Source organism: Occultella glacieicola (assembly GCF_004353825.1).
GTDB lineage: Bacteria > Actinomycetota > Actinomycetes > Actinomycetales > Beutenbergiaceae > Occultella > Occultella glacieicola.
In genome coordinates this window covers 168,686-543,124 of sequence record NZ_SMNA01000003.1, presented here as the reverse complement: position 1 = coordinate 543,124, position 374,439 = coordinate 168,686, and the positions used below count along the sequence as shown (strand labels likewise).

The 374,439-nt window shown below is 71.6% G+C and carries 322 protein-coding genes, 1 tRNA gene and 2 pseudogenes (1 of these 325 running past the window's edge); 209 read left to right on the top strand and 116 right to left on the bottom strand.

Features of this window, described 5'->3' with window-relative positions; all coding sequences use genetic code 11:
- Positions 1-150: 150 nt before the first annotated feature.
- From EXU48_RS07995 to EXU48_RS07975, 5 genes are all read right to left on the bottom strand, one after another.
- Positions 151-1,506, bottom strand: coding sequence for an LCP family protein (locus EXU48_RS07995; protein ID WP_133107093.1), 1,356 nt, complete (start codon positions 1,504-1,506; stop codon positions 151-153).
- Between the two features lie 60 nt (positions 1,507-1,566).
- A complete protein-coding gene (locus EXU48_RS07990; protein WP_133107092.1) occupies positions 1,567-2,739 on the bottom strand; it encodes an LCP family protein in 1,173 nt (390 codons plus the stop codon).
- A 136-nt stretch (positions 2,740-2,875) separates the two neighbouring features.
- Positions 2,876-4,957, bottom strand: a complete 2,082-nt coding sequence (locus tag EXU48_RS07985) for a DUF6541 family protein (protein ID WP_133107091.1) — start codon at positions 4,955-4,957, stop codon at positions 2,876-2,878.
- 4 nt (positions 4,958-4,961) lie between these two features.
- A complete protein-coding gene (locus EXU48_RS07980) occupies positions 4,962-5,390 on the bottom strand; it encodes a DUF2304 domain-containing protein (RefSeq protein WP_165962724.1) in 429 nt (142 codons plus the stop codon).
- 10 nt (positions 5,391-5,400) lie between these two features.
- Positions 5,401-6,075: a glycosyltransferase family 2 protein gene (locus EXU48_RS07975; protein WP_133107090.1), complete on the bottom strand. Its 675-nt coding sequence runs from the start codon at positions 6,073-6,075 to the stop codon at positions 5,401-5,403.
- Positions 6,076-6,306: 231 nt separating this feature from the next.
- On the opposite strand from EXU48_RS07975, the gene EXU48_RS24985 reads away from it, so the two are divergent.
- Together EXU48_RS24985 and EXU48_RS07965 are read left to right on the top strand one after the other, a co-directional pair.
- Complete coding sequence (locus EXU48_RS24985; protein WP_133107089.1) at positions 6,307-9,216, top strand: FG-GAP-like repeat-containing protein; 2,910 nt, start codon at positions 6,307-6,309, stop codon at positions 9,214-9,216.
- Positions 9,217-9,233: 17 nt separating this feature from the next.
- Entirely contained in the window at positions 9,234-10,373 is a 1,140-nt protein-coding gene (locus EXU48_RS07965; protein ID WP_268958155.1) for a glycosyltransferase, read from the top strand.
- On the opposite strand, the gene EXU48_RS07960 is transcribed toward EXU48_RS07965, so the two are convergent.
- Positions 10,370-11,323 carry an SGNH hydrolase domain-containing protein gene (locus tag EXU48_RS07960; RefSeq protein WP_133107087.1) on the bottom strand — a complete coding sequence of 318 codons (954 nt, stop codon included), beginning with the start codon at positions 11,321-11,323 and terminating at the stop codon, positions 10,370-10,372. The genes EXU48_RS07965 and EXU48_RS07960 overlap by 4 nt on opposite strands.
- A gap of 195 nt (positions 11,324-11,518) precedes the next feature.
- On the opposite strand from EXU48_RS07960, the gene EXU48_RS07955 reads away from it, so the two are divergent.
- The 4 genes from EXU48_RS07955 (at position 11,519) to EXU48_RS07940 (ending at position 17,522) form a co-directional block, all read left to right on the top strand.
- The gene (locus EXU48_RS07955) at positions 11,519-13,327 is read left to right on the top strand and encodes an ABC transporter ATP-binding protein (RefSeq protein WP_133107086.1); all 1,809 of its coding nucleotides are present in this window, start codon (positions 11,519-11,521) and stop codon (positions 13,325-13,327) included.
- Positions 13,324-14,802: a glycosyltransferase gene (locus tag EXU48_RS07950; RefSeq protein ID WP_133107085.1), complete on the top strand. Its 1,479-nt coding sequence runs from the start codon at positions 13,324-13,326 to the stop codon at positions 14,800-14,802. Before EXU48_RS07955 ends, EXU48_RS07950 begins: the two co-directional genes overlap by 4 nt.
- Entirely contained in the window at positions 14,799-15,929 is a 1,131-nt protein-coding gene (locus tag EXU48_RS07945) for a glycosyltransferase (RefSeq protein WP_133107084.1), read from the top strand. Before EXU48_RS07950 ends, EXU48_RS07945 begins: the two co-directional genes overlap by 4 nt.
- 174 nt (positions 15,930-16,103) lie before the next feature.
- Entirely contained in the window at positions 16,104-17,522 is a 1,419-nt protein-coding gene (locus EXU48_RS07940) for a glycosyltransferase (protein ID WP_133107083.1), read from the top strand.
- A gap of 59 nt (positions 17,523-17,581) precedes the next feature.
- Here EXU48_RS07940 and EXU48_RS07935 read toward each other — a convergent pair whose 3' ends face one another.
- From EXU48_RS07935 to EXU48_RS07925, 3 genes are all read right to left on the bottom strand, one after another.
- On the bottom strand, positions 17,582-19,312 hold the full coding sequence (locus tag EXU48_RS07935; RefSeq protein WP_133107082.1) for a hypothetical protein: 1,731 nt from the start codon (positions 19,310-19,312) through the stop codon (positions 17,582-17,584).
- Positions 19,313-19,592: 280 nt separating this feature from the next.
- The gene (locus tag EXU48_RS07930) at positions 19,593-20,909 is read right to left on the bottom strand and encodes a D-glucuronyl C5-epimerase family protein (RefSeq protein ID WP_165962723.1); all 1,317 of its coding nucleotides are present in this window, start codon (positions 20,907-20,909) and stop codon (positions 19,593-19,595) included.
- A 140-nt stretch (positions 20,910-21,049) separates the two neighbouring features.
- Positions 21,050-22,129, bottom strand: a complete 1,080-nt coding sequence (locus EXU48_RS07925) for a hypothetical protein (RefSeq protein ID WP_133107080.1) — start codon at positions 22,127-22,129, stop codon at positions 21,050-21,052.
- A gap of 132 nt (positions 22,130-22,261) precedes the next feature.
- Between EXU48_RS07925 and EXU48_RS07920 the strand changes: the two genes are divergently transcribed.
- Positions 22,262-23,362, top strand: a complete 1,101-nt coding sequence (locus EXU48_RS07920; protein WP_207947660.1) for a glycosyltransferase — start codon at positions 22,262-22,264, stop codon at positions 23,360-23,362.
- Positions 23,355-24,458: a glycosyltransferase family 2 protein gene (locus EXU48_RS07915; protein ID WP_165962722.1), complete on the top strand. Its 1,104-nt coding sequence runs from the start codon at positions 23,355-23,357 to the stop codon at positions 24,456-24,458. Before EXU48_RS07920 ends, EXU48_RS07915 begins: the two co-directional genes overlap by 8 nt.
- Positions 24,459-24,465: 7 nt before the next feature.
- On the opposite strand, the gene EXU48_RS07910 is transcribed toward EXU48_RS07915, so the two are convergent.
- From EXU48_RS07910 to EXU48_RS07880, 7 genes are all read right to left on the bottom strand, one after another.
- Positions 24,466-26,289 (bottom strand): glycosyltransferase family 4 protein, encoded by a 1,824-nt coding sequence (locus EXU48_RS07910; protein WP_133107077.1) that lies wholly within the window; start codon positions 26,287-26,289, stop codon positions 24,466-24,468.
- Positions 26,286-27,551 carry a glycosyltransferase gene (locus EXU48_RS07905; RefSeq protein WP_165962721.1) on the bottom strand — a complete coding sequence of 422 codons (1,266 nt, stop codon included), beginning with the start codon at positions 27,549-27,551 and terminating at the stop codon, positions 26,286-26,288. Before EXU48_RS07905 ends, EXU48_RS07910 begins: the two co-directional genes overlap by 4 nt.
- Before the next feature lie 55 nt (positions 27,552-27,606).
- Positions 27,607-29,646 (bottom strand): SpoIID/LytB domain-containing protein, encoded by a 2,040-nt coding sequence (locus tag EXU48_RS07900; RefSeq protein WP_133107075.1) that lies wholly within the window; start codon positions 29,644-29,646, stop codon positions 27,607-27,609.
- A gap of 38 nt (positions 29,647-29,684) precedes the next feature.
- On the bottom strand, positions 29,685-31,103 hold the full coding sequence (locus EXU48_RS07895) for a glycosyltransferase (RefSeq protein ID WP_133107074.1): 1,419 nt from the start codon (positions 31,101-31,103) through the stop codon (positions 29,685-29,687).
- Positions 31,100-32,683 (bottom strand): glycosyltransferase family 4 protein, encoded by a 1,584-nt coding sequence (locus EXU48_RS07890; protein WP_133107073.1) that lies wholly within the window; start codon positions 32,681-32,683, stop codon positions 31,100-31,102. The genes EXU48_RS07895 and EXU48_RS07890 overlap by 4 nt, the downstream gene beginning before the upstream one ends.
- Positions 32,680-33,786, bottom strand: coding sequence for a glycosyltransferase family 1 protein (locus EXU48_RS07885; RefSeq protein WP_133107072.1), 1,107 nt, complete (start codon positions 33,784-33,786; stop codon positions 32,680-32,682). Before EXU48_RS07885 ends, EXU48_RS07890 begins: the two co-directional genes overlap by 4 nt.
- 149 nt (positions 33,787-33,935) lie before the next feature.
- Positions 33,936-35,000: a glycosyltransferase family protein gene (locus EXU48_RS07880; protein WP_133107071.1), complete on the bottom strand. Its 1,065-nt coding sequence runs from the start codon at positions 34,998-35,000 to the stop codon at positions 33,936-33,938.
- Between the two features lie 316 nt (positions 35,001-35,316).
- Between EXU48_RS07880 and EXU48_RS07875 the strand changes: the two genes are divergently transcribed.
- Positions 35,317-36,678 carry a glycosyltransferase gene (locus tag EXU48_RS07875; protein ID WP_235856897.1) on the top strand — a complete coding sequence of 454 codons (1,362 nt, stop codon included), beginning with the start codon at positions 35,317-35,319 and terminating at the stop codon, positions 36,676-36,678.
- Positions 36,675-37,094, top strand: a complete 420-nt coding sequence (locus EXU48_RS07870; protein ID WP_133107070.1) for a hypothetical protein — start codon at positions 36,675-36,677, stop codon at positions 37,092-37,094. The genes EXU48_RS07875 and EXU48_RS07870 overlap by 4 nt, the downstream gene beginning before the upstream one ends.
- On the opposite strand, the gene EXU48_RS07865 is transcribed toward EXU48_RS07870, so the two are convergent.
- The 4 genes from EXU48_RS07865 to EXU48_RS07850 are packed head-to-tail and all read right to left on the bottom strand — an operon-like array spanning position 37,038 to position 41,559.
- Complete coding sequence (locus EXU48_RS07865) at positions 37,038-38,693, bottom strand: glycosyltransferase family 4 protein (protein ID WP_133107069.1); 1,656 nt, start codon at positions 38,691-38,693, stop codon at positions 37,038-37,040. The two genes, EXU48_RS07870 and EXU48_RS07865, sit on opposite strands and share 57 nt — an antisense overlap.
- A complete protein-coding gene (locus EXU48_RS07860) occupies positions 38,690-39,805 on the bottom strand; it encodes a glycosyltransferase family protein (RefSeq protein ID WP_133107068.1) in 1,116 nt (371 codons plus the stop codon). The genes EXU48_RS07865 and EXU48_RS07860 overlap by 4 nt, the downstream gene beginning before the upstream one ends.
- Before the next feature lie 7 nt (positions 39,806-39,812).
- Positions 39,813-40,724, bottom strand: a complete 912-nt coding sequence (locus EXU48_RS07855) for an ABC transporter ATP-binding protein (protein ID WP_235856896.1) — start codon at positions 40,722-40,724, stop codon at positions 39,813-39,815.
- Entirely contained in the window at positions 40,702-41,559 is an 858-nt protein-coding gene (locus EXU48_RS07850) for an ABC transporter permease (RefSeq protein WP_133107067.1), read from the bottom strand. The genes EXU48_RS07855 and EXU48_RS07850 overlap by 23 nt, the downstream gene beginning before the upstream one ends.
- A gap of 153 nt (positions 41,560-41,712) precedes the next feature.
- Between EXU48_RS07850 and EXU48_RS07845 the strand changes: the two genes are divergently transcribed.
- The 4 genes from EXU48_RS07845 (at position 41,713) to EXU48_RS07830 (ending at position 46,578) form a co-directional block, all read left to right on the top strand.
- Positions 41,713-43,779, top strand: a complete 2,067-nt coding sequence (locus EXU48_RS07845) for an acyltransferase family protein (protein WP_133107066.1) — start codon at positions 41,713-41,715, stop codon at positions 43,777-43,779.
- A gap of 95 nt (positions 43,780-43,874) precedes the next feature.
- Positions 43,875-44,489, top strand: a complete 615-nt coding sequence (locus tag EXU48_RS07840) for an acyltransferase (RefSeq protein ID WP_133107065.1) — start codon at positions 43,875-43,877, stop codon at positions 44,487-44,489.
- Entirely contained in the window at positions 44,486-45,586 is a 1,101-nt protein-coding gene (locus EXU48_RS07835; protein ID WP_235856895.1) for a DegT/DnrJ/EryC1/StrS family aminotransferase, read from the top strand. Before EXU48_RS07840 ends, EXU48_RS07835 begins: the two co-directional genes overlap by 4 nt.
- Entirely contained in the window at positions 45,586-46,578 is a 993-nt protein-coding gene (locus tag EXU48_RS07830; RefSeq protein WP_133107064.1) for a Gfo/Idh/MocA family protein, read from the top strand. Before EXU48_RS07835 ends, EXU48_RS07830 begins: the two co-directional genes overlap by 1 nt.
- A gap of 65 nt (positions 46,579-46,643) precedes the next feature.
- Here EXU48_RS07830 and wecB read toward each other — a convergent pair whose 3' ends face one another.
- Entirely contained in the window at positions 46,644-47,708 is a 1,065-nt protein-coding gene (gene wecB, locus EXU48_RS07825; protein WP_133107063.1) for a non-hydrolyzing UDP-N-acetylglucosamine 2-epimerase, read from the bottom strand.
- Positions 47,709-47,809: 101 nt separating this feature from the next.
- On the opposite strand from wecB, the gene EXU48_RS07820 reads away from it, so the two are divergent.
- Complete coding sequence (locus EXU48_RS07820) at positions 47,810-49,102, top strand: nucleotide sugar dehydrogenase (RefSeq protein ID WP_133107062.1); 1,293 nt, start codon at positions 47,810-47,812, stop codon at positions 49,100-49,102.
- A 42-nt stretch (positions 49,103-49,144) separates the two neighbouring features.
- On the opposite strand, the gene EXU48_RS07815 is transcribed toward EXU48_RS07820, so the two are convergent.
- Positions 49,145-49,897, bottom strand: coding sequence for a glycosyltransferase family 2 protein (locus tag EXU48_RS07815; RefSeq protein ID WP_133107061.1), 753 nt, complete (start codon positions 49,895-49,897; stop codon positions 49,145-49,147).
- A 190-nt stretch (positions 49,898-50,087) separates the two neighbouring features.
- On the opposite strand from EXU48_RS07815, the gene EXU48_RS07810 reads away from it, so the two are divergent.
- Positions 50,088-51,152 carry an NAD-dependent epimerase/dehydratase family protein gene (locus tag EXU48_RS07810; protein ID WP_165962720.1) on the top strand — a complete coding sequence of 355 codons (1,065 nt, stop codon included), beginning with the start codon at positions 50,088-50,090 and terminating at the stop codon, positions 51,150-51,152.
- Positions 51,149-52,336 (top strand): mannose-6-phosphate isomerase, class I, encoded by a 1,188-nt coding sequence (manA, locus tag EXU48_RS07805; protein WP_133107059.1) that lies wholly within the window; start codon positions 51,149-51,151, stop codon positions 52,334-52,336. The genes EXU48_RS07810 and manA overlap by 4 nt, the downstream gene beginning before the upstream one ends.
- A gap of 22 nt (positions 52,337-52,358) precedes the next feature.
- Here manA and EXU48_RS07800 read toward each other — a convergent pair whose 3' ends face one another.
- Complete coding sequence (locus EXU48_RS07800; RefSeq protein WP_133107058.1) at positions 52,359-53,168, bottom strand: TIGR03089 family protein; 810 nt, start codon at positions 53,166-53,168, stop codon at positions 52,359-52,361.
- Between the two features lie 216 nt (positions 53,169-53,384).
- Between EXU48_RS07800 and EXU48_RS07795 the strand changes: the two genes are divergently transcribed.
- Genes EXU48_RS07795 through EXU48_RS07785 form a run of 3 tightly spaced genes read left to right on the top strand, consistent with a single transcriptional unit; the run spans position 53,385 to position 58,935 of the window.
- On the top strand, positions 53,385-53,648 hold the full coding sequence (locus EXU48_RS07795; RefSeq protein ID WP_165962719.1) for a WhiB family transcriptional regulator: 264 nt from the start codon (positions 53,385-53,387) through the stop codon (positions 53,646-53,648).
- 32 nt (positions 53,649-53,680) lie between these two features.
- Positions 53,681-57,382, top strand: a complete 3,702-nt coding sequence (locus EXU48_RS07790; RefSeq protein WP_133107056.1) for a glycosyltransferase — start codon at positions 53,681-53,683, stop codon at positions 57,380-57,382.
- Positions 57,382-58,935 (top strand): DUF5719 family protein, encoded by a 1,554-nt coding sequence (locus tag EXU48_RS07785; RefSeq protein WP_133107055.1) that lies wholly within the window; start codon positions 57,382-57,384, stop codon positions 58,933-58,935. The genes EXU48_RS07790 and EXU48_RS07785 overlap by 1 nt, the downstream gene beginning before the upstream one ends.
- 18 nt (positions 58,936-58,953) lie before the next feature.
- On the opposite strand, the gene EXU48_RS07780 is transcribed toward EXU48_RS07785, so the two are convergent.
- A complete protein-coding gene (locus tag EXU48_RS07780) occupies positions 58,954-59,433 on the bottom strand; it encodes a metallopeptidase family protein (protein WP_133107054.1) in 480 nt (159 codons plus the stop codon).
- A gap of 73 nt (positions 59,434-59,506) precedes the next feature.
- On the opposite strand from EXU48_RS07780, the gene EXU48_RS07775 reads away from it, so the two are divergent.
- From EXU48_RS07775 to EXU48_RS07750, 6 genes are all read left to right on the top strand, one after another.
- Positions 59,507-59,908 (top strand): DUF3499 domain-containing protein, encoded by a 402-nt coding sequence (locus EXU48_RS07775; protein ID WP_235856894.1) that lies wholly within the window; start codon positions 59,507-59,509, stop codon positions 59,906-59,908.
- Between the two features lie 23 nt (positions 59,909-59,931).
- A complete protein-coding gene (locus EXU48_RS07770; RefSeq protein ID WP_133107052.1) occupies positions 59,932-61,407 on the top strand; it encodes a phosphomannomutase/phosphoglucomutase in 1,476 nt (491 codons plus the stop codon).
- Positions 61,400-61,609: a Trm112 family protein gene (locus tag EXU48_RS07765; protein WP_133107051.1), complete on the top strand. Its 210-nt coding sequence runs from the start codon at positions 61,400-61,402 to the stop codon at positions 61,607-61,609. Before EXU48_RS07770 ends, EXU48_RS07765 begins: the two co-directional genes overlap by 8 nt.
- A 39-nt stretch (positions 61,610-61,648) precedes the next feature.
- Positions 61,649-62,575 (top strand): cation diffusion facilitator family transporter, encoded by a 927-nt coding sequence (locus EXU48_RS07760; protein WP_133107050.1) that lies wholly within the window; start codon positions 61,649-61,651, stop codon positions 62,573-62,575.
- 95 nt (positions 62,576-62,670) lie between these two features.
- Positions 62,671-63,630 carry a cation diffusion facilitator family transporter gene (locus EXU48_RS07755; protein ID WP_133107049.1) on the top strand — a complete coding sequence of 320 codons (960 nt, stop codon included), beginning with the start codon at positions 62,671-62,673 and terminating at the stop codon, positions 63,628-63,630.
- A complete protein-coding gene (locus tag EXU48_RS07750) occupies positions 63,627-64,484 on the top strand; it encodes a glycosyltransferase family 2 protein (RefSeq protein ID WP_133107048.1) in 858 nt (285 codons plus the stop codon). Before EXU48_RS07755 ends, EXU48_RS07750 begins: the two co-directional genes overlap by 4 nt.
- Positions 64,485-64,517: 33 nt before the next feature.
- Here EXU48_RS07750 and rfbB read toward each other — a convergent pair whose 3' ends face one another.
- Complete coding sequence (rfbB, locus tag EXU48_RS07745) at positions 64,518-65,513, bottom strand: dTDP-glucose 4,6-dehydratase (RefSeq protein WP_133107047.1); 996 nt, start codon at positions 65,511-65,513, stop codon at positions 64,518-64,520.
- 157 nt (positions 65,514-65,670) lie between these two features.
- Here rfbB and EXU48_RS07740 point away from each other — a divergent pair, with 157 nt between their 5' ends.
- The 5 genes from EXU48_RS07740 to EXU48_RS07720 are packed head-to-tail and all read left to right on the top strand — an operon-like array spanning position 65,671 to position 71,953.
- Positions 65,671-66,504: an ABC transporter permease gene (locus EXU48_RS07740; RefSeq protein WP_133107046.1), complete on the top strand. Its 834-nt coding sequence runs from the start codon at positions 65,671-65,673 to the stop codon at positions 66,502-66,504.
- Entirely contained in the window at positions 66,501-67,763 is a 1,263-nt protein-coding gene (locus EXU48_RS07735; RefSeq protein ID WP_133107045.1) for an ABC transporter ATP-binding protein, read from the top strand. Before EXU48_RS07740 ends, EXU48_RS07735 begins: the two co-directional genes overlap by 4 nt.
- Positions 67,760-69,049 carry a class I SAM-dependent methyltransferase gene (locus EXU48_RS07730; RefSeq protein WP_133107044.1) on the top strand — a complete coding sequence of 430 codons (1,290 nt, stop codon included), beginning with the start codon at positions 67,760-67,762 and terminating at the stop codon, positions 69,047-69,049. Before EXU48_RS07735 ends, EXU48_RS07730 begins: the two co-directional genes overlap by 4 nt.
- 2 nt (positions 69,050-69,051) lie before the next feature.
- Positions 69,052-69,882 (top strand): rhamnan synthesis F family protein, encoded by an 831-nt coding sequence (locus EXU48_RS07725; RefSeq protein ID WP_133107043.1) that lies wholly within the window; start codon positions 69,052-69,054, stop codon positions 69,880-69,882.
- A 10-nt stretch (positions 69,883-69,892) separates the two neighbouring features.
- Positions 69,893-71,953, top strand: coding sequence for a glycoside hydrolase family 99-like domain-containing protein (locus tag EXU48_RS07720; protein ID WP_133107042.1), 2,061 nt, complete (start codon positions 69,893-69,895; stop codon positions 71,951-71,953).
- Here the strand turns inward: EXU48_RS07720 and EXU48_RS07715 are convergent.
- The 4 genes from EXU48_RS07715 to EXU48_RS07700 all read right to left on the bottom strand — a co-directional run bounded on the left by EXU48_RS07715 (position 71,950) and on the right by EXU48_RS07700 (position 76,824).
- Complete coding sequence (locus EXU48_RS07715) at positions 71,950-72,675, bottom strand: class I SAM-dependent methyltransferase (protein WP_207947659.1); 726 nt, start codon at positions 72,673-72,675, stop codon at positions 71,950-71,952. The two genes, EXU48_RS07720 and EXU48_RS07715, sit on opposite strands and share 4 nt — an antisense overlap.
- Positions 72,668-73,582 (bottom strand): lysylphosphatidylglycerol synthase domain-containing protein, encoded by a 915-nt coding sequence (locus EXU48_RS07710; RefSeq protein ID WP_165962718.1) that lies wholly within the window; start codon positions 73,580-73,582, stop codon positions 72,668-72,670. Before EXU48_RS07710 ends, EXU48_RS07715 begins: the two co-directional genes overlap by 8 nt.
- A gap of 186 nt (positions 73,583-73,768) precedes the next feature.
- Positions 73,769-75,217 (bottom strand): hypothetical protein, encoded by a 1,449-nt coding sequence (locus EXU48_RS07705; protein ID WP_133107040.1) that lies wholly within the window; start codon positions 75,215-75,217, stop codon positions 73,769-73,771.
- Positions 75,214-76,824: a DUF2142 domain-containing protein gene (locus EXU48_RS07700; RefSeq protein WP_133107039.1), complete on the bottom strand. Its 1,611-nt coding sequence runs from the start codon at positions 76,822-76,824 to the stop codon at positions 75,214-75,216. Before EXU48_RS07700 ends, EXU48_RS07705 begins: the two co-directional genes overlap by 4 nt.
- Before the next feature lie 113 nt (positions 76,825-76,937).
- On the opposite strand from EXU48_RS07700, the pseudogene EXU48_RS25390 reads away from it, so the two are divergent.
- Positions 76,938-77,036, top strand: a pseudogene (locus EXU48_RS25390) (glycosyltransferase family 2 protein); the annotation flags it as partial.
- 67 nt (positions 77,037-77,103) lie between these two features.
- The gene (locus tag EXU48_RS07695; RefSeq protein WP_328591631.1) at positions 77,104-78,033 is read left to right on the top strand and encodes a glycosyltransferase family 2 protein; all 930 of its coding nucleotides are present in this window, start codon (positions 77,104-77,106) and stop codon (positions 78,031-78,033) included.
- Here EXU48_RS07695 and EXU48_RS07690 read toward each other — a convergent pair.
- From EXU48_RS07690 to rfbA, 3 genes are all read right to left on the bottom strand, one after another.
- Entirely contained in the window at positions 77,914-78,822 is a 909-nt protein-coding gene (locus EXU48_RS07690) for a glycosyltransferase family 2 protein (RefSeq protein ID WP_133107038.1), read from the bottom strand. The genes EXU48_RS07695 and EXU48_RS07690 overlap by 120 nt on opposite strands.
- 1 nt (position 78,823) lies before the next feature.
- Positions 78,824-79,441 (bottom strand): dTDP-4-dehydrorhamnose 3,5-epimerase family protein, encoded by a 618-nt coding sequence (locus EXU48_RS07685; protein WP_133107037.1) that lies wholly within the window; start codon positions 79,439-79,441, stop codon positions 78,824-78,826.
- 86 nt (positions 79,442-79,527) lie between these two features.
- The gene (rfbA, locus tag EXU48_RS07680; protein ID WP_133107036.1) at positions 79,528-80,418 is read right to left on the bottom strand and encodes a glucose-1-phosphate thymidylyltransferase RfbA; all 891 of its coding nucleotides are present in this window, start codon (positions 80,416-80,418) and stop codon (positions 79,528-79,530) included.
- Between the two features lie 83 nt (positions 80,419-80,501).
- On the opposite strand from rfbA, the gene ahcY reads away from it, so the two are divergent.
- Positions 80,502-81,986 carry an adenosylhomocysteinase gene (gene ahcY / locus EXU48_RS07675; RefSeq protein ID WP_207947658.1) on the top strand — a complete coding sequence of 495 codons (1,485 nt, stop codon included), beginning with the start codon at positions 80,502-80,504 and terminating at the stop codon, positions 81,984-81,986.
- A 105-nt stretch (positions 81,987-82,091) separates the two neighbouring features.
- The gene (gene nhaA, locus EXU48_RS07670) at positions 82,092-83,381 is read left to right on the top strand and encodes a Na+/H+ antiporter NhaA (protein ID WP_133107034.1); all 1,290 of its coding nucleotides are present in this window, start codon (positions 82,092-82,094) and stop codon (positions 83,379-83,381) included.
- Between the two features lie 29 nt (positions 83,382-83,410).
- Here the strand turns inward: nhaA and EXU48_RS07665 are convergent, their stop codons facing one another.
- Positions 83,411-84,445: an RDD family protein gene (locus EXU48_RS07665; RefSeq protein WP_235856892.1), complete on the bottom strand. Its 1,035-nt coding sequence runs from the start codon at positions 84,443-84,445 to the stop codon at positions 83,411-83,413.
- Positions 84,446-84,464: 19 nt separating this feature from the next.
- Between EXU48_RS07665 and EXU48_RS07660 the strand changes: the two genes are divergently transcribed.
- A complete protein-coding gene (locus EXU48_RS07660) occupies positions 84,465-85,460 on the top strand; it encodes a stage II sporulation protein M (RefSeq protein WP_133107033.1) in 996 nt (331 codons plus the stop codon).
- A gap of 146 nt (positions 85,461-85,606) precedes the next feature.
- On the opposite strand, the gene EXU48_RS07655 is transcribed toward EXU48_RS07660, so the two are convergent.
- The 7 genes from EXU48_RS07655 to EXU48_RS25310 all read right to left on the bottom strand — a co-directional run bounded on the left by EXU48_RS07655 (position 85,607) and on the right by EXU48_RS25310 (position 93,992).
- A complete protein-coding gene (locus EXU48_RS07655; protein ID WP_133107032.1) occupies positions 85,607-86,317 on the bottom strand; it encodes a FadR/GntR family transcriptional regulator in 711 nt (236 codons plus the stop codon).
- Between the two features lie 11 nt (positions 86,318-86,328).
- On the bottom strand, positions 86,329-87,438 hold the full coding sequence (locus EXU48_RS07650; RefSeq protein WP_328591632.1) for an L-talarate/galactarate dehydratase: 1,110 nt from the start codon (positions 87,436-87,438) through the stop codon (positions 86,329-86,331).
- A 357-nt stretch (positions 87,439-87,795) separates the two neighbouring features.
- Complete coding sequence (locus EXU48_RS07645; protein WP_133107030.1) at positions 87,796-89,088, bottom strand: DUF58 domain-containing protein; 1,293 nt, start codon at positions 89,086-89,088, stop codon at positions 87,796-87,798.
- Complete coding sequence (locus EXU48_RS07640) at positions 89,088-90,083, bottom strand: AAA family ATPase (RefSeq protein WP_133107136.1); 996 nt, start codon at positions 90,081-90,083, stop codon at positions 89,088-89,090. Before EXU48_RS07640 ends, EXU48_RS07645 begins: the two co-directional genes overlap by 1 nt.
- 773 nt (positions 90,084-90,856) lie before the next feature.
- A complete protein-coding gene (locus EXU48_RS25315; RefSeq protein ID WP_133107029.1) occupies positions 90,857-92,107 on the bottom strand; it encodes a DUF4350 domain-containing protein in 1,251 nt (416 codons plus the stop codon).
- Entirely contained in the window at positions 92,104-92,805 is a 702-nt protein-coding gene (locus tag EXU48_RS07630; protein ID WP_133107028.1) for a DUF4129 domain-containing protein, read from the bottom strand. Before EXU48_RS07630 ends, EXU48_RS25315 begins: the two co-directional genes overlap by 4 nt.
- A complete protein-coding gene (locus EXU48_RS25310; RefSeq protein ID WP_133107027.1) occupies positions 92,802-93,992 on the bottom strand; it encodes a hypothetical protein in 1,191 nt (396 codons plus the stop codon). Before EXU48_RS25310 ends, EXU48_RS07630 begins: the two co-directional genes overlap by 4 nt.
- Positions 93,993-94,089: 97 nt before the next feature.
- Here EXU48_RS25310 and mtrA point away from each other — a divergent pair, with 97 nt between their 5' ends.
- The 7 genes from mtrA (at position 94,090) to secA (ending at position 104,519) form a co-directional block, all read left to right on the top strand.
- Positions 94,090-94,773: an MtrAB system response regulator MtrA gene (mtrA, locus tag EXU48_RS07620; RefSeq protein WP_133107026.1), complete on the top strand. Its 684-nt coding sequence runs from the start codon at positions 94,090-94,092 to the stop codon at positions 94,771-94,773.
- Positions 94,770-96,530 (top strand): MtrAB system histidine kinase MtrB, encoded by a 1,761-nt coding sequence (gene mtrB / locus EXU48_RS07615; RefSeq protein ID WP_133107025.1) that lies wholly within the window; start codon positions 94,770-94,772, stop codon positions 96,528-96,530. Before mtrA ends, mtrB begins: the two co-directional genes overlap by 4 nt.
- Positions 96,527-98,233 (top strand): LpqB family beta-propeller domain-containing protein, encoded by a 1,707-nt coding sequence (locus EXU48_RS07610; RefSeq protein ID WP_133107024.1) that lies wholly within the window; start codon positions 96,527-96,529, stop codon positions 98,231-98,233. Before mtrB ends, EXU48_RS07610 begins: the two co-directional genes overlap by 4 nt.
- A gap of 106 nt (positions 98,234-98,339) precedes the next feature.
- Positions 98,340-99,095 carry a ComF family protein gene (locus EXU48_RS07605; RefSeq protein WP_133107023.1) on the top strand — a complete coding sequence of 252 codons (756 nt, stop codon included), beginning with the start codon at positions 98,340-98,342 and terminating at the stop codon, positions 99,093-99,095.
- A 237-nt stretch (positions 99,096-99,332) separates the two neighbouring features.
- Entirely contained in the window at positions 99,333-99,983 is a 651-nt protein-coding gene (hpf, locus tag EXU48_RS07600) for a ribosome hibernation-promoting factor, HPF/YfiA family (protein ID WP_133107022.1), read from the top strand.
- Positions 99,984-100,201: 218 nt separating this feature from the next.
- Positions 100,202-101,440 carry a winged helix-turn-helix domain-containing protein gene (locus EXU48_RS07595; protein WP_133107021.1) on the top strand — a complete coding sequence of 413 codons (1,239 nt, stop codon included), beginning with the start codon at positions 100,202-100,204 and terminating at the stop codon, positions 101,438-101,440.
- Positions 101,441-101,549: 109 nt separating this feature from the next.
- Complete coding sequence (gene secA / locus EXU48_RS07590; protein ID WP_133107020.1) at positions 101,550-104,519, top strand: preprotein translocase subunit SecA; 2,970 nt, start codon at positions 101,550-101,552, stop codon at positions 104,517-104,519.
- Positions 104,520-104,580: 61 nt separating this feature from the next.
- Here the strand turns inward: secA and EXU48_RS07585 are convergent, their stop codons facing one another.
- A complete protein-coding gene (locus EXU48_RS07585) occupies positions 104,581-105,129 on the bottom strand; it encodes an Rv3235 family protein (RefSeq protein WP_133107019.1) in 549 nt (182 codons plus the stop codon).
- Between the two features lie 10 nt (positions 105,130-105,139).
- The gene (locus EXU48_RS07580) at positions 105,140-106,135 is read right to left on the bottom strand and encodes a LysM peptidoglycan-binding domain-containing protein (RefSeq protein WP_133107018.1); all 996 of its coding nucleotides are present in this window, start codon (positions 106,133-106,135) and stop codon (positions 105,140-105,142) included.
- Between the two features lie 137 nt (positions 106,136-106,272).
- On the opposite strand from EXU48_RS07580, the gene EXU48_RS07575 reads away from it, so the two are divergent.
- From EXU48_RS07575 to EXU48_RS07565, 3 genes are all read left to right on the top strand, one after another.
- Complete coding sequence (locus EXU48_RS07575) at positions 106,273-106,779, top strand: hypothetical protein (RefSeq protein WP_133107017.1); 507 nt, start codon at positions 106,273-106,275, stop codon at positions 106,777-106,779.
- 188 nt (positions 106,780-106,967) lie between these two features.
- Positions 106,968-108,890 (top strand): 2-oxo-4-hydroxy-4-carboxy-5-ureidoimidazoline decarboxylase, encoded by a 1,923-nt coding sequence (uraD, locus tag EXU48_RS07570; RefSeq protein ID WP_133107016.1) that lies wholly within the window; start codon positions 106,968-106,970, stop codon positions 108,888-108,890.
- Positions 108,891-108,893: 3 nt separating this feature from the next.
- Complete coding sequence (locus EXU48_RS07565; protein WP_133107015.1) at positions 108,894-109,406, top strand: nucleoside deaminase; 513 nt, start codon at positions 108,894-108,896, stop codon at positions 109,404-109,406.
- A gap of 22 nt (positions 109,407-109,428) precedes the next feature.
- On the opposite strand, the gene EXU48_RS07560 is transcribed toward EXU48_RS07565, so the two are convergent.
- Together EXU48_RS07560 and EXU48_RS07555 are read right to left on the bottom strand one after the other, a co-directional pair.
- Positions 109,429-111,000 carry a helix-turn-helix domain-containing protein gene (locus EXU48_RS07560; protein WP_133107014.1) on the bottom strand — a complete coding sequence of 524 codons (1,572 nt, stop codon included), beginning with the start codon at positions 110,998-111,000 and terminating at the stop codon, positions 109,429-109,431.
- A gap of 154 nt (positions 111,001-111,154) precedes the next feature.
- The gene (locus tag EXU48_RS07555; protein WP_133107013.1) at positions 111,155-111,406 is read right to left on the bottom strand and encodes a helix-turn-helix domain-containing protein; all 252 of its coding nucleotides are present in this window, start codon (positions 111,404-111,406) and stop codon (positions 111,155-111,157) included.
- A 132-nt stretch (positions 111,407-111,538) separates the two neighbouring features.
- On the opposite strand from EXU48_RS07555, the gene EXU48_RS07550 reads away from it, so the two are divergent.
- From EXU48_RS07550 to EXU48_RS07525, 6 genes are all read left to right on the top strand, one after another.
- On the top strand, positions 111,539-112,192 hold the full coding sequence (locus EXU48_RS07550; RefSeq protein ID WP_133107012.1) for a hypothetical protein: 654 nt from the start codon (positions 111,539-111,541) through the stop codon (positions 112,190-112,192).
- Positions 112,189-113,538: an AAA family ATPase gene (locus EXU48_RS07545; RefSeq protein WP_133107011.1), complete on the top strand. Its 1,350-nt coding sequence runs from the start codon at positions 112,189-112,191 to the stop codon at positions 113,536-113,538. The genes EXU48_RS07550 and EXU48_RS07545 overlap by 4 nt, the downstream gene beginning before the upstream one ends.
- Positions 113,539-113,622: 84 nt before the next feature.
- On the top strand, positions 113,623-114,087 hold the full coding sequence (locus EXU48_RS07540; RefSeq protein WP_133107010.1) for a DUF6912 family protein: 465 nt from the start codon (positions 113,623-113,625) through the stop codon (positions 114,085-114,087).
- Positions 114,088-114,277: 190 nt separating this feature from the next.
- Entirely contained in the window at positions 114,278-117,658 is a 3,381-nt protein-coding gene (locus tag EXU48_RS07535) for a phosphodiester glycosidase family protein (RefSeq protein ID WP_133107009.1), read from the top strand.
- Between the two features lie 86 nt (positions 117,659-117,744).
- The gene (locus EXU48_RS07530) at positions 117,745-117,987 is read left to right on the top strand and encodes a FitA-like ribbon-helix-helix domain-containing protein (RefSeq protein ID WP_133107008.1); all 243 of its coding nucleotides are present in this window, start codon (positions 117,745-117,747) and stop codon (positions 117,985-117,987) included.
- Complete coding sequence (locus EXU48_RS07525) at positions 117,984-118,409, top strand: type II toxin-antitoxin system VapC family toxin (protein ID WP_133107007.1); 426 nt, start codon at positions 117,984-117,986, stop codon at positions 118,407-118,409. The genes EXU48_RS07530 and EXU48_RS07525 overlap by 4 nt, the downstream gene beginning before the upstream one ends.
- A 27-nt stretch (positions 118,410-118,436) precedes the next feature.
- Here the strand turns inward: EXU48_RS07525 and hisN are convergent, their stop codons facing one another.
- On the bottom strand, positions 118,437-119,255 hold the full coding sequence (gene hisN, locus EXU48_RS07520) for a histidinol-phosphatase (protein ID WP_133107006.1): 819 nt from the start codon (positions 119,253-119,255) through the stop codon (positions 118,437-118,439).
- 292 nt (positions 119,256-119,547) lie between these two features.
- Between hisN and EXU48_RS07515 the strand changes: the two genes are divergently transcribed.
- The 17 genes from EXU48_RS07515 (at position 119,548) to EXU48_RS07435 (ending at position 137,442) form a co-directional block, all read left to right on the top strand.
- Positions 119,548-120,261 carry a metallopeptidase domain-containing protein gene (locus EXU48_RS07515; protein WP_133107005.1) on the top strand — a complete coding sequence of 238 codons (714 nt, stop codon included), beginning with the start codon at positions 119,548-119,550 and terminating at the stop codon, positions 120,259-120,261.
- A gap of 13 nt (positions 120,262-120,274) precedes the next feature.
- Positions 120,275-120,664, top strand: coding sequence for a hypothetical protein (locus tag EXU48_RS07510; protein ID WP_133107004.1), 390 nt, complete (start codon positions 120,275-120,277; stop codon positions 120,662-120,664).
- Between the two features lie 22 nt (positions 120,665-120,686).
- Positions 120,687-121,448, top strand: coding sequence for an IclR family transcriptional regulator (locus tag EXU48_RS07505; protein ID WP_133107003.1), 762 nt, complete (start codon positions 120,687-120,689; stop codon positions 121,446-121,448).
- A 109-nt stretch (positions 121,449-121,557) separates the two neighbouring features.
- Positions 121,558-122,787 carry a DUF4185 domain-containing protein gene (locus EXU48_RS07500; RefSeq protein WP_133107002.1) on the top strand — a complete coding sequence of 410 codons (1,230 nt, stop codon included), beginning with the start codon at positions 121,558-121,560 and terminating at the stop codon, positions 122,785-122,787.
- 78 nt (positions 122,788-122,865) lie between these two features.
- Positions 122,866-123,567, top strand: coding sequence for a FadR/GntR family transcriptional regulator (locus tag EXU48_RS07495; RefSeq protein ID WP_207947657.1), 702 nt, complete (start codon positions 122,866-122,868; stop codon positions 123,565-123,567).
- 53 nt (positions 123,568-123,620) lie between these two features.
- A complete protein-coding gene (locus tag EXU48_RS07490; RefSeq protein WP_133107000.1) occupies positions 123,621-124,898 on the top strand; it encodes an ABC transporter substrate-binding protein in 1,278 nt (425 codons plus the stop codon).
- An 85-nt stretch (positions 124,899-124,983) separates the two neighbouring features.
- Positions 124,984-125,904 carry a carbohydrate ABC transporter permease gene (locus tag EXU48_RS07485; RefSeq protein ID WP_133106999.1) on the top strand — a complete coding sequence of 307 codons (921 nt, stop codon included), beginning with the start codon at positions 124,984-124,986 and terminating at the stop codon, positions 125,902-125,904.
- 10 nt (positions 125,905-125,914) lie between these two features.
- Positions 125,915-126,724, top strand: coding sequence for a carbohydrate ABC transporter permease (locus tag EXU48_RS07480; protein WP_133106998.1), 810 nt, complete (start codon positions 125,915-125,917; stop codon positions 126,722-126,724).
- A gap of 16 nt (positions 126,725-126,740) precedes the next feature.
- On the top strand, positions 126,741-127,562 hold the full coding sequence (locus EXU48_RS07475) for an SDR family NAD(P)-dependent oxidoreductase (RefSeq protein WP_133106997.1): 822 nt from the start codon (positions 126,741-126,743) through the stop codon (positions 127,560-127,562).
- On the top strand, positions 127,559-128,833 hold the full coding sequence (locus EXU48_RS07470; RefSeq protein WP_207947656.1) for an enolase C-terminal domain-like protein: 1,275 nt from the start codon (positions 127,559-127,561) through the stop codon (positions 128,831-128,833). Before EXU48_RS07475 ends, EXU48_RS07470 begins: the two co-directional genes overlap by 4 nt.
- A gap of 34 nt (positions 128,834-128,867) precedes the next feature.
- The gene (locus EXU48_RS07465; RefSeq protein ID WP_133106996.1) at positions 128,868-129,908 is read left to right on the top strand and encodes an acetylxylan esterase; all 1,041 of its coding nucleotides are present in this window, start codon (positions 128,868-128,870) and stop codon (positions 129,906-129,908) included.
- Positions 129,905-131,983 carry a glucosidase family protein gene (locus EXU48_RS07460; RefSeq protein WP_133106995.1) on the top strand — a complete coding sequence of 693 codons (2,079 nt, stop codon included), beginning with the start codon at positions 129,905-129,907 and terminating at the stop codon, positions 131,981-131,983. Before EXU48_RS07465 ends, EXU48_RS07460 begins: the two co-directional genes overlap by 4 nt.
- A gap of 5 nt (positions 131,984-131,988) precedes the next feature.
- Positions 131,989-133,071, top strand: coding sequence for an aldose 1-epimerase (locus EXU48_RS07455; protein WP_133106994.1), 1,083 nt, complete (start codon positions 131,989-131,991; stop codon positions 133,069-133,071).
- 32 nt (positions 133,072-133,103) lie between these two features.
- On the top strand, positions 133,104-133,943 hold the full coding sequence (locus tag EXU48_RS07450) for an SMP-30/gluconolactonase/LRE family protein (RefSeq protein ID WP_133106993.1): 840 nt from the start codon (positions 133,104-133,106) through the stop codon (positions 133,941-133,943).
- A gap of 73 nt (positions 133,944-134,016) precedes the next feature.
- Positions 134,017-134,742, top strand: a complete 726-nt coding sequence (locus EXU48_RS07445; protein ID WP_235856891.1) for a succinate dehydrogenase cytochrome b subunit — start codon at positions 134,017-134,019, stop codon at positions 134,740-134,742.
- 1 nt (position 134,743) lies between these two features.
- Positions 134,744-136,699, top strand: coding sequence for a fumarate reductase/succinate dehydrogenase flavoprotein subunit (locus tag EXU48_RS07440; protein ID WP_133106992.1), 1,956 nt, complete (start codon positions 134,744-134,746; stop codon positions 136,697-136,699).
- Positions 136,696-137,442 carry a succinate dehydrogenase/fumarate reductase iron-sulfur subunit gene (locus EXU48_RS07435; RefSeq protein ID WP_133106991.1) on the top strand — a complete coding sequence of 249 codons (747 nt, stop codon included), beginning with the start codon at positions 136,696-136,698 and terminating at the stop codon, positions 137,440-137,442. Before EXU48_RS07440 ends, EXU48_RS07435 begins: the two co-directional genes overlap by 4 nt.
- Before the next feature lie 126 nt (positions 137,443-137,568).
- Here EXU48_RS07435 and EXU48_RS07430 read toward each other — a convergent pair whose 3' ends face one another.
- The 4 genes from EXU48_RS07430 to EXU48_RS07415 all read right to left on the bottom strand — a co-directional run bounded on the left by EXU48_RS07430 (position 137,569) and on the right by EXU48_RS07415 (position 141,679).
- Positions 137,569-138,600, bottom strand: coding sequence for a hypothetical protein (locus EXU48_RS07430; RefSeq protein ID WP_133106990.1), 1,032 nt, complete (start codon positions 138,598-138,600; stop codon positions 137,569-137,571).
- 158 nt (positions 138,601-138,758) lie between these two features.
- Positions 138,759-139,772: a ribosome small subunit-dependent GTPase A gene (rsgA, locus tag EXU48_RS07425; RefSeq protein WP_133106989.1), complete on the bottom strand. Its 1,014-nt coding sequence runs from the start codon at positions 139,770-139,772 to the stop codon at positions 138,759-138,761.
- 7 nt (positions 139,773-139,779) lie between these two features.
- Positions 139,780-141,111: a 3-phosphoshikimate 1-carboxyvinyltransferase gene (gene aroA, locus EXU48_RS07420; RefSeq protein ID WP_133106988.1), complete on the bottom strand. Its 1,332-nt coding sequence runs from the start codon at positions 141,109-141,111 to the stop codon at positions 139,780-139,782.
- Positions 141,112-141,124: 13 nt separating this feature from the next.
- Positions 141,125-141,679: a DoxX family membrane protein gene (locus EXU48_RS07415; RefSeq protein ID WP_133106987.1), complete on the bottom strand. Its 555-nt coding sequence runs from the start codon at positions 141,677-141,679 to the stop codon at positions 141,125-141,127.
- Between the two features lie 172 nt (positions 141,680-141,851).
- On the opposite strand from EXU48_RS07415, the gene EXU48_RS07410 reads away from it, so the two are divergent.
- Both EXU48_RS07410 and rsrA read left to right on the top strand, forming a co-directional pair.
- Positions 141,852-142,511, top strand: coding sequence for a sigma-70 family RNA polymerase sigma factor (locus tag EXU48_RS07410; protein ID WP_407938726.1), 660 nt, complete (start codon positions 141,852-141,854; stop codon positions 142,509-142,511).
- On the top strand, positions 142,508-142,786 hold the full coding sequence (gene rsrA, locus EXU48_RS07405) for a mycothiol system anti-sigma-R factor (RefSeq protein ID WP_133106985.1): 279 nt from the start codon (positions 142,508-142,510) through the stop codon (positions 142,784-142,786). Before EXU48_RS07410 ends, rsrA begins: the two co-directional genes overlap by 4 nt.
- A 158-nt stretch (positions 142,787-142,944) precedes the next feature.
- Here rsrA and EXU48_RS25490 read toward each other — a convergent pair whose 3' ends face one another.
- Entirely contained in the window at positions 142,945-143,019 is a 75-nt protein-coding gene (locus EXU48_RS25490; RefSeq protein WP_407938729.1) for a 50S ribosomal protein bL37, read from the bottom strand.
- A gap of 219 nt (positions 143,020-143,238) precedes the next feature.
- On the opposite strand from EXU48_RS25490, the gene EXU48_RS07400 reads away from it, so the two are divergent.
- The 7 genes from EXU48_RS07400 to EXU48_RS07370 all read left to right on the top strand — a co-directional run bounded on the left by EXU48_RS07400 (position 143,239) and on the right by EXU48_RS07370 (position 150,465).
- Positions 143,239-144,333: a Gfo/Idh/MocA family protein gene (locus EXU48_RS07400; protein WP_133106984.1), complete on the top strand. Its 1,095-nt coding sequence runs from the start codon at positions 143,239-143,241 to the stop codon at positions 144,331-144,333.
- Positions 144,334-144,431: 98 nt separating this feature from the next.
- Positions 144,432-145,169, top strand: a complete 738-nt coding sequence (locus tag EXU48_RS07395; protein ID WP_133106983.1) for a ThuA domain-containing protein — start codon at positions 144,432-144,434, stop codon at positions 145,167-145,169.
- 46 nt (positions 145,170-145,215) lie between these two features.
- Positions 145,216-146,199: a zinc-binding dehydrogenase gene (locus tag EXU48_RS07390; protein WP_133106982.1), complete on the top strand. Its 984-nt coding sequence runs from the start codon at positions 145,216-145,218 to the stop codon at positions 146,197-146,199.
- Positions 146,200-146,278: 79 nt separating this feature from the next.
- A complete protein-coding gene (locus EXU48_RS07385; protein WP_133106981.1) occupies positions 146,279-147,130 on the top strand; it encodes a DUF4097 family beta strand repeat-containing protein in 852 nt (283 codons plus the stop codon).
- Positions 147,131-147,181: 51 nt separating this feature from the next.
- A complete protein-coding gene (locus EXU48_RS07380) occupies positions 147,182-148,705 on the top strand; it encodes a sodium-dependent transporter (protein ID WP_133106980.1) in 1,524 nt (507 codons plus the stop codon).
- Positions 148,702-148,848, top strand: a complete 147-nt coding sequence (locus EXU48_RS07375) for a methionine/alanine import family NSS transporter small subunit (protein ID WP_133106979.1) — start codon at positions 148,702-148,704, stop codon at positions 148,846-148,848. Before EXU48_RS07380 ends, EXU48_RS07375 begins: the two co-directional genes overlap by 4 nt.
- Before the next feature lie 132 nt (positions 148,849-148,980).
- On the top strand, positions 148,981-150,465 hold the full coding sequence (locus EXU48_RS07370) for an alanine/glycine:cation symporter family protein (RefSeq protein ID WP_133106978.1): 1,485 nt from the start codon (positions 148,981-148,983) through the stop codon (positions 150,463-150,465).
- Positions 150,466-150,525: 60 nt separating this feature from the next.
- On the opposite strand, the gene EXU48_RS07365 is transcribed toward EXU48_RS07370, so the two are convergent.
- From EXU48_RS07365 to EXU48_RS07345, 5 genes are all read right to left on the bottom strand, one after another.
- The gene (locus EXU48_RS07365; protein WP_133106977.1) at positions 150,526-152,358 is read right to left on the bottom strand and encodes a glycoside hydrolase family 35 protein; all 1,833 of its coding nucleotides are present in this window, start codon (positions 152,356-152,358) and stop codon (positions 150,526-150,528) included.
- An 8-nt stretch (positions 152,359-152,366) separates the two neighbouring features.
- On the bottom strand, positions 152,367-152,972 hold the full coding sequence (locus EXU48_RS07360) for a GDSL-type esterase/lipase family protein (protein ID WP_268958154.1): 606 nt from the start codon (positions 152,970-152,972) through the stop codon (positions 152,367-152,369).
- Complete coding sequence (locus EXU48_RS07355) at positions 152,969-156,796, bottom strand: multifunctional oxoglutarate decarboxylase/oxoglutarate dehydrogenase thiamine pyrophosphate-binding subunit/dihydrolipoyllysine-residue succinyltransferase subunit (RefSeq protein WP_133106976.1); 3,828 nt, start codon at positions 156,794-156,796, stop codon at positions 152,969-152,971. Before EXU48_RS07355 ends, EXU48_RS07360 begins: the two co-directional genes overlap by 4 nt.
- 190 nt (positions 156,797-156,986) lie before the next feature.
- A complete protein-coding gene (locus EXU48_RS07350) occupies positions 156,987-158,105 on the bottom strand; it encodes a HAMP domain-containing sensor histidine kinase (protein WP_133106975.1) in 1,119 nt (372 codons plus the stop codon).
- Between the two features lie 50 nt (positions 158,106-158,155).
- Positions 158,156-158,881, bottom strand: coding sequence for a response regulator transcription factor (locus tag EXU48_RS07345; protein ID WP_133106974.1), 726 nt, complete (start codon positions 158,879-158,881; stop codon positions 158,156-158,158).
- Between the two features lie 133 nt (positions 158,882-159,014).
- On the opposite strand from EXU48_RS07345, the gene EXU48_RS07340 reads away from it, so the two are divergent.
- From EXU48_RS07340 to EXU48_RS07330, 3 genes are all read left to right on the top strand, one after another.
- On the top strand, positions 159,015-160,337 hold the full coding sequence (locus EXU48_RS07340; RefSeq protein WP_207947655.1) for a hemolysin family protein: 1,323 nt from the start codon (positions 159,015-159,017) through the stop codon (positions 160,335-160,337).
- Positions 160,334-161,461, top strand: a complete 1,128-nt coding sequence (locus tag EXU48_RS07335; protein ID WP_133106973.1) for a hemolysin family protein — start codon at positions 160,334-160,336, stop codon at positions 161,459-161,461. The genes EXU48_RS07340 and EXU48_RS07335 overlap by 4 nt, the downstream gene beginning before the upstream one ends.
- A gap of 215 nt (positions 161,462-161,676) precedes the next feature.
- Positions 161,677-163,086, top strand: coding sequence for a M23 family metallopeptidase (locus tag EXU48_RS07330; protein ID WP_133106972.1), 1,410 nt, complete (start codon positions 161,677-161,679; stop codon positions 163,084-163,086).
- 65 nt (positions 163,087-163,151) lie between these two features.
- On the opposite strand, the gene EXU48_RS07325 is transcribed toward EXU48_RS07330, so the two are convergent.
- Positions 163,152-164,066, bottom strand: a complete 915-nt coding sequence (locus tag EXU48_RS07325; protein ID WP_133106971.1) for an aldose 1-epimerase family protein — start codon at positions 164,064-164,066, stop codon at positions 163,152-163,154.
- Positions 164,067-164,106: 40 nt separating this feature from the next.
- Positions 164,107-164,179, bottom strand: a tRNA-Arg gene (locus tag EXU48_RS07320).
- Between the two features lie 293 nt (positions 164,180-164,472).
- Here EXU48_RS07320 and EXU48_RS07315 point away from each other — a divergent pair.
- The 9 genes from EXU48_RS07315 (at position 164,473) to prmC (ending at position 175,612) form a co-directional block, all read left to right on the top strand.
- Entirely contained in the window at positions 164,473-165,414 is a 942-nt protein-coding gene (locus EXU48_RS07315) for a hypothetical protein (RefSeq protein ID WP_133106970.1), read from the top strand.
- Between the two features lie 52 nt (positions 165,415-165,466).
- Positions 165,467-166,375 (top strand): DALR anticodon-binding domain-containing protein, encoded by a 909-nt coding sequence (locus EXU48_RS07310; RefSeq protein WP_133106969.1) that lies wholly within the window; start codon positions 165,467-165,469, stop codon positions 166,373-166,375.
- Complete coding sequence (lysA, locus tag EXU48_RS07305) at positions 166,372-167,715, top strand: diaminopimelate decarboxylase (protein WP_133106968.1); 1,344 nt, start codon at positions 166,372-166,374, stop codon at positions 167,713-167,715. Before EXU48_RS07310 ends, lysA begins: the two co-directional genes overlap by 4 nt.
- A gap of 116 nt (positions 167,716-167,831) precedes the next feature.
- Positions 167,832-169,139 carry a homoserine dehydrogenase gene (locus EXU48_RS07300; protein ID WP_133106967.1) on the top strand — a complete coding sequence of 436 codons (1,308 nt, stop codon included), beginning with the start codon at positions 167,832-167,834 and terminating at the stop codon, positions 169,137-169,139.
- Positions 169,139-170,200: a threonine synthase gene (thrC, locus tag EXU48_RS07295; protein WP_133106966.1), complete on the top strand. Its 1,062-nt coding sequence runs from the start codon at positions 169,139-169,141 to the stop codon at positions 170,198-170,200. The genes EXU48_RS07300 and thrC overlap by 1 nt, the downstream gene beginning before the upstream one ends.
- Before the next feature lie 4 nt (positions 170,201-170,204).
- Entirely contained in the window at positions 170,205-171,095 is an 891-nt protein-coding gene (gene thrB, locus EXU48_RS07290) for a homoserine kinase (protein ID WP_133106965.1), read from the top strand.
- 244 nt (positions 171,096-171,339) lie between these two features.
- Positions 171,340-173,442: a transcription termination factor Rho gene (gene rho / locus EXU48_RS07285; RefSeq protein ID WP_133106964.1), complete on the top strand. Its 2,103-nt coding sequence runs from the start codon at positions 171,340-171,342 to the stop codon at positions 173,440-173,442.
- 54 nt (positions 173,443-173,496) lie between these two features.
- Positions 173,497-174,579 (top strand): peptide chain release factor 1, encoded by a 1,083-nt coding sequence (gene prfA, locus EXU48_RS07280; RefSeq protein ID WP_133106963.1) that lies wholly within the window; start codon positions 173,497-173,499, stop codon positions 174,577-174,579.
- A gap of 76 nt (positions 174,580-174,655) precedes the next feature.
- Entirely contained in the window at positions 174,656-175,612 is a 957-nt protein-coding gene (gene prmC, locus EXU48_RS07275; protein WP_165962725.1) for a peptide chain release factor N(5)-glutamine methyltransferase, read from the top strand.
- Between the two features lie 71 nt (positions 175,613-175,683).
- On the opposite strand, the gene EXU48_RS07270 is transcribed toward prmC, so the two are convergent.
- Complete coding sequence (locus EXU48_RS07270) at positions 175,684-176,061, bottom strand: VanZ family protein (protein WP_207947654.1); 378 nt, start codon at positions 176,059-176,061, stop codon at positions 175,684-175,686.
- Between the two features lie 86 nt (positions 176,062-176,147).
- Between EXU48_RS07270 and EXU48_RS07265 the strand changes: the two genes are divergently transcribed.
- The 15 genes from EXU48_RS07265 to EXU48_RS07195 all read left to right on the top strand — a co-directional run bounded on the left by EXU48_RS07265 (position 176,148) and on the right by EXU48_RS07195 (position 189,564).
- Positions 176,148-177,020, top strand: coding sequence for an L-threonylcarbamoyladenylate synthase (locus EXU48_RS07265; RefSeq protein WP_133106962.1), 873 nt, complete (start codon positions 176,148-176,150; stop codon positions 177,018-177,020).
- Positions 177,017-178,168, top strand: coding sequence for a glycosyltransferase family 4 protein (locus EXU48_RS07260; RefSeq protein ID WP_133106961.1), 1,152 nt, complete (start codon positions 177,017-177,019; stop codon positions 178,166-178,168). The genes EXU48_RS07265 and EXU48_RS07260 overlap by 4 nt, the downstream gene beginning before the upstream one ends.
- Positions 178,165-178,779, top strand: coding sequence for a hypothetical protein (locus EXU48_RS07255; protein WP_133106960.1), 615 nt, complete (start codon positions 178,165-178,167; stop codon positions 178,777-178,779). The genes EXU48_RS07260 and EXU48_RS07255 overlap by 4 nt, the downstream gene beginning before the upstream one ends.
- 138 nt (positions 178,780-178,917) lie before the next feature.
- Entirely contained in the window at positions 178,918-179,754 is an 837-nt protein-coding gene (gene atpB / locus EXU48_RS07250) for a F0F1 ATP synthase subunit A (RefSeq protein ID WP_133106959.1), read from the top strand.
- A gap of 91 nt (positions 179,755-179,845) precedes the next feature.
- Positions 179,846-180,061, top strand: coding sequence for an ATP synthase F0 subunit C (atpE, locus tag EXU48_RS07245; protein ID WP_268958153.1), 216 nt, complete (start codon positions 179,846-179,848; stop codon positions 180,059-180,061).
- A gap of 31 nt (positions 180,062-180,092) precedes the next feature.
- Positions 180,093-180,650 carry a F0F1 ATP synthase subunit B gene (locus EXU48_RS07240; RefSeq protein WP_133106958.1) on the top strand — a complete coding sequence of 186 codons (558 nt, stop codon included), beginning with the start codon at positions 180,093-180,095 and terminating at the stop codon, positions 180,648-180,650.
- On the top strand, positions 180,650-181,465 hold the full coding sequence (locus EXU48_RS07235; RefSeq protein WP_133106957.1) for a F0F1 ATP synthase subunit delta: 816 nt from the start codon (positions 180,650-180,652) through the stop codon (positions 181,463-181,465). Before EXU48_RS07240 ends, EXU48_RS07235 begins: the two co-directional genes overlap by 1 nt.
- Positions 181,466-181,580: 115 nt before the next feature.
- Positions 181,581-183,209, top strand: a complete 1,629-nt coding sequence (gene atpA / locus EXU48_RS07230) for a F0F1 ATP synthase subunit alpha (protein ID WP_133106956.1) — start codon at positions 181,581-181,583, stop codon at positions 183,207-183,209.
- Positions 183,210-183,212: 3 nt separating this feature from the next.
- Positions 183,213-184,106, top strand: coding sequence for a F0F1 ATP synthase subunit gamma (locus EXU48_RS07225; RefSeq protein ID WP_133106955.1), 894 nt, complete (start codon positions 183,213-183,215; stop codon positions 184,104-184,106).
- A gap of 29 nt (positions 184,107-184,135) precedes the next feature.
- A complete protein-coding gene (gene atpD / locus EXU48_RS07220) occupies positions 184,136-185,599 on the top strand; it encodes a F0F1 ATP synthase subunit beta (RefSeq protein ID WP_133106954.1) in 1,464 nt (487 codons plus the stop codon).
- Positions 185,600-185,683: 84 nt separating this feature from the next.
- Positions 185,684-185,962 (top strand): F0F1 ATP synthase subunit epsilon, encoded by a 279-nt coding sequence (locus EXU48_RS07215; protein WP_133106953.1) that lies wholly within the window; start codon positions 185,684-185,686, stop codon positions 185,960-185,962.
- 10 nt (positions 185,963-185,972) lie between these two features.
- Positions 185,973-186,386 (top strand): DUF2550 family protein, encoded by a 414-nt coding sequence (locus EXU48_RS07210; RefSeq protein WP_133106952.1) that lies wholly within the window; start codon positions 185,973-185,975, stop codon positions 186,384-186,386.
- An 83-nt stretch (positions 186,387-186,469) separates the two neighbouring features.
- Positions 186,470-187,165: an endonuclease NucS gene (gene nucS, locus EXU48_RS07205; protein ID WP_133106951.1), complete on the top strand. Its 696-nt coding sequence runs from the start codon at positions 186,470-186,472 to the stop codon at positions 187,163-187,165.
- Positions 187,166-187,246: 81 nt separating this feature from the next.
- The gene (locus tag EXU48_RS07200; RefSeq protein WP_133106950.1) at positions 187,247-188,497 is read left to right on the top strand and encodes an N-acetylglucosamine-6-phosphate deacetylase; all 1,251 of its coding nucleotides are present in this window, start codon (positions 187,247-187,249) and stop codon (positions 188,495-188,497) included.
- A gap of 80 nt (positions 188,498-188,577) precedes the next feature.
- On the top strand, positions 188,578-189,564 hold the full coding sequence (locus EXU48_RS07195) for a GDSL-type esterase/lipase family protein (RefSeq protein ID WP_133106949.1): 987 nt from the start codon (positions 188,578-188,580) through the stop codon (positions 189,562-189,564).
- A 16-nt stretch (positions 189,565-189,580) separates the two neighbouring features.
- On the opposite strand, the gene EXU48_RS07190 is transcribed toward EXU48_RS07195, so the two are convergent.
- Positions 189,581-190,435: a UbiA family prenyltransferase gene (locus EXU48_RS07190; protein ID WP_133106948.1), complete on the bottom strand. Its 855-nt coding sequence runs from the start codon at positions 190,433-190,435 to the stop codon at positions 189,581-189,583.
- A gap of 77 nt (positions 190,436-190,512) precedes the next feature.
- On the opposite strand from EXU48_RS07190, the gene EXU48_RS07185 reads away from it, so the two are divergent.
- From EXU48_RS07185 to EXU48_RS07175, 3 genes are read left to right on the top strand one after another with little or no spacing between them, the layout of a single operon-like run.
- A complete protein-coding gene (locus EXU48_RS07185) occupies positions 190,513-191,592 on the top strand; it encodes a type III polyketide synthase (protein ID WP_133106947.1) in 1,080 nt (359 codons plus the stop codon).
- Positions 191,589-192,149 (top strand): isoprenylcysteine carboxyl methyltransferase family protein, encoded by a 561-nt coding sequence (locus EXU48_RS07180; RefSeq protein WP_235856889.1) that lies wholly within the window; start codon positions 191,589-191,591, stop codon positions 192,147-192,149. The genes EXU48_RS07185 and EXU48_RS07180 overlap by 4 nt, the downstream gene beginning before the upstream one ends.
- A complete protein-coding gene (locus tag EXU48_RS07175) occupies positions 192,146-193,180 on the top strand; it encodes an NAD(P)/FAD-dependent oxidoreductase (protein WP_165962716.1) in 1,035 nt (344 codons plus the stop codon). Before EXU48_RS07180 ends, EXU48_RS07175 begins: the two co-directional genes overlap by 4 nt.
- Before the next feature lie 141 nt (positions 193,181-193,321).
- Here the strand turns inward: EXU48_RS07175 and EXU48_RS07170 are convergent, their stop codons facing one another.
- On the bottom strand, positions 193,322-196,177 hold the full coding sequence (locus tag EXU48_RS07170) for a glycoside hydrolase family 3 C-terminal domain-containing protein (RefSeq protein WP_235856888.1): 2,856 nt from the start codon (positions 196,175-196,177) through the stop codon (positions 193,322-193,324).
- Between the two features lie 296 nt (positions 196,178-196,473).
- On the opposite strand from EXU48_RS07170, the gene EXU48_RS07165 reads away from it, so the two are divergent.
- From EXU48_RS07165 to EXU48_RS07155, 3 genes are read left to right on the top strand one after another with little or no spacing between them, the layout of a single operon-like run.
- Positions 196,474-198,123 (top strand): type 2 periplasmic-binding domain-containing protein, encoded by a 1,650-nt coding sequence (locus tag EXU48_RS07165; RefSeq protein ID WP_235856887.1) that lies wholly within the window; start codon positions 196,474-196,476, stop codon positions 198,121-198,123.
- Entirely contained in the window at positions 198,120-199,139 is a 1,020-nt protein-coding gene (locus EXU48_RS07160; RefSeq protein ID WP_133106946.1) for an ABC transporter permease, read from the top strand. The genes EXU48_RS07165 and EXU48_RS07160 overlap by 4 nt, the downstream gene beginning before the upstream one ends.
- Positions 199,136-200,140, top strand: coding sequence for a carbohydrate ABC transporter permease (locus EXU48_RS07155; protein WP_133106945.1), 1,005 nt, complete (start codon positions 199,136-199,138; stop codon positions 200,138-200,140). Before EXU48_RS07160 ends, EXU48_RS07155 begins: the two co-directional genes overlap by 4 nt.
- Positions 200,141-200,265: 125 nt before the next feature.
- On the opposite strand, the gene EXU48_RS07150 is transcribed toward EXU48_RS07155, so the two are convergent.
- The 3 genes from EXU48_RS07150 to EXU48_RS07140 are packed head-to-tail and all read right to left on the bottom strand — an operon-like array spanning position 200,266 to position 204,644.
- Positions 200,266-201,117, bottom strand: coding sequence for a universal stress protein (locus EXU48_RS07150; protein ID WP_133106944.1), 852 nt, complete (start codon positions 201,115-201,117; stop codon positions 200,266-200,268).
- A gap of 51 nt (positions 201,118-201,168) precedes the next feature.
- Positions 201,169-202,170 carry a LacI family DNA-binding transcriptional regulator gene (locus EXU48_RS07145; RefSeq protein ID WP_133106943.1) on the bottom strand — a complete coding sequence of 334 codons (1,002 nt, stop codon included), beginning with the start codon at positions 202,168-202,170 and terminating at the stop codon, positions 201,169-201,171.
- Positions 202,164-204,644, bottom strand: a complete 2,481-nt coding sequence (locus tag EXU48_RS07140; protein WP_133106942.1) for a glycosyl hydrolase family 95 catalytic domain-containing protein — start codon at positions 204,642-204,644, stop codon at positions 202,164-202,166. Before EXU48_RS07140 ends, EXU48_RS07145 begins: the two co-directional genes overlap by 7 nt.
- Before the next feature lie 134 nt (positions 204,645-204,778).
- Here EXU48_RS07140 and EXU48_RS07135 point away from each other — a divergent pair, with 134 nt between their 5' ends.
- From EXU48_RS07135 to EXU48_RS07120, 4 genes are all read left to right on the top strand, one after another.
- Positions 204,779-206,785: a beta-galactosidase gene (locus tag EXU48_RS07135; protein WP_133106941.1), complete on the top strand. Its 2,007-nt coding sequence runs from the start codon at positions 204,779-204,781 to the stop codon at positions 206,783-206,785.
- Positions 206,782-209,106: an alpha-xylosidase gene (yicI, locus tag EXU48_RS07130; RefSeq protein ID WP_133106940.1), complete on the top strand. Its 2,325-nt coding sequence runs from the start codon at positions 206,782-206,784 to the stop codon at positions 209,104-209,106. The genes EXU48_RS07135 and yicI overlap by 4 nt, the downstream gene beginning before the upstream one ends.
- Complete coding sequence (locus EXU48_RS07125) at positions 209,093-210,541, top strand: GH1 family beta-glucosidase (protein ID WP_407938725.1); 1,449 nt, start codon at positions 209,093-209,095, stop codon at positions 210,539-210,541. Before yicI ends, EXU48_RS07125 begins: the two co-directional genes overlap by 14 nt.
- Before the next feature lie 190 nt (positions 210,542-210,731).
- Positions 210,732-215,222, top strand: a complete 4,491-nt coding sequence (locus EXU48_RS07120; RefSeq protein WP_165962715.1) for a S8 family serine peptidase — start codon at positions 210,732-210,734, stop codon at positions 215,220-215,222.
- Positions 215,223-215,380: 158 nt separating this feature from the next.
- Here the strand turns inward: EXU48_RS07120 and EXU48_RS07115 are convergent, their stop codons facing one another.
- Positions 215,381-216,256 carry an alpha/beta fold hydrolase gene (locus EXU48_RS07115; RefSeq protein ID WP_133106938.1) on the bottom strand — a complete coding sequence of 292 codons (876 nt, stop codon included), beginning with the start codon at positions 216,254-216,256 and terminating at the stop codon, positions 215,381-215,383.
- A gap of 98 nt (positions 216,257-216,354) precedes the next feature.
- Here EXU48_RS07115 and EXU48_RS07110 point away from each other — a divergent pair, with 98 nt between their 5' ends.
- Positions 216,355-216,660: a hypothetical protein gene (locus EXU48_RS07110; RefSeq protein ID WP_133106937.1), complete on the top strand. Its 306-nt coding sequence runs from the start codon at positions 216,355-216,357 to the stop codon at positions 216,658-216,660.
- 4 nt (positions 216,661-216,664) lie between these two features.
- On the opposite strand, the gene EXU48_RS07105 is transcribed toward EXU48_RS07110, so the two are convergent.
- Positions 216,665-218,140, bottom strand: coding sequence for a glutamate-cysteine ligase family protein (locus EXU48_RS07105; protein ID WP_133106936.1), 1,476 nt, complete (start codon positions 218,138-218,140; stop codon positions 216,665-216,667).
- A gap of 139 nt (positions 218,141-218,279) precedes the next feature.
- Between EXU48_RS07105 and EXU48_RS07100 the strand changes: the two genes are divergently transcribed.
- Both EXU48_RS07100 and EXU48_RS07095 read left to right on the top strand, forming a co-directional pair.
- Complete coding sequence (locus EXU48_RS07100; protein WP_133106935.1) at positions 218,280-219,086, top strand: alpha/beta fold hydrolase; 807 nt, start codon at positions 218,280-218,282, stop codon at positions 219,084-219,086.
- A 452-nt stretch (positions 219,087-219,538) separates the two neighbouring features.
- Entirely contained in the window at positions 219,539-220,063 is a 525-nt protein-coding gene (locus tag EXU48_RS07095) for a hypothetical protein (RefSeq protein ID WP_133106934.1), read from the top strand.
- A gap of 76 nt (positions 220,064-220,139) precedes the next feature.
- Here EXU48_RS07095 and EXU48_RS07090 read toward each other — a convergent pair whose 3' ends face one another.
- Positions 220,140-220,592: a hypothetical protein gene (locus EXU48_RS07090; protein WP_133106933.1), complete on the bottom strand. Its 453-nt coding sequence runs from the start codon at positions 220,590-220,592 to the stop codon at positions 220,140-220,142.
- Between the two features lie 36 nt (positions 220,593-220,628).
- Positions 220,629-222,278 (bottom strand): coiled-coil domain-containing protein, encoded by a 1,650-nt coding sequence (locus EXU48_RS07085; RefSeq protein ID WP_407938728.1) that lies wholly within the window; start codon positions 222,276-222,278, stop codon positions 220,629-220,631.
- Between the two features lie 324 nt (positions 222,279-222,602).
- On the opposite strand from EXU48_RS07085, the gene EXU48_RS07080 reads away from it, so the two are divergent.
- From EXU48_RS07080 to EXU48_RS24970, 5 genes and pseudogenes are all read left to right on the top strand, one after another.
- Complete coding sequence (locus EXU48_RS07080) at positions 222,603-224,141, top strand: hypothetical protein (RefSeq protein ID WP_133106931.1); 1,539 nt, start codon at positions 222,603-222,605, stop codon at positions 224,139-224,141.
- On the top strand, positions 224,138-225,151 hold the full coding sequence (locus tag EXU48_RS07075) for a hypothetical protein (protein ID WP_133106930.1): 1,014 nt from the start codon (positions 224,138-224,140) through the stop codon (positions 225,149-225,151). Before EXU48_RS07080 ends, EXU48_RS07075 begins: the two co-directional genes overlap by 4 nt.
- A 24-nt stretch (positions 225,152-225,175) precedes the next feature.
- On the top strand, positions 225,176-226,105 hold the full coding sequence (locus EXU48_RS07070; RefSeq protein ID WP_133106929.1) for a tetratricopeptide repeat protein: 930 nt from the start codon (positions 225,176-225,178) through the stop codon (positions 226,103-226,105).
- 127 nt (positions 226,106-226,232) lie between these two features.
- Positions 226,233-226,376, top strand: a pseudogene (locus EXU48_RS25485) (type IV toxin-antitoxin system AbiEi family antitoxin domain-containing protein); the annotation flags it as partial.
- Positions 226,377-226,664: 288 nt separating this feature from the next.
- Positions 226,665-227,198 carry a hypothetical protein gene (locus tag EXU48_RS24970; protein WP_235856886.1) on the top strand — a complete coding sequence of 178 codons (534 nt, stop codon included), beginning with the start codon at positions 226,665-226,667 and terminating at the stop codon, positions 227,196-227,198.
- A gap of 65 nt (positions 227,199-227,263) precedes the next feature.
- On the opposite strand, the gene glgB is transcribed toward EXU48_RS24970, so the two are convergent.
- From glgB to EXU48_RS07050, 3 genes are read right to left on the bottom strand one after another with little or no spacing between them, the layout of a single operon-like run.
- On the bottom strand, positions 227,264-230,992 hold the full coding sequence (gene glgB, locus EXU48_RS07060; RefSeq protein WP_133106927.1) for a 1,4-alpha-glucan branching protein GlgB: 3,729 nt from the start codon (positions 230,990-230,992) through the stop codon (positions 227,264-227,266).
- A complete protein-coding gene (gene treS / locus EXU48_RS07055) occupies positions 230,989-232,953 on the bottom strand; it encodes a maltose alpha-D-glucosyltransferase (RefSeq protein ID WP_133106926.1) in 1,965 nt (654 codons plus the stop codon). Before treS ends, glgB begins: the two co-directional genes overlap by 4 nt.
- Positions 232,950-234,965: an alpha-1,4-glucan--maltose-1-phosphate maltosyltransferase gene (locus tag EXU48_RS07050; RefSeq protein WP_133106925.1), complete on the bottom strand. Its 2,016-nt coding sequence runs from the start codon at positions 234,963-234,965 to the stop codon at positions 232,950-232,952. Before EXU48_RS07050 ends, treS begins: the two co-directional genes overlap by 4 nt.
- A 121-nt stretch (positions 234,966-235,086) precedes the next feature.
- Here EXU48_RS07050 and glgP point away from each other — a divergent pair, with 121 nt between their 5' ends.
- The gene (gene glgP / locus EXU48_RS07045; RefSeq protein ID WP_133106924.1) at positions 235,087-237,678 is read left to right on the top strand and encodes an alpha-glucan family phosphorylase; all 2,592 of its coding nucleotides are present in this window, start codon (positions 235,087-235,089) and stop codon (positions 237,676-237,678) included.
- A 110-nt stretch (positions 237,679-237,788) separates the two neighbouring features.
- Here glgP and EXU48_RS07040 read toward each other — a convergent pair whose 3' ends face one another.
- Both EXU48_RS07040 and trpS read right to left on the bottom strand, forming a co-directional pair.
- Complete coding sequence (locus EXU48_RS07040; RefSeq protein ID WP_133106923.1) at positions 237,789-238,346, bottom strand: hypothetical protein; 558 nt, start codon at positions 238,344-238,346, stop codon at positions 237,789-237,791.
- Positions 238,347-238,712: 366 nt separating this feature from the next.
- On the bottom strand, positions 238,713-239,771 hold the full coding sequence (gene trpS, locus EXU48_RS07035; protein ID WP_235856907.1) for a tryptophan--tRNA ligase: 1,059 nt from the start codon (positions 239,769-239,771) through the stop codon (positions 238,713-238,715).
- 178 nt (positions 239,772-239,949) lie between these two features.
- Here trpS and EXU48_RS07030 point away from each other — a divergent pair, with 178 nt between their 5' ends.
- Positions 239,950-240,591: a GNAT family N-acetyltransferase gene (locus tag EXU48_RS07030; RefSeq protein ID WP_133106921.1), complete on the top strand. Its 642-nt coding sequence runs from the start codon at positions 239,950-239,952 to the stop codon at positions 240,589-240,591.
- Between the two features lie 19 nt (positions 240,592-240,610).
- Here EXU48_RS07030 and EXU48_RS07025 read toward each other — a convergent pair whose 3' ends face one another.
- On the bottom strand, positions 240,611-242,266 hold the full coding sequence (locus tag EXU48_RS07025; RefSeq protein WP_133106920.1) for an FAD-binding dehydrogenase: 1,656 nt from the start codon (positions 242,264-242,266) through the stop codon (positions 240,611-240,613).
- A 190-nt stretch (positions 242,267-242,456) separates the two neighbouring features.
- On the bottom strand, positions 242,457-244,679 hold the full coding sequence (glgX, locus tag EXU48_RS07020) for a glycogen debranching protein GlgX (RefSeq protein ID WP_133106919.1): 2,223 nt from the start codon (positions 244,677-244,679) through the stop codon (positions 242,457-242,459).
- A gap of 73 nt (positions 244,680-244,752) precedes the next feature.
- Here glgX and EXU48_RS07015 point away from each other — a divergent pair, with 73 nt between their 5' ends.
- The 3 genes from EXU48_RS07015 to EXU48_RS07005 are packed head-to-tail and all read left to right on the top strand — an operon-like array spanning position 244,753 to position 247,465.
- Positions 244,753-245,535, top strand: coding sequence for an electron transfer flavoprotein subunit beta/FixA family protein (locus tag EXU48_RS07015; protein ID WP_133106918.1), 783 nt, complete (start codon positions 244,753-244,755; stop codon positions 245,533-245,535).
- A gap of 14 nt (positions 245,536-245,549) precedes the next feature.
- Positions 245,550-246,551 carry an electron transfer flavoprotein subunit alpha/FixB family protein gene (locus tag EXU48_RS07010; protein WP_133106917.1) on the top strand — a complete coding sequence of 334 codons (1,002 nt, stop codon included), beginning with the start codon at positions 245,550-245,552 and terminating at the stop codon, positions 246,549-246,551.
- Complete coding sequence (locus EXU48_RS07005) at positions 246,548-247,465, top strand: phosphotransferase family protein (RefSeq protein WP_133106916.1); 918 nt, start codon at positions 246,548-246,550, stop codon at positions 247,463-247,465. The genes EXU48_RS07010 and EXU48_RS07005 overlap by 4 nt, the downstream gene beginning before the upstream one ends.
- On the opposite strand, the gene EXU48_RS07000 is transcribed toward EXU48_RS07005, so the two are convergent.
- Entirely contained in the window at positions 247,446-248,381 is a 936-nt protein-coding gene (locus EXU48_RS07000) for an NAD(P)-dependent oxidoreductase (protein ID WP_133106915.1), read from the bottom strand. The genes EXU48_RS07005 and EXU48_RS07000 overlap by 20 nt on opposite strands.
- Positions 248,378-249,358: an NAD(P)-dependent oxidoreductase gene (locus EXU48_RS06995; RefSeq protein WP_235856885.1), complete on the bottom strand. Its 981-nt coding sequence runs from the start codon at positions 249,356-249,358 to the stop codon at positions 248,378-248,380. Before EXU48_RS06995 ends, EXU48_RS07000 begins: the two co-directional genes overlap by 4 nt.
- Before the next feature lie 66 nt (positions 249,359-249,424).
- Between EXU48_RS06995 and EXU48_RS06990 the strand changes: the two genes are divergently transcribed.
- On the top strand, positions 249,425-249,832 hold the full coding sequence (locus tag EXU48_RS06990; protein ID WP_133106913.1) for a winged helix-turn-helix transcriptional regulator: 408 nt from the start codon (positions 249,425-249,427) through the stop codon (positions 249,830-249,832).
- 45 nt (positions 249,833-249,877) lie between these two features.
- Here EXU48_RS06990 and EXU48_RS06985 read toward each other — a convergent pair whose 3' ends face one another.
- Entirely contained in the window at positions 249,878-250,375 is a 498-nt protein-coding gene (locus EXU48_RS06985; protein ID WP_133106912.1) for a MarR family winged helix-turn-helix transcriptional regulator, read from the bottom strand.
- A gap of 105 nt (positions 250,376-250,480) precedes the next feature.
- On the opposite strand from EXU48_RS06985, the gene EXU48_RS06980 reads away from it, so the two are divergent.
- Positions 250,481-251,443 (top strand): EamA family transporter, encoded by a 963-nt coding sequence (locus EXU48_RS06980; RefSeq protein WP_133106911.1) that lies wholly within the window; start codon positions 250,481-250,483, stop codon positions 251,441-251,443.
- Positions 251,444-251,522: 79 nt separating this feature from the next.
- On the opposite strand, the gene EXU48_RS06975 is transcribed toward EXU48_RS06980, so the two are convergent.
- Together EXU48_RS06975 and EXU48_RS06970 are read right to left on the bottom strand one after the other, a co-directional pair.
- A complete protein-coding gene (locus EXU48_RS06975) occupies positions 251,523-252,191 on the bottom strand; it encodes a vWA domain-containing protein (RefSeq protein ID WP_133106910.1) in 669 nt (222 codons plus the stop codon).
- A 93-nt stretch (positions 252,192-252,284) separates the two neighbouring features.
- On the bottom strand, positions 252,285-252,674 hold the full coding sequence (locus EXU48_RS06970) for a hypothetical protein (protein WP_207947650.1): 390 nt from the start codon (positions 252,672-252,674) through the stop codon (positions 252,285-252,287).
- Between the two features lie 165 nt (positions 252,675-252,839).
- Here EXU48_RS06970 and EXU48_RS06965 point away from each other — a divergent pair, with 165 nt between their 5' ends.
- Positions 252,840-253,712 carry a hypothetical protein gene (locus EXU48_RS06965; protein ID WP_133106909.1) on the top strand — a complete coding sequence of 291 codons (873 nt, stop codon included), beginning with the start codon at positions 252,840-252,842 and terminating at the stop codon, positions 253,710-253,712.
- Positions 253,713-253,779: 67 nt separating this feature from the next.
- On the opposite strand, the gene EXU48_RS06960 is transcribed toward EXU48_RS06965, so the two are convergent.
- The gene (locus tag EXU48_RS06960) at positions 253,780-254,289 is read right to left on the bottom strand and encodes a phage tail protein (protein WP_235856884.1); all 510 of its coding nucleotides are present in this window, start codon (positions 254,287-254,289) and stop codon (positions 253,780-253,782) included.
- A gap of 213 nt (positions 254,290-254,502) precedes the next feature.
- Here EXU48_RS06960 and EXU48_RS06955 point away from each other — a divergent pair, with 213 nt between their 5' ends.
- Positions 254,503-258,513, top strand: coding sequence for a beta strand repeat-containing protein (locus EXU48_RS06955; RefSeq protein WP_165962713.1), 4,011 nt, complete (start codon positions 254,503-254,505; stop codon positions 258,511-258,513).
- A gap of 25 nt (positions 258,514-258,538) precedes the next feature.
- Here EXU48_RS06955 and EXU48_RS06950 read toward each other — a convergent pair whose 3' ends face one another.
- The gene (locus EXU48_RS06950) at positions 258,539-259,372 is read right to left on the bottom strand and encodes an EamA family transporter (protein ID WP_133106907.1); all 834 of its coding nucleotides are present in this window, start codon (positions 259,370-259,372) and stop codon (positions 258,539-258,541) included.
- A gap of 193 nt (positions 259,373-259,565) precedes the next feature.
- Between EXU48_RS06950 and EXU48_RS06945 the strand changes: the two genes are divergently transcribed.
- The gene (locus tag EXU48_RS06945; RefSeq protein WP_133107122.1) at positions 259,566-260,672 is read left to right on the top strand and encodes an NAD(P)-binding domain-containing protein; all 1,107 of its coding nucleotides are present in this window, start codon (positions 259,566-259,568) and stop codon (positions 260,670-260,672) included.
- A gap of 14 nt (positions 260,673-260,686) precedes the next feature.
- Here the strand turns inward: EXU48_RS06945 and EXU48_RS06940 are convergent, their stop codons facing one another.
- Together EXU48_RS06940 and EXU48_RS06935 are read right to left on the bottom strand one after the other, a co-directional pair.
- A complete protein-coding gene (locus tag EXU48_RS06940) occupies positions 260,687-262,654 on the bottom strand; it encodes an outer membrane protein assembly factor BamB family protein (protein WP_133106906.1) in 1,968 nt (655 codons plus the stop codon).
- A gap of 130 nt (positions 262,655-262,784) precedes the next feature.
- Positions 262,785-262,964: a hypothetical protein gene (locus EXU48_RS06935; protein WP_133106905.1), complete on the bottom strand. Its 180-nt coding sequence runs from the start codon at positions 262,962-262,964 to the stop codon at positions 262,785-262,787.
- Between the two features lie 99 nt (positions 262,965-263,063).
- On the opposite strand from EXU48_RS06935, the gene EXU48_RS06930 reads away from it, so the two are divergent.
- Together EXU48_RS06930 and mnmA are read left to right on the top strand one after the other, a co-directional pair.
- Complete coding sequence (locus tag EXU48_RS06930) at positions 263,064-264,305, top strand: cysteine desulfurase family protein (RefSeq protein ID WP_133106904.1); 1,242 nt, start codon at positions 263,064-263,066, stop codon at positions 264,303-264,305.
- On the top strand, positions 264,305-265,435 hold the full coding sequence (gene mnmA / locus EXU48_RS06925) for a tRNA 2-thiouridine(34) synthase MnmA (protein WP_133106903.1): 1,131 nt from the start codon (positions 264,305-264,307) through the stop codon (positions 265,433-265,435). The genes EXU48_RS06930 and mnmA overlap by 1 nt, the downstream gene beginning before the upstream one ends.
- Before the next feature lie 19 nt (positions 265,436-265,454).
- Here the strand turns inward: mnmA and EXU48_RS06920 are convergent, their stop codons facing one another.
- From EXU48_RS06920 to EXU48_RS06910, 3 genes are all read right to left on the bottom strand, one after another.
- A complete protein-coding gene (locus EXU48_RS06920; RefSeq protein WP_133106902.1) occupies positions 265,455-265,913 on the bottom strand; it encodes a hypothetical protein in 459 nt (152 codons plus the stop codon).
- The gene (locus EXU48_RS06915; protein WP_133106901.1) at positions 265,910-266,626 is read right to left on the bottom strand and encodes a hypothetical protein; all 717 of its coding nucleotides are present in this window, start codon (positions 266,624-266,626) and stop codon (positions 265,910-265,912) included. The genes EXU48_RS06920 and EXU48_RS06915 overlap by 4 nt, the downstream gene beginning before the upstream one ends.
- Before the next feature lie 79 nt (positions 266,627-266,705).
- The gene (locus EXU48_RS06910; protein ID WP_133106900.1) at positions 266,706-267,023 is read right to left on the bottom strand and encodes a hypothetical protein; all 318 of its coding nucleotides are present in this window, start codon (positions 267,021-267,023) and stop codon (positions 266,706-266,708) included.
- Between the two features lie 75 nt (positions 267,024-267,098).
- On the opposite strand from EXU48_RS06910, the gene ligA reads away from it, so the two are divergent.
- The 4 genes from ligA to EXU48_RS06890 all read left to right on the top strand — a co-directional run bounded on the left by ligA (position 267,099) and on the right by EXU48_RS06890 (position 271,353).
- Complete coding sequence (gene ligA, locus EXU48_RS06905; protein ID WP_407938727.1) at positions 267,099-269,396, top strand: NAD-dependent DNA ligase LigA; 2,298 nt, start codon at positions 267,099-267,101, stop codon at positions 269,394-269,396.
- A gap of 102 nt (positions 269,397-269,498) precedes the next feature.
- On the top strand, positions 269,499-270,017 hold the full coding sequence (locus EXU48_RS06900) for a hypothetical protein (protein WP_133106898.1): 519 nt from the start codon (positions 269,499-269,501) through the stop codon (positions 270,015-270,017).
- 124 nt (positions 270,018-270,141) lie between these two features.
- A complete protein-coding gene (locus tag EXU48_RS06895) occupies positions 270,142-270,552 on the top strand; it encodes a pilus assembly protein CpaE (protein ID WP_133106897.1) in 411 nt (136 codons plus the stop codon).
- A gap of 36 nt (positions 270,553-270,588) precedes the next feature.
- Complete coding sequence (locus EXU48_RS06890; RefSeq protein WP_133106896.1) at positions 270,589-271,353, top strand: metallophosphoesterase family protein; 765 nt, start codon at positions 270,589-270,591, stop codon at positions 271,351-271,353.
- A gap of 4 nt (positions 271,354-271,357) precedes the next feature.
- Here EXU48_RS06890 and EXU48_RS06885 read toward each other — a convergent pair whose 3' ends face one another.
- From EXU48_RS06885 to EXU48_RS06870, 4 genes are all read right to left on the bottom strand, one after another.
- On the bottom strand, positions 271,358-273,124 hold the full coding sequence (locus tag EXU48_RS06885) for an SLC13 family permease (protein WP_235856883.1): 1,767 nt from the start codon (positions 273,122-273,124) through the stop codon (positions 271,358-271,360).
- Positions 273,125-273,206: 82 nt separating this feature from the next.
- On the bottom strand, positions 273,207-274,874 hold the full coding sequence (locus tag EXU48_RS06880; RefSeq protein ID WP_133106894.1) for an AbgT family transporter: 1,668 nt from the start codon (positions 274,872-274,874) through the stop codon (positions 273,207-273,209).
- A gap of 8 nt (positions 274,875-274,882) precedes the next feature.
- The gene (locus tag EXU48_RS06875; protein WP_133106893.1) at positions 274,883-276,376 is read right to left on the bottom strand and encodes a leucyl aminopeptidase; all 1,494 of its coding nucleotides are present in this window, start codon (positions 276,374-276,376) and stop codon (positions 274,883-274,885) included.
- A gap of 112 nt (positions 276,377-276,488) precedes the next feature.
- Positions 276,489-277,670, bottom strand: a complete 1,182-nt coding sequence (locus EXU48_RS06870; RefSeq protein ID WP_235856882.1) for an ROK family protein — start codon at positions 277,668-277,670, stop codon at positions 276,489-276,491.
- A 107-nt stretch (positions 277,671-277,777) separates the two neighbouring features.
- Between EXU48_RS06870 and EXU48_RS06865 the strand changes: the two genes are divergently transcribed.
- The 6 genes from EXU48_RS06865 (at position 277,778) to EXU48_RS06840 (ending at position 284,349) form a co-directional block, all read left to right on the top strand.
- Complete coding sequence (locus EXU48_RS06865) at positions 277,778-279,289, top strand: sugar ABC transporter ATP-binding protein (protein ID WP_133106892.1); 1,512 nt, start codon at positions 277,778-277,780, stop codon at positions 279,287-279,289.
- On the top strand, positions 279,286-280,317 hold the full coding sequence (locus EXU48_RS06860) for an ABC transporter permease (protein WP_407938724.1): 1,032 nt from the start codon (positions 279,286-279,288) through the stop codon (positions 280,315-280,317). Before EXU48_RS06865 ends, EXU48_RS06860 begins: the two co-directional genes overlap by 4 nt.
- A 46-nt stretch (positions 280,318-280,363) precedes the next feature.
- On the top strand, positions 280,364-281,437 hold the full coding sequence (locus EXU48_RS06855) for a substrate-binding domain-containing protein (protein ID WP_133106891.1): 1,074 nt from the start codon (positions 280,364-280,366) through the stop codon (positions 281,435-281,437).
- 107 nt (positions 281,438-281,544) lie between these two features.
- Positions 281,545-282,738, top strand: coding sequence for a Gfo/Idh/MocA family protein (locus EXU48_RS06850; protein ID WP_207947648.1), 1,194 nt, complete (start codon positions 281,545-281,547; stop codon positions 282,736-282,738).
- 39 nt (positions 282,739-282,777) lie between these two features.
- Positions 282,778-283,782, top strand: a complete 1,005-nt coding sequence (locus tag EXU48_RS06845; protein ID WP_133106890.1) for a sugar phosphate isomerase/epimerase family protein — start codon at positions 282,778-282,780, stop codon at positions 283,780-283,782.
- 288 nt (positions 283,783-284,070) lie between these two features.
- A complete protein-coding gene (locus EXU48_RS06840) occupies positions 284,071-284,349 on the top strand; it encodes a hypothetical protein (RefSeq protein ID WP_133106889.1) in 279 nt (92 codons plus the stop codon).
- 38 nt (positions 284,350-284,387) lie between these two features.
- Here EXU48_RS06840 and EXU48_RS06835 read toward each other — a convergent pair whose 3' ends face one another.
- A complete protein-coding gene (locus tag EXU48_RS06835; protein WP_133106888.1) occupies positions 284,388-284,975 on the bottom strand; it encodes a cob(I)yrinic acid a,c-diamide adenosyltransferase in 588 nt (195 codons plus the stop codon).
- A 301-nt stretch (positions 284,976-285,276) separates the two neighbouring features.
- Between EXU48_RS06835 and EXU48_RS06830 the strand changes: the two genes are divergently transcribed.
- The 4 genes from EXU48_RS06830 to EXU48_RS06815 are packed head-to-tail and all read left to right on the top strand — an operon-like array spanning position 285,277 to position 289,722.
- On the top strand, positions 285,277-285,981 hold the full coding sequence (locus EXU48_RS06830) for a hypothetical protein (RefSeq protein WP_133106887.1): 705 nt from the start codon (positions 285,277-285,279) through the stop codon (positions 285,979-285,981).
- A complete protein-coding gene (locus EXU48_RS06825) occupies positions 285,978-287,093 on the top strand; it encodes an energy-coupling factor transporter transmembrane component T (RefSeq protein ID WP_133106886.1) in 1,116 nt (371 codons plus the stop codon). The genes EXU48_RS06830 and EXU48_RS06825 overlap by 4 nt, the downstream gene beginning before the upstream one ends.
- Positions 287,090-288,808 carry an ABC transporter ATP-binding protein gene (locus EXU48_RS06820; protein ID WP_133106885.1) on the top strand — a complete coding sequence of 573 codons (1,719 nt, stop codon included), beginning with the start codon at positions 287,090-287,092 and terminating at the stop codon, positions 288,806-288,808. The genes EXU48_RS06825 and EXU48_RS06820 overlap by 4 nt, the downstream gene beginning before the upstream one ends.
- Entirely contained in the window at positions 288,805-289,722 is a 918-nt protein-coding gene (locus EXU48_RS06815) for an ECF transporter S component (RefSeq protein ID WP_235856881.1), read from the top strand. Before EXU48_RS06820 ends, EXU48_RS06815 begins: the two co-directional genes overlap by 4 nt.
- On the opposite strand, the gene EXU48_RS06810 is transcribed toward EXU48_RS06815, so the two are convergent.
- Positions 289,676-290,068: a VOC family protein gene (locus tag EXU48_RS06810; protein ID WP_133106884.1), complete on the bottom strand. Its 393-nt coding sequence runs from the start codon at positions 290,066-290,068 to the stop codon at positions 289,676-289,678. The two genes, EXU48_RS06815 and EXU48_RS06810, sit on opposite strands and share 47 nt — an antisense overlap.
- Positions 290,069-290,158: 90 nt before the next feature.
- Here EXU48_RS06810 and EXU48_RS06805 point away from each other — a divergent pair, with 90 nt between their 5' ends.
- The 6 genes from EXU48_RS06805 (at position 290,159) to EXU48_RS06780 (ending at position 294,197) form a co-directional block, all read left to right on the top strand.
- The gene (locus tag EXU48_RS06805) at positions 290,159-290,926 is read left to right on the top strand and encodes a TetR/AcrR family transcriptional regulator (protein ID WP_133106883.1); all 768 of its coding nucleotides are present in this window, start codon (positions 290,159-290,161) and stop codon (positions 290,924-290,926) included.
- A 166-nt stretch (positions 290,927-291,092) separates the two neighbouring features.
- On the top strand, positions 291,093-291,536 hold the full coding sequence (locus tag EXU48_RS06800; RefSeq protein WP_207947647.1) for a DUF6325 family protein: 444 nt from the start codon (positions 291,093-291,095) through the stop codon (positions 291,534-291,536).
- A 47-nt stretch (positions 291,537-291,583) separates the two neighbouring features.
- Entirely contained in the window at positions 291,584-291,883 is a 300-nt protein-coding gene (locus EXU48_RS06795; protein ID WP_133106882.1) for an SHOCT domain-containing protein, read from the top strand.
- A gap of 88 nt (positions 291,884-291,971) precedes the next feature.
- Positions 291,972-292,703: a LamB/YcsF family protein gene (locus EXU48_RS06790; protein WP_133106881.1), complete on the top strand. Its 732-nt coding sequence runs from the start codon at positions 291,972-291,974 to the stop codon at positions 292,701-292,703.
- A gap of 10 nt (positions 292,704-292,713) precedes the next feature.
- The gene (gene pxpB / locus EXU48_RS06785) at positions 292,714-293,325 is read left to right on the top strand and encodes a 5-oxoprolinase subunit PxpB (protein WP_133106880.1); all 612 of its coding nucleotides are present in this window, start codon (positions 292,714-292,716) and stop codon (positions 293,323-293,325) included.
- A complete protein-coding gene (locus EXU48_RS06780; protein ID WP_207947646.1) occupies positions 293,322-294,197 on the top strand; it encodes a 5-oxoprolinase subunit C family protein in 876 nt (291 codons plus the stop codon). The genes pxpB and EXU48_RS06780 overlap by 4 nt, the downstream gene beginning before the upstream one ends.
- A gap of 50 nt (positions 294,198-294,247) precedes the next feature.
- On the opposite strand, the gene EXU48_RS06775 is transcribed toward EXU48_RS06780, so the two are convergent.
- From EXU48_RS06775 to EXU48_RS06755, 5 genes are all read right to left on the bottom strand, one after another.
- Positions 294,248-295,096: a mechanosensitive ion channel family protein gene (locus EXU48_RS06775; protein ID WP_133106879.1), complete on the bottom strand. Its 849-nt coding sequence runs from the start codon at positions 295,094-295,096 to the stop codon at positions 294,248-294,250.
- Positions 295,093-296,850 carry a SulP family inorganic anion transporter gene (locus tag EXU48_RS06770; protein ID WP_133106878.1) on the bottom strand — a complete coding sequence of 586 codons (1,758 nt, stop codon included), beginning with the start codon at positions 296,848-296,850 and terminating at the stop codon, positions 295,093-295,095. The genes EXU48_RS06775 and EXU48_RS06770 overlap by 4 nt, the downstream gene beginning before the upstream one ends.
- Before the next feature lie 2 nt (positions 296,851-296,852).
- A complete protein-coding gene (locus EXU48_RS06765; protein ID WP_133106877.1) occupies positions 296,853-297,563 on the bottom strand; it encodes a hypothetical protein in 711 nt (236 codons plus the stop codon).
- Positions 297,560-297,958: a DUF7144 family membrane protein gene (locus EXU48_RS06760; protein ID WP_133106876.1), complete on the bottom strand. Its 399-nt coding sequence runs from the start codon at positions 297,956-297,958 to the stop codon at positions 297,560-297,562. Before EXU48_RS06760 ends, EXU48_RS06765 begins: the two co-directional genes overlap by 4 nt.
- 124 nt (positions 297,959-298,082) lie before the next feature.
- Positions 298,083-298,292 carry a hypothetical protein gene (locus tag EXU48_RS06755; RefSeq protein WP_133106875.1) on the bottom strand — a complete coding sequence of 70 codons (210 nt, stop codon included), beginning with the start codon at positions 298,290-298,292 and terminating at the stop codon, positions 298,083-298,085.
- Positions 298,293-298,461: 169 nt separating this feature from the next.
- Between EXU48_RS06755 and EXU48_RS06750 the strand changes: the two genes are divergently transcribed.
- The 4 genes from EXU48_RS06750 (at position 298,462) to EXU48_RS06735 (ending at position 305,000) form a co-directional block, all read left to right on the top strand.
- Positions 298,462-299,136, top strand: a complete 675-nt coding sequence (locus tag EXU48_RS06750; RefSeq protein WP_133106874.1) for a GAP family protein — start codon at positions 298,462-298,464, stop codon at positions 299,134-299,136.
- 184 nt (positions 299,137-299,320) lie between these two features.
- Positions 299,321-302,008 carry a helix-turn-helix transcriptional regulator gene (locus EXU48_RS06745; RefSeq protein WP_165962712.1) on the top strand — a complete coding sequence of 896 codons (2,688 nt, stop codon included), beginning with the start codon at positions 299,321-299,323 and terminating at the stop codon, positions 302,006-302,008.
- Between the two features lie 69 nt (positions 302,009-302,077).
- A complete protein-coding gene (locus tag EXU48_RS06740) occupies positions 302,078-303,238 on the top strand; it encodes an AI-2E family transporter (RefSeq protein WP_165962711.1) in 1,161 nt (386 codons plus the stop codon).
- Between the two features lie 10 nt (positions 303,239-303,248).
- Entirely contained in the window at positions 303,249-305,000 is a 1,752-nt protein-coding gene (locus tag EXU48_RS06735; protein WP_133106871.1) for a SulP family inorganic anion transporter, read from the top strand.
- 4 nt (positions 305,001-305,004) lie between these two features.
- On the opposite strand, the gene EXU48_RS06730 is transcribed toward EXU48_RS06735, so the two are convergent.
- A complete protein-coding gene (locus tag EXU48_RS06730) occupies positions 305,005-305,211 on the bottom strand; it encodes a hypothetical protein (protein ID WP_133106870.1) in 207 nt (68 codons plus the stop codon).
- 226 nt (positions 305,212-305,437) lie between these two features.
- Here EXU48_RS06730 and EXU48_RS06725 point away from each other — a divergent pair, with 226 nt between their 5' ends.
- A complete protein-coding gene (locus tag EXU48_RS06725) occupies positions 305,438-305,935 on the top strand; it encodes a DUF1269 domain-containing protein (protein ID WP_133106869.1) in 498 nt (165 codons plus the stop codon).
- A gap of 7 nt (positions 305,936-305,942) precedes the next feature.
- On the top strand, positions 305,943-306,410 hold the full coding sequence (locus EXU48_RS06720) for a hypothetical protein (protein WP_133106868.1): 468 nt from the start codon (positions 305,943-305,945) through the stop codon (positions 306,408-306,410).
- A gap of 15 nt (positions 306,411-306,425) precedes the next feature.
- Here EXU48_RS06720 and EXU48_RS06715 read toward each other — a convergent pair whose 3' ends face one another.
- Positions 306,426-307,277 carry a hypothetical protein gene (locus EXU48_RS06715; RefSeq protein ID WP_207947645.1) on the bottom strand — a complete coding sequence of 284 codons (852 nt, stop codon included), beginning with the start codon at positions 307,275-307,277 and terminating at the stop codon, positions 306,426-306,428.
- A 133-nt stretch (positions 307,278-307,410) separates the two neighbouring features.
- On the opposite strand from EXU48_RS06715, the gene EXU48_RS06710 reads away from it, so the two are divergent.
- Entirely contained in the window at positions 307,411-308,313 is a 903-nt protein-coding gene (locus tag EXU48_RS06710) for a hypothetical protein (protein WP_133106867.1), read from the top strand.
- 87 nt (positions 308,314-308,400) lie between these two features.
- Positions 308,401-308,781, top strand: a complete 381-nt coding sequence (locus tag EXU48_RS06705; protein ID WP_133106866.1) for a VOC family protein — start codon at positions 308,401-308,403, stop codon at positions 308,779-308,781.
- A 7-nt stretch (positions 308,782-308,788) separates the two neighbouring features.
- Here the strand turns inward: EXU48_RS06705 and EXU48_RS06700 are convergent, their stop codons facing one another.
- From EXU48_RS06700 to EXU48_RS06675, 5 genes are all read right to left on the bottom strand, one after another.
- Positions 308,789-309,691 (bottom strand): carbohydrate ABC transporter permease, encoded by a 903-nt coding sequence (locus tag EXU48_RS06700; protein ID WP_133106865.1) that lies wholly within the window; start codon positions 309,689-309,691, stop codon positions 308,789-308,791.
- A gap of 1 nt (position 309,692) precedes the next feature.
- Positions 309,693-310,559 (bottom strand): carbohydrate ABC transporter permease, encoded by an 867-nt coding sequence (locus EXU48_RS06695; RefSeq protein WP_235856880.1) that lies wholly within the window; start codon positions 310,557-310,559, stop codon positions 309,693-309,695.
- Positions 310,560-310,669: 110 nt separating this feature from the next.
- On the bottom strand, positions 310,670-311,983 hold the full coding sequence (locus EXU48_RS06685; protein WP_133106864.1) for an ABC transporter substrate-binding protein: 1,314 nt from the start codon (positions 311,981-311,983) through the stop codon (positions 310,670-310,672).
- A 130-nt stretch (positions 311,984-312,113) separates the two neighbouring features.
- Positions 312,114-313,412, bottom strand: a complete 1,299-nt coding sequence (locus tag EXU48_RS06680; protein ID WP_133106863.1) for a cellulase-like family protein — start codon at positions 313,410-313,412, stop codon at positions 312,114-312,116.
- Complete coding sequence (locus EXU48_RS06675) at positions 313,409-316,858, bottom strand: DUF5107 domain-containing protein (protein WP_133106862.1); 3,450 nt, start codon at positions 316,856-316,858, stop codon at positions 313,409-313,411. Before EXU48_RS06675 ends, EXU48_RS06680 begins: the two co-directional genes overlap by 4 nt.
- Positions 316,859-316,953: 95 nt before the next feature.
- Here EXU48_RS06675 and EXU48_RS06670 point away from each other — a divergent pair, with 95 nt between their 5' ends.
- The 3 genes from EXU48_RS06670 (at position 316,954) to EXU48_RS06660 (ending at position 318,384) form a co-directional block, all read left to right on the top strand.
- Entirely contained in the window at positions 316,954-317,841 is an 888-nt protein-coding gene (locus EXU48_RS06670) for an AraC family transcriptional regulator (protein WP_133106861.1), read from the top strand.
- Positions 317,842-317,932: 91 nt separating this feature from the next.
- Complete coding sequence (locus EXU48_RS06665; RefSeq protein ID WP_133106860.1) at positions 317,933-318,136, top strand: ribbon-helix-helix domain-containing protein; 204 nt, start codon at positions 317,933-317,935, stop codon at positions 318,134-318,136.
- Entirely contained in the window at positions 318,133-318,384 is a 252-nt protein-coding gene (locus tag EXU48_RS06660; RefSeq protein ID WP_328591629.1) for a type II toxin-antitoxin system PemK/MazF family toxin, read from the top strand. Before EXU48_RS06665 ends, EXU48_RS06660 begins: the two co-directional genes overlap by 4 nt.
- Before the next feature lie 127 nt (positions 318,385-318,511).
- Here the strand turns inward: EXU48_RS06660 and EXU48_RS06655 are convergent, their stop codons facing one another.
- The 3 genes from EXU48_RS06655 to EXU48_RS25385 all read right to left on the bottom strand — a co-directional run bounded on the left by EXU48_RS06655 (position 318,512) and on the right by EXU48_RS25385 (position 320,482).
- Positions 318,512-318,874 (bottom strand): hypothetical protein, encoded by a 363-nt coding sequence (locus EXU48_RS06655; protein ID WP_165962710.1) that lies wholly within the window; start codon positions 318,872-318,874, stop codon positions 318,512-318,514.
- Between the two features lie 176 nt (positions 318,875-319,050).
- Positions 319,051-319,416, bottom strand: a complete 366-nt coding sequence (locus EXU48_RS06650; protein ID WP_133106859.1) for a VOC family protein — start codon at positions 319,414-319,416, stop codon at positions 319,051-319,053.
- 16 nt (positions 319,417-319,432) lie between these two features.
- Entirely contained in the window at positions 319,433-320,482 is a 1,050-nt protein-coding gene (locus EXU48_RS25385) for a DinB family protein (RefSeq protein ID WP_328591628.1), read from the bottom strand.
- Positions 320,483-320,626: 144 nt separating this feature from the next.
- Here EXU48_RS25385 and gatC point away from each other — a divergent pair, with 144 nt between their 5' ends.
- From gatC to EXU48_RS06625, 4 genes are all read left to right on the top strand, one after another.
- Complete coding sequence (gene gatC, locus EXU48_RS06640) at positions 320,627-320,926, top strand: Asp-tRNA(Asn)/Glu-tRNA(Gln) amidotransferase subunit GatC (protein WP_133106858.1); 300 nt, start codon at positions 320,627-320,629, stop codon at positions 320,924-320,926.
- Complete coding sequence (gatA, locus tag EXU48_RS06635; RefSeq protein WP_133106857.1) at positions 320,923-322,437, top strand: Asp-tRNA(Asn)/Glu-tRNA(Gln) amidotransferase subunit GatA; 1,515 nt, start codon at positions 320,923-320,925, stop codon at positions 322,435-322,437. The genes gatC and gatA overlap by 4 nt, the downstream gene beginning before the upstream one ends.
- Complete coding sequence (gene gatB / locus EXU48_RS06630) at positions 322,434-323,936, top strand: Asp-tRNA(Asn)/Glu-tRNA(Gln) amidotransferase subunit GatB (protein ID WP_133106856.1); 1,503 nt, start codon at positions 322,434-322,436, stop codon at positions 323,934-323,936. The genes gatA and gatB overlap by 4 nt, the downstream gene beginning before the upstream one ends.
- A 134-nt stretch (positions 323,937-324,070) precedes the next feature.
- The gene (locus EXU48_RS06625) at positions 324,071-324,607 is read left to right on the top strand and encodes a GNAT family N-acetyltransferase (protein ID WP_235856879.1); all 537 of its coding nucleotides are present in this window, start codon (positions 324,071-324,073) and stop codon (positions 324,605-324,607) included.
- A 106-nt stretch (positions 324,608-324,713) separates the two neighbouring features.
- Here the strand turns inward: EXU48_RS06625 and EXU48_RS06620 are convergent, their stop codons facing one another.
- The 3 genes from EXU48_RS06620 to EXU48_RS06610 form a co-directional block, all read right to left on the bottom strand.
- Positions 324,714-326,144 carry an 8-oxoguanine deaminase gene (locus EXU48_RS06620; RefSeq protein WP_207947643.1) on the bottom strand — a complete coding sequence of 477 codons (1,431 nt, stop codon included), beginning with the start codon at positions 326,142-326,144 and terminating at the stop codon, positions 324,714-324,716.
- A gap of 285 nt (positions 326,145-326,429) precedes the next feature.
- Complete coding sequence (locus EXU48_RS06615; protein ID WP_133106853.1) at positions 326,430-327,389, bottom strand: NAD(P)-dependent alcohol dehydrogenase; 960 nt, start codon at positions 327,387-327,389, stop codon at positions 326,430-326,432.
- Positions 327,386-328,144 carry a class I SAM-dependent methyltransferase gene (locus tag EXU48_RS06610; protein ID WP_133106852.1) on the bottom strand — a complete coding sequence of 253 codons (759 nt, stop codon included), beginning with the start codon at positions 328,142-328,144 and terminating at the stop codon, positions 327,386-327,388. The genes EXU48_RS06615 and EXU48_RS06610 overlap by 4 nt, the downstream gene beginning before the upstream one ends.
- A 198-nt stretch (positions 328,145-328,342) precedes the next feature.
- Between EXU48_RS06610 and aceB the strand changes: the two genes are divergently transcribed.
- From aceB to pucL, 5 genes are all read left to right on the top strand, one after another.
- Positions 328,343-329,929, top strand: a complete 1,587-nt coding sequence (aceB, locus tag EXU48_RS06605; RefSeq protein ID WP_133106851.1) for a malate synthase A — start codon at positions 328,343-328,345, stop codon at positions 329,927-329,929.
- An 18-nt stretch (positions 329,930-329,947) separates the two neighbouring features.
- Complete coding sequence (bcp, locus tag EXU48_RS06600) at positions 329,948-330,424, top strand: thioredoxin-dependent thiol peroxidase (protein ID WP_133106850.1); 477 nt, start codon at positions 329,948-329,950, stop codon at positions 330,422-330,424.
- Positions 330,425-330,612: 188 nt separating this feature from the next.
- On the top strand, positions 330,613-331,113 hold the full coding sequence (uraD, locus tag EXU48_RS06595; RefSeq protein WP_133106849.1) for a 2-oxo-4-hydroxy-4-carboxy-5-ureidoimidazoline decarboxylase: 501 nt from the start codon (positions 330,613-330,615) through the stop codon (positions 331,111-331,113).
- On the top strand, positions 331,113-331,451 hold the full coding sequence (gene uraH / locus EXU48_RS06590; RefSeq protein ID WP_133106848.1) for a hydroxyisourate hydrolase: 339 nt from the start codon (positions 331,113-331,115) through the stop codon (positions 331,449-331,451). The genes uraD (EXU48_RS06595) and uraH overlap by 1 nt, the downstream gene beginning before the upstream one ends.
- A gap of 1 nt (position 331,452) precedes the next feature.
- Positions 331,453-332,364 (top strand): factor-independent urate hydroxylase, encoded by a 912-nt coding sequence (gene pucL / locus EXU48_RS06585; RefSeq protein WP_133106847.1) that lies wholly within the window; start codon positions 331,453-331,455, stop codon positions 332,362-332,364.
- Positions 332,365-332,387: 23 nt separating this feature from the next.
- Here pucL and EXU48_RS06580 read toward each other — a convergent pair whose 3' ends face one another.
- Complete coding sequence (locus EXU48_RS06580) at positions 332,388-333,023, bottom strand: nucleotidyltransferase family protein (RefSeq protein WP_235856878.1); 636 nt, start codon at positions 333,021-333,023, stop codon at positions 332,388-332,390.
- Between the two features lie 124 nt (positions 333,024-333,147).
- Here EXU48_RS06580 and EXU48_RS06575 point away from each other — a divergent pair, with 124 nt between their 5' ends.
- Complete coding sequence (locus EXU48_RS06575; RefSeq protein WP_133106845.1) at positions 333,148-334,704, top strand: nucleobase:cation symporter-2 family protein; 1,557 nt, start codon at positions 333,148-333,150, stop codon at positions 334,702-334,704.
- A 33-nt stretch (positions 334,705-334,737) separates the two neighbouring features.
- Here the strand turns inward: EXU48_RS06575 and EXU48_RS06570 are convergent, their stop codons facing one another.
- A complete protein-coding gene (locus EXU48_RS06570) occupies positions 334,738-335,550 on the bottom strand; it encodes an IclR family transcriptional regulator (RefSeq protein ID WP_133106844.1) in 813 nt (270 codons plus the stop codon).
- A 105-nt stretch (positions 335,551-335,655) separates the two neighbouring features.
- Between EXU48_RS06570 and EXU48_RS06565 the strand changes: the two genes are divergently transcribed.
- The 3 genes from EXU48_RS06565 to EXU48_RS06555 are packed head-to-tail and all read left to right on the top strand — an operon-like array spanning position 335,656 to position 338,749.
- Positions 335,656-337,110, top strand: coding sequence for an NAD-dependent malic enzyme (locus tag EXU48_RS06565; protein ID WP_133107113.1), 1,455 nt, complete (start codon positions 335,656-335,658; stop codon positions 337,108-337,110).
- Between the two features lie 30 nt (positions 337,111-337,140).
- Positions 337,141-338,388 (top strand): DUF6986 family protein, encoded by a 1,248-nt coding sequence (locus EXU48_RS06560; RefSeq protein ID WP_133107112.1) that lies wholly within the window; start codon positions 337,141-337,143, stop codon positions 338,386-338,388.
- Positions 338,381-338,749 (top strand): allophanate hydrolase-related protein, encoded by a 369-nt coding sequence (locus EXU48_RS06555; protein ID WP_133106843.1) that lies wholly within the window; start codon positions 338,381-338,383, stop codon positions 338,747-338,749. The genes EXU48_RS06560 and EXU48_RS06555 overlap by 8 nt, the downstream gene beginning before the upstream one ends.
- A 67-nt stretch (positions 338,750-338,816) precedes the next feature.
- On the opposite strand, the gene EXU48_RS06550 is transcribed toward EXU48_RS06555, so the two are convergent.
- Together EXU48_RS06550 and EXU48_RS06545 are read right to left on the bottom strand one after the other, a co-directional pair.
- Positions 338,817-340,061, bottom strand: coding sequence for an FAD-binding oxidoreductase (locus tag EXU48_RS06550; protein WP_165962709.1), 1,245 nt, complete (start codon positions 340,059-340,061; stop codon positions 338,817-338,819).
- 107 nt (positions 340,062-340,168) lie between these two features.
- Positions 340,169-341,461 carry an ROK family protein gene (locus EXU48_RS06545; protein WP_165962708.1) on the bottom strand — a complete coding sequence of 431 codons (1,293 nt, stop codon included), beginning with the start codon at positions 341,459-341,461 and terminating at the stop codon, positions 340,169-340,171.
- 183 nt (positions 341,462-341,644) lie between these two features.
- On the opposite strand from EXU48_RS06545, the gene ggh reads away from it, so the two are divergent.
- From ggh to EXU48_RS06465, 16 genes are all read left to right on the top strand, one after another.
- Positions 341,645-342,973 (top strand): glucosylglycerate hydrolase, encoded by a 1,329-nt coding sequence (gene ggh / locus EXU48_RS06540; RefSeq protein ID WP_133106840.1) that lies wholly within the window; start codon positions 341,645-341,647, stop codon positions 342,971-342,973.
- Positions 342,970-345,216 (top strand): xanthine dehydrogenase family protein molybdopterin-binding subunit, encoded by a 2,247-nt coding sequence (locus EXU48_RS06535; protein WP_133106839.1) that lies wholly within the window; start codon positions 342,970-342,972, stop codon positions 345,214-345,216. The genes ggh and EXU48_RS06535 overlap by 4 nt, the downstream gene beginning before the upstream one ends.
- Positions 345,207-345,674, top strand: a complete 468-nt coding sequence (locus EXU48_RS06530; RefSeq protein WP_133106838.1) for a (2Fe-2S)-binding protein — start codon at positions 345,207-345,209, stop codon at positions 345,672-345,674. The genes EXU48_RS06535 and EXU48_RS06530 overlap by 10 nt, the downstream gene beginning before the upstream one ends.
- A complete protein-coding gene (locus EXU48_RS06525) occupies positions 345,671-346,567 on the top strand; it encodes an FAD binding domain-containing protein (RefSeq protein ID WP_133106837.1) in 897 nt (298 codons plus the stop codon). The genes EXU48_RS06530 and EXU48_RS06525 overlap by 4 nt, the downstream gene beginning before the upstream one ends.
- A complete protein-coding gene (locus EXU48_RS06520) occupies positions 346,564-347,541 on the top strand; it encodes an LLM class flavin-dependent oxidoreductase (RefSeq protein WP_165962707.1) in 978 nt (325 codons plus the stop codon). The genes EXU48_RS06525 and EXU48_RS06520 overlap by 4 nt, the downstream gene beginning before the upstream one ends.
- Positions 347,538-348,650 carry an NAD/NADP octopine/nopaline dehydrogenase family protein gene (locus EXU48_RS25305; RefSeq protein WP_133106835.1) on the top strand — a complete coding sequence of 371 codons (1,113 nt, stop codon included), beginning with the start codon at positions 347,538-347,540 and terminating at the stop codon, positions 348,648-348,650. Before EXU48_RS06520 ends, EXU48_RS25305 begins: the two co-directional genes overlap by 4 nt.
- A 5-nt stretch (positions 348,651-348,655) precedes the next feature.
- Entirely contained in the window at positions 348,656-349,972 is a 1,317-nt protein-coding gene (locus tag EXU48_RS06510) for an amidohydrolase family protein (RefSeq protein ID WP_133106834.1), read from the top strand.
- A gap of 20 nt (positions 349,973-349,992) precedes the next feature.
- On the top strand, positions 349,993-351,288 hold the full coding sequence (locus EXU48_RS06505) for an ABC transporter substrate-binding protein (protein WP_165962706.1): 1,296 nt from the start codon (positions 349,993-349,995) through the stop codon (positions 351,286-351,288).
- A gap of 66 nt (positions 351,289-351,354) precedes the next feature.
- On the top strand, positions 351,355-352,305 hold the full coding sequence (locus EXU48_RS06500; protein ID WP_133106832.1) for a carbohydrate ABC transporter permease: 951 nt from the start codon (positions 351,355-351,357) through the stop codon (positions 352,303-352,305).
- Positions 352,302-353,183 (top strand): carbohydrate ABC transporter permease, encoded by an 882-nt coding sequence (locus EXU48_RS06495; protein WP_133106831.1) that lies wholly within the window; start codon positions 352,302-352,304, stop codon positions 353,181-353,183. Before EXU48_RS06500 ends, EXU48_RS06495 begins: the two co-directional genes overlap by 4 nt.
- Positions 353,184-354,425 carry an amidohydrolase family protein gene (locus EXU48_RS06490; protein ID WP_133106830.1) on the top strand — a complete coding sequence of 414 codons (1,242 nt, stop codon included), beginning with the start codon at positions 353,184-353,186 and terminating at the stop codon, positions 354,423-354,425.
- Positions 354,422-355,651: an MFS transporter gene (locus tag EXU48_RS06485; RefSeq protein WP_165962705.1), complete on the top strand. Its 1,230-nt coding sequence runs from the start codon at positions 354,422-354,424 to the stop codon at positions 355,649-355,651. The genes EXU48_RS06490 and EXU48_RS06485 overlap by 4 nt, the downstream gene beginning before the upstream one ends.
- The gene (locus EXU48_RS06480) at positions 355,648-356,847 is read left to right on the top strand and encodes an enolase C-terminal domain-like protein (RefSeq protein WP_133106828.1); all 1,200 of its coding nucleotides are present in this window, start codon (positions 355,648-355,650) and stop codon (positions 356,845-356,847) included. The genes EXU48_RS06485 and EXU48_RS06480 overlap by 4 nt, the downstream gene beginning before the upstream one ends.
- A complete protein-coding gene (locus EXU48_RS06475; protein ID WP_133106827.1) occupies positions 356,844-357,773 on the top strand; it encodes an NAD(P)-dependent oxidoreductase in 930 nt (309 codons plus the stop codon). Before EXU48_RS06480 ends, EXU48_RS06475 begins: the two co-directional genes overlap by 4 nt.
- Positions 357,774-357,802: 29 nt before the next feature.
- Positions 357,803-358,813, top strand: a complete 1,011-nt coding sequence (fgd, locus tag EXU48_RS06470; RefSeq protein ID WP_133106826.1) for a glucose-6-phosphate dehydrogenase (coenzyme-F420) — start codon at positions 357,803-357,805, stop codon at positions 358,811-358,813.
- Positions 358,813-359,991, top strand: coding sequence for an XdhC family protein (locus EXU48_RS06465; RefSeq protein ID WP_133106825.1), 1,179 nt, complete (start codon positions 358,813-358,815; stop codon positions 359,989-359,991). The genes fgd and EXU48_RS06465 overlap by 1 nt, the downstream gene beginning before the upstream one ends.
- Positions 359,992-360,080: 89 nt before the next feature.
- Here the strand turns inward: EXU48_RS06465 and EXU48_RS06460 are convergent, their stop codons facing one another.
- Positions 360,081-360,245: a DUF1059 domain-containing protein gene (locus tag EXU48_RS06460; RefSeq protein WP_133106824.1), complete on the bottom strand. Its 165-nt coding sequence runs from the start codon at positions 360,243-360,245 to the stop codon at positions 360,081-360,083.
- Positions 360,246-360,328: 83 nt separating this feature from the next.
- Here EXU48_RS06460 and EXU48_RS06455 point away from each other — a divergent pair, with 83 nt between their 5' ends.
- The 14 genes from EXU48_RS06455 to EXU48_RS06395 all read left to right on the top strand — a co-directional run bounded on the left by EXU48_RS06455 (position 360,329) and on the right by EXU48_RS06395 (position 374,050).
- A complete protein-coding gene (locus EXU48_RS06455) occupies positions 360,329-361,087 on the top strand; it encodes an AfsR/SARP family transcriptional regulator (RefSeq protein ID WP_207947642.1) in 759 nt (252 codons plus the stop codon).
- Between the two features lie 138 nt (positions 361,088-361,225).
- A complete protein-coding gene (locus EXU48_RS06450; RefSeq protein WP_235856877.1) occupies positions 361,226-362,290 on the top strand; it encodes a class I SAM-dependent methyltransferase in 1,065 nt (354 codons plus the stop codon).
- The gene (locus tag EXU48_RS06445) at positions 362,287-363,099 is read left to right on the top strand and encodes an alpha/beta hydrolase (RefSeq protein ID WP_133106823.1); all 813 of its coding nucleotides are present in this window, start codon (positions 362,287-362,289) and stop codon (positions 363,097-363,099) included. Before EXU48_RS06450 ends, EXU48_RS06445 begins: the two co-directional genes overlap by 4 nt.
- A gap of 74 nt (positions 363,100-363,173) precedes the next feature.
- Complete coding sequence (locus EXU48_RS06440; protein ID WP_133106822.1) at positions 363,174-363,986, top strand: alpha/beta fold hydrolase; 813 nt, start codon at positions 363,174-363,176, stop codon at positions 363,984-363,986.
- A 137-nt stretch (positions 363,987-364,123) separates the two neighbouring features.
- Complete coding sequence (locus tag EXU48_RS06435) at positions 364,124-364,918, top strand: FAD-dependent monooxygenase (protein WP_165962704.1); 795 nt, start codon at positions 364,124-364,126, stop codon at positions 364,916-364,918.
- 170 nt (positions 364,919-365,088) lie between these two features.
- A complete protein-coding gene (locus EXU48_RS06430; protein ID WP_133106820.1) occupies positions 365,089-365,913 on the top strand; it encodes a hydroxypyruvate isomerase family protein in 825 nt (274 codons plus the stop codon).
- Positions 365,914-365,944: 31 nt separating this feature from the next.
- A complete protein-coding gene (locus tag EXU48_RS06425) occupies positions 365,945-366,823 on the top strand; it encodes a 2-hydroxy-3-oxopropionate reductase (protein ID WP_133106819.1) in 879 nt (292 codons plus the stop codon).
- A gap of 64 nt (positions 366,824-366,887) precedes the next feature.
- Positions 366,888-368,663, top strand: a complete 1,776-nt coding sequence (gene gcl, locus EXU48_RS06420) for a glyoxylate carboligase (protein ID WP_133106818.1) — start codon at positions 366,888-366,890, stop codon at positions 368,661-368,663.
- Positions 368,664-368,667: 4 nt separating this feature from the next.
- Entirely contained in the window at positions 368,668-369,864 is a 1,197-nt protein-coding gene (locus EXU48_RS06415; protein ID WP_133106817.1) for a glycerate kinase, read from the top strand.
- Positions 369,857-371,203 carry an allantoinase AllB gene (gene allB / locus EXU48_RS06410; protein WP_133106816.1) on the top strand — a complete coding sequence of 449 codons (1,347 nt, stop codon included), beginning with the start codon at positions 369,857-369,859 and terminating at the stop codon, positions 371,201-371,203. Before EXU48_RS06415 ends, allB begins: the two co-directional genes overlap by 8 nt.
- Positions 371,200-372,288, top strand: coding sequence for an allantoicase (alc, locus tag EXU48_RS06405; protein ID WP_133106815.1), 1,089 nt, complete (start codon positions 371,200-371,202; stop codon positions 372,286-372,288). Before allB ends, alc begins: the two co-directional genes overlap by 4 nt.
- Before the next feature lie 133 nt (positions 372,289-372,421).
- Entirely contained in the window at positions 372,422-372,994 is a 573-nt protein-coding gene (locus EXU48_RS06400; protein ID WP_133106814.1) for a hypothetical protein, read from the top strand.
- A gap of 11 nt (positions 372,995-373,005) precedes the next feature.
- On the top strand, positions 373,006-373,152 hold the full coding sequence (locus tag EXU48_RS24445) for a hypothetical protein (protein ID WP_165962703.1): 147 nt from the start codon (positions 373,006-373,008) through the stop codon (positions 373,150-373,152).
- A gap of 46 nt (positions 373,153-373,198) precedes the next feature.
- Positions 373,199-374,050: a DUF4097 family beta strand repeat-containing protein gene (locus EXU48_RS06395; protein ID WP_133106813.1), complete on the top strand. Its 852-nt coding sequence runs from the start codon at positions 373,199-373,201 to the stop codon at positions 374,048-374,050.
- A gap of 143 nt (positions 374,051-374,193) precedes the next feature.
- Here EXU48_RS06395 and EXU48_RS06390 read toward each other — a convergent pair whose 3' ends face one another.
- Positions 374,194-374,439: the 3' portion of a DoxX family protein gene (locus EXU48_RS06390; protein ID WP_235856876.1), read on the bottom strand. The gene runs 354 nt beyond the window's last position; the window shows 246 of its 600 coding nt (coding positions 355-600); its start codon lies off the right edge, out of view — the gene reads right to left on this strand; it ends in the stop codon at positions 374,194-374,196.

Here is a 374,439-nt window from a genome sequence, read left to right as displayed (position 1 = left end):
CCTGCGCGGAGCCGCCGGTGCGGGCGCGGCTGCTGCCGCGGGCGGGACGGCGCCCGGGGGCGTTTCGGCCCGGGGCGCTGCGGCGGGGCGCGTCCGCGAACGGGTCGACGGAGGCCGGCTCGCGCTCGTTGTCGAACGGTTCGTCTCGGCTCACCCGCACTGGGCACTCCCGTCGTCGGCGGTGGTTCCCTCGAGGGTAGGACCGGGATCGGCCGTGGCCGTGGAGGACGCGGCGGCACCGGTCGGTTCGGTCGGGTCCGTCGAGGCATCGGTCCCAGGGTCGGGGCTGGCGTCGGCGGTCCCGTCGTCGGTGCCCTCGACCGTCAGCGGCCGGTCGGCGGCGATGGCCTCCCACAGGGCATCGGCCTCATCGGTCCAGAGCACGTTGGCGCCGTCGCCACGGTCGGTGATCGGCACGGTCACGAACGAGATGTCCTCGCTGCCGAGGCCGCGCAGCGAGTAGGCGAGCCCGGACAACGCGGAGATCGAGGCGTAGTTGGAGCTGGTGCTCAGCGACGCCGTCGCCGCGTCCAGGAAGCCGTACAGCCGCGGCGCGTCGGTGAGCACGTTCTGGTTCAGGACCTGGCGCACCGTGGCGGCCAGCAGCGCCTGCTGCCGGCCGATCCGCCCGATGTCGCTGCCGTCACCGACCGACTTGCGCACCCGGGCGTAGCCGAGGGCCTGGGTGCCGTCGAGGACCTGCTCGCCCGCGCTCAACTGCAGGTGGGCGTTGTCGTCGTCGATGTCCTCCGGGATGCAGATCGGGATGCCGCCGATGGCGTCGACCATGTCCACGAAACCGCCGAAGTCCACGGCGACGAACCCGTCGATGCGGACGTCGGTGAGACCTTCGACCGTGCGGATCGTGCAGGCAGCCGCGTAGGTGACGTCCCCGGTCTGGCCGCCCTGCTGGAAGGCGTTGTTGAACTTCCCGGTCAGCGGCGAGGTCATCGACCCGTCGGGGAGCTCGCAGGAGGGCACGTCCACCCAGGAGTCGCGGGGGATCGAGACCATCTCCACCCGGGTCCGGTCCGCCGAGATGTGGGCGAGGATCACGGTGTCCGAGCGGATGCCGGACTCGACGTTGCCGCCGCCGATCGACGCGTTCTCCCCGGACCGGTCGTCGGAGCCGATCAGCAGCAGGTTCACGGCCGCACCGGCGGCGCCGTCCACCGGGGGAGCCGGCTCCGGCCGGTCGGTGCCGAGCAGCGGTTCGACGTCGCCACCGCCGATGTTGCGGTTCAGATCGTCGTAGGCGAGGGCGGCGCCGCTGACGGCGAACAGGGCCACGGCGAGGCCGGCGACCGGAACGGCGTGCCGCCTGGGACGCCGCCGCCGGCGGGCGTGCCGCACCAGGCCGGCGAGGCCGCGGCCCGCGCTCCCGTGGGGCGCCCGGCCGGACCCGGCGGCGGGCACCGGGGTGCGCCCGCGATCGACGCCGACAGAGCGCCGGCTGCGGGGCGGCGCGGCGTGCCGGGCTCGGGGACTGCTGGGCTGCCGATTCATCGCTTCCATGGTCTCATCGGGTCCGCGCGACGGGCGCGCCGGAGTGGCGGGTCCTGTCGGTCAGCCCTGGCCGGGCTCCTCCTGGCCCTCGCCGGTTGCCCCCGAGGTGTCCTCGGTCCCGGTGCCGTCGGTCGCGTCGGGGTCCGGCGGCAGCACCAGCGGCTGGTCCGCGGCCACCGACGCCCAGAGCGCCTCGGAGTCGGCGTTCTGCAGCACCACGTTCCCGGACCAGTCGAACGGCACGGTGGCGAACGTGAAGTTGTCGATCCCGACGTCGTTCAGCGAGTACGCGAGGCCGGCCATCGAGGTGATGTTGCCGATCCCGTTGCTGGTGCTCAGCGAGGCGGTCGCGGCCTGCAGGAACTGGAACAGCCCGGCGGAGTCGGTGAGCAGGTTCTTCGCCAGGACCTGTTCGACCATCGCCGTCAGGAGTTCCTGCTGTCGGTCGATCCTGCCGATGTCGGAGCCGTTGCCGATGCCCTTGCGGGCCCGGGCGACCGCGAGGGCGGTCTCACCGTCGAGCGTGTGGCACCCGGCCGTGATGTTCAGGTTCGCCTCCGGGGAGACCATGTCCTCCTCGAAGCACATGTCCACGCCGCCGATGGCGTTCACCATGTCCTTGAAGCCCTCCATGTCGACGACGACGAAGTCGTCGATGAACAGACCGGTCATCTCCTCCACGGTCAGGATCGTGCAGGCCGCGGCGTAGGCGGTGTCGCCGGACTGGCCGCCGTAGGCGAACGCGGCGTTGAAGCGCTCGTCGTAGGACTCGCCGGTCTCGGAACCGTCCGGGAGCGGGCAGCTCGGGATGTCCACGATCAGGTCACGGGGGATGGAGATCACGTCCACCCGGGACCGGTCCGCGGAGATGTGCACCACGAGCGTGGTGTCCGACCGCTGACCCTCGGCCTCGCCGTACTCGGAGTTGTCACCCGTGCGGGTGTCCGAGCCGAGCACGAGCAGGTTGTAGGCCCGGCCCTCGGCGGGGTCGCCCGGCTGTGCGGGCGACGGGCTCTCCCGGTCCTCGCCGAGGATCGAGCTGAGGTCGTGCTGGTCGATGTTGCCCTGCAGCGAGTTGTACGTCAGGGCGGCCCCGGTCCCGGCGAACGCGAAGATCCCGATGAGCGCGAGCAGAGCACCGCGGAGCACCTGGTGGCGGTTGACCCGCCGGGAGTGTCGCGGTGCGCGGCGCCGGCCGTGGGCAGGGCGCGAGGACATGTCGGTTGCTGGCATCGATCACCGATCGTAGGCAACTTCCGTCCCGGATCGGCGGACCGGGCGCGCCGTTGTGGGGGAGGTTGTGTGGAGGGGGGAGACCCAGGTCACATCGCCGAGCCGCGGCGGGCCACCGGGCGGTACACCCCCGGCGTCAGCCCGCGTGGCAGTCCGGCAGGCGCAGGATCCGGGCCGTGTCCGCCTCGGCGACGACCTCCGCGCCGGGCACCTCGAGGTCGTCGAGCGCACGGTAGTCCCCGGACGCCTGATAGGGCCGGGAGTCCTGGTACAGGTACCGCACGCCGAGCTCGTCCAAGGCCGCGCAGACCTCCGGGTCGGAGAGGTCGTCGAGGCCACCCATGATCGTCTGCTGGGCCGGGGACCACACCTGACCGGCGATCGGGAAGACCACCGGCACGCCGTGCAGCCCGTACAGCAGGGCCGCCCCGGAGAACGGGCTGCCCAGCACGGCTGCTCCCGGCTCCAGGTCCACCTCGGCGAGCATCTCGAGCTCGGCGGCGGTCACGAACCGGGGCACCCCGGTGGCGTCCGGGTCGTAGAGCTTGGCGGTGCGTTCGGCCTTGTACAGCGAGGAGGCGACCACCGCGGCGGCGAGCAGGACCGCGAGGCTCGCGGCGGCGACCGCGCGGGCGCGGGCGCCGGACCACCGGCGAGCGGCCGCCACGCCGAGCTGGACGAGCGCGCCCACGGCCAGCACCACGGTCACCATCGCGGTCACCACGCTCAGGCGGGCCGGGCTGGTGTACCAGAGGGCAGAGATCCCGGTCGGCCCACCCATGGCCGCGTCGATGTACAGCACCCACACCACCGCGAGCATCCCGGCCGCCCACGGGGCGCCGCGCCGCCAGGCGAGCACGGCGCCGTACGGGGCCGCCACGACCACGGCCGCCGTCACCACGTGCGGCCAGAGCTCGTACCAGCCCACGAGCACGCTGCCGACGGCGGCGCCCGCCCCGTCCGGTTCGTCGCCGACGTAGCCGGTCACCGAGGCCGCCAGCGGTGAGACGGCGAACGCGAGCGCCCCGCCGACCGTGACCACGGTCAGGGCCGCAGGCAGCCCGACGGCGATTGCGCGGTGGCCCGCGGCCGACGCCGCCCGGGCGATCCGCACCACGGCGGCGACGGCGACCGGCAGCGCCACCACGGCGAGGGCGAGGAACGCGTTCGGGTGGGTCAGGCCGAGGCCGACGGCACCCGCGCCGAGGACCACCACGCCGGCCGCGTGCTGGTGCCATCCGGTCGGCAGCCCGAGCGGGCCGGACGGTCCCGTCCGGCGGGACGGCTCGACTCCGCCGGAACTTTCGATCCCTCCGAACGACCCGACCCGGCCGGACGACCCGACCCCGCCGGACGGACCGACTCGGCCGGACGGCCCGGCCCGGCCGGACAGCCGTGCCGTGGCCGACACCCCGGCCCGGTCCAGCGCCCCGATCCCGAACGCGAGCACGCCCGGGGTCATCGCCAGCGCGGCCGCGTTCGGCAGGTGCCCCCACCCGATCCACAGGCTCATCGGAGTGGCCGTGATCAGGCCGGCGGCGAACCCCACCAGCGCCGGCGCCGGCGGCAGGTGCGGCCACACGCGGCGCGCCAGCGCCGCGCACCCCAGCACCCACGCCGGACCGGAGGTGAGCGTGCCGGCCAGATTGAGCACCGCCGTCGGGCTGGACAGCGGCAACAACGACGCGAAGGCGTGCCACCCGGCCGGGTACAGATGCGCCTGGCCGGTGCCGTAGGAGAGGGCGCCGACGGTCAGCGACGATGCCGAGCGGGTCTCGTCGATGAGGCGCAGGGCGCTCAGGTGGTAGACGGCGTCCCAGCGTTGCAGCAGCGAGTCCACGCCCCCGGCGCCCACGGCGACCGGGACCACGGCCAGGATCAGGCCCGCGGCCAGGCCGGCCATCAGGACGGTCCGCAGCCGTCGCGAGCCGGGCACCTCCTCGGGTGTCAGCACGATGCCGAGCGCTCGCAGCACCAGGGCCGCGCCGAACGTGGCCGCGAGGCCGATCGTGGCCGGGACCAGGCCCCAGTCCTTGCCCGCGAACCGGGTCAGGATCGCGGTCAGGGACAGGGCCGCGACCGTCACCGGTGGCGCGAGTGCCGCGAGGGTCAGCCCGCGCAGACCGACCAGCCGCAGGGTCAGGACCCCGGGCGCGTACAGCAGCAGGAGCCCGAATCCGAACACTGCCAGCGCGAGGAAGGCGTTGGTGGTGGGCACGTGGTCAGGGCCGCCGCTCTGGCGGGCCGGTCGTGTGGTCGGCCGGGGAGGGGTCGCTCGGCGACGCCGAGGTCCGGGCGGTCGGGTAGCCGGCCTGTTCCAGCCGCACCTCGGCGAGGGCGATCTCGCGGGTCAGGGCGGTGATCCGGCGGTCCATCATCTTCATCCGCCGGTACATGGTCGCCACATAGGACAGGAAGGCGATGACGAGGGCGTACAGCACCAGGTCGGTGCCCCGGCCGACGCCGACGAGCGCGGCCAGATGGCTCAGGAACGTGGGGTACAGGATCGCGGAGGCCGCGACCAGCACGAAGCCGACGAGCAGGACCCGCCGGACCGCCTGGTGCCGGGCGTCCGCCGTCGACCGCGTGAGGGTGACCGCGACGGCGGCCACGCCCGCGAGCAGGATCAGCTGGATCCAGATCTTGTCCATGGGAGCCTCCTCACTTGAAGACCAGGTCGACGAGGATGTTCACCGAGTTCAGCACCGACTGACCCTTGCCCTTGGAGTATTCCGTGTACAGCACGTGCACGGGGTACTCACGCCAGGGCAGTTTCGTGCGGCCCAGTTGCAGCACGATCTCACTGGCGTGCGCCATCCGGTTCTGGACCAGGTCCACCCGTGCGGCCGCGTCCCGGCGGATCACGCGCAGGCCGTTGTGGGCGTCGGTCAGACGCAGCCCGGTGCTCTGGTTCGTGACCCAGACCGCCGTCTTCAGGATGGCCTTCTTCAGCCAGCCCGCCTTCGTGCGGTCGTCGAGGAACCGCGAGCCGAACACGATCGCGAGGTCCTTCTCGCGCGCCAGGGCCACCATCGCCGCGGCGTCGTCGACCTGGTGTTGCCCGTCGGCGTCGAAGGTGACCAGGTACTCGGCGTCGGTCTGGGTGACCACGTAGGAGATGCCGGTCTGCAGGGCGGCGCCCTGACCGAGGTTCGTGGCGTGGTGGATGACCAGGGCGCCCGCGTCCCGGGCGGCGACCGCCGAGGCGTCGCTGGAGCCGTCGTCCACGCACACGATGTTGGCGAACGTCGGCAGGGCGCCGGCGACGACGTTCCCGATCACGGTGGCCTCGTTGTACAACGGCACCACGAGCCAGGTGTCGTCGTTCGCGCGCATGGGCACATTGTGGCAGGGGTCCGACACCCGGTCGCCCACGACTCGAACGTCCTAGGCCGTGGTGCGTCCGGGTTGGGCGGGACCGGAAATGCGCGCCGGGGGCCGCCAGGACGGCCCCCGGCGCGCCGCGGGAGGTCCCGCGAGGACGCTTCTGGCACTCTGTACCCGAACCCAGCCGTCTCTGTGAGGTATGTCATGCGCCCGGCCCGTCGCCGAACCTCGTCCGCCATCGTGGCTACCGCCTCCGCCTCCCTGGTGCTGGCCTTCCTGGTCGGCGCGCCGGCCCAGGCCGAACCCGACGACGCGCCGACCGACCAGCCGGCCGCCGACGCGGGTGAGGTACCCAGCGCCGAGGAGATCACCGCCGAGGTCTCCGACGATGCCCACCCGGTGGAGTCCGAGGTGGAGCTCGTCACGTTCGAGCCTGCGGCCGCCGGCGGTTCGGAGGCTTCCGGTGATACGGGGGACTCCGGCGATGGAGCCGCGTCGGACGAGCAGGCCGAGACGGCCGCGGATGAGGTCACCTCGTTCGGGCTCCAGTCGCAGACCCCGGCCGAGGACGGCGCTGACGACGACGCCGCGACGGCCCAGGAGCCCGAGAATACGGCGCCGGAAGGCACCGGGACCCCGGACGCAGAGCCGACCGAAGCGCCCGAGACCCCGGCTGACGCAGCCGAAACCCCGGCCGACGCAGGTGAAACCCCGGCTGACGCGCCCGAGACCACCGACAACGTCGTGATCGCCGCGGCCGACACCCCCGAGCTCGCCGTCGTCGGTGTCACCTGGGACGCCGGTGCCCCGGCCGACCTCGCTGTCGACGTCCGCACCCTGACCGTGGACGGCTGGACCGAGTGGGAGGAGCTGGAGATCGACAACCAGCTCGCCGACGAGGACCTGACCGACCGGCAGGGCACAGAACCGCTCGCCGTCGTCGACGCCACCCAGATCGAGGTGCGGCTCACCACCGCCGAGACCGCGCCCACGGGCGCGAACCTCTCCGTCATCGACCCCGGCACCTCCACCGCCGACTCCGCCCCCGTGACGGCCTCCGCCATGTCCACGGCCGCCACGGCGCGGCCGACCATCTACTCGCGCGCCCAGTGGGGCGCCGACGAGAGCATCCGGACCTGGGCGCCGGAAGTGGGCCGGGTCACCGGCATCGACATCCACCACACCGCAGGTGTGAACGGGTACTCCGCCAGCCAGGTGCCCTCGATCTTGCGGGGCATCTACTCCTACCACGCCGAGGAGTGGGGCCGGGACTGGGGCGACATCGGCTACAACGTTCTGGTCGACCGCTTCGGCCGCGCCTGGGAAGGCCGCTACGGCGGTCTCGACCAGGCGATCATCGGTGCCCACGCCACCGGCCTGAACGGCAACATGGCCGGCATCTCCCTGATGGGGAACTACGACACGGTCGCGGTGCCCACCGCCGCGTTCGACATGGTCGCCCGAGTGGCCGCGTGGAAACTCTCCATCCACGGCACCACGCCGCACGGCACCACCACGTTCAACGGCACCACCTGGAACCGGATCGTCGGACACCGGGACGCGAAGCAGACCACCTGCCCGGGGCAGTACATGTACTCCCGGCTGGACGAACTGAAGAACCGGATCGCGGCCTTCCAGGGGTCGTTCGCGGGCCGAGAACTCGACCGGGACCTGAACGGCGACGGTCGAGCGGACCTGGTCGTGCGTCACGGTAACAATGTCTCGCTGATGTCCACAGCACCGACGCTCGGGTGGACGGACGAGCGGATCGGACATGGCTGGACCCCGTCGCGCACGACGATCGCCGGCGACTGGAACGGTGACGGCACCGTCGACATGATGTTGCGAACCGCCGACGGCAGCCTGCTGCTCTACCCGGGGCGGGCCGATGGCAGTGTCGGGAACGGCGTCCGCGTCGGGTGGGGCTGGAACACATTCAACCTTCTCATCGGTGGCGACGACTGGAACGGCGACGACCACCTCGACCTCGTCGCACGGCACTCGAACGGGTCGCTCTGGCTCTACGCATCCGATGGTCGTGGAAACTTCCATCGCGGCGTGCAGATCGGATCCGGCTGGAACGGGATGGAGACGATCTCGATGGCCGGCGGGTTCATCGGCGGTCGACCGACCCTGCTCGGTGTCCACGGCTCGAACGGGCACCTTTACGCGTACGCCTCGAACGGCCGCGGTGCGATCACGGGCACCGTGACGGTGAGCTCGTCGTGGAACGGGGTGTCCGCCACGGCTGGGATCTCCGATCTGACCGGAGACGGGCGGACCGACCTGGTCGCGGTGTCGCTGGCAGGTGACCTCCTGATCTACCCGGGCACGGGGTCGGGCAGCGTCCGACCACGCGGGGTCCTGGACAGCGGTTGGGGCGGCACCACGATGATCATGGACGCCGGAGCGCGGTCCAGCGGACGGATCTTCTATCGGTTGGACTCCGGTGGACGGTTGTATCGGGCGACCTACGGCGCGGCGGATCCGGGGTACTCCGAGCTCACCCCGACCGGTATCACTCTCGCTCAGGGCGACATCGACGTGACACCGGTCGGAGACTGGAACGGTGACGGGCGGGCGGACCTGGTCGTCCGGCGTGGGAACGGCGCCCTGATGCTGCACCTGGGGACCGGTGGCGGTCGATTCGCCGCAGGTACCCAGATCGGCAACGGTTGGCAGAGTTTCGAAGTGCTCGTCGGGGCCGGGAACTGGCGGGGCGACGGCCTGCCGGGGATCATTGCCTACAGTTGGGATGATCGCGCGGCCTACCTCTACTCGGCGACGGCCACCGGATCCTTCCGTCCTCCTGTTCCGGTCATGAGGAACGCGCCGAGCATCTATCAGATCGCGAACGTGGGTCAGTGGGATGGCGCGGGCGCCCCGGATCTGATCGCCCGCGCCGGAACGACGCTGCAGTTCTTCAACGGCACCGGCGCCGGCCTCGCCGTCGGCCCGACCCAGATCGGCTCGGGATGGGGTTCGTTCACCTCGCTGGTCGGCGTGAACGACGAGACCTCGGACGGCGTCTCGGACCTGATCGCCGTGACCGGCTCCGGTCAGATCATGGAGTACCCCGGAAACGGGCTGGGCAGGTTCCTGCCCGGGCGCCCGGTCGGCACCGTCCCGAGCGGCGCCGTAGTGAGTTGAGGAAGAGACCGGATGCCGTGATCGCCAGCCGGATCTACGCACCCGAAGCTTCGGCGGCGTCGTTCCGGCTGGCGGCGCTCACCAGGGAGCTGGCGACTGTGGCTACGGTGACGGTGCTCACCGTGACCGACCCGCACGGGCCGGACTCCGGGATACCTCAGACCGTCCGTGTCCGTCGGTGGCCGGTGCTGCGGAACCGAAGCGGGTACGTCCGCGGGTACCTGCCGTACCTGAGCTTCGATGCCCCGTTGCTGCTACGGCTGCTGTCCCAGCCGCGGCCTGACGTGGTCGTCGTCGAGCCGCCGCCGACCAGCGGCGCAGTCGTTCGAATCGTTTGCGGCCTACGACGAATCCCGTACGTGTACAACGCCGCAGACGTCTGGTCCGACGCGGCGGAGTCCACCGGCGCGCCGCGGCTCGTGGTGAGGTTCGTGCGAGCACTGGAACGATGGGTGCTCCGGGGCGCCCGCGCCGTTCTCTCGGTGTCCGACGGCGTCACGGCCCGGGTGCGTGAGCTCGGCGCCGACCGCGCGGTCACGGTCGGCAACGGCGTGGACACCACGGTGTTCACGCCCGACGGCGACATCCGCGGCACCGGCCCCTTCCTCCTGTATGCCGGTACAGCGTCGGAGTGGCAGGGCGCCGACGTCTTCGTACGGGCGATGCCGCACGTGCTGGAGCGCCATCCCGGCGCGCGCCTGGTGTTCCTGGGCCAGGGGAGCGCCTGGTCGTCGTTAAAGGAGCTGGCTGCAGCGGTCGCGCCAACATCAGTTGACTTCCATCCGCTCGCCTCTGCCCACGAGTCAGCCGCCTGGTTGCGCGGCGCACGTGCCGCCGTCGTCTCCTTGCGGCCCGGGCAGGGCTACGACTTCGCGTTTCCGACCAAGGTGCTGGCCGCGCTCGGCACGGGCACGCCTGTGGTCTACGCGGGCCCGGGGGAGGCCGGCGAACTCATCGAGAGCGAGGCGATGGGCTGGCGTTGTGACTATGACGTCGACGACGTGGCCAAGACCATGATCGAGGCAATCGAGCACGACCCGATGCCCGAGGAACCTGCTCGCCTAGCCGCCTGGGTCGAAGCGAACCGCTCGCTGCAGGCGGTCGCGCGCAGGAGTGTCGACGTCGTCCTGAGTGTCGCCGGCCACCGTTCGATCTAGGGTCCTGCGAGGGCGGAGGCGATGACCGCGCCCAGGGCATCCGCCATCGAGGCGCTGAAGGTTGCGGTCAGGTGGTGGTCGTCCCGGTACAGGAGGATGTTCCCCTGGATGACCGGGCAGGTGTCGGAGCAGAAATGGTCCGTGAGGTCGGCGTACGTGCCACCAGCCGCCATGGCCGCGGCCCGTTCCTGCGCGGCGTACTCGTCGTTGATCGCATCGGATCGCGGACGATCACAGGTTGTGGCGTCGACCGGACCAGTGGACAGACAGGCTGGCGGGTCGACCTGGAAGTTCGGCGTGTCCGCGACCACCAGCACCGTGGTGACGACCGAGAGCCGCTCGACCGTCGCGGCGACGCCAGCCGTCCACTCCGACAGCGGCACCGGAGCTGCCGTGCCGCGAGGTAAGCCGGACAGCACGACAACGTCGGGCGGGTCCGCCGCGATCAGCGTGAGAACCGCCTCGCGCCAGGTCGCACACTCCGGATACGGCTCCGTCATGTACTCGTCGGACACCTGATGTGCGGGGCAGCCGGACTTGGTGTGTGATGTGACGTGCAGGTCGCCGCGGGTGGCGAGAGTCTCCAGTGCCGGGTGCCAGTTCGCCGCGTGGGAGTCCCCGAACAGGACGACGTCGAGCGGTGCCGCCGGTGAGCCGCTCGTGCATCCGACCGGTTCGGACGCTGGAACTCCGAGATGGCACCCCGTGGCGTACGTGCTCGGTTGATCAGCGCCGGCCTCCTCGAGCGACGGCGTCAAATCGCTCGGCGCATCCTGAGGACCGACCGCGGACTCGACGGCGGTGACGTGACCGGTCTTCGGGGTGCCGGTCGCGACGGTCCGGCTCGTGGCAACGCATATGACCGCCAGGGTCAGGACCAGGACCAGGCCCGCCATCCGGAGCATGCCACGAGTGCGATTCGCAATCGACTCCCGGACGGCTACGGTCACGGGGCCACTCTAGGGCCCGAGGATCCTGTGCTCAGGCGGCCCCACGCCATCGGCCGCGAGCCGGCCGTACGTATCCCGCTTGAGCCGCGCCGGGCTGCGTAGGTGCGGTTCGGGGGCTGCGGCGTTCTAGGCTGGCGTTCCGAGGGCTCGATTGCGGGCTCATTGCTCGGTTCGGGAGACGGGAGCAGGTGAGGCATGGCCGCCCTGTGGCGCATCGTTCGTGACCTGCTTGCCGTGCTGCCCGGCGGTAGCTCGCGTTTCATCGTGACCTTCGCTGTGCTCTCCGCGGCCCTGTCGATCCTCGACGTCGCCGCCCTCGGCCTGCTGGCGATCACGATGGCCCCGATGATCTCCGGCGCAGAACTGACGATCCCGGTCCTCGGCTGGACGCTCAGCGAACCGACCGACTTCCGGAACATGCTCGTCATCGTCGGTGCCCTGATCGTCGCGAAGAGCGTTTTCGCGGTCACCCTGCAGTACTTCGCCACCCGTCGCTTCGCCAGGTTCGAACAGGACCTCGGCAGCCAGTTGCTGAACGCCTTCTTCGAGTCGCCCTGGACGGACCGGCTCGGTCGCAACTCCACGGACCTGGTCCGGTCCACCGACGTCGGGGTGGCGACGACCGTCTCCGGCGTTCTCATCCCGGCAGCCATGCTCTCCGGCGAGATCTTCACGTTCGTGGCGGTACTGGTGGTTCTCATCGTCGCCCAACCGGTGATCGCCCTGGTGGCCATCGCCTACTTCGGGGTCATCGGCGCGTTCCTGTACTTGTGGGTGCTGCGCAAGGCGGTGGAGGCCGGGCGGGTGAACAGGAACTACTCCACGCGCTCGGTGCGCCTGGTCAGCGAGATGGTGCACTCCCTCAAGGAGATCACGCTGCGTGGAAAGGGGCCCGAGGTTGCTGGCGTCGTTCGTCAGGTGCGCCTGAAGAGCTCCCACGCCCGGGCGAACATGTCCTTCCTCGGTGTGGTGCCCCGGTACGTCCTCGAGGCCGGCCTCATCGGGGGGCTGGCGATCGGGGCAGGCGTGGGATACCTGCAGGACGGTGTCACCGGGGCGCTCGGCGCAGTCGCGCTGTTCGGGGTGGCCGGGTTCCGGATCGTGCCATCGCTAACCAGGTTCCAGTCGATCATGGCGCAGACCGGGGCGTCGATGCCGTTCGCTCAGCAAGTGCTCGACGAGATCCGCAAGGGTGACCAGCGCCGCGAAGCCAGACCAGCGGAGGGCACCACGGCACCGATTCCCGCCGAGGCGGACCGGCTCACGCTCGAGGACGTGAGCTTCACCTACCCGAGTGGCTCCACCGAGGCCGTACGCGAGGTGAGCATGACCCTGCCGTTCGGGCACTCGCTGGCCCTCGTCGGCGCCTCCGGCTCGGGGAAGTCGACGTTGGTGGACCTGATGCTCGGGCTGCTCGAGCCAAGTGCCGGTCGGATCCTGGTCGGGACCACCCCGATGGGTACCGTCCTCGACGACTGGCGTTCCCGGGTCGGGTACGTGCCGCAGGAGGTCTCCCTGTTCGACTCGACCGTCGCGCAGAACGTCGCACTGACCTGGATCCCGGAACAGGTTGACGAGGACCGGGTGCGCCGCGCCCTCGCTCGCGCGCAGATCCTCGACGTGGTCGAGGCCCGCGAGGACGGGATCCACGCCCGGATCGGCGAACGGGGCCTGAGCCTGTCCGGCGGTCAGCGGCAGCGGATCGGAATCGCCCGCGCCCTGTACAACGACCCGCTCGTGCTGATCATGGACGAGGCGACCAGCGCCCTGGACACCTCCACGGAGGCGGCGGTCACCTCGGCGATCCGGGAGCTGCGCGGTGACGTCACGATGGTGGTGGTCGCACACCGGCTCGCGACGATCCGGCACAGCGACGTGGTCTGTTTCATGCGGGACGGGGAACTCGTGGCCCACGGCACGTTCGACGAGGTCGTCGCTGCCGAGGCGGACTTCGCCGAGCAGGCTGCCCTGGCCGGCCTGACCGGAGAGATCGAACCGCAGTGACCGACGTTGACCTGCGGGTCGGTGACCGACCCGCGCGCGTGGCCGTGCTCGTCTACAACGACGCGCACGCCGACTCACGTGTACTCAAGACCGCCGCGAGCCTCCACCGAGCCGGAGCGCACGTGAAGATCTTCGCGGTCGCTCGGGCCCGTTCGGGCTTTCCGGCCACGATCGAGCGGCTGGACAGTGGCGTGGAACTCGAGCGGCTGCCCGAGTTCGAACTCGCCCGGTCCGTCCCTTGGCTTGCGGGCGCGTACCGGTGGGTGATGGGACGCGCCCGGGGGCTTGCCGAACGAGGCGAGGTGGTGGCGGTGGAGGAAGCCATCGACGCACCCGTGGCGGACGGTGCTGCACCTGCGACGACGGAGTCGGTCGCGGCGACCGCGCGCGACGCTGATGGCTGTGGCACGCCGCCGACGGCGTTCCTGGCGCAGCAGCCCCTGGTCGCACCGACGGCCGCGGCGCCGCTGAGTGCCCGGGCGTTCGCTGCGTTCTTCGACCTGTGGCTCAAGGCGTACCGGACCGTCAGCCTCACGGTGTACTGGGCGCGCGCGGTCGGGGCCGTGCGGCGCTGGCGACCGGACGTCATCCACGCGAACGACGGCAACACTCTCGCTCCGGCGATGCTGGCCGCCCGCGGCACCGGGACCAGGATCATCTACGACGCCCACGAATTGTGGCGTCACCGCAATGTCCGCAAGCGCCCGGTCGCCCCGCACGTGGAGCACCTCATCGAACGGGCCGGTATCCGCCGGGCCGCCGGAGTGGTCACGGTCTCCCCGAGCATCGCGAGTTGGCTGCAGCGCACCTATGGTCTGCTCCACCGCCCGGTGCTGGTGCGGAACATCCCCGCGACCGGTGACCTGCCGAGCGGAGCCGGCACCGGGCGTCTGCGCGAGCTCGCGAGCCTGCCTGCCGAAACCAAGGTCATCGCGTACAGCGGCCGGCTCACCACGAACCGTGGCATCGAGGAGACGATCGACGCCCTGAACCTCATGGGTCCCGAGGTCCACCTCGTGCTCCTCGGCTACGGCGAACCGGACTACGTCGGTCCGCTCGCCGAGCGGGCCCGGACCGCTGGGTTGCGGGACCGTGTGCACTTCGTCGGCAAGGTTCCCTCCGCGGAGGTCGCCGACGCGCTGTCCGACGCTGACCTCGCCGTCGTGTATGTCCGGCCTACCTGCCTGAGCTACTACTACTCCCTGCCGAACAAGCTCTTCGAGTCCATCCACGCGGGCCTGCCGATCGCGGCCGCCAATCTCCCGGACACCGCCGACGTGGTCGCCGAGTATGGAGTCGGTCTGGTCTTCGAGTCGGACGGGCCGGAGGGGCTCGCAGCGGCGATGACCCGGGTGCTGGCGGATCCGGAGCGATACCGTGCGGCCTCTCGAGCAGCCACCACCGCACTCACCTGGGAGCACGAGGTGGAGCGTCTGGTCGCCCTGTACCGGAGCGTCCTATGGGGGGAACGGTGAGCAGGCCCACGCTCCTCATCATCGCGTTCTCACCCATTCACGAGGACGCTCGGGTGCTCAAACAGGTCCGGTTGTTCACGACCCATTACGACGTGACCACGGTCGGGTACGGGCCGGCTCCCGACGGGGTCGTGGCACACCACGAGATCCCCGCACAGCTCGTCGCCTGGCGCAAGGGCCGTCGGGCCCTGATCCTGCGCCGGTACGCCGAAGTCCAGCGCACGAATGCGGTCCTAGCCCACCTGCGAGCGGTGCTGCCGGTGGGCGCATATGACGTGGTTCTCGCCAACGACGCGGACACCGTGCCCCTGGCACTGAGCCTTCGTCCGCGGGCAGGGGTGCACGTTGACCTGCACGAGTACGCACCGCGCGAGAACGAGGAATCCTGGCGCTGGCGGCTCTTCGTGGCGCCGTACTACCGGTGGTTGTGCCGCGAGTTCGTGGCGAAGGCCGCGTCGGTGAGCACCGTGGGCCAAGGACTCGCCGACGAGTACCGACGCGAGTTCGGGATCCACGCGAGCGTGGTGCCGAACGCGACCCCGTTCCACGATCTCAGGCCGACCCCGGTGCACGCGGCGGTGCGTCTGGTGCACTCCGGCAACGCCCGTCGCAACCGTGATCTCGGGCTCATGATCGAGGCGGTGCGGCTGACCCGGGCGGATGTGACGCTCGACCTGTTCCTGATGCCGAACGACCCTGGCTACCTGGCCGAGGTCCGTGAGCAGGCCGCCGGTGTGCCCGGTGTCACGGTGCACGACCCTGTGCCGTACGCGGACCTGATCAGGACCTTGAATGACTACGACATCGGGGTGTTCGTGCTGCCCCCGGTCACGTTCAACTACGAGTGGACGCTGCCGAACAAGTTCTTCGACTACGTCCAGGCCCGGCTCGGGATCATCGTCGGGCCGTCGCCGGAGATGGCGGCGCTCGTCCGTGAGCACGAACTGGGTGCGGTGACGGAGGCGTTCGACCCGAGTTCGGTGGCCCGGGCCCTGGAGAACCTCGATCCGCAGATGATTCGTGACTGGAAGCGGGCGTCGAATGCGGTCGCGTCGGACCTTGCTGCGGACCATCAGGTGAGCGCGTGGGAGTCGGCGTTGGCAAGGCTGACGGGGTCCTCGCAGTGAACCGAGTGACGGACCCAACACCGCCAATGGGGTGCCCACGGCGCCTGCGTGCCGAAGGGCACTCGTACACCCCCTAGGCTGGCGAGCGTTTCAACATGACAAATCGGGGCGTGAACTGTGGCATTGACATCAAGGGCGACGAGGCCTGGGCGACGTGGCCGACGAAAGGTCGTCATGGTTGTCAATCACGACATCGTCGCCGACGCTCGTGTTCGCAAGTCCGCGCAGTCCGTCCAGCGGCTCGGGTTCGACGTGACGTTGCTGTATGGGCTGCAGGGCATCACGGAGCCTGTTCGAGGCACGCTCGGCGACGTCGCGACCCTCGGTATTCCACAGCCCTACGGGATGACAGCCACGAAGGCGAAACTGGAGCGGGAGCGCCGGGCCTACCGGTCGGGTTTCCCAGGATTCATCTCGGAGAGCGACCTCGAGTGGGCTCGCTATCAGAACACGCTGGCAGGCTTGCGCGCATCCCGGTACGCCCTTCCCGTGCGTGCGCTCCTTAGGCTGCCCCGGATGTTCTTCGACTGGCGGGTTCGATTCCACGAGCGCAGGGAAGAGCGCATCCGCGCCTATTGGGAGCAGCAGGCCGATCCAGACGCCGTGCCGCGACGGCTGGACTGGCGCCGCGAGGTCACCCAGTTCTCCGACCTGAGCCTGTCCTTCACGCGTGAGATCTGGCGGCAGAAGCCCGACATCATTCACGCCCACGACGCTCACGTCCTGAAGGCAGCGGTCAACGCCACGAATCACATGCGAGCACACCGGGTGCGACCGACGTTGATCTACGACGCGCACGAATTCGTGGTCGGTGCCGTGCGTACCTCCGAGCGGCAGCGACGTGCGTGGGCACAGATGGAGAAGCACTACACCAGAGCGGCCGATGGGGTCATCACGGTGAGTGAGTCGATCGCGGACGCGTTGCAGCGGGTCTATCGGCTCCCGGATCGTCCGACGGTCGTTCTCAATGCCCCGGTGGTCGAGGAGATCGCGGAAGCGCCTTCAGACATCCGCACCGATTGTGGTCTCGGCCGCGATGTGCCACTCCTGGCGTATTCCGGTTCGATGGCCGAGAAGCGGGGAGTCGCCACCGTGGTCGAGGCCCTGACCTTCCTGCCTGAGGTGCACCTGGCCGTCATCTGTGTCCCCAGCGTGAGTCACAAACTCTCACGCGAGCTCGCCCGACGAGCGACGGAACTCGGGGTGGTGGACCGGGTGCATCTGCTCGAACCCGTGAAGCCGGAGGAGGTCCTCAGCTATCTACGCTCCGCCGATGTCGGGGTGCACCCGATGATCGGCGACATCCCGAACCACGAGATGGCCCTGCCGAACAAGCTGTTCGACTACATCTTCGCCGGGTTGCCGATCGTGGTCAGCGACCTTCAGGAGATGGGCGCGTTCGTCCGACGGACCGCTGTCGGCGAGACGTTCTCCTTCGGTGATGCCGCGGACTGTGCCAGGGCGCTCAAGGAGGTCTTCGGGGCGCTGCCCGAATATCGGGCCAAGGTCACCGGGAACTCGCTCGAGAACGTGTACTCGTGGGAGAGCCAGGAGGGCAAACTGGCCGAACTCTATGCCCGTGTGGGTGGCTGACCACTGCGGTTCGGGATCATTCGGCTGGGGAATTCAGGTTCGTCACGGTCGCGAAGACGTCAACGCCTTCGTTCGGCGGCCCGAACGCGTAAAACCTCCCTCGAGGTCGCCTCCGCAGCGCGTGCAACCTCCTTGACGTACTCGCGGAAACTCAGTTCCCACATCACGCGCGTCAGTGCCAGTTCGTGGCGAACGTTTCCTGTGCCCATTTCGGCCTCCTGGACGAACTGGCTCACAGCCCTCGTCGAGAAGGTGTCCAACGAACCAACCCCGTCGAGCACCGTGCTCGACATCTCTCGCCAGTCAGCGTTCTCCCACATCCACGGTGTGCCCCGTGTCTTCACCGATCCCTTGTAGAACGGCACATCGGCCCACGCGGGCTGTAGCTCTCGAAGTAGGTCGCGATGATGTTGCCCGTACTCGGCTGCAGCATGTGACAACGACCACATGGTGCGTGGAAGCACCTGCGGGGAATAGAACGGAAGCAGCGTGTTCGAACTTGCCTGCGGCATCGACCAGAATGGCATCTTGCTGAAGTGGTAGAAGTAATCCACGACCATGAATGCGGTAGCCATATCAACCATCAAGGCGCGATCGACGAAGCAGTCGATCGACGCTAGGGAGCATTCGATCCCCGCATCTGTGACGCCGGCAGCGCCCGACCGAACCATCTGTGCGAGCCGCGACCGTCCCGCGTCCGGCCCCCCACCCTCCAGCTTCTCGCGCCACGCCGGGCTGACCATCGTTCGCCCTTGGATCGCTTCGCCGCCAAGGCCGTTGATCCGGGGCGCCGACGGCGAAGTGAAGCCTCGGAACTCAATCGATCGGTAGGCCGACCTGGCGTTGTAGGCGCCCTCCCAGGCCCGGTGCATGGAGAGGTATCGGGTGAGGACGCCGCCTTGAGGCTTCTTCGGCTCCACGACCTGGTCCACCCGATGCGCGACCGGATTTCCGGCGAGACGAAGCAACTCCCTGGCCGTGTCCACCTCGCCGGTATCGGTGTTGACAGTCCTCACCGTGCTGACGACGCCAGCTCGGATCGCAGCTGCGGCCGTCACGCGCGAGTCCTTGCCACCCGAGAGATCGGCAACCGGACTTCCTTGCCACCACGAAGCGACAGCGACTGAGCGAACCATTCCCCGAGCGCCATCAACGATCGAAGGAACGTCGCCGTCCAGTGCGGCCCGAAGCCACTCGTCACGGTCGGACGACGACACGGTGTGTCCGTTTCGGTCGACCTGGATCGTCGTGCTCGCAGCCATCTGGTGACCGTTACCCAGGTGCGCGCTGCCATCTGCCGCCCATCCCAGCGTCGCCATATCGCTCCAGGTCGACTGCTCGAGCCGAGGAACCAGGCCGCCGAAGATGTGAGCGAGACCCGGACGGCTGCTCCAGACGTGGCCGAAGCCCTTCACCGCAAACTCGTAGAGCCGGACCATGCCAAGGCGGTCATTGGAAATTCGCAGCCCTGACTCGGACAAGTAGAACGCGGCGGCCGGCGCGCCGAGTTCCGCTCGATCTGTGGTTCCGTTGGTGATATCCCGAGCGAGATCGATCGGATCCGCCGCGTTCTCGATCGGGCCGGCAGCTGGCGGTGTGTGTAGCCAGGCGGCCGCCACACCTTCTCGCGTGGCCACCACGGGCCACGAGTTTCCCGCGTCGACGTACCGCCACGCGGAGAACCCAACTCGACCATCGCCGACATCGACTCGCTCGACCTCTGTGCGAACTAGAGACTCGAGATGCGAGGTCGCAGAATCGAGGCGCAGTCGCAGCTCAGCAGATGACATTGCGTCTTCTCGGTCGCACGCGTAACTCAGAAGGAACTGGCTACTCGACACCGTACTTCGGTCTCCCTTGGACTCGGACGCCAGCCCGTCAACACTGCAGGAAAGGTGTCCTCAACGGCGTTGATCACGCCTCGGTATGTGATGCGTCTTGCCGACAGCGGATCGGCAGCGTGCTGGCCGGGACCAGCATTGGGCTCGACACGGCTCAACGGATCCATGCTCGACCAGTCTGGCCATCGGTGATGGAGGGTGAGTTCGAGACGACGGAGCATTTCCCGACTCAGGACCCCTCGATGGCTGCAGGCTGATCCGTCACCGGCCGAACCTTCCCGCTGACCGGGTCCCTGAATGCCAGGCCGGAGTAGGTCGGCATCGTCGCCCAGTCGGCGATGTATCCGTGCCACTTGTCCGCCCATGTGAGGAGTTCGTCGACGCCGGTCCGGCCATGCAGTTGCCGCAGACGCTGAATATGGATGCTGTGGTAGACGTTGACGTTCTGCCCCTCGATCTTCTTGGCGAAGTTCGTGGGATAGACGGTCGAATCAACCACGAACGCTGGGATGTCCATCATGCAGCTCGAGGTGCCCGAAGGAATGGTGGTGCTCGCGATCTCCTTCCATTCAGCGTTCACCGGCGATGATGCCGTCGGCTCGTACGCGCCGAGCATCCCTTCGAGAGTCACGGTGCCCGGACTCTCCGTTGTGGCGGTGAAGCCGACTCGGTTGGGTTCTGGCGCACTCGCGAGCGAGAGGACCGCATTGATCCGAACCGTCGTCGTCTTCGGAGTCGTGCGCACCATGTCTGGGCCGAAGACATAGGGCTGCCAACGGGTTCCCGACCCGGTCGGAAGGACGATGTCCGGCTCGCCTGGGATATGCAGTGTCACGTCCTGCAGAGACTGAGGGAGGTGCTCGAAGCGGAGGCGAAGATAGGCGAAACCGGTCAAGCCGTATCGGCTGGTCCGTTTGACAGGTTCGTCATACAGGTGAAGAACGCGTGCCATGGTTCGAGTGCTGTCGTGAATGAGGTCTCGGGCTTCGTCCAACCCGGTGATGTCAGAGAACTCCTGGATGGACGTTAGCGCTGAGAGCCAACCGTTCAGGATCCAGCTGTTCGGCGTCTGGGGTACCTCGGCGATCACCGGACCCGCCGGCGTGCGGTGCAACACCCCGCCGGCCTCGGCAGGAACCAAGAGGCTGCGAAACACGGATTCCGCGGCCGTACGCACCGAAGCATCCTCGAGAACCGTGCCTGCTCGGGCTAGTTGCACTGCGTAATAGGCCTGTGTCAGCCCCGAGTAGTGATCCGCGTATAGGCGGGCGCCCAGGCTCGGATTCGCCTCGTACCAGAACACGAGGGTGTCGTTGAACGGGGTCATGCGCGAGATTGCGGCGTGAGCCACGCGCGAGATCGCCTGCAGCAGCTCCGGTCGTGGATCCCTCGCGTACTGCTTCAGGTAGTCGATGAGCGCATAGGTGCCATAGATGGGGTGGGGGAAGATCGAGCCGTCTGACCCTGCGCGACCCGGATAGCCGTCAGGAAGGAACGCGAATCGGTAGAAGTCCTGCATCTTCGCGAAGTGGACGAACGGGGGCATGTCGGGCGATCCACTCTGCTCGCGCTCGACTGCGACGGTTCGCGGCACTGCTGGGGACGCATCGACGCTCTCCGCTGATCCGCGCTCCGTAGCCGCCGGAGGGCGTCGGCGAGCCAGTAGCCAGTTGCGCAGGCCCGGCCTCATGACGACCCCTGATCCGCGCGCAGGACACGCAGTGCGCTCGCGAGGCCGTGTGCGATGTGCATCGAGTGTCGGAACCAGTTCTCGGGCAGCTGCACCTCGGTGGTCGACCGCGCGAGCCGGCGGAGTTGGGCCATCCAGTATCTTCCCGTCGTCGGACGCGCGGCCGCCTCGGAGATGACGACGAGGAGCTCCCCCATCGACCAGGATCGTGCGGGTGCATCGAACCCGACCAGGGCGTTGCCGTTCACCACGTGGACCCCTCGTCCCAGACCAGGGACCTCACCCGCCAGGAGATCCTCGACGGTGTGCAGGTCATAGCGATCGAACCAGACAGGCGTGCTGCTGAACCGAAGGATGTCCTCGAGGAACATGCGGTCCAGCGCGTCGATCTGGTCGGGGAGTGCCATCGTCAGCCCGACCCCGGTGTAGCAGGTGTGCAGGAGGTCCGCCCGGATCGATCCAGGCCCGTAGGTCCACCCGCCCCCGGGGATGCGTCGCCCGAGGAGGTCGTTCGCCACCTGCCGGATCCCGGCCCCGTCGGGGTGGTCCGGCCCGAGGACCTCGCTCAGGACGCCACTCCACATCGCGGTCACGTTGTAAGTCGGGAGATCGTTCCTCGGCGAGTAGGCGATCAGGTCACCGTCCGGAGTGCCCACGCGCGCAGCGTGGAGGAGGTAGTCGGTTGCCGACCGGAGCAGATCGATCCAGCCGGGAGGAACCGCAGCGGGCGCGAACGTCGTCACGCTGTGGAGGGCGTGGACCACCAGCGTGGTGGTGATCACATACGTCTCGTCTGCTGACCCGGCTCCGTACGCGAAGCCAAGGCCCCATCCGGCGTGACCGGTGTCGTCCAGACGATGGGCCTCGAGGCGCGCGAACGAACCCACCATCCGAGTGGCCAGTTCGTCCTCGCTCATCAGCGAACTTCTGAACGTGTCGACGCAGGCCAGAATGTACTTGGCCTCGGCCATGGGGTGCTGTCGAACCTCGTCGTGGTGCTCGTCCGGGGAGCAGCCATCCATCCGTTGGTAGGTGTCCAACAGATCGCCGACCGTGGCGCGGATGGTTGCGGGCATGGGCGCTCCAAGGGGACGGCTGACAGGGCCCTGCCAGTGTCTCAGGTGCTGGGAGTCCGGGTCGACAACGGCGCGGGCCCGACAACCGCATCGTCGAGGATCGGATACTTTCAGCGTATGCGGATCATCGCCGTGACAACCTGGTTTCCGACCGAACGCGCCCCCAGTAGCGGCGCGTTCGTCGCGAAGGACGTAGCCGCCATCGCTGCTCGACCGCAGATCGACTCGGTGGACGTGCTGCACCTCGTCCCGCCGCACCAGGACGATGGCATCCGCGCTCTCACCCGCGAGGGCCTCAGGGTCCGGCGGGTGCCGATGTCCACCCGTTCCCCGCTCGACATCCTGACGGTCGCCCGCTCGCTGGGCTCACTGCTCGCAGGTGCCGATGTGGTCCACACGATGGCGTTCTCGTCGTTGCTGCCGTTCGGGTTGAATCGGCCCGACGCGCCCTGGGTCCACACCGAGCACTGGTCCGGTCTGACGACGCCGGCGACCCTCCCGCTCGCGGCGCGTGCGGCCCTGCCGCTGCTGCGGCCGCTGTTGCGGATGCCCGACGTCGTCACCGGGGTCTGCGAGTACCTGGCCGGCCCGATCCGGTCCGCCCGCGCGGACGCACCGACCGCCGTCGTGCCGTGCATCGTGCCCCCGCGGCAGCATCTGGCCCCACGGCCGATGCGACCACGCATGCCGCTGCGACTCGTCGCCGTAGGCGGACTCGTGGACCGCAAGGATCCGCTCCTCGCGGTCGACACGGTCGCGGAGCTGGCGCGCCGCGGTGTGTCCGCGCACCTCACGTGGGTGGGGGACGGCGAATTGCGCGAGGCGGTCGAGCGCCGGGCCCGCAAGCGCAAGGTCGGACACCGGGTGCGTCTAGCCGGAACGGCCGACGCGGCCGGAGTCTCCGCGGCCCTCAACGCCGCGGACCTGTTCTTCCTGCCGACGCGCGCGGACAATTTCTGTGTGTCCGCGGCCGAGGCACTGGTGCACGGACGACCCGTGGTCGTCGGCGCGACCGGCGGCCAGGGCGAGTACATCCGGCCCGAGGTCGGGACCCTCGTGGACCTCCAGGAAGCCTCGGCGTACGCGGACGCGATCGTCGAGACGGAGCGGCGGACCCGGCACCTGAACGCCTCGGACATCGCCGAGACCATCGGTGACTCGTTCTCAGCCGCTCGAGTTGGAGCCGGGTATGTGGCCGGGTACCGGGCAGCCGCGGAGGGTCGCCGTGCCTGAGCCGGGTGCGGACATGGAGCCGAAGGGCGGGGTCGGCGTCGACGTGATCATCGCCGTCCACTCCACGGAGCGGCCGATCGCGCGGGCCGTCCGGTCCGTGCTCGACCGCAACGGCGAGGGGGTCCGTCTCACGGTCGTCTGCCACAACATCGGTGCCGACGAGATCGGACCGCTACTGGACGCCCACCACCGCGACCAGGTGCGGTTCCTGGAACACCGTGACCCGTACCGGAGCGCGTCCGGCCCGTTCAACGCCGGCATCGACCTGGCAACCGCCGAGTATGTGGCCATCATGGGCTCCGACGACACCCTGTTGCCGGGGGCAATATCGTCCTGGTTCTGGCTCGCCCGCCGGACCGGTGCCGACGCCGTCGTGGCCCGGCTCGTGCTCGGCCTGGAGCACCGGATGGTCCGGACGCCGCCCACCCGGCCGTTCCGGCGCAAGGAGCTTGACCCGGTCGCCGACCGGCTCTCCTACCGGAGTGCTCCACTCGGTCTGGTTTCCCGGGCCGCGATCACCCGCCTGGGACTGCGACTCGAGGAGCGCGCTCAGGTGGGCGGTGACGTCGGCTTCGTGACGCGGTTGTGGTTCGGCGGGAAGGCGGTGTTCGACCGGTGGGGCCCTGCGTACGTGATCGGGGAGGACGCCGCGGACCGGGTCACGTACGTCCAGCGCCCGATCAAGGACGAACTCAGGTTCCTCCGACGGCTGGTGCGGCAGCCGTGGTTCGAGGCTCTGACGCTGGAGCAGCGCCGGTCGGCGTGCGTGAAGTTCATCCGGATCCACCTGTTCGGCGCCGTACACAACCGGAACGACCCGGAGTTCTGGACCGACGCCGAGCGTGCCTCCCTGGCCAAGGTCGCTCGTCGGCTGCTCGACGCCGCGCCGGGCGTCGAGGCCGTGCTCTCACTGGCCGACCGCCGGCTCCTCGACGCCATCCTGGGGCGTTCTGGGAACGCGGAACGACTGATCTCCCTCGCGCTCCAGCGGCGCCGGCACGGTCACCCCTCGACCGTGATCACCCGAGACTTGACCCAGATGTTCGCCACCGAGGCGCCGCTGCGGCTGATGGCCGCGTCCTTCCTCACCCGCTGATCACGTCTCAGTCCACCGGCGCCGGGCGGAGGAACTCCCAGTAGTCGATCGTCCGGGGCAGGCGGTCGACGTCGAGGTCCGGCCATGCCCGGACCAAGCGCCAGGCGATCGCCAGTGACTCGCTGTCGGCGTAGAAGACGTGGCTGGGGTCGAACTCGTCGATGCTTGCCCGGTGGCGCATGACGTACCGGGCGTTCGGGATGGGATCGGTGACGGCGTAGACCAGCGGGTGGAGCACCGAGTCATGGATCCTGTTGCCGAGGTCGATGGCGCGAGTCCGGACCGCACCGACGCGGCGTTGACCAGCGAGCGCCAGACGCCCGACCCGCCCAGGCACCCGAGCGACGAGTCCGGCCAGACGTTCGGCCGTACTCAGGATCAGACGCGGCACCCCGACCAACAGTGCCGACTCGAGGAGCTGCAACGGGAGCCAGGACGTGGCCGGCTGGATGTCGAGCACGCGCACCCGCCGGTCCAGCGCGGCCGCCATCGACGACCGGTTGGTCACGACCATCAGCGGGACGTCGTGACGCAGCGTCATCGGAACCAGTTCGCGCACCTTGCGGCGGCCGACGGGGGAGTTCGCCAACAGGAGGACGCGCCGGGGCAGCCCTCCGGCACACGCTGCCCCATCCGGGCTGTCCGCGTCGGTTTCGGGCACACTGGCGGCAACGTCGCCGGCGTGCCCGGACGGCAGCAGCGTCGCGGTCATCCGCCGACCCCACGGGCCAGCCGCATAGCGCTCATGCAGGTCCGTCAGAGCCTGGCTGGCGCGGGCGTCGGGTGCCGACGACTCGAGCGAGCGGACGGCAGCCACGACCACCTCGGGCGAGGCGCCCGCCGGTACGAGCCGCGCGATGCCGGCCGCCGCCGACTCCAAAAGTGTCTCCTCGGGACCACCGCATCTGGTGACGACTACGGCGAGGCCGTTCAGCGCGGCCTCAACGGGTGTCAGGCCGAACGTCTCGAACGCGGACAGATGCACGAGCACGTCACCCCAACGCGCCAGGTCGACCAGGTCCTCGGGCCCCTGCGGCCCGGCGAACCGCACGTGCGCGGTGAGACCCAGTTCGGCCGTCTGCTCCCACAAGAACCCCTCGAGCGGACCGCCACCGACCAGGGTGAGGGACGCCGTCGGGCGGTCCCGATGGAACAGCGCGAACGACTCCAGCAACTGCTGAACACCCTTGCGGGGAATGAGATTGCCGATGTAGAGCCAACGGTCGAGAGGTCCTGGCCCCCGCGGCGGCATCGGATGCCGCGGCGGCCGGACCGGGTTCCCGGTGGCGATCACCCGGGACGCATGCTCGGGGTACAGCGCCCGGACCCGCTCCGCCTCGGCCTCGCTCACCATGTGCAGCGTGGACACGCGATCGAGAACTTCTCGGTATGCCTGCCGGCCCGACACCGTCCGCAGTTCCTCACGCAGGTAGGTGGCATGTTCGGTGACCACGAGGCGGGCGCCGTCCGGGGCAGCGGCAGCCGCTGCCCAGCCCGTCGGGAGGCCGACGTGGGCGTGGATGACCGTGGCTCCCGCCAGGGCATCATGTGCCCGGAGCACGTCGCGTTGGCGGCGCGCGACCTCAGAACGCGCCGTGCCCGCGAGGATCGGGATCCCGATCCGGAGCAGTTCGCCCTCCGGAGTGGCGACGATCTCGGTCGTCGCGGGCTCGTGTGCCCCCAGCCGGGCCAGGTGCACGATCCGGATCCGCTCCGGCTCGATCGCCAGGGCGGCCACCGTGTCCCGCACAAAGACACCGTGGTACGCCTCCTCAGGAGTCGGGTACCACGGAGTGACGATCACCACGTCCCTCGTGGCTGCACGCGTCATCGCAACAGCCCTCGGACGCGGGCCTCGAACGGGTCGAGCAGGCGGTCGCGCCGGTAGCGTGCGGCGTGTGCCAGGGCGGCCTCGTGATCCGCGGCGGTCATCGTGCGGGCACGTCTGGCCGCGGCCAGGAACGCCTCGGCCACGCTCGTCGGTCCGAGGTCCGTGCACGGGAACGCGAGCGGATAACCGCGCATCGGGATGGCTGCCGCGGTCCGCGGAGTGTGGATCGCCACGATCGGCCTGCCGGTGGCCATGTATTCGTAGGTCTTGCCCGCGGTGACGTACCGGGAGCTCGGAATCATCATCACGAGAACATCGATCGAGGTGTAGACGGCAGTGAGCTCCGACTTCGGGACCGATCCCTCCCAGACCACCTGACTGTCGGGGCCGGGAAGCATGGCCCGTATCGCCGATGCAGCGGCACGGGTGAAGCCCAGGTGCCCGTAGAGATGAAGGCTCGCGTCCCCGAGCTCTGGTTCGGATCTGGCCCGGTCCCAGCCTCGCCAGGCCTCGTGCGGCCAGTGTTCGGTGATCGTGCCGACGCTACCGAGGACCAGTGGACCGGACGACGGTGACCGGAACGGGACCTCGCCGAGCAGGCCGGCGTCGTAGCCGTTCTCAAGGACGGTCATCCGGCTCGAGGCGTCGGGATAGCGAGCAGCATGCCAGTCGCGCATCGGCTCGTTGACATACACGATCAGGTCGGCGGCGGTCACGGCCTTCCGCTCCGCGGCCCAGGCTGGATGGCCGGGCCCGAATGCGTCCCGTTCACCGAACTGATCGAGGGTCCAGGAATCGCGGTAGTCGAGGATCAGGGGTGCCGACGTCAACGTCTTGATGAGCCGGCCGGCCTCGAAGGCGCTCCACGGATTGCCGGTGCCCAACACGACGTCGACCGGCCGACGGCGATGGACCGCGAGCGCGCGACGCACAACCCCCGGGATCCAGGAACTGTACCGCTCGGGGAACAGAACCCGCTCGCGCACCTTCGCCCAGGCGCCGACGACCTTCGGGATGTGGGCACGGCGCCAACTCATCCGCCGGACGTCCGTGATGAGATGCTCCGCCGGTACGGGCACGCGCTCCACGCGCACCCGCGGGTCGACGTGCGCGAGCAGCGCGTCGTCCGTGGTGCCGTTGACGTCGCCGAAGAACTTCTCGGTGGCGGTGATGACCGTCACCTGCCAGCCGGTCGACACGAAGTGGTTCGCCATGGCCAGTGGCCGGAACACCCCGCTCGCGCGGGACGGCGGGAAGTGCATCGCGATCAGCAGGAGATGGGGTCGGTCGGGCCCCGTGCGGTCTGGTTCCAAGGGCTCAGCGCACCAGGTCGAAACCCGTCCAACCGTGCCCCACCTGCTGGCGCGGCCGGAAGTTCCCGGCGCCGTCGGAGGGGTAGAGCCAGAGGGCTCCGGTGCCCGCCTCCCGTGCCAGGACGTCCACCGTGCCGTCCTGATCCCAGTCCGCGGCACCCACCAGCGCATCCATGCTGGCCCAGCCGTTGCCGATCCGGGAGCCTGAGAGGATCGCACCGCGCCCGCTGCCCCGGTAGAGGTAGAGGTCGCCGGTTCGGGCCTGGCGGGCCAGGAGGTCGACGTTGCCGTCGCCGTCCCAGTCGCCCGCGGCCAGGATCATGTCCATGCCGTTCCAGCCGGTGCCGATGCGGACGCCGGCGGTGAGGCCACCGGAACCGTTGCCGGCGTAGTACAGCAGGTGACCGGTACTCCGCTGGCGCACGATCAGGCCGGCGGTACCCCGACCGGACCAGTCCTGCACACCGACGAACTGGTCGAAGCCCCGCCAGCCCCGCCCCATCACACGTGGCGTACCCCAACCGCCACGACCGTCGCCGGGATACACGAAGAGTTGTGCCGTGGATGGTTGGATGGCGATGATCTCGGAGGTCCTCGTCCCCGAGAAGTTCCAGACTTGGGTCATGACGCCCATACTCTGCCAGCCACGTCCGATGGCGACCCGCGAGTGCCACGTCGCCGGGCCGCTGCTCAGGTAGGTGTAGAGGGCGCCGTTTGGGCCGCGGGCGACCAGGTCGGGCTGCTGGTCGCCGTTCCAGTCCCGCTGCGGCAGGCTGAGTGGCACCCCGCTGACGGAGGCCGTCAGCAGCGTGGAACGCAGGCCGAAGGCCGACCGGAACTGTGCGCCGGTGATGGTCACGGAGCCCTGGCTGCCGGTCAGGGTCGCCGACGTGACCCGACCGCCGTAGGCGCCACGGCCATCGCGGGCGAAGGTCAGGCCCCGGAACACTCCGATACTCGGGTACGCGGCGGTGATCTGCGCGCCGGTCAAGGTGACCCGCCAGGGCGCGTAGCCGTCGAACGGGTCGGGGTTGGCAGCCAGGTAGGGCCGTGACCCCTGCAACGAGTAGCCGCCGTTCGAGGCGCTGAACTGGGTGAATGCCGGCGAACCTCCATAGAGCAGAACCACACCGGAGGTCTCGGCGACCGCCCTGGTCGTGCGTTCGTGGGTGTACGAACGCACCAGGGCCCCGGCCGCGGTGTAGTCGGCCAGTCCTTGGAAGACCTGGCAGGACGTCGTGTCGCAAGTGTCGTACCAGGCCGAGGGGGCCTTGCTGGCCTGGTCGAAGCGGGCGTACGTGCGGGCGGCGACTGCCTGCGCCCGCAACGCCTGGATGTGCCAGCTGGCCGGCATCTCGGAGGTGACCACCGAGGGGAGGTAGTTGGCGTAGGTCGAGACCACCACGGTGCGCAGGTCGGTCGTGGAGCCGGGCACGCGGACCGCACGGACCACGCCACGGTACTCGCGGTAGGTGGACGTGACGAGTTGGACGGTGCCGTCTCCGGCCACGAACTCAGCCGCCGTCGCGCCGTTGAGCAGCGTGCTCAGACCGGGCACACCGGGCGCACGCCAGGTGCCGTTGACGCTGGCCTCGATCACCAGGGCGCCGGACACGAGCCGGAGCCGCCAGAGCGCCACCGTGCCGCCGATCGTCGTCGGCAGGGCGACCGACGCGGTACCCACCCGCACGGACAGGCCCGACTCGCCACGGACCCAGGTCTGCCGGTCGGTGTCTCCCTGGATCCACACGCGGATGGACTGGGAGTCAGCCAGCGATCCGACGGTCGTGCCCGGGTAGTAGGCCGCGAGGATCTGCGTGTACGTCTGCCCCGCGGTAGCGCGTCCCGCGGCACCGTATTGCGACATGCCGATGCCGTGGCCGAAACCCCGCCCGTCGACCGTGATACTGACGGCGGCCTCGGCCGGCGGCTGGTTGACGGCACCCAGGCCGACGAGAAACAGCGCGGTCATCACGGCAGCCAGCCAACGCGACGGTCGGCGTCGGCCGAACCGGTCGGGTTGGGAGGGTACTGGCGGTGTCATGGTCCGATCCTCCCACTACCGACGGTCCGATCCTCCCACTACAGGGCGGCGTACGTCTGGTCGAGCTGCTCGATCTGGTGCTCCCAGGAGAAGCGGGCTGTGAACTCCTCCGACCGCGCCGAACCGCCGTAGACCTTGACGTTCTCGAGCGCCTCCCGGATCGCTCGGGCACAATCGCGGTGGTCGCTCGCCGTGAAGGTCGTGCCAATCCGATTCTCCCGCACGAACGCACCCATCAGCTTGAGATCGCTGACCACGATCGGCAGGCCGGCGAACAGATAGTCGAACAACTTGTTCGGCAGGGCCATCTCATGGTTCGGCAGGCCTGCGATCAGAGGGTGGATCCCTACGTCGGCCGTCCGGAGATAGGCAAGGATCTCCTCGGGTGCCACCGGATCGATGAGGTGGACCCGGTCCGACACTCCCGCCTTGCGAGCGGCCTTCATCAGCAGGGCTGCCCGCCAGTGGCTCGCGTCCGGCACACAGACGACGGCGAAGTGCACCTCGGGCAACAGTGAGAGTGCCTGGACCACGGTCGGCAGGCCGCGTTTCTCGTTCAGGACTCCCGAGTACACGACGAGCGGCGTACCCGGCTCGATCCCGGACTCGGTGCGCACGTCCTTCGCACACGTCGACTCGACCGTCAGGGACGGACTGTTGAGCACCACGCTCGGGGTCCGCCGCAGGTCGTAACGGTCACGGAGCGCCTCGGCGATCGGTTCGCTCACCGTGATGACGGCGTCGGCATCCCCGATCAGGTCCGACTCCATCGCCTTGAGTGCGTTCTCCTCGAGCACGGTGCGCGCGACGGTGCCGGGGATGTACTCGTGGGCGTCGTAGATCAGCCGTACCGCGCGGCCGGTCCGGGCAGCGCGCTGTTTGACCCGGACGCCGGCGCTGAGCAGGTGGATGTCGTGCACGTGCAGGATGTCGGGGGTCTCGGCAGCCATCCGGTCGGTGAACACCCGCTCGAGGTCGACGATGTTGGGTAGCTCGCTGCGCCAAGTCCGGCCCACGAACCGTGCGCGCAGGCCGTCGTACTTGCCCCACGCGAGCCGGAACGCCGGGTCCTGTGCCGCGCGGAGTGTGCGGCGAGCCCAATGGATCCCGCGTCGGGCGAGGATCTCGGGGGTGTCGCCCTTACTGGCGCGACGAGTGTTGAGTGCCTGACGACCGTGTTCCTCACGCTCACCGTCACGGTAGGCGGGCCACGAGGGCCGCCACGCGCGCCGGGCTCGGCGCCGTTCGACTTGCTCGTCGCGGCGCGTGTACGCGACCGGCAGGCCAACGGTCCGGGCCGGGCCGAGGGTGCCCTCGACAGGTTCGGTCGCGTCGAGTTCCCCGTAGAGCAGGGTGACGCGGTAGCCGAGGTCGGCGACCGCAACCGCAGTCTTGCGGACTCGCGCGTCCGAAGCGATGCCGCTGGCGACGACCATCACGACGTGTTCGCTGCTCACGGTTTCGTGATCTCCCTCGGCTCCAGTTGGGTGATGTGTGTGGCATCGGCGGCCCAGGCTCGCTCGGGCAGCGAACCAAGCAGGTCCGCATACACGTCGCGGATGGTCTCGACCTGGGCCGCCCAGGAGAACTCGTGCCGGAGGGCCTGGTCGCCGGCGATCCGGTCGCGGACCTCATTGACACGCGGAAGCAGCTCCCGTACCGCTCGAACGAGATCCTGGACGTCGCCGGCGATGTACACCCCGCCGAGGCCTCGTTCCTCGACGATCTCCGCCTGCGCGGGCGTGTCGCTGGTGATGATCGGGATCCCAGCGAGCAGGTACTCACAGAACTTGTTCGTGAGTGCGACGTCGTGGTTCGGCGCGTGCAGCAGAGTGCTCAGTCCGATCGTGACCCGGCCGAAGTAATGTGTCACGAACTCGGGCGGCACGAACGGGGCCACGTGAAAGCGATCCAGGACGCCCAGCGACCGGGCCTGCGCAAGCAGTTCCCGCGTCACGGGCCCGTTCGGCCGGTTGGTCACGAGCGCCAGATGCATCTCGGGCAGTTCGGCGAGAGCAGCGACAGCGGTCTGGACGCCCCGCGCACGGTTCACGCCGCCGCCGTAGACCATGAGCGGAACATCGTCCCCGAGCCCGACGACGTCGCGCAGATCCTTGAAGTCTTCGGGCGGGCGACCGACCATTGGTGCGTTGAGCACCACGTCAGGGGTCCGCTCGAGGTGGTAGTCGCGCTGGAGCCAGCCGGCCAGCGGTTCCGAGACCGTGATGATGCGATCCATTCGTGGGACGAACTCACGCTCAAGGTCGCAGTAGGCACCGATGGTCAATGCGGGAATGACGGCGACACCGGCGATGTACTCGTGGGCGTCGTAGACGAGTCGGACGGTCCGCCCCCGTGCGGCGGCCCGATCAGCGGCGTTCACGGCGACGCCGAGCATGAAGACGTCGTGGACGTGGATGATGTCGGGGCGAAGTTCGTCGAGGAGGCGACCGAGCGACTCCTCGTCGACGCGGGCGTTGGGCAGGGTCTCGCGCCAGCGACTCAACTCGGGATGCGCCTGGTAGTGCGCGATGGCCAGATCGCGGTCGGTGATCTCCTCGATGGCCTCGTCGGTGGGCCTGCCCCGGAGCCGAACTCCGAGCGCCTTGTTGTACAGCCTCTCGAGAGCGATCTGCCCGTGCCGGACGAGCGCCACCGGATAGGCGAGAGCGCCGTGCTGGCGCTCGCGCAGGGCGCGGGCCGCCCCCCGCCTGCGCTTGGCGGTGGCGCGGCGGCCGGCCTCGAGCCGGTCACGTGTGCCGGCACCGGGGCGCACCAGGTCGCGGACCGCGAGACCGAGGGGGGTGCGCTCGGCGGTGGGGGCGGCTGCGGGGGTCTGGGGGATGGGCACCGGCTCGATGAGGATGTGGCCGTTGCCCAGAGCGAAACTACGGTGGTGCCCCTTGCGCACAACCCCGACGCCCGTGACCCGCAGTCCGAGCGAGTCCGCACTGGCGATGTATTTCAACACGCGGGCATCGACGAGGACGTCATTGCCGGGCATGTAGACGACGTGTGGCGGCCGATCCGAGGTCACTGCTGCCCTTCCTCCAGGAAGTTTCGAAGAATACCGGCCGAAATGCTGCCGTCGTGCACGGCGCGAACATAGCCGAGCCCGTCGGCGGCCCGCGTCCGGGCGGTCGTCGGGTCGTCGATGATGCTCTCGATCACACTGGCGAGGTCGCTGCCGTCCGCCTGAATGATCGGCAACTCGCCGGCCCCCACGGAGGTTGCGTGCTCGCGGACCAGATCGGACACGTTCCCGACGACGACGCGCCCGGCCGCCATCGCCTCACACGCGGCCACACCGTAACTGCCGAGGCGGAACTGGTCGAGCACGATGTCCGCCTCGGTGTACACCCGCGTCATCTCCGCAGCGGGCACACCCTCGATCCTGCGGTACTCGATGGCGCCGCGCGCCACGAGGTCCGCGAGGGCGGTCTCGACGAGGTCCGTTCCCTTGACGTGGCTCTTGCTCGGCGCATGAACCACGACCGGAACCTTGCGCTGCATCGGCGGCACGTCGGTGTGCCACCGATCCACGTCGACGACCACGGGACACCAGGTGGCCTCCGGAAGGTCGAGCAGGAGATCCGGTGTGGAGACGAAAGCCGGTCCGCTGAACGCATCGATCCTGGCGATGTTGCGTGCCGCCCGATCCTCCAACAGCGGCGTCTCCGGAACGAGGTCGCCTCGGAAGGGTGAGTAGTCGTAGGCGGCGGCGTGTCGGCTGGGGAGTCGCACATCGGTTCCATGGGCGATCACGGCGACGGCGAGGCCCGCCCTCGTCAGGAGCTTCGACTCGGTGAGGAAGTTCAGTCCGTAAGAACGCCCGAACAGGGGGCGCGCAGCCTCGAACAGGACGTGCGTGAACTGCCCGCGGACGTAGGCCAACAGACGCTCGTGGAACTCGAAGTCGTCGAGGTAGGTCGCCTGCGGCACGAGGTAGTCCACCGGGAAGTCGAACGCTCCTGGCACGTGTGGAGCGAATGAGACAGCGGAGACATCTGGGACGGACCGTTCGACGGCTCGGGCCCACAGGTAGCCCTGGCCCGCGAAGTTCGCGGGGCCGACGAACAGCCGGACGGCGGTGTCCGGGACGGCGGGCCGACCCTCGTCGCCGTCGTCCGGTCCACCCACGTGAACCTCGCGGCCCATGGCCCGTTCGACCGTGGCGCGAGGCAGGCGATCCTTCACCGATGTGAGCAAGCGTCGAAGCGGTCCAGGAAGGTGTCGACGGGAGTCGGCGACGGTTCGTGCCATCGTCGTCAGCAACCGGCGGGCGTGATTCATCGGTTCGCTCCGACGAAGGTCTCCAGCACCTCGGCGGACCGGACGCCGTTGTGCACGCGTTCGACGAACGCCTCGCCACGCTCACCCAGGACTGGCCACCCGTCGCGGGAGCCGAGCAGGCCTCGCAGGACCGGGGCCAGATCGTCGGGGTCGGCCTGCACGATCGGGAGGTCGGTGCCGGTGCTCTCCCGCACGTGTCGACGGACCGAGTCGCGGACATTGCCGACCACCACACAGCCGGCGGCCATGGCCTCGCAGGCCGCGACCCCGTAGCTCCCGATCCGGAACTGGTCGAGGACGATGTCCGCGGAGCGGTACACGCCGGGCATCGCCGCCGAGGGCACCTTCGTGATGCGCCGGTATTCGATCAACCCGTCCGCATGGAGTTGCTCCAGGATCGGCTCGATGAGTTCGGTGCCTTTCACGGCGGCGCGGCTCGGCGCGTGGACGACGACGGGGCGCGTGGGGATCGTGCGGGGCTCTGAGCGCCACCGCTCGGGATCGACGACCACCGGGCACCACGACGCGGTTGGCACGTCGTCCAGCAGGTCCGGTGTCGACACGAAGACCGGGGCGTCGAGATCGGCGAGCCGGCGGGCGTTGAGGCGGGCCAGCACTTCCAGTTCCTTGGTCTTGCGATAGCCCGGCACCAGGAACGGGGACCAGGGGTTGTCGCGGATGTGGCGGCTGGGCAGACGGATATCGCTGCCGTGACAGATCGTGGCGACCTCGACACCGCTCTGACGCAGTCTCCCTGCCTCGGCGCTGAAGTCCTCACCCAGGTGGAGGCCGAGCAGCGGTTGCTCGGCCTCGAAGAGGACGTGGCTGAAGGATCCGGTGAGGTATTCGAGCTGATCCCGCGCCCAGATCTCGTTGTCCCAGTAGATCCCCACCGGGACCGTGTAGTCGATCTCGAAGGCGAAGCCGTTCTCGCGAGTGGGGGCGAACGAGACCGCTGCCAGATTCCCGTCGGCCTGCTCCAACGCGCGCGCCCACCGGAAGCCCTGACCGGCATGGTTGGCCGGGCCGATGAAGACCGTGATGTCGCGCTCCGGTGGCACGGGACGTGGTTGGAGTCCCTCGGGGAGGGTGATCGCACGTGGTTGGGGTCCGGGCTCCTCCACGGGCTCCGCCACAACGGGCTCGACCCGGGCAGCCGGACCCCTGAGGGCATCGCGGAGCGGCTTGAGCCGATCGCGGACGGGCTTCGGCACCCGACGCCACACCCGGCGCAGTCCTCGCAGCCCGGAGTCGGTCACGGCCAGTTCCCTTCGTGGTGATTCAGGGCGCGGCACGCTCCTGTTCTCGCGGTCACGCTATTGTAACGAGGGCCGCGGACCGAACCCCACGTGGGCCAGCCGACGGAAAGACCACGACGTGACCCAACCGCACCTCCTCTACGTCGCGTGGGGATACCCGCCGTGTCGCGGTGGAGGCGTGTACCGGGCCCTGGCCACGGCGAACGCGTTCGCGAGGTCGGGCTGGCGGGTGACGGTGCTGACCGCCGACCGGGACACCTTCGATCGGTACACCGGCACCGACCCGTCGCTGGAGTCCCGGATCGACCCGGACATCACGGTGATGCGGGTCCCCTTCGAATGGCCCGCGCAGGATGCCGACATCCGCACCTATTCCTGGCTGCGGGCCCAGTTACCGCAGGCATGGCATCGCTGGCGTGGACTGCTGGACCGGCGGTCGTTTCCCGAGCGCGGATACGGCCCATGGCGCGGGCCCTTGGAGCGGGCCGCGCGCAGCATCCACGCCGCCGACCCGGTCGACCTCGTCGTGTCGACGGCCAATCCCTACGTCACGTTCACCGCTGCCGACGCTCTCGCCAAGGACGGGGTGCCTTACGTGCTGGACTACCGGGACGCCTGGACGCTCGACGTCTTCTCCGGCCGCACGCTCACCGGCCGATGGAGTCGGATCGGACGATGGGAGCAGCGGCTCCTCGCGGGCGCACGCGAGGTCTGGTTCGTGAACGAGCCGATCCGGGACTGGCACGCCGCTCGCTATCGGGAGGTCGCCGACCGGATGCACGTGGTCGCGAACGGCTGGGATCCGGATCTCCTCCGGAGCGAGGACCGGTCGCCTGCAACGGGCAGGTCGGAGGCGGCGGAGATCGCAGGTGTCGACGAACCCCCGCGGCCGCGGTTCGGCTACGTCGGCACGATGACCCGCATGGTGCCGCTGACCGAGCTCATCGACGGCTGGGAACTGGCCAAACGGAACGGGTCGTTGCCGACCGGGGCGACCCTGTCGCTGGCCGGCTACCTCGGCTACTTCGCGGTCCCCGACCCGCAGATGCTGGCGACGATCGAGCGCGGGCGCTCGTTCGGGGTGTCCTATGACGGGCCGATCGCCAAGAACGACGTGGGCGCCTACTACGCCGATGTCGACGTACTCGTCCTGGCTCTGGGCGCGGGCCGCTATGTGACGAGCGGCAAGGTCTTCGAATACCTCGCCACCGGACTGCCGATCGTCTCGGTCCACGATCCCCGGAACGCCGCGGCCACGGTGCTGCGTGGATACCCGCTGTGGGTGCCGACCGACGCCACGGACGCGGCTGCGGTCGCGGTCGCGCTCGGCAGGGGTTGGCAGCTGGCCCGGGGCGCCGACCCGAGCCTCGCCGCCGTGGCGCTGGAGTTCGCCGAGCAGTTCCGTCGGGACCGTCAGTTCGCTCCTCGGCTCCGGGCGCTCAGTGACATCAGCCCCGCACGGCAGGGGACGAGCGGATGAGGTCGGTCGTCGTCCTAGCGGGCACCACGAACGGTGCTGCCGCGGTACGGGAACTCGTCCGGAATGTGCCCGACGACATCGAGGTCACCGTGGTCCTGGCCGGATCCGGCGCGACGACCGAGGGGGTTCGCCGCCTCGAGGTGTCGTCGTCCCCGCTCCGGCCCCAGCGCAAGGTGTCGGGGAAGGACGCGGTGGGTCACGTCGTGGCCGTCCTGCTGGGTCGGACTAACGCGGCCGGGTTCGAGCGGAACGGGCTCCGCAGCGCAGCGGTTCGCGCGGTTCTGGAATCTGCCGACCTGATCGTGGCCCTGGACGCCGACGCCGTCCCGCTGGCGTGGCGAGCACGTCGGCTGAGCGGATCAGCCGCGATCCTCAACGGCCTCCAGGCGGCTGCGCGTGCCGTCGGGCAGCGCTAGAGCCTCGTCTTCGTCCGCCTCCGGGTTCGGGTCCTCGACGCCCTCCGAGGCAGGCTGGGGATCGTGGACCGGTTCGAGGTCCGGCCACGGGTCGCGCGGCCCGCTCTCGGTCTCCGATACCTCCCAGGGGATCGCCTCCTCGGGAACCTCCGGACGGATCCCCGTCACGCGGGTGTAGAGGTCGACGAGCGTGGTCGCCTGGTGCTGCCAGGAGAGTTCCTCGAGGAGGGGCTTCGTGATCGCGTTCCGATAGCCGTCGAGGTCGGCCAGCAGGTCACGGACGGCCCGGGCGAGGTCGGCTGAGTCCTCGGCGACGAACACTTCGCCGACACCATGCTTCCGCACGAACGCCGACGGCGTGGCCAGGTCACTGACGAGGAGTGGTAGGCCGCCGTGGAGGTACTCCGGCAGCTTGGTGGGTAGCGACGCTTCGTAGTTCGGATAATGGACACCGGCGAACACGCCGATGTCGGCCGAGGAGAGGTAGGCCGAGATCTGGAACGTGGGCACGTAGGGTGCCGTGTGCACCCGGTCCCTGACCCCGAGTTCCTCGGCGCGTTTCAGCAGCGTGTGCAGCGGACCGGTGGTCTCGGGCTCCCGGGTGACGATCGCGAGGTGGACGTCGCGCACGGCCGGCAATGCCTCGATCACGGTGTGCAGCCCGCGTCGTGGATCGACCGAACCGCTGCTCACGATGAGCGGCACACCCGGGTCCAGGCCGATCCGCTCCCGCAGGCTCGGCGCGTCATCGGTGCGAACGTCGGCCAGGGGGGCGTTGCGGACGACGGCGGGAGGCTCGTCGAGCGCATACTCGTCGGCGAGCATCTCGGCGATCTCGGGACTGACCGTCACCAAGGCATCGGGCGCCGCGATGTACTCCCGCTCGTGGTCCACGTACGCAGCCGAGATGCGTTCCGAGCCCCAGTCGACCGCGGAGACATGCTCGTGGATGTCGTGGATCCAGCCCACGGCACGGCCGCGAGCCCGCAGGGCCGAGACCGCCTCGTGGGCCACGCCGATCATGGCGGGATCGTTGGAGTGGATCAGGTCCGGGGCCAGGCTCACCAACGCGGGCGCGAAGGCATCGCGCCAGTCGAGGAAGGCTGGGAGGTCCTCCCGCCAGGTGACATCCTCGGGGTTCTTGTCCGGGAGCGTGCTGCGGTGGCTGCCGGCCCCCCAGGAGCGGACCTTGTGGCTGACGCGTGGCCCGAGCAGCCGGGTCTCGAGAAGTATCCGTCGCAGGAGCCCCGCCGGGCCGGACCGCTGGGGGAGCCGCTCCCGCTCCCGCCGGATCCGGCGGCTCAGCCGGCGACCGGCGTTCACCTGTTCGGACGTGTGTCGATAGGCGCCCGGGAACAGGGGACTGCGGATCTCGACCCAGCGGGCCGCGAACTCGTCACGGTGTGCGGTTCCGATTCCGCGCCGGATCACCCGGACGGAGCCGAGCCAGGACCGGGGCTCTCCACCGATCCCGTCGAAGCCGAGCAGGGCGACCTCCCAACCGGCCCTGGCCGCCGAGATGGCGGCCTTCTGGACCCGGGAGTCCCCCGTGATCTTGCTCTGGACCACGATGACGAGCCGTGGCTTGCGGGTAGTCACTCGTTGTCCCCCGGGTGATCGGCTTTCGGCTGGTTGTCGGTCAGGTCGGTCACGACGCGCACGAAGTCGGCCGTCGGATCGGCCGCCACGAGTTCCTCGGCCCGCCAGATCAGGGCGCGATCACGGAGGCGAGCCAACTCCTGCGGACGATCGGTCCATCCGGCGAGAACCTGGCCCGCCTCGGCGGAGCCCGTGACCACGACGCCCGCGCCGCTGGAGCGGAGCAGTTCGGCCGGGCGCGGTAGTCCGGTGGTGAGCACCGGGAGGCCGGTCGCGAGGTACTCGTAGATCTTGGACGGCATCGCGGCCCGGAAGGCCGGCGTGTCGTCCAGGAGGGAGAGACCGACGCTGGCCCCGGTTGCGGCGGCCCAGGCGTCGGCCGGGGGTAGTCGATCGCGCCACTGGACGCGGGCAGCCAGGGCCGGATCCTCGGCCAGACATGCCTCGAACCGGCCTCGGTCCGCTTCGGCCATCGGGCCGATGAGGTCCAGTCGCCACGCGGGCGCCGAGCGCACCGCCTCCACCATCGCGAACAGGCCACGACTTGCCCGGATGTCCCCGATGTACAGAGCTCGCCTGGGCAGCGACGGGGTCGACGGCTCCGGCACCATCGTGAGGTCGGGAACGTTACGCAACACCACGCGACGGTCCAGGTCGGGTAGCAGATGGGCATCCGCCACGACGGTCGCGTCGGAACGCGCCGCAGCGAAGAGGCCCAGCCGCGCCCAGATCGATGCGGGCAGGCGGCGGATGCCCCGTGCCCAGGCCCGGTCCGCGAGCAGTGCGCGGTAGTCCTCATGCACGTCGCTGATCAGGCTCCGTCGGGTCAACCGACTGTTGAGCCAGCCGGCGAACGACGAGTCGGGATCGAGTGTCATCAGCACCCGGCCGTGCGCGCGCCAGGGCAACGACATGGCGAACGATGCGCGCCGCACCCCGTGCCGTCGGGCGAACACGCGGATGTCGGCACCGGAGGGCCCGTCCTCGGCCCTCCCGAGTCCGAGCACCTCGACGCTCAGGCCCGCCCGTCGGAGCGCGGCGACCTGACGGTGCAGCCGAGCATCCGCGACGTCGTGCGCCGAGGTGATGATCGAGAGGTCGACCTGGTGCACGCGTCCGTCAGAGGTCCTCGAAGGTATAGGCGTTCTCGCCCACCTTGAGGAAGTTCGTGTAGGCACGGATCGCCCGCCGCGGGGAACCCTGCATGATCAGTTCGCCCTTGTGGATCCAGAGCACCTCGTTGCACATCTCCCGGATCGATCCGAGTGAATGGGAGACCAGGAACATCGCGCGGGCGCTCTCCATGAGTTCGGCCATCTTGGCGGTGGCCTTCACCTTGAAACTCGCGTCACCCGCCGAGAGCGCCTCGTCGACGAGCAGGATGTCGGGGTCCATGTGGACCGAGACGGAGAACGCGAGACGCTGGTACATCCCCGAGGAGTAGGTGCGCATCGGCATGTCCATGAAGTCGCCGATCTCCGCGAAGTCGGCGACCTCGTCGGCGCGCTCCTTCACCTCGGCACGGGTCAGTCCCGCGGCGAGGCCGCCCAGGATCACGTTCTCCCGGCCGGTCAGGTTCGGATTGAACCCGACCCCGAGGGCAAGGAGGGCACTGATCCGGCCGCGGACCTCGATGCGGCCCTGACTCGGTGGCAGGACTCCCGCGATGGCGCGCATCAGTGTCGACTTTCCCGCGCCGTTGGCCCCGATGATCCCGACCGAGGTTCCCGGCTTGATGTCGAACGACATGTTCTTGACCGCATCGACGACCTTCACCTTGCGCTCGCCCCGACCCAGCCGAACGATGGTGTTCTTGAGGGTCGGAGCCGCCTCGAACGTCGTCCGATAGGTGATCGATACGTTCTGGACGGAGACGACCGGCGGGGGAGCGGCGGCCGTGGCCGGGGGTTGAGCCGGTTCGCCGACGTGCGGGGCGGTCGGGTTCGCTCCGTCCTCGGGGCCCGCGACCGGAACCTCCGTGCCGCCCGGAGTCGGCGTCGGTGTGGAATCAGAGGCGGACAGTGAACTCACGCTCCCTAGACATGAACAGCAGTGATCCGCCCACGAAGGCGAGAACGGCCCAGATCGACGCGGCCAGCCACATCTTCGGCTCGGGGATGATCCCGCGAAGCAGCAGGTCGGTCCAGCTACCGATCAGCGAGTACAAGGGGTTGAGCACCATCAGGTCCTGGAACTGCTCCGGAGCCTCGTCGGCGAACCAGAGCACAGGCGAGAGATACAGCCAGATCCGGACGAGGTAGGGCAGGAAGCTCGACGTGTCCCGGAAGTAGACCTGGACCGTCGCGAAGATGGCGGCCATCCCGATACAGAAGATGACCGTGAGCCCCAGGAAGACGCTCGCCAACAGCATCTGGGGGCTCCAGACTCCGCCGGCCAGGATGTGGATGAGAAAGTACACCGGGACGGTGGGCAGGAACCGGAAGAACGCGGTCCGCACGGCCGCGAAAGGCAGCAGCAGCCGTGGGAAGTTCATGTTCATGATGAGCTTCCCGCCCCCCGTCACCGACTGGGCGCCCTGGGTGATGCTCCCCGAGACGAAGTAGAAGAGGAAGAGCCCGCAGGTGATGTGGGCCAGGGTCTCGAATCCGCCGGCACTCTGGCGGATCACGCTCACGAGCACGTAGTACACCAGGGCAAGGAGTGTCGGGTTGAGCACCAACCAGAGCTGGCCGAAGAGGGTCTGCGTGTTCGCTGCACGGATACCGGCGCGTGAGAACTCTGCGGCGAACTCCCGACGGGCCCACAACTGCCTGGTGTAAGGGCCGAGTTTCGGGAGGCCGGCCCGGTGTGGCTCGTAGATGTGGAGTTCATCGACGGGCGAGGTGTTCTCGGTGACACTCGCCATGGCGACTCTCTCTCACTTCGGGATCCGGACGATGGCACGGTGGCCAGCCACAAGGATAGGACGTACCGGGCGGTGGCCCGTCGGAAGTGGTCGGGACCGGTGCACCGCGAGCTATGCTCGCCCGGGACTACGGCGAAGTGAGGACAGTAGGGCTTGAGCCAGGACCAACGCCAGAGCACGGGGGGCTTCCGCCCGGAGATCCAAGGTTTGCGCGCCATCGCGGTCGGCCTGGTCGTCATCTACCACCTGTGGCCGCTGCGGATGCCCGGGGGCTACGTCGGCGTCGATGTGTTCTTCGTCATATCGGGTTACCTGATCACGTCCCACATCTTCCGAGAGGTGGAGCGGACGGGCTCGCTCTCGCTGTCCTCCTTCTGGGCGCGACGGATCCGACGACTCCTGCCCGCGTCGCTGCTGGTGCTGGCGGTCTCCGCCGTCGCGGTCGTGCTCTGGGTGCCGGAGACCCTCTGGAGTCAGTCCGCCCGTCAGATCGGCGCCAGCGCGCTCTACGTCCAGAACTGGGTGCTGGCGTCCGACGCCGTCGACTACATGGCCCAGGGCAATGTCCCGACCGTGGCACAGCACTTCTGGTCGCTGTCCGTGGAGGAGCAGTTCTACGTGCTGTGGCCGCTCCTGGTGCTGGGCACGATCGTGCTGGTCCGGCGGACCGGCATGTTCGGCGGTGATCGTCGGCTGGCGTTGACCGTGATCCTCGGGATCGTCGGCATCGCATCGCTCGTCTGGTCGGTGGTCGAGACCGGGGCCAACCAGGCGTCGGCGTACTTCGTGACCCCGACCAGGATCTGGGAGTTCGTCATCGGCGCCGCTCTGGCGCTGCTGCCGCTGCGGGCTCCCGGGCGTTGGGCGCCGGTCCTCGGGCTCCTGGGTCTGGGAGCAATCGTCTACAGCGGGTTCGCCTACACCGGGGCGACGGCCTTCCCGGGCTGGCTGGCCGCCGTCCCGACCCTGGGTGCGGCCGCTGTGATCCTCGCGGGGTCGACCTCCCAGCCGTGGAGTGCGGGCAGGTTGCTGTCCTGGCGCCCGATGACCTTCGTCGGGGACATCTCGTACTCCGTCTATCTCTGGCACTGGCCGCTCATCGTCGTGGTGCCCTACGTCATCGGCTCCTCGCTGGTGGCCTGGCAGAAGATCCTGATCGGCGCGGTGTCGCTCCTGCTGGCCTGGGTCACGAAGGTGGTTGTCGAGGACCGGTTCCGGACCACGGGCTGGATCGCGCGTGCGCGGGCGAACGCCTACCGGTTCGCCGTCGTCGGAATGGTCACGGTGGTCGCCATGGGCCTCGGGATCGGCGCCGCGCTGGACAGCCGCGAGGCTGCGGCACAGGAGGCGTTCACGCAGGCCCAGCAACAGGACTGCTTCGGACCGGCCGCGATCGCCGCCCCAGACGCATGCGGTTCCGTGATCGGAGCAGGGCCCGTCAACCCGCCACCCGAAGTGGTCGCCGAGCAGAACTCCGAGCCGCGGTTCCCTGACTGCCAGACCAGCCTTGCCTCGGCTGCCCTCCGGTCCTGCACGATCGGAAGTTCCGACCCCGACCCCGAGCGGGTGATCGCGATGATCGGAGACTCGCACGGCACCCAGTGGTTCACCGCCCTGGACGCGTTGGGGCGGGAGCGGAACTGGCAGGTGCGCACCTACACGAAGTCGAGCTGCCCGCCGACCAACGCCCTCCGGGGACTGCCGAGCGAGCAGACCGGTGAGGCACAACAGCTGTGCACCGAATGGCTCGCCGCGGTGAATGCTGATCTCGCGGCGCACCCGGAGATCACCGACATCGTCACGACCGCCTACTCATCCGCGTACACCTACGAATCGGCGCCCGGAGAGGACTACGCGGATCCCGCGAGCGACGGGTACGCCGACGTATGGTCGCAGTGGATCGAGCAGGGTCATCCGGTCCACGTGATCGCCGCGGTCCCGAGGACCCAGGGGGAGAATGTCCCCGACTGTCTCGCGACGGCGCAGGTCCCGATCGACTGCGCGACGGACCGGGCGGACGCCGTTCCGGCCGACCCGCTCGTCGCCGCGGCGGACTCGGCCGGGGCGAACCTGATCGACCTGACCGACCACTTCTGCGACGAGACCACGTGCTATCCGGTCATCGGTGACGTGATCGTGTACCGCGACTACAGCCACATCTCGGCCGAATACTCGGTAGCGCTCGTGCCCTTCCTCGCCGAGGGCATCGATGCCGCGTAGGGACGGCGGTCTGGGACCTTCGGTCCGATCGCCGATTCCGAGGACTGTACGCTTGACGCGCTTCGACCCACCCCGAACACCACGGAGGCCATCCCTTGAACGTGCGCATCGTCGACACCGCGGACGTGGACGACCGAGCCACCATCGGTGACGGGTCCTCCGTCTGGCACCTGGCCCAGGTCCGGGAGAACGCGGTCCTCGGCGAGAACTGCATCGTGGGGCGGGGCGCGTACATCGGCACCGGGGTACGGATGGGGGACAACTGCAAGGTGCAGAACTACGCCCTGGTCTACGAGCCGGCGGTGCTCGAAGCGGGGGTGTTCGTCGGCCCTGCCGCCGTGTTGACCAACGACACGTTCCCGCGCTCGGTCAACCCGGACGGCTCACTCAAGAGCGGCGCCGACTGGGAGGCCGTCGGGGTGACGTTGCGCGAAGGGGCCTCGGTCGGGGCCCGCGCGGTCTGCGTCGCCCCCGTGACGGTCGGCCGCTGGGCCACCGTGGCGGCGGGCGCGGTCGTGACGAAGGATGTGCCGGACTTCGCGCTGGTCGCCGGCGTCCCGGCACGGCGGATCAAGTGGGTCGGCCGAGCCGGAGTGCCACTCGAGGAGGCCGGCGACGGCCAATGGCGCTGCCCGACCACGGGCGAGACCTATCACGAAACCGGCGGCGTGCTCACGCTGGCCGGTCAGGACACGGAGGAACCGAAGTGAACCAACCCATGATCCCGGCGGCGAAGCCGATCGTCGGCGACGAGGAGCGCGCCGCGGTCGACCGCGTCCTGCGCAGCGGCATGATCGCCCAGGGGCCGGAGGTCGCCGCCTTCGAGCAGGAGTTCGCGACCGAGCTCGTCGCCGGGCGTACCTGCGTGGCCGTCAACTCGGGCACTTCCGGGCTGCACCTCGGGCTGCTGGCGGCCGGTGTCGGCCCGGGCGACGAGGTCATCGTGCCCTCCTTCACGTTCGCCGCGACCGGCAACTCGGTGGCGCTCACCGGCGCGACCCCGGTGTTCGCCGACATCGAGGGGACCTACTTCAACCTCGACCCGGCCAGTGTGCGGGCCGCGATCACCGAGCGCACCAAGGGCATCATGCCGGTCCACCTGTACGGGCATCCGGCGGCGATGACCGAGCTGCGCGCCATCGCGCACGAGCACGGACTGCGCCTGTTCGAGGACGCGGCGCAGGCCCACGGCGCCACCCTCGACGGAGCCCCGGTCGGATCCTTCGGCGACTTCGCGATGTTCTCGCTGTACCCGACGAAGAACATGACCTCCGGTGAGGGCGGCATGGTCTCGTGCGCCACCGACGAGATCGCCCGTAACGTTCGGCTCCTGCGCAACCAGGGCATGGAGAAGCAGTACGCGAACGAACTGATCGGCTTCAACGCCCGGATGACGGACATCCACGCCGCCATCGGACGGGTGCAGCTGACCAAGGTCGCCGCCTGGACCCGGAGCCGCCAGGACAACGCCGCGTTCTTGGACGCGAACCTCGAGGGCGTGCTCACCCCGGCTGTGGCGGAGGGCGCTACCCACGTCTACCACCAATACACGATCCGCGTCTCCGGTGACCGGGACGCCTTCGCGACCGCTTTGCGTGAGGAGCACGCGGTCGGCTGCGGCGTCTATTACCCGATCCCCAACCACCGGCTCGAGTCCCTCAAGGCATACGCCCCGGGCCTGGACCTCCCGGAGACCGAGAAGGCGGCCCGCGAGGTCATCTCGCTGCCGGTCCACCCCTCGCTCTCGCAGGAGGACCTCGACCGCATCGTCACCGCGGTGAACACGGTCGCGAAGGCGGGTGCGTGATGGCGAACCTGCGCGCCGGCCTCATCGGTCTCGGCATGATGGGGCGTCACCACGCCCGTGTGCTCCGATCGCTCGACGGCGTCGACCTCGTGGCCGTCGCCGACCCCGGCGGCGACCCGCACGGCGTGGCCGGTGACCTCGACGTGCTCCCGGACGTCCATGCGCTGATCGCGGCGGGCATCGACTACGCGATGGTCGCGGTGCCGACGCAGTTCCACACCGAGACCGGGCTCGCCCTGGCTGAGGCCGGGGTGCACGCACTCATCGAGAAGCCGCTCGCGAAGGACACCGAGGGCTCCCGTGCGCTCGCGGAGGCGTTCGAGAGCAGGGGACTCGTCGGCGCCGTCGGACACATCGAGCGGTACAACCCGGCGCTGCAGTCCCTGCGCGCACGCCTCGAGGCCGGAGAGCTCGGCGACGTCTACCAGATCGCGACCCGACGCCAGGGCCCGTTCCCGGCCAGGATCGCCGATGTGGGCGTCGTCAAGGATCTCGGCACCCACGACATCGACCTCACCGCCTGGGTGGCGCAGCAGTCCTACACCTCGGTCGCAGCGCGGACGGCGTTCAAGAGTGGTCGCGAGTTCGAGGACCTGGTCGCGATCACCGGCATGTTGTCCGGCGGCATCGTCACCAACCACCTGGTGAACTGGCTGTCCCCGATGAAGGAACGGCTCACCGTGGTGACGGGGGAGAAGGGGACGTTCCTGGCGGACACGCTGCTCGCGGACCTGACGTTCTACGCGAACGGCCTGATCCAGACCCAGTGGGACGACGTCGCCCAGTTCCGCGGCGTGTCCGAAGGGGACGTGGTGAGGTTCGCGATCAGCAAGCCGGAGCCGCTGAAGACCGAGCACGAGGCGTTCCGGGACGCGGTACTGGGCAAGCCGGCCGACATCGTCACGATGAAGCAGGGCTCGGCCACGGTGGCCGTGGCCGAGGCCGCCATCGAGTCGGCCCGTACCGGCCAGACCATCCAGCTCGAGGCCTGAGCACCGAAGCCGACGAGAGCGGCCCGGCACCTACCTACGGTGGGTGCCGGGCCGCCGTCGTCTCCTTAAGGGTGCGCAGCCCGCAGAGCGGCCAACACGGCAGAGGCCGCCCGCCCGTCACCGTACGGCGACTCCTGAGGGGCCGACGGTGCTTGCCGCGCGGCGAGGTCGGCGAGGCCCTCGAGGCCCGGCAGCAGCACGTTCCACCCGTCGGCGAGCGTCTCCACCCACTCGGTCTCGGTGCGCAGCGTGGTGCAGGGCCGGCCGAGCAGGAACGCCTCCTTCTGCAGCCCACCGGAGTCGGTGACAACCCCGGCGCTGTGGGCGACGGCCTGGACCATCTGCGGGTAGGGCAGCGGGGCGGCCGTGTGCAACGTCTCCGCGGCCCCGAGGTCGATTCCGAACTCGGCGCAACGCGCCACCAGACGGGGGTGCGCGAGGAGCAGCACCGGAGTGCCCGCACCGGCGAGCGCGTCGACGATCGCCCGCAGGCGATCGGGGTCGTCGGTGTTCTCGGCCCGGTGGATGGTGGACACGACGTACCCGCCAGGACGGACGCCGTCGGGCAGGTCCGGCGGCGTGCCCGCGACGGCGTCGCGCACCCGGAAGCACACGTCGGTCATCACGTCACCCACGAGCACGCTGCGCGCGGCCAGTCCCTCGTCGGTGAGGTGCCCCATGGCGACCTCGGTCGGGGCGAGCAGCAGGTCGGCCGCGTGGTCGGTGAGGACCCGGTTGTGCTCCTCGGGCATCGCCCGGTTGAACGAGCGCAGGCCGGCCTCCAGGTGGGCGACCGGCAGGTGCATCTTGACGGCTGAGACCGCTCCGGCGAGCGTGGAGTTGGTGTCGCCGTAGACGAGGACCCAGTCGGGCCGGTGCTCGTCGAGGACCGCGTCCATCGCCGCCAGCATGGTGCCGGTCTGCACCCCGTGGCTGCCCGAGCCGACCCCCAGATGCACGTCCGGCGACGGGATCGCCAGGTCGGCGAAGAACACGTCGGACATGGCCGCGTCGTAGTGCTGTCCGGTGTGCACGATCACGTGCTGGTCGTCCGAGCCGGCGAACGCTTCCGCGATCGGGGCGAGCTTGACGAACTGCGGCCGGGCGCCGACGACGGACAGGACCTTCATGTGATCGCGACCTCACGTGTGGGGAGCCGTCCGCACCGGACGGCACCGGTAGCCTATACAGCGGGCAATTCAGTCGCCTTCCCTACCGGATGAGGACACACGTGAAGATCACCGTCGTTGCGCTGGGCAAGATCGGACTCCCGCTGGCCGTGCAGTTCGCCAGCAAGGGTCACGAGGTCGTCGGGGTCGACGTCAATCAGAACGTCGTGGATCTCGTGAACGCCGGCACCGAGCCGTTCCCGGGTGAGGCGCACCTCGCGCATAAGATCGCCGAGACCACCGCGGACGGCACCCTGCGCGCCACGGCCGACTACGCCGACGCGGTGCCCGGGAGCGACGCCGTCGTCATCGTCGTGCCGTTGTTCGTCAACGACGAGACCTGGGAGCCGGACTTCGGGTGGATGGACTCCGCCACCCGCTCACTGGCCGAGCATCTGACGCCGGGCACCCTGATCTCCTACGAGACCACGCTGCCGGTGGGCACGACGCGCACCAGGTGGAAGCCGCTCATCGAGGAGATCTCCGGCCTCTCCGAGGGCAAGGACTTCCATCTCGTGTTCTCCCCGGAGCGCGTCCTCACCGGCCGGGTCTTCGAGGATCTGCGCAAGTACCCCAAGCTCGTCGGTGGCCTCTCCGAAGCCGGCGCCGCGGAGGCGACCGAGTTCTACCGGGCCGTCCTGGACTTCGACGAGCGGCCGGACCTGCCCCGCGGCAACGGCGTCTGGGACCTCGGCAGCGCCGAGGCGGCCGAGATGGCGAAGCTCGCCGAGACCACCTACCGCGACGTGAACATCGGCCTCGCGAACCAGTTCGGCCGGTTCGCCGCCGAGAACGGCATCGACGTCTACCAGGTGATCGAGGCCTCGAACTCGCAGCCGTACTCGCACATCCACCGGCCCGGCATCGCAGTCGGAGGGCACTGCATCCCGGTCTACCCGCGCCTGTACCTGTGGACCGACCCCCAGGCCACCGTGGTGCGCGCCGCCCGCGAGGCCAACATGGACATGCCCGCCTACACGGTCGGGCTGGCCGGCGGTGCCCTGGGCGGGCTGTCCGGCAAGACTGTCGTGGTCCTCGGTGCCTCCTACCGGGGCAAGGTCAAGGAGACCGCCTTCTCCGGCGTCTTCCCGACCGTCGCCGCGCTGCGCGAGGCCGGGGCCACCGTGCTCGTGCACGACCCGATGTACACCGCCGAGGAACTCGCGGGCTACGGCTTCGACGCCTATGAGATCGGGGGCGACGTGGATGCCGCGATCGTGCAGGCCGACCACCCCGAGTACGCCGGTCTCAGCCCTGCGGACCTCCCCGGCATCCAGGTGCTCGTGGACGGCCGGAACGTGACCGACCCGGCGGCCTGGGACGGCGTCCGGCGGATCGTCGTCGGCACGTCCTGATCCCATCGCGGCGCCGGCTCGGGTCTCCCGCGAGCCGATCGGTCAGATCCGGCCCTTGCGCACCGATCGCACCGTGGTCTGGGCCAGTGCCCACACCGATCGCGGTAGCGAGAGGCGCTCGACGTCCCGGTAGAGCTGCCAGTTGTAGCGCACCAGCGAGAGCTTGTTCGCCGAGAGCGACCCGGCCCGGGCGTCCCGGTACAGCGCGAGCGGTTCGGTGAGCCCGCGGGCCTCGCCGCCGTCACGCAGGATCGAGAGCCATAGGGCGTAGTCCTGCCGCTTGCGCAGGTCCGGCATGTACCTGGTGCCCAGGACACGCCGGTCGTACATGGCGGTGAGGCAGCCGATGTGGTTCTGCTGCAGCATGTCCCGGTAGTCCAGTCGCTCCCGGGCGCGGACGATCCGGTCGTTCGGTGTCCAGCGGGCCGGGTCGGCGTCGAAGTCCGCGGCCACCTTGTAGTACGAGCTGAACGTCAGCGGTGCGTCGCCGGACTCGGCGAAGGCGAGCTGTCGCTCCAGTTTCGTGGGCAGCCACAGGTCGTCGCTGTCGAGGAATGCGATGTAGTCACCCGTCGCGCGCCCGATCGCCTCGTTGCGTGCCGCGGCGGCACCGCTGCGGCCGGCGGTGCGACCCGGCCGGATGCGCTCGTCCGCGGCCGCGGCCTCGGCCAGGATTGCAGCGGTGGCGTCGCTCGAACCGTCGTCGGTGACCAGGAGTTCCCAGTCCGTGTGGGTCTGGGCGAGCACGGAGCCGATGGCAGCGCCCACGGTGGCCGAGGCGTTGCGCGCGGGCATCACGACCGAGACGAGAATCGGGACCTCCGGGGATTCGAGTCCTCAGGGGGAGTGTGCGGGAGTACGGCGCCCCTCACGATAGCCGCAGATCTGCTGTGGTCCGGTGCCGACCGCCGGGCGGGCCGAACGGGAGCGGGTTCGGCCCCATAATGGTGGGGGACTGTCGACCGACCGGAAGGATCCCGCCCGCGTGGAGAACGTCCTCACCTCTGCCGACCGCGTACTCGTGCTGGGGGCCTCGGGCTTCGTCGGATCGCACCTCGCGCCGATGTTCGACCGGCTCGGCGTCGAGTTCGTGCGGTTCGACCTGTACGAGGACCCGCACGCCGACGCGCCGACCCAGATCGGGGACGTGCGGGACGTCGACGCGCTCATCGAGGCGATGACGGATTGCACCGCCGTGCTGAATCTGGCGGCCGCACACCACGACTTCGGGATCACCACCTCGACCTTCGAGTCCGTGAACGTCGGCGGCGCCCGCGCCGTCTGCGCCGCGATGGATCATCACGGGATCACCAACCTGTGCTTCTACTCCTCGGTGGCCGTCTACGGCGAACAGGACACCCCGCCGTCGGAGACCAGCACCCCGACCCCCGTCAACGACTACGGCCGGTCCAAGCTCGCCGCGGAGGGCGCGTACCGGGACTGGCAGCGGTCCGGGCCCGGGCGGCGCGCCCTGATCATCCGGCCCGCCGTCGTGTTCGGTCCCCGCAACTTCGCGAACGTGTACCGGCTGATCCAGCAGATCGACCGGCGCCGGTTCCTGCCGGTCGGGCCCGGGACCAACCGCAAGAGCATGTGCTACGTCACGAACGTCGTCGACGCGATCGGTCATCTGTGGGCTGCACCGTCGAGGGTGGCGGACGGTCAGGACGAGGTCTACAACTACGTCGACAAGCCCGACCTCATGTCGCGGGAGGTCGTCTCCGCCGTCTACGCCGGCCTCGGGCGCCGTCAGCCCGGCCTACGGATCCCGCTGACCCCGGCGCTCCTGGCCGCCAAGCCGTTCGATCTGATCGCCGCCGCGACGGGGCGCAACCTACCCGTGACGTCCGCTCGGATCCGCAAGCTCTCCGATTCCGAGACGTCCTTCCTGGCCGACCGCGTGGCGGGGACCGGATTCGAACCGAGCGTGACCCTGCCGGACGGGCTCGAGGCGATGGTGCGGTGGTATCTCGACGGCGGGCGGGAAACCGCACCGGTGGTGCATCTGCCGCCGGCGCAGGTGGCCCGGCGTCCGAGCGGGACCAGGTGAGGGCCCTCACCGGCTCGCCCCGCGACTACGCCTGGGGCTCGCCCACCGTCATCCCGGAGTTCCTCGGTGCGTCGGCGACCGACCGACCGGTCGCCGAACTCTGGTTCGGGGCGCACCCGTCCGCGCCCTCGGTGCTCGCCGACGACGGCGAGCTGCGCACCCACCTGGCCGGCGACCCGAGCCGGATCCTCGGCCTCGACATCGTCGCCCGCTTCGGGCCGACGCTGCCCTATCTGCTCAAGGTCATCGCCCCGGTGCGGCCGCTCTCGCTGCAGGTGCACCCGGACCTGAACCAGGCACAGGCCGGGCACGCGCGGGAGCAGGCCGCCGGCGTCGACCCCCTGCTGCGCACCTACGCCGACGCGAACCACAAGCCCGAACTCGTCTACGCGCTCACGGACTTCGAGGCCGTCAGCGGGTTCCGGGCGCCGCGCCGCGCCGCGGAGCTCCTGAAGGGACTGGACACCCCGCTCGCCGAGGTGATGCGCGGGCACCTGCAGGCCAGCCCGACGGCGTCCGGCGTGCGCGAGGCGTTCACGCACCTCCTCGTCCATGGATCCGACGGCGCAACCTCCGCCGTCGAGGAGACGGCGGCCGCGTGCGTGGCCCGGTTGGGAGACGGGCGCTCCCCTTCGGAGCGCACGGACACGATCGTGGCCAACCTCTCCGCCGCCTACCCCGGGGACCCGGGGTCGGTGGCTGCGCTCCTGCTCAACCCGGTGACGCTGCACCCCGGCGAGGCGATGTTCGTGCCGGCCGGCGGCGTCCACGCCTACCTGAGCGGCTTCGCCGTCGAACTCATGGCGAACTCCGACAACGTGCTGCGCGCCGGCCTGACGCCCAAGCGTGTCGACATCCCCGAGGTCCTGGCGACCATCGACTGGGTCGCCGCCCCGCCGATCCGGATCGCCCCCGAGATGTTCGACGAGTGCACCGGTGTCTACTACGCCCCGGTCGACGACTTCGAGCTCTCGGTCGCGACCCTGGACGGCGAGCACCGTCGCCGGATCCCCGGCCGCGGGCCGCGCCTGCTGTTGTGCCTGGACGGCGAGGTTGCCGTGACCTCCGACGTCGACCCGGCGGGTCTGACCGTGACCCGCGGACAGTGTGTGTTCGTGGCCGCGGACGAGGGTGCGGTGCGGCTCTCGGGAACGGGGCGCCTGGCTCAGGCCGGGGTGCCCTGAGCGACACGCCCGGCCTGCATCGTCACCGGGTGGCCGTCTCGACGTCGGCGAGCCGGGCGAGTTCGGCGTCGGAGCGCTCTCCGGCTACGAGCACGACCGAGCCACCCTCGGCCCACACCGCAAGCGCCGTGGCCAGGACCACACGTTGATCGGTCGCGGTCACCAGGGCGCGAGGTCCGGATGTCGGCGAGCCGGGGAGATCCTCCGACGCTGGCCGGCCGGCACCGGGGACCGGAGCGCTAGCCGCCACCCTCCGCGCCCAGGCGAGCAGACCGGCGTGCGTGGCGTCCTCGACCGCAGGCGCGTCAGGATCGACGTCCGGAGGCAGGGCGAGCACGTCGGGGTAGGTCATCAGGTCCGCGGCGCCGTCGATCACTCCACGATCGAGGGTGCCCTCGAACGCCCTCGCGAGCGCCGGCAGGGCGACCGCGATGACGCTCCCACCTGCACGAACGCGCTGGTGCGCGCCCACCGGGCGGTCCGTGACGACGGTGTCCGCCTCCGGGCCGCCGGCCTCGGCTCTCGGGACCGGATCCGCGCCGCCCTCGCCGGCAAGGTTCACCGCGGCCCCGGCCTGCAGGGTGGCCAGCGACCAGACGAGCGCGCGCCAGTGCACCGGCAGATCCACCCCGACCACCACACCCGGGCCGGCGACCGCCTCCTCGGTGAGCAGGTTGGTCGCCTTGACGACCCAGTTCGCCAGCACACGTCCGGAGAGTTCAACGCGTTCGCCGTCGGCCCCGTACCAGGTCAGCCGCGGCGAGGCCGAGTCGACGCGCTGCCAGAACTCGACCAGGTCGCCGACCGATTCGAGGGACGTATCGTGAGCCATACCCATGAGCGTAGGCCGTGTACGACACGCCGGAGAGTGGCACCGATCCGACCTCTCGGCTTGACTCGGGCGTGTTACACGGTTGTAATTCAATGCAAGCGCCCGTACTGGGCGCGGCAGCAGGGGCATGTACGACGATTGGGGTAAGCCGTGTGGAACATTCTGGGAGAGGGTCCGCTCACCAACGGTATTCCGCAGCCGGTCCCGGCCCCACGCATGGAACTCGCTTTCCCGGTGGACGGCTACGTCGACGATGACGGCGCGCTGTCCTGGCAGGAGCGGGCGCTCTGCGCGCAGACCGATCCCGAGGCCTTCTTTCCCGAGAAGGGCGGGTCGACCCGGGAGGCCAAGCGGGTCTGCGTCTCATGCGAGGTCCGGGTCGAGTGCCTGGAGTACGCGCTCGAGCACGACGAGCGGTTCGGGATCTGGGGCGGTCTGTCCGAGCGTGAGCGTCGCAAGCTCAAGCGCCGAGCGATTTGAGCGGGTCTCGGCGTTCGCCGAGTGAAAGCAGTATGAAGGCCGACGCCGCGGACGATCACACCACCACCACTCCAGCCTGGAACACGCTCGCCGTCGTGGTGGGCGCGGCGGACTCCCCGTACCTGCCGACCACGCTGGCCGCTCTGGCGGCCCAGCGCACGCAACCCGACCACATCCTGATCGCGGCGCTCGGGTCGAGGGCCGCTGCCGACTCCACCGCAATGCGCGACGCCGCGAGCGAGGCGGGCCTGGCGCCGGAAGGTTTCACGATCGTTCCGACGGCGGGTGCGCGGACCTTCGGCGCGGCCGTGCGGCGCGCCCTGGCCGAGGGAGGGCTCGGCCCGGCCGAGGGCGATCCGACCGTGGCGGCCGCCCGCGCACGCCGGTGGCTGTGGCTGCTCCACGACGACTCGGCACCGGAGCCCGGGGCCCTGGCCGAGCTCCTCGGTGCCGTCGAGGGGAGCCGGGCGATCGCGATCGCCGGCGCCAAGCAGGTGGACTGGGACGAGCCCGACCGGCTGATCTCCGTGGGTGTCAGCGCAACGTTCGACGGCCAGCGTTTCACCGGCATCGAGGACGGCGAGGTCGATCAGGGGCAGCACGACGGCCGCGAGGACATCTACGCCGTCGGCACGGCCGGCATGCTGATCGATGCGGCCGTGTGGCGGCAACTGCGTGGTCCGGACCCGGCTCTCGGACCATTCCTGGACGGACGGGACCTCTCCCGTCGGGCCCGGCTCGCGGGACATCGGGTGGTCGTGGTCCCCGGCGCGGTCGTTCGCCACGCCCGCTCGGGATACTTCGGCCTGCGGGAGGCGGACGGCTCCCGCACCCTGGAGCCACGCGCTCCCGAGCCCCGTCACTCGTACCGTGCGCGACGGCAGGCGATCCTGCACGTGCGGCTCACCCAGGTCCCGGTGGTGCTGGCCCCCCTGGTGGCGCTCGCCGCGATCGTCGCGGCACCGGTCCGGGCGCTCTGGCGGGTCGCCACCAAGGAACTCGAACTGGCCGGCGAGGAATTCCTGGCGCCACTGGGGGTGCTGGCACACCCGCGGGCGATCTCCGCGGCCCGCCGTCGTGGCTCCGCCACCCGGAAGCTGCCCTACCGACGGTTACGCCCACTGCAAGCCTCCTGGTGGGACGTGGTGCGGCTGCGCTGGGACCGCCGACTGCAGGCCGCGACGGAGCGCCGGGCCAGCCGGGCCCCCAGTGAACTGGAGATGGCCGAGCGGGCCGCCGTGGCGCTGCGCCGCCGACTCACCCTCGGGGTGGTTCTCCTGCTCGTCACCGCCCTCAGCCTGCTGACCATGGCGCCGGTGGCCTTCTCCGGCGCGTTGCTCGGCGGAGCGCTGGCACCGGTGGACGGGACGTTCGCGCAGATCTGGGACGCGGCGCTCGCCCCCTGGATCGGCACCGGAGACGGTCACGCGGGCCCGCCGGACCCCTTCCTCGGGATCCTCGGTGTGCTCTCGCTGCTCACGGGTGGCCCCCTCGGCACGCCGATGCGCATCAGCATCGCGGTACTGCTCGTGGCGGCCATGCCGCTCGCCGCACTCGGTGGCTGGTTCGCCGCCGGCGTCGCCACCCGCGCCGTGCTGTTGCGGGCCTGGGCCGCGCTCGCGTGGGCGCTCGGCCCGCCGCTGCTGCTGGGCCTCGGTGAGGGCCGCCTGGGCGCGGTCATCGCCCACCTCGCCCTGCCGTTCGTCGCCCTCGGTGTCATGCGGGCGCTCGGCCTGGACCGCCGGGACGTGATCGTCTCCGGGATGGTCGGGGCGCAGCGGGTCTCACCACGCTCGAGCGCCCGGGACGGCGTCATGTCCGGCGAGGCGAAACGGGCTCGGCTGGCCGCCCTGGCGGACCCCGAGGCGGCCGACCCCGCGGAGGTATCCGCCGAGGAGCCGACGGAGCTCTCGGACGCCGGCGGCGACGGCAGCGAGGACCCGACGAGCGAGGAGTCCACGGCCGCGGTCCGACGGCCGGTACCCGCACGCGCCCACCTCGGTGCCTGGGACTCTGACGAGCCACCCGTGATCGCCTCGAACACCGCCGACGGCTACCTGGCCGAGGATGAGCCCGAGGCCGCCACCGTGGTCACCCGGACCTCCAACATCGGGTCCCTGGGCGCGGCCGCCGCGGCCGGCCTCGCCTTCACGATCGCCTGCGCCGGCGCACCGGCACTGCTGCCCGCGGGCGTCCTCGCGCTCATCGTGCTCGCCCTCGCACTCGGGCGCCGGCGCAACCTCGCCGTCGGACGGAAGCGTCTCGTGCTGGTGGCACTACCCGCGCTGGTGGTGTTCGGCCCGCTGTTGTCGCACGCACTGGCCACCGCCGACGACGGGGGATGGCGCCTGATCTTCGCCGACCCCGGGGTACCGTTCGGCTCCGATCCCGGGCCCGGGTGGCTCGCGCTCCTCGGCTGGCCGGCGGCCCCGACCGCGGTGCAGTTCCTGGGTGGCACGGCAGCGACCGTGGTGCCGCTGATCGCCTCCGGAACGGTCCTCGCCGCGGCCGTGCTCGCCCTGTTCCGAGGCGCCGGTCGGGCCCGGGCGATCCGGATCGCCTGGCTCCTGGTGGCGGTCGGGGTGCTCACCGCGGCGGTCGCGGTACGGGTCCCGGTCGGCATCGGCCAGGGCGCCGGCACCGACGGGGACGTGGTGGTCCACGGCTGGGCCGGGCCGGGCACGTCCCTGGTGCTGCTCGGGCTGCTCGCCGCAACGCTCGGCGCCGTCGACGGGCTCAAGGGCAGCCTCCGGCAGGTGAGCTTCGGCTGGCGCCAGCCGGCCGCGGTCGTGGCCACCATCGTCGTGGTGGTCGGGCTGGTGTGCTCGGCGACCCTGTGGACGTCCCGGGTGTTGGCCGAACGCAACGGCACCGAGCCCGCTGCCCTGATCCGGATCACCGCACGGACCGCCGAACCGGTCCCCGCACTCGGCATCGAGGTGCAGCAGCCGCCACAGGGCGCCCGGGTCCTGGCGCTGACCCCCACGGCGGACGGCCTGGACACCCAGTTGTGGCGCGGCGACGGCCCACAACTGACCGAGACCGCGAGCGCCGTCGCGCTCGCGGGCCTGGTGCGGGTCGAGTCGGCCACCGACCCGGCCGACCCGGAGGTCCTGGACGCCGCGGACGCCGACCTGGCCGAGCTCGTCGCCGCTCTCGCATCCGGCTCCGCGACGGACGCAGCCGCCGCCCTGGCGACCCACGCCGTCGCGGTCGTGGTCGTGCCGTCCGCGGAGGCGAACGCCAGCGGCGTCCTCGCCGACCCCACCGAACGCGGCCGGCTGGTGGCGTTGCTGGACTCGGTTCTCGGTCTGGACCGGGTGACCGAGAACGACAGCGGCGTGATCTGGCGCGTCAATCTCGGCGAGGGCAGCACCGACACCTCGGTCGGCCGGGCCCAGGTGGTCGACGACGCCGGGACGGCGCCGGTCACCGTGCCCTCCTCCGGCGTCACCGCAGAGGGACGGATCCCGGTGACCGGGACGGGCCGGACCCTCATCCTCGCGGAACGGGCCGACCCGGCCTGGCGGGCCTGGATCGGCGGACAACCGCTGCGGTCCGTCGAGGTGGACTGGCGGCAGGCGTTCAGCATCCCGGACGGCGCCGTCGGGACCATCGAGGCACGCTACGAACCCGCGCTGCACGCGCCCTGGCGGGTGGTCACCATCGTGATCCTCACGCTCACCGTGCTGCTCGCGCTGCCGACCCGGCGCCGCCGGCTGGAGGACACCTGATGCCGTCGACGCCTCGTCTCAACCCGCGCCTTCGGGCCGTGGCCCGTGGGGTGGGCGCCGCGACCACCGGCCTGATCGTGCTCGGCCTCACCGGGGTGGTGGTCGGCGCGGCGACTCTCTCCCCACCGCCGGAGGTCACGACCGTCCCGCCTCCGGAGATCGACGTCGGCGCCGGCCCGCTGTCGCTGGTCTGCTCCGGCCCCCCACGCCTGGCCACCGATGACGGCGCGGACATCGACTACGACGACGAGTTCGGCTCCGGTGGCGTGGAGCTCGCCGCCGTGGCGGAGGCCGTGGTGCTGGGTCGTGACGGCCGTGAGGCGCCTGCCGCGACCTGGTCGGCCATCGGCGCCGACCCGATCGAGGTGCCGGCCACCGGGGACGTCCGCTACCTGAGCCAGAGCGACCCGAGCGGGCCGGCCGTGCTCCGCGCCGAACCGGATGGGACCGCCACCGCGCTCGCGGCCGGCGCATCGGCGGCCAGGCTCGACAGCGGCGACCTGCGCGGCCTGACGGCATCCGAGTGCCAGGCGCCCTCCTCCAGCATCTGGCTGGTGGGCGGGGCGACCGAACTCGGCTCGAGCGCCCGGCTGACGCTGACGAACCCAGGAGACACCCCGGTCGCTGCGAGCGTGGACATCTGGGGGGCGGCCGGTCAGGTCAGCGCGGGCAACCCCATCCTCGTGGGGCCCGGCGCCGCCGAGTCGATCCTGCTCGAGTCCCTGTCCCTCGAACCGCGGATGGCGGTCCGGGTCACCGCCGACGGCGGGCGGCTGACCGCCGAGATCCAGGACAGCGCGCTCAACGGCGTGGTGCCCGCGGGTACCGATGTGGTGACGGCCTCGGCCGACCCCGGCCCGGACCTGACCATCGGCCCGGTGCCACTGCCGGAGGCGGACCCCACGGCACCGGAGCCGTCCGTGGTCCGGCTCGCGAATCCCAATGAGTCGCCCACCACGGCCACGGTGTCCCTGCTCGGGGCCGACGGCGAGGAGGTCCTCGCCGGCACCGAGGACATGATCCTCGAGGCGGGATCGGTCGTCGACGTGTCGCTGGCGGGGATACCCGCCGGGTCCTGGACGGTGCGGGTGCGCGCCGACCAGCCGGTCACGGGCGCCGCCATGATCACCCGGCTCGGTGTTGCCGGCGAGCTCGACCCGGACCAGCCGGTGCTGGACCGGGCCTGGGTGCCGGCGCGGACCGCGGTCGACCACGGGATGCTCACCCTTCCCGGGCTCGGTTCGGTGGTGGATGAGGCCGGCGTGGCCCTCACGAACCCGCTGGACGAGCCCCAGACGGTCACGCTGCGCACCGTGAACGCCGCCGGCCGGACCGGCGACCCCGTCGAGATCGACCTCGAGGCCGGGACCAGCACGGGCGTCACCGACCGGATCGACCTGGCCGACGCCGTCGCCGTCGAAGTGAGCGGCACCGCGGTCCTCGCCACCGCCGCGCTGACCGCGCAGGCCGCCGACGGTGAACTCCTCACCATGATCCCCCTCACCCCGGATGCCGACGAGGAGCAGAGCGTCGCGGTGCGGCTCGGTCCCTGAGCCGGAACGCGCGGAACCTCAGTCCCGGTAGGTCGGATCGATGTCCTCGGGGTCGCGCCCGAGCATCTGTGCGAGTTGCTCCACCAGGACGTCGCGGACCAGGGCCGTGACGTCGTCGGCGTCCGCTGACCGACCGACCACCGGCCGCCGGTAGACGACGATCCGGTGGCTGAGGCCGGCCGCGGGGTCGGCCGGGAAGTACCGCCCCAAGGGGACGGCGCCGGTCTCCCACGGCGCCGGGGCGGACGGGGGCACCTCCTCGACGGCGAACTCGACGCCGTCGAGTTCGGAGCCCAGATGCTTCTCCAACCGTTCGACGGTGGCGAGCAGGGTCTCGTCGAACCGCTCGGCGCGTGTGCGCCAGCCGGGCAGCGTCGGCGGCAGCACCGGCCCCCGGAGCCCGCGGCCACGCCGGTCCCGGCGGGTGGAGCCACGACGGGACGGCAACACCACACGACTGAGGTCGCTCGCCGGCGGAGTGGACGGTTCCTGGCTCATGTCCCCAGGGTGCCAGACCCGGGCGGCGTGGGATCGTCGAGGACACCGGGGGGAGGGGGTAGCCTCTCATCTCGTGAGAGCGACCCGAGGCTGCACCCGTTCCGCGTGCACGGCGCCCGCCGTGGCGACGCTCACGTACGTGTACTCCGACTCCACGGCCGTGCTCGGCCCGCTCGCCACCCACGCCGAACCGCACACCTATGACCTGTGCGCCGCGCACGCCGAGCGGTTGACCGTGCCGCGTGGCTGGGATGTGGTGCGACTGGCGACCGAGTTCGAGCCGGCACCGCCGAGCTCGGACGACCTCCTCGCGCTCGCCGACGCCGTCCGGGAGGCATCCCGCGCCACGCCACCCCCCTCCGTGCCGGCGGCCCGCGGACAGTTCGCCGCGCCGGCGCCGGTGACGCAGGTCCGCCCGACCCCGCAGGCGGGCCGCCGCGGCCACCTGCGCGTCGTCCGCGACGACGGCGAGTGAGCCGGCGGGTAGGCTCCCCTCTCGTGAATGATCTTCCCGAGCCGCGTGATCCTCGCGACTCCGAGCGTCTCGACGCCATCGTCAAGGCCTATGACATTCGCGGCCTCGTTCCCGGCGAACTCGACGCGGACGTCGCTCGCGCCCTCGGCGCCGCCTTCGCGGACGTGGTCGCCACCCCGGCGCACAAGTCCGCCGTCGTGATCGGCCACGACATGCGGGCGTCCTCACCGGAGTTGGTGGTCGCCTTCGCCGACGGCGTCACCTGGCGTGGCGTGGACGTCACCGACATCGGTCTCGCGTCCACCGACGGACTCTACTTCGCCTCCGGCAGCCTCGACCTGCCCGGTGCGATGTTCACCGCCAGCCACAATCCGGCCCAGTACAACGGCATCAAGATGTGCCACGCGGGTGCCCGGCCGGTCGGGCGTGATACGGGGCTGGCCGACGTGCATGCGCTCGCCGCCGCCTACCTCGCCGAAGGCATTCCCGCCGCCGAGCCGGCGGGCACGCTGTCCGAGCGGGACCTGCTACCCGACTACGCCGGCCACCTGCGCTCGCTGGTGTCGCTGGACGGGGTGCGCCCGATGAAGGTCGTCATCGACGCCGGCAACGGCATGGCCGGACTCACCGCGGGCGCCGTGCTCGGCACCGATGCCGGCCTTGCGGACCTCGGACTGACCCTGGTGCCGATGTACTTCGAGCTCGACGGTACGTTCCCCAACCACGAGGCGAACCCGCTCGAGCCGAAGAACCTGATCGACCTGCAGACCGCCGTCGTCGCCGAGGAGGCGGACATCGGGTTGGCGTTCGACGGCGACGCGGACCGGTGCTTCGTGGTCGACGAACGTGGCGTGGCCGTGAACCCGTCCGCGATCACGGCCCTGGTGGGCCTGCGGGAACTGGAGAAGGAGAAGGCGGCCGGCCGGACCGCCACCATCATCCACAACCTGATCACCTCCCGAGCGGTACCCGAGCTCGTGGAGGGATCAGGCGGCCGTGCCGTGCGGACCCGGGTGGGGCACTCCTTCATCAAGGCGCAGATGGCCGCCGAGGATGCCGTGTTCGGCGGCGAGCACAGCGCCCACTACTACTTCCGGGACTTCTGGTTCGCCGACACCGGCATGCTCGCCGCCATGCACGTGCTCCAGGCCCTCGGCACGGCCGATATCCCGCTCTCCGCGCTCTCCGAGATCTACACCCCGTACTCCGCCTCGGGGGAGATCAACTCGCGCGTGGCCGACGTGGACGCGGCCCGCGAGCGGGTGCGGCAGGCGTTCTCCGACGACATCGACGCCGGTGTCGTCACCGTGGAGGAGTTCGACGGGCTCACCTTCACCCACTGGGACCAGACCCCACGGTGGTGGTTCAACCTGCGCAGCTCCAACACCGAACCGCTGCTGCGGCTGAACGTCGAGGCCCAGGACTCGGACATCATGATCAAGATCCGTGACGGCGTGCTCGCACTCGTCCGCGAGGGAGAGGAGGTCACCCATGACTGAGCCCCGACCCGGCGTCACGGTGCCGATCGAGGAATGGCTGCGGGCGATCGTGCGCTGCCCGCTCACCGGGACCGAACTGGTGGACGGTGTCGGCCCCGACGGCGAGCCGGAGCTGGTCAACACCGGTGGGTCGCCCCGGCTGGCCTACCCGGTCCGCGGCGGCGTGCCCGTGCTGTTGGTCCACGAGGCCCGGAAGGTCTGAGGACGTTCCACCGCGGCGGGTGGGCGGGAAGAGGCGAAGATGTCCACGGGTAGTGGCACGAAGGCCGTCGTGGCCGCACTGTCGGCGAACCTCGGGATCGCCGTCACCAAGTTCGTGGCGTACGCGCTGACCGGTTCGAGTTCGATGCTCGCCGAGGGCGTGCACTCGGTGGCCGACTCGGGCAACCAGGCGCTCCTGCTGATCGGCGGCCGACGGTCCCGGCGGGCAGCCTCGGCCGTGCATCAGTTCGGCTACGGCCGGGTCCGCTACGTCTACGCGTTCCTCGTCTCGATCGTCCTGTTCAGCCTCGGTGGGTGCTTCGCGTTGTACGAGGCGTGGCACAAGTTCTCCGACCCGCACCCGATCGAGGAGTGGCGGTGGGTGCCCGTGGCGGTCCTGGTGCTGGGCCTCGTCATGGAGGGACTCTCCTTCCGTACCGCGGTCCGCGAGGCCAACCATGCCAGGGGCAGCACGGGCCTGACCGCGTTCGTGCGCCAGTCACGCGCGCCCGAACTACCGGTGATCCTGCTGGAGGACTTCGGTGCGCTGATCGGGCTGGTCTTCGCGCTGTTCGGGGTGGGCATGACCCTGGCAACCGGAGACGGGCGCTGGGACGCGATCGGGTCCGCGGCGATCGGCCTGCTCCTGGTGTCCATCGCGGTGTTCCTCGCGATCGAGATGAGCTCGCTGCTCCTGGGCGAGTCCGCGTTGCCGGAGCACCAGGCCGCGATCGAGGCGGCCATTCCCGGGCCCGGGGTGCTCTCGGTCATCCACATGCGCACGCTGCACCTGGGACCCGAGGAGCTCCTGGTGGCCGCGAAGGTCGAGGTGGCGCCCGACGCGGATGCCCGTGCCGTGGCCACCGCCATCGATGGGGCGGAGGCACGGATTCGGGCAACCGTGCCGCTCGAGGTGCAGATCTACCTCGAGGCGGACCTGCGGCATCGTCTCGCCGCCGACGACTGAGACCCCGACCGGCCGACGCAGCCACGCTGGGGGACCTGCGGCATTGGGTAGCATTCGTCGCGGCAGTGCACGACGAACGATCGGGACGGACACACATGGCCGCAAGCGGGGGCACCAAGGCAGTCATCACCGCACTCTTCGCGAACCTCGGGATCGCGATCGCGAAGTTCGTCGGTTGGCTGCTGACGGGCTCGAGTTCGATGTTGGCCGAGTCCGTCCACTCGGTGGCGGACACCAGCAACCAGGCGCTGCTGTTGATCGGCGGCCAGCGTGCGAAGCGCAAGGCCTCCGAGGTACACCAGTTCGGCTACGGCCGGGTCCGGTACGTCTATGCGTTCATCGTCTCGATCATCCTGTTCTCCCTCGGTGGGCTGTTCGCCCTCTACGAGGCCTGGCACAAGTTCTCCGACCCGCATCCCATCACCGCGTGGCAGTGGGTGCCGATCGTGGTGCTGCTGATCGCGGTCGTCCTGGAGGCGTTCGCCCTGCGCACGGCCGTGATCGAGGCCAACCATGTGCGTGGGCGCACGCCGATCTTCAAGTTCGTCAAGACGTCCCGGTCGCCGGAGATCCCGGTGATCCTGCTCGAGGACACCGGCGCCCTGCTCGGACTGGTGTTCGGGCTGTTCGGGGTCTCGATGACCCTGATCACCGGCGATGGCCGCTGGGACGCGATCGGGTCCGCCGCGATCGGCCTGCTGCTCGTGGTGATCGCGGTCTTCCTCGCCCTGGAGATGAAGTCGATGCTCGTGGGTGAGTCGGCCCTGCCCGAGCACCAGGACGCCATCGAGGCCGCCGTGGTGGGGGACGGCATCACCTCGGTGATCCACATGCGGACCCTGCACCTCGGGCCGGACGAGGTCCTCGTGGCCGCGAAGGTCGAGGTGGATCGCGACGATGACGCCGAGGAGGTCGCGCGAGCGATCGACGCAGCCGAGGTGCGCGTGCGCCAGTCGGTGCCGCTGAAACTGACGATCTACATCGAGCCGGACCTGCGGCGTCCGGCGACGGCGTCCGCCGCGTCCGACCCGTCGGGTGGCCCGACCGTCGCATGAACGCCGACGTCCCCGAGATCCGCGTCGTCTGCGTGACGTACCATCCCGGCGCGGAACTCGAGGACTTCATGGAAACACTCGCCGCGGCGAGCACCGTGCCGGTGGAGATCGTGTTCGTCGAGAACGGGGCGGACCCGGCCATCGCCCGGCGGGTGGCCGACGATCATGGGGCAACGGTGGTGGAAACCGGTGCGAACCTCGGCTATGGGACTGCCGCGAACCGCGGAGCAGCGGGTGCGTCCGGTGAGTGGTTGGTGCTGGCCAACCCGGACGTCCAGTGGGTCGCGGGCTCCCTCGATGAACTCGTCCGGGCGGCGCGGCGTCACCCCCGGGCAGGCGCGTTAGGTCCGGCAATGCTCAATCTGGACGGAACCGTGTATCCCTCGGCGCGAGCCCTCCCGTCCCTGCGGACCGGCGCAGGCCATGCGTTGCTGGTACACGTCTGGCCCCGCAACCCGTGGACGAAGGCCTATCTCAAGACCCAGGAGAACAACCAAGGGGTCGAGCACGAGACCGGCTGGTTGTCGGGAGCCTGTCTGCTGCTGCGGCGCGAGGCGTTCGTGGAGGTCGGCGGGTTCGACGAGTCCTACTTCATGTTCTTCGAGGACGTCGACCTCGGCGACCGGCTCGCCCGGGCCGGGTGGTCGAACGTCTATGTGCCGACCGCCCGGGTGGTTCACGACCAGGGCTCGTCCTGGCGGGAGCGGCCGGCCGCGATGATCCGGGCCCACCACCGCAGTGCTGAACAGTACCTGCGTCGCAAGTACGCGGCGTGGTATCTCTTCCCGCTCAGGTGGGCGATCGCCACCGGCCTGCGTGCGCGGTCCTGGATCCAGATCCGCGCGACCCGTTGAACGGCCGGGCCCACGCGTGGGCGGGCCGCTGCGCTACTGCCCTGCGGCTGCGTACCTGGCCTCGGTGGCGTCCTTCTGCGGACGCCACCAGGTCTCGTTGTCGCGATACCAGGCGATCGTCTCGGTCAGTCCGGACCGGAAGTCCGGGAACTGAGGCTCCCAGCCGAGCTCCGTGCGCAACCTGGTCGAGTCGATCGCGTAGCGCAGGTCGTGTCCGGGGCGGTCCGTGACCAGGTCGTAGGCGTCCGGCTCCTGGCCGAGGAGTTCGAGGATCAGCTCGACGACCCGCCTGTTGGTCTCCTCACCGTCCGCCCCGATCAGGTAGGTCTCGCCCGGAGTGCCCTTCTCCAGGATCGTCCAGACCGCCCGATTGTGGTCCTCCACATGGATCCAGTCGCGGACGTTGAGGCCGTGGCCATACAGCTTGGGCCGCACGCCGCTCAGCACGTTCGTGATCTGGCGCGGGATGAACTTCTCCACGTGCTGGTACGGACCGTAGTTGTTGGAGCAGTTGGAGATGGTCGCCTCGACGCCGAACGAGCGTACCCACGCCCGAACGAGCAGGTCCGAGCCTGCCTTCGTGGAGGAGTAGGGGCTCGACGGGTTGTACGGCGTGCTCTCCGTGAACCGGGCCGGGTCATCGAGTTCGAGGTCGCCGTACACCTCGTCGGTGGAGATGTGGTGGTACCGCACGCCGTGGCGACGGACGGACTCCAGCAGGGTGAAGGTCCCGATCAGGTTCGTCTGGACGAACGGCCAGGGGTTCGCCAGCGAGTTGTCGTTGTGGGACTCGGCGGCGAAATGGACGACGGCGTCGCTCGCCTCGACCAGGGGATCGACCACGGTCACGTCGGCCACGTCGCCCTCGACGAGCGTGATCCGGTCGCGCACCGCGGCGAGGGAGTCGACGTTTCCGGCGTAGGTCATCGCATCCAGGACGGTCACGTCGACGTCAGGGCGTTCGCGTACCGTCTGGTGCACGAAGTTGGCACCGATGAAGCCGGCTCCGCCGGTGATGAGCATGCGCACTGTGTACTCCTTGCAGGGGTGTCGGCGGCCCGCTGTGTGGATGGCTGGGCGGCCCAGACAATGGTAGGCCGCGCACGCTGTTCCCGACGGGGATCGGTGACGGCAGGAGGGATGTCACGGCCCCGGGAGCCCATGGTCGGGCTGGTAGTGTGCCCCGGTGACATCTGAGTCCGTTCGTGAGATCCGGCCGTCCGTGCCGATCTGGCGACAATGGAATCTCATCAGCAACTTCAGCCGCCGCGACCTGAAGGCCAAGTTCAACGGCACCCTGCTGGGCTGGGCGTGGTCGTTGGTGGTCCCGCTCGCAACGCTGGCGATCTATACGCTGGTCTTCTCTGTCGTATTCCGGATGGTCCCGCCGCCGATGGGAAACGGCAATGACGGGGTATTCGTCGTGTGGTTGTTCTGCGGGCTGGTGCTGTGGTCCTACTTCGCCTCGTGCGTGAACGGCGGCATGGGTGCACTCCTCGGCAGCGGCCCACTCCTGCAGAAGATCTACTTCCCGGCGTACGCGCCGGTGCTCGGCGCCGGACTCGCGGTCGGAATCCAGAGTCTCATCGAACTCGGCATCCTCGCCATCGTGCTCATCATCCTGTGGAACGTGTCCTGGACCTGGTTGTTCGTGCCGTTCGTCCTTGCCCTCTTCGTCATATTCACGGGCTCCGTTGCGACCATTGTCGCCGTGATGAACGTCTACTATCGTGATCTCGCCCATCTCGTTTCGGTCGCATTGCAACTTCTCTTCTACCTGACGCCGATCATCTATAACCCCGACATCGTGCCCGAGTCGTGGAACGGCATTCCCCTGCGAGCGATCGTCGAATTCAGTCCGCTGTCGCAGTTCGTGGGCCTGTTCCGTGCCGTCATCTACGACCTCACCGCCGGTGACCTCGGCACCTGGGTCGCCGTCACCCTCTGGACGATCGCGGCGCTCGGCGGAGCCATGTTCGTGATGAAGCGTCGTGGCGGCGACCTGAGCGAGGCGCTGTGACCGACGTCGCCATCAAGGTCGATCACCTCAGCAAGACGTTCCGGCTCCACACCGAGCGGCGGAACTCGATCAAGGAGATCTTCGTCCGCGGCAAGGCCCCGGGAGTCCATGACTTCCACGCACTCCGGGACGTCTCGTTCGAAGTGCCCCGGGGCTCCACCTTCGGTCTGATCGGACACAACGGGTCGGGGAAATCGACCCTGTTGAAGATCCTCGCCGGCGTCTACCGACCGTCGGCCGGACAGGTCCTCGTCGACGGCCGGGTCTCGGCCCTGCTCGAACTCGGCGCGGGATTCCACGGTGAACTGACCGGACGCGAGAACGTCTATCTGAACGGCGCCATCCTCGGACTCTCCAAGAAGCAGATCGACCGGTCGATCGACCAGATCATCGACTTCGCCGGGATCGGCGAGTTCATCGACTCGCCGGTGAAGGTCTACTCCTCCGGCATGTACGTCCGGCTCGGGTTCAGTGTGGCGGTGACCTTGGATCCCGAGATCCTCATCGTCGACGAGATCATCGCCGTCGGCGACGAGGAGTTCCAGCGCAAATGCTTCGACCACCTGTTCGAGCTCCGGCGTCGTGGAACGACGATCGTCCTCGTGACACACTCGCTCACCCTCGCGGCCGAACTCTGCGACCAGGGCATCTGGCTCGACCACGGGCGGCCGCGGGAACTCGGCGACGTCAGTGAAGTGATCAACGGATACCTGCTCGACGTGAACGCGAAGGAGTCGGCGTCTCGGGCCGAGGCGGAGGCGGCCGGTTCGCACCCGGATGGCGGGGCTACCGTGGCACCGTCCGTGCCGCGCGCGGGTTCGGGCGAGATCCGGATGACGAAGGTGACGCTCCATGACGCATCCGGAGTCGAGACCGCATTCGTCACCCCTGGCGAGACGTGCACCGTGCGCGTGCACTACCGGAGTACCCGATCTCTACGCGAACTGACCTTCGGGCTGGCCTTCATCCACGAGTCCGGCATCACGGTTGCGGGTCCGAACTCGATGCAGAACGACCGCACCTATGACGTCGAGCCCGGAGAGGGCTTCATCGACTTCCACAGTGCCGCATTCCCTCTCCAGCCCGGAGCCTTCAGCATCAGCACGGCGATCGTGGACAAGGGCCACACCTACGACTACTCGGACCGCGAGACCGAACTGCGGGTGCGCGCCGACCACGCAGTGCGGGAGCCCGGCCTCACCCGGATGATCGGACGGTGGAGTGCCGAACCGTCGGCACCGGTGGAAGGACGAGCATGACGGGTCACGTTGAACTGGCTGACGTCTCGCGGGCGTTGTTCCTGCTCTCGATGGACGACGCCGACGGGGCGATGGCGGCGCTGACCGCGAACTGGGCGCCGGCAGACGAGATCAGGGCGGACCTGGCTGCGGCCCTCGTCACGGCGACGGCGGCCGACAGGGCCCGAGCACTCGGTGACGTGTTCCGGGATCATGCGTTGCCCCATGACCACGCGAACGAGTGCTACCGAGCCGCGTTCTATTTCTCCGGCCGCGCCGAGGCGCTGGCATCGAACCCTTTGTATGCGCACTACCTCGCGCACCGCTCGGGCGCCATCCTCGACAAGTGGATCCACTACTTCCCGGTGTACCACCGCCACCTCGAACGCCATCGGGGTACGCCGGTCCGTGTCCTTGAGATCGGTGTCTATCGGGGGGGCGGCCTCGATATGTGGCAGCAGTACTTCGGACCTGAGGCGACCGTGGTCGGCCTCGACGTCGACGAGGCTGCCGTCCGCGCCGTCAACGGCCGCTACCTGGTCGAGCTCGGTGACCAGGAGGACCCGGAGGTGCTGCGCCGTGTCAACGCCGAGCACGGGCCGTTCGACATCGTCATCGACGACGGTGGTCACACCATGGCACAGCAGATCGTCACAGCCGAGACGATGTTCCCGCTCATGTTGGATGGCGGCACCTTCATCGTCGAGGACTGCCACACTTCGTACTGGGACTACTACCAAGGCGGCCGGAAGCGTGCGGGCACGTTCATCGAGTGGGTCAAGGACCGCGTCGACGACGAGCACGCCCGATACGACGCGGCGATCGACCGTAGGTCGATCTGGGCGACGCACCTCGACGGTCTGCACGTCTACGACTCCGTGGTGGTGCTCGACAAGGCGGAGCGTTTCCGTCCGTTCAGCGAGGTGGCGGGAAGTTCGTCCTACCTTCGCTCGGACCGGCTCGCTGAGTCCTACCTTGCCGACGCGCTTGCGTCACGCGACCAACTCCAGGCGGAACTGGAAGCGATCCGCGGCGAGGTCGCCGCGCTCCGAGACGAGATGGGACGGGCCACTGAACGGTCGGCGACCGAGGCCATCGAGAACGACCGCAGCGCGAGGCTGGCCCTACAGCGCATGCGGCAGGAGTCCGTCCAGACCAACGCCGAGCTGGAGCGGCTGCAGTCGGAACTGTCCTCGGCCAACGGTCGAGTACTGGAGAGCTGGGAACAGATCCGTCTGATGCGCGGATCGGTGTCCTGGCGCTTGACGGCACCGATCCGTGCCGTCCGACGGCGGATGAGCCGCTGATCGTGGGACTGTTCAGCGCAAAGCGGCCACGGGTCCTCGCCGGCCCCGGTGGCGAGGTTCGCCTGGATCCGGGGGCGTCCGAGGTCCTCGCAGCGGCGAAGAAGGTCGCGATCGTCGCGCAGTACAGTCCGGACGGCCGGGTGTGTCGATCCCTGACCGAGTACTTGCGCGAGTTCGTCGAGCACGGATACACGTGCCTCGTGATCTCGACTGCGCCGCACGACGCGGAACTCTTCTGGTCCATGCCCCCGCCGGTCGGTGTCGCGGTCGCGCGGCGGCGAAACCTCGGCTACGACTTCGGGTCCTGGTCCGTTGGGCTTGACACCTTTCCCCACCTAGCCGGCCTCGACCACGTGGTCCTGACGAACGACTCGATGGTCGGTCCCTTCGCCTCGATCGGCCCACTGATTGCGGACTACGAGGCCACGGGCGCGGACGTGTGGACGATGACCGACTCCTGGCAGATCGGCCACCACTTCCAGAGCTACTTCGTCGGCTTCCGGCGCGGCATCTTGGCCGAGGCGCCCCTGCGCGACTTCTTCCGCGGAATCCGGGTGGAAGCGACCAAGATGGACGTCGTTCGGCGCTACGAACTCGGCCTGAGCCGTGCCTGTGTCTCCGCCGGCTATGCGCTCACCTGCCGGTTCCGCTCCCACGACCTCACGCCGGACGCGGTCAACCCGACCCTCGCGGCGTGGCGCCCCCTGCTACTGAGCGGTCTCCCCTTCGTCAAGCGAACCCTGATCACGGATCCCTCGACCGGTCCGGACACGGACACGATCGTCGACGTCGTCCGGGCGACCTACGGGGAGGAGATCGACGAGTGGCTGTAGGTGAGGACAGATGAGGCGGATCACGGTCGCCGGCGTGCGCCGGAGGCTGGCGCGCTACCGCGGGATCGCGAAGGGGGTGGTGGTCACCTACCTGCAGGACGGCACCCTGCCCGGCGGGGAGGGGGCGCGAGCCGCAGTCGACTTCGGGGCATGGCTGCGTCGGGGCGCCGGCCGCAAGGCCTCGGGACATCCGGACAGCTGGCGGGTCGACTCGCAACTCCCGCTCGAGGTGCCATCCCGGGTCGCGGTCCTCCTCCATGTCTTCTACCCCGAACTGCTGCCCGAACTCCTGCGCAAGCTGGAGGCCATGCCCGTCGAGTTCGACCTGATCGTGACCAACAGTTCGGGTCGACCGCTGGACCTCGATGCGTGCAGTGCCCCGATGCTGCGCAACACCGTCTCGTTCGACACCGAGAACCGCGGCCGGGACATCTTTCCTCTCGTGCAGGTCGTCAACGCCGGCATCCTCGACCCGTACGAACTCGTGCTGAAACTCCATACCAAGAAGAGCGCCTGGCGGACCGCGCGGACGGATCTCGAGGGCTCGGGGGACGCCTGGCGGGCGGGTTTCGTCGAGGAGCTCGTGGGCGACGGCGACCGGATCAGGGCGATCCTGAGCGCGTTCGCGGACGATCCGAACCTCGGTCTGATGACGGCCGAGGGAAACGTCATGGGGCCGGAGCATTGGGGCGCGGACGAGCCACTCACTCGTGAGCTGCTGCGTCGGCTCGAGTTCGACGTGGTCCACGACGACCTTCGGTTCGCTGCCGGCTCGATGTACTGGGTGAAGGCATTCGTGCTGCAGGGCCTCAGGGCCTTGAACCTGACCGCCGTCGACTTCGAGGACGAGCACGCCTCCCACATCGACGGCACCACGGCGCATGCACTGGAACGCTCGATCGGGATCCTCACCCGAGAGGCCGGCCTGACCGTCGAGGACTCCGGTCGGCTCCACGCGCAACAGGCACCGGAGGACGCGTGGGCACGATTCGCCCTCGCCACCACACGCACCCCGGCCGCCCGGTTCGTGCCGTTCTACCTGCCCCAATTCCATCCCACCGTGGAGAACGACATCTGGTGGGGCAAGGGCTTCACCGAGTGGACGAACGTCACGGCGGCCAGACCCGTGTATCGCGGGCAGCACCAGCCCCGGTTCCCGACCGAGCTCGGCTTCTACGACCTGCGGCTCGACGCGGTCCGGGAGCAGCAGCGCGAACTGGCCACCGAACACGAGATCGCCGGCTTCATGTACTACCACTACTGGTTCGCCGGGCGGCAGCTCCTCGAGCTGCCGGTGAACAAGCTCGTGGCAGGTGACGTCGAACAACCCTTCTGCCTGATGTGGGCGAACGAGAACTGGACCCGACGCTGGGACGGCCGCTCCAGTGACGTCCTGATCGGTCAGAACTATGACGAGGTCCCGGCCGAGCAGTTCATCGACGACGTCGCGCCGCTGTTGAGTGACCACCGGTACTTGCGTGTGAGTGGCAGGGCGGTGCTGGCCATCTACCGGCCCGGCCAGATTCCGGACTTCCCCGCTGTGGCCGCGACCTGGCGCGAGCGTGCGCGCGCAGCCGGCATCGGTGAGCTCCTCCTGCTCTCGGTGAACGTGGCGGAGGAGTTCGACGGGTTGGCCTCACAACCGTCGGACTATGGACTGGACGGAACACTCGGCTTTCCCCCGCACAACCTGTCCTGGGTGGCGGGCCCCGCGGAGCGTCTGTCCCTGGACCCGGCGTTCCGTGGAAACCTGATGAGCTATGGCGCCCTCGTGACGGAGGCGATCAAGAAGCTGCGAACCATGCCGGACGACTTCTATCCCGGAGTCATGGTCACGTTCGACAACACCGCGCGCCGACAGTGGCGGCCGGATATCTGGTACGGATCCAACCCCTTCACGTTCCGCCGCTGGCTCGCGGAGTGCGTCCACGCCGTCGCGCACCGACCCGCACAGGAACGGATCGTGTTCATCAACGCATGGAACGAGTGGGCCGAGGGTGCCATCCTGGAGCCAACCGACCGGTTCGGGCGCACCTACCTCCAAGCCGTCCGGGACGTCGCCCGGTCCTAGCGCCGGGCAGGCTTCGTCAATACCGACGTCTGCTCCGGATAGGGCAACGTCGGGGTGAGGCCCGTGAACCGGGCCTCTCGCAATCCAGACTGTTCAATGGCCGTGCGATACCTGCGACGCCGAGAATTGTCGAAAATGATGATGCCGTCATCCACCAGGTGAGGAATGGCGGCTTCCAGGCAGGCAGCACGCGCGCGGCCGTCGATCACCACCACGTCGAAGAGGCCCCCGACCGCGTCGATGGTCGCCACGTACGCCCGGAAGTCCAGACCGGCGTTTCCGGACTTCGACGAACCGATCGCCGGCTGCTTCGACGGCTCAGGCTCGACGACATGGAAAGTGACGTCGTCGAGCGTGGCCAGTTCGGGACCGATCCTCGCGGCGAACCCCACGTGGTGCTCCACGGAGTGAACCTCCCGGGCTCGCTCGGCCAACCAGAACGTGCTGGCGCCGGAGCCGTACTCGAAGACCCGAACATCGCCATCGCGCGACGTCAGAACCTGTTCGATGTGGTCGATCGCGTCATAGGTCCACCACGGCACCCCGAGGTCGACGATGGCCAGCGAGTCATGGACCCGAGTGAGGCTGTACGCCCAGTGCTGCAGGCGTCTGCTGCGTTCCGGCGGCTCGGCGTCAAGGATCTTCGCTCTCGTCAACAACCGCCCCGAGGCGCGCATGGCCTTCGCATAGGTGCTCTTGACCAGGTAGGGCAGGTTACTCAACCGAGCCGCCTTCCGGGGGAGTGGGGGTCTGCGGTCCGCGCGCTGCTCGGAGCCAGAGCAGGCCCAGAATACCGCCTCCGGCGTCGACGACCATCAGCAGGAGGCGCGCGATCGCGGCCACGGCGACCGCGGGTCCGGGTTCCAGACCCGAGATCGCCACGAACAGGATCTCGCGGATACCCGCGCCGGCGGGGACCGGAACTGCGAGGAATCCGACGATCCAGGCAGCGATCGCTGCGAACGCGATCCGAGCCGGGAGTTGCTCGTATCCCAGGGCCTGCGTTACCGCCACCGAGGCCGCGCCGACGAGCAGCCAGGTGGGAACGGCACCCAGGATCAGCGAGAGCATCGTCCGGAACGGTGGTGCGGCGACCCGGACGCGCCCCTTCGTGAACCGATCGAGTAGGGCCAGCATCCGTCCTGACACTGACGGATGGGCACAGATCACTCCGATGGGCACCAGAACCAGCAGCGCCATCTCCGGCCCGACCCGACCCCCGTCGGCGGCGAGGAAAGGCGCCAACAGTCCGGACGCCAGAGCGGCGCCCACGCACATCAGGGCGAGTGAGAGCAGGGTGCTGGTGTAGGCGAGGCCCCGCGACACGCCGGCCCGAGCGGCCAGTTCCCCCCGACCGACCACGGGCCAGATGCCGCCGGGGATGTACTTGCCAAGTTCGCCCACGAAGTACCAGCTCGAGACCTCGCGGATCGGGTGTACGGCACCGAACGTCGTCAACGTGCGCTTCCACAACACGGCCAGACCGACCATCGACGCCGCACTCGCGAGGAGGGCGAGCGCGAGCCATCGCGGATCGGCGGAGGCAACCGCCGTCGAGACGGTGGACCAGGAGTCGACCAGCGCGATGGTGCACAGGGTCAGCGCCGCCACTGCGGCCACGATTCCCACGACCCGCACCGCGACCCTGAGCCGAGGGTGGTTGTCCTGGCCTGCTTCCTGCGGTACCGCCGGTTCGGCGTCAGGCGAGGATGGCGTCATTGGCACGTACTCTAGCCGCGCAGCCCTGCGCGCTGCAGCGGTCCGGTGACGAACGGAAGCTGTCGTCGGCGGCCGGAGCAGCCGCATGAGCCGCCTTCACCGGTCAACGCGTCCGGTGAGGTCACCGTGGTTGGCAGCGGCGGGGCGGTGGCGTGGGGCAGGGAGTCGGTCACAGGCGATCACTGCGACGACGATCGCGGCAATGGCGAGCGCCGTGGCCGCCACAGCGGCGCCAGGGAGGATCGGGGCGACGCGGGCCTGGGGAACCGCCGTGACGTACTCGCGGAGCCAGTCGAGGTATTGGACGTTCACGACGACGAGCCACACCGCCGTGGGGAGCCACCGAGCGCGTGCGACAGCGGTGAGCCCATGGGCGATGAGCACGAACACCACGGTCGCGACCGGCAGGAGGTACCTCGGGCTGAGCTGGCCCCCGCCAGAGGCGTAGCCGAACTGTTGGGCAAGGGACGCCAGGACCAAGGCCGCCGCCAGCGCGCCAACCACGGCATCGGCCGGCATCGTGGTTCGGAGCCGCCGGAGGAAGATCAGGCCGACAGCCACAGGCAGGAGCAGGCACGCCGTCGTCATGAGCTCGACCGGGAAGGTGCCGAATCGGCCGTGACCGAAGAAGCGCAGCAACTGCCACCAGGCGTCCGGGTCGGCGACGAGTTCAGGGATCGGGCGCTCCACTCGGCCCAGGCGGGCCCGGAACCACTCGATATTGCCACCGGTCAGCGTGCCCGTGGTCTCGAGGAGGTGAAGGTAGAACCAGAGTGCGGATGCGAGCACGACGCACCCGGCGATCGTCGCCTGCAGCAGCCCGCGACCGACGCGCCGCACCCGCCCCGGCGCCGGGCCGAGGGCACTCCGAACGACCAGTGCCGCCAGACACAGCGCCAGCACGATCGCAACGGAGGCACGGCTCAACATCCCGAGCGAGCCGAGAGCGGCGATCAGGGCCGTGTCCCGCCACGTGAGCGCCTCCGAACGGAGCGATCGCGCCGTGACGCCGAGGAGCAGCGCGCACAGGAGTGCGGCGAGGATGTCGTTGTAGACCGCGCCGCCGACACCGGTGACCCAGGCGGACGAGCCGGCCACGATCCCTGTCGTGAGCGCGAGCCGTGGACGCCCGGGTGCCAGTTTCCGCGACGCCCACATCACCGCGGCCACGAACGCGACGGTGATCGCGATGTTGACGGCACGCGCCGCGAACCCTGCGCGCAGCATGTGGTCGGCGTCGGTCAGCGGCCCGATCACGGGCGCGAGGATCAGGTAGAACAGCGGAGGATGCTGCGACACCCACTGCACCGGGGGCACCGAGCCGAACGGTGGCCGGATCACCAGGCCGCCCTCGAACGTCGGCAGCATCCCGCGCCAGACCTGGTAGGCGTAGTCGAAGTGGGCCGACTCGTCCGCGGTTCCGAACATCGGCACGGCCAGCGCCACGGACGCCGAGAAGCCGGCAGTTGCCACCAGGACTGCCAGGACGCCGACGCGCTCCCAGCCGAACCGGGACCGGACAGGCGCGAGGTGCGCGTCGCTCACGCGCTCACCGCCGACGGTGCCCGGCGAAGGCTCCGGCCGCGCCTGAGCGCGACGACGAGGACCCCGACCAGGATGATGGACGCGAGAGCCGGTACGAGGGTCGTGACGACCACGCCGGCCCGGCCGGCGATCGACCACAGCGCCCAGCGGTTCAGGCCGACGATCACGGACTCGGTGGGGAGTTGGTAGCAGGCCTGGAAGAAGGTGATCAGGCCCACGGCCGCCAACGCCACGGAGGCCACCGAGGCGACCAGGGGTAGCCAGTGCGCCCAACGACGCCCGAGGCGGCGTGCGATCGCGTCGATCCCGAGCCAGGTGGCGGCCGCAAGCACAGCGATCGAGGAGAACAGGTAGCGACCCTGCAACTGTCCGAACAACCCGTTGATCTGGTAGGAGGCGAACGCGCCACCGAAAACGACGGCGAGGGTGCCGAGCGGGAGGATCAGCAGGACCGCGAGCCGCAGCCGGCGCCGGCTGACGATGACGCCGAGGGCCACCGCGGCAAAGCACATCACGGTCAGAGTGAGCCAGAGCGGCTGCGGCAACGGGACCTCGAGCCAGCCGAAGTTTCCCCAGAAGGACGTGGACGAACGACCGAGCGCCTCGGGGAGGAACTCGCCGAGGGTAGGCGTGTCATCCCCCCAGTCCGGCGCGAAGAGCGGCATCCCGCTCGGTTGCAGGGTGTGGTGGACCAGGAGATTCCGGAGCCACCACCAGCCTCCGACCACGAAGGCGACCGCAAGGGCCACGAAGGCCTTCGAGAGCCGAACTCTTGGCCGGTCCTCGCGTGCGCCGACGATGACGGCGAACGCGACCACCGGGATCGCGGCGAGAAGGAACCCCTTGGTCAGCAGCCCGAGCCCGAGGATCACGCCGAGTGCGACGACGCGGGGCCAGGTCGGTCTGGCCGCCATCACGGTGGCCGACCCCGCGACGATCCCGGCTCCGAGCAGGTTCGTCAGTGAGTCGTTCGAGACAGAGGCTCCGATGTGCGCGAACTGAGGGACCGCGATGACCGAGACGGCTGCGGCAACGGCCGCGGTGCGGTTCCCGGTCAGGAGCCGGGTGGTCACGGCGGTCAGGGGCACGACCCAGACGGTGAGTCCCGCAGAGAACAGCCGCAGCAGGAGCAGCTGCTGATCCCAGCGCCAGTCGAGCGCGCCGACGGCGCGGACGAGGCCCGCGCCGAGAACATAGAACAGTGGCGGATGTTGCGCCATCTGGTCGAGCGTCGGTGGGACGTCCAGCAGGTCATCGGTGTGGTCGAGCACCGCTCGTTCCTCGGCGGTCAGTGGGCTGACGTCGACGAACTGCTGTCCCCAACCCTCCAATGTTCCCCTGGGAAGCACCGAGAACGTGAAGATCGAGAGCGACTTGTCCGCTCCGGTCAGACCCGCCTCGTGCGCGGCGATCAGGGTGGCGTCGCTCATGGTGGCGGCGCCCGGGCTCGGCCAGCCACCGCCGGTGGCCACCCGCATCACACTGTTGAAGTGCTGCGGTTCGTCCGGCGCGCGGAATCCGGGCGTCAACACGGCCCAGAGCGCCAGGATCGCCCCGAAGAGCACCGAGATGATGACGACCACCAGCCGGTACATTCGTAAGCTCACGGCCCGAGGTTACAGCCCCGGCCCATCCGCGCTGAGCGACCGCCGCCGCGCCTCAAGCACCAATCGGGTGTAGCCGCTTGTAGACTGAGCGAGCCCGCGCCCAGAGGTGGATCATGAAGCTGTTCGTCCAGGTGCCCTGCCTCAACGAGGAGGAGACCCTGCCGCTCGTGCTTTCGTCGATCCCGCGGCAGATCCCCGGGGTCGAGAGCATCGAGATCCTCATCATCGACGACGGCTCGACCGACCGGACGGTCGAGGTGGCTCGGGCACACGGGCGTCGTGCATGTCGTCCGGCACCCGCGCACCATGGGGCTGGCCCGCTCGTTCCGGGATGGCGTCGACTACGCGCTCGCGCACGGCGCGGACATCGTGGTGAACACCGACGGCGACAACCAGTACCCGCAGGAGAGGATCGCCGACCTGGTCGAGCCGATCGTCCGAGGTTCGGCGGACGTCGTCATAGCCGACCGACAGACCTCGAAGATCGCCCACTTCTCGCCGTTCAAGAAGTTGATGCAACGGGTCGGTTCGAGGGCGGTGAACTATGCAGCGGGCACCGAGCTGCCCGATGCGGCGAGCGGGTTCCGGGCCTACTCGAAGGGCGCGCTGCTCCGGCTGAACATCGTCACCCAGTTCAGTTATTGCATGGAGACCATCATCCAGGCCGGCAACAAGCGCCTGCGGATCGAGAGCCTGCCGATCACGACGAACCCGAAGACGCGCGAGTCCCGGCTGTTCAAGAACATCGGTCAGCACATGGTCAAGTCCGCGACGGCGATCATTCGCTCGTACCTTATGTTCAAGCCGTATGTCGTCCTCGGAACGCTCGGCGCGATCCTGCTGCTGGCGGCAATCATCCCGTTCGCCCGCTATCTCGTGTTCCTGATCCAGGGCGAGGGCGGCGGGCACGTCCAGTCGCTGATCTTCGGCTCGGCGATGCTGGTCGGCGGCCTGCTCTGCTTCGCGCTGCTGGTCATCGCGGACCTGCAGCGGACGAATCGGGTTCTCCTCGAGGAGACACTGGAGCGGCTCAAGGTCATCCAATACGGGCGCCCGCCGGAGGACCTCTCGACCCCTGACTCCCTCGCCTCACCCGCGCCGCGGACCGGTCACACCACGCAAGCCATCGCCGAGCCCGTGCGCCATCAGCCGGATCCGTTCCCATCGGGGCGCGACGAACACAGCGTTGAACGCGAGGTACTTCGCTAGCCAGACGAGGTAGCCCAGCCGCCAGGCTGGACGCAGCAGGCCCGAGCGTAGGAGCAGGACCGTGTTCCTGGCCATGTAGTAGGTACGCGGCGCCGACTGGACGTGGACGGGTTGCGATCGACCCGGGATCTTTGTCACCCGCTCGCCGAGCTGGTGGCTCAGGCGCGCCGCCGCCACCGCGAACAGCCGATCCCCGGCCCGACCTGCCCGCAGCCCCCACTCGAGGTCGATGTGGTCGATGAACCAGTCGGCGTTCATGGTGCCGACGCGTTCCAGGGCGGCGGCCGGGATGAGGCATCCAGATGCGATCAGGAACGCCACCTCGACGAGCCCGTCGGGGCGGACATCCTCCGGACCGGCCCGCCTCGGCCCCCATCGGCGGGCGACGTAGACCATCTCACCTGAGGTGGTGCGACTGTCGGAGGAGACCGGGCCCACACCGGCGACCGGTCGACCGGCGGCGGCCGCCCTCGCATAGCCGTCGAGCAGTCGGCCGACCATGTCGTCAGCCGGCAACGAGTCCTGGTCCGAGAGGAGGACATGGTCCGCCGCGAGTTCGATCGCACGAGCGATGCCACGGTTCTGGGCGGCTGCGATCCCCTCGTTCGTGGGGAGCGCGATCAACTCGGCACCGACCCGCTCGCAGGCGTCGGCCGGCTGGATCGCGGAGCCGTTGTCCACTACGACGACAGCGGTGCACTGCTCCTCGAGTCGTTCGAGCAGGGCGGCCAGCGTCCGGGCCTCCGGCTCGTACGTGACGACGACCGCCACCACCCGCGGCGCCGTCATGTCAGGTGGTCAGGGACGCGAGGAACTCCTGGACGACCGCAGCGGCGGGCAGGAGTCCCCGCGCCTGCGCCTGCGCCAGGCTGGGGGCGGCGGCGTCCTTCTCCGACAGCAGCGGGGTCAGTGGCGCGCCGGTCCGGCTCGTCGTGGGCCACTCGATCCCGATCGCCGGATCGAGCGGATGGACGCCGTGTTCGCGTCCCGGTGCATAGCCGGCCGAACACAGGTACAGCACGGTGGAGTCGTCCTCAAGGGACAGGAACGCGTGGCCGAGGCCCTCGCTTAGGTAGATGGCGCGACGATCCACATCGTCGAGAAGGACCGAGTCCCATTGTCCGAAGGTCGGCGAGCCGACCCGGATGTCGACGACGACGTCCAGAACGGCTCCGCGGGCACAGGTGACGTACTTGGCCTGAGACGGTGGTACATCCGCGAAGTGGATCCCGCGCAGGACGCCGGCGGCCGAGACCGAGCAGTTGGCCTGTTTGAGGTCGAGGGAGTGCCCGACGGTCTCGACGAACCGCTCGTCCTTGAACCACTCCAGGAAGACACCACGCGGGTCACCCATCAGCGTCGGTGTGATCTCCCACGCTCCGGGCACGGACAACTCGCGAAGGTTCACCGGTGTCTCCAACTCGTTCGAGGGTGGCTGCTGGTGCGGCACGCCATGCTATCGAGACCGCGCCAGCCCGCCCGGGTCGACGGCGGTCACCCCTCCAAGCGGCGCTCCTCGGTTGCGATGTCGAGGAGGCTGAGGAGATAGTCGCCGTAGCCGGACTTCCGTAGCGGGTCCGCACGTTTACGCAGGTCGTCGTCGCCGAGGAAACCCATGCGCCAGGCGATCTCCTCCGGGGCCCCGATCTTCAAGCCCTGCCGGCGCTCGATCGTGCGAACGAAGTCCGATGCCTCCAGGAGGGAGTCGAACGTGCCGGTGTCCAGCCAGGCCGTGCCCCGCGGCAGGACCTCCACCTGGAGGCGGCCCTGGTCGAGGTACGTCCGGTTCACGTCCGTGATCTCATACTCACCACGCGCGGAAGGTTCCAGGTCGGCGGCGATCTCGAGGACGTCGTTGTCGTAGAAGTACAGGCCCGGGACCGCGTAGTTCGACCGCGGCCGCTCGGGCTTCTCCTGCAGAGAGAGCGCACGACCGTCTCCGTCGAACTCGACGACGCCGTACGCCGTCGGGTCCGAGACGCGATACGCGAAGACGGCGCCGCCGTCGATCTGACGGAACCGGCCCAGGGTGATGCCGAGGCCCGGACCGTAGAAGATGTTGTCCCCGAGCACCAGCGCCACCGAGTCGGTGCCGACGAAGTCCGCACCGAGCACGAACGCCTGGGCGAGCCCGTTCGGGACTTCCTGGACCGCGTAGGAGATCGAGATCCCGAACTGCGAGCCGTCGCCGAGGAGGCGATGGAACTGCTCGGCATCGTGCGGGGTGGTGATCACCAGCACGTCCCGGATCCCGGCCAGCATCAGCGTGGACAGCGGGTAGTAAATCATCGGCTTGTCATAGACCGGCAGGAGCTGCTTGCTCGACCCGAGGGTGATCGGGTGCAAGCGGGTGCCGGACCCACCGGCGAGGATGATGCCACGCATGGACGCCAGTCTTGCCTACTCGGCCGGCCCGCGGGAGAGAACCGGGCCGATTCGATCACGGGCGGGCCGCGGGCGCGGATAGCATGCCGATCATGACTTTCTCTGAGAAGCCCGGTGTGTACAAAGTCCGCGACCTCAGCCTCGCGGCTGCCGGCCGGCACCAGATCCGGCTCGCCGAGCACGAGATGCCCGGCCTGATGGCGCTGCGCGAGGAGTACGCCGAGTCCCAGCCGCTGCGCGGGGCCCGGATCGCCGGCTCCCTGCACATGACCGTCCAGACCGCGGTGCTGATCGAGACCCTGACGGCGCTCGGCGCCGAGGTCCGCTGGGCCAGCTGCAACATCTTCTCCACCCAGGACGAGGCCGCCGCGGCCGTGGTCGTCGGCCCGAACGGCACCGTCGAGGAACCGGCCGGGGTGCCCGTGTTCGCGTGGAAGGGCGAGACCCTCGAGGAGTACTGGGACTGCACCGAGCAGATCCTGCTCTGGCCGGGCGAGGGCCCCAACCTGATCCTCGACGACGGCGGTGACGCCACCATGCTCGTCCACGACGGCAAGCGGTTCGAGGCCGCCGGGGTAGTCCCGGACAACCTCGAGCCGGGGGACCACGGGTACTCGGAAGAGGGGGTGGTCTTCCGCAACCTGCTGCGCCGGTCGCTGGCCGCCGACCCGCAGCGCTGGACCCGGATCGCCGACGGCATCAAGGGCGTCAGCGAGGAGACCACGACCGGCGTGCACCGGCTCTACCAGCTCGCCGCCGCCGGGGACCTGCTGTTCCCTGCGATCAACGTCAACGATTCCGTCACCAAGTCCAAGTTCGACAACCGGTACGGCATCCGGCACTCCCTGCCGGACGGTATCAACCGGGCCACCGACACCCTGATCGGCGGCAAGGTGGCCGTGGTCGCAGGCTACGGCGACGTCGGCAAGGGGGCCGCGGAGTCCCTGCGCGGGCAGGGGGGCCGGGTGATCGTCACCGAGATCGACCCGATCTGCGCGCTGCAGGCCGCCATGGACGGGTACCAGGTGTCCCGGCTCGAGGACGTCCTGGACGTCGCGGACTTCTTCATCACCACCACCGGGAACGTCAACGTCATCACGGCCGAGCACCTGGCCGGGATGAGGGACAAAGCTGTGGTCGGCAACATCGGCCACTTCGACAACGAGATCGACATCGCCGGGATGGCCCGCATCCCGGGCGTCGTCCGTACCGAGATCAAGCCGCAGGTGCACGAGTGGACGTTCCCGGCCACCGACGAACGCCCCGAGCACTCGATCATCGTGCTCTCCGAGGGGCGCCTTCTGAACCTCGGCAACGCCACCGGGCACCCGTCGTTCGTGATGAGCAACTCGTTCACGAACCAGGTGATGGCCCAGATCGAGCTGTGGGAGGCCGACGAGACCTATGAGCTGGGTGTGCACCGGCTGCCCAAGGTTCTCGACGAGAAGGTCGCACGCCTGCACCTCGAGGCGCTCGGGGTGGACCTCACCGAGCTCACCAAGGAGCAGGCCGAGTACATCGACGTCGACGTCGCGGGGCCCTACAAGTCCGAGCACTACCGGTACTGAGCCTCACCGTTCCACCAGTAGGGTGTGTGGCAGCCCGGACCTCCGGGCTGCCACGGTGTGCCGGGAAGTCTGGTCGGCGGCCCCTATCACCGACCCCTCAGGAGCATGCCCGTGAGCCATAACGAACCGTCTCAGCCGTTGTTCAGCGGACTGACCGAGGGTGGGCTGCGCAACTACCTCGACACCCTGCGCGGGGAGGCGATCGGCGGGATCCTGCTGATCGTCGGCGCCGTGATCGCGCTGATCTGGGCGAACTCGCCGTGGAGCGCGAGCTACGAGATGATCCGCGACTTCCGGTTCGGCATCGACGCCTGGCACCTGGATCTGACGGTGGGCCAATGGGCCGCCGACGGGTTGCTCGCGTTCTTCTTCTTCGTGGTCGGGCTGGAGCTCAAGCGCGAGATCGTGACCGGCGAGCTGCGGCGCCTGTCCACCGCGATCGTGCCGGTGGCGGCCGCCGTGGGCGGCATGGCCGTACCCGCCGCGATCTACCTGGCCATCAACCTGACCTCCGAGGCTGGGTCTCCCCACGGCTGGGCGATCCCGACCGCGACCGACATCGCGTTCGCCGTCGCCATCCTCTCGATCGTCGGCCGCAGGCTCCCGACGGCGTTGCGCGCCTTCCTGCTCACGCTCGCCGTGGTCGACGACCTCCTCGCCATCCTGATCATCGCCGTCGCCTACACCGACGGGCTGACCCTGGCCTGGCTCGCTGCCGCGGCCGCCTGTGTGCTCGTCTTCGCGCTGCTGCTGCGCCGTGGGATCACGTCCTGGTACCTGCTGATCCCGCTGGGCGTGGCCACCTGGGTGTTCATGCACTCCTCCGGGATCCACGCCACGATCGCCGGGGTCGCGCTCGGCATGGTGGTGCCGGCGCTGCCCCTGAAGGGCAAGGCCTCCGCGCGCCGGCCGGCGAACCTGCGCGAGGGTGCCTCGATGGCGGAGGTCTTCGAGTACCGCTGGCGGCCGTTCTCGGCCGGGTTCGCGGTGCCCGTCTTCGCGCTCTTCACCGCCGGTGTTGCCGTCGACCCCACGTCGCTCGGCGAGGCCCTGCGGGACCCGGTGGCACAGGGTGTCGCGCTCGGGCTCGTGCTCGGCAAGCCGATCGGGATCACCGCGGCCACCTGGCTGATCTCCCGGTTCCGGCATGTGAACCTCGCACCCGGGCTCGGCTGGGCGGACGTGCTCGGTGTCGGCGTGCTCGCCGGCATCGGGTTCACGGTGTCCCTGCTGGTCGCCGAACTCGCGTTCGGGGTCGGGGCCCCGGAGGACGAGCACGCGAAGATCGCGGTCCTGGCGGCGTCCCTCGTCGCGGCCGTCCTCGGCGCCATGCTGCTCCTCTGGCGTGGCCGGGTGCATGAGGCGCGAGGCGAGCCGGCACCCGAGCAGGACTGAGGCACCGGACCCGCCCTGCCGCGAAGGCTTCAGGCGTAGTCGGTGACGCCGTACGGCAACCGGCGGATGTGCTCGCTCTCGTCCGCCCGGCGAGCCTGGCCCTCGAGCCCGGCGGCGTACTCACGGTCGCGACGCTCCACGAGCACGGCGGCGATGAACCGCTCCGGGTTCGTGCCCCACGGCGGCGGCGGCGAGACATACGGCTCGATCGCGGCGGCCAGCGCGCGGCCGAGCTGGAACCGGGTCTGCGGGGCGAGGGTGCCGGTGCGGGACAGGAACACCCGAGCGTGCAGGGCCAAGTTGTCCGGGAGCCGGCGCAGGTCCGCGCGCTCGGCCCACGCGCCCAGGTCAGGTGGCATCAGCAGCGGCGCCACGGCCAGCTCGGTGCCGCGCTCGCGGACCGCGTAGGTGCCGGCCAGGAAGTCGCCGAGGCGCTTGCTGCGGTTGTTGAAGATCGCCACCAGCACCGCGATGCTGCCGAAACAGAACCAGATCTCGCCGACCCCGGTCAGTGCCCGCACGAACGACTGCCGGAACCGGACCGGCCCGCCGTCCTCACGCACGACGCGGGTCCCCATGGCCACCTTGCCCGCGGACAGGCCGCGCGTCACGGTCTCCACCGCCGTCGGCACGATGACCATCATCACGGCCATGGTGGAGACGATCAGCACACCCGCCTGGGAGTCGTTCACGATGAACCGCAGGCTGAGCAGGACGATGGCGACGCCGATGATCCCGTAGACGGCCAGGTCGATGACGCCGGAGCCGATCCGGGACATCAGCCCGGCGGGCCGCAGGTCGAGAGCGACCGCCTCGCCGGTGATGATCAGGTCGGCAGGATTGCCCGACGGCGTCGCCGGGTTCGACGACGACGGCTGCGGTACCGGGGTGCTCGGGGCGGGGGCGCCGCCGCGCCGCGGCGGTGGCACCTGCTTGGGCGGGTGGTTGCCGCGCTGGAGTGGTGTCGCGTACGGGTCCGGCCGGCCGGCCGTACGCCCGCCACCCGGTCGCCCCTGACCGTCCGACGGCGGTGGCGCGTACGGGCTGGGCGCGACGGAGGACATGTATGGCAGGGTATCGGTCGTGGATGTGGATGCGTTCGTCGCGGTGAACTCACCCCGGTGGGAGCGGCTCGACGCGCTCGTCAGGCAGCGCCGGCTCACCGGAGCCGAGAGCGACGAACTCGTCAACCTGTACCAGAGCACCGCCACGCACCTGTCCCAGGTACGCACGTCGGCGCCGGATCCGAGCCTGGTGTCACGGCTCTCCGGGACCCTCGCCCGCGCCCGCGGGCACATCGCCGGCGCGCACGAGCCGGCCCTGGCGGACCTGCAACGGTTCGTCCTGATCTCCGTTCCGGCCGCGTTCTACCGGGTTCGCTGGTGGACGGTCGCGATGATGGTGCTGTTCATCCTGGTCGCGGTGGGCAACGGGATCTTCACCTACAACAGCCCGGAGGCCCTGGCCGCGTTCGGGAGCCCGAGCCAGCGTCAGATCTATGCCGAGCAGCTCTTCGAGGCCTACTACTCCAACAACCCCGCCCCCGACTTCGCCGCACAGGTGTGGACGAACAACGCCTGGATCGCGGCCAGGGCCATCGGGCTGGGCATCACCGGGTACTTCCCGGTCCAGATCCTCGTCTCGAACGCGGCCGCCATCGGCTCCGCGGCCGCCGTGATGGCCGAGTTCGGCCTGCTCGACCTGTTCTTCGCGCTGATCCTGCCGCACGGGCTCATGGAGCTGACCGCGATCTTCATCGCCTGCGGGGCCGGCTTCAAGCTCTTCTGGACTCTGGTCGCGCCGGGGCAGCGGACCCGGACCCGGGCGCTCGCGGAGGAGGGCCGGGCCCTGTTCACGGTGGCCATCGGCCTGGTGTTCGTGCTCGCGGTGAGCGGCGTCGTCGAGGGGTTCGTGACGCCGTCGACCCTGCCCACGGGCGTCAAGATCACGATCGGGGCGCTCGTGCTCGCCGCCTACTGGGCGTACACGATCCTCCTCGGCCGGATCGCCGTGCGGGACGGCGAGACCGGTGACGTGCGGGCCGAGCACGCCGAGGACACCGTCGCGATGGCCGCCTGAGGGGGCCGGCCGGTCTCCCGCGGCGTAGGGGAGGGCGTCGGTGAAGAGCGGACGCCGGCCGCGGCCGCGAGCGCGTGGAGTCGGCTGCCTCCTGCTGCATCGGGCGGGTCATCGCGTGGGGTGAGCGTGCCCGCCTCCGGGTCCGCTCAGCCCTGGAGCCGGGCGCGCGAGTTGGACAGGTGCAGCCGGATGGCGGCCCGCGCCGTCTCCGGTTCCTGGCGGGCGATCGCCTGGACGATCGAGTCATGCTCGACGGCGGCCAGACGCACGTTGTTCGTGCGGTGGGCTTGCGCACCGGTCAGGAGCCGGAACTTCGGCATCACGATCATCATCGGGCCCATCGACTTCAGCAGGGCGATGTAGTGCCGGTTCTGTGCGGCGCGGGCGATGGCCATGTGGAGTGCGAAATCGGCCTCGACCGCCTCGCTCGGGCGGGCCTCGCACTCCAGGAACGTGCGGGTCAGGCGCTCCAACTCGGCCAGTTGTTGATCGGTGCGACGGGTCGCCGCGAGGGCGGCCGCCTCGGACTCGACGCCGAGCCGGAAGTCGAGCATGTCCCAGACGTCATCGAACGTGCGGACTCCCGGGGCGTCGATCGCGAACTGTCCCTGGCTCGGCACGTTCAGGACGAACGAGCCACGGCCCTGCTGGGTCTCCACCAGACCGGCCGCCTGTAGTTGCGACATCGCCTCACGCACGACGGTCCGGCTGACCTTGTAGGTCTCCATCATCGCGCTCTCGGTGGGCAGCTTCTCACCGCGGCGAATCGTGCCGTCCTGGATCAGTTCGGTCAGCCGCAGTACCAGTTCGTGGCTCAGCCCACGCGGGCTCTCCCGGTTGAGGGGTTGCGGCTCCATGCAGCCGGACCCTACCGACCGCCGAGCTCGGTGGCCTCGACGGTCCAGGCGCGAGCCTGGTCGCTGAGGGTGATGCCGAGACCGGGTCGATCCGGCACGAGCATGCGTCCGTCGCGGATCTCGAGCCGCTCGTTGAACAGCGGGTCCAGCCACTCGAAGTGCTCGACCCAGGGTTCGCGCGGGTAGGCGGCGGCGAGGTGGAGGTGGATCTCCATGGCGAAGTGGGGTGCCAGGTCGAGCGCGCTGACGTCCGCGAGTGTGGCCAGGCGCAGGAATGGGGTGATCCCACCGACGCGCGGTGCATCCGGCTGGAGGATGTCGCAGGCGCGGGCATCGATCAGTGCGCGGTGCTCTGCAACGCTGGAGAGCATCTCCCCGGTGGCGATGGGGGTGTCCAGCGCCGCCGCGAGGGCCGCGTGTCCCTCCGCGTCGTAGGCATCCAACGGCTCCTCGATCCAGGTGAGCGAGAACTCCTCCAACGCCCGCCCCATCCGCAGCGCCGTGGTCCGGTCCCACTGCTGGTTCGCGTCGACCATCAGGGGCGTGTCCGGGAGGTACTCACGGATCGCCCGCACCCGACGTAGATCTTCGTGGGTGTCCGGCAGGCCCACCTTCAGCTTGATGCCGCCGATGCCCTCACCGAGCGAGCGTGCCGCGTTCTCCTGGACCTCGGCCAGGGAACTGTGCAGGAATCCCCCCGAGGTGTTGTAGGTGCGCACGGAGTTGCGGTAGGAGCCCAGGAGTTTGGCCAGGGGCAAGGTCGCGCGCTTGGCCTTGAGATCCCACAACGCGACGTCGAGGGCGGCGATTGCCTGCGTGGCGATCCCGCTCCGTCCCACCGAGGCGCCGGCCCAGAGCAAGGCGTCGTACAAGCGGCCGATGTCGCTGGGGTCCTCACCGAGCAACCCGCCGGCGACCTCCCGGGCGTGTGCGTACTGCGCGGGGCCGCCGGCGCGCTTGGAGTAACTGAAGCCCACGCCTTCAAGGCCCGAACTGCTGCGGATCTGCGCGAACAGCATCATGACCTCGGTCATCGGCCGCTGACGGCCCGTGAACACCTTCGCGTCGCTGATGGCCTGCGCCAGCGGAAGTCGGACGGAGGAGAGCCCGATCCATTCGATACGCTCACCCGGCTCGTTCGCTCCGGTCCGTTCCGGCACGGCGGCTGGGGTCACGACTGCGACCCCCTCTGCGCTCGAGCGCAGCCTCTGATCCATGGCGATGGTATTCCTCGTCTACGTGGTGGGGGGCGAACATCCCTTATCGTCCTACAAATCGCGAACTCATCGTACAAGTCTTCGCGGTGGCAGCGGACCAATCTGGTCCGGTCCTTCCGCGACACGGCGCTGGCAGGACTCGATCCCGGCCGTGAGAGTGCGGAAGTGGTCGCCGCTTCAGCACTCTCGCGCGCAGGGTGCGGTTGCGGCAGCCGGTGAGAGTGCGGAAGTGGTCGCCGCTTCAGCACTCTCGGTGAGGGGTCAGAGCCGGCCGGCGGCCTTGAGCGCCAGGTAGGTGTCCGCGAGGGCGGGCGCGAGGTCGTCGGGCAGCCGCTCGACCACCTCGGCGCCGACGCGGCGCATCCGGGTGGCCACGGCGCGGCGCTCGAGCTCACCACGCTCGGCCGCAGCGGCGTCGAACAGGTCCGCGGAGGACTCCCGGGCCTGGCGAAGCACGTCGGTGTCCGGATCGGTGGCGGAGGCGAGGACCACCTGGTGGTCCTTGGACAGGGCGGCGACCACCGGGGCCAGCCCGGAGTCGATCGCGCCGGGTTCGAGCGCGGTCAGGAGCACCACGAGCGCGCGCTGGGAGAGCCGGTCCCGGATCACCTGGGTGACCGCGGTCCAGTCCGGTTCCACCAGGGCCGGGTGCACCGGGGCGAGCGCGTCGGCCATCTTCGCCATGATCGCCGGTCCGTGGGTGCCGCTGACCCGCGCCCGGACCTGTCGGTCGATGGCCACGAGTTCCACGCGGTCGCCTGCCTTGGACGCGAGGGCCGCGAGCAGGAGGGCGGCCTCGATGCTCGCGTCCAGCCGCGGTGCCTCGCCGAGCCGCACCGCGGACAGCCGGGACAGGTCCAGCACCATGAACACCCGGCGGTCCCGCTCCGGGCGCCAGGTCCGCACCACCACATCCGCCCGGCGCGCGGTGGCACGCCAGTCGATGGCGCGGACGTCGTCACCGATCACGTACTCACGCAGCGAGTCGAACTCGGTGCCGGGTCCGCGCACGTTCACCGCGGAACGTCCGTCCATCTCCCGCAGCCGCGCGAGGCGCGAGGGCAGATGGCGCCGGGACCGGAACTCCGGCAGCACCCGCAGGTGGCCGGGCACGGCGATCGAGGCCTGCCGGGCGGCGAGGCCGAGGGGCCCGGCGGAGCGGACCGTGACCAGGTCCGCCTGGAGGTCGCCGCGACGGGTGGGCAGCAGAGCGGTCCGGGTCCGCCGGGACTCACCCGACGGGATCGTCACCCGGTGCCGGTTCGGGCCGTTGCCCGCGGTCGGCTGCCAGGCGTCGCGGATCAGCGCGCGCATCGTCCGACCGGACGGGTTCGTCACCGTCAGCACCGACTCCGCAGGTTCCGTCAGCCGGACCGAGCCGAGTTGCCGACGCTCGATCTCCAACGACCGCGGCGGGGCCGCGACCACCAGGTCCACGACCACGAGCACGAGCACCAGACCCAGCCAGGTCAGCACCGTGCCCGGCTCGGGCAGCAGCAGGACCGGGATCAGGCCGAGCGCGAGCAACGCGACGGTGCGGACGGAGATCGCCATCAGCGGGGGACCGGGACCGACCCCAGGATCCCGTCGAGAACGGTCTCCGCGCTGACGCCCTCCAGTTCGGCCTCGGCCCGCAGCTGGACCCGGTGCCGCAGCGTCGGATGCACGAGCGACTTCACGTCGTCGGGCGTCACGAACGTACGGCCGGACAGCCACGCCCACGCCCGGGACGTGGCGAGCAGTGCCGTCGCACCACGGGGGGAGACCCCGAGGGAGAGCGACGGCGAGGTCCGGGTGGCCCGGCAGATGTCGACGATGTAGGCCAGCACCTCCGGTCCGATCTGGACCTGCGCGACCTCCTCGCGGGCCGCCTCGAGGTCCTCGGCATTCGCGACCTCGGCCACCCCGGCCGCCTTCAGGTCGCGGGGGTCGAAGGCGTGCGCGTGCCGGTTGATGATCTCGATCTCCTCGGTCCGGCCGGGCAGCGGCAGGATCAGCTTGAGCAGGAACCGGTCCAGCTGGGCCTCGGGCAGCGGGTAGGTACCCTCGTACTCGACCGGGTTCTGGGTGGCGATCACCACGAACGGGTCGGGCAGGGCCATCGGGTCACCGTCGACCGTGACCTGCCGCTCCTCCATCGCCTCCAGCAGGGCCGCCTGCGTCTTCGGTGGGGTCCGGTTGATCTCGTCGGCGAGCATCAGGTTCGTGAACACCGGGCCCTCCCGGAAGGAGAACTCCGCCGTGCGGGCGTCGTAGATGAGCGAGCCGGTGATGTCGCCGGGCATCAGGTCCGGTGTGAACTGGACCCGTTTCATCTCCAGGTGCAGGGCCGCGCCGAGGGTGCGGGTGAGCAGGGTCTTGGCCACCCCGGGCACCCCCTCGAGCAGCACGTGTCCGCGGCACAGCAGCGCGATGACCAGGCCGGTGACCGCCGCCTCCTGGCCGACCACCGCCTTCGCGACCTCGGCGCGGACGCCGGCCAGCTTCGTGCGGGCGGGGGACTCGACGACCGGATCTGCGGCGGGCGCCGGCGCGCCGGGCTGCTGCACCGGCTCGCCGTACCCCGGGGCCTGGACCGGCGGTGCCTGCCCAGGCGCACCCTGGGCGTAGCCCGGATTCGCCTGTCCGTACTGGGGGGCGGCGCTCGCCTGTCCGTACTGGGTGGGGGCGGCGCTCGCCTGTCCGTACTGGGTGGGGGCGGCGCTCGCCTGGCCGTACTGGGTGGGGGCGGCGCTCGCCTGGCCGTACTGGGTGGGGGCGGCGCTCGCCTGGCCGTACTGGGACGGGGCGCCACTGGCCTGGTACGCCTGGGGTTCGCCGTGCTGCACCTGACCCGCGGAGGCGTACGGACCCTGCGGGTACGACCCGCCGTGCTCGTACCCCTGGCCATGCTGAGGGGGCTGACCGGCCTGACCGTAGCCGAGGGACTGCCCGTACTGGTCGGGGGCCCGGCTGGTCTGGCCGTAGGTCGGGGTGGGCTCGCCGGGTGCCTGCCCTTCCTGACCGTCGCCGGGAGCGGCTTGGGCCTGGTTCGCGTGGCTCGCCTGGCCGTACCCGGCCGGGATCGGCCGGACCGGGTCCTGCTGGGTCGGGAGCTGTCGAGCCGAGAACTGCTGCGTCGGGGCGTCCTGTGCGGGCTCGGACGCCGGTGTCCCGGTCTGCTCCGTCGTGACATCGGCGCGCTCGCGGGCTGCCCGAAGCTCCTCGCGTGAGACCACCTGCGTCGCGTCGACGGCCGGCTGGTCGTCGCCGCCGGGTGCGTGCGCGGGAGCGTCGGAGGACTCGCTCGACGGAGTTGGTTCGTTCGGCCCGGTGGGGTTGCTCATGCGCGATGAACCTCGCTTTCCATGGTGTCCAGGGCTTGGGTGAGGGCGACGAGTGAGTCGTCGTCGGTCGGGGGTGGTCCGTACAGGAGATGCTCGAGTTCGCCTGGGCTGCGGCCGGTCGCCCGGGCCAGCGCGTCGATGACCTGGTCGGGCCCGGCCGCCGAGGGAAGCCCGATCCGGGAACCGACCCGGGCCAGGGTCCCGGCCCGCAGCGCCGCGCCGGCATGGGCGTGGGCGCCGGCGCGCCGGTACAGCCGGCCACGCCCCCGCGTGGTCTCGGCGGCACGCACCACGACCGGCAACGGCTCCACGACCACCCGGCCGAGGCGGCGCCCGCGCCAGATCACCACGGCGAGGGCGACCACGAGGATCTGGTAGACGACCGCCTCGGGAAGGAAGAACGTCTGCGGCGCGGACGCATCGTCGTCGAGGGTGAACGGGTCGTTCGGGTCCGGCACGTACCAGAGGAGCTGCTCGTGCTGGCCGAGGGCACGCAGCACGAGGGCGGCGTTGCCCTCCAGGGCGAGTCCTTCGTTCGTGGCCGGGAACCCGTTCGGCAGGGCGCGCCAGGTGCGGCCGGACTCCTCCCAGACGGCGTAGGCGCCGGCGTCCTCACCGAGCGCGAAGCAGGTCTGGACCGCGCCGGACCCGGTGATCCCCGGTCCGGCGGTGTCGATGGTCCCGGCGGCCTCGGCGTCCGGGTCCGCGCAGTCGGAACTGCGCGGTGCCCGGGCGCCGCCGGCCGTCACCGTGACCGTCGACGTCAGCTCGGTGATCGAGGCGTACCCGAGCCCGAGCAGAACCACCTCCGCCTGGGTGTCCGCGAGGGCGGTCAGCTGGTCGGAGCTCAGCTCGTCCGCCCCGACGATCACGAGGGTGGTGTCCGCCTGATCCTGGGCCAGCACGTCCGCGGTCCGACGGACCAGGGTCACGTCGACGCCGTGCTCGCCGAGGATCTGCGCGGCTGCCCGGGCGCCGCCGGGTTCGGGATTGTTCGGGGCCAGCGGGAGGTCGGAGCGGGACTGGCCGCCACGCCCGAGGGCCAGCGCCGCGAGGACCAGGAGCACCACGGCGGCCGCGACGATGATCACGGTCCGGCGGTTCTCGCGCTCGGGCGCCCGGGGCGTGCCGGGTGTGCCGGCAGCGCCGTCAGGGCCGTGACCGCCGGCGTCGACGCGTCGCCCGCGCGCCTCGATCGTCGGGGCCGGCCGGCCGGCCGGGTCCGCCGCGGCGGCGGGGGCGCTCATCGGGCCGCCGCCCAGTCGTCGGCGGGGGTGGACCGGACCCGGGTGGGCCTGGTGGCCGCGACCGTCCGGTCGACCTCACGCAGCCAGGCATCCTCGCGTTCGGTCGGGTCCACGTGTCCGTAGCAGACCTGGTCGAACAGGTCCGCGGCGCGGTGCAGGTCGTCGGCGCACGCGGGCAGGCGTTCGCCGGCCGCGCCGGCGGCCTCGCGCGCCGTCCGCCCGAGCCGGTCCTCGAGGATCGCTCGCTCGTCCAGGGACCGGACGATCGCGCGGAACCGTTCCAGGACGGCCAGCGCGTGGTCGCCCGCGGCGGCAGCGGCGTCCGCCGCCGCCCGCAGCGACCGCGCGTCCCGGCTGTCCCCGTCGAGCACGTCGAAACTGCCCCCTTCCGATCCGCGCAACCTACGCCGTCGGACCGGACCGCCGACCAGCAGCACGACCGCGACGATGACACCGACCACGAGCAGGATCACCAGCGGCAGGAAGATCGGGCCGAGGGCCGTGTTCGCCTCGGTGATCCGCGCCCACAGGTCGCCCAGCCACATCAGGAACCGGTCCCACAGGCTCGGCTCATTGTTGTAGATGGCCTTGGCGAGCTCGGCCTCGGCCCACTCCCGGGCCTCGTCCGCCGAGGGGTCGAGCGGGACCTCACGTAGAAGGTTCGCCAGCCGGGCCCCCGCCGCCGGCACTGCGATCATGGCGCCTCGGCGGCCGCGGCGAGGTCCACGTCCAGGGCCTCGGTGCGGATCCGGATGTCGATATACAGCAGGGCCACGACCGCGGCCAGGAACGGCGTCGTCAGGGCTGAGGCGATCACGCCGCCGAGGAGCGTGAGGACGGTCGTGAGCGTGCCGAAGCCGCCGACCGCCTGCCCGATCAGTTGCAGTGGGTAGGTGATGATCTGGGACAGGATGCCGATCAGGATCGTGGTCAGCAGGTAGATGCCGAACACCCGCCAGAACGTCGGCAGGGTGAGCCGCCAGGACCGCTTCAGCGCGGCGATGACGCCGGCCCGCTCGAGCACCAGCACCGGGGTTGCCAGCAGCGTGACGGTGACCACGAACGCCAGGGCCGCGATGAGCGCCAGCACCCCGAGGATCCCCACCACGGCGATCACGCTGAGCGAACCGGATGTGGCCGCCAGCACGATGACGCCGACGAACACGAAGGTCACGAGCGCCACCAGCAGCAGGATGACCAGGGTGAGCAGCAGCAAGCGTCCGATCTGCGGCTTGATCGCCTGCCACACGTCGCCGAGACTCATCTTCCGGCCGATCACGGACTGGCTCACCGAGTGGATCAGGACCCCGGTCAGGACGGTCGAGACCACGAACGAGAGGAGCCCGGAGACGCCGGTGGCGAGCAGCTGCGACTGCAGGGTCGCGGTGAGGTCGTCGAGGGCCTCGGCGTCGGAGGCCGTCGGATCGAAGTTGCCGAGCATCTCGTTCAACTGCTCGAACGTGCCCCAGGTGGCGATCGCCTGGATCACGCCGAGGACCGCGACCACGATGGCGGCGAGCACGAACATCACGGTCGGGTTCGCCCGGATCGAGCGGAACGCACCGTCGTAGATCTCGCCGAGGGTGAGCGGTCGCAGCGGGATGATCCCGGGTTGTGGCGCGGGCCCGAGCGGCATCATGTTCGCGCCCGGGTCCACGGGCCCGTACTGGCCGTAGGAGCCCGACGGCGGCGGTGCTCCCGGTCCGGGTGGCGGCGTCGGGTACTGGCCCGGCTGGTTCGGCGCGCCGTAGCCGCCGGCCTGGCCCCGTCCGGCCGGCTGGTTCGGAGGCGTCCCGTAACCGCCGGGGGTGACGTCGCCCCAGCCCGTCGGCCCGGACCCGGCCGGGTCGGGTCGAGGTGGTGTGGGCTCTTCACGGTCGGTCATGGGATGGTCTTTCTCCTTCGTCGCCGGTGCGCCGCAATCATCTTTGCATGTGCACACCTCACACCCACTCCTGGCAGAAGGTGTCACGATAGGGCGCATGAATGCACGCGTGCTCGTGGTCGATGATGACGCCGCCCTGTCGGAGATGATCGGGATCGTCCTGCAGTCGGAGAACTTCGAGGCATCCTTCTGCGCCGACGGCGCGAAGGCGATGGAGGCGTTCCGCTCCGTCGAACCCGATCTGGTCCTGCTGGACCTGATGCTGCCGGGCATGGACGGCATCGAGATCTGCCGGCGGATCCGCGCCGAGTCCGGGGTGCCGATCGTCATGCTCACCGCCAAGAGCGACACCACCGACGTGGTCAAGGGGCTTGAGGCGGGCGCCGACGACTACATCGCGAAGCCGTTCAAGCCCACCGAGCTGGTCGCCCGGATCCGGGCGAGGCTGCGCCACGGCGAGACCCAGGGCACCGAGCAGTTGCTGATTGCGGACCTGGCGATCGACGTGCCCGGGCACCGGGTCACACGGGACGGGGAGACCATCAACCTGACCCCGCTGGAGTTCGACCTGATCGTGGCCCTGGCCCGCAAGCCGTGGCAGGTGTTCTCCCGTGAGGTTCTGCTGGAGCAGGTCTGGGGCTACCGGCACCAGGCCGACACCCGGCTCGTCAACGTGCACGTCCAGCGGCTGCGCGCCAAGGTCGAGAAGGACCCGGAGAACCCGGAGGTCGTGGTGACCGTGCGCGGAGTCGGATACCGGGCCGGCACCCCGGTGCGATGACCGATGCGGCGCGCGGGGCGCACCCGCCCGGCGACGCCCCCACGCCCGGCCGCCGGGATGACTGGTTCGCCAGGGTGCGACACCACGCCGAACGGTGGCGACGGGTGCTCCGGGTCCGGGTCCGGCTGGCGTTGCGGGTGTGGCGCGGCTCGCTGCGCCTGCGCGTGGCCAGCACCACGGTGGCCGTCGGCGTGATCGCGCTGGCCCTGCTCGGCCTGCTGCTGTCCGCGCAGATCCGCGACGGGCTGTTCGACGACCGCCGCGACCAGGTGCTCTCCGACGCCGCGACCCGGGCGGAACTGGCCCAGGGCCAGTTCGACGCGTCGACGGTCTCCTCGGCCCAGGAGGTCCAGCAGCTGGCCACCGACATGGTCTCGGGACTGCAGGAGACCTCCGTGGGCAGTTCCGGCGTGTTCCTGATGCGCTCCCCGGGATCCCCGGCGGTGATCCTCGACCCCTCGACGAACGACTCGCTGCGACCCCTGATCTCCCCGGAACTGCGCGAGCGGGTCCAGACCGAGGACTTCCAGGCCTGGCAGTCCGTCGGCATCCCGCGGTCCGACGGTGGCCTCACCCCGGGGATCGCGGTGGGCTCGGCGGTCACGCTCCCGCTCGCCGGTGACTACGAGCTGTACCTGATCTACAGCCTCGGTGCCGAACAACAGAACCTCGACCTGCTCCAGGGGGTGCTCGCCGTCGGCGCGGTCAGCCTGGTGGTGCTCCTGCTCGCGATGGCCTGGTACCTGACCCGGCAGGTCCTGGACCCGGTGGAGCAGGCGGCCCGCACGGCGGGGCGGCTCGCCGACGGCCACCTCACCGAGCGCATGCAGGTGCGCGGCGACGACGAGCTGGCCCTGCTCGGGCGGTCGTTCAACGAGATGGCCGCCAGCCTGCAGGACCAGATCGAACGGATGGCGAACCTGTCCCACATGCAGCAGCGGTTCGTCTCCGACGTCTCCCACGAGTTGCGGACCCCACTGACCACCGTGCGGATGGCCTCGGAGGTGCTGTACCAGGCCCGCGGTGACTTCACCCCCGGGCAGGCGCGTTCGGCCGAACTGCTGCAGGCCCAGCTGGACCGGTTCGAGGAACTCCTCGCCGACCTCCTGGAGATCTCCCGCTTCGACGCCGGGGCCGCGACCCTCGAGGCCGAGGGGGTCGACGTGCGGGAGGTGGTCCGCCGGGTCGTGGACCTGACCGCCCCGCTCGCCCAGAACCGTGGCTCCGAGGTCGTCCTCGACCTGCCCGCCATCGCCGCCACCGCCGATATCGATCAACGTCGCGTCGAGCGGGTCCTGCGCAACCTCATCGTGAACGCCATCGAGCACGGCGAAGGGGAGCCGATCGACGTGCGCGTGGGTGTGAACGCCCGCGCCGTGGCGGTCGTGGTCCGTGACCACGGCATCGGCATGACGGCACCGGAGGCCGAGCACGTGTTCGACCGGTTCTGGCGGGCGGACCCGGCCCGGGCACGCACCCTGGGCGGAACCGGCCTCGGCCTGGCCATCTCCCTCGAGGACGCGCGCCTGCACGGCGGGGACCTGGAGGCGTGGGGGAGCCCGGGGGAGGGGGCCGCGTTCCGGCTCACGCTGCCCCGCCGGGCCGGCCTGGACATCGCCGCCAAACCGATCCCCCTGCGCGAGGTCCGGTCCGAACCGGAGCTCGAGCCACCCGAGGACTCCTCAGCCGCGAACCCGGCGGCCCTGCCCGACCTGCACCCGGAGCCCTCCACCAGTCACGAGGAGGCCAAGGGATGAACCCGAAGGCGACGACGACCCGGCGGGCGAGTTCCGCCGTCGTCATCCTCCTCGTCCTTGCCCTTGCCATGGCGGGCTGTGCCAGCCTGCCGACCCGGGGCGCCGTGCAGCGGGGCGTGGAGGCGGCCCCGGACACCAGCGGCATCGTGCTGTCCGCCGAGGACCCGAGGCCGGATGCGCCGCCTACCGAGATCGTCCGTGGGTTCCTGGCCGGCAGTGCGGGCGGGCTGGTCGACAACTTCACCGTGGCCCGCAAGTTCCTCACCACGGAGGGTGTCGACCAGTGGGACCCGAGCGGTGGGGTGGTGATCTACTCCGGCGGCGCCTCCCTGGATGTCGTCGACGGGGACGACGGCTCGGTGGCCGTCCGGGCCACGGTCGCCGGCACGGTCGACCCGACCGGGGTGTACACCGAGGCCCGGCCGGGCACCGAGACCACCCAGGAGTTCCACCTGGTCCAGGACGACGAGGATCAGTGGCGCATCGAGACCCTGCCCGACGGCGTGCTCATCTCCGACGTCAACTTCGGCTCGCAGTACCGCAGCACGCCGCTGTATTTCCTGTCCCCGGACGCGACCATGCTGGTGCCGGACATGCGGTTCTTCCCGGCCCGCAACACCGCCACCTACGCCATGAACGCGTTGCTCGGCGGACCGGTGGAATGGCTCAGCACCGGGGTGATCAGTGCGATCCCGAGCGGCACCGCGCTCACCCTCGACACCGTGCCGGTGTCCGCCGGCACCGCGACGGTGGATGTCACCGAGGACATCTCCGTCGCCGGGACCACCGACCGGGCCCGTCTCCAGGCCCAGATCCGGGCCACCCTCACTGCCCTGCCGCAGGTCCAGGACGTCGAGATCCTCGTCGACTCGCGGCCGTTCCGGATCCCGGAGGTGGAACTCGGTCTCATCCTGAACCCGGGCGTCGGTACCGCGCCGACCATGCTCTCCGGCGACGCGCTGGTGCGGTTCAACGGGACCTCCCTGACGCCGGTCGAGGGCGCGGCGCCGCTGACCGGGATCGACGCGTCCGACCCGGCCCTGCCCTATAACGGTGACACCGCGGTTGCCCTCGCGGCCGACCGGTTCCTGATCACGGTGCCGACCGCGGACGCCGGCTCGGTGACCCTGCTCGAGGGCACCGCGCTGCTCGACCCCTCCTTCGACCGGCACGGCTGGGTCTGGACCGGGGAGCGCGACAACGCCGGCGAACTGCTCCTGGCCCGCCCCGACGGCGCCACGGCCACGGTGGAGACCCCGATGCTCGCCGGCACGCAGATCGCCTCGATCCGGGTCAGCCGGGACGGGACCCGGCTGGCCGTGGTGTACACCGGCGGCGGTGCCGTGCGCGTGGAGGCGGTCGCGATCACCCGGGACGCCGACGGGCTGCCGATCCGGCTCGGCCCACCGGTGACGCTGGCGCCGGCGATGACGTCGGCCACCGAGGTGGTCTGGGTCGATGAGTACACGCTCGCGGTGCTCGGGGCCAGCGGCGGGACCATCAGCGCGCATCTGGTCACCCTCGGCGGCGAGCCCACGCGGTCGCTGCCGACCGTGCCCGACGCCGCCACGATCGCGGCCGCGCGCGGCGAGCGCGAGCTGTACCTGGCCACCACGGGGGGCGACCTGTACGCCCGCTCGGGCAACGGCTGGCGGCTGGTGCCGGACCTGCAGCCGGTGCGCGACCCGACGTTCCCGGGCTGACCCGGCCGACGCCGTCGAGCCCGCGCCTCGACGCGCCGATGCGCGGGCGTCCACAGACCGGGCCCGACGGCGGAACCGCCCCGGGCGGGCGGGTTCTGCTGGTCCGGTGTTCGGTCAGGTACTCACCGACGTGCTCGCCCTCGTGCTGCCCGTCGAGTGCCCGGGGTGCGGTGCGCACGACACAAACCTGTGCGCGCGCTGCCGGGCGCCGCTGCTCGCCGCGCCGCGACGGTGCGAGGAGGACACGGTCCACCTCTCGGCCCGGGACGTGGGCGGCACCGGACCGCCGGTACTCGGACTGCCGACCTGGGCGCTCGCCCCGTATGCCGCCGGCTCCCGGCGGCTCGTGCTGGCCTGGAAGACCGGGGTCCGCCCCGACCTCGCGACCGAACTGGCCGGCGTCGGGACCGTGGGCGGGGTCCGGCTGGCCGAGTACCTGGGCGGGGCGCTGGGAAACGGACCGGTTCTCGTGGTCCCGGCGCCGTCCGGCTGGCGGCGCCGGCTCGCGCGCAGGTTCGTCGTCGGGGACCTCGCCGACGCGGTCGCGGCCGGGCTGAGCAGTGGCCTGGCCGACCGGGGCCGGGCCCGCCCGGTCTGGGTGGTCGACGTGCTGCGCCGACGTGGCGGCAGTTCCCACCGGCTCGGCGCGGTGGCCCGCGGCCGCTCCGCGCGCGCGGTCCACCTGGTCGCGGACCTACCGGACGGGGCTTCGTGCGTGCTCGTCGACGACGTCGTCACCACCGGCGCCACCCTCGCCGCGGCCCGCGATGCGCTCACCGCTGCCGGTGCGCAGGTGCTGGGCGCCTTCACCCTGCTGGCGACCCCACGGCCCGGTAGCACCACCTGGCGCGCCGACCCATGACCTTCCGCCTATCGGATCGTGGCTCAGTGGACTAGCGTCAGGTCATGGAGCACAACGCAGGCGAGGGGCGCACGGCGCGACCCTCGCCTTCTGTGTTCGCGGACCGGAGTGCGGGGAGGTGAGGCCAAGTCCCAGACTGCGCACCGACCGCTGAGAAGGGTCGGACGCGCCACCGCCCTGGCCGCAGGACCCCCAGGAAAGAGGTCTCGGCCACACTCTCTCGAACCGGAGGACGTCATGGAGATCGTTGTTGTGAGCCGCCACACCGAAGTGCCCGAGCGCTTCAGGTCGCACGTGGAGGACAAGCTCTCGAAGGTGGGGCAGTTCTCGCCCTACGCGCAGAGGGTCGACGTCGAGGTGACGCACGAGAACAACCCCCGTCTGGCCGACCGGGCCGAGCGGGTCGAGCTGACCGTCCGCGCGAAGGGCCCCATTGTCCGCGCCGAGGCGAGCGCACCGGACCGGTACGCCGCCCTCGACCTCGCCGCCGGCAAGCTCTTCGAACGACTGCGCCGGGCCCGTGACCGGCGCAAGTCCCACCACGGCCGCAACGGCACGCCACCGGCGCCCGAGCCCGTGGAGGCCGCCCCCGACGCGGTCGAGGACGACGAGATCTCGATGACCCCCACGCCGCCCACCGAGACCGGTGTGGCCGTGGAGGCCCAACTGGGCGACTCCCCGGTCGTGATCCGGCAGAAGGTGCATGACACCGAGCCGATGACGGTGGACCAAGCCCTCGCCGAGATGGAACTCGTCGGGCACCCCTTCTACCTGTTCGTGGATGCCGAGACGAAGCAACCGTGCGTCGTGTACAACCGGCGCGGCTGGACCTACGGGGTGATCCGCCTGAACTACGAGGCGCAGGCCCTGACGGCGGCGACCGCCTGACCGGCGCCCACTCCCGACCGCGGCGGGCCCGAGGACCCCTCGGGCCCGCCGCGCGTGCGTCGCCATCCACGGCGCGGTGAGGCAGCACATCTTGCGGTGAGGCAGTGCGTCCGTCGGCGAGGCAGCGCGCCTGGCGGTGGCCGGGCTCGGGCGGGCCGGCGAGACCGCCCGGGGACCTCGGATCCGGAGTGTCGGTGCTGGGCTCTAGGGTCTGACCCATGCCGCGCACGCTCACGCTCGCCCAGGCCCGTCGGATCGCAGTCTCCGCGCAGGGGCTCGCCGGGGCGCCCGCCCAGGCCCGTCCGCCGGCCGTCACGATGGCGCACCTGCAGCGGATGATCGACCGCGTCGGGCTGCTGCAGATCGACTCCGTGAACGTGCTGGCCCGGGCCCACCTGCTGCCGGTGGTGGCCCGGCTCGGCCCCTACGACGTCGGCCTGCTGCACCGGGCCACCACCGGGACGCCGGCCCGGCCGCGCCGGCTCGTCGAGTACCGCGCCCATGAGGCCGCCTACGTGCCGCCGCGCACGTTCCAGTTGCTCCGCTGGCGGATGGAGGGGCCGCGGGCCCTGCGCTGGTACGACGGCGTCGCGTCGAAGGACCCGGCGACGGTGGCCGCGGTGCTGGACATCGTCGCCGAACACGGACCCGTCACCGCCGCGCAGGTGCATGACCTGCTCGGCCACGAGCGCCCGGAGAAGGTGGACTGGGGCTGGAACTGGACCGCCGCCAAGCACGCCCTCGAGGCGATGCTCGCCGTCGGGAAGGTCGCCTCCGCCTACCGGAACTCAGCCTTCGAACGGGCCTACGACCTCACCGAGCGGGTGCTGCCGGCGCAGGTCCTGGCCGAGGACGTGCTGCCGCCGGAGGAGGCGATCCGGGCACTCGTGGACATCTCGGCCCGAGCCCACGGGGTGGCGACCGTCCGCGCGCTCGCGGACTACTTCCGGCTGTCGATCGCGCAGGCATCGGCCGCGGTCACCGACCTCGTGGCGGCGGGTGAACTCGAGGAAGTGGCGGTGGCGGGATGGCGCCGGCCCGCCTACCTGCACCCAGAGGCCCGCCGGCCGCGAGCCACGAACGCCCGGGCCCTGCTCGCCCCGTTCGACCCGCTCGTGTTCGAACGGGAGCGCACCCTGGAGCTGTTCGGCATGCACTACCGGATCGAGATCTACACCCCGGCGGCCCAGCGCCAGTTCGGTTACTACGTGCTGCCGTTCCTGCTCGGCGACGAGCTCGTGGCGCGCGTCGACCTCAAGGCCGACCGGGCCGCCGGAGTGCTGCGGCTACGCAGCGCCTTCGCCCAGCCGGAGGCGCCCACCGCCGTCGGGCCTGAGCTCGCGCAGGAACTGCGCGTGATGGCGGACTGGCTGGACCTGCCGGACGTCACCGTGGACGCCGACGCGGCCGGTGACCTGGTCGGCGACGTGGCCCGGGCCCTGCCGCGGGTGCGCTGAGAGCGAACCCAGCCCGCTCCCGGCGGTACCGCCGTAGACGCTCTCGCATACGATGGACGGTGCACCGGTGTCGAACGACGCCGGATGATCCGATCCACCGGGAGTGTCAGTGCCTTCGATCCTCGACAAGATCCTGCGCATGGGCGAGGGCAAGATCCTCAAGCAGCTCAACGCGGAGAAGGATCAGGTCAACGCACTCGAGGACTCCATGAGCGACCTCACGGACGCGGAGTTGCGGGAGGAGACCGACGCGTTCAAGAAGCGGGTCGCCGACGGGGAGTCCCTGGAGGATCTGCTCCCGGAGGCGTTCGCGGTGGTCCGCGAGGCGGCCAAGCGCACCCTCGGTCAGCGGCACTTCGACGTCCAGATCATGGGCGGCGCGGCGCTGCACCACGGCAACATCGCCGAGATGAAGACCGGTGAGGGCAAGACCCTGGTCGCGACCCTGCCCGCGTACCTGAACGCGCTGTCCGGCAAGGGCGTGCACGTGGTCACGGTGAACGACTACCTGGCCAGCTACCAGAGCGACCTGATGGGCCGGGTGTTCCGGTTCCTCGGACTGACCACCGGTGTGATCCTGTCCGGGCAGAAGCCGGACGAGCGCCGGGAGATGTACGCCGCGGACATCACCTACGGCACGAACAACGAGTTCGGGTTCGACTACCTGCGCGACAACATGGCCTGGTCCTCGGCCGAACTCGTCCAGCGGGGCCACAACATGGCCATCGTGGACGAGGTGGACTCGATCCTGATCGACGAGGCCCGAACCCCGCTGATCATCTCCGGACCGGCCTCCGGCGACGTGAACAAGTGGTACGCCGAGTTCGCCCGGGTCGCCAAGCGGCTGCGCCGCGAGAACGACTACGAGGTCGACGAGAAGAAGAAGAACGTCGGCGTGCTCGAACCCGGCATCGAGAAGGTCGAGGACTACCTCGGCATCGACAACCTCTACGAGTCCCTGAACACGCCGCTGATCGGATTCCTGAACAACGCGATCAAGGCCAAGGAACTGTTCACCCGGGACAAGGACTACGTGGTCCTCAAGGGTGAGGTACTCATCGTCGACCAGCACACCGGGCGCATCCTGCCCGGGCGCCGGTACAACGAGGGCATGCACCAGGCGATCGAGGCCAAGGAGGGGGTAGCCATCAAGGCCGAGAACCAGACCCTGGCCACGATCACCCTGCAGAACTACTTCCGTCTGTACGACAAGCTCGCCGGGATGACCGGTACCGCGATGACCGAGGCCGCGGAGTTCCAGAACACCTACAAGATCGGCGTGGTGCCGATCCCGCCGAACCGGCCACTGGCGCGGCTCGACCAGTCCGACTACGTGTACAAGAACGAGACGGCGAAGTTCGAGGCCGTGGTCTCCGACATCGTCGAGCGGCACGCCTCCGGACAGCCCGTGTTGGTCGGCACCACCAGCGTCGAGAAGTCCGAGCTGCTCTCCAAGATGCTGAAGAAGCAGGGGGTGCCCCACGACGTGCTGAACGCCAAGCAGCACGCGCGTGAGGCGGAGATCGTCGCGATGGCCGGGCGCAAGGGCGCCGTCACCGTCGCCACGAACATGGCCGGCCGCGGTACCGACATCATGCTCGGCGGCAACGCCGAGCACCTCGCGATCAAGAACCTCAAGGACCGCGGACTCGACCCGCACGAGACCCCGGACGAGTACGAGGAGGCGTGGCCCGAGGCCCTCAAGGACGCCCAGGAGTTCGTCGCCGCCGAGCACGACGAGGTCACCGAGCTCGGAGGGCTGTACGTGCTGGGCACGGAGCGGCACGAGTCCCGCCGGATCGACAACCAGCTGCGTGGGCGGGCGGGACGTCAGGGCGACCCCGGCGAGTCCCGGTTCTACCTCTCCCTCGGCGACGACCTGATGCGACTCTTCAACGCCGCCCTCGCCGAGCGGTTCATGAACTCCTCGGGCTTCCCCGACGACCTGCCCATCGAGTCCAAGATGGTCACCCGCGGCATCGCCAGCGCGCAGGGTCAGGTCGAGGCACGCAACTTCGAGATCCGCAAGAACGTCCTGAAGTACGACGACGTGCTGTCCCGGCAGCGCACCGTCGTCTACGACGAGCGGCGCCGGGTGCTCGAGGGCGAGGACCTCCAGGCCCAGGTGCAGACGTTCCTCGAGGACGTGATCTCCGGGGTGGTCACGGAGGCCACCGCGGCCGGGCCGCCGGAGGAGTGGGATCTCGACCAGTTGTGGACCGACCTGAAGACCGTCTACCCGGTCTCGATCACGGTCGAGGACGTCGTGGAGGACGCCGGTCACGAGACCCGGGTGACCACCGAGCAGCTCGTGTCCGAACTCACATCGGACGCCAAGCTCGCGTACGAGAACCGGGAGAGCGAGATCACCCCGGACCTCATGCGCCAACTGGAGCGCCGCGTGGTGCTGTCCGTGCTGGACCGCAAGTGGCGTGAGCACCTCTACGAGATGGACTACCTCAAGGAGGGCATCGGGCTGCGCGCGATGGCCCAGCGCGACCCGCTGGTGGAGTACCAGCGCGAGGGGTTCCAGTTGTTCCAGGCCATGAACGAGTCCATCAAGGAGGAAGCCGTCGGCTTCCTGTTCAATGTGGAGGTGCGCAGGCCCGAGCAGCCCGCCGAGGCCGACGGTGTCGCCGTGGTGGAGGGCTCGGAGACACCCGGGCTCGACGCGGCCCCGGCCGGAGCAGGAGCATCCGGCAACGGGGGCGCGGCCGGCGACACGGCGGGCGCCGCCGAACCGGCCGCGCAGCCGGCTGCGAGCGGCCCCCGCACCTCGGGCAAGCGGGCCGGGCGTAAGGCGATCCCGGCCAAGCCGGCCGCGAAGGCTTCCGCCCCCGAGGCGGACCCGGACGACCCGCTCGGCCTGGGAGCGCCCCAGCGCGCCACCAACCTGCGCTACTCCGCGCCGACCGAGGACGGCTCGATGGGGTCGACCGTGCGGGCGGCTCAGGCCGGCGTGACCCCGGCGCAGCAGGCCGCCGGCACCGGCGGCGCGAACGCGAACGGCGCCGGCGGTGGTGGCGCGAACCGGGAACAGCGGCGACGGGCCGCGAAGCAGGCCAAGAAGCGCCGCTGAGGTCGACCGGGACGCACCGCGGGCCGAACGTCACGCGAGGGGACCGGCCGAACTGCGGAGTTCAGCCGATCTCCAGTGCAGTGGCACGCCACCGGGCGCGTCGGGTCTCGAGCCGGATCGCGGCCGCCCGGACGCGGGTGCCGTCATGGATCACGACCGACGACTCCCAGCTGCCCTCGGCGACCTCGCACGAGTGCACCCGTCGGATCGTCACCATCGGTGGGCGAGTGGGGCGCCCGGCGATCTCCATGCCGAGGCAGACCCGGCGGTTCAACGCCGTCCAGAGGTCGGCGTCCAACCAACGGGCGAGCTGGGCCGCCGGACGGGTCCCGAGGAGGGCCTCGACACAGGCCCGGACCAGGGTGCCGCTCCAGGTGGCCGCGTCCGGGAGTTCGGGGACCTCGCCCCGGGACCAGACCAGGCGCGGACAGGTGTCGGACGACTCCTGATCCGCGGCGGTCTCGGCCGACGCGGGCGGGCCGGTGAACCGGACCCGGTCCCAGGTCCGGGCCCCGGGCGAGCCGGGCTGGACCAGGAGCCTCGGCACCCGGCCGGGCAGGCAAGCCGGCTCCGGTGCCGGGTGCGGCCGGGCGAGCGGTTGGACACTCATCGTGGACTCCTCAGGGGTTGGCGGGCGGGACCAGTTCCTGCCCGGGGTGGATGAGATCGGGCTCCGGGCCGATGGTTTCGGCGTTCGCGGAGTACCAGCGCGGCCAGGCGGCGGCGATGTCCGCGTCGGTGACGTCCGGTCGGTCACCGGCGAGCGCGTCGGCCGCGATCGACCAGAGCGACTCGCCCGGAGCCACCACGTGTGCGGCGTCCGGGTGCTCGGCCGGATCCCCTCCTGGCGGCTCGGCAGGCTGCCGGGAGGCAGGGACGGGGTCGGGGCTCTGCATCGGCTCGGCGGCAGGGGCGTCGTCGGCGGCAGGGTCGGGCTCGGTGGTCGGGGCTGGTTCAGCGGGAGGGTTCGGCTCGGTGACTGGACCTGGCTCGGTGGCGGAGCCCGGCTCGGTGGCGGGACCTGGCTCGGCGGCGGGACCTGTCTCGGTGGCGTGGCTCGACGCGCTGCTCGGCGTCGGGGTGGGGTCGCCCGTGGGGGCAGGCACCGGCGCCGGGGCGGGCTCGGTGGTCGGGTTCGCATCGACGTTCGCGCCCCAGGTGAGGTCGGGGCCGACCGTGCCCTCGCCGGGGTCCGTCGCGCCGTCGTCCGGGTCGGAACCGGCGCCCCAGGTGACGTCGACGCTCACGATCGCGGCGCCGTCGGGCTCCGGGACCGCCTGCGCGGGCACCACGAGCGCCCCGGCGGCCAGTGCCGCACCCACGCCCACGGACGCCATCCGCGCCATGAACGGGGCCCCGCCCGCTCCTAGCGCCCGCTCACCCGAGCGCCAGCCGCGGCCGCGCCCGAGTGCGCGTGCCGCCAGGCAGGCGAGGCCCAGCAACGCGCTGACGCAGTACCAGGCGAGGACGCCCAGGGCGCACCAGCCGAGTCCGAGCGCGATCGCCTGGTCGACCGACCTCGGGGTCGCGGCCGCGGGGAGGGCCGCCGTCGCGAGCCAGGCCGCGACCCCGCCGGTGGTCCCGGCGACACCGAGGGTGAGCAGAACCCGTCGCATGAGACCACCGCGTTTCATATCAGTTCGTGTCGGTACGTGACTTTCAATGACGTTAGGTGTAGCCCCATGACCGGTTGCTTGTCCAGAGGGAGGCCGAGCGTGTGGACAACTCGGGTCGCCTGCCTACTGTTGGCTCCATGAGCTGGGACGACCTCTTTGCCGACCTGCAGGCCCAGTTCCTGGCGCATCAGCGGGCCGAGCAGGGCGAGGTGGTCGCCGACCTCGTCGAAGCCGAGGCGGCGACCACCACGTTCGGGGACCGGATGCGGGCCGCGACCGGACGTTCGGTCACCGTACGTCTGCTCGACGGCAGCGACCGCCGCGGCGTGGTGACCGACGCCGCGCCGACCTGGTTCGTGCTGGCCGAGGGGGAGCGGCGTTCACTCGTCCGGCTGGACGCGGTCGTCGCCGCCTGGCCGCTGGCCGGCGTGGCACCGGCGCCGGGCCGGGTCGAACAGGGGCTGCGCCTCGGGCACGTGCTGCGCGCGCTCGCGGCGGACGGCGTGCCGGTGGTGGTGCACACCCTCGGCGGGATGCACCGGGGCCGGATCGTGCGCGTCGGCGCCGATCATCTCGACCTCGCCACCGGGACCGCCGCACTGGTGCTGCCCTGGACGGCGCTGTTGAGCGTCGACTCCCAGTAGCCGCTTGGAGGATCCTCCAAGGCGGGCGTGCGTCGCCCGGTGAACGTTGGCGGATCGGTGTCTGGCACGACCGGTGTCGACGGAGGAACGTAGGGACCTGCGTTACAACGCGGAAACTACATTCCAGGATTCGAAATCCGTTGGTTCTCGCATTCAACGACGAATCGACCCGACTCCCCGAGGTCCCCATGTCTGTGGCACCACCCACTCCGACCCGCGCCAGCTCCGTCCACCCGGTCGACGAGCGGCTGCCCACGGGCAAGCTCGCCGTCTACGGACTGCAACACGTGCTGGCCTTCTACGCGGGCGCCGTCATCGTCCCGATCCTGCTCGCCGGGGCCATCGGCCTGAACGAGCGTGAACTGATCCACCTCATCAACGCGGACCTGTTCACCTGCGGGATCGCCTCGATCATCCAGTCGATCGGGTTCTGGAAGATCGGCGTCCGGCTACCGCTGCTCCAGGGGGTGACGTTCACGGCGGTGAGCCCGATGATCGCGATCGGCCTCGCCGCGGGGGGCGGCACCGACGGCCTCCTGGTGATCTACGGTGCCGTCATCGTGGCCGGGCTGTTCACGTTCCTCATCGCTCCGTTCTTCGCACGCCTGATCCGGTTCTTCCCGCCGGTCGTGACCGGCACCGTGATCCTGATCATCGGCATCGCGCTGCTGCCGGTCGCGGCCCAGGACGCGGTCGGCGGCGCCGGCGGTGACCCCACCGATCCGCGCAACCTCGCCTACGCGCTCGGCACCCTCGCCCTGATCGTGGCGATCCAGCGGATCTTCAAGGGCTTCATGGCGACCGTGGCCGTGCTCGTGGGACTCGTGGCCGGCACCCTGGTGGCCTGGGCGTTCGGGGACGCCCACTTCGGCGGGGTCGCCGAGTCCGCCTGGGTCGGGGTGACCACCCCGTTCTACTTCGGGTGGCCGCAGTTCAGTGCCGCCGCGATCATCTCGATGATCGTCGTCATGCTGATCACGGCCGTGGAGACCACCGGCGACGTGTTCGCCACCGGGGAGATCGTGGACAAGCGGATCGCGAAGGGTGACATCGCCCGGGCCCTGCGCGCGGACGGCCTGGCCACGACCCTCGGTGGGGTGCTGAACTCCTTTCCCTACACGTGCTTCGCCGAGAACGTCGGCCTGGTCCGGTTGACCCGGGTGAAGAGCCGGTACGTGGTCGCGGCCGCCGGGCTGATCATGATCGGGCTCGGGCTGCTGCCGAAGGCGGGTGCCGTGGTGGCCGGAATCCCGCACCCGGTGCTCGGCGGGGCCGCGCTGGCCATGTTCGCGACCGTCGCGGTGGTGGGCATCCAGACCCTCACCAGGGTGGACTTCAACGACCACCGCAACATCGTCATCGTCGGGACCAGCATCGGGCTGGCCATGCTGGTCACGGCCCAGCCCACGCTCGCGCAGGCGGTGCCGCCCTGGGCGGAGATCATCTTCGGCAGCGGCATCACCCTCGGCAGCATCACCGCGATCGGGTTGAACCTGGTGTTCCACCACCTCGGCCGGGGCCGTGGTCCGGCCGTCGCCGGCCGGCCCGGGGTCGACTCGATCCGCCTCGGACAGGTCAACGACATGGGCCGCGCCGATTTCGTCGCCACGTTCGCCCCGCTCGTCCAGGGCGCGGACTGGGTGGCGCAGCGCGCGTACGACCGGCGCCCGTTCCGCGACACCCAGTCCCTACGGATGGCGCTGCAGGAGGCCCTGTTCGCCGGCCGGCCCGAGGAGCAGCGCGAGCTCATGCAGGCCTACCCGGACCTCGGTGGACTCGGCGAGGACGCCGGCCAGAGCTCGGCCGCGGAGCAGTCCGAGGTGGGCCTGACCCGGCTCGACGAGGACTCCCAGGACGAGTTCACCCGGCTCACGACCGCCTACCGGGACCGCTTCGGGGTCCCGCTGATCGCGTGCGTGCGTGATCTCGGCGCCCGGGAACGAGTCCTCGCATCCGGCTGGGAACGCCTCTCGAACTCCGACGCCCAGGAACACGCCGCGGCGATCATCGAGATCGCCAAGATCGCCAACCACCGGTTCGAATCGCTCGTCGCCGATGCGAACCCGATCAGCGCTGCGCGGACGCGTAGCCTGGACCGGGCAGGGAGCTGAACCATGGGCAACTTCTACCTCGCGGAGGCACCGAGCGTGACCGATGATCCCCGGCAGGAGCACTGGCTGGCCGAAGCCGTCGCCCTCGCCCGCAAGAACGTGGCCGACGGCGGAGGCCCGTTCGGGGCGCTGATCGTCCGGGGCGAGGAGGTACTCGGGAAGGGCGTCAACCGGGTCACCCGGGACAACGACCCGACGGCGCACGCTGAGGTCTGTGCGATCCGCGCGGCCGCGCATGCCCTGGGCGACTTCCGCCTCACCGGGACGGTGCTGTACACCTCCTGCGAGCCGTGTCCGTTGTGCCTGGCGGCGGCCCTGTGGGCCCGCGTGGACCGGGTGGTCTACGCCGCGGACCGGCACGACGCCGCCCGCGGCGGGTTCGACGACCTCGCGTTCTACGAGCTGTTCGCCCGGCCGCGCTCGGAGTGGGCGACCCCGGTCCTCCCGCTCGAGGTGCCCGGCGCGGTGGCCCCGTTCGACGACTGGCTCGCCCGACCGGACCGCGAGGCGTACTGAGCCGGACCGGGACCCCGAGAGGTCAGCGCAGCCGCAGCGCGAGGAACACATCCACCCGGTCGGCGAACCTGGACAGATCACGGCCGGTGAGTTCCTCCACCCGCGCGATCCGGTACCGCACCGTGTTCACGTGCAGGTGCAGGGCACCGGCGGTCCGGGTCCAGGACCCGTCGTGCTCGAGGAACGCCACGAGCGTCTCCTCCAGCGACGGGTCCCGGTGGGCGTCCCGGTGCGCGGCCAGCGCGCCGAGCACCCGGGCCGAGAACGCCCGGCGAACCTCGTCCGGGACCGCGGCCAGCAGGCCGATGTGGCTGGTCACCTCGGCGGCGGTGACCACCTCCACCGGGTTCGGGCGCAGCCGGGCGAGAGCGAGGGCATGGCGGGCCTCGTCCAGGGCCCCGGCGACCGCCGCGTCCGTGGTGCGCGCGCTGACCCCGACGCAGAAGCGGCGCGCGCCCAGGCCCGGTGACAGCCGGGCGGCCGCGGCGCGGACGCGCTCGACCGCGTCCACGTCCGCCGCCGGCACGAGGGCCGGTGCGACGCCGTCGGGCCCCACCGAACCGACGGCGCCCCGCCCGAGGTGCGCGACGACGTCGTCGAGGATCGCCCCGGTGGCGCCGGGAGGTGCCCCGGCGGCGGGGCCCGCCACCAGCGCCACGAACGGTTCGGTGGGGTCCACGCCGCACTGCTCCAGAAGCGCGTGGGCCTCGGCGCCGGTGCCGTGGCCCTGGGCCACGAGCGAGAAGACACCGTCCGCGAGCGTGCGCGCGACCTGCCGCACCGGGGCCCGACGGGCCTCGTCGAGCCCGACGGCGGCACACAGCTGGGTGATCGTGTCCAGGTGGTCCTCGGGCCAGGTCGGCCAGGCGCCCTCCACCAGCACCAGGCTGGTGGTGAGCCGGTCGGCGAGGGCGCCCGCGCTCGCGAAGATCGACCACGGGCCGACGGCGTCGCCCGGCCGCGCGGGTCGGCTCACGGCGGGCACCACTGCCGGTAGGCGCGGGTCGCGCAGGTAGGCGAGCGTGATCCGCTCGAGGGCCTCGTCGGGCAATGTCTCGTCCGGCCCGGCGAGTTGGCGACCGGTCGGGGTCAGCACCCGGCACGCGAGACCGGTCTCGGCGCGCACCTGCGCCAGCAGGTCGGACACCGTCTGCCCGTGCGCGAGCGCGAGCAGTAGCCGGCGCTGACGGTCCAGGCGCGCGGCCAGCCGGTCGCCCCGCTCGGTGCCCACCCGGCCCACCACGTACTCGGTCAGGCTCGCGAAGGACACCGGCGGCGGCACCTCGAACAGCACCAGCCCGTGGCGTGCGCACGCCTCGGCCACGTCGGCCGGCACCGGACCGAAGTGGGCCGTGCCGGCCGCGAGCGCGACCGCCCCGGCCGCCCGGATGGTGGCGACGAAGGTCTCCGAGTCGGCCGGGTCCTGGCGCCACATCAGGCCGGAGATCACCAGTTCGCCACCGCTGAGGTAGCGGCCGGGATCGATGAGGTCCGTGGTGTAGACCGCGTTGACCGGCGCTGCGAGTGCGCTCTCGTCCCCGACCAGCAGCCGCAGGTCCAGGTCCTCGGCGTCGAGGAGGTCGCGCAGTCTCATCGTCCGAACCTACGCCGGTGCGCCCGCCCGTTCACAGCGCGGCGGTCGCCGCTACGCCGGCCACCCATCCCGCGAGAGTGCGGAAGTGGTTGCCAGGACAGCACTCTCGGCGGGGGCGGGGCGGGAAGGAGTCCGGCCGTCGTAGCCCGGCGAGTCAGTCGTCGGTCCGCGCCGCAGCGTCGTCGAGATCGTCCAGCACGCCCTCGCCGTGGGTGATCCGCTCCTGGGCGCGCCGGTACATCCTCGCGATGTAGGCCTCGAGCTCGCTGTTCTCGATCCGCCAGGTGCCCTTGCCGCCGATCTGGATCGCCTTCAGCTCGCCGCTGCGCACGAGGGCGCGCGCCTGCGACATCGTGATCTTCAGGACCTCCGTCACGTCGGCGAGGGAGAGGAATCGCGGTTCCATTGGCCTAGTTTGACAGCGAACCGGTCGCCGCGGCGGAACATGAGCAATCTGTGTATAACTCTCCCGCTCGCGACCAACTCTTGGCACCATAGGGGCACTCCTCGAGGCGCGAGGGGGTCTGGGGGAGCGACGATGCCCGAACCGAGTGCACCAGCGGCCGCGCGGCTGCGCCGACCGAGCTGGCGGGACCCACGGCTGGGGATCGGGATCCTGCTGGTGGCGGCCTCGGTCGCGCTCGGATCGTGGGCGGTGACGAACGCCTCCGACACGGTCGAGGTCTACCGCACGCACGAGCCGCTCAGCCCCGGCGACCCGATCGAGGCCGCGGACCTCGAGATCGTGCAGGTGCACGTCCCGGACGTCGACCTCTACCTCACCCCGGACCAGGGTGTACCCGAGGACGCGGTGGCGACCCGCGCCGTCGGGCCGGGTGAGCTCGTGCCGGGTACTGCGGTCGGCACCGAGTCGCAGGTCGAGGTCCGGCCGATCTCGCTGCCGATGAGTGCGGCGCTGGAGGCCTACCTGGAGAAGGGCTCGCGCGTGGACCTGTGGGTGGCGCTGCCGGATCCCGACGGCGAGGGGGTCGCCCCCGTGGGGCCGACGCAACTGCTCGTCGGGGCCGTGGAGGTCTGGGACGTCCACGAGGACGCCTCGCTGTTCGCGGGCGCCGACCAGGTCCAGGTCCAGGTCCTCATCGAGGTGGACGATCTACCCGAGGTGCTGGACGCCATCAGCGCGGACGCGGTGATCACCGTGGTCCCGCTACCGGGCCAGGCCGACTCGTGACCAGCGGCGTCCTGCTCTGTCTGCGGGGGGAGGTCGAGGAGACCTTGGTCGCCTCGATCGCGGCCACACCGGGGCTGTCCGTGGTCAGGCGGTGCGCGGACACCGCGGAACTCCTGGCCGCGGCCCTGGCGGGCCTCGGCTCGGTCGCGGTCGTGGACGCCGACTTCGAGATCGACCGCCCACTTGTGAGCCGGCTGCGTAGCGCGGGCACCCGCACGCTCGTGCTCTGCGACTCCGGCGCGGTGGACCGGCACACCGGGCTCGGCGCGGTCGCCGTCGCCCGCGGCGGTGATCTCCTCGAGGCGGTCACCGCGCTCGCCGCGGGCGCCGATGACGATACCGAGCGCACCGCCGAACGGTTCGACGCCATGATCGGCACCGGATGGTCCGACCCGGACGGCGCACCCGAGCGGCAGCCGGACGTCCCCATCGAGGGCGTCGGCGCCGACGCCGACCGGCCCGGGCGGCTGGTCGTCGTGTGGGGCCCGGCCGGATCGCCGGGCCGCACCACGATCGCGGTGAACCTCGCCGCCGAGCTCGCCGCGGCAGGGGAGTCGACGATGCTCGTGGACGCGGACATCTGGGGTGCCTCCGTGGCCCAGGTACTCGGCGTGCTGGACGAGTTCGCCGGCCTCGCCGCGGCGGTGCGGGCCGCCGATCACGGCACCCTCGACGCCGCGACCCTGGCCCGGCTGAGCCCCCGGGTGGCCCAGGACCTGCGGGTGCTGCCCGGCCTGGCCAGGCCCGGCCGGTGGCGGGAGGTGAGCGGTCCCAGCCTGGACGTGCTCTGGGAGCAGGCCCGCCACCTCAGCCGGTGGGTGGTCGTGGACGCGCCGGTGCTCGTGCCCGAGGACGAATCCGGGTTCGACCTCGGTCCCGGCCGCAACGCCGTTGCCGCATCCGCCTTCGCGGCCGCCGACGAACTCGTCGTGGTGGGCGCCGCCGAGCCGATCGGGGTGGAGCGGCTCGTGCAGGCCCTGCTCGACGTGGACGACGTCGCCCCGGCCGCCCTGGCACGTACCGTGCTCGTGAACCGGGTCCGGGCATCGGCCGCAGGTCCTCGTGCGGCGGCGTCGGTGCGGGAGGCGCTGGCCAGGTTCGCCGGAGTGAGCGATCCGGTGCTCGTGCCCGACGACCGGCCGATGTGCGACCGGGCCCTGCTCGCCGGCACCTCCTGGGCCGAGGCGGCCCCACGGTCCGCGACGAGGGAGAGTGTCCGCGACGTATCGCGGGCGCTGCAGGCTCGGGCCGGCGTGCGGGGCGGTGCGCCCGGGAGCCGCTGGGAGCGCGGCCGGGGGCTGCGTGCGGACCGGGTCGGGGTCGCCCGGACGCTGCGCGGGCAGTGATCCGGCACGCAGTGCGGGCACGGCACGGCGCTGCTCGTCCCCAGGGTCCCGGCGCCCGGGCCGCGGCTTTGACACACTGACGCCATGCGGATCTATCTTCCCGCCACGGCGGTCGACCTCGACGAGCCCGACGGCGTGGGCGCACGCCGGGCGCATGCGCTCACCCCGGCGCTGCTGGCCGCCATCGGCGACGACGACGCCGAGACCGGGGAGTTCGCGGCGATGCTGATCGCCGCCGACGAGAGCATCGACCGGATCGGCGCCGCCGGGGCCGTGCCGCTGCGGGTGGTGATCGCCGCCGACGTACCTGACGCCCAGGTGCGGGCACCCGAGCAGGAGGCACCGCCGTCCGGCGTGGACGTTGACGACGTGCCGTGGCGGGCGGTGGTGAGCTTCCACGTGGACGGGCCCGACGACAAGCAGATCCGGGACCTGGTCGGGCGGGCCGTGGCGGGTGACGAGGCGGCGCTCGCGGCCACCGGCGACGCCGACCTGCTCTGGTACGACGTGACCGAGCGCGAGCAGTTGCGCGAGCAGTTGCGGGGGTGAGCCGGGTCGGTGGGCAGCGGGAGGTCCCGGCCGGGCGGACGCCGATGAGCGGGCGAGGCGTCACCGCGGTGCCGCGCGCTGCACACCCGCCGTTCACCGCCGGGCCGCCGGGGGGCAGTAACGTGCAGCCCAGTGTTCACGTGGGCCGGACCCCGGCCCCCGCCACGGATCGCGCCATCGAAGGAGAACCGTGCCCCTGTCCACTCGACGACTCATCGCCGCGCTCGCCGGCGCCGGACTCCTGCTCACCGGGCTGGTCGCGCCCGCCACGGCCGAACCCGCCCCGACAGCCCTGGTCCGCCCGGGTGACTCGGGCGGTCTCGATCTCGACGCCGACGGGTCCGTGCTGCATGAGGTCTCGACCCGGCCGATCGCACCCGGACTGGACCTGACCAGCTTCCAGCGCCTGGAGGACCAGGGCTGGACCACCGGCAACATCCTCGTGGCGGACCTCACCGAGCCGACGCTGAGCATGCAGGTGCTCGACTCCGGCACCACCACCGCGCCCGCGACGGTGCTGGACCAGGTGGCCGGCACCGGCGCGGTCGCCGCCGTGAACGGCAACCACTTCGACATGAACTACACGAACGCCCCGATCTTCACCACCATCAGCGGCGGTGAGGTCATCAACGGCTACTCCCAGCCGTACCCGGCGTTCACGATGGCCGACGGCGTCGCGGCGATCGAGTACCTGTCCGCCGCCGGGACGCTGGCGGCGGGCGGCGCCACGCACGAGCTCGCCGGCCTGAACCGGGCAACCCTGCCCGCGAACGGCATCGGTGCCTACAACGAGCGCTGGGGCGACGCCTCGCTGGACCGGCCGGCCGGCGTGCCCGGCGAGACCGACGTCGCGACCGCCGTCGTGCGGGACGATGTGGTGACCGCGGTCGCGGACGGGACCGGCACTGCGGGCGTGCCGGCCGGTGCCCAGGTACTGCTCGGGCGCGGCACCGGGGCGGCCATGCTTCGGACCCTCGAGGTCGGTCAGGCCGTCGAGATCAGCATCAGCCCGAGCTCCGACGTGGACCTCGGCATCGGCGGCAACGTGCCGCTCGTGCTGGACGGCGAACTCGCCGACTTCCCGGACGAGGCCGTCGCGGCCCGCACCGTGCTCGGCCTCACCGAGGACGGAAGCGAACTCCTCGTCGCCACCGTGGACGGCCGCAGCGCCACCGCCCGCGGGCTCACCCGGATCGAGATGGCCGAGCTCATGATCGACCTCGGCGCGTACAACGCGGTGAACATCGACGGCGGCGGCTCCACCACGATGGTCGCCCGGCCCGCCGGCGGCACCGAGGTCGAACTCGTGAACACTCCCTCGGACGGCTCGGCGCGAGTGGTCGCGAACTCCCTCGCGTTCTTCTCCTCGGCCGACGCCGAGCAACTCACCGACGTGTCCGTGCGCCCGCTCCTGGACGATCCCGACGCCCACAACATCGTCCCCGGCCTGACCCGAACGGTCGAGGGCGTCGGCCTCTCCGACCAGCTCGCCGGGGTGCCGACCCGGGGCCTGATCACCGTCAGTTCACCCGGAGGGGCACCGAGCGGGCGGGACGCGAACGCCGTGGTCACCGAGCGGCAGCGCACCGGTGCCGTGCTCACCGGCGTGACCCCGGGCCCGGTCACGGTCAGCTACCGGGCCGCCCGGCTGACCGGCACCGCCGAGCTCACCGTGCTGGGGCCGCTCGACCACATCACCACGTCGCGCTCGCAGATCGCCCTGGACGGCGCGGGAGCGACCGCGACCGTGTCCCTCGACGCCCATGACGGCGACGGCTTCTCCGCACCGATCGAGACCGCGGACGTCACCGCGAGCGTCACCGAGGGCTTCACCGTGGAGCCCACCGGCCCGGCCGTCTACACCGTGAGGGCCACGACCGGATCCGGCTCCGCGCTCGTGACCTTCGAGGTCGCCGGCGAGATCGTGCAGGTGCCCGTCACCGTGGGGCTGACGACGGCGCCGATCACCGACCTGACCGACGGCGCCTCCTGGCGGTTCGAGCAGGCCCGGGCCTCCGGCACGCTGACCACGGCCACCGGGCCGGACGGCCAGCCCGCGCTGCGGCTGCAGCACGACTTCACGACCTCGACGGCGACCCGCGGCTCCTATGCGGTGGCCCCCGCCCCGATCGTGATCGACGGGCAGCCGCAGGCGATCACGATGAGCATCGACGGCGACGGCACCGGCGCGTGGCCTCGGCTCCAGGTGCGCGACGGCGACGGCGTGGTCCGTCAGCTCGACGGCCCGCTGATCACCTGGGACGGCTGGCGGGACGTCACCTTCACCGTGCCGACCGGCGCCCCGTACCCGCTCACCCTCGAACGGGTGCGCATCATGGAGACCCGGTCCGCCGCGAGCTACCACGGCGACATCAGTTTCACCGACATCAACGCCGTCGTCGCCCCCGACGTGGACCAGCCCGAGGCCACCCCGGTGCACGACCCGGTGATCGTCACCGACGGTGACGTGACGGGCTATGCGCAGCAGATCGCGGTGATGTCCGACGCTCAGTTCGTCGGCCGGAACCCCGACTCGGACATCGTGGCCGCCGCCCGGCGCACGCTCGCCGAGATCGTGGCCGCGGACCCGGACCTGCTCATCATCAACGGTGACCTGGTCGACGAGGGCGCTCCGATCGACTTCGCCCTGGCCCAACGGGTGCTGACCGAGGAGGTCGGCGACGCCGTGCCGTGGCTCTACGTGCCCGGCAACCACGAGATCATGGGTGGCTCGATCGCCGAGTTCGAGGCGGCGTTCGGCCCGGCCCAGCAGGTCACGGATCTCGGCGCCACCCGGATCATCACCCTGGACACCTCCGCCGGGTCGCTGCGCGCCGGTGGGCTCGACCAGATCCGCATGCTCGAGGAGGCCCTGGACGAGGCCGCCGCCGACCCGGCCGTCACCGGTGTGGTGGTGTTCTTCCACCACCCCACCGAGGATCCGCTGCCCGGGGACGCCTCACAGATCTCCGACCGGCACGAGGCCGCCGCCGTGGACGCGCTGCTGGCGGACTTCCGGGCCACCAGCGGGCGGTCGGTCGCGGTGGTCAACGCCCACGTGGGCGCGTTCCACGCGCGCAGCTTCGACGGCGTGTCCAACGTCATCAACGGCAACTCCGGCAAGTCCCCGGCCTCGACGCCGGCCGACGGTGGCTTCACCGGTTGGACCCTGCTCGGCATCGACCCCGACGCCGGTGTGGTCGGGGCGGACCCGACCCCGGTGGCGGACCGGCTCGCCTGGCTGCGCGCCGAGGTGCGCCCCCGGGTCGACGCGCTCGCCCTCGACCTGCCCACCGAGCTGACCGTGGGGCAGGTGGCCCAGGTGACCGGCACCGTGACCCAGGATGACGGGCGGGAGGTCCCGGTCGCGTGGCCGATGAGCGCGGACTGGTCCGGCGAGAGCGTGACGATCTCCGACGGAACCGAGGGCGCGATCGAGCCGGCCGCGCAGGTGCTCCACCTGAACCCGGCGACCGGTGAGGTCACCGCCGTCGCACCCGGCACTGCGACCGTGGTGCTCACGGTGAACGGGGTCAGCGACGAGGTCGTGGTGACGGTCACGGGCGCGTGAACGGCCCAGACAGCCCAGACCGCACGAACCGTTCAACGACGTCACCGGACTGCTAGCATTATGCAGGCACTCGGAGGTGATCGCAGATGGCGACGGTGACGATCCGAAATCTGGATGATGAGGTGGTCGACGCACTGAAGAGGCGTGCGAGTGCGAGCGGCCGCTCGATGGAGAGCGAGGCGCGACGCATCCTGGCCGACGCTGTCGGTACCGATGAGGCAGGTGCCGGCGGGCTTGGTTCACGAATTCGTGCGAGGTTCGCCGGAACAGGTGAGTTGCCGACGGAGCGCGCGGTCGACCTCCCGCGAGAGGTCGACCTCGACGCGTGATCGTCCTCGACACCAACGTCATCTCGGAGATGACCCGTCCGGCCCCGGACCCCGAGGTGCTCCGGTGGCTGGACGATCTGGAGCCGGGCGAGGCGTACCTGACCGTGGTCACGGTCGCCGAACTCCTCGACGGTGTGGAACGGATGCCCACCGGCCGGCGACGCTCGGAGTTGGCGGCCTCGGTTGCCGACCTGGTGGATCTGGACTTCGTCGGCCGGGTGCTGCCGTTCGACGTGGCGGCTTCGTTCCGGTACGCGACAGTGCTTTCGGTGCGGCGCGGGCTCGGGCGGCCGATCGGGATGGCCGACGCCATCATCGCGGGGATCGCCCTGGAGGCGGGGGCGACCCTGGCCACGCGCAACACCCGGGACTTCGACGGTGTCGGTCTCCCGCTCGTGAACCCCTGGACCGCTCCCGGTTGACGGGCCAACGGTGTGGGCCGTCGGCCGTCAGTGGCGGTGCAGGTGGGCCAGCGTGGTGTCGTGCAGGTGTCCGTTGGTGGCGACGGCATTGCCACCGAACGGGCCGTCCACGCCGTCGAGCGAGGTGAACCGGCCGCCGGCCTCGGTCACGATCGGGACCAGCGCGGCCATGTCGTAGACCTCGAGGTCGGGTTCGCAGGCGATGTCCACCGCGCCCTCGGCGACCAGCATGTAGGACCAGAAGTCGCCGTAGGCGCGGCTGCGCCAGACCGTGGACTCCAGGGAGAGGAACTCGTCGAGCAGGTCGGCGTCCTCCCAGCCCCCCAGGCTGGAGTAGGACAGCGAGGCGTCCTCCAGGTCGCTCACCGCTGACACCGAGATCCTGCTCGCCGCCGACAGGGAGCGCCCGGTCCAGGCGCCCGAACCGTTCGCCGCCCACCATCGCCGGTTCAGGGCCGGGGCGCTGACCACCCCGAGCACCGGCCGGCCCTCGTCCACCAGGGCGATCAGGGTGGCCCACACCGGGACCCCACGGACGAAGTTCTTGGTGCCGTCGATCGGGTCGATCACCCACTGGCGGGCACCGTGACCGGTGATCCCGAACTCCTCGCCGAGGACCGAGTCACGCGGGCGGGTCCGGGAGAGCTGGGCCCGGACGATCTCCTCCGCACTGCGGTCGGCGTCGGTGACCGGGGTGGTGTCCGGCTTCGCCTCCACGTGCAGATCCTGCGCCTTGAACCGGGCCGTCGTCTGGGCGTCGACCTGGTCCGCGATCACATGCGCGAGGCGGAGGTCGTCGTCGTACCGGGGCCGCCGGGCGGCTTGGGCTGCACTGTCGCTGCTCATATCAGGCAACATATCGGTTGGCCGTCGAGCACCGGGACAGGCGCCCCGGGCGTCGGGCATCGGGCGTCGGGCAGGGCAAGACTGCACGTCAGGCTGCCCGATCGGACCAGACCGTCGGAGGCCTGAGCGCCACCATGGTGGGGTGAGCCGTCCAGGGTCGCTGGGACGAGAACCTGAGAGCCAGGTCGCTCGAGAGCCCCACCGGGGCCACGAGCGCCGGATCGGGCCGGCCGAGCGCGAGGCGGACCGGGTCCGTACGGGAACCGCCCCGATGACGTCGGCGGACCTCCGCATGCTCCAGCGCACTGCCGGCAACCGCGCGGTCCAGCGCGCCCTCGCGGGCGTGCGCGCGCCCGGAGCGGCCCCGATGGTCAGCCGGCAGACGACCCGCACCCCGATCAGTGAGACGACGGACACCGGCAACCAGTACACCCAGGATCTGCTGCTCAACAAGACGGCGCACACGATCGAGATCTCGCTCGGCATCAACTGGGTGAGGCAGGGGACCTGGGCATCGGACGCCGCCTACGAGGCGTTCATCAGACGCGTCAAGACGGCCGCCTACTCCTACCTCGACAACAAGTTCAAGGTGGTGTGCACACCCAACTCACCGGCCGCCGGATCCGCTCCCATCGAACTCCCCATCACGTTCATCCTCTACAACTACGCGACCGGCTACACGATCGACGCACACGGCGGGACGCCGGGCGCCGGAAGCGCCATGGCCACGGCCGGTGGCCACGTCCACGAGTTCCGGGCCGACGGCACGGCGGAGGTGGACATCACCTACGCCCACGAGTTCGGCCACGCCGTGCTCGGTGCCAGCGACGAGTACGCCAACCCGGCGGTGCCGGGACGGGTCCTCACGAATGACCACAGCATCATGGCGAACTACTATTCCCAGGGAATCCCGCAGGCGAAGTTCAAGGCGCGCCACTTCCAGCACATCGTCACGGAGGTCGCGAAGGCGTTCGCGGGGTATACCTGTTCGCTGAGACCGATGTGATGAGGGAACCGAGATGATCCTGCGCTATCAGCGTGGACACGAGATGTCCGGCTATCTGAGGCTCGCCGTGGACGCGGACGGAACGGCCGAGGCGACCTCGTCCGGGCGGGGAGACCTCGACCGGCGAAGCGGATCCGGAACGTTGACGAGCGAGCAGGGTCGACGTCTCGGCGACGCCGTCGATCGGGCCGGTCTCCGCGAACTCACCGGTTCGACCAGGAACATCGGGGACGACGAAGTCCCGATCGTGGTGAGCGTGGACTCCCGGGAGGTCCTCCTGTGGGCCGAGGACGCCGCGGCGGTCCCGGGCTTCGGAGAGTTCGAGAGCACCGTCCGGGACCTGGTCGACGTCCTGCTCGCCGGCTCGGCCGAGGACGACGACGGCGCACCGGCCGCGCAGTGACGTCACCGGGCCCAGGGGAACGATGACCGAGCAGTCCCCGATCGGCAGTGTCGACAAGGCCCTGCTCGTGCTGACCGAGCTCTCCGCCGCGGGTCCGCGCGGCCGGAGCCTGGCCGACCTGGCCGACGCGGTGTCGGTGTCGAAGTCGACGCTGCACCGGACCCTCGCCGCGCTGCGGCACCGGCACTTCGTGGCACAGGACCCGGTCAGCGGGTGGTATCGGCTCGGCACCGCCGCGGTGGATCTCGGCGCCACGTTCATCGAGGGGGACAACCTGCCCGCCCTACTGCACCCGATGCTCGAGAGCATCCGGGACGCCTTCGACGAGCTGTGCCAGCTCGGGGTGCTCGACGGGACCGACATCGTGTACGTCGACAAGGCCGAGCCGGCGCACGCGATCCGTGTCTGGAGCGCCGTGGGGCGCAGGATCGCGGCGATCACGACCGCGCTCGGCCGGTCCCTGCTCGCCGCCGGGGAGGTCGACCGCCGGCTCCTCGGCCGGCTCGCGCCACCGGCCCGGTTCACGCCGGAGGAGGTGCAACGCTCGTGGGAGGCGGTGGTCAACGCGCGGCTCGACGGCTACGCCGTGGAGCGGGGCGAGTCCGAGCCGGGGATCGGGTGTGTGGCGGTGGCGCTCCTGCGTGCGCGCCGACCGGTGGCTGCCGTGAGCGTGACGATGCCGCTCGAACGACTCGAGGACCAGGCCCCCGAGCTCGGCCGGCGGCTGCGCCAGGTGGTCGAGGCCGAGTTGCCCAGCTCGCTCACGCTGCCCCCGACGCTGTAGCACCCTTGACCGGCGACCGGCCATCCTGGAATGCTCGTCCCGAAACCTGGAAGCTGCGTTCGCGTATGCGGAACGCGGACCGGTCGGTCAAGGCGAAGGAGCCACGATCATGCGTCCCCCCACCTCGTCAGCCGTGCGCGCCCGGACCGGTCGTCGCGGACCCGCCGCCACGGCGGCCGTCGGGCTGGGCCTGAGCGCCCTGCTGCTCGGTGCGCTGCCCGCTCAGGCCGACGGCGGACCGGGGGGAGGCGGCGACGCCGGCTGCTCCCTCGACCGCGTCGCCATCGACCCGTCCGCGCAGGTGCACGAAGGGCTCACGGACGCCTTCACCACCTACGGGGATTCGGGCGAGGGCTGGACGGGCGGCGACTCGACATACTCGGTGCCGCTGGACGGCCGGCGGACGGCCTGGATCTTCTCCGACACCTTCCTCGGTCCGGTCAACCCCGACGGATCCCGGCCCGAGAGCACGCCCTTCCTGAACAACTCGTTCGTGATCGAGGACCGGGGTGCTCTGAGCACGGCCTCCGGCGGTACCCCGGAGGCGCCGGAGTCATTGATCCCGCCGCCACCGGAGGGCGGCGGCTGGTACTGGGTCGGGGACGGCGCCACGGACGGTGACGGGAACCTTCAGCTGGTCGCCCTGAGGTTCTGGTACGGCGGCGGGGGCGCCTTCGACTTCGGCTGGGAGTCCAACCACCTGGCCACGTTCGACTCGGACACGTTCGAGCGGCTCGACTTCGTCGACCTGCCCTCGGCGGCCGGGGTGCAGTGGGCCAGCTGGCTCCAGCGGGACGGCCGCCACACCTACATCTACGGCGTCGAGGACCTGGGCGCGTCCAAGTACCTGCACGTCGCCCGGGTGGTCGGCCGGGACCTGGACGGCGCGCCGTGGGAGTACTGGGACGGTACCGGCTGGTCGGCGACCGAGACGGACACGGCCCGAGTCATGGACGGGGTGGCGAACGAGTACAGCGTCACCCCGCTGCGCGACGGCTACCTGCTGATCACCCAGGACACCCACGAGATCTTCTCATCGAAGATCGAGGCCTACGTCTCGTGCTCCCCGACCGGCCCGTTCACGCCGCTCGGCACCGTCTACCAGATGCCCGAGGTCGGTGCGGCCGGCTCCTACGGCGACCCGAACATCTTCGCCTACAACGCGCACGAGCATCCGGAGCTGCGCACCCGTGGCGACCGGATCGTGGTGACCTACAACGTGAACAGCTTCGACTCCAGCGACCTGTACGAGGACGTCACGATCTACCGGCCGCGGTTCGTGGAGATCGACCTCGGCCTGCGCCCCGACTGCGGCCGCGGGCTCGGCCGCTGCGGCTGACCTCGCCGGGTCACAGTTTCATATCGGACGGCGTCATCCGCTGGTCGGAGCAGGTTCTCTAGTGATTAGATGACTTGCATGGCACCGCAGCCGGACGTCGCGAAGAGGGCGAACCTCTCCAGTGATCTGGCGCGCGCCGTCGTGCGGCTGGTGAACGACCGTGGTCTGCAGCCGGGGGACCCGCTGGACTCCATGAAGGTCCTCGCCGCCCGGTTCGAGGTCGCCGTGCCGACCATGCGGGAGGCCATGCGCCGGCTCGAAGGGCTCGGTGTTCTCGAGTTCCGGCACGGGTCCGGGGTCTATGTCGGTGCCAACGCCGGCCGGCGGGTGCTGGCCAACCCGCTCTCGCCGCGGCCGGACTCCGATCAGCTCGTCGAGCTCCTGGAGGCGCGCCGACAGATCGAGCCGCAGCTGGCGATGCTCGCCGCGCAGGTGCAGGAGCCGCTCGCCATGAGCTGGATGGAGCAGGCGCTGGAGCGGTCGCGCCGGCTGGTCGCCGAACGCGACGAGACGCTCTGGCTCTCGAACCTCGACTTCCACCGCGCCGTCGCCGCCGCGGGCGGCAACAGCGTCCTCGCCGAGGTCCTCGACTCGATCGTGCTGGTCCACGGCGAGGAGCAGAAGGAGATCCTCCGGCTGCACGGCGACGCCGTCGAGGACTACGCGGAACACGCCCGGATCGGCGCCGCGGTCCGGGACGGCGATCCCGAGCGGGCCCGGGACGTCGCCTTCACGCACCTCGACCACGTCGTCGAGGTGATCCGGGCCCGGATCGGCTGACGCACGAACCACCACAACCCGAGCACCATCAAACCCCACAAAGAGGTGTATCCATGAGGAAGAAGACGACCCTGGCGGCCGCCGTGCTCACCGCGGCCGCGTTGACCCTGGCCGCGTGCTCCGGAGGCGGAGACGGTGACAACGGCGATGGGGGCGAGGGCGGCGATCCCACCGAAGCCGTGCTGAGCTTCTACACCGACAAGGCCGCGTGGGAACCCTCCTTCGACGACATGAACGCCGCGTCCGAGGGCACCACCGCGACCCTGGACTTCACCGGCTACTCCGACCCCACGGCCTACGACGCGTTCATCAAGCAGTCGTTCCGGACCGATGACAAGCCGGACCTGTTCACCTGGCACACCGGTGACTCACTCGCCCAGCTCGTCGAGGAGGGCCTCGTCGCGCCGACCACCGAGATCTGGGACGCCGCGATCGCGAACGGTGACGTCACCGAGGAACTGGCGGAGAACTACACGTTCGAGGGCGAGCAGTACTGCGTGCCCCTGAACGTCGTGTACTGGGTCATGTACTACAACAAGGCGGTCTTCGCGGAGAACGGCATCGAGGTGCCGACCACCTGGGAGGAGTTCATGGCCGCCGGCCAGACCCTCGTCGACAACGGCCAGGTGCCGCTGCACCAGATGAACATCATCTTCGAGTTCGTCTGGTTCCAGGCGATCCTCGCCGGCCTCGACCCCGACGCCTACAACGGGCTCTCGGACGGCAGCGTCAGCTACACCGACCCGGTGGTGGTCGAGGCCATGAACATCTGGCACGACATGCAGTCCGACGGCTTCTTCATCGACCCGGGGGTCACGACCGACCCGCAGACGCTGCTCCAGACCGGTGAGGTCGCGATGGCGTACTTCGGCACCTTCTTCACCGGGCAGCTGACCGACCTCGGCATGGTCTCGGACACCGACTACGGGATCTTCACCCTGCCGAACGTCAGCGCTGACCTGGACGACACCTCGGTGGTCGTCGAGACCGGCCCGCTGTGCGTGGGTGCCGGCAGCGCCAACGAGGCGGCGGCCCTGGACTACAGCGCCTGGTGGATGGGCGTCGACGCCCAGTCCGCGTGGAGCGAGTCCCGCGGTGACGTCTCCTTCAACCCCGGTGCCACGGTGACCGACACCGCCCTGGCGACGGTCACCGAGCAGGTCAACGGTGACGGCTTCCTCCAGCTGCGCCGCTACCTGGAGGCGACCCCGACCCCGATCTACACCGTGGCCTCCGAGCAGTTCGGCGCCTTCGTGACGAACAACGGCGACCCGATGGCGGTCCTCGAGGCCATCCAGGCCGAGGCGGACGCGTACTGGGCCGAGAACTGACCTGCTGGTGGGGTCCGCCGCCCCAGCCCGGCCGCGGACCCCACCAGCGATCCATCGACGCCCGAGAGAAGGAGGGTGCGCTCGCATGTCCCTGCCCACCGCGCGGCAAGCCGACCTGGTCCCGCAGCAGCGCCGACCCAAGAACCAGTTCTGGCTCTCCAGCATCGGCTTCGTGGCACCCGGCGTCCTGCTCGTGGCCGTGGTGCTCTACCTGCCGTTCCTGTGGACCACCTACATCAGCTTCACCGAGTACAACGGCCTCGGTGACCCGGAGTTCATCGGCATCGAGAACTACCGGGACATGTTCGCGGACCCGGCGTTCCTGAACTCGGTCCTGAACACCCTCTACTGGGTGGTCGGCACGATCGCACTGCCGGTCGGTCTGGGCCTGTTGATCGCCGTGCTCAGCCACGGGCTGCCGAATGCGACCCTGTTCCGGCTCCCGTTCCTGATCCCGTACGCACTCTCGGGGGTCGCGGTCGGGGTGATCTGGTCCTTCGTGCTGCAGACCAACGGTGCGCTCAGTCAGGCGCTCGAGTTCTTCAACCTGCCGGGCTCGGAGTTGCGCTGGCTGCTCGATGCGCCGCTGAACACGTTCGTCATGATCGGGGCGTCCACCTGGCAGGGCGCCGGCGTGAACGCACTGCTGTTCGGTATCGGCCTGCAGTCCATCCCGAAGGAACCCCTGGAGGCCGCCCGGGTGGACGGTGCCAGCGGCTTCACGCTGTTCCGGACCATGACCTGGCCGATGCTCGCCCCGCTCACCACGGTGGTCGTGGGGCTCTCGATCGTCGGCAGCCTGAAGACGTTCGACATCATCTGGGGCATGACCAAGGGCGGCCCCGGCCGCGTCTCGGAGACACTCGCCCTGACCATGTACAAGGAGACGTTCGTCAACAACGCCTACGGTCTTGGCGCGGCGGTGGCCCTGTTCCTGACCGTGGTCACGGTGCTCGCCTCCATCCTCTACCTGCGTCGGCAGCTCGCCCACTCCAGGTCGATCTGAGGGGGCGGCCATGATCGCACGCAAGATCGTTCTCGCCATCCTCGGCCTGCTCTGGCTGGTGCCGGTCTACCTGCTGCTCGCGAACGCCTCGAAACTGCCGGCGGAGTTCGGCGACTACGGGCTCTGGGAGCCCGGCAACATCGGCGCCCTGCTGACGAACATGGCCGACGCCTGGGACCGCGGCCGGCTGTCCCAGGGCATCGTCTCGACGGCCATCTACGCCGTCGTCTCGCCGATCATCGCCGTGCTCATCGGTGCCGCCGCCGGGTTCGCCATCGTGGCCCTGCGGCTGCGGAACGGGTTCTTCTGGTTCGTGGTCATCTTCGCGAGCACGATCTTCCCGCTGCAGATGATCCTGATGCCGCTGTTCGTCGGGTACGCCGAGACCGGCCTGTTCAACACGCGGGTCGGCATGATCCTGGTGTACACGGTGATCGCGACCCCGTTCTCGGCATTCGTGATGCGCAACTTCTTCACCGGGATCGCGCACCAGGTGTTCGAGGCGGCGGTCATGGACGGGGCGTCCACCTGGCGGATCTTCTGGCGGATCTACCTGCCGATGTCCACCAGCGCCCTGGTCGCGATCTTCATCCTGCAGGCCACGTTCATCTGGAACGACCTGCTCCTGGGCCTGACCCTGACCCAGTCCTCGGAGATCCGCCCGGTCATCACCGCGCTGTCGGCGTTGCAGAGCACCTACGGCGGATCGGCCATGTCCACGGTGCTGGCCGGCGGGCTGCTCGTCTCGTTGCCGACCGTGATCCTGTTCCTGGCCACCCAGCGCGCGTTCTCCCGGGGTCTGTCCCTGGGCCAGTTCTGAGAAGGCGGAGGTTGACATGAGCGAACCGATCGCGGTGCCCGACGGCGCAGGGTCGGCCCTCGTGGTCGCGGTCACCGGGGGAGCGGCCGGGATCGGGGGCGCGGTCGTGGCCCGGCTGGCCGGTGACGGTGCGCGGGTGTACGCCCTCGACACCGATGCCGACGCCCTCGCGCGGCTCGAGCAGCCGCGCGCCCCGGGAGAGATCGTCGGGGTCGAGGTGGACGTCACCGACGAGGCCGCCATGACGACGGCGTTCGGGACCATCGCCGCGGACGGTGGCGTGAGCGCGCTCGTCTGTGCCGCCGGCATCCAGACCTACGGCACCGTGGACGCCACCCCGATGGAGACCTACGACCGGGTCATGGCGGTCAATGTGCGCGGCGCGTTCCTCGCCGCGCACCTGGCCGTGCCGCAGATCCGGGACCACGGCGGTGGTGGCATCGTGCTGGTCTCCTCGGTGCAGGCCTACATCGCCCAGCAGGGCGTGGCGGCCTACGCGGCGACCAAGGGCGCCCTGCTGTCACTGACCCGGGCGATGGCCGTGGACCACGCGGCGCAGAACATCCGGGTCAACGCGGTCTGCCCGGGGTCGGTGGACACCCCGATGCTGCGCTGGGCCGCCGGACTGCACGCGCACGGCCCCGACGAGGTGGACGCGATCGTCGCCGAGTGGGGCCGCTCGCACCCGCTGGGCCGGGTCGCCCGGCCCGGGGAGGTCGCGGACGTCGTGGCCTACCTGCTGAGCGAGCGGTCCTCGTTCGTGACCGGTGCCGACATCAAGGTGGACGGCGGCCTCACGGCGGGCAACGCCGTCGTGCTTCCCGAGGAGGACCAGTGAGCGACCTGAGGATCGCCGACATCCGCGCGACCACCGTCACGGTGCCGCTCGAGGCGCCGCTGCGGCACTCGAACGGGGCCCACTGGGGCCGGTTCGTACGGACGATCGTGGAGATCGAGACGAGCAACGGCCTGATCGGCCTCGGTGAGATGGGCGGCGGCGGGCAGGGCGCGGAGCAGGCGATCCTCGCGCTGAAGCCGTATCTGCTCGGGCACGACCCGGCCGCCGTCGAGACGCTCCGGTTCATGATCGCGAACCCGACCGCGAGCCTGTACAACAACCGCACCCAGCTCCTGGCCGCCGTCGAGTTCGCGTGCCTGGACCTCCTCGGCCAGCACGTCGGCCTCCCGGTCCACGACCTGCTCGGCGGGAAGGTCCGCGACGAGGTCGAGTTCGCGTCCTACCTGTTCTACCGGTACCCGGGGCGCGACGGGAGCGGCGAGGTCCGGACGATCGACCAGCTCGTCGACGAGGCGAAGGCGCTCAAGGCCAAGCACGGCTTCCGGGTGCACAAGCTCAAGGCCGGGGTGTTCGACACCGACTACGAGCTGGCCGGCTACCGTGCTCTGGCGCAGGCGCTGCCCGAGGACCGGTTCCGCTACGACCCGAACGGCGCGCTCAGCGTGGAGGCCTCGATCCGGTTCGCGAAGGCGATCGAGGACCTGCCCAACGACTACCTCGAGGACCCCGTCTACTCCCTCACCGGGATGCGCCGGGTCCGGGAGAACACCCACGTCCCGCTCGCCACGAACACGGTCGTGGTGAACTTCGAGCAGCTCGCCGCGAACGTGCTCGACCCCGCCGTGGACGTGATCCTGCTGGACACCACGTTCTGGGGCGGGATCCGGCCGTGCATCCGGGCCGCCGGGATCTGCGAGGCGTTCTCCCTCGGGGTGGCTGTGCACTCCTCCGGTGAGCTCGGGATCCAGCTCGCGACCATGCTGCACCTGGGCGCGGTGGTACCGAACCTGGTGTTCGCCGCGGACGCGCACTACCACCACCTCACCGACGACATCGTCACCGGAGGCCTGCGGCCCTACGTCGACGGGAAGATGGCGGTGCCCACGGCGCCCGGCCTCGGGGTCACCCTGGACCGGGACAAGGTCGCCGAGTACGCCGAGCTCTACCGCGAGCTCGGTGGCTACCCCTACGACCGGGATCCCGGCCGGCCGGACTGGTACCCGCTGCTGCCGAACACCTCCTACGCCGACCACACCGTCGAGGGCGTCCCGGACGCCCTGGCCGCGGAGTACGCCCGATGGCCCTCCTGACCACCGCCACGGTCGGCGGCGAGGGGAGGCGCTGATGGTGCAGTTCGACCTGCCCCTGGAGCAGCTGCGGACCTACCGGAACCCGCGGCCGGCACCACCGGGTCTGGCCGAGTACTGGGACCGGACGCTCGAGGAGTCCCGGGCCGCGGCCGGTCCGGTGCGCACCGAGCGGGTCGATGCCGGGCTGCGCACGGTCACCTGCGACGACGTGAGCTTCCCCGGTTTCGCCGGCGAGCCCGTCCGGGCCTGGTGGCTGGTGCCCGACGGCGTCGCGGACCCTGGCACGGACGGTGGCCGTCCCGTGGTGGTCGAGTTCCTCGGCTACGGCGGCGGACGCGGCCTGCCCCACGAGCGCCTGATCTGGGCCAGCCACGGGTTCGCCCAGCTGGTGGTGGACAGCCGCGGCCAGGGCGGCATCTGGAACACCGGGGACACCCCGGACCCGCATGGCTCCGCCGCGGGATCCGTCGGCCTGCTCACCAAGGGCGTCGACCACCCCGACCACCTCTACTACCGCCGGCTGCTCACCGACGCCGCGCTCGCCGTCGACGCGGTCGCCCACCTGCCCGGCGCGGACCCGAGCCGGATCGCCACGGTCGGGCACAGTCAGGGCGGCGGGCTGGCCCTAGCCGCCGCGGCCCTGAACCCGGCGGTGGCAGCCGTCGGAGCCCGCGCGCCGTTCCTGTGCGGGATCGCCCGGGCCGTCGAGGTCACCGACGCCGAGCCGTACGGCGACCTCGCCCGCTACCTGGCCGTGCACCGAACCCGCGTTGAGGAGGTGCTGGCGGTGCTTGATCATGTCGACGTCTCCTTCCTCACCCCGCGGCTGACCTGCCCCACGTGGATCTCGGTCGGCCTGGCGGACGCGATCTGCCCGCCGTCGGGCATCTTCGGTGCGATCAATGCCATCGAGGCGGTCGCACCCGAGGTCCGCACCTGGCCGTACGGCGGCCACGAGGCCGGCGGCGCCCACGACGACGCGCACCTGGCCGGCTGGCTCGCCGACCGCCTCCGCCGGGCGGCCGCCGGCCCGGAAACCCTGCCCGCGAAACTCCCGACCCAAGGACAGCCGTGACCCACCATCTCGTCCCGAACTGCGCGGACCTCGCCGGCGACGTCGTCGTCGACGCCTTCGACGACATGGTCAACCCGCCCGGGCTGACCAACCACTGGGCCACCGCCCAGGTCGACCACGACGTCGTCGCCGTCCGGAGCCTGAACGTCCCGCCCGTCTCGCAGGGTGACTCGATCTCCGGCCAGCTCTACCTCGGGGGCCGCCTGGCCCGGTCCTACGGCCGGCCCGTGAACGTGCGCTGGCGCCCGGACCGGGTGGAGCGCACCACCACCATCGACGACTGGGAGATCAGCACCGTCACCGTGTGCCCGCCCGGTGAACCGGGCGTCGTCGTCGAGATCGAGGTGACCGAGACCACCGGCGCCGCCCGGGAACTGCGGCTCGGCGTGTGGCTCGCGTCCACGGTGACGAAGCAGGCCGGGCCGTGGCGCTCCGCCGAGCCGCCGCAGGCCGCGAACACCCTCACCCGGACCGGCACCCGGGTCGTCGCGACCGACGGCAGCGCCACCGCGGTGCAGGAACTCGTCCTGCCCGACGGCGTCCGGACCGTGGACGGTCCGGCGCACCTCGTCGAGGTGGTGGCGCAGGTGCCCGCGGGCGCCACCGTCGCCTTCGGCTACGTGCACGCCGTGGCGGCGGACCCGGGGGAGGCAGCGCAGGTCGCGGACCGCCTGGCGGCCGGACTGCCCGACGCGGCGCGGGCCAGCGAGGCCGAGTGGGACCGGCAGATCGCGGCCATGTTCGACCCGGACGACGACGAGTTCGGCGGCTCCCTGCCGCTGCTCGAGACGAGCGACGACGCACTGCGGCGGCTGTACTGGTGGGGCGCCGTCGGAGTGCTGTGGTTCAAGCGGGACAACCCGGCCTCCGTGCTCGGACGCACCTACGACACCCTGATGCCGCGGTACTGGCAGACGACCACGTTCATCTGGGACTACTCGCTGTCCTCCCAGGTGCACGCGCTGCTCGACCCGGGCGTGATGCGCCGCCAGATCGCGCACTGGGTGGGCCTGGACATCGACAAGCACTTCGGCACCGAGTGGCTCACCGGCGGCCCGGTCGGCTACTGGTACTCCGTCAACCACTACGCCATGACCCGGCTCGTGCGCGACTACGTCGCGTTCACCGGGGACCGTGCCTTCCTCGACGAGGCCCTGACCGCGGCCGACGGCGTCACGCAGCGACTCGCCGACGACGTCCGGATGTGGGCCCGGGCCTGGCACCGGATCCGCTCCGCGAGCGGCCTCGCCGACTACGGCGAGATCGACAACCTGCTCGAGTGCGTCAGTTCCTACGTGCACGAGGTCGCCAGCCTGAACGCCGCGAACGTGTGGTGCCTGCGGACGGCGGCCGACCTCGCTGAGCTCGAGGGGGACGCGCAGGAGGCGGCGGTGCTGCGCGCCGAGGCCGAGGACCTCGTGGGGAAGGTCAAGGACCTGTACCTGCCCGGCTCCGGGTACTTCCATGCCCGCCAGCCCGACGGCTCGCTCGTCCCGACCCGGCACTGCTACGACTTCGCGACGGTCGGCACCACCATCGCCGCGGACCTGCCGGAGCGGGTCCGTGACGAGATGGTGCGGTTCTTCACCGACGAGCTGCGCACCCCGTCCTGGATGCGGGCGCTCTCGCCGTTCGACGCGGACGCCGGCTACTCGCTGCGCGCCGACCATCAGTGGAACGGCGCCTACCCGGCCTGGCCGCCGGACGCGGCTCGGTCCGCGATCGCGCTGGGCCACCCCGAGGTGGTCCTGGAGTGGCTGCCGGGCCTGGCCCGGTCGGCGAACCAGGGGCCGCCCGGGCAGGCGCACTTCGTCGAGGAGGCCGCCGAGCCGGTCAACGGGGGTGCGCGCAAGACGCCGCCGCAGTTCCCGTACCTGATCGACTGGTCCTGCTCCTCGGCCGGCTCCTGGGTGGAACTGGTGATCTCCGGGATCTTCGGGGTCCACGTGGCCTGGGACGGCACGGTGTCGGTGGACGGCTGCGTGGAGCAGCTCGATCCGCAGGCGGCGCTGCGCGGCCTGCGGGTCGGTGGCGTGAGCTACGACGTCGTCGGCGACCGGCTGCGAAGGAGCTGAGCGCGATGGGCGAGCGTCCGACGGGTGCCGATGGTGCGGACAGTGCCGACAGTGGAGGTGATGTCGTCGCCGGGGGCGCCGCGAGCGAGACCGGGGTGGCGCGGGTCGTCCTCGACCAGGGCTGGCACGGCGTCGTCCTGCGGACCGCCGCGGCCGAGCTCACGGTGCTGCCCGAGAAGGGCTGCGATCTCGTCTCGTTCGTCGATGCCCGGACCGGCGTGGACGTGCTGTTCCGGGCGCCCTGGGGTATCCCGCCGCGCGCGACCGGGGCCTGGAACGCCGTCGACGAGCCCCAATGGCTGGAGCGCTACCCCGGCGGCTGGCAGGTGCTCTGCCCGAACGGGGGCGCCGCGTCCCCCGCGCCCGGTGGAGGCACCTGGGGTTTCCACGGCGAGGCCTCCCGCATCCCGTGGCAGGTCACCGGCACCGGGACCGACGGCGACACCGCGTGGTTGCGGGCGCAGACCCGGCTGACCGCGGCCCCGCTGCGCCTGGACCGGACCATCCGGCTCACCGGGGCCGCCGTCGCGATCACCGAGACGCTGGAGAACACCGGGCCGGACGCGATCGGGGTGATGTGGTCACACCACCCGGCGTTCGGGGCGCCGCTCCTGGGCGCCGGGGCGCGGATCAGCACCGGCGCCGGCACGTTCGTCGCCGACGAGCTCACACCGGGAACGCACCTCGGCTCCGGCGCCCGCGGCGCCTGGCCACGGGTGGTCGCCGCGGACTCCTCGACGCGGGACCTGTCCGTGGTCCCCGGCCCGGGTGAGCGGGTCGCCACGTTCGGCTACCTCACCGATCTCGGGCCCGACGGCGCCTGGTACGAGATCTCGAATCCTCGCCTCGGACTTGGCGTGCGGCTGTCCTGGGACGCGGCCGTGTGGCCGCACGCGTGGTTCTGGCAGGAGATGCACGCCAGCCCCGGGCACCCGTGGTGGCGGCAGGCGTACGTCTGCGCGATCGAACCCGCCAGCACGATCCCGGGCCACGGCGTGGCCGGGGCCGCCGGCGCCGACCTGCTGCACCTGACCGGCGGCGAGCGCCGGACCGCGACGATCGCGGCGAGCCTGGTCGAGGCGGGATGACCCGACGCCGACCCACAAGGAGGTAGGACGCGATGGCGACGGTACGTGTGTTCCACGACGGGACCCTGACCGACCCGCAGCTGGATCACCCCGAAGGGATCGCGGTGCATCCCGACGGCAGCATCTGGTGCGGCGGTGAGGCGGGCCAGCTCTACCGGATCGACCCCGACGGAGCCACGCTCGAGGTGGTCGCGACCACCGGCGGCTTCATCCTCGGGGTGAGCCTCACCCCGGGCGGCGACGTCCTCTACGCGTGCGACCTGAAGGCGCGTGCCGTGCACCGACTGCACGTGGCCACGCGGGTGGTCGAGGTGTTCAGCACCGGCGGGGACCGGCCGTTCGTGACCCCGAACGCGATCGCCGTGGCCGCCGACGGCACGGTCTACGTCTCCGACTCCGGTGCGCAGGGCGAGCCGGCCCCCGGCGTGTACCGGTTCGCACCGGACGGCACCGGCGGCCTGTGGTACCCCCACGACCTGGACTTCGCGAACGGACTCGCGCTGACGCCGTCGGGCCGGGACCTGTACGTGGCGGAGACGTTCGCGTCCGCGATCACCCGGATCGCGATCGACGCCGACGGCGGCCCTGGACGGGCCGAACGGGTGGCGCACCTGCCCGGGGTGCTGCCCGACGGCGTCGCGGTGGGACCGGACGGCGCCGTGTACGTGGGGTGCTACGAACCGTCGCAGGTGCTCCGGGTGGACCCGGCCGCCGGATCGGTGACGACCGTGGCGGCCGACCGGACCGCGCACCTGCTGTGTCACCCGACGAATGTGGCGTTCCGCGGCGCCGACCTGTTCACGAGCAACCTCGGCCGGTGGCACGTGAGCCTCATCGAGCGGGTGGTGGACCTCGGGCCGCCCTCCGCGTGAGAATCGCGACAGTCCGTCACCTCCCGGCCGGCCCGTGTCACGCGCACCCTCGGGAAGGGCTAAGTTAGACGCCGTGGCAACGCGTACGGTGAGTTCATCCCCCAGGGCCGGATCGGTGTGGAGGTCCACACCACTGCTGAAGGTCGCGATGGCGATCAGCGGCCTCGTCCTGATCCTGTTCCTGCTCGCGCACATGTACGGGAACCTGAAGGTCTTCGAGGGCCAGGACGCTTTCGACAGCTACTCCCACCACCTGCGTGAGCTCGGCGAACCGATCCTGCCGTACGGGGGAGCGCTCTGGATCATCCGGGTCGTCCTGCTCGCGGCCATCGTGGTGCACGCCGTATCGGCGATCATCCTGTGGCGCCGGGCCCGGAGGGCGACCGGGGGCAAGGGTGGGGCCCGCTACGCCAGCTCGAAGGCACCGCGGGGCGCGCAGCGCAGCTACGCCTCGTTCACGCTCCGCTGGGGCGGGGTCACCATCGCGCTGTTCGTGATCTACCACCTGCTCCACCTGACCACGAACACGATCGCCCCGGGCGGGGCCTCGGACAGCCCCTACGAACGGGTCGTGAACGGCTTCAGCATCTGGTGGGTGGTGCTCAGCTACACGATCGCGCTGATCGCCCTCGCGTTCCACCTGCGGCACGGGATCTGGGCCGCGATGGCCACCCTCGGTGCGAACACCAGCCCGAAGCGCCGCAAGAACCTCAACATCGTCGCGGTCGTGGTCGCGGCCGTGATCGTGGTGGGCTTCCTGATCCCGCCCTACGCAGTTCTCCTCGGATTGGTTGGTTGATTTGAGCAGCGTCAGCGACACCCAGTACTTCACCGTCGGTGAGCCGATCGCCGACACCAAGGCGCCGGACGTTCCGATCAACCTGATGTGGGACGAGCGCCGGTTCGAGGCGAAGCTGGTCAACCCCACCAACCGCCGCAAGCGCTCGGTCATCATCGTCGGGACCGGGCTCGCCGGCGGGTCGGCCGCAGCCACCCTCGGCGAGGCCGGCTACCACGTCAAGAACTTCTGCTACCAGGACTCCCCACGCCGCGCGCACAGCATCGCCGCGCAGGGCGGGATCAACGCCGCGAAGAACTACCGCAACGACGGCGACAGCGTGCACCGGCTGTTCTACGACACGGTCAAGGGCGGCGACTACCGTTCGCGTGAATCCAACGTGTACCGCCTCTCCCAGGTCAGCGTCGAGATCATCGACCAGTGCGTGGCGCAGGGGGTTCCGTTCGCCCGTGAGTACGGCGGCCTGCTGGACAACCGATCCTTCGGTGGCGTGCAGGTCTCCCGGACGTTCTACGCCCGCGGGCAGACCGGCCAGCAGCTGCTGCTCGGCGCGTACCAGGCCCTCGAGCGCCAGATCGGCGCCGGCAACGTCGAGATGTACACCCGCCACGAGATGCTCGACGTGGTCCTCGTCGAGGGCCGGGCCCGCGGCATCGTGGTCCGGGACATGGTCAGCGGCGAGATCGAGACGCACATGGCCGACGTCGTGGTGCTCGGCACCGGCGGCTACGGCAACGTGTTCTTCCTCTCCACGAACGCCATGGGCTGCAACGTGACCGCGACCTGGCGGGCGCACCGCAAGGGCGCCTACTTCGGCAACCCCTGCTACACCCAGATCCACCCGACCTGCATCCCGGTGTCCGGGGACTACCAGTCCAAGCTCACCCTGATGAGCGAGTCGCTGCGCAACGACGGCCGCATCTGGGTGCCGGTCCAGGCCGGTGACGACCGCGACCCGCGGCAGATCCCCGAGGCCGAGCGGGACTACTACCTCGAGCGCCGGTACCCGGCGTTCGGCAACCTGGTCCCCCGCGACGTCGCCTCCCGGGCCGCCAAGCAGGCCTGCGACGAGGGCCGCGGCGTGGGCCCGGGCGGGCGCGGGGTCTTCCTCGACTTCGCCGACGCCATCGCCCGGCTGGGGCGCAAGGCGGTCGAGGCCAAGTACGGGAACCTGTTCGAGATGTACGCGCAGATCACCGGCGAGGACCCCTACGTCACGCCGATGCGGATCTATCCGGCCGTGCACTACACGATGGGCGGGCTCTGGGTCGACTACGACCTGGAGTCCACGATCCCGGGCCTGTTCGTGATCGGTGAGGCCAACTTCTCCGACCACGGCGCGAACCGGCTCGGGGCCAGCGCCCTCATGCAGGGCCTGTCGGACGGGTATTTCGTGCTGCCGAGCACGATCGCGAACTACCTGGCCGATGCCCCGTTCGAGGCCGCGGACTCCACCCACCCGGCCGCCGTCGAGGCCACCGACGCGGTGCGTGAGCGCGTCCAGCGGCTGCTGAGCATCAACGGCACGCGCACCGTCGACTCCTTCCACAAGGAACTCGGTCACATCATGTGGGAGTACTGCGGGATGGAACGCAGCGCCGAGGGCCTGACGAAGGCGATCGGGCTGATCCGGGCGCTGCGCGAGGAGTTCTGGACGAACGTTCGAGTCACCGGTGCCAACGAGGAGCTGAACCAGACGCTGGAGCGGGCCGGCCGGGTGGCCGACTTCTTCGAGCTCGGCGAACTGATGTGCATCGACGCCCTGCACCGCGAGGAGTCCTGCGGCGGCCACTTCCGGGCCGAGCACCAGACCCCCGACGGCGAGGCGCTGCGTGACGATGACAACTTCGCCTACGTGGCGGCGTGGGAGTTCGGCGGCGACGGCGGCGGGCCGGTGCTGCACAAGGAAGACCTGGTCTACGAAGCGATCGAGATGAAGCAGCGGAGCTACAAGTGAACATCACGTTGCGGGTGTGGCGTCAGCGCAACAGCGACGACGCCGGGGGGATGCAGACCTACCAGGTCACCGACGTGTCCCCGGACATGTCGTTCCTGGAGATGCTGGACGTCCTCAACGAGAACCTCACGATCGCGGGCGAGGACCCGATCGCCTTCGACAGCGACTGCCGCGAAGGCATCTGCGGGATGTGCGGCCTGGTCATCAACGGCCTGGCCCACGGCCCGAAGGAACGCGTCACCACCTGTCAGCTGCACATGCGCTCGTTCTCCGACGGCGACGTGATCGACGTCGAGCCGTGGCGGGCCGAGCCGTTCACGGTGATCAAGGACCTGATCGTCGACCGCGGCGCCTTCGACCGGATCATCCAGGCCGGTGGCTTCATCACGGCACCGACCGGCACCGCGCCGGACGCGCACGCCGTGCCGGTGCCGAAGGCCGACGCGGACGCCGCGTTCGACGCCGCCACCTGCATCGGCTGCGGCGCCTGCGTGGCGGCCTGCCCGAACGGATCGGCGTCCCTGTTCGTGGCCGCCAAGGTGACCCACCTCGGGCTGCTCCCGCAGGGTCAGCCGGAGCGGCACTCGCGGGCGCTGGATATGGTCGCCCAGGCCGACCTCGAGGGTTTCGGCGGCTGCACCCAGATCGGCGAGTGCACGGCCGCCTGCCCGAAGGGCATCCAGATCGACCTGATCTCCCGCCTGAACCGCGACGTCCTCGGCGCCCTCACCCACCGCGCCTGAACCCACCCCCACCGCGCCTGACCCCACCCCCCCCGCCCCGTCCACCCCCAGATGTCGCTGAGATCGCACGTGCGGCATTGAGATCGCACCGTCGGGTGGTGCGATCTCAGTGTGTGGAGTGCGGGGTCACGGGCGGAACAGTTCGGCGCGGGCGCGCAGCGCATGCACGGAACCGACGGGCAGGAACTGCGTGATCCGGTCGAACACGCGACCCGGCCGGGACAGATCGTCCCAGATCACCCGGACGACCTCGGCTCCGGTCGCGCGGATCCGGTCCTCGCGCACCTTCTCCTCGCTGACCACGCGGGCGGCGTCGGGGCCCGCGCCGAGGTACTTGAGGAGTCCGTCGAACTCGGTGTGGATCGTGACGAGCCGTTCCGACCCGTCCGATCGGGTCACGTTGAGGTACCACGCCATGTCGGTGTAGTACGTCTTGTCCTCGGCCGGGACCGGGCACTGGCAGACCGGGACCGGCAGGCCGCGGGCGAGCGCGAGCCAGCGGACCGCGGACTCCCCGGCGGACTCGGCATAGGGATCGGCGAGTGCGATCAACGCGCGGGCCTGCCGCCGTCCTCGGCGCATGTCGGGCTGCTCGAGGCGCTCGAGCAGCCCGTCCCGGACCTGCGCGGTGCGGCGGTCGGTGCCCGGTCGATCCTCCCGGTCAGGCCGGACGAGGATCCGGAGCGCACTGTCGACGACGATGAGCGCGTCCCGCGGGTGCAGGATCCGGGCACAGTCGAGGATGGTCCGTTCGAGGGTGGTGACGGGCAGGCCGTTGACCACCGTCCGTTCGGGCTCGGGGATCACGCCGACGTGCCGGAACAGGTCCTTCGTGTGTCGCGGACTGGGGTTGCCATCCTGGAACAGGTGGACCTTCTCGTCGATCCGCCAGTACGCGCAGCCGTGCAGGAGTGCGGCGGACGTGTGACCGAACACGTGGTCGCGGGAGAGGACCCGCGCGGCAGCCACGCAGCGACCGAGGCCGTTGGCGCGGTTGCGTCGCCATCGTGGTGCGTTCGGGTCCACGATCGCGAACGCACCGGTCCGGACCTGCGTGAGCCGGCCCTCGGCGAGCAGCCGGGCGCGTACGCTCGCGGTCAGCTCACCGGTGAGGAAGGTGCGGGGGAGGTTGGGCGGGACCGGGACGTCATCGGACATCCCCGCACTCTGGCCGACCCGGCGCCGACGTGCCTTGACCCTGTGGACAGCCGCCGTCCACGCCGCTGACCTCGCACCTGACGCTGTGAGTTCGCACCCGGTGCCGGTGCGAACTCACAGCGTCAGGTGCGATCTCAGCGGGCTGGGGCGGGGCGCGGTCAGTCGGGGTCGCCGGAGCGGCTCGCGAGGAGCCGGCGGAACGACTCGAGGCGGGCTTCGCCGGCCGGGCCTGCGGCACCGGAGGCCACCCACTCATCCAGCGCGCAGTCCGGGGCGTCGGCGGCGTGCGTGCAGCCGCGCGGGCAGTCCTGCGCCACGGCGGCGAGGTCGGCGAAGGCGTCCACGAACGTGGCCGGGTCCACGTGCCCCAGGCCGAACGAGCGCACGCCGGGGGTGTCGATGATCCACCCGCCGCCGGGCAGTTCCAGGGCGACCGCCGAGGAGGAGGTGTGCCGACCCCGGCCGGTGGTCGTGTTGACCACCCCGGTGGCCCGGTCGGCGTCCGGGACCAGCGCGTTCACCAGGGTCGACTTCCCGACGCCGGAGTGGCCGACCAGCACCGAGATCCGCCCGGTCAGCTGCTCGCGAAGCTCCTCGAGGCCGTGGATCCGCCCGTCCTGACGGTAGGTCGCGACCGCGGGGACGTCCAGGGTCCGGTACAGCTCCGTGAACGGCCCGGGGTCGGCGAGGTCGGCCTTCGTCAGGCAGAGCAGGGCGTCCATGCCGGCGTCGAACGCGGCCACCAGGCAGCGGTCCACCATCCGGGGCCGCGGCTCCGGGTCCGCCAGGGCGGTGACGATGACGAGTTGGTCGGCGTTCGCGACGATGACCCGCTCGATGACGTCGGAGTCGTCCGCGGAGCGGCGCAGCAGCGTGCGCCGTTCGTGCACGCGCACCACCCGGGCCAGGGTGTCCTTCGCGCCGGAGGTGTCGCCGACCACGTCCACCCGGTCGCCCACCACGATCGACGCCCGACCGAGCTCGCGTGCCTTCATCGCGACCACGCGCAGGGCGTCGTCGGTGAGCAGCTGGTAGCGGCCACGGTCCACGGCCAGGACGAGCGCCTGCTCGGCGTCCGAGTGCTCCGGCCGCTGCTTCGTGCGCGGCCGGTTCCCCTTCGGGTTCGGGCGCACCCGGACGTCGGACTCGCTCCAGTCCCTGCGCGCGGCCATGTCCGGACTACGCCCCGCCCGTCGGCCCGAGCATGTCCAGCCACATGGTGGTGAAGTCCGGCAGCGTCTTCGCCGTGGTGGCCACGTCCACGATCCGCACGCCGTCGACGGCGGCCCCCACCACGGCGGCGAACGTCGCCATCCGGTGGTCGTGGTAGGTCTCCACCTCGGCGCCGTGCAGACCACCACCGTGGATGATCAGTCCGTCCGCGGTCTCCTCGGCGGACCCGCCGAGCCGCCGGATCTCGGTGACCAGGGCGGCCAGCCGGTCGGTCTCGTGCCCGCGCAGGTGCGCGATCCCGCGAAGCCGGGACTCGCCGTCGGCCAGGGCGGTCAGGGCAGCGATCGTCGGAGCGAGCTCGCCTGCGGCGCTCAGGTCCACGTCGACCGGTCGCACCGAGCCGGTGCCGGTCACCGTGAGCACCCCGTCGACGAGCGTGGTCGTCGCCCCGAGCCGCTCAAGCAGGCCGGGCAGGAGAGCACCGGGCTGGGTGGTCGAGGCGGGCCAGTTCGGCACCCGTACGCTGCCGCCCACGGCCAGCGCGGCGGCCAGGAACGGGCCCGCGTTGGACAGGTCCGGCTCGATCGTGACGTCACCGCCGGAGATCGGCCCCGGTTCCACGCGCCACTTGCCGGGCGCCGCGTCGTCGACCGTGACCCCACGTTCGCGCAGGGCCGCGATCGTCATGTCGATGTGCGGCTGACTGGGGAGCACCTCGCCCACGTGGTGCAGCGTGAGACCCGCCTCGAACCGGGGCGCGGCCAGCAGCAGCGCGGAGACGAACTGGGAGGAGGACGACGCGTCGATCTCGACCTCCCCGCCGAGGACCCGGCCGGTCCCGTGCACCGTCAGCGGCAGGTACAAGGGCTCGTCGGCCGGGGCGCCGGTCGCGGGATCCTCGCCGGTGACCGAGACCCCGAGGCCGGCCAGCCCGCGCAGCACCGGGCCCATCGGACGGAGCCGGGCCCCGGCATCGCCGTCGAGGCGCACCGGCCCGTCGGCGAGTGCGGCGAGCGGCGGGATGAACCGCATCACGGTTCCGGCCAGGCCGCAGTCGACCTCGGCCGGCCCGCGCAGCGGGCCAGGCACCACGACCAGGGTCGTTCCGCCGTCGGACGCCTCGATGCCGACGCCGAGCGCGCGCAGGGCACCGATCATCAGGTCGGCGTCCCGGGACACCAGAGCTCCGGTGATCCGCGTCGGCTCGCTCGCGAGCGCCGCGAGCGGGAGGGCCCGGTTGGTCAGTGACTTCGAGCCCGGCACCACCACCGTGGCATCGAGCGGTCGCGAGGCGAGCGGGGCGGGCCAGGTGGCGGTGAGGGACGGCACGCGGCCCAGCCTACCGGGGGAGTCAGGACGCGATCTTGGCGCGCAGGTCCGCCGTCGTCGCCTTCACGCCGGACTTCATGGCCTTCACATTCGCCCTGGTGAGGTCCGCCTTCACGTCCGCGAGGTCGCTGCGGTGCTCGCGCCAGTTGCGCCACTGCCAGCCCAGCGACGGCTTGCCGACCCGGTCCTCGGCCGCGATCAGCAGCCCACCGACCAGGGCGAGGTTGCGCAGGAAGTTGCTCGTGTCGGCCCGGCGCTGCTCACCCTTGGCACTCCAGAACGGGTAGCGCACCACCGTGACCGGTACCGTGACCGCCGCGAGCACGGCCGACGCCAGCCGGGGCGCCTTCCCCGTGGCCAGCAGCACCCCGGCCCCGACGGTCACCGCACCGGTGATCCTGGACAGCGTCCTGGCGTCGGTGGGGAGCTGCGGGACCTTCTCCCCGAGGGCCTGGATCGGCTTGTCATAGGGCGCAAGCTTCTCGGCGTGCTTGTCCGCGTTCCGGATGGAGTCCAGGCCGTCCACGATGAACACGGAGGCAAGGAGCGGACGGGCGAGCAGGCGCAGAGGATTCATGGTCCATGACTACCGCAGATGCCCCGCGAGTGCTAGTGGAGGGACCTACTGGAATGACGGACGGCCCGGCGTGGTTGAGGAGCGTGTGAATGCCGAGTTGACCGAGCACCGAGCCACTGCCCCGTGTCCTCGGACGGCCGTGTCGACGCGGCCGTCCCCGAGTGGTCCCGCGGTGGCCCGTCGGGCCGGGCTGCGACGGCCCGTGGGGCGACTAGGCTCGACCCCGATGACAGAGAACACCGACCGGGCGCCCGAGCACGAGGACGACGCCGCCCGGGACCGACGGTTCGAGGACGAGGCGATGCCCTACCTCGACCAGCTCTACGGCGCGGCCCTGCGGATGACCCGCAACCCGGCGGACGCCGAGGATCTGGTCCAGGAGACGTTCGCGAAGGCGTACGCCGCGTTCCACCAGTACCGGCCGGGCACGAATCTGAAGGCCTGGCTGTACCGGATCCTGACGAACACGTTCATCAACACCTACCGCAAGAAGCAGCGCGAACCCCTGCAGTCGGACGCCGACTCCGTCGAGGACTGGCAGATCGCCCGGGCGGCCTCGCACACCTCGACCGGGCTGCGCTCGGCCGAGGCCGAGGCGCTGGACTCCCTCGGCGACTCCGAGATCAAGGACGCGCTCGCCGAGTTGCCGGAGGACTTCCGTCTGGCCGTGTACCTGGCCGACGTGGAGGGCTTCGCGTACAAGGAGATCGCCGAGATCATGGACACGCCGATCGGGACCGTCATGTCACGGCTGCACCGCGGCCGCGCCCAACTGCGCAAGTTGCTCGCCGACCACGCGCGGTCGCTGGGAATGAAGGTGGAGAAGGTATGAGCGAGGACCGCCCGAACACGGGTGAGTGCCGGTGCGAAGAGGCACTGGAGCACCTGTACGAGTACGTGGATTCCGAGTTGCCGGACCTGGATCTGGTCCGGCTGCGGGCCCACATCGAGGAGTGCGTGACCTGCCTGCAGGCGGTCAGCGCCGAGACCGAGCTGCGCGTGGTGCTCAAGCGCTCGTGCGCCGAGGTGGCGCCGGACGCGCTCCGGATGCGGGTGATGACGCAGCTCTCCCTGCTGCGTACCACCACGATCACCACCACGGACTGACCCGCCGCGGGGGGCCGAGGTCGTCGGCGACGCCTCGAACCCGCCGGTTGCCAGGGTCGGTCTCGAGGCCGACGCGACTGACTGGCCGCGACGGGCCATGACGCAGAAAGCGCCGAGGACACCCTCAGGTGTCGCTCGGCGCTCGGGCTACCCGACGCTCAGGCGTTGGGACGCTTGCCGTGGTTGGCGGCGCTGCCCCGACGGGCCTTGCGCTTGCGACCGCGCTTGCTCATGACTGTCTCCTCGATACCGACTGTGACCGACTGCGGCGAATGCCAATGTCCGCCGTCCATGGTCCCACATGCGCACCGGTGCGGCTGACGTACCTCGGGCCCGACGGCGTCAGCTCGCCCGCTGCTCGACGTGCCGAGGGCGGGTGGTCGCCCCATCCGGCCGGGGCGGCTATGGTGGCGCCCGGCCCGTGCTCCAGATCCCGATCTCACGAAGGCGACATGTCACTGTCTCAGGAACCGTCACCACTGCGGGTGGGGGTGGTCGGACTCGGCTTCGCCGGCTCGACGCACCTGGCCGCGTACCAGCAGATCCCCGGCGTGGAGGTGGTCGCGCTCGCCGGGCTCGAGACCGAGCGCCTGCACGAACTCGCGGACAGTCACGGGGTCGAGCACCGGTACGAGCGGTGGGAGGACCTCGTCGCCCGGGACGACCTCGACATCGTGAGCGTGGGCACCCCGACCTACCTGCACGAGCCGGTCACCGTGGCCGCCCTCGCCTCGGGTGCCCACGTGCTCTGCGAGAAGCCCCTCGCCCGCACCGCCGAGGAAGGCAAGCGGATGGTGGAGGCCGCGGTGGCCGCCGGCCGCGTCCTGCACATCGCATTCAACCACCGGCGCCGCGGCGACGTGGACGTGCTCAAGCACCAGATCGACGCGGGCGCGCTCGGTCGGATCTACTACGCGAAGGCCCACTGGCGCCGCCGCAACGGGATCCCCGGGATGGGCAGCTGGTTCACCGACGCCGACATGGCCGGTGGCGGACCGCTGATCGACCTCGGCGTGCACATGCTGGACATGGCCCTGTTCCTGCTCGGCGAGCCGCGGGTGCTCAGCGTCTCCGCGTCCACATTCGCCGAGCTCGGCCCGCGCGGACTCGGTGGCCGGGTGGACGTCGGCAAGACGCAGGTCGCCGACGCGTACGGCGTGGAGGACCTGGCGACGGCGTTCCTGCGGCTGGACGGGGGCGGCACCCTGCTGCTGGAGACCAGCTGGGCCAGCTACCGCCGGCCCGGGGACAACTTCGGCGTGGAGCTGTTCGGCAGCGAGGGCGGCGCCCTCGTCGACGTCGAGAACTACACCCACACCGACACGCTGCGGATCTACACCGACGTGGCGGGCGTACCCGCCGAGGTGCGACCCGCCGTCACCAAGGGGGAGGGACACCTCGCCGTCGTGCGGGAGTTCGTCGACGCGGTCCGCGGCGGCGACTGGTCCGCCCACGTCGGTCGGGACGCCCTCACCCGTGCCCGCATCATCGACGCCTGCTACCGCTCCGCCCTGGAGGGGCGCGAGGTGGCCGTCGAGTCCGACTGACCTCGACGAACCGACCGACCGACCTCGACGGGCCGCCCGCGAGTGGCCCGAGCCGGCTCTGTCCGACCCGACCGACCACCTGAGAACCTGGAGATCCGATGACCCAGCCGATACGTGTCACCGTGTGGGGCGAGAACGTCCACGAGCACCGCGACGACTCCGTGCGAGCGATCTACCCCGACGGCATGCACACCACGATCGCCGAGGGGATCCGTGAGCACCTCGGCGACGGCGTCCGGGTCCGCACCGCCACGCTCGACCAGCCCGAGCACGGACTCACCGCGGACGTGCTCGCGCAGACGGACGTGCTCACCTGGTGGGGGCACGCGGCGCACGAGGCGGTCAGCGACGACGTCGTGGCGCGGGTGCGCGAGCGGGTGCTCGCCGGCATGGGGCTGCTGGTGCTGCACTCGGCCCACTTCTCGAAGATCTTCATCAGTCTGATGGGCTCGACCTGCTCGCTCGGCTGGCGCAACGACGCCGACCGGGAGCTGGTCTGGACCGTCGCCCCGGGGCACCCGATCACGGCCGGGGTGCCGAACCCGATCGACATCCCCGAGCAGGAGATGTACTCGGAGTACTTCGACATCCCGGCCCCCGAGGAACTCGTCTTCATCAGCTCCTTCACCGGCGGCGAGGTGTTCCGCAGCGGGTGCACGTTCCGCCGCGGCAACGGCCGGGTCTTCTACTTCAGCCCCGGGGACCAGGAGTACCCGGTCTACCACCACCCGCACGTGCGCCGGGTGCTGGCGAATGCGGTCGGCTGGGCGGCCCCGGGCCCCGCGGTCGACCCGCCCGAGGTGGCCAACCGGCCGCGCGGCTGGTTCGAGGCCTGAGACGTCCCGATGGTGGCGTGCGGCACGTGTGTCCTAGGGTGAACCGATGCGCTGCGCCTACGCCGCCCGCCAGGACCCCGACGACCCGCTGAGCGGGCTCGAGGTCGGGGACCTCCCCGAGCCCGAGACGCCCGACGGCTGGGTCCGGGTCCAGGTCCGTGCCGCGTCCCTGAACCACCACGACCTATGGAGCCTGCGCGGGGTGGGCCTGCCCGCGGACCGGCTCCCGATGATCCTGGGCACGGACGCCGCTGGCGCCACCGTGGACGGACGGGAGGTCATCGTCCACTCGGTGATCGCCTCGCCCGGCTGGACCGGGGAGGAGACCCTCGACCCGAAGCGGACGCTGCTGTCCGAACTGCACCCGGGCACGCTCGCGGAGCAAGTGCACGTCCCGGCCCGCAACGTCATCGACAAACCCGCCGGCTGGAGCTTCGCGGAGGCCGCGTGCCTGCCGACGGCGTACCTCACCGCCTACCGGATGCTCTACGGCGCCGCTGGGGTCGCCCCGGGCCAGCGGGTGCTCGTCCAGGGCGCCGGGGGCGGTGTCGCGACCGCGGCGATCCTGCTCGCTCGCCTCGGTGGCGCGCACGTCACCGTCACCTCCCGCGACGAGGCCAAGCTCGAGCGAGCCCGTGCGCTCGGCGCCCATGACGCCGTCGCCTCCGGCACCCGGATCGCCCCGGTCGATGCCGTCCTCGAGACGGTCGGGGAGGCCACCTGGGCCCACTCCCTGCGCTCGCTGCGGCCGGGCGGCGTGATCGCCGTTGCCGGCGCCACCAGCGGCCCGGCGCCGTCGGCGGATCTGAACCGGGTGTTCTTCCGCAGCCTGCGGGTGATCGGCACGACGATGGGCACGCTCGCCGAGCTCGCGGCCGTGCGCGATGCGATGGTCGCGGGCGGGCTTCGCCCGGTCATCGACTCGACCCACCGGTTCACCGACGACGACGAGGGCACGACGGCGGTCCGCACCGCGTTCGAGCGGCTCGCCTCGGGCGCGGCGTACGGCAAGGTCGTCCTCACCCGCTGAGACGACCGACCCGTCGGCACGACCACCACACACCACGGCAGCCAGAGAACGCACGAACCGACCACGAGGAGTTCAGCACATGGCAGCAACAAGCCGGATCATCACCGGACCGGACCAGGTCGAGATCGGCGCGGTCGACGCGGTGCCCGAACTGCGCGTCCAGCTGATCAAGGGCTCGGTGGAGGTCACCCGGCGCGACGAGCCCGGGCTGCACATCGACATCGACGAGGTCGACGGCGCACCCCTCGAGGTGGCCACCGACGGCGGTCGGCTCACCATCGGCTACCCCTCGATCGGCTGGGAGGGATGGCTGAAGCGGCTCACGAGCTTCAACGCCGACGACCGGGCCCGGATCCGGGTCGCGGCGGGCCCCGGGGTCGCCGTCACAGCCGCCACGGTCGGCGCTGCCGTCTCCGTGTCGGACGTGGTCGAGGACCTCACGGTCACGACCGCCACCGGGGCCGTCCGCACCGAACGCACCACCGGCTCGGTGACGGTGCGGACCGCGTCCGGACCGATCGTGGTGCGGGAGCACACCGGCCCGGCGAACGTCGTCACCGCGACCGGCACCACGTACGTCGGCGGGGCCGTGCCCCGCCTGTCCGTGACCACGGTCTCCGGCGACGTGGCCGTGTCCCCGACGACGCCGTCGTCCGTGGTCTCGGTGACCGGAGTCGCCGCGGACATCAGCGTGACCCTGCCACTCGAGGTGGGCCTGGACCTGAGCGTGCACAGCGTGAGCGGGGCGGTCACCGTTGACGGGGTGAACCGTCGCGGCGGAAGCGGACCGTCGTCGACATCGGTGTCCGAGCCGCGCGGCGCCGGGACAAGCTTCGTCAAGGTGAGTACCGTCACGGGCAGCGTCGCGGTCGTTCACGAGCAGGCTGACGCACCGGACGCCGACGCGGGACGGATCGATCCGGCGGGCTGACGGCGGGTCGACGATCCGGCAGTAGTCCCATCGAGTGCAAGGGAGCATGACGTGGCAGAGGAACGAGAACAGTTCAAGGGGCGCCGCGCGTTCATCTTCGCGGCCGTCGGGTCCGCGGTCGGGCTGGGAAACATCTGGCGGTTCCCATACGTCGCCTACGAGAACGGCGGCGGCGCCTTCATCATCCCGTACCTGGTGGCGCTGCTCACGGCGGGCATCCCACTGCTGTTCCTGGACTACGCGATCGGTCACAAGTTCCGGGCGTCGTCCCCGCTGGCCTACCGCCGGCTCGGCGGGGCGGCTGAGTCCATCGGCTGGTGGCAGGTGGGGATCTGCTTCGTGATCGCGGTCTACTACGCGGTCGTGATCGCCTGGGCGGTCCGCTATACCGGCTTCTCGATCAACCAGGCCTGGGGGGATGACCCGGGCGGGTTCTTCGGCGGCGACTTCCTGCAGCAGAGCGGGGAGTTCACCCTCGGCGGTTCCTGGGTACCGGCGGTCGGGATCCCGTTGATCATCATCTGGCTGTTCACCCTGGTGGTGCACCGGCTCGGCGTCCAGGGCGGCATCGCCCGGCTGTCGGCCATCTTCATCCCGGTGCTGGTCGTCATCTTCGTGGTCATGGTGATCCAGGGGCTGCGCCAGCCTGGCGCGACACTCGGTCTGGACGCCCTGTTCACGCCGAACTGGGATGCGTTGGCGAACCCAGGCGTGTGGATCGCTGCGTACGGGCAGATCTTCTTCTCGCTGTCGGTGGGCTTCGGGATCATGATCACCTACGCCTCCTACCTCAAGCGCCGGTCAAACCTGACCGGATCCGGCCTGGTGGTGGCGTTCTCCAACTCCGGCTTCGAGATCCTCGCCGGCATCGGGGTCTTCGCCGCGCTCGGGTTCATGGCACAGGCCAGCGGAGTCGGGGTCGCCGACGTGGCCGAGTCCGGGATCGGGCTCGCGTTCATCGCGTTTCCGGCGATCATCTCCACGATGCCCGGTGGCAGCCTGTTCGGGGTGTTGTTCTTCCTCTCGCTGGTTCTCGCCGGCATCACCTCGCTGGTGTCGATCGTGCAGGTGGTCCTCGCGGGCGTGGAGGACAAGCTCGGCTGGAGCCGGACGAAGTCCGTGCTGATCGCCGGTGGCCTGATGGCCGTGGTCTCGGTCGCGCTGTTCCCCACCACCACCGGGCTGAACCTGCTGGACGTGGTGGACAACTTCGCGAACAACTTCGGGATCGTCGGTGCCGCACTCGCGAGTGTGATCGTGATCGGATGGGGGTTGCGCAAGTTCCCCGAACTGGCCGAGCACGTCAACTCGGTGTCCTCGTTCAAGATTGGTCGCACCTGGTTCGTCCTCCTCGGGGTCATCACCCCGCTCGTGCTCGGCTACATGTTCGTCAGCGAGGTGATCACGAGGATCCAGGAGGGCTACGGCGCGATGCCGTCCGGATACGTCGGCGTGTACGGCTGGGGGGTCGCGATCGGTCTGGTCGTGGTTGCCGTGCTGATCAGTTTCATCCCGTGGCGACGCGGGGTGGTCGACGGCGACTCGTTGCTCGTCGAGGGAGGTGAGTCGCGATGAGCGCTCAGGCGATCGTGATGCTGGTGGTGGCACTGCTCCTGGTCTGGGGCGGCCTGGTGGTGGCGCTGCTGCACCTGCGCAAGCACCCCGAGGAGTTCGATGTGGTCGAGGACGGGCAGCAGGAGTACCCGCCCTCCACCTGAGCATCGGGCCCGCGGGCCACGCCACCCGACCCGCGGGTCACCTAGGCGAAACACCGGGATGGCACGCTCTCCGGGCAATGACCTGCGCGGGTTGGCACATCCCGGGCACAGACGAACGACGGGGGAATGGCGATGGCACGACTCGAGGAGATACTCGGGCAGATCGGTTCGGTGGTGTGGGGGCCGTACCTGCTCATCCCGCTGCTGCTCGGCACCGGGCTGTACCTGACGATCAGGCTCGGCGGCATCCAGTTCCGCACCTTGGGGGCGGCCCTGCGGCTCGGGATCCTACGTCGCAAGGACGTCGGCGCCGAAGAAGGGGACATCTCCCAGTTCCAGGCCCTCACGACGGCGTTGGCCGCCACGGTCGGCACCGGCAACATCGTCGGGGTCGCCACCGCGATCGGGATCGGCGGACCGGGCGCGCTGTTCTGGATGTGGGTCACCGGGCTGCTCGGCATGGCCTCGAAGTACTCCGAGGCGTTCCTCGCGGTCCGGTTCCGGACCACCGACTCCGCGGGTGAGAAGTCCGGCGGGCCGCAGTACTACCTGGAACGAGCGATCAGGGGCACGGTGGGCAAGGTCCTGGCGCTGACATTCGCAGTGTTCGCCACGATCGCCTGCTTCGGGATCGGGAACATGACCCAGGGAAACTCGGTCGCCTCGAACCTGGAGAACAGTTTCGGGGTGCCGATCGTGGTGACCGGGATCGCACTCACCTTGCTGACGTTCGTCGTGCTTGTCGGGGGGATCAAGTCCATCGGACGCGTGACCGCCGCCCTGGTGCCGATCATGATCGTGTTCTACGTGCTGGGCGCGCTCTTCATCCTGGCCGCGAACGTGCAGGCGCTGCCCGCCGCGTTCGCGGCGATCTTCACCGACGCGTTCACCGGGACCTCCGCGGTGGGCGGGTTCGCCGGCTCCGCCATCATCATCGCGGTCCAGTACGGCGTCGCCCGCGGCATCTTCTCGAACGAGTCCGGGATGGGTTCGGCGGCGATCGCGGCGGCAGCGGCGAAGACCACCCACCCGGTGCGCCAGGGCCTGGTGTCGATGACGCAGACGTTCATCGACACGATCATCGTGGTCAGTTGCACCGGCCTGGTGATCATCACCACCGGGGTCTGGAGCGAGCAGGACGCCGCCGGTGAGCAGATCTCGGCGGCGATCATGACTGGCGAGGCCTTCACCCACGGTCTGCCGGGGCAGTGGGGCCACTGGATCGTCACCGTCGGACTCGCGTTGTTCGCGTTCTCCACGATCCTGGGCTGGTCCTACTACGGCGAGCGCAACGTGGAGCGACTGTTCGGGCGTCGTGGGGTGATGCCGTTCCGGGTGATCTTCTCGCTCGTGGTGTTCGTCGGCTGCACGGTGGAGCTCGGGGTCGTCTGGAACTTCTCCGACGTGATGAACGGGCTGATGGCACTGCCGAACCTCATCGGGCTGCTCGTCCTGAGCGGGCTGATCGTCCGGGAGACGCGGCACTACCTCAGGAACGACCCGATGCTCGCAGCGTCCAAGGAGGAGGTCGAGGCGTTCATGGCCGATCAGCCCGGCTGGGCCGACTGGAAGGCCGGGGACGTGGTCGGCTCGAGCCATGGGAGCTCGAGGTCCTAGCGGCCCGGCACTCGATCCGGCGGGTCCGAGTGGCGCGCGCATGTGGGCGCACGGGCGGTCTCAGCCCAGCTGCGGGGTGTCCCGGATCTCGATGGGCCCGCCCGGAGCATCCGCCGGCAGCGTCAGCTCGGCGATCACGAGCTCGTTCGCCCCGGCCCGCCACAGCGGTGCCGGGGCGTACAGGGTGCGCTGCGGCCCGGCCGGGTTCCAGTACCGGCCCAGGTTGAAGCCGTTCAGGAACACGTGGCCGTGGTGCCAGCCGGGCAGCGCAATGTAGGCGTCGCGGGCCCGGTCCTGCTCGGTGAGCTCCACGACGGCCCGGTGCAGACCGCCGACCGGCCCGACGGCGGCGGTCGCCGCCGCGGTCCAGTCCAGTTCCGGGAGGGTCGTCAGGTCCAGGCCCGCATGCGTCCAGGAGAACAGGTGCTGGTGGGAGTACCGCACCGCCCGCAGCCCCTTCTCGTCGCGCAGGTGCCGGCCGAAGTTCACCCGGCCGAGTGAGGCGACGGTGATCTCGATCGTGTTCACCGGCCGGTCGAGCGTGATCCGCAGGCCGTCGCGCGCGGGGCCGTAGGCGGCGTCCGCCCGGGTGCGGCCGAGGCGGCCGATCAGCGCACCGTTGACGACCACGCTGGCGAGGTCGGCCAGGCCGTCCAGGTGCAGGTCCGCGGGCGGGATCGGCGTCGTCGTCGCATCCACGGTGGTCAGGTACCGGACCACCCCGTGGTGGATGCCGAGCCGTTCGAACGAGCGGGGGATCGCCCCACGAATCGGTGCGACGCCGTCGAGCACGGCGGCGAGGTCGAGGGTGGCCGTCACCTCGACCGCCCGCGGGGCCAGCCGTGCCGCCGGCGGTGGCGGGGCGGGTGGGGTGCGACCGGTGTGCGCGGCGATCACGTCCCGGAACGCGTCGAACTTCGCCGTGAGCGTGCCGTCCTCGGCGATCGGGGCGTCGTAGTCGTAGGAGGTGATGGTCGGCTGATACTGCGGTTCCGCCGCATCGTCCTCGAGGTCGTGGCAGTTCGCGCCGGCCCAGACCCCGAAGTTCGTGCCGCCGTGCGCCATGTAGAAGTTCACGGACCGGCCGTCCGCGAGCATCCCGGCCAGTTCCTCGGCGGCGCTCGCGGCGTCACGGCGGTGGTGCGGCGTGCCCCAGTGGTCGAACCAGCCGTTCCAGAACTCCATGCACATCCCGGGCTGGTCCGGCCGCACCCGGGCGAGCTCCGCGAAGGCCTCGGCCTGCCGCGAACCGAAGTTCGCCGTCGCGAGCAGGCCCGGCACGGTGCCGCCGGCGAGCATGAGGGGTTCCGGGCCGTCCGAGGTGAACAGCGGCACGTCGATGCCGCGCGCACGCAACCCGTCCACCATCGCGCGCAGGTAGTCGGCGTCATTGCCGTAACTGCCGTACTCGTTCTCCGCCTGCACGGCGATCACCGGGCCACCCCGGGTCAGCTGGCGCTCGGCGATGATCGGGATCAGCACATCGAACCACGCGCCCACGTGGGCCAGGTAGGCCGGGTCCGAGGTCCGCAGAGCACCGGCGGCCGCGTCGTCGGCGAGGAGCCACGACGGGAACCCGCCCAGGTCCCACTCGGCGCAGATGTACGGGCCGGGCCGCACGATGACGTCGAGACCGAGCGCACCGGCGAGGTCGATGAACCCGCCGAGGTCCGCGCCCGCCGTGAAGTCGGGAGCGGTGCCCGCATGCGGGACGTGGAAGTTCCACGCCACGTAGGTCTCGACGGCGTTCGCGCCCATGGCGAGCAGCCGCCGGAGGCGGTCCTCCCACAGCGGATGCGGGATCCGGAAGTAGTGCACCGCGCCGGAGATGATCTGGTGCGGCACACCGTCGCGCAGGAACTGCTGCCCGGAGATCGTGAACGAGTCGGTCACAGGGGTCCTCACTCCTGGGGCAGGCCCAACCACTCGTGCCAGCCGTTGTGGAGCACCAGCCAGGCCAGCAGGCCGTAGCCGGCCTGCTGGGGGTGGGTGCCGTCGCCGGCGGAGATGTCCGCCAGCCACTGCTCATGGGTGCGCAACGGTTCGAAGGTCTCCACGTACGTCACCCGGCGGCGCTGGCAGACGTCCGCGAACGCGCCGGAGAGGTCACCGAGTGCGGACTCGGAGACGTCGGCACGCGGCGGCGGGCCGACCACGAACGTGGGGATCTGCCGGTTGGTGGCGTCGTCGAGGACGTTCGCGAGGTTCAGCCGGCTCCGGGCCAGGGACACCCCGTGCTGCACGTCGGCGGACCCGGGAGCCACCACGAGACGATTCTCGCCGCCGCCGAAGCGCCGGTTGCACTCGGTCTCCCAGCGCCCGGACAGGGACGTGCTGGTCTCCCCGGGCACCGCCAACGGGAAGAAGGCCAACGGGGACTCCGAGGCGGTCCGGGCCGCCACCCGGCCGACCCAGCCCATCCCGCGGGCATCGCCGAGCCCGGCGACGAGTTCGTCGCCGACCACACAGATGCGCGTGCCAACCGCGTCGGTGGACGCGGCGCTCACCGTTGGAAAGCCTCGCTCAGCAGGGTGGCCTGCTCCGCCTGGTGCTTCTTGCCGGTACCGGCGGACGGGGCGGCCATGTTCGGGCGGGACACCACCCGGACCCGGCCCTTCAGCCGCTCCGGGTCGGCCACGTTCGGCAGCGAGTACGCCAGGTTCAGGACCAGGTAGCTCCACGCACCCTGGTTCTTCGGCTCGTCCTGCACCCACACGAACTCGGCGTCCGGGTAGCGGCCGAGCTCGGCCGCGATGGCGTCGTGGTCGAGCGGGTAGAGCTGCTCAAGGCGCACGATCGCGGTCCGGTCGTCCTCCCGCTTGGTGCGCTCAGCGAGCAGGTCGTAGTAGACCCGGCCGCTGCACATGAGCACCCGGTCGACCTTCGAGGCGTCCACGGCGGAGTCGCCGATGACGGTCTGGAAGGTGCCGGAGGTGAAGTCCTCCACCGTGGACGTGGCCGCCCGCAGCCGCAGCAACTGCTTCGGGGTGAACACGATCAGCGGGCGGCGGGGGCGCTGGTACGCCTGACGCCGCAGCAGGTGGAAGTGGTTCGCCGGAGTGGACGGTTCCGCGACGATCATGTTGTCCTCCGCCGCGAGCTGCAGGAACCGCTCCTTGCGGGCCGAGGAGTGGTCCGGTCCCTGACCCTCGTAGCCGTGCGGCAGCAGCAGCACCACGGAGGAGGACTGGTCCCACTTCTGCTGGGCGGAGGAGATGAACTCGTCGATGATCGTCTGGGCGCCGTTGACGAAGTCGCCGAACTGCGCCTCCCACAGGACCAGCGCGTCCGGGCGCTCCACCGAGTAGCCGTACTCGAACCCGAGGGCCGCGTACTCGCTCAGCGCGGAGTCGTACACCCAGAACTTGCCCTGGTCGGCGGCGAGGTACATCAGCGGGGTCCACTCGGCGCCGTTGACCCGGTCGTGCAGTACCGCGTGCCGCTGCACGAACGTGCCGCGGCGCGAGTCCTGCCCGGACAGCCGCACCGGCGTGCCCTCCAGTAGCAGGGAGCCGAATGCGATCAGTTCCCCGAAGGCCCAGTCGATGTCCCCGTCGGTGGACATCTGGTGCCGCTTCTGCAGCATCTGGAGGAGCTTGGGGTGCACGGTGAACCCCTCGGGCGGGCGCACCTGCGCGTCACCGATCCGCTGCAGCATCTGCGCGGGGACGGCGGTCTCCCAACCGACCATGACGCCGGCGTCCTCCAGTTGGGATTCCGGCCGCTCCAGGCCGGCCACCTGACCGGCGTCGGTGGAGGAGCTGCCGGTGGAGCGGGCCTCGGTGAAGACCCGTTCGAGTTCGCCCTTGTAGTGCGAGAGTGCTTCCTCGGCCTCGTCCTCGGTCATGTCACCACGACCGACGAGCGCCTCGGTGTACAGCTTGCGGACGCTGCGCTTCTTCTCGATCAGGGAGTACATCACCGGCTGGGTCATCGACGGGTCGTCGCCCTCGTTGTGACCGCGGCGGCGGTAGCACACCATGTCGATGATGACGTCCTTGTGGAACTCCTGGCGGTAGTCGAACGCCAGCTCGGCCACGTGCGCGACGGCCTCCGGGTCGTCACCGTTCACGTGGAACACCGGGATCTGCAGGCCCTTCGCCACGTCGGTCGCGTACAGCGTGGACCGGGACGAGGAGGCACCGGTGGTGAAGCCCACCTGGTTGTTGATGAGGATGTGCACAGTGCCGCCGGTGCGGTACCCGCGCAGCTGGGACATGTTCAGGGTCTCGATGACCACGCCCTGCCCGGCGAACGCGGCGTCCCCGTGGATCAGGATCGGCAGCACCGAGAACCCGGCCCCGCCGAGGTCGATCCGGTCCTGCTTGGCCCGCACGACGCCCTCGAGCACACCGTTCACGGCCTCGAGGTGGGACGGGTTCGCGGCGAGGTAGACCTTCGTGCTCTCCCCGCTCACCGAGGTGTAGGTGCCCTCGGTGCCGAGGTGGTACTTCACGTCGCCGCTGCCCTGCACGGTGCGCGGGTCCTGGTTCCCCTCGAACTCGGCGAAGATCTGCGCGTAGGACTTGCCGGCGATGTTGGCGAGCACGTTCAGCCGGCCGCGGTGCGGCATCCCGATGCCGACCTCGTCCAGACCCTCCTCGGCGGCACGCTCAAGGATCTTGTCCAACATCGGGATCAGCGACTCGCCACCCTCAAGGCTGAACCGCTTCTGCCCGACGTACTTGGTCTGCAGGAACGTCTCGAACGCCTCGGCGGCGTTCAGCTTGCGCAGGATCTGCTGCTGCGCGATCGGCTCGGGCTTCGCCCAGCCGGACTCCAGGCGCTGCTGCAGCCACTTGCGCTGGGCGGCGTCGTGCAGGTGCATGTACTCCGAACCGATGGTGCGGCAGTAGGAGTTGCGCAGCAGGCCGAGGATGTCGCGCAGGGGCAGTTTCGGCTTGCCGCCGAACCCTCCGGTGGGGAACGTGCGGTCCAGGTCCCAGAGGGTCAGACCGTGGTTCTGCACGTCCAGGTCGGCGTGTCGGCGCTGCCGGTAGGCCAGCGGGTCGGTGTCCGCCATGAAGTGCCCGCGGGAGCGGTAGGCGTGGATCAGTTCGGCGATCCGCGCCGGCTTGCCGAACTCGTCCTCGTCGCTGGTGTCCGTGGTCCACCGGACCGGCTCGTACGGCACCCGCAGCGCCGCGAAGACACGGTCGTAGAAACCGTCCTCGCCGATCAGCTTGGAGTGCACGATCCGCAGGAAGTCACCGGACTGGGCACCCTGGATGATCCGGTGGTCGTAGGTGGAGGTGAGCGTCAGGACCTTCGATACCCCGAGCTTCGAGAGGGTCTCGGTGGAGGCGCCCTGGAACTCGGCGGGGTAGTTCATCGCGCCGACGCCGATGATCGTGCCCTGCCCGGCCATCAGCCGGGGCACCGAGTGCACGGTGCCGATCGTGCCGGGATTCGTCAGCGAGATCGTGGTGCCCGCGAAGTCCTCGACGGTGAGTTTGCCGCCGCGGGCCTTCTTGACCATGTCCTCGTAGGCCGCCCAGAAGTGGGCGAAGTCCATCGTCTCGGCTTCCTTGATGGAGGGCACCAGCAGTTGCCGGGTGCCGTCCGGCTTGGCGAGGTCGATGGCCAGGCCGAAGTTGACGTGCGCGGGACGCACGATGCCGGGCTTGCCGTCGAGGTCGCGGTATCCGGCGTTCATCTCCGGCATGTCACCGAGCGCCTCGACCACGGCGAACCCGATGAGGTGCGTGAACGAGACCTTGCCGCCCCGGCTGCGCTGGAGGTGGTTGTTCAGCACGATCCGGTTGTCGACGAGCAGCTTCGCCGGGATCGAGCGGACGCTGGTCGCGGTCGGCACGTCCAGGCTGGAGACCATGTTGGTGACGGTCCGGGCGGACGCGCCACGGAGCTTCTCGACCTCGTCGTCACCGCCGGCACTGCGGGGTCCGCCGCCGGTGAGGGACTTCGTGTAGGGGGCGGTCGGCGCCTCCGCGGTGACCTCCGGCGCGGCCGGGGGCAGGTCCGCGCGGACCTCGTCGGCCGGCGTGGCCGGCGTAGCCGCCTGTGCGGCACTGCCGACGACCGGGGCCGACGGCGTCGCTGCGGCGGGCGGGCTGCTCGCCTTGGCCTTCGGCTCGGGCGCCGGGGCGGGAGCTGCCGCGCCGGCCGGCTTGGCCGTGGGGGCGCCGTTGCTACCCCCGGTGCCGTTGGTCGCGAGGTCCGCGGGGCGATAGTTCTCGAAGAACTCCCACCAGGTCGGGTCGACTTGCGACTTGTCCTCCCGGTACTGGGCATACAGCTCGTCGATGAGCCATTCGTTGCCGCCGAAGTTCGTGGGAACCGAGACAGGGTCGTGTGGTGCCTGCTGGGACACTCGGGGATCGCCCTCTTCCAAAGAGTAATCGGGTGCGGAATCGTCTCCACAAGCCTAGGTGACGAACACCACTGGAACGCCACGGGGCGGCCCCGCCGCGCCAAAATGTGACGCGTCGGACCCGCGCCCGCGACGGTCGTTCAAAGGGTGGTCAACGGTTCGTCACCGGTGCCGCAGCGGTTGCTGTGGACTACCCCTCGGCGGGGCCGCGCGCGGGCAGGGTCACCCGGAGCATGGCCCCGGTCCCTCCCGGCGGGTCCGCGACCGCGATCGTGCCACCGTGCAGGCTCACCGCCCAGCGGGCGATCGCCAGGCCGAGCCCGGTGCCGCCGGTGGACAGGCCGCCGCGCTGGGCAGGGGCGTTGCCGCGTTCGAATCGCTCGAAGACCTTCTCGCGGTCGGAGACCGGGATGCCCTGACCCTCGTCCAGCACCTCGATGACGACCTCGTCGGTCGTGGCCGAGTAACGCCCCCGCAGGGACACCGTGCCCCCGTGGGGGGAGTGCCGGGAGGCGTTGCCGAGCAGGTTGGAGATGACCTGCCGCAGCCGCTCCTCGTCGGCGGTCAGGTGGAGGTCCGGTGGCACGGTGGACACCGCCCAGCGCAGCTCCCGGCCGGACCCGGCGGCCGCGTGCCGCGCCTGGGTCGCGACGTCGTCGAGGAACTCCTGCACCTCGAAGTCGGTCAGCGCCAGGCTGGCCGCCCCGGCCTCGAGCCGGGACAGGTCGAGCAGGTAGGTGATCAGCCGGGAGAGCCGCTCGATCTGCGTGAGCGCCCCCTCGAGCGCGTCCGGATCGGGTTCCACGACGCCGTCGGCCATGTTCTCCAACTGGGCCCGCAACGCCGCGACCGGCGTCCGCAGCTCGTGCGAGACGTTGGCCACCATCTCCCGGCGTTGGGCGTCCAGGGTGTCCAGGTCCTGGGCCATCGAGTTGAACGCGGCGGCGAGCTCGCCGACCTCGTCCTGGCTGTTGGTATGTACTCGGGTGGTGTAGTCGCCGCGTGCCATCGAGCGCGCCGCGGCGGTCATCTCCCGCAGCGGCCGGGTCATGCCGCGGGCGAGGATCTGGGTGAGGATCAGCGAGGCCCCGAGCGCGAACGGGAAGGTGTTCAGCACCCCGAACCCGAACCGGATACCCGCCCAGGTGACCAGCGTGTACATGGCGACCGTGGCCGCGATGATCACGATCAACTTCATCTTGATCGAGCGCATCGGGTCGAGCGGGCGTAGGTCGCCGGCCAGTCCGAGGAGTCGCCGCCACCAGCTCAGTTCCGTGGAGCGGGCGTGCCGGACGTGTGGGGTGGTCATCGGTGCGGCTTCATCACGGCGGCGCAGGAGCGGGGGCGAGGGGGCCGCCCTCAGCCGGCCGTCGGCTCGAGGGCGTATCCGACTCCGTGGACCGTGCGGATCAGGTCGGAACCGAGCTTGCGCCGCAGGGCCTTCACGTGCGAGTCGACCGTGCGGGTGCCGGAGGCGTCGGCCCAGTCCCAGACCTCGGCGAGCAGGCGCTCGCGGGAGAGCACCGTGCGCGGGCTCTGGGCCAGGCAGACCAGCAGGTCGAACTCGGTGGGGGTCAGGTGGGCCTCCCCCCCGGAGCGGTTCACCCGGCGCGCGGCCCGGTCGATGACGAGGTCGCCGAGCACCATCGGCGGCTCACCGGAGCCGGTCGTGGGCGCCTGCCGGGACCGCTCCACCCGGCGCAGCAGCACCTTCAGCCGGGCGAGCAGCTCGCGCATCGAGAACGGCTTCGTCATGTAGTCGTCGGCGCCGACGCCCAGTCCGATCAACATGTCGGTCTCGTCGTCGCGGGCGGTCAGCATCAGCACCGGCGCCGCTGGGTGCCCGCTGGTGGCCTGCTCGGCCTGGATCCGGCGGCAGACCTCGAGGCCGTCGATGCCGGGGAGCATCACGTCGAGCACGATCAGGTCCGGTCGCAGGGTCGCTGCCGCCTCCACCCCGGACGGCCCGTCGTCGGCGATATGGGCGCTCCAGCCCTCCGCCTGCAGACGCCGGGCGATCTGCGCGGCGATCTCCGGTTCGTCCTCGACGATGAGTACTGACGTGTGCGGCTGGGCGGTCGACATGGGAAAACTCTGGCACACCCGGGCCGCAGGATCCGGGAGGTCGGGGGCTACTCTGGCTCCACTATGCCTGGCTATCCCGCCGCCACCCGTCGAAGGCCCTCCGGTACTCCGCGATGACCGGCGATGATCCGCGATGATCACCGACTGGCTGCTGGTCCTGCTCGGAGTGGTGCTGACCGCCGGGACCGCGTTGTTCGTGGCCGCGGAGTTCTCGCTGGTGGCGCTCGACCCGGCGACGGTCGACCGGCGCAGCGCCGCAGGTGACAAGCGAGCCACGCTGCTCGTGAGGGCGCTGCGGCATCTGTCGACCGAACTCTCCGGGGCACAGGTGGGGATCACCTTGACCACCGTGCTGCTCGGGTACACGATGCAGGCGGCCGTCGCGAACCTGGTCGCCGTACCGCTGGGGCGGACCGGGCTGACGACGGCGATCGCCACGGCCGTGGCCGTCGTCGTCAGTCTCGTGGTCGTGAACACGTTCTCGATGATCTTCGGTGAGCTGGTCCCGAAGAACTGGGCGATCTCGGACCCGATGAAGGTGGCGAAACTGGTCATCCCGTTCCAGCACGGCTTCACCACCGCGTTGCGGCCGATGATCTCGGTCCTGAACGGGTCGGCGAACCGGGTGCTCCGCGCCTTCGGGGTGGAGCCGCGCGAGGAGCTCAGCGGCGGCCGCTCGGCCACCGAGCTGGCCGCGTTGGTGCGGCACTCGGCGAAGGCGGGCACGCTCGAGATGTCCACGGCCACCCTGCTGACCCGGTCGATCGGGCTGGGTCGGCTCACCGCCGTCGATGTGATGACGGACCGGATGCGGATGCACGCGGTGGACCGGGACGCCCGTGCCACCGACCTGCTCGCCCTGGCCCGCTCGACCGGGCACTCCCGGTTCCCGGTCATCGACGCCTCACCGGACGAGGTGGTCGGCATCGTCCAGTTGCGGCGGGTGGTCGCGGTCCCGCACGAGCGACGCGGGGACGTACCCGTCGGTGCGTTGATGGACGAGGCGCCGCGGGTGCCGGAGACGATCCGGCTCGGACCTCTGCTCGTGGAGTTGCGTGACGGGCTGCAGATGGCGGTGGTCGTCGACGAGTACGGCGGCACGTCCGGGGTCGTGACCCTCGAGGACGTGGTCGAGGAACTGGTCGGCGAGGTCGCCGACGAGCACGACCGCGGCCGACGCGTGGTACGGCCCGGTCCGGCGCGGACCTGGATCGTCCCGGGCAGCCTGCGTCCCGACGAGCTCTACCACCAGACCGGGCTCGTGGTCCCGGACGAGGCGCCCTACGAGACCCTCGGCGGCCTGGTGATGACGGCGCTCGGCCGGCTGCCGGTCGTCGGCGACGAGGTCGAGGTGCCCGGCGTGACGTTGCGAGTGCGGACCATGGACTCCCGGAGGGTGGACTCGATCCAGGTCCGGGCCGCCGAGGCCACGGCGGAGTCGGAGGACGGGCGATGAGCTCCGGGACCGCGCTGGTCGTGGCGCTCGTGCTGCTTGCCGCGAACGCGTTCTTCGTGGGCGCCGAGTTCGCGATCATGTCCGCCCGGCGCTCGCAGATCGAACCGCTCGCCGAGTCCGGCTCCCGGGCCGCTCGCACCGCCCTGTGGGCGATCGAGAACGTCTCGCTCATGCTCGCCTGCGCCCAACTGGGGATCACGATCTGCTCGACGGGGATCGGTGCGGTCGCCGAGCCCGCGATCGCCCGGCTGGTCGAGGGCCCCCTGATCGCCGTCGGGCTGCCCGAGCAGGCCGGCCACGTCGTCGGCTTCGTGGTCGCGCTGGCGATCGTGGTCTACCTGCACGTGGTCGTCGGGGAGATGGTCCCGAAGAACCTGGCCGTCTCCGCGCCGGAGCGAGCCGTCCTCTGGTTCGCCCCGCCGCTGGTGTGGATCTCCCGGGTGCTCTCCCCGGTGATCAGGTTCCTGAACTGGTTGGCGAACGCGATCCTGCGTCTCGGCGGCGTCGAACCCAAGGACGAGGTCACCTCCACCTTCACCGCCGAGGAGGTCGCCGCGATCGTCGAGCGGTCCCAGGCCGAGGGACTCCTCGACGACGACCTCGGCCTGCTCACCGGTGCCATCGAGTTCTCCGAGGCCACCGCAGGCACAGTGATGGTCGGCCTCGATGCCCTGGTCACGCTGCCCCTGGGGTGCACGCCGGACGACGTCGAGCACGCGGTCGCGAAGACCGGGTACTCCAGGTTCCCGGTGACCGACGGCGATGCCGTGATCGGCTACCTGCATATCAAGGACGTCCTGTACGCGGACTCCGACGAGTTGCGGGCGGCGCCGGTGCCGGACTGGCGGGTGCGGCCGATGGCCATGGCCGCCACCGGGGACGAGATCGAGGACGTCCTCGCCGCCATGCAGCGCACCGGTGCCCACCTGGCCGCGGTCAGCGCCGCACCGGACGCGGGCATCGGCGGCGGTGAGGTGCTCGCGCCCGGCGCCGTCGCCGAGGCCGACTCCGCGGTCGCCAACGCGGCCGACTCCGGGCGGATCGGCGTGGTGTTCCTGGAGGACATCCTCGAGGAACTGGTCGGTGAGGTCCGCGACTCGATGCAGCGGGCCCAGCAACGATGAGCCCGGTTTGGTTCCGGCGGACGTTCCTGCCTACGATGCGCCGCGTGCGCGTGGGTTCGCTCACAGGTTCTGGACCGATTCAAGGAACATCCGTTATGGTTTCGTGATCCGGTCGGGCCGGGCCATGTGGCCCCGCGACCGCGAGCCCAGCGTGTGCCCTCGTCGTGCCCTTCCCTCGTTCCCGTTGTGCCAAGAACCCTTCCCCCGGAGGTCGTGTGAGTTCTCAGCGTGATCAGTCCGCTGACGATCTCGCGACCCCTGAGAACCTGACCACGGCACCGAGCGCAGCGCTCACCCGCCGACAGATCCGCGAACGGGAGCGTGCCGCCGAAGCCGCTGCCCGGGCCGCGGAGTACGCCGTGGCGCTCGCCCGGCCCACGTTCGCCGAGGACGTCGTCGACTCGACCGGGGCGCCGACCACGCCCGACCGGGCCGGAGACGGCGAGGAGTCGGTCGAGGCGCCGGCCGCGGTGATCACTGAGACCGAGGTTGTCGACGCGGCCGATGGTGCGGCTTCCGAGGCCGCCGACGTTGCCGACGACAACTCCGACGCCGGAGTCTCTGACGCCGCCGTCGAGGTCGTCGCCGACTACGACATGGAGGTGGTCGCCGCCGAGGGCGCTGTCGACGACGTCGAGGTTGCCGACGACGTGAGCGACCGTGCCGAGACGGCAGACCTCGCCAGCGAGGAGTCCGTCAGCAGCGCCACGGAGGCCGGCGAGCCGGCTCCCGAGGAACCGGATGTGGTGACGGATACCGACGCCAGCGGCCCCAGGGGGCCGAGGAACCGGACCGACAGCCGTGGGCCGGCCGGCCGGTCGCCCCGGGCCCGCCGGTGGGTGCCGAGGCTCGCGGTGCTGGCGGCGCTCGGCATCGCGACCACCGTCGTGCCGCTCACCGGTGCCGCACTCCCGGACAAGCCCTCCGACGAGGCCGTCGCACCGCTCCTGACTGCGACCAGCGCGCTGGACGTCTTCGCCGGCGGCGCGTACGCCCCGGCCGACGCCAGTGCCGCGCTCGCCGCGGACCCGCAGGCCCGGGCCCGAGCCCTCGCCGCGGCCAGCCGGGACACCGGCGCGCGCGAGGAACTCACCTGTGGCGCTGCGGCGTTCGAGGCCAACGGCGTCGTGGCCGCCGAGGAAACCATCGTCCCGGTGGACCTGGTGATGCCGCTGACGGCCGGCTCCTACTCGTTCACCTCCCGGTACGGCTACCGCTCCCACCCCATCTACGGTGGCTACGGCGAGCACACCGGGACGGACCTGGCCGCGGCGGCGGGGACCCCGATCCACTCCATCGCGGACGGTGAGGTCATCTACGCCGGCGGCGGCAAGGACGGCCGGTCCGGGATGCTGGTGATCGTCCAGCACGAGATCGACGGCGACCCGGTCTGGTCCTGGTACGTGCACATGTACCCCAACGGCGTGTTCGTGGACGTCGGCCAGCAGGTCGCCGCGGGTGAGGTGATCGGCGCGGTCGGTTCCTACGGGAACTCCACCGGCCCGCACCTGCACCTGGAGATCCACCTCGACCAGGACCTCACCACCGTGGACCCGCAGGCATGGTTGGCCAGCCACGACGCGGCCCCGCTCACCAGCGACACCCCGCTCTGCTCCGAGGGCTGATCCGGCCCGCACGCCGGGCTTGAGCCGCGCACCTGCGACCCCGCCCCGAGCGGGTCCGGCACGCGTCAGTCGAGGCGCATGCCCCAGCGGACCGTGTGATCGGTGCCCGGCTCCAGCCGGATGAGCCGTTCGCCGCTGCGGAACGCGTCCGCCACACACGTCATCGGTTCGGCCGCGAGCCCGGTACGTCGTGCCTGCGGGGCTGCGACCTGGTCGCCGGTGCACATCTGCCAGGTGCGCAGGGACTCGTCCATCCACACCGACGCCAGGCGCCCGTCCGTCCCTCGCAGCCGCAGCCAGGACAGGCCGCGGTCGTCGTAGAGGGCACCCACGAACGCGTCGTCGAGCGCGGTCCGGCCGAGTCGGCGCGGCTCCCGGAAGTCCAGATCCTCCGGGATCTCGGCGACGCCCGTGGGCAGCAGCCGGTCGTCGGTGGGCACCCAGGCGGTCGCGTCCAGCTGGACCTCGGCATCGTCGAGGCTGCCCGGCCCGGGTGAGAGCCACGGGTGGAAGCCGATCCCGTATGGGGCCGCCACGGGGCCGAGGTTCGCGGTGGTCGCCGTGACCGTGAGGCCGTCGCCGTCGAGCGCGTACCGGATCCGGGTGCTCAACGGGAACGGGTACCCGGGCGTCGCGGGCGGGTCGAGGCGCAGTTCGACGGCGTCCGCGGTGTGGGAGATGACCGTCCAGCGCTGCCAGCAGACGAGCCCGTGCAGGGCGGTGCCCCGTTCCGGCTCGGTCAGCGGCAGCTGGAGTTCTCGACCCTCCCACGTGTACCGGCCGTCCCGGATCCGGTTCGGCCAGGGCACCAGGACGGCCCCGTTCGAGGCGGGCGGGAGTTCGTCCACGCCGTAGGGGACCACGACGTCACGCTCACCGACGCGGAACAGGCGCAGGTTCGCCCCGACCTCGGTGACGACGGCGACGGCGTCGCCGGCGCGGATCTCGAACTGCTGGCCGGTGGGGGAGAGGGAGGTCACCGACTCAGCCTAGCGACACCCGGCTCTCGCTCCGCTTCGGTGCCCCCGACTGGATTCGAACCAGCGACCTTCTGCTCCGGAGGCAGACGCTCTATCCACTGAGCTACAGGGGCGTTTCAACGCTGCGTGAGCCTACCAGGATTTGGCGGGCGGCCACGCCCGCCGGGACCGCCGTGGGACCGGGGCGCCCGATGGACCGGCAGCGTGACGCGGGAGGGCCCCGGCGCGACAGAGGCGAGGATCACATCGGTGCCGCGGCACCGGGACCACCGGAGTGGTGCAGTTCTTCCCATCGGCGCGGCCACGCAGGGTCCAACGCGCGCTTACGATGGCTCAGATCAGGGGAGCCGGCGCGGCGGTCAGCACCGCCGTCGGCCGGAGTCGGAGAATCAGCGGAGGCCCAACCATGAGCCAGGACCCATCAGCGAACCCGTACGGACGCCCGCAGGGCGAGCCCGGCGCGAGCGACGGTCCGGAGTACGGCTTCGGGCAACCATCGCCCGATCAGCCCACCCAGGCGTTCGGCCCGGAGTCGACCCAGCCGTTCGGCCAGGGCTACGGGCAGACCTCGATGCCGCACCAGGGCGGGTACGGGCAGGCGTCGACGCCGCACCAGGGCGGCTACGGGCAGACCTCGATGCCGCAGCCGGGTGGGTACGGACAGGGTGGCTACGGCCAGGCGTCGATGCCGCAGCCCGGTGGACCGACCGGTCCCGGCGGTGGTAACCGCGGCGTCGTGATCGGTGCCGTCATCGGGGGAGTCGTGGTGCTCGCCGCCATCGTGTTCTTCGCGATCCAACTGTTCTCCGGCGGCGGCGGCGAGGAACCGACCGCCACCGGGACGTCCACGCAGGGCACGACCGACGACCCGACCGACGAGCCGACCGACGAGCCCACGGACGAGCCGAGCGGCGAGCTCTACGACGAACTGACCGCCGACGTCGAGATCGTCGTCGGTGGCGGCGACCTCGGGGGCACCTGGGCGATCGACGACGCCGGATGGACCGTCGCCGACGGGCTGGACCCGGCGCCCGCCGACTCGACCGAGGCGTACTCGGCGAACTTCGTCGGGGACGAGGGTGACGTGACGATGAGTGCCGTCGCGTTCGAGACCGAGGAGGAGGCCGCCGCGTACGCGCAGCAGGTGTCCGACTCGCTGGGGGAGCCCATCTACGAGACCCACGTCTGGGAGCAGGACAACGGCGAGACCTCCGGTACCCGCTGGGACTTCTCGGACGGTGAGACCCTGGACATCATCTGGTGGTACGACACGGCCGTGGTGTTCCACGTCACCGGGCCCGATGAGAACGCCGTGCCGTTCGACTTCTACCTCGGCCTGGAGCTCTGACCCGCCGGCCGCCTCCGGTCGGGTTCGGCGACCCGGGCGATACGCTCGCGGCGTGTGGCAGGAGGAGGTGGGCGCGGCCCTCGCGGCCGGTTTCGGCCGGCTGACGATGCAGCCCGACGACGCCCCGTGGGCCGGTCCGTCGAGTCCCGACCGCGCGGCGTCGGGTCCATCCGCCCCGGAGCCATGGCTGTTCCGGGCGCAGCGGCCCACCGCGCGGACGCCCGGCGCCGACTACACGAGCGCCGCGCCCGTGCTCCTGGCCCGGCGGCTCGGCCGGCCCGACGTCGCCGGGGACCTTGCCGTCGCGCTCGCGGCCCAGGTCCGCGCGGCCGACGGCGTCGCTGACGCCTGGGCACGCGACGGTCACGTCGCGCTGTCGGTCACCCCGGCGGCGCTCGCCGGCGTCGTCGACGACCTGCTCGGCCCCGGGTCCACGGTCGACACCCCGCCCGGGTCCGGTGCCGATGGCCCACCCGGTCCCGTGGCCGGTGCCGACCGCCCACCCGGCACCGCGGGCCCTCCCGAGGCGCTCGCCCGGTTCCTCCCCGGAGACGCCGCGCGGGCGGGGCCGGCCCGCCTGGCACACGCCCGCGCGCGCAACCTCACCCGGGTCGCCCACGCCCACCGGGTACGGCCCTGGCCCGCCGGGATCGCACGCCGTCGCGCCCTGGCCGCCCTCGTCGACGAGCCTGGCACCCGCGAACTCATCCTCTGCCTGGCCGGATCCCGGGCCGCCGTCGCCCGGGCCCGCGAGACCGGCCGGCCAGACCCGGTGTTCGCGCACCTGGCCCGCACCGCGGCCGCGCACCGGGCCTGGTACGAGGTCACCCGGGTGACCCCGCGGGGCGACGGGGCGATAACCTCGGCGCACCGATCCCGACTCTGCCTGAACGACGCCACCACTCCGGTTCTCGCCGGCGGGCTGGCGGTCCTCGGCCTCGACGCCCCGGAGCACCTGTGACCCACCCGACCGACCCCCAGCTGTGGCCCGCGAACGTGTCCGTGACCGACGGCGTGCTCGACCTCGCCGGATTGTCGGTGACCGAACTCGCGGCGACGTACGGGACGCCGTCGTTCCTGCTCGACGTGGCCGACCTGCGCGGGCGGGCCGCCCGCTACCGGGACGCCCTCGCCGGGGCGTTCGCCCCGCTCGGCGTCGACGTGGACGTCTACTACGCCAGCAAGGCGTTCCTGAGCACCGCCGTGGCCCGGTGGGTGCACGCCGAGGGGCTGCGTATCGACACGGCGGCGCACGGCGAACTGGCCACCGCGATCGCGGCCGGCGTGCCGGGCGCGGACATCGGGCTGCACGGGAACAACAAGTCGGCCGGGGAGATCACCCTGGCGCTCGAACACGGCGTCGGACGGATCGTCGTCGACTCGCTGCCCGAGATCGACCTGGTCGGCTCGATCGCGGCCCGGCTCGGGGTCCGCGCACCCGTGATGGTGCGGGTCACCACCGGGGTGCACGCCGGCGGGCACGAGTTCATCGCGACGGCGCACGAGGACCAGAAGTTCGGGCTCTCCCTGGCCAGCGGGGCAGCCGCGCAGGCACTTGACCGGATCCACGCCGACGACCGGCTCGACCTGCTCGGCCTGCACTCGCACATCGGCTCGCAGATCCTGGACCCGGCCGGTTTCGGGGAGGCGGCCCGGGCGCTGCTGCGGCTCCGGGCCGACTTCGCCGGGCGCACCGGCGTGCTGCTGCCCGAGATGGACCTCGGTGGCGGCTTCGGCATCGCCTACCTGCCCACCGAGCGGGGCGTCGACGTGGCGGCCCTGGCCACGGACCTGGCCGAGATCCTGACCGCCGAGGCGCGGGTGCTCGGGACCCCCCTGCCGCGGCTGTCCTTCGAACCGGGCCGGGCGATCGTCGGGCCCGCCATGATCACCCTGTACACCGTCGGAACCGTCAAGGACGTGGTCCTCGACGACGGCGGCACCCGGCTGTACGTGTCGGTCGACGGCGGCATGAGCGACAACATCCGTACGGCCCTCTACGACGCGGACTACCACGCCGAGCTGACCTCCCGTTCCTCCACGGCCCCCCGGGTGCGTTCCCGGGTGGTCGGCAAACACTGCGAGAGCGGGGACATCGTGGTCCGGGACGTGCTGCTGCCCGCGGACCTGGCCGCCGGTGACCTCCTCGCCGTGCCCGCCACCGGCGCCTACGGGCGGTCGATGGCGAGCAACTACAACATGGTGCCGCGCGCCGGCGTCGTCGCCGTCGAGGACGGGCAGGCCCGGGAGATCGTGCGGCGGGAGACGATCGAGGACGTCCTGGCCCTCGACATGGGGTGAGGCCCGTCGGGTGTCCACACCCTGACGCGCTCGCCCGGGACCGGACCCGGGAGCCCTATCCTGTGGCAGTCCCCGCGCGAACCCTTCCCGCGCGCGTGCCGACGCCGAAGGAGATCATGAACGACGTCCCCGCACCCCTGCGAGTCGCCGTGCTCGGCTGCGGCGTGGTCGGCACCGAGGTGGTCCGCCGCCTCCTCGAGCACACGGCCGAGTTCTCGGCGCGCACCGGCGCCGACCTGGAGCTCTCCGGGATCGCGGTGCGCACCCTGACGACCCCGCGCGACCCGGTCGTGCCGACGGACCTGCTCACCGACGACGCCGCCGGGCTGGTCGCCGGGGCGGACCTGCTCGTGGAGGTGATGGGTGGCATCGAACCGGCCCGCACCCTGATCCTGGACGCGCTGCGCGCCGGCGTCAGCGTCATCACCGCGAACAAGGCGCTCCTGGCCCAGCACGGCCCGGAACTGTACGAGGCGGCCGACGCCGCGCACGTGGACCTGTTCTACGAGGCGGCCGTCGCCGGGGCCGTGCCCGTGGTCCGCGGGGTCCGGGAGTCGCTCGCGGGGGACCGGATCAACCGGATCCTCGGCATCGTCAACGGGACCACGAACTACATCCTCGACGAGATGACCACGAACGAGCTGGACTTCGGCGCGGCGCTCGCGCAGGCCCAGGAGCTCGGCTACGCCGAGGCGGACCCGACCGCGGACGTCGAGGGCCTCGACGCCGCCGCGAAGGCGGCCATCCTCGCCTCCCTCGCCTTCCACAGCCGGATCGCGCTCGCGGACGTCAGCGTCCAGGGGATCACGCAGATCACCCCGGCGGACATCGCCTCCGCGGCACAGACCGGGCACGTCATCAAGCTCCTCGCCGTCGCCGAGCAGCGGCGCGACGGCGCCGGCCAGGGCGGCGGCGTCGCGGTGCGGGTGTACCCGGCGCTGGTCCCGGCCGAGCATCCCCTCGGCAACGTGCGGGGTCCGTTCAACGCGGTGCTCGTCGAGGCGGAGGCCGCCGGCACCCTGATGTTCTACGGCGCCGGCGCCGGTGGCGCGGCCACCTCGAGCGCCGTCCTCGGCGACCTCGTCGCCGCCGCCCGGCACCGGGTCAGCGGCGGCAAGTCACCGTCGGAGTCGCGGTACGCCGACCTCACCCGGCTCGGCGCGGACGAGATCCGCACCCGCTACCAGATCCGGATGGAGATCACGGACCGGCCGGGCGTCCTCGCCGAGGTGGCGACCGCCGTCGCCGAGCACGGGGTCTCCTTCGAGACGGTGCGTCAGCAGGGCCAGTCCGGCGGACCAGCCGAACTGGTCATCGGCACCCACGAGGCCAGCGAGTCCGCCCTCGCCGCGACGCTCACCGCGTTGGATACGCTCGACGTCGTCCCCAGGATCAGCTCGGTCCTGCGTGTGGAAGGAATCTGATGGCCAAGCCGTGGCGCGGCGTGATCGCCGAGTACGCAGACCGCCTGCCGATCGAGGACGGGGACCCCGTCATCAGCCTCGGCGAGGGCGGCACCCCGCTGGTGCACTCGCCGTCGCTGTCCGCGGCCACCGGTGCCCAGGTGCACCTCAAGGTGGAGGGGGCGAACCCCACCGGGTCGTTCAAGGACCGCGGCATGACGATGGCGATGAGCAAGGTCGCCGGCACCGGCACCGAGGTCGTCGTGTGTGCCTCCACCGGGAACACCTCCGCCTCCGCCGCCGCGTACGCGGTGCGCGCCGGCCTCGGCTGCGCCGTGGTCCTCCCGCAGGGCAAGATCGCCGCAGGCAAACTCGCGCAGGCGATCGTCCACGGGGCCACGCTGCTCGCCGTGGACGGGAACTTCGACGACTGCCTGCGGATCGTGCGGGCGCTCGCCGAGAGCTACCCCGTGGCGCTCGTGAACTCCGTGAACCCCTACCGCCTGCAGGGGCAGAAGACGGCCGCGTTCGAGGTCGTCGACGCGCTCGGCGACGCCCCGCAGATCCACGTGCTGCCGGTCGGGAACGCGGGCAACATCTCCGCCTACTGGATGGGCTACCGCGAGTACGCCGCGGACGGCCTCGCCTCCCGCACCCCCAGGATGTGGGGCGTGCAGGCCGAAGGATCCGCACCGTTCGTCAAGGGTGAGCCCATCGAGTACCCCGAGACCGTCGCGACCGCGATCCGGATCGGCAACCCGGCCTCCTGGGACCTGGCCGTGGCCGCCCGGGACGACTCCGGCGGGCGCATCGACGCCGTCACCGACGCCCAGATCCTGGACGCGCAGGCCCTGATCGCCCGTGAGGTCGGCGTGTTCGTGGAACCCGCCTCCGCGGCCAGCGTGGCCGGCCTGCTCGAGCGGGCCGAGGCCGGGGACGTGCCCGAGGGGGCCCAGGTGGTCTGCACCGTGACCGGGAACGGCCTCAAGGACACCGCGACCGCACTCGGTGACACCGTCATCGAGCCGCAGGTGATCGGTGCGGACGTCGACGACGCCGCCCGTGCCCTCGGGCTGAACTGACGCCATGCGCCTGCTGTACGACCAGGTCTCGGTGCGCGTCCCCGCGACCAGCGCCAACCTCGGTCCCGGCTTCGACGCCTTCGGTCTGGCCCACCGGATCCACGATGTGGTCCACGTTCGCGCCACCACCGGCGCGACCGCCGTCGAGGTCACCGGGGAGGGGTCCGGGGAGGTGCCCGACGGCGAGGAGCACCTCGTGGTCAGGGCGCTGCGGGCCGGTCTGGAGTACGCCGGGGCACCGCAGGCGGGCCTGCACCTGCGGTGTCTGAACGCGATCCCGCATGGACGCGGCATGGGCTCCAGCGCCGGCGCCGTGGTGGCTGGGCTGGTCGCCGCACGCGGGCTGATCGGCGATCCGGACGCCCTCTCCGACCAGGCGGTCCTGGAACTCGCCACCGAGTTCGAGGGGCATCCGGACAACGCCGCGCCGGCCCTGCTCGGCGGGGCCACGATCGCGTGGATGGGGCCGGAGGCCCGGGCCGCCCGGATCGAGGTGCACCCCTCGATCACGGCCACCGTGCTCATCCCGGGCGAGCGGCTGGCCACCCGCCGCGCCCGGGCCGCGCTCCCGCGGACCGTGGCACACACCGACGCCGCCTTCAACGCCGGCCGGTCCGGGCTGCTCACGCTCGCGCTGCTGACCCGGCCGGACCTGCTCATGGCGGCGACCGAGGACCGGCTGCACCAGGACCACCGGGCGGACGCGATGATGGCGAGCGTCGCGCTCGTGCACAACCTGCGCGACCGGGGCATGCCGGCCGTGATCTCCGGCGCGGGGCCGAGCGTCCTCGTGCTCGCCGACCTGGGACCGGAGATCGAGACGGAACTGACCGACCGGTGGCGGGTGCTGCACCCCCGGATCGATCGTGACGGGGCCCAGATCCTGGCCGGCTGAGCCCGGTGGGCGTGGCACCCCGGGCTCCGGAATGTCGTGGGCCGCGCGGATCCGCGGTGATAGGCTGGCCGCGCATCGACGGGCCTGATGCGTACCCGCACGGCCCACGTGATGACTCCGCCCCGAACCCCGCGCCCGAGCGCCTGCCCGGTCGCGTCGGCGCGTGGCGGAAACCACCCGGGTCCGAGACCCGGAGTCAGTACTCGCCGGGCCTCGCCCGGCACATCGAGGGGGAAGGAACCCCGTGACCGAAACGATCAACACCTCGACCGGTTCCGGTCGAGGCGGCGCACTGTCTTCGCTGCGTCTGCCCGAACTCCAGGCGCTCGCTGCCGAGCTGGGGCTCAAGGGCACCGCGAAGATGCGCAAGAGCGACCTCGTCACCGCCATCCGCGCGGCCCGGTCCGGTGGCGATGGCGCCGCCGGCGAGCCGGCGACCCGCCCGGCCCGCAGCACCCGTGGGAGCCGGCCCGCCGCGCAGGCGCCGGAAGCGCCGGCCGCGCAGACGCCGGAGGCGCCCGCCGCCGGGAGCACCGACGGGACGGCCGCCGACGGTGGCGACCGGACCACCCTCCGCGGGCCGGCCCGGCGCGGCTCCGGTGACGCGAGCCGATCAGGCTCGGCCACCCGCTCCGGTGACGCGGACGGCGCCGGCACCACGCGCGCGCCGCAGGCCGAACAGCCCACCGAGGCGACGCCGTCGGGCTCGGGCGCCCCGCAGCGATCCACCCGCAGCCGCCGTGCCACCGCACCACAGCGCGACACCTCGCGCCAGCCCGAGCGCGCCGAGGGCGAGGGCTCCCAGAGCCAGCCCGACCAGCCTGCGCGTGCGCAGGGCAGCCGCCAGCGCGGCCGTGGCGCCGACTCGGGCAGCGGTCAGCCGCAGTTGGACCTGTCCTCGCTCGTGCCCGAGCGCACCGAGGACGCGCCGAGCCGCAACGGGCAGTCGGATCAGGGCCGTGGCCAGGCTCAGCGCCGGCCTTCCCTGGACGACATCCAGTTGCCCGAGGGGCGGCGGGTGGACAACCAGGGCGACGGTGACCACGGCGGCTCCGACGACGACGAGGACCGGGGTTCGCGCCGGCGACGCGGCCGGGACCGCTTCCGCGACCGGGACCGCAAGCGCCGTCCGACCCGGACCGGGGAGTCCGCCGGCGAGGACGAGGTCGAGATCGCCGAGGACGACGTGCTGCTGCCCGTCGCCGGGATCCTGGACATCCTCGACAACTACGCGTTCGTGCGGACCAGCGGCTACCTGCCCGGTGCGAACGACGTCTACGTCTCCCTCGGCCAGGTCAAGAAGAACGGCCTGCGCCGCGGTGACGCGATCACCGGCGCCGTGCGTCAGCCCCGCGAGGGCGAGAACTCCGGCAACCAGCGGCAGAAGTTCAACGCGCTCGTACGCCTGGACACGGTCAACGGAGCGCCCGCCGAGGAGGCCCTCGAGCGGCCCGAGTTCAGCAAGCTGACGCCGCTGTACCCGCAGGAGCGGCTCCGCCTGGAGACCCGCCCGAACCTGATCACGGCCCGGATCATCGACCTGGTCGCCCCGATCGGAAAGGGCCAGCGCGGCCTCATCGTCGCGCCGCCCAAGGCCGGCAAGACGATCATCATGCAGCAGATCGCGAACGCCATCACCACCAACAACCCCGAGGTGCACCTGATGGTGGTGCTGGTGGACGAGCGACCCGAAGAGGTCACCGACATGGAGCGCACGGTCAAGGGCGAGGTGGTCTCCTCCACGTTCGACCGGCCGGCCTCCGACCACACGATCGTCGCGGAGCTCGCGATCGAGCGGGCCAAGCGCCTGGTCGAGCTGGGCCAGGACGTCGTGGTGCTGCTGGACTCGCTGACCCGGCTCTCCCGCGCCTACAACCTCGCCGCACCCGCCTCCGGGCGGATCCTCTCCGGCGGCGTGGACGCCTCCGCGCTGTACCCGCCGAAGCGGTTCTTCGGGGCCGCGCGCAACATCGAGCACGGCGGGTCGCTGACCATCCTCGCCTCCGCCCTCGTGGAGACCGGATCGAAGATGGACGAGGTGATCTTCGAGGAGTTCAAGGGCACCGGGAACATGGAGCTGCGGTTGTCCCGACAGCTCGCCGACAAGCGGATCTTCCCGGCCGTGGACGTGAACGCCTCGGGCACCCGTCGCGAGGAGATCCTGGTCTCGGCCGAGGAGCTGAAGATCATCTGGAAGCTCCGCCGGGTCATGGGCGGACTCGACCAGCAGCAGGCGATCGAGCTGCTGCAGTCCAAGCTGCGTGACTCCGGCTCGAACGCGGAGTTCCTGCTGACGGTGCAGAAGACGACGCCGGGCCACCCCAGCGCCTCCTCCGAGCTCAGTTAGCGCCCCGGGCGGTTCCGCAGACGCCAGGGGAGTGACCGAGCAGGAGGAACACCAGTGAGCGAGGACTTCACGGTCGTCGGGCCGTTGCTGGCCGAGTACGCCGAGATCGAGGCTGCGCTCGCCGACCCGGCCGTGCACGCGGACCAGGCCCGGGCGCGCTCGCTCGGCCGCCGGTACGCCGAGCTCGGCCGGATCGTCTCGGCCCACCGGGCCTGGCGGGCCGCCGAGGAGGACGCCGAGGCCGCCGCGGAGCTCGCCGCCGAGGACCCGGCCTTCGCCGACGAGGTGGTGCCGCTGCGGGAGGCCGCGACGGCGGCCGCCGAGACCCTGCGCCACGTGCTCGTGCCCCGCGACCCCGACGACGGCCGCGACGTCATCCTCGAGGTCAAGGCCGGCGAGGGCGGCGAGGAGTCCGCGCTGTTCGCCGGCGACCTGCTGCGTATGTACCTGCGCTACGCCGAGCGGCGGGGTTGGTCCACCCAGGTGATCAGCGCCACCGAGTCCGACCTCGGCGGCTACAAGGACGTCTCGGTCGCGGTGAAGTCGCGCGCGAGCGACCCCGCCGAGGGGGTCTGGGCGCACCTGAAGTACGAGGGTGGCGTGCACCGGGTCCAGCGGGTCCCGGTCACCGAGTCGCAGGGCCGGATCCACACCTCCGCGGCGGGTGTGCTGGTGTTGCCCGAGGTCGAGGACGCCGGGGAGATCGAGATCGACCCGAACGACCTGCGCATCGACGTGTACCGGTCCTCCGGGCCGGGCGGGCAGAGCGTGAACACGACCGACTCCGCCGTGCGGATCACGCACGAACCCACCGGGATCGTGGTCTCGATGCAGAACGAGAAGTCGCAGCTGCAGAACCGCGAGCAGGCGATGCGGGTGCTGCGGGCCCGGCTGCTCGCCGCCCGGGCCGAGGCCGCGGCCGCCGAGGCCGCGCAGGTGCGCCGCTCCCAGGTGCGCACGGTGGACCGCAGCGAACGGATCCGGACCTACAACTTCCCCGAGAACCGGGTGGCCGACCACCGGACCGGGTACAAGGCGTACAACCTCGACCAGGTGCTCGACGGCGACCTCGGCCCGGTCATCGCCTCCGCCGTCGAGCTGGACGAGGCCGAGCGGTTGGCCGCTGCGGGTGGCTGAGCCCGTGCCGGACCCGCAGGATCCGCCCGGCCCTCAGGATCCGCCCGGCCCGCAGGCTTCGGCCGGCTCGCGGGGCCTGCCGGACCTGCGCGCCCTGGTGGCCGGGGCGACGGCGGTGCTCGCCGAGGCCGGCGTGCTCTCGCCGCGTGTGGACGCGGTCGCGCTCGCCGGGCACGCGCTCGGGGTGCCGAACCTGGTGCTCGCGATGGCGCCGCCACTGCCCCCGGACTTCTCCGCCCGGTACGCCGCCCTCGTGGAACGCCGCCGGCTGCGCGAGCCGTTGCAGCACATCACCGGCACAACCGCGTTCCGGCACCTCGACCTGACCGTGCGGCCCGGCGTGTTCGTGCCCCGGCCCGAGACGGAGACCGTGGCCCAGGTGGCGATCGACGCGGCCCGGGCCCTGGCGGGAGCGAGTGCGGTCGCCTCGATCCTGGAACCATCGGACCCGACCCGCTCGGCCGGCGCCGCCGCGGTCGTGGACTCGTCTGGTGCGGTCGTGGACTCGCCGGGTGCGGTCGTGGTGGACCTCTGTACCGGTGGCGGCGCCATCGCGCTGTCGGTCGCCGACGAGGTCCCGGGCGCGTGGGTCACCGCGGTGGAACTCTCCCCGGAGGGGGTGGCCCTCGCCCGCGGCGACGCCGACCGCCTCGGCCTCGCGGTGCGGGTCCTGACCGGGGACGTGCGCGAGGCGAGCCTGCTCGCCGAGCTCGACGGCGCCGTCGACGTGCTCGTCTCGAACCCGCCCTACATCCCGCCGGACGCCGTGCCGATCGATCCCGAGGTCCGCGATCACGACCCGGACCTCGCCCTCTACGGCGGGGGCGCGGACGGGCTCGAGGTTCCCCGCGCCGTCGTCCGGGCGGCGGTCCGCCTGCTGCGCCCGGGCGGCACGTTCGTGATGGAGCACGCGGAGGTCCAGGCCGCGGCCGTGCGCGCCGACGTGGCCGCAACCGGTGCGTTCACCGACATCCACACCGTGGTGGACCTGACCGGCCGCGACCGGATGGTCGTCGCGACCCGCCGCCCCTGACCCACCCCCGCGGCCGGCCATCGGGGCGCGGCGGCCATCGGGGCGCGGCTGGGGGTCAGGGGGCTAGGGAGTCAGGAGGTGGGGGTGGTGCGGTGGCGGCGGACGTAGGTTGCCACATACCAGCCGAGCGCGATGCCGGCCAGGTCGGCGAGCAGGTCGAGCGGGTCGCCGGTCCGGTCGGGGAGCACGACGTGCTGGATGAGTTCGCTGAGGACCGCGTGGGCGGCGAGCCCGAGCGCGAGCCAGCGGGCCGGGATGCCGGCGAGGCAGCCGGTGGCCATCACGGCGGCGAAGATGAGGGCGTGCGCCACCTTGTCCGCGCTCGGCACGCCCGTGTCCGGGGTCTCGATCCTCGGCCAGTACAGCGCCACGACCTGGATGATCACGGTCGCCACGAACAGGACCCGGATCAGCACGGTCGACAGGCGTGGGCGGGTGGTGGCGGTCACCGGAACACCCTCGCACGCGCGGCGCCGGTCGTGTCGTCGATCGGCGTCGGTGCCGTCGGGCCGCCGGACGTGAAAGACTCGCCCGCGTGAGTGACGAAGAACTGAGGGACTGTACGGACCCGGCACAGCGTGGACCGCACCTGGACGCCGCCGTCGAGGCCCTCGCCGCCGGCCGCCTGGTGGTGCTGCCCACCGACACCGTCTACGGGATCGCCGCGGACGCCTTCACCCCGAAGGCGGTCGCCGCCCTGTTGCGAGCCAAGGGTCGGGGTAGGCAGATGCCGCCGCCCGTGCTCGTCGGCGACGTGCTCACCCTCGACGGTCTCGCGACCGAGGTCCCGGACTCGGTGCGTGAACTCGTCGAGGAGTTCTGGCCGGGCCCGCTGACGGTGATCCTGCGCGCCCAGCCCAGCCTGCACTGGGACCTGGGTGACACGAACGGCACCGTTGCGCTGCGGATGCCGGACGACGAGATCGCCCTCGACCTGCTGCGCCGGACCGGCCCGCTCGCGGTCTCCAGCGCGAACCGGACCGGCAACCCGGCGGCGCTGACCGCGGCCGAGGCGCACAGCGAGCTGCTGCGCACCGTGAAGGTCTACCTCGACGGCGGACCGGCGCGGGGGAGCGTGCCGTCCACCATCGTGGACGCCACCGGCGACCAGCTGCGGATCGTGCGCGAGGGGGCGCTGAGCCGCGAGGACCTCGGCGCGGTCGTGCCCGAGATCCTCGACGACGAGGAGCTCGCCACCGTCGAGGCGGAGGTGGGCGCCGCCGTCGAGGGTGACGAGACCGAGGCCGCGGGCGGCGAGCCCGAGTCGGCTGAGCCCGAGGCGAGCGAGCCCGAGGTGGGTGACGCGGTCGAGCCGAGCGAGTCCGAGACCACTGAGGCCGAGCCGGTCGAGCCCGAGGTGGGCGACGCCGTCGAGCCGCCGACCGACCCTGGTGCCGCCCGGCCGTGAGGCTCTACCTCCTCATCATGGTGATCGCCGCGGCGGCGACCTATCTGGCGACCCCGCTCGCCCGGCTGATCGCCCAGCGCACTGGTGCGGTGACGCCGGTGCGCGACCGCGACGTGCACGCGGTCCCGACACCACGGATGGGTGGCCTGGCGATGTTCGCCGGCCTCGCGGTCGCGTTCGTGATGGCCTCCCGGATGCCGTTCCTGGAGAACGTCTTCGCGGACACGGTGCCGTGGGCGATCCTCGGCTGTGGCGCCCTGGTGTGCCTGCTCGGGGCGGCGGACGACATCTGGGACCTCGACTGGATCACCAAGCTCGTCGGGCAGGTGCTGATCGCGGGGCTGATGGCCTGGCAGGGCGTCCAGCTGATCTCGTTCCCGATCTTCGGGCTGACCATCGGGTCCTCCCGGCTGTCCCTGGTGGTGACGGTCCTGATCGTGGTGCTCGCCGTGAACGCGGTGAACTGGGTGGACGGTCTCGACGGGCTCGCGGCCGGGGTCGTGGCGATCGGTGGCATCGCGTTCTTCGGGTACACCTACCTGCTCACCGTGAACAACAACCCGACCGACTTCTCGAACCTGGCGACCGTGCTGATGGCCTCGGTGGTGGGGGTGTGCCTGGGCTTCCTGCCGCACAACTTCCACCCGGCGCGGATCTTCATGGGGGACTCCGGGGCGATGCTGCTCGGCCTCACCGTCGCGGCGGCGGGCATCATGGTCACCGGCCAGATCGACCCGGCGGTCCTCGAGACCCGACAGGCGCTGCCCGCGTTCGTGCCGATCGTGCTGCCGGTCGCCGTGCTGCTGCTGCCGCTGATGGACGTGACCGTGACCGCCGGCCGCCGGCTGCTCACCGGCAAGTCACCGTTCCACGCGGACCGTACCCACCTGCACCACAAGCTCCTCGACCACGGCCACTCCCACCGGCGCGCGGTCCTGATCATGTACGCGTGGACCGCGGTGGTCGCCTTCAGCGCGGCCGCCCTGATCGTGTTCCCGGTCTGGGTGGTGCTGGCGTGCCTCGTGGCCGGGGTGCTCCTGGCCACCGTCATCACCGTGGTGCGACTGCCGTTCGCCCGGCTGCGGCCACGCCGCAGCGGCCCACCGACCGACACCCTTCCGGACCAGCAGACCGAGAGAGTCCCGTGAGTGAACCGACCTTCCTGAACGACAAGTACATCCGCACCTCGGCGGTGCTCGACCTCATCAGGAGGGTCCTGAAGCGGCTGCTGCTCGCGGGCGCGGCGATCGCCGTGGTCGGCGCGGTGGTCGGCCTGATCGCGGCCGGCCTGCCGGGGCTGTGGGGGGCGCTCGTCGCCGTGGCGATCGGGCTGGTCTTCACCGCGACCACGGTGGCCGCGCTGTACCTGGTCGCCGGCCGTGGGCCCGAGCTGCTGCAGGTGGTCCTCCTCGGCGGCTGGATCGTCAAGATGGGCCTGCTCGCGCTGGTCCTGCTCTGGCTCCGGGAGCAGGACTTCTACTCCCTGCCTGTGTTCCTCGTCACGCTCTTCGTGCAGGTCATCGTGGCGGTGGTGGTCGAGCTGTACACGGTCGTCACCGCGAGGATCCCCTACGTCACCCCCGAGGCCACGGCGTCCACAGAAGCGACACAAGCCGATCCAGACGGCCCGACGGCGGATGGTGCCGATGTCGAGTCTGGCTCGCCCTCCGGGAGTGGCTCAGCAGGCGAAAACGGCCCCGCCGAGGACCCCGGGGCGACGGACGGATCCTCGCCGCGCAGCGGCGGCGACGGGGCCTGAGGCTTCACACCGCCGTCACAACCACCAAGCGCCATCAGGTAGTCTGAGCGCAGTCACTTCCAGCCCACCTCAGTTCGGTTCCTGCGACGCTGCCTCCGTACAGCGACCGGGCCCGAGCCCGAAGCTCCTGGGGAGAGAATCCTGTCCACCGCAGCCATCGCACTGCCGATCCTGGCCGAGACCGAGGACTCCTCCGGCAGCGGTTTCCACGCGCCCGGCATCGAGGAGTTCTTCCCGCCCGCCATCTTCGGCAGCACGGACCTCGACTCCTGGTTCGGCTTCGACCGGATCATGATGGTCCGAGTGATCGTCACGGCGGTCCTGCTCCTGCTGCTCTGGCTCGGCGTCCGCCGAGCGAAGCTGGTTCCCTCCCGCGGTCAGAGCATCATCGAACTCGGTGTCGACTTCATCCGGGTCCAGATCGCCGAGCAGGTGATGGGCAAGGAGCGCGCCAAGCCCTACCTGGCGATGCTGACCACGATCTTCTTCACGGTCCTGGCGATGAACCTCGCCGGGGTGGTCCCGTTCCTGAACATCGCGGGTACCTCACGGGTCGGGCTTCCGCTGGTGCTCGCCCTCTGGGTGCTGGTCGTCTACCTCGCGGCCGGCGTCCGCAAGCACGGCGTCGGCAAGTACCTCAAGGCGCAGCTCTTCCCACCCGGGATCCCGTGGCCGGCGTACCTGCTGATCACCCCGATCGAGGCGCTGCAGGTGTTCATCCTGCGCCCCGCCACCCTCACGATCCGGTTGCTCGCGAACATGATGGCCGGGCACCTGATGCTGGTGCTGTGCTTCTCCGCCACCAACTTCCTCCTCCTGGAGGGCGGCGGCCTGATCAAGCTCACCAGCGTGCTCGCGTTCGGTGGCGGCATCTTCATCACGCTGTTCGAGGTGTTCGTGGCGCTCCTGCAGGCCTACATCTTCACCTTGCTCGCATCGATCTATCTCAATTTCGCTCTGGAAGAGGAGCACTGAGCCTCTCTCCCCGGGCATGGCTCGCATCCTGAGCCGCCCCGTCCGCAGAACCCCAGACGCTCACCCCGAGCGCCTTCAGGAAGGAAATGCAGTGGAAGGTATCACCGGAAACATTGCCACCGTCGGTTACGGTCTCGCGACGATCGGCCCCGGTATCGGTCTTGGTGTCATGATCGGTCAGACCCAGATCGCCACGGCGCGTCAGCCCGAGGTCGCCGGCCGACTGTTCACGAACATGATGATCGGTGCGGCACTCATCGAGGTGCTCGGTCTGCTCGGCCTCGTCGCCGGGCTGATGTTCACCTGATCGTCCTTTCCCCCTGGCGTTGGAGTACCCCATGATTCACGCACACGAGGCCGCGCCGAACCCGCTCCTGCCCGCCGGCTACGACATCGTCTGGTCGCTGGTGGTCACGGTCATCATCGCCTTCTTCTTCTTCAAGTACCTGATGCCGAAGCTGAACGCGATCCTGGACGAGCGGGCGGCGAAGATCGAGGGCGGTCTGGCCCTGGCCGAGAAGGCCCAGGCCGAGGCCGCCTCGGCGAAGGCCGACGTGGAGCGCGAGCTCGCCGAGGCCCGCAAGGAGGCTGCCGGCATCCGCGAGGAGGCCGTCAGCGACGGCGGGCAGATCGTCATCGACGCGCGCACCAAGGCCCAGGCCGAGGCCGCCCGGATCGCCGAGAACGCGCAGCGCCAGATCGACGCCGAGCGTCAGGCGGCCGTGGTGTCACTGCGCTCCGAGGTCGGCGGCCTGGCCTCCGAGCTCGCCTCGCGGATCGTCGGGGAGTCCCTCACCGACGACGCGCGGCAGTCGCGTGTGATCGACCGGTTCCTGGACGAACTGGACGCGGGCGTGCCCTCGGGCGCAGCCCCGTCCCGCGACCAGGAGGCCTGATGCGGGCGAGCAGCCAGGGATCACTGACCGCCGCCACCGACCGCTGGGAGGCGGTCATCGGGGCAGCGGGCGCCGACGCGTTCACGTACGGCACCGAGCTGTACGGCGTGGTCGACGTCCTGGACGGCTCGGCCGCGCTGCGGCGCGCCCTCACCGACCCGTCCCGGTCCGGTGAGGACAAGGCCGCGGTGGTGGCCGGCATCTTCGGCGCCAAGGTCAGCGGCGCCGTCGCGGACCTGCTGGCCGGCCTGGTCCGGTCCCGGTGGTCGGCCGAGGGTGACCTGGCGGACTCGCTCGAGCAGTTGGGCACGTCTTCGCTGCTCGCCAGCGCCGAGTCGCGCGGTGAACTCATCCGGGTCGAGGACGAGCTGTTCCGGACCATCCGGCTGCTCGCCGACAACCGGGAACTGCGGCTCGCCCTGGCGGACGTCGACCGTTCCGTCGCGGACCGGCAGGCTCTCCTCACGACGCTGTTCGGTGCCCGGGTCGCACCGGAGACCGCCGCCCTGCTCGAGCGGGCGCTGAGCACGCACCGGGCGCCTACGCTGACGGCGGCCCTGGTCCGCCTCAACGAGGCCGCCGCCGCGCGCCGGCAGCAGCTCGTGGCCGTGGTCACGGCGGCGAACCCGCTGTCCCAGGCCCAGGTCGCCCGACTCGGCACGATCCTCGCCCGCGCGTACGGTCGCGCCGTGCAGGTCAATGTGGCCCTGGACCCCGCGGTCGTGGGGGGTCTGCGGATCCAGCTCGGTGACGAGGTCATCGACGCCACGATGCTCTCCCGCCTCGACGAGGCACACCGACGGCTGGCCGGCTAGCCGCCCGGTCCCACAGGATCCGGCCAGGCCGCCGGTTCCCACCGGGGCCGAACACCCGCACACTTGATGAGACGAACCGATCGCCACGAGGCGGTCAGAGAAGAAGGACGTAGAGATGGCTGAACTGACGATCAAGCCCGAGGAGATCCGGGCTGCGCTGGACAGCTTCGTGAACTCCTACGAGCCCAGCGGTAGCGCGGCCGAGGAGGTCGGCACCGTCACCCTCGCGGCGGACGGTATCGCCCAGGTCGAGGGTCTTCCCGGGGTCATGGCGAACGAGCTGCTCAAGTTCGAGGACGGCACTCTCGGCCTCGCGCTGAACCTCGACGTGCGGTCCATCGGTGTGGTGGTGCTCGGTGAGTTCAGCGGCATCGAGGAGGGCCAGCCGGTGCGCCGCACCGGCGAGGTGCTCTCGGTGGCGGTCGGCGACGGCTACCTCGGCCGCGTGGTCGACCCGCTCGGTCAGCCGATCGACGGTCTCGGCGAGATCGCCACGGAGGGTCGCCGCGCCCTCGAGCTCCAGGCCCCGGGCGTGATGGCCCGTAAGTCGGTGCACGAGCCGCTGCAGACCGGCCTCAAGGCCATCGACGCGATGATCCCGATCGGACGCGGCCAGCGTCAGCTGATCATCGGCGACCGGCAGACCGGCAAGACCGCGATCGCGCTGGACACGATCATCAACCAGAAGTCCAACTGGGACAGCGGCGACCCCACCAAGCAGGTCCGCTGCATCTACGTCGCCATCGGCCAGAAGGGCTCCACGATCGCCTCGGTGCGCAGTGCGCTCGAGGACGCCGGGGCGCTGGAGTACACGACCATCGTGGCCGCTCCCGCGTCCGACCCGGCCGGCTTCAAGTACATCGCCCCGTACACCGGCTCGGCCATCGGCCAGCACTGGATGTACGACGGCAAGCACGTCCTGATCGTCTTCGACGACCTGTCCAAGCAGGCCGAGGCCTACCGTGCGGTGTCCCTGCTGCTGCGCCGCCCCCCGGGCCGCGAGGCGTACCCCGGTGACGTGTTCTACCTGCACTCCCGCCTGCTCGAGCGTTGCGCCAAGCTCTCCGACGAGCTCGGCGGTGGCTCGATGACCGGCCTGCCGATCATCGAGACCAAGGCGAACGACGTGTCGGCGTACATCCCGACGAACGTCATCTCGATCACCGACGGTCAGATCTTCCTCCAGTCGGACCTGTTCAACGCCGACCAGCGCCCCGCCGTCGACGTGGGTATCTCCGTCTCCCGTGTGGGTGGCGACGCGCAGGTGAAGGCGATGAAGTCGGTGTCCGGGACGCTGAAGATCGACCTGGCCCAGTACCGCTCGCTCGAGGCGTTCGCGATGTTCGCCTCCGACCTGGACCCCGCCTCGCGCCAGCAGCTCACCCGGGGTGCGCGCCTCATGGAGCTGCTGAAGCAGCCCCAGTACTCGCCGTACCCGGTCGAGGAGCAGGTCGTCTCGGTCTGGGCCGGCACGAACGGCTACTTCGACAAGGTCGAGCTGCACGATGTGCGCCGCTTCGAGCGGGAGCTGATCGACCACGTCCGCCGTCACACCGACGTGCTGGACGCGATCGTGTCCACCGGCAAGCTGGACGACGTCAACACGAAGGCACTCGAGGAGGCCGCGGACAAGTTCCGCACCACCTTCCTCGGCTCCGACGGCGCGAGTGCGGTCGGCACCGAGGCGACGGACGAGGACGTGGACATCGACCAGGAGCAGATCGTCCGGCAGAAGCGGGGCTGATCGATGGCCGGGCAACAACGGGTCTACAAGCAGAAGATCAGGTCGACCCAGACGCTGAAGAAGATGTTCCGCGCCATGGAGCTGATCGCGGCGTCCCGGATCGGTAAGGCCCGGGACCGCGCGGTCAAGGCGAGCCCGTACACGCGGGCGATCACCCGCGCGGTCTCCGCGGTGGCCTCGCACACCGACATCGACCACGTCCTGACCAAGGATCGGACCGACACGAACCGGGTCGCGATCCTGGTCGTCACCGCCGACCGCGGCCAGGCCGGCGCCTACTCCGCGACCGTGCTGCGCGAAGCGGAGCAACTGCGCCACCAGCTGATCGAGGACGGCAAGGAACCGGTGCTGTACGTGACCGGGCGGCGCGGGGTGAGTTTCTACACCTTCCGCGGCATCGAGCTCGAGCAGACCTGGCTCGGCGACTCCGACAACCCGAAGGTCGAGGTCGCCGAGGAGATCGGGCAGACCCTGCTCGACGCGTTCCGGGCCCCAGCCGACTCGGGCGGGGTCTCGGAGCTGCACGTCGTCTATACCCGGTTCCGCTCGATGGTCTCCCAGGAGCCCCAGGTGCTGCGGATGCTGCCTCTCGAGGTCGTCGAAGGGGTGGCGGAGCCGACCACCGAGGTGCTGCCGCTGTACGAGTTCGAGCCGTCCGCCGAGGCCGTGCTCGACGCGCTGCTGCCGCGGTACATCCGGAGCCGGATCTTCAACTCCCTGCTGCAGGCGGCGGCGTCCGAACTCTCAGCGCGGCAGCGTGCGATGCACACCGCGACCGAGAACGCGCAGGACATCATCACCAACTACACACGGCTTGCCAACCAGGCCAGGCAGGCCGAGATCACCCAGGAGATCAGCGAGATCGTCTCGGGTGCCGACGCCCTGGCCGCGAGCTGAGCACCAACCACACCGAAGGATCGCTATCCATGACTGCTACCGCCACTGACACCACGGCGCCGGGCGCGAGCGGCCCCGGCGTGGGTCGTATCGCCCGCGTGATCGGCCCCGTCGTCGACATCGAGTTCCCCCCGGACGCCATCCCGGAGATGTACAACGCGCTCAAGACGACCCTCACCCTCGGTGACACCACCAGCGAGATGACGCTCGAGGTCGCGCAGCACCTCGGTGACAACCTCGTGCGGGCCATCGCCCTGAAGCCTACCGACGGCCTGGTGCGTGGTGGCAAGGTGACCGACACCGGCGCAGCGATCTCGGTGCCCGTGGGCGATGTGACCAAGGGCAAGGTCTTCAACGTGATCGGCGAGGCGCTCAACCTGCCCGAGGGGGAGACCCTCGAGGTGACCGAGCGGTGGCCCATCCACCGCGAGCCGCCGGCGTTCGACCAGCTCGAGTCCAAGACCCAGATGTTCGAGACCGGCATCAAGGTCATCGACCTGCTCACCCCGTACGTCCAGGGTGGCAAGATCGGCCTGTTCGGTGGCGCCGGGGTGGGCAAGACCGTGCTCATCCAGGAGATGATCTACCGCGTCGCAGCCGACCACGGCGGTGTGTCCGTGTTCGCGGGCGTCGGCGAGCGCACCCGTGAGGGTGGCGACCTGATCGCCGAGATGGAGGAGGCCGGCGTCTTCGACAAGACCGCCCTGGTCTTCGGCCAGATGGACGAGCCGCCGGGCACGCGTCTGCGCGTGGCCCTGTCCGCGCTCACGATGGCGGAGTACTTCCGCGACGTGGCCAAGCAGGACGTGCTGCTGTTCATCGACAACATCTTCCGGTTCACCCAGGCCGGTTCCGAGGTCTCCACGCTGCTCGGCCGGATGCCCTCCGCGGTGGGTTACCAGCCGAACCTGGCCGACGAGATGGGTCAGCTCCAGGAGCGGATCACCTCGACCCGCGGCCACTCGATCACCTCGCTGCAGGCGATCTACGTCCCGGCCGACGACTACACCGACCCGGCCCCGGCGACCACGTTCGCGCACCTGGACGCGACCACCGAGCTCTCCCGTGAGATCGCCTCGCGTGGTCTGTACCCGGCCGTGGACCCGCTGGCCTCGACCTCCCGGATCCTCGACCCGCAGTACGTCGGTGAGGAGCACTACCGGGTGGCCACCCAGGTGAAGGCGATCCTGCAGAAGAACAAGGAACTGCAGGACATCATCGCGATCCTCGGTATCGACGAACTGTCCGAAGAGGACAAGATCACCGTGAACCGGGCCCGCCGGATCCAGCAGTTCCTGTCCCAGAACACCTACATGGCGGAGAAGTTCACCTCGGTGGCCGGCTCGACCGTGCCGCTGTCCGAGACCATCGAGGCGTTCGGCAAGATCACCGCCGGTGAGTACGACCACGTCTCGGAGCAGGCGTTCTTCAACATCGGAGGTCTGGAGGATCTCGAGCGCAACTGGGCCCGGATCCAGTCCGAGACCAACTGACCTCACCACGGTAGGCCGATCCGGCCGGCGCCCCCCGCGGCGCCGCCGATCGGCCCACCGGACGATCGAACGAAGGAGGGCGGCGTGCCGCTCAACGTGGAGATTGTGTCCCCGGACCGCACCTGGTGGTCCGGCGAGGCGGTGAGCGTCGGCGCGCCCGCGGCCGACGGCGACCTCGGCATCCTGACCGGGCACCAGCCCGTGCTGGCCGTGCTGCGCCCGGGTGTGGTCCGGGTCCGTCCGACCTCCGGGGAGCCGGTCACGATGGACGTGGACGGCGGGTTCATCTCGGTCGACCAGGACTCGGTGACGATCGTGGTCGACCCCACCACCGGCGAGGACCGGACGTCCGGAGAGAACTGAGCCACCCGGAATGAGGATAGCGATCGCCGTCGGAGTCGTCGCGATCGCGTTCGCCCTGGTGCTGGTCGGCCTCTTCCTGTGGCGCCTGCGTGCCCTCACCCGCCGGGTCGGCTCGTTCGAGTGCGCGAAGAACACCGGCAACCACTGGCTGGCCGGAATCGCCAGCTACACCCGGGACCACCTCGACTGGTACGAGGTGGTCTCGCTGTCCCTGCGCCCGACCACGCGATGGGAACGGCGCGAGCTCGACATCCTCGACCGGTCCCGGCGTGAGGTCGACGGGCGCCTGAGCAGCGTCAGCGAGGCCCGGTGCGTCTACGCCGGCAGCGAGTTCCTGCTCGCGGCGAACGATCAGGCCCTCGACGGTCTGCGGTCCTGGCTGGAGGCGGCGCCGCCGGACCCGAACACGTCCCGTATCGTCTGAGGACACCCCGTTCGAGCGCCGGTGACCGATCGGGCGACCGCGCCCGCGGTTCGGCCCGGCCCGGTCCGGAAAGGAACGCACGCATGCGGATCGTCATCGCCGACTGCTCGGTCGACTACTCGGGACGGCTGACGGCGCACCTGCCGCTGGCCCGCCGGGTGCTCATGGTCAAGGCGGACGGCTCGGTGCTGGTGCACTCCGACGGCGGCTCGTACAAGCCACTGAACTGGATGTCGCCGCCGTGCCGGCTCACCGAGGCGGAGCCCGACGAGGCTCAGGCGCAGGCGGGCGTCACCGGCGTCTGGACGGTCCAGAACACGAAGACCGACGACCGTCTGGTGGTCTCGCTGCACGAGGTGCTCTCGGACACCAGCACCGAGCTCGGCGTGGACCCCGGCCTGGTCAAGGACGGCGTGGAGGCGCACCTGCAGAAGCTGCTCGCCGAGCAGATCACCCTCCTCGGCGACGGGCACACGCTGGTCCGGCGGGAGTACCCGACGGCGATCGGCCCCGTGGACATCCTGGCGAAGTCGGCCGGCGGGGCCTCCGTGGCCGTGGAGATCAAACGCCGCGGTGACATCGACGGCGTCGAGCAGTTGACCCGCTACCTCGAGCTGTTGAACCGCGACCCGCTGCTCGCGCCCGTGGACGGGGTGTTCGCGGCCCAGGAGATCAAGCCGCAGGCACGCGTGCTCGCCACCGACCGTGGGATCCGCTGCGTGGTGCTGGACTACGACGCCATGCGCGGCATCGACGACGTGGACTCGCGCCTGTTCTGACCGGTCGTACGGGTGCCCGTCGGCGAGCGGACTGACCTGCACGGGGTGAGCCGACCGCCGGCGATCGGACACAATGGGTCCATGTCACCGCTCACGCCCGCCCCGGAACCGATCGCGCTGCGTGGACGGGTGGTGACGCCGGAGGCGGTCCTGGCCGACGGCGTCGTGGTGCTCGACGGCGGTCGCATCACCTGGGTGGGTCCGGTCGCCGACGCGCGGGCGGAGGCGGGCGCACCGCCCGCCGCAGTGGCGGCGGGCGCCCGGGCGGCCTCCGACCGGACGATCCTGCCCGGGCTGGTCGACCTGCACAACCACGGTGGGGCCGGGGTCGGCTTCCCGGATGCCGCCGACGCCGGGTCCGCCCGCCGAGGCGTCGCCGAGCACCTGGCACATGGCACGACCCGCATGGTCGCCTCCCTCGTCACGGCCGCACCGGATACGTTGCGGGCCCGGGTGGCCACCCTCGCGGAATTGGCGGACACCGGTGAAATCCTCGGGATCCACCTGGAGGGTCCGTTCCTGAACGCCGAGCGCCGCGGCGCCCACGACCCGACGTTGCTCATCGACGGTGACCCGGTCCTCACCGCGGAGCTGCTCGCCCTCGGCCGGGGTCATGTGGTGTCGATGACGATCGCCCCCGACTCGCCGGGCGTGGTCGGGCCCGGGGGCGTGGCGCAGACCCTGATCGCCGGGGGCGCGGTGCCCTCGTTCGGCCACACGGATGCGGCAGCGCCGGCCATGCGTGCGGCCCTGGTCGAGGCCGTGACGGCGATGGCCGGCGGCGCCCGGAGCCGACCCACCGTGACCCACCTGTTCAACGGGATGCGACCGATCCACCACCGCGACCCGGGTCCGGTGCCGCCGGCGCTGGCGCTGGCCCGGCTGGGACAGGTCGTGGTCGAACTGATCGGGGACGGCACCCACCTGTCCGCCGACCTGGTCCGGGAGGTCTTCGACCTGGTCGGCGCGGAGCACATCGCGCTGGTCACCGACGCGATGGCCGCCACCGGCATGGCCGACGGGCAGTACCGGCTCGGCGGCCTGGCCGTGCAGGTCACCTCGGGCGTGGCCCGGCTCGTCGAGGGCGGTTCGATCGCCGGTGGCACCGCGCACCTGATCGACGTGGTGCGGACCACCGTCGACGGCGGTGTTGGCCTGCGCGAGGCGGTCCTGGCCGCCTCCGCCACCCCGGCCACGGTGCTCGGCACGGCGGACCTCGGTGCCTTGCGGGTGGGGAACCGGGCCGACGTCGTCGTCACCGACGCAGACCTGCGGGTGCAGCAGGTCTTCCGCGACGGTGTGGACGTGGCGGAGCCCATCGTCGCCACCTGATCGGGCGCTGCCCACGCTCGGATCCAACCTTCGTCGCGCGGTCGCAGACCGCCTCCCCGGGGCGACGGTAGGGTGCGACCGTGACCGTGGAACTGCGACCCGATGTCCGACCCGAGGCCTGGCGCGGCGCGGTCGGCTGGGAGGCCCGTGACGGCGCGCTGCGGGTCTGGCGGCTGCTGCCGGGCCTGGTGGACCGGGCGTTCGCGCCGGAGCTGGTCGCCATGGCACGTCAGTCCGCGGGCGTGCGTCTCGAGGTCGTCACCGACGCCGAGAGCGTCGAGCTCGACGGCGAGCTCGTGCTCGACGTCATCCGTGACACGCGCGTGGACGTGGTGGTCGATGGCGTGCTGCACCGGCGGGTCGACATCGATGCGGGACCGTTCACCATCCACGTACCGTTGCCCGCCGGCGAGCACCGGTTGCAAGTGTGGCTGCCGCAGGACGGCGAGACCTGGATCAGGTCGGTGCGGCTCACCGGCTCGGCGCAGGCGGGCCCGGACCCAGCCACACGCTGGACCGCTTACGGATCCTCGATCACCCAGTGCAGCGCCGCAGGCGGACCGAGCGAGACGTGGCCGGCGCTCGTCGCCCGAGCCCTCGACTGGGACCTCACCTGCCTCGGATTCGGCGGCCAATGTCACCTCGACCCGGTCGCTGTCCGCACGATCACTGGGATTCCGGCGGACGTCGTCAGCCTGTGCCTTGGCATCAACGTGCAGGGCGGCGCAACGATGTCGCAGCGCACGTTCGGCCCGCAGGTCGCGGGGTTGATCGACCAGGTGCGCGCCGGACATCCGGCGGCGGCGATCGCCGTCATCACCCCGATCGTGTCCGCGCCGCTGGAGACCACGCCGAACGCGGTCGGGGTCACCCTCGAGTGGATGCGTGAGGCCATCGCCGACGTGCTCGCGGGCACCGACGACGACCGGCTGCACCTCATCGACGGACCGACCATCATCGGTCACCAGGACCGGCATCTGCTCTCCGACGAGGTGCACCCCACGGCCGACGGGTATCGCCTGATGGGTGAGCGGCTCGCGGCGGCGCTCGGCCCGCTGCGGGGCTGATCTTCCGATCCGGGGTTCAGGCGGGCACCACGAGTTCCGGCGCGGCCATCACCAGCAGCACGACGCAGACGACGGCGACCGCCATGCTCAGCGCGAACGGGAGCCGGCTGCGCGTACGGATCCTGGCGACGACACCGGCCGAGGCAGCGAGGACGAGGACGAGGGCGGCGACGGTGCCGGCCCAGGCGCCCGGGCCCGGCGGACGGTCCGGGCCCAGGACGACGACGACGGTCGCGAGCATCAGGACAAGCGGCGCGAGCAGGCTCGACCCGGCCCGCCCGATCCGGTGCGGCAGCCCCCGGACGCCCGTTCGCCGGTCGTCCTCCAGGTCCGGCAGCGTGTTCGCCACGTGCGCGCCGACCCCGAGCAGTGCCGTCGCGATGACTGCCCACGGTGCGGCGGATGCGCCTGGCACGCAGGCCATCACGACGAAGATGGGCAGCAGTCCGAACGAGACGGCGTACGGCACCCAGGACAGCGGCGTGGACTTCAGGACGAGGTTGTAGGACCACGCACTGGCCACCGCGGCCAGGTGCACGGCCCCGGCTGCCCAGCCCGTGGCCAGGGACAGGACGACGCAGGCAGCCAACGCCAGTAATGCCACCCGGCGCAGCAGCCCGATCGAGACCGTGCCGGCAACGACGGGCTTGTCCCCACGCGCGACGGCGGCGTCACGTCCCGCGTCGATCCAGTCGTTGGACCAACCGACCGAGAGTTGCCCGGCGAGCACCGCGAGTGTGACGAGGACGGCTCGCGACGCACTGGCGCCGACACCGAGGGCGAACGCCGCGGCCAGCACGGTCACGACGGCCGTCGGGCCAGGATGGCTGGCGGAGCGCAGACCACGGGCGGTCCGGGTCCAGGAACTCACGTGTTCTCCTCCTCGCACCGCCCCGCACGTCAGCGGCTGGCGCTGCCGACGAGTCCCCTGCGTGACACGATGCCACGATGTCGCGCCTTCTTGCCGTCGGAACCGCGCTTCCCGGGCGCGCGCATCCCCAACAGGACATCATCGACACGATCGGTCCACTGCTCAGCACGAATCCGGCGCGGCGGGCCGCCCTGGCCCGGCTACAGCGCTCCAGCGGGGTGCGTACCCGGCACCTGACGCTCCCACTCGAGGAGTACGGTGCGCTGACGTCGTTCGGCCGCGCCAACGACCTGTTCATCTCCGAGGGCACGACGCTCGCGGAGGAGGCGTGTCGCAGGGCACTGAGCCGAGCCGGTATCGCGGCGGCCGAGGTCGACTTCCTGCTGTTCACGTCCGTCACCGGGATCTCGGCGCCATCCATCGACGCCGCGCTGGTCGACCGGCTCGGGCTGCGCAGCGACGTCCGGCGGATGCCGTCGTTCGGTCTGGGCTGCGTGGCGGGCGCCGCCGGGATCGCGCGGGTGCACGACTATCTGGCCGGCCACCCGGAGCACGTCGGTCTGCTGGTCTCGGTGGAACTGTGCTCGCTGACGTTCCAGCGGGACGACGACTCGACGGCGAACCTCGTCTCGAGCGCCCTGTTCGGCGACGGTGCCGCCGCCGTGGTGCTGGTGGGGGAGAGCCACCCGGCCGGTCGGGTCGGGCCTCCCGGCCCGGAGGTGTTGGGCAGTCGTAGCTCGCTCTACCCGGGTACCGCAGACCAGCTCGGCTGGCACATCAGGGACACCGGCTTCGCCATCATGCTCTCGGCCGGACTGCCGGAAGTGATCGCCGAGAACCTCGCCGGCGACCTGGCGACCCTGCTCGACGAGCATTCGCTCGCCCGCGAGAACGTCGGCACGTGGGTGGTGCACGCGGGCGGCCCACGCATCTTCGACGCCGTCGCCGGCGCACTCGACCTGGACGACCGCGACCTGCAGGTGAGCCGCGACTGCCTCGCCGCCGTGGGCAACCTGTCATCCTCATCGGTCCTGCACGTCCTGGCCGATACCCTCGAGCGCAACGGGCCGGCCCCCGGGGCCTACGGAGTGCTGTTGGCGTTCGGGCCGGGCGTGTGCGCGGAACTCGTCCTGCTGCGGTGGGGGGTGCCGCAGTGAGCCCGACCTTCGTGCTGTTCGTCGTGGTGGTCGCCGCGACCGCGCTCGAGCGGCTGCTCGAACTGGTCGTCTCGGCCCGGCACGCCCGGTGGGCATTCGATCACGGCGGAGTGGAGCGGGGGCGCGGTCACTTCCCGGCCATGGTCGCCCTGCACACCGCGCTGCTGGTCGCGTGCGTGGTCGAGGCGTGGTTCGCGGACCGCCCGTTCCTGCCGGTCCTCGGCTGGACGGCGCTGGCCGCGGTCCTGGCCAGCCAGGCACTTCGCTGGTGGTGCATCGCTACGCTCGGCCGGCGATGGAACACCCGGATCATCGTCGTTCCCGGCCTTCCGCTCGTCCACGCGGGCCCCTACCGGTGGCTGCGCCACCCGAACTACGTCGCCGTGGTCGTGGAGGGACTCGCCCTCCCGCTGATCCACACGTCGTGGATCACCGCCGTGGTGTTCACCGTGCTCAACGCCGTGCTGCTGCTGAGGTTCCGGATCCCGGCCGAGGAACGCGCCCTCGCGGAGGCGACCCGGTCCGGCGGCCACGCGTCCGCAGGAACGGGCCAGTGAGCCGGGCGAGCACCGACATCCTCGTCGTCGGGGGCGGTCCGGTAGGGCTGGCCGTCGCGATCGAGGCCCGGCTGGCCGGCCGTGAGGTGGTGGTCGTCGAGCCGCGCACCGCTCCCATCGACAAGGCATGCGGCGAGGGTCTGATGCCCGGCGCGCTCGCGGGCCTGCACCGGCTCGGTGTCGACCCGGCCGGACACGCCCTGACCGGCATCAGTTACCGGGACCGTCGCCGGCACGTGGACCACCTGTTCGTCACCGGGCCCGGTCGCGGGGTTCGCCGCACCACGTTGCACGAGGCGCTGTACGCGCGCAGCATCGACCTCGGTGTGGAGCATGTGCGGGCCCGGGCGGACCGGATCAGCCAGTCGCCCGACGGCGTGCGGGCGGCGGGGGTCGCGGCACGGTTCCTGATCGGGTGCGACGGCCTGCACTCCACCATCCGTCGCGCCGCCGGCCTGGCGGTCGCGCCCCGAGGAGCGCGGGACCGCCGCCGGTTCGGACTGCGTCGGCACTTCCGGGTGGCTGCCTGGACCGACCTCGTCGAGGTGCACTGGGGCGCTGGGGTGGAGGCCTACGTGACGCCCGTCGCCGATGACACGGTCGGGGTGGCGTTGCTCGGTCCGGCCGGCGTCGACTACATGGACGCCCTCGCCACGTTCCCCGAGATCCGGGCCCGGCTGCGCGGCACGGAGCCGCTCGGACCGGTCCGCGGAGCCGGTCCGTTGCAGCAACGCTCCCGCCGACGGGTGGCAGGGCGGATCCGGCTCGTCGGAGACGCGTCCGGCTACGTCGACGCGCTGACCGGTGAGGGCCTGAGCGTCGGCCTGGCCCAGGCCCGGGCCGCGGTGGCGACCCTCGACGACGGCCCCGAGGCGTACGAACGGGCCTGGGCCCGGGCGACCCGGGACTACCGGCTGCTCACCAGTGGCCTGGTGCGCTGGGCCACCTCACCCGGGCGCGCTGCCATCGTGCCGGTCGCGGCCCGGGTCCCGCCGCTGTACGGGGCGATCGTCGAGCGGCTGGCCCGGTAGCCGCAACCGGACGGCGGTCTTGGGCTCAGACGAGTCGTGGTGCCCCGATCCGGAAGTTCACCAGCGGGGCGAAAGAACGTCAGCGATTCCCCGCATGCACGTCCAGCGGCACCCGGATCCGGTGCTCGGGCAGCCGACCGGTCATCGCCCGACGCCGAACCCGGCCAGGCGCACCGGGCCGGTCAGCACCACCCGCAGGCCCGGCGTCCGTCCCGTGACCGGCCGCCCGATGGACCGTACGGGTTCCAGCACCACCTCGGTGAGGTCGTGCCGACCCAGCCCCTCGGGGACCGCCGCCCGCGCGAACGGGCGCGCTCCGCCGTCGGCGACCGTCTCCAGGGTCACCGAGGCCGGTCCCGGCGCCGTGCGGGCGACGGTGACCACGGCCGCCTCGGCGAGACCCTCGACGGCGGTGAACTCCAGCCATCCCGAGCCCGACGGCGCGGTGATCACCTCGCCCGTGGCCAGGGTGGCCTCCTCGATCCGGGTGCCGTGGTGGGTGTCGAAGTCGACCGCGCGCAGCGGCAGCCGGTGCGGGGCAGCCGGCTCGCCGTCGAGCGTGAGGCGTGCGCGTAGGGGGGTGTCGGCGGCGCTCGGTCCGGCCAGCACCCGGTAGTCGGCGGCCAGGACCGTCATGGCGTGGCGGGTGGTGTCCCAGACCGCGAACCGCTCGGCGGGGACCCGCAGGGACACGGTGCGGTGCTCACCGGGCGCGAGCGGGACCCGGGCATGGGCGGCGAGGCGGCGCGGGAACCGCACCGGGTGGTCGGGGGAGTCGGTGTAGACCTGGACCACCTCGGTGGCCGGCCGGTCCCCGGTGTTCGACACGCTCACCCGGGCGAGCACGCCGTCGCCGTCCGGTTCCACCGACAGGGCGTCGTAGCACACCTGGGCGTAGGTGAGCCCGTGCCCGAACGCGAACTGCGGTTCGGCGTCGCAGTACCAATAGGTGGTGCCCGCACCGAGGATGTCGTAGTCGAGCAGGTCGCCCGCGTCGGCCTCGCTGCGCCACCAGGTCTGCGGGAGCCGGCCGCTCGGCTCGACCTCGCCGAGGAGCACGTCCAGCAGCCCGTTGCCGGCCTCCTGGCCGCCGTGGCCGGTCCACACGATCGCGGCGGCGTCGCGGGCGGCGGCGTCGAGCGCGTACGGGTAGCTCGAGACCAGGACCAGCACCGCGGCCGGGTTCGCCTCCCGGACGGTGCGCCACAGTTCGGCCATCGGCGCCGGCAGGTCGAGGGCGGGCCGGTCCTGCGTCTCCCGGCCGAGCAGGTGCGGGTCGTTGCCGACGGCGCACAGCACCACGTCCGCGTCAACGGCGGCGGCGGCGGCCTCTTCGGCGCCTGAGCGCACGAGCCGGCGGACGAACCGCTCGGCCTCGTCCACGCTCGCGGCGGTGGCGCCGACCCCACTGCCATACGCGTCCGCGCGCAGCCACCGGCCGGTGCCGAGGTGCTGGAGGGACCAGGTGTCGTCGGGGTGCCGGTGCGCCCGCCAGGACTCGCCCACCACCCAGCCCTGGGGCCGGGTCGCATCGGCCAGGACCCGCTCGCCGTCCGCACGCAGGAGCAGGCCGGTGGTCGCACCGGCCAGGGTGAGCACCCCGTGCCCCCAGTCGGTGACGTCCCAGAGCACGTCCTCGCCGGCCCTCGCGGCGACGTCGGCGGCGTCGGCGACCAGGACCCGGTCGGCACCGGCCCGCAGGTAGGCGCCGGTGCCGACCGAGCGCAGCGCGACCCGGTCCGAGCCGTCCAGCACGCTGACGTCCCCGGGATCGGTCGCGCCCCAGCGCGCCCGGACAGCGTCGGCGAGGCTCACCGTGTACGGCGGGGTGCCCGCGTACCAGTCCGGCAGCACCCGGCCCGCGAGCGGCCCGATCACCGCCACCGAGCCCACCGGCGCGAGCGGCAGCACCCCCGTGTTGCGCAGCACCACCACGGCCCGCCCGGCGGCCTCCCTGGCGAGCTCACGGTGCGTAGGCAGGTCGAGGTGCTCGGCGGTGATGGCGTCGTAGGGGTCCTCGGTGTCGAACTCACCGGAGTTGGCGCGTACGGTCAGCACCCGGGTGACGGCGCGGTCGACGTCGGCCATCGTGATCAGGCCCCGCTCGAGCGCCTGCCTGATCAGGGCGATCGTGGGCGCCGGGTCCGGCCCGTTGTCCGTGAACGAGTCCACCCCGGCCACGAGTGCCGCCGCGTGCGCCACGACCGGGTCCGGGTGGTAGCGCTCGGCGACACTCAGGTTCGTGGGCGCGCCGGCGTCGGAGACCACCAGCACCGACTCCTCGGTCCAGGACCGCAACAGCTCCAGCAACTCGCGCGCGACATGGTTCGGCCGACCGTTGACCAGGTTGTAGGAGGGCATCACCGCTCCCACCACCCCGGCCTCGATCGGGCCCCGGTACGCCGGCAACTCGTACTCGTGCAGCACACGCGGGCGCAACTGCGAGGAGGTGACCGCACGGTCGGTCTCGTTGTTGTAGGCGAGGAAGTGCTTGAGCGTCGGCACGGTGCGCCAGATCCGGGTGTCCTCACCCCGCAGCCCGCGGGCGTAGGCGGTGCCGAGGTCGGCGGTCAGGTGCGGATCCTCGGAGTAGCCCTCCTCGTTGCGGCCCCAGAGTGGGTGCCGCAACGGGTTCACCACCGGCGCCCACACATTCCGGCTGACCGTCGGGTCGGCGGCGTGCTTGGCGCGCAGCTCGGTGCCGACCTGGTCCCCGATCCGGCGCAGCAGATCCGGGTCCCAGCTCGCGGCGAGGCCGACGGGCTGCGGGTACAACGTGGCCCGACCGAGCCAGGCGACCCCGTGCAGGGCCTCCGCGCCGGTGTGGAACGGCAACAGGCCGAGGCGCCCGACGGCGGGACTCGCCTGGTGCAGCATGGCCACCTTCTCGTCGTCGGTGAGCCGGGCGAGCAGGTCATGGACGAGGGAGTCGAGGGAGTCGCGGGAACGGACGCCGCTCGCGTCCGCGGGGGGTTCTGCCGGGTTCGACTGCGGCACCGTCGGTGCTCCTTTGCCTGACGTCGTGAGAGCGATCCGGGTTCGAATCGGTTCGATGAAGGTACCGCCGCCATCGGCGGCTTCGAGCGCTTCTCGTGGGCGGTCTGAGGTGCGGTCATCTCGTTTCATTATGGCGGTTCGCCCGTCGACGATCCAGCCGCCGGACGTCCACGATCCAGGCGGTTGCCAGGTCTGTGCACGGTGCCCTACCATCGAGGCGTTCGAACCGCTTCGACGACGGCGCACAGAGGCGCAGCGTGTGAGCGGCCGCCATCCACGAAGGAGTGAACGCGAACATGAACATGAACCTGGACTCAGACGCGACCCGAGTGCTGCCGTTGAACCGGCGCTCGTTCCTGACCCTCCTCGGCGTTGGTGCGGCAACCCCGGCCGTCCTCGCCGGCTGCAGCTCGGAAGCACCCGGCGGTGCCGGCGACCCGAGCGGCGGCGACGTGACGAGCGCGCTGCCCGACTACATCCCGATCGACTACGTGGAACCGGACTTCCCGAGTGTGAACGGCTCCACGGCCGGGTACGCGACGATCCCGACGGACCTGGTGCAGGTGTTCGACGCTCCGCCCGGATCCGGGTCGGAGTTCACCGCGATGACGCCGCTCTGGGGCGCGATCCCGCCCACCGAGGGCAACCAGTACTTCGACGCCGTGAACGCGGCCATCGGCTCCACGATCCAGTTCCAGATCAGTGACGGCAACGCCTACGGCGACAAGCTCGCGGCCGTGCTCGCCTCCGAGCGGGACGTGCCGGACTGGGTCTCGATCCCCACCTGGAACATCCCGCCGCGGTTCGACCAGGCCGTCGAGGCCCTGTTCGAGGACCTCACCCCGTTCCTGGCCGGCTCGGCCGTGGAGAAGTACCCGAACCTGGCGAACATCCCCACCGACGTCTGGAAGTTCTGCGTCTTCGACGGCCAGCTCAAGGCGCTCCCGTTCCCGGGCGAGATCATCACCGACGCGATCTTCTACCGCGACGACGTCCTCGAGGCGGAGGGGTACACCGGCCAGCCGGCGAACGGTCAGGAGCTGCTCGACCTGGCCAAGGAACTGACCGGCGGCGACCGGTGGGCGGCCAACGACCTGTGGAACTCCTCGGTGATCATCCACGGCGTGGTTCCGAAGTGGCGGATCAACGACGACGGCACGCTCACCCACCGCGTCGAGACCGACGAGTACCGGGCCGCGCTGGAGTGGAACGCCGCGCTGTTCGCGCAGGGCTCCGTGCACCCGGATGCGGTCGCGGACAACTCCGGGGATGCCAAGACCCGATTCGAGTCCGGCCAGGTCCTGATCAGCAACGACGGCGTCGGCGGCTGGCACGAGGCGCTCGGCCGGCAGCTGGCGTCCAACCCGACGTACTCCCAGCGTCCGTTCACCCCGTTCGCGGCCGACGGCGGCACCCCGGTCCTGTGGAAGGGGAACCCGGCCAACATCTTCTCGTTCCTCAAGAAGAACTCCGATCCTGCGAAGATCGAGGAACTGCTCGCGGTCGCCGACTTCCTCGCCTCTCCGTTCGGCACCACCGAGTTCGAACTGATCAACTTCGGGCTCGAGGACCTGCACTTCAGCGTGGACGCGAACGGCCTGCCGGTGGCCACCGAACTGGCCGCCACCGAGGTGCAGCCCACCTACATCTTCCTGACCGACCCGCCCGTGGTGAACGCCAAGGTGCAGTATCCGGGGTTCGTCGAGGCGTTCTGCACCTGGATGGCCGACGCCGCCCAGTACGTGAACGACCCGGCGTTCTTCGGGATGCAGATCACCGAGCCGACCCAGTACGCGTCCCTGGCCCAGCCGTTCGAAGACCTCGAGAAGGACATCTCCCGCGGCCGCAAGTCGATGGCGGACCTGGACGCCGCCATCGAGACCTGGAAGACCTCGGGCGGTGAGGAACTGCGCGCCTTCTACACCGACATCCTGGACGCGCAGTGACGACCCGGACGGTGCCCACCGACGTGACCGACCACGCCGAACCCGTCGACCGGTCCGGGCCCGGCGGCGCCGGGCCCGCCCCGACCGGCCCGCCGCGACCACGCCGCCGGAGCGTCTGGACCCGGATCAAGCGGGACCGGTCGCTGCTGCTGATGACCGTCCCGGTGATCGTCCTGCTCGGGGTGTTCGCGTACGTGCCGATGCTCGGCAACGTGATCGCCTGGCAGGACTACTCGCCCTACGTGGGCATCCTCGACTCCCCGTTCGTGGGCTGGTGGAACTTCGAGCGCGTCTTCACGAACCCGCTGTTCTGGGACGCGGTCCGCAATACGCTGGTCATCACGGCGTTCCAGCTCGTGTTCTTCTTCCCGATCCCGATCGCGCTCGCCCTGCTGCTGAACAGCGTGATCACCCCGGCGATCCGCACCACGATCCAGTCGGTCGTGTATCTGCCGCACTTCTTCTCCTGGGTGCTCGTGGTCACGATCTTCCAGCAGTTGCTCGGCGGCGCCGGGCAGCTGCACCGGATCCTCGAGGGAGCGGGCTTCTCCGGGTTCGACATCATGACGAACCCGGACACGTTCCTGCTGCTGATCACCGCGCAGTCGGTGTGGAAGGACGCGGGCTGGGGCATCATCATCTTCCTCGCGGCCCTGTCCACCGTGGACCCGGCGCTGTACGAGGCCTCGGTGATGGACGGCGCGAACCGATGGCGACGGATGTGGCACATCACCCTGCCGGCGCTGCGCCCGGTCATCATCCTGCTGCTCATCCTGCGGCTCGGCGACGCCCTGACCGTCGGCTTCGAGCAGTTGATCCTGCAGCGCGGCGCCGTCGGTGCCGGCGTGGCGGAGGTGCTCGACACGTTCGTCTACTACCAGGGCGTGATCAACGGCGACTGGAGCTTCGCCGCCGCCGCGGGGCTCGTCAAGGGCATCGTGAGCCTGATCCTGGTGCTCGGCGCCAACAAGATTGCCCATGTCTTCGGAGAAGCTGGGGTGTACAAGCGCGCATGAGTACCGCACTCGGACCCGACGGGGCCGCCACCGCCACCCACCCGCCCGTCGACGCGGCCGCCGCCGGTTCTGCCCGGCCCGACCCGCGCCGTCGTCCCCGCCGTTCCAAGCACCGCCCGGTCTGGGAGGAGAGACCCACCGCGCTGGGGACCGGCGCGAAGGTGATCGTGCTCGCCCTGATCGTGCTCGCCGTCGTGTATCCGCTGTACACCGTGATCATCACCTCGCTGTCCACGACCGCGGCGGTCACCCAGGCTGGCGGGCTGGTCACCGTGCCGACCGAGGTCACCACGGCCGCCTACCGGCAGATCCTCGCCGGCGGCATCGTGACCAGGGCGACGCTGGTGAGCATCGGCATCACCGCGGTCGGCACCCTGCTGTCCACGACGGTCTCGATCCTGTGCGCCTACGGGCTGTCCAGGCCGACCTCGTTCGGGCACCGCCCGATCCTGTTCGTGCTGCTGATCACCATGTTCTTCGGGGCCGGCATGATCCCGACCTACCTGCTCGTGAGCAACCTCGGCCTGATCGACACCTACTGGTCGCTGATCCTGCCCGGTGCGGTCTCGGCGTTCAACGTGCTCCTGCTGCGCAACTTCTTCATGGGCATCGACCCCGGCATCACCGATGCCGCGCGGATCGACGGCGCGGGGGAGTGGCGGGTGCTCGGCCAGATCGTGCTGCCGATGTCGAAGGCCGTGACGGCGGTGGTCGCCCTGTTCTACGGGGTCGGCTACTGGAACGCGTTCTTCAACGCGATGCTCTACATCAACGACAACGCGAAGTGGCCCCTGCAGCTGGTGCTGCGCTCGTACGTGCTGCAGGGCGTCACCCTCCCCGGTTCCGGGGTCGGTCAGGTGGATGTCGCGACGGGCGCCGTGACCGGGCTGCCGGTCAAGATGGCCGTGATGGTCCTCGCGATCATCCCGGTGCTGGTCGTCTACCCGTTCGTGCAGCGCCACTTCACGAAGGGAGTCATCTTCGGCGCGATCAAGGGCTGACACCCCGGTGAGAGTGCGGAAGTGGTCGCCACCTCCGCACTCTCACGACCGGCACCTTCGACGCATCCCGGTGAGTGCGCTGTTGTGGCTGCCGCTTGCGCTCTCTCGGGCCGGAACGGCCCGGCCTACCGGACCACCGCGACCGGGCACCGCGCGGTCCGCAGCACGTCCTGGCTGACCGAGCCGAGCAGCATGCCCTTGAACGCCCCTCGCCCCCTGGACCCGACCACGACGAGTGCGGCGGTCGAGGACTCCTCGGCGAGCAGCACCGACGGGGGTGTGGGCAGCACGATCGTCTCCACGACCACGTCGGGTTCGGCCGTGCGCTGCCCGGCCATCGCCTGGGCGAGGATCCGCTCGCCGGAGGCGATTGCGGCGCCGATGTCATTGATCGGGGCGCCGAGCCCCTCCACCCGCCCGGCCCGGGTGTGCCACCACCCGTAGACCGCGCGCAGCGGTGCGCCGGTGCGAGCCGCATGCGCGAACGCGAAGTCCAGCGCGGCCCCGGAGCCTCCTGAGCCGTCGACCCCCACCACGATCCGGGTGGCGTGCGGATCGGCAGGAGCTCTGACCACCACGACGGGGGATTCGGCGTGGCGGCTGACGTGCTGGCTCACCGAGCCGAGCAGGAGACCGCCGGCGAGGCTGTGGCCGCGCGCCCCGACCACCACCATGGCGGCGCCGCGGGAGGCTTCCACCAGGGCCGGGACCGGCGGCCCGGTGATGATCTCGGAGGTGACCGCCCGGGCGGTGAGGCCCTCCAGGCGTCGCTCCAGCGAGTCGCGCAGCGACGTCAGCCGTAGGTCGTACCAGGCGGCCGAGGCCGAGTAGGACACGGCGGAGGCGTCGAAGACCGAGCAGATCAGATGCAGGGGAACGGACTGCTCCGCAGCGGCCCGGTCCGCCCACTCCACGGCCAGATCGGCGTCCGGCGAGCCGTCGTATCCGACGATGACAGCACCTCGGGGAATGTCCATACGCCATCCTCCCGCCGCGGCTCGGCCCAGGCCTGGGCCGGAGGTCCCGGGTCAGCGCGGCGGTGCGGTGCTCGCCCGCTCGTGCAGGGTGGGAGCGATCAGGCGGGTCTCCACGGTGTCGGAGCCGGCGAGCCTGGCCAGCACCATGTCCACGGCGACCTGCCCGATGTTCAGCGCCGGGATGTCCATGGCCGTGATCGGGACCGGCTGGGCATCGGCCACGTCCGCCGGGGCGAGCGCCACCACGGAGACGTCCTCGGGGACCTTCAGGCCGCGACGGCGCAGACCACCGAGGATCACCGGGAGTGCGGCCTCGTTGTGCACGACCAGTCCGGTGAGGCCCGGGACCTGGTCCAGCACGGCGTCCAGGGCCGCGATCGCTTCCGCGCGCGACGTACCGGTCGGCTCGATGACGCACGCGACGCCGTCGTGCGTGGCCTGGGCACGGTAGCCGCGCAGCAGCCGGTCCGCGTAGGAGGTGTGCCGTGCGATCACTGCCGGCGGCGGCCCGATCAGCGCGACGTCGCGGTGACCGAGCCTGGTCAGGTGCCGCAGCGAGAGCCGTGCCGCCGCCTCGAAGTCGAAGTCGACGCAACTCACCCCGCGGGCGTCCTCCGGCAGGCCGATCAGCACGGTGGGCTGCCGGAGCGCGGCGACCTGCGGGATCCGCGGGTCGTCGGACTCGACGTCCATCAGGATCAGCGCGTCCACGAGCGAGCCGGAGCCCACCCGCCCCACACCGTTGTCCTCGTCCTGGGTGAGCAGGAGCACGTCGTAGTCCGCCGTCCGCGCCCGCGTGACCACGCCGGTCACGAACTGCATGATGACGCTGACGTCGACGTCGGGGCGCAGCGGCGCCATCAGGGCGAGGATGTTCGTCCGGGCCGAGGCCAGCGCCCGGGCACCGGCGTGCGGGTGGTAGCCGAGCTCGGCGATCGCCTTCTCGACCCGCGCCCGGGTGCTCGCCGAGATCGTCCGCTTCCCGCTGAGGGTGTAGGACACGGTGGAGACCGAGACCCCGGCCCGGCGGGCCACGTCGTTGATCGTCACCATCTGCCGGCTCCTGTTCGCTGGTGAGCGAGCGGCCGCACGACGGCAGCCGCCCCGGCGCCGATCCGGACCCGCTCGGTGCCGCCCGGCCACCGGACCAGGTGCTCGGTCGGCTCGCCCGTGCCATTCTCCCCGGCACCGGTGGCCGCGACGCGCAGGCTCGCCTCGGTGAGGTGTCCGCCGTCGTCCCAGCTCAGGTCGACCACGACGCCGCCGCGGGCGAGCAGGCCACGCACGGAGCCGGCCGGCCAGGCCGGCGGCAGGGCCGGGAGCAGATCGATCACGCCCTCGTGGGACTGCAGGAGCGCCTCGGCGATCCCCGCGACGATCCCGAAATTCCCGTCGATCTGGAACGGCGGGTGGGCACTGAACAGGTTCGGGTAGACCCCGCCGCGCTGACCGGCGCCGTCGTCGGCCGCCCGCAGGGCGAGGGCGAGCACCTCGTCGAGCCGGTCCCCGCGGCGCAGCCGGGCCCACAGCGACAGCCGCCACCCGAGCGCCCAGCCGGTGGACTCCTGGCCCCGCAGGTCCAGGGTCCGGGCCGCCGCGGCGGCGAGGTCGGGCGTGCCGTCACAGGTCCACAGCCCGAGCGGGAACAGGCCGACCAGGTGCGAGGTGTGCCGGTGTTCGGGTTCGTACTCGGCCAGCGGTGCGGACCACTCGAGCAGTTCGCCGCGCTCGCCGACCCTCGGGTCCGGCAGCGCGGCGACGGCGTCGGTCAGGTCGGCGAGCCACGGTGCGTCCGCGCCGATCCGGGATGCGATCGCGGCCGCCCGGGCGGCCAGGTCGCGCAGCAGCGCCACGTCCATGGTCGTGGAGACCGACAGTGCGGCGGGCGCGCCGTCGGCGGCGACGAACCGGTTCTCCGGCGACGTCGACGGGGACGTCCGGGCGGGTCCCGGACCGGTCCGCACGATCCAGTCCAGGGCGAACCGGCAGGCTCCCTCGATCGCCGGCCAGGACCGGCGGGCCCGGGCCAGGTCACCGGTGAACTCCAGGTGGTCCCACACCGACCGGCACAGCCAGATGCCGCCCATCGGCCAGGCCGACCAGGCCGGGTCCCCGGCGCCCGCCCCGGCTGCGTACGGATAGCCCCAGGGATCGGTGTTGTGGTGCGCCAGCCAGCCGCGGGCGCCGTAGAGCTCGGCCGCGGCGCGCCCGGTCCCCGCCAGGGTGTCCACCAGGTCCAGCAGCGGCGCCTGGCAGGACGCCAGGTTCGTGGTCAGCGCCGGCCAGTAGTTCATCTCGGTGTTGATGTTGATCGTGTAGTTCGAGCTCCAGGGCGCGGGCAGTTCGCCGTTCCAGATGCCCTGCAGGTTGGCCGGGTACCCGCCCGGCCGGGACGACGCGATCAGCAGGTAGCGGCCGTAGTGGAACGCGAGCGCGATCAGCCCGGTGAGGCCGGCCGGGTCCCGGTCGGCGCCCGGGGCGTTCGCGGCCCGGATCCGCTCGTCCGTCGGCTCCGCTGTGATCGGGCCGAGGTCGAGCCGGACCCGGTCGAAGAGCTCGCGGTGGTCCGCGACGTGCTCGGCGTACAGCTGCTCCGGCGCGACGGCGTGGGCCGCCTCGATCCGGTCGGCGAGCAGGTCGTGCAGGGCCTCGAGAGTGCTGGCGGTGTTCGCGTGCCGGTGCGGCCCCGTCCGCGGCTCGGGGAGCACGGTCCCGGTCCCGATCAGCAGGCGTGTCATCCGGGCGCCGCGCACGTGGGCACCGGCGTCGTCGGTGGTCACCTCACCGTCGGTCTCGATGGCGACGTGGACGAGGCCGGTGCGTGAGTCGCCGGTGTACCTGGCCGGCGGGTCGGCGTGCTCCCGGATGGCCGGGACGTCGGCCGGCAGCAGGAGCTCGAGGAGCAGACGCGCGGTGCCGACGATCTCGGCCCGCGCATCGCGGGTGAGCTCACGGACCTGGTCGGGGTCCAACCGGACGTCCAGATCCACACCGGACTCGGCGTGGACCTCGTGCACGATCAGACCGGCCGGGTGCGAGGCGTAGGTGTGGTGCGCCACCCGGATGCCGCCCGCGAGGTAGCGGTGTCCCGCCGAGGCCGTGCGCAGGTCCAGCCAACGGGCGGGGGCGGGGGCATCCGAGGAATCGGTGGCCGTCGGCCGGACGGCGACCCGCACCTGCGCGAACGGCAGGTAGGCCTGCGAGTGCCCGCCCTGGAACGCCCTCTGCAGGGCCTCGGCCGCCCGCACGTCGCCGTCGGCCAGGTGCTCCCGGATCCGGGCGAGCAGCCCCGGGCCCTCGGCCGGCTCGAGCTCGGGGTCGGCCACGGCGCTCGGGCCGGACCACGCCGACCCCTCGTTCAGCTGCAGGACCTCGCCGCCGGGACGGCCGGCGACCATGGCGGCGGCGTGTCCGTTGCCGACCGGAAGCGATTCGACGAAGCTCGACGCTCCACCGTGGTACCAGAGCAGCGTAGCGGGGTCGTCCTCGGGGGCCTCGAAGAACGGGAGAAGCGCGGTCGTTGTCATGGATCCACTCCGATCAGCGGGACTTGCCAGAGCCTCGCGCACGCCACTTTACACACGACCAGGCCCTCGCTAGGGTGTTGAACCGCTTCGACAATCCGGTCGATCAGTCAGCGCGGACAGCAGGGAGGCGGTCGATGACCGGCAGCACGGGCCCGGGGCTACGGGACCTCACCGCTACCCGGGGGCTGCTCTACGGCGGCGACTACAACCCGGAGCAGTGGACCGCCGAGGTCTGGGCCGAGGACGTCGACCTGATGGTCGCGGCCGGCGTGAACCTGGTGACCGTCGGCGTGTTCGCGTGGAGCCGGATCGAGCCTCGCCCGGGGGAGCGGGACTTCGCCTGGCTGGACCGGGTCCTGGACCTGCTGGCCGGGGCCGGCATCGCCGTGGACCTGGCCACCCCGACCGCGAGCCCACCACCATGGCTGGCCCACGACCATCCCGATACCCTGCCGGTCACCGCGGACGGCGTGCGCCTGAGCCAGGGTTCCCGCAACCACTTCTGCCCGAGCTCGCCGACCTACCGTGCCCACGCGCTCGCGATCGCCTCGGACGTCGTGGCCCGGTACGCCGACCACCCGGCCGTCGTCATGTGGCACGTCGGCAACGAGTTCGGTCAAGTCTGCCACTGCGACGCGTGTGCGGCCGGGTTCCGGGCCTGGCTGCGGGCCCGGTACGGCGACGTCGCCGGCCTGAACGCCGCCTGGGCCACGACCTTCTGGTCCCAGGCCTACTCGCGCTGGGAGGAGATCGTGCCGCCCCGGGCGGCGCCGTACCTGATCAACCCGACCCAGCGGCTGGACTACCGCCGGTTCTGCTCCGACACCCTCCTGGAGCTGTACACGGCGCAGCGGGACGTGATCCGCGCGGCCGCCCCGGCCGTTCCGGTGACGACCAACTTCATGGGCTTCTTCCCGCACGTGGACTACTGGTCCTGGGCGGGTGCGCTCGACGTCATCTCCGACGACTCCTACCCCGACCCGGTCGACCCCGACGCCCCGGTCCTGGCCGCGCTCACCCACGACCTGATGCGGTCCCTCGCAGGCGGCCCCTGGCTGCTCATGGAGCAGGCCGTCGGCGCCGTGAACTGGCGCGAGCACAACCCGCCGAAGACGCCGGGGCGGATGCGCGCCGACGCCCTGCGCGCGATCGCGCACGGCTCCGACGGGGTGCTCTCGTTCCAGTGGCGGGCGTCGCGCGCCGGCGCCGAGCGGTTCCACTCCGCGATGCTGCCGCACGCCGGTGTGCGCACCCGCCTGCACCGCAGCGTCCGTGAGCTCGGCACGGACCTGGCCGCCCTCGCCCCCGTCGCGGGGTCGGAGATCCGGGCCCGGGTCGCGATCGCGTTCGACTGGTCCAGCTGGTGGGCCGCGGAGGAGCCGGGCGGACCGAGCGCGCGGCTGCGGGTGCTGCCGCAGGTGCTGTCCTGGTACCGGCCGCTGTGGCGGCGCGGGCTGGCCGTCGACCTGGTCCACCCGGAGGCGGACCTGACCGGCTACGACCTGGTCCTCGCTCCCCAGCTGCACCTGGTCACCGACGCCGCGGTGGCGAACCTGCGCGCCTTCACCGCGGCCGGCGGCACCCTCGCACTCGGGCCGTTCAGCGCCGTCGCCGACGCGAACACCGCGATCCGCACCGGGGAGTTCCCGGCGCCGTTCACGGACCTGCTGGGCGCCGGCGGCCAGGAGTGGTGCCCGCTGCCCGACGGCGGCGCGCACCTCGATCTGGACGGTCACCGCTACCCCGTGCACACCTGGGCGGAACGGCTCGAGGCGAGCTCCGCCGTCGTCCTCGGCAGGTTCGCCGGTGCGGACCTGGACGGCGCGCCCGCAGCCGTGCGTTCGCCGGACGGCCGGCTGCTCTACCTCGCCGCCGTCGGCGGCGACGACCTGCTCGAGGCCTGGGTGGCGACCTGCCTCGAGCAGGCCGGTGTGACGCCGTCGGGCCAGGTGGCGCAGCCACCACCCGGAGTGGAGGTCGCCGTCCGTGGCGACCACACGTTCCTGCTGAACCACACCCGCACGCCCGTCGCGGTACCGCTGACGCGGGCCTGCCGGGACGTCCTGACCGGCACCGACCACCCGCACACCGCACCCGTCCCGGCCGACGGCAGCGTCGTCCTGATCGAGAGGCAACCATGAAGTTCACCGACGGCTACTGGAACGTGCTGCCGGGCGTGGAGATCCTGCGCCCCCGGCACGTGGAGTCGGTCGAGGACGGCGGTGACTCGCTGACCGTGTACGCGGCCACCGCGCCGCTCACCCGCCGCGGGGACACGCTGAACCGGCCGATGGTGACGATCACGCTCGACTCACCCCTGGACGGGGTGATCGGGGTGCGGATCGAGCACTTCCGGGGCGGCCGGGAGCGGCGTCCGGCGTTCGAGCTGGAGTCCGCGCCCCCGGTCGTGCGGATCGACCGGCCCGAGGCGGGCGGCGAGCCGGCCACGTTCACCGCGGGCGACCTCACCGCGACCGTCGCGACCGAGGGGCCCTGGCGGCTGGAGTTCACGGACGCCGGCGGCCGGGTCCTGACCGGCTCCCAGGACCGCGGCGTCGGGATCATCTCCACCGACGACGGCTCCCACTACGTCCGCGAGCAACTGGACATCGGCGTCGCCGAGCACCTGTACGGACTCGGTGAGCGGTTCGGGCCGCTGGTCAAGAACGGTCAGTCGATCGACATCTGGAACGAGGACGGCGGCACCGCGTCGGACCAGGCGTACAAGAACGTCCCCTTCTACGTCTCCGACCGCGGCTACGGGGTGTTCGTGGACCACCCGGAGCGGGTCTCCTTCGAGGTCGGCACCGAGGTGGTCTCCCGCACCCAGTTCTCGGTGCCGGGTCAGGTGCTGCAGTACTACGTCATCGGCGGGTCCGACCCGAAGGAGGTGCTGCGCCGGTACACGGCCCTGACCGGCCGCCCGGCGCGGGTGCCCACCTGGTCCTACGGGCTGTGGCTGTCCACCTCGTTCACCACCGACTACGACGAGGAGACGGTCACCTCCTTCATCGACGGCATGGCGCAGCGGGACCTGCCGCTGTCGGTGTTCCACTTCGACTGCTTCTGGATGCGCCAGTTCCACTGGTGCGACTTCGTGTGGGACCCGGCCACGTTCGGCGACCCGGAGGGCATGCTGAGGCGGCTCCACGAGCGCGACCTCAAGGTGTCGGTGTGGATCAACCCCTACATCGCCCAGCGCTCGCACCTGTTCGCGGAGGCCGCCGAGCTCGGCTACCTGGTCACGACGCCCACGGGGGACGTGTGGCAGTGGGACATGTGGCAGGCCGGGATGGCACTCGTGGACTTCACCAACCCCGGCGCGTGGACCTGGTACCAGGACAAGCTCAGAGTGCTGCTGCGCCAGGGCGTGGACGCGTTCAAGACGGACTTCGGCGAGCGGATCCCCACCGAGGTCGTCTGGCACGACGGTTCCGACCCGGAGCGGATGCACAACTACTACACGCACCTGTACAACGCGTGCGTCTTCGAACTGCTCCAGAAGGAGCGGGGGACCGGAGAGGCGGTGCTGTTCGCCCGGTCCGCGACCGCGGGCGGGCAGCAGTTCCCGGTGCACTGGGGTGGGGACTGCGAGTCCACGTTCGCCTCGATGGCGGAGTCGCTGCGCGGGGGGCTGTCCCTGGCGATGTCCGGTTTCGGGTTCTGGAGCCATGACATCGGCGGCTTCGAGGGGATGCCGGAGGCGGCCGTGTTCAAGCGGTGGCTCGCGTTCGGGATGCTGTCCTCGCACAGCCGCCTGCACGGGTCGTCCTCCTACCGGGTGCCGTGGGCGTTCGACGACGAGGCGGTGGACGTGGCCCGCCGGTTCATCCACCTGAAGCACGAGCTGATGCCCTACCTGGCCCGGGCCGGCCAGATCGCCACCGACGAGGGGGTGCCGGTGATGCGGCCGATGGTCCTGGAGTTCCCCCGTGACCGCAGCGCGGCCGCGGCGGACACCCAGTACCTGCTCGGCGACTCGTTGCTGGTGGCCCCGGTCTTCGACGTCGACGGCGAGGTGGAGTTCTACGTGCCGGAGGGCACCTGGACGAACCTGCTCACCGACGAGCGGCTGACCGGCCCGCGGTGGGTGCGCCAGCGGCACGGCTTCGACACCCTGCCGGTGCTCGTGCGGCCCGGCACCGTGCTGCCGCTCGGGTCGCGCACCGACCGCCCGGACTACGACTACGCCGACGGGGTGCGGCTGGCGGTGTTCGAGTTCGCCGACGGCGAGGTCGCCACCGTGAGCATTCCGACGGCGGACGCCTCGGGCACCGCGGCGACGTTCACGGTGACCCGCGCCGGTCACCGCCTCGACGTGCGCGCCGCCGGGACGGACCGCCCCTGGTCGGTCCTGGTCGGCGGCGCCGAGCACCGCGCGAGCGGGGATACCCTCTCACTGGACGTCCCGCCGGCGTGGGCGGGGCTCGACACCGACGGAGCAGCTCGTGACCAGTCTTGAGACCAACGCAGTGACCACCGACACGGCCGCGACGGCGACCCAGGGGCGCCGCTTCGACCCCGCCTTCCTCTGGGGCTCGGCCACCGCTGCGTACCAGGTGGAGGGCGCCGCCACCGAGGGTGGCCGCGGGCCCTCGATCTGGGACACGTTCTCGCACACTCCCGGCAAGACCCTGAACGGCGACACCGGCGACGTCGCGATCGACCACTACCACCGGGTCGGCGAGGACGTCGCCCTGATGAGGTCCCTCGGGCTCGGCGCGTATCGGTTCTCGATCTCCTGGCCTCGGGTGCAGCCCGGCGGGTCCGGCCCGGCGAACCCCGAGGGCCTGGCGTTCTACTCCCGGCTCGTCGACGAGCTGATCGCCGCCGGCATCGCGCCCGTGGTCACGCTGTACCACTGGGACCTTCCGGCCGAGCTGGAGGAGGCCGGGGGCTGGACGAACCGGGCCACCGCCTACGCATTCGCCGACTACGCCCGGATCGTCGCCGCCGAGCTCGGTGACCGGGTGAGTCTGTGGACCACCTTGAACGAGCCGTGGTGTGCGGCCTTCCTCGGCTACGCCGCGGGCGTGCACGCCCCCGGTCGGACCGAACCGGTGGCGGCCCTGCAGGCGGCGCACCACCTGAACCTGGCCCACGGGCTGGCCGCCCGCGCGATCCGGGACGAGCTCGGCTCCGGCACCCCGATCTCGATCACCCTGAACCTGCACGTCACGCGTCCGGTGGACCCGGACTCGCCCGCCGACGTCGACGCCGTCCGGCAGCTCGACGCGGTCGGCAACCGGATCTGGCTGGATCCCCTGTTCCACGGCACCTATCCGGCCGACCTGCTCGCGGACACCGCACACCTGACCGACTGGTCCTTCGTGCAGCCCGGTGACGGCGAGCTCATCAAGGTCCCGCTCGACTCCCTCGGCGTGAACTACTACTCGACGTCCCGGGCCCGCCGGCACGCGGGCGAGGGGGAGCCGGAGCGGGCCGACGGCCACGGCGAGGGGGCGAGCCCCTGGGTGGGCGCGGACACCGTGGAGTTCCTCGAGATGCCCGGCCCGTTCACCGCGATGGGCTGGAACATCGACCCGGACGGTCTCCTGGAACTGCTGCTGCGGCTGCGCGACGAGCATCCGGACACGCCGCTGATGATCACCGAGAACGGCGCCGCGTTCGACGACGAGGTGGGTCCGGACGGCGTGGTGCACGACGCCGACCGCGTCTCCTACCTGCACGGCCACCTGGACGCCGTCGCCCGGGCGGTCGAGGCGGGCGCCGATGTGCGTGGGTACTTCGTCTGGTCCCTGTTCGACAACTTCGAGTGGGCGTTCGGCTACGACCGCCGGTTCGGCATCGTCCGGGTGGACTACGACACCCAGGCCCGAACCCCGAAGGACTCCGCGCGCTGGTACGCCGATCTGATCGCCACCCGCACCCTCTGAGCCGGGGGTCCGGTCGCGCCCGCCCGCGGGCTGGGGCGACCGGACCATCGACCTGCCGATCACCTCGGCCGGTGACGATGACCGGCGTGCCTCCAGCGCACCCCGAGGGGCCCTTGACGTGCTGGTTCCCGAACGGCTAGACATGGCTCACTCGCGGCGTTGCGAGTCCATCTACTCGGGGACGGTTCCAGTGTCCAAGACACGATCACGCCTTGTTGCCCTGCTTGCGACTGCCGCTCTGGCCCTGGGGTTCGCCCCGGCCGCGAGCGCGCACGTGCCCACGGAGCGGACCGACCCGCCCGATGCCGACACCTCCTCCCTGGAGTCCGCCGACGTCTCGGGCTCGACATCGCTCGCGCGCGACCGCGGCACCGTGCTCAGGCTCGGCACGGCCGCGACCGCCGAGCTGTACATCGTCCAGCTCGAGGCGCCGACCGTCTCCGCGTACGAGGGTGGCATCCACGCACTGCAGGCGACCAGGCCGGACGCGGGGGAGCGGCTGGACCCGTCCTCGGCGCCGGTCCAGGACTACCGGTCCTACCTCGCCGACGAGCAGGGCGAGCTCACCCAGGCGATCGAGGCCGAGATCGGCCGGACCCCCGACGTGAGCTTCTCCTACACCTACGCCCTCAACGGCATCGCGCTGGAGCTGACCACCGACGAGGCGGCGGCGGTCGCGCGGCTGAGCGGCGTCACGTCGGTCGTCGTCGATGTCGAGCGTCAGCTGCAGACCGACAACGGCCCGGCGTGGATCGGTGCCCCGTCGATCTGGGACGGCAGCGCCACCGGCGTGGCCGGCACTCGGGGCGAGGGCATCGTCGCCGGCGTCCTCGATACCGGTGTGAACCCGTCGAACCCGTCCTTCGCGGACTCGGTGCCCGCGTCCGCCGGGGGAGACGGCTACGACCACACGAACCCGAGGCCGGGTTTCGTCGGGATGTGCGACCCCGCGAACACCGAGCAGTACGACCCACGGTTCGTGTGCAACGACAAGCTGATCGGCGCCTGGGACTTCGTGGGTGACGGTCCGTTCGACACCGACGGCCACGGCTCGCACACGGCCAGCACGGTCGCCGGCAACCAGGTGGACGCGGTCGTGGAGGGCCCCTCCGGCATCAGCGAGACCCGCCGCATCCAGGGCGTTGCCCCGCACGCGAACCTGATCACCTATGACGTCTGCACCACCGGCTGCTCGACGGCCGCTATCACGGCCGCGATCGACCAGGCGATCGACGACGGCGTCGACGTCATCAACTACTCGATCGGCTCGGACACGCCGTCGAGCGTGTGGGCCGATCCCGACACCCTGGGCTTCCTGAACGCCCGCGCGGCCGGCGTCTTCGTCGCGACGTCGGCGGGCAACGACGGCCCGGGCGCCGCGACCCTGGGCTCGCCGGCCGACGCGCCCTGGCTCACCAGCGTCGCGAACTCCACGCACGACCGCCGGTACGTGAACGCGGCGACCGGTCTGAACCGCACCGACGGCGTCCCCCACCCCGACATCTCCGGGCTCGGATTCACCGTCGGCTACGGGCCGGCGCCCGTCGTCTACGCGGGCGACCACGGCAACCCGCTGTGCCTGGCCGGGATCTTCCCGGAGGGTACTTTCGACGGCCAGATCGTGGTGTGCGACCGCGGCGAGAACGGTCGCGTCGAGAAGGGACAGGTGGTCCTGGCCGCTGGTGCGGGCGGCATGGTCCTCGCCAACGACGAGGCCAGCGGCTCATCGCTGACCGGTGACGCGCACGTCCTGCCCGCGGTCCACATCACCTATGCCGACGGTGTCTCGCTCAAGACCTGGCTCGCCGAGGGCGACGGACACGTCGGGTCCATCGCCGGCGCGTCGCTCGACATCCGGCCCGAGAACGGCGACGTGACGTCCGCGAGCTCGAGCCGCGGTCCGAACCGGGCGATCGATCTCGTCTCGCCGAGCGTCACCGCCCCCGGCACCGACATCCTCGCCGCCTACGGCGCGTCGACGGTCGAGGCGGAGGTGGCGCCGACGTGGAACTTCGTCTCCGGCACCTCGATGGCGAGCCCGCACGTCGCCGGGGCCGGTGCACTCCTGTCCGCGCTCGAGCCGACCTGGACGCCCGCCGAGATCCAGTCGGCCCTGATGACGACGGCCAGCACCGCGAACGTCACGAAGGAGGACGGCACGACGCCGGCGGACCCGTTCGACATGGGCTCGGGTCGCGTGGACCTGCAGGCCGCCGCCAATGCCGGGCTCCTGCTCGACGAGACGATCGCCGACTATCTGGCGGCCGACCCGGGCCTCGGCGGCGACCCGAGGTCGCTGAACGTGGCCAGCATGGCCGACGGTCAGTGCCTGCAGACCTGCTCGTGGACGAGGACGGTCACCGGCTCCGCCGACGGCAGCCTCGCCTGGACGGCGGCCGCCGCCGCCGCCGAGGGGATGTCGCTGACCGTGGAACCGTCCACGTTCACCCTTGCCGAGGGGCAGACGCAGGAGATCACCGTCACCGCGGACGTCTCCGGCGCCGAGGCGGGCACCTGGCTCTTCGGGGAGGTCACACTGACCCCCTCGACCGAGGGCGTCCCGACCGCTGCCCTGCCGGTGGCGGTGCTGCCCTCGACCGGTGTCCTTCCGGACGAGGTGGTCATCGACACCCGGCGGGACGCGGGCTCGACGCTCGCCGAGGGCCTCGAGTCCATCGAGATCAGCGACCTGCACGCCGAGGTGGCCGGTCTCACGCCGTCCGTGGCGACCGAGTACTCGGTGCCTCAGGACCCGACCAACCCCGACCCCTACGACAACGCGACCGGAACGGTCGTCCTGACGTTCGACGTGCCCGAAGGGGCCGCGAGGTTCGTGACCGACGTGACGGCGTCCACGGCGACCGACATCGACCTCTTCGTCGGGCAGGGGACGACCCCGAGCGCCGCGACCGAGGTCTGCGCCAGCACGACGGCGGGCGCGATCGAGCGGTGCGACGTCGGCGCACCCGAGGCCGGCACCTGGTGGGTGGTGCTGCAGAACTGGGAGGCGTCCGCCCCCGACGCGACCGACACGGTCACGCTCGGCGTCGCGGTCGTGGCCGGCGACGCCGGCAACCTGAGCGTGGAGGGGCCGACGTCCAACCCGGGCGGCACCCCGTTCGACCTGCGGGTGTTCTACGACGAACCGGCACTGGAGGAGGGCCAGCGCTGGTTCGGCGCGATCAGCCTGGGCTCCTCGCCGGGCTCGCCCGGTGACATCGGGATCCTGCCGGTGACGCTGAACAGGTTCGCCGACGACGTCACGAAGACGGCCGACGTCGAGGTGGCCTCGCCGGGCGACACGGTGACGTACACGCTCACCGTGGAGCCGAACGTCACCGACACCGATCTCGAGTACACGCTCACGGACACGATCCCGGCGGGCCTGACCTACGTCGAGGGCTCGGCGACCGGTGGTGCGACGGTGACCGACGGCGTCCTCTCCTGGCAGGGGACCCTGCCCACCGCCGTCGGTGCCGAGGGCACCTACGCCGTCACGAGCAGTGGTGAGAACCCGACGTGTGCCAACCCGTTCGACGGCGGCGGTTACGTCGACCTGGCCAGTCTCGGGAACTTCGCGACGAACCCTGGGATCTCGGGTGACACGGCGGCGTTCACGGTCTCCAGCACGGTCGCTCCGTTCAGCTTCTACGGCATCGCCTACGACGCGATCTCGCTGACCGACGACGGGTTCGTGATCTTCGACGGTGCCTCGAACTACGGCGGCAGCCCGTGGGCACCGCAGGCCGTGCCCGACGCGGCGCTGCCGAACAACCTGCTGGCCATGCTCTGGCAGGACATGGAGATCGTCTACGACCAGGCCACGAACAAGGGTGTGACCCTGGTCAACCTGGGCGGCACCGGTGCGGGCAGCCTGCTGGTCATCGAGTACGACGACGTCCAGCTCTACGGCGACCCGGACAGCACCTACGACGTGGAGATCTTCGCCCTCCGCGGCCAGGACGACACGGCCGGCCAGTACGAGTTCTACGTCGCCTACGACAACGTCACCGGTTCGGTGGCGGGACCGCTGACGATCGGAGCCGAGAACGTGCCGGGCACCTCGGGCCAGGCGCTCGTGAACAACGCCTCGGGTGCGGGCGTCGTCGCGAACGACACCGTCGTGTGCTTCGACTACCAGGGCCCGACGTTCGACCCGGTGACGATCACCTACCAGGCCACCGTCGACGACTCGGGCCTCGGCAACGGTGACGTGCTGACCAACGAGGTCACCCACGTGACGGACAACCCGGGCGCGCAACCGGTGACCACCGGCGTCGGCGTGACGGTCGAGGGCGTCTACGAGATCCCGGTCGTCACGATCGAGGGCACGCGCAACGCGCAGGAGCCGCGTACCGACGGGCAGTTCACCTTCACGCGGACCGGTGACCTCTCCGAGCCGCTCACGGTGCGCTACCGCGCGGAGCCCACCTGGCGAGCAATCCCGGGGATCGACTACGTGCGCCTGGACGGTATGGTCACCTTCGCCGCCGGGGCCGCCACCGCCACGGAGACGGTGGACGTCATCGACCGCTGGCTGCCGATCATCTATCGGCGCACGCTCACGCTGACGGTCCTCGACCGGGACGCGTACGACGTCGGTGATCCGGGCTCGGCGTCGATCGACATCAAGACCGACTGGCGCTGGCCGTGGCAGCACGGCGTCCCGAAGCCGGTCTAGCAGTCACCACGGGCCCGTCGCCACCGGTGCGGTGACGACGGGCCCGCTCTGCTGCCCGACCCGACGTGCGGGGAGAAATCGGAGCCTGGCCCGCGAGCCACGCCGCCGCCCGTGCGACGAGCCGCACCCCGAGCTCGGCGTCGAGTCGGTGCTGGACGTCAGGCGTGGTCGAGCACGAACGCCCGCATGAGCTCGGCGCACTCGACGGCGTGGGTCGCCAGCAGGAAGTGCCCGGCGTCGTAGAGGTGTGAGTCGACGCGCTGCAGGGCCCGGTGGTAGGCGAGCACCTCATCGAGGTCGAAGTAGACGTCACGGCTGCCCCACAGCACGAGCGCCGGGGGCTGGTGGGCGCTGTGGTACGCGGCGAGCTCGTCGAAGCGGGCGACGTGGCTGGCGTAGTCGGTGAACAATGCGAACTGGGCCTCGATGTTGCCGGGCCGCCTCATCCGCTCCCAGTCGAGGTGCCAGGACTCGGGCGGGTGCAACTCACGCAGATGGTCGGGCAGCCCGGCGAGGTACTGGTCGCGGGTGCCGGCGAAGTTCAGCCAGTCCCCGAGTTCGGCGCGGTTGCCGTCCGTCGGCTCCGCCCAGTACTCCCTGGCGGCGTCCCACTGGGTGCCAAGGCCCTCGGCATGGGCGTTGCCGTTCTGGACGATCAGCCCGGCCACACGCTCAGGGGAGCGGGTGGCCAGGTGGTAGCCGACCGGTGCGCCGAAGTCGTGGAGATAGAGGAAGAAGCGCTCAACCCCAAGTGTGTCGAGCAGCCTCTCGACCGTCCGGGAGAGGTTCTCGAAGGTGTAGTCGTAGGCGTCGACGGTCGGTGCCGAGGAGAGCCCGAACCCGGGAAGGTCGGGCGCGATCACATACGCCACCTCGGCCACCTGCGGCATGACCTGGTGGAACGTGTGCGACGAACTCGGGAACCCGTGCAGCAACAGCACCGCCGGCCCGTCCGGGCTGCCGGCCTCGCGGTAGAACACCTCGAGCCCGTCGACATCGGCCCGTCGGTGGCGCACCTTCCGGATCGTCTGCATCGCGTCCTGCCTCGAGGGGTCGGCGGCACGGTACCGCAGTCAGGCTACCGACATCCGCAGGCCCGGGCATGTCGGCAATTCTGGGGGAGAATGGCGCCATGGCCCGCAAGTCCCGCCGCCGCCCCTACGACGAGCCGCACCCCGAGCTCGACGTGGAGTCGGTGCTGCGCGGGCGGGCCCGGACCGAGACCCGGGCCGACGGGTCGCAGTGGTCGGTGCGGCCGGTCTCCGGCGGCGCGAAGGCCTACCGCTGCCCGGGCTGCGCGCAGGAGATCCCGCCCGGGGTGGCCCATGTGGTGGCGTGGGGCGAGGACCACCTGTTCGGTGCCGAGGCCGCACTCTCCGAGCGTCGGCACTGGCACACCGCATGCTGGAAGGCCAGGGACCGCCGCAGGCCGAGTTGAGCCGTCAGGGGAGGTCCCAGGTGTGCACCGGCTCGTTGGCGTGCATGCCGTGCATGTACCGGCGGAGCATCTCGTTCAGGGCGGCCTCGCGGTCGAGGCCGGACCGCTCGAGCGCGGCCACGGTCTCGACCTGCCACCACGCTCCGTTGCGGCGCAACTTCGCCCGGGCCTCGATCACGCCGAGGTACCGATCGATGACCGACGTGGACACGTGCCGTCGGCGCAGTCCCTCCGCGGCGAGGGGGAGCAGGTGGCGCAGCACTAGCTCGTCCCAGGGCACCTCGCCGTAGCCGGGCCAGTACAGCACCGAGTCGACGCCGTCGCGGGCCGCCGTCTCGAAGTTGGCCCGGGCGCCGTCGAAGGACATCTTCGTCCAGGCCGGGCGGTCCTCGGTGGCGAGCATCTGCAGGGCGCCGTAGTAGAACGCGGCGTTCGCGAGCACGTCCACGACGGTCGGCCCGGCCGGCAGCACCCGGTTCTCCACGCGTAGGTGCGGGACGCCGTCGACCACGTCGTAGACGGGGCGGTTCCACCGGTACACGGTGCCGTTGTGCAGACGCAGTTCCTGCAGCCGCGGCGCCCGCCCGGCGGCGAGCTCGGCCTCCGGATCCTCCTCGGTGGTCTCCGGCAGCAGCGCCGGGAAGTACCGCACGTTCTCCTCGAACAGGTCGAAGATCGACGTGATCCAGCGGTCCCCGAAGAACACCGGCGGGCGCACCCCCTGGTTGCGCAGTTCGGGGGAGCGAGTGTCCGTGGCCTGCAGGAACAGCTCGATCCTGGTCTCGGCCCAGAGCTGGCGGCCGAACAGGAACGGGGAGTTGGCCCCGACCGCGAGCTGCGGCCCGGCCAGCAGCTGGGCCGCGTTCCAGTTCGCGGCGAAGTCGCCGGGGTTGACCTGCAGATGCAGCTGCACCGACGTGCAGGCGGACTCCGGGGCGATCGTCGCGGTCAGCATCCGCAGGTGCTCGACGCCGGCGATGTCGAGTTGGATGTTCTCCCGCCGGGCCGCGAACACCGCCTCCTCCAGGGCCTGGTAGCGCGGGTTCGCGCTCATCCAGTCCCCGGTGAGGTGCTCGGGCGTGAGGGTCGGCAGGATCCCGACCATGACGATCGCTGAGCCGGAGCGGGCGGCCCGTTCGTCCGCGTGATCGAGGGAGGCACGCAGGCTGGTCTCGAGGTCCAGCACGGCGTCGCCGGGCAGGGACTGCGGTGGCACGTTCAGTTCGATGTTGTAGCGCGCCAGCTCGGTCTGGAACGCCGGGTCCGCGATCGCGGCCAGCACCTGCGCGTTCGCCATCGCCGGGCGCCGCTCGTCGTCGACCAGGTTGAGCTCGATCTCCAGACCGGTCAGCGGCCGGTCCGCCTCGAACATCTCGGTCGCGAGCATCCGCTCGAACACGTCCAGGCATCGGCGGACCTTCTCCCGGTAGCGCTGGCGCTGCTCCCGGGTGAACGTCGGAGAGGAGATCTCATCACCCACAACTGCCTCCCGGTGCCGGTGATCGCCGCCGGATCGGCGGCGTCCCTGAAGCAAACCAGGATCCGTCCCGCGCCGCCACAGGTCGTTGCAGCGGTCGATGGGTAGGGCGATGGGTAGGGTCGGGTGCGGGAGGTCAACCATGAGCGCACTCGCCCTGCACCGGTACGGCCCGGAGGCCGACGCCGGCATTCCCCTGGTCCTGCTGCACGGGTTCCCGTTCGACTCCAGGATGTGGTCCTACGTGGTCACGTCGCTGCCGTTGGTCCCGGTGGTCGCGGTGGACGCGCCGGGGTTCGGGGCCTCACCGGCCCTGCCCGACGGCGGCCTGGAGGCCTTCGCGGACGAGGTCGCCTCGTCGTTGGCGGGCGTGGGTATCACCCGCGCGGTCGTCGCCGGCTTGTCGATGGGTGGTTACGTCGCGCTCGCTCTCGCCGAGCGGCACCCGGACCTGCTGGCCGGGATCGCCCTGCTGGACAGCAAGGCGAGCTCCGACGACGAGGCCGGCAGGGCCAAGCGCCTCGAGGTCGCCCGGGCGGCCCGGGGCGCTGCCGGTGCTGACGGCGCCGCCGGTGCGGCCGTCGTCGCCCCGATGCTGGCGACCGTGCTCGGCGACACCACACGAGCGCACCGGCCCGAGGTGGTCCGCGAGGTCAAGGACTGGCTCGCGCAGGCACCGCCGGCGGCGATCGCCTGGGCCCAGGAGTCGATGGCGGTGCGCCCGGACCGGCACGCGGCACTGGAGGGGCTCGCCGGGCGCCGCGTGCCCGCTCTGGTGCTGCGCGGCACCGAGGACACCATGGCGTCGGCCGATGACCACGAGCGGATGGCACGGGCGCTCGGGGTCGACGTGAGCGAGGTCCCGGAGTCGGGACACCTCTCGGCGGTGGAGACCCCGCAGCCGGTGGCGCACGCGCTCGCGGCCCTTCGGCACACCGTCTCGTACTGACGCCACCGGCCACGTCTGGCCCGGGGTGTGCGCCATGGATGTGGTGTCAGCGCGTTGGTGCGGGTCAGCGAGTGTCTCTGGCGTGCTGTGCACGATCAGACCCGTCGTGGGCGCTGGGTGCGTTCGGCCCGATAAGGGGGTGGTGTGGTGCGCGCTCGCAGCGCCACACTCCGCTTCACCCTCGGCCGGTGCCCGCCCGTTCTGGTCCCTTGTGGTGTGATCGCGACGTGTCGGGCGCGTCGTTGTCGCACCGTTACGGTGTCGCGGTCCTGGGGCGAGCGAGGAGGAGGGTGGGGCCTGGGGTGCGGCGTGCCAGGGTCGAGGTGGGTGTGTGTCATCTGATGGCACCACCACACACCTGACGCACACCCTCTGGCCCGATGTCGCACCAGCCACGTCGGACCGGTCGGGTACCGTCGAGGCCACGATCACCGACGATCGAGGGGAGAATCGTGAGGTTCGTAGCTGGGCTCGTGGCCGGGTTGCTTGCCGGAACCGTCTACGTGCTGACGTGTGGTTTGCTCGCGATACGTGCCGAGGCAGTGCGTGCCGGTGCGATCGTGGACCTCGACAACCAGATCGTCGCGATCACGGATCCCCGTTTTCCCATCCTGCCGTTCGCCTTGAGTGCCGCCGCGGGTGCCGCCATGGTCTACGGACTCGTGTATCGCGCTGGGTCGCGCAGGTCGCCAGCAGACGTTGGGCTCGTCTGTGGTGCCCTGGTGGCCTGTGTCTCGCTGATCGCGTGGTCAGCGACCAGCGATGCTGACCACCTGGCGCGACCGGCGTCCTTCGCCGTCGGCTGGGAGGGCTGGGTGCAGTTCGGTGGTCGGAGCCAAGCGGTCCACCTCGTCACGGTGCTTCTGGGCGTCACTCTGGTGCGGGCCCTCTGGGCTGTCTGGCAGCTGCGGGAGGCTCGCGGTGAGTCCGGGTCCGAGGCGTCGCGGGACGCTCCGTCCATGGAAGTGCGGCCCTGACGCCCTTGCGGACTGGGCGCACGCCCGTGCGGCCCCGTCCATGTGGCGACGGTCGTGTCGGGGCCGTCCCGGCTCGCTACCCCGCGTCCGAGCCGGTGTCGCCGGAACTTGCATCCGACCACCCCGGCAGGAGCCGGTCCAGGGCGGCGCTCAGGTCGATGGAGTCGCCGTCGCGGCCGCCGGCACCGAGCACGAGTGGCGCGGGCGACGGGGACAGCCGCACTCCGCGGACCCGGTCGAGCACGCTCAACGGCGCGGTGAGGACGTAGAACGCACCGTCGGTGCCCACGCCGGCGGTGCGGTCCAGGCGCAGGTACCAGCCGCGCACCGAGCTGCGCGCCGAGCCCCGGCCGCCGTACCCGCGGACCATCAGGTCCTCCGCGGGCAGGTCCGCCGAGGTCGCCGCCGCCGCGAACTCCCGGAGCATCGCGCCGGCACGTGCGTTCTCGGCGGCCTTGCGGGCCTTCAGCCGGCGCTCGTGCTCACGCGCGGCCTCGGTGCGCTGGGCGGCCCAGTTGGAGGAGGTCACGGGTTCGGCCGGGGCAGGGTGCGGACGGTGACCGGTTCAGCGACGCCGGCCGGTCGCCGAGAGAACCTCGGTGTCGCCGGACGCCGCCGAGGTCGCTGCCTCGTCGACCGTCTCGGCCGCGTCGGCGGCGTCGGCGGCGTCGGCATCGGCCGGGTCCGCCGCCCCCGGCTCGTCCGTCGACTCCGTCGACTCCGTGGCGTCAGTGGCGTCCGTGGCGTCAGTGGCATCCGGGGCGTCGCTGTCGGTGGCGTCCACCTCGGGCTCGTCCGAGACGGCGTCGGGCGTGTCCGCCTCGTCCTCGGTTGCCGCGGCCGCGTCGACCTCGGTCACGTCGGCCTGCTCGGCTGCGGCGAGGGTCAGGAGGTCCTCGTCCTGGACGGACTGGTCCTCGACCGTCGGGTCGGCGGACGACCCGTCCGCGAGGACCTCCTCCTCGGCCTCCTCGTCCACAGCGGCGACTTCGGGCTCGGTCTCGGCCAGGGCCGCGGCCTGCGCCACGTTGCCGGCGCCGAGCAGGGCGCGCAGCTCGTCGAGGTAGCCGGTGATGGACTCGCGCTGGCGGTTCAGGTCGTCGACCTGGCGCTGGGCGGTCCGCCGGTCGCGGTCCGTCTGGGCCGCGGTGTCGGTGCGCAGCAGGTCGGCGCTCTGACGGGCCTCGTGCACGATCCGCTCGGCGCTCGAGCGGGCGTCGGCGACCATCTGGGCCGAGAGCTCCTCGGCGCCCGCACGCAGTTCCTCGGCCTTCTCGAGGGCAGCCGCGACCCGCGCCTCGGCGTCCTGGGCGTGGGCCTGCGCGTCGGCGATCATCTGGTCGGTGTCCGCCTTCGCCTGGGCGTGCAGGGCGGCGTCGGACTCCTCGGCGGCCGCGCGCCGGGCCGCGATCTCGAGGTCGGCCTCCTCGCGCAGTTCGGCGACCGACTGCCTGACCGTCTCGGCCTCACTGGTGGCGGCACGCAGGATCTCCGCGGCCTCCTGCTGGGCGGTGGCGAGCGCGGCCTGGGCCTCCCGCCGGGCGTCCTCGCGCACGGCCTCGGCCTCGGCCTTGGCACCGGTGCGCAGGTCCTCGGCCTCGGCCTCGCTCGTGACGCGCAGCTCGCGCGCGATCCGCTCCGACTCGACCCGGGCCTGGGTGATCTCCTGCTCCGTGGTCGCGCGGAGGGTGCCCAGGTCCCGCTCCAGGCTGGCCTTGCGCTCGCTCTGCTCGGTGGCGGCGAAGCTCGCGATGCGGGCCGCCTCCCGCTCGGCCGAACCGACGAGCTCCTCGGCCCGGCGCTGCGCGGCGACCATCACGCCGTCGGTCGCGCTCGCGGCCGAGGCGGTGGTGTGCTCTGCGTCACGTCGCGCGTTCGCGAGACGTTCGGCGGCGTCGTTCTCGGCCTGGCTGGTGAGTTGTTCGGCCTGGGCCTCGGCGCGGGACACGACGTCGCGGGCCTGCTGGTTCGCCTGGGCGAGGACGTCCGTGGACTGTTCCTCGGCGGAGCGCAGCAGCATCTCGATGCGTGAACCCAGACCCGAGTAGCTCGGCTTCTCGGCCTCGCGCAACTGCACCTGGGCCTCCGACAACTGCCCGGAAATCTGCATGTTCGACGCGTCCAGGGACTCCACCTGGGAGCGTGCCTCGGCAAGCTTGCGTTCCAGGGAGTGCACGTGCTGGTCGACCTGCGCGCGGTCGTATCCACGCATCACGACAGGGAAGGTCGAAGGGTCGTCGGCCACGGGATCTCCTCGGAAGAACGTCACAGGGGTGTAGCGGGCCCTGGTGCGAACCGTTCGGCCGCGAAGGCCCCCGCCACGCCTCAGCCTAACCCCACGGTCCGGGGTGGTCACCAGGCCCCTCGGTCGGTCCCGATGCGCGAGATCACGGAAAGGTCACGTACCCTGGTAGGTCGTCGGTGTAGGGCCGGCTGTGGACAAACGGAGGGCTCTCAGCTCGTGCTTCGACGGATCTTAGCGGTCCTGCTCATCGTGCTCGGATTGGGCACGGCGGGTGCAGCGATCGCCTCAGGCACCGTGTGGCGACCCGACGAGGTGGTCACCGCCACCCTCCCCGCGGACCCGGAGGTACCGGTCGTGGTCACGGCGCCCGGCGTGCTGGACGTGGTGAACCCCGACGTGACGGTCACCGTGACCGGCGCCTCCGCCGAGACTCCTCTGGTGCTGGCGATGGGCCGTGAGTCCGACGTCCGCGCCTGGGTGGCCGACTCCCCGCACCTGGAGGTCACCGGCCTCACGGACTGGGAGACCCTCACCGTGGTCGACGGACCGGCGATCGACGAGCCGAGCGACGACGCGACCGACAGCACCGACGGCACCGACGGCACCGACGGCACCGACGGCACCGACGGCACTGCGACCGACGAGCCCACGACCGACGATGCGGCGACGGATGCGGCGACCGATGACGCGGCGAGCGACCCCTCGGCGTCGCCGACCGACGCCCCGGACGAGGCTGCCACCGTGCCGAACCCGGCCGGGTCCGACCTCTGGATCGAGGAGTTGACCGGCACCGGCGAACTCACCTACGACTGGACCGCCGTCGAGGGCCGCTGGATGTTGCTCGTCGCCACGGACGGGACCACCCCGGCCCCGCAGCTCGGGCTGACCTGGACGCGTGAGGTCGAGACCCCGTTCGTGGTCCCCGGCGTGATCGTCGGTGGCGTGCTCGTTCTGATCGGCCTTGTGCTGGGCATCATGACGTTGCTCGTGGACCGTGAGACCAAGCGGGCCCGGCTGCGCGCCGCGGCCGCCGGCACGGCCGCCGATGAGGCAGTCTCCGAGTCGACAGGGTCGACAGTGGCGACCGTCGGGACCGACGGTGCCCCGCTCACCCGCCGCCAGATCCGCGAGGCCGAGGCCCGGGCCGAGCAGGAGCGCCGCAACCCGCGCCGCCGCGACTCCGCAGCCTCCCCGGAAGAGGCGACCGTGGTCGCCGACGGAGCGGCGGTCACCGGTGCCGCCGCGGCACCGGAGGAGACCGCCACGACCGGTCCGGACCGGGACGCGGCCACCGGCAGCGCCGGGCCCGAGGACCAGCAGGCCGGTGCCGGCGACCTCGCCGACTGGGTCAGCAGTGGCCGCCCGGGTGCCGAGGCGGCACCGATCGAGACCTACGCCTCCGACGCACCGGGCGCGGGTCTGCCCGCGTCCGCCGACGACCAACCCGAGGCGGAGTCCACGACGCGCCGCCCGTGGTGGCGTCGCACTCCCGCGACCGACACCACGACCGACGGCGCGTCGACCGCCGAAGGTGAGTCCTCGCCCTCGGAGGATGACGGCGGCCGGCGCCGGCGCGGTTGGCGCCCTGACCGTTGGGGTGCTCCGACCACCGGTGCCGCCGGTGCGGCCGCCGCCGACGTGCCCGAACCGCCGGCCGGACCCGAGCCCGAACCACCGGCCGAGGCGAACCCGCAGGCGTCCGGCGCCTCCTGGCGTCAGACCTGGGGCCTCGGCGCGCCCACGGCCGCCGATGCCGAGAGCACCGGCGTGATCGAGCCCATCGAGCCGGCCGACGACCGACCTACCGACCAGCGAACGGAGGATGACTCATGAGGCAGACGCTCCGCCGTCGCCTGCAGGCATTCGCCGCGGCGACCGCCCTCGGCGCCATCCTGGCCTCCTGCGCCATCCCGGTCCCCGAGGTCGACGCCGACCCGGCGCCCACCGACCCGGTCCCCGTGTTGGACGAGTCCCGCCTCGAGCGGGTCCTCACCTCACTCGAGGAGACCATCGCGGCGGCCGACGAGGCCGGTGACGCCAGCCTTCTCGAGCCCCGGGTGTCCGGTGCGGCGCTGCGGGTGCGGACCGCCGAGTACGCGCTCGCCGCGGCGACGGCCAGCACCGAGACGCCGTACGCGGTGCAGCCGCTGACCGGGCTCGCCGACGTCGAGATCATCTCCAACACCGAGGCCTGGCCGCACACGGTCATGGTCGTCACCGAGATCCCCGACGGTGCGAACGTGCCGTTGCTGCTGACCCTCGAGCAGGCCACCCCCCGGGATGAGTTCGTGATGACGAACTGGATCCGCCTGTTCCCCGCCGTCACCATGCCGGCGACGACGATCGGGTCGATCGGCAGCCCGCAGGTGCCCCTGGACGCCGAGGGCCTGGTGCTGCCACCCGGTCAGGTCGTGGCCGCCTACGCCGACGTGCTCAGCAACGCGGACAGCCAGTACGCCGCCTCGTTCGCCGAGGACAACCTGCGCAGCGCGCTCACGGCCGAACTCACCGCGCTGTCCACCGCGGTGGAGGAGGCCGGGACCGTGGCCAATACGGTCACCGCTTCCACGGACCCGGTGCTCACCCTGGCCACCGAGGACGGCGGGGCCATCGTGATCGGGTCGATGGTCATGGGCCAGGTGTTCACGAAGACCATCGAGGACGCGACCCTTGAGGTCAGCGGCCGGCTCGCGGTACTCGCCGGCGGCGACGGCGAGGTCGACAACACCCTGACCGCGGCCTACGAGCAGATGGTGGCGTTCTACGTCCCGCCCGCGGCCGAGGGTGCGCAGATCACCGTCCTCGGCGGCGAGCACGTCCTCAGCGCGGTGGCCAAGCGCTGACCCGGGCCGGTTAGGATTTCGACCATGAGTCAACCTCCCTCCTCGTTGAATCTGCACGGCGCCGTCGACCTCTCGGCACTGGCCGGGCCGCCGCCCGGGAAGCAGCCCGCGGCCGCCGCAGGCCCCAGCGGTGGTGGCGGGGCCGTGATCGACGTCACCGAGGCCACGTTCAACGACGTGGTCCAGAAGTCCGCGCAGGTGCCGGTGGTGGTGGCGCTCTACCAGAACGCCGAGGCCAACAGCGACCAGTTGATGCCGGTCCTGACCGAGCTCGCCGGCTCCTACGCCGGTCGGTTCCTGCTCGCCCGGGTGGACGTGGCCACGAGTCCGCGGATCGCCCAGGCGTTCCAGGTGCAGGCGGTCCCGTCCGTGCTGGCCGTGATGAAGGGTCAGCCGCTGCCGCTGTTCCAGGGTGCCTACCCGGCCGAACAGATCCGTCAGGTCCTCGACGAACTGCTCCGGGTCGCCGCCGAGAACGGCGTCTCCGGCCAGGTGGACGCCTCGGTCGAGGAGCCGGCGGAGGCGCCCGAGCCGGAGCTGCCCCCGCTGATCCAGGCCGCCTACGACGCCATCGAGGCGGACGACCTCGACGGCGCTGCGGCGGCCTTCGAGCAGGCCCTCAAGGAGAACCCGGCGGACGCCGAGGCGAAGGCCGGGCTGGCCCAGGTCAACCTGCTGCGCCGCCTGAACGGGGTCGACGCGATCGGCGCCCTGAATGCCGCGCGGGACGCCGCCGCCGGGGACGTGCCGGTGCAGCTCACGGCCGCCGACGTGGAGATCGGCGCCGGGCAGCTCGCGGCCGGGTTCGCCCGGATCATCGGGGTGATCCGGGTCACCGCCGGCCAGGAGCGGGACGAGGCGCGGCTGCGCCTGCTCGACCTGTTCCTGCTCGCCCCCGACGACGCACCCGAACTCCTCAAGGCACGCCGCGACCTCGCCGTCGCGCTCTACTAGCCACTCGCGCTGGAAGCCAGTGCGAGGTTGTTGGCCTCAACTTCGCGGGCGGGGACAACAACCTCGCACTCGTCGGACCGTCCACAGGGCTCGGGCGAGGGGAGGGCAGATCGCGGTCCCATGAGGGATGGCGATTCAACCGGAACCGCGGGTTCGCGCGCTCGCGGGCGCGCAGGCTGGGCTCGTTGGCCGGGGTCAATGCCGCGAACTCGGAATCTGTGACCGTCGGCTCTCGAATCTGGTTCGGTCCGGGCTCTGGGTCCGGGTCACGCGCGGCGTCTACGACACGGGCCAGGCGGACCCGGCGGTCCATCCGCTCGATCGTGGACGTCTGAAGTCGGCCTGGCTGGCGGTCCTCGCGGCCCCGGCCGACGCGATCGTGGTGGGGTTGAGCGCGCTTGCCCTGCACGGCGTCCAAGGGCTGCCTCGACGGATCCCGGCGGAGGTGACGCTCCCGGGACGCCGGGGTGCGCCCGGGTCCACCGGAGTGACGATCCGCCGCTACGGCCCGCCCCTGGAGGTCGTGCGACTGAGGTCCGAGCCGGCCGGGGGTTCGCCGGTGAGGTCTCCGCTGCTCACGTCCGTGCGCGGGTCCTTCGTACACGCGCTGCCTGCGTTGTCGCGGGACACCGCCGTCGCGATGCTGGATTCCGGTCTGCATCAGGGACTGCTGCGCGAGCGAGACCTGGAATGGATCGCCGCGCGACTTCGTGGTCGACGCGGCGCCAGGACCGTGCGCGGGTGGCTCGAACTGGTGGACGGACGGGCCGAGTCACCGATGGAGTCCCTCGCTCGGCTCGACTGCCTCGACCACGGCGTGCCCCCGGACGATCTACAGGTGGAGGTGCGTGACGCACGCGGGATGTTCGTGGCGCGGGCCGACCTGGGCTGGCGCCGCCGGGACGGTCGCTGGGTGCTGGTGGAGGTGGATGGTCGTGACGTCCACTCCAACCCGGCCGCCCTCTTCGCCGACCGGGACCGGCAGAACGCGATCGCGACGCGCTCCGACGCCGTTCTCCTGCGGTTCACTGGCCGCGAGGTCTTGAGGGGCGGGGTCATTCCCGACCAGGTCCGCCGCGCCCTCGCCGCCTGACTCGCGTCGAAGGCGAGGTTCTCGGCTCTCCCCGAGCCCGGAGGGCCAACAACCTCGCACTCGCGTCAGGTTGTGGTGGGCTTGAGGAAGATCGCGCCGAGCGGTGGCACGTCGATGACCACCGAGTGGCCGCGGCCATGCCAGGGCGTGTCCTCGGCGGTCAGGGTGCCCTCGTTCAGCACGCCGGAGCCGCCGAACGAGGGATCGTCGGTGTTCAGGATCTCCGTCCAGTCCCCGCCGTGCGGGAGGCCGAGCCGGTAGGACTGATGCCCGGTGCCGGCGAAGTTGATCACCGCCGCGACGTGGTCGTCACCGGACTTGCGCAGGTAGGCCAGGACGTTGTGGTCACCGTCGTTCGCCTCGAGCCACTCGAACCCGTGGTGGGAGTGGTCCTCCCCCCACAGCGCCGGGTTGTCCCGGTACACCTGGTTGAGCGCCCGCAGCGCGAGTCGGACGCCGGCGTGCGGGGCGGTGTCGCTCAGGCCCCACTCCAGGCCGGCGCCCTCGTTCCACTCCCGGTTCTGCGCGAACTCCCCGCCCATGAACAGCAGGTTCTTTCCGGGGTGGGACCACTGGTAGGCGAACAACGCGCGCACCCCGGCCAGCTTCTGCCACAGGTCGCCCGGCATCTTCTGCCAGAGTGAGCCCTTGCCGTGTACGACCTCGTCATGGCTGAGCGGCAACACGAACCGTTCGGAGAACGCGTACACCAGTGAGAACGTGAGCTCTCCGTGGTGGTAGCGCCGGTTGATCGGCTCCTCCGCCAGGTAGCGCAGGGTGTCGTTCATCCAGCCCATGTTCCACTTCAGCCCGAAGCCGAGGCCGCCGAGCTCGGTCGGCGCCGACACCCCCGGCCATGCGGTGGACTCCTCGGCGATCATGACGATCCCGGGGGCCACCCGGTAGGCGGTCGCGTTGGTCTCCTGCAGGAACTGGATGGCCTCCAGGTTCTCCCGGCCGCCCCGCTCGTTGGGCCGCCACTGGCCCGGCTCACGGGAGTAGTCCAGGTAGAGCATCGACGCGACCGCGTCCACGCGCAGCCCGTCGATGTGGAACTCGGTCAGCCAGTACAGGGCGTTCGCGACCAGGAAGTTGCGGACCTCGTTGCGCCCGAAGTTGAAGACCAGGGTGCCCCAGTCCTTCTGCTCGCCACGCATCGGGTCCGGGTGTTCGTACAGGGCGGTCCCGTCGAAGCGGGCCAGGGCCCACTCGTCCTTCGGGAAGTGCGCCGGGACCCAGTCCAGGATCACGCCGATGCCGGCCCGGTGCAGCGCGTCCACCAGGTGCCGGAACTCGTCCGGGCTGCCGAACCGCGACGTGGGCGCGTAGTAGGACGTGACCTGGTACCCCCAGGACCCGCCGAACGGGTGCTCGGCCACCGGCATCAGCTCGACGTGGGTGAAGCCCATCCAGGACACGTACTCCACGAGCTGATCGGCGAGTTCGACGTAGCTCAGGCCCGGACGCCAGGAGCCGAGGTGCACCTCGTACGCGCTCATCGGCCCGGCGTGCGGATCGGCGGCGGCCCGGGCCGCCATCCACTCCTCGTCGGCCCAGGTGTACTCGGAGGCGGTGACCACCGACGCGGTCGCCGGCGGGACCTCGGCGGCGCGGGCCATCGGGTCCGCCTTCGTGTGCCACGAGCCGTCCGCGTAGCAGATCTCGAACTTGTACCGGGACCCGACCGTGACGTCCGGCAGGAACACCTCCCAGACGCCGCTCGCACCGAGGGAGCGCATCGAGGACGACCGCCCGTCCCAGCCGTTGAAGTCGCCGACCACCCGGACGGCACGCGCGTTCGGCGCCCACACCGAGAACGAGACCCCGTCGACCTCGCCGAGCACCGAGGCGAACGAGCGAGGGTGCGCCCCGAGCACCTCCCACAACCGTTCGTGCCGGCCCTCGCGGATGAGGTGCTGGTCGACCTCGCCGAGCGTGGGCAGGAACCGGTACGGGTCGTCCGTCGTGACCGTGCCGGACTCGTAGGTGACCTCGACGCGGTAGTCGGGCACCTCGTCGGCGGGCAGGGCCACCACCCAGACGCCGAAGTCCTCGTGCCGGGCGTCGTGCCGGCCCTCGGGCGTCACGATGGTGACGCCGGTGGCCAGGTGGCGCACCGTCCGGATGGTCACCAGGCCGTGGTCGTCGTCGAGGTGGGGACCGAGCACGTCGTGCGGGGCGTAGTGCTCGCCGTGGGCGACCACCCCGAGCAGGTCGCGGTTGATGGACGACGGCGTCGGCTCGCCGTCGAGGTCGTCGTCGCCGCTGTCGCCGGTGTCGCCGGTGTCGCCGGCCGCCGTGCCGGGCACCGCGGCCGGTGGCGCGTCGAGCATCGCCTCGACCGGGGTGCTCAGCGGGGCGCCGGCGGTCGTGTCCTCGGGCTTGTCGGTCATGACGTGCTCCTCAATGATCCGTCGGATCCCACCCACAGGGATCGACAGCCAGTCCGGGCGGTTCTGGTACTCGTACACGGCCTCGTAGAGGGCCTTGTCCAGTTCGAGGGCACGGACGAGCGTGCCTCCGGTGCGGAGGTCACGTTCGTCGTCGGTGGCCTCGGTCTGGGCGGCGGAGTTGTTGCCGCCCTCGATGTAGCCGGCGACGAGCGCGGTGCGCGCCGTACGGGTCCATTCCTCGCTCGGGGCCCGTCCGACGGCGGCCGCGTAGTCCAACGAGCGCAGCATGCCGGCCAGGTCACGCAGCGGTTGGTCCGGCCGGGTCCGCTCCGCCAGCGGGCGCAGCGGTTCGCCCTCGAAGTCGATCACGTACCAGGTCGGGGCGACGGGCTCGGACCCGTCGGAGCCCGACCCGCTCCCGCGCGCCTCGGAGCGCAGCGTCTGGCCGAGGTGCAGGTCTCCGTGGATCCGCTGCATGCTCGGCACCGACTCGAGGGCTGCGACGCCGGTGATCAGTTCGTCGATCGCGGCCGTGAACGGTGCCAGGTCCGGCACGGCGCCCACCGCCCAGGTCGCCCGCTGGCGCATGGCCGCGGCCAGGTCGCCGGCGCGGGCGGACGCGCTGCGTGGGTCGTGGACCGGTAGGGCGGTGCGCAGGTGTTCGTGCATGTCCGCGATCGTGACGCCGAGGTCGTGCACCAGGCCGGTGACGTCCGCGCCCGTGGCCGCGCGGTCGCAGAGGAGTTCGAAGCCGTCGCGCGCGTGCGGGACGAAGGCCGTGAGCACGCCCAGGTAGCCCTGCTGCGGCGCCCCGGAGCCGCCCGGGTCCGGCCAGCCGCCGACCGTCCAGGCCAGCGGGGCCGGAACCTGCGACCAGCCGGAGTGATGCAGGGCGCGGGTGACGTCGATGTCCGGGTTCGGGCCGGGGGCGAGTACCCGGAAGACCTTGAGGATCGCGCCCACCGTGGGCAGCAGCACCGAGGTGTTCGACTGCTCGCCGGTCAGCACCCGGGCCCCCACCGCCGCCGCCGGGTCGGAGATGTCGTCGGCGTTGTCGCCGTACTCGGCCGCGGCCAGCCAGGCGCGCACGAACGCCGGGTGGTGCGGTCCGTCCACGAGGGCCCGATCACCGGCCAGGGTTGCGATCAGCCCGGGCGGCTCGGTGCCGTCCTGGCGCGCGGCGACGGTGGCCACCGGTACCTGCACGAGCGTGGTGCCCAGGCTTCGGTCGACCGCCAGGACGAGCACCGTGCACGCGACGGTCCCGGCCGGGTCGGGCAGGTCCACCGAGCTCAGCAGGCGGATGTCGGCAGCGGGCTCGTCCTTGGCCGGGAACCAGCGCTGGGCCCGGACCCATGGCTCCAGCAGCTCGATCAGCAGCGACGGCACGGGCTCGGTCACGGGGTCACCGACAGCCAGAAGAAGTCCCGCGACCCCAGCGTCAGCGTCGCCGCGCCGTCACGCCCCGACCGCGAGGACGCGGTCGGGCCCGGGGCGCCTGGCCCCGACGGCTCACCGTCGGCGCCGGCCCCGACCGCCGCACCCGCGGCGACCTGGTCACCGCCCCTCCGAACCGGCTCCACCTCACCGGCGACCGGCGCACCCACCCCGGCCTCCGCCGTCGTGGCCGCGTGTCGGCCCACGGCGGCCGGGTCCACGGGCGCACCCACGGTGACCGGACCGGCGGAGCCGACCTGCGCCGTCGGGCCGGCCGCGGTGGCGTCCCCGGCGGCCCGCACCGGCGGGAACTCGGCGCCGCCGAACACGTCGGTGAGGCGGGCGCCGGCCAGCCCGGGCAGCGTCACAGTGGCCGAGCGCGGGGTGGCGGCGAGGTTCATCACGCACACCACGGTCTCGTCCTCGCTGCGCCGCAGGAACGCCAGGACCGCGTCGTTGTCGGTGGTCAGGGGCAGGTACTCACCGGTGCCGAACACCGGGTGGGCGCGGCGGATCTCGAGCATCCCGCGAACCCAGTGCAACAGCGAGGTCGGGATCGCGAGCTGAGCCTCGACGTTCGCCTGCGCGTAGTGGTTCGTGAGCGAGTGGATCACCGGCAGGTAGAGGCGACCGGGGTCCGTGGCCGCCGAGAATCCGGCATTGCGATCGGGGTCCCACTGCATCGGCGTGCGCACCGCGTCCCGGTCGTGCAGCCAGATGTTGTCGCCCATGCCGATCTCGTCGCCGTAGTAGAGGCACGGGCTGCCCGGCAGGGACAGCAGCAGGGCGTGAGCGAGTTCGATCTCGGCCCGGGAGTTGTCCAGCAGCGGGGACAGGCGCCGCCGGATCCCGACGTTCGCGCGCATCCGGGGGTCCTGGGCGTACCAGCCGTACATGGCGGCGCGCTCCTCGGTGGAGACCATCTCGAGGGTGAGTTCGTCGTGGTTGCGCAGGAAGGTGCCCCACTGGGCCCCGGGCGGGATGGCCGGGGTGTCCGCGAGGATCTCGGAGATGCTGCGGGCGCTCTGCTCGCGCAGGGCATAGTAGATCCGCGGCATCACCGGGAAGTGGAAGCACATGTGGCACTCGGGCTCGGTCTCGCTGCCGTAGTAGGCGACCACGTCCTGGGGCCACTGGTTCGCCTCGGCCAGCATGAGCCGGCCCGGGAACTCGGCGTCGACCATCGCCCGCAGGTCGTGCAGGAACTCGTGCGTACGGGGGAGGTTCTCGCAGTTCGTGCCCTCCTCCTCGAACAGGTACGGCACCGCGTCCAGGCGGAACCCGTCCACGCCGGTGCGCAACCAGAACCGGACCACGTCGAACATCGCCTCGCGCACCCGCGGGTTCTCGAAGTTCAGGTCCGGCTGGTGGGAGAAGAACCGGTGCCAGAAGTACTGGCGCCGGACCGGGTCGAACTCCCAGTTGGATACCTCGGTGTCCACGAAGATGATCCGGGCGTCCCGATAGGCGGTGTTGTCGTCGCGCCACACGTAGAAGTCGCCGTAGGGGCCGGTCGGGTTGGACCGGGAGGACTGGAACCACGGGTGCTGGTCGCTGGTGTGGTTCATGACCAGGTCGATGATGATCCGGATGCCGCGGGCGTGGGCCGCTTCCATCAGCTCGATGAAGTCCTCGATGGTGCCGTACTCGCCGGCGATCGCGGTGTAGTCGGCCACGTCGTAGCCGCCGTCACGCAGCGGGGACGGGTAGAAGGGCGGCACCCAGAGGCAGTCGACGCCGAGCCACTGCAGGTAGTCGAGCCGGTCGATCAGTCCGCGCAGGTCACCGGTGCCGTTGCCGTTGGAGTCCGAGAAGGCCCGGAGCAGCACCTGGTAGAAGACGGCCGTGCGGTACCAGTGCGGGTCCTCGGACAGGCCCGGCTTGTGACGCTCGTGGAACACCGCGCCGCGGGTCGCCTGGCTCATGACGGCCTCACCTGGACGATGTGCGCCGAGCGGCCCCACGGATCCAGGCGTACGAACGGGTTCGCGCCCCACGAATAGGTCTCGCCGGAGAGCTCGTCGTGGGCAGCGAACGCGTCCTGGCCGGTGAGCCCCAGGGCGGCCAGATCCAGATGCAGCAGCGAGTCCCGGGTCGTGAACGGGTCGAGGTTGACCACCACGATCACCACGTCCTCCTTCCCGGTGGGGGAGTGCTCGGCCCGGATCCGCCTGGAGTAGCAGAGGGTGGCGTCGTCGGACGTGGGGTGGATGGTGATGTTCCGGAGTTGTTGCAGCGCCGGATGGTCCCGGCGGATCCGGTTCAGCATCGTCAGCAGCGTGGTCAGCCCGAACTGCTCCCGCGCCCGCTCCCAGTCCCTCGGTTTGTACTCGTACTTCTCGTTGTCGATCTGCTCCTCCGCGCCGGGCCGGGCGATGTGCTCGGCCAGCTCGTAGCCGGAGTAGATGCCCCACGTCGGGGAGCCGGTGGCCGCGAGGACCGCCCGGATGGCGAACGCGGCCGCCCCGCCCTGCTGCATGTACGGGGTCAGGATGTCGTGGGTGGTCGGCCAGAAACTCGGCCGCATCACGGCGGCGGAATCGCCGGCCACCTCGGTGAAGTACTCCGCGAGCTCGGTCTTCGAGTGCCGCCAGGTGAAGTAGGTGTAGGACTGGTGGAACCCGACGGTGGCGAGCGTGCGCATCATGGCCGGGCGGGTGAACGCCTCGGACAGGAAGATCACGTCCGGGTGGTCGGCCGCGATGTCGGCGAGGATGCGTTCCCAGAACGGCAACGGCTTCGTGTGCGGGTTGTCCACCCGGAACAGGGTCACCCCGTGGTCGATCCAGACCTGCAGCACGTCCCGGATGGCCGTGTAGATCCCGTCCGGGTCGTTGTCGAAGTTCAGCGGGTAGATGTCCTGGTACTTCTTCGGCGGGTTCTCGGCGTAGGCGATCGTGCCGTCCGCGCGGGTGGTGAACCATTCGGGGTGCTCGGCGACCCACGGGTGGTCCGGGGAGGCCTGTAGCGCGACGTCCAGGGCGACCTCGAGCCCCAGTTCGCGGGCCCGGTCGACGAAGGCGTCGAAGTCGTCGAAGGTGCCGAGGTCGGCGTGGATCGCGTCGTGGCCACCGTCCGGCGCGCCGATCCCGTACGGGGAACCGGGGTCGCCGGGCTCGGCGCCGAGGGTGTTGTTGCGGCCCTTGCGGTTCGTGGCGCCGATCGGGTGGATCGGGGTCAGGTAGACGACGTCGAAGCCCATCTCGGCGATCGCCGGCAGGCGCTCGGCCGCGCTGCGCAGGGTGCCGGAGGTCCAGACGCCCGTGTTCGGGTCCCGGTGCGCGCCCTCGGAGCGGGGGAACAGCTCGTACCAGGAGCCGTACAGGGCGCGAGGACGGTGGACCACCAGGGGGTAGGCGGCGCTCGCCGACACCATCGTCCGGAGCGGGACCTCGGAGAGGACGTCCCGAACCTCGGGAGAGGTCCCGGCGGCCAGTCGGGCCGCCGGTGGGCGGGAGGAGTCCTGCAGTCCGAGGACGGCATCGGCGAGGACCCGGCGATGCTGCTCGGTCATCGCCGGGTCGGTGGCGGCTTGTTCGAGGACCAGGGCGCCCTCGGTCAGCATCAGTTCGGTGTCGACGTCCGCGTGCACCTTCAGCACCGCGTCGTGGGACCAGGTGCCGTACGGGTCGGACCAGCCCTCGACGCGGAACGTCCAGGTCCCGACGGCGTCGGGCTGGACCCAGGCCTCGTACCGGTCGTTGCCGGGGGAGACGTCGACCATCCGGACCCTGCTGTGGTCGGTGCCGTCCGGGCGGGTGAGGACCGCGGTCGCGGCGACGGCGTCATGCCCCTCCCGGAACACGGTGGCGCGCACCGGGATCACCTCGCCGACGACCGCCTTGGTGGGCCAGCGTCCGCCCTCGACGGTGGGCCCGACGTCGACGACGGGGATTCGGCCGATGGGTGCTGCGGGCGTGGGAAGTGGAGAGCTCACAGGTCGAACCTACCCAGAGCGCGGCGGGTGCACACGTGGAGTTCGGCCACTCGCCCGGGAGGACGTTGCAACGCGACTGCAAGGTTCGCAATCCGTTGCGCGGGTCCCCTATGCTCGCCGTGTGAGAGCCATTCGACGATTCACCGTTCGCACCGTCCTGCCCGAGGCGCTCGGCGCACTCGACGAGCTCGCCCTGAACCTGCGCTGGGCGTGGCATGCGCCGACCCGCGACCTGTTCTGCTCGATCGACCCGGAGCGGTGGGAGAGCTTCCACGGCGACCCGGTCCGGCTCCTCGGGTCCCTCTCGTCGGCCCGGCTGGGCGAGCTCGCCGCCGACGAGGCGTTCGTCGAGCGGGTGCGTGCGCTCGCTGCGGACCTGGACACCTACCGGAGCGAGGACCGCTGGTACCAGGCCGAGGGACGCCGTCGGGAGCAGGCCGGCGAGCCGGCCCTGCCGGCCGCGGTCGCCTACTTCTCGGCCGAGTTCGGGATCGCCGCCGCGTTGCCGCAGTACTCGGGCGGCCTTGGCATCCTGGCCGGCGATCACCTCAAGAGCGCCTCCGACCTCGCCGCGCCGATCGTCGGCGTGGGACTCCTCTACGGCGCCGGCTACTTCCGTCAGTCGCTGACCCGCGACGGCTGGCAACATGAGACCTACCCCGTGCTCGACCCGGACAACCTCCCGCTCACGCTGCTGCGCGAGGAGGACGGGTCGCCGTCGCGGGTCAGCCTGCCGCTGCCCGGCGGGCGCACCCTGCGCGCCCAGGTGTGGCGCGCGGACGTCGGCCGGGTCCCGCTGCTCCTGCTCGACTCGAACGTGCCCGACAACGACGACGCGGCCCGCAAGGTCACGGACCGGCTGTACGGCGGCACGAGCGAGCACCGGCTGCAGCAGGAACTGCTGCTCGGCATGGGCGGGGTCAAGGCACTGCGGGTGCACTCGCGGCTGTCCGGCGCCCCCACTCCCGAGGTGTACCACTGCAACGAGGGCCACGCCGGATTCCTCGGCATCGAACGCGTCCACGAGCTGATCGAGGCGGAGGGGCTGGCATTCCCGGCTGCCCTCGAGGCGGTCCGGGCCGGCACCGTGTTCACCACGCATACCCCGGTGCCCGCCGGCATCGACCGGTTCGGCGCGGACCTGATCGCCGAGTACTTCGGCGGCGGGAACGCGATCCCCGGGATCGACGTCGCCGACGTGCTCGCGCTCGGCCGCGAGGACTACGACGGCGGCGACCCGACCGTCTTCAACATGGCCGTGATGGGCCTGCGGCTGGCCAAGCGCGCCAACGGCGTGGCCAAACTGCACGGCAAGGTGTCGCGGTCCATGTTCCACCAGTTGTGGCCGGGTTTCGATGTCGGCGAGGTACCGATCACGTCGGTCACCAACGGTGTGCACAGCCCGACCTGGATCGACCCGCTGTTCGCCGGCGCCCAGGCCGAGTACTTCACCGCCGACGAGATCGAGTCGGGCAGTGGCTGGTACAAGCAGGACGGCGGCATCGACAACGCGACCCTGTGGGAGCTGCGTCGCCAGCTGCGCGAGCGGCTGGTCCACAACGCCCGCAGCCGGGTGCGCAAGTCCTGGACCCAGCGTGGCGCCTCCGCCGCCGAGCTCGGCTGGGTGGACGGCGTGCTCGACCCCGACGTCCTGACGATCGGGTTCGCCCGCCGGGTGCCCACCTACAAGCGGCTCACCCTGATGCTGCGCGACGTCGAAAGGCTTCGCCGGCTCCTCCTTCACCCGGACCGGCCCGTGCAGATCCTGGTCGCCGGCAAGTCCCACCCCGCCGACGAGCAGGGCGTGCGACTGATCCAGAAGCTGGTCCAGTTCGCCGACTCCGAGGATCTCCGGCACCGGATCGTGTTCCTGCCGAACTACGACATCGAGATGGCCCAGACCCTCTATCCGGGCTGTGACGTGTGGCTCAACAACCCGCTGCGCCCGCTCGAGGCCTGCGGCACGTCCGGCATGAAGGCGGCCCTGAACGGCGCCCTGAACCTGTCCGTGCTGGACGGCTGGTGGGACGAGATGTACGACGGCCAGAACGGTTGGGCGATCCCGACCGCGGACGGCGTCGACGACCCCGAGCACCGGGACGACCTCGAGGCGGCGGCGCTGTACGACTTGCTCGAGAACACCGTGGCGCCGCGGTTCTACGACCGCACCGACGGGCTGCCCGTGCACTGGCTGGAGAACATCCGGCACACGCTGGCCACCCTCGGCCCGAAGGTCCAGGCCACGCGCATGGTGCGTGACTACATCACCGAGCTGTACACCCCGACGGCGCAGTCCTTCCGGGACGTCGACGGCCCCGGGTACACGGGTGCGATCGAGCTCGCGGACTGGAAGGCCAAGGTGCACGCCGCCTGGCCGAGCGTGCGGGTCGACCACGTCGAGTCCGAGGGGCTGCACGAGGCGGTCAAGGTGGGCGACCACGTCACCATCAAGGCGTTCGTCTCGCTCGGCCGGCTCAGCCCGGATGACGTCGAGGTCCAGATGAACTACGGCCGGGTCTCCGACAATGACGAGATCGACGAGTTCGGGACCTCGAAGTTGGAGCTGACCGACACCTACGAGGGCGGGCGCTACCACTTCAGCCGTGCGTTCACCCTCGCCCAGTCCGGTCCGTTCGGTTACAACGTCCGGATCGTGCCCAAGCACCGCGACCTGGCGGCCGCGACCGAACTCGCCCTGGTCGCCTCTGCCTGAGGGTCCTCGCGGGGAACGGCATCACGTCGAACGTGTCCTTGTGCGGCCCACAGTTCCGTTGGACCGCACAAGGACACTCTCATCCCGAGCCAACGTCGACGTGCGTGCGGTTAGGCGGCGGATCTGGCGCTTGCGCCGCGGGACCGCACGTTCGACCGCAGCGCCGACATCGCCGCGCGGATCCTGGCCGGGATGACCCCGGACCGGTAGACGTCGCGGGCGGCGAAGCGGAGCAGCGTCACATCGGAATTGATCACGAGGTCGTTCTGACGGTCACGGTCGCGGTACAGCGCAGGTGCCTCGGAGTGGCTGTCTACGCCATCGACCTCGGCGATCACCCAGGTCCCGTCCGGTCCCCGCCAGGCCAGGTCGCCCCGGCCGAGGAACCGTCCATCCTCCGCCCGGACCTCGAGTTGGAGTTCATCCGGCGGCAATCCGTTGTCGTGGCAGTCGAGCCGCGCGTGAGTCTCGAGCGGAGACTCGGCGCGTCCATCCACGAGCGCCCACCAGGCCTCTGGCCTGCTTGCGCCGCGGCGTCCGCGCAGCCGTGCACGGATCGACGCGAGCCCGTCCGCGTCGATGAGTTTCCGGTTCAGCGCTGAGTCCAGGACCGCGACCGCGGTGTTGCGATCCAACTCCGGCAGGGCCTGGACGAGGGCGGTGCGCACGCCGACCGCCCGGGCGCCGTCGACGACCGTGATCCGACCGGTCCGTGGTCCCCGGCGGATCCGGACTCCGGAAGGTCCCCGGTTCGCGCGAATGCCGGGAAGCATCGCCTCCGGCGCGATCACCTGGGGTAGTCCCCAGACACCGTGGAGCACGAGGGCACACACATTCCGGTGGCGACCGCGTCCGGTCCTGCCGCGAGGATGGCGATCCAGGCCGACCGGCGCCGGCGAAGATTGCGTGCCTCGCCATCGTCGACCGGGAGTCGGCAGTCGTAGACGGAGCGCACCACCCGGCGCCAGACGCCATGACGGACCAGGGCCGTGCGACGCCACGCGCAGGCAGGACGAGAGGTCCGGCGGACCGGCTCAGCGGTAGGTCATGCCCATGGTCTCGCGGACCTCGGCGAGGGTCGCGTCGGCGATCTCGTTGGCGCGGGCGTTGCCCTCGGCGAGGACTCCTGCCAGGTAGCCCGGGTCCGCCTCCAACTCGCGGCGGCGGGCCCGGATCGGGCGCAGGTGCTCGTTGATCACCTCGGTGACGAGCTTCTTCAGGCCGCCGCCGCCACCGTCGCCGATCCTGGCGGCGAGGTCCTCCGGGCTGCCGGCGCCGAGCAGGGAGGCGATCGTGAGCAGGTTCGCGACCTCGGGACGGCCGACCGGGTCGAAGGTGATGTTCCGGTCGGAGTCGGTGACGGCGCGCTTGAGCTGCTTGGCGGTCTCGTCCTCGGTCATCGCCAGCTCGATGGTGTTACCCCTGGACTTGGACATCTTCTGCCCGTCCACGCCGAGCACGTTCACCGCGTCGCTGAGCAGGGCGTCCGGGGACGGGAACACCGTGCGGCCGCCCGCGTAGCGCTCATTGAACCGGCGGGCGACCACCCGGGTCAGCTCCAGGTGCGGCAACTGGTCCTTGCCGACCGGCACCAGGTTCGCCTTGCAGAACAGGATGTCCGCGGCCTGGTGCACCGGGTAGGTGAGCAGCAGCCCGCTCATCGGGCGGCCGCCGGTGGCCTCGTTCTCGGCCTTCACGGTCGGGTTGCGACGCAGCTCCGAGTCGGTGACCAGGGACAGGAACGGCAGCATCAGCTGGTTGAGGGCCGGCACCGCGGAGTGCGCGAAGATCGTGGTCCGCATCGGGTCGATCCCCGCGGCGAGGTAGTCCGTGAGGAGTTCGCGGGTGCGCTCGGCGATCGGCCCGGCGTCGTCCCGGTCGGTGATCACCTGGTAGTCGGCGACCAGCAGCATCGTCTGTACGCCGAGATCCTGGAGCCGGACCCGGTTCGCCAGCGTGCCGAGGTAGTGCCCCAGGTGCAGGCGGCCGGTCGGCCGGTCCCCGGTGAGCACCCGGAACCGGCTCGCGTCGGTAGCCAGTGCCGCCTCGATCTCACCGCTCTTGGCGATCGCGGACAGCAGCGACCGGTCCATCGTCTCGGTGGTGCTGAGTTCGGCGTCGTCGGTGGCGGTGGCGTCGGTGGGCAGGGCGGCGGAAGTCACCCGCATACCCTAATGCCGACGGCGGTGCCCGGGCGGCCCGGCGAGATCCGGGCCGGCTCTCGCCGATATTGAGGTGTGCGGCCGTTCGGTCTGGCATAGCGTCGCGCCCGTGGCCAGCCCGTACCCCCCGCTCAACGTTCGTGTCAGCACCCCCCGGCTTGCCCTGCTGGGCGCCACCGACGACCTGCTCGATCGGCTCCTGCCTGCCGTACGCGAGGGGGTGGTGGCGGCGGACGAGTCGCCGTTCGATGATCCGATGTCGCTGTATGCCGACGCTCCGGATCGCGAGTGGCGCTGGTTACGGGGCATCTGGGCGGGCCGCGCCCACGTGGCCCCGGACTTCTGGCGCCTCTACTTCGTGGTGATGGTCGATGGCGAGGCGATCGGCATGCAGGACCTCATCGGGGTCAACTTCGCGACCTACGGGTCGGTCACCACGTTCTCCTGGTTGAAGCCGTCCGCCCGAGGTCGAGGTCTGGGCCGCGAGATGCGGGCCGCCGTGCTGCAGCTGGCGTTCGTGGGGCTCGGCGCCGCGGAGGCGACCAGCGACGCGTTCACCGACAACGGCGCGTCGAACGCGGTCTCCCGGTCGCTCGGTTACCAGCGGAACGGCACGGACCGGGCGACCAGGCGTGGCCAGGCGGCGGCCCTGCAGCGTTGGGCCCTGACCAGGCAACGCTGGGAGTCGAACCGGCGCGGGGACATCCAGCTCACTGGTGTCGAGGAATGCCTCCCGGTGCTCGGAATCTGAGCCCGTCCCGCGACGCGGGTCAGATCGCGCCGCCGGCCACCCAGCCGGAGTACAGGCAGCCGCCCAGGAAGGTGCCCTCCAGGGCCCGCTCACCGTGCACGCCGCCGCCACCGAACCCGGCCGCCTCCCCGACCGCGAACAGCCCGGCCAGCACCTGCCCGTCGGGTCGCAGCACCCGGGCCTCGGTGTCCGTGTGAAGCCCGCCGAGCGTCTTGCGGGTGAGCACCGACAGCCGCACAGCGAGCAGCGGCCCGTCCTTGGGTGTGGTGAGCGGCCGCGGCGGGCTGACCCGCATGCGCCTGTCCACGACGTAGCCGCGAGCGTGGTTGATCGCCATCAGCTGCGGGTCCTTGCCGAGCCCGCTGCCCACCTGCGCGTCCCGCAGTTCGATGAGCCGGGCCAGGGCGTCGGCGTCGATACGTTCGGAGCCGGTGAGCGCGTTCATGCCTGCGGCCAGCTCGGCCGGGGTGTGCGCCCAGACGAACTCGGGGGAATGTTCGGCGAAGGCGGCGACCGGCCCGACGGCGCCCGGCAGCACCCGCTGGGCGAGCAGCCTCACGTCCTTGCCGGTCAGGTCCGGGTTCTGGTCGGAGCCGGACAGGGCGAACTCGGTCTCCATGATCGCCTTGTTCAGCACGAACCAGGAGTGCGAGTCCCCGCGCCCGGTGATGTGCCGCAGCGCGCCGAGCGCGTCGAAACCAGGGAACAGCGGCGCGGGCAGCCGGTCGCCGTCGGCGTCCAGCCACAGCGAGCTCGGCCCGGGCAGGATCCGGATGCCGTGCCGGCTCCACACCGGGGTGTGCATCGGCAGCCCCTCCGGGTAGTGCCACATCCGGTCCGCATGGACAACGGCAGCACCGGAGTCCTCCGCGGCCGCGAGCATCAGCCCGTCGGTGGCGTCCGGCACGCCTGAGAGCATCCCGCCCGGCAACCTGCCGGCCGACGCAGGCCACGCGGCCCGGACCAGGTCGTGATTGGCCCCGATGCCGCCGCTGGCGACCACCACGGCGTCGGCGGTGAGGTCCACCTCGCTCGTGACCGTGCGGGAACTCGGCTCGCCACGCCCGACCGCCGAGGGCTCGAGCACCTCGACACGGACCCCGGTGACCGCGCCGTCGGTCGTGATCAGTCCGGCGACCCGGTGCCGGAACCGGATCTCGAGCAGCCCTTCCTCCCGGGCCGCCCGAGCGGCCCGCAGGAACGGGGCGAGCACTCCGGGGCCGGTGCCCCAGGTGACGTGGAACCGGGGCACCGTGTTGCCGTGCCCGCCGGCGGGGTATCCGCCGCGCTCGGCCCACTGCACCAGCGGGAACCACCGCACCCCCTGATCGTGCAGCCACGAGCGCATCGGTCCGGAGGCGAACTCCACGTACCGCTGCGCCCAGGCGTAGCCCTGCGCGTCCGGCCCCTGGCCCCGTTCGGCCCCGGCGGCGAAGTTCGCGGACCCGAGCCAGTCCGAGAACGCCAGGTCCGCGCTGTCGCGCACGCCCAGGCGTCGCTGTTCCGGGGAGTCCACCAGAAGCAGGCCACCGAACGACCAGAACGCCTGCCCACCGAGGGACGCGGCGGGCTCGGAGTCCAGGACGATGACGCGCCGGCCCCGTGCGGTCAGGCGAGTGGCGGTGACGAGGCCGGACAGGCCCGCGCCGATGACGATGACGTCCGTGTCGGTCATGCCGCCAAGCCTAGTCAGGCGGTGGGGGCACGATGCCCGACGGCGTCGGCTCGCCGCCGCGCAGGCGGCCGGTTCGCCGGTGGTTGCGTCACTGACCCGGTAGGCGGGTCAGTGACGCAACGGTGGGTGTCGCCTGGTGTTTCGCGGCCCCCGCGTCGGTGACCCGGGAGGCGGGTCAGTGACGCAGCGGCTACGCCTGCAGGTAGATCCGCATGCTCAACTCCGGGACCTCGAGCGTGGTCCCGGCGGGCACGGTCGCCGAGCCGGGCCGCTCGTCCGGGTGCTCCCAGGCCGAGTCCCAGACCAGTTCGTAGAACTCCGGGCCGTCGCTGGAGAGGGTCACGGGCACGGGGTTCGCCGCGCCGTTGATCACGATCAACGCGTCCCGTTCGTCGGCTCGCTCGCCGCCGCGGAACATCTGCAGGACCCGCCGGTTCACGTCGTGCCAGCGCTCCAGCGACATGGTGGCGCCGTGCTCGTCGAACCAGGCCAGCGCGGGCCGGGACCGGAACGAGCGTGGGTCGAACGGCCGGAACCGGGCCGGCCGCAGCACCCGGTTCTGCCGGCGCAGGGTGAGCAGGTGCGCGGTGGTGGCCCGCAGCTCGTGCTGCCAGTCGGCCAGGTCCCAGTCCACCCAGACGGACTCGTCGTCGTGGCAGTAGGCGTTGTTGTTGCCGTGCTGGGTGCGCCCGAACTCATCCCCGGCGGTGATCATCGGGACACCGGCCGAGACCATCATCGTGCCGAGGATGTTGCGCATGGTGCGCCGACGGTGCGCGAGGATCTCGGCCTCGTCCGTCTCACCCTCGACGCCGTGGTTCCAGGACCGGTTGTTGTCCGTCCCGTCCCGGTTGTCCTCACCGTTGAGCTCGTTGTGCTTGTGGTCGTAGGAGACCAGATCACGCAGCGTGAAACCGTCGTGGGCGGTGACGAAGTTGAGGCTGGCGATCGGCCCCCGTCCGCCCGGGACGGGGGACTGCGCGAACATGTCCGCCGAGCCCGCGAGCCGGGTGGCCAGGTCCCTCAGGTCGTGGCCGTGTCCGCCGTTCACGGTGGCCGCGGCGTCGGAGATCCAGAACGTCCGCAGCACGTCGCGGTAGCGGTCGTTCCACTCCGCGACCGGTGCCGTGAACTGTCCGGTGCGCCAGCCGCCCGGACCCAGGTCCCACGGCTCGGCGATCAGCTTGCGCCCGCCGAGGACCGGGTCGCAGGCCAGCGCGACCAGGAACGGGTGGTCGGGCAGGAACGTGGTGCCCTTGCGGCCCATGGTGACGGCGAGGTCGAACCGGAACCCGTCGACGCCCACCTCCGCCGCCCAGTACCGCAGCGAGTCGAGGGTCATCCGGACCACGTGCTGGTTGCGGAAGTCCAGCGAGTTGCCGCACCCGGTGACGTCGAGGTAGCGACTGTGCCCGGCGCCGTCGTGCAGGTAGTACCCGACGTTGTCCAGCCCCCGCCAGGACAGCAGCGGCCCGTCGGTGCCGCCCTCGCAGGTGTGGTTGTAGACCACGTCGAGGATGACCTCGATACCGGCCTCGTGCAGGAGCTTGACCATGCCCTTGACCTCGGCGAGCACCGCGGCCGGGCCAGCTGCCTGGGACGCCTGGGTGGCGTAGGCCGGTTCCGGCGCGAAGTAGCCGAGCGTGTTGTAGCCCCAGTAGTTGACGACGCCGCGCTCGGTGAGGGCCGGCTCGGTCACCTTCGCGTGGATCGGCAGAAGTTCGACGGCGGTGACGCCCAGGTCACGCAGGTGCGCCACCGTCGTGGGGTGGGCCAGGCCGGCGTACGTGCCGCGCAGGTGCTCGGGCACCCCGGGCAGCCGCTGGGTCAGTCCGCGCACGTGCGCCTCGTAGATCACGGTGCGGCCCCACGGGGTGTCCGGGTGCTGCACGGGCTCGTCGTCGAAGTGGTCGTCGACGATCACGCCGTGGGGAACGTGCGGCGCACTGTCCCGCTCGTCCCGCCCGTCCTGGCCGGGGACCGGGCGGAGGCGGTCGTCGACGACGTGCCCGTAGACGGCCGGGACCAGGTCGAGCGAGCCCACGATCGCCCGGGCGTAGGGGTCCGCGAGCAGCTTGTGCGGGTTGTGGAAGTGGCCGTGCGCCGGGTCCCAGGGTCCGTGCACGCGCAGCCCGTACCGCTGGCCCGGGCCGACCCCGGGGATGTGGCCGTGCCAGCGGCCGTGCTCGCCCACCAGGAGCCGGAACCGGCGCTCGGTGGCCTGCTCGCCCTCGCCGTCGAGCAGGCAGAACTCGACGGCGGTCGCGTGCGGCGCGTGCACCACGGTGTCGACCCCGCCGGGCACGAGACGGGTGCCGTAGGTGTCCTGGTGCCGTGCGCTCCCGACGGCCCGTTCGACGCCGGTCAGCCGGGGCGTCGCGGTACTGGGTGGGTCGGTCTCGGTGAACAACATCAGGTGGTCGATCCGTCGGAGGCGAGCGGGGGCGGAATTCCGGCCAGGGGCCCGGCAGTGGCAGGCTGTGACTATGCGAATCGTAGTCTGTGTCAAACATGTCCCGGACCTGCAATCGACCCGTGGTTTCACCGCCGAGCACCGGGTGGTTCGTAGCGCCGACGACGGAACCATGAACGAGGTGGACGAGAACGCCGTCGAGGCGGCGCTCGCGCTCGTGGCCGCTGCCGGTGACGGTGAGCACGAGATCATCGCGCTCACCCTCGGCCCGGACGTCGCCGCGGACGCCGTGCGCCGCGCCCTGCAGATGGGCGCCGACCGTGGCATCCGGATCACCGACGACGCACTGGCCGGCGCCGACTACTTCGGCACCGCCACCGCGCTCGCGGCGGCCATCCGGCGTATCGGTGACGTGGACGTGGTCCTCACCGGGATGGCAGCCCTCGACGGGCTCGGCGCGGTGGTGCCGTCGCTGCTCGCGGCCGCCCTTGACCTGCCGCAGTTGACCGTGGTGCAGGAACTGACCTACTCCGACGGCGCTCTCATCGCTCGGCGCGAACTCGACGGTGTCACCGAGACCCTGCGCGCGACCTTGCCGGCGGTGGTGGCCGTGACGGACCTCGCCAACACCCCGCGGCTCCCGAAGTTCAAGGAGATCATGGCCGCCCGCGCGAAGGAGATCGAGGTGCTCGGCGCCGCCGACCTGGGACTGGCCGACGGCGCGTCGACCAACCGGACCGAGGTCCTGCGGACCGATCCCCGCCCGCCGCGGCCGGAGCCCGAGATCGTCACCGACTCCGACTCCTCCGGCGGTCGCGCGCTCGCCGACTACCTGATCAGCAACGACCTCATCTGAGAGTGGTGGAACCCGTGACCGAGACCGCTGTCCGGACCGTGCTGGTCCTGATCGAGAACGCCGACGCAGCCCTGCGCTCACCCGCGCTGGAGGCGCTCACCCTCGCCCGGACCCTGGGCATGCCGGTGGCGCTGACCCTCGCCGAGCCGAGCACGCCCGCGCTGGACCAGCTGGCCGACGCCGGCGTGGACCGGGTCCTGTTCGCCGACCTGGGCGAGGCCCCACGAGAGATCCCGGCGGTGGCGGCCGTCGCCGTCGCCGCCGCCGCCGCGCACACGGGCGCCGGCCTGGTGCTGCTGACCTCCTCGTTCGTGAACAAGGAGATCGCCGCGCACACCGCGTGGCGCACCGGAGCCGGCCTGCTGATCGATGTGACCTCCCTCGCCGACGCCGGTGGCCGGCTGGTCGGCGGCAAACGGGTCTTCGCGGGCACCTGGGACACCGAGTGCGCCGTCACCACGCAGGCCGCCGTGGCGACCCTGCGCCCGAACGCCCTGACCGCGCAGGCCGCTGCGTCACGGGGCGCGGCCGCGGTGGAGGGCCTGCCGGTGGCGGCCTCGTCCCCGGCCGGTCTGGAACTCCTGGACCGGGTGGTGCACGAGGTGTCGGCGGATGCGAGCGGTGTGGTGCGCCCGGCGCTCGCGGAGGCGGCCGTCGTGGTCGCCGGTGGCCGTGGCACGGCCGGTGACTTCGGGCCCGTCGAGGACCTGGCCGACGCCCTCGGTGCCGCGATCGGGTCCACCAGGGACGCCGTCGACGAGGGCTGGATCGGGCACGACGCCCAGGTGGGGCAGACCGGCGTGACGATCGCCCCGCGCGTCTACATCGGCGCCGGCATCTCCGGGGCGCCGCACCACCACGGCGGCATGCAGGCGGCCCGCACGATCATCGCCGTGAACACCGACTCCGAGGCACCACTGGTGGAGCTCAGCGACTTCGCGGTGATCGGTGACCTGCACGAGATCCTGCCCGCCGCCGCGGCCGCGATCCGCTCCCGCCGGGCCGCGCAGTCGTGAGCCGCACCCGGCTCGCCTGGGCCGGCCTGCCCGACGGCGTCCGCTCGCTGATCGCCGAGCGCACCGGCGAGGTGGTCGCCGCGCACAGCCACGAGGGCGGGTACAGCCCCGGCATGGCGGCCACGCTGGTCACGGCGGACGGCGAGCGGGTGTTCGTCAAGGCGGTCGCCACGAGTTTCCACGAGCGCAGCGCCGAGCTGTACCGGCAGGAGGCCGCGGTGGCCGCGGTGCTTCCGGAGCGGGTGCCCACACCCCGATGGCGGTGGACCCTGGACGAGGGCGACTGGGTCGCCGTCGGCTTCGACGCCGCGGACGGGTCCGGCCCGAGCACGCCATGGCGCACCGACGACCTGCGCGAGACGTTGGAACTGCTCGACGCGCTCGGCCGCATCGAGGCGCCCCGGACGGACCTGATCGGCCCGATGAGTTCCGGGCACGCCTTCGAGGAGTGGCACCGGATCCTGGAGTCCGGTCGGGCGCCGTCGGGCTGGGACCCGTGGGTCGCGGCCAACCTGGAGTCCCTCGCGGACCGCGCCGACGGTTGGCGGGAGGCGGTCGCCGGGGATGCCCTCGTGCACGGTGACATCCGCTCGGACAACCTGGTCCGCGCCGGCGGCCGGATGCTCGTGGTGGACTGGCCGTACGCGGCGTCCGGCGCGCCGTGGGTGGACCTGGTCCTGATGCTGCCGAGCATCGGCCTCGAGGGCGGCGGCGATCCGGAGGAGATCTGGCGGGCGCATCCGCTCAGCGTCGGCGCCGACCCCGACGCCGTCACGGCGCTGGTCGCGGCCGTGACCGGATTCTTCGTCCACGGCTCGCTGCAGGAGCCGCCACCCGGCATCCCCCACCTGCGCACGTTCCAGCGCGCGCAGGGGGAGGTCGCCCTGGCGTGGCTCAGGGCGCGGCTGGGGTGAGCACTCCCGCGCGGATCACCTCGATCAGCGAGGTCCAGTTGTCGGCCCCGTGGCCCGCGCGGATGGCTCGCCGGTAGAGCGAGGCCACGGCGTCGGGCAGGACGAGGTCCAGGCCGGCCGCCGCCGAGGTGGCCGCGATGTGGTCGGCCGTGGCGCCCATCATGGTGGTCGTGCCGAGGTCGCCGGGATGGGAGCGTGCGTCCAACGCGGTCCCGAGCGCGTCACCGTCCTCGATCATGGCCGGGATGCCGGTGAGTGTCTCCAACGCCTGCGGCACGAACTCGGCGGCGCTGACGCCGCCGCTACCGGCGAGTGCGGTCGCGTGCAGGAGGCCGGCCAACCCCGTCAGGAACACGTCCAGCTGCGCCTGGTAGAGGAGTTGGGCGAGCCCCGGGTCCTCGCCGACATACCGCGGTTCGCCGATCACGGACAGGGCCGCCGAATGAGCCTCGAAGTCGGGGCGTGGTCCGCTGTAGTAGACGTAGGCACCTTCCGTGCCGATGGTCGGCGGGGGCGTCATCACACCGCCGGTCAGGAACCGGGCGCCGTGCTGACCTGCCCAGTCGGCGGCTTCACGGGTGCGTTCCGGGGTGTCCGAGCTGAGGTTCACGAGCAGACGACCGCGCAGTGCGTCGGTGTGGTCGCCGAGGATGTCGTACATCGCCTGGTAGTCGGTGAGGCTGAGGATCACCAGCTCACTGCTCGCGACGGCGGAGCCCGGGTCCGGCGCCGGCGTCGCCCCCGCCGAGACGAGGGTGTCTGCGCGCGCCGACGTCCGGTTCCAGACGGTGACCGGATGGCCGGCCGCGAGCAGGACGTGCCCCATGGCCTGCCCCATCGGGCCGAGGCCGAGCACGGTGACGGGGACGGTGGTGGCAGGCTGATGCTGGGCGCCGGTCTCGGTCCGGGTGGTCATGAGGCACTCGATTCGGTGGTGACTGGGTGGGCGATGCTCTCGTAGATGCGGGAGAAGTCCTCGTCGCCGAAGCCCGCGTCGCGCTGGCGCATGATCAGGTCCTGCACCATCTGCACCACGGCCGGGCTGATGCCGGCCTCGGTGCTGGCCCGGACGAGGTTGCCGAGGTCGGAGAACTCCAGACTCTGCCGGTCGGGCGCGTCGTACCGACGGCTGTCGATGGTCTCGGCGAAGGCCGGGAAGGTCTCGGTCATGGCGGCCAGGAAGGGCTGGGCCCGCGTGACGAACGTGCTCGCGCTGACCCCCACGGAGGCGACCATCGCCATACCGTGCAGGAGTCCGGCGAACATGACGTACATGCCGGACAGGAGCGCGAGGTCCTCAAGCGAGGCCAGTCCGGCATCCCCACCGAAGTAGGTGGCCTCGCCCCAGCTGCCCAGGAGTCGTTCGTGTCGCTGGAACACCTCGGCTGCGCCGCTGTAGAGGATCGACGAGCCGTCCTGCCCGATCATCGCCGGCACGGCCATGATGCCGCCGTCGAGATAGTTGATGCCCCGGGTCGAGGACCAGGCCGCGAGCTCGCGGGCCTCCTCAGGCGTGGTGGTGGTGAGGTTGATGAGGTCGATGCCGTCGAGGTGCTCGACGAGCGGATCGAGCACGTCGTGCACCGAGGCGTGGTCGAACACGCAGACGATCACCAGGTCGGCCGTGGTGACCGCCTCGGTCGGGGAGGCGGCTTCTGCGGCGCCGCTGCGGCGTAGCGGCTCGGCTCTGCCCGGCGTCCTGTTCCAGACGGTGGTGGGGTACCCGGCCGCGAGCAGTGCGCCGGCCAGCGCGGCGCCCATGACACCGAGTCCGAGGATGCTCACCCGCGGCCGCGCCGGGGAGTCCGAGGTGGTCGAGGTGTTGGCCGCCGAGGTCGGCGGCGTTGCGGTCGTGATGGGGGAGGACGGTGGCGGATTCATTGAGGGAGTCATCTCCTCGAGCCTGCGTCGCCGCGCACCGCTCCACAAGTACCCACTTCGGAGTGCGATACTCACCGCATGGTAAGTATCGAGGTCACAGCGTCAGCGGGTTCCGCCGAGGCGGTGTCGCCGAGCCCTCGGCAGGGCCCCTACATCTGCGGCATCGACGCCGCCATGGATGTGATCACCGGCAAGTGGAAGTCGCTCATCCTGTGGGAGCTCGATCACGGCACGCGGAGATTCTCCGCGCTCAGACGTGGCCTGCCGGGGGTGAGCGAGAAGATGCTCGTCCAGCACCTGCGGGAGATGGAGGCGGATGGGCTCGTCCATCGCGAGGTGTACCGGGAGGTCCCGCCCCGCGTGGAGTACTCCCTGACCGAGGTGGGCGTCGCGCTGAACGCGGCACTCGCCCCGCTGGGTGCGTGGGGGCAGGATCGGATCACGCGGATCGGTGCGCCGATGGTCGCGCCGCACGCCACGCCGTAGGCGAACGGTGAGGGGGCGCCGCGGCGAACGGTCAGGCCAGGCCGGTCAGGCTCGGTCGCCGTGTGCGAGCAGAAGGGTGCGCAACAGGCTCGCCAACTGTTCGCGTTCGGGTGCCTCGAGAGCGGCGAGCAAACGCTCCTCGTTCGCGACGTGATCGGCCAGGGCGGCGTCCAGCACGGTGCGTCCGTCCGGCGTGAGCGTGACCAGGATGGCCCGTCGGTTCGACTCGTCCACGTCGCGACGCACGAGCCCCTTCGCGACCAGGCGGTCGAGGCGATTGGTGATCGCCCCGGAGGTCCGCATCGCCGCGCGCGCCAACGCCACGGCGGTCAGGCCGGTGCTCTCCGGGTCCGCTCGCCGGAGGGTGGCGAGCAGGTCGAACTCGCCGGGCTGGAGACCGTGCGCATCGAAGACCTCCTGTAGGGCATGTTCGAGCAGCCGGGTCAGTCGGGACAGGCGGCCGATCACGCCCATGGCGGAGACGTCGAGATCGGGCCGGACCACGTTCCACTGCTGCAGACGGGCATCGACGGCGTCTTCCACGGCCACTCCTCGGCGCTGAACTGTTTGACGTTGAAATGTTTGACGAACGACTCCGGTCATCCTACAGTCCTTCATGTTGAATAGTTCAACGTTAAGGAGTTTGCGATGCGACACCTGTCCGTGACCTTGGCAACGGCCCTCGCTCCACTCGTCTGGGGCACGACCTACCTGGTGACGACCCAGTTCCTGCCCCCGGACGCGCCGCTGTTCGCCGCCCTGATGCGCGCCCTGCCCGCGGGCCTGCTCGCGGTGGCGCTCTCCCGCGCGCTGCCCCGAGGGTCCTGGTGGTGGCGGTCGGCGGTCCTCGGGGTCCTCAACATCGGGGCGTTCTTCCTGCTGCTGTTCGTGGCCGCCTACCGGCTGCCCGGCGGGCTCGCCGCCACGCTCGGCGCCGGTCAGCCCCTGATCGTGGCCGTGCTCGCGGTCGTCCTGCTGGGCCAGGCCTGGTCCGCCTGGCGGCTCGGCTGGGGAGTCGTGGGCGTGGTCGGAGTGGCCCTGGTGGTGCTCCGCGCCGACGCCGTGCCAGATGTGCTCGGAGTCGCGGCCGGGCTCGCCGGAGCCGCTTCGATGGGCCTCGGCGTCACCCTGACGAAGCGGTGGGGCAGGCCGACCGGGGCGCTCGCGTTCGCCGGGTGGCAACTCACCGCCGGAGGGCTGGTCCTGGTCCCGCTGACGCTGGTCGTGGAGGGGGTGCCGGCGGGCATCGACGCGCCGGCCGTGGCGGGCTACGCCTGGCTCGGGGTGGTCGGCGGCCTGCTCGCCTACACGCTGTGGTTCACCGGGATCGGACGGATCCCGGTGACGTCGGCCGCGATGCTCGCACTGCTCTCCCCGGTCGTGGCCGCGGCGCTGGGTGCGCTCGTCCTCGGTGAGCGGTTCGAACCCGCGCAGCTTCTCGGGTTCGCACTGGCGCTCGGAGCGATCGTGGCCTCCCAACTGCGGACCGGCACGGCGACGCCGCCACCGGAGCCCGGGCCGCAGACGGTCCCGGCTGTGGCCGGAACGGTCGGGCCCGAGGCTGTGGCCGATGGCCACGCCGAGTCGGCCCCGGAGCCGGTGTGTCGATGAGGCTCGCCGCGCCCGGTGCTCCATCTGGGCGGTGCCCGACTGGCTGACGGGACGCCGTCGGGCACCTCGGTCGCGCCGGTCAGCCGGCCGTACCGTCCTCGCCCACCTGGGCGCGCTCCGCCTCGGTGTAGCCGTGTGCGGCCCGAGCGGCCGGTGCGGCCATGCCCGCGGCCATGGCGGCGCGGACCCCGGCGACCTTCCTGCTGGTCATGCGCATCGCCGCGTCCACCTTGGTCGCGGCGTAGGTGACGGCCAGACCCGGGTCCACGCCAAGGCCGGTGCCGACCTCGATGGCGTCCTGGTTGGCGCCCATATACAGGAACTGCCAGCCGTATCGGTCGGTCTGCTCGCCGATCATCGCCTTGATCTGCGCGCGGGTGAACTCCCTCGAGGCGTTCTCGAGGCCGTCGGTCATGATGCCGACGATCACGGTGCCCGGACGCTGGTCCTCCGGCAGTGCCGCGAGCCGGGCGCCGGTGGCATTGATGAGGCGCCCGATGGCATCGAGCATCGCCGTGCGGCCGCGGGGCACCAGGTCGAGCGAGGGCACGTCCGCGATCGGCCGATCGGCGTAGACCTCCTGGTACTCGTCGTCGAACTGCGCCAGGGAGACCGTGCACCGGCCCGGCTCGCCACGCTGCTCCGCGATGAAGGCGTCGAAGCCGCCGACGGTGTCGGACCTGATGGACTGCATCGAGCCGGAACGGTCGAGCAGGAACGCGATGTGGGTGAAGTTCTGGTCGGTCATGGCGGGTCCCTTCGTCGGTGGGGTGGTACGGATGGCTGGTGTCGGGTGGTCACGGTCGGCGCCGGTGGTGGCGCGGACCCTGCTGGGTGCGGCTCAGTCGGGGCGGCGGGGCCGGAACCGCATCGGCTCGCGCTCGGCCTCGGGGGCGGGTGAGTAGTCGCCGCGCTCCACGTCGTACCGGGCCCGCTCGACGCCCCGGGCGGAGACGCGCCCGCTGGCGTCGCGGTACGAGGCCAGCGCGGCCGTACGGCCGAGGCGGGGCGGGACCGCGTTCTCGGACAGCCCGGCGAGCGCGCCGGCAGCCCGCAGCGACGTGCCCTCCTCGAGCACCGCCATCGCCATCGCCTCGTCCACCGCGTCGGCGAGATGCCCGACGGCGGCCCGCAGGTGGGGCAGGGACGTCGCCGCCGACGAGGGGTCGCACGCGTCGAGCTCGGCGCGGGTGCGTTCGAGCGCGGACTGCAGGCGGTTCTCGGTGGACACGATGGCTCCTGGGGTTCGTGGGCTCGGTGACTCCTGCCATGATGCCGCAGTAACTGCGGATACGCAATAGTTGCGTATCCGTGGTGCGGGCGGATCCGGCGTCGGTGGCTCACGGGTTGCGATATCACTGCCGGGATCCGCCCCGCTGCCCGCCACAATGGAGGGATGTCGCTCGCACCCGCCAGACCCGATGCCGAGGACTTCCGCGCCCTCGCGCGCTCGTCCCCGTGGCGCTGGCGCACCGTCCGGTTCACCGCGCAGTGGTCCGGCCCGTTCGCCGGGGAGCCCGTCCGGTCCTGGATCGAACGGCCGGACCGGATCCGGGTGGAGGCGCTCGACGGGCAGGTGCGACTCGACGAGCGGCAGGATCCGGGTCCGTCGGTCGGTTTCCTCGTCGCGTTCGATGAGGCCGCGCTCGCGGACGAGCCCCGGCTGGCGGATCCCGGCTACCGTGCCACCCTGACCGCCGACGTCCGTCGGGACGCCGAGGAGGCTCGTCGGGAGGCACGGGCGGGCGACCCCGCCGGGGCCGTCCTCGACGAGCAGGGCCTGGTGCGCCGGCGCCTCACGGACCGCTTCGACCACGACGCGCCGATGTATCAGACCTACCACTGGGTGGCGATGCTCGACCCGGTCGAGCTCGCGGATGGCCAGTTCGATCAGGACGACCCGGACCACCTGGCGGCGATGACGGCTGGCGAGAAGGTGCCGCCGGGCACGGTGATCGACGAGGTCCGGGTGGTCGAGCACGAGGGGCGTCCGGCCTGGGAGGCCGTGCTCCGCACCACGGCCGCCTACGACCCCCGCTGCTCCTGTTGCGCGCTCCTGCCGTGCGAGGTGGTCGACCTCGCCGACGACTGGCGCAAGCGCGAGGGCGACTACCCCGACGCCTACCGGGTCCGCCTGGACGTGGGCACCGGGATCTGCGTGTACAGCGAGGAGATCGGCGGGGAGCGCGCCGGTACGGGGCACAGCCTGCGGATCGAGTCGGCCGGGGACAACTGGGCTCGGGGTGATCCGCCGTGGCGCCGGGGTTGACCCGATCGTGACGAGGCGGCCGGACTCCCCGGTGCGCCTGGGGATCGCAGCCGAGGCTTCCGGCGCGCTACTGGCGGGACGGGAAGATGCCCTCGACGGCGATGCACCAGACCAGCGCCTGGTAGGGCTGGACCACCGGGATCGGCTGGCCGTTCCCGGTCATGCCGACCATGGTCGCGTTCATCGCCGTGCCGTCCGGGGGCCCGTACGCGGCCGCGGCTGCGGAGAAGCCGGGCACGAGGTTGGCCGGGCTCTTTCCCGTCGCCTGGGCGGACCCCTGGACCTGGTGACTGTGCGACGGTAGTTGGCCGACGGTGAGGGTCACGGACTCGGTCCCGCCGCTCTGGCCCTGCTGGTACTGCGAGCCACCTGGTGTCTGGCCCGCCCCGAGCGGCACGCGCCCGCGCAGGTCCGGCAGACCGAACGTGCTGGTCCCGTTGCCGCCGTACATCGTGCCGAGGAGCGAGAAGAGCGCCTGGTTCTGGTTGATCGGCATGAGACTGCCGTCGCACAGGGCCCAGCCACGTGGCGCGTAGTTGAAGCCGAAGAGCCGTAGTTCGCCGATGAAGGGTTCCATGATGCTCCAGTCGAGACGTCGCAGATGGGGACTCGTCCCGCCCGAGGGGTGGGGCGCGAGCACAGTAGGGCAGAGGCGCGGCCGCGCCGTCGAGTGCCGCTTCGTGATCGTGACCGGATCGTGACTTTCGGGGATCCGGATCGAGCCGCTAGCGTGGTGCCGCCCGGGGGTGCTCGTCGTCGCCTGCCCGCGGCACGACGGAAGGGGTGGCCGGTGTCGGCGCACACTCATCGCATCCACCGCACGTTCGCCGCGTTCGCGGTGACCGCGCTCGCGCTCGGTGGCGTCGCCGTCCTCGCGCCACCCGCCATCGCGGACGGTCCCACCACGTTCAGTGCCACCGCGCCGATCGCCGTCCCCGGCCAGAACCCGCTCGAGGACCTCCAGCCCGCCTCGCCCTACCCGTCGAACGTCAGCGTGGCCGGGATGGCCGGGACGCTCACCGATGTCGACGTGACCCTGCACGGCGTGACTCACGGAATTCTGAACGACATGGACGTCCTGCTCGTCGCGCCGGGCGGGAGCAACCTGGTGATCATGTCCGACATCGGGGGTTCCGCAGCACTGGCCTCCGCCTCGAACGCCGAGCTGACGCTCTCCGACGGCGGCGCCCCGTTCCCCGCCTCGGGCCAGGTAGGTTCCGGGACCTACGCGCCCACGGACGTCGACGTCGGCGAGACCGTCGCGGACACGTTCGCTCCGGGCGGCGGGCCGGCCCCGTCCACCAACGCCACGTTCGCGGACGCCTTCGGTGGCCTCGACCCGAACGGCACCTGGTCCTTGTATGTCATCGACGACACCGACGGTGACACCGGCACCATCGCGGGCGGCTGGTCGTTGACCCTGACCACCGCCGAGGCCACCCAGCCGGGCCTGCTCGCGTTCGGGGCCGCCGAGTACCGCGGCACCGAGGGTGACGGCACGATCGACATCACCGTGCAGCGCACCGCCGGTGCGGACGGCGCCGTCTCGGCCCGGTTCACCACCGCGAACGGGACCGCGGTCGACGGCGTCGACTACACCGCCGTGTCCCAGGTGGTGCCGTTCGCGGACGGGCAGACGAGCGCCGTCGTGAGCATCCCCGTCCTCGACGACCCCGACCCGGGAGCCGACGTCGACCTGACCGTCACCCTGGACCTGCCCACCGGCGGGGCAGCGCTCGGCGGGAGGACCACCGCGCGGGTGGTGATCGAGAACGACGACGGCTCCGCCAACCCCACGGGCATCGTGATCCCCTCATCCGGCGCCGCCGCCCCGTATCCGTCGAACGTGCGCCTGAGCGGGCTCGGCTCCTACGTCACCGACGTCGAGGTGACCCTGGCCGGGATCACGCACTCCTCGCCGGCGGACATCGACGTGGTGCTGGTCGGGCCGGCCGGGCAGACCGTGGTGCTGTTCTCGGACGTCGGCAACATCCAACCCATCAGCGACGTCACGCTCACGTTCGACGACGACGCGGCCACCACCGTCCCGGTACCGCCGGTGAGCGGGACGTTCCGGCCCACCGACGTCGACCTCGACGGGGACGGCAGCCCCCTGCCGGACGCCCCGATGCCCGCCCCGGCGCCCGCGGGCCCGTACGGGACGTCGCTCGCCGTGTTCAACGGCAGCGACCCGAACGGCACGTGGCGGCTCTTCGTGGTCGACGACGCCACCGGTGACGCCGGCTCGATCGACGGCTGGTCGCTGGCGGTCACCACGGCGACGGTGGACGCGGGCGGCCCGTACGCGATCGCCGAGGGCGACCCGCTCTTCAGTCTCGCTGCGACGTCCGACCTCGCCGGCGCCACCTACGCCTGGGACATGGACGGCGACGGCACGTTCGACGACGGCAACGGGAGCAGCCCGGACTTCGGCGCCGGGATCCTGGCCCTCTACGGACTCGGCGACGGACCGACCACCGCCACTGTCTCGGTGCAGGCCACGGACGGAACGGTCACACTGACCGACTCGGCCACCCTGACCGTCTCGAACCTGCCGCCGACGGGAACGATCGGCAACAGCGGCCCGATCCCGATCGGGTCCTCGGTCACCGTGACGCTCTCCGACCTGGCCGATCCCTCGGCCGCGGATGTGGCGGCGGGGCTCGGGTACGCCCTGGACTGGGACGGCGACGGGACGGCGGACGCGAGCGGTTCGTGGACGGCCGGGGATCCGGATCCGACGATCTCGGTGCCGGCGGTGGCGCTGGGGTCGGTGGGTGACCATGTGCTGGTGGTGACGCTGAGCGACAAGGACGGCGGCGCCGCGGATCTGTCCACGACCGTGGTGGTCGAGGCGACGACGCCGACGGCGACGCTGACCAACTCCGGTCCGGTGGCCGAGGGCGGCACCGCCACGGTGACGTTCACCGACCCGGTCGATGCCGCGCCGGGTGCGACCTTCACGTACTCCTTCGACTTCGACGACGACGGGACGTTCGAGGTCGTCGACGCGACCGATCCCAGCGCCGCGGTCCCCGGAGCCCTCACCGTGGACGGGCCGGCGCCGGTGACCGTGACCGGGCGGATCGCGAATCAGTACGGCGGCTCCAGCGACCACACCACCGAGGTGCTCGTGACGAACGCGGCGCCGTCCGGCACGCTCACGAACGACGGGCCGGTGCTGATCGGCGAACCGGTCACGCTGGCACTCTCCGACCTGGCCGATCCCTCGGCCGCGGATGTGGCGGCGGGGCTCGGGTACGCCCTGGACTGGGACGGCGACGGGACGGCGGACGCGAGCGGTTCGTGGACGGCCGGGGATCCGGATCCGACGATCTCGGTGCCGGCGGTGGCGCTGGGGTCGGTGGGTGACCATGTGCTGGTGGTGACGCTGAGCGACAAGGACGGCGGCGCCGCGGATCTGTCCACGACCGTGGTGGTCGAGGCGACGACGCCGACGGCGACGCTGACCAACTCCGGTCCGGTGGCCGAGGGGGACACCGCCACGGTGACGTTCACCGACCCGGTCGATGCCGCGCCGGGTGCGACCTTCACGTACTCCTTCGACCTGGACAACGACGGGACGTTCGACATCGTGGATGCCACCGACCCCACCGCGCCGGTCGGCACGCCCGACGGTCCGGCGACCGTGATGGTGTCCGCGCGGATCGCCAACCAGTACGGCGGCTCCAGCGACTACACCACCGACGTGCTCGTCGAGAACCTCGCACCGAGCGGCATGCTCGCCAACGACGGGCCGGTGGTGATCGGAGTGCCGGCGGTGCTGACCCTGACGGACCTGGACGACGCCTCACCGACCGATCTGGCGGCCGGACTCGACTACGTGCTCGACTGGGACGGGGACGACATCGCGGACGCGAGCGGTTCCTGGACCACCGGCGACCCGGAGCCGACGATCTCGGTCCCGCCGGCGGTACTGACCTCGGTGGGTGACCACGTGCTCGTCGTGACGCTCAGCGACAAGGACGGCGGTGCCACGGACCTGTCCACCACCGTCGTCGTCGAGGCGTCCACGCCGACGGCGACCCTGACCAACTCCGGTCCGGTGGCCGAGGGGGACACCGCCACGGTGACGTTCACCGATCCGGTGGACGCGGCGCCGGGTGCGACGTTCACGTACTCCTTCGACATCGATGGTGACGGGACGTTCGACGTCGTCGACTCCGCCGATCCGACCGCAGAGGTCCCGGCGGCGCTGACCGCGGACGGTCCGGCGACGGTGACCGTCGCCGGGCGGATCACCAACCAGTACGGCGGCTCGAGTGACCACACCACCGACGTCGAGGTGACCAGCGAGGGCCCGATGCTCACGGTGAGTGCGCCGGGCACCGTCGAGGTCGCCGAGGAGCTCACCGTCAGCGTGACGCTCGACGATGCCTCGCCGTCCGATCGGGCGGCCGGCTTCGAGCTGACCGTCGACTTCGGCGTCAGGCCCGACTCCGGGACCGGCCCGGGCAGTCGCGCCCTGGTTCCGACGCCGACGGTCACGCTCACGGTCGCGGCCGGCACCACCGAACTGAGCCACATCTACACCAGCCCCGGGACGTACGCGCTGACCGTCACGGCAGTGGACGCCGACGGCGCCGCGACCACGGTCACGCAGGAGGTGACCGTCGAGCCGGCCGCCGCCACGCCGCCCGGTCCCGGTGGCGGTGGTGGCTCCGGTGGCGGTGGCTCGAGTGGTCTCCCGGACACCGGCGCGGCGCCGGCGGCTCTCGGGCTGGCCGCGCTCCTGGCGATCGGCCTCGGGGTCGGGCTGTACCGCCGCTCGCGGGTGTGACCGACACCGGGCCGAGCGGCTGCGCTCAACCGACCGTGATCAGCACGACCGCCGCCCCGGCGGCCAGCAGGCCCACCACCTGGTGCGTGGCGACCCGTTCGTGCAGCACCGTGATCCCGAGCAGCACGGGGATGACCGGGTAGAGGCAGGACAGCACGACGGCGACCGTCATCAGCTGCACCTGGGTGGCGAGCAGGTACAGCAGGAGCGCGAGCGTCGCCATCACGCCGACCGCCGCGGCGCCGAGGGTGAGGCGGACGGAGATCCGCCGCTGCCGCGCCCGGAGCGCCACGGGCACCAGGACCAGGGTTGCGGCGACCCTGCCGGTGACGATCGGCCACAGTCCCGCGTCCGGTCCGGCCTGGGCGAGCGCGGTGTACTGGAGCGCGATCGCCATGCTCGCGACCAGGGCATCCGTCGTGGCCGCGGCCGAGCCGGACCCGGACGGCCCTCGCACCCGGGAGACCAACCAGATGGCCGGAACGGCGGCGGCGATCCCGAGCCAGGACAGCACCGAGGGCCGCTCGCCGAGCAGGGCCACCCCCACGAGGATCGGCAGCGCGACACCGCCGACCGCGCTGATCGGCACGACCACACTCATGTGGCCCCGGCTCAGGCCGCGGTAGAGGAACAGCATGCCGAGCCCGGTCCCGACCCCGGACAGCGCGCCCCAGGCGAGATCCTCCGGACCGGCCGCGACCTCCGGCAGGAGCAGCACGGCCACCAGCGAGAACACCAGGCCGGTGACCTGCCCGACCAGCGCGATGGCCACGAAGCTGCCCCGGCGGGACAGGATCCCGCCGAGGTAGTCGGCCAGCCCGTACAGGACGGATGAACCGAGCGCGAGGAGTATCCCCACGCGGTCAGGTCACCCGCTGTCGCTCGGTGATCACCCTGCATGCCTACCCGACCCGGGTGCTGCGCGCGAGAGCAGGCGGCCGCCGCGGAAGAAAGCGACGGCAGGCGGGTGTTGATGCGACGTGAGCACCGAGCAAGCGATCAGCGTCGCCCCGGTACCTGCGCCGTCGACCCTCGACGCAGCGCGAGCCGCTCTGCCGGCAGCCGCCGACGTCGTCGTGATCGGCGCCGGTCAGGCGGGCCTGTCCGCCGCCTACCACCTGCGCCGCCGCGGCCTGATCCCCGCCACCGCGGTGGTGACGACGACCTCCGACGGCGACCGGCCGCCGTCGGGCACCTACGTGGTCCTCGACGGCGAGGCGGGGCCCGGCGGCGCCTGGCGGCACCGCTGGCGCACGCTACGGATGGCCACGGTCAACAAGGTCCACGACCTGCCCGGGCGCGAGCTGCCCGAGGTGGACCCGTGCGCGCCCTCGCGGGAGGTGGTGCCGGAGTACTACGCCGACTACGAGCGCGAGCTCGACCTGCCGATCCTGCGGCCCGTGCACGTGCATCGGGTCACCCGGGCCGATGCCGACCCGCGCGGCCCGCTGCTGATCGAGACCGACCGCGGGCAGGTCTCGGCCCGGGCGATCATCAACGCGACCGGCACCTGGACGAAGCCGTTCTGGCCGATCTATCCCGGGCAGGAGACGTTCGCAGGCCGTCAGCTGCACACCGCGGACTACGTGAGCGCGCAGGAGTTCGCCGGGCGGCACGTGATCGTGGTCGGCGGCGGCATCTCCGCGGTCCAGCTGCTCGAGGAGATCTCCCACGTCGCCGGCACCACCTGGGTGACCCGGCGGGAGCCGATCTGGCGTGAGGACGAGTTCGACCCGGACGCCGGCCGGAGGGCCGTGGCGCTCGTCGAGGATCGGGTCCGCCAGGGCCTGCCGCCGCGCAGCGTGGTCAGCGTGACCGGCCTGATCCGGACGCCGACGCTGCGCGCCGCGGCCGAGCGCGGCGTGATGGAGCGCCGGCCCATGTTCGCCGAGATCACCCCGACCGGGGTGCGCTGGGCGGACGGCACCGAGCAGCGCGCCGACGTCATCCTCTGGGCCACCGGGTTCCGCTCCCAGCTGGACCACCTGGCCCCGTTGCACCTGCGCGGGCACGGCGGCGGGATCGCGATGGACGGCACCCGGGTGGCGGCCGAGCCACGGGTGCACCTGGTCGGCTACGGCCCGTCCGCCTCCACGATCGGGGCGAACCGGGCCGGCCGGGAGGCGGTCACCGGGGTGCTCGCCCACCTCGGCGGCTGAACCGGCCGTGGGGCTCACCCCGGCGGCAGCTCCAGCAGGCTGAAGCCGTCGTAGTTGTGGGTGACGGGCAGCCCGTCGACGAGCCGGATGTCGCCGTGGGCGTTCCGGGACCAGAGCACCTCGCCGGTGTCCAGGTCGAGGCCGAGCGAGCTGTAGCCGGACACCACCGCGACGTCGTCGACGACGACCACCTCGGAGATGGAGTTCAGGTCCCGGATCTCGGCCACCCAGCGTGTCGAACCGCCGTCCGGGGCCAGCGACACGACCTCGGACTCGGTGGTGAAGAACGGGTACTGCGCGGTGCCGGACACGTTCGTGGACTGCGGCAGCGAGTACTCCAGCAGGGGGTCGCCGACGGTCCCGGTGGCCCAGTCCGTGGCGAGCACCGTGCCCGGCGTGCCGGTGTTCACGAGGGCCGGAGCCGGCTGGAAGGCAGCACGCTCGATGCCGACGTCCTCGGACTGCCACAGCCGGGTGCCGTCCGCGTCGTACCGGGCGGTCCCGTCCCGCCCGTTGCAGGCGAAGCTGTCCTCGGCCACGGCCGCGTCGTAGCACAGGTACGTGGTGAGGTCCGGGGTCTGCGGGTCGATGTGCAGGATCGTCTGCGGCGTCCACAGCAGCGTGTGCTCGCCCAGATCCGACCAGATCGGCTGGTACGGGACCACCCGGGTCCTGCCCGCCGAGTCCTCGTCCTCGCGGAACAGCTCGGCGCCGTCGGGCAGCGCGGTCAGGTCCCGCGACCAGATCAGCGATCCGTCGGCGACGGAGACCAGGTCGAGCGTGGTGAACTCGTCCCGGGCGTCCTCGGTGATCACGAGCAGCCCGGCCGGGGACAGGTGCACGGTCCACGGCTGCCCGATGTCGAGGGCGTGGCTGGCAGTGATCGTGCCGTCCGCCAGGGAGATCACGGACAGCTCCCATCCGTTGGCGCCGTCGCGGCTCACGCAGACCAGTTCCTGGGCCGGTGTGGGCTCCTGCGCGCACAGGGCCCCGGGCAGCGCCAGGTCCCACAGCCGGCTCCCGGTCTCCGGGTCGAACGCGACCAGGTCCGCGGCCGGCACGAAGTCGCTGTCGATGCTGGCGGTCGCGTCGTCGACGAGCCCGACCCAGACGCCCTCACCCGCGATCAGGTACGGGGCGCGGTACTCGAACCAGTCGGCGGAGTTCACGGGCAGGAAGTCCCCGGCCCCCGGGAGCAGCTCGTCCGCGGTGACCTCCCAGCGCACGTCGAACGGGTCGGCGTCGTCATCCACGCCGGGTCCGCTGTCGAAGATCCCGGTCGGGTCGCCGACCAGCCGGAACACGACGAGCAGGGCGATCGCGACCAGGCCCACCGCCGATGCCACGGCCAGATAGCGGCGGGTGCGGCGCTGGTTGCGGCGGCGCACCGACGGGTGGACCCGTTCGCCGCGGGGCGGCATCCGGACGACGGTCGGCTCGCTGGTGCTCGCGGCCCGTGTCGTCGCCCGGCCCGGGGGCCGCGCCGGGGTGGCAGCCGGGCCCGGCGACGACTCGGGCGGCGGCGCGACCCGGGTGACCTCGATCCGCTTTGGCTCGATCCGGCCGAGGGCCACCCGGGTGTCCGCCGCGGGGCCGCTGGCGACCGTGGCGGCGTCGACGTCGCCCGGGGCGGTGGTCGCCCAGGCGTCGCCGGTCGACGGCGTCCCGAGGGTCGGGGAGGTCGGCTCGGCGTCGGTCGGTCTGGACAGGTCGACATACGGGTTCGCGGGGGCGTCGTAACGCGGCGGCTGGTAGCCGCTGGTGGAGTACGACGGCGTGTAGTCGCTACTCGGGTAACCCGCCGGCCGGTCGGTGGTTGCGTAGCTGGGGGTGTAGCTGGGCCGCTCGCCGGACCCACCGTCCGTCTCGGCCGGGCCGGCAGGGTCGACAGGGTCGGACGCAGCCGGGGCACCCGCACCGAAGCGGGCGCCACCCCGGAACCGGGCACCACCGCGGAACTCGTCGTCGGCGTCGTCGCTCACGCCCCACCCCTGCCTAGTCGATCCCGCCGATGGTGCTCGCGCACGTCGGCATGAGCCTAGGCCACACCCGGGGGCGCCGGCGCACCCTGCACAGGGGTAGGACTGGCCTTGGCGCGCCGTCGGGAACCGCTCAGGCTGCCGGTACGGCGGCCCAGGTGCCGAGGCGCGCCATCAGCGGCTGCAGGGCGCCCAGGATGTTCGCCCACCCGAACGCCGGTGAACGGCCTCCGCTGCCCGTCGGGACCTCGACGACGAACTCGGGAGCGGGCAGGCCGGCCTCGCGGAAGGCACCGAACAGGTCGAGCCCCATGCGGGAGTGGGCCCCGACCTTCTCGAGGGTGTCGAGGATCCGGTGCCGGAGGTCGTCCCAGAGAGGGGTCGGCCGGGGCGGAACGTAGACTGGTGGACCGTGACCACCCCCGTCTACCTCGACCACGCCGCCACCACCCCGGTGCGCCCGGACGTCGCGGCCGCCTACGCCGAGGCCGCGCTCGAGCTCGGCAACCCGTCCTCGTTGCACGCCCGCGGCCGCGCCGCGCGCCGCGTCGTCGAGGAGTCCCGGGAGTCCATCGCGGCCGACCTCGGCGCCCACCCGACCGAGGTGATCTTCACCGCCGGCGGCTCCGAGGCGGACAACCTCGCCGTCAAGGGCGCCTGGTTCGCGGCGACCGATACGGAGCCGGACCGGACCGGGGTCGTGATCTCCGCCGTCGAGCATCATGCGGTGCTCGACGCCGCGCACTGGCTCGCCGACCGCGAGGGCGCGCACCTGAGCGAGATCGGGGTGGGGCCCGACGGCGTCATCCGGCTCGACGAGCTCGCGCAGCTGCTCGAGCGCGAGGGTTCGCGCACCGCGGTGGTCTCGGTGATGTGGGCGAACAACGAGGTCGGCTCGGTCCAGCCGGTCGCCGACGTGGTCGCGCTCGCGGCCGCGCACGGGGTGCCGGTGCACTCCGACGCCGTGCAGGCGGTCGGGCACGTGCCGGTCGACTTCGCCGCCAGCGGGCTCGCCGCGCTGGCGCTGTCCGGGCACAAGCTCGGCGCCCCGATCGGGGTCGGCGCGCTGCTGGCCCGCCGGGACCTGGCCATGACCCCGGTGCTGCACGGCGGCGGACAGGAGCGCGGCGTGCGCTCCGGCACCGTCAACACCCCCGGGATCCGGGCCCTCGCGCTCGCGGTGCGGGCCGCCGTCGCCGATCTGGCCGACGAGACCGCGCGGCTGACCGCGCTGCGGGACCGGCTCGTGGCCGGGGTGCTCGACGCGGTGCCGGGTGCCACCCTGCGCGGCACCCCGTCGGGTGCGGACCGGCTGCCCGGCAACGCCCACTTCACCATCGAGGGCACCGACGCGGACGCCCTCCTGTTCGGGCTGGACATGGTCGGGGTGTGCGCCTCGTCCGGGTCCGCCTGTCAGGCCGGGGTGCAGCAGCCCTCGCACGTGCTGGCCGCGATGGGCGATGACGACGAGCGGGCCCGGTCCGCGGTGCGCCTGACGCTCGGGCACACGTCCACCGACGCGGACGTGGACGTGCTGCTCGCGGTGCTGCCCGACGTCGTCGAGCGGGCCCGGGCGGCGCACGCGCCGCGTCGGACCCCGACGGCGCAGCGCGCCACGGCGGGTGGCGGCGGCATGGTCGGGGGCGTGCGCTGATGCGGGTGCTTGCCGCGCTGTCCGGGGGAGTGGACTCCGCCGTCGCCGCCGCCCGCGCCGTGGACGCCGGGCACGACGTGGTCGGTGTGCACATGGCGCTGTCGCGCTCGCGGGCCCAGCACCGTAACGGCTCGCGCGGATGCTGCTCGATCGAGGACGCCTCGGACGCCCGCCGCGCGGCCGACGTGCTCGGCATCCCGTACTACGTGTGGGACCTGTCCGAGGAGTTCGAGGACACGGTGGTCGCTGACTTCCTCTCCGAGTACTCGGCCGGCCGCACCCCGAACCCGTGCGTGCGCTGCAACGAGCACATCAAGTTCTCCGCGCTGCTGGACCGGGGGCTGGCGCTCGGGTTCGACGCCGTCGCCACCGGGCACTACGCCCGGATCGTCGAGGGACCCGGTGGTGTGCGCGAACTGCACCGAGCCGCCGATGAGCTCAAGGACCAGTCCTACGTGCTCGCGGTCATGGGACCGGAGCGGTTGGCCCGGTCGATCTTCCCGCTCGGGGACGCGCCGTCGAAGGACGACGTGCGCGCCGAGGCCGCCCGCCGCGGGCTGAGCGTGTCCGCGAAGCCGGACTCCTACGACATCTGCTTCGTGGCCGACGGCGACACCCGGGGCTTCCTGCGTTCTCGCCTCGGCGCCCAGCCGGGTGAGGTCGTCGACACCGAGGGCCGGGTGCTCGGCAGCCACGAGGGGTCCTATGGCTTCACCGTCGGACAGCGCAAGGGCCTGGGCATCGGCGCGCCGGCGCCGGACGGCAAGCCCCGCTACGTGCTGGAGGTGGACCCGGACGCGAACCGCGTCATCGTCGGACCGAGCGAACTGCTCTCGGTCACCGAGATCGCCGCCGCCGACGTGGTCTGGTTCGCCGACGACGTCGCCGCGGGCGACTGGACCGACGTCACCGTGCAGGTGCGCGCCCACGGCGACCCGGTGTCGGCCCGGGTCCGCCGGGACGCCGGCGGCTTGGACACCAGGCTCGGCACCCCGCTGCGCGGGATCGCCCCGGGCCAGTCGATCGTGGTCTACGACGGCACCCGGGTGCTCGGCCAGGCGAGCATCTCCGCGGCCGGGCGTGGTGCACTCGACCGGGCGGCTCTGCCGAGCCCTGCGGCCCGCGCCTGAACCGGGACGTCCCGCGGGCTCAGGGGAACGGAATGCCGGTCGTGTTGCCGATCCACACGGTGGCCAGGGCGAGCACCCCGAAACTGACCGCCAGCCACACCGCACCGGCCCCGTTCCGGGCCCCCTTGATCCGGCGCCTGCCGACCGCGGCGAGGATGCTGGCGAGGACGGCGGTGACCATCGGCACGATAGTCCCGGCCATGACGAGGACGTCGACCCCGACCGGTTCCGGGGTCTGCCAGCCCTCGTCCACGGCGAGCGGCGTCAGGTAGACGAGGGCCGCGAGGATCAGCGGAATGCCGATCGCGGCCCAGCCGAGGACGAACCCGAGCGCGTAGAGCGCGCCCGATGCCTGCGGTCGGCTCTGGTCGATGCGCCCGATGTCCGTGCCGAGCAGGGTCGGTGAGACGGTCGCGCGACCGAGGTTGAGCGACGTCGGGTCGGCGGACCGCTGCTTGTAGGGGTCGAAGATGGTCATGAGAAGCTCGTCGAGAGGCTGAGCGCGAGCAGGGCGAAGCCGGCCAGGACGAGGAGATAGCCGCGCTGGCGGTGCTGTCGGGTCTCGATGCGGGCACCGGCGCTGGCACCGAAGGCGCCGATCGCCGCCACCAACGGCAGGAACACCCAGGTGCGCATCGCGTCACCGGTGAAGCAGTCGAGGGTGCCGCCCGCATCCCCGCAGGCCGCGACGGCGTCGACGAGCGGCTCGGACCAGGTGACCAGGTGCCAGACGATGAACGCCAGCGTGGACAGGACCAGGAGCACGTTGGCCACGACCAGGCCGGTCATCGGGGGCCCGGCCGCGGCGGCGCGCTCCGGGTTCTGAGCGGCTCTGGCGTTCTGGCCGGGCCGGCCCTGCCCGGCCTGGTTCGACGCGGCCTGGTTCTGGCCGTACGGGTTCCGGCCCGCCGAGTCGGCGCCGGGCTGAGCCGACGTGCCCTGGGTCGGGTTCTGTCCCTGCTGGGGCGGCCGCTGCCACGGCTGCGCCATCGTCTCGACCCGACGCGTGAGCTCGGCCTGCAGGGCCTGGCCCTGCTCGCTCTGCTGGAGCAGATTGCCGTGCTTGGCCAGTTGGTCGGCGAGCTGGCGTCGAGCGCGTTCGAGTGGGTCCAGCGGCGCACCTCCGGGCGCGCCGGGGGTCGGCGCCGGGGGCCGCGGCACCGGGGCGGACTGCTCCGGGAACCAACTCACGCACCCATCCCATCACATCCGGGTCCTGCCCGGGGGTCACATCTCGGTCACGGCAGGTCAGGCAGCGAGCCGACGACGGTCAACGGCGAGGTGGTGTGTTCACGTGGAGCAGGGCTTCCGAGGCGACCATCCAGAGGCTGAACGCGGCGGCGCCCGCCTCGAAGGCGATCAGTCGGCGGTCCCAGCGGCCGCCACCGGGGCGGGTGCCGGCGCTCAGGAGCGCGAGACCTCCGACGGCGTTGGCCGCGCCCCAGACCAGGTTGACCACCGGAGGGGACTCGGCGCCGGCGAGGGGGGTCAGGTGGGTGCGGCTGGCCACGGCGGTGCCCAGGTGGGGGACGCTGTTCGCGAGCAGCACCCCGGCCAGGAACGGCGGCAGATATCTGGTCCACGGCATCCGACCAGCCTGCGGCGGCACGGCGGTGCGGTCAAGGGGGCACCCGGTCAACCGACCGGGGTGGGGTCGTTGGCGGTGTCGGTGGGGCGCGCCACAATAGGCGTCGTGAACGCACCGGCGAACGACAACCTGCCCGACTCCGCCGTCACGGAGGACCCGGCCGCCCGAGCGCGGTGGGAGGACCTGGCCCAGCAGGTCCGGGACGCCCAGTTCGCGTATTACGTACGCGACGCGCCGACCATCTCCGACGCGGAGTTCGACGTCCTGCTGCGGGACCTGGAGGCCCTCGAGGACGAGAACCCGGAACTGCGAACGCCGGACTCGCCCACCCAGCAGGTCGGCGGGACGTTCTCCACGGCGTTCACCGCCGTCGACCACGTCGAGCGGATGCTCTCCCTCGACAACGCGTTCAGCCTCGAGGAGGTCTCCGCCTGGGCGGACCGGGTGCACCGGGAGATCGGGTCCGAGGAGGTGCATTACCTCTGCGAGGTCAAGATCGACGGGCTCGCCATCGCCCTCGTCTACGAGAACGGACGCCTGGTCCGCGGCGTCACCCGCGGGGACGGCCGCACGGGTGAGGACGTCACCCTGAACGTGCGGACGATCGCCTCGATCCCGCACACGCTGGCCGGGGACCCGGCGACCTGGCCCGAGCTGATCGAGATCCGAGGCGAGGTGTTCTTCCCCGTCGAGGAGTTCGAGGCGCTCAACGCCGCGCAGGTCGAGGCCGGCAAGGCGCCGTTCGCGAACCCCCGCAACGCCGCGGCCGGTTCGCTGCGGCAGAAGGACCCACGGGTCACGGCGACCCGGGCGCTGGGCATGTACGCCCACGGGATCGGGGCGCTGCGCTGGGGTCCGGGTGGGGCGCCGGTCGCACTGACCCGGCAGTCGCAGGTGTACGACCTGCTCGCCGGCTGGGGCGTCCCGGTCTCCGGGCACAACCGGGTGGTGGCCGGGCTCGACGGGGTCCGGGAGATGATCGCCTACTACGGCGAACACCGGCACGACATCGAGCACGAGCTGGACGGGTTGGTCACGAAGGTCGACGAGTTCACCCTGCAGCGGCGCCTGGGCAACACCTCGCGGGCACCCCGCTGGGCGATCGCGTACAAGTACCCGCCGGAGGAGGTCAACACCAAGCTGATCGACATCCGGGTGAACGTCGGCCGCACCGGCCGGGTCACCCCGTACGGCGTGATGGAACCGGTGCTGGTGGCCGGCTCCACCGTCGAGCAGGCGACGCTGCACAACGCGAGCGAGGTCAGGCGCAAGGGCGTGCTGATCGGGGACACGGTGATCCTGCGCAAGGCCGGGGACGTGATCCCGGAGATCCTGGGCCCGGTCGTGGACCTGCGCGACGGCACCGAGCGCGAGTTCGAGATGCCGACCGAGTGCCCCTCCTGCGGCACGCCGCTCGCCCCGGCGAAGGAGGGGGACGTGGACATCCGCTGCCCCAACTCCCGGTCCTGCCCCTCCCAGCTGAAGGAGCGGGTGTTCGCGCTCGCCTCCCGAGGCGGACTGGACATCGAGGCCCTCGGCTGGGAGGCCGCCGTGGCATTGGTGGACCCCGAGGCGAACCGGCCCGCCGACGCCGAGGGGCCCGAGCAGGCCCCGGTGCTGTCCGGTGAGGCGGGGCTCTTCGACCTCACGGCCGAGGACCTGCGCGAAGTGACCGTCTGGCGCCAACGCAAGGTCAAGGGCGAGCCGACGGGGCAGTGGGACCGGGTCCCGTACTTCTGGACCAAGGCCGGCGCGGACGCCGGGAAGAAGCCGTCCAAGCCGACCGCCACCACAGAGGTGCTGTTCGCCGAACTGGACAAGGCGAAGGCCCAGCCGCTCTGGCGCGTCCTGGTGGCGCTCTCGATCCGGCACGTCGGTCCGACGGCGGCCCGCGCCCTGGCCACGCACTTCGGCTCGCTCGACGCGATCCGAGCGGCCAGCACCGAGGAACTCAGCGCCGTCGAGGGCGTCGGACCCACCATCGCGGTGGCCGTCACGGAGTGGTTCGACGTGGACTGGCACGTCGAGATCGTGGACCGCTGGGCCGCTGCCGGTGTCCGGATGGCCGACGAACGGGACGCCTCCGTTGAGCGCACCCTGGAGGGACTGACCGTGGTGGTCACCGGCTCGCTCGAGAACTTCTCCCGGGACGGTGCGAAGGAGGCGATCATCGCTCGGGGCGGCAAGTCCTCGGGTTCGGTGTCCAGGAAGACGGACTTCGTGGTGGTCGGACCGGGTGCCGGGTCCAAGGAGGACAAGGCGCGTGAGCTCGGTCGCCCGATCCTGGACGAGGCGGGCTTCGAGACCCTGCTCGCCGGTGGCCCGGACGCGGTGGCCGACCTCATCGCGGCCCCCGAGGACGAGACGCCCTGACATCAGGAGCAGGGGAGTTCTGCCCGGCGCCGGGTGCGGCGGCGACCGACTGGCCCGCCTATGGTCAACGGGCACGATCCGACACGAACCCGAAGGAACTCCATGCGACCTGTTCGACGCCTCGCCGCCCCCGTCACCGCCCTGGTGCTCGCCACCGCACTCGGTCTGGGCGCCTGCTCCGCCGGTGCGGACGACGCCGACTCAGATGCCGGCACGTCCTCCGAGGAGGGTGCCGACGACACCGCGGCCGACACCGACGCCGCGACCGACGATGACGGCGCCGAGGACGCCGGTGCCGAGGACCCGGCCGAGGACGAGGGCGGTGCCGGCGGCGCCGACGCCGAGGTGGTCCCGATCGAGGGCGGCTTCGTGACCGAGGTATCCGTGCCGGCCGGCGTCGAGTACACGGTGACCACCGCCAGTGCGAACGTCGTGCAGCTCGACTTCCCGGCACCGGAGGACCCCGAGGCGCTGAGCGCGTTCTACGAGGCCTGGTTCACCGAGCAGGGCATGACCGATGTCGCCACCGTCTCGGGGATCGTGACCGGGACCGATGGCAACGTCACCTGGACCCTGGTCCCGCAGGACGGCGACTGGGTGCTCGCCGGCGCCTCCATCTGACCGAGGGCCGCACCGGCCCGCCGTGCGGTCGGGCGTCCGGGACCGTTGCCCGGGCGCCCGTCGCACGTGGGCCGGGGGAGGTCCGCGTCTCGCTGGCCCGCCGTCGGGCGTGGATACTGGAGTGATGATCAGCGATCAACTTGCCCAGGACCTGGCGCTGGCGGGCGTCCGGTGGGACCCCAAGCCGGGGGACCAGTTCCGGATCTCCGCCGAGGCGCTCAGTGAGGACGTGTTCACGCTGTCGCACATGGTCATCGAGCCGCGCACCTACGACACCGGCACGGTGCTGCACTTCAACGGCACCACCGAGTGGGCGTTGGACAGCATCGCGCAGGACGACACGCTCTGGCTGCCGCGCGAGGACCAGTTGCGGGAGATGCTCGGTGGCACGTTCCGCTCGCTCGAGCGCGACGGCGAGGTCTACGTGGTGACCACGGACGGGCCGGACGGACGCGCGACCTACCGGGCCGCCGTCGTCGAGGACGCCTACGCGGGTGCGCTGCTCGCCCTGGTGCACCACGCGGTCGACGCCTGAACCGAGGGGACCGGGCCACGTCGCTACCCTGTGCCGATGGGCACCCCGCAGCGGCTGGCGATCATCTCCGACATCCACGGCAACGTGACCGCCCTGACGGCCGTTCTGGCCGACATCGACGCCCGCGGCATCGCCACGATCGTGAACCTGGGCGACGTCGCCGGGAAGGGCCCTCGCGGTTCCGAAGCGGTGCGGATGAGCCGCGAACGGTGCGCCGTCACCGTGCGCGGCAACTGGGACGACTTCCTGCCCCGCGAGGACGAGCCCGAACGGGGCGAGGCCGGGTGGTGGTGGCACCACGAACTCACCGCCGAGGACCGGCGCTGGCTGCGCGGCCTGCCCCTGGCCCACGACCTGGTCCTCAGCGGTCGCCGGATCCGGCTCTTCCACGCCTCGGCGCAGAGCGTCTACACCCGGGTGCACTTCCAGCACACGACCGCGCAGTTCGAGGGCATGTTCGTCAGCACCGACCTGACCGGCCCCGGCCCGGAACCGACCGTGGTGGGCTATGGCGACATCCATGACGCCTACCTGGAGACCTCCGAGGGGCGCACCCTGTTCAACGCCGGCAGCGTGGGCAACCCGCTGGATGAGCCCACCGCCTGCTACGTGATCCTCGAAGGCGTGCCCGACGGCGTCCCGAGCGATCCGTTCGGCGTCCAGTTCGTCCGGATCGGCTATGACGTCGAGGCCGAGATCGAGGTGGCCCGCCGGCTCGGCATGCCGGAACTCGACGCGTACGCGATCGAACTGCGCACTGCCGTCTACCGTGGACGGCACGCCGACCTCGGGTTGCGGTGAACCGCTACAGCGGCCAGAACACCGGGATCACCAGCAGGGCCACGACCAGCCAGAGTGCCATGACCGGTAGCCCGAGCCGCCAATAGCTGCCGAACCGGTAGCCGCCGGGTCCCATCACCATCAGGTTGGACGGCGTGGCGATCGGGGTCAGGAACGAGGCCGCACCGGCGACGCCGACCAGCATCAGCACGGGCTGGACCGCCAGCCCGGTCTCGGCGGCTGCCGCGAGGGCGATCGGGACCACGATCAGGACCGTCGCCGTGTTCGAGACCACCTGGCCGAGGGCGCAGGTGAAGACGAACAGGGTCACCAGCAGCACGTACGGGTTGGCCTCCCCGACCACGGTCACGATGACGTCGGCGATCAGGTCGGCCGCACCGGAGTCCGTGATGGCCACCGAGAGCGGGATCAGGCCGCCGATCAGGATGATGATCTCCCAGGGCAGGGCCCGGTAGGCCTGCGGCACGGTGACCACCCGGGTCGCCACCATGCCGAGCGCGCCGATGATGCCGGCGACGGCGGCCGGCACCACCCCGAGCACCAGCAGCACCACCATGACCGCGACCACGATCAGGGCCCGCGGGGCCTTGCTGCCGAACGGCACGGCCTGGCGCCGCAGCAGGTCGGGGGAGTCGACCAGGAGGACGTCCCGGTCGTCGACGAGGGCGTCCACGGCCGGCCAGGTGCCGTGCAGCAGCAGCACGTCGCCCTCGGTCACATCCGTGGCGCCGAGGACGTCCTTCCCGCGGCGGCGCACGGCCAGGATGACCACGTCCGAGCCGCGCACCATGCCCGGGAAGACGCGGTCGCCGAGGAACGGGGAGCGAGGCGGGACGACCACCTCGACCACGCCCGCCTCCCTGGTGATGAGGCCGCCGTCGGGCTCGGCGCTGTGCGGGAGCATCCGCACCGCGAGGTCGGAGTCGATCATGAGCCGGCCGACCTGGTCGGAGGGGCCCGCGACGACCAGCACGTCATCGACGTCGAGCAGGTGCGCGGCCGGTGCCGGGCTGCGGTCCGGGCGCTGCGCACCCACGAACCGCAGGCCCGGATGGTCGGCGCCCAGATCCAGGTCACCCAGGGCGGTGCCCACCAGCGGGGAGCCCTCCCTGATCCGGAGCCGGTGCAGCCCGCCGGTGAGGTCGTACTGCCCGGCCAGGGTGTTCGCGTGCCGACTCAGGTCCGGCGGGACGTACTTCGGGGTCTCCTTGGGCAGCACGAGCGGACCGAGGATCACACAGGCGGCGATGGTGATCGCGAGCAACGGGAGTCCGATCAGCGCGAACTCGAAGAACCCGAACCGCCCGGCTCCGGCGTCGGCGGAGGCGTCGGAGACGATGACGTTGACGACGGTGCCGGTCAGGGCGAGCATCGAGCCCGCGTGCGCCGCGAAAGCCAGCGGCATGAGGAACTGCGAGGGCGAGGTTTTCGCGCGCAGCGCGAGCAGGATGACCATCGGGAGCAGCGCCGCCACCGAGCCGTTCGGGGTGAGCAGGGTGGTCAGCAGCGCGCAGAGGATCATGACGGCGACGAGGACCCGGCGCGGCGAGGTGCCCGCGCGCTGGGCGAGGGTCTGGCCGGCCCAGGCGGTGACCCCGGAGGCGTCGAGCCCTTCGCTGACCACGAACAGGCTGGCGAGGAAGATCACCACCGGGTCGCCGAAGCCACCGAGGGCGCCACCGAGGTCCAGGACACCCGTGGCCCAGAGGGACAGGGCCACGAGCAGGGCGACCACCCCGACCGGGAGCTTGTTCGTGATGAAGGCGACCACGGCCAGCCCGAGGATGATCAGGGTGATCGTTGCGGGATCGATGCTGGGTTCCTTCGCGCTCGGTTGTCGGTCTGCGGACGGCTCAGCCCATGTCCACCGGCGCGCCGGGACCCCACGGGATCCCCAACAGGAACCAGGCTGCGAACAGCACGGTCCAGGTGACCAGCACCGCCACCGCGTACGGGATCATCAGGGCGATGATCGTGCCGATGCCGGCGTCCTTCTTGTACCGCTGCGCCACGGTGACCATGAACGGCAGGTACACCATGAGCGGGGTGAGCACGTTCACCGGCGAGTCGCCGACGCGGTAGGCGGCCAGCAGCGTCTGCGGGGCCACGTCGAGCGAGGCGAAGATCGGGATGAACACCGGCGCGAAGATCACCCACTTCGGCACCAGGCCCGGGAGGATGAAGTCGAGGATGACGATCACCAGGATGAACGCCAGCAGCAGCACGAGCGCCGGGACGTCCGCCGTCTCCAGCAGTTCGGCAGCCGAGACGGCCGCGACCGTCGGCAGGTTCGACCAGTTGAACAGCGCGATGAACTGGGCGATCATCAGGAACATCAGCAGCAACCCGCCGAGGCTCGCGAACGTCTTGGTGATCGCGGCGACGGCGGCGTTCCCGCCCACCAGGGTCTTCGCCCCGGCACCGTAGGCGGCGCCGCAGACCAGGAACGCGAGCGAGATGATGAAGACGAGGCTCGCCATGAACGGCGTGGTGCCGATGACCGCCCCGGTCTCCGGGTCACGCAGCGGAGCCCCCGGAGGAGCCGTGAGCAGGGCGATCAGGGCCACGAAGCCGATCAGTGCCCAGAACGAGAATCTCAGTCCCCGGGCCTCGGCGGCCTCGTCGACCTCCTCGTCGGCGTTCGCCTCGGCCACGCCCGCGGCCAGGTCGTCGCGCTGGTAGGTCCCGAGTCGCTTCTCGGTCACGAACAGGGTGACCAGCAGCACGACCACGGCCATCGCGATGGACGAGACGATCGCGAAGTAGAAGTTCTGGGTGACCTCCAGCGTCTCCATCCCGGCGGTGGCGAGGACCTCGTTCGTGATCTCGGTGAGCATGCTGTCCGACGGTGTGATCAGCAGGTTCACCCCGAACACGGCGCCGACGCCGGCGAACGCGGCGGCCAGGCCGGCGAGCGGATGTCGCCCGACGGTGAGGAAGGCCGCGGCGGCGAGCGGGACCAGGATCAGGTACCCGGCGTCCGTCGCCACCGAGGACAGCACGCCGACGAAGATCAGGATGAAGGCGAGCCACCGCTTGGGTGCGACCTTCACGGTGCGCCGGATCAGGGCCCCCATGAGGCCGGCGTGCTCGGCGACACCGACCCCGGCCATCGCGACGAGCACGACCGCGACCACGCCGAAGCCGGCGAAATTGTCGACGAAGGACGAGAAGGAGAACCGGAGGCCCTCGACGGACAGCAGGCTGCGGACCTCGAAGGTGACCTCCTCGACGATGTACTCCGGGACCTCGGCGGGCTCTCCCGTCACGGAGTCGTAGATCGTCCAGGTGCCACCCAGGTGCTCATTGACCTGGTTGAACTCGTCGCGCGGGACCGGGGTGACCACCTCGTCGGTGACCGACACCCCGACCCAGGCCAGGATCAGGGAGATCACCGCGATCAGGCCGATGAGGTAGACGAACATGATCGTCGGGTTCGGCACCTTGTTGCCGACCCGCTCGATCCAGTTCAGGAAGCCCTTGGTGTCGGCCGGGGTCTCGTCGGCGGTGAGCTCGGTCATGATGCCTCCTACCGGCCGGGTGCCGTGAAGTTCAGGGCCAGGTCCACCAGCAGCCGGGCACCGAAGCCGGTGGCGCCCTTGTTGCGCCACCCGTTCGCGGCGTCCGCCTGGGCGGTCCCGGCGATATCCAGGTGGGCCCAGGGGCGGCCATCCACGAACTCCTCGAGGAACAGCGCGGCGGTGATCGCCCCCGCGTTCGGGCCGCCGAGGTTCTTGAGGTCCGCGATCGTCGAGTCGAGCTCCTTGCGGTAGCGGCGGGCCAGCGGCAGTTCCCAGACCGGCTCGTCGACCCGCTCACCGGCGTGGCGGACCTGGTCGATCACGCCGGAGTCGTTGCCCATCACCCCGGCGATCTCGGTGCCGAGAGCACGCATGCAGGCACCGGTGAGGGTGGCGATGTCCACGATCGCGTCGGTGGGCTCCTCGGTGGCCAGCACCAGGGCGTCGGCCATCACCAGCCGGCCCTCGGCGTCGGTGTTCAGCACCTCGACCGTGGTGCCGCCGCGAATGGTCAGGACGTCCCCCAGCTTCATGGCGGAGCCGGAGGGCATGTTGTCGGTGCACATCAGGAACCCGGTCACTTGGGTGGGGCAGTCCAGCTCGCCGAGGGCGGTCATCGCGGCCAGGATCGCCCCGGCGCCGGTCATGTCGTTCTTCATGGCCGCATGCATCAGGTCACCGGGCTTGAGCGCGATCCCGCCCGAGTCGTACATGATCCCCTTGCCGACCAGGGTCAGCCGGCCCGACGGCGTCCCGGACGGCTCGTAGGTCAGCTTCACCATCCGGGGTGGGTCGACGCTGCCGAGGTTCACGCCGAGCAGGCCGCCGCAGCCGAGGTCGCGCAGAGCCGCCTCGTCGAAGACCTCGACCCGGAGTCCGGCGGACGCGCCGATCTCGGTCGCGAGCTCGGCGAACCGGGCGGCGGTGAGCGCGCCTCCGGGAGCGTTCGCGAGATCGCGGCTGCGCTCGGCGGTGCGGACCAGGATCTGGCCGCGGCGAGCGCCCTCCTCGGCCGCAGCGACGCCATCGGCCCCGGTACGCAGCATCAACGCGGCCAACGGGGCGCTGGGCGACGGCCGCCCGAGTCGGTACGAGTACCGGGCCAGCAGCGCGCCCTCCACCGCGGCTGTGGCGAACGCGCCCGCCTCGTCGGTGGAGCCGGGCAGGTCCAGAGCGAGGGCCGTGCTCCGGGACACGGCGAGCGAGCACGCGGCCGCGGCGTCACGCACGGACGTGGAGCTGATCTCCTCCTGTGGTCCGGTTCCGTAGGCCACCCGGATCGGCGTGCCGGGCAGGACCAGGGTCTCACCCACGGCACCGGTGAACCCGACCGCGGAGAGAGCGTCGCGGTCGAGCCCGAGCAGGGCGGGTACGTCGACGCCGGGGGAGACGGGGATCCCGTGCGCCGCGACCTCCGGGGCTCCATCCAGGCCCGTGACCGTGACGTCGACCGAACGTGCAGTGAGGCTGGCCGGGGTGAAGATGCTGGTCGGGTTGCTCATCTTCGATGTCCTCTTGTCGTGGCCACACGGGCCTCATCCGCTGGGTCGAACACGTGCGAGAACTGGTGCCGACCCTAGTGGAGCGGCGGCCCCGCAGACCAGAGCCCGGGCCTCACGGTAGGAGGGTCTCGATGGCCTCGTCGGAGAGCACGTGGTCGGCGATCATCCGGGCGGCGCCCAGGACCGCGGCCCGGGCGCCGGTGCCGGTGGTCTCGATGCGCAGGTCCCTCGTCGCCAGCGCGAGGGACCTCGTTCGGATCGCGGTGGCGATCGCCTCGATGAGGACCGGGTTGTCCATCGCCATCGAGCCCCCGATCACCACCACGGACGGGTTGAGCAGGCTGACCGTGCCCGCCAGCACCGCCCCGATGTCCCGGCCCGCCCGGTTCGACAACTCCAGGGCGAGCGGGTCATCGGAACGGATGAGGGCGTGGATGTCCGCGGCCTCCTCGGCGCTGCGGCCGGCCGCGAGCCACGCCGCACGCACCGCCCGGCGGCTCGCCAGGGCCTCGAGGCAGCCGGTGTTGCCGCAGGTGCAGAGCACGTCCGCGCCGCCGGGCACGGCGATGTGGCCGAGGTCGCCGGCCGCGCCCTGGGCGCCCCGGTGGATCCGTCCCTCGGAGATGATGCCCGCCCCGATCCCGGTGGCGACCTTGACGAAGACGAGGTCGTCGATGTCGCGGTAGCGGGCCCAGTGCTCGCCGGCCGCCATCAGGTTCACGTCGTTGTCGACGAGGACCGGCACCCGGAACCGCTCGCCGAGCAGCCCCGGGATGTCGGCGCCGTCCCAGCCAGGCATGATCGGGGGATTGCGGGGCCTGCCGGTGTCGTGCTCGACCGGTCCGGGCACGCCCACCCCGACCCCGACGAGTTCGCCGCACGGGCGTCCGACCTCGCCGAGCAGTTCGTGGCCGAGCGTCGCGACCCGGGCGAGAATCACGTCCGGGCCGTCGCCGATCGCAGCCTCCTCCTGACGCTCGGCGAGGATGCTGCCATCGAGGTCCGTCACCGCGACGTGCAGGTGCGCGGCGCCCGCGTCCACGGCCAGGATCGTGCGCGAGGCCGGCGCGAACGCGAACACCTCCGGCGGTCGCCCGCCGGTCGAGCTGGCCGCGCCGCCGTGGACCAGCAGGCCGCTCTCGAGCAGCAGGTCGATGCGTTGGGCGATGGTGGACCGGGCGTGCCCGGTCGCCTCCACGAGTTCGGCGCGCGAGCGCGGCACGCCGTCGCGCAGCAGCGTGAGCATGCCGCTGAGCCCGGTGGGCGGAGCGTTCGATCGACGGGTCTGACCCATGGGCCTCCTTGCGGCGAACGACCACTATAGGGTCACGGATCGGTCACAGCTGGCCGCCGCGCCGACTTTTGCTTGACGGCCGACAGAAGGTCGCCTAGGTTCGGCGCATGGTCACCGGCGACACGTTCCTGACGATGCGTGGCACCGTCAAAAACTTCCCGGGTGCGAAGGCACTCGATGGCGTGGATCTCGACGTGCGCACCGGTGAGGTGCACTGCGTGCTCGGACAGAACGGGGCCGGGAAGTCGACCCTGATCAAGGTCCTCGCCGGGGCCCACCAGCCGAACGACGGCGAGATCCACATCGACGACCAACCGGTCACGATCACCAGCCCGGTGGCCGCGCTGCGGCTCGGGATCGCGACGATGTACCAGGAGCTCGACGTCGTCGACGGGCTCACGGTCGCCGAGAACATCTTCCTCGGCCACGAACTGTCGAGGGCCGGTCTGAGCAACGCCGGCGCCATGATCGCCCGGTCCCGGGAGCTGCTCGCCCAGCTCGGCCACGCCGAGATCTCGCCACGCCTGGAGGTGGGCCGGCTGTCCGCGGCGGGCAAGCAGGTGGTCTCGATGGCCCGTGCGCTCTCCCGGAAGGCCCGCCTCATCGTGATGGACGAGCCGTCGGCCGTCCTGGATGCCGAGGAGGTCGAGAACCTCTTCCGGGTGGTCCGCGAGGTCACGGCAGCGGGCGTCGCGATCATCTACATCTCGCACCGACTGGAGGAGATCCGGCAGGTCGGCGACCGGATCACCGTGCTCAAGAACGGCCGCACGGTGGCGACCGGGCTCGACGTCGCGACGACCTCCACCCGGGAGCTGATCACGCTGATGACCGGCCGTACCGAGGAGTACGTGTTCCCGCCTCGGCCATCGGTGGCAGCCGATGCCGCGGAGGTCCTGAACGTCGAGGACCTGGCCCTGCCGGGGACCTTCGAGGGGGTCTCGCTACAGATCCGCGCTGGCGAGATCGTGGGTCTGGCGGGTCTCGTCGGGTCCGGCCGGTCCGAGATCCTGGAGGCGATCTGCGGCGTCCGGCGACCGAGCGCCGGTCGGGTCCTGGTCGACGGGCGGCGGTTGCGGCCCGGCTCGGTGCCGGACGCCGTGTCCGCAGGCGTCGGGCTGTGCCCAGAGGAGCGCAAGAGCCAGGGGCTGCTCCTGGATGAGCCGCTGTACCGGAACATCACGCTGTCCTCGTTCGCCCGCATCGCGCGTGGCGGGTTCCTCGACGAGCACCGGGAACGCCGCGCCGCGATGCGGCAGATCACCGGGCTCGAGCTGCGCCCGGCCGACCCGAACCGGGTGACCCGAACGTTCTCGGGCGGCAATCAGCAGAAGATCCTGCTCGGCCGGTGGTTGGAGCACGGGTGCCGGGTCCTGGTCCTCGACGAACCGACCCGTGGCGTCGACGTCGGCGCCCGCGCGGAGATCTACAAGTTGATCGCGGAGCTCGCCGCGGCCGGCACGGCCATCCTCGTGGTCTCCAGCGAGTTGCCCGAGGTGCTCGGGCTCAGTGACACCATTCACGTGGTCGCCGACGGGCGGGTGGTCCACAGCGGCCCGGCCCGGGATATCGACGAACACCGGGTCCTCGACCTCGTCATGGAAGGAGAGGCAGCGTGAGTGCCTCCGCCGAAGCCCCACCGCCGCCGTCACAGGAGACCGTCCGGACCGGGGGCCGACGCATCTCGTTGCCTGGCGGGATGGTGCGCAACCTGGGACTCGTGATCGCTCTCCTCGGGCTCTGCCTGGTCGGCTGGTTCACTGCCGACACCCGGTTCCTGGACGGTGACAACTTCATCACGATCCTGCGGTTCGCCTCCGTGACCGGCGTGGTCAGCGTCGGCATGACGTTCGTGATCACCGGCGGCGGCATCGACCTGTCCGTCGGCTCGGTGCTCGGCCTGGCCTCGGTCTGGGCCTCCACGCTCGCCACCCAGGCCATGGCCGGGGACGTGCACTGGCTCGTGGTGGTGTTCACCGCCTGCGCCGTCGGTGCCGCCTGCGGACTGGTCAGCGGCATCCTCATCGCCTACGGCAAGGTGGTCGCGTTCATCGCGACCCTGGCCATGATGGTCGCGGCCCGCGGACTCGCGGAGATCATCTCGAACAATCGGAACCAGATCCTGGACGTGCCGGGGTTCGACAACTTCTTCGATGCCCGGCCGCTGGGCCTGCCGACCTTGGTGTGGGTGTTCCTGATCGTCGCCGCCGCCGGTTGGGTGCTGCTGAACCGGACCACGTTCGGGCGCCGGACCATCGCGGTGGGCGGCAACGCCGAAGCCGCTCGGTTGGCAGGCATCCGGGTACGAGCCCACACCGTGGCGCTGTACGTGCTCTGTGGGTTCTGCTCCGGCCTGGCCGGCGCCATGATGATCGCCCGCACGACGGTCGGCAGCTCGACGCACGGAGGGCTCTACGAACTGGACGCGATCGCCGCCGTCGTGGTGGGCGGCACGCTACTCATCGGTGGCCGCGGCACGATCGTCGGCACGGTCTTCGGCGTCCTGATCTTCGCGACGCTGAGCAACATCTTCACCCTGAACAACCTGTCCATCTCCGCCCAGTCCATCGTCAAGGGCGCCATCATCGTGCTCGCCGTGCTGCTCCAGCAGCGGTTCGCGAGCCGGTCCGGTTCCTCGTCCCCGTAGTTCCCCCGAACCCATCGCATCGCCTTGCCAACCGAGAGGAAACACCATGTCTGCACCGATGACGCTGCGCCGACGGCTACTGGTCGGTATCGCCGGGCTGGCCGCCGTGGCCATGGTCACGGCTGGCTGCACCAGCAACGAGCCACCGCCCGAGGACGAGGAGACCGCCGCCGGTGACGCCGGTGATGCTGACGGCGGCGGCGGCAACCCGAACGCCGAGGCTGGGGAGACCGTCGTGATCGGCTTCTCCGCGCCTGCCGCCGACCACGGCTGGATGGGTGCCATCACCGAGGCCGCCGAGGAGCACGCGGCCACCTACTCCGACGTCGAACTCCGGGTCGCCGAGGGCACCAACGACGTCAACCTGCAGATCAGCCAGGTTGAGACATTCATCAACGACGGCGTCGATGCGATCGTGCTGCTGCCGTTCGACGGCGCCGCCCTCACCGAGGTGGCCCTGCGCGCCATGGAGGCGGGCATCGTGGTCGTCAACGTCGACCGCGAGTTCTCCGACCCGAACGCCGCCCGCGTCACCGTGCTCGGGGACAACTACGGCATGGGGGTCAGCGCGGGTCAGTACATCTGCGAGCAGGTCGGTGACAATGCCGATGCCGTGATCGCCGAGATCGCCGGCATCGATTCGCTGCCGCTGACCCAGGACCGCAGCCGCGGATTCTCCGACGCCCTGGCCGAGTGCGGGCAGGACGTCGACAACCGGGTCGCAGCGGACTTCACGGTGCAGGGCGGGGAGGCGGCGGCGTCGAACCTGCTCCAGGCCGCGCCTCAGATCGACGCCCTGTGGAACCACGACGACGACCAGGGCGTCGGCGTGATGGCCGCCATCGAGAACGCCGGCCGCGACGAGTTCGTCATGGTCGGCGGCGCCGGATCGGTCAACATGATGGAGCTGATCCAGAGCGGGGACTCGGTGGTCCAGGCCACCGTCATCTACCCGGCCACGCAGGCCGCGGACGGCATCGCGCTGGCCCGGCTCGTCGTCCAGCAGCGAGCCCTCACCGACCTCGTCGAGGTCGAGGTTCCCCGCCTGATCCAGCTGTATGCCCCGGTGGTGACGTCGGAGAACGTGGAGCAGTATCTGCCTACGGCCTTCCAGTCCTGACCGGTTCGGCCGATGGTCGGTGATCCGGCCGTCGGACCCAGGGCCGTGGTGGCCGACCGGCCGCCACGGCCCTGCCGCACGAGCAATCCCCAATGAGAGAGAGTTCCATGTCCGTCAGTCCAGCCCTGAACGTCGCGATGATCGGCTACGCCTTCATGGGTGCCGCCCACTCGCAGGCGTGGCGCAACGCACCACGCTTCTTCGATCTGCCGCTCACCCCGGTCCAGCAGGTGATCTGCGGGCGGAACCCGCAGGCGCTGGCCGCCGCGGCGCAGAAGCTGGACTGGCGTGACACGGAGACGGACTGGCGCACCGCGATCGCCCGCGATGACGTCGACCTGGTGGATGTGTGCACGCCGGGTGACACTCACGCGGAGATCGCTATCGCCGCCCTGGAGGCCGGCAAGCACGTGCTCTGCGAGAAGCCACTGGCGAACTCGGTCGCCGAGGCCGAACAGATGGCCGCCGCCGCCGAGGCCGCCCGTGCCAACGGCGTGCTCGCGATGGTGGGCTTCACCTACCGCCGGGTCCCCGCCATCCAGCTCGCCCGTCAGTTCGTCGACGAGGGTCGGCTCGGGACGATCCGGCAGGTTCGGGCCCAGTACCTCCAGGACTGGATCGCGGACTCCGGCGCACCACTGTCCTGGCGGCTGGACAAGACGAGGGCCGGTTCCGGTGCGCTCGGGGACATCGGCGCCCACATCACCGACCTGATCCAGTTCGTCACCGGTCAGGCGATCACGGGCGTCGCCGGTCTCACCGAGACGTTCGTCAAGGAGCGCCCCGTGGCCACCGAGTTCTCCGGCCTGGCCGGCACCGGCGGCGCGGAACTCGGGCCGGTGACCGTGGACGACGCCTCGATCTGGCTGGCCCGCCTCACCGGCGGCGCGATCGGGACGTTCGAGGCCACCCGGTTCGCCTGGGGCCGCAAGAACGCCCTGCGGTTCGAGATCAACGGCTCGGCCGGCTCGATCGCGTTCGACCTGGAGGACCTGAACGTGCTCGAGTACTTCGACGCCGGCGAGGACACCCGCACCGCCGGGTACCGCCGGATCCTCGTCACCGAACCGGAGCACCCGTTCATCTCCGCGTGGTGGCCGGCCGGTCACGGCCTCGGCTACGAGCACGCGTTCACCCACCAGGTGGTGGACCTGACTACGGCGATCGCCGCCGGCGACCAGCCCGAACCGTCGTTCGCGGACGGGCTCGCGGTCCAGCGGGTCCTTGCTGCCGTCGAGGAGAGCGCCCAGAGTGGGAGCAACTGGGTGACGGTCCCGACCTCCGGCACCGAACCAGCCTGATCAGACCGAAGACAACCCGCAGCGAGGAGCAGATTTCCCATGGCACGACCGATCACCCTGTTCACCGGACAGTGGGCGGACCTCCCGTTCGAGGAGGTCGCCCGGCTCGCCTCCGAGTGGGGCTACGACGGCCTCGAGATCGCCTGTTGGGGCGACCACCTGGACCCGAACCGCGCCGCCACCGACGACGACTACGTCCAGGAGAAGCTGGACCTGCTCGCCCGGTACGACCTCAAGGTCTGGGCGATCTCCAACCACCTCAAGGGACAGGCCGTCTGCGACGACCCGATCGACATCCGGCACCGCGAGATGCTGCCCGACTCCATCTGGGGCGACGGCGACGCCGAGGGTGTGCGCCGGCGGGCCGCCGAGGAGATGAAGAACACGGCCCGGGCCGCCGCCCGGCTCGGCGTCAAGACGGTGGTCGGCTTCACCGGGTCGGCGATCTGGAAGTACGTCGCGATGTTCCCGCCCGTGCGCGACGAGATCATCGCGGCCGGCTATCAGGACTTCGCGGACCGGTGGAACCCGATCCTGGATGTCTTCGACGAGGTCGGGGTCCGGTTCGCACATGAGGTGCACCCGAGCGAGATCGCCTACGACTACTGGTCGACCGTGCGCACCCTCGAGGCCATCGGGCACCGGGAGGCGTTCGGCCTGAACTGGGACCCGAGCCACATGGTCTGGCAGCAGATCGACCCGGTCTCCTTCCTCGTCGACTTCGCCGACCGCATCTACCACGTCGACTGCAAGGACACGAAGCTGCGGATGACCAACGGCCGCAACGGTCGGCTGTCCTCGCACCTGCCCTGGGCGGACCCGCGCCGCGGTTGGGACTTCGTCTCCACCGGGCACGGCGACGTGCCCTGGGAGGACGCCTTCCGCGCGCTCAACCACATCGGCTACGACGGCCCCATCTCGGTGGAATGGGAGGACGCCGGCATGGACCGGCTCGTCGGGGCACCGGAGGCGCTGGAGTTCGTGAAGCGGTTCGCCTTCGACGCGCCCGAGGCCGCGTTCGACGCCGCGTTCAGCACCCGCTGACCATCGACGAGGGCGTCCCCCGGCCGGTGCCGGGGGACGCCCTCGGCATGTCGGCGGACCGGGAACCACCGTGGCGATCCGTCGCCGACAACACCCCGTCCGCCGTCTCTTCACGAACTGCACACATTCCGATCGCGTTGAGGGCATGCTGGGGTGAGCCGGGGGCACTCGACAACGAACCAGACGACGGTGGCGAAGAGGCCCGCCGGACTATCGGGAGAGTGAGCGCGATGGAGACCGATCAGCGTCCGGCGGAGGTGCCGGTAGTGACGATGTTCGAGCACTACGGTGCCGGCGCGACGCTCGTGGGGACGAGGGTCGCGGAGGCGCTCGGGCGGCTTCGTCGGTGGCTTCGCGCTCACCTGGGCCGGGTTCAGCGCCGCGAGCGCTGCGGCCGGGCAGATGCAGGCCGACGGTGTGGCGGCGAGCATCCAGTTGTGGGCCGGTGGCCTGGTCGGCGCCTTCATGTTGCTCTCGGTCTCGGTGATGTTCTTCTATCCGCTCACCGAGGAGAGGTTCCGCGAGATCACCGAGGAGATCACGGCCCGGCGGGCCACCGAGGTCTGAGCGTACGATCGCCTCGACGATCGGGACGTCGCGGCGGGTCAGTCGTGGCTGGCAGGCTCGTCCGGTCCGCCTGCGTGCCGGGCCAGCACGAAGAGCAGGTCCGAGAACCGGTTCAGGTACGTGGACAACTGGGGGTTCACCTCGACCCCGGAGGCGCGCGCCGCGACCACGTGGCGCTCGGCCCGCCGAGCCACCGTGCGGGCGTGGTCGAGGGAGGCGCCGACCGGGTTCGAGCCCGGCACGATGAACACCGGGCGTAGCGGGCGCCGTTCCACGAGGTCGGCCATGAGGGCCTCGAGATCCGCCACCATCTGCGACGTCACGAGCGACGTCCCGGGGACCAGGCGGTCCCGGTGGAACGGGTTCGTGGACAGGTCGGCGCCGCACACGAACAGTTCGCGCTGCAGCCGCAGCAACAGGCTCGCGAGCTCCGCGCCGCCGTCGTCGGTGTCGCCGAAGGGGACGGTGGCCCCGCCGGCGCACGCGGCGCGGGCCACCCCGAGCACGGCGACCGTCTCGTCGAGGTCGCCGGCCGCCTCCACCTGCGACTCGGCCTTGGACACCCGTCCGCCGAGGAAGAGTCCGGTGGTGCCGTCGTCGCCGGTGCCGGTCGAGATCGTTGCCATGCCTGGAGCATGCCACCGCCGCCACGTCGGCGCACGGTTCCCGCCGCGCGGCCATAGACTGCGCCTCAACACAACCCAATCGACCCGAGGTCAGGGGAAGCCGGTCCGAAGCCGGCGCTGTCCCGCAACCGTGGGTCGCCCGCATCATGGCGCGGGCGACGAGCCGGATCGCCTGCTCGGGTCGACGGCTCGACCCGTCGTGGACTGCGGGAGGAGCCCGAGTCCTCGTCCGGTGCCGTCGTGCCCGGATCCGGGGGAGCGGGCCCGCACCGCAGGCCCCCTCCCGGAAGGCTCCAGCACCATGAAGCACCTGTTCGCCTCCGCGACCCGGACGCTGGCCGCGGCCACGCTCGGTCTCGGCCTGCTCGCCCTCGTGCCCACCGCCGCGTCCGCGGCCGGCGCCCCCGCCCCCGAGGGCGGCTGCCCGACCGAGGACGAGGGCGTCACGGTCGTCGTCGACTTCACCGGCCTCGGCGGCGAGGTCGAGATCGGCTGCGCCGAGGGCGATCCGGCTTCGGGCCGAGAGGCGCTCGAACTCGCCGGCTTCGCACCCGTGAACTCGAGCTCGGGTCTGCTCTGCACGATCGATTCGCAGCCGGACCCGTGTCCGGGGCCGGACGAGTTCGACGGGAACTTCTGGTCCTACTGGAGCGCGGAGCCCGGGGCGGAGTGGGTGAGCTACCAGGTGGGCGCGGACGGCTCCGACCCGGCCGTCGGGTCCTTCGAGGGCTGGCGTTACTTCGACGGCACCGCCGGCCCGACCGTCACGGCAGCCGACGTCGCCGCAGCCGCCGGAGGTGACGGGCCGGCGCAGGAGTCGACCGAGACGTCCGCCGAGGAGCAGGCCACCGGGGATGCGTCCGAGTCCACCGACCCCGACGCCGCCGCCGAGGATGCGGACTCCGGCGTCCCGGTCGGGCTGATCGCCGGTCTCGCCGCGGTGGCCGCCGTCATCGTGGTCGCGACCCTGGTGGCGCGTCGGCGCCGCGCCGCGCGGGAGGAGTGAGCGGGCCCGCCGTGGCCGTCATCGAGGGCCCGGTCGCCCGGGCGGAGGCGACTCCGGCCCGCGGACGGGGCCTGCACCCGCTGGCCTGGTGGGCGTGGGCGGCCGGGATCGCCGTGGCGATCACCCGCACGCAGAACCCGCTCGTGATCGCGCTGCTCCTGGCTGCCGTCGTGCTGGTCGTGACCGTCTGCCGGGACGAGAGCCCGTGGGCCCGGGCGTTCGGCGCCTACCTGATCCTCGGGCTGGTCGTGGTCGCGGTGCGCGTGGCGTTCTACGTCGTCGTCGGCCTGCCGGACTCCAGTCCGGTCCTGATCGACCTGCCCACCGTGCCGTTGCCCGACTGGGTCGACAGCCTCACCCTGCTCGGCCCCGTGCACACCGCGGGGCTCCTCGGTGCGATCTACGCCGGCTTGCGCCTGGCCGCGCTCATCATCACCTTCGGCGCCGCGAACGCGCTCGCCAACCCCAAGCGCGCCCTGCGCAGCGTGCCCGCCTCCCTGCACCACCTGAGCACGGCCGTCGTGATCGCGGTGACCGTGACCCCGCAACTGTTCACCGCCGTCGGCCGGGTCCGCCGGGCGCAGCGCCTGCGCGGTCTGGACGCCCGCGGACCCCGGGCCTTCGCCGGCCGGCTGATCCCGGTCCTGCAGGACGCCCTCGACCGCTCGCTCGACCTGGCCGCCTCGATGGACTCGCGCGGCTACGCCCGCGGGACCACCCCGGGCGGCGGCCGTCACGTCACCGCCGCCCTGGTGGTCGCCCTCGTCGCCGGGGTGCTCGGCACCTACGCCCTCCTCGACGGCGCCGCCCCGGCCTGGCTCGGGGCGGTGGGTCTGGGCGTCGGCGCGGTGGTCGCCGTCGCAGCCTCGGTCCGGGCCGGCCGGCGGGTGGACCGTACCCGGTACCGACCCGACCCGTGGGGTCTGCGCGAGAACCTCGTGGCCGGCTGTGGGATCGTCGCCGCGACGGCGGTCGTCCTCGGCGGCTGGCTCGATCCGGGCACGCTGTCGGCCGGGCTGACGCCGCCGACCTGGCCCACCCTGAACGTGGCCGGGGTCGTGGCCGCGCTCGCCGCCATCGCGCCGGCCACGATCGGGGGTGGCCGGCGATGATCGAGTTCCGGGACGTCAGCGTCGACTACGGCAACGGCCCCGTGCTGCGGGGCGTCGATGCCGTGATCGGCGAGGGTGAGCTGTGCCTGGTGGTCGGTCCCACCGGCTCCGGGAAGTCCTCCCTGCTCGGCGCTGCCGGCGCCAGGGTGCCGCACTTCAGCGGCGGCCGGCTCACCGGGACGGTGCTCGTGGACGGCCGGGACACCCGCGAGCACCTGCCGCGCGACCTCGCGGACGTGGTCGGAGTGGTCGGCCAGGACCCGCTCGCCTCGTTCGTCACCGACACGGTGGCCGAGGAGCTGGCGTTCGCCATGGAGCAGCTCGCTCTCGCGCCCACGCTGATGCGCCGCCGGGTCGAGGAGGTGCTCGACCTGCTCGGTCTGGCGGCGCTGCGCGACCGGCCGCTCGGCGACCTGTCCGGCGGACAACAGCAGCGGGTCGCGATCGGTGCGGTGCTGACCGCCCAGCCGCGGATCCTCGTGCTCGATGAGCCCACGTCCGCGCTCGACCCGGCCGCCGCCGAGGACGTGCTCGCCGCCCTGACCCGGCTCGTGCACGACGCCGGGATCACCGTGCTGCTGGCCGAGCACCGGCTCGAACGCGTGGTCCAGTTCGCGGATGCGGTGATCTCACTGACCGCCGACGGCGTCGCGACCTCGGGCGATCCGGCCACGGTTCTCGCCGGATCGGCCGTGGCACCGCCGGTGGTCGAGCTGGGCCGGCTCGCCGGCTGGGACCCGCTGCCGCTGTCCGTCCGGGACGCCCGCCGGACGGCCGGTCCGTTGCGCGAGCGGGTGCTCGCAGGGTCGTCTGCGGCGGCGGGCGGTCCCGGGTCGGAGGGCACGACGGCGGAGCCCGGGTCCTTCAGGTCGGCGTCGGCAGGTCGGTCGGCAGGTCGGTCGGCAGCCAGGTCCGCTGCCGACGAGCCGGGCACACCGACGCTGACGGCCGACGGACTGCACGTGCGGCACGGCCGGGCCCACGCTGTCCGCGGCGTCGACCTCGCCCTGGCCGCGGGGGAGGTGGTGGCCCTGATGGGCCGCAACGGCGCCGGGAAGTCCTCCCTGTTGTGGGCGCTCAGCGGCGCCGGGCCGCGGTCCGCGGGCACCGTACGCACCGCGGCCGGAGCCGACCCTGCCGACCAGCGGCCCGCCGTCGCACGCCGGCAGGTGGCCCTGGTGCCGCAGTCGCCGACCGACCTGCTGTACCTGGCCACGGTGTCCGCCGAGTGCGCCGCTGCCGACTCCCAGGCGGACGCCGAGCCCGGGTCCACGGCGCGGATCCTGGGGTCGATCACCCCGGGCATCGATCCCGGCCGGCACCCCCGGGACCTCTCCGAGGGGCAGCGGCTCGCCCTCGCCGTCGCCGTCCAGCTCGCCGCCGCCCCCGCGGTGCTCCTGCTCGACGAGCCCACCCGGGGCCTGGACTACCCGGCGAAGGCGGAGCTGGTCGCGGCGCTCGCCGGCCTGCGCCGGCAGGGCCGGACGGTGCTCGTGGCCAGTCATGACGTGGAGTTCGTCGCCCAGCTCGCCGACCGGGTGCTGCTGCTGGCCGACGGTGAGGTCGTGACCGACGCGCCGGCCCGGGACTTCCTCCTGGACTCGCCGGTCTTCGCACCCCAGGTGGCGAAGATCCTGGCGCCGGCCCCGGTGCTGACCGTTGCGGACGTCCGGCGGGCGCTGGACGCCGGGGCCGAGCCGGAGTCCGCGCCGTGACCGGACGTGGCCGGGAGGGGTCGGCGGGCGGACCCCGGAACGGCAGGCGTGGGATCGACTCACCCGGCGTCGACGCGCGCGCCGTCCCGATCGGCCGCCGGCTGGGGCTGACCCTGGCGGTGGCCTCCCTGCTGGGGGTGCTCGCGTTCGGCTGGCCGCTGCTCGTCGGCGAGGGGGCGGTGTTGAGCGACGCCACCTCGGCGCCGCTGGTCCTCGGCCTCGTGGTGGCCGCCGCCCTCGCCGTGCTGGGCGTCGGGTTCGGCGACGGCGGGATCGACGTCAAGGCGATCGCCGTGCTCGGCCTGCTCACCGCGATCGGCGCGATCCTGCGACCGCTCGCGGCGGGCACCGGCGGCATCGAGACGGTGTTCGTCCTGATCGTGCTCGGCGCCCGGGTGTTCGGCCCGGGCTTCGGATTCCTGCTCGGCACCACCACCCTGCTCGCCTCCGCACTGCTGACCGGGGGCGTGGGGCCGTGGCTGCCGTTCCAGATGCTCGGGGCCGGCTGGGTCGGCCTCGGTGCCGGGCTGCTGCCGCGCCGGGCTCGCGGCGTGGGTGAACTCGCGATGCTGGCGGGCTACGGTGCACTCGCGGCTCTGGGCTTCGGGGTGCTGCTGAACCTCTCCTTCTGGCCGTTCCTGCTCGGGACCGCCACCGAGATCTCCTTCGTGGCCGGGGACCCGGTCGCCGAGAACGTGCGGCGGTTCGTTCTCTACAGCCTGACCACGTCGCTGCCCTGGGACCTCGGCCGGCTCATCACGACCGCGGCCGGGATCGCCGTGGCCGGCTACGCCGTGCTCGCCACATTGCGCCGGGCGGCCCGGCGAGCGGCCTTCGGGCCGCCGGCCGAGCCGGTCCCGCCGCGCCTCACGACTGCGGGGGCGCCTCCACCCACTGGACCAGCTGATAGATGACGCCGTTCGGGTCGCGCATCTGGAAGTACCGCTCGCCCCACGGCTCGGTCTCGATCTCGGTGACGATCTCCACGCCCTCGGCTCGCAGGCGCTCGTACTCGGCGTCGATGGCGTCCACCGTGAAGGCCACGAGCAGGCCGTCCGCGGGCCCGGCGGCCGACGCCGGCTTGAACGACGCCAGGCCCACCCGCAGGTAGACCAGGGAGAAGCCCGCGTCAGGGTGGGTCAGCGAGACGAATCCGTCCGCGGCCATCGCCTGGGTGAAGCCCAGGTGCTCGCGGACCCAGTCCGCAGACGCCCCCACGTCGGGGACATTGAGCGAGAGGGTCGATTCGGTGATCTGCATGGGCTCTCTTTCGGTCGAACGAACAACGTACGATGTACGGTGTTGTTACATCGTACGGTGCACAACGATCGGGGTGCAAGAATCATTCCCATGACCGACGACCGATCCGGCACGGGGCCCGCCGACCGGACGCTCGCCCTGCTCTGGCGCGGTCACGGACCACCGGCCCCCCGCCGTCGGGGTCCGGCTCCCGCGCACACGCTCGAGGAGGTGATCGAGACGGCCATCGCGCTCGCGGACACCGAGGGACCGGCCGCGCTGAGCGTGCGCGCGGTGGCGGCCGCCGTCGGCATGGCACCGATGTCCCTGTACACCCACGTGCCCGGGATGACCGAGCTGACCGACCTGATGGTCGATCATCTCTACCTGGTGATGCCCCGCCCGGCCTGGGGGCGTCGGCGATGGCGGAGCCGGGTCCGGGCCGTGGCCGAGGCGAACCGCGACCTGCTGCGGGCGCACCCCTGGCTGGTGGAGGTCGTCGCGCTGTCCCGGCCGCCGCTCGGGCCCGGCCAGATGGCCAAGTACGAGCACGAGCTCGCCGCGTTCGACGGCACCGGGCTCTCCGACGTGGACACCGATGCCGCCCTGACGTTCGTGCTCGGCTTCACGCAACAGCAGGCGCTCGCCCAGCACGGTGTCGAGGCTGCCCGGCGGGACTCGGGTAGCACGGACGCACAGTGGTGGGCCGCGAACGGCCCCCTGCTGGCGAGCGTGCTCGATCCGGCCCGGTACCCGCGAGCGGTTCGGATCGGCGAGGCCGCGGGGTCGGCGCAGGGGGCGGCGTACGACCCAGGCGTCGCGTTCTCCTTCGGGCTGGACCGGGTGCTGGACGGGCTGGCCGCGCTCATCGAGGCCTGAGCCGGGGGTGCTACCCGGCGGGAGGTGCACTCATCCGGCTCGGGTGAGGCGTGCCGGCGGTCCGGCCGCGCATCCTGGGGTCCGGGCGCAGGCCCCGGTGCCGTGCAGGTGCGGCAGGGGCAGGCGCGGCCGGACCCACTCACCGATCGGACACGGAGGACGCACAATGACCGAGACCCTCGAGGAGATCGGCCCCATCGACTACCTCGTCCTGGAGTTCCCCGGCAACCAGTTCAACGGAGACGTCCTACCCCGGCTGCTCGACCTCGTGGAGGGCGGGCTGATCAAGATCATCGACCTGATGTTCGTCCGCAAGGACGTCGACGGTGAGGTCGTCATCCTGAGCGTGTCCGACCTCGACGGCGACGGCGAACTCGACCTCGGCGTCTTCGAGGGAGCCTCATCCGGGCTGCTCGGAGAGGACGACCTCGACGACGTCGGTGGCGTCCTCGAAGCCGGGAGCTCCGCCGCCGTGCTCATCTACGAGAACGTCTGGGCGGCTCCGTTCGCGGCCGCCGTGCGGGCCTCCGGTGGGCAATTGGTCTCCACCGGCCGGATCCCGCTGGAGGAGCTCCTGGAGACCCTCGACGAGACCGAACCGGACGCCTGACCGGCGCCGAACAGGCCACCACCGGACCGAACGAAGGGACACCCACCATGCCACGACTGCTCCGATCCATGGCGCGCACGGCCGCGATCGCCGGCACCGCCACCGCCGTCTCGGGCCGCGTCGCCCACCGCCAGGCCGGCAGATGGCAGGAACAGCAGGCGGCGCAGGCACCCCCGCCCCAGCCGGTCTACGCCGCACCGCCGCCACCCGCACCGGCCCCCGCGGCCGCGGCCGCCAGCATGGACGACAAGCTCCAGCAGCTCCAGCAGCTCGGCACCCTGAAGGACCAGGGCATCCTCTCGGACGCGGAGTTCGAGGCCCAGAAGGCGCGCATCCTCGCCGGCTGAGTGCCACGGCCCGGTGCCGCCGCGGGCGACGATCACCCGTGGCAGCACCGTCGTGTTCCGGGACCGGGCCGCGTGGGATCATCGGAGCATGCTGGACCTGAACGCGGACCTCGGCGAGGGTGTGGGTGACGACGAGGCCATGCTCGCCGTGGTCACGAGCGCCAACGTGGCCTGCGGCGGTCACGCCGGCGACCCGGACTCGATGCGCCGGGTCTGCGAGGCGGCGGCGGCCCGTGGGGTGCGGGTGGGGGCGCACGTCGCGTACCCGGACCCCGAAAACTTCGGCCGCACGTTCCTCGACCTGGCCGAGGAGGACCTGCTCGGCCACCTCACCGACCAGCTCGGCGCCCTCGCCGACGTCGCCGCCAGGGCCGGCACCCGGGTGAGCTACGTCAAACCGCACGGGGCGCTGTACCACGCGGCCGGATCCCACCCACCCCACGCGCGGGCGGTCGTGCGGCTGGCGCGCGCGGCGGGACTCGCGCTCGTCGGTGCACCCGGCGGACTCGACCTCGACCTGGCCCGCGAGGCCGGCCTGGGCGCCGTCGCCGAGGGCTTCGCGGACCGCGCGTACACCCCACTCGGAACGCTCGTGCCACGCACGGAGGCTGGCGCGGTCCTGCACGACGCCGCGACCATCGCGGCCCGCGTCGCCGACCTGATCCGCACCGGCACCATGACCGCTGTCGACGGCACCGCCATCCGCCTCGACGTGCGGACGTTGTGCGTGCACGGCGACACCCCGGGCGCCGTGGCGATCGCGACGCGGGTCCGTGCCGAACTCGAGGGCGCCGGCCTGGCACCGGTGCCGTTCACCTGAGGGAGATCGGATGCTGATCCGGCCCAGCGGCGAACGGGCCGTGCTCGTCGAGGTGGACACGCTCGCACAGACGCACGCGCTCGCCACCGCGCTCGGTGCCGCGTCCGATCCCCGGATCCTCGACGTGGTGCCCGCGGCCCGCACCGTGCTCGTCGTCGTGGACACCACCGCCCACCTGGCCGACGTGGCGGCCCGGGTGCGGACCCTGGACCTCACCGCGGTCGAGGCGGCGCCGGCGGGTGACCCGGTCCGGATCGCCGTGGACTACGACGGCACCGACCTCGCTGACGTCGCCGAGGCCACCGGACTGACCGAGGCCGAGGTGGTCGCCCGGCACACCGCACCCGAGTACATCGTGGACTTCATCGGGTTCGCGCCCGGGTTCGGCTACCTCTCCGGTCTCGATCCGGCGCTGCACCTACCCCGGCTGCCCACGCCGCGGCCGAGCGTGCCGGCCGGATCCGTCGCGATCGCGGCCGATCGCACCGCCGTGTACCCGCGCGCCTCCCCGGGCGGCTGGCGCCTGCTCGGGCGGACCGACGCGGCCCTGTTCGACGTGACCGCCGAGCCGCCGGCACTGCTGCGCGCCGGGATGCGGGTCCGGTTCGAGGTGGCCGGGTGAGCGAGCGCGCCCTGACCGTGCTGGAGGCCGGTGGGCTCACCCTGGTCGAGGACCTCGGCCGTCCCGGTTTCGCCGCGCTCGGCGTGTCCCGCTCCGGGGCTGCCGACCGGGGCGCCCTGATCGTCGCGAACCGCCTCCTCGGCAACGAGGACGGTGCGGCCGCGCTGGAGGTCGCCATGGGCGGCCTGGCGTTGCGTGCCGAGTCCGATGTGCTCCTCGCCCTGACCGGGGCGAGCGCGCCTACCACCGTCGACGGTCGCACGGCGCCACCCCAACGGGTGCTGGCGGTGGCGGCGGGGTCGGTGGTACGCCTCGGGGTGCCTCGGTGGGGCCTGCGCACGTACGTCGCGGTCGCCGGAGGACTGGCCGTCCCGGCCGTCCTCGGCTCCCGATCGACGGACGTCCTGTCCGGGCTCGGACCCGCGCCGGTGCGCGCCGGCGACGTCCTGCCCGTCGGGCGGGCGAGCATTGCCATGGCGACGATCGATGCCGGCCCGGCTCCGCCGTCGGGCCCTACGTTCATGCTCGATGCGATGCCCGGGCCGCGGCGCGACTGGTTCACGGAGGAGGCCTGGCGGGTGCTGTTCGCCCGCCGGTACCGGGTCACCGATGTCGGTGACCGGGTCGGGGTGCGATTGCGCGGCGCCCCGCTGGGCCGCTCCCGACTCACCGAACTTCCCTCGGAGGCGGTCGTGGCCGGGTCGGTGCAGGTTCCCCCGGACGGGCAGCCGCTCATCTTCGGTCCGGACCATCCCGTGACCGGTGGCTACCCGGTGATCGCGGTGCTCACGGAGTCCGCACGCGATGCTGCCGGACAGTTGCGGCCCGGCCAGGAACTCCGGTTCCGGCACCATGTCTCACCGGTGGCCTGAGCACGGGCCGGATCGAGTCGGGTGACCCCCTCCCAGCAACGATCACGGCCTCAGAGCGTCGGCGACGGAATGAGCGGTGGCGCCGGTGGCGGTGCGGTCAGACTCGCCGTGAGGCCGGCTTCGGCGAAGCCCTCGGCGACGGCACGGACCACGTTCGAACCCACCGTGGTGTTCGCGCCCGCCTCGTGCCAGACGCGGATCCGCCCGGTCGTGCGGTCCGGGGTGCTCGACACCCACACCAGGTCCGGGGCCGGCTCGGCATGGACCCCTTCCGCGGTTGCGGCCAGGGTCACAGCGGTTGTGGCGACCGCGGTGAGCCGTGACAGATCCGTGGTCCGGACCTCGATCTCGGATCGCACCGCTCCGGTGACCGGCTGGATCACCAGCGGATCGGAGAGCAATTGAGCATTCGGGACGTGGATCACCTTCCCGTCCGAGGTCCGCAACACCACGGATCGGGCGTTCATGTCCGTGACGGCGCCCCAGCGGTCGTCGGTCTCGACCCAGTCGCCGACCCGCAGTGGCTTGCGCATCTGCAGGATCAGGCTGGCACCGAAGTTGTCGGCCACCCCCCGCAGGGCGAAGTAGGCCACGACCGCAATGAGGATGACGGCGGCGAGCACCGGCTGGATCTGCGCGCCGAGCACCGAGAGTGCGATCCCGACGCCGAGCAGGACGATGAAGTAGCCCACGGCGCGCGAACAGGTGTAGGCCACCTCGTAGGGGACCGCGTCCGTCTTGGCGAGCAGCCGCGTCACAGCGCGACGGCCCGCACGTGACCCGACCCAGGTGAGGACCACCACGATCACGACCACCAGTAGGTCCCACCCGTTCAGGCTCGCGGAGTCCACCAGACCGGCCAGTTGGTCCGTCGGGCTCTGGCCCTCGGCGCCGATCATGGCTCGCCCCGCTCCGGGCCACTCGGAGACCGCTCCGAGCCGGAACCCGGGCCTGGGCCGGAGTCCGCTCCGAGCGAGCCGATCGCCTCCGCGACCGTGACGAACGGGCGGGGACCTCCGGACTGATCGGCTCGCAGGACGTCCCGGACCTGACCGATGTTTCCCGCGATCGCGAACGCGATGCCGTCCCGGGCGAGAGTGTCGTTCAGCTCCGCCAGCGCGGTTGCACCGCTGACGTCGACGAACGGGGTGGTCTGGTCGTCCAGCACCACCAGGCGGGTCTCCCGGGTGCACCGGCGACGGATCTCGTCCTTGACATGATCGGCGTTCGCGAAGAAGAGTCCTGACTCGATGCGGACCACCAGCACGGCCGGGTCGACCGGGTGGTCGGGATGTGCCTGCGCGTCCACCCAGTTGCCGTCGACGTCGGTGAGCGGCCGCACGCTCGGGCGGGACGCGCGATAGATCAGCAGCAGGATCGACGTCACGATGCCGATGATGAGGCCGGGCAGGGTGTCGAAGATGAGGACCCCGAGCAGGGCGGCCATCGCCCCGATGAAGTCGGCGCGCGCGGCCCGCCCGTAGGTGCTCCGCAGGCGCGGCGTCCACACCCGGTACAGCCGAGCGAGCGCCTTCGTGTCGACCATCTCGATGACCGCGGAGATGACCACGGCGGCCAGGACCGTCTCCGGCAACTCCTCGAACAACGCGGTCAGGAACAGGAGGGTCACCAGGCTCAGGGCGGCCACCACAAGCCCGCTCACCTGCGAGCGTGCACCGGCCGAACCGTTCACGGCCGTCTTGGACAGGCTGCCGTTGACGACCATCCCGGAGGCGAGGCCGGAGCCGAGGTTCGCCGCGCCCAGTCCGATCAGTTCGCGGTTCGCGTCCACCTCGTAGCCGTTCCTCGCGGCGTAGGTCTTCGCTGCTCCGAGTCCTTCGGCGAACGCGATCAGCATCACCCCGACGGCCGGCCCGGCGAGCTGGGCGTAGTCGCCCCAGGTCGTCGACGGCAGGCCGAGGGACGGCAGCCCCGGGTCGATCTCGCCGACCACGTCGAGCCGGTCGCTCAGGCCGAACACATGGACCACGCCGATCCCGACCAGCACCACGGCCAGTGACGCCGGAACGACCGGGAGCCAGCGCTTGAGCGCCAGCACGATGAGCAGCGACACCACCCCGAAGACCGTGGTCAACACCGAGAGGTCGCCCAGGTCACCCACCACGTGGAGGAACTTGCCGATCGCACCCTCACCACCGCCCTCGACCCCGAACAGTTTCGGCAGCTGGCCGATGATGATCGTCAGGGCGAGGCCCACGATGAAGCCCTTGAGCACCGGCTCGGAGATGAACGTCGCGACGAAGCCGAGCCGGGCCAGACCGGCCAGGATCGCGATCACGCCGGTGACCACGGCCAGCACGGTGGTCAGCGCGATGTAGGCAGCGGCGTCCCCGGGGGCGAACGCGGCGATGGTGGCCGCGGAGAGGGCGGCGGTCGCGGACATCGGTCCGACCACCAGGTGCCGGGAGGACCCGAACGCTGCGTACGCGATCAGGGCCGGCACGGCGGCGTACAGGCCGACCACCGGCGGCACCCCGGCGATCGTCGCGTAGGCGAAGGCCTCCGGCACCATGACGGCCCAGACGGTCATCCCGGCGAGCAGGTCCCGGCGCAGCCATTGGCCCTGGTAGCCGCGCAGGGAGCCGAACAGCAGTGGCGTCCGTGTGCTCGCGTCGGTGGTGGGGGTGGACATGGTCAGGCGACCTCCAACTGGCCGGTGGCCCGGCGGAACAGGATCACGGCGGAGGCGGCAGCCACCCAGAGGGGCACCAAGAGAACCACCGCGCGGACATCGGTCACGGCCAGGAGCAGGACCACCACGGCGACGTAGCTCAGGACGGCGAACCAGCGGGGGAACAGGCGCGCTCGCAGGGCACGGGTGGTGCTGGCCATGATGAACACGCCTGCGGTGCGGAACGCGTAGATCGTCAGCAACGACTGCGCGTAGGCCGTCATCGTGGCCGCCTGCTCGAGCGGGACGAGGCCGGCGCCGGCGCCACCGAGGCGGACCGCCGACACCCCGGTGACCGCGGCGGCGGACGCGACGTACATCATCGCGACGAAGAGCACGCCCGCGGCCAGTTGGACCGTGTCGAGCAGGCGGTCCTCCCGCCGCGCGAGCGAACTCAGCCGGTGCCGGGACGCGGCGACGAACCACAGGAAGGACAGGCCCGAGAACGGGACCAGGTAGAAGCCGGCCACGATCAGACCGTTGCCGCCCGCACCCTCGTAGAACTCGGTGAGTTCGGCCGTGGTCGCGGACTGCGGCACCTGGTCCAGGATCGCGAAGCCGACCACGAACAGGACCGCGAACAGCAGGCCGGCCAGGCCCGCACCGGAGCCCTGGAGGAGGCGCGGGCGCCCCGGCGGAGCACCCCCGCCGTCGGGCTCCTCCGGCGTGGTCACGACGCCGATTCGGCTTCCTCGCCGTGCACGATCAGCGCCCACAGGACCACCACGTCGAGAGCGAGCACGACGATGGACCACCAAGGGGTCAGCGGGAGGTAGAGGAACTGGGTCACCATGTTCGCCCCGACCACGATGACGGCGGCGAGCCGGGCCCAGAACTGCCCGGCGAGCAGGCAGATCGCGACCAGCACCAGCAGGGCCCCGACCGCGATGTGCACCCAGCCCCAGGAGTTGACGTCCAGGAGCAGGATCTGGGTGCCGACCTCCACCACCGAGACGTCCCGCGCGCCCACGGCGTAGATCCCGCTGAGCACGTTGAACACGCCGGAACTGAGCATGATCAGGCCGGCGAACCAGATCCAGCCGACCCAGGCGGTCACCTTCCGCGTCATGTCCGTACCTCCGCATCGGGCCGGGTCCCTCCTCCACGCGGGCTGGACTCCGGTAGGTGTCCAGCCTGGTGGGTGGGCCCGGGCCACTGCCTCACCCCAACCAGATGAATCCGCCGGCAGCGGCTCAGAACGCTCGGATGTCGAGGATCCGGCGAAGCCGTTCGACCCGCAGTCCCTGGTCGGTCAGCACCCCGACCAGGTCGGCCACCGACTCCGGGTCCGGAACCGCGCACGAGAGCAGCGTCTGATCCGCGATCGGCGTGACACTGACGTAGTCGATGCCGATCAGGCGGTCGGCGCGCACGGTGCCGTCCACGAGAACCTGGTAGAGCATGCGACCTCCTTGAGCAGGGCCGACTGCGGTCCCTCGAGTGTGCGCCGGTGCGCCGGTGGGCGAACCACCCGTTGTGGATGAGCACACCTGCCGACCCACCGGGCGAGGATGGCACCAGTCGAGTCTCGGCCACCCCGGTCGCGCAGACGAAAGGACGAGGAGGCCCACCATGGGCGAGGCGGTCGGTCAGTCCCTGCCGATTGCGGTCGGTGTGCTGGTGTCTCCGATGCCGATCGTGGCGGTCGTGCTGATGCTGGTCTCGGCGCGGGCCCGCGCGAACGGCGTGGCGTTCGTGCTCGGCTGGATCGTGGGGATCGCGGCGGTCGGCTCCGCGGTCATCCTCCTCGTCGGTGGCGCGGCCGGCGGGGACGACGGCGAGCCTGCGGTCTGGGTGGGCATCCTCAAGCTGGTGCTCGGGCTGGGACTGCTGCTCCTCGCGGTCAGGCAATGGCGTGGACGTCCGCGGGCGGGCGTCGAGCCGGAAGCACCGAAGTGGATGGCCGCGATCGACACGTTCACACCGGTCAAGGCGTTCGGCCTGGCGTTCCTCCTGGGCGGGATCAACCCGAAGAACCTGCTGCTCGTGGTCTCGGGCGCGACCGCGATCGTGCACGCCACCGACGCCCGGGGTGAGGAGTTCGCCGCGCTGGCCGTGTTCACGGTCGTGGCGAGCATCGGCATCGTGATTCCGGTGCTGATCTACTTCGTGATGGGCGCGCGGGCGGCACAGCTGCTCGAGGGCGTGCGGGCCTGGATGGTGGCGAACAACGCTGTCATCATGTGCGTCCTGCTGCTGGTCCTCGGCACCAAGCTGGTCGGGGACGCGCTCACGATCCTCGCCTGAACCGACACGCGCCGGTGCCGGCGGGCCGGGGTGGTTGACACGGAACCGGCGTACTCCCTTGGATGTGAGGCAGGGGGATGCGCGCCGTCCGTGCGCGTCGGTGACGGATGGCGATGAGGTGGGGCGACGGATGACGTCGGGTCGGGGCGGGAAGTCAGGCGAGGGTGACGATGGGGCTGCGCCGGTGGCCACCGAGGCACTTGGGCGACACGCGCTCTTCGAGTTGGCCGGGAGCGAGCGGGTCCCGGACGAGGACCAGGTGGACCCGGCCTGGGCTGCGACCACACCGGTGGCGAAGGTCGAGGTTCCCGACGTCGGGGCGCACGTCCTCGCGCGCCACGCGCTCCTGGACCGCCTGAGCGAGGACGTGGCGGAGCACGGGCTCACCCTCGTGAGCGCGCCCGCCGGCTATGGCAAGTCCACCCTGCTGACGACGTGGTGTGCCCAGGGGGAGCGGACCGTCGCCTGGCTGACCGTCGACGAGTTCGACAACGACCCGCGCCGGCTCTTCCGCGGACTGGTCAACGCCCTCCAGGCGGCGGTGCGCCGGGACGGGCGCAGGGACGCGACCCGGCTGCTGGCACTGGTGCCTCGCTACCGGGTGGATCCGGAGCAGTACGATGCGCTGCTGACCGCCCTCGAGGACCTCCGGGCGCCGATCGTCCTGATCGTCGACGACCTGCACGAGGTCGACGACGTGGCGTCCCGGGAGGTGATCGGCCGGCTGCTGAAGTTCGCGCCGCCGAGCCTGCGGCTCATCCTCTCCGGCCGGTCCGACCCGAACCTGCCCGTGCACCGGCGTCGTCTCGACGGCACCCTCGGCGAGCTCCGGGAGGCGGACCTCGCCTTCGGTCGGGCGGATGTGGTCGCGGTGGCGACGCGGTCCGGCCTCGAACTCGAGGAGTCGGACGCCGACCTGCTGCTGGACTCGACCGGGGGCTGGCCGGTGGCGGTGCGGATGGCGATCGTCGCACTCGGCTCCTCCAGGGACCTGCGTAGCCGGCTGCTCGCGATGCGCGGCGCCGACCTGCCGCTGACCGGGTACCTCACGGACGAGATCCTCGGGACCCTGCGGCCGGAACTCGCCACGTTCATCCTGCACGCCACCATCGGTGATCGAATCCGCGGCGACCTTGCCGCGGTGCTCCATCCGGATGGTGCCGCGCTGCTGGAGGAGTGCGTGCGGCTCGGCGTGTTCCTCACCGTGGTCGGCGGCGGCGCCCAGGAGTTCCGCTGGCACGCATTGTTCGCCGCGCAGTGCCGCGCGATCCTGGAGCGCGGCGACCCGCAGACCGCGCTGGCCCTGCGGCGCCGGGCCGCTCGTTACTGGGCGTCGGCCGATCTGCCGCTCGCGGTCTCGCTCGCTGTCTCCGGTCAGGACGGACGGTACGCGCTGGCGCTGGTGCGCACGCACTGGCCCGACCTGCTGCTCCGGGGTGAGTCGGAGGTGCTCCGGCGGCTGTGCGCACAGCTCTCGGTGCCCGAGGCGGACGACCCTGAGGTGCTGTTCGTCCTGGCACTGTGTGAGTTCCTCGACGACCGGAGCGTGGGTCGAGCGACCCGGGCCAGGGCTCGGGTCCGGGCTGCGTCGCTGCCGGCGGACCGCTCGCGTCGCGTCGAGATCGTGGACGCCCTGCTGGAACTGTTCGTGGCGACCGACGATGCGGAACTGGTCGCGGCCGCGGCCCGGGTGCGCGCGCTGCTCCCGGGGTGTGCACCCGAGGACCGCGCGGTCGAGGCGTTCGGGTTCTTCCTCGTCGGGGAGGCCGCGGTCCGGCTCCAGGAGGACGCCGCCGTCGCGCTGGGGGACCTCCGCCGCGCCGAGACCCTGGCGTCCGGGGCGGCCCTACCTGAGCTCGAGGCTGCGAGCGCAGCGCTCGCGTGCGTGCCCACCTTCGCATTGGGCCGGTTCGAGGAGTCCGCCACGCTGGCCCGGACCGCGGTCGACGGCGGACGCAGGGCGGGGCGATCCGGCTCCAGTTCGCTGGTCCCGGCCCATCTGGTCCTCGGCGTGACCGAACACTGGCGCGACCGTCCCGGGCCGGCCCGTGAGCACCTCGAAGAGGCGGTCCGGCGGTCCCAGCCCCGACAGTCACGGCTCCGTGAGGACGCGGCGCTGCACCTGATGCTGGTCGCGCTGGCCACCGACGACGCCGCCCTCGCGGCGTCCGCCCGGCGAGCCGTCCGGGCGGACGGGGAGCCAGGGGCACGGATCGCCGCCGTCCGGATCGAGGCGATCATGGACGGGCTCCGCGAGGACGCCCACGCCGACCCGAGGGCGGCGCTGGCGCGGGTCGCCGGGATCGTGCCCACCGACCCGGTCGTCCGGGTCTGGGTGGCGAACCTGCACCGCCGGGCCGGTGCACCGACCGAAGCTCGCGCCGTGCTGGCCGGAATCCCGGCCGAACCCCGCGGGGATCATGTCGAGATCGGTGTGGGTCTCACCTCGGCGCTGCTGGCCGCCGCCGAGGGTGCGACCGAGGACGCCCACCTGCTCCTTGAGGGCGTCCTCGGCACGGCCGAAGGGCTCGGGATCACCCGCCCGTTCCTGGACCATGCGTCGGAGATCTCCCCGCTGCTGTCCGCGCATCTCGCCTGGGGCACCCAGCACGGGACGTTCGTCGTGGACCTCGTCACCCAGATCCGGGACCGGGTCCCGATCCACCGGTCCTCCTCGTTCTGGGAGCTCACCGACCGCGAGCTGACGGTCCTGACCTACCTCAGGTCACCGATGACGGCCGCCGAGATCGGCAGGTCGCTGTTCGTGTCGGCGAACACCGTGAAGACCCACATGCGCGCCGTGTACCGCAAGCTCGGTGCGTCCGGGCGGCGGGAGGCGGTCCGGATCGCGGTGGAGCGCGAACTCCTCTGAACGGCTCCACGGCGGTGTCATGCGGATGGGGTGAGTCCGGCGGACCGGCCGCGGCGTAGCGTCCACGAGGTGAGCGCGTCCGACCCGATTGCCGACCGGCGACCACCTCCGTGGTTGCCGCGCGCACTGGTCCAGGTGGTCCTGGCGGCGATCCTCGCGGTGGTCGCGTTCCGGGTGCTCGGCTCGCTCCGGGGGGTCATCTCCACCGTGGTGATCGCGTTCATCCTCGCGCTCGCCATGGAACCGGCAGTCAACGGGCTTGTCCGGCACCGGTGGCGCCGGGGTCCGGCCACGGCGACGGTGATGCTGGGCGGGCTCGTCGCCGTGGTGGCGCTCGTCGCCGTCTTCGGGAACCTGTTCGTGACGCAACTGGGGCAACTGCTCACCGCCCTCGACGACGCCCTGGTCGCGTTCCGGGCGAACCTGGACCCGGCTCTGGCGGGCCGGATCCCGGATCGGCAGGCGATCGTGACCGAGGCCCTGGAGCGGTACGGCGCCGATCTCGCCAGCGGGATCCTCGGCGTCGGAGGGGTCCTGGCCGCCGGCTTCCTCACCGCGACCGGGGTGCTGCTGATCGCGTTCTACATGCTGGCGGCGGGGCCGCGGCTGCGGATCGCGATCTGCCGGCCGTTGGAGCCGATCCGGCAGGCCCGGGTGCTGGCCATGTGGGCCATCGCCCAGGAGAAGCTCTCCGGGTTCATCGGCTCCCGGGTGGTGCTGGCGCTCGTCTCGGCCACCTGCACCTCGATCTTCCTCGGGCTGATCGGCATCGGCTACGCGCTTCCGCTCGGGCTGTTCGTGGGCATCGTCTCCCAGTTCGTCCCGACCGTGGGCACCTACATCGCCGGCGCCCTGCCCGTCGCGGTGGCCGGCGCGCAGTCGATCGGGCTGGGCCTGGCGGTGCTGGCCTGGATCATCGCCTACCAACAGTTCGAGAACCTGATCCTCTCCCCGCGGGTCTCCTCGAGGGCCCTGGAGATCAACCCGGCCGTGTCCTTCGTCGCCGTCATCGCCTTCGGTGCCGTGCTCGGCCCCATCGGTGCGTTCGTCGGCCTGCCCCTCGCGGCGACCGCACAGGCGGTGATCTCGACCTACCTGCGCCGGCACGAGCTCATCGACTCGGCCCTGCTGCGCGACGACCCGGTCGCCCGTCGGCGGCGTGGCGGCCCGCCGGCCGGCCCTGAGCAGCCGGACCCGGGTGCAGCGCCCCCGACCGCGGCGACGGCATGAGCGGGCCGAGATGACGGAGGAGCCGACCCGCCTGCGTCGCCTCCTGCGGCTGCCGCGCTGGAAGGACCTGCGCACCGACATCGTCGCCGGCCTGCCCGGGGCGATCTCGTCGGTTCCGGACGGCATGGCCTCGGGGGTGCTCGCCGGCGTCAACCCCGTCCACGGCCTGTACGCGAGTTTCGCCGGTCCGCTCGCTGGCGGGATGACCGCCAGCACCAGGCTGATGGTGATCACGACGACCAGTGCGGCGGCGCTCGCGGCCGGTTCCGCGATCGCGACCGTGCCGGAGGGCCAGCGGGCGGACGCGATCATCTGGCTGACCCTGATCGCCGGCGCCCTGATGGTCGCGGCCGGGCTGGCGCGGCTGGGCCGGTACACCCGGTTCGTCTCGCACTCGGTCATGACCGGGTTCCTCACCGGCGTCTCGGTGAACATCATCTTCGGGCAGCTACCGGACCTGGCGGGTGCCGACGCGTCCGGCCCGGTGGCGTTGCTCAAGGCGTGGGACCTGATCAGCCACCCCGGGCGCATCGATCCCACGTCACTGGTGATCGGCCTGTCCGCCCTGGTGCTGCTGGTCGTGCTGGCGAAGGGGCGCCTGGCGACGGTCAGCTCACTGATCGCGCTGGTCCTGCCGACGGCCGCGGTCGCGATCCTCGGGCTCGAGGTCGCCGACGTGTCCGACGTCGGCGCGATCCCCACAGGTCTGCCGCTGCCTCAGATCCCGGCCCCCGGGGCGTTCTCCCTCGGCCTCGTCGGCGGGGCGTTCGCGGTCGTCGCCATCGTGCTCGTCCAGGGCGCCGGCGTGGCCGAATCGGCACCCAACCCGTCCGGGCGGCGCTCGAATGCCAACCGCGACTTCGGCGCCCAGGGATGGGGGAACGTGGCATCCGCGGCCTTCGGCGGTATGCCCGTGGGCGGATCGGTGGGACAGACCGCGATCAACGTTGCGGCCGGGGCCAGGACCCACTGGGCGGCCGTCTTCTCGGGCGTCTGGATGCTGGTCATCCTGGTGCTGTTCGCCGGGCTCGTAGGACGGGTCGCGATGCCGACGCTCGCAGCGATCCTGATCTTCGCGGCCATCGGCTCGTTGAACCCGGCCCGGATCCGCACGATCTGGAGCGCCGGGCCGAGCTCTCAGATCGCGCTCACAGCGACGTTCGTGGCCACCCTCGCCCTACCCGTCGTGATCGCCGTCGGGATCGGGGTGGCGCTCTCCCTGCTCGTCCAGCTCAACCAGGAGGCCGTGGATCTGAAGGTGGTGCGGCTGGTGCCGGACGAGCAGGGCCACCTCGTCGAGCGTCCCGCGCCCGAGGCCCTCGCCGCCCGTGACGTCGTGGTCCTGGACATCTACGGCAGCCTGTTCTACGCCGGGGCGCGCACCCTGCAGGCCCGCCTGCCGGACCCCGCGGTGGCGACCGGCGCGGCCGTCGTGCTGCGGCTGCGGGGCCGGAGCACCCTCGGCGTCACCTTCTTCACGGTGGTCGCCGACTACGCCCGTCGTCTGGAGGGCACCGGCGGCCGGCTCTACCTCAGCGGCCTGAGCGAGGACCTCGTCAACTATTGGGACACCGAGCGCCTCAGCGGGGTCGGCGCCGCGCTCGAGGTGTTCCCGGCCACCGATGTCATCGGGGAGTCCACGCTGCATGCCCTGGAGGCGGCGACGAGCCGGCGCGTGCGACACCGCCCCGAGGCCGAGGGCCGGGACGAGACCGGCGACCGACCGGAGGCGGGCGGCGGCCCGGAGTCCGGCGGCGCCTGATCGGTCAGCCGGTCCCACCGTCCACCGTGCGGATCTCCCGGACGGCCAGGCCCTCGTGCGTCAGGGCGCGCAGGATCCCGACCAGGGCGGCCACGTCGGGAACCCGGCACTCCAGGATCGTGTCCCGGCCCGCGATGGCGACCGAGATGTCACCCAGGTCGGCCAGACGGTCGGGGTCGACGCTCCCACGGACTCGGATCTCGTAGCGCACCACAACCTCCTCCGGGACCTCTCGACATCAGCACCCAGCCTCGCCCGCGCCCGTCGCGTCCGCCTCACGCGTTCCGGACGAAGGGCGCATCACATCGGCGTCCCATCCCCGACGAGTTCACCCGCCAGGGATGAGGCGCCACCCGCGGCTTGCTCCGCACGATGGTGGAGCACCGACCGGGTTCGAGGAGTTCGTGCCGGTCCACCACCAGAAGGAGACATGCAGTATGGCAACGCTGAGCGTTTGGAAGTTCGACACCGCTGAGGGCGCCGATGCCGCGTCCGTGGCCCTGGGGGACCTGTCGAAGCAGGGGCTGATCACGATCGGCGACACCGCGACCGTGTCCTGGGAGGCCGGCAAGAAGAAGCCGAAGACGCGTCAGGGACTGAACACGGCCGGTGTGGGGGCTCTGGGTGGTGGGTTCTGGGGGCTGCTGTTCGGGCTGATCTTCTTCGTGCCGTTCCTCGGCGCGGCGATCGGTGCCGGGATCGGGGCACTCACCGGGGCGCTCACCGACGTCGGCATCGATGACGAGTTCATCGGGTCGGTCCGCGATCAGGTCGTGCCCGGCACGTCCGCCCTGTTCCTGATGTCCGAGAACGCAGTGGTGGACAAGGTCAAGGACAACCTGCAGGCCCGGGGCATCCGGGGCACCCTGATCCAGTCGAACCTCAGCAACGAGCAGGAGGCCAAACTGCGCGAGGCGTTCTCCGAGGAGGACTGAGCAGACCGTGCAGGACGTCGCCGGGGCCGGGCCCATCATGACGTGGGTCGTGGTGGGTCTGGTCCTCCTGGCCCTGGCGGGTATCGCGATCGGCACCGCGGCCCGTCGTTCCGGGCGCGCGGTGCGCTGGCACGACGAGGCCAACACCCTCGCGGACCAGGGTGCCGAGGTCGTGGACGCCGTGCGGATCTGGGGCCAGCACGTCGGCGCTGCCGGCCCCGAGGTGTGGTCCGACCTGGAGCACCGCACGGACACCCTGACCAGGTCCGCTCAGGCGCTGCGCGATCGGGCCACGACCGTGCGGCCGCGGGAGCTGGCCGAACAGGCCGCCACCACGACCGGTTCCCTGCGTCGGCGGATGACCGCCTACGCGGCTGCCCAGGCGGACGGTTCGCCGTCCGCCGCCCGGACCGAGCTCCTCGCCGCCGCCGACGAACTGGACCGGGCCCTGGCAGCGCTGCGGACGGCGGTGTAGTCGGCCGGCGGCCGGTCAGGATCGGGCGTACCGGTCCGCGGCGAACCGCAGCCACCACCCGAACGTCCCGTCCGGTCCGATCCGGGGCACCTCGCCGGGCTCGGCGAGCGAGACCGCCAGGTCGGAGTTGCGCCCGATCAAGGGCTCGATGCCGATCGACCGGTATGGCCCGGTGGCGGGCCAGCCGCGCAGGTTCCGCCAGACCATCAGGGAGCAGTGACCGCTGTCCGTGTCGCGGTCCGTGCCCCAGGTGAGCCGGAGTCGGTGGTCGGCGTCGGTCACCGTCACCGCACGGGCGCCCTCGACGACGATGCCGACGGCAGAGCCGTCGTCGGGACCGAGGTGCTCCACCGGCGTCGCCGAGTCGGTCGCTCCGGTGGTCCGCCGTCGCCCCGCGGCCGCCCAGGTCGCGGCGGGGGACAGGTCCAGCAGCGCGTGCGCCGCGTGGTGGAACACCGTGCCGGGTTCGCCGGTGACCAGGTAGCGGGCCGTGACGGCGCCGTCGCTCACCTCGATCCGCCGGTGCAACCTGCCCGACGGCGTCGCGACCGCCAGGTACCCGGCGTCGCCGTGGTCGGGGTCGGGGTCGGCACGATCGTCGGGCCCGACCGCCCAGGGACGGCTCCAGGCGTGCCCGTGGTCAGGGCTGCCGTTGATGGTCGGGAAGCACTCCTCGAGGCCGCCGGCGTCGACGAACGCCTGCCCGGGCCGGACCTCGGTGCGGGCCGCGGCGACGCCGGGGTCGGGGTTCGTCCAGAGCCACTCCCGGGTCGGCGTGCGCAGGCTCGTCCACCGGCCGCCGTGGGCCGGATCGACCTTGACCGTCAACGGTTCGGGGTGCCAGTCGGGCGTGCTCGGGGCGGTCACCGCCCCAACGTAGCGGGAAGATCGGGCGGGACCGATCGCCACCGCTTGTGGCATTGTGAGCGGGCCAGACCGAGCGCAACGACATCGGGGGATTCGCATGAGGTCGAGGTCCTGGGGCAGGCGATCGCGCGCCGTGGCAGCGCTGACGGGCGCCGCGGCCCTGGCGCTCGCAGGCTGTACGGACGGCGGCGGGTCCGAGCCACCGGACGAGCCAACGCAGGAGATCACGACCGACGAGCCCACCGAGGCGCCCACCCCGGAGGAACCGACCGCGGATCCGCACGCGATCGCAAGCGTCGATCTCGGGGCGATGACCTGGACGCTGGACCCGTCCCCGCTGTCCTGGCCCCTGAACCCGCCGGCCGAGGTCGAGCTCGCCGACGGCACCGGCACCGTCGAGGGGTGGACCTACGAGTTGCGTGAGGTCGTCTACGCCGATGCCGACGGCGATGGCGACGACGACGCACTCGCGGCTCTGTTCGTCATGACCGGCAACGAGACCGCGACCCAGTACTACGCCTGGGAATGGGACGAGGGCGCCGAGCAGGCCGTGCAGCTCGTCGACGTCGTGGCCCAGTCCGGCGCCTGCCGGGACGCCGTGTCGGTCGTCGAGCCGGCCGACTCCGGGTTCGCGATCTCGGAGACCCTCACCGCGAGCGAGAACGTGGTGGACTGCGTGGACGGCGGCGCCACGCATGACCGCACCCGGGTGGTCGGCATCGCCGACGGCGCACCCGTGCGGGTCGACGGACCCGGCGGGTGGGGCGGCACCTGCGGCTTCCCCGCCTCGGAGATCCTCCGCGACGCGGACGCGGGGCAGCAGGCACCGTCCGGGGTCTCGGCGGCACCGGGCGGCGCCGTGGCCGCCGAGTCCGGCGACCTGACCGGGCTGGCGGTTCTCGGGGCGAGCCCGTCGGGTGGCGACCCGATCGTTCGGGACGGCTGGAACCAGGTGGGCTACGCCGTCGAGGGCAGCCCGGACTCCGATCAACTGCGAATCTGGCTGTGCGGCTGGGTCCAGTTCGACGGCCCATGAGCCCGGCGGCCCAGTGCCGGTGGCCTTGACCACGCCGACGGTGCGGCGTCAGGCTGGGGCAGCCGATCCGATCAGAGGAGACCGATCATGAGCGAACCGACGTCCGCGCCGCTGAACACCGTGACCTGGTGGGAACTGCCGGTCACCGACCTGGAGCAGGCCAAGGCCTTCTACGGCGCCGTGCTCGGCTGGACGTTCACCCCGTTCGGCGAGGGCTACGAAGGGATCCTGAACGGTGCCGACCTGATCGGCGGACTCTGGCAGGCTCCCGAGCTCGCCACCGCGGACGGCATCCGCGTCTACGTCAACGTGGCCGACCTGGAGGCCACGCTCGCTGCCGCCGAGGCCGCCGGCGGCACCGTGCGCAACGCCCGGGAGGAGGTCGGCGGGGACATGGGCTGGTGGGCCCAGATCGTCGACCCCGGTGGCCGGCTCGTCGGCCTGTGCACCGACAACCCGGCGACCTGAGCACCGGTCACTTGCTGGTCCCCACCATCAGGCCGGAGACGAACTGCTTCTGGAAGATGAAGAACACGATCGCCGTCGGCACCGCGGCCATGATCGAACCCGCCGCCACCACGTTCCACTGGCTCACGAACCCGCCCTGCAGGTTCAGCAGCGCCGCCGTGATCGGGAAGTTCGTCTCGGTGCGCAGCACCGTCATCGCCCAGATCAGGTCGTTGAAGATCCACGTGGTGGCGAGCGCGGTCAGGGCCGCAAGCGAGGGACGGCACAGCGGCAGCACGATCTGGGCGTAGATGCGGATCGGACCGGCACCGTCGATCCGGGCCGCCTCGAACACCTCGTCCGGCAGCGAGCGCATGAACCCGTGCAGCACGAACGTGTAGAACCCGAGCCCGAAGCCGACCTGCACGACGATCAGCGCGAGCAGCGTGTCGTAGATGCCCAGGCCCTCCGCGATCTTCGAGACCGGGATGAGCAGGATCTGCGGGGGCAGCAGGTTGCCCGCGAGCATGACCAGCAGGATCGCGTTCCGCAGCGGGATCCGGTACCGGCTCAGCGCGTAGGCGGCCATCGACGCCAGGAACAGGGACGCGACCACCGCGAACACGGTCACGATCACGCTGTTGCGCAGAGAGCCGGCGATCCCACCCGCGGACAGCGCCGTGGCGAACCCCTCCAGGCTGAGCGACGCGGGCAGCGCGGACAGGCCACGGGAGACGAGGTCGTCGAACGAGCGGAACGCGACGACCAGGACGAACACCATCGGGGTGATCCAGGCCAGCGTGAACGGGATCATGAAGACGTGGAACCACGGCGACCGGGAGCCGATCGCCCGACGGCGGCGGCGGGCCCGGTCCTTCGCCGCACCGGGGTCCGGGGCGGGTCGGGCGAGCGGGGTGGTGGCGGTACTCATGTCAGTCCTCCTGCCGGATCGAACGGACCAGGTAGGTGATGATGAACACGATCGCGAGAGCGAAGATGACCACCGCGATCGCCGAGCCGTAGCCGAGGTTCACCAGGGTGAAGCCCTGCTCGAACATGTAGGTGCTCAGCAGCTGGGTGCTGTTGTAGGGGCCGCCGCGGGTCATCGCCCAGACGATGTCGAACGTGCGCAGCGAGTCGATCACGGTGACCGCGAACACCACGGCATTCACGCCCCTCAGCTGCGGCATCACGATCGAGAAGAACCGCTGACGCCGGTTCGCGCCGTCCATCGCGGCGGCTTCCTCGAGGGCCGGGTCCACGCCCTTCAGACCGGCCAGATAGAGCACCATGATGTAGCCGACCTGGCGCCACACGGCGGCGATCAGCACCGCGTACAGGGCCACGTCCGGGTCGGCGAGCCACTGGCGCTCCCAGGACCCGAGGCCGACCGCTCCCAGGGCCGTGTTCACCAGACCCGCGGGCTGGTACATGACCCGCCAGAACAGGCCGGTGACCGCGAGGGAGAACACCATCGGCAGGTAGATGGCGCTGCGGTAGATCCCGATGCCCCGGCCGGGCCGGTTCAGCAGCACGGCCAGGGTCAGGCCGCCGAGCACCGAGAGCCCACCGAACCCGACCACCCAGATCACGTTGTTGCGCAACGCGGTCCGGAAGATCGGGTCGTTCCAGAGGTCCACGTAGTTGCCCAGGCCCACCGGCTCGGCCGCGCCGATGCCGTTCCACCGGGTCAGCGACAGCGAGAACGAGTTCAGGGCCGGCCAGAACACCCAGAACACCTCGGCGGCCAGCGGGATCAGCAGGAACAGCCACACCACCCACGGGACCCGCCGGAGCACCGAGCGCCCCCGTGGGGCAGGACCGGCGGGCACGGCCGGCCCGGCCGGCCCTGCCGGCCCTGCGGGACCGGCGGGTCCGGCCGACCCGACCACTGCGGCGCCCGGCGAACTCACTGGTTCCAGACCTGCTCGGCGGCGGCCTGCCAGCCCGCGAGGATGCCCGGAATGTCCGAGGGGTCGGCCAGGAACCGGGTGAGCGCGTCATCGGCGGTGCTCTGCAGGGCGTCGGAGGAGTCCCGGTTGAAGAACTGGGTGATCTCCTCGGTGTTCTCGAGCAGTTCGATGCCCTTCTGGACCAGCGGGGTGAAACCGGAGCTGTCCACGTCCGGGCTGGTCGGCAGGTTCGAGGATGCCGACTCGGAGATGAACTGCTGCTGCGCCTCGGCGGAGGCCAGGTAGCTCAGCAGCGCCTTCGTGCCCTCGAGGTTGGCGGTGTTCGCACTCGCGAAGTAGCCGTCGGTGGGCGCCTCCTCGGCACTGGGCACGTCCTCGTTGATCGGCGGCACCGAGAAGAAGTCGATGTCGTCCTGCTGGTCCTCGGGGAAGAACTGGGTGACGAACGCCCCGATCAGGTACATGGCCGAGGAGTTCTGGATCATTGGGGTGACGGCCTCCTGGTGGGAGTAGGAGGCCATGTTCGGGTCGAAGTAGGGGATCAGCTTGGCGTACTCGGTGAGCACGGCCTCCACCTCGGGGTCGGTGAACGCATGCTCGCCCGCCAGGAGTTCGCGGTGGTAGGTCGCGCCGTTGATGCGCAGGTTCAGGTAGTCGAACCAGCCGGAGGCCATCCACGGGGTGGATCCGATCCCGTTGGCGAGCGGGCTCACGCCCTGGCCCTTGAGGGTCTCGCAGAGGGCGAGGAAGTCGTCCCAGGTCTCCGGGACGCTCACGCCCCATTGCTCGAACGCGGACTTCTTGTAGAAGATCGACCACCAGTAGTAGTTCGTGGGCACGAAGATCTGGGTGCCGTCCTCCGCCGTGGACAGCGACTTCAGGGCCTCGGAGAACCCGGCGCACGCGCCGTCACCGGTCCACAGGTCGGAGACGTCCAGGAGCAGCCCCTCGGCGGCGTAGTCGCGCGCCACCGACCCGGCGTACCAGGTGAGCACGTCGGGCGGGTTGTTCGAGGTCAGGTACGTCGACAGTTGCGCCCGGAACTGCTCGATCGCGACCGTGTTCAGGGTGACGTCGCCGTCGTAGGCGGCCACCACCTGTTCCAGGGCCGCCTTCGGCGCCGGGTCGGACAGCGACGACTGCAGCGTCACCGCAGCGCCGGCGCCGGAGGAACCGTCGTCGCCGGAACCGCCGGTCTCATCATCGGACCCACCGCCGGAGCCGATGCAGGCGGTCAGCAGCCCGCCGGTGCCCAGGGCGGTGGCGCCGAGCAGGAAACCTCGGCGGGTGAAGTGGGATGTGGTGCTCATCTCAGAACCTCCGGTGCGCCGTCGTTGGCGCTGATTAGGGGTGGCCGGCCGGTCGGTCGAACCAGTGAGGGTGCTGTGTCGTGATCGGTGGGTGACTCGTGGTGCGCTGTGGACTTCTCGGTGCTGGGTCTCAGCCGGTGAAGAGGGCGTTCGCCTCCCTCTGCAGGGACACGTCTTCCCACATCGGGTGCTGCGGTGCCGCGTTGGAGCAGACGATCGATCCCCAGGCGCCGACCCGTGCCGACTCCGTCATCGCGAACCGGCAGATCTGGGCGCCGACCGGACCCTCCTCGAACGTTCCGTGCAGCGGGGTGTACCCGACCCAGCCCTCCCCGAAGACCAGCGGCAGCCCGCGCCGCCGGGCGTGGTCGGCGGCCACCTCGAGCCAGAGCGTCAGTTTCTGGCCCATCGCCAGCCGGTGTTCGCCGTAGTGGTCGTAGAGCCAGCGGTCGATCGTGGCTGCGTCGGCCCAGTCGTGTACGTAGATCTCCGGCTTGGCGACGATCATCGCGTCGAGGCGCCACGCGTGTTCGGGCGGCAGCCCCCAGTCGCGCAGGTCCGGGGCGCCCGGGCGGAGCAGGTCGGCCCGGGCGGCCTCCTGCGGGAAGTCCTCGATCGGGCCGCGCATGCCGTAGGTCTCGATCAGCGCCTCCAGTACCCCGTAGATGTAGGGATGCAGGACCAGCACGTCCAGGTTCTCCGGGATGGACCGCATCACCGCGACCGGCACGTGGGCGTAGTTCACGGTGACCGGTACCTCCGGCTGGAGCTCGTGGAAGGCGGCCAGGCCACGTTCGAGCCGGGGCGTCAGGGCGATGATCGCGTCGTCGCCGGTGGCGGGCTCACCGTCGAGGAGCAGGCCCGCGGTCAGGTGGCCGATCTGGACCTCGTTGTGCAACTCGACGAAGGCGATCCGGTCGGCCAGGTCGCGGGAGGCCAGGAGGTCGACCAGGGCCGCGTGTGCGCGGGCGAGTTCGACCGCCCGGTCCTCGGGATCGATGGCGTGCAGGGCCCGGTACCAGTCGGGGTCCGCGGCGAACGCCGGGCTCTGCTGGTACTCCCACGAGGAGACGATCACGAAGCAGTCGTGGCGCTTCGCGGCCCGGAACAGCTCGAGCAGGTGCTCACGGGCGTCGATGGTGGTCTCGGCGCCGACGTCGTACCAGCGCACCTGCTGGGCGTAGCCACCGCCGAGCGGTCCCAGCCGCAGTTCGGTGGTGTCCAGGCCGGAGCCGAACAGCAGGTACGGCATCGCGCAGATCCGGATCGTGTTGTAGCCGCGTTCGACGGCCCCGGCGAACGCGGCGTCGAGGTCGGCGAACGGCTCGCCGGCGCCGGTGCGCACGAACCAGGAGAAGTCCCAGAGCGTGATCGTGAGCTTCTCGGGGAGGTGGGCCGGCCTGGGTACCGGGTGGTAGGTCTCGGTCACGGTCGAGCTCCTTCGGTGGCGGTGCTGAGCAGGTCGTGGGCGTCGGGATGGTCCGGCACGTCGCGGAGCAGGCGTTGCAACCGCCCGACGGCGGATGTCTCGTTCTGCGCGAGCAGGTCCAGTTGGGCGCGCAGGAACTCCAGGCGCTGGTGCTTGCGCAGGTCCAGGTCGGGGGTGAACAGCAGGAGCTGGGGCAAGGAGGTGGCGAAGTAGTCGATCCGGGCCGGGGTGCCGGCCTCCTCCTCGACGTAGCCGGCCAGGTCCGCGGTCAGCTGCTCCGCCTCGGCCGGTCGGTCGAGCCGGCGCAGCGCCAGGATCGAGTGGTAGGTCGCCTCGCTGTGCCGGGAGGCGCTCATCGTGCGGAAGTCGCCGACCTGGGCCGCGGCGAGCGCCCACGCCCGCCGCGCCGCGGGGGCGTCTGCGGCGGCGCTCGCGGCGTCGCCGGCGAGCAGGTGGAGTCCGGCCGTGGTGGCGAGCGGGTGCCGGGCCTCGCCGAGTCCGGCGGGGGAGTCGAGGGCACCGGCGATCAGCGTCGCGGCGGCAGTGGCTTCGCCAGCGGCCAGGGCCCGCCGGGCCAGCACGGTGCTGGCGCGCTCCCAGGCCCGCAGCACCTCGCCCTCGCCACCCTCCCAGGGCTGGAACCCACGACCGGCGAGCAGGTCGTACGCCTCGTCGGCGCGGCCGGAGGTGATCAGGAGGTTGGCGAGGACGACGGTCAGGTCGTCGCGCTCGGTGACCAGATCGCGGGCGGACTCCAGGGTGGCCAGGCGGTGCGCCGGGTCGACGGCCCGGCGCCGGTCCAGCTGGTCGCTCTCGAACAGGAGCCGGGCGTGCCCGGGAGCGAGCGTGCGGGCCCGGTCGTAGGCAGCCCGGGCGCCGTCGAGGTCGCCGCGGAGGTTCACCAGGGCCAGGCCGAGGTTGCGGTGCACCACCGGGTCCGTCGGGTCCGCGGCGACCGACGCCTGCCACGCCTCGAGGGCGTCCGTGGTGCGGCCCATCGCGTACAGCCAGTGGCCCAGGAGGGCCAGCGCGGTCGGCTGCCCGGGATGGCGGGCGAGCGTGCGGGTGAGCATGACGGCGTCGAGCAGGCGGCCCGGGAAGCACCAGGCCCGCGAGGAGGAATCTGCGGCGTCGAGGTCGCGACGTTCGGCGTCGGTGTCCCCGCGCGCGGCGTGGATCCCGGCGCGGTGCAGGTGCAGCAGCGGGGCCGCGGCGGGCTGCCCGGGCACCCGGTCGTGGTCACGGTCCAGGGCCACGCCGAGGACCCGTAGTGCCTCGTCGAGGGCGCCGATGCCGGCGTACTCGAGGGCGACGTCGAGGCAGGTCTGGGCGTCGCAGGTGAGATCCGCCCCGGCGACGTCGCGGGTCCACCAGTGCAACGGGTCGAGCGAGGTGACGGCCGCCACCTCGGCGAGGCCCGCCTCGGCGTCGCCCGGGTCATGCACGGGGACGCCCGTCGTCGGCCGTCCCCGGTCGCCGAGGAGGCGGGCCCGCAGGGTGCGGGCCTGCAGGTGCTCGGGCTCGGTGCGCAGCACGTCGGCGAGCCGGTGCAGCGCCGCCGGCGTCCGGCCCGCGGCCGCGTCGAGGCGAGCCATCTGGTAGCCGGCCGGTGCCCGCCACGGCCGGTTCCAGGAGGCCCGGCCGAACGAGTCGTAGGCCTCCTGGCCGCGTCCGGACAGGGCCAGCACGAGACCCAGGTGATAGAGCGCGGTCGCGTCCGGGGCGGTCGGGTGGAACTCCGTCAGCCGCGCGACGGCCGCGCGCAGGTGATCCTCCGCGTCCGCCAGCGCCGCCTGCCGTAGCCGCCGGATGCCGACGGCGGTGTGGGCGGCCGCGTTGCCGGGGTCGCGGCGCAGTGCCTCCGCCCAGTACGGCTCCGGGGAGCGGGTGGCGTGCCGGTACTGCTCCAGGTGCCCGGCGATGTCGAGGAGCTCCTCCACGCTCGCCACCTCCCCGGGTGCCTCGGGCTCGCGCGCGGCGACGGCCGCGAACTCGTCCGCCGCCACGTCCGGTCCCGCACTCGTCTCCGGCCGCGGGCGGGTGTACTCGACGAGTACGACGCCACCCTGGACCACCCGGGCCCCGAGACCCTGGGCGGCGACGCCGTCGGGCAGGTCTGCCTGCCAGAGCGCGGGCGTGCCGGGATCGATGTCGGTGACGGTCTCCGCGACGACGCGACCGTCGCCGTCGAGCAGTTCGATACGACACCCGGGTCGGAGGCCCGTGGTGACGACGCCGACCCGAGCACCACCGGGGGTGACGTCGATACGGACCGCGGCCTCCGCCGTCGCCCGGTCGGCCGGGCCGATCGCGGGCAGCGGATACCAGCACTGCTCGAACACCTTCGTCTCACCGGGGGCGAGGAAGGCGAAGTCGGGCTGGTTGTCCGTGAACACCCCGGCCATCAGCTCCACGTAGGCGGAGTCGTCGTCGGCCAGGTTGCGGCCCCAGGCCCGACCGAACGCCGAGTTGCCCCAGGTCCACTGCTTCTTGCCGACCGCGAGCTGGCGGTCGGCCACGTGCGCGAAGCCCATGCCGGCGGCGTGGTCGTAGCCGCCGAAGAAGTCCTCGGCGCTGTGGGTGACCATGTAGGACGTCGGGACCGGGATGTTCTCCCACCAGTCGATCCGGTCGCCGGTGACGACCTCTCCGTCGGCGGTGGTGAACGTGCGGTCGCTGCGGGACGGGTAGTCGATGTCGTAGTAGGGGCGGTCGGCGGCCGGGAAGGCGGTGACCGCCCGCTTGGCGTGGTCGGCGACGACGTGGACGTCCTCGGGGAAGAACGACTGGTAGTCGGCGTCGGCACGGGCCGCCACGTTCGCCCACCACAGGAAGGTCTGGGTGAGCGGAGTGCGGTTGTAGAGCCGGACCCGCAGCTCGATGGCGGAGCGGCCCGGCCGCAGCCGGATCCCGTGCATGCCCTTCATCCGCTCGAACGGGTCATGGTCGGAGCACCACACGGTGATCGACCCGTCCGCCTCGTGCTCGATCTCGACGTCGGTGGGCAGGAAGGTCGCGGGCCGGTGGTGCTGGGGCCAGTTCAGCTCGATGCCGCCGGCGATCCAGGGGCCGGCCAGACCCACCAGGGCCGGCTTGATCACGGGGTTCCCGTAGAACAGGTCGTGCCCGGTGGTGCGGTCGATCGCCAGGTGGACGCGGCCGCCGAGCTCGGGGAGCACGAGGAGCCGGATCCACTCGTTCTCCAGGTGCACGGCATCCCAGTCGTGCGCGCGCGGCTGCGAGGCGATCCGATCGTGGAACGGCAGCGGGTAGACCCGCCCGGACGAGCCCTGGTAGACGCGGGAGTCGAGGTAGGCGGGCAGGTCGGACGGCGGCGCCGGCAGGTAGGTGCGCATGGTCAGGGGTTCGCGCCAGACGGCGACGGCGGCGCCAGCCTGGTCGGCGGGGCGGTCCGGGAGTTCGAGCAGCGGCTCGGCTGTGAGCATGACTCGACGGTAGGCAGGCCGGGGCCGGTGTGGGAATGTCGGATCGGCCGGAGTTCCTGGACGATTCGATGACGACTCGGTGGGAGGCTTGCCCCATGGCGACGTACACGAGGGACGGTTTCCCGGGGCAGCGGATGCGGGTGCTGCCGCGTCCGCTGGTCGGTTCGGCCCTGCGAGCCGGGCTCACGGAGCGGCTGCTGGCCACCGATGCCGGGTACTTCCCGCACGCCGCCAACCATGGGCGCTCCCGGCCGAAGGGTGCGCCCGAGGCCGTGGTCCTGGTGTGCATCGAGGGCCGTGGCTGGTGCGATGTCGGCGGCTCGACCGAGGCGATCGGGGTCGGTCAGGCCCTCGTGCTGGCGCCCGGCACGCCGCACCTGTACCGCGCCGACCGTGACGATCCCTGGACGCTGTGGTGGTTCCACGCCGCCGGGTCCGATGTGCCGGCCCTGCTCGGCCCGATCACCGGCCGGGCCGGTCATGCGGTCGTCGACCTGCACGATCCCACGCGGGTGGTGCACACGGTGGAACAGGTGGTCCAGGCGCTCGAGCGGGACGAGACCCGGCCGGTCCTGATGGCCGCGGCCGGTGCCGCCTGGAACGCGCTCGCGCAGATCGGGGCCGACCGCCTCGCGGGCCCCCGCAGCGACGCCGGTCCGGTCCAGCGGGCGCGCGAGTACCTGCTCGAACACCTCGACGCCCCCGTGCGGGTGCCCGAGGTGGCAGCCCACGTGGGCCTGAGCGCCTCACACCTCGCGGCGCTGTTCCGGCGCGCCACCGGCGGCGGTGTGTTGGAGTACGTCAAGAGCATCCGGATGGCCCGAGCCCGGGTGCTGCTGATGACCACCAGCCTCACCGTGGCCGAGGTGGCCCGCGAGGTCGGGTACCCGGACGCGTTCTACTTCTCCCGGCAGTTCCGGGCCGTGAGTGGCTCGAGCCCGTCCCAGTTCCGGAAGGCGTCCCGGGCCGACCACGTGGTGTGAGGGCCTCGGTCTGCGTCCGGATCCATGCATCGCCAGCAACCACACGTGTCGATGTTCGACAAGTGTTGAACATGGTTCCAGGCTGCGTGCTATGTCGCAGAGCACCGTGGGTTTCCGCCCCTCCGCCGAGGAACGACGACTCCTGGAGGATCTCGCCCGCCGGGGAATCTCCACCAGTGACGTGCTTCGGCGCGGCCTGCACCTGGTGGCACACGAGCACTGGTTGGATCAGGCCCGTTCGGACTCCGAGACGCTGCGCTCGGAGAATCTGAACGACGAACCGGATGCCTGGTGATCCGTGGCGCCGTCTGTCGGGTCGACCTCGGTGCGCCGCGTGGTTACGAGCAAGGCGGTCGCAGACTCGGCCTCGTGCTCTCGCCTTCTCAGATGAACTGGTCGGTCGCGACCATCGTGCCCACGTCGACGAGCGCCGGCCCGGCGACGTTCCGCCCGGAACTCCTGATCGACGGTCGGCAGACCCTGCTGCTCGTCGACCAGATCCGGACGGTGGACACCGACTATCTCGTCGGTGAGCCCGTCTGACCACGACGACATGACCCTGGTCGAGCAGGCGGTGATCCACTACCTCGGACTCGTGTGATCCGGGCGCGGCGGTCGCGTGCTGCGCATCGCCGTCGATCCTCGGCCCTCGTCACCGGTCCTGGCCGGGTCAGCGCCGAATCGTCACGCTGACGCAGGTGTCGCCGTCGAAGTTCAAGGTGGCGCCCTGGAGGTGCTGGAGGGCTGGTCCCCAGCCGGCGTGGTCGCCATCCGGTGCTGCCGCGACGAGCACGGGTTCGATCGAACCTCCCGATGAGACCACCAGCGCCATCCCGCCCCGATCGACCCGCCCGACGGCCCGGAGCCAGTGCGCCAGGTGCGTCTGCGCGACGCCCCGGAGGGACCTGCTCGACTCCAGGAGGTCGGCGTATCGCTCGAAGGGGCGTTCCCAGCGCCACTGGTCGTGGTGTTCGACGACGCCGGTGAGGTATCCCGACGGCCAGGGGACCATCTCGTCCACTGCGTAACCCATCGCGATAGCGGTCTCGACATGGCGCCGGTCGGGACCGGTCAGGACATAGCCGGCCTCGGGAAGAGACTCGCCGTGGTGCCGAGCCCGCCTGACGCCCTCAGCGGAGAGCACGGACCCGGCCCCGCGCGCCGGTCCCTTCTTCGTCAGTGCATGGCGGCGCACCTCGAGAGTTCGCATCACCGGTAACGGCCGGTGGAGAGGTCCAGGAGCACGAGGTCGTTGCCGAACGGGTCGGTGACCACGGCCAGCCGCCCGACCGGGATCTCGGTGACCGGCCGGCGCACGGTGGCGCCGGCCGCGACGAGGCTGTTCACGGCCGTCGGAACGGCGTCGACGAGCCAGGCGGGCGCGTAGGGCGCGGTGGCGGTCAGGACGAGCTCGGTCTCGGTGTCCGGGAGCCGGAGGCCGGCCTGCCCGGTGGTCTCGTCGCGCCAGAGCAGCTCGTGGCCGAGGGAGTTCGCGTAGAACGCGAGGCCGGTGTCCAGGTCGGGGACGGGGATCGTCACGCAGTCGACGGCGCGGAGCACCGGCTCAGGGTCCATCCGGCCAGTATCCGCCTCACCCCGCCCGGAAGAACAGGTAGCAGGCGTAGCAGGCGATCCCCAGCCAGGCGAGGCCGTTCGTCGTGCTGCGACGGGCTCGCAGACCCCAGGAGACCGCCACTGCGGACACCAGCAGCCAGCACAGTGAGCTGGCCCACCGGGTGACGAAGCCCGAGAAGCCGCCTCCGTCCGAGTCGGGCGTGGCGACGGCGAACAGCACCGCGAGCGCGAGCGCGATCACTCCGAGGGTCAGGCCGACGGCCAACCGGTGCCGGTGAGCGAACCGCTGGATGGGCGGGAGGTCCTTCTTGTCCGGCTCAGCCTCCGCCGGCTCATCGGCCTCCGCCTGCCGATCGGGGGTGTCCGCGCCCTGCGCGCCGTCCGGTTGGCCGGCCCCGGCCGACCCTTCGTCGACGGAACCGGCCCCGACCACACCCGGGCCGCCGTCGGCCGGGTCCTTCCCGGTCGCGACGACCGCACCGTTGGCACCCACCACAGGCTCGGGGGGAAGGTCCCCGCTCCGCTCGTGGCCGGGGCGGCCATGGGTGATGTCCCAGGCGTGGTGGACCAGGTCGTGCAGCAGGTACTGCGCGAGGGTCAGCACCGTGAACACCGAGCCGTTGCTGCGCAGCCCGGAGCGGGTCGCCTGCTCGGGGGTGACCGCGTCGAAGTCGGAGGCCAGCGAGGCGCCGCGGCGCTGCAGTTCCAGGGCGACGTCGTGCGGCTCGAGCTCGCGGTAGCGGCCCTCGAGGGCGGCGGCGTCCTGGTCCCAGTTCGGGAACAGCGGGTCGGTCTGCGTGAGCATCAGGTCCAGACGGCCGGCGAACACCTCGAACACGTCGCGCACATGCGCCGCGTACTCCAGCGTGGACCAGGTGCCCGGGTCGGGCCGCTCGCGCACGTCGGGGCGGCGCAGCACCTCGGGCCAGAGCGGGATCTGCGCCCGGATCGCGCCCGGGACGTCCTCGAGCATGATCGCCCCGGCCTCGAGCCCGCAGTCCGGGCACGGGCGGTCGAGCACCCAGGTCCAGTCCTTGTCGTCTCCCACGATGCCGTTCTCGCTCACGCACACAACCGTAGACGCCCCACCGCGGCCTCACGAACGTGCTGATCTGCGGCTCACGGGCCTGATCCGCCGCAGAACCGCGCGCTCGTGGCGGCTGGTACGCGTGGGGCGGGCGGGTGCCGGCCGCTGGGTAGACTCGCGGCCATGTCCACCATCAATTCCGATGAGGTCGCGCGCCTTGCCGCGCTCGCCCGAATCGACCTCGCTCCCGACGAGATCACCCGCCTCGCCGGTGAGCTCGACGTCATCGTCCAGGCCGTCGCGACCGTGAGCGAGGTGGCCGGCGACGACGTCCCCGCCACCAGCCACCCGATCCCGCTCACGAACGTGCTGCGGGACGACGTGGTCGGGCGGACCCTGCCCGTGGACGAGGTGCTCGCCCAGGCGCCCGCCGCCGAGGAGGGCATGTTCCTGGTGCCGCAGATCCTGGGGGAGGAGCAGTGAGCGACCTCACCCGCGTGACCGCGGCCGAACTCGCCACCAGGCTCGCCGCCGGCGAGGTCTCCAGCGTCGAGGTCACCCAGGCGCACCTGGACCGGATCGGCGCCGTCGACGGCGCCGTGCACGCCTTCCTGCACACGAACACCGACGAGGCGCTCGCCGCCGCGGTCGCGGTGGACACCGCCCGCGCCGCCGGCGAGGACCTGCCCGCACTGGCCGGCGTACCGATCGCAGTCAAGGACGTCGTGGTCACCAAGGGTCAGGTCACCACGGCCGGCTCGAAGATCCTCGAGGGCTGGGTGCCGCCGTACGACGCGACCCTGGTCGAGCGGCTGCGCGCCGCCGGGATGCCGATCCTCGGCAAGACGAACATGGACGAGTTCGCGATGGGCTCCTCCACGGAGCACTCCGCGTACGGGCCCACTCGCAACCCGTGGGATCTGGGGCGGATCCCCGGCGGATCGGGCGGTGGCTCCGCCGCCGCGGTCGCCGCGTTCGAGGCGCCGCTGGCGATCGGCACCGACACCGGCGGCTCGATCCGCCAGCCGGCCGCCGTCACCGGCACCGTGGGCGTCAAGCCCACCTACGGCAGCGTCTCCCGCTACGGGCTGATCGCGCTCGCCTCCAGCTTGGACCAGGCCGGCCCGTGCACCCGCACCGTGCTCGACTCGGCGCTCCTGCACGACGTCATCGGCGGCCACGACCCACGTGACTCGACCTCTCTGAGCGAGCGGGCGCCGTCATACACCGAGGCCGCGAGGGCGGGCGCCACCGGCGACCTGACCGGCCTCAAGGTCGGCGTCGTTACCGAGCTCGGCGGCGAGGGCTACCAGCCTGGCGTCCGCGCCAGCTTCGAGGCGAGCCTGGAGCTGCTCACGAACGCCGGCGCGGAGATCGTGGAGGTCTCCTGCCCGAGCTTCACGGCCGCGCTCGCCGCGTACTACCTGATCCTGCCGTCGGAGGCCTCCTCGAACCTGGCCAAGTTCGACGGCATGCGGTTCGGCCTGCGGGTCGAGCCCACCGAGGGCCCGGTCACGGCCGAGCGGGTGATGGCCGCGACCCGCGGCGCCGGCTTCGGGGACGAGGTCAAGCGCCGCATCATCCTCGGCACCTACGCCCTCTCGGCGGGCTACTACGACGCGTACTACGGCAGCGCCCAGAAGGTCCGCACCCTGATCCAGCGGGACTTCGACGCCGCGTTCGCGCAGGCGGACGTGCTGGTCTCCCCGACGGCGCCGACCACGGCGTTCAAGTTCGGGGACAAGGTCGACGACCCGATGGCGATGTACCTCAACGACGTCGCCACCATCCCGGCGAACCTGGCCGGTGTGCCGGGCCTGTCCCTGCCGAGCGGGCTGTCCGACGACGGCCTGCCGGTCGGGTTCCAGATCCTCGCCCCGGCCCGCGCCGACGAGCGGCTCTACCGTGTCGGCGCCGCCCTGGAATCCCTGCTGCTCGCCCAGTGGGGCGCCCCGCTGCTGTCCCGCGCCCCGGAACTCGAGGTCAACGCATGAGTGTCACCGACGAACTCGTCGACTACGACGACGCGATCGCCCGCTACGACGCCGTCCTCGGCATCGAGGTGCACGTCGAGCTCGGCACCGCCACGAAGATGTTCGACGACGCCCCCGCCTCCTTCGGCGAGGTCCCGAACACCTCGGTCACCCCGGTCTCCCTCGGCCTGCCCGGCGCCCTGCCGGTCGTGAACGGCACCGCCGTGGAGTACGCGATCCGGATCGGCCTGGCCCTGAACTGCCAGATCGCCGAGACCTGCCGGTTCGCCCGGAAGAACTACTTCTACCCGGACGTGCCGAAGAACTTCCAGACCTCCCAGTACGACGAGCCGATCGCGTTCGACGGCCACCTCGACATCGAGCTCGACGACGGCGAGGTCTTCCGCGTGGAGATCGAGCGGGCCCACATGGAGGAGGACGCCGGCAAGAACACGCACGTCGGTGGCGCCACCGGGCGGATCCATGGCGCGGAGTACTCCCTCGTGGACTACAACCGGGCCGGCATCCCGCTCGTGGAGATCGTCACCCGCCCGATCACCGGCGTCGGCACCCGCGGGCCGGAGATCGCCCGGGTGTACGTGCAGACGCTGCGGGACATCTTCCGCTCCCTCGGGGTCTCCGAGGCGCGGATGGAGCGCGGGAACGTGCGCGCGGACGTGAACCTGTCCCTTCGCACATCCCCGGACGTGCCGTTGGGCACCCGCACCGAGACCAAGAACGTGAACTCGTTCCGCTCCATCGAGCGCTCGGTCCGCTACGAGGTGTCGCGGCAGGCCGCGGTGCTCGACGGTGGAGGTTCCGTTCTGCAGGAGACCCGGCACTTCCACGAGGACACCGGTTCGACGTCCTCGGGCCGGGTCAAGTCCGACGCGGACGACTACCGGTACTTCCCCGAGCCCGACCTGGTGCCGCTGGCGCCGCCGCGGGAGTGGATCGAGGAGATCCGAGCGAGCCTGCCGGAGGCGCCGGTCGCGCGCCGGCGCCGGCTGCGCGAGGAGTGGGGCTACGCCGACGCCGAGATGCGCGACGTGGTCAACGCCGGTGCGGTGGAGATCATCGAGACGACCATCGCCGCCGGGGCGTCCCCGGCCGCAGCCCGCAAGTGGTGGATGGGCGAGCTGGCCCGCACCGCCAAGACCGAGGGCGTGGCGCTCGAGGAGCTTCCGGTCACGCCCGAGCAGATCGGGCAGCTGCAGGCTCTCGTGGAGTCCGGTCGGATCAACGACAAGCTGGCCCGGCAGGTCCTCGAGGGCGTGCTCGCCGGCGAGGGGTCCCCGGAGGACGTCGTCACAGCCCGCGGCCTCGAGGTGGTCTCCGACGACGGCCCGCTGCTCGCGGTCATCGACGAGACCCTCGCCGCCCAGCCGGACATCGCCGACAAGATCCGGTCCGGCAACCTCGGCCCGATCGGCGCCGTGATCGGGGCGGTCATGAAGGCCACCCGCGGTCAGGCGGACGCCGGCCGGGTCCGGGAACTGATCATGGAGCGCCTCGGCTGAACCGCGGGCACGCGAGTGCTAGCGTCGGAGGTGAGGCCGAGGCGCGCAGTGGGGCGCGGCCGGGCTCGCCGATGACTGCGATGGGGAGTGCCATGCCGGGTGTCGATTGGGCGGTTCCGACGCTTCCGGGAGAGATGGTCACGCTGCGGCCGATCGGGGCCGCCGATGCCGAGGACCTCTGGATCGGCGTCAGTGACCCGGAGGGCCGGCAGCAGACCGGCGGTGGTGATGGACGCACCCGCGAGGAGATCGCCGAGTGGGCCGCCGGGGCCGCCGAGCTCGAGGGCCGCTACGACTGGGCGATGTGCACCGACGGTGGCCTGATGGTCGGTGCGATCGCCCTCGAGGACGTCGACCCGGCATCGCGCCGCGCCGAGATCCGGCTGCTCACCAACCCCGGTCACCGTGGACGCGGGTACGGGCGCGAGGCGATCATGCTGGTGCTCACGTTCGCGTTCGTGGGTCCGGACGGGGCCGGGCTCGGCCTGCACCGGGTGGGGCTCGAGGTGCTCAGCATCAACCCGCGCGCTGCCGCGCTCTACCAGTCGCTCGGCTTCGTGGTGGAGGGCCGGATCCGCGAGTCCTACCTGGACTCCGGTCGCTACTACGACGCGATCCTGATGGGCGTGCTGGAGGACGAGTACGCCGTCGCGAGCGCGGGCTGGCGCTGACCGCCCCGCGCCGACCCGTTTCGCTGAGATCGCACGTGCTGCTCTGAGTTCGGACATGCGCGTGGTCCGAGTTCGAGGTGGCAGGTGCGATGTCGACGGCCCGCGCTCAGCCAGCCACCAGCGCGCGGGCCAGCTCGCTGTGCTCGGCGACCAGCGCGGGCACGTCCAGGCCGGTGATCTCGCCGCCGGTGACCCTCCAGGTGCCGCCGATCATGACCCGGTCCGCGCGGTCCGCGCCGCACAGCAGCAGCGCGGACAGGGGGTCGTGGCTGCCGGAGAAGCGCAGGTCGTCGAGGCGGTACATGGCCAGGTCGGCCTGCTTGCCGACGGCGAGTTCCCCGATGTCCTCGCGGCCCAGCGCCCGGGCGGAGCCGGTCGTGGCCCAGCCCAGTGCGCGTTCGGTGGTGACCTGATCCGCGCCGTAGCGAAGCCGCTGCAGGTACATCGCCTGACGGACCTCGAGGATCATGTTGGACGCGTCGTTGGAGGCCGAGCCGTCCACGCCGATGCCCACCGGCACCCCGGCATCCTCCAGTTCCACCGCCCGGCAGATCCCCGACGCCAGGCGCATGTTGGACGTGGGGCAATGCGCCACCGCGGTGCGCGCGCCGCCGAGGCGGGCGATCTCGTCGTCGTCGAAGTGGATGCCGTGCCCGAGCCAGGTGCGTTCGGAGAGCCAACCGACCGAGTCCAGGTAGTCGACGGTGCGCATCCCGAACCGTTCGAGGCAGAAGTCCTCCTCGTCGATGGTCTCGGCAAGGTGGGTGTGCAGGCGGACGTCGTTGGCGGCGGCGAGCTCGGCGCTGTCGGCCATGATCTGCGTGGTCACCGAGAACGGTGAGCATGGCGCCAGGGCGATCTGGATCATCGCGCCGTCGCCGCGCTCATGGTAGCGGTCGATCAACCGTTGGGAGTCCGCCAGGATGACGTCCGGATCCTGCACGGTGGACTGCGGGGGCAGACCGCCGTCCTTCTCGCCGAGGGTCATCGACCCGCGGGTCAGCGTGGCCCGCATGCCGAGGGCCCGCGCGGCACCGACCTGGATGTCGATCGAGTCCTCCATGCCGTCCGGGAACAGGTAGTGGTGGTCGGCCGCCGTGGTGCAGCCCGAGCGCAGCAGTTCGGCCATCGCCACCGTGGTGGCCAGTTCCAGCGCGCGCGGGGTGAGCCGGGCCCAGACCGGGTACAGGTTCACCAGCCACGGGAACAGCGGCACATTCACGACCGGCCCCCAGGCCCGGGTGAGGGTCTGGTAGAAGTGGTGGTGGGTGTTGATCAGGCCCGGGATGAGCACGTGCGAGGACACATCGAAGGTCTCGTCCGGGGCCGTGGCCGGCCGAGCACCGGCGGCGACCAGTTCGACGACGGTGCCGGTCCCGGTGTCGACGACCACACCGCCGGCGGCGGATCGGCCGGAGTCGGCCCCTGCGGCGGAACTGCTGCCGGTGAAGATGGCCTGCGGGTGGGATAGCCAGAGGGTGCTCACGCGACTCGCCTTTCGGTTCGGACGAACGGCGCGGCCACGGGCGGCGACCATGCCGCCAGCTCAGTGAGGTCCTGTCTGCTGATCCAGGAACCGGCGCCGGGCCGGAGCCCGAAGGGGCTCACGGTCGCCTCGTGCCGGTGCCCGGGACGCTACCACCGGTCCCCGTGGCCCGGTCAAGGGCCCGGACCGGCGACCGCGGGTGCGGTTCTGCGGCAGAACCGGCCCATGAGCCGCAGGACGGCGCGCTCGCCGAAGTGCCGCCCCGCCGAGGGTGCTGATCAGCGGCTCAATGACGCGATCGGCCGCACGACGACACTCTCGACGACGTGGGGCGCGTCAGGAGGCGACGTCCACCACCACCTTGCCCAGGGCGCGTCCGGTGCCGACGTAGGTCAATGCGTCGGCGACGTCGAGGAGGGGAAAGGTGCGGTCGATCCTGATCGTGGCCTCACCGTCGACGCATCGTTGCGCCACCGGCTCGAAGTGCTTCGGCCCGGACGGCACCGCCATGATCCCGAGCCGGCGGCCGGTGAGGAGAGCCGCGATGGCTCCGACGGTCCCCACCCCGATCATGGTCGGAACGCCGCCGCCGACCATGCCGTAGCGGCCACCCCGGGCCAGGGCCCGCCGATACGCGAACGGCGACCGATGGGCGACCAGGTCGACGATGCGGTCATAGGGCCCGGTCCGGGTGAAGTCCTGCGCGCGATAGTCGAGCACGTCGGCGGCCCCGAGCGAGCGCATGAAGTCGAGCTTGCCTGCGTTGTCCACCCCCGTCACGTGGGCTCCCGCGGCGGCTGCGAACTGGATCGCGAACATCCCCGAGCCGCCGCCGGCGCCGTTGATCAGGACCCGGTCCCCGCGGCGGACGGCTGACGTCGCGTGCCGGGCGATGGCACCCGCCTGGGGCAGGCTCGAGGCCTGCGCGAAGCTCAGGTCCGCAGGTTTGAGCGCCAGCGCACCCTCGGGCGCCACGGCGTACTCGGCGAAGCCGCCCTTGAGGGCGAGGTTGTCCCCGTACACCTCGTCGCCGGCGCGGAACCTGGTGACATCCGGTCCGACCGCCTCGACCCATCCGGCGATGTCCGAGCCGAGCACCGGTGTTCGCACCGGCCGACGCAGGCCACCGAGCCGGGCGTAGGCCGGCCGGCCGCGTAGACACTCCCAGTCGGAGAGGTTGATCGACGTCGCGGCCACCCGCACCAACACCTGTCCGCGCCCCGGCGTGGGCTCCGGCACCTGCTCGATGCGGAGCACCTCCGGTGGCCCGTATCGGTCGTAGCGGACGGCCCTCATGAGTCTCCTTCCGCCGTGAGCCAGAACGTGAACGATGTGGCGTCCGGGGCGGCGGGCTCACCGTCCGACGTCCGGACCGCGGCGGTTCGCAGACCCGCGGCCTCGGCGAGCCGGGTGAAACCCGCTGTGGTGTGCCAGTGCAGCAGCCAGTCGCGCTCGAGCACGTCCGGAGCGCCCGACGGCGAGTCCCGCTCATAACGCAACGCGGTGCGCTGGGTCCGTCGCTCCTCGTCGCGGGTGCCGGCCACGGTGGTGCACCGGAGCCGGGCGCCGTCAGCGGTCGTGCTCTCGCTCGCCGTCCCGATCGCCGATGCGGGCACCGGGTCGGGGATGAACAGCGGCACCAGAGCGGTGCCACCCTCGGCGAGGTGGGCGCGGATCCGGGTCAGGGCGCGCCCCGCCGTCTCGTCGTCGGGGAGCAGGTTGAACGTGGGGCCGGCCAGGAAGATCGAGCGGTACCGGCGGGGAAGGTCGAGGTCCTCCATCCGCTGGTGGTGCACGGCCACCGTGAGACCGGCGTCCTCTGCCCGCGCCCGGAGCCGGGCGAGCATGTCCGCGGAGGAGTCCACGCCGTCGACGTCCAGACCTCGACGGCGCAGCTCCAATAGCGGGTCGCCGTCGCCACAGCCGAGCTCAAGCGCGGGCTCGCCGCTCTCGAGGTTGAAGTTCTCGTAGGGCGCCGCGGTCTGCCGCACCGAGCGCAGCGGACCATAGAGATCGGCGACGAGCCCGGTGTAGAAGTCCGCGGGGTCCATTCGGCCATCCTCCGGGCCCGGGGCCAGTGAGGGCAAGGGCGACCCCTGGACGAGCCGACGCGTGACAATCACCCGCTGCTATCATCCAAAGGAATCGCAATTCCGCGCAGCGGAAGTGTCGCACCCGATTGCCGCACCTTTCCGGCCTTGGCATGCTCGAACAGTCTGCTAGGCCACGCCCGAAGAAGGAGTCTTCCCATGAGCGATGTGTCCGGCCTCGAGATCATCGGCGATCTCCCCGAGCGGGCCGAGGAGGTCCTCACCACCCCGGCCCTCGAACTGATCGCGAGCCTGCATCGCCAACTCGGCGCCCGGCGGCTGGAACTGCTCGCCGCGCGCACCGAGCGCGTTCGCGCCCTCGCCGAGGGCGGCACCCTCGACTTCCTGCCCGAGACCGCCCACATCCGCGCCGACGACTCCTGGCGGGTCGCGCCGGCCGCGCCGGGTCTGGTCGACCGGCGCGTCGAGATCACCGGTCCGACCGACCGCAAGATGACCATCAACGCCCTCAACTCCGGGGCGAAGGTGTGGCTGGCGGACCAGGAGGACGCGAACACCCCGCACTGGACCTCGGTGATCGGCGGCCAGGTCAACCTGCTCGACGCCATCAACCGCACCATCGACTTCACGGCAGAGACGGGCAAGTCCTACGCACTCAAGAGCGACGACGCGCTCGCCACGATCGTGGTCCGCCCGCGTGGCTGGCACCTGCCCGAGAAGCACATCACGGTCGACGGCGAGGTCGTCTCCGGCAGCCTCGTGGACTTCGCGCTCTACCTGGCCACGGCCGGCCTGCGTCAGATCGAGAAGGGTCTCGGTCCGTACTTCTACCTGCCGAAGATGGAGTCCCACCTCGAGGCGCGGCTGTGGAACGACGCCTTCCTGATCGGGCAGGACGCGCTCGGCATCGGCCGGGGCACCATCCGCGCCACCGTCCTGATCGAGACCTACCCCGCGGCGTTCGAGATGGACGAGATCCTCTACGAGTTGCGCGAGCACTCCGCGGGACTGAACGCCGGCCGCTGGGACTTCATGTTCTCGGTCATCAAGTCGTTCCGTACCCGCGGCACCGAGTTCCTGCTCCCGGACCGCAACTCCGTGACGATGACGGTGCCGTTCATGAAGGCCTACTGCGACCTGCTCGTGCAGACCTGCCACAAGCGCGGCGCCCACGCGATCGGCGGCATGGCGGCCTTCATCCCCTCGCGTGACCCGCAGGTCAACGAGGCGGCCTTCGAGAAGGTGCGCGCGGACAAGACCCGCGAGGCGAACCTCGGCTTCGACGGATCCTGGGTGGCCCACCCGGGCATGGTCGAGCTCTGCCAGGAGGTCTTCACCGGCGTTCTCGGTGACCGGCCGAACCAGATCGACGTCACCCGCGACGACGTGACCGTCACCGCCGCGGACCTGCTGAACGTGGCTGCGACGCCGGGTGACGTCACCGAGGTGGGGTTGCGCTCGAACATCTCGGTCGGCATCCAGTACCTGCACGCCTGGCTCGGTGGGCTCGGCGCGGTCGCCATCAACAACCTGATGGAGGACGCCGCTACGGCCGAGATCTCCCGCTCGCAGGTGTGGCAGTGGCTGCACAACGACATCGTCCTCGCGGACAGCGGCGAGACGGTGACCCGCGAGCTGATCGACCGCCTCGTGACGGAGGAGGTCGACAAGCTCGACGGCGCCCCGGCCGACTACGCCGAGGCCCGCCAGACGTTCCTGGACGTGGCCGTCGCGGACGACTACGCCGACTTCCTCACCCTGCCCGCCTACGAACGCATGCCCTGAGAGGACCGACAGAATCCGATGAGCCGACTCGATGTGGGACAGCCCGCGCCCGACTTCAGCCTGCCGACCGCCGCCGGGGAGAAGGCCTCCCTGGCCGACCTGCGCTCAGCCGCCACCAACGGCGTGATCGTGTACTTCTACCCGAAGGCGAGCACCCCCGGGTGCACCACCGAGGCGTGCGACTTCCGGGATGCCCTGGCCTCCCTGCAGGGCGCCGGCTACGCCGTCGTCGGCATCTCCGCCGACCCGATCGAGGACCTGCAGGCCTTCGCGGCGGCGCAACACCTGAACTTCCCGCTCGCCTCCGACCTCGACCACTCGGTCGCGGACGCCTACGGAACCTGGGGTCCGGTCACGTTCGGTGACCGCACGTTCGACTCGGTGCACCGCTCGACCTTCGTCGTGGCGCCGGACGGCACCCTGGCCTCGGTCGCGTACGACGTGCCGGCTCAGGGGCATGTGCGCGCGCTGCGCGAGGAACTGGGCGTCGCGTAGGCGCGTGTGGACACAGCGGGCAGGCATCCCTCGGGTGCCTGCCCGCGGTCGTTTCGCCCGACGCTCGGCGCGGTCGCCTCGGGCCGTCGCCGGAGCCCTTGACAGCGCGCGAACCAAGCGAGTAACTTGCGATTAGCAGAAGTTCGATTCCAGTATGTGGAAGTCAACGAAGGTGTAGGCACCGAGCGATGAGGCTGGTCGAGTTCAACACCGCCCCCCGGGACGAGGTCCTGGGCCTGCTGCGTGCCTGCGCCGACGTCGAGCGGTGGGCCGAGGAGGTCGCCGAGGCCCGGCCGTTCGCCGGCGTCGCCAACGTCCTGGGCGCGGCACGCACCGCCGCGAGGCCCTGGACCGACACCGAGATCGACGCCGCGCTGGCCGGCCACCCGCGCATCGGCGAACGCGCCGAGGGTACCGGCCCCGGTGCCGCGATGTCGCGCCGCGAACAGTCCGGCGTCGACACCGGCGGCGACGTGCAGGAGCGGCTGCGGGCCGGCAACCTGGCGTACGAGGAGCGGTTCGGCCACGTGTTCCTGATCCGGGCCGCAGGCCGCAGCGCCGCCGAGATCCTCGCGTCCCTCGACGAGCGGCTCACGCACACCCCCGAGCAGGAGCGCCGGACCGCAGCGGAGCAGTTGCGTGAGATCGCCGTCCTGCGCCTGGAGACCCTCCTGGAAGGAACCCCCTGATGTCCCACGTCACCACCCACGTCCTCGATGCCTCGGCCGGCCGGCCCGCGGCCGGGATCGCCGTGCTGCTCGAGGGGCGCGCCCGTGGCTCCGGTTGGTCCGACGTCGCCACCGGGACCACCGACGACGACGGCCGAGTCACCGACCTCGGGCCGGACGCCCTGCCCGAGGGCACCTACCGGCTCACCTTCGCCACCGGTGCCTACTTCGACGCCCGCGGCGTCGACACGTTCTACCCGGAGGTCACCGTGGCGTTCCGGGTCGCCGGATCGGACCAGCACTACCACGTACCGGTGCTGCTGAGCCCGTTCGCCTACTCCACCTACCGAGGGAGCTGACATGCCCGACACCACGACCAGTGACATCGCCGTCCTGGGCGAGAACCAGTACGGCAAGGCCGAGGTCCGCCTCGTCCGCATCGAGCGGGAGACCCCGCGCCACGAGATCACCGACTTCAACGTCTCCTCACAGCTACGCGGCGACCTGGACGCGATCCACACCGACGGGGACAACGCGCACTGCGTGGCGACCGACAGCCAGAAGAACACCGTCTACTCCCTGGCCCGGGGCGGCGTCGGCACCCCGGAGGAGTTCGCGCTCCGCCTCGGCGAGCACTTCACGTCCACCTACGACTGGATCTCCGGCGGTCGCTGGGAGATCGAGAAGTACTCCTGGGTCCGCATCCCCACCGGGGCGGGCGAGCACGACCACTCGTTCGTGAAGAGCGGCACCGAGGTCCGCACCGTCGTGGTCCAGCGCGATGGCGAGGACGTGTTCGTCGTCGCCGGTCTGCAGGACCTCACCGTCCTGAAGTCCACCGCATCGGAGTTCGTCGGCTTCACCCGCGACACGTACACGACGCTCGCCGAGGCCACCGACCGGATCCTGGCGACCGACGTGAAGGCGCGGTGGCGTTACACCCGCACCGATCTGGACTTCGACGCGGTGTTCGACGACGTCCGCCGGCTGATGCTGGAGCAGTTCGCCACCCAGCACTCCTACGCGCTCCAGCAGACGCTGTACCAGATGGGTGTCGCGGTCCTCGAGGCGCACCCGGAGATCGCCGAGATCAAGTTCTCGATGCCGAACAAGCACCACTTCCTCGTGGACCTGAGCCCGTTCGGCCAGGACAACCCGAACGTGGTCTTCTTCGCGGCGGACCGTCCCTACGGGTTGATCGAGGCGACGGTGCAGCGCAAGGACGCCACTCCGGAGCCGCGAGCCTGGGCCACGGTCACCGGCTTCTGCTGATCGGAGCGGTGATGGCGCGGCAGTCAGGCCTCGAGCCGGTGCAGGTCCGCCGGCACGTCCACGTCCTCCGCCGCGCCGAGCCCCGTGCAGTCCACCGGGCGCAGCACCTCCGGGTGCGCGCGCAGGTAGCGCCGGGCGCCCTCGTCACCGGTCGCGAGCGCCGCCGCGGCGACGGCGATCCCGGCGTCGAGGACCATGGGGTGGCCGGGTCGGGCGCGGGGCCCGAACCGCGCCGCCGTGACCGTGCCCGGCCGGTGCTCGGCCAGCAGGTGTGCCACGAGCGCGCCGCTGACGCCGGGTTGGTCCACGAGTGCGATCAGCACGGCATCGATGCCCGACGGCGGCGCCTGACCGGGTGCGTCGGCGGCGCCTTCTTGGGTGGTCGCCATGGCAGCGGCAACGCCCGCCCGGAAGGAGGACGCCAGCCCGCCGGCCCAGTCGTGGTTCACCAGCACCCGGGCAGAGCCGAGTTCCGTCGCCGCCCGCACCCGGTCCGCCTCGGCGCCGAGGACCACGACCACTCGATCACAGCCGCCGTCGCGCAGGGCGCCGACGACGTGCTCCACGAGCGGCGCGCCCCGGTGGGTCAGCAGGGCCTTCGGGCCGCGACCGAGCCGGCTCCCACCGCCGGCCGCGAGCACCACGCCACACACATCCACCCGGCGAGCGTAGCCCGCCGGACCTGACGAACCACCGAACCGCAACGGTCCCGCCGGACCCGAGAGCCGCCGTCGCAGGTGGCTCGCGAGCCGGCCCGACCAGACTCGAAGGAGAGTGACAACCATGGCGGAAGCAACAGCAAGCACACGCACCGGGCCTGCGAGGCCGGAGGACGAGCGCCTCTCGATCGGTGCCTCGTTCGCCTACGGCCTCCAGCACGTGCTGACGATGTATGGCGGCATCATCGCCGTTCCGCTGATCATGGGCGGCGCGGCCGGTCTCGCCCCCGGGGAGATCGGCCTGCTGATCGCGTCCTGCCTGTTCATCGGCGGGCTGGCCACGATCCTGCAGTCCTTCGGGCTGCCGTTCTTCGGGTCCCAGCTCCCGCTCGTGCAGGGCGTCTCGTTCGCCGGCGTGGCCACCATGCTCGCGATCCTCGACGGCGGAGGCGGCCTCGGTGACGTGTTCGGCGCCGTGCTCGTGGCCTCGCTGATCGGGCTGCTGATCGCACCGTTCTTCGCACAGATCATCAGGTTCTTCCCGCCGGTCGTGACCGGTGTCGTGATCACGACCATCGGCCTGACCCTGATGCCGGTGGCCGCGAACTGGGCGATGGGCGGCAACGCCGAGGCCGAGGACTACGGCAGCATGGCCAACATCGGCCTGGCGGCCCTCACCCTGGCCGTCGTGCTGATCCTGTCGAAGGTCAACAGTGCCACGCTCTCCCGGCTGTCCATCCTGCTCGCGATCGTGGTCGGCACGATCGTGGCCGCGGCGCTCGGCATGGCCGACTTCTCCGGGATCGGCGACGGCGCCGTGGTCGCGTTCCCGACCCCGTTCGCGTTCGGCTGGCCCACCTTCGACGTCGCCGCGATCGTCTCGATGCTGATCGTGATCATCGTGACGATGACCGAGACCACCGCGGACATCCTCGCCGTCGGCGAGGTGGTCAAGACGAAGGTGAACTCCCGCCGGATCGCGGACGGCCTGCGTGCCGACATGCTCTCCTCCGCCGTCGCGCCGGTGTTCAACTCGTTCCCGCAGACGGCGTTCGCCCAGAACGTGGGGCTGGTCGCCATCACCGGGGTGAGGAGCCGGTTCGTGGTCACCGCCGGTGGCGTGATCCTCGTGGTGCTGGGTCTGTTCCCGCTCGTGGGCCGGGTGGTCGCGGCGATCCCGACGCCGGTCCTCGGCGGCGCCGGCGTGGTGCTGTTCGGGACTGTGGCCGCCGCCGGCATCCGCACCCTGGCCAAGGTGAAGTACGAGAACAACATGAACCTGATCATCGTCGCGGTGTCCCTGGCGTTCGGGCTCATTCCCGTGGTCCAGCCGACGTTCTACGACGCCTTCCCGGACTGGTTCACGATCATCTTCCACTCCGGGATCAGTTCCGCGGCACTCATGGCCGTGGTGCTGAACATCGTCTTCAACCACATCCGGGCAGGCAACACGGACCAGGCCTCGGTGTTCGTGGCCGGGACCTCGGTCCGGCTGATGAAGCAGGTCGACCTGCAGGCGCTGCGCGAGGGAGACACGCTGGTGGACGGCAGGCTCGTCGACGCCGAGGGTGAGGAGGTCCCGATCGTCCCCGATCACCGGTACGACGATGTCAAGCGCAAGGTCGAGGCCGGCGAGATCACCAGCCGTGACGAGGTCAAGGCGGTCTGCGACGGGGCGTGAGGGCGGGCGCGGGAGGAGGGTGACGAGGTGACGTCAGGCGCCGGGGGAGATGAGTTCCTTCGCCAGCTCGGCCGCGGTGCGGTGCAGCACCGGCACCGCGGTCTCGGCGAAGTCGTATCCCACCCGGGCGGACGGCCCGGAGATCGACAGGGCCGTCGGCGTGGGCGCGCCGGGCACCTCGACGGCGAAGCAGCGCACGCCGATCTCCTGCTCACCGTCATCGATGGCGTACCCGCGCTCCCGGATCGTCGCCAGCTCGGTCAGCAGGGCCTGCGGGTCCGTGATCGTCTGCGGGGTCGCGGCGGGCATCCCGACCCGGGCCACGATCTCCAGCACCGTGGCGTCGGGCAGCTGGGCCAGCACCGCCTTGCCCACCCCGGTCGCGTGGGTGAACACCCGGCGGCCGACCTCGGTGAACATCCGCATCGAGTGCCGCGACGCCGCCTGGGCCACGTACACGGCCATGTCCCGGTCGATCATCGCCAGGTTGACGGTCTCCCCGAGTTCGGCCGCGAGGGCCGTGAGGTAGGGGCGGGCCCCGGCGCCGAGCTGGCGTCCCGCGCTCTCGCCGAGCCGGATCAACCGCGGCCCGAGCGTGTACCGCCGCGAGGGGAGCTGGCGCACGTACCCGCGGGACAGGAGCGTGCGCATCAGCCGATGGATGGTCGGCAGCGGCAGCCCCGTGCTCGCGGCGAGCTCGGACAGCGCGGCCTCACCGCCGGCGTCCGCCATCAGTTCCAGGAGCTCGATGGCCCGGTCGACGGACTGCACCTGGCCGCTCGCGACCTTCTCCCGTGGTTCCGGCTGGGGCGCTCCCGACGAGCCTGTGCTGTCTGTGCTTCCCATGTCTCTACCTTCTCGTATGTCCGGCCACTTCCTTGACCTCCCAGTATCACCTATGCTTCCGCTGAGTGGAAGTGTGAATCCGAATCGCGAGAGATTGGACCGATGATGGCCCTGCCCAGCCCGAGCTACTCGATCACCCTGCGCGTCGAGGCCCCCACCGGCCCGCGAACCACCACGGACATCGTGGCCGCCGTCGGCGCCACGGGTGCGGCGGTCACGGGTGTGGACGTGGTCGAGTCCACCGACACGGGCATGGTCGTCGACGTGTCCTGCAACGCCGTCGACGGCGCGCACGTCGAGTCGATCTCGGCGACCCTCGAGGCGATCGACGGCGTCCATGTCCGTCAGGTCAGCGACGCCACTTTCCTGATGCATCTGGGCGGCAAGCTCGAGGTGCGGCCCAAGGTGAACCTGCGCCACCGCGACGACCTGTCCCGCGCATACACCCCCGGCGTGGCCCGGGTCTGCCTGGCGATCGCGAAGAAGCCCGAGGACGCGCGCCGCCTGACCATCAAGCGGAACACGGTCGCCGTCGTCACGGACGGCACCGCCGTCCTCGGCCTCGGCGACATCGGGCCCGCGGCGGCCATGCCGGTGATGGAGGGCAAGGCGGCCCTGTTCAAGCAGTTCGGGGGGGTGGACGCGTGGCCGGTCTGCCTGGACACCAAGGACACCGAGGAGATCATCAGGGTGGTCAAGGCGATCGCGCCGGGCTACGGCGGCATCAACCTCGAGGACATCTCGGCTCCGCGGTGCTTCGAGATCGAGCGTCGGCTGCGCGAGGAGCTGGACATCCCGGTCTTCCACGATGACCAGCACGGCACCGCGATCGTGGTGCTGGCCGCCCTCATCAACGCGCTCCGGGTGGTCGGCAAGGACATCGCCGAGGTGCGCATCGTGGTCTCCGGGGTCGGTGCCGCGGGCTCGGCGATCATCCACCTGCTCGCCGACGAGGGGGCCACGAACATCATCGGGTTCGACCGGACCGGCGCCGTGCACGGCGGCCGCGAGTACGTCGACGAGCACCGCCGCTGGCTCGCCGAGAACACCAACCCCGAGGGCTTCGCCGGTTCCCTGAAGGAGGGCATGGCAGGCGCGGACGTGTTCATCGGCGTCTCCGCGGCCGGGATCCTCGACGGTGCGGATGTCGCCACCATGAACGAGGCGGCGATCGTGTTCGCGCTCGCCAACCCGGACCCCGAGGTCGACCCGATCGAGGCCGCCCAGCACGCCGCGGTGGTGGCGACCGGGCGCAGCGACTACCCGAACCAGATCAACAACGTGCTCGCGTTCCCGGGGCTGTTCCGTGGTCTGCTGGACGCCCACGCGACCGACATCAGCCCCGCGACGTTGCGCGCGGCGGCCGTCGCGATCGCGGACACCGTGGCCGACTCCGAGCGCAACCCCAACTACATCGTGCCGAGCGTCTTCGACGCGACCGTGGCCGAGGCCGTCGCGAAGGCGGTCCAGGACGTGGCCCGGGCCGAGCGGGAGCGCGCCGGGCACGAGGTCGAGCCGGACGCCGGCGCGGCCGAGTTCGTCGCAACGATCGGCGGTTGAGCGGTGTCGCCGGAGAACCACGCCGACGGAGTGGGCCTGACGTCCGCGGCGACCCGCGCCATCGAGGACCTGCTCGCCGAGCCCGATGCCACCACGGCCCGGCGCTACCCGGGGGACGCCGGTGCCCGGCAGCCGGTGCACACCGTGTACGTGCCGGGGGACAGGTTCGGTCCGGACCTGTCCGCCCGCTGGGGCGCACGGGCCCAGGAGGCGCTCGACGCGGTCGGCGGGATCGACCGACTGCTGGAGGCCCACGGACTCGTCCCGGAGGCGAAGGAGCGGGTCCTGATCGCGGACCTCGTCTCGGTCAAGGTCGGCTCGGAGCCGATCGAGGACCTGCGGATCGACTTCGAGGACGGCTACGGCGATCGAGGGAAGCGCGAGGACGCGGACGTCAGGGCCGCGGCGCGGGCGGTTGCCGAGGCCGGTGCGGCCGGCCGGCTGCCACCGTTCGTCGGGATCCGGTTCAAGTGCTTCGAGCCGGCCACGCGCGCACGCGGGCTCCGGACCCTCGCGCTCTTCGTCGGTGAACTGGCCGCCGCGGGCGGGCTCCCGGACGGGCTCAGGCTCACGTTGCCGAAGGTCACCACGGTCGCGCAGGTGCGCGCCATGGTGCTCGCGTGCGCGGACCTCGAGACCCGACTGGGTCTGCCCGAAGGGCGGCTGCGGTTCGAGATCCAGGTCGAGACTCCCCAGGCGATCCTCGGCGCCGATGGCACCGCCCTCATCGCACCGATGCTGCACGCGGGACAGGGCCGGGTCACCGGCCTGCACTACGGCACCTACGACTACTCCGCCTCGCTCGGCATCGCGGCCGCGGACCAGAGCATGGAGCATCCCGCCGCGGACCACGCCAAGGCGGTGATGCAACTCGCCGCGTCAGGAACCGGCGTGCACCTGTCCGACGGTTCGACGAACGTGCTGCCGGTCGGCGAGCCCGACGCCGTGATCGCGGCCTGGGCGCTGCACGGCCGGTTGGTCACCCGCTCGCTGCACCGGGGCTTCTACCAGGGCTGGGACCTGCACCCGGCGCAGCTGCCGAGCCGGTTCGCCGCCACCTACGCCTACTTCCGCGCGTCGGCGCCGGACGCCGTCGCCCGGCTCACCGACTACCTCGGTGAGCGCGCGGGTGCGGTCCTGGACGAACCGGCGACGGCGAAGGCGTTGGCCGCGTTCGTGGTGCGCGGTCTGGACTGCGGTGCTCTGGCGGCCGCCGACCTCGACGGGCTCGAGCGGGCCCGCCTGGAGGAGCTGGCCAGGCCGGTGCGCCGTGCCTGAGCTCTTCGTCAACGGTGAGGGCATGCGGGGCGGCGGCGTGCACCACAACATCGCCGGCCACCCGTTCCTCGGGCCGGCACGCACCGCGCCGGCCTACCGGTTCTTCTCGGTCCGTGACGAGTTCCCGGGCATCGCCCCCGGCGGGATCGCCGCGATCGTCGGTGAGCTCTACGACGTGCCGCTGACGGTCCTCGCGGAGAGGTTCCTGCCGGGCGAGCCGCCCGAGCTGGAGCTCGGCGTGCTCCGCCTGGACGACGGCCGGGCCGTGTTGTCCATGGTGCTGCGACCCGAGGAGGTCGCCTCCGGACGACACACCGACATCTCGGCCGCCGGCGGCTGGCGGGCGTACCGCGGCGCCTGAGCGGGAACAGGACGCGAGGTGGAGCGGCCACCCCTGGCGCGACGCCGGGGTCGAGTCCGCGCCCCGGTCAGCTTCCGTGGTGCCCGGTGAACGGCGTGGCCATGACGCGGTCGGGGTCGAGTCGGGCGACCACGCGTCGCACGAGGTCGGCCCCGGCGCCGCCGAAGCAATCCGTGAGCGTGGCCCGGCCGGCAGTGAGGTCCGCCTCGCCCACATAGCAGCCGTTGCCCAGGTGCGCCAGGCGGGCGATGACCTGGCGGGCCCAGCCGACCGGGTGCTCGGGGCCCTGGGAGGCCGGATCCCAGTGGGCGTAGGCGGAGACGCTCATCCTTCCCGACGGCGAATAGACGGCTCGGCCCGGTGCCGCACCGTCGGCGCGCCGTGCGGAGGTCGTCAGCAGCACGCTCGAGGCGGCGTTCAGGCGCGGGTCGCGGGTGGGCAGCAGCGGGAGCAGTGCCCGGTAGCCGGCGTCGGTCCAGAGGTGGTCGGAGAACATGGCGTCCCCCTCGTGGCGCGGGAGCGGGTCGAGGAGTTGGAAGAGCGACCGGCCGGCGTCCGTTGAGGCGGTCGAGAGCACCGGTAGGTCTGCCGAGCGGATCGGGTCGAGGCCGTCGTCAATACCGGGTGCGAACGACGTGGCGGCGACGGTCAGGGTCGGGACGTCGTCGTCCGCGCGGGCCGGGTGCCAGAACACGGTCGTGTCGACGTGCGCCGGGAGCGTGGCCACCACCTCGTCCAAGGTCGCGCCGACCCGCTCGGCGTCGCGGGCGTCGACCTCGACCACGTGCCGCCTGATCCGGGGTGGCTCGGGCGCCAGTTGCAGCCGGAACGCCACCACGACGCCGGGGTACGCCGGCCCGGCGCCGCGCAGCACCCGGAAGAGGTCCGGATCCGTCTCGTCGTCGACGACCGCTCGGCGTCCGTCGGCGAACACGACGTCCGCGGCGAGCACCCGCTCGCAGCCATGGCCCCAGACCGGCGTGTTCCAGCCGTTGCCACCGGCAAGTAGGAAGCCGGACAAACCCACGGTCGGTGCGTGTCCGACCGGGAAGGAGAGTTCCACGGCATCCAGGGCTGCCGCGGCCGCGAGGGTGGTCACGCCAGGACCGACCCAGGCCGTCGCGGACTCGCGTTTCACGTCGAAGCGGGTGAGGTGCCTCAGGTCGAGGACGGCCGCGCCGTCGACGAGGTGGGTCGCGCTCAGGGAGTGACCACCACCGCGGACCGCGAGCCGCAGACCCTCGGCGCGGGCGCGCCGCACGGCCTCGACCACCTCGTCGGGGGTGTGGGGGGTGGCGATGGCGGCGGGCATCGGGCGAGGCGGCTGCCAGGCCGAGACCGAGAGGCCCGCACGGCGTGACGGATAGCCGGGGTCGGCTCGCCGCAGCCATGCCCCTGGCCCGGTCGACGCGGATGCGCTCATGCCGGCGCGTGCTCGGCGCCGGGGCGCACCGGGTCGGCCGGTCCGGCGACACCCGCGTGCCGCTCGGCACCACCGGCCGCGATCGCGGCGTCGATCACGGCGGGGTCGTAGACGAGGTCGACCACCTTGCGGGTGAGGCCGACCACCGCGCCGTCGGCGCCGAGGTGGGCGGCCCCCACCACGAGGTGGCGGCGCGCGCGTTCGGTCACGTCCTCGCGGATCAGCGCATCGATCCGGGCCACCACCCTGGGCAGCCGACCGAGCGAGCCGCCGAGCACCAGGTTGTCCGGGTTGACCGCGGCGACCACGGTGGCCAGCACGCGGGACAGGCGTGCGGCAGCATCGTCGACGGCGGCGCAGACCACCGGATCGCCGGCCGCGACGCGCTCGGTGATGTCCTTCAGGTCTCGCACGCCGGTCTCGGCCAGGCGCCGGATCAGGGCGTGACCGGAGGCCCAGGCGGCCAGGCAGCCGCGGCGCCCGCAGGTGCACACCGGGCCGTCGTCACTGATCCGGACGTGGCCGATGTCCCCGGCGGCGCCGTCGGAGCCCTCCAGCACATGGCCGGTGTCCACGATCCCGGCACCGATGCCGGTCGCGTACTTGATCGCGAGTACCGACCGGTCGCCTCCGATCACACTGGACTCGCCGAGGGCGAACGCCCGGGCGTCGTTCTCGATGACCACGGGCACCCCCCAGCGCTCGCGCAGGCTCTCGGAGACCGGGTAGCCCTCCCAGCGGGGCATCGTGGTGGAGGTGCCGAGCACCCCCGTGCCCGGGTCGACCGGACCGGGGATGCCGAGCGCCACGCCGATCAGGGTCTCGTCGGTCCCGGCGCGCAGGAGCACGTCCCCGATCTCGGTGACCTGCGCCAGATAGCCGGGTGCGTCCGTGTCGATGTCGATGGCGACGTCTCGCATCCGCTGGCTCCCGCCACCGACCGTGGTGACACAGATCCGTGCGTGGGTCTGCCCCAGGTCGAGGACCAGCACCACCCGGCCGCGGGTGTCCCAGCGCAGCAACTCCGAGCGACGGCCCGGCCCACGACCTCCGGCGCCGGCCGGTGCGGAACCGTCCTGGAAGACGTAGCCGTGCTGGAACAGGGCGTCCAGACGGTCGAACAGGGTGGTGCGGGACAGCCCGGTCGCGGCGAGGAGCTGCTGCCGGGTCCAGCCCGGCCGGGACCGGATGAAGGACACCAGCGCGCCGTGGGAGGTCGCCGGAAGGGCTGTCGCCGGCTGTCCCGCGGGCACCGCGACGGTGGGCGGTCCGGAGGTGTCCGTTGCCATCGTCCTGCCTTCGTCGATCGGTCCGGGGAACGGATCCAACTCCGGTCCCCTCGGCGCCGCCGACTCGCTGGAGCACCGGCGGCGTGTCGTCATGATGGCACGTTGACCTCCGCGGAACAAGCAGTTATGTTCAGCACGCGAACACAATTCGTGTTGATCAAGCCGGACCCCCGAAGGACGAAGATGCCCGACCTCGCCACACCGCTCACACACGCGGCCGCCGACGTGCTGCGTGCCAATGACCGGGGCGAACAGACGGTCGCCGCGCCGCTGCTGTACCCGCACCAGTGGTCCTGGGATGCCGCATTTGTGGCGATCGGCTGGGGAACGGTCTCCGTGCCGCGCGCGCTCGACGAACTGCGCCACCTGCTGCGCGGCCAGTGGCGCACCGGGATGATCCCGCAGATCCTCTTCAGTGCCGAGCCCGGCTACTTCCCCGGGCCGCAGCGATGGCGGACGGTGGGCCTCGCGGCCGCGCCCTCCGACGTCGTTACCTCCGGTATCTGTCAACCGGCCGTACATAGTCTCGCTGTCTGGATCATCGGCGAGCAGGCCCACCGCAACGGCGGCGCCGACGCCGAGGCGTTCGACCTCTTCCTCGCCGACACCTTCGACGCGTGGCTGGCCTGGCACACGTGGCTCGACGACGCCCGGGGGACGCACCCGAGCGGGCTCATCGAGATCCACCATCCGTGGGAGTCCGGCATGGACAACTCGCCGCGCTGGGATGCCGCGTGCGCCCGGGTGCGGGTCGGGGAGATGGCCCCGTACATCCGCGAGGACACCAAGCACGTGGCGGACTCCGGCGAGCGGCCGGCCGATGCCGACTACGACCGCTACCTCTGGCTCGTCGAACAGCTCGTCTCGGTGCGCTACGACGACGCCGCGGCCCGCGAGGTGATCGACTTCCGGGTCGGTGACGTGTTCTTCACGGCCGTCCACGCCCTGTCCGCGGACCTGCTGGCCAGGCTCGGGACGCGGCTGGGCCGCACCACCGAGGCAGCCACGCTGCGGGAGATGGCCGCCCGGGCGAGGGCCGCCGTCGCCGCGACCGTGGACCCCGGGACCGGGCACGCCCGCGACTACGACATGCGCGCCGGTGAGTGGTTGACCGCGAGCACGATCGGCGGGTTCGCCGCGCTGATCTGCGGCGCCGAGCCCCGGGAGTACACCCGGCTGGTCGCCGACCTGCTCGGCCCCGCCTGGTGCGGTCACGCCAGCCTCGCGAACCCGCTGCCACCGACCACGTCCCCGGACAGCCCCGTGTTCGTGAGCCGGAACTACTGGCGCGGCCCGCAGTGGCCCGTGATCACCTGGCTGTTCACGTGGGCGTTGCGCCACCACGGTGAGAGCGAAGCGGCCGACGCGATCGCAGCCGCCGGCCGCCGCCAACTCGCCGACGGCACCTTCGCCGAGTACTACGACGCGGTTTCGGGTGCCGCACTGGGCAGCCGGGACCAGTCCTGGACCGCAGCCGCCGCGCTCGCCTGGGCCGCGGAGGAGGACGCATGACGGCGCCCGCCCCCGTGGCCGGCCGGCCCGCCCCGTGGGTCGGCCGGTCCCGGCCCGCGCTCGAGGGCCACGACATCGTCACCGGCGCGATCACCTACGTCACCGACCGGCGTGAGGAGGGCATGCTGCACGGCCACGTGCTGCGCAGCGCGGTGCCGCACGCCCGCATCGACGCGATCGACGTCAGCGAGGCGCTCGCCCTGCCGGGCGTGAGGGCCGTGGTGACCGCGGCCGACGTGCCGGTCAACGCGCTCGGTCCGCGGGCTGTCGACGGTCCGGCTCTGGCGGATGCCGTGGTGCGCCAGGTCGGCGAGGCCATCGCGCTGATCGCGGCCACGGACGCGACCACCGCCCAGCGGGCCGCCGACCTGATCCGCCTCGAGCTCACCCCGCTGCCCGTGGTCGACGGGCCGGCCGCGGCGGCCGCCGCCGCCGCCCCGCAACTGCACGCGAGCGGGAACGTGTCCGGCAACATTGCGTTCTCCTCGGGCGACGTCGAGGCTGCCATCGCCGGCGCGGCCCTGGTGCTGCGTCGTTCGGTGCACACCCCCGCGCAGGAGCACGTGGCGATCGAGACGCCGGGCGGCGTGGCCTCCTGGAACGCCGAGGAGGAGTCCGTGACCATCTGGTGCGGCTCCCAGAACCCGGGCCTGCACCAGCGCAAGGTCGCGCGCGCATTGGACATCCCGGCGGAGTCCGTCCGGATGATCGCGAACCCCGTCGGCGGCGCGTTCGGGTCCCGCAACGACGACCCGATGCCGGTCTTCCTCGCGCTGCTGGCCCGTGCGGCCGGTGCCCCGGTCCATGTGCACATGACCCGTGAGGAGGTCATGGCGGCCGGCGCGAAACGGCACCCGTTCTGGACCTCGATCGACATCGGGTTCGCCGCGGACGGCCGGATCCTCGGCTCGTCCGTGCGCGCCGTCGCGGACACCGGCCCGATCATCACCTCCGGCCCGAACGTGATGAAGACGTCGGCAGAGATGTCCACCGGGCCCTATGGCTTCGACGTCGCCGCCTTCGACGGCACCGTCTACTACACGAACAACGCCAACGCCGGCGCGTTCCGCGGCTACGGCGTGCCCCAGGTCGCGTTCGCGATCGAGAACGCGATCACCGAGGCCGCCCATGAACTCGGCCTCGACCCCGCGCAGATCCGCCTGCGGAACGTGCTCGACCGCGGCGACCGCCACAGCCTCTACCGGCACCGGACCACGACGAGCCTGAACGTGCGCGAGACCCTGCGCACCGCCGTCGACCATCCGTTGTGGGCGCAACGACACCGGTGGCAGGCGGAGGCGACCGGCCCCTGGCGCCGCGGCACCGGCATCGCCGTCGCGATGAAGGGCGTCGGCATGGGCTCGGGCACCGGGGACACCGCCCGGGCGCGCCTGTCGATCGACGACCACGGGCAGATCACCATCTGGGCCGGGCCGAACCACACCGGACAGTCGATCCAGACCACGTACGGGCAGGTCGCCGCGGACGCACTCGGCCTGCCGATCGACACCATCGACGTGCGCGTGGGGGACACCGGCGCGGTGCCGGAGTCGGGGCCGACGGCGGCGTCGCGCTCCACCTATGCCGGCGGTGCCGCGGTGCGCGCGGCGTGCGACGAACTCGTCGAACGGTGCCGCGGCCTCGGCCTGCCGCTGGCCACGGACGCCGCAGGCGTCGGTACGAAACTGATCGAACTCGGCGAAGCGGAGGTGAACGCCGAGTTCCGGCTCCCGGACACCGATGACATCGGCATCGTGCCGCCGGAGCAGCTCGCGACGTTCGCACCGCATCGCGTCTACGGCACCTGCACCCAGGTGGTGCGGGTCGAGGTGAACGCCCTGACCGGTGAGGTCCGGGTGCCGGAGCTGCTGTGCGTGCTCGACTGCGGCACCCCGATCAACCCGGCCGCCACCATCGGGCAGGCCGAGGGGGGCATCCTGCAGGGCCTCGGCCTGGCGATCATGGAGGACCACCGGGTCAGTGAGGGCGTGCCGCGCACCACCAGCCTCGAGAACTACCTGGTGCCGACGATCGCGGACACCCCCCGGATGCACACGCTGTTCGTCGAGGGCAGCGAGGACTCCGGGCCGTTCGGCGCGAAGGGCATGTCCGAGGTCGTCGTGGTGCCGACCCCGCCGGCGATCACTGCCGCGATCCGGGACGCGGTCGGGGTGCTGCCGCAGGTGCTACCCGTGACACCGGAACGAATGCTGGCCCTGATCGAGGAGTCACCATGCGCGTGAACGGATCGCCGGTCCCCACCCCGGCGCCGGCCGACCACGGCATGCGCCTGCTCGACTACCTGCGCGACCACCTCGCCCTGACCGGCGCGAAGGAGGGCTGCGGCATGGGGGAGTGCGGCAGCTGCACCGTGGTCATCGACGGGCGCGCCATGACGTCCTGCCTGGTGCTCGTGGGTCAGGTCCTCGACGCGGAGATCCGCACGGTGGAAGGGCTCGCTGCGGCAGGGCACGGCCCACTCCAGGAGGCATTCGTCGCCCGGCAGGCGATCCAGTGCGGCTACTGCATCCCCGGTGTCCTGAACTCCTGCGCCGCTCTCCTGGACCGCGAGCGGGACCCGAGCGACGACCAGATCTGTGCGGCGCTCGACGGCAACCTGTGCCGGTGCACCGCCTACAACCGGTTCTACGACGCGGTCCACGACGCCGCCTCGGCCCGCCGCGCGGGCGGTGACGCATGACGCCGCCGACCCCGACCCTGCTGCGCCCGGAGGGGACGGCGGACGTGTCCCGGCTGCTGACCGGGGCCCGGGCCGTCGCCGGCGGCACCGACCTGCTCGTGCAGCGCCGCGACGGGCTGGAGGCGCCCACCCTGGTGGACCTCACCGGGCTCGCGTCCACGCGCCCCGCCGCCACCCGGGACCCCGGCACGGGCGAGCTGAGGATCTCCGCCGTGCACCCGCTGACCGACGTCGCCGCCGGGTGCGCCGGTGCCTTCCCGGCCCTGAGCGCCGCCATCGAGGCGTTCGCCTCGACCACGATCCGCAACCGCGCCACCATCGGTGGCAACCTGGTCACCGGCTCGCCGGCCGCGGACACCGTCCCGGCCCTGCTCGCCGCGGACGCGGTGGTCGAGATCGTCACGCCCGACGGCGGTCGGCGCACCGTGGCGCTCGCGGACTTCCTGCTCGGACCCCGCCGGGTGGACCTGACCGCCGGCGAGTGGGTCACCAGCGTGCGCGTCCCGCGGCCGAGCCCGGAGGGCGGGTTCCGCAAGATCGGCGGGCGGCGCGCCCAGGCCATCTCGTTCCTCAACCTCGCCTGGCAGTGGTGCCGGGAGCCGGACGGTCGGCTCACCGACGTCCGGCTCGCGATGGGCGCCGTCGCACCGACCGTGGTGCGGCTGCACGCCGCCGCGGCCGCGCTCGAGGGACGTTCCCCGACCCCGGACGTCGTCGACGCCGCGGTCGCTGCCGTCGATGCCGACATCAGCCCCATCGACGACCTGCGCGCCAGCGCGCACTACCGCCGCCGATGCGCGGCCGGACTGTTGCGCGAAGCCCTCCTTCCGCCGTCGACCAGCGGCGGACCCGACCAGCACGTGATCCCCACCACGAGAGAGAAGGACCAGTGAACGTTGGCGTCACCGTCCGCCTGGACCAGCCGATCACCGCCGCCGCCGAGGGTGCGCGGCGCGCCGAGGCCCTCGGCTTCACGAGCGTCTGGCTCGCGGACCACTACTTCCACCGCGACGTCTCCGCCGCGCTCGCCCTGATGATGGCGAGCACCGAACGGGTCCGGCTCGGCACGGCCGTGATGTCCCCGTTCCTGCGGCACCCCACCCTGCTCGCGAGCCTGGCGGCGACGCTGCGGGAGATCGGGCCGGACCGGTTCGTGCTCGGGCTCGGCACCGGCGGCTACGAGTTCGCCAGCGAGATGGGCATCCCGATGCGCCGTCCGTTGCAGATCACCCGCGAGACCGTGCAGATCGCCCGTGAACTCGGCCGCGGCACCGCGCACGTGACCGGGGAGACGTTCTCGGCGGACGGGTCCGCGCTGCGCTGGGCCCCCCAGGACGGCCCGCTGTACCTCGCCGCCCGCGGTCCGAAGATGCTCGAGCTCGCCGGCGCCATCTCCGATGGCGTGATCACCCACGGCATCTCCGCCGGTCACATCGACTTCGTCAAGGAGAAGGTCGCGGCCGGCGCCGCCGAACGCACCGACGGCTGCGCCGCGATCGCCCTGATGCTCGATGTCGAGATCAACGACGACCGGACCGCGGCCCTGCGGGCCCTGGCGCCCAGATGCGTCACCATGGCGGGCGGCGCCTACGCCGACGAGCTGATCGGGATCTACGGTCTCGACGCCGACGAGGTCCGGGCCCTGCGGGCGACGGTGCGCAGCGGCGACCGGGCCGCGGCCGCAACCCAGGTCACCGACTCCATGGCCGAGGCGTTCGGTCTCGCCGGCTCCGCCGAGCACGTCGCCGACGGGCTCCGCACCCTCTTCGATCGTGGCGTGGACGAGGTCATCGTCAGCGTCGGCGGCTCGACCCCCGACCAGACCGTCCGCCAGCTCACCGCACTCTCGGAGGCCCTCTCCTCATGACCACGCTCCCGCAGTCCGTCACCGTCGTCGGTTCCGGCGCCGGCGCCCTGTCCAGCGCCATGGAACTCTCGCTCGCCGGCGTGGACGTGACCGTCGCCGACTTCGAGCGGTTCCGCACGAACATCGACGCGATCAACGCCCACGGCGTGATCCGCCTCAAGACGCCGTGGCACCGGATCACCGAGAGCCCCGCTCGGGGCAGCCTCGACCCAGCCGCCGCCATCCGCGACGCCGACGTGATCGTGGTCTCGGTGCCCGCATTCGGGCACGACACGTTCGCGGAACTCCTCGCCGCGAACCTGTCCGGCGGGGAGCAGGTCATCTTCGCGGGCGAGGGCGGTGGCAGCCTCGCGCTGGTGGCGGCCATGCGCCGCGCCGGCCGCCGGGTCGAGGTCGACATCGCGGAACTGAACAGCCTGCCCTACGGCGCACGGGTCCGGGAGCCGGGTCTGATCACCGCCTCCCGCAAGGTCGGCGGCACGATCGCCGCCGGGATGCCCGCCGGGAACCGCGCCGTGGCCACCGCGGGTGCGATCTGGTCCTCGGTGAGCGCGGGGGAGAGCGTTTTGGAGACGATCCTGCTGAACTTCAACGCGATCGACCACGTGCCGCCGATCCTGGCCAACCTCGGAGCCATCGAGGGCCGGCCGGGGAAGTTCCTGCTCTGGGGCGAGGGCGCCAGCCCCGCGGTGGCCCGCTTCATCGGTGCGATCGACGCCGAACTCGTCGACATCCGCCGCGCGCTCGGTTTCACCAACCTCAAGGGCTACGAGGCCTATCTCGTGGAGCAGGGCTTCGCGCCGGCCTTCCTCGACGACCTGTACGCCACCCTGCAGTCCTCGGCGTTCTCGGACTCGACGTTCGGCACCGGCCCGAACGCGCTTGAGAGCCGGTACATCACCGAGGACGTGCCCTACGCGCTCTGCCTGATGTCCGCGATCGGACGCGAGGTGGGCGTGGCGACCCCCACGATCGACGCGATGATCCACCTCGCCGGCATCGCCACCGGGACCGACTACCGGGCCGAGGGCCGCACGCTCGCCACGTTCGGGCTCGAGGGTGTCGGCCGGGACGGACTGCTCGAGGCCACCCGGACCGGGTGGTGGTGACCGACGTGACCACCCCGAGCGACCTGACCGGGATCGCCGTCGCCGATGCGACGAGCGAGCCCTGGCCGGCGACCGCCACGGTCGACGGCGGTCGGCTGCGGGTCGAGGGCGCCGCCGGCGACGGCGCCCGGCACACCGCCGCCGCGGCGTTGCTGCCCGGCCTGATCAACATGCACGACCACCTGCGCTCGTTCCTGCCCACCGGGCGGGCCTCCGAGGGCGCGTCGCTGGCGACGGCGATCACCGCCTCGTCGGCCACCCAGGCCGTCGCCGGGCCGGCCGAGTACCGGGCTCTGACGGCGCTGTCCGCGGCCCGGCAGGTGCGGGCCGGCGTGACCACGGTCGTGGACCACGTCTACCCGCTGCACCGCGACGGCCTGCTCGAGGCGGTCGTCGCCGGGCACCGGGCCGTGGGTCTGCGCGGCTACCTCGCGCTCGGCATCATGACCAGGGGAGCGGAGCGGCTGTGCACCTCGGTCGAGGACGTGGTGGCGCTCGCCGAGCGGGCCGCGGACGTGCTGTTGCCGCGCGAGCAGCTCTACCTCGCGCCGGTGTCCATGCGCTCGAACGCCCCCGACGACTACGCCGTGGCCGCACGCGCCGCCGAGCGGCTCGGGGTGCGGCTGTACACCCACATCGCCGAGACCCAGGCCGAGGTCGACGCCTGCCGCGCCGAGCACGGTGTCCGCCCGGTCGAACTCCTGCACCACGCCGGGTTCCTGCGCCCGGGCACCGTCCTGGTCCACGGCGTCAGGCTCAGCGACGCCGAGATCGAGCTGATCGCCGCCAGCGGCGCCGTGGTCGCCTACTGCCCCACGAACCACCTGCGCTTCGCGAAGGGCTTCGCCCCGGTCGTCGACCTGCTCGACGCGGGCGCCACCGTCACCCTCGGCGTCGACGGCATGGAAAGCCCCTTCCACGAGATGCGCCAGGCGATCTACGCCCAGGGGCAGGCAGCCGGCGATCCCGGTGCGCTGACCTCGAGCCGCGCCTTCGACATGGCGACCGGGGCGGGCGCCCGCGCCCTCGGGCTGCCGGCAGGCTTCGACGCCGGCGACCTGGTGCGTCTCGACCTCACGGCCCCGGCCGTGCAGCCGCTGGCGGACCCGGTGTGGTCCGTCGTCCACCGCGCCGCGCCCGCCCACGTCACCGACGTGGTCGTGGCCGGCCGGCACATCCTGCGCGACGGCGCACTCACGGTTGCCGACGATGTCGCTCTCGCCGAGGAGGCGTCGTCGGTGGTCCGCGACCTCGCCGCCCGTATCGGTTCCACCGTCCCGCAGTTCTGGGGCATCCCCTCCCGCATGGCTCCCCCTCAGTGAAGAGACAAGGAATGAAGAACATGAGCACTCCCTCTCCCCGCCTCAGCCGCCGCCAGCTGCTCGCCCTCGGGGGCGGTGTCGCGTCCGGCCTCACCCTCGCCGCGTGCGGCACCGGCTCCGGAGGCGGCGGCAGTGACCCCACCGGTGGCGGCGCCTCCGGGAGCGGCACCCTGGAACTCTGGGCCAACGCGGGCGTCGCCGGCGACTCGGACTCCGGGCTGCAGCGCGCGGTCCGGGCCTGGGGTGAGGCCAACGGCGTGACCGTGAACGTCCAGGGCATCCCGACCCAGGACCTGGTCCCGAAGCTGACCACCACCAGCAGCGGTGGCTCCGGTCCGGACGTGGCGATCGTCGACGTCTCGTCGGTGCCGCAACTCGCGGCCGCGCAGGTGCTGGCCGACGTCACCGACAAGGCGGACGCGGTCACCGGCGACTTCGGCGACGAGTTGCTCGCGAGCTCGAGCTACGACGGCGGACTCTTCGGACTGCCGTACACGACGAACAACGTGGGCCTCTTCTACAACCGCGAACTGCTCGACGGTGCCGGGATCGCGGTCCCGACCACCTGGCAGGAGTTGCGGGACGCCGCGATCGAGCTGACCGGCGGAGATCAGTACGGCTACATGATGGGCGCCCAGGGCTACGGCGCGTTCCTGTTCTGGCCCTGGCTGTGGCAGAACGGCGGGACCATCCTCAGCGAGGACCTCACCACCGCGACGTTCGCGGACGACCTCGGCCAGGAAGCGTTCGCGTTCTACTCCGGGCTCGTCCTCGAGGACAAGGTGATGCCGCCGGAGTTCGTCGGCGCCAATGCCAGCTGGGACCAGTACGTCGCCCCGTTCGTGCAGGGCCGCTGCGCCATGATGGCGACCGGGCCGTGGGGCACCGCGCCGATCGAGGAGGGCAACCCGGATCTGGACTGGGCCGTGGCCCCGCTCCCCGCGGGCACCGGGTCGGCGTCAATCCTCGGCGGCACCACGATCAGCGTCGGCCACAACTCCACCCAGTCCGACCTGGCCTGGGAACTGGTCAGCTGGCTCACCGCCACCGAGCAGATGCCCTACATCCAGGACACCGGCAACATTCCCGGACGCCGGGACGTCATCGACTCCGAGTGGACCGCCGAGGACCCGGTCCGGCAGACCTTCGTCGAACAGATGGAGGTCGCCAGGGCGCGACCGGCCCTGCCCATCTGGGGCGACATCGAGTGGGGGGTCATGGCGAACATGTGGGACGCCGTCATCCAGGGCCAGCAGGCCCCCGCCGACGCCCTCGCCGCAGCCGCGGAAGAGACGAATCAGAAGCTCTCCAGCTAGTCCGCAGGCGAGCCGGCCGCCCCGACCCCCGGGGCGGCCGGCTTCCGGACCCGAGCCAGGAAGACCATGGCAACGATCACCACTGAGCGCCCCCGCACCACCCCGGAGCAGGCGGCCCATGCGCGTAAGCAGCGCGTCCGCAGGCAACGACTGGCACCGATCCTCTACATCGGACCCGCCTTCCTGGCCATCGCCCTGATCATCGGCTATCCGGTGTTCAACGCGATCGGCACCAGCTTCCTGAACGCGAGCCTGCTCGCGCCGGGGCAGGACACGTTCGCCGGCCTCGACAACTTCACGGCTCTGTTCGGCGACCCGACGTTCTGGCTCGTCATGGGCCGCACCCTCACCTGGGCCGGAGCCGCGCTCATCGTGCAGGTCGGCCTCGGCCTGGTCATCGCGAACACGCTGAACAAGAGGCTGTTCGCCCGGGGCGCCGTCCGGACCACCCTGATCGTGCCGTGGGTGGTGCCGACCGTGCTGGTCGCGCTGATCTGGCGGTTCCTGCTCGACCCCGTCTCCGGCCCCATCAACGGGCTGCTCCGGGACACCGGACTCTGGGAGAACCCGCCGGTCTGGCTCGCCGACACCCGGTTCGTACTCCCCGTCCTGGTCCTGATCAGCGCCTGGAAGTGGACGCCGTTCACGGCCGTGATCCTGCTCGCCGGGATGCAGCAGATCCCGCCGGAGCAGCACGAGGCCGCGATGATGGACGGCGCGAACGCCTGGCAGCGGTTCCGGAACGTGACCGTCCCCGGGATCCGCACGTCACTCGCCCTGGTCACCCTGACCACGATCTCCGGCGCGATCAACAACTTCAACGGCATCTGGCTGTTCACCCGCGGCGGACCGGTGGGCGCCACCGAGATCCTCACCACGATGGCCTACCGGACCGCCTTCATCGAGTTCGACTTCGGCAGGGCCGCCGCGATCTCCGTGATCATCTTCGTGATGATGATGGCCGTCGCCGTCGTGTACTTCTACGTGGTCGAGGGACGCAAGGGAGACAAGCGGTGAGCATCGTCGACGAGACCCTCCCGGCCCGACGGAAGTCGCCCACCCGGCCCCGCCGCCGGGAGCGGCGGTACGCCTCGCCCGGCGCCCACGCCGTCGCCGTCCTGCTCCTGCTCGGCACCCTGCTGCCGTTCGCCTGGATGGTGCTGTCCTCGTTCAAGACGCCGCAGGAACTGAACGGTGTCGACAAGAGCCTGTTCCCGAGCGGCCTGTACCTCGGCAACTACGAGAAGATCGCGGACACGAACTTCTTCACCTACTTCGCCAACTCCGTGATCGTCGCGGCGGCGACCACCACGATCGCGTTGCTGCTCGCGATCCTCGCCGGCTACGGGTTCGCCCGGTTCACGTTCATCGGGAACCGGGGCATGCTGCTCATCGTCGTGGCCGCGCAGATGTTCCCGGCGGTCATGCTCGCGATCCCGCTGTTCATCACCGTGAAGACGCTCGGTCTGCTGGACTCCCTGGTCGGCCTGATCCTGGTCTACGTCTCGTTCGCCCTGCCCTTCTGCATCTGGCTCATGCGCAACTACTTCATGGCCGTACCGGTGGAGACCGAGGAGGCGGCCTTCATCGACGGGTGCTCCCGGTTCCGGGCGTTGTGGCAGGTGGTCCTGCCCCCGGCGCTGCCCGGCGTGATGGCCGCGGCGGTGTTCACGATCATCCAGGTGTGGGAGGAGTTCCTGTATGCGAACACGTTCATCGACACCGACGCCAAGCGCACCCTGTCGGTGGGTCTGAACTCCCTGATCGGGGAGTTCACCACGGACTGGGGCCGACTCCTCGCGGCCGGTGTGCTCGTGATGATCCCGGTGCTGGCCATCTTCGGGTACCTGCAGCGGTACGTCACCCAGATCGCGGGCGGCGGGGTGAAGGGCTGAATGACCACGCACCTCCTGCGCGGCGGGCACCTGCCCACCGGTGAGCGCGTCGACGTCCGCATCGAGGGCGACCTGGTCGCCGCCGTGCACCCGGCCGGCTCCTGCCCGAACGGCACGAACTGCACTGCCGGACCGAGCACCGACCTGTCCGGGTACCTGCTCGCCGGGGCGTTCGTGGAACCGCACGCGCACCTGGACAAGGTGTTCACCGCGGACCGGGTCCCCGCCGGCGACGGCACCCTGACCGGGGCGATGGCCGGGTACGCCACGATCCTGGCGCACGCGAGCGACGCGGACGTGCGGGCCAGGGCCGCTCGCGCGCTGCGCGCCCTCGTCGCCAACGGGACGACGGCGGTGCGCACGCACGTGGGGTGCGGTCGCCTTCTCGGGGTGCGTGCGGTGGCCTCGTTGGCAGCGGTCCGGGAGGAGCTGAGCGAGGTCGTCGACCTGGAGCTGGTCGCCCATGTGGGCGGCCCGGGGCCGGGGGAGACCTGGCGCCGGCACCGGACCCGCCTCACCGACGCCCTGGACGCCGGCGCCGACGCCGTGGGGGGCAACCCCTCGAACGAGGTCGACCCGGTCGCCGCCCTCGAGGAGTGCGTGGCGGTCGCCGCCGAGCGGGGTGTGCCGGTCGACCTGCACCTCGACGAGACCTCCGACCCGGACATGCTGCTGCTGCGCCGGCTGGCCGGGCTGGCCCCGCAGGCCGGGGTCCCGGTCACGGCGAGCCACTGCGTCTCCCTCGGGTTCCAGGCCCCCGGCGTGGTCGCGGACGTGGCGGCCGAGGCCGCCGCGGCCGGGGTATCGGTGGTGACCCTGCCCGCGACGAACCTGTACCTGCAGGGCCGCGACGCCTGGCCCCGGCCCCGTGGCCTGACCGCCGTCGACGCCCTCCTGGCGGCCGGTGTCCGGGTCGCGGCCGGGGGCGACAACACGCGCGACCCGTTCAACCCGACCGGCCGGCTGGACCCGCTCGAGACCGCCTCGCTCGTGGTCACCGCGGCGCACCAGAGCCCGGAGCGCGCGTGGTCCATGGTCAGCGCCGACGCGCGCGCCGTGATCGGCCGCGCCCCGGCCGGCCCCGTGCCGGGCGCACGCGCCGACCTGGTCGCGATCCGCGCGGACTCCGTCCGCGACGCGGTCGCGCTCGCCCCCGCCGAGCGCCTCGTCTGGCGAGCCGGACGGCTCGTCGCACGCACCGCCGTCGACCGTTCCGGCCCCCTGTTCGAGGTGGCCCGGTGAGCGTCGTCGGTACCCGCACCGGGTCGCTGTGGGCGATCAAGGAGATCCGCGCGGTCTTCGTGCTCTGCTTCGCCGGCCTGACCAGTTTCTCCATCACGCTCTCCGCGTTGCCGGCCTGGGCAGCACAGCAGGGCCATGCGGACACCGTGGTCGGGACCGTGACCGGGGTGATGCTGGGCGTCACCGTGATCACCCAGCTCAGTTCGGCGACCCTGATGCGCCGGTACTCCACGCGCACCCTGCTGATCGCGGGCTGCCTGCTGCTCGGCCTGCCGACGCCGCTGTACCTGCTCGGCACCGACCTCTGGGCCCTGTACGCGATCTCGGCGGTGCGGGGCGTCGGGTTCGCCATCGTGACCGTGGTCGGCGCGCTCGCGATCCCCCGCGCGGCGCCCGTCCACCGCCGGGGGGAGGCGATCGGCATCTTCGGCCTGGCGGCCGCGATCCCGATGATGCTCGGCATCGCCGGCGGTGCCGCGCTGACCCTCGGCGGGGCCTTCGTCGTCGTCGCTGCGCTCGGGTTCGTGCCGGTGCTGGCCCTGTTCGCGGCCCGCTCGGTCTCCACCGTGCCGCTCGGCGGCCCGAAGGATGGGGCCACGTCGTGGCGCCGCGTCCTGCTGCCGCTGCTGATGCCGGCAGCGGTGCTGCTGGCCGTCACCGCGGCTGGGGGTGGCCTGGTCACGATCCTGCCGCTGCAACTGCCCGCCGGCTCCACCGCCGGGGCCGCCCTGCTGCTCTACGGGGCCGTCGGCATGGTGGCCCGCTGGCGCATCGGCCACCTCACCGACCGGATCGGTCACCGCGGCCTGTACCCGCTGCTGCTCGCGGCCGGCGTCGTCGGCCTGCTCCTGGCCGCGCACGGCCTCGCGAACGATGCGGTGGGCACGCTCATGGTCGGTGCGGCCCTGTTCGGCCTCACCTACGGGGGCATGCAGACGGTCCTGCTGGACCTGAGCTACCGGGCGGTTCCCGAGGAGGACGCGCCGACCGCCAGCGCGGTCTGGAACGCGGCGTTCGACGGCGGAACCGCGGCCGGGGCGTCCGTGCTCGCCTTCGTGGCCGGTACCGCCTGGAGCGGGGACGGCGCACTGCTCGCGGGTGCGGCCGTCGTCGCCGTCGTGGGCATCATGGGGCTGGTGCCCATGCTGTCCCGCCGGGAGCCGGAACCGGAGCCGGAGCCCGCACGCACGGCCCCGCAACGCACCGACCGAGAGGACACCCCGTGATCATCACCGACGTCAGGTGCGTCGAGTACGTCGGGCACCTGGCCGCCCCCGAGCCGATCTTCGCCGACCGGCTGCGCCGCCCGAACGACATCTACCCGCAGTTCCGGGGGACCGGACCACAGGAGTTCGCGGAGGTCGCCCCGGGCCGGTACGAGATCCGCTCGACGTTCCTGCACGTCGAGACCGACACCCACCTGGTGGGGAGCACCGCGCAGCTCTCGCCGGAGCAGGCGTTCATCATCATGCGCACGTTGCGCCCGCTGCTGCTGGGCACCGACCCGCTCGCGACCGAACGGATCTGGGACGTGCTGTACCGCTCCTCGATCCACGGGCGCCGTGGCGCCGGGATGGTGGCGCTCTCCGCCGTCGACTGCGCGCTCTGGGACATCCGTGGCCAGCACCTCGGCGTACCCGCCCACGTGCTCCTCGGTGGACCGACCCGCACCGAGGTCCCCGCCTACGTGTCCACGCTCGGGGACAGCCTGGAGCCGGAGCGGGTCGCGGCCCGCACCACGGAACTCGTCGGCGCCGGCTATCGCGGGCTGAAGTGGTTCCCGCGCTGGGGCCCCGAGGACGGTCGGGCCGGGGTGGACGCCGTCGTCGAACTCGTCGGCACGGTGCGCGACGCGGCCGGCCCGGACATCGACATCATGCTGGACGCGTGGAGCGGCTGGGACGTGCCGTTCACGCTCGACGTCGCCCACGCCACCCGCGATCTGCGCCTGACCTGGATCGAGGAGCCGCTGCTCGCCGACCAGGCGGCCGGGTACCGGACCCTGCGCGACCGCCTGCCCGACGGTGTACGGATCGCCGGTGGGGAACATGAGTACGGCCGCTGGGGATACGCCGACCTGATCGCCACCGACACCCTCGATCTGTACCAGCCCGACCCGCACTGGGACGGCGGCATCTCGGAGACCACGAAGATCATCGCGCTGATCAGCGCCGCCGGCGGGCAGCTCATCCCACACGGTCAGTCGTTGCAGTGCAATGCCGCGGTGACGTTCGCGGCCTCGCCCGCGCTGATCCCGCAGATGGAGTACCTGGACCGGTTGATGCCGATGTACCAGCACTTCCTCGCGGCCCCGATCCGCCCGGTCGACGGCCACGTCGCCGCCCCCACCGCTCCGGGACTCGGCATGGCGATCGATCGGGCCACCGTGGTCGCCGAGCGGGTCGTGGGGGCCGAGCGATGAGCACGGTGCTGGTGTGCCTGTCCGCCTACCCGCGTGCGCTCGTCGAGTCCTGGGTCGCCGACCTCGACGAACCCGTCGAGGTGGTGCTCGCCGACGGGGCACCGCTGGAGGTGCTGGTGCCGGACCTCGCCCGGGCGGACCTCGTGGTGGGCGACGCGGCCCGTCGATACCCGCTCGACGCGGCCGTGCTGGGACGGATGCGGCGCTGCCGGTTGCTCGTGCACCCGGCCGTCGGCCTCGACGGTGTGGTGGACCTCGCTGCCGCCGAGGCCGTCGGCATCCGGGTCCTCAATGCCCCGGGCTACAACGCCGAGGCCGTCGCCGACTGGACGCTGATGGCGATGCTGACCACGCTGCGCGATGGGGTCCGTGCCGACCGGGACCTGCGCAGCGACGGCTGGCACACCCGCCCGCTGGGCCGGGAACTCGGCGCCATGACCGTGGGCATCGTGGGCTTCGGCGCCATCGGCCGTGCCGTGCGCGACCGGCTGCGGGGCTTCGGGTCCCGGGTGCTCTGCAGCGACCCGCGACCACTGCCGGACACCGACGGGGCGACGCAGGTCGACCTCGACGAGCTGCTCGGCGCGAGCGACCTGGTCACCCTGCACGCTCCACTCACCGAGAGCACCCGACACCTGCTCGATGGTCCCCGGCTGGCGAGCATGCGTCCCGGCAGCGTCCTCGTCAACGCTGCCCGTGGCGAACTCGTCGACGAGGCCGCGCTGGTCACCGCGCTGCGGGCCGGCCGCCCGGCCGCCGCCGCCCTGGACGTGTTCGCGGCCGAGCCGCTGGCGCCGTTCAGCCCGCTGCTCGAGCTCGACAACGTCTACCTGACCCCGCACGTGGCGGCCGGCACCGAGCAGGCCCGCCAGCGGGTCCGGGCGCTCGTGCGGGACGCCGTGCGCGCCGAACTCGGCGCCCCCTGACCCACCCGTCCGACCCCAGAAGGAACACCATGCTGCGCCTCGGCTACAAGGCCTCCGCCGAACAGTTCGCCCCCCGCGACCTGCTCCACTACACCGTGCTCGCCGAGCAGGCAGGCTTCGACTCGGTGTTCGTCAGCGACCACCTGCAGCCGTGGCGCCACCACGGCGGCCACGCGCCGGCCGCGTTGCCCTGGCTCGGGGCCGCCGCGGCCAGCACCGAGCGGGTGCTGCTGGGCACCAGTGTGCTGACCCCGACGCTGCGTTACCACCCCGGCGTGGTGGCGCAGGCGTTCGCGACCCTGGGCTGCCTCGCTCCCGGGCGGGTGATCCTCGGAGTCGGCTCCGGGGAGGCGATGAACGAGTCGCCCCTCGGTCTCGAGTGGCCCGACGGCAAGGAGCGGTTCGCCCGGTTCAAGGAGGCCATCGGGCTCATCCAGGCGCTCTGGGCCGGTGAGCGGGTCACCATCGACGGGACCTACTACAGCACCCGCAACGCGACGATCTACGACCTGCCCGAGTCTCCGGTGCCGATCTACATCGCGGCCTCGGGCCCCTCGGCCACCCGCCTGGCCGGCCGCCTCGGCGACGGGTTCATCTGCACCAGCGGCAAGGGCCGCGATCTCTACACCCGGACGCTGCTGCCCGCGCTCGGGGAGGGGGCGGCGAAGTCCGGGCGAACACTGGCCGACCTCGACCTGATGATCGAGATGAAGGTCTCCTACGACGCCGACCGGGCCGGCGCCATGGAGGCGACCCGGAACTGGGGTGCGCTCGCCCTCACCCCGGAGGAGAAGACTGGGATCGAGGACCCCGTCGAGATGGAGCGGCTCTCCGACGCCCTCCCGGCCGAGCGCACCGCGAGCCGTTGGATCGTCTCGGACGACCCCGATGAGCACGTCGAGTCCATCTGGTCCTACGTCGAGATGGGCTTCACGCACCTCGTGTTCCATGACCCCGGCGCGGACCAGGCGGCGTTCATCGAGCGCTACGCCGAACACATCCTGCCCCGGCTCCGGGCGCGGGCGGCCCGCGAGGCTTGATGGACGCCGTCCTCGAGGCGATCGGACGCGAACGGGAACCGTTCGCGTTCGTCACCGTCGTCTCAACGTGGAGTTCGGCGCCCCGCGAGCGTGGGGCGCGCATGATCGTCCGCCGCGACGGGTCCGTCGTCGGGTCGATCTCGGGCGGCTGCGTGGAGGGAGACGTCCATGCGCTCGCGGGCGAGGTCTTGGACGACGCCGTCCCTCGCCTCGTGCAGTACGGCGTGAACGACGAGTTGGCGGGCGCCGTGGGTCTCACCTGCGGGGGGACGATCGAGGTGCTCGTCCAACGGGTGGATCCGGGCCGCGCGACCGGCCCTGCCGACGTCGACGGCGACGCGAGCGCGCTGACCGCGTTCGCGAGGACCGCGGCGGACGGGCGGGCCACGGCCCTGGCCACCGTCGTCGAGTGCGCGGAGGGTGCGGTGGCCCGGCGGGGCGGCCTGCTGAGCGTCGATGACCTGGGCCACGCGTCCGGGGCGACGGGTTCCACGCGGCTGGACGCCGCACTGGCGGCTGATGCCGCCGCGGTGCTCAGGACCGGACGGGCCGAGGAGCTCACCTACGGGCTCGACGGCTCCCGTCAGGGCGTGGGCATCCGCGTGCTCGTCGACGTCCTCGCGCCCCCGCCGCGACTGATCGTCGCCGGAGTCACGGACTTCGCCGCCGCCGTGGTGTCGATGGCCAGGTTCCTCGGCTTCGACGTGACGGTGTGCGACGCGCGGTCGGTCTTCGCGACCTCCGCGCGGTTCCCGGACGCCCACGAGATCGTGATCGACTGGCCGCACCGCTACCTGGCCGCGGAACTGACGGCGGGCCGGGTCGACGCAGACACCGTGGTCCTCGTGCTCACCCACGACCCGAAGTTCGACGAGCCGCTGCTCGAGGTCGCGCTCAGCGCCGACCTCGGCTTCGTCGGGGCGATGGGCTCGCGCCGCACGCACGCCGACCGGCTCGAGCGCCTGCGCGAACGCGGGCTCGACGAGCACGCCCTGGCCCGGTTGCACTCGCCCGTCGGGCTCGACCTGGCCGGCCGCAGCCCTCGCGAGACCGCGCTGTCGATCATGTCCCACGTGGTGTCGGTACGCGCCGGTGGATCCGGTCTCCCGCTGGCGGAACTGACCGGACCGATCCATCGCGACCCGGGAGTCGGCGGATACGGGGCTCCGTCGGCCTGATCCTCGGCCACCCTCGGCCCCCTTCAGGGTGGTCGTGGCACCGCCTCGACCGCACGGCTGGAATCGCAGCGCGGCCCGCGCGGCGCCGATCACTCCGGGACGAGCTCGATCCAGCCACGCACGTCGTCGGCCGTCTCGACGGCGGCGAGGTCGGGGTGGACCTCGGCGACGTGGGCGAGCGTCAGCCCGATCACCTCCTCGTCGGTCGTGCCACGGGCCGTGAACCCGCACTCGCAACGTACCTGACGGTTCATGGTGCCCATTGTGACCGGTCGTGATTGTGCTTCGCTGCCGTGCGGGCTGACAATCGTTCCACGCCAGGCAGGCGGGAGTCGAGGTGGACATCGTGCACGACGGCGCAGGCGTCCGGGTGCAACTGTGCGGAACCTTCGCCGTCGAGCTGGCGGGCCGTAGCCACGCCGACGACTTCGCGAGCAGGCAGGCCCGCCTGCTGTTCGCGTTCCTCGTCCTGAACCGGCCGCAGCCGATGCCCCGCGATGTGCTCGTCGACGCACTCTGGGGTGACGCCCCTCCGGCGGCGGCCGCCAACGCCTTGACGGTGCTGATCTCCAGGTTGCGTACCGCCCTCGGCGCCGACCTGATCCGCGGACGCGCGGAACTGGCCATCGTGCTGCCCGAGCCTGCCCACGTCGATGTCGACCGGGCGGTCGCAGCACTGCACCGGGCCGAGTCGGCGGTCGCCGCCCGGCGGTGGGACCGCGCGTGGTACGCGAGCCTCGCCGCGCTGTTCGTCTCCCGACGAACCCTCATGCCCGGGGCGGACGCCGAGTGGCTGGAGGGATGGCGCCGCCGGCTCGCCGACGTCCGCCTGCGCGCCCTGGAGTGCTACGCGCAGACCTGTCTGGGGATCGACCACTCCGAGCTGCCGGCCGCGCAGCGATCGGCCCGTGAGCTCGTCGAGCTGGCACCACTGCGCGAGACCGGCCACCTGCTGCTGATGCGCGCACTCGCTGCCGGTGGCAACGAGGCCGAGGCGCTGGCCTGCTACGGCCGGCTCCGCCTGATCCTCGCCGAGGAACTCGGCACGGAGCCCGGCCCAGCGGTCCAGCGCTACTACCAGCAGTTGTTGCACTGAGCTTCGGCGTCCGCATGCCGCGCGGTCGTCGACCGCCAAGGTCCCGCCAACCCTCGACCAACATCCGACCAGGGTCCCCGGATCACGCTGACAGCCACGGCCCGAGCACGGGGCTCGGCCGAGTCAGGAGAGGGACCAATGACGAACACCACCATCGACGAGACCGAGCTGAACGACCTGCTCGGCCGCTTCGTCGCCGACCTGGGAGCCACGGGCGCCGCCGGCAACATCGTGATCGGCGACCGCCTCGGCCTGTATCGCGCGCTGGCCGAGGCCGGCCCACTCACCTCCCGCGAGCTCGCCGACTACACCGGGACCGTCGAGCGATACGTGCGCGAGTGGCTGCGCGGCCAGGCCGCCGGGAAGCTGGTCAGCTATCTGCCGGATGCCGACCAGTACTGGATGACCCCGGCCCAGGCTCTCGCGTTCGCCGACCCGAACGGGCTCGTGCTCCCGGGCGCGTTCCAGATGGCCCTCTCGGCCTTCGACGACCGGGAGGCGATCATCGACCGCTTCCACAGCGGGCGCGGGTTCGCCTGGGGCGAGCACGGGGACGACGTCGCAGTGGGCTGCGAGCGCTTCTTCCGGCCGGGCTACGTCGCGAACCTGGTCAGCAGTTGGCTGCCCGCCGTCGACGGCCTCGTCGAACGGCTGCACAACGGCACCGCGGTCGCCGACGTCGGCTGCGGGCTCGGGTCCTCGACGCGGATCCTCGCCGAGAGCTACCCGGCGTCCACCGTGATCGGGTACGACAACGACTCGGGCTCCATCGAGCTGGCCAGGAAGCTGACGGCGGAGGCCGGGCTCGGCGAGAAGGTCGAGTTCGCCGTCGCCGCTGCCGCGGACTTCACGGGCAGCGGACTCGGGCTGGTGACGACGTTCGACTGCCTGCACGACATGGGCGACCCGGTCGGCGCCGCCCGGCACATCCGCAGCACGCTGGCCGCCGACGGCGTGTGGCTGATCGTCGAGCCGTACGCCGGCGACGTCGTGGCGGACAACCTGACGCCGGTCGGGCGGCTCTACTACTCGCTGTCGACGTTCCTGTGCGTGCCGCATGCGATCGCCGAGGGCGCGCCGGATGCCCTCGGCAACCAGGCGGGGGAGCAGCCGATCGCCCGGGTCATCGAACAGGCCGGCTTCGGCCGGTTCGGGCGGGTCACCCAGACACCGTTCAACATCGTGTACGAGGCGCGGCCATGACTGCCGATCCCGCCACGAGATCCACGGCGGCCAGGGAGGCCGCACCCGGAGCCACGATCCTGCTGGTGCACGGCGCGTGGCACGGTCCGTGGTGCTGGGAGGAGGTGGCCCAGCGGCTCGGCGACCTCGGGAACGACGTCCGCACGGTCCAACTCCGCGGCCACGACGGGCGGCCGGGGCGGATCCGGCACGGCGTCCACGACTACGTCGAGGACGTCCGCGAGGCGGCGGCCGGTTGCCGGCCGCCGCTGGTCGTCGTCGGGCACTCGTTGGGTGGCCTGGTGGCGCAGAAGTTCCTGGAACACGACCGAGCCGCGGGCCTGGTGCTGTTGGCGCCGACCCCCGTCCGAGGCACGCTGCCGGCAGTCGCGCGCCTCGCCCGTCGCTACCCGGTCGAGCTGCTCCGCGCCACTGCGACGTTGCGGATGCGGCCGTTCGTTCGCACGCGCCCCATGGTGCGCGACCTGTTCTTCACGCCCCGGACCGACCAGGAACTCGTCGATGACACCTTCATCCGGCTTCGGGACGAGTCCTACCTGGCCTTCCTGCAGACGATCCTGGTGTGGCCCCGACCGGACCGGGTCCGGGTACCGGTGCTGGTGGTGGCGGCCGAGCAGGACCGGTTCTTCACCCTGGCCGAGATGCAGCGGACCGCGCGTGCGTACGGCACCCGAGCCGTGGTCGTCGAGGGTTCGGGCCACGACCTGATGCTCGACGGCGGGTGGCCGGACGTCGCGGACCGCATCGACGACTGGGCTCGCGCCGCGGTCACGACGAGCGCCGGACCTCACGGCGGAAACGTGCCGTGACGCCGCGGCGAGCGCGTCCCGGCCGCCACCTCGATGCCACTCCCACCCGGCACGACACGTGGGATCATCGAGATGTGGACGCCGTCGACGTCGATGGGATCCGGATCGCCTTCACGAGGGCAGGCCGCGGTCGGCCGATCGTCCTCCTGGGTGGGTTCGTCGGCGACGGGGCGGGGACCTGGCACCACCAGATCGACGCCCTGTCGGGTACCTACTCGGTCGTTTCCTGGGACCCGCCCGGGTCCGGCGGGTCATCCGACGTGCCGGAATCCTTCCGGCTGCCCGAGTATGCGACCTGCCTCGCCGGCCTGATCTCCACGCTGGGACTCCGGCGGCCCGTCCTGGTCGGGCTGTCGTTCGGCGGTGCCCTCGCGATCGAGTACTGGCGGCAGCACGGGACCCAGGTGCGGGCGCTCTTCCTCGCCGGCGCCTACGCCGGCTGGGCGGGGTCGTTGCCGGCGGAGACGGTCGCGCAGCGGTTGCAGACCTGCCTCGCGGCGTCGGTGCTGCCGGCCCCGGAGTTCGCCTCGACGTTGGCGCCGAGCATGTTCTCGGACTCGGCCCCGGCGGACCGGGTCGCCGAGACCCGCGACAACATTGCCGCGGCGTTCCGTCCGGGCGGCTTCCGCGCGATGGCGCTGTCCTCGGCGGAGGCGGACCTTCGCGACGTCCTGCCCCGGATCGACGTGCCCACCCTCGTGCTGCACGGCGAGGCCGACGTCCGGGCACCGAGGTTCGTCGCGGACGCCCTCAGCGACGCGATTCCCGGATCGCGCCTGGTGGTCCTGCCCGGCGTCGGCCACGTCAGCTGCATCGAAGCCCCCGGCCGTTTCACCACCGAGCTGGAGACGTTCCTACGCGAGATCGAGCGGTGCACCGGTCCGTGACGTTCGAGCACCACCCGCTCCCCACCCGGAGGAGAACCGATGACACCCAGGACCTCGGACCGCGATCGCGTCCTCAACGTCGGTGGTGGGATCGCGGGTCTCGCGACGGCGGCCGCCACACCGCGCTGCTCGGCCTCGTGTCGCCCGGGACCGTCACGCTCGGAGTCGCCGTTCGGACGGTCCGCGAGGTGGACGGCGGCACCGAGGTCCAACTCCCCGACGGCACCGTGCACGCAGGTGGGGTGCTGGTGGGCGCCGACGGTGTGCACTCGGTGGTCCGCGGCCACGTCGCACCCCGGCGCCGGGCGCGGCCGTCGATCCTGGCGCCGAGCAGCTGGCGTTTCGTCGCCACCGACCCGGGGGTCGACTGCTGGGTCGCCTGGACCGGGCCTGCGGGCACGGTGCTCCTGATCCCGATGGTGCCGGGCCGGGTCTACGGGTGGGTGTCCGGCCGCGACGAGACGACCGACTTCGCCCGGACACGAGCCCTCTTCCGCGGCTTCCCCGAGGTCGTGCGCACAGCCCTGGCCGCCGCGGAGGAGTCGCAGGACCCGCCGCTGCACTCGCCGCTCGAGGAGATCAACCCCGCCGTGTGGACGACCGGAAGGGTCGTCCTCGTCGGCGACGCGGCGCACGCGAGCGCACCTGTCTGGGCGCAGGGGGCTGCGCTCGCGGTCGAGGATGGGCTCGCGCTGGCGGAGGTGCTCCAGGATCGCGACGCCTGGGACCGCGCCGGTCTGGAGTTCGCTCGCCGGCGTCGCGCCAGGGTCGAGCATGTCCAGGCGGCGACCGACCGGTTCTCCCGCACAGCGCGGCTGCCGGCCTGGCTCCGGAGCGTGGTCGCACCGCTCGTCGGGCCGCCTTCGTACCGGGCGGCCTACGGCCCGCTCCGCGAGCCTGCGGGTCGGCCGGAGCCGCCCGTTGCTCCGTGACCCCGGTTCCGCGCGCACCACGCGGGTCTTCCCCAGCGGGCTCGGGCACACCCGCGGGGTAGCGGGCGGGATCGGTCCCTTGACGGACCTGGCCATCTCTCCTATTCTTTCATCACTAGGAATAATACTTCCGACATACGGAATGTGCCGATCTCGAGGAGGGACTCCGGATGACCGCCGCAGGCACCGCGCCCCGCTACACCGTGAACTGTTCGATCCTGCTCACCGATCTCCCGCTGCTCGAGCGCCCGGCCGCCGCCGGTGCTGCCGGCTTCGACGCCGTCGAGTACTGGTGGCCGTTCGCCACGTCGACGCCGGGCGCGGACGAGATCGACGCGTTCGTCGGGGCGCTCGACGCTGCCGGCGTGCAGTTGACGGGGCTGAACTTCAACGCCGGGGACATGCCGGGCGGTGACCGCGGCCTGGTGTCCTGGCCGGAGCGCGCCGACGACTTCACTGCGAACCTGGACGTGGTCACCCGGATCGGGGAGGCGACCGGGTGCCGGGCCTTCAACGCCCTCTACGGGAACCGGATCGAAGGCGTCTCCCCGGCCGAACAGGACGACCTCGCGGCCGCCAACCTCGCCGCCGCCGCCACCGCCGTCGGGCGCATCGGCGGCACCGTGCTCGTCGAGCCCGTCAGCGGCGCCCCCAGGTACCCGCTGCTCGCCGCGGCGGACGCGATCGGCGTCGTCGAGCGGGTGGCCGGCGAGCACGGCGCGACGAACCTCGGCCTGTTGCTCGACGTCTACCACCTCGCCGTCAACGGCGACGACGTACCCGCCGCGATCGCAGCCCATCGGAGGCGGATCGCCCACGTGCAGATCGCCGACGCGCCCGGCCGGGACCAGCCGGGCACCGGTGACCTGCCGATCTCGGACTGGACCGCGGACCTGCTCGCCGGGGGCTATGCCGGTTGGTTCGGCCTCGAGTACAAGACGGGCGCGGCCGACCCGTTCGCGTGGCTCGCGCCGGCCACCCGCGTCGCGAACTGAACCCCGTCGACCAACGAGAGGCATCGAAGTCATGAGCACCATCGCATTCATCGGACTCGGCATCATGGGCTCGCCGATGGCCGTCCACCTGGCGGGCGCCGGGCACACCGTGGTCGGATACAACCGCTCGCCGGAGAAGGCGCAGCCGCTCGTCGAGGCCGGCGGCACCGCCGCAGCGAGCATCGCCGAGGCGGTCGCGGACGCTGACGTGGTCGCGATCATGGTCCCGGACTCCCCGGACGTCGCACAGGTGCTCACCGCGGACGACGGCGTGTTCGCCCGTGCCCGGCCCGGCACCCTGATCATCGACTTCTCCTCGATCCGGCCCGACGTGACCGTCGCCCTGGCGGACCAGGCGAAGGAGAAGGGCTTCCGGATCCTGGACGCCCCGGTCTCGGGTGGCGAGGCCGGCGCGGTGAACGCAGCCCTGTCGATCATGGTCGGCGGCACGCGCGAGGACTTCGACGCCGCCGCGGACGTCTTCTCGGCCGTCGGCAGGACGGTCGTCCTCGTCGGCCCGAACGGATCGGGGCAGACGGTGAAGGCCGCGAACCAGTTGATCGTCGCCGCGAACATCCAGGCCCTGGCCGAGGCGATCGTGTTCCTCGAGGCCTACGGCGTGGACACCGAGGCGGCCGTCGAGGTACTCGGCGGCGGGCTCGCCGGGTCCGCCGTGCTGAACCAGAAGGCCGCCAAGATGCTGGGCCGCGAGTTCGCCCCCGGCTTCCGCATCGACCTGCACCACAAGGACCTCGGCATCGTCACCTCCGCGGCCCGCGAGGCCGGCGTGGTGATCCCGCTCGGCTCCCTGGTCGGCCAGCTGATGGCCTCGGCCCGCGCCAACGGCGACGGCTCCCTCGACCACTCCGGCCTGTTCCGCGGCGTGACCCGCCTCTCCGGGACCGACTGATACCCGGGCACCGACGCCCGCCCCGACCTCACCCAGCACCACCCAAGACTCGAAGGAGCGAACCATGCCTCGCATGAGAGCAGTGGACGCCGCCGTGGCCATCCTCGCCAAGGAGGGCGTGACGCAGGCGTTCGGCGTGCCCGGCGCCGCGATCAACCCGTTCTACTCCGCCATGAAGGCGCACGGCGGCATCCATCACGTCCTCGCCCGCCACGTCGAGGGCGCCTCCCACATGGCCGACGGGTACACCCGCGCGAAGGCCGGCAACATCGGCCTGTGCGTCGGCACCTCCGGCCCGGCCGGCACCGACATGATCACCGGCCTGTACGCCGCCTGGGCCGACTCCGTGCCGATCCTGTGCCTCACCGGCCAGGCGCCGGTGGCGAAGCTGGACAAGGAGGACTTCCAGGCCGTCGACATCGCCAGCATCGCCGCCCCGGTGACGAAGATGGCCAAGACCGTGCTCGAGGCGGGGCAGGTGCCCGCGGTGTTCGCCCACGCGTTCCACCTGATGCGCTCCGGCCGTCCCGGGCCCGTGCTCATCGACCTGCCCGTCGACGTCCAGATGACCGAGATCGACTTCGACCCGGACACCTACACCCCGCTGCCGGTGCACCGCACGGCGGCCACCCGGGCCCAGGCGGAGAAGGCCGTCGACATGCTGCTGGCCGCCGAGCGTCCGGTGTTCATCGCCGGTGGCGGCATCGTCAACGCCGGCGCCGAGGCGGGCCTGGTGGAACTCGCCGAGACCCTCGGTGTGCCGGTCATCCCGACGCTGATGGGGTGGGGTGCGATCGCCGACGACCACCCGCTGATGGTCGGGATGGCCGGGCTGCAGACCGCGCACCGGTACGGCAACGCCAACCTGCTCGCCTCGGACCTGGTGTTCGGCATCGGAAACCGGTGGGCGAACCGGCACACCGGTGAGCTGTCCACCTATCGGCAGGGCCGCACGTTCATCCACGTGGACATCGAGCCGACGCAGATCGGGCGGGTGTTCGCACCGGACTACGGCATCGCCTCCGACGCCGGCGCGGCGATCGAGGCGTTCCTCGAGGTCGCCCGCGAGCGCAAGTCCGCCGGCGCCGTCCCGGACTACTCCGGCTGGGCCGCCGAGTGCGCCGAACGCAAGCGCACGATGCAGCGCAAGACCCACTTCGACGAGGTCCCGATCAAGCCGCAGCGGGTCTACGAGGAGATGAACCGGGCGTTCGGGCGGGACGTGCGGTACGTGAGCACGATCGGCCTGTCCCAGATCGCCGGTGCCCAGTTCCTGCACGTGTACGGTTCCCGGCACTGGATCAACGCCGGGCAGGCGGGGCCCCTCGGCTGGACCGGCCCGGCCGCGCTCGGTGTGGCGAAGGCGGTGCCCACCGAGACCGTGGTCGCGCTGTCCGGCGACTACGACTTCCAGTTCATGCTCGAGGAACTCGCCGTGGGCGCCCAGTTCAACATCGGCTACGTGCACGTGGTGGTCAACAACTCCTACCTCGGCCTGATCCGCCAGTCCCAGCGCGCGTTCGACATGGACTACCAGGTGCAGTTGGCGTTCGACAACATCAACTCGCCGGAGCTCGACGGCTACGGCGTGGATCACGTCAAGGTGGCCGAGGCACTCGGCTGCAAGGCGATCCGGGTCCGCGAGCCCGACGCGCTGGGCGAGGCGTTCGCCAAGGCCACCGCGATGGCCGCCGAGTTCCGGGTGCCGATCGTGGTGGAGGTGATCCTGGAACGGGTCACGAACATCTCGATGGGTGTCAAGATCGATGATGTGTTCGAGTTCGAATCGCTGGCGATCTCCGCGGAGGATGCGCCGACCGCCGTCGCCCTGCTGGACTAGGGGCATGACACACGCCACTGCGCCCACAGATCCCGGAGCCCCGACCAGGGTCCTCATCGCACCGGACAAGTTCAAGGGGTCCCTCGAGGCGGCCGAGGTCGCCGCGCACGTCGCGGCCGGCCTGCTCCGCCTGGTCACCGAGGGCGCGGTGGGAGCGTTGGAGATCGACGAACTGCCGGTGGCCGACGGCGGTGAGGGCACCGTGGCAGCGGCCGTCGCCGCCGGCTTCGCACCGGTCGAGGTGGAGGTGACGGGCCCGCTGGGCGGGCCGGTCCGGGCCACCTACGCGGCCAGGGACGGGGTGGCCGTCATCGAGATGGCTGCCGCGTCCGGGCTCGCGTTCACCGCCGCCGACGACGACGCGGCGCGCCGGTCCGGCACCTTCGGCACCGGCGAGCTCGTGTCGCACGCCCTCGACCACGGGGCACGCCGGATCGTGCTGGGGGTCGGCGGCAGCGCCTCAACGGACGGAGGCGCCGGGCTCGCCCAGGCGCTCGGGCTCAGGCTGACCGGGCCCGACGGCGACCTCGGCCCGGGCGGGGACGCGTTGCGCCGGCTGGTCGCCGTCGACGTGTCCGGGCTCGACCCCCGGCTCACGACGACCGAGGTCGTGCTCGCCTCGGACGTGGACAACCCGCTGCTCGGCCCGGACGGCGCGGCCGCCGTCTACGGGGGGCAGAAGGGCGCCGACGACGCCGCGATCGCGGATCTGGACGCCGGCCTGACGCGCTGGGTCGAGGCCCTCACCGAGGCCGGCGTCGGACGCGCCGCCGACGTGGCCGCCGGCCCCGGTGCCGGTGCGGCCGGCGGACTCGGCTTCGCCGCCCTGGCCCTGCTCGGCGCGACCCGCCGGCCGGGGGTCGAGGTGGTCCTGGACCTGATCGGCTTCGACGCCCGGGTGGCCGGTACCGACCTCGTGATCACGGGGGAGGGTTCCCTCGACGAGCAGAGCATGTTCGGCAAGACCCCGGTCGGCGTCGCCGCGGCCGCGGCCGCCGCCGGGGTGCCCACCGTGGCCGTCGCCGGCCGCACCACCCTGACCGCGGAACGCCTACGCGAGAACGGGATCCTCGCCGTCTACCCGCTCACCTCCCTCGAGCCGGACGTCGCCACCTGCGTGGCCCAGGCCGGACCACTGCTCGAGGACGTCAGCGAGATCCTCGGCCGCACCCACCTGACCGGACGGCGAACCGGTGAGTGAGCACCCCGCCCACGACCTCGTGCTCCGCGCCGAGCGAGCGGTCACACCCGAGGGGACCTCCGCCGTCGAGCTCGGGATCCGCGACGGCGTGATCGCCGCGATCGCGCCGCTCGGCGCCGGACTCGCCGGGACGAGCGTGCGCACCCTGGCCACCGACGAGGTGCTGCTGCCCGGACTGGTCGACTCCCACGTGCACATCAACGAGCCGGGCCGCACCGACTGGGAGGGGTTCGCCAGTGCCACCCGGGCGGCCGCGGCCGGCGGGGTCACCACGGTGATCGACATGCCGCTGAACTCGATCCCGCCGACGGTCGACGTGCCCGCCCTGGCGGCGAAGATCGCCGCGAGCGAGGGCAAACGGTTCGTGGACGTCGGCTTCTGGGGCGGCGCCGTGCCGGGCAGCACCCCGCACCTGGCGCCCCTGCACGAGGCCGGCGTGTTCGGTTTCAAGTGCTTCCTGCTGCCCTCCGGCGTGGACGAGTTCGCCCCGCTGCACGCCGACGAGCTCGAGACCGACCTGCGTGAGCTCGCCCGCTTCGACGCCCAGATGATCGTGCACGCCGAGGATGCCGGCGCGATCGGCCACGCCCCGCCCGCGCACGGCACCGGCTACGCCGGCTTCCTCGCCTCCCGGCCGCGCGGCGCCGAGAACCTGGCGATCGCCGTCGTCATCGAACGGGCCCGCTGGACCGGCGCCCGCGTGCACATCCTGCACCTGAGTTCCTCGGACGCGCTGCCGATGATCGTCAGCGCCCGCCGCGACGGCGTCCGGATCACCGTCGAGACCTGCCCGCACTACCTCACCCTCACCGCCGAGGACGTCCCGGCCGGCGCCACCACGTTCAAGTGCTGCCCGCCGATCCGTGAGGGTGCGAACGCCGACCGGCTCTGGGCGGCGCTCACCGACGGCACCATCGACGCGGTGGTCTCCGACCACTCGCCTTCCACGGTCGATCTCAAGGCGCTGGACACCGGCGACTTCGGTCAGGCGTGGGGCGGCGTCGCCTCCCTGCAGCTCGGGCTGCCGATCATGTGGACGGCAGCGCGCGAGCGCGGCGTCGACCTGGCCGCCGTGGTCGGCTGGATGTCCGCCGGGCCCGCCCGGGTCGCGGGTCTGACGCGCAAGGGCACGATCGCCGTCGGGGCCGACGCCGACCTGGCCGTGTTCGCGCCGGAGGAGACGTTCGTCGTCGACCCGGCCGCCCTGCACCACAAGAACCCCATCACCGCCTACGCCGGGCGGACCCTGGCGGGAGTGGTTCGAACCACCCTGCTGCGCGGCGTCGAGGTGGATTTCCACACACCACGAGGAGCGCTGCTCCGGAGAGGACACGCATGAACCCCCAGGCAGCCCTCGGAGGTACCGGAACGGAGAACGAGGACTCGGTCCCCGACTTCCTCAGCTACCCGGACCTCGCATCCCGCGCGCTCGCGGGCTCGGTAGTGGCCGCGAACGACGAGTTGTTCGCGCAGCGCGAGAACCTGATCAGCGCGCACAGCCCCGCATTCGACCCGGCCGACTTCGGTCACAAGGGCAAGGTCTATGACGGCTGGGAGACCCGCCGCCGCCGCGACGAGGGTAACGACTGGGCCATCGTGCGCCTCGGCGTACCCGGGGTGGTGCACGGCGTGGTCGTCGACACCGCGTGGTTCCGCGGCAACTACCCGCCGTTCATCTCGGTGGAGGCGGTGGCCCTTGACGGTTACCCGGGTCTCGCGGACCTGCTCGAGGCCGACTGGCACACGCTGGTGCCGCGCAGCGACGCGCTCGGGGATACCCCGAACTACTACGCCGTGGACACGGCCCGGGCCCGCCGCTGGACGCACGTGCGGCTGTCCATCTACCCCGACGGCGGCGTGGCCCGGTTCCGGGTGCACGGCGAGGCCGTCCCGGATCCCGACTTCCTCACCGGCACCATCGACCTGGCCGCGGCCGAGAACGGCGGCAGCCTCGCGTACGCTTCTGACGCGTTCTACTCCTCGCCGGCGGCGATCATCCTGCCCGGGCGGGCCCGGAACATGGGGGAGGGATGGGAGAACGCCCGCCGCCGCGGCCCCGGCAACGACTACGCCATCTTCAGTCTGGCCCAGCGCGGCACCATCCGGCACGTCGAGGTGGACACCAGCTACTACGTCGGCAACGCGCCCGGGTGGGTCCGGCTCAGCGTCGCCGACCTGGCCCCGGGCGTGAACCTCGACACCAGTCCCGACGGCGAGAGCGGCCGGTGGACCGACATCCTCGCCAAGGTCGCCGTGCAGGCCGATACCCGGCACCGGTTCCTCACCGACGCCACGGCCCCGGCCACGCACCTGCGCCTGGACGTCTATCCCGATGGTGGGCTGGCCCGGCTCCGAGCCTGGGGTGAGCTGTCCGACGAGGACCTGGCGAAGGCACGCACCCGGTACGAGGAGACCCGCCCGTGACGAGTGGATCGGCCGATTCCGGGCACCTCGGAGACGCCTGACGTCACTCTGAAGCCAGCCTGATGTCGTCGCGTTTCAAAGTGATGCCATTTCGGGGTTGCGCGTGACGTCATAGTGATGCCATGATGGCGTCATGGATCTGAACCCCTACCTCTCGTCGCTGCAGCAGGCGCTCGCCAACGCCACCCGCACCTCATCGCCCGAGGTCCAGGAGGCTGCCGAGCGGCTCTCCCAGACCCTCGAGCCGGCCCTGCGTCTGAGCCTCATGGAGCTCGCCTCCGACGTGGCCGCCGACGTCACCCTCCGACTGGACGGCGACGTCGTCGAGGTCCGCCTGCGCGGCGGCGCCCCGGAGATCGTCGTGGAGCAGCGCCCCCGCGGTGCCGACTCCGAGCCCACCCACCCGTTCGGCTCCCAGGGTGGCCCGGGCACGGCGGCGTGGCCGCCGGTGCCGCCGGGGCCGCCCGCACCCCCCGTGCCACCCGTGCCGCCCGAGGCCGACGAGGACGGGTCGACGACCCGGATCTCGCTGCGGCTGCCCGAGGGCTTGAAGGCACGCGTCGACGACGCCGCCTCGACCGAGGGCCTGAGCGTCAACTCCTGGCTGGTCCGCACCATCCAGAAGGTCCTGGCCGCACCGGCCCAGGACCAGCCCGCACCGAACTTCACCCAGACCGGTCGCCGCATGACCGGCTGGGTCCGTTGAGAGGGTCTGACATGTTCGACAACGCCCATGACGCCATCGCCGCCACCCGCATCGGCGGACCGATCGAGGAGGACTTCGCGCGGCTGAACCGCCGCCGTCGTCCCCGTACCGGCACCCGGTTCACCGCGAACCGGCCCCGTCCGACCACCAACCTGTGATCGCCCACCACGTCCGTGGGCGCTCGCCCCTGAGGAGCAGGAACTGATGACCGACTACGAGTTCCCCGTGACCGGCCCGATCCGGGTGCAGGCCAAGATCCGGGCCAGTGACCTGATCCTGGCCGCCGCGGATGCCGCGGATGCGGCGGACGTCCCGGGCTTGGTCCGGGTGCGGCTGATCGCCCGCGGGTCCGACGGCGGCGCGCTCGCCGAGGCGACTCGCGTCACCTTCGAGGGTGGTGACCTGCGCATCGAGGTGCCCTCGATGCGGACCCGCCTGTTCGGCGGCTCCTCGCGGCTGCGCGTCGAGGTGGACGTCCCGTCCGGCACCGACCTCGACGTCGAGTCTGGCTCGGGTGATGTGATCACCAGTGGTCAGCTCGCCGCGGTCCGGGCCAGGTCCGGTTCGGGCGATGTCGAGATCCGGGCCGCCGCGGACCTGGACAGCACCTCCGGCTCCGGCGACGTGACCGTCGGCACCGTCGGCTCCGGCCACCTCGTCAGCGGCTCCGGCGACCTCCACATCGGGCACGCCGGCAGCCTCGAGGTCCGCACAGGCTCCGGCGACGTCAGCGTCGACCAGGGCAACGACGTCGACGCAGCCACCGGCTCCGGCGACATCACGATCAAGGAGGTCGGCGGGCGCGTCGGCCTGCGCACCGGGTCGGGCGACCTCGTGGTCCGGCGCGCCCTCGACGGGGAGATCACCGCGAAGGCCGCATCCGGGGACGTCACCGTCGGAGTCCCGCACGGCACGGCCGCGATGCTGGACTGCAGCGCCGTCTCGGGCAGCGTCCGCAGCGAGCTCGCCCCGGGCGACGGCCCGGACGGCGAGGGCGGCGCCGTCGTCCTGCGGCTGCGGACCGTCAGCGGGGACGTGCTCGTCCGCCGCGCCTGATCGGCCCAACCGGCCGTCCGGACATGGTCGCGGGCCCGCACCCGAGGGGAGAGGTGCGGACCCGCAGTACGGGGGAGCCGAGGCTCGTCTTCATTTGTGTGAGGTGCCGCCCCGGGTCTCCCCTCGGGAGCGGCGCGTCCGGGTCAGCGGAGCCAGGTGTGCTTGCCGATCTTCGACGACCACCACTTCCCGAGGCCCCAGGTGTCGCCGGCCAGGGTGACGGCCGCGATGATCAGCAGCAGTGCCTCGTGCCAGTGCGAGTCCACGATCGGGTTGGTGGCGCCGCGGATCAGTTCGCCGTCCACCATCGCCGTCGCGGTGGGTAGGGCGGCCAGGAACATGAACAGCATCAGGAGGGTGCCGGCGACGGCCGCGATCCGCAGACCGGC

What these genes read in the sequence shown, in the direction of transcription:
- EXU48_RS06900 (WP_133106898.1), top strand. Translation starts at nt 269,499, where the DNA reads ATGCGACCTGTTCGACGCCTCGCCGCCCCCGTCACCGCCCTGGTGCTC.
- EXU48_RS06855 (WP_133106891.1), top strand. Translation starts at nt 280,364, where the DNA reads ATGTCTGCACCGATGACGCTGCGCCGACGGCTACTGGTCGGTATCGCC.
- EXU48_RS07235 (WP_133106957.1), top strand. Translation starts at nt 180,650, where the DNA reads ATGCGGGCGAGCAGCCAGGGATCACTGACCGCCGCCACCGACCGCTGG.
- trpS (WP_235856907.1), bottom strand. Translation starts at nt 239,771, where the DNA reads ATGGACCGGTCGCTGCTGTCCGCGATCGCCAAGAGCGGTGAGATCGAG.
- mtrA (WP_133107026.1), top strand. Translation starts at nt 94,090, where the DNA reads ATGAATGCACGCGTGCTCGTGGTCGATGATGACGCCGCCCTGTCGGAG.
- EXU48_RS07935 (WP_133107082.1), bottom strand. Translation starts at nt 19,312, where the DNA reads ATGTCATCTGCTGAGCTGCGACTGCGCCTCGATTCTGCGACCTCGCAT.
- EXU48_RS07580 (WP_133107018.1), bottom strand. Translation starts at nt 106,135, where the DNA reads ATGCGACGGGTTCTGCTCACCCTCGGTGTCGCCGGGACCACCGGCGGG.
- alc (WP_133106815.1), top strand. Translation starts at nt 371,200, where the DNA reads ATGAACCCCCAGGCAGCCCTCGGAGGTACCGGAACGGAGAACGAGGAC.
- EXU48_RS06650 (WP_133106859.1), bottom strand. Translation starts at nt 319,416, where the DNA reads ATGGACCCTGAGCCGGTGCTCCGCGCCGTCGACTGCGTGACGATCCCC.
- EXU48_RS25305 (WP_133106835.1), top strand. Translation starts at nt 347,538, where the DNA reads ATGACCACGCTCCCGCAGTCCGTCACCGTCGTCGGTTCCGGCGCCGGC.
- EXU48_RS06935 (WP_133106905.1), bottom strand. Translation starts at nt 262,964, where the DNA reads ATGGGGCTCGACCTGTTCGGTGCCTTCCGCGAGGCCGGCCTGCCCGCT.
- pxpB (WP_133106880.1), top strand. Translation starts at nt 292,714, where the DNA reads ATGCTGATCCGGCCCAGCGGCGAACGGGCCGTGCTCGTCGAGGTGGAC.
- EXU48_RS07940 (WP_133107083.1), top strand. Translation starts at nt 16,104, where the DNA reads ATGGTTGTCAATCACGACATCGTCGCCGACGCTCGTGTTCGCAAGTCC.
- EXU48_RS06890 (WP_133106896.1), top strand. Translation starts at nt 270,589, where the DNA reads ATGGGCACCCCGCAGCGGCTGGCGATCATCTCCGACATCCACGGCAAC.
- EXU48_RS06845 (WP_133106890.1), top strand. Translation starts at nt 282,778, where the DNA reads ATGGCACGACCGATCACCCTGTTCACCGGACAGTGGGCGGACCTCCCG.
- treS (WP_133106926.1), bottom strand. Translation starts at nt 232,953, where the DNA reads ATGAGCCAGGCGACCCGCGGCGCGGTGTTCCACGAGCGTCACAAGCCG.
- EXU48_RS06445 (WP_133106823.1), top strand. Translation starts at nt 362,287, where the DNA reads ATGACTGCCGATCCCGCCACGAGATCCACGGCGGCCAGGGAGGCCGCA.
- thrC (WP_133106966.1), top strand. Translation starts at nt 169,139, where the DNA reads ATGGCCAAGCCGTGGCGCGGCGTGATCGCCGAGTACGCAGACCGCCTG.
- EXU48_RS07560 (WP_133107014.1), bottom strand. Translation starts at nt 111,000, where the DNA reads ATGAGACTGCGCGACCTCCTCGACGCCGAGGACCTGGACCTGCGGCTG.
- EXU48_RS07750 (WP_133107048.1), top strand. Translation starts at nt 63,627, where the DNA reads ATGAACGCCGACGTCCCCGAGATCCGCGTCGTCTGCGTGACGTACCAT.
- EXU48_RS06810 (WP_133106884.1), bottom strand. Translation starts at nt 290,068, where the DNA reads ATGCAGATCACCGAATCGACCCTCTCGCTCAATGTCCCCGACGTGGGG.
- ggh (WP_133106840.1), top strand. Translation starts at nt 341,645, where the DNA reads ATGCCCGACCTCGCCACACCGCTCACACACGCGGCCGCCGACGTGCTG.
- EXU48_RS07690 (WP_133107038.1), bottom strand. Translation starts at nt 78,822, where the DNA reads ATGACGGCGCCGCGGGTGGTGGCGGTCGTCGTCACGTACGAGCCGGAG.
- yicI (WP_133106940.1), top strand. Translation starts at nt 206,782, where the DNA reads ATGAAGTTCACCGACGGCTACTGGAACGTGCTGCCGGGCGTGGAGATC.
- EXU48_RS06655 (WP_165962710.1), bottom strand. Translation starts at nt 318,874, where the DNA reads ATGGGTTACGCAGTGGACGAGATGGTCCCCTGGCCGTCGGGATACCTC.
- EXU48_RS07155 (WP_133106945.1), top strand. Translation starts at nt 199,136, where the DNA reads ATGAGTACCGCACTCGGACCCGACGGGGCCGCCACCGCCACCCACCCG.
- EXU48_RS07115 (WP_133106938.1), bottom strand. Translation starts at nt 216,256, where the DNA reads ATGCAGACGATCCGGAAGGTGCGCCACCGACGGGCCGATGTCGACGGG.
- EXU48_RS07455 (WP_133106994.1), top strand. Translation starts at nt 131,989, where the DNA reads ATGGGCGAGCGTCCGACGGGTGCCGATGGTGCGGACAGTGCCGACAGT.
- EXU48_RS07645 (WP_133107030.1), bottom strand. Translation starts at nt 89,088, where the DNA reads ATGGCGATCTCCGTCCGCACCGTCGCGTTGCTCGCGCTCGGCCTGATC.
- EXU48_RS07815 (WP_133107061.1), bottom strand. Translation starts at nt 49,897, where the DNA reads ATGCCCGCGCGCAACGCCTCGGCCACCGTGGGCGCTGCCATCGGCTCC.
- EXU48_RS07375 (WP_133106979.1), top strand. Translation starts at nt 148,702, where the DNA reads ATGAGCGCTCAGGCGATCGTGATGCTGGTGGTGGCACTGCTCCTGGTC.
- EXU48_RS07795 (WP_165962719.1), top strand. Translation starts at nt 53,385, where the DNA reads ATGGAACTCGCTTTCCCGGTGGACGGCTACGTCGACGATGACGGCGCG.
- EXU48_RS07755 (WP_133107049.1), top strand. Translation starts at nt 62,671, where the DNA reads ATGGCCGCAAGCGGGGGCACCAAGGCAGTCATCACCGCACTCTTCGCG.
- EXU48_RS06800 (WP_207947647.1), top strand. Translation starts at nt 291,093, where the DNA reads ATGACCGAGACCCTCGAGGAGATCGGCCCCATCGACTACCTCGTCCTG.
- EXU48_RS06910 (WP_133106900.1), bottom strand. Translation starts at nt 267,023, where the DNA reads ATGCCGTGGACCAGATATCTGCCGCCGTTCCTGGCCGGGGTGCTGCTC.
- EXU48_RS07760 (WP_133107050.1), top strand. Translation starts at nt 61,649, where the DNA reads ATGTCCACGGGTAGTGGCACGAAGGCCGTCGTGGCCGCACTGTCGGCG.
- EXU48_RS06615 (WP_133106853.1), bottom strand. Translation starts at nt 327,389, where the DNA reads ATGAGGGCCGTCCGCTACGACCGATACGGGCCACCGGAGGTGCTCCGC.
- EXU48_RS06530 (WP_133106838.1), top strand. Translation starts at nt 345,207, where the DNA reads ATGCGCGTGAACGGATCGCCGGTCCCCACCCCGGCGCCGGCCGACCAC.
- EXU48_RS07515 (WP_133107005.1), top strand. Translation starts at nt 119,548, where the DNA reads ATGCTCCAGCGCACTGCCGGCAACCGCGCGGTCCAGCGCGCCCTCGCG.
- EXU48_RS07655 (WP_133107032.1), bottom strand. Translation starts at nt 86,317, where the DNA reads ATGGAGCCGCAACCCCTCAACCGGGAGAGCCCGCGTGGGCTGAGCCAC.
- EXU48_RS06425 (WP_133106819.1), top strand. Translation starts at nt 365,945, where the DNA reads ATGAGCACCATCGCATTCATCGGACTCGGCATCATGGGCTCGCCGATG.
- EXU48_RS07910 (WP_133107077.1), bottom strand. Translation starts at nt 26,289, where the DNA reads ATGACGCGTGCAGCCACGAGGGACGTGGTGATCGTCACTCCGTGGTAC.
- EXU48_RS07720 (WP_133107042.1), top strand. Translation starts at nt 69,893, where the DNA reads ATGAGGCGGATCACGGTCGCCGGCGTGCGCCGGAGGCTGGCGCGCTAC.
- EXU48_RS06960 (WP_235856884.1), bottom strand. Translation starts at nt 254,289, where the DNA reads ATGGAACCCTTCATCGGCGAACTACGGCTCTTCGGCTTCAACTACGCG.
- EXU48_RS06395 (WP_133106813.1), top strand. Translation starts at nt 373,199, where the DNA reads ATGACCGACTACGAGTTCCCCGTGACCGGCCCGATCCGGGTGCAGGCC.
- EXU48_RS07790 (WP_133107056.1), top strand. Translation starts at nt 53,681, where the DNA reads ATGAAGGCCGACGCCGCGGACGATCACACCACCACCACTCCAGCCTGG.
- EXU48_RS07185 (WP_133106947.1), top strand. Translation starts at nt 190,513, where the DNA reads ATGTCGCGCCTTCTTGCCGTCGGAACCGCGCTTCCCGGGCGCGCGCAT.
- EXU48_RS07595 (WP_133107021.1), top strand. Translation starts at nt 100,202, where the DNA reads ATGCCGCGCACGCTCACGCTCGCCCAGGCCCGTCGGATCGCAGTCTCC.
- EXU48_RS06795 (WP_133106882.1), top strand. Translation starts at nt 291,584, where the DNA reads ATGCCACGACTGCTCCGATCCATGGCGCGCACGGCCGCGATCGCCGGC.
- EXU48_RS07480 (WP_133106998.1), top strand. Translation starts at nt 125,915, where the DNA reads ATGATCGCACGCAAGATCGTTCTCGCCATCCTCGGCCTGCTCTGGCTG.
- atpA (WP_133106956.1), top strand. Translation starts at nt 181,581, where the DNA reads ATGGCTGAACTGACGATCAAGCCCGAGGAGATCCGGGCTGCGCTGGAC.
- EXU48_RS06525 (WP_133106837.1), top strand. Translation starts at nt 345,671, where the DNA reads ATGACGCCGCCGACCCCGACCCTGCTGCGCCCGGAGGGGACGGCGGAC.
- EXU48_RS07340 (WP_207947655.1), top strand. Translation starts at nt 159,015, where the DNA reads ATGATCACCGACTGGCTGCTGGTCCTGCTCGGAGTGGTGCTGACCGCC.
- EXU48_RS07370 (WP_133106978.1), top strand. Translation starts at nt 148,981, where the DNA reads ATGGCACGACTCGAGGAGATACTCGGGCAGATCGGTTCGGTGGTGTGG.
- EXU48_RS07025 (WP_133106920.1), bottom strand. Translation starts at nt 242,266, where the DNA reads ATGACCGACACGGACGTCATCGTCATCGGCGCGGGCCTGTCCGGCCTC.
- EXU48_RS06790 (WP_133106881.1), top strand. Translation starts at nt 291,972, where the DNA reads ATGCTGGACCTGAACGCGGACCTCGGCGAGGGTGTGGGTGACGACGAG.
- EXU48_RS07300 (WP_133106967.1), top strand. Translation starts at nt 167,832, where the DNA reads ATGAACGACGTCCCCGCACCCCTGCGAGTCGCCGTGCTCGGCTGCGGC.
- EXU48_RS06875 (WP_133106893.1), bottom strand. Translation starts at nt 276,376, where the DNA reads ATGAGCAACCCGACCAGCATCTTCACCCCGGCCAGCCTCACTGCACGT.
- EXU48_RS07100 (WP_133106935.1), top strand. Translation starts at nt 218,280, where the DNA reads ATGAGCGCACTCGCCCTGCACCGGTACGGCCCGGAGGCCGACGCCGGC.
- EXU48_RS07150 (WP_133106944.1), bottom strand. Translation starts at nt 201,117, where the DNA reads ATGGACATTCCCCGAGGTGCTGTCATCGTCGGATACGACGGCTCGCCG.
- EXU48_RS06735 (WP_133106871.1), top strand. Translation starts at nt 303,249, where the DNA reads ATGACGGAGGAGCCGACCCGCCTGCGTCGCCTCCTGCGGCTGCCGCGC.
- EXU48_RS07000 (WP_133106915.1), bottom strand. Translation starts at nt 248,381, where the DNA reads ATGACCACCCGGACCGAGACCGGCGCCCAGCATCAGCCTGCCACCACC.
- EXU48_RS06675 (WP_133106862.1), bottom strand. Translation starts at nt 316,858, where the DNA reads ATGCTCACAGCCGAGCCGCTGCTCGAACTCCCGGACCGCCCCGCCGAC.
- EXU48_RS07395 (WP_133106983.1), top strand. Translation starts at nt 144,432, where the DNA reads ATGACCCAGCCGATACGTGTCACCGTGTGGGGCGAGAACGTCCACGAG.
- EXU48_RS06430 (WP_133106820.1), top strand. Translation starts at nt 365,089, where the DNA reads ATGACCGCCGCAGGCACCGCGCCCCGCTACACCGTGAACTGTTCGATC.
- EXU48_RS06830 (WP_133106887.1), top strand. Translation starts at nt 285,277, where the DNA reads ATGAAGCACCTGTTCGCCTCCGCGACCCGGACGCTGGCCGCGGCCACG.
- EXU48_RS06505 (WP_165962706.1), top strand. Translation starts at nt 349,993, where the DNA reads ATGAGCACTCCCTCTCCCCGCCTCAGCCGCCGCCAGCTGCTCGCCCTC.
- EXU48_RS07785 (WP_133107055.1), top strand. Translation starts at nt 57,382, where the DNA reads ATGCCGTCGACGCCTCGTCTCAACCCGCGCCTTCGGGCCGTGGCCCGT.
- rsgA (WP_133106989.1), bottom strand. Translation starts at nt 139,772, where the DNA reads ATGGCCGCGCGCAGGGACTGGAGCGAGTCCGACGTCCGGGTGCGCCCG.
- EXU48_RS06990 (WP_133106913.1), top strand. Translation starts at nt 249,425, where the DNA reads ATGGTAAGTATCGAGGTCACAGCGTCAGCGGGTTCCGCCGAGGCGGTG.
- fgd (WP_133106826.1), top strand. Translation starts at nt 357,803, where the DNA reads ATGCTGCGCCTCGGCTACAAGGCCTCCGCCGAACAGTTCGCCCCCCGC.
- EXU48_RS06835 (WP_133106888.1), bottom strand. Translation starts at nt 284,975, where the DNA reads ATGGCAACGATCTCGACCGGCACCGGCGACGACGGCACCACCGGACTC.
- EXU48_RS07075 (WP_133106930.1), top strand. Translation starts at nt 224,138, where the DNA reads ATGAGGCAGACGCTCCGCCGTCGCCTGCAGGCATTCGCCGCGGCGACC.
- uraD (WP_133107016.1), top strand. Translation starts at nt 106,968, where the DNA reads ATGTCTGTGGCACCACCCACTCCGACCCGCGCCAGCTCCGTCCACCCG.
- EXU48_RS06705 (WP_133106866.1), top strand. Translation starts at nt 308,401, where the DNA reads ATGAGCGAACCGACGTCCGCGCCGCTGAACACCGTGACCTGGTGGGAA.
- EXU48_RS06535 (WP_133106839.1), top strand. Translation starts at nt 342,970, where the DNA reads ATGACGGCGCCCGCCCCCGTGGCCGGCCGGCCCGCCCCGTGGGTCGGC.
- EXU48_RS07465 (WP_133106996.1), top strand. Translation starts at nt 128,868, where the DNA reads ATGGTGCAGTTCGACCTGCCCCTGGAGCAGCTGCGGACCTACCGGAAC.
- EXU48_RS06490 (WP_133106830.1), top strand. Translation starts at nt 353,184, where the DNA reads ATGACCACGCACCTCCTGCGCGGCGGGCACCTGCCCACCGGTGAGCGC.
- EXU48_RS07500 (WP_133107002.1), top strand. Translation starts at nt 121,558, where the DNA reads ATGCGTCCCCCCACCTCGTCAGCCGTGCGCGCCCGGACCGGTCGTCGC.
- EXU48_RS07990 (WP_133107092.1), bottom strand. Translation starts at nt 2,739, where the DNA reads ATGCCAGCAACCGACATGTCCTCGCGCCCTGCCCACGGCCGGCGCCGC.
- ahcY (WP_207947658.1), top strand. Translation starts at nt 80,502, where the DNA reads ATGCCGATCATGACTTTCTCTGAGAAGCCCGGTGTGTACAAAGTCCGC.
- EXU48_RS07800 (WP_133107058.1), bottom strand. Translation starts at nt 53,168, where the DNA reads ATGGCTCACGATACGTCCCTCGAATCGGTCGGCGACCTGGTCGAGTTC.
- EXU48_RS07610 (WP_133107024.1), top strand. Translation starts at nt 96,527, where the DNA reads ATGAACCCGAAGGCGACGACGACCCGGCGGGCGAGTTCCGCCGTCGTC.
- EXU48_RS07905 (WP_165962721.1), bottom strand. Translation starts at nt 27,551, where the DNA reads ATGCACTTCCCGCCGTCCCGCGCGAGCGGGGTGTTCCGGCCACTGGCC.
- rsrA (WP_133106985.1), top strand. Translation starts at nt 142,508, where the DNA reads ATGAGCGAGGACCGCCCGAACACGGGTGAGTGCCGGTGCGAAGAGGCA.
- EXU48_RS06870 (WP_235856882.1), bottom strand. Translation starts at nt 277,670, where the DNA reads ATGGGTCAGACCCGTCGATCGAACGCTCCGCCCACCGGGCTCAGCGGC.
- EXU48_RS24445 (WP_165962703.1), top strand. Translation starts at nt 373,006, where the DNA reads ATGTTCGACAACGCCCATGACGCCATCGCCGCCACCCGCATCGGCGGA.
- EXU48_RS06460 (WP_133106824.1), bottom strand. Translation starts at nt 360,245, where the DNA reads ATGAACCGTCAGGTACGTTGCGAGTGCGGGTTCACGGCCCGTGGCACG.
- EXU48_RS07210 (WP_133106952.1), top strand. Translation starts at nt 185,973, where the DNA reads ATGAGGATAGCGATCGCCGTCGGAGTCGTCGCGATCGCGTTCGCCCTG.
- EXU48_RS07015 (WP_133106918.1), top strand. Translation starts at nt 244,753, where the DNA reads ATGCGAATCGTAGTCTGTGTCAAACATGTCCCGGACCTGCAATCGACC.
- EXU48_RS06610 (WP_133106852.1), bottom strand. Translation starts at nt 328,144, where the DNA reads ATGGACCCCGCGGACTTCTACACCGGGCTCGTCGCCGATCTCTATGGT.
- EXU48_RS07980 (WP_165962724.1), bottom strand. Translation starts at nt 5,390, where the DNA reads ATGGACAAGATCTGGATCCAGCTGATCCTGCTCGCGGGCGTGGCCGCC.
- gatB (WP_133106856.1), top strand. Translation starts at nt 322,434, where the DNA reads ATGAGTGTCACCGACGAACTCGTCGACTACGACGACGCGATCGCCCGC.
- EXU48_RS06850 (WP_207947648.1), top strand. Translation starts at nt 281,545, where the DNA reads ATGTCCGTCAGTCCAGCCCTGAACGTCGCGATGATCGGCTACGCCTTC.
- EXU48_RS06755 (WP_133106875.1), bottom strand. Translation starts at nt 298,292, where the DNA reads ATGCTCTACCAGGTTCTCGTGGACGGCACCGTGCGCGCCGACCGCCTG.
- EXU48_RS25315 (WP_133107029.1), bottom strand. Translation starts at nt 92,107, where the DNA reads ATGAGCGCCCCCGCCGCCGCGGCGGACCCGGCCGGCCGGCCGGCCCCG.
- EXU48_RS07730 (WP_133107044.1), top strand. Translation starts at nt 67,760, where the DNA reads ATGACGGGTCACGTTGAACTGGCTGACGTCTCGCGGGCGTTGTTCCTG.
- EXU48_RS06965 (WP_133106909.1), top strand. Translation starts at nt 252,840, where the DNA reads ATGTCGCTCGCACCCGCCAGACCCGATGCCGAGGACTTCCGCGCCCTC.
- EXU48_RS07145 (WP_133106943.1), bottom strand. Translation starts at nt 202,170, where the DNA reads ATGGTGACGATCAACGACGTGGCCCGCCGGGCCGGGGTCTCGGTCTCC.
- EXU48_RS06400 (WP_133106814.1), top strand. Translation starts at nt 372,422, where the DNA reads ATGGATCTGAACCCCTACCTCTCGTCGCTGCAGCAGGCGCTCGCCAAC.
- EXU48_RS07780 (WP_133107054.1), bottom strand. Translation starts at nt 59,433, where the DNA reads ATGAGCCAGGAACCGTCCACTCCGCCGGCGAGCGACCTCAGTCGTGTG.
- gcl (WP_133106818.1), top strand. Translation starts at nt 366,888, where the DNA reads ATGCCTCGCATGAGAGCAGTGGACGCCGCCGTGGCCATCCTCGCCAAG.
- EXU48_RS07165 (WP_235856887.1), top strand. Translation starts at nt 196,474, where the DNA reads ATGAACATGAACCTGGACTCAGACGCGACCCGAGTGCTGCCGTTGAAC.
- EXU48_RS07530 (WP_133107008.1), top strand. Translation starts at nt 117,745, where the DNA reads ATGGCGACGGTGACGATCCGAAATCTGGATGATGAGGTGGTCGACGCA.
- EXU48_RS07495 (WP_207947657.1), top strand. Translation starts at nt 122,866, where the DNA reads ATGGCACCGCAGCCGGACGTCGCGAAGAGGGCGAACCTCTCCAGTGAT.
- EXU48_RS06895 (WP_133106897.1), top strand. Translation starts at nt 270,142, where the DNA reads ATGATCAGCGATCAACTTGCCCAGGACCTGGCGCTGGCGGGCGTCCGG.
- EXU48_RS07585 (WP_133107019.1), bottom strand. Translation starts at nt 105,129, where the DNA reads ATGAGTGTCCAACCGCTCGCCCGGCCGCACCCGGCACCGGAGCCGGCT.
- EXU48_RS07135 (WP_133106941.1), top strand. Translation starts at nt 204,779, where the DNA reads ATGACCGGCAGCACGGGCCCGGGGCTACGGGACCTCACCGCTACCCGG.
- EXU48_RS07385 (WP_133106981.1), top strand. Translation starts at nt 146,279, where the DNA reads ATGGCAGCAACAAGCCGGATCATCACCGGACCGGACCAGGTCGAGATC.
- EXU48_RS07485 (WP_133106999.1), top strand. Translation starts at nt 124,984, where the DNA reads ATGTCCCTGCCCACCGCGCGGCAAGCCGACCTGGTCCCGCAGCAGCGC.
- EXU48_RS07070 (WP_133106929.1), top strand. Translation starts at nt 225,176, where the DNA reads ATGAGTCAACCTCCCTCCTCGTTGAATCTGCACGGCGCCGTCGACCTC.
- EXU48_RS07110 (WP_133106937.1), top strand. Translation starts at nt 216,355, where the DNA reads ATGGCCCGCAAGTCCCGCCGCCGCCCCTACGACGAGCCGCACCCCGAG.
- EXU48_RS06980 (WP_133106911.1), top strand. Translation starts at nt 250,481, where the DNA reads ATGCGACACCTGTCCGTGACCTTGGCAACGGCCCTCGCTCCACTCGTC.
- thrB (WP_133106965.1), top strand. Translation starts at nt 170,205, where the DNA reads ATGCGCCTGCTGTACGACCAGGTCTCGGTGCGCGTCCCCGCGACCAGC.
- EXU48_RS07390 (WP_133106982.1), top strand. Translation starts at nt 145,216, where the DNA reads ATGCGCTGCGCCTACGCCGCCCGCCAGGACCCCGACGACCCGCTGAGC.
- EXU48_RS06570 (WP_133106844.1), bottom strand. Translation starts at nt 335,550, where the DNA reads ATGGGAAGCACAGACAGCACAGGCTCGTCGGGAGCGCCCCAGCCGGAA.
- EXU48_RS06770 (WP_133106878.1), bottom strand. Translation starts at nt 296,850, where the DNA reads ATGTCCACCCCCACCACCGACGCGAGCACACGGACGCCACTGCTGTTC.
- EXU48_RS06775 (WP_133106879.1), bottom strand. Translation starts at nt 295,096, where the DNA reads ATGATCGGCGCCGAGGGCCAGAGCCCGACGGACCAACTGGCCGGTCTG.
- EXU48_RS06805 (WP_133106883.1), top strand. Translation starts at nt 290,159, where the DNA reads ATGACCGACGACCGATCCGGCACGGGGCCCGCCGACCGGACGCTCGCC.
- EXU48_RS07665 (WP_235856892.1), bottom strand. Translation starts at nt 84,445, where the DNA reads ATGTCCTCCGTCGCGCCCAGCCCGTACGCGCCACCGCCGTCGGACGGT.
- EXU48_RS06670 (WP_133106861.1), top strand. Translation starts at nt 316,954, where the DNA reads ATGGCGACGTACACGAGGGACGGTTTCCCGGGGCAGCGGATGCGGGTG.
- EXU48_RS06475 (WP_133106827.1), top strand. Translation starts at nt 356,844, where the DNA reads ATGAGCACGGTGCTGGTGTGCCTGTCCGCCTACCCGCGTGCGCTCGTC.
- EXU48_RS06975 (WP_133106910.1), bottom strand. Translation starts at nt 252,191, where the DNA reads ATGACCGACCAGAACTTCACCCACATCGCGTTCCTGCTCGACCGTTCC.
- glgX (WP_133106919.1), bottom strand. Translation starts at nt 244,679, where the DNA reads ATGTTGTTCACCGAGACCGACCCACCCAGTACCGCGACGCCCCGGCTG.
- EXU48_RS07555 (WP_133107013.1), bottom strand. Translation starts at nt 111,406, where the DNA reads ATGGAACCGCGATTCCTCTCCCTCGCCGACGTGACGGAGGTCCTGAAG.
- EXU48_RS06865 (WP_133106892.1), top strand. Translation starts at nt 277,778, where the DNA reads ATGGTCACCGGCGACACGTTCCTGACGATGCGTGGCACCGTCAAAAAC.
- EXU48_RS06995 (WP_235856885.1), bottom strand. Translation starts at nt 249,358, where the DNA reads ATGACTCCCTCAATGAATCCGCCACCGTCCTCCCCCATCACGACCGCA.
- EXU48_RS06545 (WP_165962708.1), bottom strand. Translation starts at nt 341,461, where the DNA reads ATGGCAACGGACACCTCCGGACCGCCCACCGTCGCGGTGCCCGCGGGA.
- EXU48_RS06625 (WP_235856879.1), top strand. Translation starts at nt 324,071, where the DNA reads ATGGTCACGCTGCGGCCGATCGGGGCCGCCGATGCCGAGGACCTCTGG.
- EXU48_RS06450 (WP_235856877.1), top strand. Translation starts at nt 361,226, where the DNA reads ATGACGAACACCACCATCGACGAGACCGAGCTGAACGACCTGCTCGGC.
- EXU48_RS06750 (WP_133106874.1), top strand. Translation starts at nt 298,462, where the DNA reads ATGGGCGAGGCGGTCGGTCAGTCCCTGCCGATTGCGGTCGGTGTGCTG.
- EXU48_RS06685 (WP_133106864.1), bottom strand. Translation starts at nt 311,983, where the DNA reads ATGAGCACCACATCCCACTTCACCCGCCGAGGTTTCCTGCTCGGCGCC.
- EXU48_RS07200 (WP_133106950.1), top strand. Translation starts at nt 187,247, where the DNA reads ATGTCACCGCTCACGCCCGCCCCGGAACCGATCGCGCTGCGTGGACGG.
- EXU48_RS07240 (WP_133106958.1), top strand. Translation starts at nt 180,093, where the DNA reads ATGATTCACGCACACGAGGCCGCGCCGAACCCGCTCCTGCCCGCCGGC.
- EXU48_RS07995 (WP_133107093.1), bottom strand. Translation starts at nt 1,506, where the DNA reads ATGAATCGGCAGCCCAGCAGTCCCCGAGCCCGGCACGCCGCGCCGCCC.
- EXU48_RS07850 (WP_133107067.1), bottom strand. Translation starts at nt 41,559, where the DNA reads ATGGCGAGTGTCACCGAGAACACCTCGCCCGTCGATGAACTCCACATC.
- nhaA (WP_133107034.1), top strand. Translation starts at nt 82,092, where the DNA reads ATGCCCGTGAGCCATAACGAACCGTCTCAGCCGTTGTTCAGCGGACTG.
- EXU48_RS07475 (WP_133106997.1), top strand. Translation starts at nt 126,741, where the DNA reads ATGAGCGAACCGATCGCGGTGCCCGACGGCGCAGGGTCGGCCCTCGTG.
- EXU48_RS06700 (WP_133106865.1), bottom strand. Translation starts at nt 309,691, where the DNA reads ATGAGTACCGCCACCACCCCGCTCGCCCGACCCGCCCCGGACCCCGGT.
- EXU48_RS07565 (WP_133107015.1), top strand. Translation starts at nt 108,894, where the DNA reads ATGGGCAACTTCTACCTCGCGGAGGCACCGAGCGTGACCGATGATCCC.
- EXU48_RS07830 (WP_133107064.1), top strand. Translation starts at nt 45,586, where the DNA reads ATGGCGAACCTGCGCGCCGGCCTCATCGGTCTCGGCATGATGGGGCGT.
- pucL (WP_133106847.1), top strand. Translation starts at nt 331,453, where the DNA reads ATGCCCGACACCACGACCAGTGACATCGCCGTCCTGGGCGAGAACCAG.
- EXU48_RS06565 (WP_133107113.1), top strand. Translation starts at nt 335,656, where the DNA reads ATGGCCCTGCCCAGCCCGAGCTACTCGATCACCCTGCGCGTCGAGGCC.
- EXU48_RS07900 (WP_133107075.1), bottom strand. Translation starts at nt 29,646, where the DNA reads ATGACACCGCCAGTACCCTCCCAACCCGACCGGTTCGGCCGACGCCGA.
- EXU48_RS06665 (WP_133106860.1), top strand. Translation starts at nt 317,933, where the DNA reads ATGTCGCAGAGCACCGTGGGTTTCCGCCCCTCCGCCGAGGAACGACGA.
- EXU48_RS07510 (WP_133107004.1), top strand. Translation starts at nt 120,275, where the DNA reads ATGATCCTGCGCTATCAGCGTGGACACGAGATGTCCGGCTATCTGAGG.
- EXU48_RS07140 (WP_133106942.1), bottom strand. Translation starts at nt 204,644, where the DNA reads ATGACAACGACCGCGCTTCTCCCGTTCTTCGAGGCCCCCGAGGACGAC.
- EXU48_RS06880 (WP_133106894.1), bottom strand. Translation starts at nt 274,874, where the DNA reads ATGACCGAGCTCACCGCCGACGAGACCCCGGCCGACACCAAGGGCTTC.
- EXU48_RS06920 (WP_133106902.1), bottom strand. Translation starts at nt 265,913, where the DNA reads ATGACCATCTTCGACCCCTACAAGCAGCGGTCCGCCGACCCGACGTCG.
- EXU48_RS06760 (WP_133106876.1), bottom strand. Translation starts at nt 297,958, where the DNA reads ATGACGCGGAAGGTGACCGCCTGGGTCGGCTGGATCTGGTTCGCCGGC.
- EXU48_RS07630 (WP_133107028.1), bottom strand. Translation starts at nt 92,805, where the DNA reads ATGATCGCAGTGCCGGCGGCGGGGGCCCGGCTGGCGAACCTTCTACGT.
- uraD (WP_133106849.1), top strand. Translation starts at nt 330,613, where the DNA reads ATGAGGCTGGTCGAGTTCAACACCGCCCCCCGGGACGAGGTCCTGGGC.
- EXU48_RS07540 (WP_133107010.1), top strand. Translation starts at nt 113,623, where the DNA reads ATGCGGATCTATCTTCCCGCCACGGCGGTCGACCTCGACGAGCCCGAC.
- EXU48_RS07975 (WP_133107090.1), bottom strand. Translation starts at nt 6,075, where the DNA reads ATGCGCGCGAACGACGACACCTGGCTCGTGGTGCCGTTGTACAACGAG.
- EXU48_RS06725 (WP_133106869.1), top strand. Translation starts at nt 305,438, where the DNA reads ATGGCAACGCTGAGCGTTTGGAAGTTCGACACCGCTGAGGGCGCCGAT.
- EXU48_RS06575 (WP_133106845.1), top strand. Translation starts at nt 333,148, where the DNA reads ATGGCGGAAGCAACAGCAAGCACACGCACCGGGCCTGCGAGGCCGGAG.
- EXU48_RS07400 (WP_133106984.1), top strand. Translation starts at nt 143,239, where the DNA reads ATGTCACTGTCTCAGGAACCGTCACCACTGCGGGTGGGGGTGGTCGGA.
- mtrB (WP_133107025.1), top strand. Translation starts at nt 94,770, where the DNA reads ATGACCGATGCGGCGCGCGGGGCGCACCCGCCCGGCGACGCCCCCACG.
- aceB (WP_133106851.1), top strand. Translation starts at nt 328,343, where the DNA reads ATGAGCGATGTGTCCGGCCTCGAGATCATCGGCGATCTCCCCGAGCGG.
- wecB (WP_133107063.1), bottom strand. Translation starts at nt 47,708, where the DNA reads ATGAAGGTCCTGTCCGTCGTCGGCGCCCGGCCGCAGTTCGTCAAGCTC.
- EXU48_RS06550 (WP_165962709.1), bottom strand. Translation starts at nt 340,061, where the DNA reads ATGCCCGCCGCCATCGCCACCCCCCACACCCCCGACGAGGTGGTCGAG.
- EXU48_RS07415 (WP_133106987.1), bottom strand. Translation starts at nt 141,679, where the DNA reads ATGAATCCTCTGCGCCTGCTCGCCCGTCCGCTCCTTGCCTCCGTGTTC.
- EXU48_RS07335 (WP_133106973.1), top strand. Translation starts at nt 160,334, where the DNA reads ATGAGCTCCGGGACCGCGCTGGTCGTGGCGCTCGTGCTGCTTGCCGCG.
- EXU48_RS07505 (WP_133107003.1), top strand. Translation starts at nt 120,687, where the DNA reads ATGACCGAGCAGTCCCCGATCGGCAGTGTCGACAAGGCCCTGCTCGTG.
- EXU48_RS07925 (WP_133107080.1), bottom strand. Translation starts at nt 22,129, where the DNA reads ATGCCCGCAACCATCCGCGCCACGGTCGGCGATCTGTTGGACACCTAC.
- rfbA (WP_133107036.1), bottom strand. Translation starts at nt 80,418, where the DNA reads ATGCGTGGCATCATCCTCGCCGGTGGGTCCGGCACCCGCTTGCACCCG.
- EXU48_RS07490 (WP_133107000.1), top strand. Translation starts at nt 123,621, where the DNA reads ATGAGGAAGAAGACGACCCTGGCGGCCGCCGTGCTCACCGCGGCCGCG.
- hisN (WP_133107006.1), bottom strand. Translation starts at nt 119,255, where the DNA reads ATGAGCAGCGACAGTGCAGCCCAAGCCGCCCGGCGGCCCCGGTACGAC.
- atpD (WP_133106954.1), top strand. Translation starts at nt 184,136, where the DNA reads ATGACTGCTACCGCCACTGACACCACGGCGCCGGGCGCGAGCGGCCCC.
- EXU48_RS06500 (WP_133106832.1), top strand. Translation starts at nt 351,355, where the DNA reads ATGGCAACGATCACCACTGAGCGCCCCCGCACCACCCCGGAGCAGGCG.
- EXU48_RS07955 (WP_133107086.1), top strand. Translation starts at nt 11,519, where the DNA reads ATGGCCGCCCTGTGGCGCATCGTTCGTGACCTGCTTGCCGTGCTGCCC.
- EXU48_RS07870 (WP_133107070.1), top strand. Translation starts at nt 36,675, where the DNA reads ATGAGGTCGGTCGTCGTCCTAGCGGGCACCACGAACGGTGCTGCCGCG.
- EXU48_RS07550 (WP_133107012.1), top strand. Translation starts at nt 111,539, where the DNA reads ATGCCCGAACCGAGTGCACCAGCGGCCGCGCGGCTGCGCCGACCGAGC.
- EXU48_RS06415 (WP_133106817.1), top strand. Translation starts at nt 368,668, where the DNA reads ATGACACACGCCACTGCGCCCACAGATCCCGGAGCCCCGACCAGGGTC.
- EXU48_RS07315 (WP_133106970.1), top strand. Translation starts at nt 164,473, where the DNA reads ATGAGCCAGGACCCATCAGCGAACCCGTACGGACGCCCGCAGGGCGAG.
- uraH (WP_133106848.1), top strand. Translation starts at nt 331,113, where the DNA reads ATGTCCCACGTCACCACCCACGTCCTCGATGCCTCGGCCGGCCGGCCC.
- EXU48_RS06465 (WP_133106825.1), top strand. Translation starts at nt 358,813, where the DNA reads ATGGACGCCGTCCTCGAGGCGATCGGACGCGAACGGGAACCGTTCGCG.
- EXU48_RS07350 (WP_133106975.1), bottom strand. Translation starts at nt 158,105, where the DNA reads ATGACCACCCCACACGTCCGGCACGCCCGCTCCACGGAACTGAGCTGG.
- EXU48_RS07930 (WP_165962723.1), bottom strand. Translation starts at nt 20,909, where the DNA reads ATGCCCCCGTTCGTCCACTTCGCGAAGATGCAGGACTTCTACCGATTC.
- EXU48_RS07450 (WP_133106993.1), top strand. Translation starts at nt 133,104, where the DNA reads ATGGCGACGGTACGTGTGTTCCACGACGGGACCCTGACCGACCCGCAG.
- EXU48_RS06620 (WP_207947643.1), bottom strand. Translation starts at nt 326,144, where the DNA reads ATGGTCGCCGCCCGTGGCCGCGCCGTTCGTCCGAACCGAAAGGCGAGT.
- EXU48_RS07225 (WP_133106955.1), top strand. Translation starts at nt 183,213, where the DNA reads ATGGCCGGGCAACAACGGGTCTACAAGCAGAAGATCAGGTCGACCCAG.
- bcp (WP_133106850.1), top strand. Translation starts at nt 329,948, where the DNA reads ATGAGCCGACTCGATGTGGGACAGCCCGCGCCCGACTTCAGCCTGCCG.
- gatC (WP_133106858.1), top strand. Translation starts at nt 320,627, where the DNA reads ATGTCCACCATCAATTCCGATGAGGTCGCGCGCCTTGCCGCGCTCGCC.
- nucS (WP_133106951.1), top strand. Translation starts at nt 186,470, where the DNA reads ATGCGGATCGTCATCGCCGACTGCTCGGTCGACTACTCGGGACGGCTG.
- EXU48_RS07575 (WP_133107017.1), top strand. Translation starts at nt 106,273, where the DNA reads ATGAGCTGGGACGACCTCTTTGCCGACCTGCAGGCCCAGTTCCTGGCG.
- hpf (WP_133107022.1), top strand. Translation starts at nt 99,333, where the DNA reads ATGGAGATCGTTGTTGTGAGCCGCCACACCGAAGTGCCCGAGCGCTTC.
- mnmA (WP_133106903.1), top strand. Translation starts at nt 264,305, where the DNA reads ATGCGGGTGCTTGCCGCGCTGTCCGGGGGAGTGGACTCCGCCGTCGCC.
- EXU48_RS06820 (WP_133106885.1), top strand. Translation starts at nt 287,090, where the DNA reads ATGATCGAGTTCCGGGACGTCAGCGTCGACTACGGCAACGGCCCCGTG.
- EXU48_RS07345 (WP_133106974.1), bottom strand. Translation starts at nt 158,881, where the DNA reads ATGTCGACCGCCCAGCCGCACACGTCAGTACTCATCGTCGAGGACGAA.
- EXU48_RS25310 (WP_133107027.1), bottom strand. Translation starts at nt 93,992, where the DNA reads ATGACCGACCGTGAAGAGCCCACACCACCTCGACCCGACCCGGCCGGG.
- EXU48_RS07765 (WP_133107051.1), top strand. Translation starts at nt 61,400, where the DNA reads ATGACTGAGCCCCGACCCGGCGTCACGGTGCCGATCGAGGAATGGCTG.
- EXU48_RS07430 (WP_133106990.1), bottom strand. Translation starts at nt 138,600, where the DNA reads ATGTCCGATGACGTCCCGGTCCCGCCCAACCTCCCCCGCACCTTCCTC.